This is a genomic window from Thiomicrorhabdus xiamenensis (assembly GCF_013282625.1).
GTDB lineage: Bacteria > Pseudomonadota > Gammaproteobacteria > Thiomicrospirales > Thiomicrospiraceae > Thiomicrorhabdus > Thiomicrorhabdus xiamenensis.
Genome location: NZ_CP054020.1, coordinates 803,320 through 1,264,692 on the forward strand (window position 1 = coordinate 803,320; position 461,373 = coordinate 1,264,692).

The 461,373-nt window shown below is 48.0% G+C and carries 421 protein-coding genes, 4 tRNA genes, 1 other RNA gene, 2 pseudogenes and 2 riboswitches (2 of these 430 cut by a window edge); of the genes and pseudogenes, 268 read left to right on the forward strand and 160 right to left on the reverse strand.

What is annotated here, in order from left to right:
- Positions 1-77 carry the 3' portion of a preprotein translocase subunit SecA gene (gene secA / locus HQN79_RS03655; RefSeq protein ID WP_173284336.1) on the forward strand. 2,674 nt of this gene lie to the left of the window's left edge, so 77 of the gene's 2,751 nt are visible here — the last part of the coding sequence; the start codon falls outside the window, past its left edge; its stop codon occupies positions 75-77.
- 135 nt (positions 78-212) lie between these two features.
- Positions 213-1,427 carry a bifunctional glutamate N-acetyltransferase/amino-acid acetyltransferase ArgJ gene (gene argJ, locus HQN79_RS03660; protein WP_173284337.1) on the forward strand — a complete coding sequence of 405 codons (1,215 nt, stop codon included), beginning with the start codon at positions 213-215 and terminating at the stop codon, positions 1,425-1,427.
- A 340-nt stretch (positions 1,428-1,767) separates the two neighbouring features.
- On the opposite strand, the gene hisC is transcribed toward argJ, so the two are convergent.
- Positions 1,768-2,826: a histidinol-phosphate transaminase gene (gene hisC / locus HQN79_RS03665; RefSeq protein WP_173284338.1), complete on the reverse strand. Its 1,059-nt coding sequence runs from the start codon at positions 2,824-2,826 to the stop codon at positions 1,768-1,770.
- Between the two features lie 96 nt (positions 2,827-2,922).
- Between hisC and HQN79_RS03670 the strand changes: the two genes are divergently transcribed.
- On the forward strand, positions 2,923-3,861 hold the full coding sequence (locus HQN79_RS03670) for a Nudix family hydrolase (RefSeq protein WP_173284339.1): 939 nt from the start codon (positions 2,923-2,925) through the stop codon (positions 3,859-3,861).
- Positions 3,862-3,942: 81 nt separating this feature from the next.
- A complete protein-coding gene (locus tag HQN79_RS03675; RefSeq protein ID WP_173284340.1) occupies positions 3,943-4,245 on the forward strand; it encodes a hypothetical protein in 303 nt (100 codons plus the stop codon).
- A 133-nt stretch (positions 4,246-4,378) separates the two neighbouring features.
- On the opposite strand, the gene HQN79_RS03680 is transcribed toward HQN79_RS03675, so the two are convergent.
- The 9 genes from HQN79_RS03680 to HQN79_RS03720 all read right to left on the reverse strand — a co-directional run bounded on the left by HQN79_RS03680 (position 4,379) and on the right by HQN79_RS03720 (position 13,223).
- Positions 4,379-4,672: a hypothetical protein gene (locus HQN79_RS03680; RefSeq protein WP_173284341.1), complete on the reverse strand. Its 294-nt coding sequence runs from the start codon at positions 4,670-4,672 to the stop codon at positions 4,379-4,381.
- 100 nt (positions 4,673-4,772) lie between these two features.
- Positions 4,773-5,180, reverse strand: coding sequence for a GFA family protein (locus tag HQN79_RS03685; RefSeq protein WP_173284342.1), 408 nt, complete (start codon positions 5,178-5,180; stop codon positions 4,773-4,775).
- Between the two features lie 145 nt (positions 5,181-5,325).
- Positions 5,326-6,357, reverse strand: a complete 1,032-nt coding sequence (locus tag HQN79_RS03690) for a hypothetical protein (RefSeq protein WP_173284343.1) — start codon at positions 6,355-6,357, stop codon at positions 5,326-5,328.
- A gap of 81 nt (positions 6,358-6,438) precedes the next feature.
- Positions 6,439-8,538, reverse strand: coding sequence for an ORC-CDC6 family AAA ATPase (locus HQN79_RS03695; RefSeq protein WP_173284344.1), 2,100 nt, complete (start codon positions 8,536-8,538; stop codon positions 6,439-6,441).
- Positions 8,539-8,660: 122 nt separating this feature from the next.
- Complete coding sequence (locus HQN79_RS12190) at positions 8,661-8,840, reverse strand: YozE family protein (RefSeq protein ID WP_173286937.1); 180 nt, start codon at positions 8,838-8,840, stop codon at positions 8,661-8,663.
- Positions 8,841-9,005: 165 nt separating this feature from the next.
- Complete coding sequence (locus HQN79_RS03705; protein WP_173284345.1) at positions 9,006-9,680, reverse strand: hypothetical protein; 675 nt, start codon at positions 9,678-9,680, stop codon at positions 9,006-9,008.
- A 327-nt stretch (positions 9,681-10,007) separates the two neighbouring features.
- A complete protein-coding gene (locus HQN79_RS03710) occupies positions 10,008-10,781 on the reverse strand; it encodes an SDR family NAD(P)-dependent oxidoreductase (protein ID WP_173284346.1) in 774 nt (257 codons plus the stop codon).
- 215 nt (positions 10,782-10,996) lie between these two features.
- Positions 10,997-11,863 (reverse strand): tetratricopeptide repeat protein, encoded by an 867-nt coding sequence (locus tag HQN79_RS03715; RefSeq protein ID WP_173284347.1) that lies wholly within the window; start codon positions 11,861-11,863, stop codon positions 10,997-10,999.
- Positions 11,864-12,107: 244 nt separating this feature from the next.
- On the reverse strand, positions 12,108-13,223 hold the full coding sequence (locus HQN79_RS03720; protein WP_173284348.1) for a pyridoxal-phosphate-dependent aminotransferase family protein: 1,116 nt from the start codon (positions 13,221-13,223) through the stop codon (positions 12,108-12,110).
- A gap of 93 nt (positions 13,224-13,316) precedes the next feature.
- On the opposite strand from HQN79_RS03720, the gene HQN79_RS03725 reads away from it, so the two are divergent.
- From HQN79_RS03725 to HQN79_RS03740, 4 genes are read left to right on the forward strand one after another with little or no spacing between them, the layout of a single operon-like run.
- Positions 13,317-14,753, forward strand: coding sequence for an FAD-linked oxidase C-terminal domain-containing protein (locus HQN79_RS03725; RefSeq protein WP_173284349.1), 1,437 nt, complete (start codon positions 13,317-13,319; stop codon positions 14,751-14,753).
- Positions 14,753-15,721, forward strand: coding sequence for an FAD-binding protein (locus tag HQN79_RS03730; protein ID WP_173284350.1), 969 nt, complete (start codon positions 14,753-14,755; stop codon positions 15,719-15,721). The genes HQN79_RS03725 and HQN79_RS03730 overlap by 1 nt, the downstream gene beginning before the upstream one ends.
- Positions 15,722-15,727: 6 nt before the next feature.
- Entirely contained in the window at positions 15,728-16,933 is a 1,206-nt protein-coding gene (gene glcF / locus HQN79_RS03735) for a glycolate oxidase subunit GlcF (RefSeq protein ID WP_173284351.1), read from the forward strand.
- Between the two features lie 21 nt (positions 16,934-16,954).
- On the forward strand, positions 16,955-18,634 hold the full coding sequence (locus HQN79_RS03740; protein WP_173284352.1) for a formate--tetrahydrofolate ligase: 1,680 nt from the start codon (positions 16,955-16,957) through the stop codon (positions 18,632-18,634).
- Between the two features lie 169 nt (positions 18,635-18,803).
- Here HQN79_RS03740 and HQN79_RS03745 read toward each other — a convergent pair whose 3' ends face one another.
- Positions 18,804-21,080, reverse strand: a complete 2,277-nt coding sequence (locus HQN79_RS03745; RefSeq protein ID WP_173284353.1) for a putative bifunctional diguanylate cyclase/phosphodiesterase — start codon at positions 21,078-21,080, stop codon at positions 18,804-18,806.
- A gap of 10 nt (positions 21,081-21,090) precedes the next feature.
- Positions 21,091-23,244: a DctP family TRAP transporter solute-binding subunit gene (locus HQN79_RS03750; RefSeq protein ID WP_173284354.1), complete on the reverse strand. Its 2,154-nt coding sequence runs from the start codon at positions 23,242-23,244 to the stop codon at positions 21,091-21,093.
- Positions 23,245-23,856: 612 nt separating this feature from the next.
- On the opposite strand from HQN79_RS03750, the gene HQN79_RS03755 reads away from it, so the two are divergent.
- Positions 23,857-24,039 carry a hypothetical protein gene (locus HQN79_RS03755; RefSeq protein WP_173284355.1) on the forward strand — a complete coding sequence of 61 codons (183 nt, stop codon included), beginning with the start codon at positions 23,857-23,859 and terminating at the stop codon, positions 24,037-24,039.
- A 55-nt stretch (positions 24,040-24,094) separates the two neighbouring features.
- A complete protein-coding gene (locus HQN79_RS03760) occupies positions 24,095-24,616 on the forward strand; it encodes a twin-arginine translocation signal domain-containing protein (protein ID WP_173284356.1) in 522 nt (173 codons plus the stop codon).
- Positions 24,617-24,716: 100 nt separating this feature from the next.
- On the opposite strand, the gene coaE is transcribed toward HQN79_RS03760, so the two are convergent.
- On the reverse strand, positions 24,717-25,334 hold the full coding sequence (gene coaE, locus HQN79_RS03765) for a dephospho-CoA kinase (RefSeq protein ID WP_173284357.1): 618 nt from the start codon (positions 25,332-25,334) through the stop codon (positions 24,717-24,719).
- Positions 25,335-25,468: 134 nt separating this feature from the next.
- On the opposite strand from coaE, the gene HQN79_RS03770 reads away from it, so the two are divergent.
- Both HQN79_RS03770 and grxD read left to right on the forward strand, forming a co-directional pair.
- A complete protein-coding gene (locus tag HQN79_RS03770; RefSeq protein ID WP_173284358.1) occupies positions 25,469-27,292 on the forward strand; it encodes an N-acetylglutaminylglutamine amidotransferase in 1,824 nt (607 codons plus the stop codon).
- Positions 27,293-27,417: 125 nt separating this feature from the next.
- A complete protein-coding gene (gene grxD, locus HQN79_RS03775) occupies positions 27,418-27,768 on the forward strand; it encodes a Grx4 family monothiol glutaredoxin (RefSeq protein WP_173284359.1) in 351 nt (116 codons plus the stop codon).
- Between the two features lie 92 nt (positions 27,769-27,860).
- Here the strand turns inward: grxD and rnt are convergent, their stop codons facing one another.
- A complete protein-coding gene (gene rnt / locus HQN79_RS03780; RefSeq protein ID WP_173284360.1) occupies positions 27,861-28,508 on the reverse strand; it encodes a ribonuclease T in 648 nt (215 codons plus the stop codon).
- A 10-nt stretch (positions 28,509-28,518) separates the two neighbouring features.
- The gene (gene argA, locus HQN79_RS03785; protein WP_173284361.1) at positions 28,519-29,811 is read right to left on the reverse strand and encodes an amino-acid N-acetyltransferase; all 1,293 of its coding nucleotides are present in this window, start codon (positions 29,809-29,811) and stop codon (positions 28,519-28,521) included.
- A gap of 313 nt (positions 29,812-30,124) precedes the next feature.
- Between argA and ilvD the strand changes: the two genes are divergently transcribed.
- Positions 30,125-31,987: a dihydroxy-acid dehydratase gene (gene ilvD, locus HQN79_RS03790; protein WP_173284362.1), complete on the forward strand. Its 1,863-nt coding sequence runs from the start codon at positions 30,125-30,127 to the stop codon at positions 31,985-31,987.
- A gap of 17 nt (positions 31,988-32,004) precedes the next feature.
- A complete protein-coding gene (locus HQN79_RS03795) occupies positions 32,005-32,406 on the forward strand; it encodes a TerB family tellurite resistance protein (protein ID WP_173284363.1) in 402 nt (133 codons plus the stop codon).
- A gap of 159 nt (positions 32,407-32,565) precedes the next feature.
- Here HQN79_RS03795 and soxA read toward each other — a convergent pair whose 3' ends face one another.
- The 5 genes from soxA to HQN79_RS03820 all read right to left on the reverse strand — a co-directional run bounded on the left by soxA (position 32,566) and on the right by HQN79_RS03820 (position 36,413).
- Complete coding sequence (gene soxA, locus HQN79_RS03800; protein WP_173284364.1) at positions 32,566-33,396, reverse strand: sulfur oxidation c-type cytochrome SoxA; 831 nt, start codon at positions 33,394-33,396, stop codon at positions 32,566-32,568.
- A 92-nt stretch (positions 33,397-33,488) separates the two neighbouring features.
- Positions 33,489-33,800 (reverse strand): thiosulfate oxidation carrier complex protein SoxZ, encoded by a 312-nt coding sequence (gene soxZ, locus HQN79_RS03805; protein ID WP_173284365.1) that lies wholly within the window; start codon positions 33,798-33,800, stop codon positions 33,489-33,491.
- Positions 33,801-33,855: 55 nt separating this feature from the next.
- Complete coding sequence (soxY, locus tag HQN79_RS03810; protein WP_173284366.1) at positions 33,856-34,326, reverse strand: thiosulfate oxidation carrier protein SoxY; 471 nt, start codon at positions 34,324-34,326, stop codon at positions 33,856-33,858.
- Positions 34,327-34,367: 41 nt separating this feature from the next.
- A complete protein-coding gene (soxX, locus tag HQN79_RS03815) occupies positions 34,368-34,745 on the reverse strand; it encodes a sulfur oxidation c-type cytochrome SoxX (RefSeq protein ID WP_238843420.1) in 378 nt (125 codons plus the stop codon).
- Between the two features lie 177 nt (positions 34,746-34,922).
- Positions 34,923-36,413 (reverse strand): M48 family metalloprotease, encoded by a 1,491-nt coding sequence (locus tag HQN79_RS03820; RefSeq protein ID WP_173284367.1) that lies wholly within the window; start codon positions 36,411-36,413, stop codon positions 34,923-34,925.
- A 327-nt stretch (positions 36,414-36,740) separates the two neighbouring features.
- Between HQN79_RS03820 and HQN79_RS03825 the strand changes: the two genes are divergently transcribed.
- The 6 genes from HQN79_RS03825 to rimI all read left to right on the forward strand — a co-directional run bounded on the left by HQN79_RS03825 (position 36,741) and on the right by rimI (position 41,199).
- Complete coding sequence (locus tag HQN79_RS03825; RefSeq protein ID WP_275284709.1) at positions 36,741-36,953, forward strand: sulfurtransferase TusA family protein; 213 nt, start codon at positions 36,741-36,743, stop codon at positions 36,951-36,953.
- Positions 36,954-36,965: 12 nt separating this feature from the next.
- Positions 36,966-37,475: a DsrE/DsrF/DrsH-like family protein gene (locus tag HQN79_RS03830; protein ID WP_173284369.1), complete on the forward strand. Its 510-nt coding sequence runs from the start codon at positions 36,966-36,968 to the stop codon at positions 37,473-37,475.
- 168 nt (positions 37,476-37,643) lie between these two features.
- Positions 37,644-38,462 (forward strand): CDP-diacylglycerol--serine O-phosphatidyltransferase, encoded by an 819-nt coding sequence (gene pssA, locus HQN79_RS03835; RefSeq protein WP_173284370.1) that lies wholly within the window; start codon positions 37,644-37,646, stop codon positions 38,460-38,462.
- Positions 38,463-38,482: 20 nt separating this feature from the next.
- Complete coding sequence (locus tag HQN79_RS03840) at positions 38,483-40,027, forward strand: 2-isopropylmalate synthase (RefSeq protein WP_173284371.1); 1,545 nt, start codon at positions 38,483-38,485, stop codon at positions 40,025-40,027.
- A 26-nt stretch (positions 40,028-40,053) separates the two neighbouring features.
- On the forward strand, positions 40,054-40,662 hold the full coding sequence (locus HQN79_RS03845) for a hypothetical protein (RefSeq protein WP_173284372.1): 609 nt from the start codon (positions 40,054-40,056) through the stop codon (positions 40,660-40,662).
- Between the two features lie 39 nt (positions 40,663-40,701).
- Complete coding sequence (gene rimI, locus HQN79_RS03850) at positions 40,702-41,199, forward strand: ribosomal protein S18-alanine N-acetyltransferase (RefSeq protein WP_173284373.1); 498 nt, start codon at positions 40,702-40,704, stop codon at positions 41,197-41,199.
- Between the two features lie 42 nt (positions 41,200-41,241).
- Here the strand turns inward: rimI and HQN79_RS03855 are convergent, their stop codons facing one another.
- Positions 41,242-42,048: an inositol monophosphatase family protein gene (locus HQN79_RS03855; RefSeq protein WP_173284374.1), complete on the reverse strand. Its 807-nt coding sequence runs from the start codon at positions 42,046-42,048 to the stop codon at positions 41,242-41,244.
- Between the two features lie 162 nt (positions 42,049-42,210).
- Between HQN79_RS03855 and HQN79_RS03860 the strand changes: the two genes are divergently transcribed.
- From HQN79_RS03860 to HQN79_RS03915, 12 genes are all read left to right on the forward strand, one after another.
- On the forward strand, positions 42,211-42,978 hold the full coding sequence (locus HQN79_RS03860) for an RNA methyltransferase (protein ID WP_173284375.1): 768 nt from the start codon (positions 42,211-42,213) through the stop codon (positions 42,976-42,978).
- Positions 42,979-42,996: 18 nt separating this feature from the next.
- The gene (gene cysE, locus HQN79_RS03865) at positions 42,997-43,782 is read left to right on the forward strand and encodes a serine O-acetyltransferase (protein WP_173284376.1); all 786 of its coding nucleotides are present in this window, start codon (positions 42,997-42,999) and stop codon (positions 43,780-43,782) included.
- Between the two features lie 289 nt (positions 43,783-44,071).
- On the forward strand, positions 44,072-44,503 hold the full coding sequence (locus HQN79_RS03870) for an Rrf2 family transcriptional regulator (RefSeq protein ID WP_173284377.1): 432 nt from the start codon (positions 44,072-44,074) through the stop codon (positions 44,501-44,503).
- Between the two features lie 77 nt (positions 44,504-44,580).
- The gene (iscA, locus tag HQN79_RS03875) at positions 44,581-44,907 is read left to right on the forward strand and encodes an iron-sulfur cluster assembly protein IscA (protein ID WP_173284378.1); all 327 of its coding nucleotides are present in this window, start codon (positions 44,581-44,583) and stop codon (positions 44,905-44,907) included.
- Positions 44,908-45,019: 112 nt separating this feature from the next.
- Positions 45,020-45,436, forward strand: a complete 417-nt coding sequence (ndk, locus tag HQN79_RS03880) for a nucleoside-diphosphate kinase (protein ID WP_173284379.1) — start codon at positions 45,020-45,022, stop codon at positions 45,434-45,436.
- Positions 45,437-45,441: 5 nt separating this feature from the next.
- Positions 45,442-46,590, forward strand: coding sequence for a dual-specificity RNA methyltransferase RlmN (gene rlmN, locus HQN79_RS03885; protein WP_173284380.1), 1,149 nt, complete (start codon positions 45,442-45,444; stop codon positions 46,588-46,590).
- A 24-nt stretch (positions 46,591-46,614) separates the two neighbouring features.
- Complete coding sequence (locus tag HQN79_RS03890) at positions 46,615-47,118, forward strand: helix-turn-helix domain-containing protein (RefSeq protein WP_173284381.1); 504 nt, start codon at positions 46,615-46,617, stop codon at positions 47,116-47,118.
- Positions 47,119-47,169: 51 nt separating this feature from the next.
- Complete coding sequence (gene hisS / locus HQN79_RS03895; RefSeq protein WP_173284382.1) at positions 47,170-48,444, forward strand: histidine--tRNA ligase; 1,275 nt, start codon at positions 47,170-47,172, stop codon at positions 48,442-48,444.
- 72 nt (positions 48,445-48,516) lie between these two features.
- Positions 48,517-49,158 carry a YfgM family protein gene (locus HQN79_RS03900; RefSeq protein WP_173284383.1) on the forward strand — a complete coding sequence of 214 codons (642 nt, stop codon included), beginning with the start codon at positions 48,517-48,519 and terminating at the stop codon, positions 49,156-49,158.
- A 54-nt stretch (positions 49,159-49,212) separates the two neighbouring features.
- Positions 49,213-50,445 (forward strand): outer membrane protein assembly factor BamB, encoded by a 1,233-nt coding sequence (gene bamB, locus HQN79_RS03905; protein WP_173284384.1) that lies wholly within the window; start codon positions 49,213-49,215, stop codon positions 50,443-50,445.
- 77 nt (positions 50,446-50,522) lie between these two features.
- Positions 50,523-51,953 (forward strand): ribosome biogenesis GTPase Der, encoded by a 1,431-nt coding sequence (gene der, locus HQN79_RS03910; protein ID WP_173284385.1) that lies wholly within the window; start codon positions 50,523-50,525, stop codon positions 51,951-51,953.
- Positions 51,954-52,070: 117 nt separating this feature from the next.
- Entirely contained in the window at positions 52,071-55,934 is a 3,864-nt protein-coding gene (locus HQN79_RS03915; RefSeq protein WP_173284386.1) for a DUF3683 domain-containing protein, read from the forward strand.
- A gap of 138 nt (positions 55,935-56,072) precedes the next feature.
- Here HQN79_RS03915 and HQN79_RS03920 read toward each other — a convergent pair whose 3' ends face one another.
- Positions 56,073-56,372 carry a c-type cytochrome gene (locus HQN79_RS03920; RefSeq protein WP_173284387.1) on the reverse strand — a complete coding sequence of 100 codons (300 nt, stop codon included), beginning with the start codon at positions 56,370-56,372 and terminating at the stop codon, positions 56,073-56,075.
- A 181-nt stretch (positions 56,373-56,553) separates the two neighbouring features.
- Entirely contained in the window at positions 56,554-56,859 is a 306-nt protein-coding gene (locus HQN79_RS03925) for a c-type cytochrome (protein WP_173284388.1), read from the reverse strand.
- Positions 56,860-57,215: 356 nt separating this feature from the next.
- Here HQN79_RS03925 and HQN79_RS03930 point away from each other — a divergent pair, with 356 nt between their 5' ends.
- Entirely contained in the window at positions 57,216-57,395 is a 180-nt protein-coding gene (locus tag HQN79_RS03930) for a hypothetical protein (RefSeq protein ID WP_173284389.1), read from the forward strand.
- Between the two features lie 40 nt (positions 57,396-57,435).
- Here HQN79_RS03930 and rsgA read toward each other — a convergent pair whose 3' ends face one another.
- The 3 genes and pseudogenes from rsgA to HQN79_RS03945 form a co-directional block, all read right to left on the reverse strand.
- Complete coding sequence (gene rsgA, locus HQN79_RS03935) at positions 57,436-58,461, reverse strand: ribosome small subunit-dependent GTPase A (RefSeq protein ID WP_173284390.1); 1,026 nt, start codon at positions 58,459-58,461, stop codon at positions 57,436-57,438.
- A 38-nt stretch (positions 58,462-58,499) separates the two neighbouring features.
- The gene (locus tag HQN79_RS03940) at positions 58,500-58,856 is read right to left on the reverse strand and encodes a 4a-hydroxytetrahydrobiopterin dehydratase (protein ID WP_173284391.1); all 357 of its coding nucleotides are present in this window, start codon (positions 58,854-58,856) and stop codon (positions 58,500-58,502) included.
- A gap of 18 nt (positions 58,857-58,874) precedes the next feature.
- Positions 58,875-60,129: pseudogene (locus HQN79_RS03945) on the reverse strand (M48 family metallopeptidase).
- A gap of 65 nt (positions 60,130-60,194) precedes the next feature.
- Between HQN79_RS03945 and orn the strand changes: the two are divergent.
- The 5 genes from orn to HQN79_RS03970 all read left to right on the forward strand — a co-directional run bounded on the left by orn (position 60,195) and on the right by HQN79_RS03970 (position 65,189).
- Positions 60,195-60,755: an oligoribonuclease gene (orn, locus tag HQN79_RS03950; RefSeq protein ID WP_173284392.1), complete on the forward strand. Its 561-nt coding sequence runs from the start codon at positions 60,195-60,197 to the stop codon at positions 60,753-60,755.
- Positions 60,756-61,009: 254 nt separating this feature from the next.
- Positions 61,010-62,713, forward strand: a complete 1,704-nt coding sequence (locus tag HQN79_RS03955; RefSeq protein WP_202984509.1) for an acetolactate synthase 3 large subunit — start codon at positions 61,010-61,012, stop codon at positions 62,711-62,713.
- 13 nt (positions 62,714-62,726) lie between these two features.
- On the forward strand, positions 62,727-63,221 hold the full coding sequence (gene ilvN, locus HQN79_RS03960) for an acetolactate synthase small subunit (protein WP_173284393.1): 495 nt from the start codon (positions 62,727-62,729) through the stop codon (positions 63,219-63,221).
- 81 nt (positions 63,222-63,302) lie between these two features.
- Positions 63,303-64,319 carry a ketol-acid reductoisomerase gene (ilvC, locus tag HQN79_RS03965; protein WP_173284394.1) on the forward strand — a complete coding sequence of 339 codons (1,017 nt, stop codon included), beginning with the start codon at positions 63,303-63,305 and terminating at the stop codon, positions 64,317-64,319.
- Positions 64,320-64,682: 363 nt separating this feature from the next.
- Positions 64,683-65,189 carry a hypothetical protein gene (locus tag HQN79_RS03970; protein WP_173284395.1) on the forward strand — a complete coding sequence of 169 codons (507 nt, stop codon included), beginning with the start codon at positions 64,683-64,685 and terminating at the stop codon, positions 65,187-65,189.
- A gap of 110 nt (positions 65,190-65,299) precedes the next feature.
- Here HQN79_RS03970 and HQN79_RS03975 read toward each other — a convergent pair whose 3' ends face one another.
- A complete protein-coding gene (locus HQN79_RS03975; protein ID WP_173284396.1) occupies positions 65,300-65,626 on the reverse strand; it encodes a NifB/NifX family molybdenum-iron cluster-binding protein in 327 nt (108 codons plus the stop codon).
- Between the two features lie 743 nt (positions 65,627-66,369).
- Between HQN79_RS03975 and HQN79_RS03980 the strand changes: the two genes are divergently transcribed.
- Positions 66,370-67,248: a DMT family transporter gene (locus HQN79_RS03980; protein ID WP_173284397.1), complete on the forward strand. Its 879-nt coding sequence runs from the start codon at positions 66,370-66,372 to the stop codon at positions 67,246-67,248.
- A gap of 80 nt (positions 67,249-67,328) precedes the next feature.
- Here the strand turns inward: HQN79_RS03980 and HQN79_RS03985 are convergent, their stop codons facing one another.
- Positions 67,329-67,529 carry a hypothetical protein gene (locus tag HQN79_RS03985; RefSeq protein WP_173284398.1) on the reverse strand — a complete coding sequence of 67 codons (201 nt, stop codon included), beginning with the start codon at positions 67,527-67,529 and terminating at the stop codon, positions 67,329-67,331.
- 200 nt (positions 67,530-67,729) lie between these two features.
- The gene (locus HQN79_RS03990; protein WP_173284399.1) at positions 67,730-70,504 is read right to left on the reverse strand and encodes a DUF2339 domain-containing protein; all 2,775 of its coding nucleotides are present in this window, start codon (positions 70,502-70,504) and stop codon (positions 67,730-67,732) included.
- A gap of 289 nt (positions 70,505-70,793) precedes the next feature.
- Between HQN79_RS03990 and HQN79_RS12095 the strand changes: the two genes are divergently transcribed.
- Together HQN79_RS12095 and HQN79_RS12100 are read left to right on the forward strand one after the other, a co-directional pair.
- On the forward strand, positions 70,794-71,408 hold the full coding sequence (locus HQN79_RS12095; RefSeq protein ID WP_202984510.1) for an MFS transporter: 615 nt from the start codon (positions 70,794-70,796) through the stop codon (positions 71,406-71,408).
- Positions 71,409-71,430: 22 nt separating this feature from the next.
- Complete coding sequence (locus HQN79_RS12100; protein ID WP_338065244.1) at positions 71,431-72,042, forward strand: MFS transporter; 612 nt, start codon at positions 71,431-71,433, stop codon at positions 72,040-72,042.
- 133 nt (positions 72,043-72,175) lie between these two features.
- On the opposite strand, the gene HQN79_RS04000 is transcribed toward HQN79_RS12100, so the two are convergent.
- On the reverse strand, positions 72,176-74,821 hold the full coding sequence (locus tag HQN79_RS04000; RefSeq protein WP_173284400.1) for a methyl-accepting chemotaxis protein: 2,646 nt from the start codon (positions 74,819-74,821) through the stop codon (positions 72,176-72,178).
- A gap of 365 nt (positions 74,822-75,186) precedes the next feature.
- On the opposite strand from HQN79_RS04000, the gene HQN79_RS04005 reads away from it, so the two are divergent.
- Both HQN79_RS04005 and HQN79_RS04010 read left to right on the forward strand, forming a co-directional pair.
- A complete protein-coding gene (locus HQN79_RS04005; protein WP_173284401.1) occupies positions 75,187-75,585 on the forward strand; it encodes a DUF6627 family protein in 399 nt (132 codons plus the stop codon).
- A 41-nt stretch (positions 75,586-75,626) separates the two neighbouring features.
- A complete protein-coding gene (locus HQN79_RS04010; RefSeq protein WP_238843421.1) occupies positions 75,627-76,610 on the forward strand; it encodes a PA2778 family cysteine peptidase in 984 nt (327 codons plus the stop codon).
- Positions 76,611-76,755: 145 nt separating this feature from the next.
- Here the strand turns inward: HQN79_RS04010 and HQN79_RS04015 are convergent.
- Positions 76,756-76,839: transfer RNA gene (locus tag HQN79_RS04015), tRNA-Leu, on the reverse strand.
- 226 nt (positions 76,840-77,065) lie between these two features.
- On the opposite strand from HQN79_RS04015, the gene HQN79_RS04020 reads away from it, so the two are divergent.
- Entirely contained in the window at positions 77,066-77,629 is a 564-nt protein-coding gene (locus HQN79_RS04020) for a lipid-binding SYLF domain-containing protein (protein WP_173284403.1), read from the forward strand.
- Between the two features lie 18 nt (positions 77,630-77,647).
- Entirely contained in the window at positions 77,648-78,178 is a 531-nt protein-coding gene (locus tag HQN79_RS04025; protein WP_173284404.1) for a GNAT family N-acetyltransferase, read from the forward strand.
- A 5-nt stretch (positions 78,179-78,183) separates the two neighbouring features.
- On the opposite strand, the gene HQN79_RS04030 is transcribed toward HQN79_RS04025, so the two are convergent.
- A complete protein-coding gene (locus HQN79_RS04030; RefSeq protein ID WP_173284405.1) occupies positions 78,184-79,344 on the reverse strand; it encodes a DUF3095 family protein in 1,161 nt (386 codons plus the stop codon).
- A gap of 12 nt (positions 79,345-79,356) precedes the next feature.
- Complete coding sequence (locus HQN79_RS04035) at positions 79,357-81,744, reverse strand: HD domain-containing phosphohydrolase (protein ID WP_173284406.1); 2,388 nt, start codon at positions 81,742-81,744, stop codon at positions 79,357-79,359.
- Between the two features lie 350 nt (positions 81,745-82,094).
- Here HQN79_RS04035 and HQN79_RS04040 point away from each other — a divergent pair, with 350 nt between their 5' ends.
- Positions 82,095-82,388 carry a hypothetical protein gene (locus tag HQN79_RS04040; RefSeq protein WP_173284407.1) on the forward strand — a complete coding sequence of 98 codons (294 nt, stop codon included), beginning with the start codon at positions 82,095-82,097 and terminating at the stop codon, positions 82,386-82,388.
- A gap of 243 nt (positions 82,389-82,631) precedes the next feature.
- Complete coding sequence (locus HQN79_RS04045) at positions 82,632-82,952, forward strand: hypothetical protein (protein WP_173284408.1); 321 nt, start codon at positions 82,632-82,634, stop codon at positions 82,950-82,952.
- Positions 82,953-82,969: 17 nt separating this feature from the next.
- On the opposite strand, the gene HQN79_RS04050 is transcribed toward HQN79_RS04045, so the two are convergent.
- Together HQN79_RS04050 and HQN79_RS04055 are read right to left on the reverse strand one after the other, a co-directional pair.
- A complete protein-coding gene (locus tag HQN79_RS04050; RefSeq protein WP_173284409.1) occupies positions 82,970-83,890 on the reverse strand; it encodes a LysR family transcriptional regulator in 921 nt (306 codons plus the stop codon).
- A 1-nt stretch (position 83,891) separates the two neighbouring features.
- Positions 83,892-84,500 (reverse strand): class I SAM-dependent methyltransferase, encoded by a 609-nt coding sequence (locus HQN79_RS04055; protein ID WP_238843422.1) that lies wholly within the window; start codon positions 84,498-84,500, stop codon positions 83,892-83,894.
- 163 nt (positions 84,501-84,663) lie between these two features.
- Here HQN79_RS04055 and HQN79_RS04060 point away from each other — a divergent pair, with 163 nt between their 5' ends.
- Both HQN79_RS04060 and HQN79_RS04065 read left to right on the forward strand, forming a co-directional pair.
- The gene (locus HQN79_RS04060) at positions 84,664-85,278 is read left to right on the forward strand and encodes an FMN-dependent NADH-azoreductase (protein WP_173284410.1); all 615 of its coding nucleotides are present in this window, start codon (positions 84,664-84,666) and stop codon (positions 85,276-85,278) included.
- The gene (locus HQN79_RS04065; RefSeq protein WP_173284411.1) at positions 85,271-86,116 is read left to right on the forward strand and encodes a pirin family protein; all 846 of its coding nucleotides are present in this window, start codon (positions 85,271-85,273) and stop codon (positions 86,114-86,116) included. Before HQN79_RS04060 ends, HQN79_RS04065 begins: the two co-directional genes overlap by 8 nt.
- A gap of 174 nt (positions 86,117-86,290) precedes the next feature.
- Here HQN79_RS04065 and HQN79_RS04070 read toward each other — a convergent pair whose 3' ends face one another.
- The 6 genes from HQN79_RS04070 to HQN79_RS04095 all read right to left on the reverse strand — a co-directional run bounded on the left by HQN79_RS04070 (position 86,291) and on the right by HQN79_RS04095 (position 92,442).
- Positions 86,291-87,007, reverse strand: coding sequence for a c-type cytochrome (locus HQN79_RS04070; protein ID WP_173284412.1), 717 nt, complete (start codon positions 87,005-87,007; stop codon positions 86,291-86,293).
- 19 nt (positions 87,008-87,026) lie between these two features.
- Complete coding sequence (locus HQN79_RS04075; RefSeq protein ID WP_173284413.1) at positions 87,027-88,325, reverse strand: FAD-dependent oxidoreductase; 1,299 nt, start codon at positions 88,323-88,325, stop codon at positions 87,027-87,029.
- Positions 88,325-88,711, reverse strand: coding sequence for a c-type cytochrome (locus HQN79_RS04080; RefSeq protein WP_173284414.1), 387 nt, complete (start codon positions 88,709-88,711; stop codon positions 88,325-88,327). Before HQN79_RS04080 ends, HQN79_RS04075 begins: the two co-directional genes overlap by 1 nt.
- Before the next feature lie 12 nt (positions 88,712-88,723).
- Complete coding sequence (locus tag HQN79_RS04085) at positions 88,724-89,971, reverse strand: hypothetical protein (RefSeq protein WP_173284415.1); 1,248 nt, start codon at positions 89,969-89,971, stop codon at positions 88,724-88,726.
- Positions 89,971-91,425, reverse strand: coding sequence for a c-type cytochrome (locus tag HQN79_RS04090; protein ID WP_173284416.1), 1,455 nt, complete (start codon positions 91,423-91,425; stop codon positions 89,971-89,973). The genes HQN79_RS04085 and HQN79_RS04090 overlap by 1 nt, the downstream gene beginning before the upstream one ends.
- Before the next feature lie 369 nt (positions 91,426-91,794).
- Positions 91,795-92,442, reverse strand: a complete 648-nt coding sequence (locus tag HQN79_RS04095) for a protein-L-isoaspartate O-methyltransferase family protein (RefSeq protein ID WP_173284417.1) — start codon at positions 92,440-92,442, stop codon at positions 91,795-91,797.
- Between the two features lie 247 nt (positions 92,443-92,689).
- Here HQN79_RS04095 and HQN79_RS04100 point away from each other — a divergent pair, with 247 nt between their 5' ends.
- The gene (locus tag HQN79_RS04100; RefSeq protein WP_173284418.1) at positions 92,690-93,670 is read left to right on the forward strand and encodes a hypothetical protein; all 981 of its coding nucleotides are present in this window, start codon (positions 92,690-92,692) and stop codon (positions 93,668-93,670) included.
- An 8-nt stretch (positions 93,671-93,678) separates the two neighbouring features.
- Here the strand turns inward: HQN79_RS04100 and pnuC are convergent, their stop codons facing one another.
- The 5 genes from pnuC to HQN79_RS04125 all read right to left on the reverse strand — a co-directional run bounded on the left by pnuC (position 93,679) and on the right by HQN79_RS04125 (position 97,562).
- Positions 93,679-94,314 carry a nicotinamide riboside transporter PnuC gene (gene pnuC, locus HQN79_RS04105; RefSeq protein WP_173284419.1) on the reverse strand — a complete coding sequence of 212 codons (636 nt, stop codon included), beginning with the start codon at positions 94,312-94,314 and terminating at the stop codon, positions 93,679-93,681.
- Entirely contained in the window at positions 94,304-94,570 is a 267-nt protein-coding gene (locus HQN79_RS04110) for a YkoF family thiamine/hydroxymethylpyrimidine-binding protein (protein WP_173284420.1), read from the reverse strand. The genes pnuC and HQN79_RS04110 overlap by 11 nt, the downstream gene beginning before the upstream one ends.
- A 14-nt stretch (positions 94,571-94,584) precedes the next feature.
- Positions 94,585-95,217 carry a class I SAM-dependent methyltransferase gene (locus tag HQN79_RS04115; RefSeq protein WP_173284421.1) on the reverse strand — a complete coding sequence of 211 codons (633 nt, stop codon included), beginning with the start codon at positions 95,215-95,217 and terminating at the stop codon, positions 94,585-94,587.
- A 12-nt stretch (positions 95,218-95,229) separates the two neighbouring features.
- Entirely contained in the window at positions 95,230-95,478 is a 249-nt protein-coding gene (locus HQN79_RS04120; RefSeq protein ID WP_173284422.1) for a hypothetical protein, read from the reverse strand.
- A 62-nt stretch (positions 95,479-95,540) separates the two neighbouring features.
- Positions 95,541-97,562, reverse strand: a complete 2,022-nt coding sequence (locus tag HQN79_RS04125) for a TonB-dependent receptor (RefSeq protein WP_173284423.1) — start codon at positions 97,560-97,562, stop codon at positions 95,541-95,543.
- An 80-nt stretch (positions 97,563-97,642) separates the two neighbouring features.
- Positions 97,643-97,756: riboswitch (TPP riboswitch) on the reverse strand.
- A gap of 176 nt (positions 97,757-97,932) precedes the next feature.
- On the opposite strand from HQN79_RS04125, the gene HQN79_RS04130 reads away from it, so the two are divergent.
- From HQN79_RS04130 to HQN79_RS04175, 10 genes are all read left to right on the forward strand, one after another.
- Positions 97,933-98,811: an HDOD domain-containing protein gene (locus HQN79_RS04130; RefSeq protein ID WP_173284424.1), complete on the forward strand. Its 879-nt coding sequence runs from the start codon at positions 97,933-97,935 to the stop codon at positions 98,809-98,811.
- A gap of 206 nt (positions 98,812-99,017) precedes the next feature.
- Positions 99,018-100,964, forward strand: coding sequence for a threonine--tRNA ligase (thrS, locus tag HQN79_RS04135; protein ID WP_173284425.1), 1,947 nt, complete (start codon positions 99,018-99,020; stop codon positions 100,962-100,964).
- A 21-nt stretch (positions 100,965-100,985) separates the two neighbouring features.
- Positions 100,986-101,537, forward strand: coding sequence for a translation initiation factor IF-3 (gene infC, locus HQN79_RS04140; RefSeq protein WP_202984535.1), 552 nt, complete (start codon positions 100,986-100,988; stop codon positions 101,535-101,537).
- Between the two features lie 173 nt (positions 101,538-101,710).
- On the forward strand, positions 101,711-101,908 hold the full coding sequence (rpmI, locus tag HQN79_RS04145; protein WP_173284426.1) for a 50S ribosomal protein L35: 198 nt from the start codon (positions 101,711-101,713) through the stop codon (positions 101,906-101,908).
- Between the two features lie 17 nt (positions 101,909-101,925).
- The gene (gene rplT / locus HQN79_RS04150) at positions 101,926-102,282 is read left to right on the forward strand and encodes a 50S ribosomal protein L20 (protein ID WP_173284427.1); all 357 of its coding nucleotides are present in this window, start codon (positions 101,926-101,928) and stop codon (positions 102,280-102,282) included.
- A gap of 194 nt (positions 102,283-102,476) precedes the next feature.
- Positions 102,477-103,475 carry a phenylalanine--tRNA ligase subunit alpha gene (gene pheS, locus HQN79_RS04155; RefSeq protein ID WP_173284428.1) on the forward strand — a complete coding sequence of 333 codons (999 nt, stop codon included), beginning with the start codon at positions 102,477-102,479 and terminating at the stop codon, positions 103,473-103,475.
- A 38-nt stretch (positions 103,476-103,513) separates the two neighbouring features.
- Positions 103,514-105,901: a phenylalanine--tRNA ligase subunit beta gene (gene pheT / locus HQN79_RS04160; protein ID WP_173284429.1), complete on the forward strand. Its 2,388-nt coding sequence runs from the start codon at positions 103,514-103,516 to the stop codon at positions 105,899-105,901.
- A 33-nt stretch (positions 105,902-105,934) separates the two neighbouring features.
- Positions 105,935-106,255, forward strand: a complete 321-nt coding sequence (locus HQN79_RS04165) for an integration host factor subunit alpha (protein ID WP_173284430.1) — start codon at positions 105,935-105,937, stop codon at positions 106,253-106,255.
- Entirely contained in the window at positions 106,242-106,682 is a 441-nt protein-coding gene (locus tag HQN79_RS04170) for a MerR family transcriptional regulator (protein WP_173284431.1), read from the forward strand. The genes HQN79_RS04165 and HQN79_RS04170 overlap by 14 nt, the downstream gene beginning before the upstream one ends.
- A gap of 105 nt (positions 106,683-106,787) precedes the next feature.
- Positions 106,788-106,864, forward strand: a tRNA-Pro gene (locus HQN79_RS04175).
- 306 nt (positions 106,865-107,170) lie between these two features.
- On the opposite strand, the gene HQN79_RS04180 is transcribed toward HQN79_RS04175, so the two are convergent.
- The 6 genes from HQN79_RS04180 to HQN79_RS04205 form a co-directional block, all read right to left on the reverse strand.
- Positions 107,171-108,073 (reverse strand): hypothetical protein, encoded by a 903-nt coding sequence (locus HQN79_RS04180; RefSeq protein ID WP_173284432.1) that lies wholly within the window; start codon positions 108,071-108,073, stop codon positions 107,171-107,173.
- 338 nt (positions 108,074-108,411) lie between these two features.
- On the reverse strand, positions 108,412-108,822 hold the full coding sequence (locus HQN79_RS04185) for a hypothetical protein (protein ID WP_173284433.1): 411 nt from the start codon (positions 108,820-108,822) through the stop codon (positions 108,412-108,414).
- Positions 108,823-108,944: 122 nt separating this feature from the next.
- Positions 108,945-109,163 carry a hypothetical protein gene (locus HQN79_RS04190; protein ID WP_173284434.1) on the reverse strand — a complete coding sequence of 73 codons (219 nt, stop codon included), beginning with the start codon at positions 109,161-109,163 and terminating at the stop codon, positions 108,945-108,947.
- 245 nt (positions 109,164-109,408) lie between these two features.
- Complete coding sequence (locus HQN79_RS04195; protein WP_173284435.1) at positions 109,409-109,636, reverse strand: hypothetical protein; 228 nt, start codon at positions 109,634-109,636, stop codon at positions 109,409-109,411.
- A 104-nt stretch (positions 109,637-109,740) separates the two neighbouring features.
- Positions 109,741-112,221 (reverse strand): ABC transporter permease, encoded by a 2,481-nt coding sequence (locus HQN79_RS04200; protein ID WP_173284436.1) that lies wholly within the window; start codon positions 112,219-112,221, stop codon positions 109,741-109,743.
- A gap of 17 nt (positions 112,222-112,238) precedes the next feature.
- Entirely contained in the window at positions 112,239-112,937 is a 699-nt protein-coding gene (locus HQN79_RS04205) for an ABC transporter ATP-binding protein (protein WP_173284437.1), read from the reverse strand.
- Positions 112,938-112,953: 16 nt separating this feature from the next.
- Here HQN79_RS04205 and HQN79_RS04210 point away from each other — a divergent pair, with 16 nt between their 5' ends.
- Together HQN79_RS04210 and HQN79_RS04215 are read left to right on the forward strand one after the other, a co-directional pair.
- Positions 112,954-113,667, forward strand: a complete 714-nt coding sequence (locus HQN79_RS04210) for an arylesterase (RefSeq protein WP_173284438.1) — start codon at positions 112,954-112,956, stop codon at positions 113,665-113,667.
- A 95-nt stretch (positions 113,668-113,762) separates the two neighbouring features.
- Positions 113,763-114,596 carry an HDOD domain-containing protein gene (locus tag HQN79_RS04215; protein ID WP_173284439.1) on the forward strand — a complete coding sequence of 278 codons (834 nt, stop codon included), beginning with the start codon at positions 113,763-113,765 and terminating at the stop codon, positions 114,594-114,596.
- 69 nt (positions 114,597-114,665) lie between these two features.
- Here the strand turns inward: HQN79_RS04215 and lon are convergent, their stop codons facing one another.
- Positions 114,666-117,344 (reverse strand): endopeptidase La, encoded by a 2,679-nt coding sequence (gene lon / locus HQN79_RS04220; RefSeq protein ID WP_238843423.1) that lies wholly within the window; start codon positions 117,342-117,344, stop codon positions 114,666-114,668.
- A 123-nt stretch (positions 117,345-117,467) separates the two neighbouring features.
- Here lon and mog point away from each other — a divergent pair, with 123 nt between their 5' ends.
- The 3 genes from mog (at position 117,468) to HQN79_RS04235 (ending at position 120,129) form a co-directional block, all read left to right on the forward strand.
- Complete coding sequence (gene mog, locus HQN79_RS04225) at positions 117,468-118,019, forward strand: molybdopterin adenylyltransferase (protein WP_173284440.1); 552 nt, start codon at positions 117,468-117,470, stop codon at positions 118,017-118,019.
- Positions 118,020-118,032: 13 nt separating this feature from the next.
- On the forward strand, positions 118,033-118,968 hold the full coding sequence (prmB, locus tag HQN79_RS04230; protein WP_202984512.1) for a 50S ribosomal protein L3 N(5)-glutamine methyltransferase: 936 nt from the start codon (positions 118,033-118,035) through the stop codon (positions 118,966-118,968).
- A gap of 153 nt (positions 118,969-119,121) precedes the next feature.
- The gene (locus tag HQN79_RS04235; protein ID WP_173284442.1) at positions 119,122-120,129 is read left to right on the forward strand and encodes a carbonic anhydrase; all 1,008 of its coding nucleotides are present in this window, start codon (positions 119,122-119,124) and stop codon (positions 120,127-120,129) included.
- A gap of 3 nt (positions 120,130-120,132) precedes the next feature.
- Here HQN79_RS04235 and HQN79_RS04240 read toward each other — a convergent pair whose 3' ends face one another.
- A complete protein-coding gene (locus HQN79_RS04240; RefSeq protein ID WP_173284443.1) occupies positions 120,133-120,552 on the reverse strand; it encodes an acyl-CoA thioesterase in 420 nt (139 codons plus the stop codon).
- 179 nt (positions 120,553-120,731) lie between these two features.
- Between HQN79_RS04240 and aroC the strand changes: the two genes are divergently transcribed.
- From aroC to ppnP, 4 genes are all read left to right on the forward strand, one after another.
- A complete protein-coding gene (gene aroC / locus HQN79_RS04245; protein ID WP_173284444.1) occupies positions 120,732-121,832 on the forward strand; it encodes a chorismate synthase in 1,101 nt (366 codons plus the stop codon).
- Between the two features lie 167 nt (positions 121,833-121,999).
- Positions 122,000-123,151 (forward strand): MFS transporter, encoded by a 1,152-nt coding sequence (locus tag HQN79_RS04250; RefSeq protein ID WP_173284445.1) that lies wholly within the window; start codon positions 122,000-122,002, stop codon positions 123,149-123,151.
- A 77-nt stretch (positions 123,152-123,228) separates the two neighbouring features.
- A complete protein-coding gene (gene gloA, locus HQN79_RS04255; protein WP_173284446.1) occupies positions 123,229-123,624 on the forward strand; it encodes a lactoylglutathione lyase in 396 nt (131 codons plus the stop codon).
- Positions 123,625-123,651: 27 nt separating this feature from the next.
- Positions 123,652-123,969: a pyrimidine/purine nucleoside phosphorylase gene (ppnP, locus tag HQN79_RS04260; protein ID WP_173284447.1), complete on the forward strand. Its 318-nt coding sequence runs from the start codon at positions 123,652-123,654 to the stop codon at positions 123,967-123,969.
- Between the two features lie 59 nt (positions 123,970-124,028).
- Here the strand turns inward: ppnP and HQN79_RS12105 are convergent, their stop codons facing one another.
- Complete coding sequence (locus tag HQN79_RS12105; protein ID WP_275284710.1) at positions 124,029-124,157, reverse strand: hypothetical protein; 129 nt, start codon at positions 124,155-124,157, stop codon at positions 124,029-124,031.
- Between the two features lie 110 nt (positions 124,158-124,267).
- Between HQN79_RS12105 and HQN79_RS04265 the strand changes: the two genes are divergently transcribed.
- The 4 genes from HQN79_RS04265 (at position 124,268) to HQN79_RS04280 (ending at position 130,447) form a co-directional block, all read left to right on the forward strand.
- Positions 124,268-125,851 carry a SulP family inorganic anion transporter gene (locus tag HQN79_RS04265; RefSeq protein WP_173284448.1) on the forward strand — a complete coding sequence of 528 codons (1,584 nt, stop codon included), beginning with the start codon at positions 124,268-124,270 and terminating at the stop codon, positions 125,849-125,851.
- A 136-nt stretch (positions 125,852-125,987) separates the two neighbouring features.
- Complete coding sequence (locus tag HQN79_RS04270; protein ID WP_173284449.1) at positions 125,988-127,037, forward strand: efflux RND transporter periplasmic adaptor subunit; 1,050 nt, start codon at positions 125,988-125,990, stop codon at positions 127,035-127,037.
- A 4-nt stretch (positions 127,038-127,041) separates the two neighbouring features.
- The gene (locus tag HQN79_RS04275) at positions 127,042-130,143 is read left to right on the forward strand and encodes an efflux RND transporter permease subunit (RefSeq protein ID WP_173284450.1); all 3,102 of its coding nucleotides are present in this window, start codon (positions 127,042-127,044) and stop codon (positions 130,141-130,143) included.
- Positions 130,144-130,186: 43 nt separating this feature from the next.
- A complete protein-coding gene (locus HQN79_RS04280) occupies positions 130,187-130,447 on the forward strand; it encodes a (2Fe-2S)-binding protein (protein ID WP_173284451.1) in 261 nt (86 codons plus the stop codon).
- On the opposite strand, the gene HQN79_RS04285 is transcribed toward HQN79_RS04280, so the two are convergent.
- Genes HQN79_RS04285 through HQN79_RS04305 form a run of 5 tightly spaced genes read right to left on the reverse strand, consistent with a single transcriptional unit; the run spans position 130,444 to position 135,117 of the window.
- Positions 130,444-131,127: a metal-dependent transcriptional regulator gene (locus tag HQN79_RS04285; RefSeq protein WP_173284452.1), complete on the reverse strand. Its 684-nt coding sequence runs from the start codon at positions 131,125-131,127 to the stop codon at positions 130,444-130,446. The two genes, HQN79_RS04280 and HQN79_RS04285, sit on opposite strands and share 4 nt — an antisense overlap.
- On the reverse strand, positions 131,127-132,047 hold the full coding sequence (locus HQN79_RS04290) for a metal ABC transporter permease (RefSeq protein WP_173284453.1): 921 nt from the start codon (positions 132,045-132,047) through the stop codon (positions 131,127-131,129). Before HQN79_RS04290 ends, HQN79_RS04285 begins: the two co-directional genes overlap by 1 nt.
- A gap of 2 nt (positions 132,048-132,049) precedes the next feature.
- Positions 132,050-133,405 (reverse strand): metal ABC transporter permease, encoded by a 1,356-nt coding sequence (locus HQN79_RS04295; protein ID WP_173284454.1) that lies wholly within the window; start codon positions 133,403-133,405, stop codon positions 132,050-132,052.
- Positions 133,406-133,407: 2 nt separating this feature from the next.
- Positions 133,408-134,199 carry a metal ABC transporter ATP-binding protein gene (locus tag HQN79_RS04300; protein WP_173284455.1) on the reverse strand — a complete coding sequence of 264 codons (792 nt, stop codon included), beginning with the start codon at positions 134,197-134,199 and terminating at the stop codon, positions 133,408-133,410.
- Positions 134,200-135,117, reverse strand: coding sequence for a metal ABC transporter solute-binding protein, Zn/Mn family (locus HQN79_RS04305; protein WP_173284456.1), 918 nt, complete (start codon positions 135,115-135,117; stop codon positions 134,200-134,202).
- Between the two features lie 372 nt (positions 135,118-135,489).
- On the opposite strand from HQN79_RS04305, the gene murI reads away from it, so the two are divergent.
- The gene (gene murI / locus HQN79_RS04310) at positions 135,490-136,278 is read left to right on the forward strand and encodes a glutamate racemase (RefSeq protein WP_173284457.1); all 789 of its coding nucleotides are present in this window, start codon (positions 135,490-135,492) and stop codon (positions 136,276-136,278) included.
- Positions 136,279-136,458: 180 nt separating this feature from the next.
- A pseudogene (gene arfB, locus HQN79_RS04315) lies at positions 136,459-136,812 on the forward strand (alternative ribosome rescue aminoacyl-tRNA hydrolase ArfB); the annotation flags it as partial.
- A 76-nt stretch (positions 136,813-136,888) separates the two neighbouring features.
- On the opposite strand, the gene metE reads toward arfB, so the two are convergent.
- Positions 136,889-139,237 (reverse strand): 5-methyltetrahydropteroyltriglutamate--homocysteine S-methyltransferase, encoded by a 2,349-nt coding sequence (gene metE / locus HQN79_RS04320; protein WP_173284458.1) that lies wholly within the window; start codon positions 139,235-139,237, stop codon positions 136,889-136,891.
- 114 nt (positions 139,238-139,351) lie between these two features.
- Between metE and HQN79_RS04325 the strand changes: the two genes are divergently transcribed.
- Positions 139,352-140,242 carry a LysR family transcriptional regulator gene (locus HQN79_RS04325; protein WP_173284459.1) on the forward strand — a complete coding sequence of 297 codons (891 nt, stop codon included), beginning with the start codon at positions 139,352-139,354 and terminating at the stop codon, positions 140,240-140,242.
- An 18-nt stretch (positions 140,243-140,260) separates the two neighbouring features.
- On the opposite strand, the gene rlmD is transcribed toward HQN79_RS04325, so the two are convergent.
- Together rlmD and queE are read right to left on the reverse strand one after the other, a co-directional pair.
- On the reverse strand, positions 140,261-141,541 hold the full coding sequence (gene rlmD, locus HQN79_RS04330) for a 23S rRNA (uracil(1939)-C(5))-methyltransferase RlmD (protein WP_173284460.1): 1,281 nt from the start codon (positions 141,539-141,541) through the stop codon (positions 140,261-140,263).
- Between the two features lies 1 nt (position 141,542).
- Positions 141,543-142,184, reverse strand: a complete 642-nt coding sequence (gene queE / locus HQN79_RS04335; protein WP_173284461.1) for a 7-carboxy-7-deazaguanine synthase — start codon at positions 142,182-142,184, stop codon at positions 141,543-141,545.
- Between the two features lie 148 nt (positions 142,185-142,332).
- Between queE and leuC the strand changes: the two genes are divergently transcribed.
- The 15 genes from leuC (at position 142,333) to HQN79_RS04410 (ending at position 157,680) form a co-directional block, all read left to right on the forward strand.
- Positions 142,333-143,748: a 3-isopropylmalate dehydratase large subunit gene (leuC, locus tag HQN79_RS04340; protein WP_173284462.1), complete on the forward strand. Its 1,416-nt coding sequence runs from the start codon at positions 142,333-142,335 to the stop codon at positions 143,746-143,748.
- A gap of 15 nt (positions 143,749-143,763) precedes the next feature.
- Entirely contained in the window at positions 143,764-144,405 is a 642-nt protein-coding gene (gene leuD / locus HQN79_RS04345; protein WP_173284463.1) for a 3-isopropylmalate dehydratase small subunit, read from the forward strand.
- A gap of 122 nt (positions 144,406-144,527) precedes the next feature.
- Complete coding sequence (gene leuB / locus HQN79_RS04350) at positions 144,528-145,601, forward strand: 3-isopropylmalate dehydrogenase (protein ID WP_173284464.1); 1,074 nt, start codon at positions 144,528-144,530, stop codon at positions 145,599-145,601.
- 34 nt (positions 145,602-145,635) lie between these two features.
- Positions 145,636-146,619: a M23 family metallopeptidase gene (locus tag HQN79_RS04355; protein ID WP_173284465.1), complete on the forward strand. Its 984-nt coding sequence runs from the start codon at positions 145,636-145,638 to the stop codon at positions 146,617-146,619.
- The gene (locus HQN79_RS04360) at positions 146,520-147,014 is read left to right on the forward strand and encodes a bactofilin family protein (RefSeq protein ID WP_173284466.1); all 495 of its coding nucleotides are present in this window, start codon (positions 146,520-146,522) and stop codon (positions 147,012-147,014) included. The genes HQN79_RS04355 and HQN79_RS04360 overlap by 100 nt, the downstream gene beginning before the upstream one ends.
- A 76-nt stretch (positions 147,015-147,090) precedes the next feature.
- A complete protein-coding gene (locus HQN79_RS04365; protein ID WP_173284467.1) occupies positions 147,091-148,113 on the forward strand; it encodes an aspartate-semialdehyde dehydrogenase in 1,023 nt (340 codons plus the stop codon).
- 4 nt (positions 148,114-148,117) lie between these two features.
- Positions 148,118-148,903 (forward strand): tRNA pseudouridine(38-40) synthase TruA, encoded by a 786-nt coding sequence (truA, locus tag HQN79_RS04370; protein WP_173284468.1) that lies wholly within the window; start codon positions 148,118-148,120, stop codon positions 148,901-148,903.
- A 93-nt stretch (positions 148,904-148,996) separates the two neighbouring features.
- Positions 148,997-149,617 carry a phosphoribosylanthranilate isomerase gene (locus HQN79_RS04375; protein ID WP_173284469.1) on the forward strand — a complete coding sequence of 207 codons (621 nt, stop codon included), beginning with the start codon at positions 148,997-148,999 and terminating at the stop codon, positions 149,615-149,617.
- Positions 149,617-150,837, forward strand: coding sequence for a tryptophan synthase subunit beta (gene trpB / locus HQN79_RS04380; protein WP_173284470.1), 1,221 nt, complete (start codon positions 149,617-149,619; stop codon positions 150,835-150,837). Before HQN79_RS04375 ends, trpB begins: the two co-directional genes overlap by 1 nt.
- A gap of 196 nt (positions 150,838-151,033) precedes the next feature.
- On the forward strand, positions 151,034-151,852 hold the full coding sequence (gene trpA / locus HQN79_RS04385; protein ID WP_173284471.1) for a tryptophan synthase subunit alpha: 819 nt from the start codon (positions 151,034-151,036) through the stop codon (positions 151,850-151,852).
- A 23-nt stretch (positions 151,853-151,875) separates the two neighbouring features.
- The gene (gene accD / locus HQN79_RS04390) at positions 151,876-152,730 is read left to right on the forward strand and encodes an acetyl-CoA carboxylase, carboxyltransferase subunit beta (RefSeq protein WP_173284472.1); all 855 of its coding nucleotides are present in this window, start codon (positions 151,876-151,878) and stop codon (positions 152,728-152,730) included.
- Between the two features lie 84 nt (positions 152,731-152,814).
- Positions 152,815-154,161, forward strand: a complete 1,347-nt coding sequence (gene folC, locus HQN79_RS04395) for a bifunctional tetrahydrofolate synthase/dihydrofolate synthase (protein WP_173284473.1) — start codon at positions 152,815-152,817, stop codon at positions 154,159-154,161.
- A 76-nt stretch (positions 154,162-154,237) separates the two neighbouring features.
- Positions 154,238-154,858: an SPOR domain-containing protein gene (locus HQN79_RS04400; protein WP_173284474.1), complete on the forward strand. Its 621-nt coding sequence runs from the start codon at positions 154,238-154,240 to the stop codon at positions 154,856-154,858.
- 26 nt (positions 154,859-154,884) lie between these two features.
- Entirely contained in the window at positions 154,885-156,405 is a 1,521-nt protein-coding gene (purF, locus tag HQN79_RS04405) for an amidophosphoribosyltransferase (protein ID WP_173284475.1), read from the forward strand.
- Positions 156,406-156,492: 87 nt separating this feature from the next.
- The gene (locus HQN79_RS04410; protein WP_173284477.1) at positions 156,493-157,680 is read left to right on the forward strand and encodes an O-succinylhomoserine sulfhydrylase; all 1,188 of its coding nucleotides are present in this window, start codon (positions 156,493-156,495) and stop codon (positions 157,678-157,680) included.
- Between the two features lie 44 nt (positions 157,681-157,724).
- On the opposite strand, the gene yhbY is transcribed toward HQN79_RS04410, so the two are convergent.
- Positions 157,725-158,048, reverse strand: coding sequence for a ribosome assembly RNA-binding protein YhbY (gene yhbY / locus HQN79_RS04415; RefSeq protein ID WP_173284478.1), 324 nt, complete (start codon positions 158,046-158,048; stop codon positions 157,725-157,727).
- Between the two features lie 58 nt (positions 158,049-158,106).
- Here yhbY and rlmE point away from each other — a divergent pair, with 58 nt between their 5' ends.
- From rlmE to HQN79_RS04540, 25 genes are all read left to right on the forward strand, one after another.
- Positions 158,107-158,727 carry a 23S rRNA (uridine(2552)-2'-O)-methyltransferase RlmE gene (rlmE, locus tag HQN79_RS04420; RefSeq protein WP_173284480.1) on the forward strand — a complete coding sequence of 207 codons (621 nt, stop codon included), beginning with the start codon at positions 158,107-158,109 and terminating at the stop codon, positions 158,725-158,727.
- Between the two features lie 180 nt (positions 158,728-158,907).
- Positions 158,908-160,872, forward strand: a complete 1,965-nt coding sequence (ftsH, locus tag HQN79_RS04425) for an ATP-dependent zinc metalloprotease FtsH (protein WP_173286949.1) — start codon at positions 158,908-158,910, stop codon at positions 160,870-160,872.
- A gap of 101 nt (positions 160,873-160,973) precedes the next feature.
- Positions 160,974-161,810 (forward strand): dihydropteroate synthase, encoded by an 837-nt coding sequence (gene folP, locus HQN79_RS04430; protein ID WP_173284481.1) that lies wholly within the window; start codon positions 160,974-160,976, stop codon positions 161,808-161,810.
- 42 nt (positions 161,811-161,852) lie between these two features.
- On the forward strand, positions 161,853-163,184 hold the full coding sequence (gene glmM, locus HQN79_RS04435) for a phosphoglucosamine mutase (RefSeq protein ID WP_173284483.1): 1,332 nt from the start codon (positions 161,853-161,855) through the stop codon (positions 163,182-163,184).
- 68 nt (positions 163,185-163,252) lie between these two features.
- Positions 163,253-164,011 carry a triose-phosphate isomerase gene (gene tpiA, locus HQN79_RS04440; RefSeq protein ID WP_173284485.1) on the forward strand — a complete coding sequence of 253 codons (759 nt, stop codon included), beginning with the start codon at positions 163,253-163,255 and terminating at the stop codon, positions 164,009-164,011.
- The gene (gene secG, locus HQN79_RS04445) at positions 164,011-164,331 is read left to right on the forward strand and encodes a preprotein translocase subunit SecG (protein WP_173284486.1); all 321 of its coding nucleotides are present in this window, start codon (positions 164,011-164,013) and stop codon (positions 164,329-164,331) included. The genes tpiA and secG overlap by 1 nt, the downstream gene beginning before the upstream one ends.
- A 12-nt stretch (positions 164,332-164,343) precedes the next feature.
- Positions 164,344-164,428 (forward strand) — tRNA-Leu (locus tag HQN79_RS04450).
- 66 nt (positions 164,429-164,494) lie between these two features.
- The gene (locus HQN79_RS04455; protein ID WP_173272912.1) at positions 164,495-164,851 is read left to right on the forward strand and encodes an NADH-quinone oxidoreductase subunit A; all 357 of its coding nucleotides are present in this window, start codon (positions 164,495-164,497) and stop codon (positions 164,849-164,851) included.
- A complete protein-coding gene (locus tag HQN79_RS04460; RefSeq protein ID WP_173284488.1) occupies positions 164,842-165,318 on the forward strand; it encodes a NuoB/complex I 20 kDa subunit family protein in 477 nt (158 codons plus the stop codon). The genes HQN79_RS04455 and HQN79_RS04460 overlap by 10 nt, the downstream gene beginning before the upstream one ends.
- Positions 165,319-165,336: 18 nt before the next feature.
- Entirely contained in the window at positions 165,337-166,011 is a 675-nt protein-coding gene (locus HQN79_RS04465) for an NADH-quinone oxidoreductase subunit C (RefSeq protein WP_173284490.1), read from the forward strand.
- A 12-nt stretch (positions 166,012-166,023) separates the two neighbouring features.
- Positions 166,024-167,277 (forward strand): NADH-quinone oxidoreductase subunit D, encoded by a 1,254-nt coding sequence (locus tag HQN79_RS04470; RefSeq protein ID WP_173284492.1) that lies wholly within the window; start codon positions 166,024-166,026, stop codon positions 167,275-167,277.
- Positions 167,274-167,765 (forward strand): NADH-quinone oxidoreductase subunit NuoE, encoded by a 492-nt coding sequence (nuoE, locus tag HQN79_RS04475; protein ID WP_238843425.1) that lies wholly within the window; start codon positions 167,274-167,276, stop codon positions 167,763-167,765. Before HQN79_RS04470 ends, nuoE begins: the two co-directional genes overlap by 4 nt.
- 4 nt (positions 167,766-167,769) lie before the next feature.
- Positions 167,770-169,050, forward strand: coding sequence for an NADH-quinone oxidoreductase subunit NuoF (gene nuoF, locus HQN79_RS04480; RefSeq protein ID WP_173284494.1), 1,281 nt, complete (start codon positions 167,770-167,772; stop codon positions 169,048-169,050).
- A 55-nt stretch (positions 169,051-169,105) separates the two neighbouring features.
- Positions 169,106-171,208 carry an NADH-quinone oxidoreductase subunit NuoG gene (nuoG, locus tag HQN79_RS04485; RefSeq protein ID WP_173284496.1) on the forward strand — a complete coding sequence of 701 codons (2,103 nt, stop codon included), beginning with the start codon at positions 169,106-169,108 and terminating at the stop codon, positions 171,206-171,208.
- A gap of 5 nt (positions 171,209-171,213) precedes the next feature.
- Positions 171,214-172,275: an NADH-quinone oxidoreductase subunit NuoH gene (nuoH, locus tag HQN79_RS04490; RefSeq protein ID WP_173284498.1), complete on the forward strand. Its 1,062-nt coding sequence runs from the start codon at positions 171,214-171,216 to the stop codon at positions 172,273-172,275.
- Between the two features lie 11 nt (positions 172,276-172,286).
- Complete coding sequence (nuoI, locus tag HQN79_RS04495) at positions 172,287-172,778, forward strand: NADH-quinone oxidoreductase subunit NuoI (RefSeq protein ID WP_173284500.1); 492 nt, start codon at positions 172,287-172,289, stop codon at positions 172,776-172,778.
- A gap of 23 nt (positions 172,779-172,801) precedes the next feature.
- Positions 172,802-173,446: an NADH-quinone oxidoreductase subunit J gene (locus HQN79_RS04500; protein WP_173284502.1), complete on the forward strand. Its 645-nt coding sequence runs from the start codon at positions 172,802-172,804 to the stop codon at positions 173,444-173,446.
- Positions 173,443-173,748 carry an NADH-quinone oxidoreductase subunit NuoK gene (gene nuoK / locus HQN79_RS04505; RefSeq protein WP_173284503.1) on the forward strand — a complete coding sequence of 102 codons (306 nt, stop codon included), beginning with the start codon at positions 173,443-173,445 and terminating at the stop codon, positions 173,746-173,748. The genes HQN79_RS04500 and nuoK overlap by 4 nt, the downstream gene beginning before the upstream one ends.
- A gap of 6 nt (positions 173,749-173,754) precedes the next feature.
- Positions 173,755-175,728 (forward strand): NADH-quinone oxidoreductase subunit L, encoded by a 1,974-nt coding sequence (nuoL, locus tag HQN79_RS04510; RefSeq protein ID WP_173284504.1) that lies wholly within the window; start codon positions 173,755-173,757, stop codon positions 175,726-175,728.
- A 32-nt stretch (positions 175,729-175,760) separates the two neighbouring features.
- On the forward strand, positions 175,761-177,275 hold the full coding sequence (locus HQN79_RS04515) for an NADH-quinone oxidoreductase subunit M (protein ID WP_173284506.1): 1,515 nt from the start codon (positions 175,761-175,763) through the stop codon (positions 177,273-177,275).
- A gap of 22 nt (positions 177,276-177,297) precedes the next feature.
- Positions 177,298-178,734 carry an NADH-quinone oxidoreductase subunit NuoN gene (gene nuoN, locus HQN79_RS04520; RefSeq protein WP_173284508.1) on the forward strand — a complete coding sequence of 479 codons (1,437 nt, stop codon included), beginning with the start codon at positions 177,298-177,300 and terminating at the stop codon, positions 178,732-178,734.
- Between the two features lie 119 nt (positions 178,735-178,853).
- Positions 178,854-179,177 (forward strand): DUF2818 family protein, encoded by a 324-nt coding sequence (locus HQN79_RS04525; protein ID WP_173284510.1) that lies wholly within the window; start codon positions 178,854-178,856, stop codon positions 179,175-179,177.
- A gap of 123 nt (positions 179,178-179,300) precedes the next feature.
- Positions 179,301-182,174, forward strand: a complete 2,874-nt coding sequence (locus tag HQN79_RS04530; RefSeq protein WP_173284511.1) for a UvrD-helicase domain-containing protein — start codon at positions 179,301-179,303, stop codon at positions 182,172-182,174.
- 82 nt (positions 182,175-182,256) lie between these two features.
- A complete protein-coding gene (locus HQN79_RS04535) occupies positions 182,257-182,670 on the forward strand; it encodes a DUF2726 domain-containing protein (protein WP_173284513.1) in 414 nt (137 codons plus the stop codon).
- Positions 182,671-182,986: 316 nt separating this feature from the next.
- Positions 182,987-184,741: a methyl-accepting chemotaxis protein gene (locus tag HQN79_RS04540; protein WP_173284515.1), complete on the forward strand. Its 1,755-nt coding sequence runs from the start codon at positions 182,987-182,989 to the stop codon at positions 184,739-184,741.
- Here HQN79_RS04540 and HQN79_RS04545 read toward each other — a convergent pair.
- Positions 184,738-186,141, reverse strand: a complete 1,404-nt coding sequence (locus HQN79_RS04545) for an MBL fold metallo-hydrolase RNA specificity domain-containing protein (RefSeq protein ID WP_173284516.1) — start codon at positions 186,139-186,141, stop codon at positions 184,738-184,740. The two genes, HQN79_RS04540 and HQN79_RS04545, sit on opposite strands and share 4 nt — an antisense overlap.
- Positions 186,142-186,156: 15 nt before the next feature.
- Positions 186,157-188,880, reverse strand: a complete 2,724-nt coding sequence (locus HQN79_RS04550; RefSeq protein ID WP_202984513.1) for a cation-translocating P-type ATPase — start codon at positions 188,878-188,880, stop codon at positions 186,157-186,159.
- A 468-nt stretch (positions 188,881-189,348) separates the two neighbouring features.
- Here HQN79_RS04550 and HQN79_RS04555 point away from each other — a divergent pair, with 468 nt between their 5' ends.
- Positions 189,349-191,868, forward strand: a complete 2,520-nt coding sequence (locus HQN79_RS04555) for a putative bifunctional diguanylate cyclase/phosphodiesterase (protein ID WP_173284518.1) — start codon at positions 189,349-189,351, stop codon at positions 191,866-191,868.
- 55 nt (positions 191,869-191,923) lie between these two features.
- On the opposite strand, the gene HQN79_RS04560 is transcribed toward HQN79_RS04555, so the two are convergent.
- A complete protein-coding gene (locus HQN79_RS04560; protein WP_173284519.1) occupies positions 191,924-192,916 on the reverse strand; it encodes a sensor domain-containing diguanylate cyclase in 993 nt (330 codons plus the stop codon).
- Positions 192,917-193,209: 293 nt separating this feature from the next.
- Positions 193,210-193,455, reverse strand: coding sequence for a hypothetical protein (locus HQN79_RS04565; protein WP_173284521.1), 246 nt, complete (start codon positions 193,453-193,455; stop codon positions 193,210-193,212).
- 313 nt (positions 193,456-193,768) lie between these two features.
- On the opposite strand from HQN79_RS04565, the gene HQN79_RS04570 reads away from it, so the two are divergent.
- Together HQN79_RS04570 and HQN79_RS04575 are read left to right on the forward strand one after the other, a co-directional pair.
- Entirely contained in the window at positions 193,769-194,197 is a 429-nt protein-coding gene (locus HQN79_RS04570) for a hypothetical protein (protein ID WP_173284523.1), read from the forward strand.
- Positions 194,198-194,499: 302 nt separating this feature from the next.
- Positions 194,500-194,862 carry a group I truncated hemoglobin gene (locus HQN79_RS04575; protein ID WP_173284524.1) on the forward strand — a complete coding sequence of 121 codons (363 nt, stop codon included), beginning with the start codon at positions 194,500-194,502 and terminating at the stop codon, positions 194,860-194,862.
- A 170-nt stretch (positions 194,863-195,032) separates the two neighbouring features.
- Here HQN79_RS04575 and HQN79_RS04580 read toward each other — a convergent pair whose 3' ends face one another.
- The 4 genes from HQN79_RS04580 to HQN79_RS04595 form a co-directional block, all read right to left on the reverse strand.
- Positions 195,033-196,142 carry a ShlB/FhaC/HecB family hemolysin secretion/activation protein gene (locus HQN79_RS04580; RefSeq protein WP_173284526.1) on the reverse strand — a complete coding sequence of 370 codons (1,110 nt, stop codon included), beginning with the start codon at positions 196,140-196,142 and terminating at the stop codon, positions 195,033-195,035.
- Between the two features lie 125 nt (positions 196,143-196,267).
- The gene (locus HQN79_RS04585; protein ID WP_173284527.1) at positions 196,268-197,611 is read right to left on the reverse strand and encodes a hypothetical protein; all 1,344 of its coding nucleotides are present in this window, start codon (positions 197,609-197,611) and stop codon (positions 196,268-196,270) included.
- Between the two features lie 16 nt (positions 197,612-197,627).
- Positions 197,628-199,121, reverse strand: a complete 1,494-nt coding sequence (locus tag HQN79_RS04590; protein ID WP_173284529.1) for an MBOAT family O-acyltransferase — start codon at positions 199,119-199,121, stop codon at positions 197,628-197,630.
- A gap of 14 nt (positions 199,122-199,135) precedes the next feature.
- A complete protein-coding gene (locus tag HQN79_RS04595; protein ID WP_173284531.1) occupies positions 199,136-200,878 on the reverse strand; it encodes a glycosyltransferase in 1,743 nt (580 codons plus the stop codon).
- A 1,105-nt stretch (positions 200,879-201,983) separates the two neighbouring features.
- Here HQN79_RS04595 and HQN79_RS04600 point away from each other — a divergent pair.
- The 14 genes from HQN79_RS04600 (at position 201,984) to HQN79_RS04665 (ending at position 214,142) form a co-directional block, all read left to right on the forward strand.
- On the forward strand, positions 201,984-203,450 hold the full coding sequence (locus HQN79_RS04600) for an HNH endonuclease signature motif containing protein (RefSeq protein ID WP_173284532.1): 1,467 nt from the start codon (positions 201,984-201,986) through the stop codon (positions 203,448-203,450).
- A 54-nt stretch (positions 203,451-203,504) separates the two neighbouring features.
- On the forward strand, positions 203,505-203,993 hold the full coding sequence (locus HQN79_RS04605) for a hypothetical protein (RefSeq protein WP_173284534.1): 489 nt from the start codon (positions 203,505-203,507) through the stop codon (positions 203,991-203,993).
- Between the two features lie 42 nt (positions 203,994-204,035).
- Positions 204,036-204,884 (forward strand): hypothetical protein, encoded by an 849-nt coding sequence (locus HQN79_RS04610; RefSeq protein WP_173284535.1) that lies wholly within the window; start codon positions 204,036-204,038, stop codon positions 204,882-204,884.
- 117 nt (positions 204,885-205,001) lie between these two features.
- On the forward strand, positions 205,002-205,541 hold the full coding sequence (locus tag HQN79_RS04615) for a hypothetical protein (RefSeq protein ID WP_173284536.1): 540 nt from the start codon (positions 205,002-205,004) through the stop codon (positions 205,539-205,541).
- Positions 205,535-206,278 carry a hypothetical protein gene (locus tag HQN79_RS04620; protein WP_173284537.1) on the forward strand — a complete coding sequence of 248 codons (744 nt, stop codon included), beginning with the start codon at positions 205,535-205,537 and terminating at the stop codon, positions 206,276-206,278. Before HQN79_RS04615 ends, HQN79_RS04620 begins: the two co-directional genes overlap by 7 nt.
- Positions 206,271-206,585, forward strand: coding sequence for a helix-turn-helix domain-containing protein (locus HQN79_RS12195; RefSeq protein WP_173284538.1), 315 nt, complete (start codon positions 206,271-206,273; stop codon positions 206,583-206,585). The genes HQN79_RS04620 and HQN79_RS12195 overlap by 8 nt, the downstream gene beginning before the upstream one ends.
- Entirely contained in the window at positions 206,480-207,514 is a 1,035-nt protein-coding gene (locus HQN79_RS04630) for a tyrosine-type recombinase/integrase (RefSeq protein ID WP_238843426.1), read from the forward strand. Before HQN79_RS12195 ends, HQN79_RS04630 begins: the two co-directional genes overlap by 106 nt.
- Before the next feature lie 256 nt (positions 207,515-207,770).
- On the forward strand, positions 207,771-208,592 hold the full coding sequence (locus HQN79_RS04635; protein ID WP_173284540.1) for a hypothetical protein: 822 nt from the start codon (positions 207,771-207,773) through the stop codon (positions 208,590-208,592).
- Positions 208,593-208,816: 224 nt separating this feature from the next.
- Positions 208,817-209,785, forward strand: coding sequence for a DNA-methyltransferase (locus HQN79_RS04640; protein WP_202984514.1), 969 nt, complete (start codon positions 208,817-208,819; stop codon positions 209,783-209,785).
- Complete coding sequence (locus HQN79_RS04645) at positions 209,764-210,618, forward strand: NotI family restriction endonuclease (protein ID WP_173284543.1); 855 nt, start codon at positions 209,764-209,766, stop codon at positions 210,616-210,618. Before HQN79_RS04640 ends, HQN79_RS04645 begins: the two co-directional genes overlap by 22 nt.
- Positions 210,619-210,690: 72 nt before the next feature.
- The gene (locus tag HQN79_RS04650; RefSeq protein WP_173284544.1) at positions 210,691-211,527 is read left to right on the forward strand and encodes a hypothetical protein; all 837 of its coding nucleotides are present in this window, start codon (positions 210,691-210,693) and stop codon (positions 211,525-211,527) included.
- 117 nt (positions 211,528-211,644) lie between these two features.
- Positions 211,645-212,892: a hypothetical protein gene (locus tag HQN79_RS04655; protein WP_173284546.1), complete on the forward strand. Its 1,248-nt coding sequence runs from the start codon at positions 211,645-211,647 to the stop codon at positions 212,890-212,892.
- 6 nt (positions 212,893-212,898) lie between these two features.
- The gene (locus HQN79_RS12025) at positions 212,899-213,243 is read left to right on the forward strand and encodes a helix-turn-helix domain-containing protein (RefSeq protein WP_173284547.1); all 345 of its coding nucleotides are present in this window, start codon (positions 212,899-212,901) and stop codon (positions 213,241-213,243) included.
- Positions 213,244-213,287: 44 nt separating this feature from the next.
- Complete coding sequence (locus tag HQN79_RS04665; protein WP_173284550.1) at positions 213,288-214,142, forward strand: tyrosine-type recombinase/integrase; 855 nt, start codon at positions 213,288-213,290, stop codon at positions 214,140-214,142.
- A gap of 54 nt (positions 214,143-214,196) precedes the next feature.
- Here the strand turns inward: HQN79_RS04665 and HQN79_RS04670 are convergent.
- From HQN79_RS04670 to HQN79_RS04685, 4 genes are all read right to left on the reverse strand, one after another.
- Positions 214,197-214,273 (reverse strand) — tRNA-Met (locus HQN79_RS04670).
- A gap of 218 nt (positions 214,274-214,491) precedes the next feature.
- Positions 214,492-215,643, reverse strand: a complete 1,152-nt coding sequence (locus HQN79_RS04675; RefSeq protein ID WP_173284552.1) for a hypothetical protein — start codon at positions 215,641-215,643, stop codon at positions 214,492-214,494.
- Positions 215,644-215,652: 9 nt separating this feature from the next.
- Positions 215,653-216,882 carry a hypothetical protein gene (locus tag HQN79_RS04680; protein ID WP_173284554.1) on the reverse strand — a complete coding sequence of 410 codons (1,230 nt, stop codon included), beginning with the start codon at positions 216,880-216,882 and terminating at the stop codon, positions 215,653-215,655.
- Between the two features lie 193 nt (positions 216,883-217,075).
- Positions 217,076-217,756 carry an RluA family pseudouridine synthase gene (locus tag HQN79_RS04685; RefSeq protein WP_173284557.1) on the reverse strand — a complete coding sequence of 227 codons (681 nt, stop codon included), beginning with the start codon at positions 217,754-217,756 and terminating at the stop codon, positions 217,076-217,078.
- 66 nt (positions 217,757-217,822) lie between these two features.
- Here HQN79_RS04685 and HQN79_RS04690 point away from each other — a divergent pair, with 66 nt between their 5' ends.
- Positions 217,823-218,308 (forward strand): low molecular weight protein-tyrosine-phosphatase, encoded by a 486-nt coding sequence (locus HQN79_RS04690; RefSeq protein WP_173284559.1) that lies wholly within the window; start codon positions 217,823-217,825, stop codon positions 218,306-218,308.
- 115 nt (positions 218,309-218,423) lie between these two features.
- On the opposite strand, the gene rne is transcribed toward HQN79_RS04690, so the two are convergent.
- Positions 218,424-221,318, reverse strand: coding sequence for a ribonuclease E (gene rne, locus HQN79_RS04695; protein ID WP_173284562.1), 2,895 nt, complete (start codon positions 221,316-221,318; stop codon positions 218,424-218,426).
- A 788-nt stretch (positions 221,319-222,106) separates the two neighbouring features.
- Between rne and HQN79_RS04700 the strand changes: the two genes are divergently transcribed.
- Entirely contained in the window at positions 222,107-223,063 is a 957-nt protein-coding gene (locus HQN79_RS04700) for an RluA family pseudouridine synthase (RefSeq protein WP_173284564.1), read from the forward strand.
- A 27-nt stretch (positions 223,064-223,090) separates the two neighbouring features.
- Positions 223,091-223,753, forward strand: coding sequence for an HAD-IA family hydrolase (locus HQN79_RS04705; RefSeq protein ID WP_173284566.1), 663 nt, complete (start codon positions 223,091-223,093; stop codon positions 223,751-223,753).
- Positions 223,754-223,845: 92 nt separating this feature from the next.
- On the opposite strand, the gene HQN79_RS04710 is transcribed toward HQN79_RS04705, so the two are convergent.
- On the reverse strand, positions 223,846-224,493 hold the full coding sequence (locus HQN79_RS04710; protein WP_173284568.1) for a Maf family protein: 648 nt from the start codon (positions 224,491-224,493) through the stop codon (positions 223,846-223,848).
- A 294-nt stretch (positions 224,494-224,787) separates the two neighbouring features.
- Between HQN79_RS04710 and HQN79_RS04715 the strand changes: the two genes are divergently transcribed.
- The 14 genes from HQN79_RS04715 to HQN79_RS04780 all read left to right on the forward strand — a co-directional run bounded on the left by HQN79_RS04715 (position 224,788) and on the right by HQN79_RS04780 (position 237,063).
- Positions 224,788-225,324: a YceD family protein gene (locus HQN79_RS04715; RefSeq protein ID WP_173284570.1), complete on the forward strand. Its 537-nt coding sequence runs from the start codon at positions 224,788-224,790 to the stop codon at positions 225,322-225,324.
- 21 nt (positions 225,325-225,345) lie between these two features.
- The gene (gene rpmF, locus HQN79_RS04720; RefSeq protein WP_173284571.1) at positions 225,346-225,522 is read left to right on the forward strand and encodes a 50S ribosomal protein L32; all 177 of its coding nucleotides are present in this window, start codon (positions 225,346-225,348) and stop codon (positions 225,520-225,522) included.
- A 6-nt stretch (positions 225,523-225,528) separates the two neighbouring features.
- A complete protein-coding gene (gene plsX / locus HQN79_RS04725; protein WP_173284572.1) occupies positions 225,529-226,545 on the forward strand; it encodes a phosphate acyltransferase PlsX in 1,017 nt (338 codons plus the stop codon).
- Positions 226,546-226,637: 92 nt separating this feature from the next.
- On the forward strand, positions 226,638-227,615 hold the full coding sequence (locus tag HQN79_RS04730) for a beta-ketoacyl-ACP synthase III (RefSeq protein WP_275284711.1): 978 nt from the start codon (positions 226,638-226,640) through the stop codon (positions 227,613-227,615).
- A gap of 114 nt (positions 227,616-227,729) precedes the next feature.
- Positions 227,730-228,653 (forward strand): ACP S-malonyltransferase, encoded by a 924-nt coding sequence (fabD, locus tag HQN79_RS04735; RefSeq protein WP_173284573.1) that lies wholly within the window; start codon positions 227,730-227,732, stop codon positions 228,651-228,653.
- A gap of 51 nt (positions 228,654-228,704) precedes the next feature.
- The gene (fabG, locus tag HQN79_RS04740) at positions 228,705-229,445 is read left to right on the forward strand and encodes a 3-oxoacyl-ACP reductase FabG (protein ID WP_173284574.1); all 741 of its coding nucleotides are present in this window, start codon (positions 228,705-228,707) and stop codon (positions 229,443-229,445) included.
- A gap of 151 nt (positions 229,446-229,596) precedes the next feature.
- On the forward strand, positions 229,597-229,830 hold the full coding sequence (gene acpP, locus HQN79_RS04745) for an acyl carrier protein (RefSeq protein ID WP_173284575.1): 234 nt from the start codon (positions 229,597-229,599) through the stop codon (positions 229,828-229,830).
- Positions 229,831-229,954: 124 nt separating this feature from the next.
- Entirely contained in the window at positions 229,955-231,193 is a 1,239-nt protein-coding gene (fabF, locus tag HQN79_RS04750) for a beta-ketoacyl-ACP synthase II (protein ID WP_173284576.1), read from the forward strand.
- Positions 231,194-231,223: 30 nt separating this feature from the next.
- Entirely contained in the window at positions 231,224-232,672 is a 1,449-nt protein-coding gene (locus tag HQN79_RS04755) for an aminodeoxychorismate synthase component I (RefSeq protein ID WP_173284577.1), read from the forward strand.
- Between the two features lie 9 nt (positions 232,673-232,681).
- The gene (pabC, locus tag HQN79_RS04760; protein WP_173284578.1) at positions 232,682-233,548 is read left to right on the forward strand and encodes an aminodeoxychorismate lyase; all 867 of its coding nucleotides are present in this window, start codon (positions 232,682-232,684) and stop codon (positions 233,546-233,548) included.
- A 22-nt stretch (positions 233,549-233,570) separates the two neighbouring features.
- Positions 233,571-234,593 carry an endolytic transglycosylase MltG gene (mltG, locus tag HQN79_RS04765; RefSeq protein WP_238843427.1) on the forward strand — a complete coding sequence of 341 codons (1,023 nt, stop codon included), beginning with the start codon at positions 233,571-233,573 and terminating at the stop codon, positions 234,591-234,593.
- A gap of 7 nt (positions 234,594-234,600) precedes the next feature.
- On the forward strand, positions 234,601-235,248 hold the full coding sequence (gene tmk, locus HQN79_RS04770; protein ID WP_173284580.1) for a dTMP kinase: 648 nt from the start codon (positions 234,601-234,603) through the stop codon (positions 235,246-235,248).
- A gap of 15 nt (positions 235,249-235,263) precedes the next feature.
- Positions 235,264-236,283 (forward strand): DNA polymerase III subunit delta', encoded by a 1,020-nt coding sequence (gene holB, locus HQN79_RS04775; protein WP_173284581.1) that lies wholly within the window; start codon positions 235,264-235,266, stop codon positions 236,281-236,283.
- Positions 236,284-237,063 carry a TatD family hydrolase gene (locus HQN79_RS04780; protein WP_173284582.1) on the forward strand — a complete coding sequence of 260 codons (780 nt, stop codon included), beginning with the start codon at positions 236,284-236,286 and terminating at the stop codon, positions 237,061-237,063.
- Between the two features lie 72 nt (positions 237,064-237,135).
- Here the strand turns inward: HQN79_RS04780 and HQN79_RS04785 are convergent, their stop codons facing one another.
- Entirely contained in the window at positions 237,136-237,414 is a 279-nt protein-coding gene (locus tag HQN79_RS04785) for a helix-turn-helix domain-containing protein (RefSeq protein ID WP_173284583.1), read from the reverse strand.
- Positions 237,415-237,739: 325 nt separating this feature from the next.
- A complete protein-coding gene (locus HQN79_RS04790) occupies positions 237,740-237,964 on the reverse strand; it encodes a hypothetical protein (RefSeq protein ID WP_173284585.1) in 225 nt (74 codons plus the stop codon).
- A gap of 410 nt (positions 237,965-238,374) precedes the next feature.
- On the opposite strand from HQN79_RS04790, the gene HQN79_RS04795 reads away from it, so the two are divergent.
- Positions 238,375-238,620 carry a hypothetical protein gene (locus tag HQN79_RS04795; protein ID WP_173284587.1) on the forward strand — a complete coding sequence of 82 codons (246 nt, stop codon included), beginning with the start codon at positions 238,375-238,377 and terminating at the stop codon, positions 238,618-238,620.
- Between the two features lie 287 nt (positions 238,621-238,907).
- The gene (locus tag HQN79_RS04800) at positions 238,908-239,639 is read left to right on the forward strand and encodes a DUF4395 domain-containing protein (RefSeq protein ID WP_173284589.1); all 732 of its coding nucleotides are present in this window, start codon (positions 238,908-238,910) and stop codon (positions 239,637-239,639) included.
- A gap of 82 nt (positions 239,640-239,721) precedes the next feature.
- Here the strand turns inward: HQN79_RS04800 and HQN79_RS04805 are convergent, their stop codons facing one another.
- Both HQN79_RS04805 and HQN79_RS04810 read right to left on the reverse strand, forming a co-directional pair.
- On the reverse strand, positions 239,722-241,122 hold the full coding sequence (locus HQN79_RS04805) for a sensor domain-containing diguanylate cyclase (protein ID WP_173284591.1): 1,401 nt from the start codon (positions 241,120-241,122) through the stop codon (positions 239,722-239,724).
- Positions 241,123-241,275: 153 nt separating this feature from the next.
- Complete coding sequence (locus tag HQN79_RS04810; protein ID WP_173284593.1) at positions 241,276-244,275, reverse strand: methyl-accepting chemotaxis protein; 3,000 nt, start codon at positions 244,273-244,275, stop codon at positions 241,276-241,278.
- Between the two features lie 492 nt (positions 244,276-244,767).
- Here HQN79_RS04810 and HQN79_RS04815 point away from each other — a divergent pair, with 492 nt between their 5' ends.
- From HQN79_RS04815 to HQN79_RS04830, 4 genes are all read left to right on the forward strand, one after another.
- Positions 244,768-245,685 carry an ABC transporter substrate-binding protein gene (locus tag HQN79_RS04815; RefSeq protein WP_173284594.1) on the forward strand — a complete coding sequence of 306 codons (918 nt, stop codon included), beginning with the start codon at positions 244,768-244,770 and terminating at the stop codon, positions 245,683-245,685.
- On the forward strand, positions 245,682-246,071 hold the full coding sequence (locus HQN79_RS12110; RefSeq protein ID WP_173284597.1) for a PhnD/SsuA/transferrin family substrate-binding protein: 390 nt from the start codon (positions 245,682-245,684) through the stop codon (positions 246,069-246,071). The genes HQN79_RS04815 and HQN79_RS12110 overlap by 4 nt, the downstream gene beginning before the upstream one ends.
- Positions 246,007-247,593, forward strand: a complete 1,587-nt coding sequence (locus HQN79_RS12115) for a diguanylate cyclase domain-containing protein (RefSeq protein WP_173284599.1) — start codon at positions 246,007-246,009, stop codon at positions 247,591-247,593. The genes HQN79_RS12110 and HQN79_RS12115 overlap by 65 nt, the downstream gene beginning before the upstream one ends.
- A gap of 276 nt (positions 247,594-247,869) precedes the next feature.
- Positions 247,870-248,184 carry a hypothetical protein gene (locus tag HQN79_RS04830; protein WP_173284601.1) on the forward strand — a complete coding sequence of 105 codons (315 nt, stop codon included), beginning with the start codon at positions 247,870-247,872 and terminating at the stop codon, positions 248,182-248,184.
- Between the two features lie 334 nt (positions 248,185-248,518).
- Here the strand turns inward: HQN79_RS04830 and HQN79_RS04835 are convergent, their stop codons facing one another.
- Positions 248,519-249,124, reverse strand: a complete 606-nt coding sequence (locus tag HQN79_RS04835; RefSeq protein ID WP_173284603.1) for a TetR/AcrR family transcriptional regulator — start codon at positions 249,122-249,124, stop codon at positions 248,519-248,521.
- A gap of 693 nt (positions 249,125-249,817) precedes the next feature.
- On the opposite strand from HQN79_RS04835, the gene HQN79_RS04840 reads away from it, so the two are divergent.
- Genes HQN79_RS04840 through HQN79_RS04875 form a run of 8 tightly spaced genes read left to right on the forward strand, consistent with a single transcriptional unit; the run spans position 249,818 to position 257,186 of the window.
- Complete coding sequence (locus tag HQN79_RS04840; RefSeq protein ID WP_173284605.1) at positions 249,818-250,882, forward strand: ABC transporter substrate-binding protein; 1,065 nt, start codon at positions 249,818-249,820, stop codon at positions 250,880-250,882.
- Between the two features lie 31 nt (positions 250,883-250,913).
- Positions 250,914-252,167, forward strand: a complete 1,254-nt coding sequence (locus HQN79_RS04845; protein WP_173284607.1) for an NAD(P)/FAD-dependent oxidoreductase — start codon at positions 250,914-250,916, stop codon at positions 252,165-252,167.
- Between the two features lie 11 nt (positions 252,168-252,178).
- Positions 252,179-253,420: a YlbE family protein gene (locus HQN79_RS04850; protein WP_202984516.1), complete on the forward strand. Its 1,242-nt coding sequence runs from the start codon at positions 252,179-252,181 to the stop codon at positions 253,418-253,420.
- On the forward strand, positions 253,417-254,316 hold the full coding sequence (locus tag HQN79_RS04855) for an ABC transporter permease (protein WP_202984517.1): 900 nt from the start codon (positions 253,417-253,419) through the stop codon (positions 254,314-254,316). Before HQN79_RS04850 ends, HQN79_RS04855 begins: the two co-directional genes overlap by 4 nt.
- Positions 254,313-255,140, forward strand: coding sequence for an ABC transporter ATP-binding protein (locus HQN79_RS04860; protein ID WP_173284611.1), 828 nt, complete (start codon positions 254,313-254,315; stop codon positions 255,138-255,140). Before HQN79_RS04855 ends, HQN79_RS04860 begins: the two co-directional genes overlap by 4 nt.
- A 47-nt stretch (positions 255,141-255,187) precedes the next feature.
- Positions 255,188-255,508 (forward strand): 2Fe-2S iron-sulfur cluster-binding protein, encoded by a 321-nt coding sequence (locus HQN79_RS04865; protein WP_202984518.1) that lies wholly within the window; start codon positions 255,188-255,190, stop codon positions 255,506-255,508.
- A 42-nt stretch (positions 255,509-255,550) separates the two neighbouring features.
- Complete coding sequence (locus HQN79_RS04870) at positions 255,551-255,955, forward strand: RidA family protein (protein ID WP_173284613.1); 405 nt, start codon at positions 255,551-255,553, stop codon at positions 255,953-255,955.
- A gap of 1 nt (position 255,956) precedes the next feature.
- Positions 255,957-257,186 carry an NAD(P)/FAD-dependent oxidoreductase gene (locus HQN79_RS04875; RefSeq protein WP_173284614.1) on the forward strand — a complete coding sequence of 410 codons (1,230 nt, stop codon included), beginning with the start codon at positions 255,957-255,959 and terminating at the stop codon, positions 257,184-257,186.
- Positions 257,187-257,338: 152 nt separating this feature from the next.
- On the opposite strand, the gene HQN79_RS04880 is transcribed toward HQN79_RS04875, so the two are convergent.
- From HQN79_RS04880 to HQN79_RS04920, 9 genes are all read right to left on the reverse strand, one after another.
- Complete coding sequence (locus tag HQN79_RS04880; protein ID WP_173284616.1) at positions 257,339-259,120, reverse strand: V-type ATP synthase subunit A; 1,782 nt, start codon at positions 259,118-259,120, stop codon at positions 257,339-257,341.
- The gene (locus tag HQN79_RS04885; RefSeq protein ID WP_173284618.1) at positions 259,113-259,772 is read right to left on the reverse strand and encodes a hypothetical protein; all 660 of its coding nucleotides are present in this window, start codon (positions 259,770-259,772) and stop codon (positions 259,113-259,115) included. Before HQN79_RS04885 ends, HQN79_RS04880 begins: the two co-directional genes overlap by 8 nt.
- Before the next feature lie 17 nt (positions 259,773-259,789).
- Entirely contained in the window at positions 259,790-260,455 is a 666-nt protein-coding gene (locus HQN79_RS04890; RefSeq protein WP_173284620.1) for a hypothetical protein, read from the reverse strand.
- 19 nt (positions 260,456-260,474) lie between these two features.
- Positions 260,475-260,921 (reverse strand): ATP synthase subunit C, encoded by a 447-nt coding sequence (locus tag HQN79_RS04895; RefSeq protein WP_173284622.1) that lies wholly within the window; start codon positions 260,919-260,921, stop codon positions 260,475-260,477.
- A complete protein-coding gene (locus HQN79_RS04900) occupies positions 260,909-262,666 on the reverse strand; it encodes a V-type ATP synthase subunit I (protein WP_173284624.1) in 1,758 nt (585 codons plus the stop codon). The genes HQN79_RS04895 and HQN79_RS04900 overlap by 13 nt, the downstream gene beginning before the upstream one ends.
- Before the next feature lies 1 nt (position 262,667).
- Entirely contained in the window at positions 262,668-263,282 is a 615-nt protein-coding gene (locus HQN79_RS04905; RefSeq protein ID WP_173284626.1) for a V-type ATP synthase subunit D, read from the reverse strand.
- Positions 263,283-263,284: 2 nt separating this feature from the next.
- Positions 263,285-264,628 carry a V-type ATP synthase subunit B gene (locus tag HQN79_RS04910; protein WP_173284627.1) on the reverse strand — a complete coding sequence of 448 codons (1,344 nt, stop codon included), beginning with the start codon at positions 264,626-264,628 and terminating at the stop codon, positions 263,285-263,287.
- A 568-nt stretch (positions 264,629-265,196) separates the two neighbouring features.
- Entirely contained in the window at positions 265,197-269,222 is a 4,026-nt protein-coding gene (locus tag HQN79_RS04915) for an NACHT domain-containing protein (protein ID WP_173284628.1), read from the reverse strand.
- Positions 269,223-269,233: 11 nt separating this feature from the next.
- Complete coding sequence (locus HQN79_RS04920; protein WP_173284629.1) at positions 269,234-269,626, reverse strand: DUF3293 domain-containing protein; 393 nt, start codon at positions 269,624-269,626, stop codon at positions 269,234-269,236.
- Between the two features lie 147 nt (positions 269,627-269,773).
- Between HQN79_RS04920 and HQN79_RS04925 the strand changes: the two genes are divergently transcribed.
- Genes HQN79_RS04925 through HQN79_RS04935 form a run of 3 tightly spaced genes read left to right on the forward strand, consistent with a single transcriptional unit; the run spans position 269,774 to position 271,577 of the window.
- Positions 269,774-269,992: a hypothetical protein gene (locus HQN79_RS04925; RefSeq protein ID WP_173284630.1), complete on the forward strand. Its 219-nt coding sequence runs from the start codon at positions 269,774-269,776 to the stop codon at positions 269,990-269,992.
- A 2-nt stretch (positions 269,993-269,994) separates the two neighbouring features.
- Complete coding sequence (locus HQN79_RS04930; RefSeq protein WP_173284631.1) at positions 269,995-270,573, forward strand: hypothetical protein; 579 nt, start codon at positions 269,995-269,997, stop codon at positions 270,571-270,573.
- Between the two features lie 56 nt (positions 270,574-270,629).
- A complete protein-coding gene (locus HQN79_RS04935) occupies positions 270,630-271,577 on the forward strand; it encodes a hypothetical protein (RefSeq protein WP_173284632.1) in 948 nt (315 codons plus the stop codon).
- A 74-nt stretch (positions 271,578-271,651) separates the two neighbouring features.
- Here the strand turns inward: HQN79_RS04935 and HQN79_RS04940 are convergent, their stop codons facing one another.
- The 7 genes from HQN79_RS04940 to ssrA form a co-directional block, all read right to left on the reverse strand.
- Positions 271,652-271,975, reverse strand: coding sequence for a hypothetical protein (locus HQN79_RS04940; RefSeq protein ID WP_173284634.1), 324 nt, complete (start codon positions 271,973-271,975; stop codon positions 271,652-271,654).
- A 264-nt stretch (positions 271,976-272,239) separates the two neighbouring features.
- Positions 272,240-274,411, reverse strand: a complete 2,172-nt coding sequence (locus tag HQN79_RS04945) for a hypothetical protein (RefSeq protein ID WP_173284636.1) — start codon at positions 274,409-274,411, stop codon at positions 272,240-272,242.
- Positions 274,399-274,887, reverse strand: a complete 489-nt coding sequence (locus HQN79_RS04950) for a hypothetical protein (protein ID WP_173284638.1) — start codon at positions 274,885-274,887, stop codon at positions 274,399-274,401. The genes HQN79_RS04945 and HQN79_RS04950 overlap by 13 nt, the downstream gene beginning before the upstream one ends.
- Complete coding sequence (locus tag HQN79_RS12200) at positions 274,884-275,105, reverse strand: helix-turn-helix transcriptional regulator (RefSeq protein ID WP_173284640.1); 222 nt, start codon at positions 275,103-275,105, stop codon at positions 274,884-274,886. The genes HQN79_RS04950 and HQN79_RS12200 overlap by 4 nt, the downstream gene beginning before the upstream one ends.
- A 104-nt stretch (positions 275,106-275,209) precedes the next feature.
- Positions 275,210-275,920, reverse strand: coding sequence for a hypothetical protein (locus tag HQN79_RS04960; RefSeq protein ID WP_173284642.1), 711 nt, complete (start codon positions 275,918-275,920; stop codon positions 275,210-275,212).
- A gap of 2 nt (positions 275,921-275,922) precedes the next feature.
- Positions 275,923-277,158, reverse strand: a complete 1,236-nt coding sequence (locus tag HQN79_RS04965) for a tyrosine-type recombinase/integrase (protein ID WP_173284644.1) — start codon at positions 277,156-277,158, stop codon at positions 275,923-275,925.
- 215 nt (positions 277,159-277,373) lie between these two features.
- Positions 277,374-277,730, reverse strand: a transfer-messenger RNA (tmRNA) gene (gene ssrA, locus HQN79_RS04970).
- Between the two features lie 246 nt (positions 277,731-277,976).
- Here ssrA and HQN79_RS04975 point away from each other — a divergent pair.
- On the forward strand, positions 277,977-279,347 hold the full coding sequence (locus tag HQN79_RS04975) for a sensor domain-containing diguanylate cyclase (RefSeq protein WP_173284646.1): 1,371 nt from the start codon (positions 277,977-277,979) through the stop codon (positions 279,345-279,347).
- 72 nt (positions 279,348-279,419) lie between these two features.
- Here the strand turns inward: HQN79_RS04975 and smpB are convergent, their stop codons facing one another.
- Positions 279,420-279,899: an SsrA-binding protein SmpB gene (gene smpB, locus HQN79_RS04980; protein WP_173284648.1), complete on the reverse strand. Its 480-nt coding sequence runs from the start codon at positions 279,897-279,899 to the stop codon at positions 279,420-279,422.
- A gap of 135 nt (positions 279,900-280,034) precedes the next feature.
- On the reverse strand, positions 280,035-280,781 hold the full coding sequence (locus tag HQN79_RS04985) for a hypothetical protein (protein WP_173284650.1): 747 nt from the start codon (positions 280,779-280,781) through the stop codon (positions 280,035-280,037).
- Between the two features lie 226 nt (positions 280,782-281,007).
- Between HQN79_RS04985 and HQN79_RS04990 the strand changes: the two genes are divergently transcribed.
- Positions 281,008-281,451 (forward strand): type II toxin-antitoxin system RatA family toxin, encoded by a 444-nt coding sequence (locus HQN79_RS04990; RefSeq protein ID WP_173284652.1) that lies wholly within the window; start codon positions 281,008-281,010, stop codon positions 281,449-281,451.
- Positions 281,452-281,497: 46 nt separating this feature from the next.
- Positions 281,498-281,779, forward strand: a complete 282-nt coding sequence (locus HQN79_RS04995; RefSeq protein ID WP_202984519.1) for an RnfH family protein — start codon at positions 281,498-281,500, stop codon at positions 281,777-281,779.
- Between the two features lie 84 nt (positions 281,780-281,863).
- Here the strand turns inward: HQN79_RS04995 and HQN79_RS05000 are convergent, their stop codons facing one another.
- Positions 281,864-282,295, reverse strand: coding sequence for an outer membrane protein assembly factor BamE (locus tag HQN79_RS05000; protein WP_238843428.1), 432 nt, complete (start codon positions 282,293-282,295; stop codon positions 281,864-281,866).
- A 189-nt stretch (positions 282,296-282,484) separates the two neighbouring features.
- Here HQN79_RS05000 and fur point away from each other — a divergent pair, with 189 nt between their 5' ends.
- Entirely contained in the window at positions 282,485-282,895 is a 411-nt protein-coding gene (gene fur, locus HQN79_RS05005) for a ferric iron uptake transcriptional regulator (RefSeq protein WP_173284656.1), read from the forward strand.
- A 99-nt stretch (positions 282,896-282,994) separates the two neighbouring features.
- On the opposite strand, the gene recN is transcribed toward fur, so the two are convergent.
- Complete coding sequence (gene recN, locus HQN79_RS05010; RefSeq protein WP_173284658.1) at positions 282,995-284,659, reverse strand: DNA repair protein RecN; 1,665 nt, start codon at positions 284,657-284,659, stop codon at positions 282,995-282,997.
- A 118-nt stretch (positions 284,660-284,777) separates the two neighbouring features.
- Positions 284,778-285,653: an NAD(+) kinase gene (locus HQN79_RS05015; protein ID WP_173284660.1), complete on the reverse strand. Its 876-nt coding sequence runs from the start codon at positions 285,651-285,653 to the stop codon at positions 284,778-284,780.
- A gap of 202 nt (positions 285,654-285,855) precedes the next feature.
- Here HQN79_RS05015 and hrcA point away from each other — a divergent pair, with 202 nt between their 5' ends.
- The 13 genes from hrcA to HQN79_RS05080 all read left to right on the forward strand — a co-directional run bounded on the left by hrcA (position 285,856) and on the right by HQN79_RS05080 (position 301,158).
- Entirely contained in the window at positions 285,856-286,860 is a 1,005-nt protein-coding gene (gene hrcA / locus HQN79_RS05020; protein WP_238843429.1) for a heat-inducible transcriptional repressor HrcA, read from the forward strand.
- A gap of 116 nt (positions 286,861-286,976) precedes the next feature.
- Complete coding sequence (gene grpE / locus HQN79_RS05025; RefSeq protein ID WP_238843430.1) at positions 286,977-287,558, forward strand: nucleotide exchange factor GrpE; 582 nt, start codon at positions 286,977-286,979, stop codon at positions 287,556-287,558.
- Between the two features lie 197 nt (positions 287,559-287,755).
- Positions 287,756-289,672: a molecular chaperone DnaK gene (dnaK, locus tag HQN79_RS05030; protein ID WP_173284664.1), complete on the forward strand. Its 1,917-nt coding sequence runs from the start codon at positions 287,756-287,758 to the stop codon at positions 289,670-289,672.
- A gap of 327 nt (positions 289,673-289,999) precedes the next feature.
- The gene (dnaJ, locus tag HQN79_RS05035; RefSeq protein ID WP_173284666.1) at positions 290,000-291,163 is read left to right on the forward strand and encodes a molecular chaperone DnaJ; all 1,164 of its coding nucleotides are present in this window, start codon (positions 290,000-290,002) and stop codon (positions 291,161-291,163) included.
- A 15-nt stretch (positions 291,164-291,178) separates the two neighbouring features.
- Positions 291,179-291,979, forward strand: a complete 801-nt coding sequence (gene dapB, locus HQN79_RS05040; RefSeq protein WP_173284668.1) for a 4-hydroxy-tetrahydrodipicolinate reductase — start codon at positions 291,179-291,181, stop codon at positions 291,977-291,979.
- Positions 291,980-292,151: 172 nt separating this feature from the next.
- Positions 292,152-292,928 carry an NlpC/P60 family protein gene (locus HQN79_RS05045; protein ID WP_173284670.1) on the forward strand — a complete coding sequence of 259 codons (777 nt, stop codon included), beginning with the start codon at positions 292,152-292,154 and terminating at the stop codon, positions 292,926-292,928.
- Positions 292,929-293,262: 334 nt separating this feature from the next.
- Complete coding sequence (gene carA, locus HQN79_RS05050) at positions 293,263-294,396, forward strand: glutamine-hydrolyzing carbamoyl-phosphate synthase small subunit (RefSeq protein ID WP_275284712.1); 1,134 nt, start codon at positions 293,263-293,265, stop codon at positions 294,394-294,396.
- Between the two features lie 24 nt (positions 294,397-294,420).
- Positions 294,421-297,636 carry a carbamoyl-phosphate synthase large subunit gene (carB, locus tag HQN79_RS05055; protein WP_173284675.1) on the forward strand — a complete coding sequence of 1,072 codons (3,216 nt, stop codon included), beginning with the start codon at positions 294,421-294,423 and terminating at the stop codon, positions 297,634-297,636.
- 151 nt (positions 297,637-297,787) lie between these two features.
- Positions 297,788-298,264 carry a transcription elongation factor GreA gene (gene greA, locus HQN79_RS05060; protein ID WP_173284678.1) on the forward strand — a complete coding sequence of 159 codons (477 nt, stop codon included), beginning with the start codon at positions 297,788-297,790 and terminating at the stop codon, positions 298,262-298,264.
- Positions 298,265-298,515: 251 nt separating this feature from the next.
- Positions 298,516-298,869, forward strand: a complete 354-nt coding sequence (locus HQN79_RS05065; RefSeq protein ID WP_173284680.1) for a hypothetical protein — start codon at positions 298,516-298,518, stop codon at positions 298,867-298,869.
- 119 nt (positions 298,870-298,988) lie between these two features.
- Positions 298,989-299,786 (forward strand): ferritin-like domain-containing protein, encoded by a 798-nt coding sequence (locus HQN79_RS05070; RefSeq protein ID WP_173284683.1) that lies wholly within the window; start codon positions 298,989-298,991, stop codon positions 299,784-299,786.
- Between the two features lie 113 nt (positions 299,787-299,899).
- Positions 299,900-300,811: an ROK family protein gene (locus HQN79_RS05075; protein ID WP_173284685.1), complete on the forward strand. Its 912-nt coding sequence runs from the start codon at positions 299,900-299,902 to the stop codon at positions 300,809-300,811.
- A gap of 11 nt (positions 300,812-300,822) precedes the next feature.
- Complete coding sequence (locus tag HQN79_RS05080) at positions 300,823-301,158, forward strand: thioredoxin family protein (protein WP_173284688.1); 336 nt, start codon at positions 300,823-300,825, stop codon at positions 301,156-301,158.
- Positions 301,159-301,179: 21 nt separating this feature from the next.
- On the opposite strand, the gene HQN79_RS05085 is transcribed toward HQN79_RS05080, so the two are convergent.
- From HQN79_RS05085 to HQN79_RS05095, 3 genes are all read right to left on the reverse strand, one after another.
- On the reverse strand, positions 301,180-302,040 hold the full coding sequence (locus HQN79_RS05085) for an SDR family oxidoreductase (RefSeq protein WP_173284690.1): 861 nt from the start codon (positions 302,038-302,040) through the stop codon (positions 301,180-301,182).
- A gap of 142 nt (positions 302,041-302,182) precedes the next feature.
- Positions 302,183-302,557: a thioredoxin gene (trxA, locus tag HQN79_RS05090; RefSeq protein WP_173284692.1), complete on the reverse strand. Its 375-nt coding sequence runs from the start codon at positions 302,555-302,557 to the stop codon at positions 302,183-302,185.
- Positions 302,558-302,647: 90 nt separating this feature from the next.
- Positions 302,648-304,048: a class II fumarate hydratase gene (locus HQN79_RS05095; protein ID WP_173284695.1), complete on the reverse strand. Its 1,401-nt coding sequence runs from the start codon at positions 304,046-304,048 to the stop codon at positions 302,648-302,650.
- An 802-nt stretch (positions 304,049-304,850) separates the two neighbouring features.
- Here HQN79_RS05095 and HQN79_RS05100 point away from each other — a divergent pair.
- Positions 304,851-305,498: a response regulator gene (locus HQN79_RS05100; protein ID WP_173284698.1), complete on the forward strand. Its 648-nt coding sequence runs from the start codon at positions 304,851-304,853 to the stop codon at positions 305,496-305,498.
- Between the two features lie 80 nt (positions 305,499-305,578).
- Here HQN79_RS05100 and HQN79_RS05105 read toward each other — a convergent pair whose 3' ends face one another.
- Positions 305,579-306,265 carry a DUF5610 domain-containing protein gene (locus HQN79_RS05105; RefSeq protein WP_238843431.1) on the reverse strand — a complete coding sequence of 229 codons (687 nt, stop codon included), beginning with the start codon at positions 306,263-306,265 and terminating at the stop codon, positions 305,579-305,581.
- Between the two features lie 312 nt (positions 306,266-306,577).
- Here HQN79_RS05105 and prfB point away from each other — a divergent pair.
- Together prfB and lysS are read left to right on the forward strand one after the other, a co-directional pair.
- Positions 306,578-307,673 (forward strand): peptide chain release factor 2 gene (prfB, locus tag HQN79_RS05110; RefSeq protein WP_173284700.1). Its coding sequence is split into 2 segments (ribosomal slippage): positions 306,578-306,649 and positions 306,651-307,673, totalling 1,095 coding nucleotides; the frame shifts between segments, so codons are not numbered across the junction.
- A gap of 167 nt (positions 307,674-307,840) precedes the next feature.
- Positions 307,841-309,352, forward strand: coding sequence for a lysine--tRNA ligase (lysS, locus tag HQN79_RS05115; RefSeq protein WP_173284703.1), 1,512 nt, complete (start codon positions 307,841-307,843; stop codon positions 309,350-309,352).
- Positions 309,353-309,492: 140 nt separating this feature from the next.
- Here the strand turns inward: lysS and ygfZ are convergent, their stop codons facing one another.
- Positions 309,493-310,578 carry a CAF17-like 4Fe-4S cluster assembly/insertion protein YgfZ gene (gene ygfZ, locus HQN79_RS05120; RefSeq protein ID WP_173284706.1) on the reverse strand — a complete coding sequence of 362 codons (1,086 nt, stop codon included), beginning with the start codon at positions 310,576-310,578 and terminating at the stop codon, positions 309,493-309,495.
- Positions 310,579-310,849: 271 nt separating this feature from the next.
- Between ygfZ and HQN79_RS05125 the strand changes: the two genes are divergently transcribed.
- Positions 310,850-311,383, forward strand: coding sequence for a chemotaxis protein CheW (locus HQN79_RS05125; RefSeq protein WP_173284708.1), 534 nt, complete (start codon positions 310,850-310,852; stop codon positions 311,381-311,383).
- Between the two features lie 6 nt (positions 311,384-311,389).
- Here HQN79_RS05125 and nadB read toward each other — a convergent pair whose 3' ends face one another.
- Complete coding sequence (nadB, locus tag HQN79_RS05130; protein WP_173284710.1) at positions 311,390-313,030, reverse strand: L-aspartate oxidase; 1,641 nt, start codon at positions 313,028-313,030, stop codon at positions 311,390-311,392.
- Positions 313,031-313,231: 201 nt separating this feature from the next.
- Here nadB and HQN79_RS05135 point away from each other — a divergent pair, with 201 nt between their 5' ends.
- The 10 genes from HQN79_RS05135 (at position 313,232) to HQN79_RS05180 (ending at position 322,538) form a co-directional block, all read left to right on the forward strand.
- On the forward strand, positions 313,232-313,804 hold the full coding sequence (locus HQN79_RS05135) for a SoxR reducing system RseC family protein (RefSeq protein WP_173284712.1): 573 nt from the start codon (positions 313,232-313,234) through the stop codon (positions 313,802-313,804).
- A gap of 48 nt (positions 313,805-313,852) precedes the next feature.
- On the forward strand, positions 313,853-315,289 hold the full coding sequence (locus HQN79_RS05140) for a DegQ family serine endoprotease (RefSeq protein ID WP_173284714.1): 1,437 nt from the start codon (positions 313,853-313,855) through the stop codon (positions 315,287-315,289).
- Between the two features lie 325 nt (positions 315,290-315,614).
- On the forward strand, positions 315,615-317,423 hold the full coding sequence (gene lepA, locus HQN79_RS05145; RefSeq protein WP_173284716.1) for a translation elongation factor 4: 1,809 nt from the start codon (positions 315,615-315,617) through the stop codon (positions 317,421-317,423).
- On the forward strand, positions 317,420-318,190 hold the full coding sequence (gene lepB / locus HQN79_RS05150) for a signal peptidase I (RefSeq protein WP_173284718.1): 771 nt from the start codon (positions 317,420-317,422) through the stop codon (positions 318,188-318,190). The genes lepA and lepB overlap by 4 nt, the downstream gene beginning before the upstream one ends.
- 3 nt (positions 318,191-318,193) lie before the next feature.
- Entirely contained in the window at positions 318,194-318,910 is a 717-nt protein-coding gene (rnc, locus tag HQN79_RS05155; protein WP_173284720.1) for a ribonuclease III, read from the forward strand.
- Between the two features lie 41 nt (positions 318,911-318,951).
- On the forward strand, positions 318,952-319,941 hold the full coding sequence (gene era / locus HQN79_RS05160) for a GTPase Era (RefSeq protein ID WP_202984520.1): 990 nt from the start codon (positions 318,952-318,954) through the stop codon (positions 319,939-319,941).
- A 23-nt stretch (positions 319,942-319,964) separates the two neighbouring features.
- Positions 319,965-320,750 carry a DNA repair protein RecO gene (gene recO, locus HQN79_RS05165; protein ID WP_173284725.1) on the forward strand — a complete coding sequence of 262 codons (786 nt, stop codon included), beginning with the start codon at positions 319,965-319,967 and terminating at the stop codon, positions 320,748-320,750.
- Between the two features lie 169 nt (positions 320,751-320,919).
- On the forward strand, positions 320,920-321,666 hold the full coding sequence (gene pdxJ / locus HQN79_RS05170; RefSeq protein WP_173284727.1) for a pyridoxine 5'-phosphate synthase: 747 nt from the start codon (positions 320,920-320,922) through the stop codon (positions 321,664-321,666).
- 22 nt (positions 321,667-321,688) lie between these two features.
- Complete coding sequence (gene acpS / locus HQN79_RS05175; protein WP_173284729.1) at positions 321,689-322,075, forward strand: holo-ACP synthase; 387 nt, start codon at positions 321,689-321,691, stop codon at positions 322,073-322,075.
- An 82-nt stretch (positions 322,076-322,157) separates the two neighbouring features.
- Positions 322,158-322,538 (forward strand): hypothetical protein, encoded by a 381-nt coding sequence (locus tag HQN79_RS05180; RefSeq protein ID WP_173284731.1) that lies wholly within the window; start codon positions 322,158-322,160, stop codon positions 322,536-322,538.
- Positions 322,539-322,583: 45 nt separating this feature from the next.
- On the opposite strand, the gene HQN79_RS05185 is transcribed toward HQN79_RS05180, so the two are convergent.
- Positions 322,584-324,224 carry a GGDEF domain-containing protein gene (locus HQN79_RS05185; protein WP_173284733.1) on the reverse strand — a complete coding sequence of 547 codons (1,641 nt, stop codon included), beginning with the start codon at positions 324,222-324,224 and terminating at the stop codon, positions 322,584-322,586.
- Positions 324,225-324,496: 272 nt separating this feature from the next.
- Here HQN79_RS05185 and HQN79_RS05190 point away from each other — a divergent pair, with 272 nt between their 5' ends.
- The 4 genes from HQN79_RS05190 to greB all read left to right on the forward strand — a co-directional run bounded on the left by HQN79_RS05190 (position 324,497) and on the right by greB (position 327,138).
- A complete protein-coding gene (locus tag HQN79_RS05190) occupies positions 324,497-325,216 on the forward strand; it encodes a DUF445 domain-containing protein (RefSeq protein ID WP_173284734.1) in 720 nt (239 codons plus the stop codon).
- A 21-nt stretch (positions 325,217-325,237) separates the two neighbouring features.
- Complete coding sequence (locus HQN79_RS05195) at positions 325,238-326,149, forward strand: bile acid:sodium symporter family protein (protein ID WP_173284736.1); 912 nt, start codon at positions 325,238-325,240, stop codon at positions 326,147-326,149.
- Positions 326,150-326,229: 80 nt separating this feature from the next.
- Positions 326,230-326,625 carry a hypothetical protein gene (locus HQN79_RS05200; RefSeq protein ID WP_173284738.1) on the forward strand — a complete coding sequence of 132 codons (396 nt, stop codon included), beginning with the start codon at positions 326,230-326,232 and terminating at the stop codon, positions 326,623-326,625.
- A 9-nt stretch (positions 326,626-326,634) separates the two neighbouring features.
- A complete protein-coding gene (gene greB, locus HQN79_RS05205) occupies positions 326,635-327,138 on the forward strand; it encodes a transcription elongation factor GreB (protein WP_173284740.1) in 504 nt (167 codons plus the stop codon).
- Here the strand turns inward: greB and HQN79_RS05210 are convergent.
- Complete coding sequence (locus HQN79_RS05210) at positions 327,127-327,759, reverse strand: arylesterase (protein WP_173284742.1); 633 nt, start codon at positions 327,757-327,759, stop codon at positions 327,127-327,129. The two genes, greB and HQN79_RS05210, sit on opposite strands and share 12 nt — an antisense overlap.
- 129 nt (positions 327,760-327,888) lie before the next feature.
- Here HQN79_RS05210 and HQN79_RS05215 point away from each other — a divergent pair, with 129 nt between their 5' ends.
- Positions 327,889-329,100, forward strand: a complete 1,212-nt coding sequence (locus HQN79_RS05215; RefSeq protein WP_173284744.1) for an FG-GAP repeat domain-containing protein — start codon at positions 327,889-327,891, stop codon at positions 329,098-329,100.
- 85 nt (positions 329,101-329,185) lie between these two features.
- On the opposite strand, the gene HQN79_RS05220 is transcribed toward HQN79_RS05215, so the two are convergent.
- On the reverse strand, positions 329,186-330,325 hold the full coding sequence (locus HQN79_RS05220) for an NAD(P)/FAD-dependent oxidoreductase (protein ID WP_173284746.1): 1,140 nt from the start codon (positions 330,323-330,325) through the stop codon (positions 329,186-329,188).
- Between the two features lie 258 nt (positions 330,326-330,583).
- On the opposite strand from HQN79_RS05220, the gene cobU reads away from it, so the two are divergent.
- The 4 genes from cobU to HQN79_RS05240 all read left to right on the forward strand — a co-directional run bounded on the left by cobU (position 330,584) and on the right by HQN79_RS05240 (position 333,835).
- Positions 330,584-331,180, forward strand: a complete 597-nt coding sequence (cobU, locus tag HQN79_RS05225) for a bifunctional adenosylcobinamide kinase/adenosylcobinamide-phosphate guanylyltransferase (protein WP_173284748.1) — start codon at positions 330,584-330,586, stop codon at positions 331,178-331,180.
- Positions 331,181-331,212: 32 nt separating this feature from the next.
- Entirely contained in the window at positions 331,213-332,358 is a 1,146-nt protein-coding gene (locus tag HQN79_RS12040; RefSeq protein ID WP_173284750.1) for a nicotinate-nucleotide--dimethylbenzimidazole phosphoribosyltransferase, read from the forward strand.
- Positions 332,348-332,944 (forward strand): histidine phosphatase family protein, encoded by a 597-nt coding sequence (locus HQN79_RS05235; protein ID WP_173284752.1) that lies wholly within the window; start codon positions 332,348-332,350, stop codon positions 332,942-332,944. The genes HQN79_RS12040 and HQN79_RS05235 overlap by 11 nt, the downstream gene beginning before the upstream one ends.
- 66 nt (positions 332,945-333,010) lie before the next feature.
- Complete coding sequence (locus HQN79_RS05240; RefSeq protein WP_173284754.1) at positions 333,011-333,835, forward strand: adenosylcobinamide-GDP ribazoletransferase; 825 nt, start codon at positions 333,011-333,013, stop codon at positions 333,833-333,835.
- A 37-nt stretch (positions 333,836-333,872) separates the two neighbouring features.
- Here the strand turns inward: HQN79_RS05240 and HQN79_RS05245 are convergent, their stop codons facing one another.
- On the reverse strand, positions 333,873-334,823 hold the full coding sequence (locus HQN79_RS05245) for a 1-aminocyclopropane-1-carboxylate deaminase/D-cysteine desulfhydrase (protein ID WP_173284756.1): 951 nt from the start codon (positions 334,821-334,823) through the stop codon (positions 333,873-333,875).
- Between the two features lie 263 nt (positions 334,824-335,086).
- Here HQN79_RS05245 and HQN79_RS05250 point away from each other — a divergent pair, with 263 nt between their 5' ends.
- On the forward strand, positions 335,087-336,310 hold the full coding sequence (locus HQN79_RS05250; RefSeq protein WP_173284758.1) for an ammonium transporter: 1,224 nt from the start codon (positions 335,087-335,089) through the stop codon (positions 336,308-336,310).
- A gap of 168 nt (positions 336,311-336,478) precedes the next feature.
- Positions 336,479-338,845 carry a Lon protease family protein gene (locus tag HQN79_RS05255; RefSeq protein ID WP_173284760.1) on the forward strand — a complete coding sequence of 789 codons (2,367 nt, stop codon included), beginning with the start codon at positions 336,479-336,481 and terminating at the stop codon, positions 338,843-338,845.
- A gap of 169 nt (positions 338,846-339,014) precedes the next feature.
- Here the strand turns inward: HQN79_RS05255 and HQN79_RS05260 are convergent, their stop codons facing one another.
- Positions 339,015-339,554, reverse strand: a complete 540-nt coding sequence (locus tag HQN79_RS05260) for a DUF2062 domain-containing protein (protein ID WP_173284762.1) — start codon at positions 339,552-339,554, stop codon at positions 339,015-339,017.
- Here HQN79_RS05260 and HQN79_RS05265 point away from each other — a divergent pair.
- From HQN79_RS05265 to HQN79_RS05290, 6 genes are all read left to right on the forward strand, one after another.
- Complete coding sequence (locus HQN79_RS05265; protein ID WP_338065245.1) at positions 339,553-342,291, forward strand: DNA internalization-related competence protein ComEC/Rec2; 2,739 nt, start codon at positions 339,553-339,555, stop codon at positions 342,289-342,291. The two genes, HQN79_RS05260 and HQN79_RS05265, sit on opposite strands and share 2 nt — an antisense overlap.
- A gap of 42 nt (positions 342,292-342,333) precedes the next feature.
- Positions 342,334-343,347 carry a tetraacyldisaccharide 4'-kinase gene (gene lpxK, locus HQN79_RS05270; RefSeq protein WP_173284766.1) on the forward strand — a complete coding sequence of 338 codons (1,014 nt, stop codon included), beginning with the start codon at positions 342,334-342,336 and terminating at the stop codon, positions 343,345-343,347.
- A 53-nt stretch (positions 343,348-343,400) separates the two neighbouring features.
- Entirely contained in the window at positions 343,401-343,601 is a 201-nt protein-coding gene (locus tag HQN79_RS05275) for a Trm112 family protein (protein WP_173284768.1), read from the forward strand.
- Positions 343,602-343,639: 38 nt separating this feature from the next.
- On the forward strand, positions 343,640-344,410 hold the full coding sequence (kdsB, locus tag HQN79_RS05280; protein WP_173284770.1) for a 3-deoxy-manno-octulosonate cytidylyltransferase: 771 nt from the start codon (positions 343,640-343,642) through the stop codon (positions 344,408-344,410).
- 36 nt (positions 344,411-344,446) lie between these two features.
- The gene (locus HQN79_RS05285; protein WP_173284772.1) at positions 344,447-344,653 is read left to right on the forward strand and encodes a hypothetical protein; all 207 of its coding nucleotides are present in this window, start codon (positions 344,447-344,449) and stop codon (positions 344,651-344,653) included.
- A gap of 201 nt (positions 344,654-344,854) precedes the next feature.
- Positions 344,855-345,175 carry a DUF3817 domain-containing protein gene (locus HQN79_RS05290; RefSeq protein WP_173284774.1) on the forward strand — a complete coding sequence of 107 codons (321 nt, stop codon included), beginning with the start codon at positions 344,855-344,857 and terminating at the stop codon, positions 345,173-345,175.
- A gap of 62 nt (positions 345,176-345,237) precedes the next feature.
- Here the strand turns inward: HQN79_RS05290 and HQN79_RS05295 are convergent, their stop codons facing one another.
- From HQN79_RS05295 to HQN79_RS05335, 9 genes are all read right to left on the reverse strand, one after another.
- On the reverse strand, positions 345,238-346,137 hold the full coding sequence (locus HQN79_RS05295) for a cobalamin-binding protein (RefSeq protein WP_173284776.1): 900 nt from the start codon (positions 346,135-346,137) through the stop codon (positions 345,238-345,240).
- 16 nt (positions 346,138-346,153) lie between these two features.
- Positions 346,154-347,095, reverse strand: coding sequence for an adenosylcobinamide-phosphate synthase CbiB (gene cbiB / locus HQN79_RS05300; RefSeq protein ID WP_238843432.1), 942 nt, complete (start codon positions 347,093-347,095; stop codon positions 346,154-346,156).
- Positions 347,073-348,182, reverse strand: coding sequence for a pyridoxal phosphate-dependent aminotransferase (locus tag HQN79_RS05305; RefSeq protein WP_173284778.1), 1,110 nt, complete (start codon positions 348,180-348,182; stop codon positions 347,073-347,075). Before HQN79_RS05305 ends, cbiB begins: the two co-directional genes overlap by 23 nt.
- Positions 348,183-348,230: 48 nt before the next feature.
- On the reverse strand, positions 348,231-348,866 hold the full coding sequence (cobO, locus tag HQN79_RS05310) for a cob(I)yrinic acid a,c-diamide adenosyltransferase (protein WP_420824491.1): 636 nt from the start codon (positions 348,864-348,866) through the stop codon (positions 348,231-348,233).
- Complete coding sequence (locus tag HQN79_RS05315) at positions 348,863-349,975, reverse strand: mechanosensitive ion channel family protein (RefSeq protein ID WP_238843433.1); 1,113 nt, start codon at positions 349,973-349,975, stop codon at positions 348,863-348,865. Before HQN79_RS05315 ends, cobO begins: the two co-directional genes overlap by 4 nt.
- An 88-nt stretch (positions 349,976-350,063) precedes the next feature.
- Positions 350,064-350,600 carry a protein-tyrosine phosphatase family protein gene (locus HQN79_RS05320; RefSeq protein WP_173284781.1) on the reverse strand — a complete coding sequence of 179 codons (537 nt, stop codon included), beginning with the start codon at positions 350,598-350,600 and terminating at the stop codon, positions 350,064-350,066.
- Positions 350,601-351,069: 469 nt separating this feature from the next.
- Positions 351,070-352,437 (reverse strand): GGDEF domain-containing protein, encoded by a 1,368-nt coding sequence (locus tag HQN79_RS05325; RefSeq protein WP_173284783.1) that lies wholly within the window; start codon positions 352,435-352,437, stop codon positions 351,070-351,072.
- Between the two features lie 153 nt (positions 352,438-352,590).
- Complete coding sequence (locus HQN79_RS05330; RefSeq protein WP_238843434.1) at positions 352,591-354,069, reverse strand: cobyric acid synthase; 1,479 nt, start codon at positions 354,067-354,069, stop codon at positions 352,591-352,593.
- Between the two features lie 12 nt (positions 354,070-354,081).
- Positions 354,082-356,022, reverse strand: coding sequence for a TonB-dependent receptor domain-containing protein (locus HQN79_RS05335; RefSeq protein WP_173284785.1), 1,941 nt, complete (start codon positions 356,020-356,022; stop codon positions 354,082-354,084).
- 171 nt (positions 356,023-356,193) lie between these two features.
- Positions 356,194-356,421, reverse strand: a riboswitch (cobalamin riboswitch).
- 104 nt (positions 356,422-356,525) lie between these two features.
- On the opposite strand from HQN79_RS05335, the gene HQN79_RS05340 reads away from it, so the two are divergent.
- The gene (locus tag HQN79_RS05340) at positions 356,526-356,846 is read left to right on the forward strand and encodes a hypothetical protein (protein WP_173284787.1); all 321 of its coding nucleotides are present in this window, start codon (positions 356,526-356,528) and stop codon (positions 356,844-356,846) included.
- Between the two features lie 41 nt (positions 356,847-356,887).
- On the opposite strand, the gene HQN79_RS05345 is transcribed toward HQN79_RS05340, so the two are convergent.
- Complete coding sequence (locus tag HQN79_RS05345; protein ID WP_173284789.1) at positions 356,888-357,724, reverse strand: 23S rRNA (adenine(2030)-N(6))-methyltransferase RlmJ; 837 nt, start codon at positions 357,722-357,724, stop codon at positions 356,888-356,890.
- A gap of 276 nt (positions 357,725-358,000) precedes the next feature.
- Between HQN79_RS05345 and HQN79_RS05350 the strand changes: the two genes are divergently transcribed.
- The 9 genes from HQN79_RS05350 to HQN79_RS05390 all read left to right on the forward strand — a co-directional run bounded on the left by HQN79_RS05350 (position 358,001) and on the right by HQN79_RS05390 (position 366,445).
- Complete coding sequence (locus HQN79_RS05350; protein WP_173284791.1) at positions 358,001-359,173, forward strand: phosphoglycerate dehydrogenase; 1,173 nt, start codon at positions 358,001-358,003, stop codon at positions 359,171-359,173.
- A 117-nt stretch (positions 359,174-359,290) separates the two neighbouring features.
- Positions 359,291-359,857 (forward strand): hypothetical protein, encoded by a 567-nt coding sequence (locus tag HQN79_RS05355; protein ID WP_173284793.1) that lies wholly within the window; start codon positions 359,291-359,293, stop codon positions 359,855-359,857.
- Between the two features lie 134 nt (positions 359,858-359,991).
- The gene (locus HQN79_RS05360; RefSeq protein WP_173284796.1) at positions 359,992-360,978 is read left to right on the forward strand and encodes a putative transporter; all 987 of its coding nucleotides are present in this window, start codon (positions 359,992-359,994) and stop codon (positions 360,976-360,978) included.
- Positions 360,979-360,982: 4 nt separating this feature from the next.
- Complete coding sequence (locus HQN79_RS05365; RefSeq protein ID WP_173284798.1) at positions 360,983-361,780, forward strand: ATP-binding protein; 798 nt, start codon at positions 360,983-360,985, stop codon at positions 361,778-361,780.
- 480 nt (positions 361,781-362,260) lie between these two features.
- Positions 362,261-362,578: a hypothetical protein gene (locus HQN79_RS05370; protein WP_173284800.1), complete on the forward strand. Its 318-nt coding sequence runs from the start codon at positions 362,261-362,263 to the stop codon at positions 362,576-362,578.
- Positions 362,579-362,735: 157 nt separating this feature from the next.
- On the forward strand, positions 362,736-364,415 hold the full coding sequence (locus HQN79_RS05375) for a glutamine--tRNA ligase/YqeY domain fusion protein (RefSeq protein WP_173284802.1): 1,680 nt from the start codon (positions 362,736-362,738) through the stop codon (positions 364,413-364,415).
- A 118-nt stretch (positions 364,416-364,533) separates the two neighbouring features.
- A complete protein-coding gene (locus tag HQN79_RS05380) occupies positions 364,534-365,031 on the forward strand; it encodes a DUF3010 family protein (RefSeq protein WP_173284804.1) in 498 nt (165 codons plus the stop codon).
- A gap of 28 nt (positions 365,032-365,059) precedes the next feature.
- Entirely contained in the window at positions 365,060-365,779 is a 720-nt protein-coding gene (locus HQN79_RS05385) for an SIMPL domain-containing protein (RefSeq protein WP_173284806.1), read from the forward strand.
- 48 nt (positions 365,780-365,827) lie between these two features.
- Complete coding sequence (locus HQN79_RS05390) at positions 365,828-366,445, forward strand: LysE family translocator (RefSeq protein ID WP_173284808.1); 618 nt, start codon at positions 365,828-365,830, stop codon at positions 366,443-366,445.
- A gap of 213 nt (positions 366,446-366,658) precedes the next feature.
- Here HQN79_RS05390 and HQN79_RS05395 read toward each other — a convergent pair whose 3' ends face one another.
- The 3 genes from HQN79_RS05395 to gpt form a co-directional block, all read right to left on the reverse strand.
- A complete protein-coding gene (locus HQN79_RS05395) occupies positions 366,659-367,060 on the reverse strand; it encodes a hypothetical protein (RefSeq protein WP_173284810.1) in 402 nt (133 codons plus the stop codon).
- A 230-nt stretch (positions 367,061-367,290) separates the two neighbouring features.
- Positions 367,291-367,503, reverse strand: coding sequence for a cold-shock protein (locus HQN79_RS05400; RefSeq protein ID WP_173284812.1), 213 nt, complete (start codon positions 367,501-367,503; stop codon positions 367,291-367,293).
- A gap of 460 nt (positions 367,504-367,963) precedes the next feature.
- A complete protein-coding gene (gpt, locus tag HQN79_RS05405) occupies positions 367,964-368,443 on the reverse strand; it encodes a xanthine phosphoribosyltransferase (RefSeq protein ID WP_173284814.1) in 480 nt (159 codons plus the stop codon).
- Between the two features lie 242 nt (positions 368,444-368,685).
- Between gpt and HQN79_RS05410 the strand changes: the two genes are divergently transcribed.
- The 4 genes from HQN79_RS05410 to HQN79_RS05425 are packed head-to-tail and all read left to right on the forward strand — an operon-like array spanning position 368,686 to position 373,783.
- Complete coding sequence (locus tag HQN79_RS05410) at positions 368,686-369,732, forward strand: HlyD family secretion protein (protein WP_173284816.1); 1,047 nt, start codon at positions 368,686-368,688, stop codon at positions 369,730-369,732.
- A gap of 21 nt (positions 369,733-369,753) precedes the next feature.
- Positions 369,754-371,535 (forward strand): ATP-binding cassette domain-containing protein, encoded by a 1,782-nt coding sequence (locus HQN79_RS05415; RefSeq protein WP_173284818.1) that lies wholly within the window; start codon positions 369,754-369,756, stop codon positions 371,533-371,535.
- Complete coding sequence (locus HQN79_RS05420; RefSeq protein WP_202984521.1) at positions 371,532-372,662, forward strand: ABC transporter permease; 1,131 nt, start codon at positions 371,532-371,534, stop codon at positions 372,660-372,662. The genes HQN79_RS05415 and HQN79_RS05420 overlap by 4 nt, the downstream gene beginning before the upstream one ends.
- A complete protein-coding gene (locus HQN79_RS05425; protein ID WP_173284820.1) occupies positions 372,662-373,783 on the forward strand; it encodes an ABC transporter permease in 1,122 nt (373 codons plus the stop codon). Before HQN79_RS05420 ends, HQN79_RS05425 begins: the two co-directional genes overlap by 1 nt.
- A 97-nt stretch (positions 373,784-373,880) precedes the next feature.
- Here the strand turns inward: HQN79_RS05425 and HQN79_RS05430 are convergent, their stop codons facing one another.
- The 3 genes from HQN79_RS05430 to HQN79_RS05440 form a co-directional block, all read right to left on the reverse strand.
- Positions 373,881-374,291 carry a hypothetical protein gene (locus HQN79_RS05430; protein WP_173284822.1) on the reverse strand — a complete coding sequence of 137 codons (411 nt, stop codon included), beginning with the start codon at positions 374,289-374,291 and terminating at the stop codon, positions 373,881-373,883.
- A 113-nt stretch (positions 374,292-374,404) separates the two neighbouring features.
- On the reverse strand, positions 374,405-374,914 hold the full coding sequence (locus HQN79_RS05435; protein WP_173284824.1) for a hypothetical protein: 510 nt from the start codon (positions 374,912-374,914) through the stop codon (positions 374,405-374,407).
- Positions 374,915-375,376: 462 nt separating this feature from the next.
- The gene (locus tag HQN79_RS05440; RefSeq protein WP_173284826.1) at positions 375,377-375,760 is read right to left on the reverse strand and encodes a DUF4260 domain-containing protein; all 384 of its coding nucleotides are present in this window, start codon (positions 375,758-375,760) and stop codon (positions 375,377-375,379) included.
- A gap of 166 nt (positions 375,761-375,926) precedes the next feature.
- On the opposite strand from HQN79_RS05440, the gene HQN79_RS05445 reads away from it, so the two are divergent.
- Both HQN79_RS05445 and HQN79_RS05450 read left to right on the forward strand, forming a co-directional pair.
- Positions 375,927-376,715 carry a hypothetical protein gene (locus tag HQN79_RS05445; RefSeq protein WP_173284828.1) on the forward strand — a complete coding sequence of 263 codons (789 nt, stop codon included), beginning with the start codon at positions 375,927-375,929 and terminating at the stop codon, positions 376,713-376,715.
- A 23-nt stretch (positions 376,716-376,738) separates the two neighbouring features.
- Positions 376,739-378,298, forward strand: coding sequence for a S8 family serine peptidase (locus HQN79_RS05450; protein WP_173284830.1), 1,560 nt, complete (start codon positions 376,739-376,741; stop codon positions 378,296-378,298).
- 133 nt (positions 378,299-378,431) lie between these two features.
- Here the strand turns inward: HQN79_RS05450 and HQN79_RS05455 are convergent, their stop codons facing one another.
- From HQN79_RS05455 to nth, 3 genes are read right to left on the reverse strand one after another with little or no spacing between them, the layout of a single operon-like run.
- Positions 378,432-378,938 (reverse strand): RNase H family protein, encoded by a 507-nt coding sequence (locus tag HQN79_RS05455; RefSeq protein ID WP_173284832.1) that lies wholly within the window; start codon positions 378,936-378,938, stop codon positions 378,432-378,434.
- Positions 378,939-378,948: 10 nt separating this feature from the next.
- A complete protein-coding gene (locus tag HQN79_RS05460; protein ID WP_173284834.1) occupies positions 378,949-379,380 on the reverse strand; it encodes a DUF1841 family protein in 432 nt (143 codons plus the stop codon).
- Between the two features lie 15 nt (positions 379,381-379,395).
- Positions 379,396-380,028 carry an endonuclease III gene (gene nth / locus HQN79_RS05465; protein ID WP_173284836.1) on the reverse strand — a complete coding sequence of 211 codons (633 nt, stop codon included), beginning with the start codon at positions 380,026-380,028 and terminating at the stop codon, positions 379,396-379,398.
- A gap of 265 nt (positions 380,029-380,293) precedes the next feature.
- On the opposite strand from nth, the gene HQN79_RS05470 reads away from it, so the two are divergent.
- Positions 380,294-381,382 carry a sialidase family protein gene (locus HQN79_RS05470; protein ID WP_238843435.1) on the forward strand — a complete coding sequence of 363 codons (1,089 nt, stop codon included), beginning with the start codon at positions 380,294-380,296 and terminating at the stop codon, positions 381,380-381,382.
- A 1-nt stretch (position 381,383) separates the two neighbouring features.
- On the opposite strand, the gene HQN79_RS05475 is transcribed toward HQN79_RS05470, so the two are convergent.
- The 8 genes from HQN79_RS05475 to apbC form a co-directional block, all read right to left on the reverse strand.
- A complete protein-coding gene (locus tag HQN79_RS05475) occupies positions 381,384-382,148 on the reverse strand; it encodes an electron transport complex subunit E (RefSeq protein ID WP_173284838.1) in 765 nt (254 codons plus the stop codon).
- The gene (gene rsxG / locus HQN79_RS05480; protein WP_238843436.1) at positions 382,141-382,797 is read right to left on the reverse strand and encodes an electron transport complex subunit RsxG; all 657 of its coding nucleotides are present in this window, start codon (positions 382,795-382,797) and stop codon (positions 382,141-382,143) included. Before rsxG ends, HQN79_RS05475 begins: the two co-directional genes overlap by 8 nt.
- A 9-nt stretch (positions 382,798-382,806) precedes the next feature.
- Positions 382,807-383,865 carry an RnfABCDGE type electron transport complex subunit D gene (locus HQN79_RS05485; RefSeq protein WP_238843437.1) on the reverse strand — a complete coding sequence of 353 codons (1,059 nt, stop codon included), beginning with the start codon at positions 383,863-383,865 and terminating at the stop codon, positions 382,807-382,809.
- On the reverse strand, positions 383,865-386,381 hold the full coding sequence (gene rsxC, locus HQN79_RS05490; protein ID WP_173284840.1) for an electron transport complex subunit RsxC: 2,517 nt from the start codon (positions 386,379-386,381) through the stop codon (positions 383,865-383,867). The genes HQN79_RS05485 and rsxC overlap by 1 nt, the downstream gene beginning before the upstream one ends.
- Positions 386,382-386,990: an electron transport complex subunit RsxB gene (gene rsxB / locus HQN79_RS05495; protein WP_173284842.1), complete on the reverse strand. Its 609-nt coding sequence runs from the start codon at positions 386,988-386,990 to the stop codon at positions 386,382-386,384.
- Positions 386,990-387,565, reverse strand: coding sequence for an electron transport complex subunit RsxA (gene rsxA, locus HQN79_RS05500; RefSeq protein WP_173284844.1), 576 nt, complete (start codon positions 387,563-387,565; stop codon positions 386,990-386,992). The genes rsxB and rsxA overlap by 1 nt, the downstream gene beginning before the upstream one ends.
- An 85-nt stretch (positions 387,566-387,650) precedes the next feature.
- Positions 387,651-389,759: a methionine--tRNA ligase gene (gene metG, locus HQN79_RS05505; RefSeq protein WP_173284845.1), complete on the reverse strand. Its 2,109-nt coding sequence runs from the start codon at positions 389,757-389,759 to the stop codon at positions 387,651-387,653.
- A gap of 212 nt (positions 389,760-389,971) precedes the next feature.
- Entirely contained in the window at positions 389,972-391,102 is a 1,131-nt protein-coding gene (gene apbC, locus HQN79_RS05510; protein ID WP_173284847.1) for an iron-sulfur cluster carrier protein ApbC, read from the reverse strand.
- A gap of 229 nt (positions 391,103-391,331) precedes the next feature.
- On the opposite strand from apbC, the gene mutL reads away from it, so the two are divergent.
- From mutL to HQN79_RS05560, 10 genes are all read left to right on the forward strand, one after another.
- Positions 391,332-393,272 carry a DNA mismatch repair endonuclease MutL gene (gene mutL, locus HQN79_RS05515; protein ID WP_173284849.1) on the forward strand — a complete coding sequence of 647 codons (1,941 nt, stop codon included), beginning with the start codon at positions 391,332-391,334 and terminating at the stop codon, positions 393,270-393,272.
- Between the two features lie 15 nt (positions 393,273-393,287).
- Positions 393,288-394,286 (forward strand): tRNA (adenosine(37)-N6)-dimethylallyltransferase MiaA, encoded by a 999-nt coding sequence (gene miaA / locus HQN79_RS05520; protein WP_202984522.1) that lies wholly within the window; start codon positions 393,288-393,290, stop codon positions 394,284-394,286.
- Positions 394,287-394,616: 330 nt separating this feature from the next.
- Entirely contained in the window at positions 394,617-394,889 is a 273-nt protein-coding gene (hfq, locus tag HQN79_RS05525) for an RNA chaperone Hfq (RefSeq protein WP_173284851.1), read from the forward strand.
- Between the two features lie 111 nt (positions 394,890-395,000).
- Entirely contained in the window at positions 395,001-396,341 is a 1,341-nt protein-coding gene (gene hflX / locus HQN79_RS05530) for a ribosome rescue GTPase HflX (RefSeq protein WP_173284853.1), read from the forward strand.
- A gap of 159 nt (positions 396,342-396,500) precedes the next feature.
- Positions 396,501-397,706 carry an FtsH protease activity modulator HflK gene (gene hflK, locus HQN79_RS05535; protein WP_173284855.1) on the forward strand — a complete coding sequence of 402 codons (1,206 nt, stop codon included), beginning with the start codon at positions 396,501-396,503 and terminating at the stop codon, positions 397,704-397,706.
- A complete protein-coding gene (hflC, locus tag HQN79_RS05540) occupies positions 397,706-398,575 on the forward strand; it encodes a protease modulator HflC (RefSeq protein ID WP_173284857.1) in 870 nt (289 codons plus the stop codon). The genes hflK and hflC overlap by 1 nt, the downstream gene beginning before the upstream one ends.
- Positions 398,576-398,614: 39 nt before the next feature.
- Positions 398,615-398,800, forward strand: a complete 186-nt coding sequence (locus HQN79_RS05545; RefSeq protein WP_173284860.1) for a DUF2065 domain-containing protein — start codon at positions 398,615-398,617, stop codon at positions 398,798-398,800.
- 65 nt (positions 398,801-398,865) lie between these two features.
- Positions 398,866-400,032 carry an ATP phosphoribosyltransferase regulatory subunit gene (locus HQN79_RS05550; protein ID WP_173284863.1) on the forward strand — a complete coding sequence of 389 codons (1,167 nt, stop codon included), beginning with the start codon at positions 398,866-398,868 and terminating at the stop codon, positions 400,030-400,032.
- A 119-nt stretch (positions 400,033-400,151) separates the two neighbouring features.
- Positions 400,152-401,474: an adenylosuccinate synthase gene (locus tag HQN79_RS05555; protein WP_173284866.1), complete on the forward strand. Its 1,323-nt coding sequence runs from the start codon at positions 400,152-400,154 to the stop codon at positions 401,472-401,474.
- A 219-nt stretch (positions 401,475-401,693) separates the two neighbouring features.
- Complete coding sequence (locus HQN79_RS05560; protein ID WP_173284868.1) at positions 401,694-403,595, forward strand: SurA N-terminal domain-containing protein; 1,902 nt, start codon at positions 401,694-401,696, stop codon at positions 403,593-403,595.
- Positions 403,596-403,688: 93 nt separating this feature from the next.
- Here HQN79_RS05560 and HQN79_RS05565 read toward each other — a convergent pair whose 3' ends face one another.
- From HQN79_RS05565 to HQN79_RS05580, 4 genes are all read right to left on the reverse strand, one after another.
- Positions 403,689-403,973 carry a cupin domain-containing protein gene (locus HQN79_RS05565; RefSeq protein ID WP_202984523.1) on the reverse strand — a complete coding sequence of 95 codons (285 nt, stop codon included), beginning with the start codon at positions 403,971-403,973 and terminating at the stop codon, positions 403,689-403,691.
- A 54-nt stretch (positions 403,974-404,027) separates the two neighbouring features.
- Complete coding sequence (hflD, locus tag HQN79_RS05570; RefSeq protein WP_173284870.1) at positions 404,028-404,723, reverse strand: high frequency lysogenization protein HflD; 696 nt, start codon at positions 404,721-404,723, stop codon at positions 404,028-404,030.
- Positions 404,724-404,780: 57 nt separating this feature from the next.
- Positions 404,781-405,902 carry a tRNA 2-thiouridine(34) synthase MnmA gene (gene mnmA, locus HQN79_RS05575; protein ID WP_173284873.1) on the reverse strand — a complete coding sequence of 374 codons (1,122 nt, stop codon included), beginning with the start codon at positions 405,900-405,902 and terminating at the stop codon, positions 404,781-404,783.
- A 105-nt stretch (positions 405,903-406,007) separates the two neighbouring features.
- On the reverse strand, positions 406,008-406,742 hold the full coding sequence (locus tag HQN79_RS05580; protein WP_173284875.1) for an rRNA large subunit pseudouridine synthase E: 735 nt from the start codon (positions 406,740-406,742) through the stop codon (positions 406,008-406,010).
- A gap of 253 nt (positions 406,743-406,995) precedes the next feature.
- Here HQN79_RS05580 and HQN79_RS05585 point away from each other — a divergent pair, with 253 nt between their 5' ends.
- Positions 406,996-409,221, forward strand: a complete 2,226-nt coding sequence (locus tag HQN79_RS05585; RefSeq protein WP_173284877.1) for an NADP-dependent isocitrate dehydrogenase — start codon at positions 406,996-406,998, stop codon at positions 409,219-409,221.
- Positions 409,222-409,423: 202 nt separating this feature from the next.
- Here the strand turns inward: HQN79_RS05585 and HQN79_RS05590 are convergent, their stop codons facing one another.
- From HQN79_RS05590 to HQN79_RS05600, 3 genes are all read right to left on the reverse strand, one after another.
- The gene (locus tag HQN79_RS05590; RefSeq protein ID WP_173284880.1) at positions 409,424-409,837 is read right to left on the reverse strand and encodes an H-NS histone family protein; all 414 of its coding nucleotides are present in this window, start codon (positions 409,835-409,837) and stop codon (positions 409,424-409,426) included.
- Between the two features lie 535 nt (positions 409,838-410,372).
- A complete protein-coding gene (locus HQN79_RS05595; protein WP_173284882.1) occupies positions 410,373-411,089 on the reverse strand; it encodes a YebC/PmpR family DNA-binding transcriptional regulator in 717 nt (238 codons plus the stop codon).
- 76 nt (positions 411,090-411,165) lie between these two features.
- Complete coding sequence (locus HQN79_RS05600; protein ID WP_173284885.1) at positions 411,166-411,732, reverse strand: PhnA domain-containing protein; 567 nt, start codon at positions 411,730-411,732, stop codon at positions 411,166-411,168.
- 254 nt (positions 411,733-411,986) lie between these two features.
- Between HQN79_RS05600 and HQN79_RS05605 the strand changes: the two genes are divergently transcribed.
- The 3 genes from HQN79_RS05605 (at position 411,987) to clpA (ending at position 415,552) form a co-directional block, all read left to right on the forward strand.
- The gene (locus HQN79_RS05605; RefSeq protein ID WP_238843438.1) at positions 411,987-412,895 is read left to right on the forward strand and encodes a DnaJ C-terminal domain-containing protein; all 909 of its coding nucleotides are present in this window, start codon (positions 411,987-411,989) and stop codon (positions 412,893-412,895) included.
- Positions 412,896-412,982: 87 nt separating this feature from the next.
- On the forward strand, positions 412,983-413,300 hold the full coding sequence (gene clpS, locus HQN79_RS05610) for an ATP-dependent Clp protease adapter ClpS (RefSeq protein ID WP_173284887.1): 318 nt from the start codon (positions 412,983-412,985) through the stop codon (positions 413,298-413,300).
- Positions 413,300-415,552 carry an ATP-dependent Clp protease ATP-binding subunit ClpA gene (gene clpA, locus HQN79_RS05615; protein WP_173284889.1) on the forward strand — a complete coding sequence of 751 codons (2,253 nt, stop codon included), beginning with the start codon at positions 413,300-413,302 and terminating at the stop codon, positions 415,550-415,552. Before clpS ends, clpA begins: the two co-directional genes overlap by 1 nt.
- A 158-nt stretch (positions 415,553-415,710) precedes the next feature.
- On the opposite strand, the gene infA is transcribed toward clpA, so the two are convergent.
- From infA to aat, 7 genes are all read right to left on the reverse strand, one after another.
- Positions 415,711-415,929 (reverse strand): translation initiation factor IF-1, encoded by a 219-nt coding sequence (gene infA / locus HQN79_RS05620; RefSeq protein WP_173284891.1) that lies wholly within the window; start codon positions 415,927-415,929, stop codon positions 415,711-415,713.
- A gap of 55 nt (positions 415,930-415,984) precedes the next feature.
- Positions 415,985-416,278 carry an FAD assembly factor SdhE gene (locus HQN79_RS05625; protein WP_173284893.1) on the reverse strand — a complete coding sequence of 98 codons (294 nt, stop codon included), beginning with the start codon at positions 416,276-416,278 and terminating at the stop codon, positions 415,985-415,987.
- Between the two features lie 2 nt (positions 416,279-416,280).
- Positions 416,281-416,991 (reverse strand): succinate dehydrogenase iron-sulfur subunit, encoded by a 711-nt coding sequence (locus tag HQN79_RS05630; protein ID WP_173286985.1) that lies wholly within the window; start codon positions 416,989-416,991, stop codon positions 416,281-416,283.
- Between the two features lie 20 nt (positions 416,992-417,011).
- Positions 417,012-418,832 (reverse strand): succinate dehydrogenase flavoprotein subunit, encoded by a 1,821-nt coding sequence (gene sdhA, locus HQN79_RS05635; protein ID WP_173284895.1) that lies wholly within the window; start codon positions 418,830-418,832, stop codon positions 417,012-417,014.
- Positions 418,833-418,846: 14 nt separating this feature from the next.
- Positions 418,847-419,200 (reverse strand): succinate dehydrogenase, hydrophobic membrane anchor protein, encoded by a 354-nt coding sequence (gene sdhD / locus HQN79_RS05640; RefSeq protein WP_173284897.1) that lies wholly within the window; start codon positions 419,198-419,200, stop codon positions 418,847-418,849.
- 31 nt (positions 419,201-419,231) lie between these two features.
- On the reverse strand, positions 419,232-419,621 hold the full coding sequence (locus HQN79_RS05645; protein ID WP_173284899.1) for a succinate dehydrogenase, cytochrome b556 subunit: 390 nt from the start codon (positions 419,619-419,621) through the stop codon (positions 419,232-419,234).
- Between the two features lie 329 nt (positions 419,622-419,950).
- Positions 419,951-420,730 carry a leucyl/phenylalanyl-tRNA--protein transferase gene (gene aat, locus HQN79_RS05650; RefSeq protein WP_173284901.1) on the reverse strand — a complete coding sequence of 260 codons (780 nt, stop codon included), beginning with the start codon at positions 420,728-420,730 and terminating at the stop codon, positions 419,951-419,953.
- A 200-nt stretch (positions 420,731-420,930) separates the two neighbouring features.
- Between aat and dnaE the strand changes: the two genes are divergently transcribed.
- The 20 genes from dnaE to HQN79_RS05750 all read left to right on the forward strand — a co-directional run bounded on the left by dnaE (position 420,931) and on the right by HQN79_RS05750 (position 454,697).
- Entirely contained in the window at positions 420,931-424,404 is a 3,474-nt protein-coding gene (gene dnaE / locus HQN79_RS05655; protein WP_173284903.1) for a DNA polymerase III subunit alpha, read from the forward strand.
- A gap of 192 nt (positions 424,405-424,596) precedes the next feature.
- Complete coding sequence (gene acs, locus HQN79_RS05660; RefSeq protein ID WP_173284905.1) at positions 424,597-426,546, forward strand: acetate--CoA ligase; 1,950 nt, start codon at positions 424,597-424,599, stop codon at positions 426,544-426,546.
- A gap of 276 nt (positions 426,547-426,822) precedes the next feature.
- Positions 426,823-427,128 carry a DUF485 domain-containing protein gene (locus HQN79_RS05665; RefSeq protein WP_173284907.1) on the forward strand — a complete coding sequence of 102 codons (306 nt, stop codon included), beginning with the start codon at positions 426,823-426,825 and terminating at the stop codon, positions 427,126-427,128.
- Entirely contained in the window at positions 427,128-428,783 is a 1,656-nt protein-coding gene (locus HQN79_RS05670; RefSeq protein WP_173284909.1) for a cation acetate symporter, read from the forward strand. Before HQN79_RS05665 ends, HQN79_RS05670 begins: the two co-directional genes overlap by 1 nt.
- Positions 428,784-428,900: 117 nt before the next feature.
- The gene (locus HQN79_RS05675) at positions 428,901-430,814 is read left to right on the forward strand and encodes a putative nucleotidyltransferase substrate binding domain-containing protein (protein WP_173284911.1); all 1,914 of its coding nucleotides are present in this window, start codon (positions 428,901-428,903) and stop codon (positions 430,812-430,814) included.
- Positions 430,815-430,826: 12 nt separating this feature from the next.
- Entirely contained in the window at positions 430,827-431,483 is a 657-nt protein-coding gene (locus tag HQN79_RS05680; RefSeq protein ID WP_173284913.1) for a 3'-5' exonuclease, read from the forward strand.
- A gap of 215 nt (positions 431,484-431,698) precedes the next feature.
- Positions 431,699-432,151, forward strand: a complete 453-nt coding sequence (rimP, locus tag HQN79_RS05685) for a ribosome maturation factor RimP (RefSeq protein ID WP_202984524.1) — start codon at positions 431,699-431,701, stop codon at positions 432,149-432,151.
- 61 nt (positions 432,152-432,212) lie between these two features.
- Complete coding sequence (gene nusA / locus HQN79_RS05690) at positions 432,213-433,700, forward strand: transcription termination factor NusA (protein ID WP_173284916.1); 1,488 nt, start codon at positions 432,213-432,215, stop codon at positions 433,698-433,700.
- Between the two features lie 17 nt (positions 433,701-433,717).
- Positions 433,718-436,216, forward strand: coding sequence for a translation initiation factor IF-2 (gene infB / locus HQN79_RS05695; protein ID WP_173284918.1), 2,499 nt, complete (start codon positions 433,718-433,720; stop codon positions 436,214-436,216).
- A 90-nt stretch (positions 436,217-436,306) separates the two neighbouring features.
- Positions 436,307-436,672 carry a 30S ribosome-binding factor RbfA gene (gene rbfA, locus HQN79_RS05700; RefSeq protein WP_173284920.1) on the forward strand — a complete coding sequence of 122 codons (366 nt, stop codon included), beginning with the start codon at positions 436,307-436,309 and terminating at the stop codon, positions 436,670-436,672.
- Between the two features lie 16 nt (positions 436,673-436,688).
- Entirely contained in the window at positions 436,689-437,585 is an 897-nt protein-coding gene (truB, locus tag HQN79_RS05705; RefSeq protein ID WP_173284922.1) for a tRNA pseudouridine(55) synthase TruB, read from the forward strand.
- A gap of 31 nt (positions 437,586-437,616) precedes the next feature.
- A complete protein-coding gene (locus HQN79_RS05710; RefSeq protein WP_173284924.1) occupies positions 437,617-438,489 on the forward strand; it encodes a methyltransferase domain-containing protein in 873 nt (290 codons plus the stop codon).
- Between the two features lie 24 nt (positions 438,490-438,513).
- Positions 438,514-439,005 carry a Crp/Fnr family transcriptional regulator gene (locus tag HQN79_RS05715; RefSeq protein WP_173284926.1) on the forward strand — a complete coding sequence of 164 codons (492 nt, stop codon included), beginning with the start codon at positions 438,514-438,516 and terminating at the stop codon, positions 439,003-439,005.
- A 249-nt stretch (positions 439,006-439,254) separates the two neighbouring features.
- The gene (rpsO, locus tag HQN79_RS05720; RefSeq protein ID WP_173284928.1) at positions 439,255-439,521 is read left to right on the forward strand and encodes a 30S ribosomal protein S15; all 267 of its coding nucleotides are present in this window, start codon (positions 439,255-439,257) and stop codon (positions 439,519-439,521) included.
- A 146-nt stretch (positions 439,522-439,667) separates the two neighbouring features.
- Positions 439,668-440,159 carry a hypothetical protein gene (locus HQN79_RS05725; RefSeq protein WP_173284930.1) on the forward strand — a complete coding sequence of 164 codons (492 nt, stop codon included), beginning with the start codon at positions 439,668-439,670 and terminating at the stop codon, positions 440,157-440,159.
- Between the two features lie 269 nt (positions 440,160-440,428).
- Positions 440,429-442,519, forward strand: coding sequence for a polyribonucleotide nucleotidyltransferase (gene pnp / locus HQN79_RS05730; RefSeq protein WP_173284932.1), 2,091 nt, complete (start codon positions 440,429-440,431; stop codon positions 442,517-442,519).
- Positions 442,520-442,714: 195 nt separating this feature from the next.
- On the forward strand, positions 442,715-445,636 hold the full coding sequence (locus HQN79_RS05735) for an insulinase family protein (protein WP_173284934.1): 2,922 nt from the start codon (positions 442,715-442,717) through the stop codon (positions 445,634-445,636).
- Between the two features lie 162 nt (positions 445,637-445,798).
- Positions 445,799-446,620, forward strand: coding sequence for an EAL domain-containing protein (locus HQN79_RS05740; RefSeq protein ID WP_238843439.1), 822 nt, complete (start codon positions 445,799-445,801; stop codon positions 446,618-446,620).
- Between the two features lie 384 nt (positions 446,621-447,004).
- Positions 447,005-452,530 (forward strand): hypothetical protein, encoded by a 5,526-nt coding sequence (locus HQN79_RS05745; protein ID WP_173284936.1) that lies wholly within the window; start codon positions 447,005-447,007, stop codon positions 452,528-452,530.
- Positions 452,531-452,795: 265 nt separating this feature from the next.
- Positions 452,796-454,697: a TIGR00341 family protein gene (locus tag HQN79_RS05750; RefSeq protein ID WP_173284938.1), complete on the forward strand. Its 1,902-nt coding sequence runs from the start codon at positions 452,796-452,798 to the stop codon at positions 454,695-454,697.
- A 7-nt stretch (positions 454,698-454,704) separates the two neighbouring features.
- On the opposite strand, the gene HQN79_RS05755 is transcribed toward HQN79_RS05750, so the two are convergent.
- The 4 genes from HQN79_RS05755 to purB form a co-directional block, all read right to left on the reverse strand.
- On the reverse strand, positions 454,705-455,169 hold the full coding sequence (locus HQN79_RS05755; RefSeq protein ID WP_173284940.1) for a DUF1810 domain-containing protein: 465 nt from the start codon (positions 455,167-455,169) through the stop codon (positions 454,705-454,707).
- A 38-nt stretch (positions 455,170-455,207) separates the two neighbouring features.
- Complete coding sequence (locus HQN79_RS05760) at positions 455,208-456,377, reverse strand: cupin domain-containing protein (RefSeq protein ID WP_173284942.1); 1,170 nt, start codon at positions 456,375-456,377, stop codon at positions 455,208-455,210.
- Positions 456,378-456,569: 192 nt separating this feature from the next.
- On the reverse strand, positions 456,570-456,956 hold the full coding sequence (locus tag HQN79_RS05765; RefSeq protein ID WP_173284944.1) for a DUF6858 family protein: 387 nt from the start codon (positions 456,954-456,956) through the stop codon (positions 456,570-456,572).
- Positions 456,957-457,375: 419 nt separating this feature from the next.
- Positions 457,376-458,776 carry an adenylosuccinate lyase gene (purB, locus tag HQN79_RS05770; RefSeq protein ID WP_173284946.1) on the reverse strand — a complete coding sequence of 467 codons (1,401 nt, stop codon included), beginning with the start codon at positions 458,774-458,776 and terminating at the stop codon, positions 457,376-457,378.
- Between the two features lie 494 nt (positions 458,777-459,270).
- Here purB and HQN79_RS05775 point away from each other — a divergent pair, with 494 nt between their 5' ends.
- Together HQN79_RS05775 and HQN79_RS05780 are read left to right on the forward strand one after the other, a co-directional pair.
- On the forward strand, positions 459,271-459,846 hold the full coding sequence (locus tag HQN79_RS05775) for a hypothetical protein (RefSeq protein ID WP_173284948.1): 576 nt from the start codon (positions 459,271-459,273) through the stop codon (positions 459,844-459,846).
- A gap of 186 nt (positions 459,847-460,032) precedes the next feature.
- Positions 460,033-461,373 carry the 5' portion of a cyclic nucleotide-binding domain-containing protein gene (locus HQN79_RS05780; protein WP_173284950.1) on the forward strand. It continues 504 nt past the right edge of the window, so 1,341 of the gene's 1,845 nt are visible here — the first part of the coding sequence; its start codon is at positions 460,033-460,035; its stop codon lies off the right edge, out of view.

Genomic DNA, 461,373 nt, shown 5'->3' on the forward strand with positions numbered 1-461,373 from the left:
CGAAGGTTGGCCGCAACGATCCTTGTCCTTGTGGCTCGGGCAAAAAATATAAACAGTGCTGCGGAAAATTAAGCTAAGATACGCTTAAACCGCAATAAACAGCCCACTGACGAGTCTTCGCAGATTTCTCTCAGTGGGTTTTTTAATTGGTCATTCGCAACGGGCGCATTACACGTCGCGCCTTAAAACGATTTCAAGTTGAAGGAATTATCATGAGTTCTCAACAGGTATTGAACATTCATCCGGTCGCCGGCGTTTATCTGGGTACGACCGCCGCTAAAATCAAGAAAAACGGTAAGTCGGATCTGGTGGTTATCGAACTGTGCAAAGGCGCGCTTACGGCGGCGACCTTTACCCAGAACGCTTTCTGCGCGGCTCCGGTAACGGTCGCCAAAGAAAACCTTGCCAAGCATGCACCGCGCGCTTTGGTCATTAATGCCGGTAATGCCAACGCCGGAACCGGAGAGCAGGGGATGAATGATGCAGTGGAAACCTGTGCACTGGTGGCCAAGGAACTGGGGTGCTCGCCTGAAGAAGTACTGCCGTTTTCGACCGGTGTCATCGGTGAAAACCTACCGATGGAAAAGTTTGCGGCGGGGATTCCGGATGCGATGGCGAATTTGAGCATTGATGGCTGGAAAGAGGCCGGTCATGCGATTATGACCACCGATTTGGTGTCTAAAATGGTCAGCCGCGTGATCGATATTAATGGCGCCAGTGTGACCCTGACCGGGATGGCGAAAGGTTCGGGCATGATTCACCCGAATATGGCAACCATGCTGGGCTTTGTCGCGACGGATGCGAAAATATCGCAGGAATGTCTGCAGAAAGCGCTGACCGATGCAGTCAATGTCAGCTTTAACCGTATTACCGTCGATGGCGATACTTCGACCAATGACGCCTGTACCCTGAGCGCGACGCAGCAGGCGGATATGGAAGAGATCACCGATAGTAATACCCTGAATTATCATGTGTTTGCCGAAGCGGTTAGCGAAATGATGACCGAACTGGCGCAGATGATTGTCCGCGACGGTGAAGGCGCGACCAAGTTTGTTTCGGTGATTGTCGAAGAAGCCAAAACCCAGGAAGAAGCTCTGAAAGTGGCGCATGCGGTCGCTTTGTCTCCGCTGGTCAAAACCGCGCTATTTGCTTCCGATCCGAACTGGGGACGTATCCTGGCGGCAGTCGGACGTGCCGGGGTTGAAGATCTGGATATTAACGCTTTGGAGATTTATCTGGGTGACGTTTGTATCGTCAGAAACGGCGGACGTGCAGAAGAATATACCGAGGCACAAGGGCAGGCGGTAATGGATAAAACCGATATCGATATCACCATCTGGTTGAATCGTGGTCCGGTGTATGAAACGGTGTGGACCACCGACTTCTCATACGACTACGTAAAGATCAATGCCGAGTATCGTTCTTAATCTTTTCGCTTTTCATCTTTGTACCGCAATTCAGCGGATTTGATATTTTCTTTCGATCTTTTCTTCCTTTCTTGCTTGTCCAAGAAAGGAAGCGAAAGAAAGACACCCCTGATCCATTCATTAAGAGTGACGAGCACTTAAATTTTGCGCGGCTTTAACTTGCTCGCTATGCGAGCTTCGAACAGTCACCGCCGCTCATGCAAAATTTTCGTTAAGTCACTCTAAAATTCATTTCAAAGGGGCCTTGGGCGTTTGCGGAAGCTCTTGGTGAATAAAGTAAAAAAGGGAGAAGGTTTTAAACCTTGCTCCCTTTTTTATTGCGTAGATCGTTGGAAGAAGATTAACCGATAATCTCTTTCAGCGCCGCGATCAATGCATCGTTTTCGGCATCGGTACCGATGGTAATACGCAGATACTGGTCGATACGCGGTTTATTGAAGTAGCGCACGATAATCTTGCGTTCACGCAGAGCCAGTGCGATCTCTTCGGCATCTTTGTTCGGATGGCTGGCAAAGATAAAGTTCGCCGCCGACGGGATTACTTTAAAGCCCATTTCGCTCATGGCCGACACCAGCGTTTCACGCGTACTGATAATCTTCTGGCAAGCATCCTGGAAATATTCTTCATCGGCAAAAGAGGCGCTTGCGCCGTACAGCGCCAGACGGTCGATTGGATAGGAATTAAAGCTGTTTTTAACGCGCTCCAGCGCTTCGATCAGATGCGCCTGTCCGATGGCAAAGCCGACGCGAATTCCGGCCAGAGAACGCGATTTGGATAGCGTCTGGATAACCAGCAGGTTAGGGTGCTCATTAACCAGAGCGATTGCGCTTTCGCCGCCGAAATCGATATAGGCTTCATCGACCACAACCACGCGGTTCGGATGCATTTCCAGCAGTTGTTTAATGACATCCAGAGGCAACAGGCGGCCGGTCGGTGCGTTCGGATTCGGGAAAATAATCCCGCCGCAATCGCGCTGATAGTCTTCGGCAATGATCTCGAAATCGTCATTCAGCGGAATGGTTTCGTAGTCTATATCGTACAGCCCGCAATACACCGGATAAAAACTGTAAGTGATATCCGGATAAAGCAGCGGCGCGTCCTGTTTCAGCAAGCCTTGGAAGCAGTGCGCCAGAACTTCATCGGAGCCGTTACCGACAAACACCTGATCGGTCTGCATGCCGTGGTAGTCGGCAATCGCCTGTTTCAGCAGATCGGAATTCGGATCCGGGTACAGACGCAGCTTTTCGTTGGTCTGCTCGTTAATCGCCGCCAAAACCATCGGAGAAGGAGGGTAAGGGTTCTCGTTGGTATTCAGTTTAATCAGGTTATCGACCTTAGGCTGTTCACCGGGAACATAAGGGGTGAGGCTGTGAACCAGCTGACTCCAGTATTGACTCATAAAATTCGGCTTTCGTTATGTTGGAAATGCTGCTTATTTTAGCCGAAAAAAATGCCTTACAATAGCGCTAGACAAAATGAATGGGATCTTAGTTCAATGCAAAAAACGTTTCTGGATATTGCTGTCGGTGTTCTGCGCTGTGAAAACGAAATCTGTCTGAGCTTACGGCAGAAGCATCAAAGCCATGCCGACCACTGGGAATTCCCCGGCGGAAAGGTCGAGGCCGGCGAGTCGATTGAACAAGCCTTAAAGCGCGAATTCATTGAAGAGCTGGGCGTTGAGACCGATAACTGGGAACCGCTAATCGAGATTCCGTGGCACTATGAAAAGGTTTCCGTTCGTTTGCATGTCTATCAGAGCTACGACTTTGACGGCACACCGCACGGTAAAGAGGGGCAGCTGGTACGCTGGTTCAATCAAACGGAGCTGAAAGCACTGACATTCCCGGAGGCTAATCAGGGCATACTGAGCGCTCTGGAACTGGGCGACCGTTATGCGATCAGCGGTAAGTTTTCCGATGTTGAGGATTTTTCGGCCAAACTGGCTAAGGTCCTGAACGACGGTATTAAATTGATTCAGCTGCGCGCCAAAGGGCTGGACGAAGCAGAAGTCGTCAAGTTGGCGCAGGAGAATATCGACGCGATCCATCAGGCGGGCGCCAAATTGATGCTCAACGGTACCCCGGAAATGCTGGGGCAAACTCAGGCGGACGGTATTCAACTGGCGTCCAATCAACTGTTTGCTTACGATGCGCGTCCGATTGCACAAGATAAACTGCTCGGCGCATCGACGCATAATCAGGAAGAGGTCGAACAGGCTCTGAAAATTGGTGCCGATTTTATTTTGCTCTCGCCGGTGCTGCCGACCGCGACCCATCCGGATATGGAAGCGCTCGGCTGGGATGTATTCAGGGAAATGGTCAAAGCCATTCCGGTGCCGGTCTTTGCTTTGGGCGGGATGAAAGCAGAGCGGTTAAATCAGGGCAAACAAAACGGTGCCCAAGGTATTGCCGCGATTTCCGAGTTTTGGAATTAAGTTATTGGTGTTATTAGCGACGCATTTGATTGCAAACGGAAATAGAAAAAATACATTGAACAAAGAACGGAATATGAAAAGATGACAAACGAAAAGCTAGATGAAATTGCAACTGAAGCCGTTGCCACTTTCCTGAAATTAAATTCAAAAGCGGTTGTAAGTGCAGGCGCTTTTAAAGACAAGCCGGATATGTGCACCATCGACTGTGCGCTTTCACAGAAACGCATCGTTCTGGGTTTTAATTCACTCGCAACACTGCAGGCGATACATCTTGTGATCGGAAGTTCCGAGACGGGGAATGTTGATGATGAGCAGAAGTTCGATCCGCAAGAATTCAATTCCGAGATCATTTTAAAATTGATGGAAGAGCATTTTTCTTCTTAAGACTGTCAGCACAACCCCACGTCATTCCCGTGTTCACACTCTTGGGTGTTGATCCCCTTGAATACTCGACAGAGGAATCGCTATTTCGCTTTACTCTGACTTCGGTTTTTTGATACCAAGTTTTGATGTTTGTTTATTTAGATGGGGCGGGGTGATCGACAGGTTTATTGCGATAAGCGATAATCATGGCAACGATAATGAAATCCAGCACCGCAGTGACCAGCAAGCCCAGTATCGATTGCACTTCAAAATACTTCTCGGTATAAACATACAGCCCAAGATTGGCAAAGCCGAATAACAGCCAGGTCGAAAGGCTGACACCGACCGCCGAGCGAACGACCGCAAGGCGGACAAGCTGAATAAAGGTCGCGGTCGGCAGTATCACCGCCGGAATCCAACCGGCTATGTCGGTAACTAATTCATTCAAATCCGTAATCCTTTTTTATTGAACTCCGTTGCAACGGCTCGACTCAATGGATGTTTACTTACCGATCTCCACTGAAGCCTATTTCATGATTCATCGCGATTTACTCTTCATTGGGCAAACGCTGATATTTTGGTACCGTTTCCAACGCTTCGTCCCAGTTAGCCTTACTTGAAATAAATAAATGCCCATCAGGTCGTTTGTCCAATGTGCAATCCAAACTTCCCGCGGGAACGACCAGAAGCCTTCCTTCCATTTGTACATTGGGAACTGCAGAGCCACATGTCATACAGAATGCTTTGATATGATTGGATTTCTTTACTTGAAATACTCGTACATTATTTTCGCCCTTTATCCATTCAAGTTTAGCTGTTGATGAAAACAAATTGGCAGCATGTGCAGAGCCTGTATCTTTCTGGCAGTACCGACAATGGCATAAATAGAAACTCTCAAATTCTCCTTCAACTTTGAATTGAACCGCTCCACACAAGCAGGATCCCAAATATTCCACTCTACTAAATCTCCAAAAAACAAACTGTTTGCATAAACTAATATTCTTTTCTCTCTATGGAGGTAACTTCAAGAAGTTTCAGACTGAAGCCACTAACGTTTAAGCTAACTAGCTGCGCACTAGCGCAGTCTGGTTTAGTGCATCGTTAGGCGGATTGATCCAATCCCAATATATCTTCTGTAGCCATTAAAATAGTGGAGGTGTCTTCAAGAAGGTCAAAAACTTCCTTTAAATTGAAGGTTTCATCTTGGGCAATAATTTTTTGACCTTTTTTGTTTATTGCATATCTGAACCCTTGAGAATCATGGTCAAGGGGTATTATTTTTTTTACTAATTTTTCTAAAGCATCTAGATACTTTTGTTCTTTTATCTTGCTAACACCTAATTCCTTTTTAGCACCCCTGTAGTGTGTTAGAAATGCTTGGTAAATAGTTTCTAAATCATGGGTGCCATTCAATTTGGCTAATAAATCATTACAATTTGATACTTTACTGAGCTGTTTTATGTTGTATTTAAGCCCAAGCTCTAAAAATTGCCTGATTAGAAATAGAAAAGGTAATGCTATGGCATCTTGATAAGCGTCAGATTTATATAATATGCTGGCGGCATCTTTATAATGCAGAGCGATTCTAAGTTCATTGCTACTAGATAGACCAATCAAGCTTTGTGTTCTTGCGTTAGATCGGTTCGGTTGAGTGTATCGTTGAATTTTGTTAGTTCTGTATTTATGTAATTCCTTATCGCCCTGGACTTTAAATAATCTTGAAATAAATAGAAATATGAATCCTATAAAAATAGCAATTAATTGTTTATACCAAAGTAAGTCTATATTTGTTCCAACCTCAAAGCCTATAAGAAAAAAAACAATTGAATATAAAATACTAAAAAAAGTTATGGTATAAAAATAACCTACAGAAAAATAGACAAAATATTTGTTGTTTAACAGCTTTTCATCGTATGGAGAAGAATTGACGTCCTTTAATTTCGCTTTACCAAAATTAAATATTTTTGTTAAATCTTTTTTAAACTTAGTTATAGGAACTGAATAATAGATATTAAAAAAAATGTATATGGTTGTTGAAACAAGAACTACTATTGCAGCCCAATTTGCAATCCAGCTGTATTCAGATTTTGCTACATACTCAAGTATAAATATAAAAAATTCTGACGTATCCAATTTTACTTTCCTTCGAAGCCTAATGCCTTAAACACCGGTGCAGCTAAGGTGCGTCCGAGTACTTTGACTTGTTAGCCCTATTTACTGATCCGGAACCTCAAGATTAGCCTTTTTTTCATCAGAAAAATAAGACTCTTCTGCCAAAGGGGTTATCCCAAAAACGCGTCTTCCACCAGCATTTGTATCACGACTCACTAAACCCTTGTCATGCAGAAAACGCCCCCGCTTTCCAACGAGTTGATATGAGCAGTCTAGTTCGCTAGCTATTTCAGCAGCGTACATTCCGTCTTTCTCGAGGTGTAATGACTGCAGGATCCCAAGCTCCGTTTCAGGAAGAAGTAGAGATCTATCTATTTGTCTTAATTCTTCTTCATACTTTCTAGACAAATTAACAACTTCGCAAACACCAGTTGTACACTCACGACAACGCATTTTGTTCCATTTAATCGCATCTAGATCTTCAAGCGCATATTTATGGCCACATTGTCCGCATATTATTTCTTGGTTGCTTGCCATATATCTCTGCAAAAGAGGAGAGTAATCAAATACACGTTCCACAAAGTACAGCCTAAACTCTCTCTTTCCGGTTGGACGCCCAAAACTGATTGTGTATTTTTGACACAATCCATAATTCAATGCATAGACCGTCACCTTTCTCCCATCTCTATCACTCATTTCATAGTACTTTGTGAGGAAAAAGTTTAACTCAAGTGTTCGCAAAATGGTTTCGAATGCAGGGGTTACATGGAAATGACTGGTCGGAGGCCTGCCATCTATAGCGTCAAATACGGAGGAGCTGTGTTGTCGTAGCTCTTTGGCACGGCTGACGAGAATTTCCAGAAGCTCTTTAAGGCCGTATATAGAAGACTTTTCCCCAAAAGATTCATGTAAAAACCTAGAGAGCGAAAAATAGCTTTCTATTTTGTCCTCATAGTATCTTCGTGCAGCTTGCTGGACTGACCTTACCCCAATTTTTTTATTGTACAGAAGGTGAGATTCATGGCAGTAATGCAATAGATATCCAATTATTCGAGGATTAGCCATTGAGGCATAAAAGATGACGCGCCATACTTCATCTGAATCCGTGTCAAAATAGTCCTCAACCTTTCCTGCCTTATATACCCTAACTCGGGTTTCAACTAAGCGCTTAACGAATTCAATTGCACTTTCCTCCATACTTGAAACATCAGAGGATCCATAGAGCTTAAATATATCCAAGTAGACTTCGTCAATTTTCGTTTTATCAATGTCACCATAAAATATTCGGCCTGGATATGCTGCCACCTTAAATTTAATAAACTCCTCCGACCAATTGTTTAGCGGCGCTAACAACAAGTTTACGACGACCTCCATCGCGTCTTCAGGTAGCTCTGAAAAATCATCCACTAGAATGTAAAGATTTCTCACGCCAAGATTAGAAAGAACTGACTTAATTTTTATAAGTAAATCTTTTATATTGAATATCTTTATAAGGATATCGGAATAGTTTATTTCTGATGAGGATTTTCCATCTTCAGATAACCTCGCTTCTGCACCCAGTTCTAAGGAAGTTAAATTTGCTTTTGCAGAAGCCTTCGTCTCATTTTCAAAGGAAAATTCATCTTGAGCAGTCTTGTCAACGGCTTTTACACCAAGAACGCTGACAAACTTATCATTGTCGATCTCATCTAAAAGATGATCGAGATCTTCGAATATCTCTGCAACGTTTCCAGAAAAAGCTTCTTTTATTGTTTCCCAGAATGAGCCTTCTGTCCTTTTCACGAGCTCACTTTTAATTTCTCTCACTAAAGAAACAATGAAGGATTTTAGTAAAAGAATTCTTTCGATTTCATTTTTAGGGAGAGACGAGGGCTGACTCGAAATTTTCTCAAACAGCGAATTGTCAACCTGCGAAGACTCATAAATTGTCTTGATATCCAGATACGCTGATGTCTTCTTTTTGTCTTTGTTCAACTCATATTGAAGTCTTTGGAATATTGTAGATTTTCCCGTTCCCTTTCTTCCTATAATAAATGTCGTGTTTGGCCTTAGTACTGTTTCGAATATATAGTCATTAGGCAGTGGATCAACATATAGCTTTTTCACTACCTCAGCGTTATCTTCATGGCCTGGGAGTTCGGCCCGCCGATAGAGTTTTAATGACTGAACAGCGTCATGAAATTTTTTAAGTTTTTCTGCCATATGAATTACCAATTTCTTTTTAAGGCTAACGTTTAAGCTAAGCGGCCGTGCGTCAGTTCGGTCAGGTTTAGTGCTTTATTAGCGCCTGTTATTTCTAAAATATTTGATTCGGAATATTGTTTCTATGCATCTTCTAAGGCTTGGATAACAGAATCATTAACAGAGTTTTGAACTAAATATTGTTTAAACGGTTCAATTGTTGATCCTGCTCTAGGGAAATCAATATCTCTTTTAACATCCTTTGCAAGATCTCCAATTGGGGGATTTTTATCGACTTGTTTTTTTAACCAAACATAAAAAATGCTTGGCTGGTGTTTCTCTTTGAGTCATGAAATCTCCAGCTAATTTTCTAGGTTGAGCTTGATGGTATAAAGTTATCTACATTTAAGGTATTGCATTTAAAGTCCTAAAGCAGGTGGTAATTGGTTCCAGTGGCAAAGTGTAGTTGGCGTCCCGTTGACCACCTTTTAAGCCTTTCCTCCAACTTTATTCAAAATTTTTGAGAACATTGGATCTAACCTATCGTTGCTACTAAGTCTGACACGAAGTAAAGGAAGCACCTCTTTAAGAGCTTCTACATTAACAGTTGCCTCGTTATTATCGTTACTTTTCATGCATAATCTTAGAGCATCTAGTATAGCTTGCTCATGAGAAATCTGATTTATGTTATGGCGATACAAATCCACAAGAAATTTAATGTAGAAAACCACAAAAAAAGAAAAAACTAAAAACAAAACTCTTTTTGAAGAAAAGTGGGAATCAGCTATTGCGTACTTCCGCTCATTGAATGCATTTGCGAAACCATCAATGGAGCTTGCAACACCTTTAGACTCCTGAGCCAAAGCGGTCAGGTTGTTTTTTATACCTGCGCTGACTACGCTTGAACTGATTTCATCTGAGCGCTCTGAAAGCAGTGATTCAATATGAGCAGTGCTTTCTTTGAATTCATCTTTTAGGCGCCAGATTTCATCGTCAAAGTACTTTAAATACTCTGGTTCGTTATTGAACAAGCTATCGAAAGAAAATGCCAAGCCAGCTGTTCCAAATGCTACAGCAATTATCTGGAACATGAGCAGAGAAGAGACTACAGACTTGTTTCTCAGCCGCTTCTTCAGATCCCTAATGTAATCATCTAGGTTCAAAGTCCCTCCTTGTAGGCTTAACGCTCGGCTTCACCGGATCGCGGAGCGGGAATAAACGGGTCAGAGTAAAATTAAATCTGATTTTCAATATCAATACTTTGATGCCAAATACGGATAATATCAATACTATACTGCGCGGGTTGATAGACGATCAAGTGATGATCATGATGGTAAAGCCTGACGTTAGGTGTCTATTCCTTATTGATTCTACCCATTTCAGGCGTGGAGGTTAGGAGTTCAAAGGTAGCAGTCTGTTTGTCAATATAGAAAATCGTTTGATAGGTTCCTCTGTGGTATTTCTTTGGCATAGATGGCCGATAGAGCTGCTTACTCTTGATGCAAATGATAGGGGCTGCGTTGCGCGGTCGGCATCATATCGACTTTCTGGATATTGACATGGGCGGGCGCGTTCAAAATATAGACGATCATATCGGCGACGTCTTCGGCCAGTAGCGGCTGAAAGCCCTGGTAAACCGAATCGGCCTTGTCTCTGTCGCCGTGGAAGCGCACTTCGGAGAATTCAGTATTGGCTGCGCCGGGGGCGAGAGTACAGACACGGATGCCGGTGCCGGTCAGATCGATGTTCATCGCCTGCCCCAAGGTATGCACCGCCGATTTGGTGGCGCAATAGACATTGCCGTTCGGGTAGGTGGTGTTGCCGGCCATAGAGCCGATATTAATAATATGCCCCTGATTGCGTTCTTTCATTTTCGGCAGCACAGTACGGCTGACATACAACAAGCCTTTGAGGTTGGTGTCGATCATCTTCTCCCAATCCTCCAGATCGCCATCGACAATTGACCCCAGCCCTGATGCCAGCCCGGCATTGTTAATCAGAATATCCACCGGTGTCTGTTGCATGATTTTTTCCAGTTCGCTTTTTACCCCATCATACTTTCTGACATCCAGAGCGAGGGTCTGAATGGTCAGTTTCGGGTACTGTTGGCTTAACTCTTCTGACAAGGCTTGGAGCCGTTCTTCTCTGCGCCCCAGCAGGATCAGATTGACTTGCATTGCGGCCAGCGCGTGTGCGGTGGCCAGTCCAAAGCCGGAGGTTGCGCCGGTAATCAGTGCGGTTTTGTTTTGAATGCGGTTTTTCATGCGTCGGTTTCTGTAGTCGATTTGTGTAATGGGTTTTAGGTGATGATTACTGAATTATCGATAGCTGTCGCTAAGTTGCAAGTCTGTTGCGATCTGAGTTTGGCTGCGGTGAGAAATAAAAAAGCCTCCGGCAGGTATCCTGCGGAGGCGAACTTAGCGAAAACTCAGGAACAGCTTCCCGAAAGAGATGAATAGTGAATCGGTAAATAGAGCGTTTAGGCGACGGCGTTCCCCATGCGGGTACGGTATTTTTTCACCAGTTCCGGTTCGCTCTGCGAAAGGTTGGATAGCAGATAGCTAATCATTTCGCGCGCGGCACCGTCTTTGTAATTCGGGTTTTGGTCGAAAATAGCAAACAGCGACTCTAAAGCGCCCTGGTAGTCGTATTCGGTCACCAGACAGATCGACAGATCAAAATAGGCATCGAAATCCAAAGGATCTTTATCCAATCGGGCCAGAAGCGCATCGCGACCGTCGGTTTTGGCGGCCAGCTCTTTAAAGGTAATCTGGCCAATAATGGTTCGACCGGTATCACTGGCGCGGTCTTTTTCCGGCAGACGATTAAACAGCGCTTTGGCTTCTTCGACTTCGTCAATGTCCAGCATGACCTGCACCATATCCAGCGCGACTTGGGTGTTGCCCGGATCGGCTTGAATGGCTTGGGTAAGCAGCTGGATTGCGCCGGCAAAATCGCCGGTCGAGTGTTTTGCACGCGCCTGCTCACGCAGTTCGTCGGAAGCACGGGAAATCCCCAGGCTTTTGAGCATTTCCAACTGCTCTTCTTTGGCCATCTTGCCTTCTTCGGTACGAATCAATTTACCGTCTTTAAAAACCTTGATCGTCGGCAGGTTGGTGATCTCATACTCTTGGGCCAGCTCCGGCTGTTCGTCGATATCCACCTTGGCAAAAATAAACTGTCCGGCATAGTAATGAGCAAGTTCCGTCAATTCCTGTTCCAGCGTGATACACGGACCGGAATAGACGCCTAAGAATTCCACAATGACTGGAACCTTGTGCGAGTTAAGCAATACCAACTCATTGAATTTTTGCTGGTTTACCTCAAAAACGTAACCTTGACTCATCTTCTTACCTCGTTAAACCAAATGAATGTTTTGAACAGAATTATAGAGATTGGAAGGTAAATTTGGATAAGGAGTTATTAAGCTGAATATAACGATTTATTATGATTGTGGGTTTATTTGCTTACATGAATAGATATTTGTAATGATTTTACGATGGGCATAAAAAAAGCCGCATCCGATAAACCGGACACGGCATCTTAACGGTCGCAGAAACTGCTGGCGCAGCTTGGCGATTACTTTACGATTATTTGCCTAGTACGGCTTTCAGTGCCGCAATACAGAACAGCACTTTTTCTTTCTTGCAGGTTTCACCCATCAGACCGATACGCCAGACTTTACCGGCAAAGTCGCCCAGACCGGCACCGATTTCAAGGTTGTATTCGTTAAGCAGCTTGCCGCGGATTTCCGCATCGTCGAAACCTTCCGGAATCCATACCGAGTTCAACTGTGGCAGACGCTGATCTTCCGGAACAACAAAGTTGATGCCCATCGATTCAAGACCGGCTTTAAGTTCCTGATGCAGGTCGGCGTGACGTTTCCACGCATTTTCCAGACCTTCGTCTTTCAGCATAACCAGAGACTCATGCAATGCATACAGGGTGTTGACCGGTGCAGTATGGTGATAAGCACGCTTCTGACCGCCGCCCCAGTAACCCATAACCAGATTCAGATCCAGGAACCAGCTCGGTACTTTAGTGGCACGGTTGCGGACTTTATCCAACGCTTTTTCAGAGAAAGAGATCGGCGAGATACCCGGTACGCAAGACAGACATTTTTGCGTTCCGGAGTAGATCGCATCGATTCCCCACTCGTCAACGCGAAGCTCAACACCGCCGAGTGAAGTTACCGCATCAACGATGGTCAGGCAGTCGTGCTTGCGAGCGATTTCACAGATGGTTTTCGCATCGGAGCAGGCACCGGTTGAGGTTTCGGCGTGAACGAATGCAACGATTTTCGCATCCGGGTTGGCCGCACAGGCTTCTTCGACTTTAGCCGGAGTGACGGCCGTTCCCCAGTCGTCAGCGACAACGATCGCTTCACCGCCGAAACGTTCGATGTTCTCTTTCATACGCATACCGAAAACACCGTTGATACAGACGATGACTTTGTCGCCCGGCTCAACCAGGTTAACAAAACAGGTTTCCATCCCCGCGGAACCTGGAGCCGAAACTGGCATAGTCAGTTCGTTTTCGGTCTGGAACGCGTATTTCAGCAACTCTTTAACCTCATCCATCATGCCGACAAAGGCCGGATCAAGGTGACCAATCGTTGGGCGAGCCATCGCTTGCAGTACACGAGGGTGAATATCCGATGGGCCGGGGCCCATGAGTGTACGAATAGGTGGGTTAAATGATTGCATAGATAATCCTCTATAGGAAATTAAAAAATGTTATGAGAAAGTTGATTGGTCTCAATTATAATGGCATTCCTTGAAGAGATACAAGAGATAAAAATGCGCGTTGTTGAAGCCCTAAAAAATGCCCTGCCAAAGGGGTGTGTGCTGGCCTCGGACGAGGAGTGCCGCCCCTATGAGTGCGACGCTCTGTCTGCGTACCGGGAGAAGCCTCTTGCAGTTGCTTTACCGGAAACGGTCGAGCAGGTGAAAGAAGTTTTGCGTATCTGTAAAGCGCACGGCACGCCGGTGATTACCCGTGGTTCCGGAACCGGATTGGCGGGGGGAACTTTGCCGTTGCAGGACGGAATTATTCTCGGCTTGTCGAAGTTGAACAAGATTCTCAAAGTTGACCCCTTGCAGCGCATCGCTGTCGTTCAACCGGGCGTGCGCAATATTCAGGTCTCTGAAGCGGTTGAACCGCACGGACTGTATTATGCGCCGGACCCGTCGTCGCAGATCGCCTGTTCGATCGGCGGCAACGTCGCGGAAAACTCCGGCGGCGTGCACTGTCTTAAATATGGTCTGACTGTGCATAATGTGACTTCGATCCGGGTTTTGAATATGGACGGCGAAGAGTATGTTTTCGATGAAAAAGACGACGGCGTCGATCTTTTGGCGTTGCTGAACGGTTCGGAAGGGCTGTTGGGGGTGATCGTTGAAATCAAGCTGAAACTGCTGCCGAAACCGGATGCGGCTCAGCTGGTCATGGCCGCTTTCCAATCGGTGACCGAATGTGCCGACGCGGTAACCGCCGTGCTGGAGCAGGGGATTATCCCGGCCGGTCTGGAGATGATGGACAAGTTCTCGATCCAGGCGGCGGAAGATTTTGCCAAGGTCGGTTATCCGACCGATGCCGAAGCGCTGCTGTTGTGCGAAGTGGACGGCAGCTTCGATCAGGTTCAGGTTGATGCCAAGCGTGTCGCCGATATTCTGACTTCCAAAGGGGCTTACGAAATCAAGGTGTCGCAGAGCGAGCGCGAGCGTATCGCTTTGTGGCAGGGGCGCAAGAACGCTTTCCCGGCAGTCGGGCGCTATTCGCCGGACTACTATTGTATGGATGGCACCATTCCACGCAGCAAACTGGCGTATGTTCTGGAAGAGATCAAGAAGATGTCGGAACGATACGGGCTGCGTGTGGCGAACGTTTTTCACGCCGGTGACGGTAATCTGCACCCGCTGATTCTGTATGATGCGAATAAGCCGGGCGAGCTGGAGCAGACCGAGAAATTCGGTGGCGAGATTTTGAATCTGTGTGTCGATGTCGGCGGAACCATTACCGGCGAGCACGGTGTCGGCGTGGAGAAACTGAACTCCATGTGTCACCAGTATCACGGCCACGAACTGGAAATCTTCCACGGGATTAAAGAGGTGTTTGACGATACCGGTCTGCTTAATCCGGGCAAGGCGGTGCCGACGCTGCACCGCTGTGCGGAACTGGGGCATATGCATGTGCATAACGGACAACTGCCGTTTGGTCATCTGGAGCGTTTTTAATGGAACAGAGATTTAAGCAAATGGCCGAGCAGATCAAGGATGCGGCGGCCGAGAATAAAACTTTGCAGATTGTCGGCGGCGGCTCCAAGGTGCCTTTGTACGACGACGCCGAAGTGCTGTCGATGGAAGGCTACTCCGGGGTGCTTTCGTATGAGCCGTCCGAGTTGGTGATAACGGTTCGTGCCGGAACGACGCTGGAAGAATTGCATCAGGTGCTGGCGGAAAAGAACCAGATGGTTGCTTTCGAACCGCCGGAATACGGTAATTCGACGATTGGCGGGACTTATGCCTGCGCCTTGACCGGCCCGGCGAAACCGTTTCGCGGCAAGCTTCGCGACTATGTTCTCGGTACCAAACTGCTGGACGGTCAGGGGCGTGAACTGAATTTCGGCGGCAAAATGATTAAGAACGTTGCCGGTTACGATGTCTCGCGTATGTTGGCGGGATCGAAAGGTTCCATGGCGCTGGTAACGGAAATGAGTCTGAAGGTGATGCCGCTGGTCGAAGAGGTGACCTACCGCATCGAGATGCCGGAGTGTGACGCGATTGTCTTAATGAATAAGATGGCGGGAACTTCACTGCCGATGTCGGGCGGCGCATATTATCAGGGGCATTTCTATTACCGTGTTATGGGCGAGCATCCGAAACAGACCAACCGTGTCGGTGTGGAAGCGGTCGATAATTCGATCTGGAAAATCCTTAATCCGTTTAAGCCGAAGCTGGAGCCGGGTCAGAAACTGTGGCGTCTTGATGTCGAGAGCACCAACCCTTGTATCGATGGCACCATCGCTGTCGGTATGGGTGGGACGCGTCGCTGGGTGGCCAGTGAACACAAGCCGGATCATCCTTATGTTACCCTTTGGGATGACCGTTTTCTGCCGCGCCATAACGATGGTAAGGGCGTGAAGAAGATCAAACAGGGCTTAAAGAAAGTCTTTGACCCGCATCATGTGTTTAAGGACTTGTAGAGAACTATGCAAACGAATTTGCCTAAAGATTTACTGGCGACCGAGACGGGGAAAACCGCCGATAAAATTCTGCGTAACTGCGTGCATTGCGGATTCTGTCTTTCGGCCTGCCCGACCTACGGACTGATCGGCGACGAACTGGATTCGCCGCGCGGGCGTATCTATCTGATTAAGAGCGCGCTGGAAGGTAACGAGATTTCGGCGAATTCGCTCGATCATCTGGATCGTTGTCTGACCTGCCGTTCCTGTGAGACGACCTGTCCGTCGGGAGTGGAATACGGACACCTGCTGGATATCGGCCGTGAGGTGATTGAAGAGGCGAGTCCGCGTAAACCCTGGGAGCGTCTGATCCGTTACGCCGTGCGTAAAAGCCTGACGACCCCGTGGTTCTTTAATCTGAGTATCAAGATGATGCCGTTTCTGCGTCATTCCAAAGCGATCAAGTTTACGGTCGAAGAGCTGGCACTGAAACAGGAGTTGCAGGATCGGGCAGATGCGATTGAGCATTCGGTTCTGTTGGTTTCAGGTTGCGTTCAACCGGCTTTGGCACCGAATATCAATCAGGCCAGTATCAAGGTCTTGAATAAGCTTGGATTCAATGTCATCGAAACGCCGCAGTCGCAGTGTTGCGGCGCGGTCGAGCACCACCTTTCCGGGCATAAGGATGCCTTGAAGCAGGTGAAAACCAATGTCGACGCCTGGTGTGCCTATCTGGATAAAGGGGCCAAGGCGATTATCTCCAATGCCAGCGGTTGTGGCGTGATGATAAAAGATTATGCGCATCTGCTGCGTGAAGATCAGGCGTATGCGGCAAAAGCGCGTCGCGTGGTCGAGGCGACATATGACATTTCGGAATTTTTATTGAAACAGGATCTGTCGATTTTCACCCATTTCGACAATCAGAAGATTACTTTCCACTCTCCGTGCACTTTGCAACACGGCCAAAAGCTCCAGGGAGTAGTGGAAGAGACTCTGCGTAAACTGGGTTATCGCGTTAACCACGTTCAGGATGCCCATTTATGCTGCGGTTCAGCGGGAACTTACTCTATTTTCCAGCCGGAACTGTCTAAAAAACTAAGAAACAACAAGCTAGAGAATCTGTTGGCGCATAAACCGGAACTGGTTGTTACCGCCAATATCGGCTGTCTGATGCATCTGCAGAAGGGCACGAAAACACCGGTTAAACACTGGATCGAACTCTTTAGCGAGTAAATTTACGAGGAGCTTTTAATTATGTCGGATATTGAAATTGCCCAAGCGGCGAAAATGCAACCGATTATCCAACTGGCAGAGGAAAAATTCGGGATTCCGGCTGAGCATCTGGACCCTTACGGGCACTATAAGGCGAAACTCTCATTGGAGTATTTTGACGACCTGTCGCATCAGCATGGTGAAGAGGGCAAGCTGATTCTGGTCACGGCGATCAGTCCGACACCAGCCGGGGAAGGGAAAACCACCACCACGGTCGGTCTGGGCGATGCGTTGAACCGTCTCGGTAAAAAAACCATGATCTGTCTGCGTGAACCGTCATTAGGGCCTTGTTTCGGTATGAAAGGCGGGGCGGCCGGCGGTGGTTATTCGCAGGTTGTGCCGATGGAAGACATTAACCTGCACTTTACCGGTGATTTCCATGCGATCGGCGTAGCGCATAATCTGCTGGCGGCGATGATCGATAACCATATCAATCACGGCAACGCGCTGGATATCGACCCGCGTCGTATCAAGTGGAAGCGTGTCGTGGATATGAACGACCGCGCCTTGCGTGAAATCACCGTCGGTCAGGGCGGCCCGGCCAACGGTTATCTGCGCGAGGACGGGTTTGATATTGTGGTCGCTTCCGAAGTTATGGCGATCTTGTGTCTGGCGACCAATCGTGCCGATCTGAAAGAGCGCTTGGGACGAATCATTATCGGTTACAAAACCGACCGCGTAACGCCGGTTTATGCCAGCGACCTGAAAGCGCACGGCGCTATGGCGGCACTTTTGAAAGACGCCATTAAACCGAACATCGTACAGACGCTGGAAAACAATCTGGCGATCGTGCATGGCGGACCTTTCGCCAATATCGCGCACGGCTGTAACTCGGTCACGGCGACCAAAACCGCTTTGAAGCTGGCGGACTATGCGGTTACCGAAGCCGGTTTCGGAGCCGATCTGGGGGCGGAAAAATTCCTCAGCATCAAATGCCGTTCGGCGAAATTGAAACCTTCGGCGGTGGTGCTGGTGGCAACCGTTCGCGCGTTGAAATACCACGGCGGTATTGAGAAAGATCACCTGAATCAGGAAAATCTGGCAGCCCTGGAGAAAGGGTTCGTCAATCTTGAGCGCCATATTCACAATGTGACGGTGAATTACGGCCTGCCGGCGGTGGTGTGTATCAATCATTTCACCTACGACTCGGACGATGAAACCGATCTGTTGATCAAGAAGTGCGAAGCTTTAGGCGTCAAGTGCGTGGTGTCCAAGCATTGGGCCGAAGGCGGTGCTGGAGCGGAAGAGCTGGCCGAAGCGGTGTTGAATATCGTCGATAACCGCGAACCGGGCTTCGAGTATGTATACGATATCAATACGCCGATCTGGGATAAGATTGAAACCATCGCCACCAAACTTTACGGCGCTTCGGGGATTTCGGCCAATGCCAAGGTGAAAGCGGAGATCGAGCGTCTTCAGGAACACTACGGCGATCTGCCGATCTGTATGGCTAAGACGCAAATGTCTTTCTCGACCGAGCCGTCTGCTAAAGGCGCGCCTTCCGGGCATACTGTCGAGATTACCGATATCAAACTGGAAAACGGTGCCGGTTTCATTGTTGCCATTGCCGGCAATATGATGACCATGCCGGGCTTGCCGAAAGTTCCAACCGCAGAGAAAATTGATATTGACGATCTTGGGGTGATTACCGGTCTGTTTTAACAGAACACTTCGGTTTTTATCATTCAAAGTCCTGTTTGCTTATAAGCTTGCAGGACTTTTTTTTTGCAACAAATTCAAGTCGGGTGTGCAGCTCCGTTTGCCGATGTTCACCAAGTGCGCAAACAGCCTTGGATAATCGGGGCAGGGTTGGCATTAAACAGATGTTTGATCACGACCTGGCCGCATCGGTACTTTTCTCCAGCAACATGGGGTGCATGTCTTTTGCACTACTTGGCTTGTGGTAGTAGTAGCCCTGCGCTTCATAACAGCCGTTGTTGGTTAAAAATTCGATTTGCTCTTGGGTTTCGACGCCTTCGGCGATGATATCGAGATTCAGGTTTCTGGCCATGGCGATAATGGTTTTGGTTAAATTCATATCCTCTTTGTCTTCCGGGATATCTTTAATAAAGGCGCGATCGATTTTGATCTTATCCACAGGGAGTTTTTTGAGATAGGAAAGTGAGGATAATCCTGTTCCGAAATCGTCCAGAGCCAGGCCAAACTTTAACTCTTTGAGTTTGTTAAGAATATCAAGAGCCTGCTCAGGGGAACGCATAATCGCGGTTTCAGTCACTTCAAACATCAGGTTTTCCGGCGCGATGTCATAACGCTTTATAGCTTTTTCCACAAACTCAATAAAGTCTCTTTGAGTCAGTTGCACCGCGGAGAGGTTGACGGATATGACGCCGATTTTTAAGCCTTCTTTCATCCATTGTTGATACTGGCTAAGCGCTTCTTGCAAAACCCATCGGTCTATCTGGACGATCAAGCCGGTTTCTTCTGCCAGCCCGATAAAGACATCAGGCGGAATGATACCTTCATGTTCTTTATGCCAGCGTATCAGACACTCTACACCGACTAACTCGTTACTGCGCATATCGGTTTGTGCTTGATAGTAAAGTTTGAATTCTCCATCACGGATCGCGCTGCGCAGATTATTTTCCAGAGTTAAGCGCTTGTAGGCTAAGTCGGTCATATCTTTTGTATAAAACTGATAATTATAGCGACCTTCATCTTTTGCCTTGTACATGGCGGAATCGGCATTGCGCAGCAACTCCTCCGCGGAGGTACCATTATCGGGATAAACTGCAACGCCTATGCTACAGGTGGTGTAAATCTGTCGATGATGCAGATTAAAGGGCTCTTTAAAGATATTTAGAATCTTATCCAATACGGAGGCGATGGCTGCTTCATGCTCGACATGATCCAGCAGCACGGCAAACTCATCGCCGCCCAAGCGGGCGATCGAGTCGCTGTCACGTAATGTTTCAACGATGTTTTCACTCACTACCTGCAAAAGGGCATCGCCGGTGTCATGACCAAAGGAGTCATTGACCTCTTTAAAGCGATCCAGATCAATGAAAAAGACAGCCAGTTTCTGTTTCGAGCGTGAACTCACTTTGATCGCCTGCTGTAAGCGGTCGAGGAAAAGCACCCGATTGGGGAGTTCGGTCAGTGAATCGTGTTCGGCCTGATGCTGCAACTCCAGCGTGCGTTCGTCAAATGCTTTGGCAAGGTCTTCAAGCTCATCATGGGTGCCCAGTGGGCTGCAGAAGACATCTCTTTGCTGTTTGGAAGTTTCTACTCTGCGGTTCAGTTCCAAAATAGGGTCGACGATGCGGCTACCGACCCTGAAGGCAAAATAAGCCCCGATCAGGATAAACAGTACCCCCAAGATAATAAGAGGGAGGATCGCCTGGGTGATTTGCGCATTGAAGGCCTTGGCCGGTAATCCCTTTTGAAGTTCGATCTGCAACTGATTAAACAAAGAGTCAGGACTTATTTTCTGGTGCGTGTAGGTCACATAATGCTCTTTGGGATTGTAATGACTCTGGTAGATCTCATTTCCCTTGCTCAGCAGACGCACATAACTGGTTTCATCTTTCGCTATGTGCCGGTTGATAATAGCGGCAAGATCAAATACGACCACCACCGCACCTTGAGTCGTATCATAATATTCAATTGGACTGATCACCTCGATATTATGATTGTCCTTACTCAGTCTGTAGGCGATTTTTCGATAGGCAAGGGCCTGGCGCAATTCGGAAGAGTTGTTATATTGAGGCAGAGAATTCCGGGTTTGGTAAATGGCGTTACCGGCATAATCCACGACATTGAGTGAGAGGACATCCTTGCCTTTTTGAAAGTTGTTGACCAGCGATGGCAGATATCGCTCGCGCCCTTCACTGTCGGTAAGGGCATTAATCATCAGCTGATTGCTGGATAGAAGTTCGGTGTTTTCCAGAAGGTAATTAAGCCGTTGCTCGATTTTCTCCTGCAGAACCAGGGCGGTGTTTTCCAGCATGGCTTCGGTCGAGTTAAGCGTCTGTTCTCTGACCAGATACAGCATCGCCAATAAATTTGCCGTGAGTGCCAGTGTCAATAAGATAATGATCTGAAAACTGACTCTGCGGCGGATGCCGCCGGGTTTAAAATATCCGTCCATTCAAATTAGCCTATTTATCCACCGGTACAATGAAGCCTTGGTCATTAAAGTGTGCCATAAAATAACGATCGTCGTTTAAGGCTTCGTGATTATCGGGGCGAAAAGCCTGTTGATAGTATTGTATTGCGCCATTGACAGGTTTGAGGTGTTCCAAAGCCTGTTTCACTTCTATAGGCTCCGCCGAGCCGGCCTGATTAATCGCCGCTGCCAGCAGCTGAGTCAGGTCATAGGCCTGTGCTACGGCCATTGGGACATTGATTGGCTTATCTTGAGGAATGGCATAAACCTGCCGGTAACGGTTAAAAAGCCGGTTTAACTCCGGACGTTTACCGGCTGTAGGATAAGGCTGAAAAAAGCGCAGATCGATGCGGCCTAATAAATGCTGTACTCTTTGATAAAACTCACCTCCTAAAACCCCCCAATGGGAAATGATGGGAAGCGCTAAGGGCTGTTGGGCCAGCTCGGTTATGAAATTTGCACCTTCATTGCTATTGGCGACAAGCAGTATAGAGTCACATTTTGCAGCGGTAATCTTCTTCAATTCATTACTGAAATCCTCTTGCCCCCGGTTTATTGTCATCATGATCTCAGGTGAGATTCCTTTGAGTTGCATGAATTTGGATATACGCTGCATATTTTCACGTCCCCAGATGGAATTTTCCACGACGATAGCGGGGCGCTTGTGACGTTTAAGCAGGTATTTGGCAAGGAATACAGAGGCAAAGCGGTCATTCGCTGAGACGCGAAATACATAGTTATCGGCATAGCCGTTTTCCGTTAGGCCTGATACCGCCGCCCAAGGGATCAGATAAGGAATTTGAGCATCTTGAACGAAGGGGATTTCTTGGGTGATGACCGCACTGTGTTTACCGCCCATTATGGCTACCGTATCGTTGCGATTAATGAAATACTCCAGATTTTTAATCGCCATACTGGGGGTTGTTCGGTGATCCCGTGCGATGAGTCTTACCGGCTTGCCAAGCAAACCTCCTTTGGCATTGATCTCATCCAGGGCCAATTCAATACCGCGTTTGATCGCTAAACCGGCTTTTCCGCCATCAAGTGAAAGATCCGCATTGAGGCCTATAACAATCTGCTCTTGGCGTTCAGGTGCAGGGCCGTATTTTTCAAGTAAGAACTCTTCTGTTTTGGAAATGATATCTGTACCAATTACCGGTTCGGAGGCTTTCGCGATCCATGCCACTTGATCGGCAAATGCCTGACGCTGCTGAGGGGTTAATTGATGGATATTTATATCCGCCTTACGGATCTTCTCTAGCAGAGTTTGTTCCCGTCGCTGAGTCTCGTTTCGCTCCCAGGGAGTCAGTTCTTTGGCGGTTTCGATCAGAATCGTGCGTATATCCTGAGATAAGCGGTCAAAGGTTTTTTTGCTGATCGTAAAGACATATCCAAGATAGGCGTGCTCACTGAGTACCAGGTCGGACTGCACTTCATGAAATCCCATGCTCTCGATTGCGACCAGTGGATTTTCCTGTCCGTCAACCACCTTGTCTGCAAGCGCCTGTCGGGTTGAATGGAAATCAATCGGCACGGGCTCGGCACCCAGGGCACGGAATTGATCCATAATGATGCGGCTCTTCATGACGCGAATTTTCTTTCCTTTAAAATCCGCAGGCTGTAAAAAAGGCTGATTGCCGGTGAAATGTTTGAAGCCGTTTTCCCAAAAAGTGACGCCCACCAGGTCAATCTGATCCAGCTTGTCCAGTAATAATCGCCCTGGCTCGCCATCAAGTAATGCATAAGCATCTTCGCGTGACGGAAAGAAGAAAGGCAAGTCCGCATACTGCATAGCCGGAAGCGCGACGCTCATTTTTGCGGTGGGTGTTAAAAGAATATCGAGGGTTCCCTCTCGCGCCATTTCAACCATTTCATGGTCATTGCCCAGTTGCTGCGAGGGAAATACTTCGATGATAACCCGGTTGCTGGTCTTTTCCTTAACCTGCTCGGCAAAGCGTAATGCAGCCAGATGCAGAGCGCTGTTTTCTGGCGTGTTGTGCCCAAAGCGCAGATGAATTTGTTCATTTTCAATTGTCATCGCGCTTTGCGGTGTCTTCTCTGGCATCGGTATCAAAAAGTTTTTTTCAAACCCGATAAGCAATGCTATGACGATAAAAATGAATACGAATATTGAAAATTTGCGCATTCGGAATCCAGCTCCAATTTTATAAAATAAATAGTTTTAGACGCCCCATCGGACAGGATTTCTTTGCACACAAATAGGAAAGCTTTTTGATCAATGTTTTGTTGCACTGGTAGCTATTGGGAAGACATCTTCTAATAGTTCACCTCATGGCTCATACAACTCATGATATTGGCATTTTAGCAGTCTTCCTATAGCCCGAATATAATCGTCCTCAAGTTTTGAATGGCAAAAGTCAAAACGCGCATAATTCTTTTCAGTCAACGAGTTAGGAGAATATCCTTTTCAGCCTAACCCGTTAATACCTTGGTTTTATTATGTATTCACATGGTTGTCTGGAATCGACTGTAAAGCAGACGAATTCTTCTCTTTTTTGTCGGAAAAGCGCTTAACGGCCTTAAGGGGATTTTGTTCCTTTAATTTGCGTGCTTGAGTCTTACGTAAGGAATTCCAAGTAAAAGTGTCGAAGTGGCTTGTTTATATGGATTTTACGCGTTTATACAGAATTTAATTATCTGATTTATAAGAAGTTTTATCTGATTTTGATAAATGGTTGTTGAATAGAGGATTGCTATTGTTTAGTGTGGTTGTTGAGTTTTTATTTAAAATCCATAAGTGTTTATTCTGCAAGATGGCAGCTATCAATGGCTGACCGAGCAGAGAAGTTTTACCAGAGTGAATAACAGTATTGAGCGGGCGGAGACCTGTTTTCTGATGTTGCTGGCGCGCTTTATGACAGGCGGCGGACGCTATTTCAGTGTGGATGACTGGATAAGACGGTGTTTTATGCAGGATTGATTGAATTTAACAACGGTTTAATGGCCTTCAAAAGGTAAATCAGAGGAGAAGTGACATGAATACACGCAGAGGTTTTATTCGGCAGCTTGCTGCCGCAGCGGCGACTGTTATGGGCGGCTCGGCGATGGCGGCAGAAAACCCGTTTATCCTGTTGGGTGATGAACAGGATAAAGCGAATCTGTTGGCGGATGCGAAATGCGGTCAGGGCAAATGTGGCGGTAATCCTAACCAGCCTCAAGGAAAATGCGGCGGTAATCAGTACCAGCAACGTGGACAGTGCGGCGGAAGCCCGAATATGCCACAAGGTAAATGTGGTCAGGGTAAATGCGGTGGTAATCAGCCTCAGCCAAGAGGGCAGTGCGGAGGCAATCCGAATATGCCGCAGGGTAAATGCGGTGGTAACCAGTATCAGCAACGCGGACAGTGCGGTGGAAGCCCGAATATGCCACAAGGTAAATGCGGACAGGGCAAATGCGGCGGTAATCAGCCACAGCCAAGAGGGCAGTGCGGAGGCAGTCCGAATATGCCGCAAGGTGGTCAAGGCAAGTGCGGTGGAAATCCGAATATGTCTCAATGACCATGCGTCGCGAATTTAAATAATCCGTAAATCAGCCGGTTCGGCAAGGCATTAAGCGCGCTACCGCTTTTTGTCTGAAGATTTTGCGCACGGGTATTGATTAAGGCCTTAGCAGGAGTTCGACCTGACGTTCGAGTTCCTCGAGGCCTTTTTCATTGTCTATAACCTTATCGGCGTGTTGCAGACGCTGCTGGCGCGAAGCTTGATTGCCGAGGATGTTCTTGATTTGGCTCAGGCTGCTTTGATCTCTGCTGCAAGCGCGTTGTATCTGCGTTTTTTGTGAACAATCCAGTACCCAGATCTGATCGATATAGTCCGGTTTTCTGCCTGTTTTGAGTATCCCCTCGACCAATAACGGAATCGCAACCAGAAGATAAGGTTGTGTGTATTCGGGATTTTGTCGGTAAGAATCGATTTGCCGCAAGGTCTCTTCCCGAATTAACGGATGCAGAATGGCTTCGAGCTTTTCTCTGGGCTGGGGGTCTTTCGGTTCGGCAAAGATAATCTCCCGCAATCGAGGGCGATTAAGCGTACCGTCGGCATTCAGTATTTCGTTACTAAATGTTTCAACCACCGATTTTAAGCCCGGTGAACCCGGTTCGACGACCTGTCGGGCAATCTGATCGCTGTCGATGAAGGCAATACCATGTTGTTGCATTAGGTTGCAAAAGGTTGATTTCCCGGAACCGATACCGCCGGTCAGTCCAATGACTTGCATCTTCAATTTCTCTTGGTTTAAGGGGGAATTTTCGTTCATTTTAAAGAGTCGGCCTGAAAAATGCGCCAAAATGATTAAAATAGCCGGATTGGTTATAAAATTCGGACTGAACCGAAAACTGGGAGCGAAATTCTATGTGCGGCATTTGCGGTGAAATCTACTTTGACGGTCAACAGGCAAGCGAACAACGCCTTAAGCCGATGTTGGCGGCGATGCAGAATCGCGGGCCGGACGACGAGGGGATCTGGATAGACGAGCATGTCGGTCTGGGTCATAAACGTCTGTCGATCATCGATCTTTCCGCATGCGGGCATCAGCCGATGCTGGATAAAGAGTTGAGTCTGGTTTTCAACGGTTGTATCTATAACTATGTCGAGCTGCGTGAACAGTTGACGGAATTAGGACATGAATTTGTATCGCATTCCGATACCGAAGTGATTCTGAAAGCCTATCGCCAGTGGGGGATGGAGTGTGTCCAGTATTTCGAAGGGATGTTCGCATTTGCGATCTGGGACGACGATCATCACCAGCTGTTGCTGGCGCGCGACCGCATGGGAATTAAACCGCTGTATTACGCGCCGGTTGAAGGTGGTGTGCGTTTTGCCTCCAATACTCAGGCGCTGCTTGCAGAAGGGGATATTGATAGCGAGATTGATCCGGTCGGACTGCATTTTCAATTAACTCTGCATGCTGTGATTCCTGCGCCTTATACGATTCTTAAAGGGATTCGCAAACTGGAGCCGGGCCACTGGATGATCGTCAATCCGGACGGACAGATTTTCAAAAAACGCTACTGGCATCTGGAAGCCAAACGTCCGACAGGCGAAACCTTTAAGGGCGAAGCGGTGCCGCAGAGTGAACAGGAATGGGTGGACGCGATTCACAAACAGCTTAAGCAGGCCGTGCACAAGCGCCTGACCGCGGCTGATGTTCCGGTCGGCGTTCTGCTCTCCGGAGGTCTGGATTCAAGCTTGCTGGTGGCGATGCTGGCGGAAGCCGGAGTCGAGAACATCAAAACTTACTCGATCGGATTTGAAGACGCGCCGGAAGAGAAAGGCAATGAGTTCGAGTTTTCCGATATGGTGGCTGAGCGCTATAAAACCGATCATAAGAAATTTCATATCCCGAATGAAACGGTACTGCCGCGATTGCATGAAGCGGTGGAGTCGATGGCCGAACCGATGGTGGGACAAGATGCGGTCGCTTTCTACCTGCTCTCCGAACAGGTTTCAAAAGAAGTTAAAGTGGTACTTTCCGGTCAGGGCGCGGATGAAGTTTTCGGTGGGTATTTCTGGTATCCGTTAATGGCCGATGCCGGTAAAAAGATTGATCTGAAGGATCGCGATCAGGCGTTGCAGTGCTTTGCGCCTTATTATTTTGATCGCTCCCACGAGGAGTGGCTCGAAGTGATTAATCCGCAATATCATGTGCATAATGTGACCGGCGAGTATGTTGCCGATCACCTGACCGAGGAAGGCGCGGATGAATTCCTGGATCAGGTGTTACGTCTTGATGTGACTACGCTGATTGTTGACGACCCGGTGAAGCGAGTCGATAACATGACCATGGCCTGGAGTTTGGAAGCGCGCGTGCCATTTCTGGATCACGATCTGGTCGAGTGGGCCATGGCTGCACCGCCGCAGATGAAGACCGGCGGCAAGCATATTCTGAAAGCGATCGGTCGCGGAATCGTGCCGGATGAAATTATTGACCGTCCGAAAGTGGCATTCCCGATGCCGGCGCTGAAATACGTACGCGGCGACTTCTATGAGTTTATGAAAAGTCTGCTGACGTCGGAGGCGGCGAAAAAACGCGGAATCTTTAATCAGCAGAAACTGGCGGAATTGCTGGAAAATCCGGAAGCGGATAACGCTTTTACCGCGATTCAGGGCTCCAAGTTGTGGCACGCCGCTTTGCTGGAATTCTGGCTGCAGAAGCATGTGGATAAGACACTTTAACAGGAAAATGCCCTATAACCGACATATTAACCGAGTCGTTTACTGGGAATTTTTTTGAATATAAGTACAATGGTCATTCAATTAAAAAATCTTTTATAAAAGTTACAAGCATTAAGGGGGCCCTTATGGAAAACCAGGATCAAGTTGTTAAAGAAACTTTAGATCGAATTCACGACCAGGTCAGCAATAACCCGGTGGTTCTGTATATGAAAGGTACGCCGCAGATGCCTTCTTGCGGTTTCTCAAGCCGTGCGGCTCAGGCGTTGGTGGAAACCGGCGAGAAGTTCGCTTTCGTGAATGTCTTGGCGGATGCGCAGATTTTTGAACATCTTCCGAAATATCAGGATTGGCCGACTTTCCCGCAATTGTACATTGGTGGAGAATTGCAGGGTGGCTGCGACATTACGCTTGAACTTGCCGAGTCCGGCGAGTTGAAAAAGTTGATGGCGGAAGCTAACGCAAAAGCAAGCGCTTAAGCTTAAATAGGCCGCATATAAAAAAGCACCAGAGAGCCGGATCGGTTCCTGGTGCTTTTTTATTGTCTGCAGAAAGCGAAGAAAGTTCGCTGTTATTCGCTGAGCATCGGCATCTGGTTGACAATCTGACAGAAAAGATCAGCGGTTTTCTCCGTGTCATACACTGCAGAGTGCGCCATGGCGTTATCCCATTCGATTCCGGCTTTAACCATCGCTTTGGCCAGTACGGTTTGTCCGAAAGCCAATCCGGCCAGACTGACGGTGTCGAAGGTGCTGAATTTATGGAAGGGGCATTTCACATGGTTGCGTTCCGCAGCTGCGAGTATGAAGTTCAGGTCGAAAAACGCGTTATGTCCAACCAGAATGGCTCGTGTGCAGCCGGTCTGTTGAATTTCCCGGTTGATCGGTTCAAACAGTTCAATCAGCGCCTGTTTTTCGTTAATGGCTCCGCGGAAAGGATGAAACGGATCGTCCATGCCGATAAATTTCAGGGCGCTCTCTTCGAGGTTGGCTCCTTCGAAAGGCAGAATATTACGGTCGAAGGTTTCCTTGCGCTGGAGTTGGCCGTATTCATCCATCTCCAAAGTGACGACAGCGACTTCGAGAAGAGCGTCGGTCTGAGGGTTGAAGCCTCCGGTTTCAACATCGACTACAACCGGTAGAAAACCGCGGAAGCGGTCTTTCATTTGCTGGATTTCGTATTCGGTCGAGTTTTCGTCGGCTTGTGTGTTTTGCGTCATGAAGTTGTCTTTAGCTGTGCGTGAGCGTTTTAATCAGTACTTTGGAATTTCGCTGGTAATTATATAGCTGCTGCTTCTGCATTGGCAGTTCATTTGGACTTGCCAGATAAAAACCGTGCTCGATAAACCAGTGATGGGTATGCGTTGTCAGCAGGAACAGCTGCTGTAGACGCTTATGCTTTGCCCGCTGCTCGATCTCTTCAAGCAGCTGCTCGCCGAGCTCCTGACCCTGATAGTCAGGATGTACGGCCAGACAGGCGAGTTCTCCGCTGTCATGATAATCGGCATAGAGCGCGGCACAACCGATAATGCGCTGATCGCGTTCAATAACAATGAAGTTGTCGATCTCCAGTTCCAGACGCTCCCGCGAGCGTTTGACGAGAATGCCGTTCTGTTCAAGTGGCGCGATGACCTCCAGTATACCGCCGACATCTTCGATGCTTGCCTGACGTATCTGATGATAACGGTCGCTGAAAATCATGGTTCCGGAACCGTCGCGGGTGAAAAGTTCCAGCAACAGGCTTGATGGATCTTCCTGATTCAGCAGGTGGATGCGCTTGACCGCGTTGCTTAGGGTCTGCAAGCGTCCGAAGAGGAGCTTCTGCGCATCCGGAAGTTCAGCGGTTAATTGCGCCAGTTGAACTTGATTGAGAGCCGCAGGCAGGTTCTGTAACTGGTTCTCCGGCTGGAATACCATCAATTTATCGGCACGCAGCAGTTTCGCGACTTCGCAGGCCTGTTCAAGCGTATTGAGGTTGAATACTTCACCGGTCAGGGAATAGGCCAGAGGTGTCAGGAGAACGATCTGTTTGCTTTCCAGACACGCCTGTATCGCTTCATGATTCATTTTGCGCAACTGGCCGGTGTGCTGGTAATCAATACCGTCGACCACGCCTTTAGGGCGGGCAATTACCCAGTTTCCGGAGATCAGACTGATCGGCTTCTGCTGTTGGTTGGAAGCTTGGCAGAAAGCGGCTTCGAGTTGCGAGCGTACCTGGCCGATGGTCTGTTGGAATATCGGCAGTATTTCGGTTGGCGTGATTCGGCACTGGTGATGGTGTTGCCATGCAATGTCCTGAGCCTGTAATGCCTTGTTGATCTGTGGCGTAGCCCCCATCGCCAGAACCAGTTTGAGTCCTAGAGAATGGAGCAGGGCGATGTCTCTGCTCAAGGTCTGAATCCGTTCGCCATTCTCGAGAAGTTCGCCGGGAATGTAGAGGACGCAGGTTTTGCCGCGATGCTGCTCAATATAGTGAGAGGATTGACGCAGGCTTTGGATAAAATCTAATTCAGATTGCTGCATGAATGTGCGAAAATACCAAGATTAATTTTTAAGGGAATTTGCGAAAAAGTTTTTGGTCTGTGCCGACCTTTCGGTTATCCCGTCAGAGTGGCGATTTGCTTTTAGCTTGTCGTGCATTGCGATGCACTGTACATGCAGCAAAATGACTGACCACCAATACTGATTCGCTGAATCCTAAGTATAACAGTCAATAGAGCAAAGTCGAATAGCAAAGGAATCGATATCAACCGCCTCGGTAATAACCGTGTCGGCGTCGTATTGAACTCCGTTTGTCGTATCGCGAACCTTTGTTTTGTCAATAAGGAGCCTATCCATGCCTCAATATCGTTCCAAAACCAGTACCCATGGCCGCAATATGGCCGGTGCCCGTGCTTTATGGCGTGCAACGGGGATGCAATCTGAAGATTTCGGTAAGCCGATTATCGCAATTGCCAACTCTTTCACCCAATTCGTACCTGGGCACGTCCATCTTAAAGATATGGGTCAGCTGGTGGCGCGCGTCATTGAGGAAGCCGGCGGTGTCGCAAAAGAGTTCAACACCATTGCTGTCGATGACGGTATCGCCATGGGGCATGACGGGATGCTGTATTCCTTGCCTTCGCGCGATCTGATCGCCGATTCGGTTGAATATATGTGTAACGCCCACTGCGCCGATGCACTGGTCTGTATTTCGAACTGTGACAAAATCACTCCGGGGATGATGATGGCGGCAATGCGTCTGAACATTCCGACGATCTTTGTCACAGGTGGCCCGATGGAATCCGGTAAAACGGTATTGGGCGGTGAAGGTATCAAGCTGGATCTGGTGGATGCGATGGTTATGGCGGCGGACGATCATTGTTCCGACAGCGACGTCGAAGAAGTTGAAATTTCGGCGTGTCCGACCTGTGGTTCCTGCTCCGGTATGTTTACTGCTAACTCGATGAACTGTCTGGCCGAAGCTTTGGGGATCGCTTTACCGGGGAACGGGACGACTTTGGCGACGCATGCTGACCGTAAGCATCTGTTTGAAGAAGCAGGACGCCGTATCGTAGAGCTGGCAAAACAGTATTACGAAAAAGACGACGCTTCAGTACTTCCGCGCTCTATCGCCACCTATGAAGCTTTTGAGAATGCGATGGCGTTGGATGTTGCTATGGGTGGGTCGACGAATACGGTTCTGCACCTGCTGGCGATTGCCCGCGAAGCCGAAGTGAAGTTTACCATGGCGGATATGGATCGAATCTCTCGCCAGATTCCTTGTCTGGTTAAGGTTGCGCCTAACTCGAAAATTTTCCATATGGAAGATGTGCATCGTGCCGGTGGTATTATGCGTATCCTCGGTGAATTGGATCGCGGCGGCCTGATTAATCGCGATGTGCATACGGTTCATGCTTCAAGCATGGGGGCGGCAATCGATCTTTGGGATATTCGCCGCACCGACGACGAAGCAATCAATACCTTCTTCAGAGCCGCTCCGGGGAATGTGCGTACCACTGAAGCCTTTAGCCAGAATAAACGCTGGAAGAGCGTTGACAGTGATCCGGTTGAAGGTTGTGTCCGCGATTTGGAACATGCTTATACCAAAGAAGGCGGTCTGGCTGTTCTTTACGGTAATATCGCACAGGACGGCTGTATTGTTAAAACGGCCGGTGTCGACGAGTCGATCTTCAAATTCTCCGGGTCTGCACGTATTTATGAATCACAGGATGCGGCGGTTGCCGGTATTCTAGGCGATGAAGTCAAAGCCGGTGAAGTGGTGATTATCCGTTACGAAGGACCGAAGGGCGGTCCGGGAATGCAGGAAATGCTGTATCCGACCAGTTACCTGAAATCGAAAGGGCTGGGTAAAGAGTGTGCGCTTCTGACCGACGGTCGTTTCTCCGGCGGGACTTCCGGTCTGTCGATCGGTCACGCGTCGCCTGAAGCGGCCGAAGGCGGGAATATCGGTCTGGTTGAAGATGGCGATATGATTGAAATCGATATCCCAAACCGTACAATCAATGTACAACTGACCGACGAGCAGTTGGCGGAACGCCGTCAGGCGATGGTAGCGAAAGGGAAGGATGCCTGGAAGCCGGTCAAGCCGCGCGAACGTAAAGTCAGCGCCGCACTTCGTGCCTATGCTGCCATGACGACCAGTGCCGCTTTCGGTGCTGTGCGTAATGTCGATCAGATTGAACACAATAAATTTTAATTTAAGGAGTTGCGCAAATGTTTGCCGATCAATTAACCGAAGAACAGCGTCAGGTGGTATTTGACCTTGCGGCTAACTTAGCTGCAGCTGACAATGATGTTTCTGACGAAGAAATTCAGTATCTTAAGGACTTCAGTGTTGCTTATGGTATTGAGTTCGATTTGGATAAATCCGAACTGGATATTAATGATGCGCTGAGTAAGCTGGATACCAAGAAGGCGCGTGTGATTACGTTACAGGAGCTTATTAAGCTTTCCTATAAAGATGGTCACTTCGGTAAGGAAGAGCAGGATAAGGTCTTCCTGCTGGCGCAGAAAATGGGCTTGAATAATACTGATTTACTGATGCGCATTGAAGCTTGGGTTCGTCAAGGTTTCGACTGGGTTTATGAAGGTGAGCAGATGCTCAACGAAGAGTAATCTTTGCTTTAGCAAGACATAAAAAAACCGGCGTGAGCCGGTTTTTTTATGTCCTCCTTTTTTGCCTAAGGAGATTAGTAAATAATGATTTACTGATTTTCTTTAGGCAATAAAAAAGCTCAGTTAAAAACTGAGCTTAAGTTGGAGGATAAATTCAGATTACTGACGGTAACCTGGACCGTTGATCTCCAAACCGTTTGAAATATAGGCTTGGAAGAATTCTAGGTTACGGTACTCTTCACTTTGCGGCTTAAATGGATTAGCACGCATGTTCTGGTGACATCCACCATAACGACGGTGTAGGGTACCTAGTTCCTGCCATTTCGCACGGAAAACCGGGAAGTGGGTAGTGTGACCTAGAGTCGGAGAAAGTAAATCTGCACGTGCATAGCGACCGGCGTTGTATGCGTGACACTTAGCACATGATAGGCCTAGCTGACCAACTGGCTTGATGAACATATCACGGCCTTTGTTGTAGGCTTCGCGAGCTCCATCGCTGTCAATTTTAACGTCAACTTTCTGGCCACGTGATTGATACGCGAAATAAGCACTTAGCTTGGCGATGTCGCCTTTTTTATATTTAAACGGCTTAAGTCCGGCGTCTTCACGACAGATATTGATTGCCCACTCAAGTGTTACCACCTGCTGGGTCTTCTCATCAAAGTAAGGGTAGTGCGGACGAACGTTTGCCGGATCATCACCGAAGCATTTTTCGTATACCGCTTGATCTTGCTGATACAGTTCTTCACCGGCATCAACAGAATCTAAATATGGAGGGAATTCTTCAACTGCTTCCCATTGAGCACGCTTGTCAGCGCTGTAGATATAACCACCGTCTTTGTAATCTTCAAAGGCGATTTTTGGGCTTTTTGACTTGAAAAAATCAACCAGGTTCTGACGATCTTGTTCTGGATCTACTGCAAATGCTGCAGGGCTGGTTGCGATCATTGTCACGCCTAAGGCTAGTGAGCCTAGTAAGGTCTTCTTCATTCCAATCCTCCTATGGAGAGCGTATTATATTTTTTATTATTTTTATAGTGTATGGCATTCACCCGAGAGTGAATGCCACGAATCAAGCTAAATTATTTTAGTTTGATTGAGTCTTCACCAGTTGCACCAGTGTTGTCTTTTAGGCTAACTTTAACTTCATCGCCAGCGTTAGCTTTAACTTTAACAGCCATGTATGGGTTAGCTGAAACTGCACCAGACCATTGAGCATCAATCGCTTTAGTACCGTTAACAGAAATTTCAACCATGTCGATGTACTTAGCTGGGTATGGTTTACCGGTAGCTTTGTTCATACGAGCACCAGATTCCATTGGGTGCTTGATTAGAGCTTTAATTTCAGCTACGCCACCTTTTGACTTACCACGCATACGGATTTTGATAGACATAATATTTCCTTTTAAAAAGTATGAATCTAAAGTATTAAACGGTTAAGAGTGGGGATTAACCACCACAACCACCGATTGTTACTTTAACTTCTTGTTCTGCTTTAAGAAGCTTACCGCCAGCGTTAACTACAGCAATAACGTTCATGGTTTCACCCATTTTGATACGAGTAGATACATAACCTACTGCACCAGCGGCGAAAGTATATTCACAAACCATAGGCATTGGGTTTTTGCTAGCTAGGATAGCGATAGATTCAACACCATCGATACCAGAAGCATCAACAGTAACTGGAGTAACAGCACCGTTTTCCGCGATTGCTGGCGCTTTAAGTTGTACATCACCTGAAGCAGTAGCGTTAGTAGAACCGAAAACTGCGTTTAGAGCGTCATCAGTTGTTTTTGCACCGAATGCTTTAGCATTCCAGTCAGCAGCTAGTACAGTGCTAGGCGTTAGAAGACCAGCGTTAACAGCTACAGCTGCAGCACCAGTGGCTAGAGTACCTTTAAGGAAAGATCTACGTTTCATAAGGTTTAAAACTCCCGGTTAAGGTTTAATAAAAATTTTTTTTACAGCGTATAGATGTAGTCAACGACTTTACGGATTTCGTCATCACTTAGAATTCCGTGTAATCCGAATTCAGGCATCATGCTGTTAGGCACTTTCATTGAATCAGAAGTACCCCAAACTTTGTTGTACAACTTTTGCTTGTCAGGGTAACGTAATTTCATCGCAACAAGTGCTGGCCCGATATTACCCGGTTGGGCTCCGTCACCAGCCATATGGCAGGCTAGGCAGTTCCCTTTAGAACGGCTGAAGGCAAGTTTCTTACCTTCTTCAATATCAGAGGCAGCTGGCTTGTCCGCAGCTTGAACGCTAACTGGCGCTGTCATTACGGCACACGAGACGGCGAAAGCAGTCAACAGTTGCTTCATTTTTAAATTCATTATTCTTCTCCTCCAAAAGTGTCTTTCGACGTCCCCATTATATGTTGGGTTTTATATTATTCGAGCGGTTTCGCTCTTAGGGTTGTTAGCTTACTCAGTTACTTTGCAAACGCAAGGATTTTAAATGGGGTTTGCTATAGTATTATTTAATCAACTTGTAATATTTTTTTATGTAATCTACTGGATAACCTCCTTTTGATCGTTTTCCTGTAAATTTTGCGTATATTTTGCATTGAAAAAATCGATTTGCTTATCAATGCCCTCATTTCTTTGATTGTTTATTCTTTTGGCTTCATCGATAAAGTGCCTGGCTCTGGCGTAGTTGCCGACAAACACTTGTGCCCGAGCCTGGTAGTAGTTGGCGAGCGCTTCTTTGTTTTGTTCTCGGGCAAACTGCGCCAGATAATTATTTATCTGGTATTGGTTGTGACCTTTCTCGCTGCCATCGGCCAGCACCTGCATTGCTTTCTGGTATTCGCCGGTTAATTCCAATAACTGCGCATGCCGAAGTTGCACAGCAAGGTTGTTTGGCCATAACTCTTGCTGATAGCTGATCAGTTTTAAAGCTTCGCTGATCGGCTGCTTCAGGTCGGCGTTGCTGTTGCGCTCTTTGAATTGTTTGATACGTTCAATTAAGAGCGTGTTGTAAAGCGGCTGCATTGTATTCTCACTGGCTTCTCTTAGCAGACAGTCCAGTTGTGCTCGGCTTTGTCGCAGCTGTTTTTCCGTTTGCTTGCGATTGAGCTCCTGCAAATTGTGCAGATAACACTGTTCAGAGGCTGTCAGACTTTTGATTTCAAGTTTCGAAAAATCCTCTTTTTCGGCAGCAATGCGCATTTTTATTAATATCAGGTCGTTACTTTCCACAGGCACTTTCAACGGTGGCATCACTTGCGCCCGGTTTTCCGCTGCCGCCAGGCGGCTCAGAGTAACGGGGTGCGTTCGCAGAATTTCCGGAACCTGGTGGGCGTTAAACTGACTGGATTTTGCCAGTCGTCCGAAAAAATCGCCCATCGCATGCGGGTCGTAACCTGATTCGTGCAGAATTTGGATGCCCACGTTATCCGCCTCCTGTTCATGCTGCCGAGAATTTTTTAGCTGGTCCTGCATATTCATTCCCATGCCGCCCATCAGTGCAGCCATACCCGCGTTCGGGTTGTAAATTCCGACCAGCACCGCAGCCAATAAAGTTGCGAAGCTGGTGATACTGCCCTGGGTACTGTTGTACTCATAAGTTCGCGAAAGGTGCTGCTGGGTGACGTGGGCAATTTCATGCGCAATCACCGATGCCAGTTCCGATTCGCTGTGAACCGTTTCGATTAACCCTGTATGAACACCGATTACGCCATTCGGTCCGGCAAAAGCGTTAATGGTGTTATTCCGGATTACATAAAAATCGAAGTTCCGGTTCTGTCCGCTGTTGCCGGCAATTTTGTAACCGATCTGGCGGATGTAATTCAGTATCTCCGGATCCTCTTGCAGATCGAACTGCGTCATAAGGGATTCGGTAAAGGCTCTTCCCAAACGTTCTTCGGTTTGTCGGTCATACTCAACCAGATCCGGGGCGCCCAGATCGGGTAGGTTGTCCAGAGCAATGGCGCTCGAAGAGTTAATTGCCGCGAGCGATCCGATCATGATCGCCAGTGTTGCCTGGCGGAATCGTTTCATTCTTGTCACGCCTGTGTAGCCGTTTCTTGTGTGTGTTTTTGTCATTTTATTTTTTTGCATCGCTGCATATGTACCTTGATGTCTCTTTGCCACACTATAATAAATGTTCGTGATTTAGCCAATTCTCTAATGAGCGCAGTCGGCAATGGAGTCTATCAAGCGAGTTTTCAGCGACGGTCTTTTTTCAGACTCGGTTTTAGTCTAGAGGAATTACCAGCCAAGAAAAAAGCCTTAAAATTGGAAAGACTGTGGATAAAAATTGAATGGCGCTTACCATTTCCAGTGAATATTGGATAATAGTCACCTTTAACCGGATTCCTCAAATATATGTATAAACTCGACTGCTGTGCATTGGCATGTCCAATGCCGATTATTAAGTTAAAAAAAGCCTTGCATGAAAATGTGCAAGAGAATGTTTTTCGAATTCAGCTCAAAGATAAAGGCGGGCTGAAGGATATTCCGGCATTCTGCCGGCAGCAGGGACTGCATTGCTCTTTGTTAACGGAAGAACCGCTCATTGAATTTGAAATCAGAAGATAAAGGTCTCTAGTTATGGCGCGACAGCAACTCAGCATTATTCATACGAAAGGCTCGCTTGATTGGGCGTACCCGACTTTTATTCTGGCCAGTACGGCGGCGGCGATGGATAAACAGGTTGAGGTCTTCTTTACTTTTTACGGTCTGCAGTGCGCGCTTAAAGAAACGAAGCATCTTCGGGTTTCTCCAGTAGGAAATCCCGGGATGAAAATGCATTTGCCGGTCGGACCGGATTGGCTTAGACAGATCGATATGAACCGTTCTCTTCCAGGGTTTTTATGGCAGCTTCCGGGAATGGAGGTGCTGGCAACTTGGGGGTTTAAAAAGCAGTTACTGGCCAATGGTCAGGTTCCTGTCGACGAGCTACGAGCGCTTTGCGTTGAACTGGGTGTGCAAATGACGGCATGTCAGATGAGTGTCGATCTGATGGGCTTTCGTGAGGAAGAGTTTATCGAATCCATACAATTTGCCGGGGCGGCAACTTACTTTGCTGTTTCACCCGAGCAGCAGTCTCTCTTTATATAAGTCACTCTTTATATATAAATAAGAGCGTCGATAAAAATAGCCAATTGGCCGAGGAAATTTGCTGTCGGCAAAATTTATCTTGTTAGAATAGCCTGAATTATTATTTTGAGGCGTATAGCGAGAGATCTGCTGTGCGCCGGTTTTTCCGTCAGGGGTTTAAAACAGTTTATGAAAAAGCCATTTGAACGCGGCATCTATCTGCTGCCTAATCTTATGACGACCGCTGCGCTGTTTGCCGGTTTTTATGCGGTCATTGCCGGTATGCAGGGGAATTTTGAGCAGGGGGCTATTGCGATTTTTATCGCGATGGTTTTTGACGGGCTTGATGGCCGCATTGCCCGGATGACAAATTCCTCAAGCGCTTTTGGCGCCGAGTACGATAGTTTGTCGGATATGGTTTCGTTTGGTCTGGCGCCGGCGCTGCTGATGTATCAGTGGGCCTTGACGGATTTCGGTAAGCTCGGTTGGTTGGCCGCCTTTATCTATACCGCGGGTGCGGCATTGCGCTTGGCGCGTTTCAATACTCAGGTCGGAGTGGCGGATAAACGCTATTTTCAGGGGTTGCCAAGTCCTGCGGCAGCGGCGGTACTTGCCGGACTGGTGTGGATGGTTGAAAACGATCATATGCATGACACCTATATTCCGCTTCTAGCGTTGTTTTTGACGGTTTTTACCGGCTTGATGATGGTCAGTAATTTCCGTTTCCATTCCTTTAAAGAAGTAAACCTGAAAGGCAAGGTTTCTTTCTTGACGCTTCTGGTCGGGGTGCTGATTCTTGTCGTTGTCAGTCTTAAGCCGGCGATGATCTTGTTTTCAGTGCTTTTCCTGTACGCCTTTTCGGGGCCGGTTCTGACGTTAGCTACTTTGCGGGTAAGACGTGAAGAGCGGCGTCAGCAGCGTGAGAGCGAAGAGTTGTCCAAGGTGTTTGCCGAGTCCGAAGAGGTTGCCGACGACGCCAAGCCTTCATCTTCTAAAGAATCCAATTAATTGCTTGAATTGAGAAAATTATGAAAGACCATCTAGTTATTTTTGATACGACTCTGCGTGACGGTGAACAGAGTCCCGGCGCTTCCATGACCAAGGAAGAGAAAATTCGTATTGCCAAGCAGTTGGAAAAGTTGCGTGTCGATGTAATTGAAGCCGGTTTTCCTGCCGCCAGTATCGGTGATTTTGAATCGGTTCAAGCAGTTGCGACAACGGTTAAGGATTCAACGATTTGTGGGTTGGCGCGAGCGGTGGAAAATGATATCCGTCGTGCCGGTGAGGCGATCAAGCCTGCTAACTCCGGTCGTATTCACACGTTTATAGCGACTTCACCGATTCATATGGAGAAAAAGCTCCGAATGAGTCCGGACGAAGTGGTTGAGCGTGCGGTATGGGCCGTTAAGCTGGCCCGTCAGTTCACCGATAATGTCGAGTTTTCGCCGGAGGATGCCGGCCGTTCCGATCCGGATTTTCTGTGCCGCGTGATTGAGGCGGTTATCGATGCTGGAGCGGGAACCATTAATATTCCGGATACGGTCGGTTACAACGTACCGGAGCAGTTCGGTGCTTTGTTCAACGATCTGCTGACGCGTATTCCGAATTCCGATAAAGCGATTTTCTCGGCACACTGTCATAACGATTTGGGTCTGGCGGTTGCGAATTCGTTGGCCGCGGTACAAAACGGTGCCCGTCAGGTCGAGTGTACGATCAACGGTCTGGGTGAACGCGCCGGGAATACTGCGCTGGAAGAAGTGGTAATGGCGATCAAAACCCGTCAGGATGTATTTGACGTTGATACTCGTATTAATACTCAAGAAATTGTCCCGGCGTCGCGTTTGGTGGCGAATATTACCGGCTTTGCCGTGCAGCCGAATAAGGCAATTGTCGGTGCCAATGCCTTTGCTCACGAGTCGGGCATCCATCAGGACGGCGTTCTGAAACATCGAGAAACCTATGAAATCATGCGCGCTCAGGATGTTGGCTGGAGCGACAATAAGATGGTGCTGGGGAAACATTCGGGGCGCAATGCATTCAAGACCCGTTTGCAGGAGCTGGGAATCGAGTTCGAAACCGAGCAGGAGTTGAATGACGCTTTTGTCCGCTTTAAAGAGCTGGCTGACCGTAAACATGAAATCTACGATGAAGATCTGCAGTCGCTGGTTACCGATAACAATATTATGCGTGTCGAGAACGAAACTTATCGTCTGGTTTCGTTGAAAGTTTCGACCGAGACGGGAGAGTCTCCGGAAGCGGAAGTTACCTTATGGATTGAAGGGCAGGAGCAGACTGCCAAAGCTCAGGGCGGCGGCGTCGTCGATGCGACCTTCAAGGCGATCGAATCCATGGTGCATTCCGGCGCGTCCTTGTTGCTGTATTCGGTGAGCAATGTGACCAACGGAACCGACGCTCTGGGCGAGACGGCTGTGCGTATGGAAAAAGCCGGTCGTATTGTTAATGGGCAAGGGGCGGATACCGATATTGTGACCGCTTCGGCCAAGGCGTATATCAATGCCTTGAACAAGCTTAAGGATGCTCCGGTGAAGGCGCATCCTCAGGCGGATGTGTAACCGATTGTTTTATAGGAAGTTCTGCATTGTCAGTTAAATTCTCGGCAGCACTTTTCCAGCAGCTGGGTGTTTCTCACTGGACACCCAGAGACTCGGCACTTCATTCCCTGTCCGAAATGACGTCTGCACCCGAGTTGTCGGCTTCAATGGATCAGGATCATGCGACAGACGTTGTGCGCGATGAAAGTTATTCTGAGCCGGTAGCGGCGAGCGTCAGCGATGCAGTGGGCTCAGAAGCTGTTTCTGAAACATCGACGCTTGAAGGTGTTGTTTCGTCGCGGCAGGTGGTTTTGCTGGGTCAGGGGTTGCAGTCCCTGTGGCAGGATGAAAGCAAGGCGGAATGGCAGTTGTGGAGTCAAATCATGCACGCTATGAGTTGGTCCGAAGAAGAGGTCTTGTTTGTAGATAGTTCTCTTCTGGTCAGTGAAGAACAGCTGTATAGCTCAGTCGAGGAGATTATCGACTCGGGTGTGGACTGTCTGCTGAGCATGGACCCCGAGCATGTTATTAATGAGGTTCTGAGCGAAGGCAGCGAGGTGCTTCCGGTTCCGGATTTTGACCTGATGCTTAGTGATCCTCATGCCAAGAAATCTTTTTATCAGCAGGCGCTTCGACTCGATGCACAGCTTCGTTAGCGAAGTGTCTTGTGCGCTCTTTCGGATAATCTTCTACTCATGTCCTTGGAAAAAATAAGCTACCTTCGTTCGATGAACGAGACCGATCTTGATGAGGTGTTGCTGATCGAGCAGCAAGCGTATGATTTTCCCTGGAGCAGAAGGGGGTTTGAGAATAGCCTGGATCAGGGGATAAACTATGTCTTTTGCGATATTGATGGTCGGATCCAAGGGTATAGCTGTTTTTTGACGGTACTGGATGAGGCGCATCTGTTGAACTTCTGCATTCGTCCCGAAAGTCAGGGGAAAGGAATGGCCACTTTGGCATTTTCCAAGCTCCTTGAGCAATTACTTGAAGCGGATTTCAATATCGTTTTGTTGGAAGTTCGCGAGTCGAATCAGCGTGCGCGGGCTTTGTATCGTAAGCTGGGTTTTCGTGAAGACGGTGTTCGCAAGGATTATTACCAGTCTAAGGACTGGGATGATGTTCTTAATGATTACGTCGAAAGCCGGGAAGATGCGGTTCTGATGTCGTTGCCTTTGCAAGAGGGCGACTAAAGAGAGCTGTTCTCCTTTGTCGCCACTCCCGATCGCTAAGAATTAACGACGACGTTCTTTGGAAATAGTTTTGCCGATAACCTGAGCCATCTCCTTATAGAGTTTCGGGTTAGCTGCCATGATGTTTCCACTTTCAAGGTAGTCTTCACCGCCGTTGAAGTCTGTCACCAGGCCGCCAGCTTCTTTGATCAACAAGGCTCCGGCAGCGATGTCCCAAGGTTTGAGGTTTAATTCCCAGAAGCCGTCAACACGACCGCAGGCGACATAAGCCAGATCCAAGGCTGCGGAACCTGCGCGGCGGATACCGGCTGTCGTAGTCATAAAAGCTTTGAAGCTTGCCAGATAATCGTCGATATAGCTGAAATCGTGGTACGGAAAACCGGTGGCCAGCAGTGAGTCCGTTAGCGACTTCTGTTCGGTGACGCGAATTCGGAATTTATTCAGGTAAGCTCCGGCACCGCGTGAAGCGGTAAACAATTCGTCGGCAACCGGATCGTAAATGGCGGCATGCGTCAGTTTGCCGTTTTCACGTACGGCGATCGAAACGGCATACTGCGGGAATTGGTGCAGGAAGTTGGTCGTGCCGTCCAATGGGTCGATAATCCACTCGACTTTTGAGGTGTCGTCCCCTTTTTGTCTGCCGGTCTCCTCGGCAAGAATGGCGTGGTTCGGATGGTATTTACGGATGGTTTTGATGATTGCCTGCTCCGCTTCCAGATCACATTGGCTGACATAGTCGTTGCGGCCTTTGTGTTCCACACTGATCTGATCGAAGCGTTCCTGATAGTGGCGAATAACTTTACCGGCGGCTTGAGCGGCTTCGGTTGCGATGTTTAGATAAGGGTGCATAAAGATCCTTTTAGGGCTGTGTTTGCTTTAATTGCCGGCCTTTCTGCACTCGGGCTGATATGCTTGCCTGGAAAAGGGTACAATATTTGCCCCAAAATGCCGGCGGCGTTATAGGTGTTGTCAGATGCTGCCGATTATAACCAAATAGCACAGAGAATTGAGATGATTGAAGATTACTGCCTTGATCCACGTCTAGCGAAAATCCGTATCGTACTGGTTGAAACCTCTCATCCGGGGAATATCGGTGGTGTGGCACGTGCTATGAAAAATATGGGGTTAAGTCAGTTGGTTCTGGTCAATCCTCGTAGCTACCCGTCTCAGGAAGCCTCGTCCAGAGCGTCCAGTGCAACGGATGTATTGGCGGCGGCCAAGGTGGTACCGACCCTTGAAGAGGCGTTGCATGGTGTGCAGCTGGTTTTTGGTGCCAGCGCCCGTTTGCGTAAGGTCTCCTGGCCGCAGCTGGATGTGCGGCAAACGGCGGAGCTGGCCTTGAAGACCGTTCAGGCGGAGGATGCGGCGCCGGTCGCCATTGTTTTCGGTCGCGAGGATTCGGGGTTGAGTAATTCTGAGATGGATTTGTGTAATTATCTGTCTCATATTCCGAGTAATCCGACTTACAGTTCACTCAATATCAGTGCGGCAGTACAGGTTTTTTCTTACGAGTGTCTGATGGCGACTGAAATCGAGTCGGTTAAACGTAACGGTTATCGTCACCAGTTGGCAACCAATGATCAGCTGGAAGGGTTTTATGATCATTTATTTGTGGCCTTGCAGGATATCGGTTTTCTCGATCCGGCTAAGAATGCGCGCTTTATGCGCCGTATGCGTCGCCTGTTTAACCGCGCCGAGCTGGATGTGAAAGAAGTCGATATTTTGCGTGGAATTCTCAGTGCAACTCAACGTAAACTCGGTGATGAGCCCAAAAAGTAGGTTGAAGGATAAGAGGTCATGTTTAAACGTTTAAAATCGGATATCAAATGCGTATTCGACCGCGATCCGGCGGCACGCAATACTTTTGAAGTGTTGACTACCTATCCAGGCCTGCATGCCATTCTTTTCTATCGCTTGGCGCACACCTTCTGGGGCTGGCATTTAAAATGGCTGGCTCGCTGGCTTTCCGGTTTTGCCCGGTGGTTGACAGGGATTGAAATTCATCCGGCTGCGAAAATTGGCGACCGTTTTTTTATCGATCACGGCATGGGGGTCGTCATCGGGGAGACGGCAGAAATCGGCGATGATTGCACGCTTTATCATGGGGTGACGCTCGGCGGAACATCGTGGCAACCGGGCAAACGTCACCCGACGTTGGGGAATGGTGTGGTTGTCGGGGCTGGAGCCAAGGTGCTCGGTCCGATTGTCGTTGGTGACGATGTCAGGATTGGTTCCAATGCCGTTGTCCTCAAGCCGGTCGAAGCCGGGCAGACTGTGGTTGGAATTCCGGGACGCATTGTTAATGCCAAAAGCGAAGATGTGAAAGAACGGCGTCAGAAAATGGCTCAGAAGATCGGTTTTGATGCCTACGGTGTCAGTCAGGAAATGTCGGATCCGGTTGAAAAAGCGATTTATAGTCTATTGGATCATATTCAGGTTCAGGATGAAAAGCTGGAAAAAATGGCGCAAGAGTTAGCTCGTCTAGGTGGCACCGAAATCGATATGGAATTACCGAATCTGGACGATGCGGTACTTGAGCCGAGTGACCCGGAGCAGGCAGCACATTTAAAGCATAAAAAGTAGTTTCTTAAGCGTCTTTCAATTAAAGCCCTGGCTCTATTTCTGAATGTTTTCAGTAATAGAGCCGGGTTTTTTTATTTGTACCCTTTAAGGTGTTAAGGTTTGGGGGGTGCTTGCCTTTGTGGTTTAAGTAAAATTTTTTAGATTGTATTCGGTGAATGGCGGGAGTGATTTTTAGTGTCCGCAAAATAGTTGTATAATTTTTATGGTTATTGTAGGATTCTATTCTCATATTAAAAATATTTTACTCCTGGCCTGGTTAGGCGGCGAGATAGATAAAGGTGCTACAACGATGAAAATTACTTCCAAAGGCCGTTATGCGGTAACGGCAATGATCGACATTGCATTGAATCAAGAGAAAGGGGCAGTCACCCTTTCATTGATCTCCGAGCGTCAAGGGATTTCTCTATCCTATCTGGAGCAGCTTTTTGCAAAATTAAAGCGCGCTCAGCTTGTCTCTTCAGCCCGTGGTCCGGGAGGCGGTTACCGTTTGAGCCGTCACGCCCGCGAAATTTCAGTCAGCCAGATTATCCATGCGGTGGATGAGCATGTTGACGCGCGTAAGTGCAAAGGCAAGCAGAATTGTCACGATGGCGATATGTGTCTGTCGCACGAATTGTGGACAGAGTTGAGCGAAACTATCGACTCTTTCCTTAAAGGAATTTCCATTCAGTCCATCATCGATCAGAAGCAAACCAATATTGCCGAAGTGAAATTTGGTTAACTGCTGTGTTTGTCGTTGACTGCAATTTGCTATAATTACTCGCTCGACTTACCGAAAACTGTCTTGAAGGAGTAATTATGGCGGTCACCTTAACCGAAGCAGCGGCGGAACGTGTAAACACTATGCTTGCCAAGCGCGGAAGTGGATTAGGGCTTCGAGTCGCGACAAAGGTGAGCGGTTGTGCCGGTTTCGCCTATGTTGTTGATTATGCGGATGAAATTAACGACGACGATCAGGTGTTTGAAAGTCACGGCGTAAAAGTGGTGGTCGACTCCAAAAGCCTTGGTAATATTGATGGTATGGAGATTGACTACGTACGCGAAAGTTTGCTCAATGAAGGGTTTGAATTTAATAACCCGAATGTAAAGGATAGCTGCGGTTGCGGCGAGTCTTTTACGGTTTAAATCGCACATCTGTGATTGTCAAAGCCTCAGCATGGACTGGGGCTTTTGTTTTTCTGCATCCGATGGCAATCCCTGTTAAAATACGGCAATTCAAATTTCTAAGGTGAAGATGATGGAAAGGACTTTTTCGATTATTAAACCCGATGCGGTAAAACGTAATTTAATCGGTGAGATTTTGCAGCGTTTTGAACGTAACGGGCTGAGAGTGGTTGCTTCCAAAATGATTCGTTTAAGCCGTGAACAGGCAGAAGGTTTCTATGCGGAACATAAAGGTCGTGATTTCTACGAGCCTCTGATTGAGTATATGATTTCCGCTCCTGTTATTGTTCAGGTTCTCGAAGGAGAAGGCGCGATCGCCAAAAACCGTGAAATCATGGGCGCGACCGATCCGTCTAAAGCGGCAGAAGGGACGATTCGTGCAGATTTTGCCCTGTCGGTCCGTGAAAATTCTGCGCATGGCTCGGATTCTCCGGAAAGCGCGGCTCGCGAAATTGCCTACTTCTTCAGCACAATCGAGATTTGTGGCTAACGCAAATGACCCAGCAAAATTCTGAACAAGTGACCGAGTTACAATATTCCGATTCAAAGCTTGATCTGCTTGGTATGGATCGCGAAGCGATGGAGGCTTTCTTCAAGGAAGCGGGTGAAAAACCTTTTCGTGCCGGACAGGTAATGAAATGGATTCACCAGTTCGGGGTCAGTGATTTCGATGAAATGACCAACCTGAGCAAGTCGCTGCGTGAAAAGCTCAAAAAGATTGCGCTTATCCGTACGCCTAAAATCGTTGCTGAGCAGCACTCCAATGACGGTACGATTAAGTGGCTTCTGGAAGTGGATCATCATAACTCCATCGAGACGGTGTTTATTCCTGAGAAAAACCGCGGAACGCTGTGTATCTCTTCACAGGTCGGTTGTGCGCTGGATTGCAGTTTTTGCTCGACCGGAAAGCAAGGCTTTAACCGCAATCTAGAGAACTGGGAAATCGTTGCTCAGATGTGGGTTGCCAACAAAGCATTAGGCTGTCTTCCGAAAGAAGAGCGCCGCATTACCAATGTAGTCTTCATGGGAATGGGTGAGCCGCTGCTGAATGTCACTCATGTTTTTCCTGCTGCACGCATCTTGATGGATGATTTTGCTTACGGCTTGTCAAAACGTCGCGTAACGATCAGTACCGCCGGTGTGGTTCCGGCTATCGATCGTATTAAGCAAGAGCTTGATGTCTCTTTGGCGATTTCACTGCATGCGCCGAATAATGAACTGCGTGATATTCTGGTGCCGATCAACAAGAAATATCCGCTCGAGGTTCTGATGCCGAGTCTGTATCGTTTTGTCGAAGGCGGGCACAGTAAAAAACACGTTACGGTTGAGTATGTCATGATCGATAAGCTGAATGATCGTGTCGAACATGCGCAACAGTTGGTTGATCTTCTGGGGGATCTGCCATGTAAGGTGAACTTGATTCCTTTTAACCCTTTCCCGAACACCGATTACCAACGTTCATCGAATAATGCGATTCATCGTTTCCGAGAAGTTTTGGAAGAGGGTGGGCTGAACGTGACGGTTCGTAAAACCCGAGGTGACGATATTGATGCGGCATGTGGACAGCTTGCGGGCAAGGTCAGTGATCGTACCAAGCGAACGGTACATCGGGTGGAATTGAATTTAAATAAAACTGCCAACTAAAGATAGAAAAGAGGTTCTTGCGGTATGACACAGGTTGACAATGCTGCGGCTGAAAAAACCATTGAAACGATTCAATTGCACGAGTTGCTGAGACAGACACGCGAGTCGCAACACTTGACGCTGGAAATGGCGTCCAGTCAATTGAATATGTCGTTGGATCAGTTGAACTTCCTGGAAAGCGGAGATTTGGATCCGCTGAACCTGACACCGTTTGAACGTGGTTATGTGCGCAACTATGCCGCCATGCTGGAGATTCCTTCCGAGAAAGTTGAAAGTTATTTCCCGTCGAATACCGAAGTGGTCAGTGACCTGCATTCGGTGCAGCGTTATTACAGCTATGATGACCAGAAGCCGTTTTTTGCGCGGGCGATTGGACGATTGCTGATTTATACCCTGGGCCTTGCTGTCATCGCAGCAATTCTATGGTTGGTATGGCCGGAATCGACATCGACGCTTACTGCCGAAGAACCAGCACAACAACTTCTGACTCCGCAGTTGCCGAACACTTCCGAGTCGAATGCCCCTTAAAGAATAACCCTTAAATTAAAATTACATCGTTTTAGTAGAGATTGACCCCATATGGCCAACAAAATTACCGCAATTCGCGGCATGAATGATATTTTTGCAGACAGTGCGGAAGCTTTTGATTATTTAGTAAAAACGTCGGAAAACGTTTTACATCAATACGGTTATCATTCGATTCGTTTGCCTTTGGTGGAAAAAACCGAGTTGTTTGCCCGCTCTATCGGCGAGGTGACGGATATTGTCGAAAAAGAGATGTATACCTTCGCAGACCGTAACGGCGACAGTCTGACGCTGCGCCCGGAAGGGACGGCCGGTTGCGTACGAGCAGTAATCCAAAACGGCTTGACGCATAATCAGGTACAGAAATTGTATTACACCGGGCCGATGTTTCGCTACGAGCGTCCGCAAAAAGGTCGTTATCGCCAATTCCACCAGTTTGGCGTGGAGGTTTTTGGTTTGCCGGAAGGACAGATTGATGCAGAATTGATTATTTTGAGCGCCCGTTTATGGGAGCAACTTGGACTGGAAAATCTCGAGTTGCAGATCAATACTCTAGGCTCAAATGAAGCGCGTATGGCGTATCGTCAGATTTTGGTCGATTATTTCAGCGAACATAAAGAGCAGTTGGATGAAGATTCTCTGCGTCGACTCGATTCCAATCCGTTGCGTATTCTCGACAGCAAAAACCCGGATATGAAAGAACTTATCGAACAGGCTCCCAAACTGATCGATCATCTGGATGCGGATTGTCTGCAGCACTTTGAAGAAGTTAAAGCGCATCTTGACGACTGCGGAATCGAATATGTCGTTAATCCGAATCTGGTGCGCGGATTGGATTACTACAACCGTACGGTTTTTGAATGGGTTACTACCGAGCTGGGTGCTCAAGGTACGGTTTGTGCTGGCGGTCGTTACGACGGATTGGTGGAACAGATCGGTGGCAAGGCGACACCGGCTGTCGGCTTTGCGATGGGGATCGAACGTCTGGTTGCTTTGCTGATGGATAAAAACCTGGTTCCACCACAGCGCCAGGCGGATATTTTCCTGGTGTTGTTGGGCGAAAAAGTTACCCGTCCCGGAATGGTTCTGGCAGAATCATTGCGTGAAGCTTTTCCGCAAGCCAATGTACAGATGAATATCGGTGGCGGCAGCTTTAAGAGCCAGTTTAAGAAGGCGGATAAATCCGGTGCAGCCTATGCAATAGTCTTGGGCGATCAGGAAGTCGAACAGCAAGTGGCAGCAGTGAAACCTTTACGTGAGGAAGGTGAGCAAAAGACGGTCGCCTGGGATGAGCTGGTCGATTACATGCAGCCGCTTCTGAATGCTTAAATTGAAGCGTTAAACCGTTTACTGTTAATTATTACTTACTAGAATGAATCTAATTGAGAAAGAGGACTTTTCATGAGCCGTTATGAGACTGAAGAAGAGCAGATTGATGCGATAAAGGCCTGGTGGAAAAAGAATGGCACTACTTTATTGATCGCGGTTCTACTGGTTGTGCTGGCCGCATCCGGATGGCGTTACTGGACTAACACTCAGTATGTTTCCGCGGCGAATGCTTCAGTTACTTTTGAGGCTTTGCAGGTCAATGCCGAAAGAGGTTCGTTTGGCGAGGTATCGCGTGAGGCCCTGAAATTGATGCAGGAAGAACCACAAAGCCCGTATGCAGCGGCAGCGGCTTTGATGTATGCCAAGTTTGAGCTCGAACAGGGTAAGCAGGACAGTGCGATCGAAAAGTTTAACTGGGTTGAGCAAAATGCAACCGATGCAGAGGTTAAAGCGATTGCCAAACTGCGTTTGGCTCGCGTTTATCTGGACCAGAAAAATTACAGTGCAGCGCAAAAGGCGTTGGATGAGTTGAAAACGGCCAAAGTTTCTCTGTCGGAACAAGCGAATGTAGATTATTATGCCGGTATCCTTGCCTTGGCTGAAGGCAACAGCGATAAGGCAACCGAAGCGTTTACTGCGGTGATCGGCAACGAAAGCGCTGATGACAATTTACGCGGCTTGGCGCAGATTCAATTGGATGATTTGGCTCAGTAAGGGTGACTGGCCGAGTTATTGCAGACAGCAGAGTGACTGCTTAAAAGGAACAGGATGAAATTTAAAAAGACTCAACTCCTTTCTGTCGTTTTATTGAGTGGCGCGGTCGCTCTGATGAGCGGTTGTTCTTCAACGATTAAGAAGGAAGAGCCGCCTAAAGAACAGATCGATTCAGCTCTGACAATGGATCTGCTGTGGACTGTGAGACAGTCGGCGATGCCTAACGGAGATACCCGCGGGCTGGCAATTGCCCACGATCAGCAACAACTGGTAGTTGCCAATTCGCAAGGCTATGTGAGCAAGTTGAGCAAAAATCCGCAAAGCCGATGGACGGATCAAGTCGTGTGGGAAGTGCGTTTTGACGAAGCGATTACTTCCGGTCCGACTCTGGATAGCGATAATGACCGTATTCTTATCGGTACCGCCAAAGGTCGATTGAAAGCGATTGATGCCGATAATGGCGGAGTTCTGTGGCAGAAACAGCTTTCCAGTGAGGTGGTTGGCAAGCCAACACTCAATGGAAACTTCATTTTTACCCGTACGGTCGATGGTAAAGTTTACGCCTTGAATCGCGACAGCGGTGACACTGTCTGGGTGTCCGAGCATCAGATGCCGAGCTTGAGCCTGCGCGGTTCGCCACAGGTTTTGCCGACCGATGAATTGGTTTTTGTTGCTTGGGAAACCGGAATGATTCAGGCGCTTTCCGCCAGTTCCGGGGAACTGATCTGGGAAACCCGAATCGCGATTCCTTCCGGACGTACCGATCTTGAGCGAATGGTCGATATTCAGGCGAATCTGCAATATAAAGACGGTGTTCTTTATGCACTCGGTTTTCATGGTAAATTAGCTGCGATCAATCCGGAAAACGGTAACTTTATTTTTGTCACAGAGCTTTCCGGTTATCGCGATTTTGTCGTCGATGCGAATGCGCTTTATGTTGTTGACGACGACGACGTTCTATATGCCTTCGACGCCAAAAGCGGTGCGCCTTTGTGGAAGCAGGAATCCATGAAAGGGCGGACAATCGGTGACTTGGCGTTTTATAAAGAAGATGTGCTGCTTACTGACGAGTGGGGTTATGTGCACTGGGTGAGCAAGTTGCAGGGAACCGAATCGTCGCGCTTTAAACACAGTAATGATTACGGCGACGGCAACAAGATCGTTCGCGTAGAAGTCGATGGGGATTCAATCTATCTCTTCGACGGACAAGGCAGTATCAGTCGTTATCAGGTTCGCCCTTCGGATCGAGCCGAATTTGTCAAAGAATATGGCGATTCCTGGTTTTAATCGCTTTTAATTAAATCAATTCAGAATTCAGATAACACCACTCGGTTGAGTGGTGTTTTAACTTTAGGTTATGCTAAATGAGTAAGCCGATTATCGCTCTTGTCGGGCGTCCCAATGTTGGGAAATCGACACTTTTCAATCGTCTGACCCGCAGTCGTGATGCGATCGTCGCTGACTATCCCGGACTGACGCGAGACCGTCAGTATGGGACTGGACGTCTGGGCAAAAGTCCCTATATCGTGGTGGATACCGGCGGTTTGAGCGGCGAGACCGAGGGTGTCGATCCTCTTATGGCCGGTCAGGTTAGAGCGGCTTTGGATGAAGCGGATGCGGTTCTGTTTCTGGTCGACGGCCGTCAGGGCATTTTGCCGGCGGACGAAGTGATTGCGAACTATGTCCGTCTTTTCGACAAGCCGGTTCAGGTACTGGTCAATAAGGCCGAAGGCTATGACCACGACGTGGCGAAAGCGGAATTTTTCCAGCTTGGTCTGGGTGATCCGATAGCGATCTCCTCGGCGCACGGCGATAATGTCGAAAAAGCCATCGATCATGTGCTTGAGCAGCTGCCTGAAAAAGAAGACGAAGAAGATCTGGAACTGGATGCTCAGCCGGGGATTCGTGTTGCAGTTATCGGACGTCCGAATGTCGGCAAGTCAACCTTGATCAACCGCATGATCGGTGAAGAGCGTGTGGTTGCTTTCGATATGCCGGGAACAACGCGTGACAGTATTTTCGTTCCTTTCGAGCGTGACGGTAAAGAGTACACTCTGATCGATACAGCCGGTGTTCGTCGTCGTAAAAACATCAAAGAAAAAATCGAAAAATTCAGTATCGTCAAAGCGATCGAAGCGATGGAACAGTCGCACGTGGTGATTTTGGTGATAGACGGTTCGGAAGGTCTGACCGATCAAGATTTGACTTTGCTCGGTCTGGCGATCGAGTCGGGTCGTGGGCTGGTATTGGCGGTCAATAAGTGGGATAACCTCACGACTTATCAGCGCGAGCAAGTAAAACACGAGTTGGATAGCCGTCTACAGTTTGTCGAGTACGCCAAAAAACATTTGATTTCGGCGCTGCATGGCAGCGGTGTCGGTGACCTGTTCAAAACCGTCCAGCAAGTTCACGAAGCGGCCTTCAAAAAGGTGTCGACTTCGGATCTTAACCGCGTTCTCGAGCAGGCGGTTCTGGAACATCAGCCACCGTTGATCGCCGGGCGTCGTGTCAAACTGCGTTATGCGCACTTGGGTGGTTTGAATCCACCGAGAGTGATTGTTCACGGAAATCAGGTGGACAAGCTGCCGGAAGCCTATACACGTTATTTGACGAATGTATTCCGCAAGGCTTTCAAGTGGATTGGGACACCGGTCACCATCGAGTATAAAGCGACGCAAAACCCGTTTGAAGGTCGCAAATCCAAACCGAAAGTCAAAGATGACCGGCAAAAGATCGATGCCATGATGCGGCAAAGAAAGAAAAAGAAAAAAATGCAGAAAAAAAGAGTGCAGTAACCGAGGGCTTAGCGCCTAAAGTAGTGTAAGTTTACATAGGGCGTTTAGTTTGGGCTAAGCGCCCTGTACCGTTTAAATAGCGGTTTATAAGTTGATCCTTAACATAGGCTATAACAGATGATTCCGAAGAAGCGTATTCGTGAAATTCCCTACAATTACACCTCATTCTCAGACAAGGAGATCGTGCTAAGGTTCCTCGGCGAATCTTGTTGGCAGACGATCGAGACCCTGCGTGAGTGTCGTAATACCGGGCGTTCGGCGCGAATGCTGTTTGAGGTTCTGGGCGATATGTGGGTGGTCAGCCGTAACCCCTATATTCAGAACGACCTGATCGTCAATGCTAAACGTCGTCAGGCGTTGGTTGATGCACTGAATCATCGTTTACAAGAAGTGGAAAAACGTCTTGACGGGAATCAGACCGCAGCCGAGTTGACCGAAGAAGTTAAGAAGGCGGTGCAGAAGTTTGCTGCCTGGTTCCCTGAACAGATTGAGATCCGCGGTAAGGTTCAGAAGCGTCTGAAAAAAATCACCCGTGACGATAATGTCGATTTCAGCGGTCTGGCGCGTGTTTCTCATGCTACGGATGCGACCGACTGGCGTGTGGAATTGCCGCTGGTGGTGATTTCTCCGGATACCGAAGCGGAAATTGTCGATATTGTCGAAGCGTGTATCGAGTTGGGTTTGACGATTATTCCGCGTGGGGGCGGTACCGGTTATACCGGTGGGGCGATTCCGCTGCATGAACATACCGCTGTGATCAATACCGAGAAGCTGGAGTTCATGAGCCTGGTCGAACAGGAAGAATTACCGATGATCGGCAAGGTTCCGACAATCCGCACCGGTGCCGGTGTGGTCACGCGTCGAGTCTCCGAGCAGGCCGAGCGTTTCGGTTATACCTTTGCGGTTGATCCGACCTCTCAGGACGCTTCGACCATCGGTGGTAATATTTCCATGAATGCCGGTGGTAAAAAAGCGGTTCTATGGGGAACAACACTGGATAACCTGGCGTCCTGGAAAATGGTCACGCCGGATGCTAAATGGTTGGAAGTCCATCGAATCAATCACAACCTGGGTAAACTTCAGGATCAGCATACGGTTATTTTCGACATCAAGCGTTTTGAGAAAGACGGTCAAACGCAGATCGGCGAGACTGAGCGTCTGGAAATTCCCGGTTCGGCTTTCCGTCAGGCCGGACTCGGTAAAGATGTTACCGACAAATTCCTTAGTGGTCTGCCGGGTGTTCAGAAAGAAGGTTGTGACGGCCTGATTACGTCGGCGCGTTTTATTGTGCATCGTATGCCGAGCCATACGCGTACCATCTGTCTGGAGTTTTTCGGAACCGATCTAAGTAATGCAGTACCGGCGATTGTCGAGGTCATCGACTATGTCGAGCAGAAGAAATCCGAAGGAATCCTGTTGGCCGGTCTGGAACATTTGGACGATCGTTATATTCGCGCCGTTAAGTACAACACCAAAGCGGATCGCAAAGAACTGCCGAAAATGTTGCTGCTTGCCGATATCTGCGGTGAAAACGGTTTCGAGGTCGCTAATACCTGTAAAGAAATTGTTGAGCTGGCGAAAAAACGTAATGCCGAAGGCTTTATCGCGGTAACCGACGAGGCCCGTAAACGTTTCTGGCTGGACCGTTCGCGTACTGCAGCGATATCGGCACACACTAACGCCTTTAAGATCAATGAAGACGTGGTTATTCCGCTTGAGCGCCTGAATGAGTACAACAGCGAAATCGAGATGATCAATATCGAGATGTCGATTCGTAACAAATTGGAAATTCTTGAGGCTTTCCAGGAGTACTTCAACGGTGATATCCCTGAATTCACTCAGGAAGACGACTTTGAAAATGCCGAAGGTACCAATGCGGACTACTTTAAGAATCGCCTGACAACGATCCAGACGCATCTGCATAATGTCAGAACACGCTGGAAGTCTCTGCTGATTAATCTGTACAAACCGGCAGCGCAAGCTCTGGATCTGTTCGCCGAACTGGATCGCGACAAAGTGCGGGACAACGATCGGATTGTCGATCTGTTCCTGCGCCGTGATGTTCGTATGAGCTATCGCAATGAAGTGAAGGATTTCATTGAGCAGACATTGATGGGGTACGATTTTGAAGCGCTGATTAAACGCCTGGATGAGATTCACGCGGAAATTCGTACGGCGCGCCTGTTTGTCGCACTGCATATGCATGCTGGTGACGGGAATATTCATACGAATATTCCGGTGCATTCCGGTAATTATGTGATGGTGCATCAGGCGGATCGTCTGGTGGATCGCATTATGGAAATTGCCCACAAGTTGGGCGGGGTGATTTCCGGTGAGCACGGTATCGGTCTGACCAAAATACAGTATCTGGAACAGGCGAAGATCGAAGACTTTGTGAACTACAAAAAAGAAGTCGATCCGAACGGCCACTTCAATAAAGGCAAGCTAATGCCGGGCTCCGGTCTGAGCAATGCCTATACACCGTCTTTGAGCCTGGTTCAGCAGGAAGCGATTATTCTCGAGGCCAGTGAGCTGGATGAGTTGAATAACGATATCAAGGACTGTCTGCGCTGCGGTAAGTGTAAGCCTGTTTGTCAGACGCATATTCCTCGCGCCAACCTGTTGTATTCACCGCGTAACAAAATTCTGGCAACCGGCCAGGTGATTGAGGCGTTCCTGTACGAAGAGCAGACGCGCCGTGGCATTTCGCTGCAGCATTTTGAAGCGATGAATGATGTGGCTGACCACTGTACCACCTGTCACAAGTGTGAAACGCCGTGTCCGGTCGATATCGATTTCGGAGATGTTTCTATCCGCATGCGTAATATTTTGACCAATATGGGCAAGAAACGTTTTTCATTGACGACAAAAGCGGCGCTGTTCTTCCTGAATACCAAGAACCCGACCAATATCAATCTGTTGCGTAAGACGATGATCGGTTGGAGCTCCAATATGATTACGCTGGGGCACAAGGTGGCGAAGTCTTTTGGTCTGGTGAAGGAATCCCTGGATGAGATTCCGCACAAATCATCGAAAATCGCGCCGGTGCAGCAACAGGTGATCAATTTTGTCCGTAAGCCATTGAATACCGGTCCGAACCAGCCGACGATGCGTAAGTTACTGGCTTTGGAAGACAGCACCATGGTGCCGATTATCTCCAACCCGGATAAGGTTAACGACGATTCGGATGCGGTATTCTACTTCCCGGGTTGCGGTTCGGAGCGTCTGTTTAGCGATATCAGTATGGCCACTTTGGCGATGCTGTCGGAAACCGGGGCTCAAACCATTCTGCCTCCGGGGTATCTGTGCTGTGGTTATCCGCAGACGGCTGCCGGTCAGGCGGATAAAGGAGCGCAGATTACGGCGGAAAACCGTGCGCTCTTCCACCGTGTGGCGAATACCTTGAATTATCTGGATATCAAAACAGTTATTGTTTCCTGCGGTACCTGTCTGGATCAGTTGCTGAAGTATGAATTCAGTCGTATTTTCCCGGGTTGTCGCCTGATGGATATTCACGAATATCTGCAGGAGAAAGGGATCGCGCTGGACAATGCGACCGGAACCAAGTATCTGTATCATGCGCCTTGTCACGATCCGATGAAGCTCAAGGATGGAACGTCGGTTGCCAAAGATCTTCTGAAAACTGAAGAAGTTTTGTTAAACGATCGTTGCTGTTCGGAAGCGGGTACCTTGGCGACGGCGCGTCCGGATATTTCGACTCAGTTGCGTTTCCGCAAAGCGATCGAGTTGAAGAAAGGGATTCAGGATCTGACTGGTGAGGATAAGGCGCGCGACGGTAACGTCAAGGTCTTGACCAGCTGTCCTGCCTGCCAGCAGGGTCTGAATCGCTATGAAGGCGAAACCGGTTTGAAAACCGATTATATCGTGGTTGAGTTGGCTAAGAATCGCATGGGTGATGACTGGAAAGCGCTGTTTGTCGATCAGTTGAAAAACGGTGGTATCGAAAAAGTGCTTCTATAATTGCTTAAGAGTTCTTTCTCTGCCGAGAGTGGAGAAAGGCAAGGTTAGCAACATAAAAAAACGCCGGTATTCAGATGAATACCGGCGTTTTTTATGGCTGACGAAAAACTCTATTAAAGAGCCTTCGCTAGACAAGGCCTATTTAGGCGCTTGTGCCGCGTAGAAGTCTGCCAGCTCCTTAATTTCAGCATCCGTCAAACCTTTAGCGAAAGGCTGCATGGTCGCATCTTTACGGAAACCGTCGCGGAAGTCTTTTAGCTGCTTTTCAAGGTAGGAAGCATGCTGTCCAGCCAGTTTTGGAAAATTCGGGACAACACTGTTTCCATCCGCACCGTGACAACCGACACAAGTTGCCGCTTTAGCCGGTGCTGCTTGAGCTCCGAAAGACGCCGAGACAAGTAGTCCTGTTGAAAGAGCTGCAATCATCATTTTTTTCATAGGAAAATCCTTATATTGGAACTTGCTGATTAAAACGCTTTAAAATTTATAGCGAATGGCTCGGCAAATCAAGTTGTAAAGCCGATTAGTTGCCGCCAGCTGCGATAAATTTTTCTATAGGTATAAAAAAACCGCCCTAAGAAAATCTTAAGGGCGGTTCTTTACAGAAACTGACTATAAATTATAGACCAGAAACGTAAGCAGCGATGTTTTCCATATCTGCGTCAGAAAGACCAGCAGCCATTGGAGCCATCATTGAAGTCATAGGACCTACTTGCTCACCAGCTTTATACTTCTGTAGTTTAGCAACGATATCAGCAGCGTTCTGACCAGCTAGTTTAGGACCAACACCACCTTCACCAGCGCCACCGTGACAACCAGCACAAGTTGCGTATGAAGCTTGACCAGCAGCAGCGTCACCAGCTTGAGCAGCTGCACCAAAAGAAACAAGACCAGCCGCAGCTAGAGCAATTACAGTTTTTTTCATAGTACTCTCCTAAAAGCACGATTTAAAAAAGGTCGGGAAATTTCCCTAGGTGCAAATTACATACGAAAAGGATATTTGAGTCAAGGTAAGAGACTTGAGCAAACCTTAATAATCGATAAAAAACTTAAGAGAATTCTTATAAGTGCGTAGAAGCCTTGAGTAAAGCCGGATGATTTTCTGTAAAAGTCTGTCTTTTTTCGATAAGAGGTGTGCGATTTTCCTCACGAAAAAGGTCTGAAAATGGAAAAGCAGCGATCCAAAAGAGCGGGATTTGCGCTGCAAATTTGCCAAAAAGCCTGCAATCGGGAGAATAATACGTATATCATTCAGTCGCTAATACGATAAAGAGGTGTAATGTGATCGCGATTTTACGTTTATGGGTCGTTGTACTGATACTGACAGTTTTGACCTGGTTGCTTCTGAAATATATCGGTAAGCGTCAATCTTTCTGGTTGGTACTGCTTTTCTGGGTCGTCGCGGTTTTCGGAAGCATTGGATTGATGTACGGCCTGTCTGTATGGGTAGCCGGTCAATAACATCACCGGTCAGCAACAATGAGCGGATATTGTCATCCGCTCAGCTGTTTTCTGCGCTGAACTCGTCAAGCAGGCGGCGAAAGCTCTGATAACGAGTAAAGGCGATCTCTCCGTCTTCGACAGCTTGTTTGATGGCGCAATCCGGTTCATGCCCGTGGGTGCAGTTATTGAATTTGCACTGTCCTAGAAAGGGGGCGAAATCGGGGTAATAGGTTTCCAGTTCGCTCAGCGAGCAGGGGGCCGGATTAAACTGACGCACGCCGGGCGAGTCGATCAGATTCCCTTCATAAATACTGACATCTTCTTTCAGATTCAAGTGATACAGAATACTGTTGGTCGTGGTGTGCTTCCCGAGCCCGGTGGCATCGGAAAGCGTGCCGACGCGGATATCCAGATCCGGAATCAGAGCGTTGATCAGCGACGATTTGCCTGCACCGGAAGGGCCGACAAAGACCGAGTTCTTATCGTGCATATAGTCCAACAGTTCATCCAGTCCTTGCTGAGAAACGGTAGAGGCCGGGATTAACGGGATTTCCATTTCATCGTAAGGTGCCAGCAATTCGGCAACCGCTTCCCAGTCTTCATCACTTTCCAGCAGGTCGGTTTTATTGAGAATAATGATCGCGGGGATTCCCAGCTGGGCTGCGCCGACCAGATAGCGGTCGATCATGTCCGGATGGATACCGGGAACCACCGGTGTGACAATGCCGATGAAATCTATATTGGCCGCGACCATTCGGGTCTGGCCGCGAAAGCCGGGGCGACTCAGTTCATGCGTGCGTGGCAAAACGCTGATGACGACGCCGGTTCCCGCTTCGATATCGGAGCGCCAGATAACCTTGTCGCCGGCGACCAGTTTGCCCAGATGCTGGCGGATGGCACAGTTATAACTCTGTTGATCCTCACCTTCGACCAGAACACGCTTTCCAAAGCTGGTGATGACCAGACCGTTGCGTTCTTCTCCGAGATGACCGCTCTCCTGTTTGAGATCTTGTTCGCCGGTCTCTTTCTTCCGTTGACGGCTGACGCGGCGGCTCTGTTGTTTGGTTAAGCGGCGTTTTGACATAAGTTACCTTTAAATAGAGAGAAACGCTTCAGTAAGATTCAGTCTTCCAGCAAAGCGTTGATTTTAGCGGCCATAATCATGTCATTCATGCTCAGGCCTTTGATGTCGTGCGTACTCAAACTGATATCACAGTGGTTATAACCGAAGCAGACGGTCGGGTGGTGACCTTCTTTCTGCGCCAGCCAGGTGACGGCGTTTACAAAAGCAACGGTCTGATAGTAGTTTTTGAACTGGAATCGTTTTTTCAATTCCGCGTAGTTCAGAGGAACTTCCCAACCGTCCAGGTGGCTGATGTTGCTCTCAATGCTCGGAATAATCAGCGGCTTGTCTTTCGGGCTGATTTCGCTACAGCGTGAGTTCAGAAGGGTTTGTAGAATTTCGCTTTTTTCACTCATTTTTTATCCTTAAGCGTATTATTTTGCCAATTGTTTTAAATGATCGATACGGATTTTAGCCGGCGGGTGACTGTCGTGATAGGCAGAGTATGCCGGATCCGGAGTCAGGGTGCTGGCATTGTCGCGATACAGTTTCAGTAACGCTGAAATCAGGTGTTCTGGGCCGACATGTTCGGCAGCGAAAGCATCCGCTTCGAATTCGTGTTTACGGCTTTTGATGGCCATGATCGGTCCGATAAAGAAAAACAGTAGCGGGACTACGGTCATAAACAGCAGCAGGGCGATGGCAGGAAGGAGACTGTTCGTTCATTCCCAGGCCGCTGTAGAAAACCGGTTGCTGAATCAGCCAGCCGAGCAGAGCAAGAGCGGCCAGAGTCATTAAGGACATTTCCAGCATGCGTTTTTTGATATGGCCGTGTTTAAAGTGTCCCAGTTCATGCGCCAGCACCGCTTCAACTTCGTCCGGAGAGAGTTTTTCCAGAAGCGTGTCGAAAAAGACGATGCGCTTATTTTTACCGAAGCCGGTGAAATAGGCGTTACCGTGCCCGCTGCGTGAGGAGCCGTCCATCACGAATACGCCGTTGGATTCAAAGCCGGTACGCTCCAGAAGCGCTTCAATGCGCTGTTTCATTTCGCCGTCTTCAAGTGGCGTGAATTTATTGAAGATCGGCGCAATCCATTTCGGATAGGCCCACATCAGTACCAGTTGGAAACCCATCCAGATCAGCCAGGTGTATAGCCACCACAGATCATCGATAAAGGCGTTCATTACGGAAACGACTACCCAGGCCAATGGCAAGCCAAGCACCAGCGCTAATGCCCATTGTTTGAACAGATCGCTGATGAACTTGCCCGGCGTGGTACGGTTGAAACCGAACTGGGCTTCGATTTTGAAGGTACTCATAATCGTGAACGGCAGATGCAGGACGGAGAGGAACCACAGGGTGGAAACCAGAAAAGCGACATCGCGCCAGATCGGATCCAACGAGCTGTTCGCCCATAAGCTATAGATGTCTTGAAATCCTCCGCCCAGAGTCATAAACAAGAGAATGGCTGCATCGTAAAACAGGCCGAGTCGTGCCAGTTGCAGTTTGGCGCGGCTGTAATCGGCGGCTTTCTGGTGGTCTTCGAGCTTGACGACCGAGGAGAAGTCTTCCGGAACCTTCTCTCGATGGATGCCGATATGAAACTGGTTTTTAATGTTCAACCACAATTCGATCAGTAGGTTTAAAATCAGAGCAAATAAAAATATCGATGTTATCCAGTTGGTCATGCGCTAAGGATTCTCAATTTATTAGGTTAAGATAGGGGCCTATTTTAGGGAAAAGAGCCAGAAGTATGAAGTCAGATAACAACTTAATTTGGATTGATTTGGAAATGACCGGGTTGGATCCGAAAGAACATACCATTATTGAGATTGCCACAGTGGTGACCGATAGCCAGTTAAATGTGCTTGCCGAAGGGCCGGTGATCGCGATTCAGACCGCTCAGCAAGAGCTCGATAAAATGGATAACTGGTGTGTTACGCATCATGGCAATTCCGGATTAACGGCCCGCGTGCAAGCGAGTGAGATCGATCTGGAGCAGGCCGAACAGCAGACGATCGAATTTTTAAGCCAGTACGTTCCTTCCGGTAAATCGCCGATGTGCGGTAATTCGATCTGTCAAGATCGCCGCTTTATGGTGGAGCATATGCCTAAATTGGAGCAGTTCTTTCATTATCGTAACCTCGATGTCAGTACCCTTAAGGAGCTGGCGCGCCGCTGGGCGCCAAATGTGTATTCGTCTCACGAGAAGAAGGGCGCGCATCTGGCATTGGACGATATTCTCGAATCCATTGATGAGCTAAAGCATTATCGTCGAGAGTTATTTGCCGAAAACTATCGCCAGAACGACTAAAATTCTCCTTTCATAACCTCTGTCAATGCAGGGGTTTTTGTATTTGCTGCTCGGCTTATCCCTGCCGATTAGCACCTTCTATTGAAAATGGGCGAAAAAAGAACTGCTTACGGTTCTCATGCCCGTTGCTTTCCGTTATAATTTCCTGTTTACCGCTCGGACTTCCGAGTGTTTAATTTTTTGTTTTTGTCGGATCGATTTTTAGCTAACCAAAATGAAAATCGCTCCGGCCTAAAATTAAGAGGACCATTGTTGTGGAAATGACTGGTGCCCAGATTCTTGTAAATTATTTGCAGGATGAGGGCGTAGAGCACATTTGGGGGTATCCGGGTGGAGCGGTTCTGCCGATCTACGATGCCCTGGATACTGACGCTAAAACGTTAAATCATATTTTAGTCCGTCACGAACAAGCGGCTGTCCATGCGGCAGACGGTTATGCGCGCTCTACAGGCAAACCAGGAGTGGTCTTGGTAACTTCCGGCCCTGGTGCGACCAATGCGGTCACCGGTATTGCAACCGCCTATATGGATTCGATTCCTATGGTGTGCATTACCGGCCAGGTGCCAACCGGTTTGATCGGTCTGGATGCGTTCCAGGAGATCGATACCGTTGGGATTACCAGACCAATCGTAAAACACAACTTCTTGGTCAAGGATGTTAATGATCTGGCCGATACGCTCAAAAAAGCATTCTATCTGGCCACAACAGGTCGACCTGGCCCAGTTGTCGTTGATATTCCGAAAGATGTTCAAAACGCCAAAAGCAACTATGTCTATCCACAAGAAGTTGATATTCGCTCCTACTTGCCTGTAACTAAGGGCCATAGCGGACAGATCAAGAAAGCGGTGGAAATGATGCTTTCTGCGAAGCGTCCTATTCTGTACACCGGTGGTGGTGTCGTTCTGGGTGACGCTTCGGCTGAATTGACGGAATTGACTCGTAAGTTAGGTTTCCCGATTACTCAGACCCTGATGGGCTTGGGCGCTTTCCCGGCGTCTGACTCGCAATCGGTCGGTATGCTGGGGATGCACGGAACCTATGAAGCCAACTTGTCGATGCATCACTCTGATGTGATTATCGCGATTGGTGCGCGTTTTGATGACCGCGTAACCGGTAATCTGGAAAAATTCTGCCCGGATGCCAAGATCATTCATATCGATATCGACCCGGCGTCGATCTCGAAAAACGTGATTGTGGATATTCCGATCGTTGGGCCGGTTAAACAGGTTCTGACGGAAATGAATCAGGTTCTGGACGAAACCAAACAGAAGAAAGACGAAAAAGCACTGGCTGACTGGTGGAAGCAGATTGAAGAGTGGCGTGCGACCAAGTGTCTGCGTTACGACACAACCGGCTCCAAAATCAAGCCTCAGGCTGCAATGGAAGCCGTATGGCGTGTGACCAACGGTGACGCTTATGTGGCTTCCGATGTTGGTCAGCATCAGATGTATGCTGCGCAATACTATCCGTTCGACAAGCCACGTCGCTGGATCAACTCCGGTGGTCTGGGGACCATGGGCTTCGGTCTGCCGGCGGCGATGGGGGCGCAGATGGCGCACCCGGATGCAACGGTTGTCTGTGTGACCGGTGAAGGTTCGATTCAGATGAATATCCAGGAGCTTTCGACCTGTCTACAGTATGGTCTTCCGGTTAAGATTATCTGCCTGAACAACGGCTTCCTGGGGATGGTTCGTCAGTGGCAGGAGTTCTTCTATGAGCGTCGTTATTCGATGTCTTATATGGAGTCCTTGCCGGATTTCGTTAAGTTGGCGGAATCTTACGGTCATGTCGGTGTTCGTATCGAAGACCCTGCGACCATGGAAGCTGAATTGGAAAAAGTGTTCTCCGAAGAGCTTAAAGATCGTTTGGTGTTCGTTGACATTATTACCGATCAGCAGGAAAACGTTTATCCTATGATTCCGGCCGGTGCAGGTCTGAACGAAATGATTTTGGTATAAGGGTAGGCAAAAGATGAAACATATTATTTCAATGCTAATTGAAAATGAGTCTGGCGCTTTATCTCGTGTTGCCGGTCTTTTCTCAGCGCGCGGCTATAATATTCAGGCTTTGACGGTTGCACCGACGGAAGACGAATCGCTTTCGCGCCTGACTCTGGTGACCACTGGTACCGATCAGCAGATCGAGCAGATCGTCAAACACCTTAACCGTCTGATCGATGTGGTTAAGGTACTGGATCTGACCGAAGGCGTCCATATCGAACGCGAACTGATGTTGATCAAAGTATCGGCGACCGGCGATATGCGTGAAGAGTACAAGCGTCTGGCGGATATTTTCCGCGCCGATATTATTGATGTGACCTCGACTACCTATACCATCCAGATGGTCGGTGACAGCAATAAACTGGACGCTTTTATCAATACTTTGGATTCAGGATTGATTCTGGAGACGGTTCGTTCGGGCACGATGGGTATTCTGCGCGGCGAAAAATGCCTGCAGCTGAACTAAACGCGGCTGCTATAGAATTTTAATTTCATTTTTATGTAACTTACGGCGGAAGCGATTCCGCCTTTGATTTAAGGATAAAACATGCAAGCTTATTACGATAAAGACTGCGATCTATCAATCATCCAAGGCAAAAAAGTTGCCGTTATCGGTTTCGGTTCACAAGGTCACGCGCACGCGGCGAACCTTAAAGATTCTGGTGTTGACGTTGTTGTAGGTCTTCGTCCAGGTTCTTCTTCTGTTAAGAAAGCGGAAGGTTACGGTCTTAAAACTGCAGATGTTCCTACTGCGGTTAAAGGCGCTGACGTAGTAATGATCTTGACTCCGGATGAATTCCAGGCAGATCTTTACAAAAACGAAATCGAGCCGAACATCAAAGAAGGTGCGGCACTGGCATTCGCTCACGGTTTCGCAATCATCTACAACCAGGTTACTCCTCGTAAAGACCTTGACGTTATCATGATCGCGCCTAAAGCGCCTGGTCACACTGTACGTTCTGAGTTCGAAAACGGACGTGGTATTCCTGATCTGATCGCGATTGAGCAAGACGCTTCAGGTAACGCGAAAGCGATCGCGCTATCTTACGCTTCTGCAATCGGTGGTGGTCGTACTGGTATCCTGGAAACCACTTTCCGCGAAGAGTGTGAAACTGACCTGTTCGGTGAGCAAGCAGTACTTTGTGGTGGTGCGGTTGATCTGGTTAAAATGGGCTTCGAAACATTGGTTGAAGCGGGTTACGAGCCAGAGATGGCTTACTTCGAGTGTCTACACGAGCTTAAGCTGATCGTTGACCTAATGTTCGAAGGCGGTATCGCGAACATGAACTACTCAATCTCAAACAACGCTGAGTACGGTGAATACGTAACTGGTCCACGCGTAATCAACGATGAGTCTCGTGCAGCGATGCGTCAAGCGCTTAAGAACATCCAGACTGGTGAGTACGCTAAACAGTTCATCCTTGAAGGTCAGGCGGGTTACCCATCAATGACTGCACGTCGTCGTCAAGACGCAGAGCACCCAATCGAGCAGGTTGGTGCGAAACTGCGTGCGATGATGCCTTGGATTCAAGCCAACAAAATCATCGACCAAGACAAAAACTAATTTTTAGGCGGCTTATTTGCTCAATCTCTTTGTTGCTTTCCGAGTCGTGTACTAGTTGTACACTTCCCCGAAAAGCGCCTCGACCTTGAGCAAAGCGCTCGCTAAAAATATTGTTTAGAAAAGCCGGCTATATGCCGGTTTTTTTGTTTTTTTATAAAGATTATTCACATGATTTTCTTATTTAAGTTGACTAGTTTATTAATTCATTTTGGAATGGAAATTATGGAATAATTAAATTTCTTTGACTTAATTAAGATGTTTTTTGTGAGAAAGCTTATTTTAATAGTTAAGTATTTATTTAAGATATGGCCGCTATGGTTATTGTTATTTGTTATGTTTCTGCACTATGTTTCGTATAAGTGTATGCCAGATGAGTTAAATGAAATTAATAGATTGGCTTCTATTTCTTTTCAGCTCATAGGTGGACTCATTGTCTTATGGAGCATAGATAGCAATTTAGGTGTAATTAAAAATAGTTCTTTAATTAAAATGCTTACTTCCTATCTGAAAGGCTTTTTTGAACTAGGCAAGACACAGGTTATAAAAGTTGATTTTTTACAGAATGAGAGTCATTTTGGAAAAGCGCAGATTAGACACACAAAAAAAATTGAGAGTATTGAAGATAAGATTGACTACATTCAAGAGCAGTTAGACTTTGTTGAGAATCAGTCAAAAGAGTTGGTTGAAGAGCTAAGAAGCGATTTTCAGAATGAGTTGCTAGTTTTAAAGCAAGAAATTAGATCTTGTAAAAAAACGTTGAAATTAATTGACCGTAATTTATCTGATATTTCAATTGGAGGAATTCCCCAGCAGGTCTTTGGTGTTTTTCTTGTCATTTATGGTTCTGTGATAAGTTACTTTGTAACGTGATGAATACACTACTAATAATTAGGTAAAGCAGAACACTTTTTAGTCCTTTATCCTTCACCGTGCGTGTGAATACATACATAACTAGCCAGCTAAATGCTGGTTTTCGTGATTCAGTGACAGGTGAGTTCAATTTGATTGAGTGCCATGAGCGGTTCGTGGTCTTTGGTTTTAACCACTTTTATGTCATCGCTTTCCAAGCGGCTTTGCAGTTCTTTTTCGATGCTTTGTGTAATAAAGGCATTGATATCCGTAAGCGGGTGATCCGGAATATCTGAAATGGGGGTGGTAAGATTTTTCAGTATTTGTTCGCGTGAAAGCTCGATGTACGTTTGATGAATTGTCTGGTTGGTGCTGATTTCATAGATTAAAAAGCCCTGACAGCTTCCTGCGTCGCCACAGATAGTCTTGCCGTCGATACTGCTTATCGCTATTTTCATATTTTTCCCTAAAAAGAATACTTTGCTGCAGTAAATTGTAAGAGTATTTGTATTGCTTAGGTATAAATAAATATATTTAATAGGTATAAAGGGATTTAAAGTGAAAAAGACAGTATTTGTTAGCGGATTCTATTGTGCCGTCATTTACGGAAATTGGACGATTGGTTGTTGTAGGTGGGCTTGGTTATCGGCAGGAGCAGACTCTGCGGAGGACCTTGTGCATGATCTCTCTCAGGCTGGCTGCGAAGTGATGTCGCAAAAATGTAACGCTCTACTGAAACAGAAGACGTTATTGTAAAGGGTAAGGGTGTATAGAGGATTCGGAGAAAGGAGGATTCCAATCTCCGAAAAGTGTGAATCAGGCAAGGCCTACTGGGACAGACAGTGTAATCAGTACTTTTAGTGAAGCTGGAATGCTTGAAACAATTGCTGCAGAAATACCTAAAAAACGGTGTCCTGTTTTACTTTTGGATTTTAGATCGGCTCGGTTCATATTTGATTCTCCATGTGTTTATTAACTGAGTTGATCTTATTATAAGTTATATTTATCTGTAAATATGAAAAACTTATGAAGAGTGTATTAAGCAAATCTGAACCTGTGTTCGGTATTGTTCTTTCCTGTCTTCGATAGACGCTTCCAAAGCCGCTAAGTTCAGCGGCTTTTTTATTGTTATCTTGCCGGTTTGAATTTCGGTAAACTGGTCCGGCTTCTTGTCTGAATTCCTAGGATCTTGCTACATAAGATGATTTCAATTCGAGTGCTACTACTGGCGGCTTTAGCCATGATCGCTTTTGCCGCGAATTCGCTTTTGTGTCGTATTGCCTTGACGGAAACGACGATTGATGCCGCGTCTTTTACAACCATTCGTCTGGTGTCCGGTGCGGTGATGCTATTTATTTTGTGGAAGTTGCTGAATTATCGACAGCAACCCCGTCTTGCTGCTGAGAAGAGAAGATTTGGCGGGAATACTTGGTCGGCTCTGGCGTTGTTTGTCTATGCTGCCGGTTTCTCGTTTGCTTATATCGAATTATCTGCCGCGACGGGAGCGTTGTTATTGTTCGGAGCCGTGCAGCTGACGATGATCGGTTACGGTTTGTATAAGGGCGAGCGGTTGAATGTTGTGCAGCTGATTGCGCTTGCTCTGGCGGTAATCGGTATGCTGGTTTTGCTTTTGCCGGGCGCGTCGTCACCGTCTCTTTCGGGCGCCGTGCTGATGACGGTTGCTGGTATTGCCTGGGGCGTTTATTCCCTGCGCGGAAGAAGTGCGCAAAATGCCCATTACGATACCAGTGGTAATTTTATTCGTGCACTGCCCTTGGCTGTGCTGTTGAGTTTACTCTGGATTGACAGTAGTCGTCTTGATCAAACCGGTGTCGTTCTGGCGATTGCCTCAGGTGCTTTAGCCTCGGGGATCGGTTATGCCGTTTGGTATGCGGTAGTGCCTTTTTTAAGCGCTGCCAGTGCGGCGATTCTTCAATTGAGCGTGCCGCCTTTGACTGCGTTGGGTGCGGTAGTGTTTCTGGATGAATCAATTACGCTGCGCTTTACGCTGGCTTCGGTCACGATTCTTGGCGGGGTTGCTTTGTTTATTGTCAGTAAAAATCGGTTTGCAGCACGATAGACAGGCGTTGTATGTACCTGAAGAGTGGATAGAAAAAAACCAGCGTTTAGCTGGCTTTTGTCATTTTGACAAGCAGAGGATCAGGCGGCTTTTTTAACGGCTTTCTTGACTGCGGTTTTCATTTTCTTTTTGCTTGTCAGGCCTTTTTTGGCGACTTTCTTAGTTGCTTTCTTAATGACTCCGGCTGCTTTTTTCTTTTTAAGGTCGTTTTTCTTAACAAGTTTCATAGCGGCTTTGGTTGAGGCTTTCTTGATCGCTTTTTTCTTGATTTCTTTCGCCATTTTTAGCTTCCTTAAATTGCTTTTGAAAAGGATTTATCGCCCGAGATGGCAATAAACCACTTCCAATAGTAATGACTTGAATTCAATTCTGCAAACCGCGTTAAGAGATAAGCGGCAGTAAAGATTACTCGGTCACCGTTTTTTCAGGCTTGTTTGTGAGTAAAGAAAACGGGCGCGTGAGAAGCGCCAACCGCGATGTTTCACGGTTTGTTTGGCGACTCCTCCGCTGGGTTTTTTATGGGCGGTTTGCTTTGCGGCGGAATCGGAAAAAAGTAGCCGACGGTGATCAGGATTCCGCCGACACCGATAAAGCTGATAATTCTGGCAATGGTACCGGAGTTGGAGAGATCGAAAATAAACAGTTTAATGACCACCAGCGCCAAAAGCGCCGATCCGGCCAGCCACAGCGTGCGCTTGGCGGATTTTTGCGCCCATTTCATAATCGCGACACCGAGTAGACTCCAGAAGATCGCAAGGGTGGTTTGCGTAGTCGAAGAATTCAGCCAGATATGCAGCGAGTAGTAGATATCGTACCAGTGATAAAGCAGACGCAGAATGACCGCATTGGCAAAGGCAAACAGCGCAATCCCGAAGAGATACCACGCGCCTCTGTCGATTATCGATCGCGCGTTTTGCGTGTCGCTCTTGAGCCATTGGTACAGTACGCTGAAACCGGTCAGTGCAAGCAGATCGAGAGTGTTGAGCAGCGGTAAATAAAACGTTCCCAAGGCTTCTCCGGCAGAGGCGAGATTAAAGCTGATCAGCCATACAAATATTATCAATAACAGCGGTAGTGCAAGGGTATTGAGATACAACTCGGCGTGCGCATTGAAAGGCCAGAATCTGCGTTGATTGATTAGACTTTGTCCGAGAATGACCGGCAGCATAAACAGCAACAGGCTGGCCGCAACCCAGTCCAGATAGTGGTGAGTGGCATAGTGCTGTCCTTCCAGAGCCAGAATTCCTATAAACAGATACAGACTTAGAGCATGTAGCTGTTTGCCGAAGAGGATACTCTCCGGCGAATGGTTTTCCAGCCATTTGAGGATGGCGTAAAAAGCGGCGCCGTTGAACAGCCACACAATCCAGGCATGATGGGCAAACGGATGGCTGTTATGGTCAAAAAGGTAAAGCGCATACAAAAGCAGGAAGACAAGCCAAAGCGGGCGGTAATAACGCAGGTCCTGCCAGTTGAAGCGCACTTCGATGGCAGTTATGAGCAAAGAGGTGATCAGTAAATGTGTAAGGATGCCGAAGGTCTGCCAGTCGAAGGATGCAAAGCGTTCGATTTCGAGCCAGTGGATGCTGAACCACCATAGGGTACCGATGATCAGCAGGAGAATTGACGCTGCGCGAATCTCCATTGATTGCAGGCTCCGGCTTTTATAAAGCATGAAAGCGCTGAGTAGATTGGCTACACCGACCAACAGGCCGCCCAGATAAAAAGCGTTGAAAATGGCGGTTTCGGCTGAACTGATAAGGGCAAATTGCGCGATATAAAAGAACTGCGAGGCGAGAAGTTGCAGCAGGATACCGAAGTAAAGCCCTAAGCTCTGCCGTTGGCGTAGGGCAAGCCAGATGATGCCGCAGGCTTCAATCGACCAGATTGCCGAGACGACATGATCGTCGAAGAATAACGGCACGGTAATGGTCAGAAAGATAACGCCGAGCGCAGAAAATGCCTGATACAGCAGTTTGAGATCGCTGCCGGCCTTTTTCATTAGGCCGAATCCGAGCGCCAGATAAAACAGGCCGAGGATAAGACTGCTGGTTGCCAGACCGTCTTCAAACGGGCGCATTAAATCCGTCTGGATTACAAAGCTGATGATCGGGGTTCCGAATACGATGGTTCCGTCCACCATGCCTTTCAGATTAGGAGGCTGTTTGAACGCAAAGAGCACGGCAATCGCCGTATACAGCAGGAAAAAAGCGATCAGGAAAAGTTGCACACTGAGGTAATTTTCCGGCGTATAGCGGAACCAGCCCCAAAAGATGGCAATCCAGAAGGTCATGACAAAACCGAGCAGATTGAGACGACGCCAGGCTTTGAACCAGGCGATGGCGAAAATACTCAGATTTAAAACGATGTAATAGCTGAACAGGATGATGTGGCTGCCTTGTCCGGTCGAGGCCAGTATAGGAGCAAGGAAGCCGCCCAGGGCGCCCATAAAGGCCAGAGGTTGGGCATCCTGTTTTACCGCCAGATAGATGGAGCTTGCCATAACCAGCAGGAGAATGAAAAAGCCGGCGCTCACCGGAATGACGTCGTAAAACTTAAAGGCGAAATAGGTAGTCAGATAAAGGATGCCTATGCCGCCGCCCTGTAGAAGCAAGGCGAAGTTTTGTTGCTTTTGTTTAGTGAATAGTTTGAGACCGATAAGCAACAGTATAAGGCCAAGTATCGCGATGGCCAGAAGACGCAGTTCAATTGGCAGCAGTCCTTGGTCGGCAGCGTATTTGAGCAGAAAGCCAAGTCCGAAGAAGAGTACAAACAATCCGATTTTAGTGGTGACGTTACTCTCGATAAACCAGTTTAGCCAAGGCGGTAAGCTGCCGGAACGCAAGTATTGCTGAACGGAGGCGATAAGCGGTTTTGCGTTGTCTGTCTGGTCGTCCTTGGAATCCTTGTTCCACGGCGAGACACTTTTCCATTTGGCCTTTGGTACAGGAGACGTTTGTCGGGCACCTTGTGGTGTTTCGTTTGAAGGTATTGTGGCGGAATGGGGTGACTGGGTGGAGGCGAGAGTTTCGCCTGATTCTTGGGGCGGCGAATGCTTTTTGGCGGACGGTTCTGGACGATTGGTGGATTGCTTAAAAGTTTCGAATTCGGCTAGCAATTTATTCAACTGATTCTGTAGCTGGTTATTTTTCTGCAACAGTATCCATATGACGATTCCGGCCAGCAGGGTTGCGAAAAACTCCTCTGAGTAGAGTCCGAAAACGATGAGGGTGAGAAACAGAATCAGCTCCGCCATAGGTATTCCTCGAATCTTAGTCGTATTGCGTATTCAAGATCATACCTCCATCTTCGTATGCTGTTTAGTGTTTTATTTTGGTGCCTGTCCGGGGCTTCGGGTTCGGATTAATAAAACACCACATCGGGGTCAGGTATACGGAACCCTAGGGTTGCTTCTTATGAGGGTGTAAGAATTACTGGTTCGAAATGTCACTCCGCTCTATGGACAGAGGACACGTTTTCTACGATATTGTGTCTCGGTAACTTCTTTACAATTTCAGACAATTTCATAGGACGAAGGACTCTATATGGGAAAAAATAGATGGCTGATGGCCTTGGCGGCCGTAGGCGTTCATATCTGTATCGGTTCGGTTTACGCTTGGAGCGTCTACGTTAATCCGATCAAAGAAACAATGAATTGGACTTTGACGGATGTCACTATCGCGTTCAGTATTGCGATTTTCTTCCTGGGGCTCTCGGCGGCTCTGATGGGGAAATTTGTCGAGCGTAACGGCCCGAAAGTTTCGGCGATTATCGCGGCGGTTCTTTTCGGATTGGGTACGGCAGGTTCCGGTTTGGCGATTATGATAGAATCCAAGCTATTGCTGTATTTTTTCTACGGTGTTTTGGGCGGTTGCGGTCTGGGGATTGGTTATATTTCGCCGGTATCGACACTGGTGCAATGGTTCCCGGACAAACGCGGTATGGCGACTGGTCTGGCGATTATGGGATTCGGTTTCGCTTCGGCCATCTGGGGGCCGACGATCAAAGTCCTGATCTCCGAAGTCGGTGTGGCGTCAACCTTTATGATTTTAGGAGCTACCTATTTTGTCATTATGTTCTCCTCGGCGCTGTATCTGGAGAAACCCGAAGAAGGTTACCTTCCTGAAGGCTTTAAGAAAAAAGTCGAAGCCCGGGCATAAGAAAATCAAACCGGATTTGGCCATGCTGGGCGTGCATGAAGCGGTCAAAACTCCGCGTTTCTATGGTTTGTGGCTGATGCTGTTCATCAATGTGACCTGCGGGATTGCGATAATCGGTGTTGCATCGCCGTTATTGCAAGAGGTCTTGGGCTTGTCTGCGATTGCGGCGGCGGCGGCCGTGGGCTTGATGGGGATTTTCAATGGCGCAGGGCGTATTTTCTGGGCTTCGTTGTCGGACTACATGACTCGTCCGATCGTGTATATCACCTTCTTCGCGACACAGGCGGTCGCTTTTTATATGCTGCCGTCAATCACTGAAATCATCATTTTCCAGATTATTTTGTATTTCATTATGTCGTGCTACGGCGGTGGCTTTTCGTCGATTCCGGCCTATATCGGCGATATCTTCGGCACCAAAGAACTGGGGGCGATTCACGGTTATATTCTGACCGCATGGGCCGCGGCCGGCTTGGTTGGACCGCTGATTATTTCGATGGTCAAAGATGCAACCGGTTCTTATGCTGAAACCCTGTATGTTTTTTCCGGCTTCTTTATAGTGGCGCTGGTGATTTCGATTGCTATGCTGGCGAATATTAAAACCATTCAGAAAAAACAGCTCGCAACGGAGTCATGAAGTGCAGCATGCGAGGACCGAAAGTGCGTTAAATTAACGTAGCTTGAGAGGGTGCCCTTGTGTGAGGGATGAAGAGGCGGTGAAAGATTTCATCGCCTCTTTTTTTGGTTTCTTTTACAGTTATTGCACGCGATTAGCCGTAGGCGAGCAGGTACGGCGAGTCGTCCGCTTTGCCCGAAGAGTTCTGCTCGAACAGCGCCAGATCGAGTGATCTTAAGGATTCATCAAGTTGATCGGAAATGACCACAAGCTGATCCATTAAGTAGTCTTTATCTTTCAAGTGTTCCAGGTCTTCGGAAGAGCCGTGCATCAGTTCAAGTACATTTTTGACCAGCTGGTGTTGCTGCTGGTGTAAGTGTTGAGTGCGGGTGAACTCTTTCAAATGTTGAATCTGCGGATTGTGCTGCTGCATTTGTGTCAGAGCCTGCCCCAGATCGGATCTTGCAGAATCCGTCAGTTTATCCTGCTCAATCGGCACATTGACGCCGTTAAGGAACGATTGCGCATTGGCACGCCAGATACGCATTGATTGGCGCAGGTCATTCATGCGAATGCCGCCGATTTCACTGAAATTTTGCACCAGCTGTTCGGTTTTGCGTTCATCGATACTGAATTTGTTGGTTTCTCGTGCCAGAAGTTCGGCCTGTTCTTTCAAGGATTGTGCGGCGGCGGATGTCTGTTCAACCAGAGTGGCATTGCTCTGAATGTTTTGGTCCAGGTGACCAATCGCGGAAGCAGTATTGGAGATCGCTTCCTGTTGATCCTGAATAGAGTGTTCGATGTGCTTTAAGGCTTTACCGATCTTAACCACACTGTGGTTAACGGTTTCAAAAGCCTGATCCGTTTGCTGTACCTGTTCGACACCCTCATGTACCTTTTGTACAGATTCATCAATCAGATCCTTAATCTCTTTGGCGGCTTCCGCTGATTTCTGCGCCAGGCTGCGAACTTCTCCGGCAACGACGGCAAAGCCGCGTCCGTGTTCTCCGGCACGAGCGGCCTCAACGGCGGCATTAAGCGCCAGTAAGTTGGTCTGGAATGAGATGCCGTCGATCAGGGAGATAATGCTGGCGATTTTTTCCGAGGTGCTACGAATTTCATCAATCGCGGTGACGGTTTTATCCAAAGACGATTTCGCGCGACGGTTTTCGGTAATGGTTTGCTCAGAGAGCTGACTGATTTCGATCAGCTCGTGAGTGTTCTGGGTTTGCTGCGAGTGAACTTCCTGCATGGTTGCGTTGATTTGCTGTAGGGTTGCTGCCGCCTGTTGAGTCCGTTCCGAGAGATCGTGAGAAGCTTTGGCTGATTCATTGACCGAGGTGTTGACCGAATCTACGGCCTGCTTGATATAGAAAACAATCGTGCATAAGTTATCCAGAGAAACATTGGTCGAGCCTTTCATGGCAGCCAAGGCTCCCTGCAAGTCCTGATCGATGCGTCCTTTCAAGTCGCCGGTAGCCAGTCTTGTCATCACCAGAACCATGCTTTCGATAATCTGGTTAATTTCGGTCAACAGGGCATTGATGTTTTGCGAGGTGTCCAGATAGAAGCCGCTTAATTCTCGGGTTTCAATTTTCAATGCGGTATGACCTTGCGCTGCCATGGCCAGAGTCGCCTTAAGATTGTTCTCGATTTTATGTTCCTGGGTGATGTCGTTCCATTCAATGACGGTACCGATGCGTTGTTGATGCTGGTTCAGAACCGGTTTGATTTTGAATACGATATGCAGATTGGCAATGTTCTCTTGGGTTGTCGTTGCTTCGTTAAGATTCTCGAAACTGGCAAGCGGGAAAATTTCGTGCAGAGGCTGCTGAATCAGATTGTGCATGTCGAACAGCGGACAACTCTGAACTAAAGCGGCTTGATGGGATTCAAAAAACGCTTTAAGTTCGTCGTTGCAATACAGAATTGATCCTTTTGGGTCGATCATCATTACTTTGGCCGAAGCGCTATCCAATGCGGATTTCAAGCGCGTGCTGCGGTTCAGGTCAGCAATCGACTTCTCCACTTCGGCACCAAGCTGAACCTGCATCATTTTTACCGCCGAGACCAGACGGCTGAGTGAGTGATTGCCATAAAAGGGCAGGTTGCCGGTAAAATCGGATTGGCGCATTTTATCGATCAGTACTTTAGCTTTCCCTAAACGATTGAAGGCATATTTACGGCCGGCAAGTGCATACAGAAACAGTGCGGCTGCCAGTAATCCTGCAACGGGAACAGGCAGAGTAAGAATCTGTGCTTGAATAAGCGTCATTAAAACGCCCAGCAAGGCAATTGTGCTGACCATAAGATTGATCGGGTGGATGCGATGGAAAACGCAAAAACGCTCCCGGAAATTCATTACGATCCCGTTTTTTAACGAACGCTTGCGGTTACGAATTTGCTGGTAGAGCAGAGCCGCGTGCTGTTTCTGCTCGTTGGAAATCGGGCGGCGAACGGAAAGAAAGCCGACAATCTGATTTTTTTGCAGGATCGGCGTGACGTGCGACTCCACCCAGTAGTACTGTCCGTTTTTGCGCCGATTTTTTACGGTCTGAACCCAGGGATTTCCCTGTTGCAGGGTATGCCACATATCGGCAAATACTTCTTTGGGTACATCCGGGTGGCGAATGATGTTATGCGGCTGTCCGATGAGCTCTTCCCGAGAATAGCCGCTTGCCGCGACAAAGGCGTCGTTGGCTTCCAGAATTGTGCCTTGCAGGTCTGTTTTTGAAACCAGGGTGCTCAGGTTTGAAATATCAAATTCATTCGATTCTTGTATTGATGAAGAGTCATTCATTCTTTTGTGTCCCCGAAACTAAGTTATGAACCATAATTTTTGAAATGTGGGGTATTTAACAATTTTGATTCCGCATCAAATAAATTTATTCATATGAATAAGTTATGTATTTATTGTCTTTTGAGCGTGGGCAATAGATTCCCGTTTTTCGCCAAAATGGTGCAAGGAATGGTGCAAGGAATGGTGCAAGGGCTTCCGCCTGAAGTAACCTGTACTCAGGCCGCTGTAGCAAAATAATGCCGGATCGGAAACTGAGTTGAACCCTTTTCCGTTTCTATTGGCTTGTCTTTTTCGTTTGCTATCTGGATTGGCCTGTGGCTACAATAAAAAACACGGTGTTTTCAACTAACAATGAGGTGTCAATAATGAGACTATCGCACAGGTTTGCCAAACTGATTTCTTTTCTATCCCTGTTTGCTTTTTTAAACGGTTATGTTGGTTATGCTTATGCAGGGATGGTAACCAATGATCAATTGGTCGCCGAAGTGAGTCATGATCTGACGGTGCAGGAAATCCTCGCCGGACTGGATCGTAGTGATGTACAGGCGCAGCTGGTTGCTATGGGCGTTGACCCGGAAGATGCCAAGTCGCGCGTCAGCCAAATGACCGATCAGGAACTGGTCGCTCTGAATCAGAAACTGGATGAGTTGCCTGCCGGAAGCGGTATTGTGAGCGCACTGTTATTTGTTTTTGTGGTATTGGTGATTACCGATATGCTGGGCGCTACCGATGTCTTCCCGTTTGTGAATAACATTAACAAATAAACATCTCTTAACAAATGTTCAATCGAATCTGCGCCAGGCTTTTGTCTGGCGTTGTTTTTTGCCTGTCTCTCAGCGGCTGTTCCAGCACGCCGCAAACCAACGCCTTGTCGCAACTGGCGGATCCTTCGATTGCCCGTCATATGGAATTGTCGGAAGTGCCGTTTTTTCCTCAACAGGAATACCAATGCGGTCCGGCAGCCTTAGCCACCATCTTGTCTTATCGGGATATTGACGTTTCGGATAAAGCTCTGGCAAAGCAGGTTTATTTACCGCATCGTCGAGGGAGTCTGCAGATTGAAATGCTGGCCGCCGCACGTAGCTACGGTATGTTGAGCTATCCGCTCGAAGCGGATCTTAAAAATATTCTTCTGGAACTCAACCGGGGTAATCCGGTATTGGTGTTCCAGAATCTTTCACTCGCCGCCTGGCCGCAATGGCATTACGCAGTGGTTGTCGGTTACGACCTCGATCAAAAGCATTTGATTTTGCGCTCTGGAGAGATCAAACGCCATCTGGTCAGTATGGCAACTTTCGAGAGAACTTGGCAGCGAGCAAAATATTGGGCTTATGTTATTGTGAAGCCGGGGGAAATTCCGGTAACGGCCGATCCTGCGTCCTACGTATTGGCAAACCATGCGCTTGAAGAGATCGGTTTCTCAAGTAAGGCTCTTCAGGGGTATCGTTCCGCGGTAAAGCGCTGGCCAGAAAACTCCATTGTTCTGATGGCGTTGGCCAACAGCGAATATGCCGCCAATCATTTTCAGGCGGCGGAAAGGTTTTATAAACGCGAAATTGAACTCAGGCCGGAGAATGCCGATGCTTGGAATAATCTGGCCTATAACTTTGTGGCTAGAAAGTGCGTTGCTCAGGCACGACAGGCTGTCCAGTGCGCTTTAAAGTTAAATCCGGACAGCGAGAATATCCGTCAGAGTTTTGAGGAAATATCTAAGCTGGGGCTGGAAAGCGCAATCGCTTGCCAGGTTCCATATTGCCCGCAGGCGAATGGCCTTCTGCCGCAACGATAAGCGCTAAAAAGACTTTCGCGTGGATCGTGGACGATAAAAGCGCTTCCGTATTTGATCGTCCTTTGTACAAAACAGTCGTTGCCGTTTTACGGGGCTGAATACAGAAAAACCCCAGGCCGGTTTCCCGACCTGGGGTTTTTGAATATGGTGCGAGCGGAGAGACTCGAACTCTCACACCAAAGGCACCAGAACCTAAATCTGGCGTGTCTACCAATTCCACCACGCTCGCTTGGTGCGGTGAATTTTAGACATTTCTACGCCGGCGTCAATAGCTGATAATAAATTTTTTTCACTCTTTTGGGAAAAAAGTTTGGGTAGCGCGCGTTGATGGCGGTTTTCGGTATTTTTTAGCAGACTGTTGAAGCATAAAAAACTTTCATAAAGCGTTTCGCTTTTTACGGATTCGAGCAGTTTATAATTTGATCGATGCCATTGAATTCAAAGTGAGGTGAATCATGCTGTTTTTAAGATTGTTTTCGGTGTTGTTTTTGAGTTTTACCCTGGCTTCTTGCGCCTCTATGGGCAGCGGGTCCAAAGCTGATAAACAGCAGGCGATCCTTAAAATGAAAAGCGAGACGCTGACACAACTCTATTCGATCAAGCCGCATGCCCGGACGCAAATCAATGCGTCACCCGGCTACGCCGTCTTCTCCAATGCGAATGTAAATCTGTTTCTGTTGGCGGCTGGAACCGGTTACGGCGTTGTGACGGATCGTCAGAACGGTCAAAGAACCTATATGAATATGGCTGAAGGCGGTGTCGGTTTAGGGTTAGGAGTGAAGGATTATCGGATTGTGATGGTCTTCCATACCCGGGAAGCGATGAACCGCTTTATCGACAGCGGATGGACATTTGGAGGCAATGCAGATGCGGCGGCCAAAGTGACCGATAAAGGTGCTTCGGTGGAAGGCGAAGCCTATTTCGGCGATGTAACCGTGTATACCTTTACCAAAAGCGGGTTAGCTTTACAGGCGACGGTCAAGGGCACCAAGTTCTGGAAAGATGACGAGCTCAATTGAGTTTGCAGGACGTGGGGGATGAATTCGGATATCACGATCAGGGATGAGAGGACGGACGATATTCCTTTCATCACTAAGGTTACGCTTACTGCATTTTCGACGCTTGAGATCAGCGATCATACGGAGCACTGGGTTATCGACGCGTTGCGTGATGCCGGGGCTTTGACGCTTTCTTTAGTGGCCGTTTCGGATGGGCAGGTGGTCGGGCATATCGCTTTTTCTCCGGTAAGCGTTTCCGACGGTACGCAAGGCTGGTACGGGCTGGGGCCGGTATCGGTTTTGCCTGATTTCCAATCCCAGGGGATTGGTTCGGCACTGATCAACGAAGGGATGTCGCGTCTTAAAGCGCTTAAGGCCAAAGGCTGCTGTCTGGTCGGACACCCGAGCTACTACCCCCGATTCGGTTTTAAAAATATCGCTCAATTGAGCGTCGACGGGATTCCGCAAGAAGCGTTTTTCGTCTATTCGTTTGACGGCACCTATCCGAGCGGAAAAGTACAGTTCCATCCGGCGTTTTTTGCGCCGAAAGAAGGGCTGCCAAAGGTGTGAGGGGATTATGGTTTCTCGTCTTGCCGAATCTGTTTTTTCAGTTGTCTGGCCGCCAGGGCGTAACCGCCTTTTGAACTGTCGATAAAGTGAATATGTTTGCTGTGCTTTTGCGAGACAAGGCAGGTCACAATTGCGGCATCGCTTTGATGCAAACCATAATAAAGTATTCCTTGCCGGCGAGCACTCTCAAGCCATTCGATTAACTGTTCCAGTTCTTTTTTGTCCGCGCTCATCACGCAGCGATAAATGTCGTCCAGTTTTTCGTAGTCGGCGTTTTCAATTAACTCTTTGCGGTAATTTCCCCAATTATAGCCGTCAATGCTGACATGTTTTCGCATCCAGTATTCGCCGATCATATTTTCCAAACGGATTTTTATTCCGATCCAGAAACGCTTCAGACGTGAAGCATGCAGTCCTTTAGCGGCGACTTCGGCACGAAGCTTGTCTGTTTGGTAAGACATGGAGAGTTTTCCGCTTGCGAGCGGGTGGTGTCCGGATTCGGTGCCGATCAGTTCATCCAGCTTGCCGGTCAATGTTCTAAACAGAGCCAGAGCCTCGGGTTGTTCCGGCAGACGTGCTTGGACCAACAGACTGAATGTGATTTCCTTGGCGGACGGAACCAGATTCCAGCGGCACTCAAAGCCGCTAAAATCGGCATTGGCTTGAATATTCTCCGGTAAAAGATAGCGTTGATCCTGTTTGGTTTTTTGTTCGGCCTCCTGTAAACCGTTGCCGATAAAGAAAAACTGTGTCAAATGCTCGGCTCGCTGCAGGCGACAGACACGAACCGGCAAGCTCAGGTCTGAGCAGGGAACCAGTCCCGCTCGCAGCTGCAGTTGAAGGTTTTCTTCGGCCAGTTCCTGACATCCTTTCAACGCCTGTTTCACTTGATCCAGCATCTGCGGAGGAACGCAGAAGCTGGCACCGTCTCCGCCGAATACAAAAGGAATCGGTCTCGGTTTGGCGGCGTTTAAAACGGCGGCAATAATACTGCCGCCAAGAGCGTTGATGTCACGGTAGCGTCCTTCCTGAATAGCCCGCGTCGAATTGATTACGTCGGCAATCACAATTGTCCAGTCTGTCGGGATATCGACATAGGATTGCGCGGACAATGTCTCTTCAAGGCGTTTGAAAACAGGAATTCGTTCTTCGAAAAAAGTCGCCATCGAAAGGTGCTCTCAGTTCAGTTTCAATTCGAAATCGGTCAGCTGCTCCGGATTCAGTTCCGTGTTGTAGTTCTGATAGGCGCCGCTTTCGAAGAAAAAGCGCAGTAGCGTTTTGTCGATCTCTCCGTGATTAGCCATAGAGCAGAGGATATTCGCCACCTGCTGCAGCGACAGCGGCTGCTTATAGGGGCGTTCCGGTGACGAAAGCGCCTCATACAGATCCGCCAGAATCATAATGTGATCTTCCAGAGTAAGTTCACTGGCGGTCAGTCCGCGCGGATAACCGCTGCCGTCGAGTTTTTCATGATGGTTCGCGGCAATATCGACAATTCGTTCGTACTGTTCGGGAAACGGCAGTGTTTGCAGAATCTCAAGCGAGATGCGGGCGTGGTCCATAATCGTCTCGCGTTCGGCGTCATTCAAGGTTCCTCGCTGAATACTCAGGTTGACCACTTCGTCTCCACTCAGCAGAGGATGCTGCTTGCCATCCAGCTCGAAAGAGATCTGGGCCAGTTTTTGGATTTTTTGCAGATGCGTCTGTTCAACAAATTCCCGGCCGGTATTCATGCTCTTGAGAAATTCGAACTGGTCATACAGTTCCTGAATTTCGGAGTGCAGTTCCCGATCATCGTTGGCATTGACTGGGCTCGGAGCCTGTCCGAGATTTTCAATTCGCTTTTGTAAGGCTTGCAGACGTAGATCGCGCTCCAGGATGGCAAAACGCAGACGAACGCTTTCGATACGGTCGTAAATCGCTTCCAGTTTTGTCGCCTTTTGAAGGATTGATTCCGGTGTCGCGATTTTACCGACGTCATGCACCAGCGCGGCGATTTTGATGGTGTGATGCATCTCCGGCGTATAGTTGACGTCTTTATAGACGGTCTCGTCTTCGTCAATTGCCTTGGCAATCAGAGTGGCGAGTTTCGCAACCTGGCGGATATGGATACCGGTGAAACTGCTTTTTTCGTCAAACGCTTTGGTAATGGCGTGGGCGAAGGCTTCGAACAGCTCTTCCATTCGTTTGATCAGCAAACTATTGTTCAGCGAAATCGCCGCTTGTGATGCCAGCGCCATAGTGTTTTGCTGGTCCTGCTGATTAAAGGGCTGCACCTGTCCGGATTTGTCTTGTTTATTAATTAATTGCAGAACGCCGAGCAGTCGCTGATCCCTGTCCAGTAGAGGAATCACCAACATCGATTGCGAGCGGTAGCCGGTTTTGTCGTCAAACGCCCGGGTTCCGCTGAAATCAAAATCGGTATCGGAATAGGCGTCGGGGATATTGATTGCCTCCTTGCTCAAGGCGCACAGAACAGCGGCCATTTTGCCGTTCGGCGTGCCATCGCGATGATATAACGATAGTGGCTCCCAGCTTATGGGGTTTTGCGTACCGCCCATTTTGATCTTCAGGGAACGGTTTTGCACGACGGTAAACTGCAGTTTCTGTTTGTCTTCTGACAGGGTGTAAAGGGTTCCGGCATCGGCGCCCGATAAGTCCATCGCCTCTTTGAGAATTGACTCGATCAATCGGTCGGTATTGGTTTGCGCCGACAGGGATTGTGCGATATGCAGCAGCGAGCGCAGTTGTTTCTTTTCACTGCTCTCTGAGAAGATACGTTCGCGGAAAGTGCCGTATTGTGCAAATGGGCTGAAGCTGTCCCCGGTCGCGAGAATCTTACTGATTGGCAAACCTTGGTTTTGCAGTTCCTGACGGATCTCGGTTTCGTGGGCGGGCTTGAGGTGGTACAGGTATATGGCCAAAGGGCGGTTCAGGTCGTTGAGTTGCTGCTTAAGCAGCTCGGGTGTCAGGTGTTGACTTCTTTCGGCAATCGTATTCAGACTGGAAGGGAAAGAGGTTTCGATAATCAGGCTGTTTATTTCCGGGTCACGGTTGATACGCTGCGTCAGTTCCGGGTTTACATAGGTGTCGCCACTGATCAGGCAGCTCCGTTTGCCTTTTTTGACGAGGAATCCGAAAGTCGGTACTGTGTGTTTGGCCGCAACAGGCGTGAATTGATACGCGCCTATACGAAAGGGGACCTCCTCCTCGACTTCCACGAATTCGAGCATGGGAATTTTATGCTTGGGATGTTCGATGGTTTGAAACTCGGGCCAGATAACGCCATTGAAAAGATGTTCCTTAACCGCGAGCAGGGTGGCGCGGGAAGCGTACAGTTTTACCGGTCGGCGACGTTCTGCAAAATGCGTTTCGATCAGGAAAGGAAGATCCGCAATATGATCGAAATGAGAGTGGGTCAGCAGAACATGTTCGATGCGCAGGCTCTTTTTGCCCAAGGGCTGCATCACGCTGCCGGCATCAATCAGAATATGTTCTCCCACAAGGAAAGAGGTACAGTTTCGGCCCTGATCCAGACTGCCGGAAGCACCTAGTACGGTTAGCATAATGGTCTCCTTGCACATCGATAATGACCGCATTCACGAAAAAAGTGAGTAGGGGCGTATTTGGAACATCGATAGGATTACTATACAGAAATTTACGCAATAAACTGTTTTGATTCGTACTGCGTTTTCAGGTCGCCCATGGCCGAAAAAGGCGAGGGCGCAGGTTGGTTGTTAAGTGACCGGTGAAACGGCGAGTACTTTTCAAGAGAGTGATGGAAAGCGTAATAATTTCGATATTGTTCAGTGGTTATATATACATAACAGCGTGTTTTTGATTGAAATATCGGTTAAGACTGATACTATTGGTTGCATATTCAGTAACACTGACAACTCCGAAGGTTATTCGATCAATGATTTTTCCTGTAAAAAAAGCCCTGCTGGCGGTACTTGCTTTTTCGATTGGCGCGGCACCTGCCTTTGCAGCCAATGTTAATGCCCCTAAACATTCGTGTGTCAAACCGACGAAGCCGGCGAAGTTTGATTCCGTGACGGAATGGGGGGAATTCAATTATGCCAAGCAGAAATATCACAAATGCATCAGTGATTATGTCAAAGCGCAAAATGCCGCTATTGATGTACATCAGCAGGCTGCTGCCAGTGCCATCAGAGAATGGAACAGTTTCGTACAGAACGAGTTGAACTGATTTTGGTGGTGTAGACTGCCATTCGTGTTGCATTGTTGAGTCATGGATGATGTGATTGAGTTGAAAAGCCGGCCTTGAGCCGGCTTTTTGGTTTGAGAAGAAAGTGCCGGTGTGTCTCAATAATCCGGTTATAAAAGACAAATTTGAAAGGTGTAACAAAAAACTTCATGGTAGACTTACCCGTTACTAAGCGGGCTATTCTTTTTAACAACACTAAGTTGGATTTTAATTAGAGGTAAAAACATGAAGAAAAAGTTAATTCTGGCAGCCTTTTTGTCAGCAGCGACCCTGGCGGGTTCGGCACAGGCTGACGCTACTTTTATGGTCGGAGTTTCTTATACGTTTAGTGGAGAGTTAGGCTTTACCGGGAAAATTCTTTCGAATGATAAAGAAGAAGAGGTCGTAGCGACTATAGGTGCGACCTATTATCCTTACTCTTATGGGCAGCAGGTTGGGATTGATTTGGGTGGTGCTTTTACCTTTGATAATGCGGCCATTGGTGCCAGCTATGATTTGATTAAAGCGACGCCTCAGTTGAGTGCCGGTTTCGCGGATATTGATTAAAATCCTTTCATACTGAATTAAGCCGGCGTTTTGCCGGCTTTTTTATTTCCCAGACGCTCTTGCAGGAAGTCGAGAAAGGCGCGGGTTTTTGCCGGTACGTATTCGCGGTTAGGGTAGGTGCACCAGATCTGATTGCCGGCTTGCAGATAGAGGACATCGTGTTCCGGAAAGACTTCAAGCAAACGTTTGTTTTGCAGCTCCTCCTGCACCAGCCAGTCGGGAAGCAGTGCGATTCCTTCTCCGGCCAGGCAGAGACTTTTAGCCGCTTGTTCATGGGTTGCCAGAAGCACTTGATTGATCCAAATCGTTTCGGTTTTTCCGCTGCGACGGTGGTGAAAGCGCCATTGTTTGGCTTCGGCTTTCGCAATGAAATTCAAGCAGGGCAGCTGCTCGAGCGCACCGGGTTCAGGAAACGGATGTTTCTGTAAAAAAAGGGGGCTGGCACAGGCCACGAAACGTAGCGTTTTTAATGGTCTGGCGACCCAGTTTTCTTCGGAGACTTTTCCGATGCGCACGCCCATATCGATTTTTTCCTGAACCAGATCGAGACATTCGTCGGTAATCAGAAGTTCGAGTTTCAGTTCCGGATGATCTCGGCGAAACTCCGGGATAAGTGGAACGACCTGCGCTTCGGCGAAGCCCAGCGGCAAGGTGACCCGTAAGGTTCCTTTGAGTTCCTGCTTAATATCCAGGGCTTTATACTTGGCCTGATCGAGGTGATCCAGAATGGGAAGTATCTGCTGATAATAGGTTTCGCCTGCTTCGGTAAGATCCAGTTTGCGGGTACTGCGCTGTAACAGTTTGACGCCAAGCTCCGTTTCCAATGCTTGAATACTGCGGGAAATTGATGTGGCGTTGAGCTGGCGTTTTTCGGCAACGGCCGCAAAACTGCCGAGACGGACAACTTCGGTGAAGATTTCCAGTTGCTCAATTTGCATTTCAGCCTTCTTTGGTTGCAATCATCTGTACAACCGCGGCCATACCGTTGTGCAGGACGCCTTCCTTCACCTCGCGTTCCAGCTCACACAGATGGCGGTGTTCCAAGTCGGCCAGTTCATTTTTAAGGCCTTCAAGCGTCATCATCAGTTCGACCTGAGGCGGCCCGCCGGTAGCAAATTGCAGCTGTTCGGGGCGGTAGGCTTCCAGAATAAAAACGCCTTGCGGTCTAAGCGCCTGAGCGACTTTCTGATGCAGATTCAGGCGCAAGGCTTCGGGAAGATGGCAGAAAATCGAGATAATGCCATCCCAGAGGTTTGTTCCCAAATCATAATCCGCCAAGTCGGCAACCTGAGTTGTAATGCTAACACCTCGGGAGTTTGCCAGCGTCTGAGCTTTCTGCAAACCGACTTCGGAAGCGTCTATAGCGGTGACATCAAACCCCTGTTCGGCAAGAAAGACCGCATTGCGACCTTCTCCTTCGCCTAAGCAAAGGATTTTGCGCGCACCGGTTTGCGGTAGATGATGTACGCTTTGCTGAAGGAAGTCGTTTGCTTCGGTTCCGTACTGATACTCTTCGCTTGAATACCTTTCGTCCCATATTGTGGCCACTGTATCAACTCCGCTAGGGTTATTTTGTTTGAGATAATTTTACGCGATTATAAATTGATTATTACTGCAAATTATGCAGTATTTAGATGCGCCTAACCTGCTTTTTATTCATCTTAGGCCTGTTTAGACTGAAATTGTCACCGAATTAAACAGGAGAGTGAAAATGAACAATATTATGCGCATCGATGCCAGTCTACAGCCGGTAGAACAGTCCAGCTCCAAGCAGTTGGGGGATTTTCTGACGACTTATCTCGCCCCACAGGAGCTTAATCATCTGGATTTGGCGCAATCGTCCATTCGTCCTATTGATGCCGAGTATCTCGCGGCGGCATTCAATCCCGAGCCGACCTCTGAACAACAGGAGATTTTACGTGATTCGGACAGTTTGATTGAACAGCTCAAGGCGGCGGATGCCGTGATCATTACAGCGCCTATGTATAATTTCGGGGTGCCCGCCAATTTAAAAAGCTTTTTTGATCAGGTGCTTAGAGCAGGGAAGACCTTTCGTTATACTGAACAGGGACCGCAGGGACTGGTCGAGGATAAACCGGTCTTTATTATTCTGAGCTCCGGCGGTGATTATCGAGAGGGCGCAGCACAGGCGATGAATTATCTTGACGGGCATTTGAAAACCATGCTGAATTTTATCGGTTTGAAAGAACTGTATTTTATTCATGCCGCTGGTCTGGCCCAGGGCGATGCGGATCAAATCGTCCAAAAGGCGAAAGACGATATCCTGACAGTTTTGCCGCAATTAAAGAGGGAACAGCATGCTTAGAAAAATTCGACAAGTGACTCTTGCTCGGCCGGCGATGGATGGCGAAGGCGTCGCTTTGCAGCGCAATGCCTTATTCGACGGCCGTCTGGATCCGTTTTTAATGTTAGACGAATTGAAGGCTTCTCCGCAGGATGATGTGGGCGCTTTTCCGGTGCATCCGCATAGAGGGATTCAGACGCTGAGTTATCTGATTGATGGCGGTATGGCTCACAAAGATTCGATGGGTAATGCCTCTGAGGTCCTGTCCGGAGGTTTGCAGTGGATGCATACCGGACAGGGGATCGAACATGCGGAAATCCCGAAAGTCGATGCGAACGGACTCTGGGGCTTTCAGTTCTGGTTGAATGTGCCGCGTGACGAGAAATATCAGGCGCCGCAATATCAGGATATGGATGCGTCACATCTACCATGGTTGCAACTTGACGATCTTGCGCTCAAGGTCGTTGCTGGTAACTGGCAGTTCAACGGTCAGGAATACCGCTCAGATTTTCAAAAACTGAGTGGCAACGCTGCTTTGGCGGATTTGAATTGGCAGGGGCAGGCAACGCTTTCGGTCGCGGCACATGAAGCCAGTCTGGCCTTGTATGTGATCAGCGGTAAAGTTTTGGTTAACGGTGACAGTGAAGTGCCGGCGGGACAGTTAGTGCAGTTTTCCGATGCTGTTTCCGGGAGCGGCGAGATAAGCCTTGCGGGAGATGCTTCCAGTCGGGCATTGATTTTTAAAGGCGAGCCGATCGGTGAGCCGATTGTTCATCGCGGGCCTTTCGTCATGACCAGCAATCGGGAAATCGAAGAAACTTTACAGGCTTACCGGGATGGAACCCTGGTTAAATCCTGATAAATATCGTTGTCCAGAAATAAAAAAAGCACCTGAGGAAAGATTCCAAAGGTGCTTTTTTGCAGGTTACAGTGGCTGGTTAGTTAACCACGGTAATGGTGCTTAATAACCACATGAGTGCGACGGAGCCAAAAGTCAGGATCAGCCCCCAAATAATTGCTGTTTTACCATTCATTATTCCACTCCTCTTGGTTTAAGCTGCGCATAGTAGTCAGCCAGACCCTGAATCTCTTCATCTGTCAGGTCTTTGGCAAACTGTGCCATGCCGGAGACCACGTCGTTATTACGTGAACCGTCACGGTATGCTTCCATATAACGGACAAACATGCGTGGACTCAGGTTGGTCAGAGCAGGAGTCTCATTTAAACCGCCTTCACCGTGAGCACCGTGACATGATGCGCATGGAACGATCATTCGAGAGTTATCCCCTTTGTTCGCAAGACGAACAATGCCCGGATCCACTTCAGTGTCTTTGGCAACATATTGTGCATAAGGCAGAGGCTGAGCCGCATAGTAAGCCGCCATGTCCGCCATCTGCTGATCGCTGTAGATCTGCATCAGGTGAACCATAATGTCCGACTTGTGATCGACATTGAAACGGCCTGATTTATAGTCTTTCAGCATTTTGTAGGTATAAACCGGATTTTGTCCCGCAAGACTAGGCGTTGCCTGCGTCATGTTTTTACCTTCAACACCGTGACAGGTATAGCAGTAACCCTGTTCGACCAGCTTTTGACCGGCGTCAACACTGCCTTGCGGCATCTGATTTTTAGTATCCAACCACTCTTTCATTGTCCAAGGTTCTGACTGTGGAGCATGTCCACTCGCAAATGCCGTACTGACACTTAGAACACTTAATCCAGTGGCGATTAATAAAGCTTTAATTTTCATGAATCGTCTCCTGTACCAATTATTCAAAGATGTCGCGACGGAAAGCGCGCTGCCAGTTCATTGCCAGAGAGGCACGAATATGATGCAGGGCTTCGTTATCCAACTCAGTGGACTGATGTCCATACTGTTTGACGATCTTGCCATCTTTAACACGGAAGGTATCGGTAATGGTCATACCGTAGTCTTCACCTGTCAGAGCGACACAGTTATTGGTATACAGAGGCTGAACAGGCGGCTTGCCTGCAAGCTCGTTAACAATCGACTGTGCTACCGCTTTAGAGTGGTTCGATGCCAGATAACCGGTTTTAACCATTGGCGAGGATTCAGTCGCATCACCGACAACAAAGACATCTTTATCAAGGGTGGAGCGATAATCCATAGGATCAATCGGAACCCACTCGTTGCCTTGAGTCAGACCGGTAGCATGCGCGAATTTACCTGCAGTATGTGCCGGGATAATGTTGATAACATCGGCTTTGATGCGCTCACCGTCTGCGGTAACAAGCGTATTGTTCGCGGCATCCAGTTGAGTTACTTTGCCGCCTTTTTCCATCGGAATCCATTCGATCATGGCATCTTTGGTTCCGTATCCACGTGCTTTGGTCCAGTAGTCCAGATAGTGCTTACGGAAGGTAAAGCTGTTTTTGGAATCCAAAATCAGGATTTTTGCCGTCGGGTTATGACGTGTCAGCCACTCAGAGATAAAGCTGGCGCGCTCATAAGGTGCCGGCGGACAACGATACGGCATCGGAGGCGAGGAGATTGCGACCACGCCACCTTGCGGCATAGAGTGGATCTGCTCACGCAGTTTTAGAGTCTGCGGGCCGGCTTTCCACGCATGTGGGAAATCGCCTTCCGCCAGCTCTTTGCTGTAACCTTCGATGTCGCTGAACTTATAGTCAGGACCTGGAGCAACAATCAGCTTGTCATAAGCGATTGCGCCGGAGTTCTTGGTCTTGACCTTTTTCGCACTGTAATCGATGTCAGTTGCCAGATCTTCGATAACATTGACCGCGTAACGGGACTTGATGTTTTCGTAGTTCACCGTTAACTCTTCGATTGACGTGAAGTCGTTCAAAACTTCATTTGAACCCGGACAGAAAATATATTCTTTATTCGGTTCGATAATGGTGATCTTGACGTTCTTATCCAAGATACGAAGATATTTAGCGGCCGAAACCCCACCGATACCGCCACCAACGATGACGATATGCGGAGCCGATTTTGACCAGGCTTCTTTTGATGCCCCGAACAGTCCTAAGCTCAGACCTGCAGCACCAAAACGCTTCATTAATTCACGGCGTGTTAGGTTATTCATTACTGGCCTCCTTTAAGGACATCTTCTTCTTTCCATGGACGATCTGTTTGCGCGGCGAAGTAATCCGCCATGCGCTCGATTTCAGCGTCCGTAAAGACTTTAGCTACGTGGTTCATAACAATGGATGGACGAACTTCGTTTTTGAAGTCCTGCATCAACTTGATAAAAACATCACGTGGAATCCCTGCTAGAGGTGGCATGGATTCATCGTAGAAACGTCCAAGCGTACCGTGACAGGCTGAACAGTTGTCGCCCAGCATTTTCCCAGGAATCTGCGGATCACTTGCAAATTCTTCCGGTGGAATCAGTGCTCCAGAAGCCTGGGCAGATGTCACACCGAAGAATGCTGAAGCAGTGATGAGTCCGATCATTAGCGATTTTTTCATTTATTTGCTCCTTTATTGTGCCCAGACGTAGAAACCGACTACGAAGAACTGAACGATCCATAGTGCTACGATCCAGATAGAAAGGGTACCCAGTTTGTTAACTGTTGCACCTGGAGTGTAAACACCGACGGTCTGTCCTGATTTCCAAGCGATGGTCAGGAAGTAGCTCAGTACAACACCACCAACGATTGCGAAAGTCAGGAAGAACAGGCCGGTAGAGTACCAGTCCATAACAATCTTGTAGTCCATGAAGTTGTAGTTAAAGAAGCCGTTAAGAATATCGTAACGAAGCATCTCGCGGGAGATTGCGACAACAAGGCCGATAACCAGCGCCATAGGTAGAGCCATGTAGCTGCAGAATCGCGCTTCGCCTTTCAGACGCAGTTGAGCCCATAGTGCGTAACCGATTACGGCAACGCCACCCAGGATGCCCCATACAGAAGTTGCGAAGTTACCTGCTGTTTCCGGCAGTGTCGCCATCCATGCAACATACAGAACGGTAGAGATAACAGAACCGACTTTGATCCATTTTTTACCGACTTCAGCAGCCCAGTTCAGGTAGTCGTGATCGGCATCTTCACGAACCGACTTAAAGCGACGGTAAGTAACCAGCATTGCTCCTGTTACCGGAATTGCCATGCTGATGAAGAACGCATAACGCCAGATGTTGTAGGCATGCAGCTGAGTACCGGAATAGTCCAGTTTGCCGTTTTGCATGTACCACTCTTTCCACAGTTCAGGGTGCAGGATCTGTGACGTCAGGCTGTGCATAATGAAACCGACGACCAGCATCAGAATCAGGCTGGTAATCATCGACCAGCGAGATTTAGGCTGAACGGTTTTATCCTGGTTTTTACCATTCTGGAAATAGTAGTAGTACATCGCCCAGTAGGCCAAAATCAGAATAACGATAAAGGCGATAACCCAGTCAGCAGACAGTACGTTTGAGGTGTACCAGTGCGGATCGTAGACAACCTGAACAAACAGCAGCGGTGCAACACCGACTACGATGGCTACGGAAACCGATACTTTAGCGATCTCCAGCATGGCAGCACCCAGGCGACGCCAGTATGCATTGTTGTTGAAAGCGCCATATAGAGTAATGGCGGAAGTACCCAGCATTAACTGCACGAACAGAATATGCAGGGCAAAGGTTAGAACACCTAGACCGATAAAAATAATCGGAAAGGTCGGGATCCCTGCAGGGTTGCGCAGGGCATACATCATCTCAGTAACTTGAGCGACTTGTTGAGCATCCATTATTTGCCCTCCTGTAGATCAACGGCAGCAACTGTGTCTTGAGCTTTTTGCTCGGCCAGAGCGCGTTCGCGTTGTTCAATTTCAGTATCGATAGCTGCGGTTACCGCCGCTTGACCACCGTCATTGTTCAGCACCAGATAGGCGGCCAAAGCTTCCGCTTCGGAATCCAGCATCGGCATTTTCGGCATATAGGCGATATTACCGGTTGTCAGAACCCCTTTAACGTATTGAGCAACACGTTCCTGAGAGACGCCTTCAGGGAAGTAGCGGTGCAACGGACGAATACCGGTTTCACTCGGAGAGTGACAGTTCGAGCAGTAGGTCATTGCGATGAATTCACCTGCCTGAATCTTATTGCCATCGTTTACTTCTTTCAGGTGGTCAGGAGTAAATGGATGTGCTTGCAGAATACCGACTTTTTCGATTGTCGGAAGCTGGGATTTGATATCCATACCTGGAACGTCTTTACCGATTACCTGGTTAGAGTACACATATTGACCGGCAACCCAAGGCTTACGCATGGATTCACGAGCCGTCTCTTCAGGCCATAGACCTGCGACCAGGATAATGATTGTCATCGCACCGGCAAAACCTTGAACGATCATTTGCGGACGAAGCATGGTGATAATGAAGTAAGCCAGAGTACCGGCAAGTACAATCATAATACTAGACTGGAAGTAGTCTGGAAGACGGTTTTCCATAACCAGTAGTGCTTGATCCGGAACCGAAGTCAGGTACCACTGGAACATCGACGCACCGATCAGGGTTGAGATAATCCCCAGCCAACCCAGTTTACGAGCCATCTCTTTTTTGAAGGCAGGGTCTTTGATTCCGGCAATGACGATACCACCTACTACAGCGGTCATGGTGAACATGAATGCCATACGCATACCCAGTTGCGCGAAAGTGTTGGTTCCGTAGAAACCGTTCAGGTAACCACCGTCTGCGAACCATTGTTCTTTACCAGGTACCATCATGAATGACAGGATACCGACGATAATCAACATAGTGGCCAGTGACGCCATACCGAAAATTACCGAAATTTTCATGTGCGTACGTTTATCGACGCGGCCAACCAGGTAAACAATCATGTAAACCCCGACAACCTCGATCACGAAGAAGACCCACTCAGTCGCCCATTTCCATACAAATGAGTGAATTAGGGCGCCGATTCCGTTCGGGCTAGCGACGGTTGTGGAGTACCAGATCCCCGGACCGGTAATGGAACCGGCAACATAGGTGAAGACCAGTAAGAAAAGACCGTACTTCTTAACGAAGTCTAGAAGGTCTTCACGGTCTTCGCGGTAGGCTTTATGTGAAAGATAAGCGAAGAGCATGGCTGCACCAACAGAAGTGTGGGAGGCCAGTACGTGGAAAGTTGCAATCAATGCAACAACCCAACCGGATCCCACTGTTGGTTCATACCAAGTCGGATAGAGGCTAATCAAGTCCATGATATTTATCCTTGAGTCAAAGTTTACAATTTAGTGCAAAGCGCACTATTGAGGAGGCTATTGTAAAAGTGCCATGGTTGTTTTTTAAAACTAAAAAGTTTTATTGATGAGTATATAAGTAAACTTATATGGCAGGCATTACTTACGTAAATGCGTAAAATTACGACACTTTTATGAACCGAGTTTAGACAAAAGTATCTGATATATGCAATACAGAAAGAGAGAGTAATTGAGTTGTTACGAATAAATCGGAGAGAAACCTGTGTCAGGTCAAAAAAAAGGGTGTTTTTTAAGAGGTTTTACCAAGTAAATTTTAATTACTCAGTGAAAGACCCTTGTAAATCAGGGTCTTTCTGCTTGGAAGGAAGCTTAGAAATTAAAGATTTTTTTCGGTTGGTTGTTGCTTAAATATTGCATATCCGTCTCGAAAAGCGATTCTGTGCTGAACTGGTTATCGCTGACACGGGTAATGACTTCGGCTTCCATTGCAGGAGATTCACCGCAGATAACAGCCAGACGACCACCGATATTCAGTTTCTGTTTGAATGTTTCCGGAATTTCAGCAACAGCACCAGTCAGAACGATGACATCGTATTGTTTGTTGTCGGCCCAGTCCTGACTGGCATCACCGATATGGAAGTTGATGTTGTCGAATTCTTTAAGACGGGTCTTAGCGGTTTCCTGCAATGATTTATGCAGTTCAACGGTGGTCACTTCGCGGCCCAGAGAGGCCAGAAGAGCGGTCAGATAGCCGCTACCGGTACCGATTTCCAGAATGCTGTCGTCTTCATTGATTTCAAGGGCTTGAAGAATTTTTCCTTCCACTTTAGGCGCCATCATGAATTCGCCTTCGCCGATCGGAAGTTCGATGTCGCTATAAGCCAAAGCTTGCTGCGACTCGCTGACAAAATGGTGGCGAGGAGTGTCCATCAACAGATCAAGAACTTTAGGGTCTAAGACGTCCCATGGACGGATTTGCTGTTCAACCATAAAAAAACGGGCTTGATCTAAATTCATAAGAAAGTCCTTTAAGTTACGTCGTTAGCGCTGGCTTTCAAGCGAACCCAGATCCACTACGACCGAAAAATTTAACTGCAAGATTATAGCGAATTATTTGGGTTTAATAAAAAGATTTTGTCTGAGTCGATGTCTGGCTTATTGGCGGAACAGCGAAGTTTGCATCTGTGCGGTGTGTCTAATCGAATTGACGTTGAAAAAAACGCTACACTATATCTCTTGTTGAAATTACACCTAATAAAGTGTCATGCCGCCTAATCAAAGTAATCCATGTTCCTCTGTCGATAAAAACGCTTTGCCTTGTCTGCGTTCGCAGTTGATCAATGCCGACGATAGCTGTCTGCAGGGCGCGGTTTCGGCGACACTGATGCCGGCGCTTTTTGAAGACAGTACGCATCAGATCTGGTCGATTGCTTATAGGGATCAGAACTTGAAAGTGCTGAAGTTGTGTCAGTGTGACGAAGTGGAAAATGCCGGTTTCTGGAATGCGATGCGGGCTTTATTTGATGTCTCCTTGATCAAGGATTATTCGGCTTTGGCGGGGGCGTATCATTATTTTCGTCATTTTTCCGTTTTTGAGGTACCGGCTCTTGAGGCGATCAGTGCTTCGCAGGAGAATTCTGTGCGCTGGATACTGACGCAGACCGTTCATGGCAAAGACCTGTGTACTGCGGCGGTTACCCGTGACATCTGCTGTCAGTTAGCCGCACATTTGGGTTCGATGCACGCCGAGACAGGAGAGGGCGTGTCTTTTTTAGCTGGAAGGCTTTACGAGAGTGAACTTCCGACGGGGCGACAACTCGATGTTTCTCAATTTAGGCACAAGATCGATGCATTTTTAAATCGGCATCCACGCATTCAACAGCTTCGCGAATGTTATTCGCAAGACTTTCAACAGATTCGGCAGCAATTGAAGTGTCTCGAGTGGCACAAAATTGTCCCGATGCTGATCGACTTCCGTTGGGATCAGTTAAGGATTGGCGAAGATGGAAAGCTGTATTTGTTGGATCTGGATGCGGCTCTGTTTGCGCCGATTGAAATGGATTGGTTAATGCTAGAACTGGTACTTACGCCCCAACAACTGGAGTGGGTCATGGACGCTTACCAGGGGGTAATACCGCAAGTCTCGCAGTGCCGAGAATTATATCGTGCACTGTTTTATGCCATGGAGTTGCTGGGCGATCAGCCGTGGTCCTGGTGGAAAGCACAGCCGATTCTCCTTCCTTAGTGGCGAGGTTATTTATTCGATAGAAGCTTCCACTCGCGATAGCCGTACAGTGCCAGTATCAGATAGAGGCCGAACATAAGAATCGTGACGTAAAAACCGCTCTCCCAGTAGAGGTAGATGGCCAGAGAGTCGATAACAATCCAGTACAGCCAATTTTCAATGACTTTGCGCGCCATCAAAACGGTGTTCATGACCGAAAATACGGTGACAAATGCATCCAGATAAGGAAGCTGGCTGTAGTTATTGGTTTGCAGGTAGATACCGGCCAGTGCGCTTAAGGTGATGCCGATCGCGATAAACGAGAGATGAAAAAACAGCGATTTACGATGAATGCTGACGCTGTCCGCTGTTTGTTTGCTCGAAGGGTGCTTTTCCGAATGGTTCCAGAGCCAGAAGCCATACACGGCCATTAACAGGTAGTAAGCGTTGAGCAAGGCCTGCATCGGCAGTTGGCCGTCCCAGAACAGAAACGTATAAATTAATGTACTGAAGAAGGCACTTGGCCAGGCCCATTTGCTGTTGTTAGCCGCCAGTATTACATAGCCTATGCCCAAAACGACGGCAAGCCATTCCCATCCGGACTGAGCCAGAAGCGCATAAAAGGCCTGTTCAAGCCAATGGGGTTCAAGTGAATCAGCAGGCATGGATATTGGCTTTCTCGCGGTCGGTACCGATCAATTTGATCACAAAAACAGTTTCCGGCAGCTTTTGCAGAACCTGTTCGACTTCGGAATTCATCGCACTCATAACCTCGGCATATTGGCCATAAATTTGTGTGCTCATACTGTTGCGTTGAATGGAGACCGAGTCGATCTTGTCCAGTGCCTCAATAAAATCGATAATCGGTTGGCAATACTCCTCGTTAAGGGGGTACATGCTGATATCAACGGAAATTTTCATGGTTTCTCCTGAGGTTACAGTGACTTATCGGCCTTGATGACAATAAATGTGCCTTTGTCATGTCCGGGAAGAATGTCATTGGTGTCATGGCCGGAGGTTTCCGGAAGAACTGTTTGCACACTTTGAATATTCGCGAAACCAGCCTGATTCAGCATGGTTTCGATTTCATCGAAAGTATAAAAGGTGGCATCGCAGTAGAAAGGGCTTTCGTGCTTGTGTTTTTCGTACATTTGCCCAAGTTCGGAGTTGCGTTCCAAATAGGCGACGACAATGGCGCCATTTTCTTTTGTGACTCGTGCCGCTTCCCGATAGGCTTGAGCCGGATCGTCCAAAAAGCAGGTCGAGGTAATAAAGGCTGCAAAATCAAACAGACCGTCTGAAAATGGGAGCGCTTCGGCAACGCCTTCGGTCATCTCCAGGCCGCGTTCCTGTCTGGCGCGTTCGCGCATCGCCTTGGCTGGCTCGACACCCGTGTCGATCGCTAAAGGCTTGGTGAAGCGACCGCTACCGGCACCGATTTCGATCCCTTTGCCATGCGGCAGCAGTTGCTTGATTGCGGCGATTTCCGCCTGATAGGTCTCCGGGTTTTCGTCAAACCACTGGTCGTAGGTATCCGCGTGGGATTCGTATCCTTGTGTTTTAGGCATGCTGCGTATCCTTTACTGTTCGCGACAACCGCCGGAAAGTTTGATAATAAAGATGCTTTTCGGCAATGTCTCAAGCGTGGTCTCGATCTCTTTTTCCAGCATGGACATAATTTCGGCATAGTCACCGTAAACGACCGTGCTCATGCTGCCGTAAGAGATTTCCAAGTTGGTATAGGCACTCAGGCGGCCGATAAACTCTTTAATCGGTTCTCGGTAAGCGCTTTTAAGAGGGTAGAGGCTGATATCGACGGAAACTTTCATGGTTTTAACTCCATAAATAAAAAGGCTCCAGAATTCATTCTGGAGCCTTGTGATTTTACACCTTAGAAATAGACTCTGGCAGTCACACCGATTTGACGAGGGTTGCCTAAACCGTAGAATTTATCATAGGTTTCGTCGTAATCCATGTCGAAATAGAAGCCACGTACTGCGTAGGTTTTATCGGTCAGGTTTTTGCCCCATAGATAGATTTCATATTCATCCGTTTCGTAACCGAGACGGGCATTAACCAGTTCGTAAGCATCCGACTGGAAGTTGTGAACATTGTCGAAATAGAAGCTGTCGACGGCGGTCACATCGGCTTGTGCGTAGAAACCGGTCGGGTTGCGATACTTAAAGCCAAGATTTAGCTGATAACTCGGTGCATGCGCCTGTTCACGGCCGGAAACGACATAGTAGTTGGTGCTGGTGCCTTCGACATCGGTTTTAATCAGACCCAGAGAACCATACAGTTTCCAGTTTGCTGCAGCTTGCCAATCAAAACTTCCCTCCAAACCATAGTTTTGCGCACGGTCAAAGTTCTCGGTGTAGAAAAGCCAAGGGTCAAGATCCGTGTCCGGTGCGGTGTAACCGTCGAACTGGGCATCATAGCGATCCATATAGAAGGCGACCAGAGCTGTTTTCAGACCGAACTGTCGGTAGTTGGATTTCAATCCGATCTCATAGTTATACAGCGTTTCTGAATCATACTGCTCATTCGCTTCGCCGGCAAAGTCCGCATTGAATCCGCCGGCTTTAAATCCGCGGGTGACGCCTGTATAGGCGGTATGCGTCTCGTTGTAGCGATAGCTGTAAGTCAGGTGTGCGCCCCAAAGCGTTTCATTCGGGGTGAAGTTATTGACCTGATTGTCGTAATCCAGCTTGTTGTGTTCCACGCGCAAACCGGTAGAAATTGTAGTTTTCGGGGTGCTGTGGAAATCCAGCTGTGCGAATCCGGCCAGTTTATTATGAGTAAAATCGCTACGCGTTCCGTAAGAGGTATTCTCATTCGACTCGTTTAGCGAGGATGCATAAAGCCCAGACAGCCAGTCGGTCGAGTCGTTGAAAAGACGACTGTTTTCGGTCGATGTCCAGCGAATTTCCTGATCCAAAGTCTGGCGCTCTTTGAAGTTCTGGTAAAACCAGTCCCATGCTCCAGAATCATTCCAGTCGCCATCGTAGCTTTTTTCCATTTTGCTGATGGCCAAGCTGGTTTTGGACATAAAGGTGAAGTTAGGGTTGGCTTGTGAAGCGACTTTCAGGGATAGGCCATCTGTTTTCAGCGTATCTTTACCCGGCTGGTTGCTATAAACATCATAGCCGTTGTCAGTAGCCCACATGTCGTAGCCGTTGTTGTAATTCGCGTGCAGTAGTTTCAGATCGACTGTTGTTTTATCATCCGGGAAAAGGCGAAGGGCGGCTTTTGCTGTAAACTCGTCTTTGCCGTTGGTGTCGTTACGCTCAAGGGTCCGGTTTTTTCGGAATCCGTCGCTGGAATGTTTGAAAAGGGAAAAGCGATATTGCGGTGCCAAAGGTTCTGAGCCGAGAGGTCCGCTCTGAACCAGGCCGACTTCGGTCAGGTTATCGGAAGCGCGGGACGCTTCTACCATGCCTTCTCTGTATGCAGTCGGGTCATTGCTCTCTACCAAAATCAAACCGCCAATGGCGCTCTGCCCGTAACGTACGTTCTGCGGGCCTTTCAATACTTCGACTTGCTTCACGTCAAACAAACTGGACGCCATGCCGATTCCGCTATAGTCGATGCCGTCGATTGCAAAACCGACACTGGCATTCGGAGCGCCGGTATATTCTTCGCGTTCACCCAGACCGCGAATCTGAATATGGCGTGGACGGGAGGTTTCGCCAGAAAAATTGACGTTTGGCGTTTTTAATAGGATGTCGTCAAAATGCGTGGCGCCCTGATCCTGTAGTTCGCTTTGTGTCTGAATGGCGACGCTGGCGGCAAGATCCTGAACTTCGGTTTTACGAAGGTCGGCATTAACGGTAACGGTTTCCAGTTCTTCGGCAGCCATTGTGCTGGTAGCCAGTGAAGAGAGCAGAGCGCTGATAAGGAGTTTCTTTTGCATCTTGTCTTTCCCAAATTATCAAGGTCGATCGGGAGACGTGTGAATGCAATTTAAAAAGACGGGGAGGTTAAAGTCCCGTGAACAATTTCGATTGCCATCCCTACGCCAGTATTACCCGGATCAGGTGCAAAGGGTTTATCTTGATATCTCAAGAAATCTCAGGCCGAAATAAATGGCCACCCCTAGGCATGATTTGAATTAATTAAATGTTAAACTGTTAAAAATCTGCGGTGATTTTACTCTGATTTATGACAAAATTAAAATTTGTCTGGCAAGTGTGCATTAAAGTCATGTAATGCATTATGAATTGTATCTTATGCCCCTCGCTACTTAAGCAGTCGGGGCTCATTGAGAAAGTAAAGGTCTGGTTTTGTCTGAGGCGAGTGTAACGAAAGAAATTGTTGAGCGTTTAGCGGAACTTGGTGATCTTCCCCATGTTCCGGATGCGTTGATTAAGTTGGAAAAGCTTCTGGCGGATGACTCGCAGGCCGAGATTACCGATATCGTTAATTTGATCGCGATGGATTCCCGTCTGACGGCGGGGATTATCTTTATGGCTAATTCGGCTAAATATTCGCTGGGTTCAAAAGTAACTGATCTGTTTGAAGCGGTTATTCGTATTGGTCTACATGATGTCAGAATGCTCGCTTATGCGATCAGTTACCAGCAGACATTTAATCGTAAACCTCCGTTCAGTGAAGAGCGTTTCATGCAGCAAGCGATGCTCAGTGCGCTTATCGGTCATAATATTGCCTCGGCCTGCGGTCTTCGCGTAGGGGAAGGCTTTCTGTGCGGCTTGCTGAGAGATATCGGGATCTACCTGCTGGCGCTTGAAAGTCGGGAGAAGTATCAAGAAGTTTTAACGAAAGTCGATTTCAATATCCTGAAACTGGCCGTAATGGAAAATAAACATTTCGGCACCTATCACGCTTTGATGAGCGCACGTCTTCTGCAACTGTGGAACTTTTCGCAAGAGGTTATTATGGGGGTGGCCTATCACCACATCCCGGACAAGATGAAAGGCGAGTTTAAAGGCTATGCCTATCTGACGTATTTAAGTGAAGTAGGGGCATTTAAGCTTGGGTTGGATAATGGAATCGGCGAAATTCCGCCGGATAAATGGCCGCTTGTCGATCAGAAAATCAGCGAGTCTCTGGCTGAATTGAAGATCGCTCAGGGCGAATTTGACGAGATTTTGGAAAAATCTCTGACCGAATATACGCATCTGACAAGCGGGCCATCCACTTAAGGCTTGCAAGGCTGATTTCTATTGTTAGCCTGAATATCGCTTCTTGATTCGATTGCAAGGGGCAGAGAATCCTGTCAATTCTGTTCTTCGTGATAGACAAATCCTATCGATTCAATATGAAATATCTTTTTCCTTAAGGTAAGAAAATGCTAATATTATGTGTTTTCCAATTTTAAACGCATAGTTTTATAAAGAGATTACCTTTTATGCCAATCATTACTTTACCTGACGGGTCTAAGAAAGAGTTTGATCAAGCGGTTTCGGTGATGCAGGTTGCCGAAAGCATCGGTGCCGGCCTTGCCAAAGCGACGGTAGCGGGTCGTGTTAACGGTAAGCTGAAAGACGCCAGTGATTTAATCACGGAAGATGCGACGCTTGAGATCGTGACCATGAAGGATGAAGACGGCATTCACATTATGCGCCACTCCTGTGCGCACCTGTTGGGGCATGCCTTAAAACAGTTGTATCCGGATGTCAAAATGGCTATCGGTCCGGTTATCGATAACGGTTTTTACTACGATATCGATATGGAATACAAAATTACGCCGGAAGATCTGAAAAAGATCGAAAAGCGCATGCAGGAGTTGGCTAAGACCAAATATCCAGTCATCAAAAAAATGCTTCCGCGCGACGAAGCGGTCAAGACGTTTGAAGAGCGCGGCGAAGACTATAAGCTGGAGTTAATTCGCGATCTTCCGGACGAAACGCAATTCGGCTTCTATTTCCATGAAGAGTATGTCGATATGTGCGTTGGACCGCACGTTCCGAATATGTCTTTCACCAAGGCCTTCAAGCTGACCCATGTTGCCGGTGCTTACTGGCGCGGGAATTCAGATAACAAAATGCTACAGCGTATTTACGGTGTAGCTTTTGCCAATAAAGATGACTTGAAAGCCTATCTGAAAATGATGGAAGAGGCCGAAAAGCGTGATCATCGTAAGCTCGGTAAGATGCTGGACCTGTTCCATGTCGACGAAGTCGCTCCGGGGATGGCTTTCTGGCATCCGAAAGGGACCACTCTATACCGCGTGGTAGAAGAGTATATGCGCAGTCAGTTGGTTGCCAACGACTACGACGAGATTCGTACGCCGTTTATTATGGACCGTTCTTTGTGGGAGAAATCGGGGCACTGGGACAAGTTCAAAGAGAACATGTTTACTACCGCAACCGATAATCGCGATTATGCCGTTAAGCCAATGAACTGCCCGGGGCATATTCAGGTTTATAACCAGCACCTGCGTTCGTATCGTGATCTTCCGGCGCGTATCGCCGAATTCGGTACCGTACACCGTAACGAACCGTCCGGAACTTTGCACGGTTTGATGCGTGTGCGCTCTTTCACTCAGGATGATGCGCATATCTTCTGTACACCTGAGCAGATTAAAGCGGAAGTACAAGGTTGTATCGACCTGGTTTATGAAACCTACAACGATTTCGGTTTCGATAATATCGCCGTTAAATTCTCGACCCGTCCGGAAATGCGCGTCGGTTCCGATGACGTATGGGATCTCGCCGAAGCGGCTTTGGAAGAAACTTTGAAAGACGCCGGACTTGAGTATGCATTGCAGCCGGGTGAGGGTGCGTTCTACGGTCCTAAGATCGAATTCCAGTTGAAAGACTGTATCGGTCGTGTCTGGCAGTGCGGAACCATTCAGCTGGACTTCTCAATGACTCAGGAAGAGCGTTTGAATGCGGTTTACGTCGATTCGGATAACGAGAAAAAGCACCCAGTGATGATTCACCGCGCGATTCTTGGATCCCTGGAACGTTTTGTCGGTATTCTGGTCGAACATTACGAAGGCAAATTCCCGACTTGGCTGGCGCCGACCCAGGCGGTAATCGCATCGATTTCCGAAGTTCACAACGAATATGTGACTGATTTTGCGAAAAAATTGAAAAAACATGGGTTTAGAGTCGAAACAGACTTGAGAAATGAAAAGGTTGGGTTTAAAATTCGCGAGCATACTATGCAGCGTGTTCCATATATTCTGGTTGTTGGTGACCAGGAGATGGAACAGGGCACGATTAACGTGCGCGCTCGTGGAGGTAATAACTTAGGGTCATTTGACATGGATCAAATGGTGAAATTGCTACAAGATGACGTAGCAAACCTTGGTCGAGTTGTTGAATCACCTGATGTACAAAATAATTAACTGGAGGAATTTGCTATCGCAATTCGTAGAGGTCGAGGCAGACCACAACAACCTGAAGCACCTAAAGATCGTATTAACAAAGCAATCACAGGAACACCTGAAGTAAGATTAATTGATGCCGAAGGTGAGCAAGCTGGTGTTGTATCTATTCAAGATGCTTTAGCACAGGCAGCCGATGCGGGGTTAGATTTGGTTGAAATCACTGCCAAAGCAAATCCTCCGGTTTGTAAAATCATGGACTACGGCAAGTATCTGTACCAACAACAGAAAAAGCAGCATGAAGCGAAGAAAAAGCAGAAGCAAGTCCAGCTAAAAGAAGTTAAGTTTCGCCCAGGAACTGAGGAAGGAGATTATCAGGTCAAACTACGCAACCTGGTGAAATTCTTGGAAAAAGGGGATCGCGTCAAGGTAACCATCTGGTTCCGTGGTCGTGAGATTACCCATAAGGAACTGGGATTGAAAGTATTGGAGCGCGTGCGCGACGATATCCAGGAATTCGGTACTGTTGAACAGATGCCGAAAATGGAAGGTCGTCAAATGCAGATGATGGTCGCTCCAATCAAAAAGAAATAAGCCTTAAAGGACTTATTTCAAACACAACAGCTGGGGCGTTCGTGTAAGCGGCGCTTCCGGTGCAGCTCCCTCAGTGCTGTTCGTTGTTTCCCGGTGGCCCCCTGATTTCAGGGGGCTGATAGAGAAATCAAGTGATGCATTAAAGCAATCACTTAAATGCGGAGTTTTATTTCATGCCAAAGATGAAATCTAACAGCAGCGCTCTTAAGCGCTTCAAGAAAACCGGTTCAGGCCGTTTTAAGTGCAAACAGTCTCACCTTCGTCACATTCTGACCAAGAAAACGACTAAGCGTAAACGTCAGCTACGTTCTGGTAGCATGATTCACGATAACGATGTGGCAATGGTTCGCCGCATGTTGCCTTACGCTTAATTAGGAGAGATTGAAAGATGGCAAGAGTTAAAAGAGGCGTAATCGCGCGTCGTCGTCATAACAAAGTACTTAAACAAGCGAAAGGTTACTACGGTGCTCGTCGCAAGATCTTCCGCGTTGCTCGTCAAGCGGTGATCAAAGCTGGTCAATATGCATACCGTGACCGTCGTCAACGTAAACGTCAATTCCGTCGTCTATGGATCGCTCGTATCAACGCAGCGGCTCGTATGAACGGTATGACTTACAGCCGTTTCATCAACGGTGTGAGCAAAGCAGGTATCGAAGTAGACCGTAAGGTTCTTGCGGATATCGCGGTTCACGACGCAGCAGCATTTGCGGCGATTGCTGAAAAAGCAAAAGCGGCACTAGCGTAAGCGTATTCTTAACTGCGCAAGCAGTTATCTAAATAGGGGGCTTAGGTCCCCTATTTTTTTCGTCTTATTTCTTTCCGAACCAATCCGTTATAAAAGAACAGATTAATCTGTTTTTGTAAGATTATCGCCGAGGATGTGCGATATAATCTGTTGTTTTATAACGAATTTTAAGCTGTTTTAGGACTCAATACATCATGCAAGAACAATTGCAATCGATTATCGCTCAAGCTAAAGAAGCGGTACAAGACGTTCAAGATTTAGGCAAACTCGACGAACTCCGTGTCCAGTTCCTGGGCAAAAAGGGTGCTTTGACCGAGATGATGAAAACACTTGGTAAGCTCTCTCCGGAAGAGCGTCCTAAGGCAGGTCAGGTGATCAACGAAGCCAAACAGGCTGTTCAGGCGTTGTTGAATGAGAAAAAACGTCAGCTGGACGAAGCGAAGCTGGCTCAGCAATTAGCGGAAGAGACGGTTGATGTTACCCTGCCAGGTCGCGGTGTCGATTTGGGCAGTCTGCATCCGGTTACCCGTACCCTGAACCGTATTGAGACTTTGTTCTCCAAAGCGGGCTTTACCGTAGAAACCGGGCCGGAAATCGAAGACAACTGGCATAACTTCGAAGCGCTGAATATTCCTGAAACGCATCCTGCACGTGCGATGCACGATACTTTCTATATCAATGAAAACACCGTGTTGCGTACACACACCTCCGGTGTCCAGATCCGTACTATGGAAAACAAGCAGCCGCCGTTGCGCATTATCGCGCCGGGGCGCGTGTACCGCTGTGATTCCGATCAGACGCATACGCCGATGTTCCATCAGGTTGAAGGACTGATTGTCGAAAAAAATGCCAGCTTTGCGCAGCTGCGCAGTCTGTTGATTCAGTTCCTGCGCGAATTCTTCGAAGATGAGAATCTACAGACACGCTTCCGTCCGTCTTATTTCCCGTTCACCGAACCATCGGCCGAGGTGGATATTTCCACTGATTTGTTCGGCGAAGGTCGCTGGTTGGAAGTTCTGGGCTGCGGAATGGTTCACCCGAAAGTACTGGAAAACGTCGGTATCGATCCGAATGAATACACCGGTCTGGCATTCGGTTTGGGTGTCGAGCGTCTGGCGATGCTGCGCTATAACGTCAAAGACCTGCGTCAGTTCTTCGAGAACGACCTGCGTTTCCTGAAACAATTTAAATAATCTCTGCTCCGAGCGACTAAGAAAAAGGCACTGAAAAGATGAAATTTAGTGAAAATTGGTTACGCCAATGGACCAACCCTGAATGGAACACCAATGAATTGGCCGAGGCATTGAGTCTGGCCGGTCTGGAAGTTGACGATGTCGAGCCGGTAGCAGGGGAATTTAATAATGTTGTTGTCGGTAAAGTGATCTCGGTGGAAAAACACCCGGATGCTGACAAGTTGAATGTTACTCAGGTGGATGTCGGCGAAATTGAGCCGCTGCAGATTGTCTGCGGTGCGAAAAACGTTGTTGAGGGCATGAAAGCCTGCTGCGCCAAAGTCGGTGCGGTGCTTCCGGGCGACTTCAAAATCAAAAAAGCCAAGCTGCGTGGCGTTCCATCCAACGGTATGTTGTGTGGCGCAACTGAAATCGGCCTGCCGGATGACGGAGTGGACGGTCTGCACGTTCTTCCGGAAGATGCACCGATTGGTATGGACGTCCGCGAATATCTGCAACTGAACGATATGTCGATTGATGTCGACTTGACGCCTAATCGCGCGGACTGTTTCAGCGTAATGGGGATTGCCCGTGATGTGCATGCGATCAGCGGCGCGGATCTTAAAGTTCCGTTTGCTGAACAGGATATGGCCGGAACCGAGCCTTGTTCGGTTCAGATCGAGATCACCGAACCACAGGCGTGCCCTAAATATCTTGGATGTGTAGTGAGCGGTTTCAACGCCAAAGCGGAAACACCGCTATGGATGAAACAGCGTCTTGAGCGCTCCGGTTTACGTCCGTTGAGTTTGACGGTCGACATCACCAACTATGTTTTGTTGGAAATGGGCCAGCCGATGCATGCGTTTGATCTGGATAAGCTTCAGGGCGGAATTCAGGTGCGTATGGCTAAAGACGGCGAGAAACTGACTACTTTGGACGAGAAAGAAGTATCCCTTAAAGAGGGGACGTTGGTTATCGCGGATGATTCCGGAGCGATTGCTTTGGCCGGTGTCATGGGCGGGCTTTCGACGTCTGTTACCGATGAAACAACTTCTATCTTCTTCGAGTGTGCGCATTTTGCGCCGCTGGCGATTACCGGTAAAGCACGCCAATACGGTTTGCACACCGATTCTTCGATGCGTTTTGAACGCGGTGTGGACCCGCAGCTTCCGGAACGTGCGCTGAATCGTGCTTTGAGTTTGCTGGTCGAAATCGCCGGCGGTGAGGTTAGCGCGATCGAAGCGAAAGTTAGCGCGCAGCATATGCCGGAGAGCGCGCAAATCGAATTAAGTGCAAAAACCGTAAGCGACAAGTTGGGTGTTGCTGTTGAAAATGCGCAGATTGAAGACATTTTCTCGCGTCTTGGCTTTGCCGTTGAAGCAAACGCTTCTGGTTGGGTAATGAGTGCGCCTCCCTACCGTTTCGACATGGAAATCGAAATGGATCTGGTCGAAGAAGTCGGTCGTATCTACGGCTATAACAATCTTCCGGAAGATCCGGTTATGGCGCCGATCACTTTGCGTGAATTGCCTGAATCCGAACAGGAGTTGATGGCACTTAAAAATGCTTTGGTGCAACGTGGTTATAACGAAGTAGTGACCTATTCGTTTGTCGAAGAGAAAAAACAGAATGCTTTGGCACCGGATCTGCCGTATGTTTTATTGCAGAATCCTATCTCGGAAGATATGAAAGCGATGCGCACGACCTTGTTCCCGGGCTTGTTGCAAGCGATCGCCTATAACCAGAATCGCCAGCAGTCACGCGTTCGACTGTTTGAATCCGGGTTGGTGTTCTATAAAAACGAACAGGATCCGACCGGTGCAACTCAGGTTCCGATGTTGGCCGGTGCGATTGTCGGACCGGTCGCGGCGTCCGGATGGGATGAAGAGAGCCGTAATGCCGATTTCTTCGATCTTAAAGGTGATATCGAAACTTTGCTGCGCATGAGTCATCAGTTGGGCAAGATCCGCTTTGAAGCGAGCAGCAACCCGGCGTTGCACCCTGGTCAGGCGGCGTCTTTAATCAAAGACGGTAAAGAAGTCGGAATTATGGGACAACTGCACCCGCAACTGGTTAAAACGCTTGGTGTTTCCGGAAGCATCTTCATGTTCCAGATTCGTCAGGATGCAATTTTAACGATGGAGATTCCAGCGGCGCAGGCAATTTCGAAATTCCCTGAAGTACAGCGTGACTTGGCGTTTGTTGTTGATCAGGCGTTACCTGTCCAGAAGTTATTGGATGCGATTGATGTCGAGTCCGACATTTTACAGTCGATTGAGATTTTTGATATTTATCGCGGTCAAGGAATTGAACCCGATCAGAAGAGTATCGCTCTAACGCTGAAAATTCAGCATCAGGCGCGTACTTTGGAAGACGCTGAAGTCGACGCTCTGGTCGAACAGATTCTTGAATCCGCGAAAACTGCAGTGAATGCTGTTTTACGTTAAAACAAAAAAATTAAAATAGGGTAGGAAGTAACTATGTCTGTGGATGCAGCTGAGGGCAATACCTTAACAAAAGCGCATATTGCGCAGCAACTTTCAGATACATTCGGGTTTAACAAGCGCGAGTCTAAAGAGCTGGTCGAACAGTTCTATGACGAGATTAGCGATGTATTGGTGTCAGGGGAGCAGATTAAACTTTCCGGTTTCGGGAATTTTGAGTTGCGTGACAAGGCTTCCCGTCCAGGGCGTAATCCGCGTACCGGAGAAGATGTTCCCATTTCTGCGCGAAGAGTGGTAACATTTAAGCCTGGTCAAAAATTACGCGCACAGATAGACAGCTTCGATGGTGACAACTAAAAACAAAGTTATCGATGTCGATTCGATTCCGGCAAAAAAATACCTCACCATCGGTGAGGTGTCTCGTTGCACCGGAATCAAAGACCATGTATTGCGTTACTGGGAACAGCATTTTGATCAGCTGACGCCGAGTAAACGCAGTGGTCGCCGTTACTATCAGCGGGAAGACGTGCTACTAATTATCGAAATCAACCGTCTGCTCAACGAAGAAGGGCTGACGATCCCCGGCGCGCAGAACCGTCTGGCCAAGAAATCCAAAAGCAAATCGGAATCTTCTTCCGATTCGCTTCAACAGACTTTGCAACTCGATAAAGTTGAGGAGCCTGTCGACATCCCTGTCCAAGAACTTCAGCAAGCTCTGCAGATCGCCGATGTCATCTGCCATCAGCTTGACGCTTTCCAGAAGCATCTTAAAGACAACTATTAAGTAGCGGTCATTTATCCCGTCAGCAAATTGTTTTTCTTCTTGTGAAGCGGTAAATCGCTGTTCTCAAGTGATGATTTTTTCTTATAATAGTCACTCTTCCGAATTCGGGGTGTAGCGCAGTCTGGTAGCGCACCACACTGGGGGTGTGGTGGTCGCAGGTTCAAATCCTGTCACTCCGACCAATTCCTTTTTGTATTTCCTTTCGACGTCTTCTATCCAGAAGCCAGCGGTTCTGATTTAGACCTGTTATTTAATCGTAACCGGTGAAGTAAGGCCGTGCTTATTGTCGGTGTTTGAGGTTCTGTTTCCGTTTATTGTGTTACGTTGCTTGAAAGCAAGTTAAATACAACTCTTTTAGTCTTGGTCTGATGCAATGGATAGTCAGCGGAAACAGAAAACAGGTTTTGGCCAATTGACCGAAACCTGTTTTGAGTTTGATGGGCTTGTTGCGAGTTGAAACTTATTCATTACATCAAACAGGATGCATTCTAATAATCATAGCAGCCCGGTCCGTAAGGGTGCGCCGTTTCATAATACTGCCCGTCGGGACAACCGGTCGGTACTCTTGTGTCCAAAAGCTCCAGAGTACAGGCGTTGTATTCTTCCTGACTGAGATTGCTAACTTCGCGATACAGGTTGGTAATCGGTGAATTGGATATCGCTCTGTCAAGGTAATAGTGATACCAGACGGCACTTAACTGTCCGCCGTCATCCTGAACTTGCGCCCAGCGTGTAAGGTTATAGACTGCGGCGGTTCCTTCGCTGTTTTTAGTGACGCGCTGTTCATAGTCTTGAATACGATAAGGGTTCTGGCGATAGGTATTGTCTCTTAGCGTTATCCGATCTGTTTGCCGCGAGCCGGTTCCAATCGAGGCCAGTTCTTCCTGCGTCCATGCCGGACAGCTTAGGGAGCTGACTGTTTCACAACTAGCCGATCCTTGAGGATGATTCTGGCTCTTTCCTGGCGGGTTGAGACCTTTGACTTTTAAGGAACAGGATTTTTTTACAGCTTCCGCTGCGTAGCCGCCCAAGTCTATTTGCCCTGAATCAATGAGTTGACTGATCGTGAGATCAATGACCCCTTCGGGAATCACTTTGGAACAGGTTGCGTCGCATTGTGAGGCTTTTAGCGCTTCTGAAGTGATTTCAAATGAGGCCAGCTTAAGTGTTTCGTTGTTGTCATCGACAACGATGTCGCAGTTTAGTTCATAGGCGTATTTTTTGACGCTGTCATCAATGGTTGACCAAGTGAGGTTGAAGTTATCATTCGCAATGGTGCAGAAAACACCTTGAGGTTCCGGATACAGGTCTTCACTGGCGATAGGATCGGCATAAGCCAGAAAGGGGGTGGTAAAGATGATTGCCGCAATGGCTAAGTTTGTCGATTTCATTTTAAGACCTCCGCTGGGGCTGGGAAAAGTCGGTTTGTGAAATTTGTACCGTTTTTATTGATAGGCGTTAAGCCGTGTAATTGACTGTAATGAAAAGAGTGAGGAATGCTGAAAAAGCATGAATAATCAAAAAACAATATAAAAAGAATAGCATAATCAATGCGTTAATAAGATTGAACTCGTATCAGGATTAATTATCGGTCTATAGATAAAGTACGTAAATATACGTGGTCTACTGTGTTGAAGAGGACTTTTTGTAAACCAGTCTGCGTTGGTGAAGCGCTAGGACACTAGAGCTTGGATGACTTTCCGAAAGTCTGAACCTTATCGCCCGTATGTTATTTCCAGTATTTGCGGATGAGTTCGCCGGCATGATAGGCAAAAAACTGTTTGCTTGAGGGGCAGAGTTGTTCGCGTGATGGATTCGGCATTTCCGGAAAAAGCGTGTAAAGCACTTGGGCAGGGATCATATAGTAAAGATCGGCGATATCATCATAACGTCTGAAACGGGCGTGCATCAAGGATTGCTCGAGTTCACTTGGGATATCTGTGAGTGCGTAGTTGGCTTCTTCACCGTGCATTTCGAAGAGACGGCATCCTGAGTAGAACAGGTCAATCTGCTGCGGAATTTCGGGCAAGGCTTCGAGCACAAAAAAATGCAGGTACTGCTTTTCTTCTTCGAGATAAAGACCGAGAAACTTTTCTTCGGTTTCCTGTTTCAGGTTTTCTTTGGCTTCTCGAAAATTCATAAGATCTATCCGCTGTTTGCTCTGACAAGGTGCTTGGTCCTATAAAGCAATTCTACATGAGCGGAAAGAGAAGAGAGGCGTTGGAAGACAGAAAAAGCGGGACTTTTTCTGTCTGGACTAGTTTAAGCAGAGATCGAGTAGGTGTTACCCGAACGTTTGCATTTTAAAACCAGTTGCTTCTGCATGTCTGCTTTGATGAGGTTGACCGGTTTTAAACTCAGTTCACCACCTGCTTTTTCGACCGCCTGCACCAGTTTTGCAGAGCTTGGGCGTTCAATAAAACCGGCATGGATTTCATCAATGACTGAAAAGTTTTCAATATTTTGTTTTGTTACTTTCATTTGTTTATTCCCAATTTGTAGCCGAGAAATTTAAAAACCTAGTAAAGCTGTATGTTTTTTAGGATTTTCACGATTATAGCGAGAGCGAAATTAAAATTCACTTAGTGATTTTACTTAGGTGACATAAGTAGCGTTTTTAATAGGAGGAGAGTTTCCGGGTCTGATTGCGTCGGAAGCTTGATATGAGAAGTCTCAAAGAATAAGCCGAAGTTCCCGTTCATCAAGGGAACTTCGGAACCTTGTCTCTAATCACTCAATAACTGGTAGCGATAGGTTTCTGCCGCTAAACGACAACCTCCTGCAAGTAAGGAAACCGACCAGGCACTGATGGCGCTCAAAGCAATCAGTGCGATACCTTGCATTAAGTCCTGCGTAATCAAGGTATGAACACCAAACAAAAACAGCCCTAGTACACTCAAACTGCCGAAATATTTGATAAAACGCCCAAGCTTAAAAAAGAACGATGCGGTCATGACGTTTCTCCTCAGTTATTCTGTAAAGTAAATTTACTATACCAGACTCATTTAATTGAGTAATAACGATCTGCAATTTGAGCCATTTGCCGTGTTTACGGTTTTTAAGAGGTTAGGTGACGCTTTAACTGATTGGCGGACATTTTCAGATACGGCTTTTGCGAAAACCAACCGACTGCAAACAAAATGCCGATACTGAGAATAAAAGTTCCCAGCCAGAGCGGCCACGAGAATTGCGGGGAGGTTTCCAGAAGCTGATAGCCGACCAGAAAACTGACCAGCTGGGCAAAGCTGGCGGCGAGTATCCCCGAAAGCAGGCCGAGCAGAATAAATTCCGTTAATCCGATCAGTCGTATCTGACGGTTAGTCGCCCCGATTGTACGCAGCAGCAGCCAGGTTTGGATTCGAGCCTCCTGACTGGCGAGCGTTGCACTGAAAAGTACGGCAATACTGGCGATCAGGGTAAACAGGAACAGGGCGCTGACGCCGCTGGCAGCCTGCTGCATAATTTGCCGGATCTGCTGAATGATTTGTTCGACGTCAATCAACAAAGCGCCGGAAGCCTGTTGCGCCATCTGTTGCGTAAGCGTGCCGGTTATCTGCTTGTTGTCGATATACAGACTGCTGATATAACTGATATTGAGAGGCACCGATGGATCGGGCTCGACAATAAAGAAGAAGTTCAGGCGGAAGCTCTGCCAGTTTACTTTTCTGAGGGAGCGAACCTGATAGGTTTTGGTTGTACCGGCAAAATTGAAAGTCAGTTGGTCGCCGATCTGAATCCCGAAAAGTTGAGCGATTTCCTCTTCGACCGAAACGCCGAGTCCCTGATGTTTTTCTTTTTCCAGCTGCCGAGTGATCTGGTTGTAAGGTGGCAGTTGATCGGTAACGGCGATATTCGCTTCCCTCTGCAGTAAGCGTTTGGCTCTTTGAGTCGCCATTGTAGATGGATCCAGATCAACGGAATTACGCTGCAACAGACGACCGCGAGCCATAGGTACGAAATCCGGCTGTAGTGCCTGTTCATCGAAAAGAGATGCGACGGTGTCCAGCTGATATGGTTGAACATTAACAACAAAAGTATTCGGGGTTTGCTCTGGCAGGCTTTGTTGCCAGGCATTAAGCAGGTCCTGGCGGACAAAGGTCATCAGCATCAGGACAAACAGAACCAGACCGATTGAAATCAGTTGAATTTTGATCAGTTCAGGCTGTTTCAGAATACCGGCAATACTGATGCGCAGCCAGCCGCGGGTTTGTGCATGACTTTTTTTCAAAACCGACAGCAGAAGAGTGGCGCTCAGATAGAAGGTCACACTTAAAGCGATGCCGACCAGGCAGACCCACAGAAGAAATTCCAGTTGCACAATCATGCCGATCAGCACCAGAATCAGGATAAAAGAGACAAACCAGTGGGCGACCGAGGTTTTTTGACTGACGCTCTTGAAGACCTGTAACGGAGACGTGCCCATCGCTTCCTGAAAGGCTTGCCAGGCGAAACTCCAAAGCACCAGTATGCCGCTGATAAACCCTAGCGCCAGCGGCGAGAATAGCGGAGCGGAAACATAGGGGGTAAACAGAGATTCAAGCCATGGAATAATCAGTTGAATCAGCACTAAGCCCAGGATGAGGCCGAGCAAACTGCTGCTGATGCCGATCCATAGAAATTGCCAGGCAAACAGGCGTCTGAGTTGACGATCTTCGCCACCGAAAGCGCGCAGTAGAGCCAGACTGCTGCGCCAGCGGCTCAAATAGAAACGACTGGCGATCAGAATGCTAAGACCGGCGACAAAGACGGCCGAGAGCGCTGCCAGATCGAGAAACAGCCAGGCGCGGTCGAGGGTTTTTTCAAGATCCTCGGAAGGCGCTTTGGCGGAAATCAATTCAATAAAGGATGGATCACGATCGCGGAAATAAGCGGCGAAAGCTTCGATATTTTTCTGACTTCCGGCCAGAGCCAATTCATAAGTGACGCGGCTTCCGGGGCCGATCAGTCGAGTATCTTGCAGATCTTCCAGTAGCATTGTCACTTGAGGGGCAAATTGCGTCATCGGATTAATCAGGCTGCTTGACTGGACGCTTCCGCTGAGTCTGAAATGACGTTCTCCAAGCAGCAATTCACTTTGCTCGTTTAGCGACATCAAATCAATCAGTTTAGGTTCGATCCAGACGGTGCCTTTCTGCAAAGCCGCAAAGGAGAGTTCGTTGCCTTGGGTAATCTGTCCGCGGAGCGGCTGTGCTTTTTCGACCGCTCTGAGGTTGATCAGTTGGAAAACTTCCTTGGGGTTTTCGCTCAAGGCCATGGTCACCAGATTTAAACTGCGGTTGCTCTGTAAATCGAATGCTTTGGCTTGATCTTCCCATTCCTGCTCAATCGGCCGACTCGAGCGCAGAACCAGGTCGGCGCCAAGGTTATCCGCTGCTTTCTGTAGCATGCTTTGTTTAATGCTGTCGCCGAGATAGGTGATGGTGGTGACGCTGGCGCTGGCAATGGTGATCGCGATAAACAGCCATAACCAGTCGCCGTTCCGGAAACTGCGTATGAACCAGTGCCAGGCGGCCAGGCTTTCAAGCAAACGTTTTTTCATACTCGATACTCCACCGATCACTCTGCTTGCCAAGGGATTAGTGTGCCGTGCTGCAGATGCCAAAGTTGATCGCAGGATTTGGCGTAGTTCATGTCATGAGTGACCAGTATCAGGCTGGTGTCGTGCGTCTGTTTCAGATCAAACAGCAGGTTTTGTATTTGCATGGCGGTTGTCTCATCCAGGTTGCCGGTTGGTTCGTCGGCAAACAGAATCTTCGGCGTGGTTACGAAAGCGCGCGCGATGGCCACGCGTTGCTGCTCGCCGCCGGAAAGCTGAGAAGGCAGGTGGTCAGCGCGGTTGCTTAAGCCGACTTTATCGAGGGCGTCGAGTGCTTTTTCGCGGGCGAACTCAATTTGGAAGAGTTCCAGCGGCATTAAAATGTTCTCCAATGCATTCATACTCGGCAGTAACTGGAAATTCTGGAAGACAAAGCCGACTTGGCGGGCGCGGATTCGAGCGCATTCATCTTCGGAGAGCCGGGAGATCTCTTCGCCTAGCAGGCGGATAGAACCCGAGGTCGGTTTTTCCAGTCCGGCCATAATGGAGAGCAGCGTGGATTTTCCGGAACCGGATCGCCCGACGATGGCGATGCTTTGCTGTTGTTGAACGCTGAGATTGCAGCCGTTCAGAATAGACAGGTTCTGTCCATCATTCGGGACTTGATAATGAATGTCCTGTAATTCGATAATGGGGGATGAAAAATTTTCTTGCGGCATGGAAAACCTTGATTAAATGACGAATAATTCCAATAAGTTACCTGTAAAAGCAAAGAGATTTTATTATCTGCTTTTCTGCCTATGGCTAGGCTTTCATCCTAATTTACTCTGGGCGCAACAGCAAGCGCCGATCGTCGGAGAGGTCAAGCTGATTTCGCCACCGGCGACTATTCTTGTTCTCGGCGATAGCTTGAGCGCCGCCTACGGTATTGATGCCGAGTCAGGGTGGGTGAATCTGCTACGCCGAAGATTGCAAACTTCCTTTCCGGATAAAGCGCTCTCGGTGGTGAACGCCAGTATCAGCGGAGAGACCACTTCCGGCGGATTGCAGCGCCTTCCTAAATTACTGCAGGAACACCGTCCGAGCTTGCTGATTCTTGAGTTGGGGGCGAACGATGCCTTGCGCGGACAGAATCTGCTGCAGAGTAAAGCCAATCTGGAACGAATGATTCATCTCTGTGACGCGGCGCCATCCGGTTGTCAGACGATGCTGTTGGGGATTCGTCTGCCGACCAATTACGGCCCGGCCTACGAGCGACTTCTGATGAAGGTGTACCGTGATCTGGCGCAGCAGTATAAGCTTAATTTTGACCCTTTCTTTCTGCAAGGGGTGGCTTTGGATCCGGACTTGATGCAGGACGATGCGTTACATCCCAACGAACAGGGGCAGTCTCCGATTCTAGAACGTCTCTGGCCGCTGGTGGAGCGCTATTTTTCAACTACATCGTAAATTTATAACGATACCAGTCAATTTTATGGCCTTTTTACGCACTCTTTACAGGGGTTCTGCTATATTCTCTGCATTGTTGAGTTGAGGGCCCCTTCATGCAAGAGCAGTTACGTGCCGCTTTGAATGCTATCCGCGGTATAAAAATTCCGGAATTTCCACAGGAAGTGATTGAGCTGGAACGAGAGATCAACAGTGCGCTGTCGAATACGCAAAGAATTGTTGAGATTCTTGAGCAGAACGTCACACTCTCTGGAGAGGTCATGCGTCTGGTAAACTCGCCGGTGATCAAACTCAGAGAACCGGTGAACGGCATTCGCGAAGCGGTGTTTGCAATGGGGTTGGATAACCTCTACAACCTGGTCGTGGCCGCCGCGTTCCAACGTCTTTTTAGCAGTCGGGGACTGCATCGCGATATTCTTGATCACAGTGTCGATGTCGCTTTCTGTATGGCGTATCTGACCGAATTTGTGCATGGTGTGACTCGTGATCAGGCGTATATGCTGGGACTGTTTCATAATGCCGGTTCTCTGATGCTGACGGCCAAGGATGAAGAGGCTTATGACGCGCTGTTTCGTGCCAGTCTGGCCAACCCTTTTTCAGTTATGCTCAAAGAGCGTGAAATTATGGGGGCGGATCATTGTATGGTTGGTGTGCTGGTCGCCAAAAAATGGCAGCTTCCGACGGCAATGATCAACGCTATTATGTTGCATCACACGCAACGTCCGGGAAATATCAGTAATGAAGAAGTGCGTCTGATGGTCGCCATGTTGCAGCTGTCAAATGCCGTTGTGGCGGAAATTTCATTGGGGGCCTATCGCGGCGAAGAGATGCGTCTGATGGAAAAAACGGCCATGGAAGAATTGATGCTGGATGAAGACGTCGTTGCTGAATTGAGAGCCAATCTGATTACTTACAACCAGAAACTGTAGACGGTCTGTTTTGGTAAGAGACCGGAAAAAAGAAAAGCCGCATAATGCGGCTTTTTTGTTGTCATGGAATCAGTGGTGGGTACTGAGCTCGATTTCCGACTCTTTTTGCGCCAGGTAGGTTTTCAGCGCATTGGATTTCGAGCGGATATTGAAGGTCAGACGGGCCACCTCGTCGAACTGCTTGGCAAAGTGGACATTCATCCCTTCACGCAGATAGTCCGGCAGTTCCAGATAGTCTTTACGGTTGTCCTCCGGCAGAATCAGTTCTTTTATACCGAGGCGCCGCGCCGCGATGACTTTTTCGCGAATGCCGCCGACCGGCAAAACCTGACCGGTCAGACTCAGTTCACCGGTCATGGCGAGCGGCGTTTTGACCGATTCGTTACGTGCCAGAGACAGCAGGGCAGTTGCCATGGTAATCCCGGCACTCGGTCCGTCTTTCGGCGTCGCACCGTCCGGAACATGCAGGTGGACAAAGGCCTTGTCGAAGAATTCCGGATCGGCTTTGTATTTTTCCAAATTGGAGCTGATAAAGCTGTAGGCGATTCCGGCGGACTCCTGCATGACATCACCCAGCTGTCCGGACAGTTTGAAACCGCGATTATGGGTGTGTACCCGACTGGCCTCAATCGTCAGGGTTGCTCCGCCCATCGATGTCCAGGCCAAGCCGGTGACCGTACCGATCTGCTGATTGATTTTTTCCGGATGAAAGCGCGGCTGACCAAGCATCTGCTCCAGTTCATTGACATGGATTTTGGTTTCCTGCAATTCCCCGGTCACGAACTTGATTGCCAGTTTGCGTACCAGTTTCGCCAGCTGTTTTTTCAGATTACGAACTCCGGATTCACGCGCATAGCCTTCGATCACATGACGGATCGCCGGCGCGGTAATCTGCACCTGATCTTTATTCAGTCCGGATTCTTCCAGCAGTTGCGGCCATAAGTGATGTTTGGCGATCTGCATTTTCTCTTCGGTGATGTATCCCGATAGGCGGATTACCTCCATTCGATCAAGTAAAGGCCCCGGAATGGAATCCAGAGTATTGGCGGTACAGACAAACAGCGCTTTGGATAGGTCGAAACGCAGATCCATAAAGTGATCCATGAACTCCTGATTCTGCTCCGGATCCAATACCTCAAGCAGGGCGGAAGCCGGATCGCCGTGATAGGACGCGCCGATCTTGTCGATTTCATCGAGCATAATCACCGGATTGGCGGTTTCGCAGTCTTTCAACGCCTGAATGAATTTCCCCGGCATGGCACCGATGTAGGTACGTCTGTGTCCTTTGATTTCGGCTTCGTCGCGCATTCCGCCGACCGAAAAACGATAAAACTTGCGATCCAGTGCCTCGGCAATGGATTTACCGATTGACGTTTTACCGACGCCCGGAGGCCCGACCAGACAGATAATCGAACCGGAAACCTCGCCTTTCAGTGCACCGACGGCCAGAAATTCGAGGATGCGGTCTTTAACGTCTTCCAAACCGTCATGTTTTTTATCGAGGATCTTGCGCGCCCGTTTCAGGTCGAGATTGTCATCGCTGTATTGACCCCAAGGCAATTGGGTAAGCCAATCCAGCCAGTTGCGGGCGACATTGTATTCCGGCGACTGCGGGTCCAGACTGCTTAATTTATTGAGTTCCTCTTCGGCTTTTTTCATCGCCTCTTCGGAAAGCGCCAATTTCTCGATACGGTCTTCAAAGCGGTCACGATCCATTGTCTGGTCGTCTTTGACGATGCCCAGTTCTTTCTGAATTTCCTTGAGCTGTTGGCGTAGGAAGAAGTCCCGCTGATGTTCGGAAAGGGTTTCCTCGACGCGTTCACGAATATTGAACTGCAGTTTGGTGACTTCCTGTTCGTGCTTTAGCAGGGCCAGCACTTGCTCCAGACGCTGTTCGAGGTCGAAGGTCTCCAAAACTTCCTGAAGCTTATCGTTTTCGGCCGTCGTCAAACTGGCCGCAAAGTCGGCCAACCGGGACGGTTCGGTAGCACTGTAACGATTAAGGAAATACTTCAATTCTTCACTGTACAGCGGATTCAGAGGAAGCAGGTCGCGGAAGGCGTTCATAATCGCCATGCCGTGCGCTTTCAGAACATCGTCGGAACAGGTGATAATGTCCTGAGGATAACTGACAACGGCTCGATAAGGCGCTTTTCCGGATACCCAGAAGTCGACCTGGAAACGGCAGATCCCTTCGGCCACCAGCTGGATATAGTCTTCGCGGATTTTCGGGTTGCGGATTCGCACCAGAGTTCCGACTGAACTGAAATCGTCGGTCGGTGTTTTATCATGCTCTTCGTGATCGACATAGATCAGGCCGATGTACTGACATTTACGTTCCTGAATGGCTTCGAAAGTCTCTTCCCACATTTCGCGCGACAGCAGAACCGGAAGCTGCTGGCCAGGAAAAAACGGGCGTTCTTTCACCGGCAGCAGGTAAATTTCATTCGGAAAAGTCAGATCCGGTTTGGCAAGCTGTCCGAAAATAGGCTTGTCGGAACCGCCTTCGGCATTTTCTTTAGCCTGAGTCAGAATGTCGATCAGGTTTTCGGCAAGCTCCGGGCCTGCAGAAGCTGAATTATCGTTTTCCACTTCGATAATGACCGGTTCGCGATTCGGCGTGTTTTCCTGCGAGGCGCTGTGTTCATGCGTCTGTAACGATTCATCGGAGATCGCCTCCGATATCGGCTCGTTCTTTTGAACGCTTTCGTTGTCAGTGGTTTCCAGTAAATCTTGCTTATCGCTCATAGCTTTTGATTTTGCCTTGTATATTTGCCTGCTCAAGATGCAAGCTGTTTTCAGGTAATTCATAGAATACGGTATGATATGGGGCTGAAATTTTGGAATTCAAGAGAAGTTCAAAGGAAATTGATGGAAAATTCAGCAATTAAAATCGGATTTATTACCGTATCGGATCGCGCCTCTCGCGGCGAGTATGAAGATCTCGGCGGACCAGCCATGCAGGAATGGATTGCGAAGGCGTTGACCAGCGAATGGCAGCCGGTTGCACGGGTGATTGAGGACGAACAGACTTTAATCGAAAGTACGCTCAAAGAGCTGGCGGATCAAGAAGGCTGCTGTCTGATTCTGACCACCGGCGGAACCGGTCCGGCAAAGCGCGATGTTACGCCGGAAGCGACCGAAGCGGTGTGCGATAAAATTTTGGATGGCTTTGCCGAACAGATGCGGGCGGTTTCACTGCAGTATGTGCCAACGGCGATTCTGTCGCGCCAGATTGCCGGTATCCGCGGCGAGAGTCTGATTATCAATCTGCCGGGCAAGCCTTCGGCGATCGGTGAATGTCTGGAAGCGGTTTTCCCGGCTGTGCCGTATTGCGTCGACCTGATTGACGGACCTTATTTGGAAACCGACGAAAGTTTTGTTAAAGCTTTCCGTCCGAAACACGCCAAGAAAAAAGCATAAGTAGGGGATGACCGTGACCAATTTTAACTATCAGTATGACGGCCTGGAAAATGTGATCGATTTCGTGCGCTGGGGCGGTAGCCTGTTCCGCAAGAATGATCTGTTTTTTGGTCACGGTACCGATAACGCTTTCGATGAAGCCAAAGTTCTGGTGTTTTATGTCCTGCAGCTTCCGCAACATATTCCGGATAATTACTGGACTGCCCGTCTGACACATGCCGAAAAAGAAGACGTCGTCGAGCTTTTCCGTCGCCGTATCGAGACCCGTCAGCCGGCTGCCTATCTGACCGGCGAAGCGTGGTTTGCCGGTTTGCGTTTTATTGTTTCCGATGCGACTCTGGTGCCGCGTTCCCCGATCGCCGAACTGATCGAAAACCGCTATGCGCCGTGGGTGGATGCGGATTCGGTAACGAATGTTCTGGATATGTGTACCGGAAGCGGCTGTATCGGGATCGCATCGCTAAAAGCTTTCCCGAATGCAGAGGTCGATCTGGTAGACATCTCCTCCGAGGCTTTGCAGATCGCGCAACAGAATGTCGAACTGTATCACCTTGAAGGGGTGGCGCATCCGATTCAGTCGGATCTTTTCAGTGCTTTGCAAGGAAAGCAGTATGATCTGATCGTTTCCAATCCGCCGTATGTTGATGAGATTGAAATGGATCACCTGCCGGAAGAGTTTCAAAGAGAGCCGGCATTAGGTCTGGCTGCCGGTAAGGACGGTCTGGATCTGGTCCGGAAAATCCTTCTTGAGGCGCCGAAGTATCTTAAAGATGATGGCGTGCTGATTGTTGAAGTCGGGGTTTCGCAATATTATCTGCAACAGGAGTACCCGGAACTGCCGTTCTACTGGTTTGAGTTCGAGAACGGTGGCGAAGGAGTGTTTGCGATTCAGAAATCGGAGTTGGAACTGTTTGCCGACGAGATTGCCGCACGCGTCAACCCTGCCTGATTGAGTAGTCAGGTGTTTGATCATCGGCGATTGAGCGCGATTTATTGGCATGTTTATCGCTTGTTTCTTCAGGGCGGCGGGTCGGTGAATTGATAAATTGCCGCAATTGCCGGTCTTTTGACATTTTTATTCATGATGGTTTACGAGCGTTCTATGCAGTCATTCAAAATTAAGCAGTCATTCAGAGTTTCTTTGCAAGCTCTCTCTCTGGCAGTGTTATGCAGTGCTTCTTTTCAGTCGCTGGCGCAGGATGCACCACTGATTGATCTCGGCGCGGAACTGGAGCAGTTGAAGGAGACGGAACAACCGATGACTCCAGCCGCACCGGCTCAATCCAGTCCACGACCGGCGGTTCAGGCTCCCGTAGTCAAACATGAGCGCCCGCAAGCGATACAGAAAGCGGCAGCAGAACCTCAAAAAGAACCAGCTGATAAGGTTCCGCACTGGGGGTATGCCGGAGCTGAAGGACCTGCACACTGGGGGGATTTGTCGCAGGCTTATGCGACCTGTAAAAACGGCAAGAATCAATCGCCGATTGATCTGCGTGATGGCCGTGCAGTCGGAACCCAGGGGTTAGGCAGTCTGGATATTTTCTATCGCGATGTTCCGTTGAAAGTTATCAATAACGGGCATAGCGTTCAGGTGAATTATCCGCTGGGCAGTTATATCAAAGTCGGCGGCAAGCGCTACGAACTGATGCAGTTCCATTTCCATACTCCGAGCGAGCATAAAAAAGAGGGTTTCAATTACCCGATGGAAGTGCATCTGGTACATAAAGACGGCGATGGCAATCTGGCGGTAATCGCGGTGATTTTTCAGGAAGGGGAAGAGAACGATTACCTGAATACACTGCTACAGGTGCTGCCAAAGCAAGCCGGTACAGAGAAACTATACAAGGGCTTAAGCCTGAACCCGGCCTATTTCATTCCGGGTAATACCGAATTTTACAAATACAGCGGTTCACTGACCACGCCGCCATGCAGCGAAGGCGTTTACTGGATGGTCTTTAAACATCCGGTCGAAGCTTCGGCAGAGCAGATTCAGATGATGCATCAGGTGATGGGGGATAACGCCCGTCCGGTTCAGGGATTGAACGCGCGCAACGTGTTGAAATCCTGGTCGGAAGAGCTTGGCGAACAGCCGATGTATGAATTTTATTGACGGTCAGATTTCGGCTTGATTCTGAAAATAAGGATCGATAAATTCCTGGGGAATTTTTTTCGGTCGATGGCTGTCTAAGGTAATGCAGACATAAATGCTGTTGGCCTCAAATACGGTTTTGTTATCACTTAAGCGCACAAATTCGAAAAAGCGCTCGCGCTGGCAGCAGCCGATGCGCTTGCCTACCCAGGTTTTCAAAGCGATTCTGTCGCCTTCATAGCTGCTGGCCAGATAGCGCATCTGGTGTTCGTAGATCGCCAGAATCCGGTTGAGTTTTCTCTGCAGCGGCTTATCGATGCCGACCGAAACGGCATGCGACCAGGCCAGCTTCTCCATCCAGTCCAGATAACTTTTGTTGTTCACATGTCCTAGAAAATCCAGATCGGACTTTTGCACCGTGTAAATTTCGGAATAGGTATTCATAGTGGGTTCGACTTTGAGGTTTGAAGAAGCGAAGAGGGCTGCCGGGTTCGGTGTGAATACGGGCCGACAGCAGCGACATTATCGGCTATCGTTTAAAACCTTCGCGCTCTTCGTGTCTTCGGGGTTTAAATACAGTAAAATAGCGCGCAATCAGAGCATTTTAAAAAAGAAGTTAGCGTATGTCAGGAAATACTTTAGGTCAAAATTTTCGCGTCACCACGTTCGGGGAAAGTCATGGTTTAGCCCTTGGGTGTATTGTTGACGGCTGTCCTCCGGGATTGGAACTGTCGGAAGCGGATATCCAGAAAGAGTTGGATCGTCGCAAACCGGGGACTTCCAAGCACGCGACGGCGCGTCGTGAAGATGACGAAGTACAGATTCTGTCCGGTGTTTTCGAAGGGAAAACGACTGGAACGCCGATCGGGATGATTATTCACAATAAAGATCAGCGTTCAAAAGACTACTCCAAGGTAGCAGAAACCTTCCGTCCGGCACACGCCGACTATACCTATACTCAGAAATACGGTTTGCGCGATTATCGCGGCGGCGGACGTTCGTCGGCTCGCGAAACGGCGATGCGTGTTGCCGCCGGTGCAATTGCCAAAAAATACCTCAAAGAGCGCCTTGGCGTCGAAGTCAAAGGCTATCTGTCGCAACTGGGGCCGATCAAGGTCGAAAACGTTTCTTGGCCGTTCGATAACGACAACATTTATTTCTGTCCGGATGAACAGAAACGCGAAGAAATTCGTCTATACATGGACGAGCTTTTGAAGAAGAAAGATTCGGTCGGCGCAAAAATTACGGTGATTGCCAAAAACGTCCCGGTTGGTCTGGGCGAGCCGATTTTCGACCGTCTGGATGCCGATCTGGCACATGCGCTGATGAGTATCAATGCGGTTAAAGGCGTGGAAATCGGCGACGGTTTTGCCGTTGCCGGTCAGTTGGGAACCGAGCATCGTGACGAGATGACCTCCGACGGTTTTCAATCCAATCATGCCGGCGGTATTCTGGGAGGGATCTCCACCGGGCAGGAAATTATCGCGCATCTCGCTTTGAAACCGACGTCAAGTATTATGACGCCGGGCCGTTCGATCAATACCGCCGGCGAAAATATCGAAATGGTGACTAAAGGGCGCCACGATCCTTGTGTCGGTATCCGTGCCACGCCGATTGCCGAAGCGCAGATGGCGATTGTTCTGCTGGATCATTTTATGCGTAACCGTGCTCAAAACGGTGACGTAGTACCGCCAATCATGGATCTTGCTAGTAAAGACGCCTAAAACCTCCCATTTCTTTGTTGCTGAGTGACTCATTTACCTCTAGTAAACTTCGTCTCTCAGCGCCGTGAACTGAAAGGTTTTATTTCGTTTTGAGGTTTGCATACTTAAGAGTTCAATGAGCCACGGAGTTTAACCGCTTCGTGGTTTTCTAGTTTAAGAGAGGGGAAATGGATAAAAGAGGTGTCGATACCTGTAAGTGCTGGCCTTTGTCGCTGCACTATTTTTTCTACTTTTCCTTGCTGGGTACGATTCTGCCTTATTTGGGGCTGTATTTTAATTCTCTGGCGTTTACACCGGTCGAAATTGGTGAACTGCTGGCAGTGCTGATGCTGACCAAAGTAGTTGCCCCGAATATCTGGGGGATTTTTTCCGACCGTAGCGGGAAACCGGTCTTCTGGGTCAGAGTGGCCACTTTTGGGGCTTTAGTGCTTTCCGCCGGGTTGATTCTGTTTGATTCCTATTGGCCGCTGCTGTTTACCCTGCTGCTGTTCAGCTTTTTCTGGCACTCTTCGTTGCCGCAGTTTGAATCCTATACCTTCAAGCGTCTTGGCGAAGATAAGCACCGTTACGGGCAGATCCGACTGTGGGGGTCACTTGGCTTTATCGTCGCCGCAGTTTCTCTCGGCTGGTTGTTCGACCGTTTCGGTATCGCGATCTTACCTTGGGCGATGAGCCTGTTGCTGTTGGTTGTCTGGCTCTCTACCTATCTGGTCAAGGAACAGCGTTTTACGGAGCATGCCGAACACCATTCGCAACACTTTTTGGCGATCGTACGACGTCCGGAAGTACTCAGCCTGTTGATCGTGAGTTTTTTGGTGCAGGCGTCACATGGTGTTTATTACAGTTTTTTCAGCATTCAGATGAGTGAGTTGGGTATCAGTAAAACGCTGATTTCCTGGTTATGGGCTTTGGGCGTGTTTGCCGAGATTGCGGTCTTCTGGTGGATGGCGGCGTTGTTTCGTCAATATGCTTTGCGAAGCCTGATTCTGATTGCAATCGTGCTGACGGTTATCCGCTGGGTGATGACCGGGCAGCTGGATCATTATCTGTACTGGATCCTGGTGGCTCAGCTGTTGCACGCCGCCAGTTTTGGGCTATTCCACGCTTCGGCGATTCATTTGATCGACCGTTATTTTACCGGTGCGCACCACGGAAAAGGGCAGGCTTTGTTTGCAGCGTCGAGTCACGGCCTGGGCGGCGCGGTCGGAATGCTGACTGCTGGTTATGCCTGGCAGGCCGGTGGCGCGCCTTTAAGTTATGCGCTGATGGCGTTATCCGCCACTTTCGCGCTGGTCATTGCCTGGCGCTGGGTGCGCTAGGAAATATTCAACTGCCGATATAAGGCTGATACAATGACGCCACTGCTATTTTTTGGATATCGAACTGGAGATTGAAGATGCGTCTATTACACACCATGTTGCGAGTAGGGAACCTGGAACGCTCGATTGAGTTTTACACCAAAGTATTAGGGATGGAGCTGCTGCGTCAGAAGGATTATCCGCAAGGGGAGTTCACTCTGGCGTTTCTGGGTTACGGCAACGAAGATGAAAATACCGTGTTGGAACTGACCTATAACTGGGGCGTGGATTCTTATGATCTGGGCGAAGGGTATGGACACATCGCGATTGAAGTGCCGGATGTCTATAAAGCGGCCGAAGATGTCAAAAACGCCGGCGGCAAGATTATCCGTGAAGCGGGGCCGATGAATGCCGGTTCGACCATTATCGCTTTTGCCGAAGATCCGGACGGCTATCAGATTGAATTTATCGGTGCGGATCACGTCCGTACTTAAGCAAACGAAGACAACAAGGAAAAACAGATGTCTGAATTTAATAATGTAACCGTCGTGCGTGAAGCGAATATCTATTTCGACGGTAAGGTGACCAGCCGTAAAGTGGTTTTCGAAGACGGCTCTTACAAGACTCTGGGTATTATGATGCCAGGTGATTACGAGTTCGGTACCGAAGCGGCGGAGATCATGGAATTTATGGCCGGTGAAGTGGAGGTTCTTCTTCCGGGAGAAATCGAGTGGAAAACCATTAAAGCCGGTGACAGCTTCGAGGTGCCTGCCAACTCCAAGTTCGGCATCAAGGTGAAAGAAGTTTCCGACTACTGCTGCACCTACATTACGGAATAATTCCGCTTTCCAGCGACTCCGTACGAACCGCATCCGGATTTGTTCCGAATGCGGTTTTTTTATTGCTTACCTTTACGCTTTTTCTGTTTTTTCTTTTGCGCTTTAAAGAACAGGTGCAGGGCAAAGTGTGCCGCGACCAGAACGACGACCGCCACCAGACCGATTGTGCCGATATGCTCAATCCACATAAAAACTTCCTTTACAATTTACGATAAGTTTTTGAATAACCGGTAATTCTAGCGGCTTTTTGTTAGAATTTGCGCCAGTTTATACTAATTAAAAAGTTTGAGGAGTCATTATGAGTTCAGCCCAGCCATTTGATTGGCGAACCTATAAAAACGATACGTTGTCCGGGATTACCGTTGCATTGGCGCTGGTGCCGGAAGCGGTTGCTTTCGCCTTTGTCGCCGGAGTGCACCCTTTGGTCGGTTTGTATGCGGCGATTATTGTCGGCATGATTACCGCGATTTTCGGCGGGCGTCCGGGGATGATTACCGCGGCAGCCGGCTCTTTGGCGGTCGTAATGATGCACCTGGTAATGGAACATGGCGCCTCTTATCTTTTCCTGGCGGTCATTATGATGGGCGCCATGCAGATTTTTATCGGGATTATGAAGTGGGGGCGCTTTATCCGTATGGTGCCCAGTTCGGTCATGCTCGGGTTCGTTAACGGTCTGGCATTGATTATTCTGATCGCGCAGTTTACCCAGTTTAAGGATTCCAGTGGCGAGTGGCTGACCGGCGACAGTCTGAATATCATGGTGGCGATTATTGCCGCGACCATGGCGATTATCTATCTGCTGCCGCGTCTGACCAAAGCGATTCCGTCCGCACTGGCGGCGATTATTCTGGTCTCCGTTGTGGTCGTGATGTTCGATATCAATGCTGTGACCGTCGGCGACCGTGCAGCGGTCTCCGGTACCTTGGAGTCATTGGTTTATGGTGACGGTACTGAAGGCGGTTTTCAGGGCATAAGTTGGTTTACCACGCTTCCGGAAGGCTTCTGGTCTCTGGAGACTCTGTGGATTGTCCTGCCGTATGCGATTATCCTGACGATTATCGGTTCGGTTGAGTCCTTGCTGACGATGACGCTGATCGACGATATTACCGAAACTCGCGGTAAAGCGAACAAAGAGTGTATCGCTCTGGGTGCGGCAAACTGTACCGCCGGTACTTTCGGTACCATGGGGGGCTGTGCTCTGATCGGACAGTCGATGATTAATGTCAAATCCGGTGGTACCGGTCGTCTTTCAGGAATTACCGCGGCGACCGGTCTGCTGATTATCGTCCTTGTCGCTTCGTCTCTGATCGAAATGGTGCCGATCGGTGCCTTAGTCGGACTGATGTTCTTCGTGGTCATTGCCACCTTCAACTGGTCAAGCTGGAACATTATGCGCGGTATGAGCAAAGCGGACGCTTTCGTGATGATTCTAGTTACGGCACTGACGGTGATTTTCGATCTGGCGGTGGCGGTTATAGCCGGGATTATCGTAGCGGCACTGGTATTTGCCTGGCAGCATGCGCAGCGTATCCTGCTGGATACTTCGGAAGAGACTCTTGACGGCAAACTGGTTAAAACCTACAAGGTTCAGGGGCCGCTGTTTTTTGCATCGGCGAAAAACTTTATTGACCGCTTTGATCCGAAGAACGATCCGGACTGTGTGCAGATCGATTTCATGTATTCGCGCGTTTACGATCATACCGGGATTGAAGCGATTGATAACCTGACGCAGAAATACAAGGCGGCCGGTAAGAAACTGGTGTTGAAACACCTGAGTCCGGAATGTCAGAAGTTGCTGCATGACGCCAGAGATCTGATTGAAATCAACGTCTCTGAAGATCCGCATTACCATGTGTCGATGAGCGGTAAGAAAGAAGCTTAATTTCAATCCGCTATTTTTCTGTGAAAACCCTGCCGAAAGTCTCCAGCGGCGGGGTTTTTTTGTATTAGGATTTGCCTATTTTTTGCGAACTCCTTATGCTGTTTATGCCTTTCAATATTTTTGTGGAATTTTTTGCATGAAACACTCCTTTACCGTTTCGGCGGGCCTTTTACTGCTGATGATTGTCTGGATGGCGCTAGGCTTTCAGAATCATGACCAAACCGCTGCCGATGAGGCGAAAAAGGTTCCGCTTGCTACCGTCGAAACCCGAACGTCGAATGCCGAAGTGGTGACCAGTTTTATCAAGGCGCACGGTGATTTGCTGCCGTTTCGCGAAACTCAGGTTTTGGCCGAAACCTACGGCAAGGTGGAAAAAATTCTTAAGCTTGAAGGGGATAAGGTCGCAAGCGGTGAATTATTGCTCAAATTGAGCATTGAGGATCGGGCGGTCAAGCTCAAACGCGCCAAAGCCAAAACCCTGGAAACCAGAAATAAATATCAGGCGACCAAAGATCTCAAGAATCGCGGTTTCAGTGCTCAGTCGCAGATAGACGAGCTTCTGGCTTCGTATGAAGCAGCCAAGGCGGAAGAGAATATTCTGCGTCAGGAGATCGATCAGCTCGAAGTCCGTGCGCCTTTTGACGGAATTATTGCCGAACAGAAAGTCGAACTGGGCGATTACATCTTCAAAGGAAATCCTCTGTTTGAAGTGATCGATACCCATTCCATGGTCGCAGCGGTTTCGGTTGCGCAAACCGAATATCCGTATCTGAAATTGCAATCGCCGGCGCAGGTCAGACTGGCGACCGGAGAAGTTTTGCCGGGCACGGTGCGTTTTATTTCGCCTAAAGCGGATGAAAATACCAAAACCTTCCGGGTCGAGATTCTTTTGCCGGATACTGCCGATATTCCCAGCGGGATCAGTGTCACCGCGGAAATTCCGAAAATGCAGGTGCAGGCGCATTTTATTTCCTCGGCGTTGCTGACCTTGAACGATAAGGGCGTAATGGGGGTGAAAACCGTCAATTCGACCCGTGAAGTCGAGTTTTATCCGGTTCAGGTGATTCAGGCGGTCAAAGACGGTATCTATATCACCGGCTTGCCGCCACAGGCACAGTTGATTGTTACCGGGCAAGGATTTGTACAGGCCGGACAAACGGTCAATATCCACACAGCGGAGCAGTAATTCCATGAGTCTGATCGATGCCGTATTCAATCGCAGCCGGGTGATTCTGCTGACCTTTATTATGCTCATCGTCGCCGGTGCTTACGCCTACCTGTCGATACCGAAAGAGTCTTCGCCGGATGTCCCTATCCCGATATTCATTGTTTCGATGGTGCATGACGGAATTTCCCCGGAAGATGCCGAAAGGCTGTTGATTAAACCGATGGAGAAAGAACTTCAGTCTCTGGATGGTTTGAAAGAGATGACGGCGACGGCGGCGGAAAATTACGGCTCGATTCTGCTGGAGTTTTCCGCCGGTGCCGATATTGATCAGGCGCTTCTGGATGTGCGTGAAAAAGTCGATCTGGCCAAAGCTAATCTGCCGCCCGACACGCTTGAACCGACGGTCAACGAGATTAACGTAGCGCTGTTCCCGGTCATTTCGCTTTCCCTGTCCGGACCGCTTCCGGAAAGAGAAATGGTGCGTCTGGCGCAGGACTTAAAAGACGAACTGGAATCTCTGAGCGGCGTGCTGGAAGTGGAGATTGGCGGCGATCGGGAGGAGATGATGGAAGTCATTATCGAACCGGAAACGCTGGAAACCTATCACCTCTCTTTTGATGAAGTGGTGAGTTTCTTGAGCCGAAACAATCAGTTGGTGCCGGCCGGGGCGATGGATACCGGTTCCGGGCGCATGGTTTTCAAGGTTCCCGGTGTTATCGAAAATATTCAGGATGTGCTGGAGCTGCCGATCAAAACCCATCAGGGAACAGTCGTCACTTTCAGCGATCTGGCACAGGTGCGACGTACCTATAAAGATCCGGACGGCTTCGCTCGAGTCGGCGGCGAGCCGGCACTGGTACTCGAAGTGACCAAGCGCGTCGGGGCGAATATCATTGAAACTATCGATCAGGTAAAAGCTGTTGTGGCCGAAAAGAAGAAGGGTTGGCCGGAAGCGTTGAGTGTGCACTTTATGCAGGATCAGTCTGAGCAGATCAAAACCCTGCTTGGGGATCTGGAAAATAATGTGCTGACGGCTATTTTTCTGGTCATGCTGGTGATAATCGCGGCGCTCGGTATCAAGCCCGCGGTCCTGGTAGGGTTGGCAATACCGGGGGCTTTTCTGTCCGGCATACTGGCGTTGCAAAGTATGGATTACACACTGAATATTATCGTCCTTTTCAGCCTGATTCTCTCGGTCGGGATGCTGGTTGACGGCGCGATTGTTACGGTGGAATTGGCGCAACGAAAAATGGCTGAAGGCATGGCTCCGAAAGAGGCTTATGCTTATGGTGCCAAGCGCATGGCCTGGCCGATTATCGCTTCCACGGCAACGACCTTGAGCGTGTTCTTTCCGCTTTTGTTCTGGCCGGGCGTGGTCGGCGAGTTCATGAAGTTTTTGCCAATCACCGTGATTCTGACACTGCTCGCATCCTTGTTAATGGCGTTGATTTTTATTCCGGTGCTCGGATCCGTGGTCTCTTCCAAGGCGGATAAAATGCCGGTGAAATCCACCTCTGAAGAGCCTGAGGATGTGGCTAAGGATCTGCAGGTGCAGGGTCATGCTGTCGGCCGTTGGACCAAGCTGTATGTCAAGGTGATTACACCGTTATTGAGTCATCCGAAAAAGGTGTTGCTGATTGCGACGCTGTTTATGGCGGCATCTTATGTTGCCTATGCGCAATTCGGCAAGGGTGTCGAGTTTTTCCCGGAAGTTGAGCCGGACTTTATTCAGGTTCAGGTGCAGGCCCGAGGCGATCTGTCGGTCTATGAGAAAGATGAGTTGCTGAAACGGGTGGAAGCGGCGATTCTGGATATTCCGGTATATAAAACGCTGTATGCCAAAACCTATAATGACGCCAGTCAGTTGCACAATGTTCCGGTGGATCTGATCGGGATTATTCAGCTGGAATTGCGCGACTGGCAGGAACGCCCGACGGCCGATGAGGTTATTCAGGATATACGTCAGCGACTGGCTTTGCTGCCGGGAATTCAGGCGCAGGTTCGCAAACAGGATAACGGTCCCTCCAGCGGTAAGCCGATTCAGGTTGAGCTCTCAGCCGCGGATTTCGCCTCTTTGAGATCCGGAGTGGAGGAAGTCCGTCAGCGTATGACGGAAATTGGCGGATTTATCGATATTGAGGATTCACGACCGATTCCGGGGATTGAGTGGCATTTAAGAGTCGATCGTGAACAGGCGGCACGTTATCAGGTCGATATTGCTACGCTGGGCAATACCATTCAGATGCTGACCACCGGAATTAAAATTGCCTCCTATCAGCCGGACGATGCCGAGGAAGAATTGGATATCCGCCTGCGTTTTCCGGAACAGGAGCGTAATCTCGAACAGATGATGAATCTGAAAATCCCGACCGCTTACGGCCCGGTGCCGCTTTCCAATTTTGCAGAATTCCATCCGCGACAGAAAACGTCTTTGATCGAACGGATCAATGGACAACGGGTGATGAGTGTGCAGTCAGATGTTCCTCCCGGATTTCAGGTTGATCAGCAGCTTAATCAGCTGAAACAATCTCTGCAGGACAAGCCTTTGCAATCGGATGTCGCCATTCGCTTTAAAGGACAGGATGAAGATCAGAAGGAAGCGGCGGATTTCCTGATGAAAGCGTTTGTCAGTGCGCTGTTTTTGATGGTGGTGATTCTGGTGACGCAATTTAACAGCTTCTATCAGGCCGGGGTTATCTTAACGGCGATCGTTTTCTCAACGGCCGGGGTTTTGCTCGGACTTTTGATTACGCAGAATCCTTTCGGGGTGGTTATGGTCGGAATCGGCGTTATCGCGCTGGCGGGAATCGTGGTCAATAATAATATCGTGCTGATCGATACTTACAATCAGTACCGGTTAGAAGGGATGGACAAAATTGCCGCGATTCAGCTGACGCTGTCGCAGCGTATGCGTCCGGTACTGCTGACGACCACGACGACCATTCTCGGGCTGATGCCGATGGTTCTGGCAATGACCATCGATATTCCCGGGCAGAGTATCGCTTTCGGCGCACCGTCGTCACAGTGGTGGGTGCAGCTCTCCAGCGCGATTGTCGGTGGCCTGACCTTTTCGACACTGCTGACTCTGATCGTGACTCCGTGCCTATTAGCCTTAAAGAAATAACCGATGGCACGGGGCTGAGATAAACTCTTAACCGGCAAATTGTATGAATTTACATCTCTGTCAAAAAAACTATGTGCAGATGCTGCTCGGCGAAAACCCGCTGATCTGCACCTGCCATCATGTCCCGCTTGATCAGCTGCTAGAGCAACTTCCCGAGAATCCACAGCAGGAGTCAGTCGAGGAAATGGTGCACCGTGTGCAGAAAACAACCGGCGCATCGACCGGGTGCGGTAACTGTTTGAGCCGTGTGCAGGGGGTGGTTGAATGTTACCGCCTTAAACCGGAGATATTTAAAGAGACTTAGGCTTTGACCTGCAAGGCCATGGCCAGACGGTAGTCGATGGCGTGCAGCGCCTTGCCGTCGACCTCGATCAGTAAGGGGCCGTTGAGCGGAGCGCGGTTTTTAATCTCGATTTGGGCACCGATATGCAGTTCGATTGATGTCAGATAGCGCAGTTCTTCCGGGGTACGGTTTTTGATGCGTTCAAGAATGACCGGCTGATGCAGTTCGATCTCGGACAGGGGGGTCAGGTTTTTGCGTTCGATTTTGCCGTCCACACTCGGAATCGGTGAGCCGTGCGGATCCTGTGTTGGCTGGCCGAGATCCTGCCACATACGGTCCACCAGTTTGTCGGAGAGGTAATGTTCCAGCGTTTCCGCTTCTTCATCCACCTCATCCCACAGATACCCCAGGCGTTCGACCAGATACAGTTCGAGAATCCGGTGATTACGGATCATCTTCATCGCCACTTTTCGTCCATGTCCGGTCAGGGTCACGCCATAATAAGGTTCATATTCCAGATAGCCCTGTTCGGCCAATTTTTTAAGCATATTGGTTACCGAAGCCTGCGATACGGCCAGACGTTCGGCGATGTCTTTGGTCTGAACGCCCTTGTCTTCGCGAGTATTGTCTTCCAGCTTATAGACAATTTTGAGATAGTCTTCCCATGCCTGAGACGGCGTGTTTTTCTGTACCTGAGACATTAAGCGCTTTCTCCCGATTGGAGTTGTTTGGCGTAGTGTTGCTGCTGAATCCATTTACGGATCTGAATCACCAGCAGAGTTAAAGCCAGAAGTGCACCGGCGCTGACCGCAATGGACGCGGCGATCGAACTGTCCAGCCAGTAGGAAAGGGCATAGCCGATCCAGACCGAACCTTGCGAGTAGGCGACAGCCAGCCAGAGCATTCTCTTGAGAGAGGAGGCAAGCAGATAAGCGCTGCTGGCGGGAATAATCAACAGGGCGACCACCAGAATGGCTCCGACGGCTTCAAAGGAGGCAACCGTGGTCATCGAAACCAGTGTCATCAGGAAGTAGTGCCAGAAGGTGATATTGATGCCCAGAGAAACCGCCAGACTCGGATGGAAAGTTACCGTTTTCAGGCGTTCAAAGCCGAGCGTGATACTGAAAGCGACGAGCGAAAAAACGATCAGAATCAACCAGAAAGCGCGTGGCCCCAAATCGGTTCCGGTTTCCATATCGCCCCAGATGACGGTGTCGAAAGGGACGAAGGCAATTTCGCCATATAAAACACATTCCTGATCGAGATCGATATGTCCGGTATAAAGTGATACCAGAATGACGCCGATCGAGAAAAACAGGGTAAAGACGATCCCGATACTGGCATCGCTTTGCAGGCGGCTGACCTTATGCAGGCTCTCGCTGAGCCAGGCAGTAAGCAGGCCGATAATGACCGCACCGGTCAGCATAACCCATAGAGTATTGGTTCCGGCCAGCAGATAGGCGAGCACGATACCGAGCAGAACGGAATGAGAAATGGCATCACCCATCAATGCCTGACGCCGCAGGATCAAAAAGACACCGACCATGGCACAGGATGCAGCAACCAACGATGCCGTGGCAATAATCCACAGATCGAGAATCCAGTTTTCAAGATTCAGCATGCTTACAGTTCCTCAATCGTATTTTTTGGCGGGATCGGCTGGCCGTGCGGGTCGGACAGGCGTTGCATCAGTTCGGCGACGATCTGTTCTTCATGTTCCTGATTCAGAATATGCTCCATATGCTCGGCCTGCTGGTGCACCTGCTCCGAAGTCAAATCGGCATGCTGGCTCAGATAACTCTCCCACAGGCGATGGCGACGGGTCAGTTCGATCGCTCGTCTTAAACCGGTTTCACTCAAGGCAAAACCGTCGCCCAGTTCGCGAACCAGCCCTTGTTTCTGCAACTGCTTCAAGGTCTGCTTCAGTGTCTGAACCTGGATATTTCGCAGGGCAATAATCTGCGCAACGGTAAAATCATTGCGTTTAAAGTGGTCGCGTTCCAATAGTTTATACAGCGTGCGCAGAATATTTTCCTGAGCGACTCTGAGGCGCAATCTGCGGTAATCCAGATAACGTTTGATCAGTCCGTTTTGCGGTGCGACCAGAAAGGAGACGAAAAATACCAGAGATAGACTGACGACAATCCACGGGCCGGTCGGCATAGCCGGAGCGATATAGGAAATCTGTGCGCCGATGGAGGCGCTGAGCGCTCCGAAGATCCCTGCCAGAAGCAGCAAGTAACTCAGTTGATGGCTCCAGAATCGTGCGGCTGCGATCGGCGTTAACAGGATCGCGGCCATCAGCACGACGCCGACCAGTTGCAGACCGACCACCACCGAGAGCACAATCATCAGTGCCAGTAGAAATTCATAGAACCTGACGGAGATACCGAGCGTTTGCGCATACAGTCGGTTGAAGGCGATCAGACGGAATTTATCGAAAAACAGGATAACGGTGATCAGCACGGCCGACGTAACATACACCAGCAGATGGATGTCTTCGGAGGTAATCGCGGCGGCCTGACCGAAAAGCAGTTTATCCAGTCCGCTCTTGTTTGGCATATCGGTACTTTGAATCAGCGACAACAGCATCAAACCCAGAGCGAACATAAAGGAAAGTGTAATTGCCAGCGCGGCATCTGGTTTGATTTTGGTGTTTTTCGGCAGCCAGTCGATAATCCAGAAACCGAGCAGGCTGCTGAGCAGGGCGCCGCTGAAGATCACTTCTGCATCCCGGCTGCCACTGAGCAGAAACGCCATCATTACGCCGGGCAGAGCGGCATGCGCCAAGGCATCGCCGAGCAGAGAGCGTTTGCGCAGGAAGGCGAAAGCGCCGATTACCGAGGCACTCATGCCCAATAGCAGGCTGCCGACGAGAACCCAGGTGGCGTTGACGTCTTCAAACGACCAGAAAAGCGCCAGCTGATCAAAGGTCTGTTGCCAGACGGAAGCGTCCGAATATACTTCAAAGCCTTGCATGGTTAATCCTGATCGTGTGCCTGATTAAGCTGGCTGCGGTATAGCTGCTCGGTCATTTCGTTGAGCAGAGACAGGCGGCCGCCGTAGGTTTTATTCAGATTGTCTTGAGTCAAAACCTCGTCTACCGGCCCGGCGGCGATTAATCTGGCATTGATTAAAATGGCGTAGTCGTAATATTCGTGAACGGTATTCAGGTCGTGGTGGACACAGACCACGGTATTGCCTTGAGCTTTAAGCTGTTTGAACAATTCAATAATTGCCTTTTCCGTGGCGACATCAACACCGGCAAAAGGTTCATCCATCAAATACAGGCTGGCCTGCTGCGCCAGAGCTCTGGCCAGGAAGACGCGTTGTTGCTGACCGCCGGAAAGTTGCGAAATCTGACGGTCGCGGAAATCCGACATCTGCAGATCCCACAGCGCCTTTTCAGCGATATCCCGGTCGTTCTGGTTCGGTCTTTGCCAGAATTTCAGCTGGCCGTGACGGCCCATCAGCACCACATCCATTACATCAATCGGAAAATCCCAGTCAATTTCTTCGCGCTGCGGAACATAAGCGGTGGTCAGGCGTTTTTTATCCAGCGATTCGCCGAAGAACAGAGCCTGTCCCTGAATGACTGGCGTCAGCCCCATGATTCCCTTAAGCAGTGATGATTTGCCGGCGCCGTTCGGTCCGATAATCGCGACGGTTTTTCCGGCCGGAACCTCGAAGCTGACATCGGTCAAAACCGGTTTGTGGTGATAGCGTATGCTGAGTTGTTCCACTTTCAACGGAATGGCGCTTCGATCTGTCATTTAGTGGCTTCCCTGTTCTGTTGTTTTGCCCAGCAGGCCGTTGCGGATGGTATGAACGTTATGCTCGACCATTTTGATATAGGTATCTGCATCCGAGCCTTTGACTCCCATTGCATCGGAATAGAGTTCGCCGCCGATTCTCAGCTGCTTGCCCTCGGCCTGAACCCCTTTGACCAGCGATTCGATAAATTTCGGCGAGACGCTGGATTCAACAAACACCGCGGAGATATCACGGGCGACAATCACATCCTTGAGCTGCTTGATATCCTGCAAGCCGAATTCCCCGGCAGTACTGATGCCTTGCAGCCCCATGACTTCTAGATCATAAGCTTTGCCGAAGTAGCCGAAAGCGTCGTGTGCGGTAATCAGTACGCGTTTGGCCTGAGGCACTTTCTGCATTTCCTGTTTAACCCATTGATGCAATTCATTCAGTCTGGTGCGGTATTGCTCGGCATTACGCTGATAGAAAGCGGCGTTTTGCGGATCTTTTGTCGCCAGAGTTTTTTGTACCTGCTGTGCGGCCAGTTCCCACAGGCTGACATCAAACCAGACATGTGGATCATGGAGTTTGTCGAAAGCAATTAAACGTTTTTCCGGGAAGTTTTCAGTGACGGCGACAACGGTCTTGCGGCGTTGCATTTTTTGCAGAATCGGTTGCAGTTTGCCTTCCAGATGCAGACCGTTGTAGAAAATAATGTCCGCTCGGCTTAATTTTCGGACGTCTCCCTGTGTCGCCTTGTACAGGTGAGGGTCGACTCCCACACCCATCAGCGCCTGTACTTTAGCTTTATCCTTGGCGATCTGGTTAACCAGATCGGCGATCATGCCGGTCGTTACCGTGATCTTTAATTGTGCATGGGCCAGCGGGCTTAAGCCGATTAGGGTAATAAACAGGGTGCTCAAGAGCAACTTTGCCATGGTTTGAAATCCTGATATGTTATTGCAAACTTAAAAAGTTAGTTGTGGCTAAAAAATAATTTTTCTTAAACTATAGCACGGATTTTTAAAAAAACTCAAGCGATATTAAGGTGTTATCCGGCGGTAGCTTCAAGAGCCCGAAGGATGTCCGTTTAATGAAACCAAGAAACGCGTCGCTTCTTGTATATGGGTTGGCCAGAAGGTGTTGCGGGATGAGAATTGAGTTGGCAGTTTAAAAAGTGTTTGTGCAAGGGGGCGGTCTTATCCGTTAGGATTCATGCAGCAAACACTTTTGCATAAATTCGGATTATAATTTGCGGCCATATGTAAAGGCTTCACAAGGGATACCGCGGTAATTGCGTGATGGACAAAATGGCAGATAAAAGAGCGATTGGAATTTTTGACTCGGGGATTGGCGGTCTGCCGATTGCTCAGAAAGTCAGGGAACTGCTTCCGAACGAAAATCTTCTGTATGTGGCCGATACGCAATTTGCGCCTTATGGAGAGAAGTCGGAAGACGAAGTTTTGGCTCGCGCTCAGGCCGTTGTCGAGTTTATGTTGTCGCAGAATGTCAAAGCGATCGTGGTTGCCTGTAATACTGCGACCATGATTGCCATTAAGACACTGCGAGCCAAATACGATCTGCCGTTTATCGGAGTTGAGCCCGGTGTTAAACCGGCGGCCATTCATACGCAAAGCGGTGTAATAGGGGTGTTGGCGACGGAAAAGACGCTGAGCAGCAAGGCCTTTGATGCGCTGGCCAAAAGGGTAGCCGGTCACGTCGAAGTCGTGATTCAACCCAGTCCGAAGCTGGTTCGACTGGTCGAGGAATTAAAGCTGAATCCGGATGAAGCCTGTGCGGCGGTTGAGTCCTATGTGCAGCCTCTAATCGAAAAAGGTGCGGATACCATTATTCTCGGTTGTACCCATTTTGCGCACCTGGCACCGGTCATCGAACTGGTTGCGGGGCCGAATATATCGGTTATCAGTACCGAAACGGCCGTGGCTAAAGAGGTTTTACGGCGTCTTGAAAACGAAAATCTGTTGTCGACGCAGAGCATGGACGGAGAAAGTGCATTTTGCAGCAGTGGAGATTTGGCACTGTTTCAGAGACAGCTTACGCGTTTATGGGGAAAGGACGCTTTGGCGCAAAAGTTTTAATTTCCGGTAATCCATTCGGGATTGCCGATGTATTCTTCCGGTAGTTGTCATATTCGTTCTCAATTTTTGTATGATTGGAAATCATGAGAATCACATTCATTGAAAAATGGAGTCGCAATGCAACTCTCTAGCGGACAGCTTATTGATGAGAGCGAGATCTTCTGGTAGGCGGTTCGGTCACAGGGGGCCGGAGGGCAAAACGTCAATAAAGTCGCAACGGCCGTGCATTTACGTTTCGATATCCGCAAGTCGTCACTGCCGGACGATTTTAAGCAGCGTCTGCTGTTGAAGTCCGATAAGCGCATTACCAAGGACGGCATTATTGTGATCAAGTCACAATCGCACCGAACTCAGGAAGCCAACCTGATTGCCGCCCTAGAGCGTTTGAAGGAAATTTTGGAAACTGCGGCGGTTCGCCCGAAGAAGCGTATTGCCACTCGTCCGACCAAAAGTTCGCAACGCAAACGCCTCGAACATAAACGCCAGCGCAGCCAGATTAAAAGCCTGCGCAAAAACGTCTCTATGGATGGGTAAAGTAAAAAACCGCCAAATTGGCGGTTTTGTTTTTAGAGGGAAATTGTTTAAGCCAACTTCTCTTTTTCATCTCATGTTATGCGCTTTTAAGCTGGTCGGTAAACCGTTTTCGCAAAACCTTGGCCGCTTCGACCATATTGATTAAAGCCGGTTCAGTCTCTTGCCAGCCTCGTGTTTTCAACCCGCAATCCGGATTAACCCATAAGCGTTCAGCCGGGATGTTTTGTGCGGCTTTTTGAATCAAATCAACCATCTGCTCAACTGTCGGGATATTCGGCGAGTGAATATCGTACACACCCGGCCCGATTTCGTTCGGGTAGTCGAAATCAACAAAGGCATCCAGCAGCTTCATCTGCGATTTGGAGGTCTCGATCGTAATTACATCGGCATCCATTTGCGCTACGGCTTCGATAATGTCATTGAACTCGGAATAACACATGTGCGTGTGAATCTGAGTGTCGTTTGCGACACCGGAAGTGGTCATTCGGAAGCTGTTGACAGCCCAGCGCAGATAATCCGCCCAGTCCGATTTTTTCAACGGCAGGCCTTCGCGCAAAGCCGCTTCGTCGATCTGAATCATATGGATGCCGGCGGCTTCCAAATCCAATACTTCATCCCGTAATGCCAAGGCTATCTGGTTACAGGTCTGCTCGCGGCTCTGATCGTTGCGTACAAACGACCATTGCAACATGGTCACGGCACCGGTCAGCATGCCTTTGATAATCTTATCGGTTTGATTCTGCGCGTATTGCGACCAGAAAACCGTCATCGGTTTCGGACGCGAGACATCGCCGTAAATAATCGGCGGTTTTACACAACGCGAACCGTACGACTGCACCCAACCGTATTGGGTAAAGGCATAACCATCCAGCTGCTCGCCGAAATACTCGACCATGTCGTTACGCTCAGGTTCGCCGTGTACAAAGACGTCAATACCGATGCGTTGCTGGCGTGTGCAGACATCGTGGATTTCCGCTTGCATGGCTTCGATATATTGCGCTTCGCTGATGTCTCCTTTTTTGAATTTCAGGCGTGTTTGGCGGATGGCTTGCGTTTGCGGAAAGGAGCCGATGGTAGTGGTTGGGAACAACGGTAAATTGAATTTGGCTTTTTGCACCACAACACGCTCAGCGTAAGGTACGGCCCGATCCAGCGCTACTTCATCCAGTCTGGCGATACGTGCTTGAACGTCGGCATCGTGAATCAGTTTGGAGTGCGTTTTGGCCGTAAGCGCTTGTCGGTTTGCGGCTAAAGCCGGCTCATCCGCTTTGCCGTTGAGTGCGTCATCAAGCAGTTTGACTTCCGTCAGTTTTTGTTTGGCAAACGCCAGATAGCGTTTCAATTCCGGGTTTAGCTTGTCTTCGACCTCCAGATCAACAGGAACATGCAGCAAGGAGCAACTCGGCGCGATCCATAGGTTTTCGGCAAATTTTGCTTTTGCCGTTTTCAGTCGATCAAGTGCGGCATATAAATCGGTTTTCCAGATATTACGCCCATCGACCAAGCCGACCGACAGCACTTTGTCTGATGGGTAGCGAGCAATGAGATCGTCCAACTGTTTTGCGCCGCGCAAGCCGTCATAATGCAAACCGGCAACCGGTAAGTTCGATGCGATATCAAGATTGTCGCCCAGTGTTTCAAAGTAGGTGGCGAGTAATAATTTTACCGGTGACATTTTTAAAACAGCGTAACCGTCAATAAACGCCTGTCGCCATTCCGGTGTCAGTTCCAGCCCTAAAATCGGCTCGTCGATTTGAACCCATTCAATGCCCAAATCAGCCAATTTTTGCAGAATCTGTGCATACACTTCCAATAAAGCAGGCAGGCGATTCAGCTTTGGAATGAACGTCTCTTTGTTTTCCGCGAGATGGAGGTAGGTAACCGGTCCGATCAAAACCGGTTTAAAGTCGATGTTTTGCCCGTCTTGTTTCAGCGCCAAAGCTTCGGCCACTTCATCAAACAAACGTGTATCGGTAATCTCGAATTCGGTGTCGTCGTACAGTTCCGGCACAATGTAGTGATAGTTGGTGTCGAACCATTTTTTCATCGCCCCTGCATAACCTGCTTTGGGCTTACCGGTCGGTTGATGGTTGTGATTGCAACAGTGATGACCGTCATCCGAAGGTGCGCGACCTCGAGCCATTCGGAAAGCGACTTCGACATCGTATCGGTCCTGACGGAAGCGCTTCGGAATGACGCCCAGTAAGGTGCTCATATTCAGAACCTGATCGTAATAGGCGAAATCATTTACCGGTATCAGTTCGATCCCGGCGTTGATTTGGGTTCTAAAATTCCGATAGCGGATTTCTCTGGCTTGCGCTTCCAGTTCGGCCAAGGTTTTTTCGCCTTTCCAGTAGGCTTCGAGTGTGAATTTCAATTCGCGAAGGTTTCCGATTCGCGGATAGCCTAGATTATGGGTTGTCATGATTTTTCCTTACTGAATTTAATTGATCTCTTTGCGAGTGACTTGAGTTTAGGGTTTGCCATACATGAAAACAATCGATTAAAATTCAGAATTACATGAATAAAATTGATAACTATGCTTGAACTAAAACATCTCAAGACGCTGCAGAGCCTGGCGGAAACCCATTCGATCAACCGCAGTGCGGAAAAGCTCTGTATGACCCAGTCGGCACTGTCTCATCAGATTAAGCAACTTGAACAGCAGTTAGGGCTGGAGCTGTTTAAACGCAAAACCCATCCGATTGAGTGGACGCCGGCGGGACAGATCGTCTTGCACACCGCGCTGCTGGTTCTGCCGTTGATCCAGCATGCCGAAAAACAGCTTAAAGCGCACAAGCAGGGGGAGAGTGGGCGCTTATGGATCGGCGTTGACTGCCATACCTGTTTTGAATGGTTGCTGCCGTTGTTGCGGCCTTATCAGGAACGTTGGCCGAGCGTTGACTTGGATATTGTGCCGAGTTCGAATCAGACGCCTTTGCGCAAACTGCAACAGCAGAAACTGGATTTTGTGATTACTTCCGATCCTGAACCGATCGAAAGGATCGAATATACCGCGCTTTTCAGTTATGAGTTGGTTGCCGTGCTACCGCCCGGGCACAGACTGTTACAGGAGGAATGGCTTTCAGCCGAGGATCTGGCTGCGGAAACTTTGATTGTCTATCCGGTGGCGGAAGATAAACTGGACGTTTTCAGCGGATTTCTGCAACCGGCCGGAGTACGTCCTAAAGCGATCCGTCATTCCGAATTGACTTTGATGATGCTGCAAAGGGTCGAGGCGGGGAGAGGGATTTGTATTCTGCCGAAATGGCTGTTAAAGAATCAGAAGGATTTTGAACATTTGGGCTTCCGGGCGCTCGGGCCGGATGGGTTGTGGTCCAAGCTGTATGCCGCGACAAATACGGGGCAGACGCAGCTGCCCTATATTCAGGAAATGATTCATTTGGTTGCGGCGGAAATGGATGTTTAAGCGTTATTCGAGGCGGATCTAGAATTTAAACATCTGCTTCTTGCTGGCAATCCGTTTGTCGCGCTGCGTTTTCTGTTTTTGGGCTTTTTCCAGTAAAACCATCACTTCGGCATGTGTCGTATGCGCAAACATATCCATAAAGGTGGCTTTGCGCAGTTGATAACCTTGTTTTTCCAGCTCTTTAACATCGCGAATCAGGGTTGATGCGTTGCATGAAACATAGACAATCTTTTCCGCACTGAGTTTGCCGAGTTGCTTGCACAGTTCAAACGCGCCCGGACGGCCCGGATCCAGAAGGATTTTGTGGTATTTCTGTTTTCTGAACCAGGGTAAACCGCTGACTTCGGCAAACAGGTCGGCCTGAAAGAATTCGGTATTGTGCAGATTATTGTCTGCGGCATTTTGCTGCGCAGTGTCCACCAATTCGCTCAGACCTTCAATTCCGACCGCTTTTTTCGCCTGTTGCGCCAGAGGTAACGTAAAGTTGCCGACGCCGCAGAAGAGGTCGAGCACCTTGTCTTTATCCGTTAGCTGTAACCAGTTCAGCGCCTGAGCAATCATCTGCTCGTTGATCGTCTTATTAACCTGAATGAAACCGGACTGCGGAAAATGCAGTGTCAGATTGGAGGCTTCGAGTCGATAGAACGGTTTCTCAGTATTTTCGGACAGCCCGAAAATGCCGTTATCGGCTTCCACAAGGGTGAACTCTCTGGTCGAGCGTGACGCCTGTTCAAGGAATTGCGGACGGGCCTGCTGTAAAGCTTGATTGAGACCGTCGGTCAGAAGTGGACAGGCATCGATATCGATCAACTCATTCGAGTTGCGTTTGCGGAAACCGAAACGTGCCTGCTTGCTTTTTTTGTCCACTTCCAATGCCAGGCGGGCACGACGGCGATAGCCTTTGTCTTCGCTGACTAGTGGCACGGTAAATTCACAGGTTTCGCAATTGACCGCCTTCTGCAGCTGGTTAAAGAAATTCTGCGCTTTCCATTCACGCTGTGCATCGATTTTGAGATGCTGCAGTTGGCAGCCGCCGCATTCGCCGTAGTATTGGCAGAAGGGTTCGCTGCGTTCTCCGGAAGCCTGTTCGATGGCAATGAGTTGGGCTTCGGCAAATTGATCCTGCTGCTCAAGAATACGCGCCGTGACGATATCTCCCGGAACCGTATCGGCGATAAAACAACTTTTTCCGGCCAGAGGTAAGGCGCTTTCGCTGTCGTGCTCATTGCTGAGTTTGGCAATGCCGCGCCCATCGTAGCTGATACCGCTGACTTCCAGTGCGTGATAAATCGGTTTCATATCAGTCAATCCCCAGCAGTTTGTGGGTTTGCAGGCTGAGCTTCCATTGCGGGTGCTCCAAACAGTATTGCACCGCTGCTTTGATATTGGCTTCGCTCACTTGAGGGTCGGCATCGTCCATCGGTTGCAGGTAGAAATGATCAAACGCCAGCTCGGCGACTTTCTCCGGCATGCAGTCGGCTTGCGGGTAGACCAGTTTCAATTCGTGCCCGTGATCGAGAAGTAAAGGCGCATTCGCTTTCGGACTGACGCAGACCCAGTCGATTCCATCCGGAGCCTGTTTGGTGCCGTTGGTTTCCACAGCGATTTCAATGCCGTGCCGATGGAAGACTTCGATCAATTCACGATCCACCTGGAGTAGCGGTTCGCCTCCGGTGAGTACGACAAACGGTGTGATTTTCTTATCCGGCCAGAACTGCAGAAGATGCTGTGCCAGAGCTTCGGCATCGGCAAACTTGCCGCCGTTCTGACCGTCGGTGCCGATAAAATCGGTGTCGCAGAACTGACAGACGGCATCTGCGCGGTCCTCTTCCCGACCGGTCCAGAGGTTGCATTTGCTGAAGCGACAGAAAATTGCCGGCCGTCCGGAATGAAAGCCTTCGCCCTGCAGAGAATAAAACACTTCTTTGATCGAGTAGCTCATAGAACGCTCTTTGAATTTCAATTGCCGGCATTTTACCGCAGATGTCGATTCAAAGCGCTTGATTTGTTATTTAATATCGGGCTTTAGGTGCTATAATTTGGGGCTATTTCAAATTTATTCGGATTATTGAATTACAGGTTTATAAGCTATGGCTGGAAAAACGTTATACGACAAATTGTGGGACGACCATGTGGTTCGTCAGGAAGAAGATGGCACGGCGTTAATTTACATTGACCGTCAGCTGCTGCATGAAGTAACTTCACCACAGGCGTTTGAAGGGCTGCGTCTGGCAGGACGCAAGCCTTGGCGTATCGATGCCAACCTGGCAACCTGTGATCACAATGTTCCGACGACCGATTTGAAGGGCGGTGTGGATTCAATTGAAGATCCGGTGTCGCGCATTCAGGTGCAGACGTTGAACATGAACGCCAAAGAATTCGGGATTACCGAGTTTGGTATGGGTGACCCTCGTCAGGGGATCGTGCATGTTGTTGGTCCGGAAGAAGGGAAGACTCTGCCGGGGACGACTTTGGTTTGCGGTGATTCGCATACCGCGACGCATGGTGCATTGGGTGCCCTTGCACACGGTATCGGAACCTCTGAAGTCGAGCATGTCTTGGCGACTCAGTGTCTGATTCAGAAGAAAATGAAAAATATGCTGATCAAGGTCGACGGTCAGTTGAAGCCGGGTGTAACGCCGAAAGATGTGATTCTGGCGATCATCGGCAAGATCGGTACGGCTGGCGGTACGGGCTACGCGATGGAGTTCGGTGGTCAGGTTTTCCGTGATATGTCGGTCGAAGGGCGTATGACGGTCTGTAATATGGCGATCGAGGGTGGCGCGCGTGTCGGTCTGGTCGGTGTCGATGAAAAAACTGTCGAATATGTTAAAGGTCGTCCGTTTGCACCGAAAGGCGAGCTTTGGGATCAGGCGGTCGAAGCCTGGAAAGATCTGCATTCCGATGACGATGCGGTTTTTGACAAAGTCATCGAGATGGACGGTGCGGAAATCCAACCTCAGGTTTCCTGGGGAACCTCTCCGGAAATGGTGCTGGATGTGGATGGCATTGTTCCTGATCCGGATAAAGAAACCGATTCCGTGAAAGCGACTTCTATCCGTAATGCATTGAAATATATGGGGCTGAATGCCGGTACGCCGATCAAGGATATTCCGGTGGAGTATGTGTTTATCGGTTCCTGTACCAACTCGCGTATCGAAGATCTTCGCGCAGCGGCGGAAGTGCTTAAAGGACGCAAGAAATCCGATAAGGTTGAATTGGCGATTGCCGTTCCAGGTTCCGGGCTGGTGAAGCAGCAGGCGGAAGCGGAAGGTCTGGATAAGATCTTTATCGAAGCCGGTTTCGAATGGCGTAATCCGGGTTGCTCGATGTGTTTGGCCATGAATGCCGACCGCCTGCCGAGCGGTAAGCACTGTGCTTCGACGTCAAACCGTAACTTCGAAGGGCGTCAGGGTGCCGGCGGGCGTACTCACCTGGTGAGTCCTGAAATGGCTGCGGCGGCTGCGGTAGCCGGTCATTTCGTTGATGTGCGTGACATGCTATAAGTTCGGGAGAGAGAGATGGATAAGTTTACAACCTTGACAGCGATTGTTGCGCCGATGGACCGCGCGAATGTGGATACCGACGCAATTATTCCTAAACAGTTTCTGAAATCAATCAAGCGTTCAGGTTTCGGCCCGAACCTGTTTGACGAGTGGCGCTACGAAGATGTAGGTCAGCCGGATATGGATAACTCGAAACGTCCTCTGCGCCAAGATTTCGTTTTGAATCAGCCGCGTTATCAGGGGGCGAAGATCCTGTTGGCGCGTGAAAACTTCGGTTGCGGTTCCAGTCGTGAACACGCTCCATGGGCGCTGAAAGATTACGGTTTTGATGTGATTATTGCCCCGAGTTTTGCTGATATTTTCTTTAATAACAGTTTCAAGAACGGTATTCTGCCGATTATTCTCGATGAGAAAGTCGTTGATGAGCTGTTCAATGAAACCTTTGCTGTCGAAGGCTATGAGTTGACGGTTGATTTGTCGGCGCAGAAAATTGTTAAACCGAACGGTGATGAAATCCGTTTTGATGTCGACAGTTTCCGTAAGCACTGCCTGTTGAATGGTTTGGATGATATCGGTCTGACTTTGCAGCATGCTGAAGAAATTAAAACTTACGAAGAGAGTCGTAAGGCCAGTAAGCCTTGGTTGTACGCAAACTGATTGTGACGAGAAAATGACGTGTGTAGCAAGTTGCAAAATAGTTTGAATTTGCTGGCTCGTTTTCCCGGGTGAAACGTAAACAGAATTTTAAGAATATTATTCAATTTAAAGAGTTTAGATAAATGACAAAAAACGTATTGATTCTTCCTGGTGACGGTATCGGTCCTGAAATCACTGCTGAAGCGGTGAAAGTGTTGAACAAGCTGGTTGAAACCGACGGCTTGGATATTTCAATGGAAGAAGATCTGGTCGGTGGAGCGGCTTATGATGTTCACGGTGTTCCACTGGCGGATGAGACTATGGCCAAAGCGCACGCGGCAGATGCCGTTCTTCTTGGTGCTGTTGGCGGATATAAGTGGGAATCCCTGGATATCTCGGTTCGTCCTGAAAAAGGTCTGTTGCGTCTTCGTAAAGAGATGGAACTGTTTGCCAATCTGCGTCCGGCAGTTCTTTTCCCGCAGCTGGCTTCGGCGTCGACTCTGAAACCGGAAGTGGTTGCAGGTTTGGATATCCTTATCGTACGTGAATTGACCGGCGGTATCTATTTCGGACAGCCGCGCGGTATCCGCACTCTGGATAACGGCGAGCGCCAAGGGTACAACACTTATGTTTACTCCGAGTCTGAAGTGCGTCGTATTGCCCACGTAGCTTTCCAGGCTGCGATGAAGCGAAATAAGAAACTGACTTCGGTTGATAAGGCCAATGTACTGGAAGTAACCGAAATGTGGCGTGAAATCATTGATGAAATTGCGCCGGAGTATCCTGAAGTTCAGGTCAATCATATGTATGTCGATAATGCCGCGATGCAGCTGGTTCTGAATCCGAAGCAGTTTGACGTTATGGTGACCGGTAACATGTTCGGTGACATTCTGTCTGACGAAGCCTCTATGCTGACCGGTTCGATCGGTATGCTGGCGTCTGCGTCTCTTGATGCTAATAATAAAGGGATGTACGAGCCTAGTCACGGTTCGGCACCGGATATCGCCGGTCAAAATAAAGCCAACCCTCTGGCGACGATTCTTTCTGCGGCGATGATGCTACGTTACTCTCTAGGTCGCGAAGATCTGGCGGTGAAAATCGAAGAAGCTATTTCCAAAGTTTTGGATCAGGGTTTACGTACCGGCGACATTATGGATGCCGGCTGTACTCAGGTAACCTGTTCGGAAATGGGTGATGCCGTCGTCGCGGCACTGTAATTTGAGCTGCATGAGTTAAAGGGCGGAGTAGGCGTTGCGCAATCGGTTTACTGTTACGATCAGCGATGTGCATGGTGCGCGGCACTATTCCTTCACGCAACTCGCCAAGCGCTTTTTCTCTTGGATTCTATTGCTTTTTCTCACTCTTTGGGTGGCCGGCGCTTTAACCATTGTTTGGTTTTCCAATAAGGTTGATGAAGTCGAGGCGCAGCATCGGTTTGCCGTTAAGGCTTATTCGGACAGGCTGGCAAAAGTCGAAGACGATTATGAAAATATGCTGACCGAGAAAGGTGAGCTGGAAACTGCGCTTAATCAGAAGAGTGAGCGTTTGGACAGTCTTGGCCAGACACTGCAGAATATCGAAGAGATGATTATGACGCAGGATGAGTTGCAGAGCCTTGCAACCTTGCCTGTTGAGCAGCGTCTTGAGAATCTGCAGATGAGTGCTTTGGAGCGCAGTCTGATGCTGGCTTCGATTCCAAACGGTTCGGCAGTTAAGAATTTCAAAGGTTTTACCAGCTACTACGGTGTCCGCAAACACCCGGTTACCGGCGTTCGTAGTCGGCATCTCGGCATCGACTACCGTGGCGGGGTCGGAGAGGATGTCCTTGCTACGGCCGATGGTATTGTCTCTTTTTCTGCCTTTAGTAAGGAGACCGGGTTTGGTAATCTGGTTTCGATTATTCATGCAAATGGATTCAAAACCCGATATGGTCATCTGCATAAACGTACCGTTAAGGTAGGTGACTACGTGTATAAGGGTCAGAAAATTGGTGAGATCGGTAACACCGGTCGTTCGACGGGGCCGCATCTGCATTATGAGGTGTTGTTCCTGTCCCGCCGTATTGATCCGAAGCCATTTCATGAATGGTCGCAGGAAAATTACAACGCTATTTTTCAAGAGGTTAAGTTGGTACCATGGGGTTCTTTAGTTCAAGCCGCAAGTCTGCAAGCCAAGAAGGTGGAAAAACAATTATTGCCGAGGGATGTCGCATTCAGGGCGAGTTTACCGAATTAAAAGGTGAACTGCATAATGACGGCATGATCGAAGGGGTGATTAACACCGCTTTCGATATTTCGATCGGCAGCAATGGCGTGATTAAGGGGTTGATCAAAGCCCGTGAAGTGGTTTTGAGCGGCTTGATTGAAGGGCATGTTGCCTGCGAAAAAATTGAAATTCTCCCGGGCGGAAAGCTGGTTGGCGATCTGGTCTGCCGAGATTTTGTTATCGAGCAGGGTGGTAAGTTTATCGGGCAGCGGCACGAGCTGACCGAAGGTGGACGAGTCCTATCAATGACTGAAGCGCTGGATTCAAGTGAGCACAAGCGTTTACTTGAATTCGCCGGCCTTAAAGAAACTGACAGTGAAGAAGACGGTCTGGTGTTCGAGAATCTGGACCGAATGGAAAAATAATCCCGTTAAAGTTATTTTCGTAAGCGGTGTTGCAGCACAGCTCGCACCGCTATTTTTGTGAAATAAAGGATAAAAAATGACCAAGTTATATGATATTGCAGTAGTTGGTGCCACTGGTGCGGTAGGTGAAACGATTCTTAAGGTATTGGAAGAGCGCGATTTCCCGGTTGGGAATTTATACCCTCTGGCGTCGAGCCGTTCTGCCGGTAAAAAGATTCAGTTCAAAGGTCAGTGGGTTGAAGTGCAGGATCTTGAGAAGTTCGATTTTTCCAAGGCGCAGATCGGTCTGTTCTCACCGGGCGCGAGCATTTCCAAAATTTATGCACCGAAAGCTGCTGAAGCTGGCTGTGTTGTCGTGGATAACACCTCACAATTCCGTTATGACGACGATATTCCGTTGGTTGTTCCGGAAGTAAACCCAGAAGCGGTTGCCGGTTATAAGAGTCGCGGTATTATTGCGAACCCTAACTGTTCGACTATTCAGATGCTGGTCGCTCTTAAGCCGATCTATGATGCGGTTGGTATTAAACGCATTAATGTCGCGACTTATCAGGCGGTTTCAGGATCCGGTAAGGAAGCGATTGAAGAGCTGGCGACACAGACTGCGAATCTTCTGAATATGAAGCCGGTTGAAGCAAAAGTTTATCCTAAGCAGATCGCTTTTAACTGTATCCCGCAGATCGATGTCTTTATGGACAACGGTTACACCAAAGAAGAAATGAAGATGGTGTGGGAAACCAAAAAAATTATGGGCGACGATTCGATTCTGGTCAATCCGACTGCGGTTCGTGTACCGGTATTCTATGGTCACAGTGAAGCGGTGCATATTGAAACCGATAAGAAAATCACTGCAGCGGAAGCTAAGGCGTTGTTTGAAAAAGCCAATGGTGTGGTTCTGATGGATGAGCATGTCGATGGCGGTTACCCAACAGCGGTGACGGACGCAGCGGATACCAATCCGGTGTATGTTGGTCGTATTCGTGAAGACATTTCCTGTGAGAAAGGTCTGAATCTGTGGGTTGTAGCAGATAATGTCCGTAAAGGGGCTGCGACCAATACGGTGCAGATCGCCGAAGTTCTGATCAAGGATTATCTGTAATTCAATGCGTATTGCCCTTGGTATAGAGTATCAGGGAGGGGCCTACTGCGGATATCAGCGGCAAAAGCATTGTCCATCGGTGCAGGAAAATCTGGAAAATGCACTGAGTTCGATTGCCGCTGAGGGTGTCGAATTGCATTGTGCCGGACGCACAGATACCGGTGTGCATGCAATCGGCCAGGTAGTGCACTTTGAAACCCGCTCAGAGCGCCCTGAAAAGGCTTGGGTGCAAGGTACCAATACTCAATTGCCGGCCGATATCCGTGTCGTCTGGGCAAAGCCGATGGGTGAGGATTTTCATGCTCGCTTTTCGGCGGTTGCCCGTCAGTATCGATATGTGATTTTTAACCGCCGGGTGCATTCCGCGGTACTTGCCGGACGGGTGACGCATGAGCCGTACGAATTGGATGAATCCAGAATGCATCAGGCGGCGCAAGCATTGCTCGGAGAGCAGGATTTCTCCTCTTTCCGGGCGGCGGCCTGTCAGGCCAGTCACGCGATGCGCGAAGTTCAGCGGGTCTCGGTTAAGCGCTGCGGTGATTTTATTTTGATTGATATTCAGGCCAACGCTTTCCTGCATCACATGGTGCGGAATATTGTCGGGTCTCTGATTGAAGTCGGAAAAGGACACCAGCCGATTCAGTGGCTGGCTGATTTACTGGCTTTGCAGGATAGAACCCAGGCTGCGCCGACCGCTCCGGCCGAAGGGCTGTATTTTGTTAATGCTATTTATCCCGAAGGATTGGGCGTGCCGCAGGCTCCGCTGGATCAGGTCTTATGGCAGATGTAGGTCATGTGGTTGGCGAAGTGGGCGAAAAATACACTGTGAAATTTACCGATTTTACGGACTTCGTCAGGAATTAATTATCAATGGAAAACGTCAATGCGAACTCGTGTTAAAATCTGCGGCCTGACGCGAATTGAAGATGCTCTGCAGGCGGTAAATTCCGGAGCCGATGCGATCGGTCTGGTGTTTTACGAGCCGAGCCCTCGTTATGTGGATATTGCCAAGGCGAGGGAGATTGCCGCCCAGATTCCGGCTTTCGTTACGGTTACGGCGCTTTTTGTGAATCCGAGTAAAGAGCAGGTTGAGCAGGTTCTGAGCGAAGTGCGGATTGATCTGTTGCAGTTTCACGGGCAGGAACCGGGCGAATTCTGCAGACAGTTCGGAAGAAATTACATTAAAGCCGTGCCGATGCGAGAAGAGACTGATTTGGTACAGATAGCTGCCGAATTTCACGATTGCAGCGGCTTGCTTTTGGATACCTATAAGCCGGGGGTACCTGGCGGAACAGGTGAGACGTTTAACTGGCAGTGGATACCGCAGACATTTGCCAAACCGATTATTCTGGCCGGTGGCTTAACGCCTGAAAATGCCGGGCAGGCGATCGAAGCGGTTCATCCGTGGGCGCTGGATGTCAGTGGAGGGGTTGAAGCCTCCAAAGGCATTAAGTCCGCCGAAAAGATTTCGCGATTTATGCAAGAAGTAATGAGAAGAGTGTGATGTCAAAAGATTCTCCGACGATTGATTATGCAAAGTTTCCCGATGAGCATGGGCACTTTGGGCCATACGGTGGTATTTTTGCGCCGGAAACCCTGATGGCTGCTCTGGAGCAGCTTAATCAGGAATATGAAAGTGTAAAGAATGATCCGGTTTTTCTGGATGAACTGGCACAGGATCTGCGCGACTATGTTGGTCGCCCGACGCCTTTGTATTTCGCTAAACGCTGGTCGGAAGAACTTGGCGGAGCCAAAATTTATCTTAAGCGCGAAGATCTGAATCACACAGGTGCTCATAAGGTAAACAATACGATCGGTCAGGCACTTCTGGCAAAACGCCTAGGCAAAAAACGCATCATTGCCGAAACCGGTGCCGGTCAGCATGGTGTTGCCAGTGCGACGGTTGCCGCGCGTCTCGGTCTGGAATGTGTTGTCTATATGGGCGCCGACGATGTTGTGCGTCAGGCTCCGAATGTTGCGCGTATGAAAATGCTTGGCGCCACGGTCGTTGCAGTTGAGTCCGGTTCACGAACTCTGAAAGACGCTTTGAATGAGGCGATGCGCGATTGGGTAACCAATGTGGACGATACTTTCTATATTATCGGTACCGTTGCCGGACCGCATCCGTATCCGGCAATGGTTCGCGATTTTCAGGCCGTAATCGGTCAGGAAGCTCGTGAACAGGTTCTGGAAAAAGAAGGTAAGCTGCCGGATGCGTTAATCGCTTGTGTCGGCGGTGGCTCTAACGCGATCGGACTTTTCCATAAATTCCTGCCGGATGAGGGTGTGGAAATTTACGGTGTCGAACCTGCCGGTCATGGTCTGGATACCGGTGAGCACGCGGCTCCGCTGTGTAAAGGCACGCCGGGTGTTCTGCACGGCAACCGTACCTATCTGATGCAGGATAAGAATGGTCAGATTCTAGGGACGCACTCGATTTCCGCCGGTCTGGATTATCCGGGTGTCGGACCGGAGCATGCCTGGTTGAAAGATGTCGGACGCGTCAATTATGTCGCGATCGATGATGAAGAGGCTTTGCAGGGATTCCGTGACCTGACCCGTTGCGAAGGGATTATTCCGGCGCTTGAATCCTCGCATGCCATTGCTTATGCGACCAAGTTGGCTCCGACGATGAGCAAGGATCAGGTGATTATCGTGAATCTATCCGGTCGAGGTGACAAAGATATGAATACGATAGCCCAGATTGAAGGCTTCGAATTTTAAAAGCTTTTTGCGCTATTGCGAACTTAAATGCCTTTGTTAAAAATTCGCGAAGCCTGCTCATTTACTAAGATGTAAACTGCGCGACTTCGCTGGAATTTTTGCCTTGCCCTTTAAGCTCTCATGACACGCAAAACGCTTTTATGTGGTTTTGATATAGTGTTGAGACCATTTCAATGGATAACTTGAAAATAGAATTATGAGCAGAATTTCACAAAAATTTGCGGATCTGAAAGCGCAGGGTAAAACCGCTTTGATTCCATATGTTACCGCCGGCGATCCTAAGCCGAATGCGACAGTCAGCCTGATGCACCTTCTGGTTGCCAAAGGGGCGGATATGATCGAGTTGGGCGTACCTTTCTCTGATCCGATGGCTGACGGTCCGGTTATTCAGAAAGCGGTTGAACGTGCGTTGGCACATAACGTTTCTATGGATGATGTGCTGGAGATGGTTCGCGAATTTCGTGAAAAAGATGCACAGACGCCGGTTATTCTTATGGGGTATCTGAATCCGGTCGAGCATATGGGGTATGAAGCGTTTGCCAATGCGGCCAGTTCTGTCGGAGTGGATGCCGTTCTGACGGTAGATATGCCGCCGGAAGAATCTTTCGGTTATACGGAAGCCATGCAGGAGCATGATTTAGATCGTATTTTCCTGATTTCCCCGACCACGCCGGTCGGCCGCTTGCGTGCGGTCAATGAGAAGGGAAGTGGTTTTGCCTACTATGTCTCTCTCAAAGGGGTAACCGGTTCGCGCGATGTGGATGCTGATGATGTTGCCGTGCAGATGCAACGTTTGAAAGGCGAAGTCGATCTGCCTATGGGGATCGGTTTCGGTATCCGTAACGGTGATGCCGCTTATGCAATGGCTAAGCAGGGAGATGCGGTTATTGTCGGTTCGGCGCTGGTCAGCCTGATTGAAGCAAACGAGCATAAAGATTTGTATGAAATCGAATTGGCGATCGGCAACAAGATGCAGGAATTCCGTAACGCGATTGATCGCGCAGATGCAGAATAACAAGAATTTAAAGGGGCAGTAAGATGAATTGGTTTGAAAAAATTTTACCAAGTATCAAACAGGTTACGGAACGTAAAAAGTCAGTACCGGAAGGGTTGTGGACCAAATGTCCGAAGTGCGAAGCGACTTTGTATCGCGCTGAGGTAGCCCGTAATCAGGAAGTTTGTCCAAAATGCGATCATCATATGCGTTTGGGTGGACGTGCCCGTTTGGAAGCTTTTTTCGATGAAGGTTCATTTAATGAATTCGCGGCTGATGTGAGCCCGGTCGATGCACTGAAATTCAGAGATTTGAAAAAATACAAAGACCGTATCGCTCAGGCTCAGCGAGCAACGGGTGAAAAGGATGCGTTGATTACCGCTCAAGGAACGATTGACGGTCTGCCAGTGGTTGCCGCGGCTTTCGATTTTCGCTTTATGGGCGGTTCCATGGGGTCGGTTGTCGGTGAAAAGTTTGTCCGTGCCGTCAATCAGGCAATTGAATCCCGTTCGCCGTTTATCTGTTTCTCGGCCAGTGGTGGTGCTCGTATGCAAGAGGCGTTGTTCTCCTTGATGCAGATGGCCAAAACTTCCGCTGCACTAGGGCGTCTACGCGCTCAAGGACTGCCGTTTATTTCCGTCCTGACCGATCCGACTATGGGTGGTGTTTCCGCTTCTTTCGCAATGTTAGGTGATTTGAATGTCGCCGAGCCGAAAGCCTTAATCGGTTTTGCCGGTCCTCGTGTCATCGAACAGACGGTTCGCGAAAAATTACCTGAAGGTTTTCAGCGCAGTGAGTTCCTGCTGGAGCATGGCGCGATCGACCGCATTATCCATCGTCACGATTTGAATCCGGAGCTGGCCAGCATCTGTAAGATGTTGTTGAACCAGGCGGTATAGGTTCGTTGTCAGGCCGAGAGCCAGAGTTAGCTACTCTGGCTTTTTATTTTCGGAAGCTGTTTTTTTTCTTACTGAGTTTCATTGATGAGTGTCACTGCAAAACCCGATGGCGCCAGTTCACTGGAGTCCTGGATTGATTGGCTGCTGCATCTGCATGCACAGGAAATTGATTTGGGGCTGGAGCGCGTTCGCCAGGTCGGTGCAAAAATGTCGATTCTGCAACCTGCACCCAAAGTAATCAGTGTTGCCGGTACCAACGGCAAAGGGTCCAGTGTTGCACTCCTGAGCAGTATTCTCCGCCAGGCGGGTTACCGTGTCGGTGCCTATACATCTCCGCATATACAGGCCTTTAACGAGCGAATTCAGATTGACGGCGTTGCCGTTGACTCGCAGACAATTGTCGATGCGTTTGACTTGATAGAGCGTTCGCGCGGTGATATTAAGCTGACCTATTTCGAATTTTCCACTTTGGCTGCACTGCAGATTTTCAAGCAGGCCGCATTGGATGTGGTTGTATTGGAAGTCGGTTTGGGCGGCAGGCTGGATGCGGTGAATATTGTTGATGCCGATGCCGCCTTGATTACTGCGATCGATGTCGATCATATCGATTGGCTCGGCGATGATCGCGGGCAGATTGCGATTGAAAAAGCGGGTATTACGCGCAGCGGCAGGCTGGCGGTCTGTTCCGATCCGAATCCGCCGCAGACTTTAGCGGATTATTGCGCCGAACATCGAGTTAATCTGCTTCAGTTGGGGCGCGATTTTCATTATCGTGTAGAAGAGGGCGGTTGGTCCTTACTGTGGAGTTCGTCCGGAGAGGCCGGAAGCTATCCACTGCCCGCTTTGAAGGGCGATTTTCAGATTCAGAATGCTTCCGGTGTGTTGGCGCTGCTACAGGAAATGTGTCGAAGCGGCGATTTGTCGGTTTCCGACGATGCCATTAAATGTGGATTGCAAAATGCGACCCATCCCGGTCGTCTGCAATCGGTCGAGTTTCGCCATAACGGCCGTTTTTATCACTGGCTGATTGACGTGGCACATAATCCTCAGTCCTCCGAGGTGCTGGCCGATTATCTGGCTAAGCAAGGGCTTGGAGGGTTAAAAGCGGTTTTTTCGGTTCTGGATGATAAGGATGCTTCGCCGATGGTGCAGCGTATTTCTCCTTATATTGAACAGTGGTACACGGCAGATTTGCAGATTCCACGTTCCAGTAGTGAGAAGAAACTGCAGAACCTGTTGCAGGATAATCACGTTGAGGCGTCCTGTATTCATGTTTATGCCTCGATTGAGAAAAGTGTTCAGGCGTGTTTGTCGCAAAGCGGTTCGGATAGCCGTTCGGAGACACCGAATTTACTGGTTTGGGGCTCTTTCTTTACGGTTGCTCAGGTGTATCAGGCTCTGAATGCTTTGGCGATCGAGTTAGGGAATTAATCGCAGTTGCGGTTAATTCGCGTTAAGATTCATATAAACTTGCAGATTGAAGAACTTAAAACAGGAGCATATCTCGGTGACGGAAAACCTATCGGCAGATGAAGATGTTATTAAATATCGTCTTGTAGGCGCCCTAGTTTGGATTCTGCTGCTGTTGCTTTTTGTGCCTGGATGGTATGCCGATCCTGTTCCGCAAGGCGTGCAAAGCGTATCCTCTGATAAGGGCGCCGAGCCCATTGCTATTACCGCATATCATCTTCCTGAGGGCGTACAGCCGGATACCGTTAAACAAGAGATTTTAGTCGGGGCGCGTGAGCGTCACCTGCAAGAGATTCAGCAAAGAGAGCAGCGCTTGCAGGAATCCAAGGTGCAAACGCAGATGCAGCCAGTGGTTGAAAAGCGCTCTTCAGATGCGGCGTCGACAAACGTTGACAGGCAGTATATGGTGCGCCTGATCACCTTTTTTGAAATTGAAAAGGCCGATCAGTTTGTACAAGGTGCCAAAAAGCACGGATACAAGGTTGTGCTTAAGGAATTTAACGTATCAAAAAACGGAAAAAATCAGATTGTGTATCAAGCGCGTACAGAAAATTATAATTCTTTGGACAAAGCGCTAAAAGCTAAGCAGAATTTAGATAAAATATTCCACCTTCAGGGCTCGCGCATTATCGAAGTGACGCAAGAGTCCAAAAACTGAAATTCAATCTAAGAGAGAGTTCACACATGTGCGGTATTGTTGGCATTGTTTCGGTCGGTGAAAATTCGGTAAATCAGGAGATTTACGATGCACTGACCATCTTGCAACATCGAGGACAAGATGCAGCGGGGATTGTCACCTGCGAAAACGGGCGTTTTTATCAGCGCAAAGATAACGGTTTGGTTAAGGACGTTTTCCGTACCCGCCACATGCGTGACCTGATCGGAACCATGGGGATCGGCCATGTGCGTTATCCGACCGCCGGTTCTTCATCCAGTGCCGAGGCTCAGCCTTTTTATGTTAACTCTCCTTACGGGATTGTAATGGGGCATAACGGTAACCTGACCAACGCGGAACAGGTTGCCCAAGAGATCTACCGTCAGGATCTGCGTCACCTCAACACCAACTCCGATTCGGAAGTGCTGTTGAATGTTTTTGCGCATGAGTTGATGCAAGACCGCAAAATGGAAATTTCCGAAGAGGATATTTTTGAAGCGATCGCCAAAGTTCATAAACGCGTCCGTGGTGGTTATGCCGCAGTCGGAATGATTTCGACCATCGGTATTTTTGCTTTCCGCGATCCGTACGGTCTACGTCCTTGTGTCGTAGGGCAGCGTCAGACGGCATACGGCACCGATTACATGATTGCTTCGGAGTCTGTTGCGCTGGACGGTTTGGGCTTTAAACTGCTGAAGGATCTGGCACCGGGTGAAGCTGTCGTGATCACCGATAAAGGTGAAATCAGCTTTAAACAGTGTGCAGAAAACCCGGTTTATTCACCGTGTATTTTCGAGTTTGTTTATTTTGCCCGCCCGGATTCAATGATTGACGATATTTCCGTGTATAAGTCACGTTTGCGTATGGGTGAGAAGCTGGCGGAAAAGATTCTGCGCGAATGGCCTGATCACGATATTGACGTGGTTATGCCGATTCCGGATACCAGTCGTACTTCGGCGATTGAATTGGCCAATAAGCTCGGCACGCCATACCGCGAAGGCTTTATCAAAAACCGTTACATCGGTCGTACTTTCATTATGCCGGGTCAGCACCTGCGTAAAAAATCGGTTCGCCAGAAACTGAATGCGATCGGTTTGGAATTCGAAGGTAAAAACGTTCTGTTGATTGACGACTCAATTGTACGCGGAACCACTTCTGGCCAGATTGTGCAGATGGCACGCGAAGCCGGTGCGAAAAAAGTGTATTTCGCTTCGGCAGCACCAGCGGTGCGTTATCCGTATGTTTACGGTATTGATATGCCATCTCCAGCGGAATTGGTCGCCAGTAATCACACAACCGAAGAAGTGGCTGAGATTATCGGCTGCGACAAATTGATCTATCAGGATCTGGATGATCTTGTTGAGGCGGTCAGTGCCGGTTCGGAGCGCGTGAATCAGTTTGATACTTCGTGTTTCAGCGGGGTTTATGCGACCGGAGATATTACGCCTGAATATCTGGCCTCTTTGGATCAGGCGCGTAATGACGATGCGCAGAATGCCAATAAGCAAAAATCCGGTCAGGAAACGGTTGGTATCCACAACCGAAGCTAAGTTGATTTGATTCGCTAGCGATTTTATTGATCTAGGCCGCCTTTGGTTGTAAACCATTGGCGGCTTTTAAGTCAAAAAGAGATGACGATGTTTAACGAATTTGATGATTATGACATTCAAACCTTAGCCGTTCGTGCAGGGTATGAACAGACTCCCGAACAGGAAAATTCCGAGGCGATTTTTCCGACGTCCAGCTTTCGCTACGAATCGGCAGCCCAGGCGGCGGCGCGTTTCAGTGGCGAAGAGCAAGGAAATGTGTATTCCCGCTTTACCAATCCGACAGTGCGCAGCTTCGAAAACCGTCTGGCTGCGATGGAAGGGGCTGAGGCGTGTGTTGGAACCGCTTCCGGAATGTCGGCGATCCTTTCGACTTTTATGGCCTTGTGTCAGGCCGGTGACCATATCGTTTCTTCGCAAAGCGTTTTCGGTACGACCAAAGTTCTGTTCAGTAAATATCTGATGAAATTCGGTGTCGAAATCACGTTTGTTTCGCAAACGGATGTTTCCGAGTGGCGTGCGGCAATTAAAGAAAATACCAAAGCCTTGTTCTTAGAAACTCCGTCTAACCCTTTGACAGAAGTGGCAAATCTGGAAGAACTCAGTAAGCTGGCTAAAGAGAACGACTGTTTACTGGTTGTTGATAACTGCTTCTGTACGCCGATTCTGCAGCGTCCGTTGGAGCAGGGTGCGGATATTGTTATCCACTCGGCGACCAAGTTCTTGGATGGTCAGGGACGGGCCGTAGGCGGAGCGGTTTTGGGTAATGCTCAGCTTGTCGGTGAAGAGGTGCGAGGCTTTCTGCGTACCTGTGGTCCGAGCATGAGTCCTTTTAACGCTTGGATTTTCTTGAAAGGCTTGGAAACTTTACCGATCAGAATGCGGGCGCACTGCGAGAATGCATTGGCTCTGGCGACCTGGCTGGGGAACCACCCGAAGGTCGAGCAGGTGTTCTATCCGGGACTGACTTCGCATCCGCAGTATGAGCTGGCGCAAAAGCAGCAGTCTGCCGGCGGCGGTTTGGTTTCGTTCCGGGTTAAAGGCGGTAAAGAACAGGCGTGGACCGTGATCGATAATACAAGAATGCTTTCGATTACAGCCAATTTGGGCGATGTGAAGACCATTATTACTCATCCGGCGACTACAACGCACGGGCGAGTTTCTCAGGAAGACAGAGATAAAGCCGGTATCACCGATAATCTGTTGCGGGTTTCCGTAGGGCTGGAATCTGTTGAGGATATCAAGAAAGATCTGGCGCGAGGCCTGGACTTGATTTAAGCAACGGCCCTGAATTCTCAGGGCTGATGGATAATCTGAATAATTTATTTACGCGGCAGGGGCAGTTCGGTTTCTTCGTTTGGTCGGAAAATAACGCAAGTTTTACCGATGGTCTGGACATGTAATGCTCCGGTTTGCTGCAGAATGTGCTCGACAATGCTTTTGCGATCTTCGCGTTCACCATAGGAAATTTTGATTTTCAGCAATTCGTGGTGTGAAAGAGTACTATCCAGCTCAGCCATCAGGCTATCGGTCAAGCCGTTACTGCCGATAATTAACATCGGTTTGATGTTGTGCGCGATACTGCGAAGAAATTTCAACTGATTAGGGCTTAACGCAGTAATTTTGTTTTTTTGGGTTTGTGCCATTGAATTATCCAAATTGATTCTTATTTTTAATAAATGGCTATTGTAGTAGAAATCGAATATGGCGAGAAGTAAATCCAGTGCAGGCTGGCTAAAAGAACATTTTGACGATCACTATGTCAATAAAGCGAAACAGGAAGGCTGGCGTTCCCGTGCGGTCTATAAACTGCAGGAAATCGACGACAAGGACAAACTCTTCAAGCCCGGAATGTGTGTGGTGGATCTCGGCGCGGCCCCCGGCGGCTGGTCGCAGTGGACAACGCATAAGATCGGCAAAAACGGAGAAGTTTTTGCTCTGGATATTCTGCCGGTTGAGCCTTTTGCCGGTGTAACCTTTATTCAGGGGGATTTCCGGGATGATGAGGTCTATGACAGTCTGCTGCAATCGCTCGATGGCCGTGAAGTTGATGTAGTCATGTCGGATATGGCCCCGAATATGAGCGGTAACAAGGGCGTGGATATTCCACGTGCGATGTATTTGGTCGAACTTTGTGTCGAGTTGGCTGATCAGGTTTTGAAAAAAGACGGTGACCTGTTGATGAAAGTCTTTCAGGGTGAAGGTTATAACGAATTAATGCAGGATTTGCGCAGTAAGTACAGCAAGGTGATTACCCGTAAACCGCAGGCATCGCGTGCGCGCAGCAAAGAGATCTATCTTTTGGCCAGAGGCAAAAAGTCGTAAAGGGTCTCGGTGTAATGTTGATTGGGATACTTAATTACAATAATTAACTATATCAATTGGCGATAAGTTTTTTTTATATAAAATTGTGTTACAGTGGCTTTTGATCGCTAATTGTGTTCCAATTTTACAAATATATAGAACTCGAAATATTACAAGGTTCACTAAATGAAGAATAACGATATGTTAAAAAACATCATGATCTGGGTGGTTGTCGCCACGATCCTGATGACTGTTTTTAACCATTTCAGTACCCAAGGGCAAGGGGCGTCGAGCCGCATTGATTACTCTGATTTCATCGATCAGGTTCATCAGGGGCAGGTCAGTCAGGTTGTGATTGAAGGGCAGACGATTCGTGGTGTTTACGGTAACGGTAACAGTTTTACTACCTATAATCCGGGCGACCCTGGCTTGATGGGTGACCTGCTGGATAACCGTGTGAAAATCACTGCCAAACCGCCTGAGCAACAGAGCGTGTTGATGCAGATTTTCATTTCCTGGTTCCCTATGCTGCTGTTGATTGCAGTGTGGATTTTCTTTATGCGTTCTATGGGCGGCGGTGTCGGCGGCAAAGGCGGGCCTATGTCCTTCGGTAAGTCCAAAGCGCGCATGATGACCGAAGATCAGAATAAAGTAACGTTGGACGATGTTGCCGGTGCCGATGAAGCCAAACAGGAAGTAGGTGAAATTGTCGATTTCTTGAGAGATCCGAGTAAATACCAGAATCTGGGTGGAAGCATTCCGCGCGGTGTATTGATGGTCGGACCTCCGGGTACCGGTAAAACCTTGCTGGCTAAAGCGATTGCCGGTGAAGCGAAAGTTCCGTTTTTCACCATTTCGGGTTCCGATTTCGTTGAAATGTTTGTCGGTGTCGGTGCTTCCCGTGTTCGTGATATGTTCGAACAGGCAAAAGCACATGCGCCTTGTATTATCTTTATCGATGAGATTGATGCTGTGGGCCGTAGCCGTGGTGCCGGTATGGGCGGCGGTAACGATGAGCGCGAACAGACATTGAACCAAATGCTGGTTGAGATGGATGGTTTCGAAGGTAATGAAGGCATTATCGTAATTGCTGCGACTAACCGCGCCGACGTGCTTGATCCGGCACTGCTGCGTCCGGGCCGTTTTGACCGCCAGGTAACGGTTGGTCTCCCGGATATTCGCGGCCGCGAACAGATTCTTAAAGTGCATATGCGCAAGGTGCCGCTGGCCGAAGATGTTAACCCATCTTATATTGCCCGCGGTACTCCAGGATTTTCTGGGGCGGATCTGGCTAACCTGGTCAACGAAGCGGCGCTGTTCGCTGCACGTGAAAATGCCAAGTTGGTCACACAGAAGCATTTTGAGAAAGCCAAAGACAAGATTCTGATGGGCGTCGAACGCAAGTCGATGGTGATGAGCGAAGACGAGCGTCGTATGACGGCCTATCATGAGTCTGGTCATGCGATCGTCGGTTATCTGGTGCCTGAGCATGACCCTGTATACAAAGTCAGTATCATGCCAAGAGGTCGTGCATTGGGTGTGACCATGTATCTGCCTGAAGAAGACAGCTACAGTTATTCCAAGCGTAAACTGGAGTCGCAGTTGTCGAGTCTTTACGGCGGGCGTCTTGCCGAAGAGATTGTCTATGGCGAAGATGCGGTGACAACCGGTGCCAGTAACGATATCGAGCGTGCTACGGCAATTGCCCGTAACATGGTGACCAAATGGGGCTTGTCCGATAATCTCGGTCCGCTTTTGTACGAAGAAGAAGATAAAGGCGGTTTTATGGGAACTTCCCGTAACGCCAATGTTTCCGGAGAGGTTTCACAGAAGATTGACGAAGAGATTCGCAATATTATCGATCGTAACTATGACCGAGCCCGTCAGATGTTGATCGATAACCGTGAAAAATTGGAGATTATGACCGATTGTCTGATGAAGTATGAAACGATTGACAAGGAGCAGGTTGACCGGATTATGCGTGGCGAAGATCCGGGCGCACCGCGTGACTGGGTTGAGGACGATACGCCTCCGCCATCATCTCCCGAGCCGAAAACTTCTCTTGAAGAAGCTTCGGAAAACAAACCGGACGATTCAAATCTGATCAGTAAGGATATTTCTGATGAGAATGAACCAAAAGATTCCGGTGAGCCTAAATTGCATTAAGCTGACAGGTCTGTAAAAGAACCCCGCTACGCGGGGTTTTTTATTGCCATTGATAAATGGATTGATTAAGGTAGGCGCACAATAAATGGAAGAGATTGTTTATGAAATTTGATCTTCAGAGCTGGTTGGGTTCGGTGTATGAGCAGAAAGGGCATGCAGCCGTAATGGGAATTCTCAATGTGACGCCGGATTCGTTTTCGGACGGCGGGCAGTTTAATGAAATGGAGCGTTTCAAACAGCAGTTGGACAAGATGTTACAGGATGGGGTCGATATTCTGGATATCGGCGGTGAATCGACTCGACCGGGATCTGATCCTGTTTCGCTTCAGGAAGAGCTGGATCGGGTTTTACCGGCTATTGAGTGGGTTCGGGAGTGCACTGATATGCCGATATCGATAGATACCTATCATACTGAAGTGATGCAGCAGTCTCTGCGCGCCGGGGCAGACCTGATTAATGATATCAATGCTCTTCGCTCTGAGGGTGCTGTCGATGTCGTTGTCGATTACGAGGTTCCGGTTTGTATTATGCATATGCAAGGTATTCCCAAAACCATGCAACAGGCACCTGTTTATAGCGATGTTGTGGCTGAAGTAAAGGATTTTCTTAAGCAGCGGATTGCCGTTTGTGAGCAGGCGGGGATTGATAAGGGCTCGATTCTCATCGATCTCGGATTTGGCTTTGGCAAGACTTTTGAGGATAATGTAACGCTTTTTAAAAATATGCACGCCTTTGCTGATTTGGGGTGCGAGATGCTGGTTGGTGTGTCGCGAAAGCGGATGATAGCGGAAATTGTCGGCAGCGAGAAAATCGACGATAGAATCACGGCCAGTGTTACTGCGGCAGCTTTGGCGGCGCAAAAAGGGGCCAAAGTGGTTCGCGTCCATGACGTAAAAGAGACGGTTCAGGCGTTGCAGACGTTACGACATCTGGGCTAGGTTACGGGCAAAATACAGGATATTTAAAAGCGGGATAAAAAAATGGCGAAGTCTTCAGTATTTGGAACCGACGGTATTCGTGGAACCGTCGGTCAGGGAATGATTAACCCGGATAAGGTGTTGCAATTGGGTTGGGCGGCTGGAACGGTTCTGGCGAAGAACGGCGGAACTTCGGTGATGATCGGTAAGGATACACGCATCTCGGGCTATATGTTTGAGTCGGCGTTGGAAGCTGGGTTGATTGCGGCGGGGATTGACGTCTATCTGGTCGGTCCTATGCCTACGCCGGCAGTTGCTTATCTGACGCAGACGTTCAGTTGCGATATGGGGATTGTCATTAGTGCTTCGCATAACCCGCATTGTGATAACGGCATTAAGTTCTTTACCGGAGAAGGCAAGAAAATTTCCGACCAGATGGAGAAGGAAATCGAATCTCTGCTGGAATCTTCCGTCAGTGTGGTGGCTTCCGCGGATATGGGTAAAGCCTTCCGCGTCGATGACGCTCCTGGTCGTTATATCGAGTTCTGCAAAGGAACCTATCGAGCTAAAAAGAACCTTAAGGGGCTTCGTCTGGTATTGGATTGTGCCAATGGGGCTACGTATCACATTGCTCCGAATGTATTTCGTGAATTGGGTGCGGAAGTCTTTACTATTGGTACCGAACCGAATGGTATGAATATCAATCATGAGTGCGGCGCGACCGATACCAAGGCGTTGGCGCATGCGGTGGAAAATCATCGTGCCGATCTGGGGATCGCGTTTGATGGCGATGGAGACCGTGTCATGATGATCGATGCTAAAGGTCGCGAGATTGATGGCGACATTATTTTATATATCCTGGCGACCATGACCGGCAAGCCGGTACCGGGTGTTGTCGGTACGGTGATGAGCAATCTTGGCTTTGAGCAGACATTGAAGGCTAAGGGTATTGAGTTCGCACGTACCGCGGTCGGTGATCGAAATGTTATGGAAGCGTTAGTTGATAAGGGTTGGTTTTACGGCTCGGAACCTTCCGGGCACGTGCTTTGTCTGAATAAGATCGGTACCGGTGACGGTATTGTGGCAGCGCTTCAAGTGCTTGCAGCGTTAATCTCTCAGCAGCGTTCTCTGGATCAGGTGCGTGACGAAGTACAGGTTTATCCGCAGGTTTTACGTAATGTCACTATTGCGAAGCGTTCCAAGGTTGAGGATAATGCCGCGCTGCAATCAGCCGTGGACGCAGCCGAACTTGAACTTGACGGGAAAGGGCGGATTCTGATCAGAGCGTCCGGCACCGAACCGAAGATCCGGGTTATGGTTGAAGGCGAGGACGCCAAGTTGGTAGAAAGAATTGCTCTTGAGCTTGAACAGGTTGTAAAAGCAGAATTTTCATAAAAATGCAATATTGTTTTTGAGGAAAGAAAACGCTAATATTGTCGAACTTTTGTGTTGGAGATTAGTAGATGAGAAAGCCGTTTGTTGCAGGTAACTGGAAAATGCACGGTTCAAAGGCCTCTATCGAGAGTCTGGTTGATGGACTGAACGCCCAGGCAGGACAGATCGAAAACGTTGATATGGCAGTATGCCCTCCAGCTATTTACATCGATTTTGTACAGAGTTCACTGACTGGCGGAAAGATTGCTGTTGGTGCTCAAAATATTGCTGAGGAACCGGTTCAAGGTGCTTTTACTGGTGAGACCTCTGTCGAGATGATTAAAGATCTGGGCTGTGCTTACGTTATTCTGGGGCATTCCGAGCGTCGAGCTATCTACGGTGAAACGGATGCTCAGGTAGCCAGCAAGGTAAAAGTCGCTTTGGATGCGGGTGTTACTCCGATTCTGTGTGTCGGTGAAACGCTTGAAGAGCGCGAGTCCGGTGTGATGGAAAAAGTCATTGCAACGCAAATCGATGCCGTCGTTGATGTTGTCGGTATTGAGGCTTTTGAGAAAATCGTTATCGCCTATGAGCCTGTTTGGGCAATTGGTACCGGTAAAACGGCTTCTCCTGAGCAAGCACAAGAAGTTCATGCTTTTATTCGCGGCAAGTTGGCAGGTTTGAATGCTGTTGTCGCGGATAAGGTAATTATTCAATATGGTGGAAGCGTTAAACCTGATAACGCCGCTGAACTGTTCGCGCAAGCGGATATCGACGGCGGGCTGATCGGTGGCGCTTCCCTGAATGCCGATGATTTCATGGCAATCTGTAAAGCTGCGAGTGCCTAATGTTTAGTATTGTTCTAACCATACATATTATTATTGCCTTTTTATTGATTGTGCTGGTATTGATGCAGCACGGTAAAGGGGCGGACGCGGGAGCGAACTTCGGTGGTAGTTCTTCGCAAACGTTATTTGGTAGTGGCGGTTCGGCGACATTCTTGTCGCGCCTGACCGCGATTATGGCGACCCTATTCTTTATTACCTCTCTGACTCTGGCTTATATCGCCAGTCAGCAGGCAAAAGGATATCAAAGTGTTGTTGATGACTCGGCTGTAAAGGTTGAAGAGTCTGTTCAGCAGCCAGAAGAACCAGTCGTACCAAATTAATAAAGAATACATGCCGATGTGGTGAAATTGGTAGACACGCCATCTTGAGGGGGTGGTGACGCAAGTCGTGCCGGTTCGAGTCCGGCCATCGGCACCATATTTAACAACTGCCGCACTTGTTGCGGCAGTACTATGTATAAAGACTAGATGAGGTTGCAAACCAATGCTAGAAAATTATCTTCCCGTCCTGGTATTTATTGTCCTGGGCATTCTGTTTGGCGTCGGGCCGATTTTAGTAGGTTATCTATTGGGGCCGCAAAAGCCTGATGCCGAGAAGAACTCTCCATACGAGTGTGGTTTCGAAGCTTTTGAAGATGCCCGTATGAAGTTCGACGTTCGTTTCTATTTAGTCGCGATCCTGTTCATTATTTTCGATTTGGAAATCGCGTTTCTATTCCCATGGGCGATTGTATTGGAAGAGGTGGGAACCTTTGGTTTACTTGCGATGGCGGCTTTCCTGTCATTGCTGGTTATCGGCTTTATCTATGAATGGAAAAAAGGAGCGCTGGAATGGGAGTAGAAGGCGTTTTAAAAGAAGGTGTTGTTACCACCTCTGCGGATAAATTGATTAACTGGGCTAGAACCGGTTCTCTATGGCCAATGACTTTCGGGCTTGCCTGTTGTGCGGTTGAAATGATGCATGCCGGTGCGTCGCGTTACGATCTTGACCGTTTCGGGATTATCTTCCGTCCGTCGCCACGTCAGTCCGATGTCATGATCGTAGCCGGTACTCTGGTTAACAAAATGGCACCGGCATTGCGTAAAGTTTACGACCAGATGGCCGAGCCGCGTTGGGTTATCTCAATGGGTTCATGTGCCAACGGTGGTGGTTATTACCACTATTCGTACTCGGTAGTTCGCGGTTGTGACCGTATCGTACCGGTCGATGTCTATGTGCCGGGCTGTCCGCCGACGGCTGAAGCACTGTTGTACGGAATTGTTCAGTTGCAGAACAAGATTAAACGTACCAATACCATCGCCCGATAAGCATAAATGGACCGAAGAATGAAACAGTCAGTACTTGATTTACAAACCCGCGTTAATGATGTCTTAGGCGATATGTTGGCTTCCTCTACGGTTGCACTGGATGAACTGACTATCGAATTGCCAGCGGATAAAGCGTTTGCGGGTCTGAAAAAGTGTCGTGATGAGCTGGGATTCGAGCAGCTGATCGATCTGTGCGGAGTGGATTACCTTGATTACGGTAAAGCGAACTGGGAAACCATGAAGGCTCCGAATAGTGGTTTCAGCCGCGGCGTATTCGATTTCGCCGAAGATGAGACCGAAGAAGAACATCTGCAGATGGAACGTCGCTTTGCCGCGGTCTACCACTTGTTGTCCATTCAGAACAACGTCCGTCTGCGCGTAAAGGTTTTTGCACCGGATACGCAGTTACCGGTTGTCGATAGTGTGATCGATATCTGGAGTGTGGCTAACTGGTTCGAACGTGAAGCGTTTGATCTGTACGGCATTCTGTTTAAAGGCCACCCTGATCTGCGCCGAATCCTGACAGATTACGGTTTTGTCGGCCACCCGCTTAGAAAAGATTTCCCTCTAACCGGGCATGTTGAAATGCGTTATGACGCAGAAAAGGCGCGTGTCGTCTATGAGCCGGTTTCGATTGAAAACCGTGTAAATGTGCCGCGTGTAATCCGTCATAAGACACCAGCGAAAGCTTAATAGGAAGCTGTTATGCCTGAAATTCGTAACTATACTCTTAACTTTGGCCCTCAACACCCGTCCGCGCACGGGGTTTTGCGTTTGGTATTGGAATTGGACGGGGAAACCGTCGTCCGTTCCGATCCGCATATCGGTCTTCTGCACCGCGGTACCGAAAAACTGGCCGAGTTCAAACCTTACAACCAGTCGATCGGTTATATGGACCGTCTTGACTATGTTTCCATGATGGCCAACGAACACGGCTATGTCATGGCGATTGAAAAGATGCTGGGTGTTGAAGTACCTGAGCGTGCGCAGTATATCCGTGTCATGTTCGATGAAATCACCCGTGTCCTGAACCACTTGATGTGGCTTGGTGCGCACGCTCTGGATATCGGTGCCATGACGGTATTCCTTTATGCCTTCCGTGAACGTGAAGACCTAATGGACTGCTATGAAGCTGTTTCCGGTGCCCGTATGCATGCCACTTACTATCGTCCGGGCGGTGTTTACCGTGATCTTCCGGATACGATGGCAAAATACACTGAATCAAAATGGCGCAAAGGCAAAGAGTTGGATCGCCTGAATGAAACGCGTGAAGGCTCATTGCTGGATTTCATTGAAGCCTTTACCGAACGTTTCCCTGGGTACGTAGATGAATATGAAACGCTGTTGACTGATAACCGTATCTGGAAACAGCGTACCGTTGATATCGGTATTGTTTCTCCTGAGCGTGCACTTCAGCTTGGCTTTACCGGTCCGATGCTGCGTGGTTCCGGGATTGCCTGGGATCTGCGTAAAAAGCAGCCGTACGAAGTCTACGACAAAATGGAATTCGATATTCCGGTCGGCAAAACCGGTGACTGCTACGACCGCTATCTGGTACGTGTGGCAGAAATGCGCGAATCGAACAAGATCATCAAACAGTGTGTGAAATGGCTGAAAGAAAATGATGGTCCGGTCATGAGTTCCGACCATAAGGTTGCACCTCCGGCCCGAGAGGACGCCAAGTCGAACATGGAAGCTCTGATTCACCACTTTAAACTGTTTACCGAAGGTTACAGCATTCCTGCTTCGGAAGCTTATGCTGCTGTCGAACACCCGAAAGGGGAGTTCGGTATCTATCTGGTGTCTGACGGCGCCAACAAACCATACCGTATGAAAGTCCGTGCACCGGGCTTCCCGCATCTGGCCTCGCTGGATGAAATGGTTAAGGGGCATATGATTGCTGATGTGGTATCGATTATCGGTACCCAAGATATTGTATTTGGAGAAATCGATCGATGAGTACCAAGACATCAATGATTCAAGGGGATGTTAAAAAACGCATTGATACTTGGATTGCCAATTATCCGGAAGATCAGCGCCAGTCTGCAACTATGCCGGCGTTGCGTATCGTGCAGGAAGCCAACGGTGGTCATCTGACGACCGAGTTGATGGATGAAATCGCCGAGTACCTTGGTGTTGCGCCGATCGCCGTTTATGAAGTGGCGACTTTCTATGGAAACTACAACCATCAGCCGGTTGGTAAACATCAGATTAACTGGTGTAACTCGATCTCATGCTACCTGCGTGGTGGTGAAGAGTTGCGTGCCAAGCTGGAACAGAAACTAGGCGTTAAGCCGGGCGAAGTGACTGCCGACGGTAAATTTTCGATCAAGAAGGTTGAATGTCTTGGTGCTTGCGGTGGCGCTCCAATGTGTAAGATCGGCAAGACATACCATGAGAATCTGGACGAAGAGTCTCTGTTTAAAATTTTAGACGAGTTGGAGTAAGCCGATGGTTCATCAAAATGAAAACTGTTTTCGTCTTAACCACTTAGAGCGCTCATATGACATCGATGTGTATATGGCAAACGGTGGTTATGAAGTGTGGAAGAAGGTTCTGTCAGGTGAACTTGAGCCAGCTGAAATCATCGAAGAAGTCAAAGCTTCTAATATCCGTGGACGCGGTGGTGCCGGTTTCCCTACCGGTTTGAAGTGGAGCTTCATGAACCGTACTGCACCTGGTCAGAAATACATCGTCTGTAATTCGGACGAGGGTGAGCCTGGAACCTTTAAAGACCGTGATATTCACCGTTATAACCCGCATGCGCTGGTTGAAGGGATGATGATTGCCGGTTATGTCATCGGTGCATCACAGGGTTACAACTATATCCGCGGTGAATTCTGGGAACCGTATCAGGTTTTCAAAAAAGCGATTGAACAGGCGCGCGAAGCGGGTCTGCTAGGCAAGAATATTTTGGATTCGGGTTGGGATTTCGACCTGCACGTTCACTTGGGTGCCGGTGCCTATATCTGTGGTGAAGAAACCGCATTGCTCGAATCGATCGAAGGTAAAAAAGGTCAGCCGCGCTTTAAGCCGCCTTTCCCGGCGAGCTACGGCCTATATGGCAAGCCGACGACTATTAATAACACTGAAACCTTGGCGTCCATCCCAATGATCTTGGCGAAGGGCGGCAAGTGGTTCAATGACCTAGGCGTTAAGAACGCCGGTGGAACCAAACTGTACTCGGTATCCGGACATGTTAACAATCCGGGTAATTTCGAGGTACGCATGGGTACGCCATTCAAAGATCTTCTTGATCTTGCTGGTGGCGTATGGAACGACCGCAAGCTGAAGTGTGTTATCCCGGGTGGGGCTTCAACGGCACTGATCCCGGCGGAAAAAGCGTTGGAAATGAATATGGATTACGATTCGATCGCCAACGCCGGTTCATTCCTTGGTGCGGGATCGATGATCGTGATGGATGAAACCACCGATATCGTTAAGGTTTGTCAGAACCTATCGCACTTCTACTGGGATGAATCCTGCGGTCAATGTACCCCATGCCGTGAAGGTACAGGTTGGTTGATGCGTGTTCTGAACCGCATCATCGAAGGGAAGGGACGTCCAGAAGACATTGCAGCCCTTAAAGATGTTTCAGGCAAAATCATGGGTAACGTTATCTGTGGTCTAGGGGATGCGGCAACCATCGCATTGGCCTCGGCTGTGGATCTCTACGAACATGAATTTATGCACTATATTGAGCACGGTTGCAGCATTTACGACCGTGTATAAGCGGTCTGAGTTGTTTTGGGCTACGCCAACCAAATCAAATTTAGGTTAAAGAACTATGGTAAAAGTTGAAATAAACGGACAAGTTATCGAGGCCAGAGAAGGCGACATGCTGATTGATGTCGCTGATAACGCTGAAATTCCGATTCCCCGTTTTTGTTACCACAAAAAGCTTTCTATTGCGGCAAACTGCCGTATGTGTCTTGTGGACGTTGAAGGTGCCTGGAAACCACTTCCGGCTTGTGCTACTCCGGTAACCGATGGAATGGTTGTGCGCACAAATTCGCCTAAGGCGATTGCGGCACAGAAATCGGTCATGGAATTTTTGCTCATCAACCACCCGCTGGATTGTCCTATTTGTGACCAGGGTGGTGAGTGTGAGCTTCAAGATGTGGCGATGGACTACGGTGAAGATGTTTCCCGTTACGCCGAAGCCAAGCGTGTGGTTGGCGACAAGAACGCCGGCCCGCTAATCAGCACTGATATGACCCGTTGTATCCACTGTACACGTTGTGTGCGTTTCGGTCAGGAAGTGGCCGGGATGATGGAATTGGGTGCAACCGGACGTTCAGAATGGATGGAAATCGGTACCTATGTCGAGAAATCAATCGATTCGGAAATGTCGGGGAATATGATTGACCTGTGTCCGGTCGGTGCTCTGACGTCCAAACCGTTCCGTTACAAGACCCGTACCTGGGAACTGAAAGCGCATAAGGCCGTTGCTGGTCACGATTCAATCGGTTCCAACATTCAGGTACACACCAAAGACAGTAAAGTGATGCGCGTTGTCCCAAGCGAGAATGAAGCGATCAATGAAGTATGGCTGTCTGACCGCGATCGTTTCGCTTATGAAGGAATGATCAGTGACGAACGTCTGACTCAGCCGATGATCAAAGTCAACGGCAAGTGGCAGGCGACTGACTGGGAAAGCGCATTGGAGTTTGCAGTCGAAGGGCTGAAAAACGTTGCCGACGCTTCTCAGGAGGTCGGTGTTCTGGCGTCAGCCAATTCAACTCTTGAAGAGTTGCATTTGCTGCAGAAACTGGCGCGCGGTATGGGTGTTGAAAATATTGATTTCCGTACCCGTCAGGTGGATTTCTCTGCCGATGCGCACGATTTCCATACGCCGTCACTGGAGATGCCGATTGCCGAGGTTGAACAGCTAAATGCGGTTGCCGTGGTGGGGTCTTACTTGCGTAAAGAGTTGCCTCTTCTGAACCTTCGTGTACGTAAAGCGACCTTGAATGGCGCTAACGTTATCGCGGTCAATCCGCAGGCTTACAAGTTTAATTATGACTTGAACGACATCAGCGATGATGCCGGGATGGTCGCTAATTTGGCGGGAATGGCCAAAGCGGCTGCGGAGATTAAAGGTGACTCGGATGCCTTCTTGGCGGACGTTACCGCCAGCGATGTGCAAAAAGCAGCGGCTCAAAGCCTAATTGACGGGAACAAATCTGCGGTTATGGTTGGACAGATTGCTCAGAACCATCCGGATTATGCGTTGATCTGTAAACTGGCCGCGAGTCTGGCGAAAAACACAGATTCTTCATTGAATATTCTGCCGATGCAGGCGAATGAAGTGGGTGCTTATCTGGTTAACTTCTTGCCGATGAAAGGCAAAAATGCCGCACAGATGGCACAGGGAATGGATGCATTCCTGACACTGAATGTTGAGCCGGAAGACTTTTCTGATTCTACTCAGGCGTCGCAGGCGATGGCTAAGGCTAAATTTGTTGTCAGCATGAGCTTATTCGATTCTGAAGCACAGCGTGACTATGCGGATGTCCTGCTACCGATCGCTTCCTATGCGGAAACGGCCGGTACTTTCGTTAACCTTAACGGCCTGAAACAGTCTTTCAAAATGGCTGCCGAACCTGTAGGTGATGCCAAAGCGGCATGGAAAGTATTGCGCGTCATGGGCAATATGCTGAACCTGAGTGGTTTTGACTACACCCATAGCAATGAAGTCCTGCGCGAAGTGTTGGATAACAGCGGTTCAAGCGTTGCATTCTCCAAACTGGATGCGTCTATGACGACAGTAAATAATGACGGCAAAGTGAAACTGGTATCTCCGTATCAGATGGATGCTTTGGTTCGTAGAGCGCCATCTCTGCAGAAAACGCCGGATGCTAATGTAGAAACGATGGTGAGAGGATAAGATTGATGTTTGATGCGATCCAAGCTTTTTTATCTGGCTTCTTATACGAGTGGTTAGCCATCACCATTACTCTGGTACTGCAAGCGGTAGCGGTTATTCTGCCGATTATGCTGGTAGTGGCCTGGTTGACTTACGCCGAGCGGAAGGTCATCGGTTATATGCAGGTACGTATGGGGCCGAACCGTGTCGGTCCGATCGGTCTGCTGCAGCCGATTGCCGATGCTTTGAAATTGATGACCAAAGAGGTCATTTTCCCGGCTCAGTCGAATAAGTACCTGTTTATCCTCGCGCCGATCCTGGCGATTGCTCCGGCAGTTGCCGCTTATGCGGTTATTCCGTTCAGTGACGGTGTCGTTGTTACCGATATTAACGCCGGTGTGCTGTACGTTCTGGCGGTTTCGTCGATTCTTGTTTACGGTACGGTTGTAGCGGGTTGGGCGTCTAACTCGAAATACGCTTTCTTGGGTGCCTTGCGTGGTTCTGCACAGAAGATTTCTTATGAAATCGCGATGGGCTTCGCTTTGGTTACCGTTTTGATGATTGCCGGTACCATGAACCTGACCGAGATTGTTAACAATCAGCAAGGCGGAATTCTTAACTGGTACCTGTTGCCTCTATTGCCGATGTTCTTTGTCTATTTCATCTCCGGACTGGCTGAAACCAACCGTACGCCTTTCGATGTTATCGAAGGGGAAGCGGAAATCGTTGCCGGTTTCCACGTTGATTATTCCGGTATGACGTTCGGTGTCTTCATGCTGGCGGAATACGCCATGATGATCCTGATCTCCTTTATGGCGTCGATTATGTTCCTTGGCGGCTGGTTGTCACCGTTTGAAGGTATTCCGCTTCTGGAAACACTATTCTCTTGGGTTCCGCAGCTGGCTTGGCTGTCGATCAAGGTAGCACTTCTGCTGTTTGTATTCTTGTGGCTACGTGCAACTTTCCCTCGTTACCGTTATGACCAATTGATGCGTCTGGGTTGGAAAGTGCTGATTCCATTAACCATTGTCTGGGTATTCGTAGTTGGCGCTATGAAGTACTTTGATTTTGGTCCATGGTTTAACTAATAGAGGGTGACATGGGTAAATTTCTAAAACATCAAATTAAGACCTGGGGTCTTACTGAGTTATTCAAAGGTTTATCAGTTACCGGTAAGTACTTGTTTAAAAAGAAGATTACGGTCCGTTATCCGGAAGAGAAAACACCGTTGTCTCCGCGTTTCCGTGGACACCACGCTTTGCGTCGCTACGAAAACGGCGAAGAGCGTTGTATCGCTTGTAAATTGTGCGAAGCGGTCTGCCCTGCGAATGCAATTACTATCGAATCGGAAGAGCGCGAAGACGGTACCCGCCGTACCACTCAGTATGACATTGATATGTTTAAGTGCATCTATTGCGGTTTCTGTGAAGAAGCTTGCCCGGTAGATGCGATTGTTGAAACCCGTGTGTTTGAGTATGAGTTCCATGAACGTGGTCCGCATATCCGTACCAAGGAAGATCTCCTTGCCTTCGGTGATCAACACGAAGCGCAGATTGCCGCCGACCGTGCAGCAGATGCGAAATATCGTTAATTCGAGAGTACTGAGTTATTGCTATGAGCTTTGAACAATTTATTTTTTATGTGCTAGCAGCGATCGCCATTATCTCCGGATTAATGATGATTACTGTTAAGAACCCGGTTAAGGCAGCGTTATGGCTGGTCTTGGCCTTTATCTCCACCGCTGGTCTATGGATAATGGCGCAGGCTGAATTCCTTGGTCTGGTACTGATTCTGGTGTATGTCGGTGCGGTTATGGTGCTGTTCCTGTTTGTGGTCATGATGCTGGATATCAATATGGCCATTCTTAAGGAAGGCTTTACCCGCTATCTGCCAATCGGAGCGCTGGCCGCTATTGCGATTTTCGCTTTGATGTATATGGTCGTCGGTCCTGAGCATTTTGGTCTGGATAAGGTTGCAGCTCCAGCGGCCAAGCCGGCGGATTACAGCAATACCACCGAGATTGCGATTCCTCTGTACACAGAGCATGCTTACGCCTTTATTTTGGCGGCGGTGCTGCTTCTGGTCGGGATTGTTGCGGCAATCGCCCTGACACTGCGTCGACGTCCTAGCGGTACCGTGCTTTATCAGAATATCGAAAAGCAGAACCGTACCGAGAAATCCGAGCGTTTGGAAATGGTCAAAATGGATGCAGTGGTTGAACAACCGGTTGCAGACGACAAGGAGGAAGAGAAAAAATGATTGCGCTTTCTGACTATCTTTTATTCGGCGCAGTGCTGTTTATGATCAGCATGGCCGGTATCTTCCTTAACCGTAAAAACGTGATTGTACTTTTGATGTCGATCGAACTGCTTCTTTTGGCGGTCAATACCAATCTGGTTGCATTCTCACACTATCTGAATGATGTAACCGGACAGATTTTCGTCTTCTTCATTCTGACGGTTGCTGCTGCTGAAGCGGCGATCGGTCTGGCGATTATCGTTCTGGTATTCCGTAACCGTAAGAGCATCAACGTTGATGACTTGGATTCACTTAAGGGGTAAGGCTGAATGTTACATGAAATTTTAACAGTCATTCTGCTGGCACCTTTAGTGGGTGCCATGATTGCCGGTCTGTTTGGCCGTCAAGTAGGCCGTGCAGGAGCGCATTACTCGACTATTGCGGGTGTTGCGATCTCTGCGGTCTTGTCGTTCTATGTTTTCTGGTTGTATGTTTTCCAGGGCGCTGCAGAATATAATGCGGCGCTCTATACCTGGATGGTGTCTGACGGAATTAATTTCCAGATCGGTTTCATGATCGACAAATTGTCGGCAACCATGATGCTGGTAGTCACTTTCGTTTCCTTGATGGTTCATATCTATACCATCGGTTATATGGATCACGATGAAGACTATTCGCATGACAACCCTTATTATCAGCGTTTCTTCTCATATATCTCGCTGTTCACCTTCTCGATGTTGTCGCTGGTTATGGCGAACAACTTCCTGCAGCTGTTCTTCGGCTGGGAAGCGGTCGGTCTGGTTTCTTACCTGCTGATCGGTTTCTACATGAAGCGTGAATCTGCGATTCAGGCAAACCTGAAAGCATTCCTGGTCAACCGTGTCGGTGACTTCGGTTTCATTCTGGGTATTGCGGTTGTATTTGTCTACTTCGGTACGATGGACTACAAAGAGTTCTTCGCTCAGCTGACAACTCAGAAAGACGTGATGATTGAAATCATTCCGGGTGTCGAGTGGTCGATGATCACCGTGATGTTGATTCTGCTGTTTATCGGTGCGATGGGTAAATCAGCGCAGATGCCTCTGCATGTGTGGCTGCCTGAATCGATGGAAGGCCCGACACCTATTTCGGCACTGATCCACGCGGCAACCATGGTAACCGCCGGTATCTTTATGGTGGCGCGTCTGTCTCCAGCTTATGAGTTGTCTGAAGTTGCTCTGTCAGTGGTCCTGATTACCGGTGCGCTAACCGCTTTCTTGATGGGGCTTCTTGGTCTGATCCAGAACGATATCAAGCGTGTAGTCGCCTACTCGACACTTTCTCAGTTGGGTTACATGACGGCAGCGCTTGGTGCTTCCGCTTATGCGGCCGGTATGTTCCATGTACTGACGCACGCTTTCTTTAAAGCGTTGCTGTTCCTGGCGGCGGGTTCCGTGATTATCGCAATGCACCACATCCAGGATATCCGTCAGATGGGTGGGCTGAAAAAGTATATGCCAATTACTTACTGGTCGATGCTGATCGGTTCTCTGGCCTTGATCGGTTTCCCAGGTTTCTCTGGTTTCTTCTCGAAAGACTCAATCTTGCTGAGCTTGCAGGCTACTGATCGCTTCGGTGCTGATTTCGCCTTTATCCTGTTGATGATGGGTGTTTTCGTGACCGCTTTCTACAGCTTCCGTATGTTCTTTATCGTTTTCCATGGCGAAGAGTCTGAATACGTTAAGACGCATAAGATCAAAGAGTCTCCTTTGGTGGTAACGATTCCTCTGATTCTGTTGGCTATTCCGGCGGTATTAATGGGGCTGCCGATGATCGAGCCGATGTTGAACGGTTCTTACTTCGCTGAAGCGATTGTGATCAAGCCTGAAAACGACACCATGATGTGGGTGTACAACAACTACTTCCACGGTGCCTTGGATATGATCATCCACTCATTCGTGACTCTGCCGGTTATTCTGGCGCTGTCCGGTGTGGCTTTGGCGTGGTTCATGTATATCAAGCAGCCTAATATTCCGGGCAAGTTGAAGCAGATGTGTCCTCGCGGTCACTATGTATTGGAAAACGCTTACGGTTTCGATCGTTTGAATGAAATCGTCTTCGTTAACGGTACCCGCAAACTGGGTCAGTTCTTCACTCGATGGGTTGATGTCAAACTGATTGATACCGGAATGGTTACCAATACCTTTATGGCGATTGCGCACTCTGCCAACGGTCTGCGTCGTACCCAAACAGGTTATATGTATCACTATGCGTTCGTAATGATTTTCGGACTGCTGGGGATGCTGATCTGGGTATTGTGGTAATTGAAGAATAATAAGAAAAGGGACTCGAGTTCATGCTAACAAGCTATCCTATTTTGAGCACACTGATCTGGCTGCCGATTATCGGTGGTCTATTAGTGCTGTTTGCCGGCCGTAACAACGATACGGTCGCTAAATGGCTGTCACTTATTGTGGCTGGCCTGACTTTTATTCTGTCAATTCCTCTGTGGGCGAATTTCAACTACGGTACGGCTGAGATGCAGTTCGTAGAGCAGATTCCATGGATCCCGATGTTCAATGTCCAGTACTACCTGGGGGTTGATGGTCTGTCTATGCCACTGGTGCTGCTGACAACCTTCACTCAGGTTCTGGTCATTGCTTCGGCATGGGAGTGCATCAAAGAACGTATCGAACAGTATATGGGTGCCTTCCTGATTATGGGCGGGATTATGGTCGGTGTCTTCACGGCACTGGATTCAATTCTGTTCTATGTGTTCTGGGAAGCGCTGCTGATTCCGATGTTTATCGTAATCGGTAAGTGGGGTGGTCCACGTCGTGTGTACGCGACCATGAAGTTCTTCCTGTATACCTTCTTCGGTTCGGTATTCATGCTGGTTTCATTCCTGTATATGTACTGGCAGAGCGGCAGCTTCTCGATTTTGGATTTCCACGAACTTCCTCTGGGAATGACGGCGCAGATTCTGATCTTCCTGGCATTCCTGATTGCATTCGCGGTAAAAATTCCGATGTTCCCGGTTCATACCTGGCTTCCGGATGCGCACGTTGAAGCACCGACGGCCGGTTCTGTCGTACTGGCGGCGATCATGCTGAAAATGGGTGGTTACGGTTTCGTCCGTTTCTCATTGCCGATTACACCGGATGCTTCCATGCAACTGGATTGGCTGGTTATCGCGCTGTCACTGATCGCGATCGTTTATATCGGTATTGTCGCTCTGGTGCAGTCGGATATGAAAAAGCTGGTTGCTTACTCTTCGATCTCGCACATGGGGTTTGTTACCCTGGGGATGTTCCTGGTGTACGACATCGTTGCCAGCCACGGCACTATGGAAGGTGCGCAGTTGGGTATGGAAGGTGCGATGGTACAGATGATCTCGCACGGTTTCATCTCCGGTGCGATGTTCCTGGCGATCGGTGTATTGTATGACCGTATGCACACACGTGAAATTTCCGCTTACTCCGGTGTCGTCAATAAGATGCCATGGTTCGTGATGTTTGCGGTGCTGTTCGCAATGGCTAACGTCGGTCTGCCTGGTACTTCCGGTTTCGTCGGTGAGTTCATGGTTATTCTGAGCTCGTTTAAAGCGAACGTCTGGTACGGTACGCTGGCGGCGTTGACTCTGATTATCGGTGCGGCTTATACCCTTTGGATGGTCAAACGCGTCTTCTTCGGCCCTGTTACCAATGAAAATGTGGAAGGGCTGCAGGATCTGAACAAACGCGAGTTTGCGATTATGGCGACGCTTGCAATTGCTGTTGTCGCTCTGGGTGTATTCCCTGCGCCTTTGATGGAAGTGATGCACACTTCTGTCGAGAACTTACTGGTGCAAGCCACCACAACAAAACTATAACTATGGTAGGTGAAAGATTAGTATGAATTTTGTCATTCCATCCTTTGCGCCTGCAATCCCGGAAATTACGCTGCTGATACTGGCGTCATTGATTCTGGTTGCAGACACTTTCTGGTCTAAACGTTTTCAGAACGCTACCTACTATGCGACTCAGGCAAGCTTGCTGGTGGCCGGCTATTTGGTATTGTCCAGCTTTTCGGTAGAACAGGTATTTACCTTTAACGACAGTTTTGTCCGCGACAGTTTTGCCGATGTACTTAAGCTGTTCACAGTAGCGATTTCGCTGGGTATTTTCCTGTTTGCCCGCGAATATCTGGCTCAGCACCGTTTCATGAGCGGCGAGTTCTTCGTATTGGGTCTGTTCGGTGTTCTGGGGATGTTTGTCATGATTTCGGCAAACAACTTCATCACCATGTATCTGGGTCTTGAGATCATGTCTCTGGCGATGTATGCCATGATTGCGCTGCGCAAATACGACGGTGTTGCCGTTGAAGCGGGTATGAAGTATTTCGTACTGGGTGCCTTGGCTACCGGTATGCTTCTGTACGGTTTCTCGATGATCTACGGTGCCACCGGCACCATTACTTTCCCTGAAATGAAAGCGGTGATCGCTTCAGGTAAAGCGGATGGAATCGTTCTGGCATTCGGTGTCGTATTCGTTGTGATCGGTCTGGCGTTCAAAATGGGGGCCGTGCCTTTCCATATGTGGATGCCGGATGTTTATCACGGGTCTCCAACAGCGGTCACCCTATATCTGGGGACGGCGCCTAAACTGGCCGGTTTCGCCATGGTTTATCGTCTGCTTTACGAAGCGATGCCTGGTTTGGTCGGAGACTGGCAGCAGTTGATCATTATTATTTCGATTCTGTCGATGGTGATCGGTTCTATTGTGGCGATCGCACAGGACAACTTGAAGCGTATGCTGGCGTATTCCGGTATCGGTCATGTCGGTTTCCTGTTGCTGGGTGTTATTGCCGCCACTGATGACGGTTTCTCGGCTGCGATGTTCTTCATCATCGTGTATGCGATTACCGGTGTCGCCGGTTTCGGGATGATTACGGCATTGTCGCGTACAGGCTTCGAGTTTGACCGTGTATCCGATTTCAAAGGTCTGAATGCCAAGAACCCTTGGCTGGCGTTGATGATGCTGATCGTGATGTTCTCGATGGCGGGTATTCCTCCGTTTGTCGGCTTCTGGGCGAAGATCGTGGTAATTGAAGAAGTTGTTAAGGCTGGCTTTACTTGGATTGCGGTGATTGCGGTGATTACGGCGGTTATCTCGGCGTTCTACTACCTGCGCGTCGTTAAGTCGATGTATTTCGATAAGTCCGAAATTCAAGGTCCGGTGGAGATCATCAGCCCGGCATTACACTGGGGCGTAAGCTTCGTTGCAATCCTGCTGTTGGCTCTGGGTCTGTTGCCAGGTTCGCTAATCGACCTTTGCTACTTAAGCATATAGTCACCATTTTTCCGGTTTGAGAAGTCTCTCGGGCTGGAAAACTGTGTATTATAGAAGCCCGTTTCAGCGGGCTTTTATTGTATTTGAAAGCCATAAGATTTGATTTAAAGAGGCTATTTATGGAAACCAATCAGGCTGTTTGGTTATTGCTGGTAACCGCAATGGTATTGGCCAATATTCCTTTTATTCTGGGCAACCGTCTGTTTTTACTGATAAAGGTACCGCATAAGTCGATTGTGGTGAATATGATCGAATGGTTTACCTATTTCTGTATAACCGGTTTATTTGCCTATCTTCTGGAAAAGAAGAGTATGGGACATGTCGCACCACAGGAGTGGGAGTTCTATACGGTAGTTCTGTTTATGTTTATGATTTTCGCCTTCCCCGGCTTTATCTATCGCTACAACCTTAAGAATTTCCTTAAGAAGAGTGGTAGTGCATAAACCCTGATTCAACATCGTCGACGTAGTGCAAGCAAACTTGGTTGCACGGTCTCTGAATCTTTAAGAAACCGGTAGCGATGCCGGTTTTATTCTTTCATTTGTATATCTTTTATCGGTCCCAGATTGAATACTCCCGTTATTCCTCGTGAAACTCACCTTGAAAATGCCGCTTTACCGTCGCTTTTCAATCATAAGCTGCGTATGGCATTGCAACCGGACGGATTACAGATTGAAGAAGGTACTCAGACAACGCTGATTCCTTATATGCAGATAGGGCGGGTCTACCGCAGTGTCGGTTTGATTTGGGATGAGTTGCGGGTCACGACTGAACAGCGTGTTTACCGTCTGGTTCATCTTACTTCTGCCGACAGTCAGCAGTTTATAGAGCTTCTGCAATATCTGATCCGTCAGGCGCTCAAGCAATCTCTGCTAGAGTTGAATGCGAGTCGCTGTGAGCAGTTACAGCAACAGCTTCAGTCACTTGCGCAGGGTGATCGTTATCTGAGCCGTTGTATGTTGCAGGATCTGTTACAAAACTTTGCCGATAATGAAGATTTAGACGGAGTGCTTTCCCATCCGTTTTTCAGTGAATTGTCCGCAGGCGACTTTTCCGTTCAGGAAAAAGAGCTGTGGCAGCAGGTCTCAATTTTGCAGGGGCTGCTTGTTGCCGATTCTGAGTGGATTCGTCAGCATAACCGCAAATTTATCGACCAGGAAATCGAGCGTTATTCAGAGCTGTTTTCCCAGGTAGAAAGTTATCCTTTAACGCCGGAACAGATGCGGGCAGTGGTTACGGAAGAGGATCGCAATCTGCTGATTGCTTCCGCCGGTTCAGGGAAATCTTCAACTTTGGTGGCCAAAGTCGCTTATCTGTTGGAAAAGGGATTAGCCAAACCGAACGAGATTTGCGTTCTCGCTTATAACGAAGAGGCGGCAAGCAGTATTCGTCAGCGCATAGCGCAGATGCAATTGAAATTAAATTTACACAGTGATGGCGAAAGCTTAAGTGCAAAGGTTTATAGTGCAACTTTTCATGCTTTGGGATTGGCAGTTATTCGCAAACAGCAGGGAAGTGCGCCGACTTTATCGCCTATGGCCGGTGCCGGTCGAGTACAGATGCTGAATTACTTTCAGCAGAAAATTGAAGAACTTCTGCAGGACGAGGATTTTTCTCACGCCTGGTATGACTATCTGGCGATTGCCAAAAAGCCGCGCCCGAATCTGTTTGCTTTTGCGACGCAGAAAGCCTATTACGATTATTTGGCACAGATGGGGGCAAGCTACGCGCAAACCAAAGAAGGCAAGAAACGACCGTTATTTACCGCTTTGAACGGGATTAAAGTCAGTTCGATGGAGGCGTTGAGTCTAGCGAACTGGTTGGTGGCACAGGGTGTTCAGTTTCTTTATCTGCATCCGATATCGGGATCGGATAACCGCAACGCCATCGCTGATTTCTATTTCCCGGAAGCAGACCTGTATCATTTTCATTTTGCACTCAACGAGCAGAAACAGTGGCCTTCGTTTCTAAGCGATTACGCTAACTTTATTGATAAACGTCGTAAAGCGGCTAAACGTTTCAAGGTCGATGTATTTGAAACCTACAGTTATCAATTCGATCAGGGAACTATCTTTACCGATTTGAAAGAGATACTTGAAAAAGCAGGGGTGAGTTTTTCGCCTCTGTCCAATCAGGCGTTGGCACAATTGGTTAACCGGTTTTATAAGCCGGAAGAGGATTTGGCGATTTTTGAAGCCTTTTTACGTCATTTCAAGGCAAACGGCGGTGATATCAGTGCATTTGATCATAAATTAAGTTTTCAGGAGGTTCAGGACCCGATCCGGACCACGTTGTTTCTGGAGGTCTTCGCTAAGCTCTATCAGGCGTATCAGGATGAATTGGACGCTTACGGGCAGATCGATTTCAACGACCAGATTAATCTCGCCTGCGACTACCTGGAAACCCAGCAGTTTAAACATCCGTTCAAATATCTTCTGGTTGATGAGTTTCAGGATATTTCCCAGGATCGTAAGCGTCTTTTGCAGGCGTTACTCGAGCAGGAGCCGCAGTGTAAGTTGCTGGCTGTCGGCGATGATTGGCAGTCGATTTACCGTTTTTCCGGTGCAGATATCGACATCATGACGCATTTTTCTCGTCATTTCGGCCCTAGTTCCCTGAATTATCTGACGCAGACTTTCCGTTGTTATCAGGGAATTGCCGATGTTGCTGCGGCGTTTGTTCAGGAAAATCCGGACCAATTACGCAAACAGGTTTCCGCTCATGCCGATATTCAGGTTGACCAGGTGCATATTGAAGCTTACGAATCGGAAAGCGAGCAGCTTGAATTGGTTCAGAATACTCTTTGGAAACTGCAGCAGATGGCGCAAAAACGAGGCTTAACCCTGAAAGTCTTTTTACTGGCGCGCTACCATCGTCAAAAGCCGGATAATTTGGCGAATTACCAGATGCGATATCCTGCTTTGCAAATCGAATTCAAATCGATTCACGCCTCGAAAGGACTGGAAGCCGATTATGTGATTCTGATGGGATTGGAATCCGGTGCCTACGGATTCCCGAGCGAGCTTTCTGACGATGCGCTGCTGCATCTGGTTATCCCGCAACCGGAATCCTTCCCGCATGCAGAGGAGAGACGTCTGTTATATGTTGCTCTGACGCGTGCCAAACGCGGCGTATTTATTCTTTCCAGCGCAGCAGATCAGTCCGAGTTTGTGCATCAGTTGGGCAAAATAGAGCGTGTCCGTATCAGCGAAAAACTGGTTGAGGTTGAGTTGTGTCCGAAATGTCATAGCGGAAAACTGCAGGAGAGGCGAGGGCAGTATAGTATTTTTCTCGGCTGCTCTCATTATCCGGCGTGTGACTATACGGAAAAGAAAGTATGCCCGAAATGCGAAGAGGGGACTATGCTGGCCAGAGAATCTGATCATGGAAGGTTTTATGGTTGTTCAACTTATCCGGAATGCGATTATATTGATCAGTAAAATTGCGAAATCTATATTTGCCGGACATTTTGTATTAAGATTCTAGTCAGCCTGAAAATATCCCATAACCGGCGGTGAAGTGATGAGACTGAGTACAAGCTACAAAGCAAAAAAACAGCTGTTGAGCGGCAGCGAAAGCCAACTTTATCAGCAGCTAAAAGAAATCGGCGGTACGGACATGCATGTCATGCCGAAGCAATCGCTTGACCATCTGATCGAGCCGAATATTAATCAGTGGGAGCGCAACAGCGGCTGGGAATCTTTACAAGCGCAGATTCGTGAACATGTGATCGATTTTGTTATCTGTGACAAAGAGTGGAATATTATCTGCGCAATTGCCTACATCGACAGCAATAAGAACGAGCGGGTCGACCCGGTTGTGATCAACTCGCTCGACAGTGCTTCAGTTCCTCTGATTACGCTCTATTCACATAAAGACTACACTTCCGACGAGCTGGCCGATTTTATCGCGCATGAAGTACAAAGGGTTCTATAACCGCATTTGTCTTTGGGGTTGGAGAGTCCGCATTACAATATCTTCCTCTTTTTACGGTTACCGCTGCCAGCGTTAACCGCGCTTAACTCATCTCAATATTGTTTTCTTTAACAGCTAATCCTTATGGAATAAAGGGTTAATAGTCTATAAACTATATCAATGACATGGGCTATACACTTTAGTCAATATGCGTTTACAAGCCACATCGCAAGATACGCTCAATCGGGCGTGATATAAATTGTGCTGGTGCTGTCTTACTTCTTTACCGTTTTTTTTGCCGCCTTACCGGTTACACCGGCATCAAAGGGATTTAATCATGTTCAACGCCAAGTTCAAAAATCAGATTCAATTACTGCATAAGCAGACGAATGATCAGCAGCAGATATTAAATGCGTTGGATCGAGTCATGGCGACCATTGAATTTGATCTCAACGGCAACATTATCAATGCCAACGAGAATTTTTTGCATACGGTCGGTTATACGCTGGAAGAAGTACGCGGGAAACATCATCGTTTATTCGTTTACGACAAAGAGGCGAGTTCGCCTGATTATCAGCGGTTCTGGCAGCGCCTGGCTCAGGGAGAGTTTATTACCGGCCGTTTCAAGCGAAAAAATAAGCAAGGGGAAACCGTCTGGCTTGAGGCCAGCTACAACCCTGTTGTGGACGAATCAGGCAAGCTGGTGAAATTTATCAAGTTCGCGACCGATATTACCGATCAGGTCAGAACGGAATACGAAGCCAAAGCCCAGATCGAAGCGATTCACAGGGTTATGGCAGTCATCGAGTTTGATGCACATGGCAATATCCTGACTGCGAACGACAACTTTCTCCAAACCATGAATTACTCGCTGCAAGAGATTAAAGGTAAACACCACCGTATTTTTGCGCTGTCAGAGTTTGCTGACTCCGATGCGTATCGCGATTTCTGGAACAGGCTCGCCAGAGGAGAGTCTTTTTCGGGCACTTTCCAGCGTATCGATAAGAATGGGCAAGAAGTCTGGCTGGAAGCGAGCTACAACCCGATTCTGGATCCTGACGGTCAGGTCTGTAAGGTGATTAAATATGCCTCGGACATTGGTTCCAATCCGAACAGTAAACTGCTGGATGCAGTCATTATGGATGCCTCCAAGGTGATCGAATCTGTTTCCAACGGTAATCTTACGGTCAAGATGGCGAGCCACAGGCTGGATGATCCGACCATGTACGATAAAAATATCGAACTGCTGAATCACAGTATCGAAAATATGTGTCACAAGCTGAGCGGGGTGATACAAAGCGTGGATGAATCTGCTGGGGAATTTGCGGTGTCTTCGAGACAGATTGTGAGCAGTTCGCAAAGTCTTAATCAACAGGTTCAGGAAAGTGCATCGCGTTTGCAGCAGACTTCGGAGTCGATGAATCAGACCAATCACGCGATCGAAAACAGTTCCAAAGAGGCTTCGGCGGCTGCGCAGATCGCCGCAGATGTACAGAGCCAAACCAAGCAGGGCGTTCGAGTAATGAACGATACCGTGCAGGCGATGGACGCGATTCAGGAGTCGAGTAAAAAGATTTCCGAGATCGTCAGCCTGATAGACGGAATTGCTTTTCAGACCAATCTTCTGGCGTTGAATGCGGCAGTCGAAGCCGCTCGTGCCGGCGAACACGGACGCGGTTTTGCCGTGGTGGCCGGTGAAGTTCGCGCCCTGGCGCAGAAGTCGGCCGAAGCGGCCAAGGATATCAAAAACCTGATCGAAGAGACGGTTCAGCGTGTTAACGAAGGGAGTTCGCTGGCGAACGAGTCCGGCGAAATGCTGAATCAGATCAACAGTTCGATTCAGGAAGTTGGCGATAAGATCCAGCAGGTCGCACGAAATGCGGTTTCCCAGGCACAGGAAACCGAGCTGGCGTATCAATCCCTGCTACAGGTTGAACAGATTATGCAGCGCAATGCCGAGCTGGCGAGCGAGAGCAGCGAGTCGGCGCAATCAATGGCGCAGGGCGCTGACGAATTGAAAAACGAGATGGCGTATTTTCAATACACGCTAAACGAACCGGCCAAAGCCCTGCTTTTACCCCGCTTGTCTTAAAACACTACGGTTTCGCCGCTGGTTGGAATCAATGCCGACCAGCCATGCTGCTGGAGTGCCGAACGGAAAACGTTTTTGGCGCTCGTCTCTCCATGAACCAGATACAACCGCGGTTTAGGTTCTTTAAAGGTTGTCAACCAGTTGATCAGTTGCGCTTGCCCGGCATGCGCCGAAAAACCGCCCAAAGTGTGGATCTGCGCTTTGACGGCAATCTCCTCCCCGGCCACTTTAAAGGTTTTGGCTCCTTCGACCAGCGCCCGTCCCGGGGTTCCCTCGGCCTGATAGCCGACGAAGACCACATGGGTTTTGCGGCGCCAGAGGTTGTGCTTGAAGTGATGTCGGATCCGGCCGCCATTACACATACCGCTGCCGGCGATAATAATGGCTCCGCTGCTGATTCGATTCAGGGCCATAGACTCTTCGGTCGTCACTGAATAACGCAGAATGGGCAGAAAGTCATGCAGGCTCTGCTGTTGCGATCCGCTTTGTATGGTGGCCCGGTCTTGCGCATTATAGAGATTCTGATAACGCTGATAGATTTCGGTTACGGCGATCGCCATAGGGCTGTCCAGATAGATTGCCTGATGGCCGACTTTACCCTGATGATAGAGTTCGCCGAGGCGGAAAATGATCTCTTGAGTTCTTCCGACGGCAAAAGAGGGGATCAGCACATTTCCTCCGTACAGCGATGACTCTTGGATAATTGCTTCAAATTCATCCAGAGTTTCGTCCATCGAGCGATGATTGCGATCGCCGTAGGTCGATTCGAGCAGCAGTATATCTGCTTCACTGACGGTTTCCGGGTCCTTGAGAAGGGCTGCTTGTGAATTGCCGAGATCGCCCGAAAAGACCAGTTTTTTCTCTTGCTCGCCTTCGCGAATGTACAGCTCGACAATGGCAGAGCCCAGAATGTGCCCGGCATCCAGAAAATTGACTTCAATGCCTGCGGCAATTTCTACCCGTTGATGGTAATCCAATCCGCGGCACAATTCTAAGGTTTGCATGACTTCCTTAAGGCGGTACAGCGGAGTAATTTCCTCTTTTCCGGCGCGCTGCCGACGTTTGTTTTCCCACTCGATATCCTTTTCCTGAATGGCCGCGGAATCTTTAAGCAGTACCTCGATCAGTTCTCGACTGGTCCGGGTTGTATAGATCGGTCCTTTGTACCCTTGTGCGACCAGCACCGGTAAGCGACCGGAGTGATCCAGATGCGCATGGGAAAGAACGATGGCATCGATATCGGCAACATTGAATGGCAAAGGCTCGCTGTTAGCCAGTTCTTCTTCGCGGCTTCCCTGAAACAGCCCGAAATCGAGCAGAATGGTCGCGTTCGAAGTTTTAAGTAAATAACTGGAACCGGTGACGCCTGCGGTTGCGCCGTAAAAGGTTAGGGTGGCCATAAAGATCTCCTCAGTTCAGTGAACGCTTGTTGAAGGCGGAATTGTCTTGTCGGACGCGAAGCGCCGATGAAACCATTTTTCCAGCTCGACGATAAACAGGATTGGAAATGCGGACAGCACGATCACTAGCCAATCATGCAGTGGGAGCGACTCCAGTTGAAAGAGCGACTGGGTGCCGGGGTAATAGGTGAAGCCGATTTGCAACAGAACCACGCCAACAACGGCGGCTATGGCAGGTAAACTTCCCTTGAAAAACTGTCGGTTGAAAATCGAATCGGTCAGAAAACGGCAATTAAAAAGATAAAAGGCTTCGATCATTACCAGGGCATTGACCGCCACGGTTCTGGCAAAGTCGATGGATTCGCCATGCAACAGATAGTAGTTAAATAGAGAAAAGACAATTAGTGCCCCCAACGCTCCGACCATAATCAACCTGAGCAGAAGAGCGTAGGTGAACAGTCTCTGATTGTACGGGCGAGGCTTTCTCAGCATGATGTTCGGTTCCGAGCGTTCGAACGCTAAAGCCAGTGCCAGGGTAATGGTGGTCACCATATTGATCCACAGAATCTGCGCGGGGGTGATCGGCATGACGCTGCCCAGAAATATTGCCGTGACAATGACCATCGCCTCGGCCAGACTGGTGGGCAAAATAAAGATAATCGATTTGACGATATTGTCATATACGGTGCGCCCTTCGGCGACAGCGCGGGTTATGGTCCTGAAGTTATCGTCGGTAAGTACAAAGTCTGCGGCTTCTTTTGCCGCATCGGTGCCTTTATGGCCCATGGCGACGCCGATAGCGGCTTTTTTCAGGGCCGGTGCATCATTAACGCCATCGCCGGTCATGGCAACAATATGTCGGTTCTGCTGAAGCGCAGCAACCAGTCGTAACTTATTGGCCGGACTGGTTCGCGCGAAGATTTGCGTTTTTTCAACCTGTTCGGCCAGTTCCTGATCGCTCTGACGGTCGATATCCTGGCCGGTCATGATTTGACGACTGTCCAGTCCGAGTTCCTCGCCGATTGCCGCAGCGGTGACCGGGTTGTCTCCGGTAATCATTTTGACGGTGATTCCCGCCTGATGGCAGAGTCGAACACTTTCGATCGCTTCAGGGCGAGGTGGATCGCTGATGGCTGCCAGACCGACCAGAACCAGATTGTGTTCAACGTCTTTGTGCTGAAGCGTCTCGGGTTTGTGTTCGAGGTCTTTATAGGCCAACGCCATAACGCGCATGCCATTATGTGCAAACTTATCCATCGCTTCTCGCCATTTGGCTTCATCCAACGGAACAATATTCTCGTGCCGCATTTCATATTTGGCGTAATCGAGGAGTTTTTCCGGCGCACCCTTGACCATTAAACGGATTGTGCCTTCTTGATTGTGGTGCAAGGTGGCCATATAGCGCTGTTCGCTCTCGAAAGGCAGTACATCGATTCTGGGCCATTGCTGTTGCAAGTTTGCCGTATCGAGTCCGTGTTTCGCTGCCAGCGTCAGCAGGGCGCCTTCGGTTGGATCGCCGTACATTGCCCATTCGCCCTCTTTGAGCGTCAGGCTGGCTTCGTTGCAAAGCATGCCGATGGCACCAAGCAGGGTAAACGCCGAATCCTGATTCATCAAAACTTTGTCACCATTATCAAGTCGTTCGATATAGCCTTCCGGGGAGTAGCCTTCCCCGTGAACCCGATAGGAACGATCCGGCATAAAAACTTCACGAACCGTCATGGCATTGCTGGTCAGGGTTCCGGTTTTATCGGTACAGATGACGTCGACCGAGCCAAGAACCTCCACTGAGGGCAGACGCCGAACCAGTGCTCGGTTGTCAGCCATTCTCTGAACGCCGATGGCCAAAGATATGGTGACGATGGCCGGCAGACCTTCGGGGATGGAAGAGACGGCGATGCCGATGGCCGCTTGAAACATTTGCGCCATATGAAAGTCGTGAAAAAAGATACCGAACAGGACAGTGAGCGAGGAAAACAGAATGATGCCGGCGGTTAATTGCCGAGCGAAACGCGACAACTGCACCTGCATTGGTGTCGGGGAGATCTGCACACGTTCGACCAGTGTGCTGATTTTACCGATTTCGGTGGCGTTTGCCGTTTGCGTGACCAGGCCGCGAGCGAAACCGTGGGTGACCATGGTGCCCATAAACGCCATATTTCCTCGTTCCGCCAAAGGCGTGTCGGCTTCCAGAGGGCGCAGATGTTTACCGCTCGGTTGGGATTCCCCGGTCAGGGCGGATTCGTCGCAGTGCAGATCCCGGTTGAAAAAGAGCCGGATGTCGGCTGGAACCCGGTCTCCTGCCTGCAGCACAACAATATCACCAGGAACCAGTTCAGCGCTGTCGATCGATTTCAGAATTCCCTCGCGGATCACCATCGCCTGGGTAGTGGTCATGGACATAATGGCCTGCAACGCGCTTTCAGCCTTGCCTTCCTGAATGAACCCGACCATGGCATTGATGATAACTACGCCGAGAATCACTCCGGCATCCACATAATGTTGGAGATAAAAGCTGATCAGCGCGCTGGCCAGCAGGACATAGATCAAAACATTATGGAACTGTCTGGCTAATCGTAACCACGCCGGTTTAGGTGGTGCCATCGGCAGCCTGTTGTAACCGAAATCCGATTGTCGTTGTTTGACATCCTTTTCACAAAGCCCTTGTTCTGAAGTTTCATAGGCATGAAATAGTTCGGAAATCTGCTGTGTATATTGAGTGTTAGGGACGTCTTTCACCTGAGGCTCCGTTTTGTATCGAGAAGGCCTTTACTGTTGTATGCCTGTGAGAAGAGTTTCATTTTATGCGTAGTTCGCTATTGTAAAGTTGATGTAGATGACTTTTAGGTATACATAGTTTTACCGATCGGTATGAATTAATCGCTTAAGAAAATGAATAAAAAATCCGCTCATACTCGGAAACCCGCACGGATCGATAAAAATGGATTTACAATTGTAGAACGCTTGCTTTTCAGGTACTCATTACCCCTGTTAAAAGAGGGTATTTAAATCTTTTATCTTGAATGATTAGTTAGGCTATTAGAATACCCCTCAATCGATAAACGGAATTCCATGCCAAAAAAGTTTTCCGGATCCTTCTGCAAGCGAATGCCCTTGCATAAAGTTGTAATAAAGAGCGCCGCGTTGGAACCGAAATGAACCCGCGCCATAAAAATTAACCAAAGCCCTGTGACTAAAGAAATGAGTATGTTGCTCCGAAACACTGCTGGCCTTCCCAGTCTTCGAAAACGCTATATCTCCCTGACGATATTTCTCGGGTTGTTTGTCGCTTCCCTGGTGGCATTCGGTTATTTTCAGACATCAACCATTAAAAATGCGGTTTCAAAAGGGTATGAAGGGGTTTTGCAGGAGCAGGCTAACCTTGAAGATGTCCGAAACCATCTTCTGGTGATCAATAAAGATATCAATCTATTTCTGCTTGATCCGCAAAATGAAAACCTGATTAAAGAGATTGATTCCTATACCGAAAAGTCGCTTAAGAGCTTGAATCAGTTGGTTAATTCCCAGCATGAGTACCATGTGGAATTAGAGGATAAAGTCAATCCGATTATTGATTACTTTGAAAAACTTAACCGCGAAGTTAAACGCCTGATCGAATATCGGCTTGATATCAACAAGCAATACCCCGCTATGGCAATTTCCGCGAATGAGATGGAAGGGCAGCAAGATGAGGTCAATTCGGGGTTCGAGCTGCTGATTATGGAAATCGAATCCGGCAGTTTGGAATTGAAATCGACTGAACTCTATCCGCTTTTGCTTAAGTCGCAGACACTGTGGAGCAAAACGATCTCTCAGTCACGCATTTATATGGCCAATCGATTGGCTTCTTTCACTACCGGGATTCTTGAACAGCAGGGACAGAGTCTGGCAGACATGTTTCTGGTTTTCGAGAGCAATATCCGCCGACTCAAAGCGCTCTATAGCAAGGAAAACAGCTTTGAGGGCACTGCGATACTTGACTCGATTCAGAAAGTTTCCGAAGCCTGGTTTGTCAATTTTCTGGAAATGCGGGTCATCTCCGAAACCGGTCAGTGGCGTGCTGATACGGTGATTATGAGAAACAGCGTGTTCCCTTTGGTCAATGAGATTACTCAGGGATGCAACGATGTCGAAGCGATCATCAAGCGTGAAAAGCAGTTTCTGGATGAAGAATTATCTCGCAGTGACGATTCGTTTAAATACCTGATTTACGGCATTATTGCGCTGTATCTGATTGTTATCAGTTCCATTCTGATGTCGATGGAATGGAGTATCTTCAAGCCGATTGAGCGGGTCACTCAGGCACTGAGATCGCGTGCTTTCGGTATGGATATGCCGAAAATCGAGACCACCGAAACCGAAGAGATTGCGCGTCTGATCGAAGCCTTTGTACAGATGGATGAAGAGGTTACGCACCGCCAGAATGCGCTTGAACATCAGGCGATGCACGATCACTTGACCGGGCTTCCTAACCGTTTTCTATTGAATCAGCGCATCGAGTATCAGCTTCTCTCGGCGGAGCGGCAGCAGGGGAGTTTCGTGCTGTTTGTGATGGATTTGGATTTCTTTAAAGAGATCAACGATACCCTGGGCCATGCTTCGGGCGATAAACTGTTAATCGAAGCATCCGAGCGAATCCACAAACTGATCCGTAAATCCGATACCTTGGCGAGATTGGGGGGCGATGAATTCTCGATTCTGCTGCCGGATATGCATAAACTGCAGGCCGGGGAATTGGCCGAACAAATCATTGAGCAGATCGGACAGCCTTTTGAACTTAATGGGGAAAAGGTGAATGTCAGTATCAGCATCGGGATTGTCAGTTACCCTGATGACGGATTGAATGCCGAAACCTTGTTGCAGTATGCGGATATGGCGATGTATGCGGCCAAACGTAAACGAATCGGCTACTCGCGATATGATTCCAGCGAGAATATCTACAGTAAAGAGCGCTTGACACTGGTCGGGGATCTGATCGATGCGTTGGAGAACGATCAATTCGAACTCCATTATCAGCCTCAGGTTGCGGCGGAAAACGGTCGTATTTGCGGAGCTGAAGCGCTGTTGCGCTGGCAGCATAAAGAGCACGGTTATGTTCCGCCGGACAAAATTATCGAAATGGCCGAAAGGTTGGGAATTATCCATAAATTATCGCTTTATGTTTTAAGAAAGGCGATTGCTGAATGCCGTCGCTGGCACCAGCTCGGCAGCGACGTATCGGTTTCGGTGAATCTGTCGGTTCGTGATCTGGCCAACGAACAACTGTGTGCCAAAATTCGGGAATACCTGAACGAATTTGCACTGGATTACCGCTATCTGACGGTTGAGATTACCGAAAGTGTGATGATGGAGAATCTTGCGCTTTCACTGGGGCAGCTCAAGAAGTTGAATAAACTCGGAATCAATATTTCGATCGATGATTTCGGAACCGGTTTTTCGTCTCTGGCCTACCTGAAACGCTTACCGGTTAACGAACTTAAAATCGATAAGTCGTTCATTATGGAAATTGATGAAGACGAAAACGATCAACAGATCGTCAGTTCAACGATTAATCTTGGGCATAGCCTTGGCCTGAAAGTCGTTGCGGAAGGGGTAGAAACACAGCAGGTGATGGATATGATCAAAGACTTCGGCTGCGATCAGATTCAAGGATATTTTATCAGTAAACCCTTGCCGGCCAAGGCCTTCAGACAGTTGCTGAAAAATGCTTCCCGTAATGTTTCCTGATCATTGAGTTACGCCACGCTTCTGCATACAGCTCGCCTTGGCGTTATGAAAGCGGCTATTTGAATGTGACCCGGTTTTTATTTCTGTTCTTTGAGTCGTAAAGGGCCTTATCCGCTCTTAACAGTATGCTCTCGGTATCATCTCCCGGTTGGTAGAGTGTGGCCCCGGCGCTGACCGTCAACTTAGCCGAAACCTTAGCAAAGGAATGGTTCTGAATTCGGCTGCGGATATGGTCTGTATATGCATACAGCGCTTTTTCGTCTGCGTGCGGAACGATAATCAGGAATTCATCGCCGCCCCAGCGGCCGATAATATCGGTTTTTCTGGAGCTCTCATGCATGATGTCGGCAACCGCCTGCAATAGGTGATCTCCGGCGTGGTGACCGAAGGTGTCATTGATCTCTTTGAAATTGTCCAGGTCGACGATAATCAACCCGAACGGCATCTGGTAACGGCCTGCGAGACTGAGATAGTCGGCCAGCGTTTGATCCAGTTTATGTCTGTTGAAAAGGCCGGTCAGTTTATCCTTCACCGAGATCGCTTCCATCTCTCTTAGCGCTCTGCTCAGCTCTTCGGTGCGTTTACTGACTTCGTGTTCAAGGTGCTTATTATGCTGTTTGAGGATCTGTTCGGCTTTTTTGAGGGAGGTAATTTCGCGAGAAACGCCTAAGATGCGTGTGCAATGGTTTTCGCGATCATAAACCGGCAGAATCGTTGTGCTCCATACTCTCGAACCGCTGTCATCAATAACATGCTCTTCTTCGTAGGTGATAGGGGTATTCTGGGCGATGCATCGGTCATACCGCTGGGCAATTTTTTCATAGACGGGGCCTTGCAGAATGGCTTTTAACAGAACGCCGTCAAGTTGTCCGGGATGCAAACCAAAAGTGGCTTCCAGTGAGCGGTTGGATTTCTCGCTGACGTAATCGCCATCGTCGTTAATCCTGACGATAAACATATTGTCGTTACTTGTCTGCCACAGAGTGCGGAACAGTAAAAGCTCGCCTTGTACGAGAGGTTCATGATTGAATTCGTGTTCGGTTACCATTCAGTCGGTTCAGATATTTTCGGCGTCCAAGCCAATGTGAAAAAAATACATTTAAGCATTATAAATCAAGTTTTTAGGGTATGAGAGTGATTATCTCTCAAACGGCATAAAATTGATTTTGTTTGTTGCCGACAGGCAAGGGCCATATCAAGGGAAAGTATTGCGTAATGGAGGGGGGGAGTATGACTCCGCTGATAGAGGCGTTTTTTTGCAACCCTATCAACAGGGGCTTAAGGTAAAACCGTCGAACGCCTTTTCAGCAGAGGTGTTTGTGAATAAAGCTTATTACCTTCTTAGTCGGTATTTTTATTTTCGGACTTGATCTCGAGCCACATATTAAAGAAGTACAAGACCAATCCTAAGCCCAGAATCCACCATCCTACGGACATCATCGGGCCCGACATGCTTTCGAGTATCTCTTTTTCAAGAATCGAATCGATCCAGTAGGGAGAGTAAGCGATAGCGATTCCAAACAAAATCAAAATACGAGCAACCCATTTTCTGATTTCCGGATCGATTTGTTTGAGTGATTGAATCATTCCTTGTACCAACTTGCTAACCTCAAATTTTGAATTTTTTAAATGATGGATCCATTTTAGCTATATTTTTGCGGGTAAGGTTAACTGGATTGCCTGTCCTCGTAAAATTGTATATTAGAGTAATTTGCAAACTTTATCTGTAGAGCGGCAGAAATGAATTTACCGTTAACATAATATGCTTTCCTTGAAGCCCAAATCTCTTAAAAGAAAAATTCTGTATTTCAACAAAATTCCATTTTTTGTAACTTTTTCGACGGTTTTGTTCTAAGTTGTGCTGAGGAGCTCAGGCAGAAAAGTCGATGGTGAACAGAATATGCAACCAGTGATACAAGAAGAGTTAACAGGATGCGGTATTGCCAGTGCCGCGGCCATCGCCGGTATCTCCTATGTGCAGGCGAAAAAAGCGGCCAATAAAATGGGGATCTTTGCGGGCGATGATTCGCTATGGTCAAGCCCGCGGTATGTGCGTGATCTTTTGGACTCTCTTGGTATAGAAACCGATCAACAAGAGAAGCCGTTTAACGCTTGGGAAGAGCTTCCCGATTGTGCACTTCTGGCGACAAAGTGGCATCTTGAAGCGGGAAAACCATTCTGGCATTGGGTCGTTTTTGTTCGCGAAGGGGCGCAAGAATATGTGCTCGACTCTAAAAAATCCCTGAAAACCAATATCCGTAAAGATTTTGCAAGGATGAAACCGAAGTGGTTCATCGAAGTGCATCGCTCGTATCAGGCCGTCGAATAGCTGGATGCACTTAGCATCATTCATTTTGAAAATACACTAGGCATCTAGAGAACGGGTCTCCAGAATGGATTAAAATTGATTGTCTTTTAAATAAGGAGTTGCCAATAAATTCTTTAAAAACAAATACATATTATCAATGCGTTCTCTCTTCCTATACAATTAAGATTCTGTTGCCAAGAGTCTTGCCACTCTGGCAATAAGGAAAAGGGTGCATTTTAGACTCCAGTGAACGTTGGGTGGGGTGATGGCACTCAAACGTTACGTACTCGGAATAGAATCAGTGGATTCGAAAGGAGCTGGAAATGTCTGAAACATTATATGATCGATTAGGGGGGCTGGACGGAATTACCCGTCTTGTCGACGATATAGCTGATGCACATTTGAATAACCCGATTGTCAAAACACGATTTGAAGTTATTGAAGATCTGGATCAAACCAAGCAATGGTTGGTTGAATTTGTTTGTGCCGGAACTGGCGGGCCGCAAGCCTATACAGGCCGAGATATGATCTCGACCCACAAGGGGATGAACATTTCGGAGCAGGAATACCTGGCTGTAGTTGACGATATTATGTCGGCAATGGATAAAAACCAGTTGTCGGAACCGGTTAAAAGCGAAATCCTGTCAATTGTTTATTCTATTAAGGAAGAAATTATTCGTGTATGAACGTGTATGAAGATAATCTCTAATTCCGTGAAATGCTTCAGGAGCATTATGCACGATCCTTGCCGGTCCTGCCGAGCAGCTGTTCGGTAAGGATCGTATCTGATTCATCATGACTGACCGCCTGCACTTTGCCAGAACACTGCCGCCGAATTTCACATAAGAATCTTTATTTATAGCGTGATACGAAGACTGAACCAGGTTTGATGGTCGCTGTCAGTATTGGTAAATTCGTATATTTCCCCGGTGCGATAAACATGATCAAGTTGAGCGGTGAGCCTTGTCGAAAAACGATAGGTTAATCCCAGTCCTACGCCGGCCATGCTTGTTGTATTCGGGTCGAGTGACCAGGCGTAATCGGTATGGTCAAATTGAACTTCCCCATATTGAGCGAGAAGCGCTGCTTCCAATTGCCCGTCTATATCAAAGGGAATGTCGTGACCCAGACGCATCGTCAACAGTAAACCTTCATCTCCGCCGGCTTCACCGGCAGGATAACTCATGACACCAAAAGGGCCTCCCAGGTACATTTTTTCGCTGGCACTTAAATTTCGCGACGCTTTTTGCGCCTGTGCGGAGAGTTGCAATTTAAAGGCATTCAGCAGCCGTCGTGCGTGATTGATTTTCAGTTTGTAGACCCAAAAAAAGCCTTCAGCGTCCCGTCCGGCATTTTCGGCTAAACGGGCATCGTCACTATCAAGGATAAAATTGCCGTGATTCACGCTGAAATTGAATGTTGTTACGTTGTATTCGGAATCCATAAAAAAATCGGTCAGCTTCAGTCGCAGCAGATTGATATGCGAGAGTTCATTGAAATCGATCGAACTGTCTTCTGAACGAAGATCCTTTCTGAACAATTCCAGGTGGGTCGCAAGCTTATGGCTCTCTTCTGAAATAAGCGGAAAGGTTAAACCGGCCCCTAACTGGTCTTCGCGACCCAGAGGCCGGAAGTTGGATGCACTGCCGTCGATGGTGTATTCGTTGCGGGAAGCGAACAGATTGAATTGAATACCTCGATCATCCGTCGGCATTCGTAAATTGAAGCGTGCAGCCTTTGCCGGACCGCTGATACCTTTAAGTGCCTGCAAGTGCAGTTTTCCGTCCGGACCGAGAGGATTGTTAATGTCAAAATCAATCAAAATACGGTTGGTCTCATTGTCATAATTATCAATGACCAAGGCGGTGTTGGTTTTTCTGGTTTCATCCGCTGCGCAATGAAGTGGAAGCACTGCCAGAGTGATAAAAGAGAGGATCGCAATTTGGGTTTGATTTCTTAATACCATTGTCTGCACTCTTAATCCATTAACCCATTACACCTTTAAAATGAAACCCGTTTTTCAGTTCTCTCATTATTTTCCTTTCTGTGTAAGGTGTAAAAGTCGAATGGTTCGATAAGCTTAAATGTCTGTCAGAGACTGTCTTTGGAGACGTTTGTAGCGGATTCTGCAAGTCCAATAGCCGTGTCGCCGTTTAAAGCCTCATGTACCAGTTTATGCAGTTGGGCGACTTCTTCCGATGAACGTTGACGGTAGATCTTCTGCCGTTTTAGCTGGTCCGCTAAATAGGTGTCCATTGATTCTTTTTTCAGGAGAGTGCCAAAGTCAGCTGGAGTCTTATGCTTTGGATCTGAAACCCCGAAGACTCTGTCGAGCACATAATTTCCGACGACTTTTTTGAAGTGGGAGGAATCCCAGTAGTATTTGAATTCCTTGTCACTGCCTAGTTCCGGCATGGGTTCTTCGGTGATTTCAGAATAGCCGTTGAAGTCGAATATAGGCGTATCCGGGAGATTCGGAAAACGGGCGTTCGCTTCATCGACCAGTTCGACAAGGGTGCGCTTTTTGTATTCGATACTTGACCAGCCACTGCCGGCAATTGAAATTTCCAGCTGGTGAATGTGTGCGGGATTAATAACGATACGCAAGTCGATCTGGTGGGCTCGGCAGAATTTGACGATCTGTTTGACATAGCCGAAGGATGTTTCATTCGGGTCAAGCGGCGTTTGCGCGCGCAGAACCGGTTTTTTATTTTTGGCCTCTATCTGCCAGCCGGTTTCATATCCGACCGCTTCCTTATCGGTCATTTGGAAATAGCCGCGCGGGGTCAATTGTTTATAACGACCGTCAACCTGACGAAAGAAGACCTCTCCCATACGCTGGCCGTCCGGAGTGAACCACAAAGGTTCTTCCCACTCTTTGGCTTTGATGGCTGTCTGGCTTGCCTCGAGCGTGTCCAGGCTGGTGAGAATGCGCAGGTCGCCGCTTAGCCAGCGTGGAATCAGGTTGCCGTCGGGATTGCGCAGAACCAGTGGATCGAAGTCCGGCTTGGTTGAACTGGGACCCGGGTTAAGGTGAAAGAGCTCCAGACCAAGTAGTACATGTTTGATGGGCTTGATGGCATAAGCGTGGCGCAGATACAGGTACATCTCACGAGAGGTTGCGCCGTCAAATGCGAGGTTGTAACAGGGACCGTCCAGTTTTGCCAAGCCCGGATGGCTGCAGCTGTAACCAATATGGCTGCGAGAGGTACCTAGAATAATTGTTTGCGGCTTAACCCGTTCAACCTCGTAAGCTTTGAATAATCGAACGCGTGTGTAAACAGGATGACTGATCGACTCGAAATGACCGTTGTCGATTTTGATATACATTCCGAACGGGTCGACCGACTTATTGAAAAGGGCGACAGCCGTCAGCAGCGAGAGCATGACTGTCGCTACACCGACAATATAGAAATATCCGTTGTACTTTTTCATTTATCGCTCCTCCCTGTCAGAACTGGAAATATAAAAACTCTGAGACTTTGGACAGAGACATAACCGATAACCCGGCCAGAGCACCAACGGCAAGCACCCATTGCGGTGCCGGTTTCCAAGCAATAACCTGTTTAGGCGGTTCTGGTTCAAACTCTCCTGCATCCAGTTTGTCCGGGCCGGTATAGCCAACAATTTGTTGGGTGTTCGGTGCAAACCACGCCAGAAACAGTAGCCCGAAGATGACGGGGATAGCCATATCTAGCGGTACCAAGTAGGATTCGGCTGTGATCTCGTTCATACCGGCCATTGAGTGCAAAATAGACAGCGCCGTTCCGATGTCTGCGGCACGGAAAAAGACCCAGGCCACGACAACGGCCAAAAAGGTAATCAAATGACCGAGTCGAATCTCGAGGAAGCCGACGGATTTGGGCATAAATGGCAATTTGGAGCGGATTTGATGCCAGCTGTGGTTTATGACCAGGTAGATGCCGTGTAATGCCCCCCAGACAACAAAGGTCCAGCCTGCACCATGCCATAATCCTCCGAGAAGCATGGTGACCATCAGATTCAAAAGGCGTCTCGCCTTGCCGTTGCGGTTTCCGCCTAAGGGGATGTACAGATAGTCTCTTAAAAAACGCGACAGTGTCATGTGCCATCTGCGCCAGAAATCAACAATACTGGTTGCCTTATAGGGGGAGGCAAAATTCATTGGCAGGTGTATACCGAACATCAAGGCTATTCCGATGGCCATGTCGGAATAAGCGGAAAAGTCAAAATAGAGTTGAACGGTATAAGCCAGAGCAGCAGTCCACGCGGACAGCATGTCCAATGTTGTGCCATTGGCTGCGCTGTCAAACAAGGGGGATGCATATAAGGCCGCGGTATCCGCCAGCAAAACCTTTTTGGCCAGGCCTATTGCGAAGATTGTCACGCCCATCGCCAGGGTTGTATCCAGAATTTTTCCCTTGCTATAAAACTGCGGCATCATCTCTGAGTGATGAACGATCGGGCCAGCGATCAACTGCGGAAAGAAAGTGACGAATAACGAAAAATCCAGAAGGTTGATCTGTTGCAGTTTTCCCTGATAAGTATCCACCAGGAAAGCGATTTTTTGAAAAGTAATAAAGGATATGCCCAGCGGAAGGACGATGGTGGCAATGATAATGTCGACACCGGTCAGTTCGTTGAGATTGTCGACAAAGAAGTTCGCATATTTGAAGTAACCGAGCAGGCTAAGGTTAACGGTGATACCGACAATCAATAAAATTTTTGCCAGGCTCGGCTGTGCGATACGTCTCTCGAATATGGCGGTGGCAACGGCAAAGTTAAATAACATCTGAGGAATCAGAAGTGTCAGATACACCGGGTTCCAATAGCCATAGAACACCAGTGAGAGAATGACCAGAGATAGAAATGAAACTCTGGACATTCCCTGACTTCGCAGAAAGTGGAAGATCACCAATGCAATGGGGAGAAAGACAAACAAGAAGCTATACGAGTTGAATAACATAATAACTCCATTGACTAATCAGTCTTCATGATCGGGTTATGGGGTTCTGAAACCAGTGCCAACTGTTCTTCAGCTTCTTCAGCCAAAGATCGTCTTTTAATCCCTTTTTCGGCTAAAAGGGTAAGGAGCGGGGCACTGAAGAAAAGCAGACTTTGCAGAATCCAGCCAACGGCTACCAGATGAACCAGACTCGAGTCGCTGGCAAACACTAACATCAAGCTGGCTACAGTCAGCATACTGGTGCCGAGTATCAGCTCCGGAAGGGCTGCGCTCAGTGTTCCGATCCCCAGAGGCAGGACTTTGAATTTATTCGTTCTGCGCCAGGGTGAGTTCTCTGTAAACAATCCTCTCAGGCTTGCGACCCTGATGATGTAGTCTAAAGAGGTTGTTGCCATCAGCGCACCGATGGTTTCTTTGATGCTGCATCCCATAGATGCCCGGAAAAGATGCCATTTCAATACCAGCGCCGAAACACCTGAGACCGCCAACGCAATCCATATATGAGATGGGATATGAATAGACTCCTCATGAATCAACATTGAGGCGACAGCCAAGGCCCCGAGCGGAAGTAAGAGAAATTCCAGCCCGGATTTTATCGCTCCCAATCCATGAATGGCATGATGCACTTTTTGCATTGCGGTTAAAGCGGACGCTTTAGCAAATGGTTTGGGTAAAAGTAAACGGTAGTGCCGTCGGAGTTCTTGAATAGGGCCGAATGTCCAGCGAAATCGCTGCTTTTTATAACCTTCAAAGTTTTCCGGAATCAGTCCTTGCCCGTACACTTTATTCAGGTAATGAGAGCGATAGCCTAGAGCATGTATGCGTACACACAGTTCCGAGTCTTCAGTTAAACACCACTCTGCCCAGCCGCCTACTTCATCCAGTACACGGCGTCGTATGATTCCCATGGTGCCGACGGTCAATGCCGCCATCCGTTCATTACGGCTTATCAGTGTTGTCGAAAAAACTAACCGGTATTCCCAGTTGCACATTTTCAAATACGAATCCGAGTTCCAGTCGCGATAGGATTGCGGGGTTTGAATAAAGCCCATTTTAGGATCGTCAAAATAGCCAACCAGTTCGGAGAGAAAGTTTGCATTCACCCGGTAGTCACTGTCTACGACACTGATCAGTTCTGCATCTTCAGCCGTGTTTTGAAGCGCAAAATTTAAGGCTCCGGCTTTGGCTCCCGGTAAATTTTCGAGATGAAAAAACCGAAAACGTTCCCCCAGTTTCTTGCAGTGCTGCTCAACCGGTCGCCACAGGCTGGGGTCCGTTGTATTGTTGTCAATCATCAAGACTTCAAAGTTCGGGTAATCCAGTTTTGCCAGAGTATTTAAGGTATCGATAACCAGTTCAGGCGGTTCGGAATAAGCCGGTACATGCAAAGAGACTTTCGGATAATGCGTTCGTGGAGGGCGTATTTCCGGGTCTTGCTTACGATGCCAGGCTTTTCTGCAGATCACTTCCCATTGTTCATAGCTCTGCACTAACCCGATGCTTAGGCTAACCACTGTGATAACAAATGCGGTGGAAATGATCAGGAATGTTAACCAGCCCACCTCTGCATTGGCTAGTATTGCAACCCCCCAGGCTAAACCGGCCAGACTGAGGTTCAGGTGTGCGGCCATCAACAGATTACCGGCCACTGAAAAACCTCTAAGGTAGTGGTGCGCCAGAGTGGTAATACTCAGAGCGATGGCAATCGGTATCACCAAGGCTTCCAATTCGGATTGCAGAAATTTCAGGGATACCATCGTTGTAACGGTATACAGCGAGGCAATTATGAGTGTTTTGTATAGCGTTAGGGTGATGCTGCTCAGTTTATTGATCAAAAGAAGCAAGACACTAAAAGCAAACAAGAAAGAAGCAAAAGCTAGATTAGTAGCAATTTGTTCCGAAAAATGTACAGAAAACATATGGGTGATCCTCCATTAGCAGATGAGCTGTAGTGGATAACAGGTACAAGTCGCAAACAGTTGCGCGACTTAATATTTAAAAAATATTGCTACGTTTAGAGTTGTTAATTAAATGGATAAAGCACTGAAGGCTTCGGAACTTAGTTGGAAAATTGTTGGGTTAGAATTTTTGATTGCTAGTAAGAAACTATTAAGATCATGCTTTTTCCAGCAGTATTGATGCCAAATACATTAGAAAAGTATATATTGAGCGTTAAGTATATTTATATGTGTTTAAAAATACTGTTATTTCGGATGTTGTTCTAAAAACAGCCAAAACAAAAAAGGCTTTATCACATCGAGTTGTCATTAAATGGATCATTTTTTATCAGAATTGCACAAAAAAGGTGCTAAAAAGCTTTATTTTCAATGAGTAAAATTTCTAGGGGGGGAGGGCAAATGGTATAAGCAAATACGAGTTGTTAAAAATGCTTGTAAGAGAATTGAGGGCTGTTCAAACTTTAAAGTGGTGTAGCGTTATGAGCACTTAAGCCATAAGCACCTAAAACAGTTTGTAATTCCAGAGCGGGCTAGCTACAAAACCGGCTACATTGGCTTTTCGCTAGGCAATAAAAAAGCCCTGAATCATTTCGCTTAAAAACTAATGAAGTCAAGGCTTTGGAATTTGGTAGCGGGGGCTGGATTTGAACCAACGACCTTCGGGTTATGAGTAAACTCTGGAATAACCACTATCTTATTGATTTATAAAATAAACTAGCAATCACGCCACTTCACACTATGTCATAATTAGCAACGATTTTATAAGCCTCCAAATCGCTTCCATAAACATTATTGTCATAGTCCTTTACATAATTTCAATGCTACGTCCGACGGAAAAATACAAAGTATCTTATTATAGGTATAATTCTATATTGACAACAACATGACATTGAAGAGATTTCTAATGAAAGAAGACGTCTATAATTTATTTCTCTACACAGATGATGCCATTTTTGTAAAAGAGTATGGGGTCTCAGTTCACACATTTTATGGAACAGATGAAGAAAAATCTGAATACTTAAAATCACACGTAATAACAGACTTTGAATCAGCCCAGAAATTTAAAATACCGAATAGGTTTAAAATGATTCAAGTGAATGGTGATGAAATTTCAGGATGTATGAGGATTGATTCGGCTTTTCAATCATTAAATATTGCAGGAGCAGCTTTTTTCTCAGAAGCAATGATTAAACTTAATGCTCCCGCTGAACCTTTGTATGTATGTACAGTAATTGAAAATGGTAAACCAGTAGGAATTATGAATACAAAAAAAAGCAAATTTAATGGCAATACAATGAATGCTTTTTTACGAAGAGGTATCGATACAAAATTATCTAAGGAATTGATAGATAAGGGTTACAACTTAAGTAAACTCAAGCAACTTAAAAATTCTGAACTTTCTAATCTTGGTTTAAATGACGACCAAATTTTATCTATTAATGAAGGAGGCCGCCCGCCTATTCCCTCTGAAACATATATCAAATTGCTATATGAATCTAAACGAACATGTTGTGTCTGTAGGGATGCTACAAAACCAATTATTATCCATCATATTGAAGAGTGGAGCCAAAGTAAAAGTCATGACGAGTCAAATTTAGTTGTTTTGTGTTTAGAACACCATGACTTAGCACATACAAAAAAAGAATTAAGCATCGATCTCAGCAAAAAACAATTACGGGAATTCAAGACTAAATGGATAGAAGACGCGAAGACTTCTGATGCTGAGGCTATTCTAGGCCTAGTCTCTCACGATTATTCAAGATGGGATTATTTTAATCATAGACGAATTTATGAATTGTTTTTAGATCTTAATATTAATGCTGAGAACTTCAAAACATTTTCAAAACTAAAAGATGCTGGATATGTTGATGATTTAGGAATTCTCGAAATTTCGACTGTTCAGAAAATGAATGAAAATAGACGTTACATGTACGATGATGGAAATGGCTTTATTCTCGTTTATTATATGAAAGAAGTTTTTGAATCTGTTTTGGCAAATCTTCCAATCATTAACATAACGGACAAATTTGATCGAGCTCAAATTAATTCGTTATTAAGGCCTGGTAGTTTTATTGCTTTTCAAGCAGGATTTTATTACAAAAACATAAACACATCATTATCAGGTACAGACCAACTACGTAGAGCTCATTACAAGAAAAAGGGGATAAAGATAGAATTTACGTTTCCTCCTTTTGAAGCAACCAGCTCTTCATCACATTCTGATAGTTTAACGGGGCACTCTGTTTCAACGGTTATCTGTATAGTAAAATCGATTTACGATAAAGACGATTACTTAAATATTGATGTAAGTTGTTTGGCTATAGGAAGTTACTTTGAAAATTGCAGGTTCAAGCAAGATAAACGTTTTTAAAGCCAGATGCTAGACTGATTTAGTCACTTTTAAACATTTTAGGTATTGTAAATAATGCTAAAAAATCTACTTAATTTTATATCCCAGCATGTACTAAAGCTAGCGTGGTTCACCATGCTGTTCATCCCCTCTATAGGTGGAATTCTTACCTATTTTGGATACGGTACCGCTTTTGCTAGATCTGGAGCCATTCTTGTCTGCTTTGCAATAGTAATCATTTTCTTTAACCATGGAATAAATCGAAACATTGATTATTCCAAAACAGTTCTTGGGCGTCTTTCAAAGTATTCATTTAACCACAAGAAGATTAAAGAGGAGCTGGATGCAGAGCATCAATATCGAACCCCCGTGTTAAATGATATTCAAACAAAATATAACGAACAATTAGCGGTGTTCATACAAGATTTAAGAAGCACTCACTCAAAAGCAGTTGATAGACTTGATGCAAAAAAAGCAAGATTGGTTTTAGTCGAATTCATGAGTGGACTTTTGGGGACTTTGATATGGGGATTTGGAGATTTGCTTGTCAGCCAACCTTGTTGATGCTTTAAGCGTTTCTACTAAATTCTGGTTTCGTTGACATTTATGAAATCCGCCGAATTCAAAGCAAGAATTTTAGAGCTCATTTTCCCTCCCGTTCTTGAAACCTACGAACGGGAGTTCCTGCCACTTTTTTTGAATATCTCAAAGCCAGCATTCCAGTCAATGATTGGGAAAGATGAATCAAATCCCTTCCAAAATCTTGATTGGGCTTTTTTGTACTTAGATGAAGAACAGCTTTACCAGCAAACAAGAGCCGAAGTTACCTCCAATATTTTTGCCGCTTGTGGTTTAAATGCCAACACTCAAGAAGAACCAAAAGAAATGAATGAAAGATTGGTACGATATATCTTGCTCCGCATTCAACGTTATATGAGGAACTTCTCTTTTGATGATGAGCATAATCAAGAACTCGAATTACTCTCTAATCAACTTGGATTTGAACAAGAGTTTTTTGTCAAAGTGTCCATTGCGCAGTTCTACAATTCTTTGAGTGTTGTCCAAAACGGTAAACGCCTGAACTATTTCGTTAATCGTTTTATTGAAAGAGGGAAAAAATTAGACCTAATCAAAGCAGTCAAAGTAGACCCATCAGTACTAGAGTTAGATGCGGTCAAAAATAGACTTAACGAGCTGAGTCCAGTTAAACGCCACAATTTTGATACCTCGATTTTATCAGCAGTTGAAAAACCGTCTTTAACTCCTGACAAGCGCAAGAAATATCTAATGCTTGCCATCTTCCTTAATTTTGCATCTGCACTCGGTTTCTTGTCCAAACCCAACCCAATCACCAATCCTAAGTTGCAACAATTAGCCATCAAGTTTGGCTTAATCACAGACTCTTATATCGATGATGAATTTAGAAAACTCGCTATCTACTACAGAAATCGATAAATTTCTGGGGGGTAACTTTACGAAAACTTAGCCCCCAGATTCTTTATACCCTGCCATTTCATAATTTTCTCCAAGAACAAATGTTCTATTTTTCGAATAATTGAATTGGAGATTGTTATGAAATCTAACAAGACTACGGAACAACATGAAGCGCGTAAGAGTGGGGGCTTGCAGGAGCGCGCAGGCTCTGCGCGCCCTCAAGCCACCTCGCGAACGTGCAACAAGGGTACCTCACCTTGTAAGACAGTACCCCATACATACCAAAACGAACAAATCATCACTCCGTTACGAACGGCAATAGACAGCTTATACCTAACGTATCGCGGAACGATTTACTCAAAAATTAATGACCAGCTTGAACACTTAAAACAGATTGCTGGCAATAAAACACCTTATCCAACCTCGGATGCAGTCTTCAAGGTTCACGGTCATTGTTTTGAGGTTAGGCCGTCTGGTGCCAAAAACTTTGCTTATGTTCTGCAAGATAATTGGTTCTATATAAAAATTTCTTCGTCTAATGCGACCACTCTCCCTTTGGCATCAGTCCAGATCAGTAGTGAATTGCTAACACACCAGCCTTTAAAAAGGATTCTGAACGACCTCAAGAAGATCATTTCTACCATTGGTCATATCGAAGGGGAGGATGAATCATGCTAAATCCTCTAATCAGTCGTTTCGATATCTGCTTCGATTTTTTCTCTAATACCTTCTCGTTTGATGAAGTATCAGACCGGGATTGGGTTACTCAAGCTCAGCAGATAAATAGCTTTTTAATCAATGGTCAGCGTTCTGGATTTAAGTTTGGCAAACAGGGCGTTGTTTGTCGTATTTACGATAAAACCCGTGAGATCAAAGAACAATCTAAAAAGTTCTATCTCTATGACCTCTGGAAATCTCAAGGATGGGATGGAGAATCCATTGTCTGGCGTATTGAATTCGAGTTTCATACCGAAGTTTTAAAACAGATCGGATTGCGGGAAATCGAAAAAGCGATAAGCAATCAAGCAGAACTCTGGGCGGCAGTCACCAAACACTGGCTAAAACTGGTTATTCCAAATCCAAACGATAGTAACCGTTCACGTTGGCAAGTTCATCCTGTCTGGGAAGAGGTTCAGCAAGCGACTTCACTTGGAGCAGAGCCAATTGTCAAAGAAGTGGCAAAAGTCCGTTTGCCATCCAGCGAAACGCTGTTTGTTAATGGGCTTGGCTATTTAATCTCGTTTATGGCATCCAGACGAATTACGAATTTTGAAGAAGGGTTAAAAGCCTATTCAGAAGAAGCCGAAAATTATTACGACTTCCTTGGTAAGAATTTAAAAACCGTACTCAAGCAAAAGCTCAATGAGCGTGCTAAACGGTTCAATATCCCTTTAGAGGAGTTGGATTATGACTGATGCACTGCTATCCCTAAAAGAAGTTGCTCAACTGCTTGGCTTTCATCCCGAGACTCTGCGAAGGAATGTTAAACGCTACAGTTATCCGCATTACAAGATCGGAGGGGAGCTACGCTTTAAGTTGGAGGAATTGCTAAACGCAACCCGAGTGGGTAATAATGATAGTCGGCGTGATTGCGTTGACGAAAAAGGAGAAGACTTATGTCACTCTACAAACAACGCAACTCAAAGTATTGGTGGTGTAAATTCACAGCACCAGACGGAACGGTTATACGACAATCTACTCGGACTGAAAACAAAGCCCTAGCGGCTGAGTTTGAAGCGACCCTGAACTACAACCTGTATCGACAGGCTCTGTTCGGGGAAAGGGCGGAAATGTCGTGGCGCGAAGCGGTTGTCAAATTCATCACAGAATCAGAAACCAAAAGCCCGAAAGATAATATTTCACTCTTTCGACTTTTAGACCCTTACTTCGGGCATCTGAAACTACATGAGATTAACGGCAAACACATCGAGCAATTAATCGACACCCGTCAAAAACAAGGAGTGAAAAATTCCACGATTAACAAGTCACTCGAAAAAATTAGAGCCTTGTTTAATCTGGCAAACAAGAAATGGCGTGTAAAGTGTGATCCGCCTTACATAAAACTTCTTAGCACTCCTAGAATGCGTGTCCGATGGATTACGCATAATGAAGCGTCAAACCTTTTAAAACACCTTCAGGAGCATACGAGAGTCATGGCGCACTTTACTCTGGAAACAGGGTTGAGAGAATTCAATGTCACTCACTTGCGTTGGGATCAGGTTGATCTGGCAAAAGGTGTTGTCTATATAGAAGGTGATGATGTTCTCAAAGACGGTAAACCGTATTTGGTTGTGCTGACTGATTCGGCAAAGGAAATTATCCGAAGCCAGATTGGAAAGCATCATACTTTTGTATTTACCTACAGAGGTAAGCCCGTTAAAAAAGCGGGAACTGATTCATGGCGAAACGGACTTGAGAAAGCAGGCATAACAAACTTCCGCTGGCATGATCTTCGTCATACTTGGGCGAGTTGGCATGTTCAAAATGGAACACCCTTAGAAGTGTTACAGGAACTTGGCGGCTGGAAGGATATTAAGTCTGTTCAGAAATATGCTCATTTCAATGTCGATACATTGAGAGGCTATGCAAAAGGATTGGGCATAGTATCGGGCATAGAAACGAAAAAAGCCACTATGGTAAGTGGCTTTTAGATTAGCTAAATACATGATTTAACTAAAGAAATTTGGTAGCGGGGGCTGGATTTGAACCAACGACCTTCGGGTTATGAGCCACTATTTTTAACAAATTCAACAGCTTAACAACGCTCTTTAATGCTTTATCCTATTTATAACTACTCAAACCCATTCCTTTTTTTAGTGTGCTTTCAAACATAAAAATATCTTTTTTTCTACCAAAAGTTATACTTACCCATTCTAGAAAAGACATATTTTAACTTAAAGGAAATTCATGTACGAAGACAGAGTCATCGCTTTTATAGACATACTCGGTTTTGGATCACTTGTAGAAAGTAGTGCAGATGATTTCGTAATAGTCCAATCTCTTGTTGACGCACTTAATCAGCTCCAACCAGATAAGATACAAAAACAAGCTTTTGGCAGCATCAACTATGAACTAATTCCCAAAGAAAATATTGTAGAAGTCGAAGAAGTTTTTGATCGGATAGCTGAACTTATGCTCAAACAACATCCTATTGAAGTGAGCTATTTTTCTGATTCCATAGTTTTATCAGCATTGTCCAGTGATATTCTAGCAACTCAAAATATGCTTGAGCTAATTGCAAAAATTAATATTATTTTATGGGAAAAACATTCACTCCTTCTTAGAGGAGGAATTACTTTCGGCAAACTACTTCATTTAAAAAATGGTCCAATGTTTGGACCAGCTATGAACAGAGCCTATTACTTAGAGTCACAAGAAGCTATATACCCAAGAATTCTAATCGATTCGGAATTTTTAGATGCTTACCGAAAAAACGAGAGTTTCAATATCCTAGAACCATTATTTGGCCATGATGACGATACCGGATATAAATATATTTCTTTAGGAAGCTCTTACAAATACATTTTAAATCATTCATTTATAGCTGGTTCTATGCCTCCAATCACATATGAATATAGTGAGAATTTTTCCAACACTTCCCAAAAGTTAAAAGCAATTCTGGAAAACATTAAAGGACAACCGTTTGAAGAAAAATATATATGGCTAATTAGTGATGTATGCAAACAACTGGAAATGACTGATTTGAGCCGTTACAAATCGGAGAAATAGTAGTTTAAAAAGTGCACTTTATTGGCGATTACCTCTTCGTAGAAGACGTATCCCAATATTTCTGCTTTAATACATATAATTTCAGACTAACAGCAACTAAGACCAAACTAATCAAGATGACCTCCCAAAGTAAAACAATAAGATTAGAGCTAGACTCTTACAAGAAAAGCACAAGTTACGCGCCATTATTTATGCAAGGCGACTGCCTTAAGGTACTTAAATCAATGCCCGACCAATCAATAGATATGTGCATTACTAGTCCTCCATATTGGGGGCAAAGACAATATGAGAACGGTGGAATTGGACTAGAAAAGAATCATAAGGAATATATTAAGGATCTGTGTGATATTTTTCTGGAGTTGAAGCGAGTGCTTAAAGATGAAGGTTCATTCTGGCTAAATGTTGGTGACACATACAAAAACAAGGCTCTTTTAGGTATTCCGTGGAGAATAGCTTTTGAATTAATCGACGAACAGGGTTGGATACTAAGAAACTCTGTAATTTGGAACAAGGTGAAAGGAGCACCGGACAACTCTAAAGACAAATTAAGAAATATCCATGAAAATGTTTTTCACTTTGTAAAAAAATCAAAAGGATATTATTACAATGCTGATGCAGTAAGAAAAAAGCCTCGAGAAGCCAAAGTAGAAAATGGTGCAGTTGTTTCAGCAACAGGTGTTAGTGGTGTAAGGTATAAACGCCAAATTGAGCTTTCTACCGATTTAAATATGGAAGAAAAGAAGAATGCTTTGAATGCTTTAGATGAAACACTTGAAAAAATCAGTAGAGGAGAGCTGTCCGATTTTAGAATGATCATTCGTGGCCAACAAAGAGCCACACACTCAGATTCGGAAAAAGTCTCTGGTCGAGCAAAAGAATTAAGAGATAAAGGTTTCTGTATTCTTAGATATCATCCTAAAGGGAGTAAACCTAGCGATGTTTGGGACATCTTACCTGAAGACACCCAAAAACGTAAAAAGCATTACGCAGCATATCCTGAAGATCTTTGTAAAATCCCTATTCTTGCAACTTGTCCTCCTGATGGAATTGTATTTGACCCTTTTTGTGGAACGGGAACAACAATGTTAGTTGCAAAATCCTTTAATAGGAAATCGATTGGTGTTGACTTATCTAAAGAATATATAGAATTAGCAGAGGAAAGATGTAGCGAATGGCATCAGCAAACAATATAGCAGAAATATATGGCATTTCAATTTATAACAATACAGCAGATTGGAATAATCTTATTGAACAACAACAGTGTCCATACCTAGGTCGTAAATGCCTAAAAAATCGAAAAAGTGAAGCAGAACTAACAATTGGAACATGTTCTGTAACATACGGAAAAGATAAAAAAGATGTGATTATCTGCCCTCACCGCCTACTCGAAAGAAGGCAAATTTTTACTGACTGCCTCCATCTACTGAACTCTCATGAGCCTGGAAATGAATTGCATATCGTAGCAGAAGTACCAATCCCTGGGGGTAACGTGGATTATTTCCTTGTTTCTACGCGTGACCGAAAAGTAAAAGATTTCGTTGCGATAGAATTGCAAACTTTAGATACCACCGGCACCGTTTGGCCTTTTAGGCAAAGATTTGTTAATTCAAAAGGAATTTTGGTTAAGCCAGAAGACCTCAACTCAAAAAAATCTTTTGGAATGAATTGGAAGATGACGGCTAAAACAATTCTAGTTCAGATGCATCACAAAATTGAAACATTTGAGCACATAAATAAACACCTTGTTTTAGTGGTACAAAATCATTTATTGGATTACATGGCAAGTGAGTTTTCTTTCGCACATATAAGTGATAATGCAAGAATTGGTGATTCAATGCACTTTCATGCCTATCAACTAAATGAAGCTTCTGGAAAGCTCCGCTTAAACTTAGTTGATCGCAAAAGCACGGATGCTGAGGGTATTTCTAAATGCTTGGGATTGGAAAGTGAAGCCCGCATCGAGTTGACCGAGATTATTGAAAAACTCGAAGCCAAAATTTCAGACTCAACATTAATGACTATATAAGTAGATAACAACACACTGAATCGCCACTAATTTATTAGACATTTTTTTGATTGCTTTACGAGAGATGTGAAAATGAATGCTCATGAAGAAGGTATTGTAAATATGCTATGCAATTTTCTTCCTGAGTTTCTCCAGCAAGCAGAAGAAACTATTAACTGGCTTCACAACCCTTCAAAGCTGCTTCTTGAAAGCAGAGATCAAACTGGTGTATTTACAGCTAAGAACTTGAATTTTTACAAGTTATATCTAAATCCAAAATCATATTACGAAGAATTTAATGATTTGCTGGTTCAGCAAGTACTCGAAGACATTAAAACAGAACCTCCAAGCCCACCATTACCTCTAAAAAAGGCAAAAGCTAACTTTTATCAAGCGATTGATGAATTAGAACAAGAACTTTATGTAAAGGTAACCAATAATGAACCATTAGCGCCATTCGATAAATTATTCCTCGAACGGGCAATTGCTCGTTTTTATGAATCTCTATCTCTAATCCAAAACAAGAAAGCACTGTCTTCACTTCTTCATGAAGCCATTAACCAAAAAAATCAAAAACTTCTTCCCCTCGCAGTTGGTATTGACCCCAATATTCTGAAATTGGCTGAAGTCCAAAGTTTTTTAGACTCATTACCTAAAGAACAAAGACTTGGACTGGAAGAAAAGATAATCAAAGCACAAAGAACACCAATTCTCAGCCATTCTAAGACTTGTAAATCAAAAAAATTTCTTTTGTACTTAAGTATTGTTGATTTCATTGGGGTTATCAAAGGCCCCTATGCACTGAAATTTAACTCACATAAAAGAATTGCTGCTGATTTAGGAGTGATACCCGATATTCGGGATGTTGATGATGTTAATTACTTCAACAAGTTATACAACTTAGTAAAAAAATCTCATCAATTACAATAAATCTATAATCATTTCAAGGAATAGAATCTATTAATTCCATTCCGTGTTTCAAATCGAATAATTCTAGAAACTCAATTCCAGCGACGTCGTTCTCGTTAACTACAGAAGGAATTGAATATGTCTAATTCAAACACAAATCCAGAAATTGAAGCGCGTGAGAGTGTGGGCTTGCAGGAGCGCGCAGGCTCTGCGCGCCCTCAAGCCACCTCGCGAACGTGCAACCATTCAGGTGCGGCACTTAGTAACACAGCACCTGCAAAATACATAAATAACCAAAACATTAAACCACTACGCTGTGCTGTCGATAGTTTGTACTTATCGTATAGGGGCAACATAACACCCCAGATAGAAGAACTATTAACCTTCCTGAAGAACATGGCTCAACATACCGATCCTGAGATTGCTTCAGAAGCCTATTTGCATTTCTTTGAGCATAAATTTCAGGTCATGCCGAAAGGGGCAGGTAAGTTCTCATTTGTTCTAAAAGACAATTGGTTCAATATCCAAGTATCCAGTGGTAAGTCTTCATCCGTTCCACTTGCCTATGTTCAGATCAGTAGTGAACTGCTGACCTTTATGGAACTGGATGAAATCCTCATGCACCTTGATCAAATTATTGATCGAATTGGAACGGTAAAAGGGCATGCGGCTGTCAGTCGTCTCGATCTTTGTATGGACTTTGAGTGTTACTCAAAATTCAATGTTGAAGCGATTGAGATTAACCAGTGGAAAACCCGAGCAAAGCAGATCGACCGTTTCCATCAAAACAAACGACCGTCTGGTTGGCGAATTGGTAAGGGCTTGATTATGGGAAGGCTTTATAACAAGTCTCTCGAAGTCCAGAAATCCAAAAAAGATTACCTTCTTCCATTATGGGAAGCTTCCGGTTGGTCTGGGGTAACGGATGTTTGGCGTGTGGAATTTCAGATCCGTCGAGAGTTCTTAGCTAATGTCGGCTTAAAACATCCTGATCAGATAATTAAGTTGAGTCCTGCTATTTGGAAATACGCTTCAACGAATTGGCTTCAACTGGTCACACCAACGGAAGACTCTAATGAATCTCGTTGGCCTGTTACTGAAGCCTGGCAAGAGATTGCTCAAGCTTGCACGAATGTGGAGTGCCAGGCGGTTAAACCCGTAGTCAAAAAGCGACTGCCAAATGATCAATATTTATTTGTGAATGGTCTGGCGGCGATCAGTTCCTTTATGGCGAGAGAAGGGATTTCTGACTTTGGTGAAGCATTAGGCGAGTTCTTACATGAAGCTGAGCACTATCATCTGTCCAGAGATCAGACCATGGAAGAGTATCTAAAGCTTAAAGCGAAAGAAAAGACGCTTCGCTATAACACTGAATTAGAGGAGTAATACCCCATGAGTGAGCAAACCAAATTGCTCACTCTCTCCCAAGCGGCTAACTATTTAGGCTGTAATCCTGAAACGGTTAGAAGACATGCTCAAGCAGGCAAAATCCCTGCGGCAAAGCTTGGCAGAAAGTGGGTATTTATCGAACAAGACCTTGCACAATATCTCAGAAATCAATATTCTACGCCTGAGAGTGTTGTGCAAGTTGTTGACAACAATGAGGAATCATTATGTCAATCTACAAACGAAACACTATCTGGTGGGTTGAATTCATTGCACCAGATGGAACGAGAATACAGCGCTCTACTGGGACTGAAGACCGAAAGCAAGCGCAAGAATTCGAAGCAAAGCTGAAACATGATTTATGGCGAGTTTATCACTTAGGTGAAAAGCCTCGTATGTTATGGAAAGAAGCGGTGATTCGTTTCATGCGTGAAAAGCAGAATAAGGATCAGACTAACGAGATCAGCATCTTCAAATACCTTGATCCTTATTTTGGTCATATGTATGTCGATGAAATTAGGCGCATGCACATTGATGACATCATTCAGCAACGACTGAAAGAGGGCGTCAGTAACGCAACGATTAATCGACTACTTCAGAAACTTAGAGCGGTATTAAACAAAGCACACAAAGAATGGGAGGTGAAATGTGATCCTCCTTTCGTCAAACTCTTGAAGGAACCAAAGAAGCGGGTTCGATGGCTGACTGAAAATGAAGCCTATCGACTCATTCAAGCTTTACCTGCTCACACGGCAGATATGGTTGTCTTCTCTTTAGAAACGGGCTTGCGAGAATCCAATGTCACTTTGTTGCGTTGGGATCAGATTAATTTAAGCGAGCGAGTTGTCTTTATCGAAGGTGACGATATTTTAAAGAGTGAACAGGCCTTTGTTGTTCCATTGTCAGAAAAGGCGGTGGACGTGCTGAAAAGACAAATTGGAAAGCATACTGAAAGGGTTTTCACTTATAAGGGGAATCCAGTTCGTAGAGCGAACACCAAAATGTTTAAAAGTATATGCAAAGAAATTGGTTTGGAGGATTTTCGCTGGCATGATCTTCGTCACACATGGGCGACTTGGCATGTCAATAGGGGAACGCCTTTGGAAGTTCTGCAAGAGTTAGGCGGCTGGTCTGACTATAAGATGGTGAAGCGATACGCTCACTTTAGTCATCAGCATTTACATAAGTACGTAAATAGCACCCAAAATCAAATCTCTACAAATTTCCCTACATTGGCGAAATTTGGGTAATAAAAAAGCCCTGACTGATTTGGCTCTAGGCCGCGCCAGTCAAGGCTTTAAATGTGGTAGCGGGGGCTGGATTTGAACCAACGACCTTCGGGTTATGAGCCCGACGAGCTACCAAGCTGCTCCACCCCGCGTCAATTTGTAGTGTCGAACTGGTTGCTCTTGGTAAGCACCGTTGCTGTTCGATGGGGCGTATTATAGGGGTTTAACGGCTCATTGCAACCCCTTGATTAAAGATTTCTTATATTTTTTTAAAAAGAGTCTTATATCACTCTTTTTTAACTTTAAGGGCATTAAAAAAAGCCGCTTGAGTGTCAGCGGCTTTTTTATAGATTAGACAGATTGTTTTGGCTTATTTGGCTTTGTAACTGTAAGGCTGGTTTGCATTCACCTTGCTCGTCAACTCTTTGACATTTTCTTGCAGCTTTTGCAGTTCGGTTTGAATAGTCTTCTGTTGCAGTTGTAACTGTTCAAGCTGTTTTTGCCATTTTATATCGGACTGAGCATCCGGCTGGGTCATAGTTTTCAATTGATCGCTGATTGTAAGTAGTTTTTTATCGTGTTTTGAAACCAGCCAGCGAATGTCTGCCAGTTGTTGGCTCTGCTTGGCATCCAATCTAGCTGTTCCGCCGGAGGTCATCACCGGCTTCGGCTGTTTGGATGCCGCAATCGCCAGTTTTTGCAGTTCTTTGGACAGCGTTGCCTGCTGTTCACTCAGCTGGCTGATCTGTTGAGTCATTTTATCCTGCATTGGTTGTAGCTGAGCTTGGAGCAGCTGCTCAATTTCGGCCGAGTTATTCACTGTTGCCGGTATCTTGCTTTGCTCTTGCGGCTGTTCCGCGGTCTGAATCGTTTTCGGGTTATTATTGACTTCAGGTGTTGTAGTTTCTTCTTGGGAAGTGCTTTCTTCTGTTGTTATATCTACCGGAGGTTGTGGCGATCGGGCCAGTTTTTCGACATAAAAACGGCTCGCCTCGATCTGCGATGCAAGATCGTCGATCTTAATAGTCATTTTTTTGGTGAAAAGGGCGTTTTCAGTTTGCACAACATCAAGGATTTCGCCTTTAAGCTGCTCTTGCTGACTGCCAATATTGTAGTAAACGGCGATCATTACCCCGATAGCTGTCAAGCTCAAGAGCAGGCTGATGACGAGCATGGAAACGAATAGCTTTTTGCTCTCGGCCATTTCCTGAGATGCATGACGGATGGCTTGACGCCAGTTAAAAGTGGCATTGGTCAATTCTTCAGTGTGGCCGCGCAATGCTTCCGAGACCTGTAAGCTGGCTTTTGCCGCTTCCTGACTTTGGGTTGCGGCTTCCTGGGCAGTTTTTGCCGCTTCGAGTGTCATAATTGAACTGTCGACTTTGGCTTCCTCGGAAAGAGAGTGTAGCTCTTTATGTGTTTTCTGAGACTGATCGACTTTCTGTTCAAGGTTTTCCCCAGCCAGATCAAGTTCTTCTACGGCTTCCAGTAGATCATCTACCTGATTATTCTGATCACTCATATTGCATTCCTAAGACTGGTGAAACTCGGCAATTTGACTCGCTAGTTCACTATTAACCTGTTTCAGTTCGTCATTTTTGGCTTTGATTTCTTGCAGAATGTCCGTAAGTTCTTCCGCAGTCAGGTTTTTCATTGCTTGCATATCGACCTGATAGTCGGCGCTCTGCGTAATTTGTTGCGCTCGTTGAATAGCAGCAAATGTTTTTTCAATCGCGTCCTGTGCACTCAGAGCCGATTCCTGTGCTTTCTGAGCGGTGGCAAGAGCGATTTTAGTTGTCATTTGCGCGGAGCTGCTCAACTGTTCGATGATTTCACGAGTCTGTTTATCCATCTCTACGGCTTCACTCATTGCCTGAACGGATTCATTGGTTTGCTCAGCCAGAGATTGAAGATCGTTTCGAGACGTTTGTTCATTGTCTTCGGCAAGAATTTCCGGCGTGGCAGGTGTTTCAAACTCAATGTCGGCAACGGGTTCCTGCGGTTCTTCTTCGATTAACTGGTCGAGATCGGTTTCGAACGTGCTTTCGCTTGGGTTTTCATCCACCAGCAAATCGTCCAGGCTTTCGAGATCTGAATTGTCTTCGTTTTGATCGATATCCAAGTCGGTGGTGGATGCTTCCGCAGTCTGAAGCATCTGCTCAAGATCGTCACTGTCCTCGGCGGGATTGACTTCTTCAATCAAGTCGTTTGAGTGTTCCTCAAGGTCAACGCTTTCTAAATCTGTTATGAGATCGGTCTCTTGATGAGCATCGTCCACTGATGAATCCAGCGCCGGTTCCGGGAGATCTTCTAAGGTCATGTCGTCTTCGTTTGACAGAGCGTCTTCTTCACCGATCAATGCATCCCATTCATCCGGCTGAGCGTCTTCAGAGTCTGCGGAAAGGTCATCCGATAAGTTCGATTGATCTTCGACGTCTGCGTTTTCAGCTGAATTATCCGCGGCGGTAAAATCTTCGGAAGCAGAAGGTGTATCTTCGTTATCAAGAGCGGCATCCATATCGAGTAGCGCCTGTTCGAGTTCGTCATCAGAGGTCTGAATCTGTTCCAGAAGATCGCTGTCGATCTCTTCCTCCGAGGTGTTCACGTCCTCGATTTCCTCGGATTCAGATTGTTTTTCAACTTCATCGATCGAGTTTAACAGGGCGTCAACGTCGAGCTCACCTTCCGTGGTTTTGCCTTCCATCATTTCAACCATCTGTTGGGTGGCTAAATCGTCTTTCTGTGGATCTATATTTGACATGGCACTCTTTCCTACTTCTACTGCCATAATGCTTTAAGCCATATTATTGAGTTTGTTTTAGAGTGGCTAGAGCAATAGGGCGCTTTACTGTTCTGCATCAAGAAAAGCAAGACAGGTTTCAGCTTATAAAATTGTCAGTAAATTATCAGTTTTTTTGCTTAGTGCACGACTAGCAGTATTTGTGCCATCATCTTTAGATCGGAAAGTTGGCATCTTGTGTGAATGACAGCCACTCACCGCTTTCAGGATGGGTGAACGCAAGATAGTGTGCGTGCAAAAGCAGGCGTGGCGCCATTTTCAGAGAATGCGGATCGGCATACAGGTTGTCGCCTAAAATAGGGTGTCCAAGCATTTTCATATGCAGTCTAAGCTGATGGGATCGGCCGGTGATCGGGGTTAATTCCACGCTGAACCGGTCGGAAAATTGACGCATTACTCGCCATTGAGTCTGAGCCGATTTGCCGTGAATAAAATCGACCATCTGCAGTGGACGGCGTTCCCAGTCGCAGCGCATGGGTAAGTGGACTTCTCCGTAATCCTGGCTGATTATTCCGCTACAGACTGCATGGTAGCGCTTACGAGTTTGTCTTTCTTGGAACTGTCGGCTCAGGTGACGGTGAGCCTCCTTGGATCGCGCCAGAACCATTAATCCAGAGGTGTCCATATCGAGACGGTGAACGATCAAGGCGTCGGAAAAACGGGTTTGCAGATGAGAAAGCAGGCATTCCTGTTTGTCGGCTCCGCGTCCGGGAACCGAAAGCATTCCGCTCGGTTTATTGGCAATAATGATTTCCGAGTCGCTGTATAGCACCCAGTTGGCATCGTACTCGAAGCTTTTTAATGTGACCGCCGGAGGGCGCAGGTTTGCATGCATTTTTCAGTTGAGCCTTGTAAACTAAGGCGTTTATTTTATAGCAAGGGAATCTAGAGGAATCTGCAAATGGCAAAAAAAGTCTCTGTCTTGTTTGTCTGTTTAGGCAATATTTGCCGCTCGCCGACGGCACATGCGGTTTTTCGCAAGCTCGTTATCGATGAAGGGTTGGCAAAGCAAATTGAAATCGATTCCGCCGGTACGGCTGCCTACCATGTCGGGAATCCGCCGGACAGCCGTTCCACCCAGGTCGCTCAAGGGCGTGGTATCCAGATGAATGACTTGCGTGCCCGTGCAGTGGATTTCGGCGACTTCTATCAGTTTGACTATATTCTGGCAATGGATCATTCCAATTACAGCAATCTGTATGAAATGGCGTTACCGGAACACCGCGAAAAATTGCATATGTTCCTGCAATTTACCGAGGAGTTCGAGGAAACGGAAGTGCCGGATCCTTATTACGGGGGACCTCAAGGATTCGACCATGTTTTTGATCTGGTTGAATCGGCCTCCCGCGGTTTGCTCGAACATATCAAGCAAAACCATCTCGACTGACGGAAGGGAATCACTTTCTGATTGTTTGATGGTTTTGACTTAAACGCAGACATAAAAAAACGCCCAAGAGCGAATGCTCTTGGGCGTTTTTCATTGAAGGAAAAGAAATACAGGCTTACGCTTTGGTTTTCTCTTCTTCTTGCTTCGCCTCTTGCTCGGTCGCTTCCGCTTCAGAGGAGACTTCCGGCTTGGCTGACGGTTCGCTTAGCGTTTCGTCTTTTGGACTATTATCCGTAACGTCATCCGCTTGGATTTCGGTCTCTGTTTTTTCCGCTACGCTGTTGTTTGCAGAGGCAACATTATCGGTTTCAGACGGTGCTTCTTCCGAGTTTGCTCCCGAATCCGCTTCTGAATTATCAGATGCGCTCTGCGTCTCAACTGGGGACTCTTTCTGCGTTTCAACTTGCCCGTCGGTTTCTGCTTCCGATTTTTCTTCGCTCTCGCTAACGGAAGTTTCCGGTTCGGTTGTGACCGTCTCGGTAACGTTTTCAGCGGTGCTATTAAAGTTCAGCTCGGCTTGAGGTTCAGCCGCTTCAGAGTCAACGGTTTTCTCTGCGTCCTGTTGCTCAGTGGCAGGGGCTTTGTCCGCGTTGTCCATCTGGATCTCATTGCTGTTGTCAGTGGTTTCAGAGACCGAGCCCTGGTTTAGGATTGTCTCTTCTTGCATTGATTCAACAGGCGCCTGCGCAACTGTCAGATTCTCAGAAGTTGCAGCGGTCATCTCTTGAGATGTCTCGCTTTGCTGCTTCTGTTCTTCTTTGGCAGGTTCCTTATGAATCACTTCACCGTCTTTGGTTACCGTTACCAGATGCGGTGCCGGAGAATGGATCGAACGGCTTTCCGCATCTTTAGGTGCACGACGGCGCGAGTTGAAACCACTGCGACTGTTATAGCGGCTACGGCGTCTTGAGCGAGGCTTACTTTCTTTAGTTTCCTCTTTCGGCTTATTGCTGGCCTGGACAGGAGCCTTTTCTTCCTGAGTTGCGTTTAGTTGCTGATCGGTTTTTTCAACATCCTGCTCCTGAATCGGTTGGGTGTTTTGGTTTTCCGGTTTGGCATTTTCGTCCTGGCGAGGACGACGGCGACGGTTATTACGGCGGCGATTGCTCTTGGCCGAAGTATTTTCCTGCTTGTCGTTCTCTTCATTAATCGTTTTCGCCGTTGTTTCAGCCGCGGTCTCTTTGGACTCTGGGCGGTCATTTCGGTTGCCGCGACGGCGGTCATTGCGGCGACGGTCGTTACGGTTGTTACGATTGCGGTTATTGCGATTACGGTTGCCTTGGGATTTCTCTTTCGGCTTCACTTCTTCCGGCTCTTCCGCTTTGCCGAACAGTGCTGACCAGACTCGTTTGAACAGTCCGGCTTTCACTTCGCCATTTGGTTTTTCTTCAACGGATGCAGGAGGCGGAGGTGCCATAGGGGTAACGTTTTGCACCGCAGGCTCTTCTTTTGGCTTCGGTGTTTCGTTAACGCTGTGGATTTCTTCTTCGCTCTTGATTTCGTCTTTCGCTTCATAGCTGATGACATGTACTTCATCATCGCTAAGACGGGTGCGTTCCATCATATATTGCGGTGTCTGCAGGTGTTCGTTCGGAACGATCAGGACATGCATATTATGGCGGTCTTCGATTTTAGTAATCTGCGCGCGTTTTTCATTCAACAGGAAGGTTGCTACGTCAACCGGCAGTTGCACGGTTACTCGACGAGTGTTTTCTTTCATGCTTTCTTCTTCAAGCAGTCGAAGAATGGACAGACCCAATGAAGAGACGCCACGGATTACGCCGACACCTTTACAGCGAGGGCAGACAATCTGAGTGGATTCTTCAATCGATGGACGCAGGCGCTGACGCGACATTTCCAGTAGTCCGAAGCGGGAGATTTTGCTGATCTGGACGCGGGCACGATCTGATTTGACCGCTTCGCGAAGTTTGTTTTCCACTTCGCGCTGGTGTTTGCTGGAGTGCATATCGATAAAGTCGATAACCACCAGTCCACCAAGGTCGCGAAGACGCAGTTGGCGAGCGATTTCGCAGGCGGCTTCCATATTGGTATTGAAGGCGGTTTCTTCGATATCTCCACCTTTGGTTGCACGGCTGGAGTTGATATCAATGGCCGTTAAGGCTTCGGTGATATCAATAACGATCGCACCGCCGGAAGGCAGGGTAACTTCGCGCTGATAAGCGGATTCGATTTGCGATTCAATCTGGAAGCGGGTGAACAGCGGAATTGTGTCCTGATAAGGTTTGACCTTATAAACCTGCTGCGGCATAACGTGCTGGATGAAGTCGCGCGCTTTATGGAAGGTGTCCATGTCGTCGATAATGATTTCACCGATATCCTGACGCAGGTAGTCGCGAATCGCCAGAATAACAATGTCAGATTCCTGGTGAATCAGGAAAGGCGCGGATTTTTCATTCGCGGCACTTTTAATGGCATCCCACAGTTGGATCAGGTAGTTGACACCCCACTGGAGTTCTTCAGTGCTTTTGCCGACACCAGCGGTACGGATAATCAAGCCCATACCTTCCGGGGTATTCAAGTCGCGCAGTGTGTCGCGGATATCGGAGCGTTCGTCGCCTTCGATACGACGTGAGATACCGCCGGCCTTCGGATTGTTTGGCATCATGACCACATAAGGACCCGCAAGGGTGATTTGAGTGGTCAGTGCCGCACCTTTATTACCGCGCTCTTCTTTCTGGACTTGAACGATGACTTCCTGACCTTCGCTCAGTACATCTTTGATGCTCAGGCGACCGGAATCGGGTTTTTCATTTGGAAAGTATTCGCTGGCGACTTCTTTAAAAGGGAGGAAACCATGGCGCTCGGCACCGTAATCAACGAAAGCGGCTTCCAGAGAAGGTTCGATTCGGGTGATTTTCCCTTTATAGATATTGGCTTTTTTCTTTTGATGAAGTGGGGTTTCGACGTCCAAATCATATAATGTCTGGCCATCGACAAGAGCAATGCGAACCTCTTCCTTCTGGGTCGCATTTATTAGCATTCTTTTCATTTATGTCTCTTTTGACTCAAGAGAACACAGTGTGCACGGATGGCGTCATCCTGCGTTTAAGATGCAACGAGGTTATCGGCAGCAAAAGGGTGTCTAGGCAAGTTGTTACCATTTCAGGGAGTTTGCAGAACTTTTATTCCGTTGCCGACTATTCGGCATCCCGGAATTGCCCGGTCAAAGGGCTAAGCACTGGTTTTTGGTAAACGCCGTGATGCGTTTAAAAGTATCAAGTTCATCAGTTTGGTAACATTTGTATCGAGCAGCGATCATCTTTCTGGTTTTTATTATTGTGCCGGTGCTCTAGCCGTCAAAGCCTTGGCTTTGATTTTTAACGGTCTTTCCGCTTGCTCTCGTATGGTCTTTCCGGCGTCTTAGGGGATTTAACGGTTTGACTTAGAGTCAAATGATTCATAAGGCGTATTAAATCGCTGCGCCGGTCAACTTTGCATACTTTTGCATTGGTTGTTGTCCGTTTAACTGTGTTCAAGGTTATATAAAAGCTGTCCGGAAACCCCGAAAAGCGGTTTAAAAATTCGTCTTAAACACCGGTCGTTGTTTACTCTAAAGTGCAGTAAAACATCGACCTATTTCGCTTATAATTTTGCAAGCTTCGCAAATATATCATTGTGTCGCTACCTTGGCAATCGGTGATTGATGAATCGGTGGAAAAACCTGTGAATAAGTTGTCACTAAGTGCGGTTTTGTTTTGCTCGAGCCTAAAACGGCAGGCGAATAGAGTAGAATAGGCTTTTTTTGAAATTTTCAGAGTATCTGGCGACGGAGTGGAGATGACCGAGCAACATGCGGCTTCCAAAGTACAGTTTCTGACCGTTGGCGAAGAAGACCACGGTCAGCGGTTGGATAATTTTTTAATGCGTCATTTCAGAAAAGCGCCTAAGGCCTTGATTTATCGGATTATTCGTAAAGGAGAGGTTCGCGTTAATAAAGGTCGCTCCAAAGTCAGTAATCGAATTGAAAGCGGGGATGTGGTACGGGTTCCGCCTATGCGACTGCCGCAAACGGATAAGGTTGAAGATAGCGAGATTCCGGCTGATGAATTGCGTCAGATAGAGCAGGCGATTCTATATGAAGATGCTGATCTGATGGTGGTCAATAAGCCTTCTGGCGTGGCGGTGCATGGCGGCGGCGGTATCCGCTACGGACTGATTGAAGTTTTACGTGCCTTGCGTCCACGAGCTAAAAGACTGGAATTGGTACACCGTATCGACCGTGATACCTCGGGTTGTATTCTGGTCGCGAAAAAAGCATCGGTTCTGAAAGCGTTGCATCAACAGATGCGCGACGATCAGTTTGAGAAGCGTTATCTGGCCATTGTCAGCGGTGTCTGGCCAAAGAATGTCAGCAAGGTGGATTTGCCGCTGCGTAAAGACCATCTTCCGAATGGCGGTTGGCATGTAAAGGTCGCGCAGGACGGAAAAAGCGCCTTGAGTTATTTCGAAGTCAAGCAGCACCTTAATGGGTGTGATCTGATGGCGGTGCGTCTTAAGACCGGACGTACGCATCAGATCAGGGTCCATGCATTGGCGCAGGGCTGTGCTCTGGTCGGCGATGACCGTTATGGTGACCGGGAGTTGAATAAGCGCTTCCGCAAGAAAGGAATGAAACGTCTGGCGTTGCACGCGCATATTCTTGGTTTTACCCATCCCAATACCGAGCAGAAAATGCGTATCGAAGCGCCGTTGTGGGCCGATTTCAAACGTTTAATCGAAGAGCAGTCGCTGTAAAGGGTTTGCGAAATTATGGAGGATTCAATGAAAAAATATAAGTTGGTCATTTTTGACTGGGACGGAACCCTGATGAACTCCGAAGGGCGTATTGTTGATGCTTTGCAACTTGCGGCCAGAGAGTGCGGATTGGAAGTGTTGCCGAGCCATGAGTGCAAGCAGATTATCGGTCTGGCATTGGATAAAGCGGTTTTAACGCTTTACCCTCATTTGGAGCAGGATCAGGAAAAACTGGTCAGTATGTGCGAAGCCTATACGATGAATTTTCTCGAGCAGTCTGATGTGCAGATGATTCCTTTTGACGGCGCCGAAGCGATGCTGCTGAATCTTCGCCAGCAAGGAGTCAAGCTGGCGATTGCAACCGGTAAAAGCCGCAAGGGGCTGAATCAGGTTCTTGCAGAATGTGGCTTCGAACCGTACTTCGATATTACCCGGACGCCTGTCGAGTCGGCTTCCAAGCCAGATCCTCTGATGTTGACGCAGATTTTGGAAGCATTGAATATTGCAATAGAAGATGCGGTGATGGTCGGTGATACGACTTTCGATATGGAGATGGCGCGTAACTGTGGCATGGATCGTATTGCCCTGAGCCATGGTGTTCACCAGATGGAGGTTTTGGCTGAATATGATCCGGTTGCCTGTCTGGACTCTTTGCAGGAACTGAATATGTGGTTAATGCAGAATATTTAAAGCCGCCAGTCTGCTATCCGACTGTGCAGGTACATCAAAAGCCCGGAATTAATGCCGGGCTTTTGATTTTGGCAGCCATGAATCTTGAGATGCTAAGGCTTGAGCGGCAATGGATAACCCATTTGATAAAAAATATCGGTTAAATCCATTAGCGGCAGACCGATCAGTGCGTTCGGGTCGCGACTGTCAATACGCTGGAAGAGTGTGACGCCGAGACCTTCGGACTTAAAACTGCCGGCGCAGTTTAACGGCTGTTCGATGGTCAGGTAATTATCGATGACGTTATCGCTTAACTCTCGGAAATGAACTACTGTGGTGTCCATTTTTTGATAGGTTTTGCCCGTTTGGCCATTTATTACCACCAGTCCGGTATAAAAGGTGATCGATTGGCCGCTGAACTGACGCAGTTGTTGCTGTGCCACGGCAAAGGTGTGTGGTTTACCGATAGGGTGGTTGTCGAATACCGCACATTGATCTGAGCCGATGATTAGTGCGTCGGGGTGTTTCCCGGCAACCGCCTGGGCTTTGGCCAAAGAGAGGCGCGCGACCATCGCTTCAGGTCGTTCACCCTGCAGTGGGGTTTCATCCACTTCCGGTTTATCGGTGTCGAACGGAAGGTGGAGTTTTTCCAGCATCTGCTTACGAAAAATCGACGTTGATCCTAAGATAATCGGTGGAAGCCCGTTCGAGTCTGGATTAGTTTGTGAATTAATTGTGGATAACCCGTGGGTATCTTGCATTGGATTCTCTCGGTTTTAATGGTGTCGTTCTGTGTCGTTTAGCGTGTTTTACTACGAAGAATTGCATTCTGTATCGCTTTTTACGTAAAACGTTCGAAACAGTTTATGAAAAAATAAAGGTTTTGTAATCTCTTGTTTTTTAAGGTAAAACGCCTGTATTTCAGGTTTTGAATGCATCTGCTTTTGACGGCTTGAATGCTTAAAATCCAATGAGACGAAGTTTTTGTGTAAATAACGACTTTTTTGTGCGTTATTTTTTGACTTAGCAAGAGGTTGCGGGTATGATGCGCGCCTATGTTAAATAAGCTACCTGATTATATCGATCCCATCTATGCGGTCAAACATGATAAACATTATGTTGGACGAGTCAATATGTCGCAATTTACGCGGCTGGCAGAGCAGGTGGAATCGGCGAGTCAGGATGCAACGGTCGATATTCGGTTTTATTACGATAAAGCTCTGGGCTTTCCCGCTTTTGAACTGAATGTCGAAGCCGTACTCAATTTACAGTGCCAGCGTTCTTTGAATACGTTTGACTTTCCTGTGAAAGCTCACATGAAAGGGGTGTTTACCGAATCGATGGCGCTTGTTGAAGATTTGCCGAAAGAGGTTGAGGCGTTTGAGCTCGAGGGCGATAAAATTTCGCTGCTCGGACTGGTAGAAGAGGAACTGCTTCTATGTGTACCAATGGTGCCGATTGATGAAAGCAGTGAAATGGCTTACCAGAATGCCGACGATGACGGTCAAATAGAAGATTCAACCAACGGCTCTGAAGAGCCGAAGTCCGAGAAGCAGAACCCGTTTGCGGTTTTGCAAGGACTGAAAAAGTAATTATTTATTTAGGAGATTGACATGGCTGTTCAACAAAACCGTAAAACCCCTTCTAAGCGCGGCATGCGTCGTGCTCACGATTCTCTGACTGCAACTGCGCTGACTCAGGATCCTACCACTGGTGAAGTACACCGTCGTCACCACGTTACTGCTGACGGTTACTACAAAGGTAAAAAAGTCGTTCAAGATAAGGCGTAATCCATCTTGGCTATCAATATAGCAATTGACGCTATGGGCGGTGATCACGGTTTGTCGGTCACCGTTCCCGCTTCTATCGATGCACTCGATAAATTCTCCGATATCCATATCGTTCTTGTTGGTAAACAGGATGAAATAGAGCAGCAGCTCTCCGCTTATCAATACGATTCTTCCCGTTTAACTGTTGTTCATGCCGAGCAGGTCGTGGAAATGGACGATTTGCCGTCCAAAGCTTTGCGTAATAAACGCAAGTCTTCGATGCGTATCGCTTTGAACCTGGTTAAAGAGGATGAGGCTCAGGCGTGTGTCAGTGCCGGGAATACCGGGGCTTTAATGGCGGTCGCCAAGTTCGTTCTGAAAACACTGCCGGATATCGACCGTCCTGCGATCTGTACCTCCATGCCGACTATGAAAGGGCATGTACATGTGCTTGATTTGGGGGCGAACGTCGGTTGTACCGGGGAGAATTTGACGCAGTTTGCCGTTATGGGGTCGGTTTTGTCTCGTGCTGTCGACAGTAATGCTGCGCCGCGAGTCGGGCTGCTAAATATCGGTGAAGAAGAGATCAAGGGCCATCAGCGGATTAAAGATGCGCATCAGCTGATTCAAAATACATCGATTAACTACATCGGTTACGTTGAAGGTGATGACATCTATAAAGGTGATACCGATGTTGTGGTCTGTGATGGTTTTGATGGCAATATTGCACTCAAATCCAGTGAGGGTGTTGCCAAAATGATCGCTTACTATCTTAAAGAAGCGTTTGGCCGCAATATCTTTACCAAGCTTGCCGGGCTGATTGCCTACCCGGTGTTGAAGTCTTTTAAAGACAAGGTTGATCCTCGCCGCTATAATGGTGCATCGCTTTTAGGATTACAAAAGATTGTGATTAAGAGCCATGGTGGTGCCGATCAATATGCTTTCTTACAAGCAATTGCCGAAGCGCGTCTGGAAGTCAGTAAAAATGTTCCGCAGCTGATTTCTGCCGAAGTTTCGCAGTTGATCCAGCAAAAAAGTTCTTAATCTTCTCATGAGCAGGGCGCTTCGCTCTGCTTGTCAATGCAAAATGGGTGACCGAAGCGCACCGCTTCGATCAATGCAAAGATGTTGAATTTATGACTCAAAAAATCTATAGCCGCATCAGCGGTACAGGTGGCTACTTACCGGAAAAAATTCTAACCAACTTCGATCTGGAAAAGATGGTCGAAACCAGTGATGAATGGATCCGTGAACGTACAGGAATTGAAGAACGCCATATTGCAGCGGATGGTCAGACAACTGCCGATTTAGGCGTTGAGGCGGCAAAATTGGCTATGGAAATGGCCGGTATCGATAAAAATTCAATCGATCTTATTATTGTTGCAACGACCACTCCGGATAAAACTTTTCCAAGTACGGCCTGTTTGATTCAACAGCGTCTTGATATTCATGGTTGCCCGGCTTTCGATCTGCAAGCGGTTTGTACCGGTTTTGTTTATGCGTTGAGTGTTGCCGACCAGTTTATTAAGACCGGTATGGCGAAGTGCGCTCTGGTTATCGGTTCGGAAACCCTGTCTCGTATCACCAATTGGCAGGACCGTAATACTTGTGTCTTGTTCGGCGATGGCGCCGGAGCCGTTGTGCTTGAAGCTTCCGAAGAGGCAGGGATTCTTTCGACGCATATCCATGCGGATGGTCAGTATGAAGAGTTGTTGCACGTTCCTTCCGGTCCGTCCAAGCTTCCGCAAACCGATGAAATCGCGGAAAGAACCATGTCGATGCGCGGTAACGAGGTATTCAAGGTTGCGGTCAATACTCTGAGCAAGGTCGCTCTGGATACGCTTAAAGCGAATGACATCGAACGAGAAGATCTGGATTGGTTGGTTCCGCATCAGGCGAATATGCGTATTATCAGTGCAACGGCCAGAAAATTGAAGTTGCGGCCTGAACAAACCGTGGTTACGGTGAATAAGCATGCGAATACATCCAGCGCGTCTATCCCGTTGGCGCTGAACGAGGCTGTTCGTGACGGTCGTATTCAGCGTGGCGAGACGCTATTGCTGGAAGCGTTCGGCGGCGGATTTACGTGGGGATCCGCGCTGATCAAGTTTTAAAATTATCGAAAACGCCTTTCAATCAGGCGTTTTTTTATGGCTAGGCGACGCTCTTGATTTCGTGAGGAAGATCGCTAACCATCGCTTCAAATCATATAAAGGAAACATCAGATTATGAGTTACGCTTTTGTTTTTCCAGGTCAGGGTTCGCAGTCTCAAGGGATGTTGGCGGAGCTGGCGGAATCACATGCTCAGGTGAAAGAGGTCTTTGCCAGAGCATCGGAAGTTCTGGGATACGATCTTTGGGAGTTGGTGCAGAACGACGATTCGGGCAAGTTGAACCAGACTGACGTTACTCAGCCGGCTATGCTGGCTTCCGGTATTGCTGTTCTGGAAACCCTTAAGGCGCAAAAAGACGTGGCACCGGCTTTTATGGCCGGTCACTCGCTTGGCGAATATACGGCACTGGTTGCAGCAGGTGCCATGACACTGGAGCAAGGAATTGAGCTGGTTGCCGAACGCGGTCGCTTAATGCAAAGCGCAGTTCCGGCCGGAGCAGGCGCTATGGCGGCGGTACTGGGTCTGGATGACGATGCGGTGGTCAAGGTGTGCGAATCGGTTGACGGCGTGGTTGAAGCGGTTAACTTCAATTCCCCGGGTCAGGTCGTTATCGCCGGTGAAAAGGCGGCGGTTGAAGCCGCTCAGGAAGCGGCAACCGACGCTGGAGCTTCACGCGTTGTTCCGCTTCCGGTCAGCGTGCCTTCTCATTGTTCGTTGATGAAACCGGCTGCGGAAAAACTGGCGGAAAAACTGGCGGCGATGGATTTGCAGATGCCGCAGGTGCCGGTTTTGCACAACGTTCATTTCAGCGAAGCGCAAAGCACGGATGATATCAAGGCGCTTTTGGTCAAGCAGTTGTATCAGCCGGTGCAGTGGGTGAAAACCGTTGAATCGATGAAAGCGCAAGGTGTTGAGGCTCTATACGAGTTAGGTCCGGGTAAAGTTTTGATGGGATTAAACCGTCGTATTGACCGTCGCATGGGTATGCAGGCGGTATTTGACCAGGCAACACTGGAAAAAGCGTTGGCGACTCTATAAAATTGGACGCTTACAATAATCAGAGAAAAAACTCATAAAGGGTATATGAAAATGTTAACGAATAAAGTTGCATTTGTGACTGGCGCCAGCCGAGGTATCGGGAAAGCGATCGCGTTGGATTTGGCGGCTCAGGGCGCAACGGTTATCGGTACGGCAACCTCCGAATCCGGTGCTCAGGCGATTACGGACTATCTGAAAGAAGCGGGTGCGCAAGGGCGTGGTGCTTGTCTGAATGTAACGGAAGCAGAGATGATTACCGAAGTGTTGGCTCAAGTGACCAAGGAATTCGGTACTCCGACGATTCTGGTGAATAATGCCGGGATTACCCGTGATAACCTGCTGATGCGCATGAAAGACGACGAGTGGGACGATATTATCCAGACTAACTTGAACTCGGTTTACCGTATGTCCAAAGCGTGTCTGCGCGGGATGATGAAAGCCAAAGAAGGGCGTATTATCAATATCGCGTCCGTCGTCGGTGTTATGGGGAATGCCGGACAGACTAACTATGCTGCAGCTAAAGCCGGTATTATCGGTTTCAGTAAGTCTCTAGCGCGTGAAGTCGGTGCCCGAAATATTACGGTTAATACCGTTGCTCCAGGCTTTATCGATACCGATATGACGCGTGCACTTCCTGAAGAACAGCGCGACTCCCTGACTAGCCAGATCCCTCTGAACCGTCTGGGGCAGCCGGAGGACATTGCACAAACTGTTACCTTCCTGGCTGGAAACGGTGGGGCCTATATTACCGGTCAGACATTGAACGTTAATGGCGGGATGTACATGATCTAAGCCTTTTATAAATCAGAAGGCCAAATAATAACTAATCGCTTATAAATGTTTTTAGAGGAGAAAAAAGGCGAAAGTGCTTGAAAATCCGCAAACATAAAGCGAAAATACCCCAACTAAATTTTTTATATAACCATAATTGGAGAATTTCCAAATGAGCGATATTGCAGAACGCGTTAAGAAAATTGTTGTTGAGCAGCTAGGTGTTGAAGAAGATCAGGTTACTGCTGATGCTTCTTTCGTTGATGATCTAGGAGCTGACTCTCTAGATACAGTTGAACTAGTAATGGCTCTTGAAGAAGAATTTGACTGCGAAATCCCAGACGAAGAAGCAGAAAAAATCTCTACACTAGCTCAAGCAGTTGCTTACGTAGAAGCAAACCTATAATCGCTTGGTTACAAACGATTGCAAAAAAAGCCGTTTTTATGCGGCTTTTTTTGTATCTGGACTTTAGTGCCAACAGCCAATAAAATCACATCATTTTCGTGGACTCAGTAAAGAGGATCTCATTTTGACAAAGCGTCGTGTAGTCATAACCGGTCTAGGCGTACTATCCGCTGTAGGGCTGGATGTGGAAGAGAACTGGACTAATCTTTTAGCGGGTAAGAGCGGAATCGAACCGATTACCAAGTTTGATACCTCTCCGTTTTCGGTGACCTTTGGTGGGGAGCTGAAAGGTTTTGATGTCAAAGAGTACATCGCGCCGAAAGAAGCCAAAAAGATGGATCCTTTTATCCATTACGGTATTGCAGCCGGTGCACAGGCTATCAAGGACTCCGGTCTGGAAGTGACCGAAGAGAATGCGCCGCGTATCGGCGTTTCGATCGGTTCGGGGATCGGCGGTATCGGTTCAATCGAAACGCAGCACGGTACTTATCAGAAATCCGGCCCGCGTCGCGTATCTCCTTTCTTTGTACCAAGCTCCATTGTCAACATGGTTTCCGGTAACTTGTCGATTATGTTCGGCTTGCAAGGTCCGAATATGGCGATTGCCACGGCTTGTGCGACCGGTACGCACAGCATCGGTGATGCCGCGCGTATGATTCAGTACGGCGATGCCGATGTGATGGTTGCCGGTGGTGCCGAATATGCAACAACCGAGCTTGGGTTGGCTGGATTTGCTGCGGCGAGAGCCTTGTCCACGCGTAATGACGATCCGCAGGCGGCTTCGCGTCCATGGGATAAGGATCGTGACGGCTTTGTATTGAGTGACGGTGCGGCGGCAGTGGTACTTGAAGAGTATGAACATGCCAAAGCGCGTGGAGCCAAAATCTATGCTGAAGTGCTCGGTTTCGGTATGAGTGGAGACGCTTACCATATGACTTTGCCAGCAGCAGGTGGTGCCGGTGCGGCTCGCTGCATGCATACTGCTTTGCATAATGCAGGAGTCAATCCAGAGCAGATCAACTACATTAATGCACATGGTACTTCGACGCCGGCAGGTGATCTGTGTGAAACCAGTGCCGTCAAATCGGTTTTCGGTGATCATGCGTACAATCTCTGCATGAGTTCTACCAAATCGATGACCGGACACGCTTTGGGGGCTGCCGGTGCGATGGAAGCGGTCTTTACCGCTTTGGCGATCAAAGAGCAGAAGCTTCCGCCGACGATCAATCTGGATAACCCGCAGGAAGGTTGTGACCTGGATTACGTAGCCAATGAAGCGCGTGACGCCAAAATTGATGTTGCGCTGTCAAACTCTTTCGGTTTCGGTGGTACCAATGCAACCATCGTGCTAGGAAAAGTCTAAGCGTTTTGCTTTTTTAAGACACTTAAGTTTATGACGAAACTTTATACTCAGGCTGTGGTTGCACGGCCTGTTTTTTTCTCTGAAGTCCAAAAACTCGATCTGGCGGCGTTGCACAGGGTGAATCCGCAACGCTATCCGTTTTTGCTGGAAAGTGTTGCCAAAGGCTCTCTGGGGCGTTACTCGGTGTTGATGGCTTTGCCGGGCGATTCGCTGCAGCTTGACTCGCCGCACAATGCGCAGGAGTTTACCACTCAGGCGCAACAGGTACTGGTGACAACCGCACAGAACGAAATCCAGTTGGAACTGATGCTCGCGGAGGATGAGACACTTGACCGGGCACGACTACAAAGTGAAGCCGAAGCTTTGCCGTTCAAGGGCGGGTGGTTTGCCTATTTCAGTTATGACTATGCTCAGGTTGTCGAGCCGGTATTAAAGCTTCCGGCATCGGAATTCCCGCTGGCGAATCTGACCCGTTGCCATGGAGCGCTGATTCTCGATCATGAGAAAGAAAGCGTCTGGCTTATCGTCGAAAAAACGCATCAATCAGAAATGTCTTCGATGCTTGAGGACATTCAAGCCGTACTTCGAGCGGCAAATGCGATTTCCAGCGAAGTGTCCTTAAGCCATCTTCAGGAAGAAGCGGAAAAGAAATATCTGGATGGCGTTGCACAGGTTAAAGAATATATTCTTGCCGGTGATGTTTTTCAGGTCAATCTGTCCCGTCAGTGGCAGGCGTCGTTGGCGGAAAATCAGGATTATCTTCAGGTCTATCAGGCATTGCGGGTCAATAACCCGGCGCCTTTTGCTGCCTTGGCCTGTCTGAAAGATCAGGACGGTCAGCCGTGGCAGATCATCAGTTCATCGCCGGAGCGTTTGGTTAAATATGACGGCGAATGGGTGGATACGCGACCGATTGCCGGAACCCGCCGCCGCAGCGATGATGATGCCGCGGATCGAGCTCTAATGGACGAGCTGATTGCCCATCCGAAAGAACGTGCCGAACATATTATGCTGATCGATCTGGAACGCAACGATCTGGGACGAATCTGTCAACCGGGTAGCGTTGAAGTCAATGAGCTGATGGTGATCGAATCCTACGAACATGTTCACCATATCGTTTCCAATGTCCGTGGCCGGCTGCGTGACGGTTTCTCTCCTTTGGATATCGTACATGCGCTGTTTCCGGGCGGAACCATTACCGGGTGCCCGAAGGTGCGCTGCATGGAAATTATCGCCGAATTGGAGCAGATGCCGCGCGAGGCTTATACCGGTTCGCTGGGGTACATCAATCTGGACGGGACACTGGACCTGAATATTTTGATTCGTACTCTGATTCAAAGCGAGCGTGAAGGGCTTCAGCAGATCCAGTTCCGCGCCGGAGCCGGTATCGTCGCTGATTCGCAACCGGATCTGGAGCTTACCGAAACGCGGCATAAGGCGCGCGGACTTCTGCGCGCTTTTGGTCAGAGCGATGCTTAGGGCGGGTGGATGAGTTTGCCAAGATGCTGGATTAACGGCGAAGAGAACGATCGAATCAGCGCATATGATCGCGGTCTGAGTTACGGTGACGGTTTTTTTTCCACTATGCTGGTGCAATCCGGGCAGCTCATGAACTGGTCGAGCCATTACCAGCGTATTGAAGAGAGTTGTCGACGATTGGGTTTTGCAGCGCTTTCCGAGGCGAGGTGTCTGGAGGAATTATCGGCTACCTTTGCTTGTTTGAGTCAGGAGCAGAAACAGCAGGCACTGGTGGCTAAAATCATTTTTACCCGCGGTGAAGGCGGTCGAGGCTATCAACCTCCGCCAACGATGCATGGCAGTTTGATTATTCAGTGGTCGCCAGCGCCGACAGCCGATACGGCGGCATTGCAATTACATCTTTGTCAGACGTCGGCCGGCAGTAATCGTTCTCTGGCGGGAATGAAACATCTTAACCGTCTGGAAAATGTTCTGGCCCGTCATGAGCTGATGCGTAACGACTGGCAGGAAGGGGTGATGTGTACCGATAGTGGAGAGGTTGTCAGTGCAACTCAGGCAAATTTGTATCTGATAAGCGCCCAAAAGGTGACTACGCCAAGACTCGATCTTAGTGGTGTGGCCGGAACGGTGCGTAACGCCTTGCCGGAAATGCTGGCGAGTCACGGCTGGCAGTGGGAAGAAAGAAATATGCAGTTGAGAGATCTGCTCAGTGCCGAAGAGGTGTTTTTAAGCAATGCCGTGCGCGGCATTATGCCTGTGTCGGCTTTTGTTGCTTCTCGCGATGAAGTCAAATCCTACGCTTGCGAAAAGGGCGCCTGGCTGGCGGCAGCTTGGCAGCAGTATCAGACGGATTTGTCTGTAAATTTGAATCGATAAATGGATGTTGAGAGTAAATTCTGTGCGTAAATTTCTAGTCTGGGGGATTTTGATATTATTGTTTATCGTGAGTAGCGTTGCCTGGATTAATTGGCAGGACTTTAAACAGCGTCCGATCTCCGCACAGAACGAAACCCTGATTTTACAGGTCAAAAAAGGCTCGAACGCGACGCAGATTGCGCACCAGCTGCATCGACATGGTTTTATGAGCCATCCGCAATGGTTTGTCTGGTATCTGCGTTTTCTGGATAAACATCACCGTTTGAAGGCGGGAGAATTTGCCATTCAGCCGTCTTTTACCGTAGATGAACTGATTGACGTTTTGATTAAGGGCGAGAGCGTCAGTTATCCGGCGACCATCATTGCCGGTCAGACATTTAAACAGACTTTAGAGCAGTTGCAGGCGCTGGATAAATTAAAAAAAGAGCTCGATTTGACGGATGTTGCAGCCCTGCAAACGACCTTGGGTATCGAAGGCAAGATCGATCCGAAGTATCCTTATGCCAATCTGGAAGGGCATTTCCTTCCGGAAACCTATTATTATCAATCCGGCGACAGCGATAAAACGATTTTGCTTCGAGCCAAGCAGGCGATGGATCAGGTGCTGCAGGAGGCATGGCAGTCAAGACAGAAAAATCTGCCGCTTAAGAGCCCTGAAGAGGCCTTGATTCTGGCTTCGATTGTTGAAAAAGAGACCGGTTATGCTCCGGAACGCTCGGAAATCGCCGGGGTATTCGTGAATCGGCTGCGCAAAAATATGCGTCTACAAACCGATCCGACGGTGATATACGGTATCGGTGCAGGGTATGATGGCAATATTCGTAAACGGGATCTGAATCGTAAAACCGTTTATAACACTTATCAAATCGACGGGTTGCCGCCGACGCCGATTGCCATGCCTTCGAGCGAAGCGATTCAGGCGGTGATGCAGCCGAAAGAGACCCGAGCGTTGTATTTTGTTGCCAAGGGCGGTGGTCAGCATGAATTCTCCAATACGCTGCTGGAACATAACCGCGCGGTCCGTAAATATATTTTGAACAAGTAGAGTTTAGATGACACAACAAACAGGTAGATTCATTACTTTAGAAGGCTCTGAAGGTGCCGGAAAGTCGACTAATTTGGCTTTTATCGCGGAGCAGCTGCGACAGGCCGGAAAAGAAGTGATTACCACGCGTGAACCGGGCGGGACAGAGATCGGCGAGAAGATTCGCGAGTTGCTTCTGGATCCGGAAAATAAAGCGATGCATCAGGATACCGAACTTTTGCTGATGTTTGCCGCCCGTGCTCAGCATATTCAGGAAAAAATCAAACCGGCTCTCGCTCAAGGAACCTGGGTGATTTCTGACCGTTTTACCGATGCTTCATTCGCTTATCAGGGCGCGGCGCGAGCGATGGGCTTTGAGCGGGTAGCGGAAATCGAGCGCTGGGTTCAACAGGGCTTTCAGCCGAATCTGACGTTTGTATTCGATTTGCCGATTGATATCGGTATGCAGCGTGTTGCCAGCCGCGGCGGCCAGATCGACCGATTCGAGCAGGAGCGCAAAGACTTTTTCGAGAGCGTCCGCCAGGCGTACCTGCGCCGTGCCGAAATGGCGCCTCAGCGCTATCAGGTTATCGATGCCAGTCAGAGTTTGCAGCAAGTTCAGCAACAGATTTCCGAGCAGCTGGTGCAAAGATTGCACATCGCTTTAAATGTTTAAGAGAGTCGCATCAAATTGAGTTCACAAAACAGCGTTTACGACTTGGCATCATTACCGTGGATGTTACCGGTTTGGCAGCAATGGCAACAGTTACAGGGACGCCTCGGCCATGCTTACCTGTTGAGTATGCCGAATGGAATCGGTGGTGAACAGCTGGTTTCTGCGATGGCGCAACAGGCCCTTTGTCAACATCCGACTGTGCAGGGTGCTTGTGGGCAGTGCGCGACGTGTCAGCTGTTTGCCTCCGGTCAGCACCCGGATTACTATCATTTACAGCGCCTTGAGGATAAAAAAGAAATTTCGGTTGATCAGGTTCGCCAGCTACTTGAAAAGCAGAGCGAAACCTCGCACCAGGGCGGTTATAAACTGATTTGGGTCGAAGGAGTCGAGGACCTGAATATTTCCGCTTTCAATGCTTTGCTGAAAACATTGGAAGAGCCTTCCGAGCAAACACTTTTTCTGTTGAGCTGTGCACAGGCATCGAAATTACCGGCTACGATTAAAAGCCGTTGCCAGAAACTCACCGTTAATCTGCCTGAACTGTCTGTTGCTATGGAATGGTTACAGCAACAGCGTCCACAACTGGATCAGGCTTTGTTGAAACGTGCTTTGCGTCTTAACTGGGGCGCGCCGCTGGATGCTTTACGCTGGATCGATGAAGGCCGAATTCAGGAATACAGTGAGTGGCAAGAAGGGCTTCGGCAGCTTAAGGAATTTAAAAAAACACCTTCCAAGGTGGCGACTCCATGGTTGAAATGGCCTGAACCGGAAAGGGTATTTGATTATTTTTATCATTGGGCGCTGATGCAGGTTCGCAGTCAAGCCTATAGTACGGAGCATCCGGATACTGCTAAGATCAGTGCGCTTTTACAGTTTCAACAGCAGGTTATGCAGGCGAAAGCTTTCTGGATCGGAAACGCCAATAAGGAACTGATTCTGGAAAATCTTTTGTCCGTTTGGCTGAAGTTGCAAACTCCCGCTGCCGAAGCTTGTGACCCCATGTTTAAACCGACGTTAAATAGAGGACTTCTGTAAATGATCGTAGATTCGCATTGTCATTTAAATATTCTTCCAGATTCGGTTGGCACAACCGATGAGGTGATTCGTCAAGCCGAAGAATTAGAGGTTGGCAAGATGATGTGCATCGCGATTAATCCGGCTAAATGGCATGAAGTGCTTGAACTGGCGGATAAGTATGAGCAGGTGTATGCCGCGATCGGCATTCATCCGTGCGAAGATGAGGATGTTCAGGTAACGGATCAGATGCTGCTTGAGGCGGCTTCGCACCCGAAGGTACTGGCGATCGGTGAAATTGGTCTGGATTATTATCACTTTGATGCCGAACAACGCGATATGAGTTGGCAGCAGGAACGTTTTCGCCAGCAGATCCGTATTGCCAAGCAGCTGCAAAAACCGATAGTGATCCATACTCGCAATTCAACCGATGACTGTTTACGGATTCTGGAGGAAGAAGACGCTCAGGAAGTTGGCGGCATTATGCACTGTTTTGTTGAGGATATGGAAATTGCCCGCAGAGCGATGGCGATCGGCTTTTACATCTCTTTTTCCGGCATAGTGACTTTTAAAAATGCCAAAGAGTTGAAAGAGGTGGCCAAAGAAGTGCCTTTGGAACGCATTCTGGTTGAAACCGATGCGCCTTATCTGGCTCCGGTTCCTTACCGGGGGAAAGTTAACCAGCCCGGTTATACGAAATACGTTGTGCAGGAAATTGCCGATTTAAGGGAGATGTCGTTTGAAGAGGTCGCCAAGGCAACGACGGCAAACTTCAATCGTCTCTTCAAAACAGATTTTTAATCTGTTCTAGAGAATCTGCGCTTAATCGAATTGTCTAGAAGGCCCATTTGTAAAATGGGTAGCAATCGATTTTTATTCCTGCGCCATTTTGTTGGCGTAGGCTTGTTTCTGCGTTTCCAGTGAATCTATACGCAATGCTTCCATCGCTATATGCGGGTTGACGTCAAAACAGAAGGCGATCAGTTCAGGCCACTCTTCGTTGATTTTTTGCAGGTGCGAGGACTTCATGGTGCTGCTACCGTTCAGGAAACGATAGAGTGCGCTTTGAGTGACTCCGGCCACTTCGGCAACGCGTTTTTTTGTGATTCCTTTCCATTCAATATAGAATTTCACTCTCTCATGAAGTTTCATTCAATACTCCTTACACCTTAAAAGCTTTTTATTGTGAGTCGATTGTAATCCTTAAGTAATGTAGTGTTTTCTGTATCGTATATCTTGTTTTTTTGGATAGTTAACTACACACTAAGTTTCACAAAATTAATCTAATTCGTTTATCCGGTTGCATTATAGCGGAAAAGACGCTGTATCTCAGTGTTTCAAAGAGAATTTTTATAAGAAATTCAACGATCTATATTTTATTTGCGGGTTTGATTTCAATAATGCGAAAAAAATCCGTGTAATCTGGCGCTAAATTATCCGTTTGTTATAAGTGATTGCTAGTAAAAGAGAAATCCGCTCACGAGGCGTGGAGCGGGATTCGCTGGTTTTCCGTACATAGGCTGATATCGATATCGAATCCGTAAGCGATCATTTCCGGCCAGAAGCGGTTCAACTGTTCCATCTGGCTTGAATCGATCGCATCCAAGCCTTGCAAAAACTTTTCAAAGTCAACCAGTGAAATGGATGCTTCAGACGCAACCTGTTGTGCAGAAATTTGTTTGATTTGTAAGTATTTACGCATTCTTTTATAAAGTACCATTGTATTTCTTTCCCTTAATGTGTTTCCAATCAGTTGCATAAAATACAGTAAGTAGTTCTGCTTAATAAGTCAAAGAAAATTGTAATGTACTGAATGAATAAGTATAGAGATAAGTATGGGGAAAGTCGTAAGATTTTTGTCTCTGTTTGTCGGATTTACGACCGCATCTTATAACGATTTCAGACAGAGAATTATCTTGGCTTTAATCATGTAGTTAATGCTTGTAATGAGCTTTAAATAATCTAAAGTGACGCTATAGGTAAAAACAATGAGTGAATTTTTTTCACTCTTTTTTTGTATAGGGCTCTGCGATATCTTGAAATTGTAAAAAAGTGTACAGAGTGGAACCGCAAGAGTTCTGCCGTCTTTTGGGAATAAATAGGAGAGCAGATATGAGCTTTAATCAAAGAGTTAAAAGTTATATTGAAGCCAAAGGGATCATTAAGCATCGCGTAGCAGAGGTTGCGGAAATTACGCCAAGCGCTTTTTTCCGTTTTCTTAACGGAACGAGCACAATGAAGTCTTCCAATATCGAAAAGCTGCAGGAAGTGTGGCCGGAAATGATTGCTTACGGATTTAATATCGATCCGGCTGTAGCGCAAAGTGCGAGCAGCTTAAATAAAGAACCAGCTTCTTAAAAACTGATACTGTGTTTTCGTCAGCAGCCACTTCGCCCCTTGATGACGGACTATCGAGGTTAGGCTGCTGGCTTTTTTGTTACTCAATTCTTCTTGTCCTTTCGGCGCAAAAACATGCCCATTTCAGCCTGCTTTAGCTGGGCTTAATTCCCGTTTTTAATTGCTGAATTAAAAAATTCTATCTCGTTTTCTCTAGGATTTTTTACTCCTAAGTTGTCTAATTATGACGAGTTCATCATTTGCTAATAGTCTAATTAACTTTTTGGCAGGCAATTAAAGGAGTCTTTATGCTTTCTGTATTGAAGAATCTATGGTTCCGCGACCCCAAAGAATCCCCTGTATATATCAATGATATTGCGATCCGGATTCGTGCCGGTATTCTTCTATTCGTTCCGATCTATATGAGTTTTACTCTGTATGACGCTGTTTTCGTTTCGCATTGGGTTGTCGATGGCAATACCGCAGTAGATAGCGGAGATATGGATTGGGATTACAACATTATCTATTCCGTCGAGGCGATTAAGAAAAGCTACGACTACACCGTACAGACCTGGGTTCTTTTCTACGCCTTATTTGAAATGCTTGCAGGGATGTTTGTCTGGAGCGCGCGGTTATCACCGGCGATTCTATTGGCGACACTCTTAGCTAAAAATACCAAGCCGGTCTGGAAGCCGATTGTTCCGAAACGTTTTGCCTGGGGCATCGGCGCGACGTTTATTTCCATCTGTCTGGTCTTTTTTAACCCGGACGTATTTGCCAATTGGGTCAATACTCTTGCCGGATCTACACTGTTGCCGACCACAGTCAATTACATGTCTCCATGGATCCCTTTGACTTTGGTTTGGATCTGTCTGGGCTTTATGTGGATGGAAACGGTTCTCGGTTTTTGTGTCGGCTGTAAGGTGTATTCCTTATTGGTTAAACTCGGTGTCTTTAAAGAAGAATGTGAAGCGTGTAACAATATCGATTGGGATGAGATCGCACGCAAGAATCAGGAGCGTTTAGCGGCGCAGAAATGAGTTCGTACTTGAGTCGGAATCCGACACTTTGACACAAAAAAGCCGGTTGTAAAACCGGCTTTTTTTATGCTTCCGATTTGCTTCAGTGGCTACTGAAGCTGACTTTGTTTCGACCGCTTTCTTTCGCATCGTAGAGCGCACGGTCGGCGCGGGCAAACCAATCTTCGGCCTTTTCGTCGATTCGGATTTCTGCCACACCGAGACTGATTGTTAGAGGGTATTGCCCGGCGAATTCGGTGGTATTTATATGCTGGCGTACCTTTTCGGCAACTCTTACGCCCAAGTCCAATCCGGTTTTAGGCAGTAGGATCGCGAATTCTTCTCCACCCCAGCGACAGATACTGTCTGAGCCGCGTAATATTTTACTTAGCTCGCTGTACAGTTGTTTTAGAATTTCATCTCCGAAATTATGTCCGAAGCTGTCGTTGATTTTCTTGAAGAAGTCGATATCGCAGATGATCAGACTGAATGGTTCGCGATAGCGCTGGAATTCATGAACCGACTTCTGAATGAACTGATCGAATACTCGACGATTGAGAGCGCCGGTAAGCTGGTCGTGATTGGCATGCAGTTTAAGCAACTGCTGCGAAGTGATATCTTCGCAAAGCGCCATATAACCGATTTTTTCGAACTTTGAGTTAAACTCTTCGCGAATGGTGACATTCATCCAGAATTGCGCTCCGCTACGGCGTCGGCCGTGCAGTTCGCCGCTCCAGGATTTGTTTTTAAGAATATTATTTAAACTGAAGTGATCCAGTTCTTCATTCAGAATATCAAGCTGGTCCAGTGTTTTACCAATCAGAGCCATTTGCCGGTAACCGGTAATTTCCATGAATGCACTATTGGCTTTAATGATTTTACCGTTAACGTCCAGAGATAAAATCGGCACTTTTTCGTCAATAAGTTGTTTGTTGAACTCCAGCTGGCGATTTTTATATTTCAGTTTTAATTGGTCGCTGAAAATTGTGTGTTTGATATAAAACAGAAATACGCCCTCGATCAATAAGCCGATTGCGCTGTTGATCGCCTGGGTATAGTGCAGATTGGTTTGAGTGAGTTGCAGATAATTGATCAGCGCGATAAGTATTAATGGGGCGAACAGGGCGACTGACCAGAAGGAGAGCTCTTTGGGCGAGTTTAGAAATACCAGTACGATCGGGATCAGCATGATCCACAGAAATCCCAGATGATGTGCATCCAGATAAAACAGTGTTGTCAGGTAGGGGATATAGATCGCTGCCAAGGCGACGTCTTTGGAGATATTTTTCGTTTCGGTATTGCTGGACAGCGAAAACGCGAAACCGACGATCCCTAGGCTGATTAAATTGATTACGGTGAAAACATAGTTCTGATTGACGAACGAGATCACCGCCAGAAGCAGGAGAGAAGGGGCTGCAACCAGTAAAATAAAACGCAGTAGAATCCGGTTGATCTGTTCCTGATAAAGACTATGCTCTTTCGTCCAGCTGAGTATTTTTGGCATATAGTTTTTTCTTAAACACTGATTAAAAATGTACCCGTTTACCATTGTAACGGCTACCCGGCTTTTTGTCGGTAAAATTAAAACCTGCCGTTAACGCTGTAAATACCGAAAGGTCTTACCGTTGACAGTATCTGCGTGAGTGTCTCAATTCCATCAACCTTGCTGATCGATCAGTTGGTTCAGAATTTCAACCACATTATCGCTTAACAGATCCATCTGCTCGATCGACTTGTCCATCGTCTCATAGTCGTCAATCGAGAAGGCGTCCATAATTCGTTTGATCATCTGGTGCATTTGCATATGCTCATCGGTCAGTTTGGCGATCAGCGGATCCTGCTGCAGCTGACGACCATTGCCCTGATAGAGCCATTGCCCAAGAGCGCAGGCGGTGTGGTCGATTGCTTTGTCGTAGCTTACGCCGATATCGGAGCCATCGATATAACTGCGAATCTGTTTTTTCCACTTTTTATGAGCATCAATCATGGCTTTAAACTGTTGCGCCTGAGCCGACTGTTCGATAATTCGCGCGCGTTTTTCCTGAGCAAATTCAGACATCTGTGGATTAGGGTGGCAGTTGAAGGCTTGCAGTTTTGCATTCAGTTCTTCAGGCTTCAGCGGTTTATGCAGCAGATCATTCATACCTGCCTGATTAACCTGATCAATAAAGTCGTCGCCGTGACCGGTGTAGGCGATAATCGGTTTGTCATATCCGCTGTTGCGCAACTGTCTGCTTGCTTCCAAACCATCCATCAGCGGCATTTCGATATCCATCAGAATGATATCCGGGTTATAGCGCTTACATTGTGTCTGTGCTTCTCGGCCATTGGTCGCTGTTTTAGTAAGGTAGCCGGTTTTTTTCAAAATCATGGTGGCGACTTTAAGGTTTGAGATGTTGTCATCAACTACTAGAATCAATGGCGCATTATTTTTCTCTTTCTCGGTCTGTTTGAAGTCTGATTCGCAATCGCCTAGCTCGAAGCTTCCGACCAAATCATCCATGTTTCTGGCGACTTCTCCCAGGTAATCCGCCAACGACGAATTTTCCATTACCAGAGTGGCGTTGTTTTTCGCCGATTTGTCCAACTCGATAACCGACTGATTGACCAGATTGATCTGTTGCGATTGATCTTGGGTGTTCTGCGAGATCTGGGCGATGTTTTCGCTCATTTCCTGAACCTGTCCGATAATTTCGTTCAGCGAGTCTCCAGTCACTTGTACTTTCTGAGTTCCCTGTTCGATTTTTTCCGAAGTGCGGTCAATCAGTCCTTTGATATCGCGTGCGGCATCGGCGGATTTTTGTGCCAGTGATCGGACTTCACCGGCTACGACGGCAAAACCGCGACCGTGTTCGCCGGCACGTGCCGCTTCTACGGCTGCGTTCAGAGCCAACAGGTTAGTCTGGAACGCGATGCTGTCGATCAAGGCGACGATGCTGGTTATCTCATGGCTGACCTGGCTGATTTCATGCATCGCTTCAATCGCTTCCTGCATGCTTTGATTACCGGATTTAACGCCATTTTGGGTTTGTTGCGCCAGTTGGTTGGAGCTTTGCGCCTGTTTTGCGGTCTGGTTGACCTTGTCGGTCAGTTGACGCATCGCAGAAGCGGTTTTCTGTAATTCCATTGCCTGAGATTTGATTGAGCCAGACAGCTCTTCGTTACTGATGGCCACATGATGGGCTGAATCATTGACTTCTTCGGCCTGAGTATTGACGCTGCAGAAGGATTCGCGTAGCGAATTAATACCATTTACCAGGTTTTTGATTGTCCAGCCGTATTGCCCATGATGTTCGCTCTGTGGCTGCATAGTCAGGTCTTTATGCGAAAGACCTCCGATCAGTGCGGAGATATCGCGCAGAGTATGCTGCAGATCTTCCATCAGTTCGTTGATTTCATCGCTAAGTTCTTTGTAAAAACCGCTCAAACGGTTTGTGTCGACACGAGAGTGAAGGCGGCCCTGCTTGGCGTCGGTAACCAGCTTTTTGATACTGTTTTGGACATAAATTTCCTGAAAAATATCCTGCCATTCGATTACGACGCCCAAAGGTGATTGTGATTTCTTATCCACAATAGGCGTAATTTGCAGTTGCAGCTGAGCACCGAAAAATTCGAATTTAAACTGTTCGGCCTGTTTTAACGAGTAGATGGCTTCAAGAATGTGCGGGTTTTTATCGAACAGACAGCCGATCGGTTTTCCGTGCAGTTTACTGAGATTGAAGTCCTGAACCTCTTTGCGGATTTCCGGTTCCAGAGTGCTCAGATACTCCTTGAGCGAGTCATTGAAATAGATAATGGTGCCGGTCTGATCGGCCAGCATAATATTGGCGTTCAGGTTATCCAATCCGGCCTCAAGGCGGGATGAGCGGCGCGCCGTCGTCAGTACCTCATTTTCCTGCGCGCCGAGACGGGTTTGCAGCGTTTTGATGCGGCGGTTGATGGTACCGGCACTGTTCTCACCGTGTGTATTAACGTACCCGGTAAGATGACCAGACGCGATGCGGTCGATGGCTTTGATGCCGTCTTCGATGCGCGACAGGAAATAAACGACATGGATGGTTGACAGTATGGTTAGGAAAATGACCAGTGAGTTCAGCCAGCCTGGTCGGTATCCGTAAAGCGAGGCGTAGACTTCGATCACAATCGCCAGAAGGGTAGCCGGAATAAGGGTGATCAGAGGTGGCCAGTGGGCGAAAATATTCAGACGCTTCCAGATTCCGTCCACTTCACCGTGATAAAGTTTGATTTTGCCGTCGGCAATGGCCTGATAGGCCGCTTCCGCCTGTTGGATCTGTTCGCGACTGGCGGGAGTTCTGAAGCTTAGGTAACCGGTGATTTCCCCATCGTTAATAATCGGAGTTGCATTGGCTTCAACCCAGTAATGGTCGCCGTTCTTGCGGCGGTTTTTAACGATCTGGCGCCAGGGACGACGTTTTTGCAGAGTTTTCCAGAAATCAGCAAACACCTGCGGCGGTACGTCCGGGTGACGGACGATATTATGCGGTTGCCCCATCAGCTCTTCATAGTTATAACCGCTGGCTTCGATAAAGGTCTCGTTTGCATAGACAATGTTACCTTGCAGATCAGTCTCGGAAACCAGTATGTCTCCTTCTTTAATGACATATTCTTTTTGAGTGACTGGCTGATTGTTACGCATGTCCAAAAACCTTTTAATTAATAATTGTTTGCCGCCTGCGGCATTACTCATGTTGTTTAACGTCTCTACAGACGATTTCTAAAGGGGGCTTTGCAGATTACAGCCCATTAAACCGCATAATCCCTTTTTGAATAAAAGGTTTTTAGGCAAATTTTTAAGCAAACTTAATGCAGGTTAATCTTTTTAGATATCTGCCGTCTGTCAAACGCTGCCGGGATTGCTCAAAGCCTCTTAATACCGGCGTCGGCTAAGGGGGGGCTGGATCCGTAGAAGCGCTTAGGTTTAATCTTCGGAATCGGGAGGTCATCCGACGATCTTGAAGAGATGGCGGTGAATGAGGGGGCTTTGCGTCTACAAATCTTGCGAATTTTGTACGCTTTTTCTTTAACCTTTCAACCGGTAAGGTTATAGTTGTAACTTATTGTATTGTCAAAACTTCCCGTGCAAGCGTTGTATTACTTTTGATGAATAAAGTCTGGGATCGGAAAAAGTATGAGAGTTCTGCTTATCTTATTGGCGTTGATTTCCTTTCTGGGGTGTTCCAGAGAAACGGAGTTGCATGTCGGTGTCCATCCTTGGATCGGCTACCAACCGATCAATCTTGCACAGCAAAACGGGCTTCTGCCACAGAACATTCACCTGGTTAAAAACAAAACCGCTTTACAAACCAAGCAGCAGCTGCTCTCAGGTGAGATTAATGCAGGCTATCTGACTTTGGATGAAGTACTTTCGCTGCGAGAACAGGGGAAGCCGCTGAGTGTGGTTTTAATTACCGATATCTCTTCAGGAGCCGATAAGGTGCTTGCTAAAACTCCGGTCACCGGAAAACAGGATATCATCGGGAAAACCATTGCTTATGAGCGCGGCGCCGTCGGCGATCTGCTTTTGTATCAATTCCTTAAATTTTATGGAGTGGCTAAATCTGAAGTCGTTCTAAAGCATATCCCGTTTGATAAGCAATCCAGTTTCTGGAAAAGCGGTGCGGCGGATATGATCATTACCTATGATCCAGTTTCAACTCAAATTATGCGTTCGGGTGCGCAGGAAGTTTTCAACAGTTCGCAAATACCAGAGATGATTATCGATGTCCTGGCTGTCGATTCGAATGTACTCGAAGATGCCTGTTCAACTATTAAGCAATTGGTCGATGCGCATTTTGCCGGGGTGAGCCTGATCAAAGATAATTTCCAGGAAAGCAGTTATCAGATTGCCGATAACCTGGGTTTTTCGCATGAAGAAGTGCTGACTTCTCTCGGGGGAATTACGTTGCCGTCCAGAGAAATTAATCTGCAAATGTTTGGTGATAACCGTTTTTTTGAAAAAACGCGTGAGATCGCCTTGATTCTCAAAGCGTCCGGAATGTTGAAAAGCGTTCCGGATAAGGCGGTGCATACGGATCAATGTTTGTGAAGCGACCTGTTTTTATTATCTTATTTGTCCTCGGAATTCTGACTGCTCAATCAGTCGGTGCGCAGTCGAAAACGCTGACGTTAGGGGTTTACGCATATCAGTCCAAGGAGCAAACCTTTCAGGAGTTTTCGCCAATCGCGGAGTTTTTAAGTCGTGATATTGACGGAATTGATGTCAAACTGGTTGTAATGCGCAATCAGGAAATCCGTAAAGCGGTGCGCTCCGGGCAGGTGGATATGCTGCTGATCAGTCCGTCTTTATACGAGATTATCCGTCATGAAAGTTTTATCAGTGGCATTACGGCTACACTGGAACGGTATCGTGACGGAGTGGGAACCTCCAGTCTGGGGGGGCGTGATTATTTCTCGAAAAGGCAGTGGTTTTAAAGAGTTGAAAGACCTGACCAGAGCGAAAATCGCAATTCCTTCCGAAAGCAACTCCGGTGCTTTTCGAATCCCCTTGTATGAACTTGTTAGTTCCGGTATCCGCTACAAACAGTTGGATTTTATGAAGGTTGGCTCCAATGATCATGTAATGGAGGCGGTACTTTCCGGCAAAGCCGATGTCGGTTTTGTGCGTACCGGAATCCTTGAAAACTGGCTCGGGCGCGGAGACCTGAGTTCATTGGATGAAGTGCAGATTATCAATCGGCGGGATTTGAAAAGTTTCCCGTTTATTCTGTCGACGCATCTGTATCCGGAATGGGCTTTCATTATCATGCCGAATGTCGGTTCCGAAGATTCCAGAAAAATCGCTTCCTCGCTTTTTAAAATCAACCGCTCTCTGTTTCCAGAAAATGAACTGGATGGGATTGAGGGATTTGTTTCGCCCCTGAATTATCTGCCTTTCGAAATGATGCTCAGGGAGTTGCGTCTTGAACCCTATGACGTCGTGCAAAAACCGTCATTCAGCGAGATATGGAATTCCTACTGGCGCGTCATCTCTTTCGTACTTCTTGGGCTTTTCGCCATTGTTTTCGCACTGTGGAAATCGGAAAAGTATCGCAGCATCGCGATGATGAATCACAAGCGTCTGGAGAATATTATCACCGCTACCCGGGTTGGAACCTGGGAGTGGGATCTGTCAAAAGACCTTATGGAAATCAACGAGCATTATGTCTCTCAGATTGGGTATACAAGAGACGAGTTGCAACCGTTCAATTTTGCTAAATTTACCTCATTGGTGCACCCGGATGACTTTCAGGAAATGATGCGAAAAATTCAGGATAACCTGGCCGTTAAGCAGAATGAGTATGAAATGGATCTGCGTTTAAGGCATAAAAAAGGCCGTTGGATATGGATACACTCGCGTGGCAAAGTTATTACCCGGGCAAAAGACGGTAATGCACTTTTAATGGGGGGGACCCATGTCGAAGTAACCGAGAAGAAAGCGTTCGAAGAAAAACTCAAGAGGGCGGCAATGTTTGACTCCCTGACCGAACTGCCGGGACGTAATTACTTCGAAGAGCAGTTGGAAACCGCCTTGTTGAACGCCAATCAAAAAACAAAGCTGGCACTGTTATTTATTGATCTGGACGGTTTCAAGGAGGTTAATGACAGTTTCGGGCACCACGCCGGAGATGAATTGCTGAAAATCATTGCTCGTCGTTTGACCGATTCGACGAAATCCACCGATTTTGTCGCCCGTATGGGGGGCGACGAGTTTCTGGTGCTGTTAAGCGGTTTTCAGGATTCACAGCAGTTGTATGTCATTAGTGAAAGGATTTTGCACAAAGTCAACGAGGCCGTCAGTATCGATGGTAATACCATGCATGTTTCATGCAGTATCGGTATTAGGGAAATTCAGCCTGATTCGAAACTTTCCGTCGAATTGATCATTAATCAAGCCGACAGGGCGATGTACAAAGCGAAAAATTCCGGTAAAAACCGCATTAATTTCTATCTCTGAACCATTCCGCCGAGCCCGTCATATTGTCTTCAATTGAGCGTAATCTGCGCTCCCGCAGTTATCCATTGAAAACTTATATTCGTAATGAAAAAAACTTTTAATTAAGTTTGCGTCGCATTTTTTTATCAATTGATCTAAGTCATTGATAACGTAACTTTTTGAAGAGTTTTACTCTGTACGAATTGCACGGCTGGCGTTACTTTTAAATCAGAAATAAACAGTCAGCATAGTGTGATTGCTACTGCTTGGCGCGGGGTTAGCTTGAGGGGAGATGGTATGAAATTATATAAAGATATGCACAATGAGGTTTTTGTTATCCCGGAAGGACAAGAGCATCTGGTCAGCCATGACTGGATCGAAATTACACAAACCGAAAGAGAAGCGCTGATCAACAAACAGGGCTCGAAAACGGTTAGTCCGGAGCGGATCGAGCAGATCAAAGCGCGTTTGGATTTAATCGACTTCGAATCGATTCGCCCGTTGCGGGCAATTATTACCAATACGGCCAACCTGTTTGATCATAAAAAACTCCACGCCCTGAACAACGAACGAAATGAATTGATGTTCGAATTGTCGGTTCAGCGATATTGAATACCGACAGCCTTGAAGGGGGCAAGGCATCCTGATTGGTTCCGGCTGGTGACTGGCTAAGCAAGCTTGTTTAATGCTCTTGCTGCATTTTTAACCTGCCATTTTTTATCTTGCAATCGACGCTAACTTTTGTGAAAGATTATTGATGCATAATGGCCGATCAGTCTTTCTTTTGGTATGAAAAATAACACCGCTGTACAGCAAAAAAAAACCGGCCAAGGGCCGGTTTTTTATTGGGCGAAAGTCAGGCATAAGATTCGCTGTGCGAATTTTGTCTTATTCTTTCTTTTCGCTTAAATTGGCGGGGATCTCTTTTTCTGCGGACCGTCTGTGATTACTTCTGTTCAATCGCCGTCTCTACCAGTATCTGGGCGGCCATTTTGGCATGGGTCGCAGGTTCCGAAGTCTGTAGCGTCACTGCGCTGACAATCGCACCGTCGACAAGTATCCCGAGTTGTTCGGTGAGCAAACGGGGGGCGTTCGCTCCGGCAGCGATAGCCAACTCCTGAATAAAGCTGTTGGTGTTTTCCCGATGTTGCAGAGCGAGCTCCCGTATGGACTCATCCTGCTTGTGATTTTCCATCACCGCATTAATAAAGGCGCATCCAAAAAAGGATTCATCTTCGAACCAGACTTTAAGGGCATCGAAAATGCACAGTAATCGTTCGCGAGGGGTGTCGGCGGAGGAGTTGATGAAATCACGGAACCAGTCGAGCCATAATGCGCTCTCTCGTTCCAGAACGGCCCGTACAAGATTTTCTTTGGAATTAAAGTGTTTATAGAGTGTTCGCCGTGCGACGCCGGACTCATCCAGCACTTTCTTAATGCCGGTAGCGTGGATGCCGTCACGACAGAATAGTTCATTGGCTACGGATAACAGACGTTCCGAAGAGCCGATATCCGTTTTGTTGGCATTGCGTTGGTAGCATGCGTGTTTCAAGCCGATTCTCCTGACTTTTGTAAACCTTTCATTCTGAATTTTACTCTAAAACTTAGAGTGCTCCGGCAAGATGTATTTGGTTTGAAGCTCTGAAGTCTTGTTTTTCGAGAGCAGTAAAGGCTCTACCGCTTTTTCAATAATGTGACCGGCCAAGGTTCTATTCGCCGGCACAGTCCTAAGACGAAGATTTCCATCTTCAGGCATTTGCATCACAAATCCGCTCATTCCGCTTCGATGTCTTTGATACGTTTGGCAAGCTGTGATTCGCCTAAGTACGGCGAAGTGCGGTTCTCATTATTGTTCTCCGTTTGGCTTTAATACCTCGTCCCAGGCAACTCAGTCCTTTAATTTCGCTATCTTAAGGAGGGCGCTTCTGTTAGTCAATCGTCCCTGTCGTTTGGAGAACAGTCGTGTTTAAAAATTGAATGCTGAATCAGTGTCGCATAATGGTGCGCAATTTTACTAGGCGCTCATTATTCGTGCGTTCTGAGTTATCAGAATAGAGTTTGTTTTTTTGGGTAAATGGAAATAAGTTTATTTAAATCAATTACTTATATTTTATTTGTTTTATTGGCACACCTCTTGTTTACTACTGGATAGACCGATTGGTCTACTTGTTTTCCATCGTCCAACGAGGCAGCCAGGTAATGACTGTCTGATCAATTACTTGTATTTTTTTAGGAGTCTCACCCCATGAAAAGCGATCTATTTAAGTGGTTTCAATCTACCGATGTTGTTAGCAAAACTGATGAAACAGGTCACGGCCGTCGTGACTTTTTACGTACCGGTTGTTCCTGTTGTGCGGCGCTTGCGCTGACACCGGCTGCCGGACTTATGCTTGCGACAGCCGGTCGAGCGGAAGCAGCAGTTTCCAGCACGACTCTTAAAGTCGGTCATTTGCCTGCCGGATGTGTCTCACATGTATTGCTGGCGAAGAAGCGCGGCATGTTTGCCAAGGCCGGTCTCAAGGTTGATCTGGTTCAGTTCAATGGTCCGGCGGATAACATTCGCGCATTGGTTGCCGGGGAGTTGCACATGATGCACAACCCTTGGACGACAACCATGGCCGCTTACGCCGAAGGCAGCAAGGATCTGCGCATTATCGGCGGTTCAGGTCTGGCCGGTATTGAACTGGTCGCTCGCAAGGGCAGTGTGGCCAACGTAAACGAATTCATCGAAAAAGCCGGTAAGAAACTGCGTGTCGGGACTTTGCGTCTGGATACACTTGAATTGGTCGCTCACGGTGTGATGTCTCAGAACGGCGTCTCTTACGACGATTACGAAATGACCTTTTTCCCGAGTATGGTCGGTATGGGGGAAGCGCTTATTAACGGTTCCGTGGATGTGTGTACTCTGGCTCAGCCGTATGCAGAAATGGTCGTGAAAGAAGCGGGTGGAATCTATCTGGCTGACAGTAACGATGTTTGGGGGCCGGAAGCTCCGGATTGCGTCATCACCGCAACCGAAGGCTTCCTGAAAAAAGACAGTGCTATGGCCACCGATTACATGGCGGTATTGCGCGAGTCGGCCGAGTCTTTCTATAACGATTTCGATGCGGCATTGGACGACCTGCAACCTTTGTACGGAGTGCCGCGTGAAATACTTGCCATTGCATTGAAGCGCCAGTCGCCGGATCCGTTAATAAATGCCGCCGGTGTATCCGGTATTCGCAAAGGTGTGAAGTACCTGATCGAACTTGGTTACTTCGATAGCAACATTGCTGACGAAGTACTGAACCTCAGTCATCAGCCTGTGTGATGTTCATGGCAGACGAACAGGGAGCGAGTAAATGAGTGAAATCAAACGATACGATACGGTGATCGTCGGCGCGCGTGCTGCCGGCGCGTCGCTGGCGATTGAGCTGCAAAGATTAGGGCAGAAGGTTGCAGTGGTTGACCGCGCAACTTTCCCCTCTGACATTATGTCCACCCATGTGGTGTATCCCAATACTCTGAAGCGCTTCGAGCGCCTCGGGGTTTTACAGGAAATTCTTGATAACGGTCCGCCGCCGTTGTACACCTCATGGATTCATGAAAACCGCATGTTTGTTGCCCCGCATACGCCGGTGGACGGCCGCGATTGGGCCATCTGCGTGCGTCGTATTACGCTGGATGACATTATGGTTAACAAGGCGCGTGAAGAGGGGGCGGATATTTACGAAGGCTGGACTGTGACTGAACTGCTCGGTTCTGGTAGCGAAGAGGATCCGGTAAGCGGTTTCATTGCCAAAAATGGTGATGAGGTTATTCAGTTTGAAGCGGACACGGTTGCCGGTGCCGACGGGGTCAATTCAACCGTCGCCAGACTGGTCGGAGCGCAAAAGCGCAAGGTAATGCCTACCGATACCATGTTGTATTTTGCCTATTGGAAAGGCGTTGATACACGTAATACCCAGGACTTCTTCTTTGAACCTCCTTGGGTACATGCCCATTTTCCTGCTGACAACGGTTATCACGTCGTCACTATGAACGGGCCGCTGAGTGAACGTCCGAAAATCAAGAACATGGACGACTTCTATATGGAGCGTCTGAAATCCATGCCTGCACTCTGGTCGCGCCTGAAAAATGCGGAGAAAGTTACCCGTGTCAAAGGTACGCCGAAGTTGGAAGGTTATTACCGTGATTCCGTCGGTCCTGGTTGGCTGTTGGTCGGCGACGCGTCGCATTTCAAACATCCCGCTGGTGCGCAGGGGATAGGCGATGCTTTACATGCCAGTGAAGCGGTCGCGCCTATGATCTTGGCGGGCAACTATCGCAGCGAATATCCAAAATGGCGCGAAAGTGTCTCACGCGAACTGTATGCGTTTTGTAAACACTTGGCCGAAGTCCCTTCGGACGAAGGAATGCGAAAAGTGATGGATGCGGCGATTGCCGATCCGATTCTGGCACGCAAGCTGGGCGATGTATGGTGTAGAACCTCGAGTCCATGGAAGGATGTTATTCCACGCGCGCCATTCCTTGCCGAAATTATGGGGGAAAGTGTCGATTCAGTGCTGGAGCCTTTTGAAGAAGAGAGTTCTGTTCCTTTAGCAGTGACGGCTTGAGGACTGGCGTCATGGTACAGCAGATAAACAATCTCAGTGCGGCTAACCGCCTTGCCTTAGATCGCATTGCCGCCTGCGATCCGGTACTCGTCGGCATCGAGCCGGCACATGCCGCACTCGGTTTGCAAGAGAGGGAACTGGGGCATGCCGGTCCGCCTTTCGCCGATGATGAAATTCTGCCGGCAACGGTGCTGAATGCGCTGGCCGGTGCGGCCGTGATCGAGGGGTGGGCGAAAACCGTTCATGAGGCGCGATCAATGATCGAAAATCGCGAGATCAGATTGCGCAGTAACCATGAATTAGGCACCGTTTCGCCGATGGCCGGAGTGGTTCGGCCGTCACAACCTTTGATGCGGGTGGAAAACCGCATTGGCGAAGGCGTCTGTTATGCGACCTTTGCCGAAGGTGGACGTCGTGCACTGCGCTTCGGTGTCTACGACGATCAGGTCGCCGAACAATTGGCATTCGTAGAAAGCCGGGTCGCTCCTGCGATAGCCGCCTGTTTGCCGGAAGAGGGACTGGCGGTACTGCCATTAATTGCGGAAGGTGTTGCGCTCGGCGACGATGTGCATCAACGCAATATCGGTGGCATGTATGCTTTTATCAAGGCGCTTTCCGGGCTGGATGCAGACGTGCGCAGCTGGTTACTCGACAATCCGCAGCATTTTCTCAATTACGCCATGGCGTCGGCCAAACTGAGTCTGGATCAGGCTCGGGGAATCGACGGTTCAAGCATTGTGGTGGCGATTGCCCGTAACGGTAAAAAGTGCGGTATTCAGTTGGCTGGCACCGGTGCGAAATGGTTCTGCGCGCCGTCCGGAATTCCCGACGGCGGATTTTACCCTCCGTACACTCTTAAGGATGCACAGGCCGATCTCGGTGACAGTGCCATTATGGAAGCCTTTGGCCTTGGCGGTACCGCGGCGCATTGTGCGCCGCAGCTGGCTGCAGTTTTGAATACGCCTTGGTCGGTTGCGGTAAATGCCGGGCGTTTGCAGCGCAGCTTTTTTATTGCTGCCCATTCTCAAATACACCCGGTATTAGCCGGTGACGATGGACTCGGTCTGGGATTGGATGCCTACCGCGTCGTCAGCAGTCACAGAGGAGTGCGTATTCATACCGGGATCGCTCATCAGAACGGCATGACCGGCTGGATCGGTATCGGTGCCGTGGATGCGCCGCTGGATTGTTTTACTCAGGCCTGTAACTACCTTGACAGTGTCGCCCCGCAACAATTGGAGAAATGCGTATGACCGGTAATCGACCCGAGTCTGAAATAGTTGAAAACGCCGTAGCAGAAAATGTCAGTACTTCTGCGGTTCCGCAAGCTCGTTCATCGCGCAGCATTTCGGTAAAGCCCAGCCGCATGCGACTGGCCTGGAGTGAAGCGGGTTGGTTGCTGTTTGCCTGGCTGCTGATTGCCGCGCTGTGGGAACTGGGGGCTTATACCGAAGTGCTCAATCCGCGAATATTGCCGCCTCCGAGTGAAACCATACCTTATCTATTGCAGGGGCCTGCTCCGGCAGGTATCGGAGCACAGCGCACAACATTTCTGGGCGCTATTTTCGATACTTTGAGTCGTGTGGCTATCGGTTATCTTCTGGGGATCTTCGCGGCATTGCTGGTCGGGGCATTGATCGTCCGTTATAAGCCTTTGCGTCGTGTATGTTTTCCAATTGTTCAGACGCTGGCTCCGGTCTCTCCCGTGGCCTGGATTCCGTTTGCCATCGCACTGGTCGGGATCGGTTCGCCGGCTGCCGTGTTTGTGGTGTTTATGGCGATTTTCGGTTCGATGACGGTCTCGGCCGTGGCCGCTTTCGACAGTGTTCCGGAAGAGATGCTGAAAGTGGGGCGCAGTCTGGGGACGAGCAGCACGCATATGTGGACTCGGGTGATTATCCCGGCAGCCGCGCCCGATTTAATGGTCATGGCGCGCATGAGTTTCTTCGCTGCGTGGATGGCTGTATTGGCTGGTGAAATGGCCGGTATCAATTCCGGACTTGGGTATCTGATTATTCTCGGTCAGCAGATGTACAACATGAAACTGGTGATGGTGGGCATTATCACCATTGGCGTCCTGGGATTTGTTATTGATCGACTGCTGTTGCTGATTCAGCGTCGTTTGTTGTGGTGGGAGTATCGTCGATGAGTAATGTGAACGAAAAAAAGCGCCGTCCGACGCAAGTTGTGTTTGAAAACGTCAGTAAACGTTTTGGCGAAAAACAGGCGACGCAGGATGTCTCGCTCAAGGTGCCCGGCGGTAGTTTTACAGTGATTATCGGTCCCAGCGGCTGCGGGAAAAGCACTATGCTCGGCCTTGCTGCGGGACTGGATGAACCGAGCGAAGGTTACGTGTTTGTCGGTGGTCGTGAAGTGGCTGGACCGACAGAAAATGTAGCCCTGTTGTTTCAACATTACAACCTGTTTCCATGGTTGTCCGCCTGCGATAACGTCGCCTTTGCATTTCGCAATCGCGGCATGCCGCGCAAGGAAGCGAGACAGCGGGCAATGGAATTACTGGCAAATGTCGGGCTTGAGGATTATGCGGATAAGGTTCCGGATGAGCTCAGCGGTGGTATGAAGCAAAGGGTGGCGCTGGTACGTGCGTTTGCGATGCAACCGGGACTGTTGCTGATGGACGAGCCCTTTGCCGCGCTGGATCACCAGACCCGACGCATAATGCAGAATTATCTGCTGATGACCTGGCAAGCTACGGACGCCACGGTGATTATGGTGACGCACGATCTCGACGAGGCACTGCATCTGGCGGATCGCCTAGTGCTGTTTTCAGGTTCACCGGGCACGATCAGTGAAATTATCGATATCGATGTCCCACGACCTCGCCGACTCGATGAGGTTTCGCTGGCATCGATTCGACAGCGCTTGGAAGCGCACTTGGAAAAAGAGGTCGCCTATGACGAATTCACTGAAGCTGAACTGGCTCAGGTGATGGGCTTTGCCGCTCAATCGTAATAGAAGATTGAGGCGAATTTAACTAATTAATCCAATAGGAGATATTGATGCAAATTACATTTTTGTCCTTTGACGGTACATCTTACACCGTGGATGCAGACGAAGGCATGACGGCGATGGAAGCGGCGATCAACAACGGCATCGACGGTATTGAAGGTGATTGCGGTGGTAACTGTAACTGCGCGACCTGTCATGTGTTCGTTGATCCGAAGTGGAGTGAGCAGGTGGGGGAGGCTTCACCCATGGAAGAAGCATTACTGGCTTCGCGATCCGATCTTGCGGAAAACAGTCGCTTGGCTTGTCAGATTGATCTGGTGCCTGAGCTTGACGGACTGGTATTGCAGATGCCGGAATCGCAATTCATTTAAAAATCTATTTTCACTTTAACGGCAGTTTTTAAGGAGCTGATTTTGGAAGGTATTACACATCATTACGTTGAAACCGCTGCGCCGCCGGCGTCGCCTTATCATCACGCGGTAGAAGCGGCCGGATGGTTGCATGTCACAGGCCAATTGCCAACTGACCCGAAAGATCCGAAGGCACCTTTACCGGATGACATCCAGGCGCAGACAAAGCTGGTATTCGAGAATCTGCGACTGATTCTTGAGCATGCGGGCTACACGTTTGATAATGTCATGTTTCTACGTATTTACATGACGCATTTCAAGCGCGATTTTCACGCCATGAACGAGATTATTGTTGGCCATTTTAAGAAAGAGTATCTTCCGGGGCGCACAACTTTCGGTGTGGCTGAACTGGGACGGGATGCGCTGGTCGAAATCGATCTTGTCGCCTATAAAAAACCGGTTGATTGATATGAGTGATGCAGGCGTAGTTATTGTCGGTGCGGGACTGGCCGGTGCAACGGTCGCGACCGGCTTGGCTCAGGCAGGCTATCCGGGCACGATCACGCTGATCGGTGAGGAAGCCTATGCGCCGTATCAGCGTCCGCCTCTATCTAAGGGCGTTATCAATGGCGAGATCGGTGTCGATGCGTTGCTGGTCAAACCGGAATCCTATTATGCACAGAAGCAGATACAGTTAATAAAAGGCTGTCGGGTGCAATCTATTCAGGCGGAAGAGTGTCGTGTGCGCTTGGATGACGGTGAGCAATTAAGTTATAGCTCTCTGGTGTTGAGCACCGGTTCACGACCGCGTGACCTGCCGATCAAAGGGGTGGGCTTGAAGCATGTATTTTCCTTGCGTGGCATCGACGATGCGCAGGCGATCAAGGACGCTTTGCCTGAGAAGGGTCGGCTGGTGATCGTCGGTGCCGGTTATGTGGGGTTGGAACTGGCGGCATCCTGTGTCAAACAAGGACTGGATGTCACCGTACTGGAGCGCGCCGGGCGGGTAATGGAGCGCAGCGCATCGCCACAGGTATCAGAATACTATCAGAGTATGCATGAAGCGGCTGGTGTGAAGGTAGTGTGCAACGTCAATGTGTCTGCATTGCAAGGCGAACACCAGGTGACGGCGGTTGAGGCCGAGGACGGTCTTATCTGGCCAGCAGACGTCGTGGTCATTGGCATAGGTGCCGTTGCCAATACCGAACTTGCTCAGAAGGCAGGGTTGAAATGCGATGACGGGATTGTGATTGATGATCAGTGTCGCAGCAGTCATGCAAATATCTTTGCGGCAGGCGATTGTACGCGTCAGATTCATGCTTTATTGCAAACTTCCTTGCGCCTGGAGTCAGTACAGAATGCAACCGCTCAGGCTCGTATGATCGTTGCCCATATTATGAATAAACCGGCACCGCGCAGCGAAGTGCCCTGGTTCTGGTCCGATCAGTTCGATGTCCGTTTACAGATTGCCGGTATTGTGCGGCCGGATTATAGCCCCGTTGTACGCGGTGACCCTGCCAGTGGCAGTTTCACCGTTCTGCATATGATGGGAGGTCGATTGCAGGCTTTGGAAGCGATCAATAGTCCGATGGACTTTACGTTGGGGAAAAGGTTGATTGGCGAACAACTTCCGGTAAATCCGGATTCTCTTATCGACGAGAGCATCCCTTTGTACCCTCCACCGGCAATGCCCAAGTAGGGTTACAGCGTTTTGATGGCATTCAGTTTGGTCTGATAATAAACCGGCTCAGGCCGGTTTTAAGGGTTCGTTGAATTTAAGATTTAATTTTTGATGGGGGATTTCTGCCAGGCAGAAAAACCGGTTTTTGAACAAGATGATTCAAGCAGTATTTAATATGCTTCAATCATCTTGTTGATTTCATTTAAATGCTTGTTGTACTCACCTGAGGCATAGACCGAGTAGTTCATATTCTTGAAAATACCGGTGATTTTCGTAAAAAATGCGCTGGCGTCCTGTTTCTCATTAAACTCAAAATCTGTATCGACAATTTTCTTCAACAGGGTGAAGTTTTCTTTCTGGCGATTTAGGTCAACCGAGACATCGACCGGGTCGAAGGCGTCTTGCTGAAGATAGACCAGATCAAGCATTTTTGCTTTTTGGAAGAGGATGAAGTCATCCTGGGTTATCCCTTCTTCGCCGGTTACCTGCATCATTTGTTCGATACCTTCCGCTTTGACCAGTATCTCTCGCACTCGTTCTATACTGTCTGTCCAGTCCGGGGCGATATGTTTATCAAAATAGTCCTTTAACTGCAGCCCGTAACGCGACCATGAGATAAGCGGATCGATGGCAGGGTAGTAGCGTTTATAGGCACGGTCATAGGAAAGACCAAGGAAGGTTTTTACGGTACCTAAGGTTGATTGGGTAACCGGTTCTTCAAAGTTACCGCCCGCAGGAGAGACGGTACCGATAAGCGTCAGACTGCCTTTTTGACGATCCAGATTTTCAATTACGCCGGCGCGTTCGTAAATGTTCTTGATAGCCGAGTCGAGATAGGCAGGAAAGGCCTCTTCGCCGGGAATTTCTTCCAGTCGTCCTGATGTTTCACGCATCGCCTGAGCCCAGCGTGAAGTGGAATCCGCCAGAACCAGGGTGTCGTATCCCATTTGACGATAGTATTCGGCTAAGGTAACGCCCATATAGATTGAGGCTTCACGGGCGGCAACCGGCATGGATGAAGTGTTACAGATAACAATGGTGCGTTCCATCAGAGTGCCTTCACCTTTCGGGTCTTTCATCTCGGCAAAGGTTTCGATGGTTTCCACGACTTCACCGGCGCGTTCGCCACAGGCGACTACAATAACGATATCTGCGGAGGAATAACGTGATATCAAACTCTGCAGTACCGTCTTGCCCGCGCCGAACGGACCGGGAATACAGGCGGTACCACCTTTGGCAATCGGGAAGAAGGTGTCGATCAGACGCAGAGTCGTGATAAGGGGTTCATCGGGGAATTTTCGTTCGGCAATACGTTTTTCGATCAGTTTCTCCGGAATCGGAATACGCACCGGCCATTTTTGTTTCAGGGTAATGACTTCTTCGCGCCCCTGTTGATCACGAATACGCGCAATCGGTTCATCGACACTGAAGCTGCCGCCTTGAATCCAGGTGATTTCCGCTTCGCCTTTAAGATTGAATGGCGTCATGATTTTGTGCGTAAAGCGGCCTTCCTGAACGGTGCCGATGGGTTGGCTGGCAATCACTTTTTCCCCCGAACGAACCAGGGGATTGAATGCCCATTTGTGCACATTGTCCAAAGCATTCAAATACTTACCGCGAGGAAGAAAGAAACCGTGGGCGCTTGCTACCGAATGCAGCGGGTTCTGCAGGCCGTCATAGACTTTTCCCAGCAGACCGGGACCCAGTTCGGCGGAAAGCAGCTCTCCAGTCAGTTGAACCTGATCGCCGATTTTGACGCCTGCGGTTTCTTCATACACCTGTAGATCAGCCGTTTTGCCGCGGATTCGCAATACTTCGGCTTTGAGTTGCTCGTCGCCGACATGTACGTAGGCCACTTCATTTTTCATCAGATGGCCATGAGGATGTTCAATGGAAACGATATTGCCGTTTACTCCGGTGACTTTGGCAAAAGGACTATTTTGTTCAGACATGATTACCTAAGGCCTCTTCTAAAAGTAAGTTAAATTGGGTTTTGCCCTGTTCGCTGTTCTGTTTTTGCCAACCGTGAATCAGGTGCCAGCGGGCGTTGTAGATGATTACTGCCTCAAAGCTGAAGGTATAGTTCAAGGACTTGCGCAGCAGATATTGCCACAGGATATCGACCGTCTTATGGTGCACGCCTTTTACGTCATTGTCTTCAATCAGACTGTGCAGCTCGTTAACCCATGGATAACGTGCCGACATGCCGAGGTCGGTTTGATCCCAATGACGTTTTATGTGCCGATGCCACCAGCTGTCGACGGATGGCGGAAATGGCCGTCCTGCCTGGCGCAGGCGTAATGCGGCGTTGATAAAGCGCACATTCATCATATGCAGTATGAGACTGCGGGAGAGCGGGTTGTCAATCTCATCAAGAAATTCTTTCAGGACTTCGAGCGTTTCCAGGTCCGTGTGCTGTTGAGGATGATGCTCCCAGTGGAAGAATTTCTGTAATGCCGCCAGAGTTTTCGCATCTTCTTTTTCCAGTATTTGCAGGCGTTGTTCCAAGCGCAGCTGGCTAATCGGCTCATAATTGGGCGCGTCAAAGCGTGCGGGTAGATTGGGCAGGCTGGTGATAAGCGTAAAGTACTGGTGGCTTTGCATAGTCATCTCTATTTATGCTACTTAATACTGCCTTCGAGCAGGGCGCGGAAGCGGGGTAACAGATGTTCCAAAAACAGCTTTGTTATCGCTTGCGTGCTGAGATCAATTTCAATATCTTCCTCTATCAGGCGGATACGAATACCATCACCTGTATGGCTGCCGATTGTGACGCCTTCGCGGAGCATTTCCGCCGATACGGAGAGTACAAAATGGCTTAAGGTTCCTTCCTGAACGTTTTCAGGGTGCAGGCGTAATTCTTTGAGGCCGACGACGTCGTCCGGCAGCAGTAACTCGAAGGCACCGGTTGTTTGCGTCGGACGGGCTTTGCCGGCGATTTCCAGAATTACTCTTTGCAGCAGATCCTCATCGCGCAGGTGATGGGATACCAAACCATGCACCTGCTCGCTGAACTGGTGAGAGAGGGTTTCTTTGAGTTCCAGAATAGCATCGCGGGCGGCCAGATTCATGGCATCGCGTCCCGCTTTTTCCAATTGTTCCTTTTCGTGACGCGCCAGACTGATAATCTGTTCGGCTTCCTGTTTGGCGGCACTGATAATGTCATGGGCTTCTTTTTTGGCGTTATTGGTTATTTCTTCTGCTTGGTGACGACCTTCTTCGATCCCTTTTTCCCGTAGACGATCTACCAGGTCCTGAACGCCGGAAGAGAGTTGTTCGTTAGACATAGATTATCTCCTCTGGCGGCTAGGCTGGAATTCCGCCGCTGATAACCAGGGCGAAGATGAAGGCAAATACCGCAAAGCCTTCAACAATGGCAGCCGGTGCAATTGAGAGACCGAATACTTCCGGTTTGCTTTTACTGACATGAATCGCTGAAGCACAGGCATCCCCCTGACGCATACCGCTCCAGAGCAGAGCAAAACCGGACAGCACGCCTATCGCGAACAGGCCGGGGGCGTTGTCGATGGTTACCGCGCGTTCCAGAGTGAACATAATGACGATGCCGTAAATGGTCTGTGATGAAGGCATTGCTGATACACCAATAAATCGACCATGCCCCGTTTCGGTATCCAGCAAGGCGCCACAGGCTGCCTGACCGGCACGGGCACAGCCGATAATACTGCCGATGGCACCTAAAGCCATCGGTGCATAAATTCCAATCCAGCCTAAGGTGGTGATTAGCGCTTCCATTGTTTTACCTCGCGTTTAATAAAAGGTTGAAAAGGGTAGCCTTCGTCTTTCAGCCCCCAGTTAAAGAATTCGATGACGTTCAGGCGCAGTCCGTGAACCACGCCGCTCATAATGGCAAGAAGCAGGTTTAGGCCGTGCCCGAGAATGTAAATCAAAATGGCAAAGAATACGCCGATACCGGGCATGCTTTGCATGACATCGGAAGCCAGTTCATTGAAGGTGATCGCCAGCTGGGCACTTGCCAGCCCCAGCGCGAATAAGCGTAAGTAGCTCAATACGTCAGAAAAGGCTTGCGATACATTGGTTAGAGCCATCAGGCCGCCAAGGAGACGTTTCAAGGCGTTGTCGTTCGGACTGCTGAACCACAGGATCGTCAATCCGCCCAATCCCATTACAACGAATCCGCTGTTGCTTCCTTGCCAGACAATCAGGCCACCGACAAAAACCGCAATCCAGCCCAGATTCGCTTTGGCGCTTTCCCGATCGCGGTTCTGCCAAAACTGCATCGCATTAGCGAGAATCAGATGACTGACCCCCAGTAAAATGGAGACGGCCATCATCTGGCTGTGGTCGTTCATATTCAATATGTGCAAATGATGCCAGAAGCTCTCTTCGGCCGGCGTGTGCCCGAAATAACTGCCAACCATGACGCCATAGCCGATGGTTCCGGCGACGAGCGAAGCAAACAGATACTTAAAACGCGAGAATTTTCCCTTGGATAAAGGACGCCAATAGAGCAGTAGCATCAGGCCGAAAATCAGGCCGTAACCGGCATCGGCAATAATCATCGAGAAGAACAGGGTGAAGGAGACAAACAATATTCCTGACGGGTCCCATTGGGAATAAGCCGGGGTGGAGTAGAAGTTCACCATGTCTTCACCCGCCGAGAGTTTCTCGGCGTTTTTCATCAGTGTGGGCGGGCGATCTTTGATATCGGCCTCAATTTGGTGAACGGCCAGGCCTTTTTCTTTCGCCAACTTTGTCAGCGTTTCATATTGATCCACCGGTGCCCAACCCTGAACGATAAACACCTCGCCATCGACCTGGGTCATTTGCTCCGCCAGAGCCAGAGACGCTCTGTCGTCTGCGGCATCAATACGCTTGCCAAACAGGTCGATCCAGCGAGTGAGCCCGACTCTTTGCCAGAACTGCTCTTCGAGTTCGACTTCGCTGGCATCCAGGCGTTCTTGCAGTTCCGATAAGGGGACATTCCCGGTATGCGTTCGAGGTACCGGCATTTTAACGGGTTCGTCATCCGCAATGAGGACGACATAGCTAAAGCGGTTGTCTTTAAAAACCACTTGCCAAGGCTCTTCTCTGGTTTCAATCTCGTCCATTTTGTAGTGCGGCACGATATAGAACCAGAAACGGCGCTCTTCCAGTTCCTGATAGGGTTGTAAAACAAACTCGCCCCACGGCGACAACTCTTTGATGCGCTTGCGTAAAAATTCCTGCTCGTTTTCCAGATCATTGATGCGTTTTTTGATATCCAGAGTCAGGATTTGTACCTGATCGAAATCGAAGTTCTTTTCATCATGGTTCTGACGCAGTTTGGACGGACAGCTGGTGAGGTAACGATAGGCTTCGCGGGCTTCTTTGGAGATAAACACCGGAATTTCACCCTGCAACTCTGGGTTCAGATCCAGCAGGTGCATACATCCCAGTTCCTGCAACTCTTCCAGTGCTTCCCGGCGTTGAGCCAAAGGGCCCATAAACGTGACTTTATTGAGGCGTACGATGGACATCTTAAGCGCCTCCAGTTGTCGAGCTTAAGGTTTTCTTTTTGGCGAACTTGGCGCGAATTACCGAAGCTCGATCCGAATCATCCAGAAAAATTTTGATTTTCCGTATATCGTCATTGGTCTCGGGAATCAGGCGTTTCTCAAACAAGTTAACCCGCTGCGTTATCTTGCGCACCGCTTCTTCCAGAATAGCCGTTCGCTTATGGCCTACAGCCGCTTTAGCGCGCAGGGTGGCCACTTCCTTGAGGGCTTCAACCAGAGCGTCCACCCAGTAGGGGTTGGCCAGCATGGAATAGCTTTCCAGTGCAAAGCGGGTGTCTACATATAACGGAAGGGTGACGCCCAGAAGGTTCTGCTCGGCTTCATCGATACCGGTGACCTTTACCAGACCGTTTACTTTAATGTCGGCATTGGCCAGTAATCCGATCCAGTCCTGCGCCTGTGTCAGATGCTCTTCAATTGCCTGCAGGTGGGCATCGGTTTCCGCCCGGGCTTTTTGTAATTCAAGCATTAACTGCTGGCGTTTTAAGTCCAGAGAGGGTAGATAGCGTTTGTACATTCCCAGCTTGTCGCGGGATTGCTTTAGAGCGGTTTTGTTTAAAGCAATTTTGGCCGCCATAATCAGCTCGCCTTGTCTTGTGTCTGCTCGTCATCGTCAGGGAAGTATTTATCGATCAGCGCTTCTTTCATCAGTAATTCGTCTCGAGAGAAGCATTGCGCCAATAGTTTCCAGCCAAGATCCAATGCGTTGTTTAACGGGAGGGATACGTCGATGTCCATAAAGTTTTCGGTAAACATGTCACCAAATTGCAGACAGCGTTCGTCAAAATCGGAAAGTTCAAAAGCCATGGCGCGCTTTTTCTCCGCTTCTTTGGCGTTCGAATAAAAGCGGATCATCGTGTTCATCAGCTGCGAGTGATCTTCACGGGTTACCTTGCCGATCACCTGTTGCTTTAGGCGCGATAGAGAGCCGAAGGGGTCCAGCATGCCGTCGTGCAGATAAAACTGACCTTCGGTGATATAACCGGTATTGTCCGGTACCGGGTGTGTCACGTCATTCCCCGGCATAGTGGTGACGGTCAGAATAGTGACGGAACCGGCCCCCTGATAATCGCAGGCGCGTTCATAACGCACCGCCAGTTGAGAATACAGATCGCCCAGATAGCCGCGGTTGGAAGGGACATATTCCATTGCAATCCCGATCTCTTTCATGGCATCGGCATAGGCGGTCATATCCGTCATCAGTACCAGAACCCGTTTACCTTCTTCGACGGCAAAGCGCTCGGCTACCTTCAGTGCCATATCCGGCACCAGCAAGCGTTCTACGATCGGGTCGGAAGCCAGATTGACAAACATAACGGTACGCGCGAATACGCCTTCGTCTTCAAATGTTTTGCGGAAATAGTGGTAGTCGTCGTAAATCAGACCCAGACCGCCAAACACTACGATATCCGCTTCTGCCTGAATACCGATACGAGCCAGCAAATGGTTGTAAGGTTCGCCGGCAATGGAAAAAATCGGAATCTTCTGACTTTCCACCAAACTGTTGAACATATCAATCATCGGAATGTGGGTATGCACCATTTTGCTGGGAAGGACACGCTTGACCGGGTTTACCGTCGGGCCGCCAATATCGACTTGAGGATCGGCATCCAGAGAAGGCCCGCTGTCCAAGGAGGTTCCCGAACCGCCAAATACCCGACCAAGAATATTCGGGGAATAGGTCACCTGCATGGGGTGGCCGAGAAACTGTACCTGAGCCTTGGTCGACAGACCGCGGGCACCGGAGAAAACCTGCATGGAAACGACATCGCCTTCCAGACGTATCACCTGAGCTAAGGATTGCTCGCCATCGTGGTTCTCCACTATGGCCAAATCACCATAGGCGATATTGTCAGCTTTTACTTTAATGATATCGCCAATGATTTCGACCACTTGCGTATAGCGAGCCAGTTTGTTCAACACAGGTTTTCCCCTTTGAAAAACTAAGGAATTTATAGTTAACAATTTTTTTTATATGGTGGCAAGACTTTTAATTGACTAAGTAGTTTTTCGAGTGAAAAAGGCAGGAAGGGGCTCTAAAAAGGATGTGAAAATTGTTATTGTTTGCTTAGCTCAAGGTGGGCAAGATTCCGCTTATGTTTGGTGTTTTTCCTAAAAGTTAGGCGTTGCGAAGCTAAGGGAGTCTAAAAATTGTTACGTAATGCCATTGCAGACAGTTTTTTTCAATTGTCTGAATGCGAGCGGATCAGAGCAGAGTGTATGGAATTACAGATTTATCGGTTAGAAGCAGGAAGGAAATAAAAAAGCCCGAACGATTCCTAATCAATCGTTCGGGCTTCAGAATTGGTGGAGCTGGGGAAGGTACGGTATTACCTTTTTATGACGGATGTGGATTCTTGTTTTATTTTTACCCCTGAATTTACCCCTTTTTTATTCATGTGTATTTCAATATGTCCTCATTTAAGCTGTTGCGTATAAGTACAGTATTTTTTCTTGATTTTATGCGGTTAATTAGAAAACTTATCTTGTTTCAGCCTGTTACATCAATCATTACAGTTTTCAATCTATGATTGTCAGTAGAGCTTTGTATCTTGGTTAACTCTTCCTCTAGTAATTCTGCACTAGTTATAACAATGTCTTTTTGAGGGGGTTTGGGAATTCTGTATTTATTGGTATCTCCAAACCAGAACACCAAATAAATTCCATGTCCTTGTGATTCAGGATGAATTGTATAGAGTCGATCTAGTTGGTTGTAGCAAGCAGTCCATAAGTCATTATGCTGCTGACGTTTTATTTCGATTGGTAGCTTCATGTCACTACTTAGAATATTTATATCCGCTCTTTTATCATTGTGCATATGACCTTCGGGTTCTACACGAAGATTATGTGGGGTGTAGTAAGGCGTCATTAAGTCAATAAGCCTATCTCGACAGCTTTCCTCAGCCTTAGGGCTAGTAATTCTTGAATAACGGTCTTCGTTCCAAAATGCTTTATATGTATCTGTACTTCCCCCCTTTAATTCAGCTTTAAGATTAATGAAAACATCAATTGTGAAAGCTAATAAATCTTGAATATTTTGAGGGCTTTTATTCTCAAGTACATTAATAGTTTCAGGAAGGGAGGGTTGTTTGAACTTGCTTTCAACTACATAAGATAAATGTTGAGTTAATGAATATTTAAGATAGTCTCCATAGCTCATGAGTTTTGATGCTTCAATTAGTTGATTAAAAATATTTTCAATATTGGGATCAGTGTCGGACGCTAACTCTGAAATAACATCTCTACAGAATGAGCTTGCATCCCATGGGTTTTTGTCACCTGACCACCCACCTGTTGGGTGACTGACATTATCAAAAGATTCACCAACCAGATAGATAGCATATTTTTGTAGTTCAGAATTTTTTATTAATGATGGTATTTTGCTTCGTATATTTTTATATAGCTCTATGAATGCCCAGACATAAGCTTTACTTTTTCTAATATGTTTTCGAACACATGAAGGGGGTGATGGAAAATCGAGAAAAATAAGCAATGAATACCATACTGGTCTTACATTTATATTTGCACTAAAGCTAACAAGAGAAGATAGTGCTAAATTAATTAAATCTTTTTTAGGTTCATAGTATTTAATGAGAAGTACAAGAATAGTGTTGATATCATGGATCGATAATTGGTTTTGATATTTTGATAAAAGACGAAAAATAGAGTGGATATTTTGGGAGATCAGGTTTTCCAGTGTTAAAAGTTCGCTAATGTAGAAAGTTTGAGGCTTATTATTTTGAAGCTGAGCCGTAATAATGTCATTGTAAACTTGAAATGTTAAATCTGGATTTTTCTCTAAAATGGCGTTATGCCAATCTTTTGGATGAAAACGAGATTCTGGATTCCCTCTGTATAGAATCGCAAGTGCTAAGATGGTTTTAAGTTGCTCTTCTGGATAATCTGAAAAAGATTTTTTACTTTCCCAGTCTATATTTATGCTAGCCATAAAGCCATAAAACTGACTATGGAATCTATTATTTCCAACTTCAGTAATTAGTTGGTTGTATACATAAACTGAATATTCTTTGAATAAGTTTGAAAAGCCTGTTATGGCTATATTTTGGTCAAATTGACCATTTAAGTATGTCCTAAAAAAGAAATCTAAATCCGTAATGTCAGTGACCATTCCTCCATAAATTCGGCCTAAATAATTTAACCATTCTGAATGTCTTCCCAATCTAATTTCGTTCTGATGTAATTCAAAACTTTTAATATTTTCTTGTTTAGTTTCAAATTTTTTAGCTTCTGAATTAATTCTTCTTAAACTGTCTTTAAGTCTGTATTTAATTGAATCGAAAGTATATTTAATTCTAAGCTCTTCAATTCTTCTATTAGTGGTCGCTAGATCGCATAATGTTTCAAATTCTGCAAGATAACATTTGTCACTGGTTGAAATTCCTAAAGCAGCTCGGTAATAAAATTCAAACACTGAAGAGTATGGATTCAAGTGCCCATGACGAAGCTTTGATAAATAGTAGTCAAGTTTTAATACAGGTGGGAGGGAGTAATTAAAGTAGCCATCAAATGAATAATCAAATTCAACAAGAATGTCTCCGTTTTGTTTCCCCTCTAATGAATTCATCCCTTTTGAGTATGTTGAGAAGAGCAAATCCACTTTGTCTTTTAAAAGGTTTAATAATGGTGAGTCATCATTTTCTCTTACATAAGCTCCCCCCCTAAGCTTAGCTAAAGCTCTAAACCAATATAAAAATTGTATTTCATTGAGGGGAGCAACTTTTTCTAGTCTTCTAGCTAAAAGCCTACTGTAAAACCTGTGCACCTCAAAATACTGGTGTCTATCGTAATCGTCTTTGATAGTAAATGGTAAGGATGAAATTAAGTTTAGGATTATATTCAGCTCATCATCTGAAACTACCTCGTCCAAACAATAAAAATAACCGATTGTTTCATCATTGCAATGTTCAATATAGTCATTAACAGCGCCCACCAAGTCTTTTGGTTTAAATCCATAGTGGTAGTAGCGATTTAAGAATTCAATTCTTAATGTAATTGACGATGAATTTAGTCTGTTTTTTGAGAGTATTTGATAAATTTCTTGAGCTTTTTGGTAATTACTTAAAGAAAGATGCATCGCGTTTATGGCAGACATTCTTTCAGGTGAGTTAACATTCGATATTACATTTCTTAAAGTTGGCTCAAGTTCAGGAAAAAAAGCACCTTCTTTTAAAACATCGTAAACGACTGATCTTAGGTGATGATTTTCTGAACTTTGTAAAATTTTTTCGAAGTCAACAACCAATTCTTGAGTTGACAAGCCCTTTAAATAGGATGTCGACCAGTTATTCGCGCGAAAGTAGGGATTTTGTTTACTCAGCCCAGTTAACCCATTTAAAATTTCGCGTTTGGAATCGGTGTTTAGGCTTTTAGGGTCCCCATACATCAGAACACCCAAAGGGTCTGATTTTATAAGTTCTCTGTTATCAACAATAAATGTAGTTAGCCAAGCTACCAGTCCTCTGAGTTCAGTAGGAGTCTGTCCGTCTACTAAAATTAGCGATAAAACTCGGTTACGGGAAAGTTCTTTTTTATTTAATTTATCTGCTAACCATTTTCCAGCCAAAAATTCGGCAACTGTTCTATGAAAATATGTAAATAGATTAGGTAAAACTGATTTGAAGAGTTTTGTAGTGATTAAAGCTTGAAGAATACCCGTATCAAGTTCTCCAAGTTCAGTTAATGATGGGATATTTGGAACTGTGTTACCTTCTTGTATTTCAGCGTTTCCAGAAATAAGCATTAAAGCACACGCGTGCCCAGCTGCTTCAGTAAGAATATCAAAGGAAGGAAGAGAAACTGTATGTAATTTGTGGTGTTCACTATGCTCGTTTAATAGTTGTTGTGTGAACATAGAATAGAGTTGGGTTTTACTTTCAGGCCAGCATCCTTTATCGGCTACAACGCTGTATAAAGTAATTAAACCTAGAGGGGTCTTTATGAATTCTTCAGAATCATTCTCTTTACATTCATATGTGAACTCGGCAGCTTGAGTTGAGTTGATATTGAACTTATTAGTTAAAATTTCTACACATTCCTCTTCATTTAAATCCTGTAAGGAGGCAACAATGTAACTTCCTTTCTTTTCAAAGAAGCGCTTGAACTTTATTAAATCAGTATCCCCAAACCAATCTGCTGAACGACAAGAAATCCGAAAACTGTTCAAATCTAGTGGAAGCACTTGAGATATCAAATTATGAAGTGCGCTTTGGTCCTTGTTCAGTCGGCTTCTGGTTTCATCCAAAGCATCTATATAGAGAATGCCTTCCTTAGGTAAGGTTGATGAGTATATTTGAAATTCAGATGCGGTAATTAATGATGCGCTTTCCTGTTTGGATAAGGATTCAAATGTATGGCTTTTGCCGGAGCCTGGTTCTCCTAGTAGTACGATACTTTCATATTTTAGGATTGACGAAATTGGAACAAACTTACCTTCATCATCTGTTACGGAAGAATTTTCAATTTTTACTAATCGGTTGATTTTTTTTGTTTGGTTCATTGCTTTTCAATTTATGGATTGGATAATCGATCAAAGAAATTACTGACATAGACAAGCTCTTGATGTTCATCACAATAGGTTACGAATAGGTCTTCACCAGAAACAAAATAAATTGCATCCTGTTTGAACTCTAGACCAATATCACATGCTCGCTGCCAATCCAGTTTTGCAACGAATCCTGCTTCGGAATGTCCAGTGTCAGGATCAAACCCATCTATTGCACCGACTAACACCCCCAAATCGGTCAATTCCGTTTTGAGTTTTGCATTCGCATTGATATTTTCTTGCTCTGTCCAAGTCTCACCAGTCGTCGCATAAGCTGTGATGATCGAAAAGCTTTCAGGAAAATCTGATTTTTTCAGCTCAGAGCGAAAATGGGTTTTTAAATAGATTTTGTTCATCATTCGAATATAATACGTTCTAACACACCGCTGGATTTAATTTTTTCAACTTGCCGGGCGGTATATAAATGTAGGCTAAAGCGACACAATCCTATAATTCCCAGATTGCTGCCTGCTTCACTTATCACTTGGGAATGATAGGAGTCAGCCATGACTATTCAAATCAAACAATCTCCAACCAATCTACCAGCACCTGAGTGCGATACCGTTCAGACGGCCTGTCGCTTTGATCCTGACTTCTACACCGAAGAAGGTCGAGCTAACTACATCAAGTACCACGGTAATGATCTAACTCCGCTAATGAAGCCAAGAATCGAAATGCAACTCGATGGTGCTGTGTTGAGTGTTTTTGTCGGTAAGGGATCGTAACAATGTTCGATCTTATAAAATCTGAAAACATACTATACGATCAACTTATCATCTCGTATCAAGTTCATAACATCGTTGATTCGTTTCAACACCAGCTATGGATTGTAAAAGATGATGGTATTACTGAAATTGAACTAATCAGCGAACTTCAAGAGCCAAGTCATGTCATGACGATCGATAAGGTTGCTACGTTTGATTATGAAGGCTTTGCGAAGGATTTTATCAGTCGAGAAGATTTACGCGGCTGTTATGCTGATATTAGCGGAGTAGTGAGTGCTGAGCGTTGGAATGAACTTGTAAAAGCACATACCGATGCTTTCAATAAACAGAGTGAAGCTTATGTCCAACGACAAGAAGCTAACCCATCTGAAATATATACGGTGGTGAAAGAGTTGGGGCTTCAACCATTCAACCCCGGATATAACGAATATTCTTGGTATGCGAACTGTCCTAGTGGCAAGCAACACAACATGATGTTCAGTACCAAAAGTAATGGCTGGGGGTGCGGTTACTGCAAAGTGAAAGGCGGGCCTGAAGAGTTAACTGGCTTTTATCATTACATGAATGAAGCCATACGTTGAAAGACTCCTTGCATTTAGATACTAAATAATAGTCTTTTTTAAAAAGTGGGGTAATTATGCGATATTTCATGATAAAAGTTTTTTTTGTGCTTTCTTCGTTCATTCTTGTGCCGGTTGCGGTATATGCAGACTATTCAGAAAGTTCATTTGTAGCCTTAGCACCAGATGAGGAATTATGCAAAGGAAGTAAGGGGCATTTCTTGCCTCTACCCAGTATGGATAGCATAGAAGCGTCTTCTAAATACCTTCTTTCCGTGATTGATAAAAAGTTTGGAAGCAATTGCAAGTTTGACGGGCTTCTTTTAAAGGGGGAGATCACAGAAAATACGCTGTCCCAGTTAAAATTAGGCCTGCAAATACTTGAAAAACGTAAAAATGTAACCTCTATTCTCGGCGCTAATACATTGTGGCTAGACAGCCAAGGAGGAATTCTACTCGAAGCTATGAAAATAGGAGATCTTGTAGCTGAAAAAGGCATGAAGGCTATCGTTAAGATTAGGGGGAGTTGCTATAGCTCTTGTGTTTTTATCTACGCTGCTGCGAAAACACGTTCATCCCTTGGGGAAGTTGGAATACATAGACCATTCGCGGGCGAATTATCAACAGAAAACCTTACTTACGCAGAATACTTAAAGAAATATGAGTCACTGACTCCGATACTAAAACAGTATTTTTCAAAGTATGGCGTTTCTCCGATGCTTGTTGACTCAATGAATGTAGTATCCTCTGATGATATAAAAATACTATCTAATGATGAGCTCGAATCCTTTGGTCTTGGGTTTAAAAATGTCGCCGCAAAAGAATATGAGAAAGCAAGAACCATTCAGGTATGTGGCCAAGATTATTACGATATGCACCTTCGTTTTCATGGTTTAATCGAATCATGCAGAAAGCGTTTTGGTATAGGGGTATTAGATGAGAAAGATGAAGAGTGCTGGGGACTCGCACGTCAGGCATACCCAGATTATTCGGATAAGTTTAAAGAATGCAAAGCTAAACAATAGCTCTGGCGTATAGTAAAAATATCACTATATACGGAGGTCCTTTCTCAAGGAAAGGACAAAATGCTTCAGGTTATTCATAAAAAACTAATCTCGCTTTCGTGATCGAGTGCAGACTCATGCTCGATTACAAGGCCCTTCTTAGCCAATCTGTCGCGACCACGGTTGATGCGTTCGGACCACTCTTTGGCTGCAACAGTGTCAGTCACCTCCATGCTAACGTGCTTCTGCTTAGGGTACATATAGGGCATGAGGAACTTGCTGATGGATTCTACCGTCAGATCGTCACCGCGTGCTTTAGCTTCGACAGTGAGACGCGCCAGTTCTTCGAGTGGGTTGAGGTTGAACTGCTCCATAATCTCAACTGCTGATTTCACTGATTTTGGATTATCTAATTTCATGTATAAATCTCCGCTGTGTGCCTAAAATAATCATTAACCAACCTTGGGTTATTAATTGAAAAACCGGCTGTTTCTATTTTGGTTTTTCAGTAAGGGGGTATCCCTCTCAGAATTAATAAACCTATAAAACCTAAAAGTAATAAGAAACCTGAAAAACCTCTCAAACCCAGTATCCATGGGCATCGATACCCCCAAGAATGGCTAATGTCACCATTTTTGCAAATCCGGTTTTTCAGGTTTATCAATTTTCAGAGGGGGGAGTTGTCAAAGAAAGCTCACCTCTTCTACCGGTAGCAAAGAATAAACACTTGCATTGTCATCACTAGGAACAGACATCCACTGGTGCTTTTTGTTTCGATCAAACCCATCGTAGCGTTCCAATACTTCAATAACCTTTTTCTTTGAAGCATTGCAGTCTGCGGATTCCATACAGTTTTTATGAGCCATATTGATCAACTCAGTTTTTTTCATCTTCTTACCATTCCACAAGAGTTGGCTAATGACCATCACTACATCTCGATCTTGTTCAAACTGTTCTTCAACCTTCGCTTTCCGTTTAACCTTATTCGCGGTTTCATCATCTAAACACTGAATCGAGTTAAAGATATCCATCCAGTCATCACCATCCTGTTTCGTATAGGTGTAACTCACTCGATCGGCAACGTCACCACGACTCTTGATGTTAATAAACTCAACTGTCTTAACCCCAGATTGGTTAGAGATTTCGCCCAGCACATAAACACAATCCACATCATCAACAACATCACTTGTGCCTTGGGGAATTAACTGTCCATCTGCTCCAAGATGCTTGTTAGTATGAGCTAAGGCAATAAAGGTTCCGCCTGCACCAACGAACTCACGAATCAAGCTGGTGAAATTACTGGCTAACTTCTTATCCATCAAATCAACGGACTTCTTCAAGGTATCCAAAATAATCACTTGTCCTTTAGCATCGCAATCAGTAATTAGTCCTTGGATAATCGGTATTAAATCCTTGATCGTGAAGTTGTTCTCATTCGGTATCAGCATATGGAAACCATGCTTCTCCGCTAACTCAAGCTTGGTTGTTGCACCCTTGAAGGTGTCATCAGCGTTAATGTAGAAAACATTCTCTCCATCGACTCTTCCATCCTCTATTGCATCGACGATGAAGCGTATCGCCGTTACTGTCTTACCTAAATTAGGTTTTGCATAGATGACAGTTGCTTGCCCTAGTATGGCTATACGATTGAATACATAAACATCATTCAACATCTGTTTTCTTCGCTGTTCTGACTTTCCTCTTGCTGACATCATCTTTAAACGCTCTTTTGCACTTAATGACGTATTGCCTGTTGTCTGTGCTGCCACATCACCGAACATAGCCTTTACATCAGGCTTATTCTGCTGTGCATACAGCTGCTGATTATGTTGGTTAAGAGTTATTTCAACACCATCGCCCCCGAGAACGGTTAAGTTATCACCAGCAGCCTTTAACGCAGCTATACGGTCATCTTTATGTTCGTAGTGCACATACAGGTCAAACGCATCACCATAGACAACACCGTTCGTAGGCTCACTGCCAATACCAACATCGCTCTCATGACTCGATAGCCACTTTAGTCCATCGTCATTGATTGTGACACCCGGAGTACCGCTTTCACTGTTAGGGCTGAGCCAGCGATTGCCTTTCTGCTTGTAACCATACTTATCAAGCAGATCTTCTAGGTCATAAGATTGGTTAAAGAAGTCCATAACATCCACTGCACCATTGGCAGCCTGTGCAATTCTCTCAATACGCTTGGCTTCACGCCGTTGCTTTGCTTCAGCTTTTCGTGCAGCTTCTACTTCCTTGATCTGAGTCACTTCGGCATCAAACACTGAAGCATTGAACAGTGGGCCATCAAGGATTTCATGATCGTAATACTGCCCTCTGTTAGGCAGGTAGCAGATTTGATTCGCAGTCTCACTTTTACGATCCGGTATGATACCTACTGCTTCAAATCGATCATTGATTACTTGCTGGCAAAGCTCGAATTGTTCACCCCCAACCGGTACGGCTAATGGAACGATGGCACGCCACTTCTGCTTATCAGGTGTTGCGCTGGACGTAGTGTAGATAATAGCTTTGCATCCCAAAGACGTGATGGCGTTAAGTATCTGCTGTTTGGGAGTGTGTTCATCAATATCGACCCACAATGCACCGAAGTGTCCATGCTGACGTTGATAATTAGCCGATCTTGCATGTTCATTGCATACGTTAGAGAAGATGGTCCACCGAGCATCAGATTTATTAACACTAGGAGGGTTAATAGTCATGGCTTCAATATGCTGCCAAGTAACCGCTTCATATGGTCTTCTGGTTACCTTATCAGGGCTGTTGGTGTGATACTGACCATGCCCACTACAAAATGATTGCTGGGCAAATGAATTATTGTTAGCACTTACCAACTCCATTGAAATTTCCCTTTTGGAACCATCTCAACACCATGCTTAACGAGCAATGCACTCAATCTTGCTTCATATTCAAGTAAGTTCTGTCTATTGCGGTAAGGTGGACAACCATCGTTGTATAGATAGTAAGATGATCCATGTAGACCATTTCTGAAGCCTTGATGTCTAAAATCAGCATTTTCATAACTGATCTCGTTCAGTTTTAACCACGAATCGTGGAAATTGTCATAATCGACGCGCAAAGAATAATCACGAATACCGAGTGGTTTATATTCGCGATTAACAACCAGAACAATGTCACCATGAATTGATAAACGATAAGGAAAAGTTCTTAGGTATTCACGTAAGACGGTTTTCATGCCATTACTGTAATTCAGTTTTTTCTTATCAATACGTCTTAATGTCATAACATTATCAAGTAGCATTAAAAGTGCACTGCTTGCATTGGCTGGTCTGTTGTATTCCATTAGGCTGCTCATACCGACATCTCCTTACGAGCATCGATCCAAGCTTGGACTTCTGCGATATTCCAGACGCTACACGACGGGCTTAATTTAATTGGTTTAGGGAAGCCTTCTGTCTTGATCCATCTATAGATCGTAGAATTATTGACACCGCCTAACATGGTCTTGCACATTGGACGGATTCGGATTAATTGGTTTTCAGGGGGCGTGAGTTTGTTAGAACGATTTATCATTTCTTGCACCTCATTGCTTTTGGGTTAAACAATCCGCATCGATTGCGGTTAAGTGCGAGATTACTGGAGGTGAAGGAGAGTGCTGGGGTGGAGGTTTTTCGTAATTAATCGCCTGAACGTGGATGCCAGCGGTTAGTGGATCTTAGAGTTTGAGCGTCATCACCGATGCTTCTGAGGTATGTGATTTCATTACATAACTCTTGTGCTAACTGTTTGAAGTAGTTCTCATGTAGTAACAATCCTGAAACTTCTAATATGTTCGGTAGTTCTGTTTCAATCTCGTTATCAAGGCAGGCTGCTGATAGTTCAGCACAGAAATTGTAGACGCTGTCTGGTGAATCTTCGTCTTTGCTGAGAATGCGACCGTTACTGCGTAAGATGTAATAGGTGCCATAGCTGCGGTAGCTACACCTGCATTGTTCAATAAATTGTGTGATGAAACCGTCCAGCTGCCATGATTGACCGCCATAGACTTTAGTTGTCCGTCTGCCGAATACACCGGAGGCATTATGCTTACCTGTGAGATAGGCGTTAAGAGACTTAATTAACCGGTTGGTTAGTTTGGGCAGTTTTCCCTTCATCATCCAGTGAGTTGCTTCGATAAATTCATCTATGGTGTAGTCAGTTGCAGATGCCTTCGCGTAATTCCTGAGACCTTTTAATTGATCGGTTGCACTGTCTTGGTAATTCCAAGCAAGAGCCTCTAATGCCACCAAGTCGTCCACCGTTGGTATCTGCTCATGTTGAAGTGCATCACGAACGCGGGTGAACAGATCGTTGATCCGTTGCTTGTCTGCTACTGAATGATTAGCCATGATTATGCACCAGACCGGTTAATAGGTACTACATCAGCACCAGCCTTGATACCGTCGAGATAGTCAGACCATGCCTGCATCATGGTGGTTCTACCAGATAGATACTCTGCCTTATTGTAGGTACCACGTACTGAGTCACCGCTGGCATGAGCGAGCTGCATTTCGATCCAGTCACGGTTAAAGCCTTGCTCATTGAGTAGGGTTGATGCGGTATGTCTAAAGCCATGTGCAGTCTGCTTGCCACCAAACCCAAGACGTTTTAATCCGGCATTAATGGACTGCTCGTTAATCGGTCTGACTTGGCTGCGTGGTGATACGAAGACATACTCACTGCTACCGCTGATAGGCTGCATAGATTGAATCAGTTCTTTAGCCTGTCTTGATAGCGGTACTACATGGGGGCGTTTCATCTTCATACGATTTGCTTCAATGGTGATTAGGCCGTTGTTTAGATCAACTTCACTCCAACGCAGACCGGCTAATTCAGCAGGACGTAGGAAGACATGTGGGGCCAGTTTCAATGCAGTAGCGGTGCTGATGTCACCAAGATAGGTATCAATGGCATTGAGAAGCTGATACAGGTCTGCTGGCTTGGTGAGATGATGCAGGTTTTGTTTAGTCTGCTTCTTGAAGATGTCACCGGCTGGAATATCTCGTACAGGGTCAACCGAGCATAGACCTAGGCCGACACCATAACGGAACATTCTACTGGTGTACTGCTGCACCTTTCTGATTGAGTCGCCTAAGCCTTTTGCTTCCATCTGCTTGAGTGCGAAGATGACTTGCTGCGGGGTTATCTCGTCAATAAACTGATCACCAAGAACAGGTAGTAGATGAATGGTAATTCGGTTGCGGACATCGGTTGCGTATTTGTAGTTCCAGCCACCTTCGTTATGGTCATGCCATTGTTCAAAGAGTTGGGTAAGCGTTAACCGATTCTGCTGTGTTTGTTCGATCGCTTGCTGTTCTGCTTTGGCTTGCTGCTTCTGCTGGATAGGGTTAATTCCTTGGCGAACTGCCGCTTTGACTTCATCACGTTTAATACGGGCTTCAGCGAGGCTAAGAGCGGGATAAGCACCAAGAGTGATGTTGCTGTCCTTACCGTTGACTTGATAGCGGTATTTGAATGACTTGGTGCCAGCCTTGCTGATCTCTAGACGCAGACCGTCGCCATCATTCAGCTTTTGAACCTTACCGTTTGATTTAGCCTTTCTTATTTGAGTATCTGTTAGTGCCATAGCCGCCACCTCATCAGGGGTAATTACAAATCAGGGGTAAATGAGAGTGTTGTATCAGGGGTAATTTGTTTTGCCCCTGAATTTACCCCTGTTAATTATGCAATTAGATGATATTGGATGCAACTAGGTAAAACAGGTGTGGTCGCTGTAAGGCTTGTTAATACGTTGTTTCAGGCATAAAAAAAGCCCGTATGGAACGAGCTGATATTGAATGTTGGTGGAGCTGGGGGGAGTCGAACCCCCGTCCGCAAAGCCGCCATCTAAAAATCTACATGTTTATTTGGTCTATTCATTTAACTTAAATGCTGCCCGACCAGCAGGGATCACACCAAGCGAGTTTGTTAAGTTTAGTGGTACGTACCCAAACACGCACGCAACACGATCCTTTGTAAGTCGATACAGGCTAGGGGCCAAAGGCAACGGGTCTAGCCTGCACTAGCGGGATTAAGCCGCTAGAGCGTAGTTATCGTCGTTTGCAACTATAACAAAAGTGAAATAAAGATTTACGTGCATCATTCAGGCACGACATGCATTTTAAACTTTGAACTCCCCGTCGAAACCAGTGCAGCCCCAATAGAAAGATCGGTGTTTATCTAAAGATGGGTATTATAGTGAAATTTTCAAGGGATTACAGCGACACTTTTGGGATTTATTCGGATATCTGTCGCTTTCCGAGAAAGGAATAGACATTTATCAGTGCTTAAATTATCTTTACCTCATATATATTATGTTTTGAATGAAGCTCGCCGAGCGTTTGGATGTCCTAAGAGACGATTGAATGGCGCTACGGGTTTCTCGATATCAAATGGTACAAGGGAATGATGCCGAAATTGTTACAGCAGGGCGTTTTAAGTTATCAGCAACGGTTGGCCGCGAGAATTCGCTGGTTTGTTTTAATTCTGTTTATGCCGGTGTTGATGTTGCTGATTTTTCATTTCCTGATTAAGGAAAACTGGGCAATGGTGACGGCTTTTTCGATTTCTCTGTTTGGTTTTCTCGCCAGTTATCATTTTCATCAGAAGCATTCCGATGCGCTTTCCTCTCTGATTTTGCTCAGTTCACTGTATATTCTTTATCTGCTGAGCCTGTTTGCCGTTTCCGAGGGGCAGCAGCAGATCTACTACTGGGTACTGGTTCTGCCGATACTTAATATTTTTATCAACCGTTTAATCCATCAGCTGGTGTGGTTGGTGATTCTATTGATTCCGCTGTTGCTGCCGAGCTGGTTTGCCGAGGGGGGGGAGTTTGAAGGCAGTTATACCAATATTGCCGTGGCGCTGATTGTTATCAGTGTCATGTTGTATTTCGTAAAGGAGTTCTTTTTACGATCCGAGCAGAATATTCATCACCTTAACCGCGAACTGGAATACCAGCAAAAGATTGTCGACAGCAGCGTTCCAATGCTGAAGATGGATCTTAACGGTGAAATTACCTATGCGAGTCTGGCAATATCGCGCATTCTCGGCCGCAGTGTCAGTAATATCGTCGGCAAGAATTATACGGATTTGAAATTAATTTCCCTGAGCAATGATCCCCAGGTTTGGTTGTCGGAACGCAAATTCTGGGGAGGGATTCTGTATTCGGAAGTCGGGCCGAAAAGCTATTGGCTGGATGCGATGATTCGCCCGGAATACGATGCGTTTTCCAATAAAACCGGTTATCTGCTGATTGCGGAAAACATCACCCGTCAACAGTCTCTGGAAAAACAGGCTAACCATGATCAGTTGACCGGAGCGCTTAACCGTCGTGTTTTTGATGAGTTTATTTTTCAGACAATCGAGGAGTTCAACCGTCATAAGGATCCGGTCTGTTTGGTGTTGTGCGATATCGACCATTTTAAAGAGGTGAATGACACTTTCGGTCATTTGACTGGGGACGATATCCTTAAAGAGTTCTATAAGATAATGGATGAGAGTTTGCGTCAGACGGACTCTCTGGCGCGGTGGGGCGGTGAGGAGTTTGCCATTCTTCTGCCTATGACCAATGTGGATCAGGCGCTCACTGTGATCGAGAAATTACGCGAAAAAGTCGAAGAGCATGTCTGGCCGAAAAATATCTCGCTAACCTCCAGTTTCGGGATCTGTCAGCTGCAGCAGGGATGGTCGTCAAAAGAGTGGTTTGAACAAACGGACAATGCGCTCTATCAGGCAAAAGATCAAGGACGCAACCGGGTTATTGTCTGTTCATAATCAACAGCGCTTGTTGGCCACAAATAAAAAACCACCGTTTCGGTGGTTTTTTATTTGTGCAGTAGGGTGAGGTCAACGGGTCATTTTCATTAAACGCTGTTTATCACGGTTCCATTCACGCTCTTTTTCGGTAGCGCGTTTGTCATGCATTTTCTTACCTTTAGCCAGACCGAGGCTGAGTTTCACCTTGCCGCGGGACCAGTGCAGGTTTAAAGGCACCAGTGTAAAGCCTTTCTGATCAACGGCGCCGATCAGGCGGTCAATTTCGCGGCGGTGCATCAGCAGTTTACGCAATCGTAGCGGATCTTGCTTGGTGTGGCTTGAGGCGGTGATCAGAGGTGTGATTAAAGCACCGAAAAGCCAGGCTTCGTTGTTTTTGAGCAGGATATAGCTTTCATTGATTTGCACTTTACCCTGGCGCAGACTTTTGACTTCCCAGCCTTCAAGTGTCAGGCCGGCTTCAAACTCCTGTTCAATAAAGTAGTCGAAACGGGCTTTTTTATTCTGCGCGATGACATTTGCAGGCGTTTTCTTTTTCGATTTTTTTGCCATGCTTTACCTATCTCTAAATCGTTTGCTGAGGATTTCCGATAAGTCGGATATTCCACAAGCGTCAAGTTCCAAATGGGAGACGATTATAACACCGCCTCGTTGGGTTTTTGCTCAGTTTATTGAGGCTGTTGCCGTCTAATCGTCACGCAAAGTTCTACTGAGTAGACAGAAATCCAGAACTTCAGGTGGTGCAAAATTTTTCAGACGTTGTACATCCAGAGAGTATTTTTGCTGTATGCCGTTTGGCATGTCCAATTGAAAATGCATCGGTGTAGAGTTCTCGATAGCCGTTTTGAATGCCTTGAACAGTTCACGGCTCAAGTCGGTATTTTTGGTACTGGTAAATGAAGGGATTTCCTGAAAGACCATCGAGGTGTGCCAGCTGACACTGACTTTGTCTTTATTTGCCGCTTTGAAACTGTCGGCAAGGGGAAACCAGTTGCTCAGCGCTCGAATCTGGCCGCCGACGGAAACGTCTTCACTGAAAGAGCGGCCTGCAACTTTAACCTTAAGATCTTGCTTTTGATCATAGATAAAACCGTGTTTGGCGTATTTGGAAGAGTCGTTATGCAGTTTGCCGTTTTCCATCAGGTTGTTTTTCTCTTCGAGAAAAGCGGTGCTGAAGTTGGTATAGAAAGGTTGGCAACGGATAAGAAACGCTTTTTGCGTGGCGAAATCCTGCGGGGCGTAAGTCAGTTTGGCGTGATGAATTTTTTCGCTGAAATCATCGTATTCATATTCCAGCTGCCACGAATCATTCGGCCAACTGGTATTTTCGGTCAACAGTTCTTCGGCAGCCCAAGCCGGGCCGATGTTCAGGATCGGTAATATAAAAAATGCCCAAAGAGAGAAGAAGCCTTGCCGTTTGCTCAAGTGTTTCATGGGGGTCTCCACTAAAATATTTTTTCTTTATGCTAAGTTGTATAAATAGGCGGCGCTGCAGCGCGTCCCTTGATCGGTCAGCGAAGGAATTTGTTATACTATTGTGCCTTGAATTTTAATGCTGTGCGGCCGAACATTTACTTAGTCTAAGTAGTTAGGCATGCTTAAGCAAATATAGGCTCTTGAGGTTTTCCTGAAAGCCGTTGAAGGAAGGACGCTTTAGTGAATGAAAAAAATTACCCGTAGTGCCTTATTGCCGTATTCGGCCAAAAAAATGTATGACCTGGTCAATGATGTCGAGGCTTATCCTGAGTTTCTTCCGTGGTGCGGAGCCGCGGAAGTTAAATCCCGCGACGGTTCCAGTATGTCCGCTTCGGTAACCATTGCCAAGGCGGGGATCAAGCAGACGTTTACCACGAAAAACCATCTTGTTGACGGCAAGCGCATTGAAATGCAATTACTCGACGGCCCCTTCAAGTCATTGAGAGGAGAATGGGAATTTAAAGTGCTGGATGAAGATGCCTGTAAAATTCTGTTCGAAGTGGAATTTGAAGTCAGCAGTGGTCTGTTGAATATGGCCATCGGACCGATTTTCGAACAGATCGCCAGTACGCTGGTGGACTCTTTCTGTGAAAGAGCGAAAGCGGTTTATCCGAATCCTTTTGCTTAAGAGTGCGTTTGCAGCCGATACAAAAAGATGAATTAAGGTGAATACCGTGAAAATTGAAATAGCCTACGCCTTACCGGAAGAGCAGTTTTTATATGAGCAGGACGTCGCCGACGGGAGTACGGTCTCTGAGGCGTTGCAAGCTTCCGAACTGTTGCGACGTTTCCCAGAGTTGGATATCGAAAAAGTCGGAATCTTCGGCAAACCGGTTAAACATGATCAGGTTCTGCGCGAAGGCGATCGGATCGAAGTATATCGTCCTTTGAAAGCGGATCCGCGCGAGCGCCGGCGTGAAAAGGTCACTAAAGAGCGTGACGGGAAGCTGAAATAATCTTCTCTTGAAATAAAAAATGCAGCTTAAAAGCTGCATTTTTTATTTAGGATAGCTTCGCTAAAAGACGCTTTACCAAAAACGTCAGAACCAGCCCAGTCCCAAAAAGCTATCGTCTTTTTTCATTTGCACCTTGATCGGATGCGACTCCCATTTGGTTAAATAGAAGTTCTTATCGAACTGCAATACAAGGTGTTTTTTCACCGTCAGCTCGGATTTCGGGTCCGTTGTGTAGAACAGATATTCCCAGTGGTAAGGGTTAAAGGTGTTTTGCCCGATCGGTGGCCCCAACAACTTTCTTACCTGAATCTGATTTAAGCCTTCCTGAATCAGGTCTAACGACTCTTCGGTCATAACATTTCCTTGAGTAATCGGAGCTTCATAAGGTTTAAAGGCAGAGCAGCCGTTCAAGGCACCAATCGTGCTGAACAGTAATCCGGTCAGGATAAGTTTCTTAATGCGGGACGGTTTGTTTGCGGGGACCTGGGCTTGTGAAAGCATGGGTGTGATTCTCATTTAGATTCTTGTTTTGAACGCTTTTTTCGACATAAAAAAATCGGAATTGGGTTATTATACACACATAATGAGTTTTTCAATCTTGTTAAGCGGATTTTACTAGGATTGTATGTTTGCTTAGACGTTTAATGTTTGAATTCGATATCCCGCGTATTGTCGGGGCGTAAGTGTATCAATATAGAGGTTTTGATGAGCGGTGCAGAATTAAAAAAAGTGGGCTTGAAAGTCACTTTGCCTAGACTGAAAATATTGGAAATTTTGGAAAGCGCTGGCGAAGATCATCATCTGTCGGCTGAAGATGTTTTCAAGATTTTGTTAGAGCAGGGCGAAGAGGTCGGATTGGCGACCGTTTACCGCGTCTTGACCCAGTTTGAACAGGCGGGAATTGTTCGCCGTTTGAACTTCGAAAACAATGTCTCTATTTTTGAATTGGATACTGGTGACAATCACGATCATATTGTCTGCATGAAGACCGGTCGCGTACGTGAATTCGTCGATCCGACCATTGAAGAGCGTATTAAAGAGATTGCCAAAGAGCTGGGCTATGAATTATCCGGCCATAATCTGGTGATTTACGGCGCTTATAAAGAAGAGCAATAAAACCTGGATTAAAGTTATTGCCTTCTTCTTTAGACGCGGGCAATAAATCATGCGAAAAAGCGGTTGACCTTAGAAGGCAGCCGCTTTTTTTGTATGTAACTATTTTTCCTGTGCTTGAGAGAGCATTTCTTGAGCCATCTTCTGAGTCTGTTCGGTGATTTTCATGCCGCCGAGCATACGCGCCAGTTCTTCGATTCGTTGTGATGGATCCAGATGGTTCACTTCGGTATGAGTCATTTCGGCACGTGTGCTTTTAGCGATTTTAAAATGGTGATTGCCGTGAGCCGCGACTTGTGCCAGGTGGGTGATCGACAAAATCTGTTTGTGTTGGCCCAGTTGACGCATCTTCTCTCCAACCACTTCGGCGATGCCGCCGCCGATTCCAACATCGACTTCGTCAAAAATGAGAGTTGGCAATTGCGCGACTTCAGCGGTCGCTACCTGAATCGCCAGACTGATGCGCGATAATTCACCGCCGGAGGCGACTTTTGCCAGCGGCTGGATAGGTTGTCCTTTGTTAGCGGATACTTTGAAGTCGATCTGGTCGACTCCTGTCTGAGCCGGTGTTTTACTTGCATCGAGCATCACTTCGAAAACGCCGTTTGCCATGCCGAGCTCCTGCATGCCTTCGGTAATCTGTCGGCTTAACTTCTTGGCGGCTTTCTGACGCGAAGCCCGTAGCTTATGTGCTTTTTCGTAAAAGTCCGCTTCCTGTTGCTTGATTTCGTGGCGCAGTTGTTCCAGCGATTCTCCCGAATGCTGCAGGGTATTGAGCGCCTCTTCGATCTGCTGTTGCTTTTGCGGCAGCTGAGAAGGTTCAATCATATATTTCTTAGCGATGGAAAACAGGGCGGACAGACGCTCTTCAACGGCTTCGAGCTGATTTGGATCCAGCTCGATATTTTCTGCAGTCGTCTGGATTTCCGCGGCGGCTTCCTGAATTTCGATTAATGCACTGTTGAGCTGCGCTAAAGGTGCTTCAAATTGCGGGCAGAAAGCCACCACTTCTTCCAGCTGGTGAATCGCATGATTGATTTGATCGCTGGCACCTTGTTCGACTTCGAGGTGGTCATAGGCGCTTAAACCGCGACGTTTGATCTCGCTGGCATGCGAAAGTTGATTCTGTTGCAGTTCCAGTTCTTCAAATTCGTCGTCGAGCGGGGATAGTTCGGCAAATTCCTGCTGCTGGAAGCTCAGGAGTTCCAATCGGCTTTGAAAGTCCTGTTGCTGCTGTTCCAGTGCGCTCAGCTGTTGTTGCAGGCTTTTCCACTGCTTGAAGCTGTCGCGAGTTTGCTCAAACAGTTCCGTATGGGCGGCGAAGGCATCCAGAAGTGCCAGTTGTTTGCCGCTGTGCAGTAGCGACTGGTGTTCGTGCTGGCCGTGAATATCAATCAGCTGATTACTGAGTGTCTTAAGCTGGGCAACCGCGACCGGAATGCCGTTGATGTAAGCTTTGGAGCGACCTTCGGCGGTAACGGTGCGGCGCAGCAGGCAGGAGGTTTCATCGTCCAGTTCATTTTCCTGCAGCCAGAGTTGAACATGCGGGAGCTGACTTAAATCGAATGCCGCGCTGATGTCGGCTCTTTTGCTGCCGTGGCGTACCAGAGAACTGTCGGCGCGTTCTCCGAGTGTCAGGCCGAGGGCATCAAGCAGAATGGATTTTCCGGCTCCGGTTTCTCCCGTCAGGGAGCTGAAGCCGTTACTGAAGTTTAAATTCAGCTTTTCAATTAAAGCCAGATTTTGAATTGACAACTCGCTTAACATGCGTCTATTTCCAGATCAAAAAAGTGCGTTGCAGGAGGTTTTTTCAGCTGAAAAAACCGAGAGAATTTTCATTCCGGCTTTAGATTACTTGAAAACGGTTACAAAATCCAAAGGTTTTTTACAGCTTATCTCCCCAGCGCAATTTTGCTCTGAGAAGTTCAAAATGATCGTGCCCTTTAGGGTGGATCATCTGAATGAATTTTTTGTGTCGGCTGATTGTTGTTTCGTGTCCCTGACCGATGTTGTGAGTCAGCTGGCCGTCACAGATAATATGTGCCATGCCGTTACAGTTTTTATGCGGGTAGATGCGCACTACGCTGCTGCCCGGAATAACATAAGGGCGCGTGCTCATGGTGTGCGGGTTGACCGAAACCAGACTGAGCACATCCAGACGCGGGTCGAGAATCGGCCCGCCCGCAGACAGGGCGTAGGCGGTAGAACCGGTCGGGGTGGCGATAATCATTCCATCGGAACGCTGGGTATTCAGAAAACGGCCGTCCACCTCGGTTTCGAATTCAATCATTCGCGGCGAGTCGGTTTTGTGAATCACGACGTCGTTGAGCGCCAGCTGATCGAATTCGAGTTTGCCGTCCTTTCGTATCTGAACATGGATCAGATTGCGTTGCTCGTATTCACACTCGCCGACCATGACTTCATCCAGTGTGTTGAGCATCTCGTTAGGCGAGATGTCCGTCAAAAATCCGAGACGTCCCAAGTTGATGCCGAGAATTGGAATGTCGTGATCGACCACGGAGCGGGCTACATCGAGAAAGGTGCCGTCTCCGCCGACAACGATGGCGATATCGATATGTTTGACCAGTTCCAGTCGGTCAATGACTTCGACGCCGTATCTCTGATGCGGGAAGTCGGCGCAGGAAGCCGAGTCCAGCAGGACCGTTTTGTCATGGCTAAGCAAATGCTGCAGCAGGCGATTGATCGTATCCCAGCAGGCAATGCCGTCGTATTTGCCAAAAATGCCGATTCGCTTAAACATGATTTTCTTTTCCTTCACTTCCCTCAAGGCTTGAATAAGAGGGGGATAAATTTATAATTTAGCACTCGTGCCAGGGGGAGTGCCAGACACTCTCGGAGTTTGCTGTTTGCAATTATATGAGAATAGCAAAATTCAATTTGTCCATCTCAAGGCTTTGCTTTCAATTTAAGTTGGTTTACGTATGTTAAATGATCGTTATCAAATGTTGTTTAAAAACTTGATGGGATTATACCTTAGCGACGGCAAGCCGGTAGGTTCGAACACCTTGAGCAAGCTGCCGGAAGTCGCCTTGAGTTCTGCGACCGTGCGGAATGTGCTGGCGGATCTGGAAAAGATGGGATTTCTGCACTCGCCGCACACCTCCGCCGGAAGGGTGCCTACCGATAAGGGATATCGACTGTTTGTCGATACTCTGCTGACCTATCAGGAACCGAGCAAGGTACATGAGCAGGATCTGCGTCAAAGGTTGTCGGTCGATCTCAATCAGGATCGTCTTTTGCAAGAAGCATCCAAACTGCTTTCCGGTCTGACCGGTATGGCGAGTCTGGTAATGCTGCCGCCGAAAACTCAGGAAAAACTGCAACAGGTCGATTTTCTGATGTTGTCGGCAAGACGCATTCTGGTGGTTTTGGTCTTCGGTGATCAGGATGTCCAGAATCGCATAGTGGAACTGGATCGGGATATTCAGTCCGATCAGCTGCAAAAACTGGCTAATTTCCTGAATCAGCAGTGTCTGGGGCTAAGCCTGCTTAAAGCACGGGAAAAACTTGCTTTGGCGGTCGAACAGAATCAGCTGCAGGAAGATTTCCCGTACAGTTCGTTGTTGCAATCGACCGACGATCTTTTGAATCAGCAGCTCAACGATCGAAAACCTCTGGTCGTGTCCGGCAAAACCAATCTTCTGGATTACCAGGAATTTGCGGATTCGCAGAAACTTAAACGTATTTATCACGCCTTTAACCAGCAGCAGGGATTGTTGGAACTGTTCGATAAAAGCCTGCAGGCGCCTGGGTTGAAAGTGTTTATCGGCAGCGAGTGCGGTAATGAGGTGTATCAGGGATGCAGCTTGATTACCCGGCCGTATGCGGTTGAAGATGAAGTGCTCGGCGTACTCGGTGTGATCGGACCGAGCAGAATGAACTACCAGAAAGTGGTGCCTCAGGTCGATTTGACCGGGAAAATTTTAAGTTCCCTCTTGAAAAAATAGCGGATGCCCCTTATGTCAAACCCTAGTCAAATACAGAAATAACTATTCGGCCGATGCGTTAAGCGTCGTCTGAAAGTGCAACAGAGATTTTAAACATTAAAAAATAGGAATACATCGTGGCTGAACAAAACCAGAAAGAGATGAATCAACAGGAAGTGGAAGAGAAGGTTGCAACGGCAGAAGAGGCGATGCAACAGAGCGAAGAGCAGCTGGAAGAGGCTCAGAAGGCAGTTGATAACGATATCGAGTCGATGCTGGCGGAAGCTAAAGACGAAGCGGCCAAGCATAAGGATATGGCGCTGCGTCTGCAGGCGGATATGGAAAACCTGCGTCGACGTACGCGTTTGGATTTGGAAGAAGCGCATAAGTACGCCCTGAAAAAATTTGTTGATGCATTGATTCCGGCAATGGATTCAATGGAAATGGGGATTGAAGCCGCGTCCAAAGAGGAAGCAACCAAAGAAAGCATTAAGGAAGGGGTCGAGATGACCTTTAAGCAGATGCTGGATGTGCTTGCCGAATTCAGTGTTGAGCGTATTGACCCGAAAGGGGAGAAATTCAACCCGCAGGATCATGAAGCGATGACGATGATTCCGTCTCCGGATCACGAATCGCAAACAGTCGTCGATGTTATCCAGAAGGGGTACAAGCTTAATGACCGTCTGGTTCGTCCAGCGCGAGTTATTGTCGCTCAATAAGGTTTTTGCCGAAGCTGAAGGGAAACGGTGAAAAAATGATAAAAAAATGCATTTTTCCCTTGAATCCTGAAAGAGCACCCCTATAAACAGTTCAAACGTAATTTTTAAACGAATTGAGTTCATAAAGAATTGTCAAAATTTGCCAACGGCTTAAACACGGTTTCGTGTTTATACCTATCAAACTGGAGAGAAATCAGATGGCTAAAATCATTGGTATCGACTTGGGTACAACCAACTCTTGTGTATCGGTAATGGAAGGGAAAGAAGTTAAGGTTATCCCGAATGCGGAAGGTGCGCGTACTACGCCTTCGATCGTTGCTTACACAGATGACGAGATTTTGGTTGGTGATCCGGCAAAACGCCAGGCGGTAACTAACCCGGAAAACACGCTTTTTGCAATTAAACGTCTGATCGGTCGTCGTGCCGACGATGCGGTTGTTGCCAAAGACAAAGACATGGTTCCTTACGCGATCGTTGCCGCCGATAACGGTGATGCTTGGGTACAGGTAAAAGATAAAAAATTGTCTCCGCAGGAAGTTTCAGCTCGTACTCTGATGAAAATGAAGAAAACGGCTGAAGACTATCTGGGTGAAGAAGTTAAAGAAGCGGTTATTACCGTTCCGGCTTACTTCAACGATGCACAGCGTCAGGCGACAAAAGATGCCGGTAAGATCGCTGGTCTGGATGTTAAGCGTATTATCAACGAACCGACTGCGGCGGCACTTGCTTATGGTATGGATAAAGTAACCAACGACAGCAAAATCGCAGTTTACGACTTGGGTGGTGGTACTTTCGATATCTCGATCATCGAAGTTGCAGACCTTGATGGTGAGAAGCAGGTCGAAGTACTGTCTACCAATGGTGATACTTTCCTGGGTGGTGAAGACTTCGATAACGTCATCGTTGATTACATTGCTGAAGAGTTCAAGAAAGATCAGAATGTTGACCTGAAATTGGACAAGTTGGCACTACAACGTGTTCGTGAAGCGGCGGAAAAGGCGAAAATCGAGCTTTCTTCACGCGAGCAGACTGACATCAACCTGCCATACGTAACGGCGGATGCGACCGGTCCTAAGCACTTGAACATGAAAATCACGCGTGCCAAGTTCGAATCTCTGATTGAAGACTTGGTTAAGCGTTCAATCGAACCTTGCCGTATCGCTCTTAAAGATGCAGGTCTGTCTGCTTCTGAAATCGACGACGTCATTCTGGTTGGTGGTTCGACTCGTGTTCCGATGGTACAAGCTGCGGTTAAAGAGTTCTTCGGTAAAGAGCCTCGTAAGGATGTTAACCCGGATGAAGCGGTTGCGATGGGTGCGGCGATTCAGGGTGGTGTTCTATCCGGTGATGTAAACGACGTTCTTCTTCTTGATGTAACGCCTCTGTCTCTTGGTATCGAAACCATGGGTGGCGTAATGACCAAGCTGATCGAGAAAAACACCACCATTCCGACGCGTAAGTCGCAAGTGTTCTCAACGGCGGAAGATAATCAGTCTGCGGTAACTATCCACGTGTTGCAAGGTGAGCGTGAAATGGCTTCCGGTAACAAATCTCTGGGTCAGTTTAACTTGGACGAAATTCCGGCGGCTCCTCGTGGTATGCCTCAGATCGAAGTAACTTTCGACATCGATGCCAACGGTATTCTGAACGTTTCTGCTAAAGACAAGAACACCGGTAAAGAACAGCACATCACTATCCAGGCTTCATCCGGTCTTTCTGAAGACGAAATCGAAGCAATGGTTAAAGATGCCGAAGCGCACGCTGAAGAAGATGCGAAACTGAAAGAACTTGTTGAAGCGCGCAACCAGGCTGATGCGATGGTGCATGCGACCAATAAGATGATTAAAGATGCTGGTGATTCTGTGACTGCCGAAGAGAAAGCTCCGGTTGAAGAAGCGATCAAAGCGGTTGAAGAAGCGATTAAAGGCGACGATAAAGCGGCGATTGACGAGTCGGTTCAGAAACTGATGGAAGCGAGCCAGGGCATCGCTCAGAAAGCGCAAGCGCAACAGCAAGCCGGTGGCGAGCAGGCTCAGCAGCAAGGTTCGGACAAAGCGGATGACGATGATATCGTTGATGCGGAATTTGAAGAAGTAAATGACGACAAAAAGTAATCATTTTACGCGCTAGCTCTGCTGGCACTGTGTTGGGAAATGGTCTCGTATGAGTTATACACTCACATTTCCCGCCTTGTTCCAGCAGGCTTGCGCAAAAAATGAAAGACTTCTTGAATCTTGCGAAAGATTAAGTCGATTTAGCAAAGGCACGGAGTGACGAAGGTTTAAACTTCGGTTTGGAATTTTCACGATCTCCGTGCTTTTGTGTTTAAATACCGCGAAATTTATAACTTGGCTAAGTGAATAAACGAAAGCACATAATACAAGTGTGTTTTGGTTTATTAATTTTGTTGTTTAACGAAACAAAGAAAGTTTAAGAAAACTATGTCGAAAAGAGATTATTACGAAGTTCTTGGGGTTTCCAAGAGCGCTTCCGAAGGTGAAATCAAAAAAGCCTACCGTAAACTGGCGATGAAATACCATCCGGATCGTAACCCGGATAATAAAGAAGCCGAAGATAAGTTTAAGGAGGCGTCCGAAGCTTATGAAGTGCTTTCCGATGCGCAGAAACGGGCTACTTATGATCAATTCGGTCATGCCGGACTGGATGGACAAGGGGGTGGTCACGGTGGCTTCGGCGGTGGCGGCTTCGGCGGTTTTGGTGATATCTTCGAAGATCTTTTTGGCGGCGGCTTTGGTGGAGGGCATCGCGGCCCGAGACCGGGTGCGGATATGCAGTATGAGCTGGATATCACTCTTGAGCAGGCGGTCAGCGGAACGAAAATCGATATTAAGATCCCGACCAAAGACGTTTGTGATGTTTGTGATGGCAGTGGAGCAGAATCCAGTAGCGACGTAGAGGTTTGTTCGACTTGCGGCGGTGCCGGCCAGGTTCGTATGCAGCAAGGTTTCTTTGCCGTGAATACCACCTGTCCGACTTGTCACGGTACCGGTAAAATCATCAAAAATCCTTGTAAGAAATGTCACGGCGAAGGTTATGTGCATGACACCAAAACGCTTTCGGTCTCCATTCCGGCAGGCGTGGATACCGGCGACCGCATTCGTCTGCAAGGCGAAGGGGAAGCCGGAGAACCGGGGGCTCCGAAAGGTGATCTGTATGTACGCATCCATGTTAAGAAACATTCCGTTTTTGATCGTGACGGTAACAACCTGTTCTGTCAGATCCCATTGAGCTTTGCAACGGCTGCGTTGGGCGGTTCTTTGGATGTTCCGACCCTGGGCGGCAAAGCCAACTTGAAAATCCCGGCCGGTACGCAATCCGGTCAACGCTTCAAATTGACCGGGAAAGGGGTTAAATCGGTGCGTTCTTCGCTGGTTGGTGATTTGATCGTTCAAGTACATATCGAGACGCCGGTGAAATTGACTGCGCGTCAGAAAGAGTTGCTGGAAGAGTTTGACGCCAGTCTGAAAGGCAAGCACCATAAGCAGCACTCGCCTAAAGAGCATAGCTGGCTGGATTCGGTGAAGAATTTCTTTACCGGAGACGATACCGATAAGGGCGACAAGAATGACGGTCCTTGGAATTAACGGAGAGATTGACAGATGAGAGTTGCAATTATTGGTGCCTCCGGGCGTATGGGAAAAACCCTGATCGAAGCGGTTAACCAAAGAGATGGCTTGACGGTGTCTGCCGCAATCGAGCGCCCAGACAGTTCATTGGTGGGCGCTGATGCCGGTGAAGTTGCTGGGATCGGTAAATTAGGTGTCAAGGTTGTCGGTTCGATTGAAGAGGTTGTCAATGATTTTGATGTCTTGATCGACTTTACTACTCCGGCAACGACTGTACATAATCTGGAAGTCTGTGTCGCGCACAATAAGAAAATTGTCATTGGAACTACCGGTTTCGACGATGCCGGTCTGGCGGCAATTGACTCAGCGGCGGAAAAAATTGCGGTCATTTTTGCGGCCAATTTCTCTGTCGGCGTCAATCTGTGCCTTAAACTGCTCGCTCAAGCAGCCGAAGTGCTTAACGAGGGCTATGACATAGAAGTGATTGAAGGTCACCACCGTCATAAAGTTGACGCTCCTTCCGGGACGGCCCTGCGGATGGGACAGGTTATAGCCGATACGCTAGGTCGTGACCTGAAAGAGTGCGCGGTTTATGGTCGTGAAGGGATTACCGGAGCGCGTGATCCGAATACCATTGGCTTCGCAACCGTACGTGCTGGGGATATTGTCGGAGATCATACGGTACTGTTCGCGACGGAAGGGGAGCGTGTTGAGATTACCCATAAGGCGTCAAGCCGTATGACGTTTGCCAAGGGCGCGGCTCGTTCCTGTAACTGGATTGCCGATAAGGACAAAGGTCTGTTTGATATGCAGGATGTGCTTAATTTGCGTTAATATTTATTCTGATTCAGTACCTTGTTATAAAAAGGAGTCTAAACATTTGGTTTAGGCTCCTTTTTTGCTTTGAGGGAGTAAAGGCTTTAACGCAACGGATATTTTGTTTAATATCAATAGAGTTAACCTTGAAATCATATACGTACAGGAATATTGACGGGCGGAAATACGGGTGCTGAAAACGAAAGTGGAACAGGTCAAACGGCAAGAATTTGCTTGTGAGCGCAGTGGTAGAAAACAAATTTCCTTCGCTGTCGGCTTGTCAGCGGTTCTGATATTTTCTGTCTCGGTTATTTCCGGTTGTTCTTCTACAGGGAAAACCTACGCGGTAGGTGAAGCGGCGTCAGATGATTCAGTGTCCGCTACGCTTGATTCGCCCAGCAAAGCTGGCGATTATTCTGCACAGCGTTCTGTGCATGGAGAGGTGGTCGATTTACACCTCTCAGCGGCCAAAAAGGCAACGCAAGGCGCGGATAGAGTTGGCAAACAGGCACAGGATAAACTGGATCGTTTGGCACAAAGTTTCTACCCGCAGTCCTCGTCCCATTTAAAACGCTCTCCCGTTGAGAGTATCAGTGAATCAGTTCCGACCCGTTTATGGCAGCATTACCGTCAATGGGAGAGTGTTCCGTATCGTTACGGCGGTGTCAGTAAAAGCGGAGTGGATTGTTCGGCTTTTGTGCAGATCGCTTTTAATCAGAAATTTGGTGTATCGGTGCCGCGAACTACCAGAGATCAAATGCGGGCCGGAGCCAAGGTATCGATTTCCAGACTGAAAGTCGGGGATATGATTTTTTTCAAAACCGGTCACCGAACCTTTCATAACGGTATCTACCTCGGAAAGCAGCAGTTTATGCACGCCTCCAGCAGTCGCGGTGTGATGATTTCTTCGATTGATCAGAATTACTGGGCGAAACGGTTTTATATGGCGCGAAGAGTATTGGAGTGAAATTACCGATTTCGGCTCTGATCGTCAAGGTAAAAGTGGTGTCGAATTTACAGACGGACAAACTTATACGGAAGTGGGTGAATTGTCGGGATTTATTATAGACATGAAACCGCAAATCGAGTAAAATCCGCCTAACTTTTAAATGACTAAAATTTAAGCCTTAAGGCGATTTATATGGGGTATTTAGCGGAGATGGCATTTAGTCATTCAGCATTCTAAAAACGGAGTGAGTTCCTGTGGGACTGGCTCCGTTTTTTTATATGTGCTGCACGCTACCCTGTATAGAGGCTGCTTAAACGTTGCTCACTTTGTTATTTCTCGGATGGACATATTAATGAAACAGGCTTTACTCGCGTTGGAAGACGGTACCCTTTTTTGGGGAACTTCGTTGGGTGCAGAGGGCGAAACTGTCGGTGAGGTTGTTTTCAACACTTCATTGACCGGTTATCAAGAAATTCTGACAGACCCTTCTTACTTTAAACAGATTGTCACTTTGACCTACCCGCATATCGGTAATGTCGGCGTGAATGAAGAAGATGAAGAGTCATCGCGTATTATGGCTCAAGGTTTGATTGTTAAAGACTGTCCTCCGCGCATGAGTAATTTCCGTGCCCAGAAGAGCCTGCCGGATTACCTGCAGGAGCAGGGTGTGGTTGCAATTGCCGATATTGATACGCGTAAGTTGACTCGTCTGCTTCGCGATAAAGGTGCTCAGTCCGGAGTGATTGTTGCCGGTGATGATATTGATGCCGATGCGGCAATTGCCAAGGCGAAAGCATTTAGCGGCTTGAAAGGCCTTGATCTGGCAAAAGAAGTAACGACTCCGGAAACCTACAGCTGGACTGAAGGAACCTGGCAACTTGGCGCAGGCCATAAAGATTGTTCATCCAACCAGGAATTCCATGTCGTTGCTTTCGATTACGGCGTAAAACGCAATATCCTGCGCATGCTTGCCGATCGCGGCTGTAAGCTGACGGTGGTTCCGGCAAAAACGACTGCAGCAGAAGTATTGGCTATGAACCCGGACGGAGTCTTCCTGTCCAATGGTCCGGGTGATCCGGAGCCTTGCGACTACGCGATTGAAGCGATTCAGGAAATTCTGAAAACCGACGTTCCGGTATTCGGTATCTGTTTGGGGCATCAGCTTCTGGCTTTGGCGTCCGGTGCGCAAACCGTAAAAATGAAATTCGGTCACCACGGCGGTAACCACCCGGTGCAGGATATGGATTCAAGCAAAGTAATGATCACCGCTCAGAACCACGGTTTTGCGGTTGATGAAAACAGCCTGCCGTCTAATCTGAAAGCGACGCATAAATCACTGTTCGACGGGACCCTGCAGGGGATTTCCCGTACCGATAAATTGGCATTCAGTTTCCAGGGGCACCCTGAAGCGAGTCCGGGACCTCATGATGTCGCACCTTTGTTCGACCAGTTTATTGACAATATCAAAACCGCTAAGAACGCTTAACGGATAACAATAGGATTAAAATCGATGCCAAAAAGAAGTGACATACAAAGCATTATGATCATTGGTGCTGGGCCTATTATTATCGGTCAAGCCTGTGAATTCGACTACTCTGGGGTGCAAGCCTGTAAAGCGCTGAAAGAAGAGGGTTACCGAGTCATTCTTGTGAACTCTAACCCGGCGACCATTATGACCGATCCGGGTCTGGCGGATGCAACCTATATCGAACCGATCGAGTGGAAAACGGTTGAAAGCATTATCGCTAAAGAAAAACCGGATGCGATTCTGCCGACTATGGGTGGGCAGACGGCACTTAACTGTGCCTTGGAACTGCATGACAAAGGAATTCTGGAAAAATACGGCGTTGAGTTGATCGGTGCCGATGCCGATGCGATCGACAAGGCTGAAAACCGCGACCGTTTCCGTCAGGCGATGACTAAAATCGGTCTGGATATGCCGATCTCCGATGTTGCGCATAACATGGAAGAGGCGTGGGCGATTCAGGAACGCGTTGGTTTCCCGACCATTATCCGTCCGTCATTCACCCTGGGTGGTTCCGGTGGTGGTATCGCTTATAACAAAGCGGAATTTGAACAGATTTGTAAGTTCGGTCTTGATCTATCTCCGACCAAAGAGCTATTGATCGAAGAGTCGATCATCGGTTGGAAAGAGTACGAAATGGAAGTGGTTCGTGACAAAAACGACAACGCCATTATCGTTTGTTCGATCGAGAACCTTGACCCGATGGGTGTGCATACCGGTGACTCGATCACTGTCGCACCGGCGCAGACACTGACCGATAAAGAGTATCAGATCATGCGTAACGCTTCTTTGGCGGTACTGCGCGAGATCGGTGTCGAAACCGGTGGGTCGAACGTTCAGTTCTCGATCAACCCGGATACCGGGCGCATGATCATTATCGAAATGAACCCGCGTGTTTCGCGCTCGTCGGCGCTGGCATCCAAGGCGACAGGTTTCCCGATTGCCAAGGTGGCTGCCAAGCTGGCAGTGGGTTACACGCTGGATGAGTTGCAGAACGATATTACCAACGGTGCTACCCCGGCGTCTTTCGAACCGACTATCGACTATGTGGTCACGAAGATTCCTCGTTTCACCTTTGAAAAATTCCCGCAAGCGGAGCAGCGTCTGTCTACGCAGATGAAATCGGTCGGTGAGGTTATGGCTTTGGGTCGTAACTTCCAGGAATCGCTACAGAAAGCGTTGCGAGGACTGGAAACCGATAAGAGCGGTTTCGACGAAATTCTTGATCTGGCCAATATGGATGAGCGTGTTGTTAAAGATACGCTGCGCCAAGAGTTGCGCAACCCGGGACCAGAGCGTCTTTGGTATGTTGCCGACGCGTTCCGTGCCGGCTGGAGTTTCGAAGAAATTTTCGATACCTGTCAGATCGATCCATGGTTCCTGGCGCAGATTGAAGAGATTATCAATCTTGAAGATGATCTGAAACAGCGCGGTCTGGACGCTTTGGATGAAGCGAACCTGCGTAAGCTGAAACAGAAAGGTTTCTCCGATAACCGTATTGCTCAGCTTTTGGATACGGATGCTGCCTTTATCCGTAAGTTCCGTCATACGTTGAATGTTCGTCCGGTCTTCAAGCGTGTCGATACCTGTGCGGCGGAGTTTGAGACTTCAACGGCGTATATGTATTCGACCTACGACGAAGAGTGCGAAGCCAAGCCGAGCGATAAAGATAAAATCATGGTTCTGGGCGGTGGTCCGAACCGTATCGGTCAGGGGATCGAGTTTGACTACTGCTGCGTGCACGCGGTCATGGCAATGCGCGAAGACGGTTACGAAACCATTATGGTTAACTGTAACCCGGAAACGGTTTCAACCGACTACGATACCTCGGATCGCCTGTATTTCGAACCTTTGACACTGGAAGACGTGTTGGAAATCGTTGAAGTCGAGCAGCCGAAAGGCGTTATCGTTCAGTACGGCGGTCAAACGCCTTTGAAATTGGCTGAAGATCTTGAAGAAGCCGGTGTTCCGATTATCGGTACTTCTCCAGAGTCAATCGACCTTGCTGAAGACCGTGAGCGCTTCCAGAAGATTCTGAATGATCTGGATCTTCTGCAACCGCCAAACCGTACCGCGACTTCAACCGAGCAGGCGGTTATTCTGGCGAATGAAATCGGCTATCCACTGGTGGTACGTCCGTCTTACGTTTTGGGCGGTCGCGGTATGGAAATCGTTTACGATGAAAGCAATTTGCGTCGTTACATGACCGAAGCGGTCAAGGTTTCCAACGACTCACCGGTTCTTCTGGATCGTTTCCTTGACGATGCGGTTGAGTTGGATGTGGATGCGGTTTGCGACGGCGAGCAGGTCGTAATCGGCGGAATTATGGAGCACATCGAACAGGCGGGTATCCACTCCGGTGACTCGGCGTGTTCGATTCCTCCGTACAGTATTTCCGACGAAATTCAGGATCGTATCCGTGATCAGGTTGAGAAGATGGCCAAAGCATTGGGCGTTGTCGGTCTGATGAATACGCAGTTTGCGGTTAAAGGCGATGACATTTATGTGCTTGAAGTAAACCCTCGTGCTTCGCGTACCGTACCGTTTGTTTCCAAAGCGATCGGCCACCCGCTGGCGAAAATTGCAGCCCGCTGCATGGTCGGTCAGAAACTTCAGGATCAGAACTTTACAACCGAAGTGAAGCCTTCTAACTACTCGGTTAAAGAAGCGGTCTTCCCATTCATCAAGTTCTTGGGTGTGGATCCGATTCTTGGGCCTGAGATGAAGTCGACCGGTGAGGTTATGGGAATCGGCGATAATTTTGCCCAAGCGTATTCCAAAGCACAGTTAGCTGCGGGTACCGTTCTTCCTCGTTCCGGAACCGCTTTCTTGAGTGTGCGTAAAGCGGATCGCGTCCGTGTTGTGGATCTAGCCAAGCAGCTGATCGACCGCGGCTTCAAGATCGTTGCAACTCGCGGAACGGCGGCATCCTTGCAGGAAGCCGGAATCGATTGTGAAGCGGTAAACAAAGTAACTGAAGGTCGCCCGAATATCGTCGACTCGATCGTCAATGAAGAAATCGATCTGATCGTTAATACTTCCGACGGTTCGGTCAGTATTCAGGATTCGTCGAGCATCCGCCGCGAAGCACTGATGCATAAAACCTGTTACACCACGACGATTGCCGGTGCTTTTGCAATGGTTGCGGCAATGGCGTACCTGGATGATCAGCCGGTAACCCGATTGCAAGATATGCACTAACTTTATTTGGTTAACACCCACGGGAGGACTTCCATAGGATTTAGAAAAACGACTGAATTTGATGGAAGTATGCAACCCGGACGCCAAAGCAGATGCTTTGGCGTTTGTGTTTATGGCAAAATGAAAACAGACTGCCGTTAAAGGAGAGAAAATGAATAAACATCCGATGACCAAAGAAGGCGCTGATGCGCTTAAAGAAGAATTAAACCGTTTGAAAAAAGATGAGCGTCCCCGTATTACCGAGGCGATTGCCGAAGCGCGAGAGCACGGTGACCTGAAAGAAAATGCGGAATACCATGCCGCACGCGAACAGCAAGGGCTGGTGGAAGCGCGTATCAAGCAAATAGAAGGCATTCTTTCGCATTCTCAGGTTATTGACGTCACCAAGCTGCCGGATAATGGCAAGGTGGTTTTTGGGGCGACCGTTACTTTGCTTAATCTGGATACTGAAGATGAGGTGACCTACAAGATTGTCGGAAACGAAGAGGCGGATATCAAGCATAACAAAGTCTCTGTCAGTTCCCCGATGGCGCGCGCCTTGATCGGTAAAGAAGAGGGCGATGAGGTGCAGGTTCAGGCGCCGGGCGGTAACATCGACTATGAAATCGTTGAGGTGCAATATATCTAAAGGCACGCTTTTGTGTCTGATAGAGATACGCTGTTTCCGTAGCTTGTGTTGATAAGTGACGCTTTTTATCACAGCAAATATGAACTAATACACTTACGTTTTTTAGATGATAGATTAGCTGTTCGTTGGATAAATAATGTTTATAAGCATTTCATTATTTTCTAACATCAAGCGGGTTGCAATTTGGGGTGAAAAGAGTCAGAATTGACGCGTTTAAGCGAAAACGATTAAAACCTCGGAGTTTACATTAAATGAAAAAGATGACTTTGAAAGCTCTATTCATCTCAGCAGCGGTAGCTATGTCAGCTAACGTACAAGCTGAAGATGTATACAGTCAGTGTCTGGCGGATGCGGAAACCGTAATCGCAACCGCAAAGAAAGATGGTAGTACAGCAGCAAAAGCAGTAGAACAAAAAACTACTGTTGAGCAATGCTATGCTGAAGTTGATAAAATCGAAGCAAAATACGGTGACAAAACTGTTGCTGTTAACCCTTCTTCGGTTATGACTCCAGAAGATCGCCTTAAGTGGTCTAAATTGATGGATGCTATCGACGCTAAGAAGTATAAAGGTACTCGTTACCTGATGGCAGCCTACTACCGTTAATTAAAACGGAAAGAATACAGTTATTGCGCTAAAAGCCGGTCTTTTGACCGGCTTTTTGTTTTTCATTTATCGTAAAATTCGTCAGTTTAAAATAATTTGGAAATCCGAGAAAATCCCAAATGAGCAAAAATCTTTTCAGTACCGTTTTAACTTGCCTGCAAGAGGCGGATCTCAACCGTAAAGTGAAGCAGTTAGATCAGCTTCTACAGGACTGGACCGAAGACCGTTTCGATATAACGCCAACCGAAGAGATTATCCGTATTCCTGATCCAGGCCGTCCGTCCAAGCCGGAACTGGTTTCGCCCAAAAAATTGCCGCGCCGTGGATTGGGCACAACAGAAGGGCATGCAGCTCTAATGCACTCCATAGCCCATATTGAATTTAACGCCGTTAATCTCGCACTGGATGCGATTTACCGCTTTCAGGAGATGCCGCGACAATACTACGGTGATTGGTTGGGTGTGGCCGGGGAGGAGTCTTATCATTTCCAGATGGTGCGCGAGCATCTTTTTCATCTGGGGTATGAGTACGGGGATTTCCCGGCGCATGACGGTCTGTGGATGACGACTTACCAGACAGATCATAATCCCTTGGTGCGGATGGCGCTAGTGCCAAGAACGCTGGAGGCCAGGGGGCTGGATGTGACACCGGCGATGATACAGAAGTTACGTGCCATCGGTGATAAGCGCGGCGTGGAAATTCTCAAAATACTGTTGCGCGACGAGATCGGTCATGTCGAGGTCGGTACACGCTGGTTCCGTTACCTTTGCGAGCAGAGAGGAGTCAATCCATTCAAGACCTTTCAGGAGATTATCGAGCAGTACTTTCATGGTGATTTGCGCGGACCCTTCAATATCGAAGCGCGCCGTGAGGCGGGCTTTAGCGAGCAGGAGATTCAATGGCTGGAGTCTTTATGATCTCTGGCAGTTCGCCGTTTTATTATAATTGACGGTAATAAAACCAATTGATTACTAAGTAGGTCGTGGTAGCCGTTGATGTTTTTTTATTCTTTGGTGTGTAAAGGATTGGTATGCGGCTTGGAATTGATTTAGGCGGAACCAAGATTGAGATTATTGCCTTGGATCACTCCGGCAATGAAGTTTATCGGCAGAGGATTGCGACGCCACAGGGAGATTATGCTGCAACTCTGGATGCGGTGGTTCAATTAGTCGAGAAGTGCGAAACCAACTTAGGAAGAAAAGGTTCGCTTGGTGTTGGTATTCCCGGTGCTTTGTCGAATACGACAGGGTTGGTCAAAAACGCCAATTCGATCTGTCTGATCGGCCAGGATTTGAAAGGGGATCTTCAAAGACGTCTTCACAGGGAGGTGTTTGTCGCGAATGACGCCAACTGTTTTGCGCTTTCCGAGGCGGTAGACGGCAGTGCAAAAGGCGCTAAGGTTGTTTTTGGCGTCATTATCGGCACCGGCTGCGGCGGTAGTGTCGTTGTGGATGGTCAAACTCTGAATGGTGTTAATCTGGTGGCCGGAGAGTGGGGGCACAATCCTTTGCCCTGGTCATGCGCAGAACAGCATTTTTCCTGTTATTGTGGCCACAAAGGCTGTATTGAGACGTTTCTTTCCGGTAGTGCGTTCGAAAAACATTTTCAGCTGCGTAGCGGGCAAAGTCTTAATGCCGAGCAGATTGTTGCCTTAGCTGAACAGGGGAATCCTCTGGCTGAAGCGATGTTGCAGGATTATGTGGTCTGGATGGCGAAAGCTTTGGCGTCGGTGATTAATCTGGTCGATCCGGATGTTATTGTTCTCGGCGGTGGTATGTCGAATATACATCGCTTGTACGAAGAAGTACCGAAAATCTGGGAGCAGTGGGTTTTTACTGATGAACCCGTGTTAACTCAACTTTTGCCGCCTGCTTTCGGTGATTCAAGCGGGGTGCGTGGTGCGGCGTGGTTGGCAAATACCGTTTTAGCGGATAATAAGTAAGAAGGAAAAATATGCTGAATATCGAGACGTGTGAAGAATTGCAGAACTTAAAGCAGCAGAGTGAGGCTTTGCTGGTTCTGTACGGCGGTAGCGAGTGTAATGTCTGTCATGCGATTAAACCGATGTTGATCGACCAGATTTCCGAGCATTATCCAAAAATGCAGATGGCCTATATCGATTGTCACAAAACGACCGAAGTCTGTTCGCAGGAAGGTATTTTTTCATTGCCAGTGGTACAGGTGTATTTTACCGGGCAGAAATTTATCGAAGAGGTGCGCAGCTTTAGTTTGCAGAAGCTGCGCGATGATATACAACGACCGTATCAGATGCTGTTCAGCGAGGCTTGATTTCGGGAATTTGCAAACCGGTTAGCGTTTGCCGTCACCGCCCGCTTTGCTTAAGAGCTTATCAAGAGTCCGGTTGGGAAGCAGCCGTTTCAAAATGGCAAATGCTTTGGTCGGCACTGTCACTCTATAACGGATCCGAGCCCGTTTGCTTTGCAAAGAATGAATAAGGGCTTTGTAGACGGCCTCAGGCCCTAAAGTGAAAGGCGCGCTCGGCCCGACGGTTTCCAAACGGTTTATCATTGCCTGATATTGCTCTTGATGTGCGCTGGTGTCCGGATTAATCCATTTTTTAAACTGTTCAAAAGCATTCTTTCTGAAGTCTGACAGAATCGGTCCCGGTTCGATCAGACTGACTTGGATATTGTCTTTTCTAACCTCCAGCCGCAAAGTATCGGCAAACCCCTCGATAGCGAATTTGCTGGCATTGTAGGCACCGCGATATTGCATCGCAGCGAATCCCAGAATTGAACTGTTGTAGATGATTCTCCCTTGTCCCTGCTGACGCATGATCGGCACGATTCTATTGGTCAGCTCCTGCGTTCCGAAGACATTGGTTTCAAACTGGTGGCGCATGGCGTCGCGACTTAAGTCTTCAACCGCGCCGGGAAGTCCGAAAGCACCATTATTGAATAAGGCATCAATCTTACCGCCACTTAATTGCAGCGCCTGTTCAAGCGCCGTTTTAATCGAATCGCTGTCCGCCAGATCAAGTTGGATTGCGGTGAATCCCTCTTTCTGCAAGCGTTCAACATCCTGCGGATTACGGGCAGAGGCGATGACGCTGTAGCCAGCTTGATCAAGCTGTTTCGCACAGTAATATCCGATGCCGCTGGAACAGCCGGTGACTAAAATCGTACTTGGGGGTAAAAGGCGTTGGTTCATGAAGGGGTCTGGTTTGTCTCTAATAAGCTGTATTTTATACTACAACTAAGTGGAATTGATTAAGCGAGAGGGTGATTTGCTGTGAACGCTCAACGCAGATATAAAAAAAGCCGCAATTGCGGCTTTTTCGGCGAAAAATCGCTTATTGTTGTTGCTCTTGCTGGGCTGCAGCGACATCTTTGCGAACTTGTTCCATATCCAGTTCACGCAGTTGTTTGATACCTTCTTCAAGTGCATTCCCAGGAATGGCGCCTGGATTTGAGAAAACAACGATTTTTTCGCGCATAAAGACCAAAGTTGGAATTGAACGAACCTGGAACATCGCCGCCAGTTGCTCTTCTTCTTCAACATTAACTTTGCAGAATTTAATGTCTGGGTGCTTTTCCGCTACTTCCGAAAATACCGGAGCAAACTGTTTACAAGGACCACACCATTCAGCCCAGAAATCAAAAATAACGATATCGTTATTGCTAATTGTGTCTTCAAATTGCTCGGTTTTTAGATCGATAACGGCCATAGTGGTTCCTTTTAAAGTTTTAAAAATTTCAGGCAACATTGTAACAACTCAAATATTGCCTGTAAGCATAAATTGGCTGCGTTTCCGCCTTTAATCTACCTTAGGATTTCCGCCTTCGGTCAATAGGGCAGGATTGAGATACTGCTTAAGCGTCGCTTCATCCAGTTCCGTCATTTCGAGAGCGACTTCCAGAACAGGACGACCAGAAGCATAGGCTTCTTTTGCGATGGCTGCACCTTTTTCATAACCCACCAGTGTGTTCAGAGCGGTGACAAGAATCGGGTTAACCTCCAGAGCCTGATTGATGTTTTGCTGATTGACAGTGAAACCTTTAATGGCCAGATCTGCCAGTTGAATACTGGCATTAGAGGCAATCTCGATGCTTTGCAGCAGGTTGAGCGCAATCATCGGTAACATGACATTCAGCTGGAAGTTACCCGCTTGAGCACCGACCGTGATGGCCGTATGGTTACCCATAATCTGAGCGGCAACCATGCACACTGCTTCCGGAATGACCGGGTTGACCTTGCCAGGCATAATGGAGCTTCCCGGCTGCAGTGCCGGCAATTGAATTTCGCCAAGTCCGGCTAATGGCCCGGAATTCATCCAGCGCAGGTCGTTAGCGATTTTCATTAGGCTGGCGGCAAGCACATTCAACTGACCGCTGAGTTCCAGAGCGCTGTCCTGCGAGCTCAATCCGATAAACAGGTTGTCCATCGGTTCGAAATGAATGGCGGTAATCGTTGCCAGATTGGCGCAGACCAGTCGGCTGAACTGCGGATCGGCATTCACTCCGGTACCGACCGCCGTACCGCCTTGAGGCAGTTTCTCAATGCGTTTCTGAGTGTCTTTGAGGCGGGCGATATTATCTTCGATTTGTGCACGCCAAGCGGAAAGTTCCTGGCTAAGCCGAACTGGCATGGCATCCATCAGATGCGTTCTTCCGGTTTTGACCACGGCATCCAGTTCCTGTTCACGATCCTTGATGACATCGCAAAGATGACGTAAAGCCGGTAGCAGCTGTTCTTCCAAAGAAATCGCTGCGGCTACGTGAATACTGGTTGGGATAACATCGTTGGAACTTTGGCTCATATTGATGTCGTCGTTCGGGTGAACTTCGGTTCCGGTTAGCTTTTGTGCCAGAGAGGACAAGACTTCATTGACGTTCATATTGGTGCTGGTTCCAGAGCCGGTCTGGAATACATCGATCGGGAATTGATCCAGATAGCCGCCTTTGATCACGGCATCCGCAGCTGCTTGAATGGCTTCCGCTTTTTCCTCGCTTAATAGACCCAGTTCGCGGTTGGCATCAGAACAGGCGAATTTAACAAAGCAAGCCGCTTTGATAAAACTGGTTGGCAATGGGGTTCCACTGATTGGGAAATTATTGATCGCGCGTTGCGTCTGGGCTCCGTAAAGGGCGTTTTCAGGAACTTCCAGGGTTCCCATGCTGTCTTTGACTGTGCGGGTTTTAGCTGAGGAATGTGTCATGGTATTTCGTCTTTTAAATGTTAAGCGTTGTCGTTTAGATTAAAAATCGGGTTTAGCTCGGGTATTTCAAAGGTCTGACAAATCAGAGGCGAGTAAATGCGCATATTTTACGCAGTCTCAGTGTAAAAACCTAGTGAGATTTGCTACGAATCAGGTTATTCAAGCCGTATTGAGCGGTAAATTCAGAAATAAATTGATTTGAGTAAATTATGGTAAAAGAAATGGACTCTTTACTTATAAAGTCCGTTACATTGGGCGCATAAAGTTGCAGAGGTTGGGGACGGATGCCAAGCGGAGATGCCGGATAGACCGCATTGCGTAAGGTTCAGATTGCTTGGGCCGCTGTTCGGAACGCCGTCGAAGTCCAAGAAGATCGCTTCGGCCTGTAGTGAAAATCCGCAGAATTTCTTGGTAAAAATGATTCGTTTGAGTTGATTGTATATTATTGAAAATAATAATAAAACTGATCTTTTTACGTACCCTGGTGGTATAATTTTATCAGTAGTTTTTGATTTTCTCCCGGCCGCGATGGCGGAAGCTTGGCGAGTGTTTAATTGTTTGCCCATTCTTGAAAATCGGCTCCTTAAGCGTCTATTTTCTGAGTAATCGCATTCGGCAAGCGTGAGTAAAGTTTACTGAGATCATAAAAACGGCTTAAATCCGCTTTATCTGCTCGAAAATTCCTTGAGGATTTAGCTTCTCTTGGGAATAATTCAATTAATAGTAACTTCTACGTATTTGGTTTGCGCGGTGTTCTTTGAACCGCTATCAGATAGTGAAATAGTTTAAAAAGAGTATTTTCATGTCAGAAAAAATTACAATTGTATTGGCTGAAGACCATTCATTAGTTCGCGCAGGCTTTAAATCGATTCTTGAAGCACATGATGATCTGGAAGTTATCGGTGAAGCGGAAGATGGCTTGGAGTGTCTGGAACTGGTTCGCAGCAAATCTCCGGACGTTCTGCTATTGGATCTGTCTATGCCCAAGCTAAGCGGAATGAATGTTATTAACCACATCAAAAAACGCTATGCAGATACCAAAGTGATCGTGTTGACCGCAGCCGAAACGCTGAGTGTATGGCGCGATGTTCTGGATCTTGGGGTTTCCGGGTTGTCGATGAAATCCGTCTCTCCCAAAGAGTTAACCAACGGCATCCGTGATGTTTACCATGGCGGCACCTTTATCCATTCCGAAATTCAGCCATCGCTTGAAGCGGCGGAGGGTTTGAAAAATCGCCGTTTATCGGTACGTGAAAAACAGGTGGTTAAATTGGTCGCCGAAGGCTACAAGACCAAAGAAATTGCCGAAATTCTGGAGATCTCCGACCGAACGGTTTCCAAACACCGTGAAAACCTGATGTCAAAATTGGGAATCGATTCAACCGCGGAACTGACTAAGTACGCCAATGAAGCAGGCTTGACTCGAGTCGGACTTGAAGAGATCGAATAAGTAAGATGTTTCCAGCGCCGTAAAAAAGAAAAGCTCCGTAAAGGGGCTTTTCTGATTTTGTGCACTAGAGCGTCCAGATTTCAAGAATTGTTGCTGGAGGAGGTTTCAGTACTCTCTTCTACAGTCTCTGGACTGGTTTCGATACCGAGATAATCATTACGGAAATTTTCCAGGCCGCTTTGTACCAGTTCATAGGTCTGGTTGATTGTTCCTTCGATTTCATCGTTGATTACGTTAAGGTCACCGAGAAAGCTTTTAGCTTGTTCAAAACCGGTGCTGATACCGTTGCCGATCACTTCCATAAAGCGGTTAATTAATTCTTCCCCTTCGAGTTCGGGGTGGGCATTTTGAAAACCTCCAAGGAAAGCGGTTGTTCCCTGGACAATCCGCTGCGCAGTGTTTTCCGGACTCCAATAATCCATACCGCCTTGCTGTTGCATAGCTTCTGCACTGATCGGGTCCGTAGCGTCTTCGTCCAGTCCAAGGTCGATGCGCAGCTGTTTGTTAATTTCTTCAATGGCACTTTGAAAACTGATTTTCAGAGCCGATTGAGGGGCTTGTGTTTTATCGCCGAAAAGCGTGGCTACAAGGTTAGCCTGCTGTTCGAATTTTGCGGCGGCGGGGTTGGTGGCAACACGCTCTTTGGCCTGTTCGGATGCCTGTTCCGGCAAAACCAGTGTTTTATCGATACCGCGGCCACGGTTATCCTGAGCGGCATCGTTACTTTTTTGATAGGCTTGCAGCGCGCCAAATGCTTTGATATCCATTGCGATGACCTCGTTTTTAAATGTTACTTTTAGTGTACTCTTTTGCCGAGCGTCTGAATTGACAGTTGTCAATCGCGGCGCGCAGTGGCGAATTTCTATTTTGTTTTATTCGCAACTTTATTATCGGCAATTGTTTGAAATACTTGAGAAAAATTCATGATTATTTGTCGCTTGCGGATCGGAATTAGCAGAGAAATTTTTCCTGAAAACTGGTATGATTCGCGCATTTTAAAAAATACGGTATTACAGCGGTTCTCAGTAGCGTAGAACACTGCTTGAACCGGTATCTGTCGTAAAACTAAGGTTGAATTTATGGAATTGAATCCTGTCTATAATCGCATTAAGGACTACCAAGAGCGTACTTCTGTGCTTAGGGGGTATCTTTGACTTCGACGTAAAAGCGGAACGTCTTGAAGAAGTCAATATGGAACTGGAAGACCCGAATGTCTGGAATGACCCGGAAAAGGCTCAGGCGCTTGGACGTGAAAAGTCTCAGTTGGAAAATATCGTCAGCACCATTAATGAGCTGGAAGAAGGCTGCTCGGGAGCTAAGGAATTGCTTGAGCTGGCCGAGATGGAAGAAGATCAGGAAATGGTCGATGATGTGATTGAAGAGTGCGACCGTCTGGGCGAGCTGATCGACAAGCTTGAGTTCCAGCGTATGTTCAGCGGTGAATTGGATGCCAATAACTGTTATCTGGAAATTCAGGCCGGCTCCGGCGGTACCGAAGCGCAGGATTGGTCGAACATGATTTTGAGAATGTATCTGCGTTGGGCCGATTCACACGGTTTTAAAGCGGAGATCGTGGAAATTACCGATGGCGATGTCGCCGGCATTAAAGGCGCGACGATTCATGTTCAGGGGGATTACGCTTATGGTTGGCTACGCACGGAAACCGGTGTGCATCGCTTGGTACGTAAATCGCCGTTTGACTCTTCAAACCGCCGTCATACGTCATTCTCGTCGGTATTCGTTTCACCGGAAATTGATGACAGTTTTGAAATCGACATTAATCCGGCGGACTTGCGAATCGATGTCTATCGCGCTTCCGGTGCCGGTGGGCAGCACGTAAACAAAACCGAATCGGCGGTTCGTATTACGCACTTGCCGACCAATACGGTTACCCAGTGTCAGAATGGGCGTTCTCAACATCAGAACAAGGCCGAGGCTATGAAACAGCTGCGCGCCAAGTTATATGAATTGGAGATGCTTGAGCGTAATGCCGAGAAGCAGGCTTTGGAAGATTCCAAAGCGGATATCGGCTGGGGAAGCCAGATTCGGTCTTATGTTCTGGATTCAGGACGCATTAAGGATTTGCGCACGAATGTCGAAACCGGTAACACCACGGCTGTTCTTGATGGTTCACTGGATCAGTTTATCGAAGCCAGTCTGAAAGCCGGATTATAAAAACCGAAAGCAATCTCTTGAGAATTCTTGCCTGGTCTTGCAGGGCTTCTCTAGAGATTCAGGCGTAAAAGCCGTAAAATAGCGACAATTTTTAAAACCTTTTTGAATCTGAAACGACTGCAAAGCAGAGAAGCTTAGCGGTCTTTATTTTTTAAGCGAGATAGTGAATGTCTGATAACCAAAATACTGCGCCAGAAGTCGATGAAAATAAAATCATTGCCGAGCGTCGTGCGAAACTAGCAGCTTTGCGCGAAGAGGGTCACTCTTATCCAAATCATTTCCGTCGTGAACACGATGCCGCCGACCTTCAAGCCAAGTACGGTGAAATCGAAAAAGAGGCCATGGCGGAAGCGGAACCGGTACGCGTTAAGGTGGCTGGTCGTATGATGCTGCGCCGTATTATGGGGAAAGCGAGCTTTGCAACCCTTCAGGATCATTCCGGCCGTATCCAGATTTACGTGACGCGTGACGAGTTGCCGGAAGGTTTCTACAACACTCAGTTCAAAAAGTGGGATCTTGGGGATATTGTCGGTGCCGAAGGTTACCTGTTCAAAACCAATACCGGTGAGTTGTCGATTCACGTCGAGCATATTGAGTTGATCACTAAATCGCTGCGTCCGTTGCCGGACAAGTTTCACGGTTTGCAGGATCAGGAAGTTCGCTACCGTCAGCGTTATATCGATCTGATCGTGAATCAGGAAAGCCGTGACACCTTTATGTTGCGTTCAAAAATTGTGCAGCATGTCCGCGATTTCCTGATCCGTAAGAACTTTATGGAAGTGGAAACGCCGATGATGCACGTTATTCCGGGCGGCGCTACGGCAAAACCTTTCGCAACGCATCATAATGCGCTGGACATGCCTTTGTTCCTGCGTATTGCACCGGAACTTTACCTGAAACGTCTGGTTGTCGGTGGCTTTGAGCGCGTTTTCGAAATCAACCGTTCATTCCGTAATGAAGGGCTGTCAACGCGGCACAATCCGGAATTCACAATGGTTGAATTCTATGCGGCTTATACCGATTATCATCAGCTGATGGATTACACCGAAGAATTGTTGAAAGAACTGGCTGAATTGGCTGTTGGCTCAACCGTCGTACCTTATCAGGGACAGGAATTCGACTTCGGTAAGCCGTTTGCGCGTTTGACCATGAAGCAGGCAATTCTGGATTACAATCCGGGGGTTAAGCCTGAGCAGCTGGAGGATTACGATTCAGCGAAAGCGCTTGCCGAGTCTCTACACATTAAAGTCGAAGACGGCTATGGCCTCGGTAAGATTCTGACTGAAATCTTTGAAGAAACCGCCGAGCACCGTCTGATGGATCCGACTTTCATCACCGAATATCCGGCTGAAGTTTCTCCTCTGGCACGACGTAACGACGAAGATCCGTTTATTACCGACCGTTTCGAGTTGTTTATCGGTGGGCGTGAGCTGGCCAACGGTTTCAACGAGTTGAATGATGCTGAAGATCAGGCCGAGCGCTTCAAGGCTCAAGTGGAAGCGAAAGACGCCGGTGATGATGAAGCGATGCATTTCGATGAAGATTATATTACCGCTCTGGAGCATGGGATGCCGCCGACGGCGGGAGAAGGGATCGGAATCGATCGTCTGGTCATGCTGTTTACCGATTCAGCCTCTATACGCGACGTATTGCTGTTCCCGCATATGCGTCAAAGCTAAGTTAGCTGACTCGTACAGATCTTAACCCCGCAATAGCGGGGTTTTTTATGCCTGCGTGGAATATAAAAAAGCCTGCTTGGATGAAGCAGGCTTTTGTTTTTAAGCGTGTTTTTCATACCGCGCAAAGCGATATTTTCGCCTTATTCTTCTTCGGTGATCAGATACGGAAGCGGTTCGATGGTCGCTGGTTTTCCATTTTCCGTGCTCAGCTCGCCTTCGACCGATTCCAATGATTTCAGCGTTCCGACCGCATTACAAAGGTAACCTGAGAAAATGTCCGGCTTGCAGTTGATGACCGTCAGCTTATGGGTTTTTCCGTTCGGATCTTGAAGGTTTAAGCTATCACCGGGTTGTAGGTCCAGATCGTCTTCCAGACGGATGCGCAGCATGCGTTTGGTGATTTTTCCGCGGTAATGGATTCGAGCAATGATTTCCTGTCCCGGGAAACAGCCTTTTTTAAAGTTAATGGCATCGAATTTGTCCAGGTTCAGGAATTGTGCAGTGAACTGACCACTGGTTTTGTCGGTGACTTCCGGAACGGCAGCCGCGATATTGAGCAGTTGCCAATCGAAGTTGTTGGTCAGGTCGCAGTTAACGCGCAGGTTGTTCCAGGCGGTGACCATCTGTTCGGCAGGGCCGAAGATTTCGTATTTATGGTAAGGTCCCGGTACCTTGATAATGAGAATGTCTTTAGTTTCTTCATCCTGCGACAGGTTGGCTTCGAAGACCTCTTTGACCTTGGTGTCCAGACGACGCTGAACGTCAAGGTCGGCAAATTCTCCGGCGAAGCCGATATGGATAAGATTCTGCGAAACTTCTTCGATTTTAACGTCTGAGCGCAGAACAAACATCTGCAGACGTTTGTGGATGCTATCCCGTAGCGAACCGTCAAAACTCAGATAGAAGGCATCCTGATATTTGAAAACCAGAAAAATGGCCAGTACGTTTCCTTGCGGGTCACAGTAAGCGGAAAGCTGCGCTTGCGTTTCCGTAACCTGATTAATGTCGCTGGTCAATTGCGCCTGCAGAAACTGCTGCGCTTCCGAGCCGGATACTTTCAACAATGCCTGATGGGTTAAGCTGGTGACCACCGGTCCGTTTTTAATCAGGAAGTGTTCCAGTTCAGCCTGTCCGAAAGTCGTAATCCTGCCGGACTCGTCGAATTGCGCATTTTGTTGCTGTAAAAAATCCAGCCAGGTTGCATCTAGAGAAGCGGTCGCTTGCATAGTGAATCCTTTAGTTTTTCAAATTTTCTTTATTTGGATGTTGCGCAAATGATACCGGAATCGGCGTCAACGCAAAACTAAATGAGGTCGGTTTGCTGTATTTCAAGCAGTAAACAGTTGATTTAAGCGAATTTGTTACGCACAAATCGTTAAAAGGCTTTTGCGAGAGTGTTGTTGAAAGCGAAATTGAGCTAAGATTAACCGATATTTTTATACGGAAATTGCTGCGGCGAAATTTCGATCATCAGACGGTTTTTCAGGGAGGCCATCAGTGGCGAACAACAAAGAGTTTTTAACGTTTAAAATCGGACGCGAACAGTTTGCGGTGGATATTCTGCGTGTGCAGGAAATCCGTGGCTGGGAAAAGCCAAATCCTTTGCCAAGCGTACCGCCTTTTGTGAAAGGGGTTGTAGATCTGCGTGGCTCGGTAGTGCCGATTGTCGATTTACGCGAACGTTTTAAACTGCAGGCCAGGTACGATGCGACTACGGTTGTTATTGTTGTTCATGTTCTCACATCACAGGGCGAGCGCGTTGTCGGTATCGTGGTGGATGAAGTCAGTGATGTACAGTCTTTCGATATGGATTCACTACAGCCGGCCCCGGATATTTCCACTGAAATCAGTTCGCAATTCATCCTTGGACTGGCAACGGTAGGGGATGCTCAGAGAACGGGGGAGATGGAGGATAGCCGTAAAGCGTCAAGCAACAATATGGTGATTCTGGTGGATCTTGATCGTCTGATTTCCGAGGGCATCATCGACGAGATCAGTCAGAACGGACATATGCCGTTCGGAAACGGCTAAACTTAATTAAGATTTGTACCGGCTGGTCGGGTTTTTTCCCGGCTGAGGTTTTAATACAGTCGGTTTAGCGGCCTTGAACGTTTTGGGGTAGTCCAGATTGTAGTGCAGGCCGCGACTTTCCTTGCGCTTCTGCGCGCTGAGCACCATCAGTTCGGCCACCATGGTCAGGTTACGCAATTCGAGCAGGTCACTGCTCAGAGTGTGCTGGCTGTAATATTCATTGATTTCCGCTTGTAGATTACGGATACGTTTTAAAGCGCGTTTTAGACGTTTGTTGGTCCGTACGATTCCGACGTAATCCCACATGACACGACGCAATTCATCCCAGTCGTGGCTGACAAGTACTTTTTCTTTCGGGTCGGTAATACCCCGGGTATCCCAGGGCTTGGCATTGAACTCGTGTTCTCCCAGCGCAGTAAAGGATTTTTCGATGCTTTGGTGAGCCAGTTTGGCGAAGACCAGACCTTCGGCCAGAGAGTTGCTGGCCAGTCGGTTGGCGCCATGCAGACCGGTATAAGCGGTCTCGCCGATCGCGTACAGCCCTTCAAGATCGGTTTTCCCTTCCAGATTAGTCATTACGCCACCGCAGGTGTAGTGTGCTGCCGGAACAACCGGAATCTGTTCTTTGGTAATATCGATGCCGTCTTCCTTGCATCGTTGATAGATGGTCGGGAAGTGCTGTTTGATAAATTTGGCCGGTTTATGAGTGATGTCCAGATAGACGCAATCGATACCGTGTTTTTTCATTTCCTGGTCGATGGCTCGGGCGACGATGTCACGCGGTGCCAGATCGGCGCGCGGATCGTATTCTTGCATAAAAGCGGTTCCGTCCGGCAATCTTAAAATACCGCCTTCACCACGAACCGCTTCGCTGATCAGAAAGGAACGGTCTTTGGGGTGAAACAGACAGGTTGGATGGAACTGATTGAACTCCATGTTGGCCACGCGGCATCCTGCACGCCATGCCATGGCGACACCGTCACCGGTGGAGGTGTCCGGGTTGCTGGTATACAGATAAGCTTTGGAAGCTCCGCCGGTTGCCAGAACTGTGAAAGGCGCTGTAATGGAATACACCTGTTTTTCGTTTTTGTTGAGAACATAGGCTCCCATGCAACGATTGCGCTTGCGGTTCAGGATTAAGTCAATTGAGATATGTTCCGGCAGCAGTTCGATATTCGGATGTTTCTTAACTTGGTTGATAAGTGTGTCCGCGACTGATTGACCGGTATGATCCGCGACATGGATGACGCGTCTGTGGCTGTGGCCGCCTTCCTTGGTTAGATGATATGGGAAGTTCTTGGCGTTGGCGCCTTCTGTGGTGAAGTTTACACCGTACTCAATCAGTTCCAGAATCGTTTCCGCGGCATGGGTTGCGACCACGGCGACCGCTTTGTCGTCGCATAAACCGGCACCGGCGATCTTGGTGTCTTTAATGTGCGCATCGATGCTGTCGAAAGGATCGAGCACGCCGGCTATTCCGCCCTGAGCGTAGCTGGTACTGCCTTCTTCGAGCGATGCCTTGGCAAGCACGATCACCTTGTGCTTCTGTGCCAGTTTGAGAGCGATTGACAGCCCGGCAATACCACTGCCGATAATCAATACTTCAGTCGATTTTGCGTACTCTTGGTTGGCTTTCGATTGTTGCATTGCCGGGTCGCCTCAAAGCTAATGAATGGGATTTTGACGATTAAAGTCGTAAGGTGGCGCTTACTATAGGTAGCCGACGCCAGATTGCAAGTGAATATTTTATCTGTGAAGCGCTTTACGATGGGCGGTTTTTGACATTTTCATGCGCTTTAACTTGAAAAAAAAACAGCGCAAACCTAAATTGAATACCTGAGGAATTATATGAGCAGTCCAATGGAAAGAAATAATGACCCCGGCTTTGACGACGACCGGGATTCGCTTGTCGGCGTTTCCGCCAAAAGTAGTCTGACCGAAAGCGGAACGGTCGTGGCGATTCAAGGAGAGTTTGCTCTGGTTGAGGTGGCCCCGAAAAACGGTTGCAGCGGTTGCGCCCAAAGTGGTGGGTGCGGAACTTCCGCTTTATCGACGCTGTTTGTTGCCCGGCACAATAAGCCGATCCGGGTAGAAAATCCTCTTGGGGTTGAAGTCGGAAATCTTGTCGATCTGTCCATGGATGAGTCACGATTGGTTAAACATTCTTTTATGGCTTATGGCTTACCATTAATTGGACTTTTGGTGTTTTCGGTTCTGGCCCAGAAACTCCTGTTTATCTCGGGAATACCTGTCTCGGCGGCAGAAAAATTCGCTGATGTCAGTGCTATCTTTGGAGGCCTTTTCGGGCTTTTTGCCGGCTGGTGGGTAACGAAACGTTTTTACCGACCGGTCTTGCCGGAAATCACTCGGATTCATAACGCATCGCAAACGTTGGATGACGCGCAGATGCGGGATGTCTAGTCTTTCATTGGTTGTGATTTTTACTAAACAAGAGGAAGGGTGTATCGAATGAAACGGTGTTTAACCTTTAATGGATTGTTTTTGAACTCTCTGCTGCTGGCGGCTGCTTTACTGTTGCAGCCGATGGTAACCCAAGCGGCTGAAAAATATGGTTTGCCGGATTTCACGGAACTGGCAGAGCACAATAACAAGGTTGTGGTTAATATCTCTACAACGAAAACCGTCTCCAAACAGGATAATCAAATACCGCCGCAATTCCGGGGGATGCCGGAAGAACTGTTGCGACATTTTTTCGGAATTCCGCCGGAAATGTTTCAGCAACCACCGCAGCAGGATACTCCGAAAAAACAGGCACATTCGCTGGGATCTGGCTTCATTATCAGTGAAGACGGTTATATTCTGACCAATAACCATGTTGTGGAAGATGCCGACGAAATTATCGTGCGCATGCGCAACCGCAAAGAGTTAAAAGCCGAATTAATCGGAACCGATCCTCGTACCGATGTGGCGTTGTTGAAGATCAAGGCGGATAACCTGCCTTATGCCAAAATCGGAAAAAGCAAGGATTTGAAGGTCGGGCAGTGGGTTCTGGCGATCGGTGAACCATTCGGATTGGATTATACGGTGACGCACGGGATTGTTTCCGCTCTGGGAAGATCGCTGCCGGAAGATACCTATGTGCCTTTCATTCAGACTGATGTGCCGATTAATCCGGGGAATTCTGGCGGACCTTTGTTTAATCTGGATGGCGAAGTCGTCGGGATTAACTCGCAGATCTACTCCAATAGTGGCGGTTCAATGGGACTCTCTTTTTCGATCCCGATCGATATTGCAATGAATGTCGCCGAACAGCTGAAAGCGAACGGTAAAGTTGTACGCGGTTTCCTGGGTGTACAGATTCAGGAAGTGACCAGCGATTTGTCCGAATCGTTTGGTTTGGATAAGCCGACCGGAGCGCTTGTCGGAGAAGTGTACGATAATACGCCGGCCAAGGAATACGGTATCGAAGCCGGGGATATTATTCTTGAGTTTGACGGCAGAAAGATCGAAAAGTCTTCGGATCTTCCTCCTGTGGTGGGGATGACGCCGATCAACGAGAAGGTGAAGGTTAAACTGCTGCGTCAGGGCAAAGTGAAATACCTCACCGTCAAACTGACCTCTCTGGATAAATCCAAAGATCTGGCGATGTCGTCTGATCGCAAGCTTAACAGTAATCGTTTGGGGGTAACCGTCGAGGAAATTCCGAAAGAGTGGTTGCAGGATAACGGTCTGCCGTATGGTGTCCGTGTAACCGACGTCAGCAGCGGACCAGCCGAACAGGCGGGTATCCGCAACGGAGATATTATCGTCACCATCGACTTCAAACCGGTTAAAAGTGTGCGTGAATTGAATAAACTGCTGCAGAGTCTGCCGAAAAAACGTTCCTTGCCGGTTCGCGTTATCCGTAACGGACGTTCGGTATTCCTGCCGCTTGTTCTGGACTAGATGAAAAAAGCGCATTGAAGCCGGAAAAGTTAGGCCTATCAGCGATAAATAATGTCTTTATCAAGAATTTAGCGTAAAATACGGCCTAACTTTTTTAGCCAGTTCCATCCGTTAACTGGAGAGTGGGATGGAAATGACAGTGCAGCGGTCTTTTAAGGTGAAGACACTGTAGGATTCAATGAAAAAATGTCATAAGAAGGGGGCGGAAAAGTCCCCTTTTTTATTAGCTGGAATTCGGGGATTTATTTCACCTGCCGGATGTTTTTTCATGAGATAGGAATCTAGGCTGCTGTCAGGCAAATGAATTCTGTTATTCGGAGATTAAATGTCTAACGACTTATCACTCATTCGTAACTTCTCGATTATTGCACATATCGATCATGGTAAATCGACGATTGCCGACCGCTTCATTCATCTTTGCGGCGGCTTAACCGACCGTGAAATGGAACAGCAGGTTCTTGATTCGATGGATATCGAGCGCGAACGCGGTATTACCATCAAAGCGCAGAGCGTTACCCTGAACTACGAATCGGAAGACGGCAAGGTCTATCAGCTGAATTTCATCGATACTCCGGGGCACGTAGACTTTTCCTACGAAGTTTCTCGTTCTCTGGCAGCCTGTGAGGGTGCTCTGCTGGTAGTGGATGCTTCACAAGGTGTTGAAGCGCAGACCGTGGCCAACTGTTATACGGCCATTGAGCAGGGGCTTGAAGTGTTGCCGGTATTGAACAAAATTGACCTGCCTGCTGCAGATCCTGAGCGCGTTATCGAAGAGATTGAAGAGATTGTCGGTATTGAAGCGGAAGATGCGGTTAGAGCTTCGGCAAAAGCGGGTATCGGCATTAAAGAGACTCTGGAAGAAATCGTTAAGAAAATTCCTGCGCCGGAAGGGGATACCGATAAGCCGCTTAAAGCTTTGATTATCGACTCATGGTTCGATAATTATCTCGGCGTAGTCTCTCTGGTTAGAGTGATTGACGGTAAGATCGGTAAAAAGACCAAAATGAAAGTGATGTCCACCAAGGAAGAATATCTGGTGGATGATGTGGGTATTTTTACTCCGAAGCGTACACCTAAGGCCAGTTTGCAAGCCGGTGAGGTAGGGTATGTCATCGCTGGAATCAAAGATATCGATGGAGCGCCGGTAGGGGATACTTTAGCTGATGCGGCGAAGCCGGAAGTTGAGGCATTACCGGGCTTTAAACCGGCACAGCCGCGCGTCTTTGCCGGTCTTTTCCCGATCAGCTCGGAAGATTACGAAGATCTGCGTGAGTCTTTGCGCAAGCTGCGTCTGAACGATGCGGCACTGCATTTCGAACCGGAAACTTCGGAAGCACTTGGTTTCGGTTTCCGTTGCGGTTTCCTCGGAATGCTGCATATGGAGATTATCCAGGAGCGTCTCGAGCGTGAGTATAATCTGGATTTGATTACTACCGCGCCAACGGTTGTTTATGAAGTTCTGAAAAAGAACGGCGAATTAATTAAGATTGATAATCCGTCTGAACTACCAGATCCGGCAATCATTGACGAGATTCGCGAGCCGATTATTCAAGCTAATATTCTGGTGCCGAATGAGTATGTCGGCGCGGTCATGAAATTGTGTATTGAAAAGCGCGGTGTGCAGAAAGACATGCAGTACTCCGGTGGTCAGGTATCGATCAATTACGAGATGCCGATGAATGAAGTTGTTCTGGATTTCTTCGATCGCCTGAAATCCTGTTCGCGCGGTTATGCATCGATGGACTACGAATTTAAACGCTTCCAGGCGGACGATCTGGTACGCATGGACTTCCTGGTCAACGGCGAAAAAGTCGATGCTCTGGCGGTTATTGTGCACCGTTCCTTCGCCGTTCAGCGAGGTAAGGTCATTATCGAAAAACTGCAGAAGGTTATTCCGCGTCAGATGTTCGATGTCGCGATTCAGGCGGCAATCGGTGCCAAAGTCATCGGTCGAACCAATGTTAAGGCGTTGCGTAAGAACGTAACAGCGAAATGTTACGGTGGTGACGTTTCGCGTAAGAAGAAACTGCTGCAGAAACAGAAAGAAGGTAAGAAGCGCATGAAGTCGATCGGTAGTGTTGAATTACCGCAAGAGGCTTTCCTGGCGATTCTGGATACGGGAGATTCCAAATGAATTTTGAACTGATTCTGGTTCTTGTCACTCTGGTAACCGGGGTGATCTGGTATGTTGATCGCCTGGTATGGCGTCCGGCACGCCGTAAATCGACAACCGGTGCTAAAGAGCCGATTATTGTTGAATATTCACGTTCGCTGTTTCCGGTTTTTCTGGTGGTGTTGATTCTGCGTTCGTTTATCATTGAACCATTCCGAATTCCTTCGGGTTCCATGTATCCAACGCTGGAAATCGGTGATTTCATCGCCGTGAACAAATTCGCATATGGTATTAAACTGCCGGTTGTGCAGACTAAAATCATTCCGCTTGGCGAACCTGAACGCGGTGATGTTGTGGTCTTTAAGTATCCGAATGATCCGGATGTCGATTATATTAAACGTGTGGTGGGACTTCCGGGCGATACGGTCAGCTATATCGAGCGAACACTGTTTATCAACGGCAAAGCGGTAGAAATGAAAGCTTTGGGTCTGTATCGCGGTAATGATTCCGGAGCGGTCATGAACGATGCACAGATTGTGCAGGAAAGTTTTGATAACGGCGTCAGTCATCAAATCCTGCTTGATCCGGATAAAACCTCGGTGGATATGGGGCCGGTCACCGTTCCTGAAGGGCACTACTTTATGGTCGGTGATAACCGCGATCACAGTAATGACAGTCGTTTCTGGGGCTTTGTTCCGGAAGAAAACCTGAAGGGGAAAGCCTTCGGTATCTGGATGAACTGGGATAACGGCATCCACTTCAATCGCATCGGTAAAGGGATCGATTAAGCTATGGCAGGCAAAAAACAGCCACAACTGGATCAGGAAAGAATCGCAAAGCTCAATATGCTGGCGAAGAAGTTGGGTTATGACTATCAGGATCTGACTTTGTTGCAACGCGCCTTAACGCACCGCAGCGTGGGGGCGAAAAACAATGAGCGCCTCGAGTTTCTGGGGGACAGTCTGGTCAACTATATTATTGCCGATGCGCTTTTCCATCAGTTCAGCAAACTTCCTGAAGGCGATATGAGCCGAGTGCGAGCTCACCTGGTTAAGGGGGATACGCTGGCGGTGATTGGGCGCGAATATCAGTTGAGCGATTATCTGGTTTTAGGCCCCGGCGAACTTAAAAGCGGTGGTTTCCGCCGCGATTCGATTATTGCCGATACTGTTGAAGCGATAATCGCTTCGGTCTACGAGGACGGCGGTCTTGAGCCGTGTCGCGAACTGGTTCACCGTTTGTACGAGAAGCGTTTGCAGGATCTGGATCCGAAAAAAGTCGGTAAAGATGCAAAAACTCGATTGCAGGAAATGCTGCAGTCATTGAACGAATCTCTACCGGAATACAGCATTATCAGTGTAAATGGTGCCGCTCACGCGCAGGAATTTACTGTCAGCTGTTATGTCGATAGACTGAAAACCAAATTCGAGGCGACCGCTTCAAGCCGTCGCAAGGCCGAGCAGAAAGCCGCCGACAGTGCAATTCAGGCGTTGGAAGCGCAAGAATAAGCAAAATAATATGCCACGTTTAAATGCCCGAGGAAAAACGCATGAGTCAAGATGAAACCGAAGACAAAAAAAGCTTGTCGCTGGAAAAGATTCTGGCTCAGGCCGAGACAGATCAACAGAGCGACGAAAATTATCAGGCAGGGTTTGTTGCCGTAATCGGACGTCCGAATGTCGGTAAATCGACGATTATGAACGAAATGCTCGGCCAGAAACTGAGTATTACCTCGCATAAACCGCAAACGACCCGTCACCGTATTCACGGTATCCACACGAACGATCAGCATCAGATTATCTATGTCGATACTCCGGGTATGCACTTGGGCGGCAAGAAAAGCATTAATGTTTATATGAACCGCACGGCGCAGAGCGCCTTTGCTGACGTTGATGTGGTTCTGTTTGTCGTTGAGGCCGGGCGCTGGACCAAAGAAGATCAGGCGGTGGTCAAAAAGCTGCAGAATATCGAACAGCCGGTGATCGTTGTGGTTAACAAGGTTGATAAGTTTGAAAACAAGGAAGAGCTGTTCCCGTTTATTCAACAGATTTCGGAAGGTTTGAAGTTTGATGCTCTGGTTCCGGTTTCCGCTTATAAAAAGGTCAATCTGTCGGCGATCGAAGAAGAGGTTTTGAAATACCTGCCGAAGCAGGGCGCGATTTTTCCGGCGGATTACGTGACCGACCGTTCGAGTCGTTTTCTGGCAGCGGAAATTATTCGCGAGAAGCTGATGCGTACTTTGGGTGACGAAGTGCCTTACGGTGCCACGGTTGAGATTGAACAGTTCAAGTTCGATGAAGAGGAAGGGCGTTGGTTGATCAACGGTCTGATTCTGGTTGAGCGCGCAGGGCAGAAACAGATTATTATTGGTAAACGCGGCGATGTCATTAAACGCATCGGAACTCAGGCGCGTAAGGATCTGGTCAATATGCTTGATGCCCGCGTTCACCTTGAGTTATGGGTCAAGGTGAAAGAGAACTGGTCCGATGACGCCCGTGCTCTGGCGAGTCTCGGCTATAACGACAACTACAGCTCTTAAGGTTTTTTCGCAGGTTTTCCGCCGTGTTGGTAGAACAGAGCGCTTACGTTCTGCATAGTCGTCCTTATAAGGAGACCAGTGCGCTGGTGACGCTTTTCAGCGCCGAGCAGGGGAAGTTCAATGCCATTATCCGTTCGGTTCGCGGCAGTAAAAAAGCCCATCTCAAGGCAGCACTGTTGCAGCCTTTTCAGCAGTTGCAACTCAGTTGGCGGCAAAAAGCGCATCAGGATCTGGTTAGTCTGAATACGATCGAATCCGGTGATCTGCGTTTCCCTCTGCACGGCGAAACCGCCGTATGCGGCCTGTACAGCAACGAGCTGCTGTATCGTTTACTGTATCCGAATGTTTCTTACGATAACCTGTTTCAAGACTACTGTGATCTGCTGTACTATCTGGCGCAGCTGCAATTTGAAGAAGTCTCGATTCAGCAGCGTAAACAGGCTTGGGCGCTGCGTTGGTTCGAGTTGCGTCTGTTAAACGGTTTAGGGCACGGCTTTAATCTAGAACAGGACTGCCATCATCAGCCGATCGAGGCGTCGCGAACCTATTTGTTCTATCCGGAATACGGTTTTGAGGTGTTGACGGATTTTGCTGCCGATCAGGCGTTTCTGCAGATTCCGGGTGAATGCCTGCTGCAACTGCGCAGTTTGTTAACCGAAGATCTTTCTGCGATCGAACTTGGAGTGCCCTGTTTGAAGACACTGCGGGTTCTGATGAGCCAGAGTTTGCAACCTTATCTCGGAGACAGGCCGATACAGGCGCGTTTACTTTTAGGGCGTAATCCGTCGCAACCGGATAAATTGTCGTAGATTGCGCATAACAAAAACGACTCGTCCACTCTGCTTCGTTGGAGTGAAGCGGTGTGTGTCCATTCTCAAGCGCAGTCTTAAGAAATCTTGAATTCGCATGTGATCTCTTTACCGCCGAAAGCGGCAATTGGTAAAATCACTCTTTTAACATTTGTTTAGGAATACAGCCATGAATCCGATCTATCTTGGTTTAAATATTGACCATGTTGCCACCCTTCGCCAAGCGCGCGGTACCCGTTACCCAGACCCGATCAAGGCGGCATTGGATGCGGAAATGGCTGGCGCCGACAGTATTACTTTGCATTTGCGTGAAGACCGTCGTCATATTCAGGATGAAGATGTGGCCCGTATCACGCAAATGCGTCAGACAAAAGTCAATTTGGAGATGGCGGCAACCGAAGAGATGGTGCAGATCGCCTGTAAAATGCAGCCTGAAGATATCTGTCTGGTGCCTGAAAAGCGCGAAGAATTGACGACCGAAGGTGGTTTGGATGTAGCCGGACAAAAAGCCTGGCTGACGGAAGTCTGTGCGCGTTTGGCGCAAGCAGGTTGCCGGGTTTCGCTGTTTATCGATCCGGAGGAGAAGCAGATTCTGGCAGCCAAAGAGGTTGGTGCGCCGGTGATTGAACTGCATACCGGAACCTATGCGGAACTGGAAAAACCGCAGGAAGTCGCTACTGAACTTGATCGTATCAGAAAAGCGACCGCGTTAGCTGTAGAGCAGGGGTTAGTTGTCAATGCCGGACACGGTTTGCACTACCATAATGTACAGGCGATCGCTGCGATTAAAGAGATTGAAGAACTTAATATCGGTCATGCGATTATTGCCCAGGCGGTTTACAGTGGTTTGCCGGATGCCGTGCGTGAAATGAAACGCCTTATGGTGGAAGCGCGTCAACAGGCGTATCTCGGCTAATTCGTTAGCAGGTTGGTTAAGCATGATTGTAGGCGTAGGTACCGATATCGTTGAAAATGTGCGCATAGCACAGCTTTTCCAGAAGCAGGGCGAGCGTTTTGCACGCCGCCTGCTTTCTGATGACGAGTGGCAGAGTTTTTCCGCTTCGCAGTTTCCGGAAAGCTTTCTAGCCAAGCGATGGGCGTTGAAAGAAGCAGTTGCCAAGGCTTTGGGAACCGGTATTGCTCAGGGCGTCACCTTTGAACAGATGACCATCGCACACCATCCCGGTGGGCAGCCTTATCTGATTTTAACCAGCGCCGCTCAGGAAAGAGCGCAGCAGATTCAGGCCGACAACTGGCAGATCAGTGTCAGCGATGAAAAACATTATTGTGTTGCCTTTGTCGTCGCGCAAAGCCTAGGGCTTTGATTCAGCTGCATTGCAAATTTGATTACGTAGGCGGTTTCGACCGCTTATTTTTTAAAACTTATTCTTACCCCGTCATACATTTATGCATTATACTTTTCCCAAGCCTCTGCCTCAGATAGCAGAGCATTCCCACGCTGCTGACAAGGTGCCGTTGTGTCTGGAGCTGCAGAATTTTGTTCAACAGAATATTGAATTAATTGACCGTAAGCTGATAAGAGATCTGAGTTATATCAATCCTTTGGCCTATTACAAAGAAGGGATGCAGATTGAAAAGATCGAACCTTTGGGGGAGGACTTGTATCAAATGCATTTTTCCTACCGTTGGCATATTTTTTCCGGGTGCATGGGCATGGAAGACGAGGGGCTGCTTAAAGATAAGGTGAAGTTTTCCCTTAACGGTGAGGGAAGCTTGAGTTTCGATCTGCATGGATTCGGAGAATTGTCTACCGCAGATGAACTGTAATCCGGTGAGGAATAATCGATTCGTTTTCTGCGCTAGAAGGGGGGATTAGAAGGTGCGCTTATCGGGTGAGAAGAGTTTTAAGGTGCCCTTATCATGCTGTTTGGCATAATAGAGTGCGCTGTCGGCCATGCTTATGAGATGATCGAGTTTTTCGGAATCCTGAGGGTAGGTGGCGGCGCCAATTGTGGCCCCGATGTTTAAATGGTGCTGTTTGACGACTATTGGGCTCTCGAAGAGTTTAAGCAGTTTGTTGCCGAATTGAATCTGTTCCTCTTCGCTGTTCAAGCCACTGGCTACGATTAACAGTTCGTCCCCGCCAAGTCGGATGACCAAATCATTTTGGCTGCGAGTTGCGGAAAGTAGACGTTTAGCAACAACCTTCAGAACTTCATCGCCTATATCATGCCCATAGGTGTCGTTAACCGGTTTGAAACCGTCCAGGTCGAGATAATATAAAGTACAGCAATCGTCCGCTTTGCGTGATTGCATCAGTTTTTTTGGCACGGTGTAATCCAATTGCGAGCGGTTGAACAGTCCGGTCAAGGCATCGTGATTGGCTAAATATTCATTTCGCAGCAGGAGTGTGTGTCTTTCTATCTGGTATCGGGAAACCAGTACGGCGGCGATAAAAGTGGCAAACAAAGTCAGAATGATATAAATCAGATTTTGCTTGATGGTATTAATCGTGTGTCGGTTGAACTCCACTGTCGGCAGGAAGCTGACCAGTATCCAGGTCGCATTTTCATGTCCTTTTTTGGTAATGAACGATTTTTGCTCAATAAAATTGCTGTGAATACCGGTAATCGGGTGGAGCGGGTTGACTTTCATAAAGCTGTAAAGCCCGTTGCGGTTTTTGTACTGTCCGCTTGGGTGCTGTTGCATATAGGCCCAGACGTCCGGATGCAGTTGGGCGAAGGTGAGATGTTTTTTATCTTCGAACATAAAACCCCATTCACGTTCTGGGTTATTGTCCTTGAGCCAGTAACCATCCTGATTAAGCATCATCAGTTGCGACGGAACGGTCATAATACTGTGTTCTTCACCAATGGCGTGAAACAGAAATTTGCCTTCATAGTTGATAATCAGCATCCCGACCGGTTTGCCATTTTGGTATAAGCGTTTTCCGAGACGGATCATCGGTCTGTACGGTTTCTCGATTTCTCGGTTCTCTATATTCAGGTCAAACGGCGAGACGTAAATCTCGTCTTGTTTAAGTTTGAGAATATCCTGTATATAGTAGCGATGGCTTTTATGTTGCAGTTCCTCTTCGGGGACGATATAAACCTGATCTTTTTCGAAATTGATGCGGATACGTTCGTTTCCTTGGTTATCCAAGTAGCGGATCTGGTTATAGCGATCGCGAGCTTTGGCAAAAGTGCTGTATATTTCCTTGAGTTCGCTGATTTGTCCGTTGCCAGGGTGCTGGCTGAAATCAATGGTGGGGAGTGACGACAGAATCGTCAAATCGGCGATTACCGACTCGTATTCGGTGGAAAGTTGGTGTTCATGAATCTGCAGCAGTTTGTTGCCTTGATCTTTATGCTGGGTAAACTCCTGAATGCTCTGCCCCAGATACCAGCTGACAAAGACGGCTGTTGCCGAGCCGAAAAACAGCAGAAAAAAGAGACTTGTCTGCTTGATGAAAATTTTGAGTCTTCTGACCGCGTCTAAAGGTTTTATTTTCATGCTATTGTTCTCAACGGAAATCTTAGCCAGTTTTTCAGGTTAGAAATTCCGGGATTACATAGGTGATCCAGATGGTATGTTGAAACCGGAAATCTTTATCTATGAATGTTTTGCCTTTCTTTTCATTCTAGCAAAGGGCTGCATCGGTGAGCGGCAAAGCCTTGAAATTCATCGTTAATTGAATAAAAAGTTATTTCAACATATCTAGGGCTTAACTGTTTTAAAATAGCGCCACTTTATATAGGCATGGTATTACACAAAGAGGGCAGAGAATGGGATTCCGTCTTGATAAAAAATTCGTTACCAATTTTGTTGCACTGCTATTGGTCGTTGCCGGCTGGTGGAGTGGACAGCTTGTATTGTTAATGATCGGGTTGTTTGCGCTATCGGGTGCAGTGACCAACTGGCTGGCAATCTACATGCTGTTTGAAAGGGTGCCGGGGCTGATTGGTTCCGGCGTGATTCCGGCCCGTTTCAGCGAGTTTAAAAGCGCGATTAAAAATCTGATGATGGAACAGTTTTTTACGCAGGAAAATATCGATCGCTTTTTACAGGATTCTTCCGGAGAAAACAAAATCGAACTGGCGCCGGTCATTCAGAATGTTGACTTGACTCCGGCGTACGACCGTCTGGTTGAGGTGATTATGAATTCATCCTTCGGTTCGATGCTGGCCATGTTTGGCGGGGCTGAAAAACTGGAACCTCTGCGAGAGCCTTTTATCACGAATCTTCAGGCATCCCTGATTGAAATCGCGGCTCGGGATGAAGTTAAGAATGCACTGCAGGCGCAAATTGATCAGCCGGAAATGATTGCGCAGATTCAGCATAAAATCGAGCAGATTGTGGATAGCCGCCTTGAGGAATTAACGCCGCAGATGGTTAAGCAAATGGTACAACAGTTGATCGATGAGCACTTGGGGTGGCTGGTTGTCTGGGGCGGCGTCTTCGGGGCGTTGATCGGAGCTTTCTCCGTGCTGGTACTGCCGGCCTGATCCGGTCTTGGATAAAAGAAAATGCAGAAGACGTTAATTGTTTTTCCGCTCTGGGCATTTTTGGGCGCGCTGGCAGGCTGGATCTGGCCGGAATCGCTGGCTGCTCTCAAGTCCTGGATTGTTCCTCTGCTGATGTTGATTATGTTCAGCATGGGAATGACGCTTTCGCTTGCGGATTTTCAACGCGCCTGGGGCTACCGTAAAATTGCCTTTTGGGGCGTAATGCTGCAATTCAGTCTGATGCCGCTGCTGGCATTTTTGCTGGCAAAGTTTTTAAACCTGCCTCCCGAATGGTTGATCGGTCTGGTTTTGGTCGGGGCTACCGCTGGCGGAACCGCGTCGAATGTTATGGCCTATTTGGCGCGTGGCGATTTGGCCTTGTCGGTGTCCATGACACTGTTTTCCACCTTGCTTGCCGTCCTCTTGATGCCGTGGCTGACCTGGATATATCTGCAAAACACGATTGACGTTCCGGCCGCTTCGATGCTATGGATGCTGTTAAAAATTGTCTTGCTGCCGGTTTTCGCCGGAATGCTGGTTCGACACCTGGCCGCCGCAAGGCTGCAAACGCTTGAAAGTCTACTGCCGCAGGTTGCCGTACTGGCAATCGTGTTGATTATCGGCATTGTTGTGGCTTTGAATCAGAATAATTTTAGTTCGCTCAGTGCATTGCTGGTTGTGGCGGTGGTTTTGCATAATCTGGGCGGTCTGCTCATGGGGTATTTATTGAGTCGCGGGCTTGGTTACGATTCACGGGTGTCGCGCACGGTTGCGATTGAAGTTGCCATGCAGAACTCCGGGTTGAGTGTCGCACTGGCGATTAAATATTTCGGTGCTGCCAGCGCCTTGCCGGGCGCTTTATTCAGTGTCTGGCATAATATTTCCGGTTCTTTGTTTGCTGCCTATTGGCAAAATCGGCATAATCGAGATTGAATCCTCGGAAGTCATTAACAATAAGGCAAAATGCAATGAGAGTCATTTCCCGTACGGCCGCGACAATATTGGTTTTTATAATGAGTCTGTTTTTGCTGCCTGCCCAAGCGCAGGAGCAAGAAGCGCTTAATCCTCAGCAGGAGATTCACAGTAACCTGATTAAGTCGGCTCTGCTTAACGACGCTTTTGCCGAGCGTTGTCGCGGTATGAGTGTCAACAAAAACTTCAATCAGGTGAATCGCCTGTTTATTACCAAATACGGTGTCAGTGCCAATAACTATATTGAAACCTTTATCGCCGAGGATTTCCGCGACTATAAACGTCAGTTCTCGCGGCACTTTAATATCGTACTGGCGAAAAAGGGCGGTTGTCAGGCTGCTAAAGATCAGAAGTGGGATAAAGAGATGCATGACGAGTTTAAAGAGTTGTATCGTCAGGCAGAAGCATCCAACTGGTTTCCGATTATCGAGTATTAACGATTTTATATGACTAACCGAAATAACCTGATTACTCCGGAGGGCCGACAGGCTCTGGAAAAAGAACTGGATTACCTATGGCGTGTCGAGCGTCGTAAAACCACGCAGGCCGTAACCGAGGCCGCTGCTCATGGCGACCGTTCGGAAAATGCCGAATACAAAGAAGGCAAGCGCAAGTTGCGTGAGATCGACCGGCGTTTAAGATTTCTGCGCAAACGACTAGAAGTGGTTCAGGTTGTCCCCTACTCAGTGCAGCAGGAGGGTAAGGTCTTCTTCGGCGCCTGGGTCGAGCTGGAAAATGATGATGGCGAGATTCGCCGCTACCGGATTGTCGGGACTGACGAGTTTGATCCGACGAAAAATTTTATCAGCATCAAGTCGCCGATGGCGCACGCACTGATCGGTAAGCAGGTTGATGATGAGATAGTGGTGCAGACGCCGGAAGGGAAGAAACTCTGGTGGCTTAATGAAATCCGTTATCAGCCGTTTGCCGACGAGGAATCAGTCGGCTAGGGCACCGGTTGCCTGCAATTTCCGGAAAACCGCTTCGGCCAGAGCCTGATACCCCTGACGATTCAAGTGAACATAGTCCGATTTCATCGACGGACGCATGACCAGATCGCCGACAATTTCGTCTTGCAATGGAATGTCATAATGCTCGGCGAGCTTTTCATAAAACGGTGCACTATCGGAAAACAGCCGTTTTTCCGGTACGCCGATCAAAAGAATCTGTATTTTCTTTGCCTGCAGAAGTTCGATCATCTTGCGCAGGTTCGCTTCGATCTGTGCATAAGAACGCTTTTGCAGAATATCATTTCCGCCTTCAAACAGTATGACGAGATCGAACTGTTGTTCCGCAAGCAGCTGCTGCATGCGCAACAGGCCCTGATCCGTGGTCTCTCCTGATACGCCGGCGTTAACGACTTTACGTCCGCTCAACGATTGCAGAACGCTTGGATAGGATGCGGGTTTTGGGACTCCATAGCCTTCGGTCAGACTATCGCCAAAAGCCAGAATAACCGCATTTTCCGGTAACGGCTGATGGGGTTTGCTGCAACCATTCAAGAGCGGAATAAGCACCAGCAAGATGAATACTGTTTTTAGTCGGTTCAGTGAAAGGGATCGTTGCGGCATAGGCATCTCGTTGGATGAAATTCAAGTTTTTTCAATGGCTACCGATACATTATCGGATAGATCTTTATAAAAATACACCAAACAGTCACGAGGGGAAACCACTGCAAGAATATCAGGAGACTGTTTACGATGATTATTACACACCAGCAACTGAGTTTATCCGCACAGCAGCGGTATGAACGACAGGAACAGAGCCAGCTACGACTGGAAACTTATCAGAATGGGCTGCTGCAAACGCAAAAGGTCGAAACACAAACACTGACCCAAACCGAATTCCGTTCCAGTTCAATGTCTTTGAGTTCTGGGATGGATGAAAGGCTGGAAAAAGCGCACACTCTGGCGAATTCGCCAACAAGTCGCAGCGACAAAGTAATCGCCAATAATGATGGGCAAGCGGAGGCACCGCGACGCCTGCAGGAGGCTTTTAATAAAGCGCCGATGTTACGCAGCGAGGCGACCTCTGGTGAGTCTGAGACATGGTTGCCGCCGCATCTGATCGAAATGATTGAAGCGATTGAAGCCATGATGGAGCGTTTGACCGGAAAAACCTATCACCTTAAAGTCTACGGCTATCATCCGCATGATAAAAATGATTCTTCCGAATTTTCCGGTTTTCAGGATGAGAGCAGAAGCTTCCGCTCTGAATGGTCCCAAGCGGGACGAGGTATGGCGGGAGATGGTTTTCGTGTAAATGTTTCGCACAGGCTTCAGGAAATGGAAACACTGCGCTTTCACGCTGAAGGAACGGTGAAGACGGCGGATGGTCGTGAGTTGGCGTTTGATCTGACCACTCAGCAATCAAGAGCTTACTCCAGTAACTCTTATGTCGCCATTCAGCAGGGCGCCGTGCCACAGGATCCGCTGGTAGTTAATTTTGGCGGTCAGCCGGCGCAGCTGAGTCTCGCTAAAGTGGAACTCGATTTGAACAATGACGGCGACTCCGATCAGGTTGCCATCTTGCAGGCCGGTAGCGGTTATCTGGCACTGGATAAAAACAACGACGGCAAAATCACCGAAGGGCATGAGCTGTTCGGCACCGAAAGCGGCAATGGCTTTGTCGATCTGGCGGCGTACGACCAGGATGGTAACGGGTGGATCGATGAAAATGATGCGGTTTTTGCCGATCTGCAGATTTATCACCAGGACAGTTCTGGGTTTATGCGGCTCGATGGGTTAATGGCATTAAATATCGGTGCGATTTCACTCGCTTCGGTCGCTTCTGAATTCAGCCATAAGGACGAAAACAATCAATTGCAGGCGCAGGTTCGATCCAGCGGTGTTTTTCTGTTTGAAGATTCGGGCAAGGCTGGTTCTGTTCAGCAAATTGATTTGATGATTTAAGCTCTGGCAGGGGGGGGCTGGAGAGAGAATACAGCAAAAGGCCCGGCGGCGAGTGCCGTACCGGGTCTTTTGCGTGTTGTAGCAATTAGCGGTATTGACGCAGATAAAGACCTTCGAAAATCCGTTTGGCCCAGTGGAACAGACGGCAAGGCGGTAGCAGGGTTGTGCCTTTTTCGGTGCGTTTGATCAGAATGCCGTGTTTAAGCGTATCAACAATACAGATCAGTTCGTGTTTAAAGGCTTGGTAGTCGGTTTGACCATTAAGTTCTTTAGTCAGGTTCTGTGCCGCGGCTGTCGCTTGCAGATCGGCTGCATGAGCCTGTTTCGCCTGCCAGTCCGGTCCGGGGAAACTGCCCGCATCACCGGCAACATAGGTTGCCTGATAACCTTCAACCTGAGCAAATTGATTGGCGGTAATCATTCCGCCGGCTGATTTCGGTAGTTCGCTGTTTGGCAACCAGGCCGGGCCGGTCATGCCCGGCATAAACAGAATCAGATCCGCAGCGAATTCTTCGCCTTCAGTTTTAACCAGGTTCGCTTCAAATCCCTTCATCTTATGACCCAGTTTGGTTTCGATGCCTTTCTTAGCCATCATTTTGGTAATGTTTGCCGGAACCTTGTCGCCCAGACGTTTACCAGGCTGAGCTGCCGGGTTGAAGAAAATCAGTTTGAATTTGTCGCGACGTCCCTGCTTACGCAACAGGTTGTCGATACCGAACAGGAATTCGAACATCGGCCCACCGCGCATTGCCGAAGGTTCATTCGGATTGCCGCCGAAACCAATCGCAATGGTACCGCTGTCCATTCCATTTAAACGGTCACGGATTTTTTCGGCTGCCGGAATGCCTTCGCACGGGGTAATCGCATGTTCGATGCCGGGAAGTTTCTTAATGAAACGGCCGCCGGAGGCGATAATCAGACCGTCATTGTCGAATTCGCCCGCATCGGTTTCGACGGTGCGTCCACCGTTGGTGATGTTTGTTACCGACGCTTTGACGTGTTGGATATTGTTTTTGTTGAAGAAATTTGTCAGATCAATGCGCAGATCGTCACCGTTGCGCATACCGGATGGTATCCAGATCAAACTCGGTAAATAGATAAATTCTTTCGATGGAGAGATGACGGTGATCTCTGCATTCGGGTTCAGTTTCCGCAGTTGCTTCGTGGCGGTTAAAGCGGCAAAACCGCTTCCCAGAACGGTTAATTTACGGTTGTTTGCTGACATAAAGTAATCCTTTTCTTCGAATTTTGTGTGCAAAATAAATACGATTTATTTTAGATTAAAAAAGTTTATTTACTGATAACTTATTTTTATTCTGGTTTCAAAGCGGGGCTTATTGTTTACTTAACAGTGTTTGAACGGTTCGTGTTTGAGTCTAAAACAAATGCACTTTAAAAAAAGTGCCTGATAGCAAAAGATTTGCTTGTTATTGATTTAGAATAAGCGCCTTCAAGCGTTTATTTAAGGTGAGACTGGCTTAGCATGATTCATCTGATTTTAGGGGGTGCCCGTTCCGGGAAAAGTGCCTATGCGGAAGGACAATCCCTGAGTTGGCAAAAGCAAAACGAGGCGGAAAACAGGGCGGCGGAAGTGGTCTATCTGGCGACGGCCAAAAGTTCTTTCCGTGATGCCGAGGAACAGCAGGAACACGAAGTGTCTGTCGATCAAGAGATGTTGCAACGGATCGAACATCATCGAAATCGTAGACCGGAGGACTGGCTGACCCATGAAGAACCGCTTCTACTGGCACAGGCGTTGCAGAAAATTGAGCATCAGGCTTTGGCGAGTCAACGTAAGACGGCGGTTTTAATCGATTGTTTAACCTTGTGGATGCTGAATCTGATTGATGCGGATTGCCGCGAAGAACAGAGTGAACGTTTTTTGCAGCAACTTGAAGCCAGTCGCCTGCCGATTTTTATCGTCAGCAACGAAGTCGGGTTAGGTGTTGTTCCTCTGGGCCGGCTCAGTCGAGAGTTTGTCGACGAATTGGGTCGTTTGCATCAGGAAGTGGCCAAGCGGGCGCATAAAGTGACCTTCGTTACCGCGGGCTTACCGATGATTTTAAAAGACAGTCAATAAAAGTACACGAGAATTCAATTATGGAAGCAAACATGCAACGTTTTTTCTGTGCCAATCAGGATCTGGACGAATCGTTTATCGAGGCGGCTTTTCTGCATCAGCGGCAATTGACTAAGCCGGAAGGTTCGTTAGGGCGCCTGGAAGAGGTTGCGATTCGTCTGGCCAGTCATCAACGGTGTACTCAGCCAGAGGTGGTAAAACCTTGGATTTCGGTATTCGCAGCCGATCACGGTATTGTCGAAGATGGGGTTTCAGCCTATCCGCAAGCGGTTACGCAGGAAATGGTTAAAAATTTCAGTCGCGGGGGCGCCGCAATCAGTGTTTTGGCCGAATTTTCGCAGGCCGAGTTCGAGATTGTGGATGTCGGTATCAAAGAAGATCCAGCGCCGCTGGCGCATCTGCTTTCCGCGAGAGTTGCAGCCGGTACGCAGAATTTTAGTAAATTGCCGGCAATGAGTGAACAACAACTGTTTGCGGCCTTGAGCGTCGGTGCTGATGCTGCCGAACGAGCCAGGAATGCCGGAGCAGACCTGTTTATCGCCGGTGAAATGGGGATTGGTAATACCAGCAGTGCTGCTGCAATGACAGCCGTACTCAGTGGTAAAGCCGTTAGCGAGGTGGTTGGGGAAGGCACCGGAATCAGCTTTAGCCAGAAAAAACAGAAAGCGCAGGTTATCGAGCAGGCGATCAATTTGCATCGTGAGCATTTGACTTCGCCTTTACGGGTTTTGCAATATCTTGGCGGGTTCGAGATTGCGGCGATGACCGGCGCCTATATTCGTTGCGCGCAATTGGGCCTGAGCGTCGTCGTCGATGGAGTGATCGCTTCTGTCGCCGCCTGGGTCGGTGATTTTGTCAGCCGCAACGAACAACTTCTGCGCTGTCAGTCAAGCGAGGAAATGCTTGATCTGGGCAAATATTCAATGCCGGAAACAATATTCTGTACCTGCGGTTCTTGTCCGCGTCTGGTGGAGTGGTGCTTTTTTGCCCATCTGTCAGCGGAGCCGGCGCACGAAGTAATTCTGGAAGCACTCGGCGTTGAACCTATGCTGCAATTTGAAATGCGTCTGGGCGAGGCTTCGGGTGCGGCTCTGGTCATCCCTCTGTTGCGGCAGGCGTGTGCTTTGCATAACCGCATGGCAACCTTCGAGCAGGCCGGGGTCAGTAGTGCGGATTGATCTGATCCGTCATGGAGCCTGCGAAGATGACGTATTTTTGCGTGGTCGCACGGATTCACCTCTGAGTTTGGAGGGCGAAAACCAGATGCGGCAGGCGCTAATCGGTTTGCCGGAACCGTGCCAAATAATCACTTCACCGGCGAGCCGTTGCCGGTTTTTTGCGGAGCAGCATTTCAAGCATGTTTCGGTTCGTCAGGCGTTGGCGGAAAGGGATTTCGGAAGCTGGGACGGGTTGAGTCTCGATGAAATTCGCGCGCACTATCCGAAGCAGTTGGAGGCCTATTTCGCTGATCCATTTGCCGACGACATTATTCCGTATGGCGAAAATTTACCTCTTTTCGAAGCGCGTGTCGTACAAGAATGGGATCGCTTGTGTCGATCCGAGTGTGACCATCTTTTGATTTTTAGCCACTCCGGAGTGCAACGGATGGTATTAAAACGGATATTGAAAATGCAGAATGAAGCCTTGTTCAATCTTAAGATCGGTTATGCAGCACGCCTAACCTTTGAAGTGACACGTGTCGATGAGGCCTGCTTTACGCATCTGGTCGAAATGCGTCAGAATGAGCATGCGGGCGTCGCTTGATTGCGGGTCGTACAGTGTTCTCGAACCATCTTCGGAATTGACATTTCAAACGAGTCGAACTTATTTATGCGTCATTTTTTTCGTGAACTCTGCCTAAGTTTACAGTTTTTCAGCCGTATTCCTTTCAACTTCGCTTGTTACAGTGAGCAACGTCAGACACGGGTTCTTAATTATCTGCCACTGGTCGGACTGCTGTTTGCCGGATTGTTGAGCGCAGCAGTCTTGTCGATTGCCTTAATGGATTTGTGGCTGGCGGATTTGAGCGGCCGTGAGCATTTCTTTTCCGCCGCAGAGGCTGCCTTCGTGGTTCTTGTCGTCTGGCTTGGCTTGAGCGGTGCTATGCATCTTGACGGAGTAGCTGATAGTGCCGATGCAGCCATGGGGAGTTTGCGGGATCCGGAGAAGGCGTTAAGGATTATGCACGACAGCCGGATCGGTACTGCGGCGGCAGTTGCCTTAGTTGTTGTACTGCTTGGTAAATGGATATTGTTACAACAGTTAATTGAGATTTACTGGCAGGCGCGGGATCCTTTTTTCTGGATGCCGATACTGCTTTTGGCGGCGAGCGTGATTATGGCCAGAATTGCCCCTTTGGTTCTGGTGAAAACGGCGCCCAGTGCGACGCGAACCGATATGCATCAGGCGATGTTTGCCGAGGTTTCCTGGTGGTCGATCGGCATCTACGGAGTCGCGATGTCTTTAATGCTGTTATGGATGGTACCCGGTGGACTGTCTCTATGGGGGGCGCTGCTACTTGTTGTGCCGATGATTGCGGTTTTTGCCCGGCGCTTAATCGGCGGGCTTAACGGTGATTTGCTGGGGATGGCGATCGAGTTAAGTGAACTGCTTTTACTATTCGTTGGTTTAGGGCTTTTACGTCTGAGCGTTTAGGGTGGTGTGCTGTAACCCTGGACGATAGATCGTCCTTTCAACCCACACCTTGCAAACCTCCTGTATGTAACAATACAACTACAGAGTCTTTGCTAATTTCATGATTTATAAGGTCTTTCCAAAAGCAATGAAAGGCTTTGGCCGTATACACCGGTTCGATTGGAATCCGGAACTGCGGCCAGATTTCCTGAATGAATTGTTCCAGTTCCGGGTCGGTTTTGGCATAACCGCCGGCATGACAATTCTGTCGTAATTGCCAGCGATTGCTTTGCTGTGGCTGTACTGTGGTGATCCACTGAGCAATCTGCGGCATCAGATAATCACTGTCATTAATCGTGGCCACTCCGTTGAGTATTCGCCGTATATCGTATTGCGAATAGGCGCTGAGTCCGGCTAAAGTGGCGCCGGTTCCAACCGCGCAGTATAAATTCGTCCACTGCGGGCATTGTTGATCCAGTTCTTCAGCCAGACTTTGAAAGCCCTGAACGGCCAGTTGGTTGGATCCGCCTTCAGGAAGGATATAGGCATTTTGTGGATCAAATTGCGGATCGACAAAATCCGCTAATTGTTCAGCGTAATTCTGTTGCAGGAGTGACAAAAAGTCATCGCGAGTTTTAAGCCGGTAGTCCGGGCGCCGGATAAAAACCAGATGCATGCCGTTTCTTTGCGCTTCAACGAGCGTATGACTCCATTTGGCCGGGTTGGCTGCTAACTCGTCACCGCGAATGACACCGATTGCCGGAATCTGGAATTGATGTGCGGCAGCTGCTGTGGCTGCGATATGATTCGAGTAGGCGCCGCCAAAAGTTAATAAAAATTTTTTATCGCTGTTACGGAAGTGTTTTAAGTTTAATTCGAGCTTGTATAGCTTATTTCCTTGAATTAATTCATGATTAAGTTCTTCTCTTTTGACTAGGACGCGAATTTTATGTTCGTTGAACAGCGGGTGTTCGATAGGTTGCAAAGGTGTGGTTTTGTGTTTCAGCATGTGGGCTTCTGGTAAAATTGTCGGCCTGACAAAGCGTTAGCCGTTGCGAAAAATCCAAAGAAAATTTTATTGTAAAGGTCGGGCAGACGCCACTGCTTATCCAATGAATGTTCGCATGAAAGTTTGGCGAGCATTATGGATCGACTTTTAACGACTTTTGACAGTAAGCAATAAGCAAGGATGCATTGGATACGTCTTCCGGCGGCGAATAAAAAACGCTCATATTTAAATTGGATTACATTTAGTTTTAGCCAGAGGTTTCTATGGAACAACTTACCACCAGTCTGGATGTGCTCTTTATCTTACTGGGTGCTATTTTAGTTTTATTCATGCATGCGGGTTTCGCTTTTTTGGAAGTCGGAACGGTGCAACATAAAAATCAGGTTAACGCCCTGGTAAAAATCATGAGCGATCTCGGCGTTTCGACCGTCGCTTATTTCTTTGTCGGTTACGGTATCGCCTACGGCGTCTTTTTCGGCTTCAACATGGACGGTCAACTGACTCAGGCGATGACCGAAAAATCCGGTTATGAACTGGTGAAGTTTTTCTTTCTGATGACTTTTGCCGCGGCGATTCCGGCAATCGTTTCCGGCGGGATTGCCGAGCGCGCCCGTTTTTACCCGATCCTGGCGGCGACCTTTCTGACAGTTGCTTTTATTTATCCGCTGTTTGAAGGAATCAGCTGGAACGGTAATTTCGGATTGCAGGCGTGGTTGGAAGATCGTTTCGGTGTCGGCTTCCATGATTTTGCCGGATCCATTGTCGTTCACGGCGTCGGAGGCTGGATTGCATTGGCTGCGATGCTGGTGATCGGTTCTCGTAATAATCGCTACGCCAAAGACGGTTCGATCCGTCATGTTTATCCGCCATCAAGCATTCCTTTCCTGGCATTGGGGTCGTGGATTCTTGCGGTCGGCTGGTTCGGTTTCAACGTCATGTCGGCGCAGGCGATCGAAGGCATTCAGGGATTGGTGGCGATGAATTCACTGATGGCAATGGTCGGTGGAATTTTGGCGGCGACCTTTATTTCCGATAAGGATCCGGGCTTCGTGCACAACGGACCGCTTGCCGGATTGGTGGCGATCTGCGCTGGTTCAGATATCGTCAGTCCTTTGGGCGCTCTGGTAATCGGTCTGGTAGCCGGTGCTTTGTTTGTTAAGGCATTTACCTGGACGCAGAAGAATTTGAAAATCGACGATGTGCTTGGCGTTTGGCCTCTGCACGGTCTTTGCGGAATCTGGGGCGCGATAGCGGCCGGTATTTTTGGTTCAACTGCCTTGGGCGGTCTGGGCGGAGTTTCCCTGATGTCTCAGCTGGTCGGTATTCTGGCTGGAGTTGGCATCGCATTTATCGGTGGTTATCTGGTGTATGCCTTGGTCAATATGTTTGCTCCGATCCGTATGAACGAAGAAGAGCAGTATCTGGGTGCGGATTTGACTTTCCACAAAATTCACGCCAATCCGCCGAAAGAAGATTTTAATCGTTAAGAGCGTCGCTCTTAATCCTGCGACCCGATGAATCGGGTCGAACTTCGTATGAACCCGCCGTTGTTGCGGGTTTTTTGTTATAGTTGTCATAGTTAAGTTATCCCCCGAAAAATAGATCAATCTTCAGCGCTCTTCACCTTACGGCGCTTTTCTAAGTAAAGAAACTTTATGGAAAAACTTTCAGTATCGCAGCTCTATCGCTACACCCACCTCGAACCGAACAGCTTCATTGTCAAAGAAAACTCTTCACGCGATAAGGATCTGCTGGCCTTTATGCAGCATTTTCATCCGCGCGCCTATCAGTCGTTAAATTTCGGTCTGCACCTGAAACGGAATCAGAACCACATTTTTATTATGGGTGAGCCGGGTGTTGGACGTATCGGTATGACCAAAGCGATGCTGAAGAAGATGGCACGTAAAAAAGAGATGCCGCAGGATGTTGTACTGGTATCCGATTTCTCCGAAGCGAATAAGACGCAATATCTGTACTTTCAAGCGGGGCATGGACACGCCTTTAAACAGGCGGTAGAGAGTTTTATCGCGCAACTCAAAACGCAGCTGCCGATTCTGTTCGACGGCCATGTCTATCAGCTGAAATCGCAACAGTTGGAAAATGACCTGGCGGATAAGCAGCAGGCGATCCTTCAGGAAGCCTTCGACATCGCCGAGAGCAAAAGCATTGAAGTGACGCAGTCGGAGAACAGTTTTATTCTGACGGCCATTATCGACGGTAAACCGTATCGCAGTGCAGAGCTGAAAAATCTGGATCAGTCCATTCAGATTCATTTCGAGCAGGCTTTCGAAGAGGTTGAAGAGGCGCTTAACCGTGCTTTGACGCATTTTCCGTTCTTGCAGCATGAATTTATGGATGCCGGCAAACAGTTGAATACGGATTTCGCCAAAGAGCATATGGAACCGATGGTTCAGACGCTGAAAATGGAGTTTGGAAAAAGCGAAGAGATTTGCGCTTATCTGGAAGATCTGCAAAATGCGGTAATCAGTAAACTGCACCTTTTCTGGGATCAGAGCGGTGATCGGGTGACCTCCAGTAACAGCAATGCCAGTATGGACGAACTTCTGGCTGAGCAGCAGTCGCTGTCGATTTTCGAGGTCAATCTGTTGGTTGATCATCGCGACTTGCAACACGCACCGGTCATTTACGAGCAGAATGCGACGATTCCGAAGCTGTTCGGTTATGCGATTAATTCGGCACAGGCTTCGGCAACCGATACCGTAACCTTGGCAATGAGCCATCAGGCGGGCTTGCTGCAGCAAGCCAACGGCGGTTATCTGTTGTTGAATATCCAGTCGGTATTGAAAGAGCCGGAAATCTGGTCGCATCTGAAAGCGGCCTTAATGAGTAAGCGTATTTCCTTCGAGATTCCGTCTTCAAGTGCAGTGGTGCCGTATCATCTGCCAGATTTCCCGTTGAACCTGACGTTGGTTCTGGTCGGTCAAGCGGCGCATTTCTATGCACTACAGGAGCTGGACGCTCAGTTCAGCCGTCTGTTCAAAGTTCAGGTCGAGTTTGAAGCGGAACTGAACCGGACGCAGGAACATGAACTGGCGATGGCGCGTCAACTTGCTTCGGAAGTCAACGAGTGGAACGATCTTGAGGTTGATGTCAGCGCTTACGAAAGACTGATTGAGTACGCATCGCGGATGGCTGAAGACGAAAACCGTCTCTATACAAACAAAGCGATTCTGCGTGATGTTCTGGCCGAAGCGAATGCTTATGCCCGTGCTTTGGATCAGGACGTAGTCAATCGCGAGATTATTGAAAAAACCATTGAGCAGCGCGATTTCCATACCGGATTGATGGAAGAGTATTACCACCGTGCCATCACCGATCAACAGGTTTTGATCTCGACGATCGGTACCCATATCGGAATGGTTAACGGTTTGACGGTTTTGACCGTTGGGCGCCAGTCATTCGGTCAACCGGTGCGTATCACTGCGCAGGCTTCGGCAGGGGATGAAGGGGTCGTTGATATCGAACGTGAAGTCGATATGGCCGGTCCGATCCACTCAAAGGGAATGCTGATTCTTTCGGGTTATATGCGCGGACGTTTTTTGAAACGCAAGGCGATGGGCTTTAGCGGATCGATCGTGATGGAGCAATCCTACAACGGCATTGAAGGGGATTCCGCTTCCTCTGCTGAATTGCTGGCTCTGCTTTCTTCTATCGCCGAACTGCCTATGCGACAGGATATCGCCATTACCGGTTCGATTAACCAGTTCGGTGAGATCCAACCGATCGGCGGCGTTAATGAAAAAATCGAAGGTTTTTACAAAATCTGCTCAACTCGCGGACTGACCGGCAAGCAGGGCGTGATTATACCTAAAGCCAACGCCAATCATCTGATGTTGAATCAGCAGGTTCGTCAGGCGGTGGCCGAAGGGAATTTTTCGATCTATACCATGACGCATATTGACGACGCTCTGGCATTATTGAGTGGTAAGAGTGCCGAAGAGGCCAACAAGCTGGTGATCGAAGCACTTGAAGAGATGAATGCCAAAGAAGACAGTGAATAAACCCTCTTCAGATTAAGTTGCGGCGGTACCTCTAGCTGCTTGAAGCCCCGAACGAAATAAATCCGTCGTTCGGGGCTTTTTTATTTTTAAAGGGTATTTTGATTTAGTGCAGGTGTGATTATGCAATGAAATTGTGTTTTAATGGGATTTTAAGTGGTGCGTTAAGTATTTACTTGTCTGTGTTGCGTTTCTGCAAAGCCTTTCTGCAGCGGCTTTGCCAGAGCTTGAGGACGTGGCGGCGCCACAGGAAATGAATGCTGAAGTAGCCGGTAACGCCAAGTACGAGCCCGACGACGGTGCTACCGAGATACAGAGGTTGCCATAATTCGCCTAAAACTTCGGTGAGCCAGTGCCAGCTTAATTCAAAATGAAGTTTTGCCGTGGCTTCCTGGCCGAGGAGTAGCGACCCGATCTCGTAGTTGAAGTAAAAAATCGGTCCCATTGTGAGGGGATTGGAAATCCACACCAGAGCAATACTCAAGGCAAGGTTGGCTCGGAAGGTGATTGCAAACAGTGCAGCGATGATCATTTGTGACGGCACGGGGATCGCCATCCAGAAGAGTCCGATAAAAAACGCCTTGGCAACGGAGTGTCTGTGCAAATGCCAGATATTGGGATTGTGCAACCAGGTTCCGAGCCAGCCTAAACCTTTGAGTTTTTTAACTTTTTCCGGGCTGGGGATATAGCGTTTAATAAGCTTTTTAGGCATGATTTACTATTTTGTTATCGGTTTTATTTCGGCCGTTACCCTATTTTACGCATTGGCAGAGCGTCCGAGTAGCTTTATCGCAATCTGTGCGGCGATTATAAGTCTGCTGATTATCGTTTTTACTGTTTACTATCAAGTTCGTAGGTCAAAGACGAAACCGGACGCAGGTCTTATTAAAAAATCCGGGGCAGCATTGAATTTGTGCGCGGGACTTATTATAGGTTTCAGTTGGGCATTTTGGCAGAGTTTTTTTTCCTTAAACTTGCCAGAAAATGCCGCCGGCGAGCATTTTTTGGTAAAAGCCGAAGTGTTACAACTTGAGGTTTCACCGCAAGTGACGGAAAACGTCTCAAGCGAAGCGGCTTTGGAGCGCGTTAAACTCAGTTTACGATTACAGGCATTACAGCCGGTCGATTCACTGTTTTCGGATAGCGAAGCAAACAATGAATCGTCTTACCGCAGGTATCCGTTTATGCAGCCGCGGGTGGAGACAACGCTGTATCTGCGTCCTGATTCGGCAAACAGCGCATGGTTTTCCAAGCATGCTTTGCCGCAAGTCGGAGAAACCTGGGTTTTCGCGATCAAATTGAAATCAATTCATGCTTCGCAAAATTTTCTAGCCAGCGATTATGAAAGCTATCTGTTTCAGCAGGGCGTTGCCGCTAAAGGTTACCTTCCCGAATACCGTGTTGAGGAAAGGGTGCGGTTTACAAACTGGATTCTACAAAATTGGCCGGTATCTGATGATTATGTGACTACCGGCATTCGCGCTAAGACATCCTTTGCTATGCGGGTCTCGCAGGCGTCGTTATATCAGTGGCGCCCATGGCGTCAGAAATTACTGGATCGCTTTACCGAGCGGCTCGGATCTTATGAATATTGGCGTATTTACCGAGCCTTGCTTTTCGGCGAAAAAAGCATGATGACCGATGATGACTGGCTCCTTCTGCAGGAAACTGGAACCATCCATCTGATGGCCATTTCCGGGCTGCATATGGGAATCATGGCCGTGCTCGGCGCACTGCTTTTTAAAGGATTGTGGTGGTTCGGCGTGTACCGGATGGCGTTTATTAATCTGCCTTTCTGGATGGGCAGCGGTGCAGTTTTTTTTGCCAGTCTTTATCTGTTGTTGTCCGGCCTGTCCATTCCGACGCAGCGGGCCTGGTTAATGGTGACCAGCGTACTGCTGTTTCTTTTTCTGCAAAGACGCTTTCAGCCCTGGAGTGCGCTGGCAATAGCCGCCTTTGCTGTGGTTTTGTATGATTCGCGTTCGGTATTGAGTCCGGGATTTTGGCTCTCCTTTACGGCAGTGGCATTGATCTTTTGGGTTCTTCCGAAAATTAAAATGCATTCGCGATGGCAGCAGTTGGTCGTTATTCAGACGGTTCTAACGATCGGTCTGGCGCCGCTTTTGGTGTGGCAATTTCATCAACTGCCGCTGCTTGCCTTTTTGGCTAATTTAGTTGCGGTACCGTTGGTTTCGCTGCTCGGACTGCCTTTACTGTTTTTTAGCAGTATTCTGAGTCTGATTTCGGTTTCCATAGCAACGCCATTTCTGATGCTGAATGACTGGCTCTGGCATGGATTATGGCTCTATCTTCTGAGTCTTCAGCAGTGGCAGGGAAACCTGAATCTGCAGTTGTTTACCGGTACGAAATCGCTGTTATGGCTGTGCGCGGTTTATCTGTTGCTGTTTTCTGTGTGGCAACTGTTAACTTGGATAGCAAAATATCGACAGCGCCCCAAAATCCCGTTTCGGTCGGCAGATGGTGTGCCGAGCGTCAGCCGTATCAGTCTTGATCAAGCGGTACAAAGGCCAAGTGTATTCAAAAATGGAATCTGGGTTTTGTTGCTGCTTATTTCCGTTGTCTGGCTTGGTATACACTCGGAAGAAGAGGAATTGCTGTCCGGCGAGTTTGAATTGACCGTATTTGATGTGGGTCAGGGAATGTCTGCGGCGATAAGAACCCGAAACCACCTGCTGGTATATGATACCGGACCGCGATGGGGGCGTGTCGCCGCCGCGCAGTTTGCGCTGCTTCCCTGGTGGCGTGGTCACTCTCAACCATTAATCGATAAGCTGGTTGTCAGTCATTCGGACAGTGATCATGCCGGCGGTCTGGAATATTTAACCGGGCATTTACCGGTCAAGCAATTGCTGAGCAGCCAACTCAAGATGCTTTCAATTCCGCAAAATCTGGATTCGCAGCACTGTGTGAGTGGCATGAACTGGCAGTGGGATCAGGTACACTTTGAATTTCTGTCTCCTCAAAGTGCTAAACTCTCCGATCGGACGGTCAGCGATAACGACCTGTCCTGTGTTTTGCGTGTAACGAGCGGAGCAGGGGGAAATGCCAAAAGACTGCTCATCCCCGGTGACCTGAGCGCTCGTGGCGAATTTGAACTTCTGCATCGTATGGGGAAAAATTTGGGGGCGACGGAGATTCTGATCGCCGGACATCACGGCAGCCGACACTCCTCTTCCGAGAGTTGGTTAAAAAGACTCGATCCGCAGGTGGTGATTTTTTCCGCCGGCTACCAGAATCGCTTTGATTTTCCGAATGATGAGCTCTTGCAGCGTCTGCAGCGTTTTAATCCGGCTGCTCAACTGTATAACACTGCTTGTTCCGGGGCAATGCTGTGGCGGGTGTCGCCGAATAAAATCGAATTGATAGATCAGGCACGCAGAACGCGTGCAAAATGGTATTATCAGCGCTGTTCTGAAACGATAAAGTGAGGATACTGTCTTGATACGCTCGATGCGATTAAAGGAACCGAGGTGAGTTGGCCAAATTTCTGGTACAAAAAGAATTGGTTGTCGGGTCTGCTCTGGCCGGTTTCCAAGCTGGTCTGCCTGGAAGCCGAGCGCCGTTTGAAAAAGTTCAACCAAACCCGGCAGGCTGACGCCCATGGCGCGAAAGTGATTGTTGTGGGGAATCTGGTTGTTGGCGGCAGCGGCAAAACCCCATTGATCATCTGGCTGACCCGGGCTTTGCAGCAGCGCGGCTTGAAAGTCGGGATCGTTAGCCGTGGCTACGGCGGGCAAAGCCAGACCTGGCCACAGGCCGTTACCCCGGAAAGTAATCCTATTCTGGTCGGAGATGAACCTTTGCTGCTGGCCAAGCAATTACAGGTACCGATTGCTGTCGGTCCGAAAAGGGATCAGGCAATTGCGCTGATTGAAAAAGAGCAGGCTTGCGATGTGATCCTCAGCGATGACGGTTTGCAGCATTTCGGTATGCAACGAGACATTGAACTGGTTGTCGTCGATGGCGAACGTCAGTTCGGTAATGGTTGGTGCCTGCCGGCGGGGCCGCTAAGAGAGCCTTTACAGAGAATCACCGCAGTCGACGCGGTGGTAATTAACGGCGACAATCAGCTGAAGGTCAAAAACAGTCTGCAGAAAAAATTGCCACCGCGATACGGAATGCAACTCAAACCGACGGTTCTGAGAAATCTGCTGAACGATAAGGTGACGCTGGCGGTGGAGACCTTCTCCGGACAAGAGGTCAATGCCATTGCCGGGATCGGTAACCCTAAGCGTTTTTTCGACACGCTCGAACCCTATGTCGCCAAACAGAACAGACATCCTTTCAAGGATCATCAGGCCTATAACCGCGATGACCTCAAAGGCTTCGATCCGCAAAAACCGCTGATTATGACCTCTAAAGATGCGGTAAAATGTCTTCCCATTGCTCAACAGCTAAATGCGAAGAACTGGTGGGTTTTGGAAGTCGAAACGCAAGTCGATAACGAACTGTTGACTCTGATTTTGCAGAAATTGCAGAATTGATGGCGTGTTTATTGTCCGTTAACCCGCCGTGAATAAAGAATAAAGAGAGAATTATGGATCCTAAACTTCTGGAAATTCTGGTCTGTCCGGTCAGTAAAACCAAGCTGGTGTTCGATAAGGAACACCAGGAATTGATTTCAACTTCGGCCAATCTTGCTTATCCCATCCGTGACGGTATTCCAATTCTTCTGGAAGACGAAGCGCGTCAAATCAGCGCCGAAGAAGCGGAAAAGTATCGTAAGCAGAAAGCATAGTTTTTCTTCAGGCAAAATAAATTTCTAAAGGACTCAGAATGTCATTTGTGGTGATTATTCCCGCTCGCTTGCAGTCAAGCAGACTGCCGCGAAAGCCGCTTATGGAGATCAATGGCTACCCGATGGTGTATTGGACTTGGATGCAGGCGAAAAAATCCGGTGCCAGTCGTATTATTATTGCGACCGAATCCCACGAGGTTGCCGACGCATGCCACGCATTCGGTGCGGAGGTCTGTATTACCGGTGAGCATCACCAGTCCGGTACCGAACGGATTGCCGAAGTGATCGAACTGAGTCTGATCGGTGACGAGCAGATCATTGTCAATGTTCAAGGTGACGAGCCGATGTTGCCTCCGGAGTTGATTCATCAGGTCGCTCAGGGGCTGGAGGAAAACCCGAGTGTGCCGATGGCGACCCTGTGTGAAACCATTGATTCGGCGCAGGCACTATTTGATCCGAATGCGGTTAAGGTCAGCCGTGACGCAAACGATTTTGCCCTGACATTCAGTCGTGCACCGCTTCCATGGGCGCGCGATGAGTTCGCTCAGAACAAAGAACATTTGCCTTCATGCAACCTCTATCGTCGACATATCGGACTGTATGCTTACCGTGCAGGATTTGTAAAACGCTATGTAGCTTGGCCGGAGTGCGAGTTGGAACAGATTGAGAAGCTTGAACAGTTACGGGTGCTGTGGCACGGCGAAAAAATTCTCGTATTGGATGCTTTGATGGATGCCGGTGTCGGGGTGGACACGGAACAGGATCTGTACAGAGTCCGTCAGCTTATGGCGTCCGGAGTCGGAGCATAACGGCGAATCAGCGCACAATAGGAAACGCTTTCTTCTATGCTTAAATATATTACGCTTCTGGCGATTATTTACTTTTTCTACTGGCTGATAAAACACAAGATCCGCCAGCGCAAACTCGAAAGCCAGGGCTATCAGATCGAGCAGCAGGGGATGCGCCCGGTAACGATTCTCAGTATTGTACTGGTTGTGATCTACGGCGGTTATCTGCTGTATTATCTGGCAACCGGTGGCGAAAACAGTTGATTTTGTTGATAATTCATTCTTATTGATGGATAGAATTATTAAATATCAAGGGTTTCTTAAGAATCCGCTATTGGCTTTTGTTTTTCGATCTTCATAATAAGTTGTAATTCAAGGTGATCCGCAACGGTGACTTGCTGTCTCCGTTTCTGTTAAGGACAAGGCGCGATTATCGACATTACTTCAAGATGCAAGGATCGTGTTATGCAGTCGAGTCAAACCAGTTCAACCAGTAATTTTTCTATTTTGAAAGTGGCCGCCTTATTGGAAGGGACTTCCCTGTTACTGCTATTGTTGGTTGCCATGCCAATGAAATACGCCATGGGAATCCCAGAGGCGGTTAAGATTATCGGGCCGATTCACGGTGTGTTGTTCGTACTCTTCAATATCGTATTGTTTACCCATGCCATGAAAGGGCATCTCGGATTCTTCAGCACCATGAGCGGTTTTTTCGCTTCCTTTATTCCTCTTGGAACCTTTATTTATAAAGCAAAGGTCTTGAAGCCGAAAAGCCGTTTCGCTTAAAGTGATATTTCTACTCTCCTAAAACAGACGCCGCCACTCGAATTTTCGGGTTGCGGCGTTTTTTATTGCCACGCTGCAACGCCACGGCGATCGCGTGCTTGTTCCAGCAATGCGCACAAAGGCGCGAGAGCGTCGATAAAGCGTTCGGTAGGTCGCTGGTAGAGGTCGTTGTTCAGTTTATAGACGCTAGCGTCTTTCACCGCACGAACTTCCGGATACTTTTGCCAAGCCTGATACCAATCGTTCTGGAAGGCTTTCTGTCCTCCGAGAAGGATGACTTGCGGATTGCGCAGAATAACCGTTTCCAGCGAGACCTGTCCGGTCAAATTACCCAGATCGTCGAAAATATTGCGCCCGCCGCACAGCTCGATACCGAGACTGATAAACTGATTTTTGCCCATGGTAATCAGCGGTTTGTTCCAGATCTGATAAAAAACCGAAACCGCTTCACTGGAGGCATATTTTTGCCGTAGTTCGGCAAGCTGTCTACGCAGCTGACGGGCTTTCAGGTCGGCGGTTTTTTGCGTTCCGGCCAGTTGCCCAATTCGGGCGATCAGATCCGGAATGTCCTCAAGAGTTTCGATCTCGGACTCATGCAACCTGAAGCCCAGTTTTTCCTGCAACGCCTTGAGACGCTGAAGATCCTGCAAACGGTTGCCGGAGCGCCAGGTTAAAATCAGATCGGGCCGCATTTCGACAATCCGTTCCAGGTTGATCGCATTATAGCTGCCGATAATCGGTAAGTTTTGTGCTTCGGGCGGGTAGTCGGAATAGTTGACCACGCCGATCAGTTGCGCGCCAGCTCCGGCCGAATAGACCATTTCCGTCAGGTGTGGAGCCAGTGAAATGATTCGCGGCGGATGAGATTCTTCCGCAGTGTTTTGGGATGCAGCATGGGGGGATACAAGCATTAACAGAATCAAACTGCAGAGCTTAACCAAGTCGGCGAGGGTCAACGGCATAAAGCATTCCTTTGTTTTAAAGATGATAACAGAGTGCGCCAAGCGCTACACAAACGGAAATGAGCGTCAGATCGATTGCATTGCGGCGTTGCAGGGCACACTGCAGATGCTCAGGCGTAATGACTGGGTTGTCGTGCGGGCGTCCGAAATAGGCTTTTTCTTCAAGCTTTCCAAAATAAGCGGTCGGCCCGCCGAGGCGGCAGCGACAGGATAACGCCATGGCGGTAATCGGGTGTCCGGCATTCGGGCTTTTGTGCTGTCTGCCATTAGTATAGAACGACCAGAAACGCCACTTCCGGTTAAGCAGCATTATCAAAACAGCACTGATGCGCGCCGGAATCCAGTTGGCCAGATCGTCGATGCGCGCCGAGAACTTCCCGAATTTTTCATAGCGTTCCGTTCGATAACCGACCATTGAATCCAGGGTATTGACGGCCTTATAAAAAACGATGCCCGGCAGTCCGAATAGAAGCAGAAAAAACAAAGGGGCAATCACGCCGTCGGAGAGGTTTTCCGCATAGGTTTCGATCGCTGCCTTATAGGCATCGGCATGACTCATGGATTGAGTGTCTCGGCTGACCAGCATTGTCACGGATTCCTGTGGCTGAGGGCTGTGTAGAACCGTATTGACTGCGTCGTAGAGCATTCTGTGCGCCAAAAGCGTGGATGCCAGTGCTGTTGTCAGCAGAAAAGCAAGCCAACCGGGCAGCATCTGCACCATCCATACAGTCAGAAAGGCTGCTGTTAGCGCGATTGTCAGCGTCGCAAGCCAAAGCAAGACACCGCGACCAAAGGAATCGGCATACAAACGCTGTTCAAACGCGCTGATAAATCGGCCGATCAGAACGACCGGATGGCTGCGCTGCAGAAATTCGCCAAAGAGCCGGTCGATTAACAGTGCGCCGGTAGCAATAGCCGCATTCATCGCTATCCAGTTACAGAGTGTCGTGTCCGGCATACTGCTTTTCCATATTCAGTCGGCTCAAGGCGTTAAGCGCCTTGAGCAAGCGGATGTTATCGGGAGGGGATTTTATCGCCAGACGGGCATGGTATTCACTAAAACCGAAACTCTGTACGGGGCGGATCAGTATTCCTTCTGTTGCGAGGTACTGTTGGACGCGACTGACCGGCAGCGTAAAACGCAGCAAGACGAAATTAACGTCTCCCGGATAGAGCTTATCGACAATCGACAGTTGGGCGAGTTTCTGTAAAAAAACCGGCTTGACCGTTTCCAACCAGTGCCGGGTAGTGAAGATATGCCCCGGATCCTGTAGCGCCTGACTGAGCCAGAGTCGATCCAAAGAAGAGATTGGCCACAGTTGCGGCAAAAATGCCTTTGTTTGCGCCGAGCCGCTGAAGAGAGCGCCTATGCGTACTCCCGGACAGGCATAAAATTTGGTCAGAGATTGGATAACAATCAACTTCGGATAGCGTCTCAGCCATTGGCGGAGGCTGAGTTCAGTGGCGAAACCGATAAAAGGCAAAAAGGATTCATCGACCAGTAGCCAACTGTTTTTTCGATGTGCGTCCTCAAGCAGTGGCAGCAACTTATCCGGCGGCAGATAGGTACCCTGCGGCGTTCCCGGGTTAACTATGACCACCAGCCCGTTTTGCGGCAGAGGCATGCTGTCTTTATTCCATTGACTTGGGCAGCAGCGGTATTCAATCACCTCTTTACTGTATACCTGCGCAGCCCTCTGGTATTCGCCGTATATTGGTGTGAAAAGAACGCTGTGCTGCGGACGCAGAGATGCAAAAAGTTGGTGGATTGCCTGAGTGGCTCCGTTACTTAAAAAAATCTGTTCCACTTCAAGCGAAAACCGTTCAGCCAGTAGAGGCTGCAACGGGGAGAGGGAATTGTCCCGTTCGGGAGGGTAGTGAAGGAGTTCCGACTGGGCTTGCTGTTGCAGGCGCTCCCAGTCTATTTTCGGCGTCTGAGGATTAATGCTGGCAGAGAAATCCAGTACCTGGTCGAGTGCCAGCACGTTGTGTTCGGCAAACGCAAAGACCTGGCCGCCATGTTCGCAAGATGGTTGCTCAATCACGGCCTTAGTTCCGCTGCAAGGTCTCATGCGGATCGCCAGTCATCGCCATTAATAGTCGATCCCTTTTTGCGCCTTGATCCCGCTTTTATAGGCGTGTTTGACATCCTGGACTTCGGAAACCGTATCGGCCAGATCCTTAAGTTCGGAAATGGCGTTTCGTCCGGTCACCACGACATGCTGCATTTCGGGTTTTTCCGATAACGTATTGAGGACCAAGTCTTTGTCGAGATAGTCGTAGCTGAGCAGATAGGTTAACTCATCCAGTACAACCAGATCATAACTCGGATCGCTCAGCATCTGACTGGCGACTTCCCAGCCGCGTTCCGAGGTGGCAATATCACCGCTGCGATCCTGAGTGTCCCAAGTGAAACCGTCGCCAAGTACATGCCAGTCACAGTTGTCGTAAGCACCGAAAAATGCTTCTTCACCGGTATCGGTTCGACTTTTGATAAATTGACAGACGCCGACTTTCATGCCGTGGCCGAGCGCACGGCCGACCATGCCGAAGGCCGATGTCGACTTGCCTTTGCCGTTACCGGTAATGACCAGCAACAAACCTTTCTCGCTGTCGGCGCGGGCAATGGCCGCATCAATCTGCGCTTTCTTTCGTTCCATGCGAATCTTATGGTAATGCTCGCGTTTCTGTTCACCACTCATCTGGCTTAGATCGGGCTTGTCGCTCATTGTTCATCCTTGTCTTGCAAATCAGCGATTTTCCTGTCTGCTGGCAGCGATTTGATATACAGATCGTGCTTGCTGTAAGGAATTTCAATTCCTTCCTGATGGAACCGTTTATAAATCTGGGTGTTCATGCTGTCGATCACGCGACCACGGATTTCCGGATCGGAAATCCATATCAGGACTTCCAAATCGAGACTGGAAGCGCCGAAACTGCGAAAGCGTACACGCGGCTCCGGCTCAGCACAAACTTCGCTTTCCGCCAGAGCAACTTCCATCAATACGCGCTTTACCTGATCAATATCGGAGGTGTAGGAGACGCCAACCGGTACGCGTACCCGCGAACGGATATCGCGGCCGGCACTTTCATTGATGATCTTGCCATTGGCGATAATCGCGTTGGGAACATTCACTTCCAGGTCATCGCGCGTCAGAATCCGTGTCGAGCGCAGACCGATATGGGTTACTTTACCGCGTTCACCGGAGTCGATCACGATATAGTCCCCGATCTTGTAAGGGGAGTCGGCAAGAATAAAAACACCGGAGAGCAGATTGGCGATGGTGTCTTTGGCGGCGAAACCGACGGCGATCCCGATAATCCCGGCAGAAGCCAGCCAGGCGGTCATATCGATATCCCAGGTGATAAACAGCAGGTAGACGATCAGCAGAATAATTACGACCGAAGAGATGTTCTGCATTAACGGCAGTGTCTGCGGCTTGATAATCGATCCTTGCGCATTAAGTGCGCTGAAACGCTGTAAATAGAATTGCGAAGAGCGGTAAAAGAACTGTCCCCAGATCAGGATGTCGATGCTGCGGAAGAGATCATGGAGCAAGCCCAATTGGCGCTCGCTGAGCGAAAACAGTATCAGGATATTGCCAAGCGCAAACAACAGGATCGAAATACTTAACGGATAGCGTAACCCTTTAAGAACAAAGTGGGTGACCGGGTGTTCAGCGGCGAGAAAGCGATGTTTTGCCAAAGAAGAGAGTGTGAAATTTCCGATCAGCAGGATTACCAGTGCGACCAGGCCGATCATGAACGCATCAACCCAGATCGAATTCATTGTCAGAAGTTGCTGCAAGTTTTCCCAGCTGAATTGTTGATCCGACATTTTCTCTCCCTTGAAAACAAACTGTACGCTAAAGCGCTTATTTTAACGGATAGCGGTACGCTTCGCTGTTAAAGTGAACGCGGTTCCGTTAACGGAACTCGACCGCCAGTTCTTGCGCATAGCGCTTCAAGAAATCATTTTGTAACTGGCATACGGGAACCAGAGGGTCTTGACGTTTCTCCCGTGCAGTTTGCAAAGCCTGCGATAACTCGATTCCTGCCTCCAACATCAAGCTGACTGCGACGGTTCCGGCACGTCCTCTGCCGCCATGACAGTGGATTGCCACTTTAGCCCCTTGTTCAATTTGCGGTAACAGTTGGCGATTAAATCTCTGTAAGCTATCGAAGTCCGGTACGTCCATATCCTTGATCGGAAAGTGCAGGAACTGCATGCCGGCCTGAAGGCTGAGCGGCTCTTCGTCAAGCAGTTGCAAGGCTTCCATTTCCGGCTGGCGTAACAGACTCACTAAATGCGTGACGCCGTTGTTGCGATAAAACGCGATATCGGCGGCAAGCGTTTCCGTATTGGGTTTCGGCATCATAATGATTTCACCGCTGCCGATTTGGCAGATGGGAAAGACAGGCGGTTGATCGTTATTGTGATGGGTTTGATTCAGTGGATTCATGTGCCTATTCAACTCTTGAAATTTGCTGCCTAGTCTAGCCGAAATGATGCGTCCGGAAAAATTTATTCTGTCGCCGTTGGGGGTGATTGGATAGGGAAGTGTGTCTTGATGAGCCAGAAAGGTCATAGACTCGTTTAATTGATTGATTTTAATGATATTTATCGTTAATGAAATAGGCGGGGATAAAATGCACAGAAATTCACATTTTTTGTGGATAACTCCAGGATAATCCTGTTATTAAACTTTTAAGTCACTGATATTACATGGTGTTTTCCATCGCTGATTAAAAAGTAAGCAACGCCTGTTTTTAGTAAAGATTTTCTTGTTTTTTGACAGGGCGTAATTGCAGCTTAAAAAGTGAATAAATGCAATTGAAATGCAAGGTGCAAGGGCTGTAAAAAAGGACGCCAAAGCGTCCTTTTTTTGGATTGAATTAGAACATTATTGCACTTGGCTAAACGCACGCTTCCTATATTTCATAACGGTCTTTACCGTTGTGTTTCGCTTGATAAAGGTTCTCATCCGCGCGTTTGATCACCTGTTCGAAATCAGGATGTTCATTGAAGGGCGCCAAACCGAGAGAGACCGTGATTTGCAAACGATGGTTATTGCTGACTTCAATTTCCAGCTGGCGAACCGCTTTCAGCAGCTTTTGTGCGAGTATCTGTGCATTCTCAATCGGGGTTTCCGGTAACAGCAACAGGAACTCTTCACCCCCGTAACGAAATGCGTAATCGGTGATTCTCAAAGTTCGTTTAATCAGCAGTCCGAGCTGCGACAACACCAAGTCGCCGGCCTGATGACCATGAATATCATTAATCTGTTTGAAATCGTCGATATCGAGCATAATGATGCTGTAAGGCTGTTTGGAATTAATCGCCAGTTTGGTTTCGCTTTTGAGAATTGGCGCCAGAAAACGGCGTTCGATCAGCGTGGTCAAGGTGTCTTCGCGGGCGGCGTTGTCGATATTGCGCTCGGAAATCTGCCCCAGAAGCCAGCCGCACTCATTCCCCAACTCCGTTATCTGCTGAATGGTCTGTCGTCTTTGAACCGGGTCGGAATCCGGTAGTCGATTCACCAGATCCTGCAGTTCGTCGACCAGCTGCTTTATTTTCGAAGTGGTCTTTTCATCCTGACAGGCGTAGCCGATTTTATGTCGAATCCAGAGTGCAAACTCCTGATTTTGCAGATTCAAATGCGATGTTTGCGAAGTGGTCAAAAGGCCGCTCATCAGCTGACTGATCCAGTTAAACAGAGACGCTTTGATGCGTTCGACTTCGATGGCGATCTCATGCGCGTTACTGCGGGAACGGTATTCCTGTGCGGCGCGTTCCTGAGTGACATGATCGTCGATATAAGATTCGTTAATCAGTGTCAGACTTGAATCAAGCAGATTATTCAAAACCCGATAAAAGGCGATTTTTTCCGTAGCGGGCAAATCGCTTACCTGATACAGCAACTCATAAAATCGGTTCTTGATGATGCTCATAGCGTGATTAACGGCCGTCATCGGGACCCCGACACGGGCATGGACGGCTCCGACATGGCGGTGCTTGAGAATCATCGCCTGATAATCCTCTTCTTTATATTGCGGGCTTAACGTCTCCAGCAACCATTTTTTCAACTCGGTTTTCAGATGCGTTTCCACAACAGCGCTACTGAGAAATTGAGCACCGATCGGGTCCGGCAATAATATCTCGTAGAACGTCTCGATACATTGCTCAATGCAGGCCGCAATCAAATCATGGTTTTTATCCAGAAGCTGATTGTTTTCAGGGGTATACAGGTTGGCAACGAAATATTGATTAAGGGACTTCGCGGTATCGGTTATCGGCATAGGGAATAAGTTTTTTTGAAATAATTAAACCACTAATTATATAGGGTTAAAGAAGTCGTGATAATCGAAAAGGTTTATAAACCTGGATTGTTTGCGCTAAGGATGTATTAATCGCTGTGCAATGGGGTAAAAGTGTCCCCTATGGATGGGCTTTTAACGCTTTGTGACAACGGTTCCGGTTTGCATAACCGATAGGATCTGCTCGATATCCAAATGTATTTCAAAGCAATCGGCAAGACGGTTCAATTGCCGCTCGCGAAGATCGTACAGATCAAGCGGTTCGCTGTTTTCCATTCCGGCCCATTGCAATAAAGACTGTAGCGCCTCAGGCCGGTCGAAAAGGCCGTGACAGTAACTGGCCAGAATTTGATTGTCTTCACTGATGGCACCGTCCGTCTCCCCGTTGGCATAGCGGATTGCCGAACGCAATCCGGCAAAGTCCGTGGTTCCCTGATGGATTTCATAGCCCTGTATTTCAGCAGCGCCGTGGAGATTGAGTATTCCTCTACGGTTAAGCAGCTGTTTATCGCTTTGAAAGGTTGTGCTGTAGGGCATCAATCCAAGCCCTGCAGCCTCGCTTGTCTCGGACTCGATCTTTTCAGGATCGAGTAATTGACGACCGAGCATCTGTAATCCGCCGCAGATTCCGATCAGTTTGCCGCCATAGCGCAGATGTGTGTTCAGATAGGATTCCCAGCCTTGCGATTTGAGCCAGTTCAGATCGGCGATAACGCTCTTTGAGCCCGGCAGTATGACTAGATCGGCCGGTGGAATGGCCTGATGATGCTTAATCCACTGAAAATTGACTTGAGGGTGCTGGATCAGCGGGTCAAGGTCGGTGTGGTTGGAAATATGTGGCAGCAACGGACAGACAACTTTTAAGGTTTGTCTGTCTTGAATCGCTTCCATTTCCTGATGAATGGCATCTTCGGCATCGAGATGCAAGCCGTGCAGATAAGGCAGTACGCCGAGAACCGGTTTAGCAGTTTTTTGTTCCAGCCAGTCGAGACCGTCCTGCAGCAGTTTAATGTCGCCGCGAAAACGGTTAATGATAAATCCCTTGATCCGATCCCTTTCAGATTCGCTCAGACACGCCAGTGTTCCGATGATATGAGCAAAGACGCCGCCTTTATCGATATCGGCGACCAGAATCACCGGACAATCAACTTCTTCGGCAAAGCCCATATTGGCAATGTCTCCCTGTCGCAGGTTGATCTCAGCGGGTGAACCGGCGCCTTCGACAAGTATGTTGGAGTATTGTTGCGAGAGAATTTGAAAGGAATCGAAAACCGCTTGCGCGGCTTTCGGTTTGTAAGCGTGATAATCCATGGCGTCGAGATTGCCGATGGCGTGACCTTGGAGAATAACCTGAGCTCCGGTATCCGAGTTCGGTTTCAGCAACACCGGATTCATATGCACCGACAGAGGTACCTTGGCTGCGATAGCCTGTAGCGCCTGTGCCCGGCCGATTTCACCACCGTCTGCGGTGACCGCCGAATTGAGAGCCATATTCTGCGGTTTAAAGGGGGAAACTTGAATCCCTTTTTGCTGCAAAACACGGCATAAACCGGCAACAACGGTACTTTTGCCCGCATCGGAAGTACAGCCTTGGATCATCAAGCTGTGAGTCACTTTAACTGCTCTTTAGAACTGGTAGCTGGCAGAGACATAGTAGTATCGCTCATAGTCAGTCGCATAGACGACACTGCCTGTTGATCGGTACAAATATAAACCGTTCGCTTCATCAAACAGATTGTCAATGCCGAACTGAACGCTGAGATGCTTGTTCGACAGTTGGTAGCTGATGTCAGTCGTTTTGTAACCGGGCGCTTTGTCGGCAACATTGGCAAAGTCATCAATCATAAAGCTGTCCGAAGTCTGCTTGTGACTGACGGCGATGCGGTGCTGCGGAAGCGCGGAAATCAGCGGGCTGGTAAATTGATAACGGGCATCGAGTTTAATCGTATGCGCCGGTGCCGACGGCAGAGTATTTCCGCTGTAGTCCTCTCCTGCTTCCCGGTCAATAACGGCATCGACGTAGTTATAGGCTATTCCGTATGAGAAGGCATCGTCGCCACGCGACAGAGACAGGTTTACACCTTGTTTATGGCTCTCATCAATATTAGTGTTGCGGCTTCCCCATGGCAGTGCCGAGTTGTAGTAGATCTCATTGGTCAAATCGATATAAAACAGTTCGGCTTTCAGGTTGAATGCCTGTTGATTTAACTTGTAGCCGAGCGTAAAAGTGTCGCTTTCCTGAGGTTCGATATTGTCATTGAAGCTGCCACCTTCAAACAAGCGATCAAAGTTCGGAACCAGAAACGCATGGTTATAGCTGGCGTAAAGCGCTGACTGGGCGTTAAGCAGATAGTTGACGCCAACTTCATAAGCGTTTAAATCATCGTCGCCTTCATTTTGGTCGGCATACTCGAACTGCTGTTTTCGGTAACCGGCATTAATGACGGTTTTGTCATTCAGATCAATACTGGCGGAGACGTATGCCGCCTGATCTTCTCTGGATTTATCCCCGTAAGTTCCTGTAACCTCTGAACGATTCTTACTGAGGCCATAGCGGATAATGGCCGAATTCAGGATGGTCTTGAGGTCGAGTTTATGATCGGTGATCTCGTAATCCGTCTCGCTCGAGTAGGTGATGTAAGCCGAGTTTTTGTTTCGTTTGTTTAAGGTATACTCGAGAATCGTGTTGTCTGCCAGTTCACTTGAGAACAGAAGTTTTTTGGTGATGACATCATACGTCTGTTCGGTGGAACCCGAAGACAGATCTGCATCCGGGTTAGTCTCAAATTCGTCAATGCTCATGGCGCCGGCATAGTTGACGGTCGAATCGTTTTTAGCAATGCCGATCATCAGACGCGTTCCTGCTTTTTCAACACCGAGGCGGGTAGAGAAATTGGTGTTTTCACTACTGTTTCGAGTGCCGTCCGATGTGATTTCTTTTGAACCGTCGCTCTTGAAGGTTTCGAAGTTCATGTTCCCCAAAAGCTTGTAACCCTTATGGGTTTCGGTTTTTGTCGCTTGAAAGGATTTGCTTACCGTATTGTTGGCGCCGTAAGAGACCGTGGCGCTAAGGGCGTCATGGCTGCTGAATTCGCGATTGGTGTTGATAATAATGGCTCCGGCAACCGCGCCGTTACCATAGAGAACGGAACCCGAACCGCGGAGAATTTGAATCTCTTGAATAGCGCTCAATGGAATACTGCTCAGTTGCTGAGGAACCAGGTCAATATTATTGATGGAGATACCATCGATAATAACCTGGATATTTTCGCCGCCATTGGTTCCAAAACCATTCATATCCAGTCTCGGAGCAAGCGGGTTGCCGTAGCTCGGTTGCACCGATAACGTCGTTTTCTGATTCAGAAAGTCGCTTAAAGAACGCGAACCGCTTTCTTGAATGTCCTTGGTGTCATAGGACTCGACGGAGTAAGCTGTTTGCAGGTTGTCGGATATAACCGGCGTTTCGGATACAAAAATAGTTTCCAGCAAAGAGGATTTCTGTTCAGCAACGGCTGTATCGCTGAATAATGCGATCAGAAGAGCTGAGGAACGTTTGGATAATTTCAATTGGATTTCCTTCATTTCATAAGTTATGAACGAAGGCAAAACGGTTTATCAGGCGGATAGCCCGGATAAAGAATAAATAGTCTTGTTCCGTCGCAGACAGCGAACGAGAGCAAATATGCCTATTTCTTCCGTATTGCCCACCGCAATCGGTTGAGAGCTTGCCTTACAAAGACAAGGTCGGATTTCCAGGCCGGTATCCGGGCTTAAGAGCGATTTCTTTGACCTTCCCGGCTAAACAGCTTGCACCGATTTAGCCAGTGGTTGGGACAAGCCCATCAAAGTTTTCTCTATTACCGTTGCGGGGGCAGCGTTGGAATTGAAAATGAATTTCGCACCAATCTTCCCGTTTAACGCCCTATGTTAGTTAACTGGGAGCGCACCTGAAAGTGGGGGATTTTAGAGTTTAAAATGCTCTAGCGCAACAACAATACGCAGCGTTTATTTTAGTCCTCTTTTGCAAGAGACAAAAGATTACAATAATCTCTGCAAAATAAGGAGAAGTTATGCATCGTCGGGCGAGCCTGTTTTTATTGTTAGCGTGGGGGTTTGGCATTACCGGATTACTGTTGGGTGTATTTCTGGAGCCAATGTGGTTTGCCCGTTTCGGAAGTCTGGTCGTTCTGTTTGCCGTCATGAGTGAATACGCGCTTCTGCACGGCGAATTTGATGTGTTGTACCGCAAGTTGGATAAGCTGGACGTCGGTGAGGATATTCCTGATCTGTCTCCCAGCAAATGGCAGCGAAAGAAAGTGTGGGCAGCGCACCTGACGGTGGTGGTCGGCACGCTGGTGTGGGGCTTCGGCGATTTATTCATCTGGTTTTAGAATAGGATGCCGGCGCGTTAAAAATGCGCTATACGAACAGATTATTCTTCGACCAGTTGTTCGCTGCGATAGAACCCTTTGTTACCGCCGAGTGTTTTGGCCAGCAGCGGCAGCACCGTATCCAGTTCGGATTTGAGTGTCCACGGCGGGTTGATGACAATCATACCGCTGGCCGTCATGCCGATTTCTCTGTCGTCGGCAATGCCCAGCTCGAACAGTTGGATATTACGAATTCCGCTGTCGCGAAAACGCTTTTCGATACGGTCAATGCGCTTGCGTTCGACTACCGGATACCAAAGGGCATAAGTTCCGGTGGCAAATTTCTTATGCGCTTTACTCAGCGCATCCACGGCGGTGTCGTAGTCCTGTTTAACCTCGTACGGCGGATCCATCAAAATAAAACCGCGTTTTTCTTTCGGCGGCAACTGCGACAGGCAGGCGTGAAATCCGTCGCTGTTGAAAACCTTGAAACGACGATCATCGGCGAAGTTGTTTTTGCAAAGCTTGTATTCGCGCGGATGCAGTTCGAAAAGGTGCGCCCGATCCGTTTCACGCAGCAGCGCCTGCGCAAACCAGGGCGATCCCGGATAACGTTTCAGTTCCGATCCACCGTTAAACGTTTTGACCAGTTGCAGATAGCCTTCAAGCGCAGCAGGCGCTGCCGGCATAGACCAGAGTTTTGCAATGCCGTTGAGGTATTCCTGGTTTTTCTGAGCTTCACGATGTTCCAGCTGAAAAGCGCCGCTACTCGAATGGGTGTCTAGGTAGTAAAGGGGTTTGGGCTTTTGCGTCAGGTACTGAAGGATTTGAGTACTGACAAGGTGTTTGAGAACATCGGCAAAATTGCCCGCATGGAAGGAGTGAAGGTAACTCAGCATAACGAAAACCTGTAGAAAAAGAGTCAAATTGCCTGAAAGTTCGCGGCAAGGTTTTGAAGCTAAAGCATTTTACTCTGTTTTATGCCGGTGGCATCCTTTTTGTTAGTCTTTTATTTCGTTTTGAGGCAGATGAACAAGTGGATATCGGAATCGGTGCTGCGGATTCTATTTGCGGTAATTACCGCTTTTCTACTGGCTTCAGCGGCAATTACGATTAAACTTCTACAGAAGCCTATTGGGTTACTAAGAATAAACGGAGCGGGGTCCGGAGTCGGCATGAAAAAAATTCGAGTATTAAACCAAATTTCACAAAAAGGACTGGCATTACTGGACGAACAGTCGTACCGTTTGACGGAACAGACCGAGGAGGCCGAAGCGATTCTCGTCCGTTCGGCGGATATGCATGCGCTGGATATGGGGTCTCATCTTCAGGCGGTCGCCAGAGCCGGTGTCGGGGTCAATAATATTCCGGTATCACGTCTGAGCGAAGCCGGTGTCGCGGTATTCAACGCTCCGGGCGCCAATGCCAACGCGGTTAAAGAACTGGTGATAGCAGCCATGCTGATGGCGGCACGAAATCTTTATACCGCTGCCGATTATGCAAAAAATCTGGATCCAGCCGCAGGCGATCTTGCAGCTCAGGTCGAAAGCGGAAAAAAGCGATTTTCCGGCTTTGAATTGGCCGGGCGCAAGCTCGGCGTAATCGGTCTTGGCGCCATCGGTGTCAAGGTCGCCAACGCCGCAATCGGAATGGGCATGGAAGTGTATGGTTACGATCCGGTGATTTCAGTACATCACGCCTGGCACTTGAACTCCGCCGTGCATCAGTGCGAGCGCCTGGAAAGCCTTTTACAGGCCTGCGATGTGGTGACTATTCATGTTCCTTTGCTGGATTCAACCAGGGGGATGTTGAATGCAAGCCGACTGGCGCTTCTAACGAAAGGCGCGATTCTGCTTAATTTCTCGCGCGGTGAAATCGTTGATGAGCAAGCGCTGAAAACACATCTGAACAATCACTATCTGCATGCCTACGTCAGCGACTTTCCGAATGCAGAGTTGCTGAGCTTGCCGAATGTTCTCAGCTTTCCGCACCTTGGGGCGTCGACGCTTGAGGCGGAGGAACTTTCGGCTATTCAGGTTATCCGCAACTTAAAGAGCTATCTGGAGCAGGGAAGCGTTCAGAATTCGGTGAATCTGCCGGATGTTTCAATCGAACCGAAGGGCGACGGTATTCGTCGTCTGGCAATCGTAAACCGCAATCAGGCGGGGATTCTCGCCGAGATTACCGAAACGCTGGGTCGCAGAGAACTTAACATCGAAGATATGCTTAACAAATCCCGCGGGGAGATTGCCTACACGCTGATTGATCTGCGTGCCGATATCGATGAATCGTTACTTGATGCGTTGCGGACTCTGCCGAATGTTCTGTCGGCTCGGGAGTGCCGATAGGCGTCTTAAGGTTTATCTCTGCGACGAATCGTTTTATTATTCCTCTTTTTGAAAAGTTTCGCACTGTCGGGGGATGCGGGCTGAACACTTGATAAATCCGTAAAACAGGAGTTTTCCATGGCAGTTTTGGTTGAAGGTTATTCAATTATCATTAATAAGAAAGAGGCTTTGCAGAATACGCAGGTGCAAGAAGCGCTGCAAAGTGTCGGAGCCGAACTGTATCCGGGAGCGGTTTGTGCTGACCAGGATCTTCTGCGCATCGGTTTTCTGAAGCTGGATGAAATGCAGGCGTTTTGGAAACAGTTGCTACAGGCTGGTATGAAAGAGCGTATCGAGGTTAACGGCGAAGAGCAGGCCGGCGATATGGTGATGCTGACCCAATATGGTGAACTGGAAGTGCTGTGCCCGTGGTTGACCGTTACCTTTCAGAAAACCAAGGATAATCTGCTGGTCTGTATGGCGTCCTTGAAAGGTTCGGCGGCGGCGCAAAAAGCCGCTTTCCCGAAAGGTTGGACAGCGGATCAGTCGATTCTGCGCCAGTTTCATGACGACCGTATGCACTATATGGAAGAAAACTATGATCGTATCGGTGAAGAATCGACTTTCTATCGTTTCCGCGAAAAGGGCGGCGATAAGGTTGTGAAGCTGCTGAAACTGTATTATTCGGAACCTGAACAGCTTTAAAAGCGGACACGAATTTTTTAAGCTTTTCGCCATTCTTTGCCTATAGCAAATGCTTAAGATTGTATCATTCGCAAATATCCGACTCGGTTGCGACAGGATTGTCGTTTAAACAATAAAAGGGCTATTGCAAGGCTATGATAAAGAGTTTTTTCGGAGCCCGAGAATGGGCGCTCTGGGCGTGGGGCGGTTTGTTGTTCCTTCTCGGTCTGGTGGTTTTTCAGGTCGAGATGACCGTTCAGCTCAACCAGTGGTACAAAGAGTTCTACGATATTCTTCAGGCGGCCAATGATATCGATGCCTTCTGGGAAAAAATGGTGCAGTTTCTGTATATCGCCATCCCGTATATTTTCGCCGCTATTGTCTCCAGTTACTTTGCTCGCCATTACGCTTTCCGCTGGCGTCAGGCGATTACCTTCTATTATCTGCCTTACTGGAGTTCGCATCCGGGGAATATCGAAGGGGCGTCGCAGCGTATTCAGGAAGATACTTATCAGTTTGCCAATGCACTTGAGTCGCTCGGTTTGGGCTTTTTCCGTTCTTTGCTGACCCTGATCGCCTTTATCCCGATTCTTTGGGCGCTTTCCGAACAGATGAATATTCCATGGCTATCCGACATTCCCGGCGTCCTGGTATGGATCGCTTTTTTGACCTCGCTCGGAGCGGTACTGATCTCTTTTCTAGTCGGTATCAAGTTGCCGGGGTTGGAATACAACAACCAGCGTGTCGAGGCCCATTACCGCAAACATCTGGTGTATTCCGAAGACGATAAAAGCTACGCCAGTCTGCCGACAATGGCGGAGTTATTTCTAGGACTGCGCCCGAATTACTTCCGTTTGTTTAATCACTACACCTACTTCAATCTGTGGTCGAATATCTACGGCCAGCTGATGATTGTTCTACCGTATCTGATGATGGCGCCGTCTCTGTTCGGAGGCATTATTACGCTTGGGGTTGTCACTCAGACCGGTAACGCTTTCGGTAAAGTGAATGAAGGTTTCAGTTTCTTTATCGATCGCTGGACCGATATCACCAAATTCCTCTCGGTGATCAAGCGTCTGCGCGAGTTTGAAACCCACCTGATCGACAATCATCCGGACCCACACTCACTTTCAGGGGGCTGAGAATATGCCTGAATCTCTGTCGGAAACAGTGGAAAAGATTAATTGGGACAAGACGCTGGCAGCGGTATGGTCCGGACGCAAACAACGGTTGCGCGGCGTCAGAGCGCTTGATCCGATCGATATGCATGAACTGCTCGGAATCGATGAACAGAAACGCCGTTTTAACCTTAATATTCAGGCGTTTTTAAACGGTCTTCCCGCCAATCATGTTCTTCTCTGGGGCGCTCGGGGAACCGGGAAATCTTCGTTGATCAAGGCGGCGCTTAACGCATACGGCGATCAAGGACTGCGTGTTGTCGAACTGGAAAAGGATGATATTCATGACCTTCCGGAGATTAGCGCTCAACTACGCGAGTTGCCGTGGAAGTTCATTTTATATTGCGACGATCTCAGTTTCGAAGCCGGCGACAAGCGTTATCGCTATTTGAAAGTGCTGATGGAAGGATCGATTGAGCTGCCGCCGGAGAATATTCTCATGATGGCAACTTCCAACCGTCGCCATCTGATTCCTGAAAAACAGCAAGATAACCAGTCGGTCAAAGCCGCTGTTAACGGTGAGCTTCATTATGGCGATTCGATCGAAGAAGGATTGTCTTTAGCGGATCGTTTCGGGCTCAGTCTTTCTTTCTATGCGCCGGCACAGGATCTGTACCTGCAAATGATCGACGCACTATTTGACGATTATTGCGGCGATCGCTCAGAGTTGCACCGTTTGGCGATCCGTTTTGCTTCATTGCGGGGCGGTCGCAGCGGCAGGGTCGCCAAGCAGTTCAAAATCGACTTTCAGGCCCAGCAAGTGTAGTCATCTCCGGTTGGATTCGTTACCGGCCGTCTTTCTTCCTTTGATCATCTTCTTCTGCTCTTTTCAGCCGGCTTGCTCTGCTGTCAGGGGCTTCAGGTCTTTTTATGCTGTTTACTTTTCATAGTATCAAGACAGCTTGTACGCTCAGAATCCGGTTTTGCGGACTTGTTACGGCTTTCCTGCATACCGGTTAAATCTGCTAAGTGCGATTCAATATCGGCTGGTGCGGCTTTTGCTTGAAATACCGGTGAAGGGCCAAATAAACCGGGAGAATGCGCCTGCAGAGTTTTCCGGTATTAGGTTCTTACTTTCTGATGCTTGGTCAGACATTCGATTTCGGGATTTAACATTAATTTTTTAAAAGAGAGCGATTACAAAAAGTTATTTCTGTGACGGCTTGCGGTTTTTATACTGGAGCCAGAGGTAAGGTCATTAAAAATTTATAGCATTTAAAAGCATTTAGTAGAAGGAGAGCTGTCTATGGCAAGCATATCTGTACTGACCCCCGCGACTTTACCTGAGAAAACAGAAGCCCGAGCCGAGCGAATTATCGGTTCCGACACACGCAAAGTGGTTCCTTTTCGTGGGAAAGAGGAACTTATGCTTCCATGCGATTGGGAGGAAGTCGGCAATCCGTCCGCCTACGAACTTCGCGTCACAATCCATACATGCCGTCATCTGTGGAAACTGAACAAAGCCGCACTCGAGGATCCTCTGTACGATCATGAGAAGTGTCTGGAAAATATTCACGTTCTCGAAAAGCTGCATATCCATCTGATGGCTTATCTTGTCGAATAACGGTTTTACGGTGCATTGCAAACCTTATTGTCGATAAAAATGCCTTACCTTAAAACGCACTCGTTATAAGCCCTATGCTATAATCACGCGCAATAATGAGAGGGCCGTTTTGCGGCCCGTTTTTCTTGATGAGTTTGTTTATAGGTTAGATATTTCCATGAGTAATAAGCCGGAAGCGATCGAACGTCCTGTTAATTTTATCCGTAATATCATTAATGACGATTTAGCGAAAAATAAATACCAATCGGTCAGAACCCGTTTTCCGCCTGAACCGAACGGCTATCTGCATATCGGGCACGCCAAATCAATCTGTCTGAATTTCGGACTGGCGGAAGATTACCAGGGAGAATGTAACCTGCGTTTCGACGATACCAATCCGGCCAAAGAGGATATGGAATATGTCGAGTCGATCAAACGTGATGTGCAGTGGTTGGGCTTCAAGTGGGCCGGTGATATCAAATACTCATCGAACTATTTTGAGAAGTTCTACCAGTACGCGGTCGAGTTGATTAATAAGGGACTGGCGTATGTCTGTTTTCTTAATGCCGAAGAGACCCGAGAATACCGCGGAAACCTGAAAGAACCGGGGAAAAACAGTCCGTACCGCGATACTTCGCCTGAAGAAAATCTGGCGCTGTTCGAAAAAATGCGTGCCGGTGGTTTTAAAGAGGGCGAGTGTGTGTTGCGCGCCAAAATCGATATGGCATCCTCGTTCATGTGTATGCGTGATCCGACCCTATACCGTGTTCGTTTTGAAACGCATCATCAGACTGGCGACAAGTGGTGCATTTATCCGATGTATGATTTTGCGCACTGTATTTCCGATGGTATTGAAGGCGTGACACACTCGTTGTGTACCTTGGAATTCCAGGATAACCGTCGAATCTACGACTGGCTTCTGGATCATTTGGATGATTTTTCACGTCCGGATCGCCCGTTTCAGTACGAATTTTCGCGTTTGAATCTGGAATATACCGTAATGTCCAAGCGTATGCTGCACCAACTGGTCAACGACAAGCTGGTTGACGGCTGGGATGATCCGCGCATGCCGACGATTTCCGGTATGCGCCGTCGCGGTTATACGCCGGCTTCTCTTCGCGACTTTGCTGAGCGTATCGGTATTTCCAAAGTGGACAGCATGACTGAAATGGGCATTCTCGAAGCGGCGATCCGTGACGACTTGAATGTGGTCGCACCGCGTACTATGGCGGTGATGGATCCGATCAAACTGGTGATTGAAAACTATCCCGAAGGAGAAATTGAATCCATTCAGGCTCCGGTTCACCCGCAGAATGAAGCGATGGGAACGCGCGAAATCTTCTTCGGCCGTGAACTCTATATCGATCGCGCAGATTTCGAGCCGGAAGCGCCGAACCGCAAGTTCATGCGCCTAGCAATCGACAAGGAAGTGCGTCTGCGTAACGCCTATATTATCAAGGCTGAACGCTATGAAACCGATGCCGATGGTAATATTACGACCGTTTACTGTTCTTACGATCCGGATACCCGTGGTAAGAATCCGGCCGACGGTCGCAAGGTTAAGGGCGTTATTCACTTCGTTGAATCGACTAAGGCGCTGCCGGCTGAATTCCGCGTTTACGACCGTCTGTTTACCGTACCGAACCCAGCCAAGGAAAACGATTTTGAAGCGGTTCTGAACCCGGATTCGCTGATTATCAAGAACGGATTTGTCGAACCGGGTATGGCGGATGCTCCGGTTGAACAAGCCTACCAGTGCGAGCGCGAAGGCTACTTCTGTCGTGACAATAAAATCACCGACCGTCTGGTCTTTAACCGAACCGTGGCCTTGAGAGATACCTGGTCACAGAACAAATAAATTGTTAAGGCGGCTTCGGTCGCCTTTTTTGTTTTACTGCGCAAGCATCGGACGTCGGATTTAATTGACGAGCGTATGCAATGAGTGTTGGTAGTAAAAAGAGATAAGGAAAATGCAAATGCGAGTTTTAGGAATCGAGCTGAGTGCTAATGATGCAATCGTCGCTTTAGTGGAATACAGTACCGGGATGTTCTATCTTCCGGAATGCCGTGCACGCAGAATTGAATGTCGCAATCCGGACAATGCCGGTGATTTGCGTTACTTTCAAAAGAGTTTGGTCAAACTGGTTGAAGATTATAAGATCGACCGTATCGTTGTTCGCGAGCGCATGAAGAAAGGTAAGTTCGCCGGTGGCGCCAACGGCTTTAAACTTGAAGCGGTGATTCAGTTGATCGACAGTTGCGAAGTTCGCTTGATGAACACCACCGAGCAGAAAGCGATTTTCAAAAAATATCCGATGACGGTTCAGTTTGCCGAAACCGGGCTGAAAAAGTTCCAGCAGGGGGCTTTTGAAATCGCTTACGCCAACTTGTCGGATCCGAGTGGACAGGTTGAAGCGGCCCGTCTGCAGGAAATTCAAAAACGCAAAGAGCGACGTGAAACGGAAGTCGAGTAGGCTTTACATCCATAAAACAGGAGGCCGTATGACCGCGAATTCGAAATCGAGTGCACTGATTTTAGGTTTCAGTCTGGTAATTGCTTTGGGGTTACTGGGATGGCTGCTGGGTAAAGCGGCAATTGAATACAAGTCCTATGAACGCGTGGTAACGGTCAAGGGTTTGGCGGAAAAAGAATTTCCGGCTGATGTGGTGATCTGGCCGATTAAATTCTCCGCTGCGGACAACGATCTGACCAAGGTTTATCAAACGCTGGAAGATAACAGCCGCAAAGTCAGCGACTTCTTGAAATCGGGAGGCGTTGAAGCATCGGAAATTTCTTTTTCTGCACCGGGAATCACCGATAAACTGGCGCAGCAGTTCGGCGGTCAGGGACGCGCTGAATTCCGATATACCGCTTCGCAGACGGTGACCGTCTATTCTCATAATATTGAGCGGATCAGAACTCTACAGAGTCGGCTTTCTGAGCTGGGTAAGCAGGGCGTGGTTCTTTCCGGTAATAATTACGAATCGAGAACGGAGTATCTGTTTACCCGTTTGAATGAAGTCAAACCTGAAATGGTTGAAGAGGCAACGCGCAATGCGCGTGAAGTCGCCAATAAGTTTGCCAAAGATTCATCGAGCGTCCTTGGGAAGATTAAATCCGCTTCTCAGGGGCAGTTCAGCATTATCCCCCGTGATAAAAACACCCCCTATATCAAGAAAGTACGCGTGGTTTCGACCGTCACCTATTATTTATCCGATTAAGTTTTGGCAGGCCGTTTTAATTAGTCGGTTTAAATTTACGGTAAATTTATGACCTTATACAGTGCCGTTGCCCTGACGATTTCGATGTTTTTTCTAGCCGTTACACCCGGTCCGGGTGTCCTGTTGACGGTTTCCCAGTCGCTTGCCTCCGGTTTCCGGAGTGCGGTTCCGGTGATTCTCGGTATCATCAGCGGCGATCTGCTGTTTGTATTGTTGGCTCTTTTCGGCATGAGTGCCGTGTTTGAAGCATTTCCGCTTGCCTTCAAAGGCGTTCAACTTTTCGGAGTTTCCTATTTGTGCTGGCTCGGATGGCGCTACTGGTCGAGAAAACCCAGAGCCAACCAGGTTTTCGAAGCCGAACTCTCAACACCGGGCGCTCGCTTTGCGTGTGGATTCATGACCATCTTTGCCGACCCGAAAGTGGTTCTGTTTTATATCGGTTTTTTACAGACATTCATCTCCGTCGAGCCAATCGCTTTGCTGGATGCTTTTTGGGCCACTTCGATCATTATCGGAGTGATTGCAACGGTCATGGCTTTTTATGCCTTATTGGCGACACAGGCTCGGCGTTGGTTTCAGAGTCACACGCTGGAGCGGAGTCTGAATCGTTTTGCCGGTTTGATTATGTTAATCAGTGCTGTGGGTCTGGCCATAAACGCTTTTTAGCCGGTGACTGCGAGTTTTAAGAGAGGGTTGCGCAGGAAAACGCGGGACGGGTTTTATAGAAAATCGGAATTTCTTTAGTTATAAAAAGCCGCCGCAAGTTGGCATATGCGGCGGAAAAAAGGAACTCATAAGAGTCAGATTCAAATCAATAAGACTGATTTTGCTGTTAGTAGAATAAGGGTCCTTTCTGATCTCCGGTCGGGAGATCAAATCTCAATTCTTCGCTACAGAACCTTCGACAGGTTTGCTGAAAAACGTCTGATAGATCATCGACCATGAGAAACGTTGATTATGATTCCAGGGCATGAGAGACATAAAGCGCGCCAGGAAACAGTAATCAAACAATACCATTGCGGTTGTCCCGAGGATTACAGGATACAAAAGCCAGTACAACGGCGGCCAGAAAGCGATAATCAATAAAAGCAGATAGGCGATGCGAACTTGAACCGGAAACGCCGAAACTTTCGGATTCTCCGCAAAAAAGTGCAGAGTCTGCAATAGCGTCAATACGGTTGCGGCGATCAAACCGTAACCTTGCCAAACCGTTACCTCAAGAATCAGTAAAAGATCGGTAATCAGCCAATAGCCCCATACTTTGTTCAAAATTCTATTCATATTCACTTCCATTAATCATTACAGTTATCTAACTAACGTTTGTTAGTTTATCTGTATGAATGAAAAGGTCAACACTTTTACGGCATGAATCGGGTTATGCTTGTATTAGCTAAATTTATAGTTTTGCTGGGCGGAGGAGGAAAAGAGGGGGACTGTCTAAAAACGGCAGGCAATAAAAAAGGCAGGTTTTAACGCCTGCCTTTTCGAGGTATTCGATCTATCTGCAAAGATTACAGTACAACGATATTCTCTGCTTGAGGGCCTTTCTGGCCTTGAGTTACAGTGAACTCAACTTGCTGACCTTCGGCTAGGGTTTTGAAACCTGAACCGGTAATTGCGCTGAAGTGTGCAAATACATCTGGGCCGTTTTCTTGTTGGATAAAACCGAAACCTTTAGTTTCGTTGAACCACTTAACGGTTCCTTTGACTGTTTCATTAGACATGACAGTTTTCCTGAATTTTAAATCAATTGTTACTTTTAGGCTTGACGTCTTCTAAAAGCTTAAACTTGGAAAATCAGACTGGTACTTAAAAACTGCAGGACGGGTGTTACTAAATTGAAACAGCGAAATGTAGGATGTAAATAAAAGACTTCTTTCCAACAGGGTTAATCTATAGCTTTGCGGCGGAAATGTCCAGTTAAGTTTATGAAGAATGGGATAAGTTTTTAAAATAATGGCTTTTTAGGGCACTTATACGTACTAAATGCCCTCTGAATGATCAGCGTGCGGCGATGTGAAACTTATTTTTGAGATTATTCAATTCCGCCAGCATCAGAAATAACAGCGCTGATAAAACACGCAACGAGCATGATCGGTTCGAGCAGAGCCTAAGTGACACTTAGAGAATCGATGCCGGTTTCCGGTCTGGAGATCAGAAAAGAGACGCTTGCCGAGTTCGTCGCTATTCGTCGGCCTCTTTGGCGATCGGTTTTACATAGTCCAAGTGCAAATCCCAAGGGAAATAGATCCAGGTGTCTTGCGGCACTTCGGCAATGAAGGTATCGACCAAAGGGCGGCCTTCAGGTTTCGCATACACGGTCGCGAAATACGCTTTAGGCAAGCGTTGCCGGACAAATTTGGCGGTAACGCCGGTATCGACCAGATCGTCGATCAGAAGAAAATTTTCACCGTCTTCGGTGGCACTGACATCATTCAGGATGACCGGCTCTTCGATCTGTTGATGACTGTAGGTGCGAACCGAAATGCTATCGACAACACGAATGCCGAGTTCTCTGGCTAAAATCGCCGCTGGAATCATACCGCCGCGGGTAATGGCGATAATGCCATCCCATTTACGATCCATCTGGTTAATCCGTTGCGACAGCTTGCGGCAATCGCGATGCAGGCGATCCCAGGAAATAATGCATTTTTTCTCGCTCATAGCGTGGTCTGCGGTCTTTAGTTATTGGAATTGGAATGCGGCTATTTTAGTAGATAATCCGTTTTGATGGCCATTTTGATGACTAAAGGATTTTGTACTTCGTTTCGCATCTTAGTTGGCGCTTGATTATCGGTGGCTTCCGTCCATAAAAAAGAGCGGCTGTTTAGCTTTCCGGGCTTGAGTGGTTTGTGTTAATTTAACGCTAAGTATAATCACCAATACACTTATCATTTGGAGTAAGAATGAAAAAGCGGCTTCTGCTGGGCATTATTCTATTGGCTGTATCGGCATTCTCTGCCTGGTATTACTTTCACGAAACCGGGGTAGAAGAAACTGACCAGATTACGCTCTATGGTAATGTCGATCTGCGTCAGGTGAACCTGGCTTTTCAGGTTTCCGGCCAAATTGAAAAAATGCAGGTTTCCGAAGGCGCGCATGTTAAGCAGAATCAGGAACTGGCCAGTATCGATTCCACGCGTTATCAAGCCAAGTTGGATTATGCCAAGTCCAGCGTCAGTGCCTTGCAGGCGACGCTCGATAAATTAATTGCCGGTAACCGTCCTGAAGAGATCGCCCAGGCTAAAAGCCGCTATCTTGCCGCGAAAACGGAAGCGCAGCAGGCGCAAAGCAGCTATGAGCGTTTGAAATCATTGCTGCCGAAAAAGTTGGCTTCTCAGGATGCGGTCGATAATGCCAAGGCCAAAGCCCAAGCGTTACGCCATCAACAGCTTGCGACTTATGACGCCTGGCAGGTCGCATTAATGGGTGCCCGCGATGAAGACATTGCACAGGTAAAAGCACAGATTGAGCAGGCTCAGGCACAGGTCGCTCTGGCGCAGAAAGACTTGGACGATACCGTATTGCATTCACCGATTAACGGCATTGTCCGTGATCGTGTTCTGGAGCCGGGCGATCTGGCGCAGCCGCAACAGGTGGTGATGACGCTTGCTGTGCAAAGCCCGAAATGGGTAAGGGCCTATGTTTCGGAAACCGAACTGGGGAAAATCAAACAGGGCATGCCGGCTGAGATTATGACCGACAGTTATCCCGGTAAACGTTATTCCGGCTGGGTCGGTTATATCTCTCCGGTGGCTGAATTTACCCCGAAAACGGTGCAAACCGAAGAGTTGAGAACCCAATTGGTTTATCAGGTTCGTATCTACACCTGTGACCTGCAGAGCGAACTGCGTCTGGGGATGCCGGCGACAGTTAACATCGACCTGCAAAGTTCCCCTCTACTGTCTCCAGAGTGTGACGGTACCACGGCACAGAATAACGCCGATTCCTAAACACATGCCGCGAAGCAACCCATGACTACGACCAGATCGCCATCGCCTCTGATAATTGAAAATGTCTCTAAACAGTTTGAGCTGCCTGGGCGGGTCATTGATGCGCTGTCGGAGGTCAGTTTCGAAATTCGGCCCGGACAGGTGACCGGCTTGATCGGTGCCGATGCGGCCGGAAAAACCACGCTGATGCGTTTGATTTCCGGGCTACTGACGCTGGATAAAGGACGCATTACGGTATTGGGGAAAGATGTGGCCAAAGCGCCGTTGGCGATCCAATCCTCGATCGGTTATATGCCTCAGCAGTTCGGGCTTTATCAGGATCTGACAGTCATGGAAAACCTCAGACTGTATGCCGATTTACAGGGATTGCCGGAAGCGCAGCGCCCGGACCGTTTTCAACAGCTTTTGGATATGAGCGGACTGTCATCCTTTGGCAATCGTTTGGCCGGCAAGCTTTCCGGCGGAATGAAACAGAAGCTGGGTCTTGCTTGTACCCTGGTGAAATCGCCCGAGCTGCTTCTGTTGGACGAACCGACCGTTGGTGTCGATCCGGTTTCGCGCCGTGAATTGTGGCAGATCGTCTATCAGGCGGTCGAGGAAAACGGCATGAGTGTGTTGCTTAGCACGGCCTATCTGGATGAAGCGGAACGCTGTCATGATATTAAACTGCTGCATGAAGGACGACTGCTTGCCCAAGGGGCTCCGGAGCATTTTACCCAGCCGCTGAAAAACCGCACCTTTCTGCTCTCTGCCGATAAAACTACCCATAAACGGCAGCTGAAAAAACAGTTGGCCGCTCAGCCTTTCGTGCAGGATGCGCTTATTATGGGAGAAAGCGTTCGAATACTGACCAGAGACACGGTCGGTACGCCAGCGGAACTGTTGCAAAAGCTTCCGGGCATAGAACCGGCAGATCGGCAGAGTTTACAGGTTGAAGCCGTCGAATCCCGTTTTGAAGATGCTTTTGTCGATCTTCTGAGCCAGCAGACGGAATTCGCACCGGTTCTTGAAAAGGAAACGGTTCAACATTTTGCACAGGCATCCGCAGTATCTGATGACCTGCCAGCCATAGAAGTCGATAAGCTGGTTTGCCGCTTTGGGGATTTTGTCGCTGTGGATCATCTCTCATTTCAGGTTCAGCGCGGTGAAATTTTCGGTCTGCTCGGTGCCAACGGTGCCGGAAAAACCACCACTTTCCGTATGCTGTGCGGCCTGTTGCCCGCGACTGATGGTCATTTGCAGGTCGCCGGACATAATCTGCGTCATGCGCGAGCCCAAGCACGCGCCAAACTGGGCTACATGTCGCAGAAGTTTTCTCTGTATGGTGTGATGTCGGTGGCGCAGAACCTTGATTTTTACAGCAAAATTTACGGGTTAAAAGGCACCAAACGCCGGGAACGCGTGGACTGGGCGATAGAGACTTTTGAACTGCAAGAGCTTCTCAAGCAGCCGAGCCGGGATCTGCCGCTCGGTTTCAAGCAGCGTCTGGCGATGGCCTGTGCGTTAATGCATGAGCCGGATATTTTGTTTCTGGATGAACCGACCTCCGGCGTCGATCCCATGGGAAGACGGGATTTCTGGAATAAAATCAACGCGCTGGCCGAAAAAGGGGTGACCATTATGGTGACCACGCACTTTATGGAAGAGGCCGAGTACTGTGACCGTATGGCGATTATGTCCAACGGACGGATAATGGCGCTAGGCACTCCCGCTGATATTAAACAGGAAGCCGGGCGAAGCGATATGGAAGAGGCCTTTATCCATATTATCGAGGCCGATAAAAGTGCGGAGGCGGGGGAATGAGTCAATCTTCGCTCAAATGGATGCGAATACGTGGTTTGATCCGCAAAGAATTTCTACAGATCATTCGCGATCCGAGCAGTATCAGCATTGCGTTTATCTTGCCGGTTATTCTGTTACTGATTTTCGGCTATGGGGTCAGTCTGGACGCCAAGCATATAAAAATCGGGATCGTCCAGCAACAACCGTCCTTGGAGTCTCAGGATTTCATCAGTCATTTTCACCAGAGTGATTACTTTAGCCCGCAAACCTTTCAGAATTTGGTTCAGGGCAAGCAAGCCATGCAAAACGGCAAAATCAAGGCTCTGCTGATTTTGAAAAGCAATTTTGCCGCTGACTTTCACCGCTCGGGGGCGGCGCCGATACAACTTCTGGTCAATGGGGTGGATTCCAATACCGCCAACTTGATTAATGGCTATGTACAGGGTAACTGGCAGACCTGGCTCAACGCTTATGGTACAGCGCAGGGCGTTAAGGTGAATCAGCCGGTCGAAGCGCTCACCCGCATCTGGTTCAACGCTCAGGTTAACAGCCGTTATTTTCTGGTGCCGGGTCTGATCGCCATTATTATGACTCTGATCGGGGCTTTGCTGACCTCTCTGGTGGTCGCGCGTGAGTGGGAGAGGGGAACCATGGAAGCGCTCCTGATCACGCCGATTTCTATCCATGAACTGCTGTTAAGCAAAGTGATTCCCTATTTTATTCTCGGCATGGGCGGCATGCTGCTCAGTCTGGTGATGGCACTGTATCTGTTTGAAGTGCCGTTGCGCGGCTCCTTATGGATACTTCTGCTCAGTTCGGCGCTTTTTCTTTGGGTAGCGCTGTCGATGGGCATCTTGATTTCCACCGTCGGTAAAACGCAGTTTGTCGCCGGACAGATCGCGATTATCGTTACTTTTTTGCCGGCGTTTCTGCTATCTGGTTTCATTTTTGATATCGGCAGTACGCCACTGTTTATTCAGGCCGTAACGCATATCGTTCCGGCGCGTTATTTTGTTGCGTTGCTGCAAACCGAATTTCTGGCCGGGGATATACTTTGGGTGCTGCTACCGAACCTGCTGGCATTGTTCGTCATGGGCATCATTCTTACCCTGATTGTTCTGAAAAAATCGCATAAGAGGCTGGATTAATGGCTTGGTTATCCTGGGCGCGTATCTGGGCGCTGACAATTAAAGAGTTTCGTGTATTGCTGCAGGATAAGCGCGCCCGTTTTGTAGTCATCGGGCCGCCAATGATTCAGCTGTTTGTTTTCGGTTATGCTGCCACCTTTGATCTTAAACAGGCGCCGGTGGCAATCTTCAATCAGGATCAGGGAATTATTTCGCAGGAGATTATCGGCCATCTGGCCGGTTCCGACACCTTTGAAATCGTCGCGCAGTTGCACCATCAAAGAGAGGTTGCGCCTTTGATTGATAATAGAGAGGCGTTGATAGTATTGAATTTTCCCAGCGATTTTTCATCCCGCTTGCAAGAGACCGGCACAACCCAGCTGCAAGTCATTGTCGATGGGCGCAACTCCAATACCGCCTTGCTGGCGCAAAACGATGTCATGCAGGTCATTAAGACCTTTAACGAGCAATGGGCACAAGCCCACCAGTTGAATCAGGCGCCGGTCAGCTTGGTTCAACGTAACTGGTTTAATGAAAACCTGAAAAGTAACTGGTTTTTTGTTCCCGGAATCGTCGCTTTGATTGTACTGGTCGTTTCGCTGCTCGTCACCGCTTTGTCGGTTGCACGCGAGCGCGAAGAGGGGACTTTTGATCAACTTCTGGTCACACCGGCCGTGCCGTTGGAAATTCTGATTGGTAAATCTCTGCCGGGGCTGATGATCGGCCTGCTGGAAAGTAATATTATTATTCTGATTGCGGTGTTCTGGTTTGGCGTGCCTTTTCGCGGTGAATATTTCCTGCTGCAATTCGCGTTGATCTTTTTTCTACTGTCGGCGATCGGTGTAGGGCTGATGATTTCGGCGCTCTCCACTACGCAGCAGCAAGCGCTATTGGGAGCCTTTATGTTTATGGTGCCGGCGGTGATTCTGTCCGGCTTTGCGACGCCGATCGACAATATGCCCGATGTCATCCAGTGGCTGACCTATGTCGATCCACTGCGTTATTTTCTGGTTGTGGTGCGCGGTGTCTTCCTGCAGGATTTGAGCCTGGAAACTCTCTGGCCGCAAATCTGGCCGATGATGCTGATTGCGCTGTTTACGCTCTCCTCTGCGGCATGGTTATTCAGGCACCGGAGTGCTTAGCAGAGTAGGGGGGCAATTGTCAGTGGTGGATGCATCCAATTATTAAAGAGAGGCATAACACCTCCTCGACTGCTGGAGGTCACATTGCAGGTGCTTGTTATAACCTTTCCAGCACAATATCTGACTCAATGTCATTATGATCACTGAATTTTAATAATAAATTCACCCCCTCGAATACGAATTCGATTGAAGAGAATTCTTCGAAGGAGCCTTTGCAAGCAATTGACAAAACTTTCTTTCCTAGAAGATTTAACTCATTTGCAAGATCTACATGCTCTAAATCCTCTAAATCGTAGAAGTTGTCTTCCTCGTCCCATTCTTCCCAAAAGCCAAGTGCGGCATCAAGAAAGAATCGCTGATAGAGTGCGATTTCCTTAAGCTTTAAAACGAGCATCAAAACGTCGCTTCTACTCTGATCCGTATAAAAAGCCGAGAAATATTCAACTGTATTATTAGCTAAAACTTCGCAATCAAAGCTATGGTCGTTTGTAATTCTCTTGCCTGTCACGATCTACCTAGAACGTTATAACGCCTTGCTAAGCTGTGAGTATACGTGTGCCATATTTGAGCGCCGCGAGTTCGGCACACGTATACGAATCCGACTTAAGCAATTTGTTATGATTATTCGAAAACAGTTTCTCTTTTAGATACTAAACATATGCTATTTTCAGTACCTTGAGGGGTAAGGTAATAGTTTGCACCACCAGCATTTTCGAGAACTATAGTTTTATCAGCCAAAGTTCCAACATAATCCATTTCTTTATATGTTGTCTCCCTCACCATCATGCAAGATTTTGGTAAAGCAAACGTTTCCATGTAATAAGTATCACATTTTCCTTCTGAGTTTATTGCACCGACGATAGAAACATGAGAATTACCATCAGTGTAATTTTTTGAAGTCATTGATGTATACATTCTGTTGTCAGGAGAAGTGCTACTCCAAGAGGCATGAGTGCCGTGCCCCTTGTCTCCAATTATAAAATTAGAGACAGCTTCTAGTTGCTTCAAACATCGTTTAACACCACTTTTCTTAGCCATATCGACGACTGATGTAGTATTTTCAGCTAAAGCACTACCAGAAAACACAGATAAAACTAGTGCAGTACTAGTAATAATTAAACCTAACTTCATGTTTACTCCTTTTTTAGTTTTTAAGCATAACTATTATTAGACATCCTAATACTTATAAAAAGTGTATTTGAAGCAGTAATAAAACTGCCGTTTTATATCCGTATTTAGGATGTGTTTGCTGTGAAAATTATTTGATTTATAACGGGTTATGGGATTTAGGTGCGATTTTATTTGACCTAAATAGCATTGCCGTAAATCTGTAAACTGCATCCATAATAGTTTTTTAAGTGGATTAAATCCAGTACTTAATGGGTTATTTAGTTAGGCTGAATGCGCATTTAGAATGGTTTCATGAGTCAGTTGATCGGCCAGTTGATTTTGCTTGTTGGCGGTATGGCCGCAAATCTGCCCGATGATGCTGATTGCGCTCTTTCCCCTTGCGTTTGCGTCTTGGTTATTTCGACATAGAACCGTATAGAAGGGCATCAACGCTTTTTACAAAAGGGGGGGGCTGTCTTTTGTTCAAGTATCTCTTTTGGAACCGATTTTCCCCAAATGAGTGTCGGTAAAACCACTGCCATACTTCAAGCCATAACCTAAGGCGCGGTCAAAACCTATGTGTGCAAAACAGATAAGGGCCATGGAAATGGCTAAATCAGCATCGCTTAGCAGTCCTGAGGCTAGCAACAGGGCCGGTCCAATCATCGAGTGGGTCGTGTTGTATAAGATTGCCCCGAATTTGGAATTGAATACATAGCCTAAAAAAGCTAAATCCGGCACCAGAAACAGCCAGGCAAACAGTATCCAGTCTGCGCTGTACTGATGGAAAATCAGCGCCGAGAGCAGCAGAATCGATAAGCCTTCAAGTCGTAAAACGGTTCTTAAATTTCCTGTTACAAAAGACATTGGTTTTTCTTTTGGAAAAGTTGATTTTCTCTTTTTCCTTCAAATGAAAATGCTTAGTTGCAAGCATAAAATTACTTGAAATATATCATTTAATTAAAACATGAGTGGATTTTTGTATAATTTATTTCGGCTATAAAAAATTAATAGGCAAATAAAAGGAATTATTGTGATTAAACGAACAGCCCCATTTCTATTAACTTCAACTTTACTGACCGCCTGTGGTGGTGGTGGCGGTGGCGGCGGTGATTCAACCGACGACAATCAAATCATTTCTGGCGGCACAATCGAGCCGACATTCAATTTGACGGATTATCGTTATATGCCAGAATCAAGTGGTGTGGCATACACTTACACGGTTGACGGATATGTTGATATTAACGGGATTTCTTCTCCGGCATCTATGATGCGATCAGTTGAAGCCTCTGAGCCATTAAATGTTAAAGATACGCCGTGGATGCGAACTGTCCGCACCGACTGGACGATTGACAGCAACGGTCAGACAGCCACACAAAGCGACGAGAAAATTGTCTTTGTGAATAAAACGACCGGCAAGATCGCTTCACTGACAGACCAGTTTTCTTATAAAGCAGGATCGTCAGAACAATACATTCCGGCTGATAGTTTGGATAAGGTTATGACGCACAACCCAATGCCTGCTACAGCGAACTATGGCGACGGTGGAACGCTTTTAATCAACCCAACACTACTTGGGTACACAACAACGGTTACATGGTCACTAATCGACTCTGGTGTTGAATCCGAAGCGATTCTTCAATTCGACACGCAGACAGTTGATGACAACGGACTAACCGTTTTTACAGAACAGCAAAAGCTGACGATCAATGAGAGCGGAACACTGCTTTCAGTCGAAACATCAGGCACTTCTGAGGTGGTCGGAAATGTCTCTTCCGGAACGGCGATGACGGTTGCATGGCAACTATCTGGACAGCAATAACAAGGCGAATAAGGAGAAAGGATATGAAAAAGACTATTTTAGCACTAGCAATCGCGGCAATCGCATCACCCGTTATTGCAGGATCAGACATGCCGACCCCTGTAAAAGCGCAGGCGGCTTCTGCTCCTAAAGCACAAAACTTGGAATCAGATATTTCACTAACCACGCTGAACGTGAAATTCCATGAAGCGCCGACAGAAGAGCAGATTCAAGCGGTGCTTGACGTAGCGGGTGCGACCGTTAAATCGAATCATTCACGATTCAAGATGATTACAATTGAATTCGACGGCAACCCTGACGAAATCAAAACGGCAATCGAAACCCTGCCTTTTGTAAAACAGGTTATGTTCGATAAGGCGATTAAATCGCAAGCTTTGACAACTACAGCCCTACCAGAAGAAGACTTGTTTTCTCAAATGTGGAACTGGCATAACGGCGGCGGATTTATTGAATCGACCGACCGACCAAACGACACCAACCCTTACCTATACGTGAACGGTGTTGACTTGGGGGCGCTTGAAGCACGACGCCTGCTTGAAGATCGCGTAAACAGCATGGAAGACATTATCATCGCTGTATTTGACTCAGGCGTGAATTATAACGATCCCGCGTTAAAAGATATGATGTGGGTTAATGCTGACGAAATTCCTGATAACGGAATTGATGATGACGGTGATTCATACATCGACAACATTTATGGAATCGCACCAAACAAAACAGTATCAGGCGATCCGATCGCAACAACCTCAACACATGGAACGCAAGTGGCTGGCGTTATCTGCGAAAAGATCAATAATGCCTATGCAGGTGCAGGTTTAACCCCACGATGCAAAATCATGGCAATCAATATTGAAGACGATAACGGAATTCAGTGGGAAAACGCGACTATTAGCGGCATTGACTTTGTTTTGAACGAGGGGGTGAAGATCTCTAATTTCAGCAATAGCATGTCTGGTTCTGCGGATGAAACGTTAATGGCCTCTTATGATGCCTTTGTTGCGCTAAAAGACGGCGGGCATCTGGTTGTTGCGGCTTCTGGGAACGATTCCCAAAGCATCGACGACACCCCTTTGTATCCAGCCTCTTATTCTATGGATAACGTCATCACGGTAAACGGTATCACTGGCACAGGGGGTCGCGCCACCTATTCAAATTACGGGGCCATTTCGACGGACATTGCCGCTCCAACAAACGGCATTGTGACGACTTCATTCACCAGTGACGGAAGTGTATTAACCCCTGTGGAAAGCACCTCGTTCAACGGCACCTCTGCGGCCACTCCGGAAGTGGCGGCAGTGGCCGCGGCGCTTTGGTCACTTTCACCTAGCCTAACCTACACCCAAGTACGCGATTATGTCTTAAACAATGCTCAAGTTATTCCGAATTACACGGATGTTCGTGACATTGAGGACGGCGGTTCAGTGCTTGAGAACGTTACGCTATCATCGACAGGTGGAATGCTGGACTTTACCGCGTCGGTTAAAGCTCTGATCGCTGATATTGAGGGGAATTCAACAAAACTTGGTGTACCAGCCAACAAAGTTTTTGAATCCCTGAATTTCGGGTCGGCACATACGCCTTAAACCATCAAAACGAAAACCGGTGCAATGCCGGTTTTTTTAATAAAAAATAATAAGAAAGCTCCATTTTGTAAAAAGATAATGGCACTAATTTCATTTTCGGGGGGAACAATATAAATATAATTTTTATATTCGATTAACTGGAAATTTGGCTTTTTAGAATGTTTTCTCTAGCGAGTTGATCGGCAAGCTGGTTTTGTTTGTTGGCGGTATGGCCTTTGATCCAGTAAAAATCGACGGGGGCGTTTTGTGCTAGAGAGTAGAGTTGTTGCCAGAGTTCGGCATACACGACTGGGTTGCCGTTGGCCGAATGCCAGTTGTTTTCCTGCCATTTCGGGTATTTATCAAACAGGCCTTCAAGTAGAATCTGTGCGTCGGTGAAAAGGGCGATCGGGCTGTCGGGGTGTTGCTGTAGTTGCCACTGTAATGCCTTAATCGCTGCGATCAGTTCCATTTCCAGGCTGGAATGGGAAATCTGTACGCCAGAAAGGCTGTCGATGAGCTGTCCGGTTTTGTTATAGATGGCGAAACCCCAGCCGCCGAGCTGGCATTGCTTGAAGTAGGCTCCGTCGCTATAAAGTTGAAATTCATATTCGGATTGCGGTTCGCGCAAAGCATAGGGGGTGTGCTGCCGGAAATCCAAGAAATGCGCCTTAATATTTAAGCAGCAGGTCTTGCAGGCACTTGAGGTAGGCCATTTCGTCCGGCTCGGACTGCGAGCGTTGCGCCTGCCACATCATTTCGCCGAGACAGTCCATCATAGCGTGTTCGGTCTGCATCACATCACCGATCTTTTCCCCCAGTTGCTGATAGACCGCTTTGATGCCGGCCGGACGATCCATAACCACCTGTTCCTGCAGGCCGAGGTGCATGCCCATGTGCAGAAACGGATTGGTTTCGCCGTCTTCCGGCTTGTACTCGTTGCCGAGTTTTTCGTTTTCCAGCATGGCGTGATATTCCGGGTGCATTTCGATCACGCGCGCGACCATCTGCTCCATCGGGTCCATCGGCAGGCCGTTGCGTGCCTTTTTCCAGCATTCGACATAGAACAGGCGTAATTTGTCTCTTTCGGATGTATATAGCATGAGATTATCCGGTTATTACTCGGTTTTTTCTTTGTATTCGCACAAATCGTAGATACAGCAGGCGCCGCAGCGCGGTTTACGAGCGGTGCAGGTATAACGGCCGTGCAGAATCAGCAGGTGATGTGCCGGGATCAGATACTCTTTCGGTACATTTTTGAGCAGTTTCTTTTCCACTTCAAGCACGGTTTTACCCGGCGCCAGTTTAGTGCGGTTGGAGACGCGAAAGATATGTGTATCGACTGCCATGGTTGGCTGACCGAAAGCGGTATTGAGAACGACATTCGCCGTCTTGCGGCCGACACCCGGCAGAGCTTCAAGATCTTTACGATTGTCCGGAACCACCGAGCCGTGCAGTTCGACCAGCATTTTGCAGGCTTTGATAATGTTTTCCGCTTTGGAGTTAAACAGACCGATGGTTTTGATGTACTCTTTAAGACCGTCTACGCCCAAGGCATAGATCGCTTGCGGCGTATTGGCTACCGGAAACAGCTTGCGGGTGGCGATATTGACGCCTTTGTCGGTTGCCTGGGCGGAAAGAATCACCGCGATCAGCAGTTCAAAAGTACTGGAATACTCCAGCTCGGTTTCCGGTTCCGGAATCGCTTCGCTGAGGCGTTGGAATATTTCTAATCGTTTCTGTTTATTCATAAGACGGTGTTTTCACGGAATTTTATCAATCGTAGCTCGGTGGCAGAATCATAGCGGATTTGTCGGTCGAGTCCAAATTATCTTGATAAATTTCCTGTTTGACATACTTGCTTGTCCGGCCGGAAATTCTTTTGCGATGATTGAACGTCAGGATACGGATGCGCCATAATTCATACATAAGTGAGATAAGAATTTATCGAAGCGTTTGACAACCTATTGCAGCAACCTATCGCAACCTAGGGCGACGACAGCAAGAGAGATACGAATGCAGAAAATGATCGAGTACCCGCAGATAAAACTGAATTTTTCCAAAGCGCCGAAAACCGATGCGCCGGTTTTCTTGGCGGAGGGTATTCGTCCGTTGAGCATCGAGCATAACGGGCCTTTTATCCGCAACTGCGACGGGGATCTGCTCTGTATCCACGGGAAAACCGCTTATCTGTCCGCGAACGACGGCAAAGATTGGCAGACATTTGAGCTATTTTCCGAGCAGATGCTATTCAAAGCGACCGATGCGCACAGCTTGCTCTGTACTCGGGATGGTACGGTTATTCTCTCTTTTCTGAATGCCGAGGAGTACCATTTCAACTGGGTTAAAAAGCGCAATGCGCCGACAAAGAATTCCCGTTTATATCACTATGTTGTGCGCAGTGAAGACGGAGGACGGAGTTGGCAGGAGCCGATACGAATTCAGACCGGTTATGCGGCGGTCAGTTCGACCATTATTCAGCTTGAATCCGGGGCGATCGTGCTTTCGGCGCAGAATCTGGATTATCAGCAGGCGCGCCATTACAGTTTGAGTTTCCGTTCCGACGATGACGGCTTGAGTTGGCATGCGAGCAACAAACTTGATATCGGCGGACGCGGCCATCACGGTGGCTGCTATGAAGGGACGCTGGTTGAATTGCCTGACAGGGTTTGGTATTGCATTAGAACCAATCAGGATTACTTCTGGCACGCCTATTCCTATGATGACGGGCGCAGTTGGACGCAGATTCATCCGGGTATCGAGGCGAGCAGTTCACCGGCGATGTTGAAACGTCTGGCAAGCGGGCGTCTGTTAATGGTCTATAACACGCTTTATCCGCGGGGCAAAACGGAGTTTCCGCGACGTGGCGGGCAGTTTTCGGAGGTGGCCGCTTCGTGGCACCGCGAGGAGTTGGCAGTGTGTTATTCGGAAGATGATGGAGAGAGCTGGAGTGATCCGTTAATTGTGGCGCAATGCAAAGGGGCCTGGCTGGCTTATCCCTATTTGTTTGAAGTCTCGCCGGGCAAAATCTGGCTGACGACCATGCAGTCCGAATTACGTCTTGAGTTTTACGAAGATTGGCTGCTGCAACAGACCGGATCGTAAACTATTTGATAGCGATCTTAATGCCGAGGTCGTTCTGCAGTTTGGCGGCTTTTTTCTGGTCGATATAGTTTTTGGCCGCGATCAGCAGACCCAGTCCGATAAAAGCTCCCGGCGGCAGAATTGCCAGCAGAACACCTTGATAGTCGTCGCTGAAGGTGATGGTCCAGTTGCTTGCTGTTTCTCCGAACATCAAATAGGCCTGATCAAAAAGGGTTCCGGAACCGATAATCTCGCGCAAGGCGCCCAGCAGCACCAGAACCACCAAAAAGCCCAGTCCCATAAAGAAACCGTCAACGATGGCTTTATCGACGCTGTTTTTCGAGGCATAGGCTTCGGCGCGACCGAGAATCGCACAGTTGGTCACGATCAGGGGGATAAAGATGCCCAGTATGCCGTGTAAGGTATGGAAATACGCGTTCATCAGCAGGTCGATCATGGTGACGGCCGTCGCGATAATGGCGATATACACCGGAATACGGATTTCATCGGAGACGTGACTGCGAATCAGGGAAACCAGCGTATTGGAAACCAGTAATACCGCCAGCGTTGCCAGCCCGAGCCCCAAACCGTTAACGGCGTTGTTGGATACTGCCAGCAGCGGACACAGACCCAGCAGGGCGACCATGGCCTGGTTGTTCTGCCACAGGCCGTTGAGCATAATCTTTTTGTATTCGGCTTTTTTTGCCTGCCAGACGCTCGGCGTTGTTTCAATGGCATCGGCGGCGGTAGAATTCGGAGTATCCGCCAGAGTATTGGTATCAGTCATACAGCTTATCTCCTAACTCGTTGACCACTTCAAGCGCATGTTTAACGGCTCCGACGACAGCGCGCGGGGTAATAGTCGCACCGGTGAACTGGTCGAAATCACCGCCGTCTTTCTTCACTGCCCAGTCATACTGGTTGCCGGGGGTCAGGATGCGGCGGTCGAAAGAGAGTATCCAATCATGTTTCTGCAATTCGATTTTATCGCCGAGTCCGGGGGTTTCCGCATGTTTGAGAACACGTACGCCGGAAACCTGACCATCAGGAAAGATGCCGATCAGAATATAGATGTTACCACTGTAACCATTTGGCGCAATGGCTTGAAAAATGGCACCGGTCGGTTCAATTCCCTTGCGTGCCCGATAGACCGTTACCGGCTCTTTGGCACCGAGACGAGCCAGAATTTTAGGGTCTTTGAGCAATTTAGTATCTGCCAGAGGATCGTTATCATAGTATTCCGCCGGCAAAACTTCATTGAAGCGATCCAGTAGATTCTGCCGTTCGGCGGCATCGATTTTTGGTCCGGTCAGGGCGCGAACGCCAAGCAGCAGAATAATGCAGATCACCACGAAGGCGCTGAGTTTTCCTGCCGAGTTGCCCATCGCACGAAACAGGGCAGAATTAAACATCGGTTTTTGCGATTTCTGGCTCACGACTCTCTCCTATCGCTTATGTCCGAACACGCGCGGCTGGGTGTACTGGTCGATCAGAGGAACAGCGATATTCATCAGCAGTATGGCAAAAGCCAATCCATCGGGGAAAGTTCCCCAGGAACGGATGACATACACCAGAACGCCGATACCGCAGGCGTAGATAAAGCGTCCGACAGGGGTTGTGCTGGCGGAGACCGGGTCGGTAATGATGAAAAATGCCGCCAGCATGGTTCCACCGCTCAACAGAACAAAGCTTGCCGGCGGGTACATTTCCGGGTTATAGCCGTGGAAAATCCACGCCATCAGAAACAGCGAACCTAAAAAACCGACCGGAAACTGCCAGCGGATAGTACGTTTATACAGCAGATAGATGCCGCCGACCAGAAAGGCGATATTGATCCAGGCCCAACTGTTCAGGCCGAGCCAGTAATGGGTTTGGCTGGTATGGCCGGCGATCGGAGCCAGTGTATCGGCAACGGTTACCCCTTGAGCGATACCGATACGCATTTCGTTCAGCGGCGTCGCACCGGTGAGCATGTCAAAATCGGCCGAACTTAAAGCACCGGTGAAAATGACCTGAACCGCATCCATAAAGCCGAGGTAGTGACCACTGATTTCTGACGGCATAATCCAGGTGGTCATCTGCACCGGGAAAGAGATAATCAAGAAAGCGTAACCGAGCATTGCCGGGTTAAACGGGTTGTAACCCAGCCCGCCATAGATGTGTTTTCCGAAGATCAGCGCAAAGGCCGAGCCGGTGACAACCACCCACCAGGGAGCCGTGGGCGGAATACAGAACACCAGACCGGTGACGGTAATCAGCGCGCTGAGATCGGTTAGAAATGGCATGACCGGACGGCCACGCAGTTTGAGCATGCTGTATTCAACGACCAGGTAGGTAACGACCGCCAGCAGCCATTGAACGACAATACCGAAACCGAACAGGTAGATGTGCATCAGCAGTGCCGGCATGGCAGCGAGCTGAACCTGCAGCATCACCTTGCGCACGGTCTGATCGTTGTGCGCATAAGGTGAGGAAGGGGGGATAGGCATGCTTGCCGGATTCATCAATGCGTTTCCTCTTCTTGTTTTTTTCCATCGCCGGCTTTGCTCTCGGCCAGTTTTTGTTCAGCACGCTGTTGAGCGCGTTTTTCGGCTGCACGTTTTGCGGCAGCCATGGCCGCCTTTTTAGCCGCCGATTTGGCTTTGTCTTTGCTCTTTTCCTGATCGCTTTGCTGTACGGACGCTTTTTCAGGTGCTTCTGCATTGCGTGCCGTAGACGGTGTTTGTTCCGATGCAGGTTTTTCAGCGTTTTCGACTGGTTCCTGTTTTCTTTGTGCCAGTTTGCGCGATTGAGCCGCAGCTTTGGCTTTTTCGATAGCGGCACGCCGCGCCTGCTCTTTTTCCAGTGCCGGCGAAGTCTCCTGAGACGCCTCCGTTAAATCGGTTGTTTGCGTTTCAACTGGTTCGGAAGATGCGTTTTTGGCTTCTTGCGCTTTTTTTCGGGCAGCTGCCGCTTTGGCTGCGGCAATCGCTTTGTCGCGAGCGCTGTTTTTTGGCATCTTATTTTGATCAAGCTTCTGCTCGGAAGCCTGATCCGTTTTGTGGATGGTTGCGGTTTCAGTGATTTCCGCAGATGCCTTTTCTTCGCCACGTTTTTGCGCCGCTTTTTTGGCTGCGGCCGCTTTAGCCGCGGCGATCGCTTTATCTCGAGCACTTAACGGCTTGCTCTCTTTCGGGGTCTCTTTTTCCGCTGTCTGTTTTTTAGCAGCAGCCGCTTTAGCCGCGGCCATGGCGCGTTTTTTGGCCGCCTCGGCCTGCGCTTCCTTGTCTTTGCCGGTCGTAAGGCTCTGACCTTTGACTTTCTTGTCTTTGTCGGTCTGTCCCTGTTTGTTAGCGGCGGCTTTCTGTGCCGCCAATATCGCTTTTTCGCGGGCGCTTAAAGGTTTGTCGCCAGCGGCTGAAGACGCCTTTTTCGATGCGGCTGCTTTTGCGGCGGCCGCACGGGCAGCGGCAGCGGATTTGGCAGATGAATCCGAGTCGGTTTTCGGGTTTTCGGCACTCTGTTTTTTAACCGCTTCTTTCTTCGCTTTGAGACGCGCTTCGCGTTCGGCTTTTTCGCGTTCGATGCGCGCCAGCTTGAATTCATGACGTTTTTTAGCCACTTCCGCCGCTTCTTTCTCGGCATTCAGCAGTTTGATTTCGGCTTTGGCATGTCGGTAGTACTGCACCAGCGGGATATGGCTCGGACAGACATAGCTGCAACAGCCGCATTCGATACAGTCGAAAACATTCAGTTTTTCAACTTTTTCGTATTCATGACCTTGAGCGTGCCAATACATCTGTTGCGGCAGTAGATTAACCGGGCAGGCGTCCATACACTCGCCGCAACGGATGCACGGCATCTGCATTTCTCGCGGTTCTGGCGGATTGGCGAGAATACAGTTTGTGGTTTTTATCACCGGCACCGCGTTATCCGGCATCTGTACGCCCATCATCGGACCACCCATGATAAGCGGATAATCAAGGGGCGATTTCGGTTCGGCAAGTTCGGCCAGAGCATTGAAAGGCGTTCCGATCAATGCATCGATATTAAATCCTTTTTGCAGTCCTTGACCGCTGACCGTCACCAGACGCGAAGTCAGGGGTTCTCCGAAGGCGACGGCGCGGTACAGGGCGCGCAGGGTCGCGACATTCATCATTAGAATGCCCTGGTCAATCGCATGGCCGCGCGCAGCCAGTTCCACTCCGGTAATTTCATATACCAGCTGTTTCTGTCCGCCCATCGGATAAACGGTAGCGACTTCGTGGATGCGGCTGGCAACCGGAGTTGGTTGCGAGCCGGAGAGCTGTTCGATGGCCGTTTGCATCTGATGAATCGCTTGCGGTTTATTGTTTTCGATACCGCAAACGATTTCGTCGATCCCCAGAGCATGAGCCGTGATCTGCGCGCCGAGCAAAATTTCCTCAGCATGGGTTTGCATCAACAGGTCGTCGCAGCTGATAAAAGGTTCGCATTCGGCGCCGTTGATAATCAGCGTACGGATTTTGCCTTTTTCCCGAGGCAGTTTGGCGTAAGTCGGGAAGCCGGCGCCGCCCATACCGATAATACCGGAATCGGCGAGGATATCTTTCAGCGGTTGAGGTTCTGCCGGCCATTCGCCGTTGCTGTTCAAAGCGTTGTCGATGGCGTCATCGCGACCATCCGGCTTGATTACGATACACAGCGATTGCAATCCGGACGCGTGCGGCAGAGTGCGCGGTTCGATGGCGGCGATCACTCCGGATGTCGGGGCATGCACCGGAACCACCAGTTTCTTGTCGGCGCTGCTGTCGGCGCGGGCGATCAACTGGTTTTTACGGACTTGTTCGCCGACTTCTACCAGAGGTTTGGCTTCTTCACCGACCGGCTGGGCCAGCGGAAGAATCAACTCTTGTGGAATGAAGCGGGCATGAATCGGATTACGTGCACTGAGCGATTTATGGTATTGCGGAAAGACGCCGCCGTGAAAGCGGTACAGCAAGCGTTTTGCCATCGGATAGATCGGTGCCAGGGTGTTCGCCAGTGATTGCAGCAGACTCATTTACGAATTCTCCTGCAACAGATTTGCCAGAGGCTTGGAGTCGTTCGGCAGGGCGCTTTTAGGTTCGTTCGGTGCCGGCCATTGCCAGTTTTTCAGATTGACTTCCTGCGGACGCATTTCGATGCAATCCACCGGACAAACCGGAACGCACAGTTCACAGCCGGTGCACTCCTGCTGGATCACGGTATGCATCATTTTCGTGGCCCCGAGAATCGCATCGACCGGACACTCTTTAATGCACAGAACGCAACCGATACAAAGGTCTTCGTCGATAAAGGCGGTTTCCTTCGCTTTTTCATCCGCCGAGGTGTCTTCCATCGCTTTCTGCTCGCGTCCGGTGATTTCGGAAATCTTGATCATGACTTCGGTCCCGCCGGGAACGCACAGATTGACTTCGGATTCGCCGTTGGCCAACGCTTCCGCATAAGGACGGCAGCCCGGAAAACCGCACTGGCCGCATTGTGTTTGCGGCAGTTCCTTGTCGATCTGATCGGCCATAGGGTTGCCTTCGACTTTGAAACGCACAGCCGCATAGCCAAGCGCCAGCCCGAACAGCAGTGCCAGCGCAAGAAAAATTCCCAGCGCTTCAAGCCCGTGAATCCAATCCATCAGACCAGACCTCCGAAGCCCATAAAGGCCATCGACATCAGGCCGGCGGTAATCAAGGCAATCGGCGCTCCTTTGAAAGGACCGGGGATATCCGCTACTTCAAGACGTTCACGGATTGAGGCGAACAGCACCATGACCAGAGTAAAGCCAATCGCCGCGCCCATACCGTAAAAAGCCGATTCGATAAAGTCGTTCTGTTCTCCGACATTCAACAAAGCAACCCCGAGAACGGCGCAGTTGGTGGTAATCAGCGGCAGATAAATACCCAGCACCTGATACAGTACCGGCGAAGTCTTGTGAATCGCCATTTCGGTAAAGCCGACGACCGCCGCGATGGCCAGTATAAAGGCAATTGTTTGCAGGTATTCAAGCCCGAAAGGCTGTAGAAGATAGGTGTAGATAATGTAACTGAGAACAGACGACAGCGTCAGTACGAAGGTTGTCGCCAGACCCATGCCCAGAGCGGCATCGGTTTTTTTGGAAACCCCCATAAAAGGACACAGACCGAGGAATTTGACCAATACAAAGTTATTGACCAAAACGGTACTAATCAAAATGATTGCGTAATCCTGCATCTGTATCCCTAAAGTGTTTTGAATGTTCGAGGCTGAATGTCTGATCGGCAAGGATCATTCAGCGCTCAACATCCGTAATGAAACATTATTTGACACGCATACCCGGTTTAGCGCCGTCATCCGGGTTCAGAATATAAAGATCCGATCCGCCCGGGCCGGCGGCCAGAACCATTCCTTCGGACAGCCCGAAACGCATTTTACGTGGCGCCAGATTGGCGACCATGACCGTCAGTTTACCGATCAGGTCTTCCGGGTTGTAGGCGGCCTTGATGCCGGCAAATACCTGACGCTGTTCAAAACCGATATCCAGAGTCAGTTTGATCAGTTTGTCTGCTTCCGGAACCGCTTCGGCGTTGACGATTTTGGCAATGCGCAGATCGATTTTAGCAAAGTCGTCAATAGTGATGGTTTCCGCCAGTGGGTCGAATTCGCCGGTTTCGGCCGTTTGCTTGTTTTCGCTCATCTTTTTCTCTTGGGATTGTTTCTTAGGTTTACTGTCGTCTTTTTTGCCGTCCGGAACTGATTTAGCCGTCAGAGATTGGGCTGAGGCTTCAACCATTTTCTCGATAGCCGGCATTTCCAGACGCGTCATCAAAGCTTTGAATTTGTTGATTTCATGACCCATCAACGGCTGATGCACTGCTTCCCATTGCCATGAATCCAGGTTGAGGAATGCCAGTGATTTTTCTGCCGTTGCCGGAATAACCGGCGCCAGATAGCTCATCAGAACACGGAAAAGGTTGATCCCGACCGAAACGGATTCGTACAACTCGGCTTCTTTCCCTTCTTCTTTAGCCAGAACCCAAGGGGCGGTTTCGGCAATATATTCATTGGCGCGATCGGCCAGCGCCATAATTTCGCGCATGGCGTGTCCGTACTCGCGTTTTTCGTACAGACCGGCGATCTCTTCGGAAGCATTAGCGAACTGCAGGTACAGCTCGTTAGCAGAATCCGACCAGCTTTCGGCCAGTTTGCCGTCGAATTTTTTCTTGACGAAACCGGCGCAACGACTGGCGATATTGATGACTTTACCGACTAGATCCGAGTTCACGCGCTGGGCAAAATCTTCCAGGTTAAGGTCGATATCGTCGATACGGCTGGTCAGCTTGGCTGCGAAGTAATAACGCAGATATTCCGGATTCAGATGTTCCAGATACGTCTTGGCCATAATGAAGGTACCGCGCGACTTGGACATCTTCTGACCGTCAACGGTCAGGAAGCCATGCGCCCAGACCGCATCCGGGGTACGGAAATCGGCTCCGGAAAGCATTGCCGGCCAGAAAAGGGCGTGGAAGTTAATAATGTCCTTACCGATGAAGTGATACAACTCGGCCTTGGAGTCTTTAGCCCAATATTCGTCAAAATCCAATCCGGATTTTTCGCAATAGGCTTTGAAGCTCGACATATAGCCGATCGGCGCATCCAGCCAGACATAGAAGTATTTATCTTTCTCGCCCGGAATTTCAAAACCGAAGTAAGGTGCGTCGCGGGAGATATCCCAGCCGCGCAGACCGCTATCCAGCCATTCATCAATTTTGTTGGCGATCTGAGTCTGCAGGTGACCTTCGCGGGTCCAGCTTTTCAGCATGTCGGCAAACTGATCCAGTTCGAAGAACAGGTGGTCGGAGTCTTTTTCAATCGGCGTAGCACCGGAAACCGCGGATTTCGGATTGACCAGATCGGTCGGTGCATAGGTTGCGCCACAGGCTTCACAGTTATCGCCATACTGATCCTCGGCCCCGCACTTCGGACAGGTTCCCTTGACGAAACGGTCCGGAAGGAACATGGATTTTTCCGGATCATAGAACTGCGAGATCGATTTGCGTGCAATATAACCTTTCTCTTTAAGACGGTTATAGATCAACTCGGCGTAATATTTGTTTTCCGGAGAGTTGGTGCTGTGATAATGGTCGAATGCGACGTTAAATCCGGCAAAATCGGCCTGGTGCTCTTCGGATGATTTGGCAATTAAGGCTTCCGGGGTAATGCCTTCGGCTTCGGCACGCAACATAATCGGAGTCCCGTGCGCATCGTCGGCACAGACATAGACGCAGTCATGACCGCGCATTTTCTGAAAACGTGACCAGATATCGGTTTGGATATATTCAACCATATGCCCAAGATGGATCGGTCCATTGGCATACGGAAGGGCACTGGTAATCAAGATTTTGCGAGGATGTGGAGGCGTTGCCATAGTCTGCTGCAGTCCTTATTAATTATTTGCTGTGCGTGAAAACGTTTAAACGCTAATACGTCGCCGAATCCAGATGCTTGGAAAGGGCGGTCCGACGAACGTGAATTGATGCGGTCGGTTTAGCGCAAAATAGCCGTGTATTGTAATGGCTTTTTCAGATTTTTGCTGGAGTTTGTCCGCCTCTAAAGCGGTGCAAAAGAGGCGGGCGTCGATCAGGTGTTTTGGATCACGATTTCCGGGAATACGCCGGCGTAGTTGCGTTTTTTGACCCCGATCTGCGCGCCGATCTGGTGTGCGATATTACGGTATTTACCGGCAATTTCGCTCCCCGGTTCGGCTGTGACCGTTGGAGCCCCTTGATCGGCTTCTTCGCGGATGCGTTTATCCAGAGGCAAGGCGCCGAGGAAATCGACATGATATTTTTTAGCCATCTCTTCGCCGCCGTTCGAACCGAAGATCGCTTCTTCGTGGCCACATTGCGAACAGATATGTGTACTCATGTTTTCGATAATGCCGAGAATCGGAATTTCAACCTTCTGGAACATCTTCAGGCCTTTTTTGGCGTCAATCAGCGAGATCTGTTGCGGGGTGGTGACGATCACCGCACCGGTAACCGGAATCTGCTGCGCAAGCGTCAATTGAACATCACCGGTCCCCGGAGGCAGGTCAATAACCAGATAATCCAGCTCGTCCCAGTTGGTTTCTTTGAGTAGTTGAGTCAGTGTCTGGGTGACGATCGGGCCGCGCCAGATCATCGGGGAATCTTCGTCGATCAGCGCGCCGATCGACATCGCCTGCAGTCCGTAAGCTTCCAGTGGTTGCATGCTTTTACCGTCTTTGGTCTGCGGTTTATCCTTGATGTTGAGCATGGTCGGGATACTTGGGCCGTAGATATCGGCATCCAGAATGCCGACCTGTGCGCCTTCCTGTTGCAGGGCCAGAGCGAGATTGACTGCCGTTGTCGATTTGCCGACACCGCCTTTACCGGAGGCGACCGCGATAATGTTTTTGACGTTCGGCATTGGCGTAGTGCCTTTCTGCACGTCATGAGCAACGATTTCGGTTTTGAATTCGATGCTCACCGTCGAAATGTCGTTCAATTGTTTCAGACAGTGACTCAGGTTCTGTTCGATGGAAGGCCACAAACTCTTGCACGGATAAGGCAGGCTGATTTCGAGTGTGATTGCATCGCCTTTAAGATGCATGGCTTTAAGGGCTTTTAACTCGATCAGGTTTTGCTCTGTGTGCGGTAGATTATAGGTTTTGATCTGTGCTTCGATCGCTTCCTGGAGTTCTTCGCTGATTTTGGATGCGCCACCAAACAGTTTGCCTAAAAATCCCATGTCTGTATCCTTTTGTTACCCTGCGTCTAAGCGTTTGTCCGCTGACTGAAGTACCTGAAATATCGGTCGATTAGAAAACTGCGTATTTTATCAGTTTCCGGCAACGAATGCTTTATGCATTCTATGGGATGTGGCGCTTTCTCCGAGGAAAAGGACGTTATAATAAGCCGCTTTGAAAATGGAAAATCTTCCGAGAAGAATCAGCGGCAAAGTTTTTGAGAGTGGATATATGAGTTTATTAGCCTGGCTGGCAGAATATCAGACCCATGCACCGATCCGTGCGATTGAAACCCTGCCGGGAAATCTCGCCGACCAGATCGCCGCCGGAGAAGTGGTGGAAAGGCCGGCGTCGGCAGTGAAGGAATTGCTGGAAAATGCATTGGACTCCGGTGCGGATCAGATTGAGATACACCTTCAGGAGGGCGGGAATCAGTCGATCGAAGTAATTGATAACGGCCGGGGGATTCCAAAGGAAGAACTACTGCTGGCGGTAAGCCGACATGCAACCAGTAAAATCTATTCGATGCAGGAGTTGGTTGCGGTCAGATCGCTCGGTTTTCGCGGGGAGGCGCTGGCCAGTATCAGTTCCGTCTCGGACTTTACGTTGCGCAGTCGTACGGTACACGACAAGAGTGCTTGGCAGATCAGTGCGCGCGGCGACGGAAATTGGCATGGACCGGAGCCATCGGCCGGTCAGCAGGGGACATCGGTAAAGGTCAATAATCTGTTTTTTAATACCCCGGCGCGCAAAAAGTTTCTCAGAGCGCCGCGTACCGAGTTTCTGCAAATTGAACAGCTGGTGAAACGCATTATTCTCAGTCACCCGCAAGTCGGCTTTAAGTTGATTCATAACGGCAAGATGGTGCGACACCTTCCTGCCTGTCAGGATGAGCTGAGCTTGCAGAATCGATTGAAGAATCTCCTGGGACAAGAGTTCGTCGAGCACTCACTGGAAATCGAGTTCAATACCGATGATTGGCATTTGACCGGCTGGGTCGGCTTGCCGACATTCAACCGGTCGCAGACCGATATGCAGTACCTGTTCGTTAACGGACGTGTCGTCAAGGACCGCAATCTCTCATTTGCTTTGAAGCAGGCGTATGCCGATGTGTTGTATCACGGACGTCATGCCGCCTATGTTCTGTTTCTGAATGTGCCGCCTGAGCAATTGGATGTTAATGTGCATCCGGCCAAGCATGAAGTGCGCTTTGCCCGTAACCGTGAAGTGTATGATTTTCTGCGGCGCTCGGTGCGCGATGCGGTCGGCAAACCGCTGGCGGCGTCGGAAAGTCTTCAGCCCGGCAGCGGGAAATCGCTGGATGGTGCGCAGGATTTGGATCTCAAGTCCGAAGCCAAGCCGATGCATTTGAACTTTACGCAACGGTATGACAGCGTTTCAGCGGACGAACTTGAAGCGGCTCGACAGTTTCAGCAGCCGTTTGCTTCTTCTTTCGGGGGGCGTACCGAGCAGGCGAGGGATCTTTCCAGGCTGATCGAAGAGCGGCGTTTCCACGGAGAAAGTCAGGTTCAGGAAGCCGAAGCACCGGTTTATCAGAGTGAGCGGGGTGAAAACGATGACAGTCCGGTGCCGCCACTGGGCTTTGCCAAGGCGCAGCTGCATGGCGTGTTTATTTTGTCGGAAAACCGGCATGGACTGGTATTGGTCGATATGCATGCGGCACACGAAAGAGTCGTCTATGAGCGTTTTAAACAGCAGTGGAAGCAGCTCAGATTGCAAAGTCAGCCGCTGCTGGTTCCGATGGCGGTAACGTTGGATGTTTCACAGATTCTGGTGTGGGAAGAGTTTGAAAAAACGTTTAGTGATCTGGGATTCGAGCTCGAAGCAATGGGCCCGGAACAGTTGAAGGTTACCGCAGTTCCCGCACTGTTGATCAAGTCGGATGTGGTACGTCTGCTTAAGGATATGTTGGCGGATTTTGCCGAATTCGGCGAGTCCAGTGTCGTTGAAGAACGCATCGACAGCATTCTTTCCACTATGGCCTGTCACGGGTCAGTCCGAGCCAATCGCAAATTAACGGTCCCGGAAATGAACGAGTTGCTGCGTCAGATGGAGCAGACCGACAAGATTGATCAATGTAACCATGGGCGCCCGACCTGGGTTCAGTTGTCTATGGATCAACTCGATAAACTGTTTATGCGCGGACAATAGGTTGGATAGCTGAAGATGAGTGAATTCAAAGAGTTGGATTGTAATAGTTGTAGTGACTCTCAGGAAATGGTATCCCGTTTGATTGCCGAGAAAAAAGCCTTGGCCTTAATGGGGCCGACGGCTTCCGGTAAGAGTCAATTGTCGATGGCGCTGGCGCATTGTCTGGATATTGAAATTATCAGTGTCGATTCTGCACTGATCTACCGGGGGATGGATATCGGATCGGCCAAGCCTTCAGTCGAGGAACTCGCACAGGTTCCACATTACCTGATCGATATTGTTGATCCGGCCGATTCATATTCCGCATCGGAATTTGTCGAAGATGTTCATCGGCTTGTTGCAGAAATATTCAGTCGCGGGCGTCTGCCGGTTATGGTCGGTGGAACTATGATGTATTTCAATGCGTTACAGCAGGGTATGAATGAACTGCCTCAGGCGGATTCGGCCATTCGTGAAGATTTACAGCGGCAGTGGCGCGAGAACCCGCAGAGTTTGCATGCACAATTAGCGGAGATCGATCCGGTTTCAGCTCAGCGCATCCATCCGAACGATCCGCAGCGCCTGATCCGCGCGCTGGAAGTTTACCGTGCTTCAGGAAAAACGCTGACCGAACTGCGGGCCGAACCGACCAAAAAAGCCTTGAGTGCATTCACTTTGCTGAAAGTGGGGCTGATTCCGGAAAATCGTGCGCAGTTGCACCGGCAAATTGAAACGCGTTTTATGCAAATGTTGGATGCAGGCTTTATCAAAGAAGTCGAATCCTTGCGTGAAAACCCGCAGCTGCATGAAGAGTTGCCATCCATTCGCTGTGTCGGTTATCGTCAGGCTTGGAGCTATCTTGAAGGCGAATACGATTACGAGACGTTTGTGCATAAGGGGGTGGTGGCGACGCGCCAGTTAGCCAAGCGTCAGCTGACCTGGTTGCGCAAGGAGGAGGGTATGCTGGTAATCGATCCGTTTACAACCACCTTGCAGCAGCGTTTAGACCGTGTTTGCCAATTTTTATCCCTGTGAGGTCGAGGTTTACGGTTATCTGATATGGCGTTGATTGGATTTCTACAGTCCTGGAGAAGGTGTTGCAACCCTTAACTGGTAGGGGTATCAGATTTATTAATAAAATTTTTAATAGCGTATGTTATCCTCTTGCTGTTTAATACGTAAAAATATCGCGAAAACACCTTAACTACGGTTTTTTACAGGGTTAAATCCTTAAAAAACAGTCAGTTTTCGGTTTTTACAGGTTAAACTAGACTCGGGTTGCGAAGAATGGATTCGTGACGGCGTTCTTTCAGTGAAAATGTGACTGAAAAAAAACAATAAAAAATAACAATAATAGGAATCAGGATGGAGAATAAAAAAGTGACTAAGGCACTGCCGATTCAGGACCCTTATCTAAATGCGCTTCGTAAAGAGCGTATCAACGTTTCGATCTATTTGGTCAATGGCGTCAAGCTTCAGGGTAAAGTGGATTCGTTCGACCAGTTTGTAGTGCTTCTTCGATCTAATGTTACTCAGATGGTGTACAAACATGCCATCTCTACGATTGTGCCAATGCGTGATCCGAAACCTTATGAGTTCGGTCATGAGCAGAACGCCAATAACTCTGAAGGCGAATAAGCCGATCCCACGCGATTTGATTCCCTTAATTCTCCGAGTGTTCAACAAGTTTCGGTTGCTTTATAATAGCCGCCCTCTAAAGGCTAGGATTCAGCCAGCAACGGAAACTTAATGGAATTATTTGATCGTCTAGAAAGACGTGAACTGGAACGAGCGGTTCTGGTTCACGTTGACTTCCACAATGAAGCCGACCGTGAAGAAGTCGATGAACTCTACGAGTTAGTCGAATCTGCCGGTGCGGAAATCTGTACTCTGGTGACAACCAAACGCAGTCACCCCGACCCTAAGTATTTTATCGGTAAAGGTAAGGCCGAAGAGATTAAGGATGCTGTCGAGCTTTTTGATGCCGATGTCGTCATCGTCAATCATGCCTTGACCCCGGCTCAGGAACGTAATCTCAGCGACTATCTCGAATGTCAGGTGTTGGATCGTATCGGCCTGATTCTGGATATCTTTGCGCAAAGAGCGCGTTCGCATGAAGGGAAGTTGCAGGTCGAGCTGGCACAGCTGAAACGCATGGCTACACGTCTTGTACGTGGTTGGAGTCACTTGGACCGTCAGGGCGGTATCGGCGCGCGAGGTCCGGGGGAAACTCAGCTGGAAACAGACCGCCGTCTGGTTCAGGGGCGAATCAAGCAGCTCGAAGCGAAAATCGAAAAAGTTCGTAAACAGCGAGATCTTGGGCGTCGCTCACGTAAACGTTCGGAATTACCGACGGTCACGATTGTCGGTTATACCAATGCCGGTAAATCAACGCTCTTCAATTATCTGACGTCGGCCGGCGTCTATGCGGAAGACCGTCTGTTTGCGACGCTGGATTCGACTTTGCGTAAAGTTCGTCTGCCGGGTGCCGGTGAAGTGATTTTTGCCGACACGGTTGGTTTTATCCGCCATATCCCGCACGATCTGGTCACTGCTTTTCGGTCGACGCTCGAAGAAACCCGTGAAGCCAGTCTGTTGATTCATCTGATTGATGCAGCAGATCCACATCGCGAAGAGAAAATTGCCGATGTCGTCGAGGTAATCGCCGAGGTCGGTGCGCAGGATGTACCGCAGCTGATGATCTTTAATAAGATTGATGCACTTGAGCCGTCTATGGAACCAAAGGTCGATTACGACGAAGACGGCTATACACCGAAAAGGGTTTGGATTTCCGCCAAAGAGGGGCAGGGAATCGAGCTGATGATGGACGCGGTTGCCTCTTTTTTCAAGGGGCGCTTCTATACGGTAGAACTGGTGCTGGATGTAACGGCCGGTAAGCAGCGTGCTCAGTTGTACCAGCTGGGCACTATTCTTGAAGAAGGTTTTGATGAGCAGGGGAACAGTCTGTTTAAAATGAGCCTGACAGAGCAGGAATGGAATACTATTAAAGAGTGGCCGCAGTTTATAAAAGCTGAGGTCCTTGAGGAGCAGGAGTCATCGGAGGGTAACCTTGAGTTAACGGCCTTATAAGGAGGTTGTGAGTCTTAATAAAATTCCTTAATAGATGACTTTTGCTTTTAGACTATCTACAATAGTCGAACTCTTGTCGAAATTTGCTCAAAAGTACTTAATGATAAGTCGTGAGCAGAAGGGCAAACGATTTAAATGCTAACGCATGGAGAAGGTTGAATGGCTTGGAATGAACCAGGTAAACCAGGACAAGATCCCTGGGGTAATTCAGGAAATAATGGCGGCGGTAACCGTAAACCGAATCGTGGCGGAGACGACGATCTGACAAAGCTGCTGAAAAAGGCGGCGGAGAAACTGAACGGCGGCGGCTCTTCAGGTGGAATCGGCGGAATCGGCGGAACAGCTATTTTCGCAGTTATTGTTGTTGTCTGGTTGCTTTCCGGTATTTACATTGTCGATCCTGCTGAACGCGGTGTTGTCACACGCTTCGGTGCTTATGTTGATGAAACCAAAGCGGGGCCGCACTGGCATCTGCCGTATCCGATTGAGAACGTGACTATTGTCAACGTGGATCAGATCCGTACCGCTGAAATCGGTTACCGTTCCGATGTCCGTAACCGCGCCGGCAATGTTCCGAATGAGTCTTTGATGCTGACAAAAGACGAAAATATTGTCGATCTTAAGATCGCCGTGCAGTATCAGGTACGCAGTGCCAACCAATATCTTTTCGAAACAGCTGATCCGGATCCAACACTGCGTATGGTTGTCGAAAGTGCCTTGCGTGAAGTGGTCGGTCAAAGCCGTATGGACTTTGTCTTGACCGAAGGGCGTAACGAAGTGGTTGCTCGTGTACAGGAATTGGCGCAAGAGCGATTGGATGCCTATACTACCGGGTTGCTGATTACCTCGGTCAACCTGCAGGATGCACAGCCACCGGAACAGGTTCAGGCGGCATTTGCCGATGTGGTCAAGGCGCGTGAGGACCGTGAACGTCTGATTAACGAAGCTGAAGCCTACTCTAACGAAATTCTGCCGATTGCCCGCGGTAAGGCGGCACGTCAGTTGGAAGAAGCCAGCGCGTATCACGATCAGGTGATTGCACAGGCAAAAGGTGAATCATCACGCTTTACCAGCATTGTCAGCGAATATAAGAAAGCGCCGGAAGTTACCCGTAACCGCTTGTATATTGATGCGGTATCAAACGTACTGGGCTCGACTTCGAAGATTTATGTCGGTTCTTCGGATGCCAACAATCTGCTCTATCTTCCGCTGGATAAAATGGTTGGCTCACAGCAGATGAGAATTCAGCCGAATATGGATACCACTGCTGCGCAAACTCAGAGTTCGAACAGCAGCAGTACGAATACAACCAGCAAACCGACTTCGAATATACGCGATTACCTAAGAAATAGGGAGCTACGTTAATGAAAGCAGTCTTATCGATTTTAGTTGCCGTAGTGTTGTTTATCGGCAGTAGTTCCGTTTATATCGTTAATCAATGGGAAACCGCGGTCGTTCTACGTCTGGGGGAAATTGTTAAAGCGGATGTTAAACCTGGTCTGCATTTCAAAATGCCGTTCGTCAACAACGTTCGCCGCTTCGATTCGCGTTTGCAGACACTGGATTCTGCGCCTGAACGTTTCCTGACCAGCGAGAAGAAAAACCTTGAGGTTGATTCTTTCGTACGTTGGAAGATCCAGGATGTTGCCAAGTTCTATACCACTATGAACGGAGATTTCCGTTTGGCGGGTATGCGTCTTGGACAGATCGTTAAGGACGGCTTGCGTGCCGAGTTCGGTAACCGTACCGTTAAGGAAGTGATTTCCGGAGAGCGTGTCGAGATTGCTCAGAAGATCAAAACCGCTACCGCGAAAACCGCTGAGTCTTTCGGGATCGAGATCGAAGACGTTCGTATTAAACGTATCGATCTGGCGCAGGATATTTCCGAGTCGGTTTACCGTCGTATGGAAGCCGAGCGTAAGCGTGTTGCCAAGGATTTACGTTCCAAGGGTGCTGAGGCTGCGGAAAAAATTCGCGCCGATGCGGATCGTCAGCGATCGGTTATTCTTGCCGAAGCATATTCCCAGGCTGAGATTATTCGAGGTGAGGGGGATGCTCAAGCCGCGGATATTTACGCCAAGGCGTATAACCTAGATCCTGAGTTCTACTCTTTCTATCACAGCATCAATGCTTATCAGAAGTCGTTTAAGGATAAGTCCGATGTGATGGTGGTTGATCCGAACTCGGATTTCTTCAAATACTTTAATAACCGTGCTCAGCCATCCGCTGAGTAATATCGAGAAGGTGGGGTAACCCACCTTTTTTATGGAATCATGTTAGAGACGTTACTGGCCGCCATTGCTCTGGTCTTCATTCTGGAAGGCCTGATGCCGTTTGCCTTTCCGCATTTCTGGAAAAAGGTTATGAGTGAAGCGGTTATGCAGCCTGAAAATGTCTTGCGGATAATGGGTTTGATCTCCATTGCCATCGGCATGATTCTGCTACTAATTTTTAGTTAAGCGGACGAAATTGTTTTACAATACGTCGGCTCAGACAAATTTAAGAGATTTAAAAGAAGTTCACAATGCAACAATCGACGTGGTTCACGCCTGAAGGCCTGGAAGACCTGTTACCGCCTCAAGCACAAAAGCTTGAATTTTACCGCCGCCAGTTAATCGATGGCTTTCACCTGTCCGGTTATGATCTGGTGTTGCCTCCGCTAGCGGAATTTACCGATTCTCTATTGACCGGTACGGCTCGCCATATGGCGATTGATACGTGCCGTTTCACCGATCAGGAAAGCGGTCGTATGATGGGGGTTCGTGCGGATATGACTCCTCAGGTTGCGCGTATTGTTTCCAACCGTCTGAAGGCGCAGGGAGAAATTTCACGCCTGTGCTATGTCGGTGAGGTTCTGAAAACCCGCAATAATAAAGCCAAAGGTTCACGCAGCCCGATTCAGGTCGGTGCGGAAATTTTCGGTCACAGTGGCCTGGACAGTGATATCGAAATTGTCGAGTTGATGCTGGAAAGCATGAGTCGCATGAAACTGGATGTCAAGCTGAGTCTGGGGCATGTAGGCATTGTGGATGAATTGATTGCGTTGGCGTGTCTGAATGCTAACCAGTCCAAAGATTTGATTGATATTCTTGAGCGCAAAGCGATTCCGGAATTCAACGCTTTTGTCGCAGAGCATTTGGGTGACAGCGAATGGGCGCAGCGTTTCAATCAGCTATTGGCCTACTGCGGCAACGCACAGGATGTGATCGGTCAGGCTAATGCAGGTTTTGCCGGTCTTTCGTCGGCAATGGATGATTATCTGAATCACTTGCAGGGCATGATTGATCATCTGGGCAAAATGCATTCCGTTGATATTCATTTGGATCTGGCCGACATTCGCGGTTACCAGTATCACACCGGAATTATTTTTGCGGCCTACAGCGCCTGCGGTTTCCTGCAGCCGATTGCCAAGGGCGGTCGATATGATGATATCGGTGCTGATTTCGGCCTGGCTCTGCCGGCGACCGGTTTCAGTCTGGATTTGCGCGGGGCGCTGGATCTGTTGGAAGACACGGATGAAACGGCTACACAAACCGTCTATGCTCCTTGCGATTCGGATGTTGATCTGCAAGTCGCCATCCGTCAGTTGAAACAGCAGGGCATCAAAGTAATCAAATCTTATGATGCCGGACAAGTACCGGCCGGAAGCCAGCAACTTGTCAAAGAGAATGATGCCTGGACGGTGAAGTAAGGTTTCAGGTAATTAATGCTACTGCTGTAAAGCAGCCTTGCAACAGAATTTGACAGAGAGGCCTCGGCAAAACGCCAGCGCCTCTCTTGTTTTGTAAACTTAAGCTAAGAAGAAAAATTATGACCAAACGCAATATCGTTGTTGTCGGCACTCAATGGGGTGACGAAGGTAAAGGAAAAATTGTTGATTTGTTAACTGACCGCGTTGCGGCAGTGGTTCGTTTCCAAGGTGGGCATAATGCCGGCCATACCCTGGTAATTGATGGTCATAAGACAGTTTTGCATCTGATTCCTTCCGGAATCCTGCGTGAAGAGGTTGAGTGTTTTATCGGTAACGGTGTTGTACTGGCTCCGGATGCCCTGCAAAAAGAGGTTGCTCAGCTTGAAGCAGGCGGTCTTCAGGTTAAACAGCGTTTGAAGATCAGTGACGCTTGTCCTTTGATCCTGGACTACCATGTCGCTTTGGATCAGGCGCGTGAAGCGGCACGTGGTAAAAAAGCAATCGGTACTACCGGTCGCGGCATCGGCCCGGCGTATGAAGACAAGGTTGCTCGCCGCGGTCTGCGTGCCGGAGACTTCCGTAATATGGAAGCCTTTAAAGCAAAACTGCAAGAGACGCTTGCGTTCCATAACTTTGCGCTGGAAAACTACTACAAGACTGATCCGGTAGACTTCGACGAGTTGTGGGACAAGTGTCAGGATTACGCAAATCTGATTGTACCGATGCTGGCTGATATTCCGAATCTGATCGATCAGTATAACCGCGAAGGTAAAAACCTGATGTTTGAAGGCGCTCAAGGGACGCTTCTGGATATCGATCAGGGAACCTATCCGTACGTAACTTCTTCCAATACTACCGCCGGTGGTGCAGCTGCGGGTGCCGGTATCGGTCCGACTCATCTGGATTATGTATTGGGTATCACCAAAGCGTATGCAACCCGAGTCGGTGGCGGACCTTTCCCAACCGAATTGTGTTACGACTGTGTAACCGATGAAGGGGATGAAACCGGTAAAGAGCTGGGGACTCGCGGCCATGAGTTCGGTGCTACTACCGGACGTCAGCGTCGTTGCGGTTGGTTCGATGCGGTTGCATTGCGTCGTTCGGCGCAGATCAACGGCTTGACTGGTATCTGTCTGACTAAACTCGACGTTATGGATGAGTTGGAAGAGGTTAAAATCTGCGTTTCCTACAATAAAGATGGCGAAACACTGATGCTACCTCCGTCAAGTGCCGACGAATACGAACGTTGCGAGCCAAATTACATTACTCTTCCGGGTTGGAAAACCTCGACGGTCGGTATCGCTTCCTGGGAAGCACTGCCTAAAGAGGCCCAAGACTATATTCGTTATCTGGAAAAAGAGGTCGGCGTTAAAGTATCGATCCTTTCAACCGGACCGGACCGCGCGGAAACATTGGTACTGGACGATCCTTTCGAAATCTAATTCAAATCCCAACAGATTTTCGATCTCAAAAACCCAGGTTTATGCCTGGGTTTTTTGTTTTTGGCCGTAATTTTTATATGGATTTCGGCAAAGTCATTTTATCTGTACTCTTTTGCGCAGAAAGCCGCTCCGTTTGGCGTAAATATAATGAAACGCCGCGCTGAGATTGGTATCATAGCAGGACTTTATTTTGTGTATTTTGCTAACGAAGGAAAGCGCATGTTACAAGCAATTCGAGATCGTGCCCAAGGCTGGATCGCTTGGGTGATTATCGGAATTATTATCTTGGTTTTTGCTCTATTTGGTATTGAACAATACGCTCAGGGAGACAAAAGTGTCGATGTCGCCGAAGTCAACGGAGAAAGTATCGGTAGTGGTGAGTTTCTGACGCTATACAATGCGCAAAAACAGCGCCTTCAACAGCAGTTCGGTGATATGTACGACACCGTCGTTAAGGATGAAGATCTGCGTAACCAGGTACTGGATGCGTTGATCGAATCGAAGTTGATCGAGCAGTGGGCCGATTCCCAAAAGATGGTCATTTCCGATCCTCAGCTTGCGGCAGCAATTCAATCCGCTCCGGTGTTTCAGGAAGAAGGCAAGTTTTCCGATAAGGTTTATAAGGAAATTTTGAGTCGCAACGGTTTCAGCGTCGCGCGTTTCGAACATGAACAGCGTCAGTTCCTTCTGGAAAACCAGTTCAATAATCTGCTGATGAGCTCAAGTTTTGCAACCGATGCGGAAGTGTCTCAGCTTGCTGAATTACAAGCGCAACAGCGTGAAATTAATTACATTCGTGTTGATCAGCGTCCGTTTATGGATCAGGTGACTGTCAGTGAACAGCAGGTCGCCGAGTATTTCGAAGCCCATAAAGCCGATTACATTGAATCTGAGAAGGTTAAAGTTGATTACATTGACCTTTCCCAGCAGCAGATCGCCAAAAATATTGCAGTCACCGACGATGCGATTGAAGCGTTCTACAATCAGAACAAATCACTGTTTACCACACCTGAAAAACGTCAGGCCAGTCATATTCTGATTCGTACTCAGGAAGGTGAAGAATCCGAGCAGAAAGCGTTGGAGAAGATTAATGAGATCAAGACCAAGCTGGATGCAGGCGAAGATTTTGCCGAGCTGGCAAAAACCTATTCCGAAGACCCTGGCTCGGCTTTATCCGGTGGTGAATTGGGCAGTTTTGAACAGGGAATGATGGTTCCGGAGTTTGATCAGGCGGTCTTCTCGATGCAAGCCGGTACGATTTCCGAACCGATTAAAACCGAATTCGGTTACCATCTGATCAAACTGGAAAAAATTCAGCCTCAATCGGTTAAGCCGTTGGCTGATATCCGCGATCAGGTTGTAGCGGAATACCGTAATCAGGAAGCAGAAAAGAAATATTACGATCTTCTTGATCAGATGAACACGATGGTTTACGAACAGCCTGATACGTTGCAGCCTGCGGCAGATGCATTGGGACTTAAGGTTCAGAGCAGTGAATTCTTCGGACGTCACGGCGGAGTGGATGAGCTAACGTCCAATCCGAAGGTTTCTCAGGCGGCGTTTTCTGACGATGTCCTGAAATCAAAACTGAATTCTACAGCCATTGAATTGGGTGATAACCGTGCGGTGGTCCTTCGTATCAACACTTATCAGGAAGAGCGTCAAAAGGCTCTGTCTGAAGTGGCTGACGAAATCAAACAGCAGTTGTTGCGCGAGGCGGCGGTTGCAGAATCGTCCAAGCTGGCGGATTCTCTATTGGCTAAAGTGCAACAGGGTGAATCGCCTGAGTCATTGATGAATAGTGGTGTTGAATGGCATACCGTCGGCTGGGTTGGCCGTGATTCGAAAAATATTCTGCCGCAGATGCTGGCTGAAGTTTTCAAAATCAAGAAACCGCAGAAGGGTGAATCGGTATGGCATAAATATCAGCTTCAGACCGGGGATAGCGTTCTGATTCAGTTGAAAGGCGTGAAGTCACAAGAGCTTACTGCTCAACAGCGTGACAACCTTAAGAACGCATATTTGGAGTTAAACGGTAACGCTGAATTAGCAGCACGGTTGAATGCGCTTAAAGCGACTGCCGATATTGAGAAGTTGAAGGTCTATCAGACACTGAAGTAAGCTTGTCTCAGCTCTAAAACGAAAAAACCCGCTTATGCGGGTTTTTTTATATCCTGAAAACAGGATTGTAACGAGAATAGAGCGCTACAGGAATTAGTAAAAATTGTAATGTTTGCGGATCGGCTTGGTTACATTCCATTCGCAGGACATGCCTTCAGGAAAGGTGACCAGATCGCCGGCTCGTATGATGACGGCATCGCCGTTTTGCGGGGTAACGGTGACTTCACCTTCCAAGACCAGGCAGACTTCTTTGGCGTCATAGGTCCAAGGAAAACGCGAGATTTCTTTTTCCCAGATCGGCCAGCTTCCACAGCCATATTGATCCAGGGTTGCCTGATCCGGGTTATGGATGATTTCAATTTTCATATCTGTTTGCATATAAGGTACCTGTTTTCTTACTGGGTTAATGCATGCCGTAAACGAACTTAACAATTAGCGCGGATCGTCTTCACGATCCGAGAATAGGTTGGTAACCTTCTCGCTGCTAGATGCAGTCTGCGGACGATATAGACTCTTGGCATTCTGCAAATACTTTTTACGTGACCAGATAAGGTTCCAACGCGTGCCGCCGACCTGATACCACAGCAGTGCAGAGCGAATACCGGCCAGAAGAAGAGCACGTATCTTATTGGCGATGCGCTGGTTGCCGAGATAGTTATGGTGTCCATTGACCATGATTCTCGGCTGAACGTTACTGACATTTTCCGTATAGGCTCGGGCAATGGTGGCAATCATGTTTTCATGCAGATCGCCGAAGTGTTCCTGTTGCGCTTTGGCTGTATCCAGTACCGTGGCAATCTGGCTTAAAGGTGTTCCTTGCTGTTTGAGTTTCTTGGCCAGAATCATCAGGTTTAAAACGTAGCGGGTGATTACCAGATTACGGTTTTCAGAGGCCGTATCCGCTTTCATCTGAGCGAGCAAGGTTTCGACGCCGAGTTGAAGGTTGTCGACCGTATCGCCGAAAACATTCAAGGTACTGTTTGGATTCTCTACAAAGAGCGACTGGATGCTGGTGGCAAAAGCATTGTCATCGGTTTCCCCTGTACTTGCCAGATCGTGAACCATTTTGGCACATTGATAGATTCCGACTAATGCCAGAGTCCGATCCTGTTGGCTGTAATCGCTCATAAGTCTCCTTTGCCTGTGTTTTTGTGCGTGCTGATTTTTATAGCGGATCTTGCCGTTTTAGTCCAGCGTAGCCGTGTCTACCTGATGCAGCCGTTGTTCGATTACGCCGCCGCCGAGACACTCATCTCCGTTATAAAACACCACGGATTGTCCAGGGGCAATCGCAGTCTGATTCTCGTCGAACTCGACCAGAAGACGGCCGTTTTTTTCTTCGATAATCTGGCATGGCTGTTCCGGTTGACGATAACGGATTTTTGCCTTCAACGGTTGCTTGATCGGCGGCGTTTCACCGCTGACCCAGTCAAGCGTACCTGCGACCAGATAGCGGTGCTGAAGCAGCGGGTGTTCTTTGCCTTGTACCGCTATCAGTCGGTTGTTCTGTAGATCCTTGTCCGCGGCATACCAGGGATCATTGCCGTGTCCGTGACCTCCGCCGATGCCCAAACCTTTACGTTGGCCGAGCGTATGGTACATCAAGCCGTCGTGCTTACCGATTACATTCCCCTGATCGTCGACGATGTCGCCGGGTTGTGCAGGAAGGAAACGCTGCAGGAAGTCTTTGAATTTACGTTCGCCGATAAAACAGATTCCGGTACTGTCTTTTTTATCATGGGTGATCAGACCGGCTTCTTCCGCTAATCGGCGAACGTCCGGTTTATTCAGTTCGCCGACCGGGAACAGTGATTTTTGCAGCTGGTGTTGTTGCAGGGTATATAAGAAGTAGGTCTGATCTTTGTTGTCGTCCAGCCCCTTAAGCATATGGCATTGGCCGTCCTCATCGCGGGCGATGCGTGCATAATGCCCGGTGGCGATGTAGTCCGCCCCCAGCTCCATGGCGTGCTGCAGAAAGGCTTTGAATTTAACTTCTTTGTTGCACAGAATATCCGGGTTGGGTGTACGCCCGGCGGCATATTCGCTTAAAAAGTGTTCGAAGACATTGTCCCAATAAGCTTTGGAAAAATTCTCGACATGCACCGGAATATCCAATTTTTCGGCGATGGCCAGTACATCTTTAAGATCTTCAGCCGCTGGACAGTAGTCTTCGGTATCGTCGCCTTCCCAGTTTTTCATAAACAGGCCTTCAACCTGATAACCCTGCTGTTTGAGGAGCAGTGCCGCAACGGACGAATCGACGCCGCCCGATAATCCGACAATGACTTTGGTTGCTGAGTTATCCATGTTTTGATCCTGTTGCTGATAGAGTTAATAAAAGTGCGCTTATTTTAACAGATGCGGCAAACAGCAAAATACTGTGCTGAAAAAATTCCCGGGCGATTGTGTAATTTAAGACTTGCGACGGCGTTGTTTATTATTTGACCGATTGCCGGGCGGCTTACGCCGCGCTTGGGTGTTTGCAGTCGAGCGCTTTTTATCGGGACGACGGCTCGATGCGGTCTTGCGTTCGGAAACTTTTTTTACGTTGTTTGTCAGAAAACCCGGTGGCAGGGTGCTTTTGACCTCGTCAAGATTTAACGCTTGCGTTTCTCCGGGATTAAGATTGCCTAGTTTCCATGGACCTATAGCGATACGGATCAGGCGCAAGGTCGGAAAGCCAACCGCAGCGGTCATTCTTCTCACCTGACGGTTCTTTCCTTCCTTGATCGTCAATTCCAGCCAGGAAGTCGGGATGTTCTTACGCTCTCTTATCGGAGGGTTTCTCGGCCAGAGCCATTTCGGGTCATTGACCTTTTTTGCTTGCGCGGGCTGGGTTGTGCCGTCTTTCAAATCAACGCCGGACTGGAGTCGGGAAAGCGCCTGGGCGTCGATTTCTCCTTCGACCTGAACCAGATAGGTTTTGGGCAGTTTAAATTCCGGATCGGCGATTCGCTGTTGCAGTTTGCCGTTATCGGTCAGTAGTAGAAGCCCTTCGGAATCCCGGTCGAGACGTCCGGCGGCATAAAAGTTTTTCTGGTCGATAAATTCTGCCAGTGTCTGACGTTGCTCGGCCAAGTCGCTGTGATCGGTAAACTGGCATAGCACATTATAGGGCTTGTTAAAAAGCAGGATGGATATCGGCATGAGTAAGGGCGATTTTAAGCGTTAAATTAAACTGGAGATGAAATTATAAAGCTTCCTAGGATTAAGCTTAAATTTCTTTAAGATGAAAGATTGCAACCGCTCGCTGCAAAGACGCATTTAATGGGGACTTTGACTGAAGGTTTCCTTAATTTTTACCCGTCCGTGCGGTAAAATGGAAAAAATTTATCTTCAAGGAAAGGGGCGGAGAAATTCGATTCGCGCCTTACTCAGTCAAACTCTAGGAATTATTTGCATGACAGATCAAGCTAAAATCATCTATACACTGACCGACGAAGCGCCAATGCTGGCAACTTTCTCCTTTCTGCCGATGGTACAGGCCTTTACCAAGGCGGCTGACGTTGCAGTGGAAACCCGCGACATCTCACTGGCGGGACGAATTCTTGCTAATTTCCCGGAATATCTGACAGAAGAACAGCGAATCGGCGATGCTTTGACCGAGTTGGGGCAGTTGGCGCAAACACCGGAAGCGAACATCATTAAACTGCCGAATATTTCCGCTTCGATTCCACAGCTGACAGCAGCGATCGCTGAGTTGCAGGCTAAAGGGTATGCGCTTCCGGATTACCCGGCCAATCCGAGCAATGACGAAGAAGCAAAAATCAAAGCAACCTATGCCAAAGTTCTCGGTTCTGCGGTTAACCCGGTATTGCGTGAAGGTAACTCTGACCGCCGTGCACCGGCTTCGGTAAAAAATTACGCCAAGCAGAACCCGCATTCAATGGGGGCTTGGGCTAAGGAATCGCAAACCAAAGTAGCGCATATGTCCGAAGGCGATTTCTACGGTTCTGAAAAATCGGTTACCTTGCCGGAAGCGACGACTTTCCGTATCGAGTATGTTGCCGAAGACGGCTCCGTAAAAGAGTTGAAAGGTACCGCACCTTTACAGAAAGGTGAAGTTCTGGATGCATCAGTCATGTCACAAGCGGCGCTGCGTAAATTCCTAAAAGAGGCGATTGCTGAGGCGAAAGCGGAAAATGTTCTGTTCTCTCTGCATTTGAAAGCGACCATGATGAAGGTTTCCGATCCGATTATCTTCGGTCAGGCTGTCGCGGTCTTCTTTGAAGACGTTTTCAACAAGCATGCTGACACTTTCGCGCAACTGGGTATCAATCCGAATAACGGTTTGGGCGATGTTTACGCAAAAATTGCCTCGTTGGATGAGTCCAAACGAGCAGAGATCGAAGCGGATTTAGCGGCGGTGATTGAAAATGGTCCGGATATCGCGATGGTGGATTCCGATAAAGGGATTACCAATCTGCACGTTCCTTCGGATGTGATCGTCGATGCTTCCATGCCGGCTATGATCCGTAATTCGGGAAAAATGTGGAACAAAGACGGTCAGACACAGGATACGATTGCGGTCATTCCGGATCGCTGTTATGCCAGCGTGTATGAAGAAACCATCCGTTTCTGCAAACACTATGGTGCTTTCGACCCGACAACCATGGGAAGCGTACCGAATGTCGGTCTGATGGCTCAGAAGGCTGAAGAGTATGGTTCACATGACAAAACCTTCCAGGCTGAAGGCAAAGGGGTGATTCGAGCGGTGAACGATGCCGGAGACGTTCTGCTGGAGCAGAATGTCGAGCAGGGCGATATTTTCCGTATGTGTCAGGCTAAGGATGCGCCGATTCAGGACTGGGTTAAACTGGCCGTATCGCGCGCGCGCGCGACCGGTGCACCGGCGGTGTTCTGGCTGGACAGCGAACGTGCACACGATCATGAACTGATTAACAAGGTTAACGAATATCTGGCGCATCACGATGTAAGTGGTCTGGAAATTCATATTATGGCACCGGCCGAAGCGACTCGTTTCACACTGCGTCATGTTAAAGACGGCAAAGACGTTATCTCGGTTACCGGGAATGTTCTGCGTGATTACCTGACAGACCTGTTCCCGATTCTTGAGTTGGGAACTTCGGCAAAAATGCTGTCGATTGTTCCTTTGATGAACGGCGGCGGCCTGTTTGAGACCGGTGCCGGTGGTTCGGCGCCTAAACACGTCCAGCAGCTGGTTAAAGAGAATCACCTGCGTTGGGATTCTTTGGGTGAATTTTTGGCACTGTCGGTTTCTCTGGAGCATCTGGCGCAGAATTTCGATAATCCTAAAGCTCAGGTTCTTGCCGAAACATTGGATCGAGCTACGGGGTCCTTCCTGAATAACAATAAATCACCATCCCGTAAAGTAGGCGAATTGGATAACCGAGGTTCTCACTTCTATCTGGCGATGTACTGGGCTCAAGAGCTGGCTGCACAAGATCAGGATGCGGATCTTAAAGCGCGTTTCACTCCGGTCGCCGAGGCAATGGCGGCGCAGGAAGCGCAGATTGTGGAAGAGTTGAACTCTGTTCAGGGACAGGCGGTCGAGCTGGGCGGTTATTACAAGCCGGAGCAAGCCATGGCTTCAGCGGTAATGCGTCCAAGTGCGAGTTTGAACGCGATTATCGACGGAATTTAATTTTTAGCGACTCTATTTCGGGCTGATGTCTGAAACACGTCCAATAAAGCGGCCTTGAGCCGCTTTTTTTATCGGTGTATTTTGGGCTGTCGATAAAACGCCGATAATTCGCCGAATAAAGAGATAAATTAAAAACAATCAAAACAAAAAAGCCGGGATAATTCCCGGCTTTTTTGCATTGGCTGTACGCGATTAGTGCATTTTATTTAATCAGACAACTCTCTTTTGAATTACCCTGGTCGAAGTATTTTTGGAATACCTTTGGCGCACGACCACGGCCGGTCCACAGATGCTCCTGTCCGTTTTCATCAAGGATACGATATTTCGGTTCAACGGTTCGCGTAGCAGGCTTTTTCGTTGTAGTTTCAACCGTATCCATATCCATAAGGTCTTCAATCGATAGCCCCTGAGCATTGAGTAGGCTCTTCATCTCTTCGATTTTGGCGAGTTTCTGCTGTTGTTCTGCTTTTTGTTGTTCGATTTCCTGTTCACGTTCGGCAAGCAATTCATTGATATCGCTGGCCAGCTTCTGCAAATCATTCAATCCAAGGCTTTTTATCGCTGCACGCAGGCGTTTACGGTGCAGAGCGATTTTGACAAATTCGTTTGAATCCATTTGTTTACTCCCAAAACGGTTTATTTGTTATTCCAGAATTTATTATTTATTTTTATTTACTTTTTCGTTTTACAGTACGAAAAGTTGAAGTTTATTCTAACGAATAATTGAAACAAAATAAAAGCGATTTAAATCAATTTAATTACCGTTTTTAATGATTAATATTAGTTTGGTTTAAGCCTTATATTATGAGCATTCCGCTACCGGTCCCCATTTATTTAAATGCAGTAATTTTATAAGCGAATAGTTTTTACAGAAAAGGACAAATTTAATTAGGCCGGGCACAACAAACGGATAGCGGTTTTCCAGTAAGCTGTTGTTATGGCTATAACCAGTGGTATGCCACTGTAAAAGTGCTTACCAGCACAACAAAAAGGCTTTCGCTTTATAAGATGACGGTTAAGAGGGTGGGTAATTCCGCTAGGAGAAACGGTTCTGGTCACGGACAATCTTTTGAATTGATTACCGTGTGAGTGGGGAAATTTAGAGATAAAAAAACCCGGATAACCGGGTTTTATTTTACTGTCTGCGAATTTTAAAATTCGGCATCGTAATAGATATTTTGAACGTCGTCGACATTTTCCAGAAGATCGATGAATTTCTCGAATAGCTCAAGATCTTCGCCTTCGATCTGTTTGGTCATTTTCGGAATGAATTGAATTTCATCGACCTCAAACTCGATACCGTCGAAGTTTTCCATCAGCGCTTTTTTGGCGTTGTTATATTCGTTCTGAGGTACGAATACGGTGATTTTGCCATCTTCGGCTTCAACGTCGCTGACATCGACATCAGCCATTAACAGCGCTTCAAGAACCGCTTCGTCATCTTCACCGGCAAAAGAGAGAATTGCCGAATGGTCGAACATATGGCTTACCGATCCCTGAGTACCGATTTTGGCTTTGACTTTGGTAAAGCAGCCGCGTACATCTCCGAAAGTACGGTTCGGGTTATCGGTCAGACATTCGACAATTACCATCGTGTTGGCCGGACCATAACCTTCATAGCGTGCTACCGCAAAGTCTTCACCGCCGCCGCCTTTGGCTTTATCCAGTGCCTTGTCGATAACATGCGCCGGGACCTGTTCTTTTTTAGCGCGATCGATCAGGCCGGCAAGCGCAAGGTTGCTTTCAGGTTCGACACCGCCGTTTTTGGCGCACATATAAATCTCTTTCGAGTATTTACTGTAAACCTTGGCTTTCTGGTCCGAGGTTTTGGCCATTGACTCTTTGCGGTTTTGATATGCTCTTCCCATAGGGTTCTCCGATGAAGTTTTTGAATTCTGCAGATTTTACACTTTCGGCGTTATAAAACGAAAGACGTTTTATGCCTTAAGCTTTTTTGGTAAAGGCTGCGACAATGACGATCTGGCTGCCGTTGATTTTTCCTTCGATGTGCTTCGGATTGTCGGTAAGGTGGATGTTTTTGACCAGAGTTCCGCGTTTTGCGGTAAAGCCGGCACCTTTAACGTCCAGATCTTTGATCAGGGTTACGTCATCGCCTTCATTCAACTGATTACCGTTGCTGTCAACGATTTTGATCTGATCTTCCGCCGCTACGATACCTTTAAGGGCCCATTCGCGGGTGGCGTCTTCCATGTACATCATGTCCATCAGTTCTTGCGGCCAGCCTTCGGAAGCCAGCTGATGCAGCATGCGGTAGGCAACGACCTGAACGGCAGGGTTCGGGTTCCAGATGGCATCATTTAAACAGCGCCAGTGGTTGGTGTCGACAGAATCCAGGTTTTCAATCTGGCTACGACAGGTATCGCAAACCAGAATTGACTCGTCTGCCGAACCGTCTGAAGGTTCAACAGCCATGACCGATAAATTTTCAGTTGCGCCGCAAAGTTCGCATTTTCCTTCGCTGCGCTGCATTAATTGTTGTTCGATGCTCATTATTTTTCTCCAACTTACCTCAAAAAATAAAGCCAATATTATGCACAATTCACGGTACTTCCGCAGGCTAATTAAACCGAGATATGTTTATTGTCAGTAATTAAAGAGGCTTTTTAAGCATTTGTACGGTTGGTAAAGCCGATTGGTTAAAAAAGAAAATCGCCTTAGAAACTGAGTGTAGAATTTATTCTTGCTATAAAATACGGTGTAGCTATGGCTCGTTCCGCAAATTATTTCAACGGTCGGATTTCGTTTTGATTAACCATTTTGATTCCAGTGTCGATTATTTTGCCATTTTAGGTGTGCATTATGGTGCCTGTCCCAAAGCGGTTAAGCAGGCTTACCGGAAAATGGCACGGCGATTTCACCCCGACGTTTCAAAAATTCACAATGCGCAAGCCCGTTTTCAGCAGGTCGCAGAAGCTTACGAGGTGCTTGACCGTTATCGCGAGGACTATTGCCGGGCATACGAGCAGCATTCCCGTCGTCAGTCGAATTTGTGGGGCGCGTCCGTCAGGCCGGATAGAGCGCATGATTTCACTCGCGATTCAGCGCAGTCTAGCCAGGGTTCCAGAGAACAGAAGGATTTCGTTTATCGGCAAAAGCAGAATGCATATGCCGATGGTCAAAACGGCAAGTCTCAGCGCGCTTCCGAACAGGGGGATAAGCATGAGTACCGGTTTCATTTCGATAGTTACGGCCAGCGGCCCGTAGATGGAAAGCATCGTGAAGTGGTCTATCCGATGACTTTGCGTTACGCGATACGTCTGTTACGTCTGGGAAGTTTCTATATTCCGGGACTTAAACTGCAAATGAAATTTACCCGTCAGGCGTTCGAGGGCAAAACTTTCCGCTTGCGCGGCAAAGGGTATAAAGGCCTTTTTGGCGGCAAGCCCGGTGATTATCTGGTCCGTTTCAATATCAAAATTGATGAAAAGCGTTTCCGGCTCGACGGTGATGATATTTATGCGCAATTTGAGGTTTCTACGTTGTTTTTACAGCCTGGAAAAGCGCTGTATCTCGACAGTCCGAGCGGCCGGGTGGAATGGATGGTGCCTGCGGATGCGGATTTCAGCGATTACATTCGTTTCCGTGGTATGGGGTTGCCGGCGGATGAGGTCAACCCGCCTGGTGACCTGTATGCCAAAGTCATTCCGGTTTGAACAAGGCGGCAACCGGCTTGAATTTTTCAATTTTGCATCCATAAAATGAGTCAAACGCATTACGCATTACAATTAAAGAGAATTTAAATGTCTGAATCGCACGATTATGATGATGGCAATCTATTGCTGGATCGAGCAAAACCCAAAACCAAACCACCGCGTCGTTATCAGGTTGTCTTGTTGAACGACGACTACACGACCATGGAATTCGTTATTGAAGTACTGCAGCGATTTTTCGGTATGGACGAATTACGCGCGCAGGCCGTGATGCTTAAGGTGCATCATGAAGGTAAAGGTGTTTGCGGTGTTTACAGCCGGGAAGTCGCCGAGATGAAAGTGCGTCAGGTTAACGCCTACGCCCGTGAACACGAATTCCCGCTCAGATGCCAGATGGAGGTGGCGTGATGTTAAGTAAAGAGCTACAGCATATTCTCAGTGGCGCATTTGGAGTCGCCAACGAGTACCGGCATGAATTTGTCACTTTGGAACACCTTCTGGTTCAGCTTTTGGAAGCGCCGTCGGTTCAGGAAGTTATTCTGGCGTGTGGTGCGCATCCGGATCAATTGATTGATGAACTTGAAAAGTACCTGGAATCGGAAGGCGAAGTCGAGCACGCGCACGAACTGCAACCGACGATGAGTTTTCAGCGTGTCATCGAGCGCGCAATCTATTTTGTACAGAGTAACGGCTATCCTGAAGTTCTGCCGACTCATGTACTGGCTTCGATTTTAAGTGAACAGGAGTCGCAGGCGGTTTATGTCCTTGAATCGCATGGCGTGGATCGTCTTAGTGTCACTAACTATCTATCGCATGGCGTCAGCGTTCACGACGGCGATGACATGCCGATGTCTGGCGAAAATTTGCAGAATGAAGAAGAAGGCGCACAAGAAAGCAATTCGACTTCTCCTCTGAAATCGTTTGCGGTCAACCTGAACGAACAGGCGGAAAACGGCAAAATCGATCCGATCATTGGGCGTGACTGGGAAATCAGCCGCACGATGGAAGTCTTGAGCCGTCGCAGAAAAAATAATCCGTTGCTGGTCGGTGAACCGGGAGTCGGTAAAACCGCTGTAGCAGAGGGTCTGGCCTATCGTATAGTGCATCAACAGGTTCCGAAGATTTTGGAAGACGCTGTGGTCTACAGCCTTGATATGGGGGCTTTGCTCGCCGGCACGCGTTACAGAGGGGATTTTGAAAAGCGTTTCAAGGCGGTTCTCAAAGCCTTGCAGGAGTTGGATCATGCGATCCTGTTTATCGATGAGATTCATACCATTATCGGCGCTGGAGCGGTACAGGGCGGCGCCATGGATGCTTCGAATCTGATGAAACCAGCGCTTTCATCGGGAAATTTACGTTGTATCGGTGCAACCACCTACGATGAATTCCGTGGGATCTTTGAAAAAGACCGGGCATTGGCTCGCCGTTTCCAGAAAGTCGATATCAAGGAGCCGACGGTCGAAGAGAGTTTTGCCATTCTGAAAGGGCTTAAAGACAAATATGAGGCGCATCATAATGTCAAATATACGCTTCCGGCGCTCAGAGAGGCGGTTGCTCTTTCGGCTCGCTATATAACCGATCGTCATCTGCCCGATAAGGCAATTGACGTGATTGATGAAGCCGGCGCCAAGCAGGCATTGGTCGCGCCTTCCAAGCGCAGAAAACAGATCGGTGTGCATGAAGTGCAGCAGGTGGTCGCATCGATTGCTCGTATTCCGGTGACCCAGATTACTCAGAAAGAGCGCGATACACTTAAGGATTTGGAAGCCAATCTGAAAAGAGTGGTTTTCGGACAGGATCATGCCATTGATCAGGTGGCCAAGGCAATCAAACTGGCGCGTTCTGGTCTTGGTGAACCGAATAAGCCGACGGCCTCTTTCCTGTTCGCCGGCCCGACCGGAGTCGGTAAAACGGAGTTGAGCCAGCAACTGGCGAAGTTGATGGGTGTAGAGATGCTGCGCTTTGATATGTCCGAATATATGGAGCGGCATACGGTATCCCGACTGATCGGGGCGCCTCCGGGTTATGTCGGCTTCGATCAGGGCGGTTTACTGACCGAGGCGGTCAGTAAGAATCCGCATGCGATTGTGTTGCTGGATGAGATCGAGAAGGCGCATCCGGATGTCTTCAATCTGCTGTTGCAGGTGATGGATCATGGTACCTTGACCGATAATAACGGGCGCAAGGCGGATTTCCGTAATATCACTCTGATTATGACATCGAACGTCGGGGCCGAGCAGATGGCTCGCGCCAGTATCGGTTTTACCGAGCAGGATCATACGTTGGATTTTGATTCGGAACTGAAAAAAGTTTTTACACCGGAATTCCGTAACCGCCTTGATGGTGTGATTCAGTTTAATCGTCTGAGTCAGGAGTCGATGGAGTCGGTGGTCAATAAATTTATCTATCAGTTGGAGAACGCGCTCCAAGAGAAGAAGGTGGAGTTGAATTTGAGCGACGAAGCGCGTGCCTGGTTGGCGAAACACGGCTACGATCCGCTGATGGGGGCGAGACCGATGGGACGTTTGATTCAGGATAAACTCAAACAGCCTCTGGCAGAAATGTTATTGTTCGGCGACCTTCAGCAAGGCGGTATTGCAAAAGTAATTGTCAATCCGGATAAGGACGATCTGGAGATAGAGATTCTGGAGAAAGTTTGAGGTGTGTTATAGAGGGCGCGTATGCGTCCGCTAGCGCCGAACCCTGTTAAGTAACCTTGGTAGAAGCAGGTACGAAAATAAAAACCCCGAGCAGAAATTCTGCTCGGGGTTTTTTACTAAGGGTTTTGCAAAGATCTGATAATGGTCTGGGAGACCGATTATTTTCCGCGGTAGGTGATACGACCTTTAGTCAGATCGTAAGGCGTCAATTCTACTTTAACGGAATCACCTGCAAGAATACGGATGTAGTTCTTACGCATGCGGCCGGAAATGTGCGCCAGTACCTGGTGCCCGTTTTCCAATTCTACACGGAACATGGTGTTTGGAAGTGTTTCAATCACAACACCATCAAATTCAATAACGTCTTGTTTTGCCATATTTTTAAAATAACCCTTAGTTGAAATCGGGCGGGATTTTAACAAAAAAAACGTTTTAACTCAAATAAACTGTCTTAATCTGTTGGATCAGGGAACGAAACTGAGCAGGAATCGAATCGTCGCATGCGGGATCGACGTGCTCAGATGCCTGAAGTAACCAGCAAAACAGGTCTTGATCACTTTGAGCCAGCAATTGTTGCAGGTGTTGTCGATCTTCCTGCGGATAGAATTGCAACTGATTAATGAACTTCACCAGAAGTAACTCCGTTTCCAGATTTCCGCGCTTGGCGGCAAAGCGCATCTGTTTTTTCCAGATTTCAAAGCTCTGCTGTGATTCCATATCGTTCATCACTAAGACCGGTTTTTGACAATTTTGTGTTTCAAGCCTTGAATGGCGCGGCTTGGATTTAAACCTTTCGGACAGGCGGCGGTACAGTTCTGAATATGTCGGCAGCGGAATGTTTTCTCTGCCTTGTCCAGGGATTTCAGTCGATCAATTGTGGTGATATCGCGCGAATCGATGACAAAACGGTTGGCCGCCAGCAATGCCGCAGGGCCGGGGAACAGGTCCGGGTTCCACCAAAAGGAGGGACAGCTACTCGAGCAGCAGGCGCACAGAATGCATTCGTAGCTGCCGTCGAGTTTTTCGCGTTCTTCGGGCGATTGCAGTATTTCGTGTTCCGGGTCACTGGACAGTTTTTCATCACTTTTCAGGTAAGGGTCAACGTTTTTATATTGATCGTAGAACAGCTGCATATCGACGATAAGGTCTTTAATTACCGGAAAGCCGGGAAGCGGGCGGATATGAATTCTATTGCCGAGCGGTTTGGCCAGCGTAATGCAACTCAAGCAGTTATTGCCGTTGACGTTCATGCCGTCCGAACCGCACACGCCTTCCTGACAGCTGGAACGGAATCCGAGTGTTGGGTCTTGGATGCGAAGCCGTTGCAGCAGCTCCAGAAGCATGGTGTCTTCGCCAATCTCATCGTCGATAAGGTGGTACGACTGGGTGTAGGGGGCGGAATCGCTCTGCGGGTTGTAACGGTCGATAAGAATCTGCATAGTCGGTACCTGTTGGCGTTTCAATAGACCCGTTTCTGGGGCTCAAACGGCGCATGTTGTGTGGGTTGTCGGTTGACCGGTTTGAAAAGTATGCTTTCGTTTTGCGGATAGAAAAGGCTGTGCTTTAACCAGTTCTCGTCGTCGCGTTCGGCAAAGTCGACCCGGGTGTGGGCTCCGCGGCTCTCTTCGCGGGCCAGCGCGCTGCAGGCGGTCGCCTTGGCGACAGCCAGAAGGTTTTCCAGTTCCAGCGCGCTACAGCGTTCGAAATTGAACACAGAGCTGTCATCCTGAATTTGTACTTGAGCAAAACGCTGTTCCAGTTGACGCAATTGCTCGACGGTCTGTTGCATGTGTTTGCGGTCGCGAAAAACGCCGCATCCGCTTTCCATTATTTTCTGCATTTCGGAGGCGATCGCAAACACCGAATCTTCCAACGACGCTGACGACGGAGTTTGCAACCATCGTTGGTAGCGTTGCATCAGGGTATCCAGATTATGATGAGAGGCTCTTGCCGCTGTTTCTTGACTGTTTTGCAGTTGTTTGCTGATCTCTTGAGCCGCTTTGCGTCCGAAGACGATAATGTCGAGGAGGGAGTTTCCGCCGAGTCGGTTTGCACCGTGAACTGACACGCAGGCACATTCGCCGATCGCATACAGGCCCGGAACCGCTACCTGAGACTCCACGTTTTGCCCCGAACGGTTTTCAGGAGCCGGGATATCCGGTTTGACGACTTGTCCGTTAAGGTTTGTTGGAATACCGCCCATCATATAGTGACAGGTTGGAAAGATCGGGATCGGGGCTTCGATAGGGTCGATTCCAAGAAACGTCCGGCTGATGTCGCGGATTCCGGGTAGACGGTTTTCAATGACTTCGTGCGGCAGGTGCGTCAGGTCAAGCAGTACATGGTCTTTTTGCGGCCCGCAGCCGCGTCCTTCCTCGACTTCGATGGCAATGGCACGCGCAACCACGTCCCGTGAAGCCAGATCTTTCACTTTTGGTGCGTAGCGAACCATAAAGGCTTCACCGTCTGCGTTGCGCAAAATCCCGCCTTCGCCGCGAGTGGCTTCGGAAATCAGCATTCCTTTACCGGCCACACCGGTTGGGTGGAACTGCCAGAATTCCATATCCTGCAGAGGAATCCCGGCGCGCTGAACCATGCCTAAACCGTCGCCGGTATTGATACTGGCATTGGAGTTGGTTCGAAAGATTTGCCCGGCCCCCCCGGTTGCCAGCAGAACATGTTTGGCCCATACAGCCTTGAGGGTGGAGTCGTGCAGGTTTTGTATCAGTACGCCGCAGACGGCTTCGTTGTCTTCGAGAATAAGATCCAAGGCAAAATGTTCAACGAACATTTCCGTGCCGGCGCGCAGGTTCTGCTGATATAGCGAGTGCAGAATCGCATGTCCGGTCCGGTCGGCTGCAGCGCATGTGCGTTTGGCCTGTTTTTCTCCGTAATTCTGGGATTGGCCGCCAAAGGCGCGCTGGTAGATCTTGCCGTTTTCAAGACGTGAAAAAGGTACCCCGAAATGCTCCAGTTCACGAACGATCTGACTTGCTTCCTGACACATAAACTCGATTGCGTCCTGATCGCCAAGGTAATCGCTTCCCTTGATGGTGTCATACATATGCCATTGCCACTTATCCTCGGTGACATTACCCAGTGCGGCATTAATTCCGCCTTGAGCTGCGACCGTGTGCGACCGGGTTGGAAATACCTTGCTGATCATGGCAACCTTATGTCCGGCTTCGGTAAGCTGGAGTGCGGCACGCATGCCGGCACCTCCGGCTCCGATGACGACGGCGTCAAACTCATATTCCTGAAGGGTGGTTTCTTGCGACATAAAAGATCCCGTGTTTATAGGTAAGGGTTAACCGAAACGATCAAAGCAAGCAGGTCGGCGGTAACGACGATCAGTAACAGATAGTACAGGTTGAGCCAAAGGGTTAATCGATTACGCGGAATATAGTCGATAAGAATGTCTCTGCCACCGATCCAGACATGCACCAGAAGCAGCAGGTAGGCAACGATACTTAAATATCCGAAAAAACAGTAGTACAAAAGGTTTCCTACAATGTTTTCCAGAGAATTGGTTTCCGGCAAAAAAGCGATATAGAGCGCCATTAGAGGAATGTACAACAGCAGATAAATGGCGCTGATTCGTTGCCAGAGGTGTGCTTTGGAACCGGTGAGTCGCTTAAGTGACAGCATTTTAATCGGCATCTCCTTAACTTGGGCGGTCTCAGTTCCAGATCGTATGCCAGCTGAACAGGCAGACCAGTAACCAGACAAGAAGTAATAGGGAATTGAATAGAGGGCTTGCCAGTCTGGCATACCAGGCCGTGTCATAAAGCTTCTCGGCCAGGAGATGACGCAGTCCAGTTAGCCAGTGGAAGCTGATCGCAGCCCAAAAGGCGCTGTGCATACATAATGGTATCCAGTGCTGGTTGATCGCGCTCAGGCGGACGTCGGGGTGTAGCCAGATCAGATTGGCCAGTGCGAGATAGCCGATAAAGCTGACAATCAGCAGCAGGCCGGTAATTCGGTGCAGAACCGAGAGCCAGGCGTTGAGCGGGAAATGGAAGGCTAGCAGATTCAGTGATCTTGGACGGGGGTCATTGCTTTGATACATGGCATGGGATCCTGAAATTTAGTCCTGAAACAGTTAAGCCATTGCTACTCAATGGGTAAACGGCTGGCTGCGGAATTTCTGAAACATTGGTTCCATTCTACTGAACTCTACGCACGGGTAAACCATTTGTTTGTGTTCAAGTTATGTTTAGGATAGTGTTTTTATCTAAATAAATGCATTTAAAATAAATAGTTACCTTAATATTTTAAGTCTAAATATTAGGTGTATTTATGCAGAGTTTACGCGGTTTTTTGGTGATAATGCCAGGTGCGCGACAGTCCCTTGCCTTCGGTGAAGGCAGGGAGTTCATTAAATAACGCAGCGGGAGATTAGGCGTCGGAATGACGGTTGCGAAAAGCATCCAGTACGGACGGCCAGTCGAGCTCGAAATCCCAGCTTTTGGGCGGGAAAGGCTGGCGGGTAAAATAACGCAGACCGACCTCGAAGGCATCGCGAGCGAGTAATGTTGCCCCCATGCTACTAAGGTGCGACGTCTCGACTTGGGTATCGATCCACTCAAAGCCCCATTCTTCAAGCTGAAAACAGATTGCAATCAAGGCCAGTTTGGAGGCGTCGGTTTTATGGGCGAACATCGATTCACCAAAGAAGATCTTGCCGATGGCGAGACCGTACAATCCGCCGATTAACTGGTCGCCGTCCCAGACTTCAACCGAATGAGCATAACCGTGAAGGTGCAATTGCAGATAGGACGAGATCATTTTGTGATTAATCCAGGTTCCGTCCTGATCTTTACGCGGGATCGAAGCACAATTGTGCATGACCGATTGAAACGCTGTGTCGAGCGTGATTTTATACTTGCCGCTTAGCACTTTGTCACGCCAGCTCTTACGCAGACTGCGACTGATTTTCAGGTTTTTGATCTTAAGAACGCTACGCGGATTCGGGGTCCACCAGAGAATCGGATCATCGGCGTTGAACCACGGAAAGATTCCGTTTTTGTAGGCATGCAACAGCCACTGCGGGGTCAGGTCGCCGCCTATTGCCAGAAGTCCGTCCGGCTCATCCAGAGCGAGTTCGCTCGGAGGGAAGGCAATGTTTTCGGGGGAAAGCCAGAAAGGGGCCTGTCCGATTTCAATGGAATCGTTCATTTACTGTTATGTCCATAATCGGGTGAATGGAAGATCGAATTATTTTACGTTATTAACGGTCGTTAGTTAAGTGCAAGCGGAATTATGCCAAAACAAAGCGACGCTTTATTGCACTTTTACTCCAGCATCTTGGAGGACTAAGGTTTACAATAGGTGCTCAAATCAATTCTGACCGACATAAGAAAAAACGCCCTTAAGTTATGCCTCAATTTGTTCATCTTCATCTTCATTCCGAATATTCCGTCATCGACGGAACGCTTGGCATTAAGCCGCTTGTTTCTCTAGCGCAAACCGATAATCAGCCGGCAGTGGCATTGACCGATATAAATAATATGTTCGCGTTGGTGAAATTCTACGGCGCGGCAATGGGGGCGGGGATCAAACCGGTTCTCGGTGCCGAGGTTCTGATTGAAGATGAACAGGGTGCGGTTTTTCCGGTGGTTCTTCTGGTTCAGAACGAGCAAGGGTATCTCAACCTGTCACATATGATTTCTCAGTCTAATCTGCACCATCAGAAAACCTATCAGTACGCGGAACTCGGCATGATTCCGAAAACGATGCTTGCCGAGTTGAATGAGGGCCTGATTGCGTTGTCGGCCGGTCGATTGGGGGATGTGGGCAGTGCATTGCTGTCACAGAATCAGGAACTGATTGAAGAACGCCTTAACTGGTGGCGCGAGTATTTTCCGGATCGTTATTATCTGGAGTTGATCCGTACCGACCGTGAACATGAAGAGGCTTATATTCAGCTGGCGTTGCAAACTGCCGAGCAGTGGCAGCTGCCTGTAGTGGCAACCAACGACGTGCGTTTTGCAAGAGAGGAAGATTTCGAAGCGCACGAAGTCCGCACCTGTATTCACGACGGTTTTGTTCTGGAAGACCCGAAACGGCCGAAACGTTACTCTCCGCAACAGTATTTCCGTACTTCGGAAGAGATGGTTGCACTTTTTGCGGACATTCCGGAAGCGATTGCCAATACGGTCGAAATTGCAAAACGCTGTAGCCTGAATCTGACCTTGGGGACCTATTTCCTTCCGGACTTCCCGATTCCCGAGGGGATGACAATGGACGAGTTCTTTGTTCAGGAAAGTCATAAGGGATTGGACGAACGTCTGGCTTTTCTGTTTGGTGGAGAACCCGTCGAAATTCAACAGCAAAAAAGGCAGGAGTACTACGACCGGATTAAATTCGAACTGGATATTATTCTGCAGATGGGATTCCCGGGGTACTTCCTGATCGTTGCCGACTTCATCCAGTGGGCCAAGAATCATCAGATTCCGGTTGGGCCGGGACGGGGTTCCGGTGCCGGTTCCCTCGTCGCCTATGCACTGAAAATCACCGATCTGGATCCGATTGAATATGACCTGCTTTTTGAGCGTTTCCTGAACCCGGAACGTGTTTCCATGCCCGATTTCGACGTTGACTTCTGTATGGATCGACGCGACGAGGTGATTGATTATGTTTCGCGACATTACGGACGCGATCACGTTTCACAGATCGTCACTTTCGGAACCATGGCCGCCAAGGCGGTGGTGCGTGATGTCGGGCGTGTACTGGGACTTGGCTACGGAGCGGTCGACGGGATCGCCAAACTGATTCCGAATGAACTGGGAATCAAGCTCAAGGACGCCATCGAGCAAGAACCGGATATGCAGGCCAAGCGCGATTCCGACGAAGATGCGGCGCAGCTGTTGGAGTTGGCGCTCAAGTTGGAAGGAACCGTGCGAAATACCGGTAAGCACGCCGGGGGCGTCGTAATCGGGCCGAAGCCGCTGGATCATTTCTGTCCGCTGTCGTGTGAAGTGGACGGAAGCGGGGTGGTAACTCAGTTGGACAAAAACGACGTCGAATATGCTGGTCTGGTTAAGTTCGACTTCTTGGGGCTGCGTACGCTGACCATTATTGATTGGGCCTTGCAGTCCATCAACGGCAACAAACAACCGGGTGATGAAGGCTTTCTGGATATTGCACGTATTCCGATCGACGATGAACCGACTTTCGATCTGATCAAGACCGGTAAGACCACCGGGATTTTCCAGCTGGAATCTTCCGGGATGCAGAATCTGATCGTTAAATTACGTCCCGACTGTTTCGAAGACATTATCGCTTTGGTCGCGCTTTTCCGTCCGGGGCCGCTGGATTCAGGGATGGTGGATAACTTCATCAACCGTAAACACGGTAAAGAGGCGGTCGCTTATCCTGATCCACAATATCAGCACGAAAGTCTGCAACCGATTCTGGAACCGACCTATGGGGTTATCCTCTATCAGGAGCAGGTTATGCAGATCGCTCAGGTGCTGGCCGGTTACTCTCTTGGTGGGGCGGATTTGCTGCGCCGTGCGATGGGTAAAAAGAAACCGGAAGAGATGGCGAAGCAGCGCTCGGTCTTTAAAGAGGGTGCCATCGGTATCGGTGTGGACGGCGACCTTGCGATGAAGATCTTCGACCTGGTGGAGAAGTTTGCCGGTTACGGTTTCAATAAATCCCACTCCGCCGCTTATGCATTGGTTTCTTATCAGTCGGCGTGGTTAAAAACCCATTACCCGGCCGAATTCATGGCCGCGCAGATTTCCTCGGATATGGATAACACTGAAAAAGTGGTTCATATGGTGAATGAATGTCTGGCAATGACCTTGACGGTGCTGCCGCCGAACATCAATACCGGCGAAATTCATTTCAAACCTTATGGCGATCGCACCGTTAATTACGGTCTGGGGGCGATTAAAGGCGTCGGCGGCGCGGCACTCGAAGGTGTGATTGCCGAACGCCGCGAAAACGGTCCTTTCAAGGATCTGTTTGATTTCTGTTTGCGAGCCGGTAAAAAGGTTAATAAACGTGTGGTCGAAGCGCTGGTGCGATCCGGGGCGATGGATGTCTTGCACGGAAACCGCCAGGCCATGCTGGAAACCATTCCGACTGCGATGAAGCAGGCCGAGCAGCAGCTTAAAAACAACGAAACAGGACAGAACGATCTGTTTGGCGACATGTTTGCTGAGGAGCAAGAGAGTACTTCGCAGCTGGCCGATGTTGCCGAGATGTCGCAGAAGTTACGTCTCAAAGGCGAGAAGGAAACACTGGGTCTGTACATGACCGGTCACCCGATTGATATCTATCAGGATGAAATTAACGGTTTGGTGGATTCGCCGCTTATTCAGATGAAACCGGAGCGCTGGAAAAAACGTTGGGGTGCCGGACTGGTGGTTGACTTAAGAGTCAAAATCACCAAAAAAGGTACAAAAATGGCGATCGTCACCATTGATGATAAAACTTCGCGAATGGACGTAACCATGCGTCCGGCGATTTACGAACAGATTCAAAATGAACTGGCGGTCGATAAGGTGATTATGGTTTACGGTGAAGTTCGCGAAGATACCTTTAACGGCGGTGTGAAATTCGAAGCCGAACAGATCGTTAGTCTGGCGGAAGCCCGTGTCGAGAAAGGGCTGGCCCTGGAGCTGAATGTGACGGTAGAAGAGCTTGACGAACAGCGTATGCAGACGTTGCAGCAGATGGTTTCGCCATTCTGCAACGAGATCGGACTGCCGTTGCAGATACAGTATCGCAATCAGCAGGCACAGGCGCTTCTGAAGACTAGGCAGCTGTATTACCCGGATGACGATCTGCTTGAAGTGCTCAACGCACAAGGCTGGCAACCGAAGGTACTTTCCCGATAAAGTCGGTAAAATGACGGTCAACGGACACTTTCAGTCCGATTTTTATTGAAGAATTGCCTCTTTTTGGTCAATTGGGGTTTTATCTCCTTTTTCAAGTGATAAACTTGCACTACTTTTTCTTTGTATTACCGGTCAGGACCTTTTTGCGGCCGGTATTCCTGTTTACTTAATCAGAATAGATGCGGAGTATTCATGTCGAATATTGAATCAATCCTAACGGAAAATCGCGTATTTGAAGTCAGCGATGAAATTAAAAAGACGTTTTCTGTCAGTGAAGAAAAACTGGCAGAAATGCGTGCCAAGGCTGCCGAAGACCATGTGGGTTTTTGGTCTGATCTGGCGCGAGAGAAACTGAGCTGGAGTAAACCCTTCACCGTTGGTCTGGATGACTCTAAAGCCCCGCACTACAAATGGTTCACCGACGGTGAATTGAATGTTTCCTATAACTGTATCGATCGTCACCTGCAGGATAAAAGCGACAAAACAGCGATTATCTTCGAAGGTGATCGCGGTGATATCGAACGCTACACCTATAAAGAACTGCATGATCAGGTATGTCGTTTTGCCAATACACTGACGGCTCAAGGCGTAGAGAAAGGCGATCGCGTTATTATCTATATGCCGATGATCCCGCAGGCGGTCATTGCCATGCAAGCGTGTGCCCGTATCGGTGCCATTCACTCTGTTGTGTTCGGTGGCTTCTCGGCCGAGGCATTGCGTGACCGTATTGTCGATGCCGGTGCCAAAATGGTGATCACTACCAACGGCAGTCGCCGTGGTGGTAAGACCATTCCTTTGAAGCACGCAGTGGACACGGCTCTGGAAAAAGGGTGTGAACAGGTTAAGAAGGTAATTGTTTATCGTCGTACCGACGATGAAGTGGAAATGCAGGAAGGGCGTGATATCGACTGGTTGGAAGCCGAAGCCGGTATGAGTAACTATCATGATCCAGTCGCAGTGGATTCTGAACATCCTCTGTTTCTTCTGTATACCTCCGGTTCTACCGGTAAGCCGAAAGGGGTGCAACACAGCTCAGGCGGTTATCTGCTGAACGCGCATGTAACCAATGAGTGGATGTTTGACCTTAATGATAACGACGTTTTCTGGTGTACTGCCGATGTGGGCTGGATTACCGGACACTCTTATGTCGCTTACGGGCCGCTTTCGGTCGGTGCGACTATGGTCATGTTTGAAGGGGTTCCGACCTATCCGGATGCAGGGCGTTTCTGGCAGGTCTGTCAGGATCACGGTGTAACCGTTTTCTATACTGCGCCGACGGCAATTCGTGCATTGATGAAATTCGGTGCCGACCTTCCTAAGCAATATGATCTTGAAAAACTTCGCCTGCTTGGTACGGTTGGTGAGCCGATTAACCCGGAAGCCTGGATGTGGTATCACGATGTTATCGGTCAAGGTCGTTGCCCGATTATCGATACCTGGTGGCAGACAGAAACCGGTGCGCATATGATTGCACCTTTCCCGGTAACGCCTTTGAAGCCGGGTTCTTGTACTCAGCCACTGCCGGGTATTGACGCGGTTATTCTGGATGAAGAAGGGAATGAGCTGATCGGTAACGAAGGTGGTCTGCTGGCGATTAAGCAACCGTGGCCGTCGATGATTCGCAATGTATGGGGTGACGAAGAACGTTATCGCAATACTTACTTCCCTCTGGAAGGCAAGCCTTACTATGTCGTTGGTGACAGCGCGCACCGCGATGCTGACGGTTATTTCTGGATTCTGGGTCGTGTTGACGACGTTCTTAACGTTTCCGGTCACCGTTTGGGAACCATGGAAATCGAATCTGCGCTGGTATCGCACGCCAAAGTGGCCGAGGCTGCGGTTGTCGGCCGTCCGCACGATGTTAAAGGGGAAGCGGTTGCCGCTTTCGTGGTACTGAATGTCGATCTTCCTGAAGGCGATGAACGTGATGCGCTGGTTCAGGAACTGCGCAACTGGGTCTCGCAGGAGATCGGGCCGATCGCCAAGCCGGACGATATTCGTTTTGGTACTAACCTGCCGAAGACCCGTTCTGGTAAGATCATGCGCCGTCTTCTGCGTGCGATTGCCAAAGGCGAAGAGATTACTCAAGATACTTCGACTTTGGAAGATCCGACCATTCTGGATCAATTCCAGAAGAAGTAATCGGCTTTTACAGGCTTCTGCCTGGTTCGCGCCTACATCGGGCCGAATCGGTAAAAGCCTTTATAAACAACTGGCCCTCGATTGAATTCCACTTTAATCGAGGGCTTTTTGTCGTTAAGTACAGACTCTCGTTGGCATCTAAAAAAACTGTAAGTTAATAAAAAATACTTATTTCTAAGAGTCCGCTTAGCAAGGGATAATCCCAATCATCAGCGCCAAAGAGTGTCTGTTTTAATAAAAAAATTTAAATCTCACCAAAAACCGAGGAGACTGATTTTGGATCAAGAGAAAATCGAGAAGATTAAAAATCTTCCAGAGTATCAACAACTGGTCAAGGAGCGTACGAGCCTTGCCTGGATTCTGTCCGGAGCAATGCTGGTCGTATACTACGGCTTTATTTTGTTATTGGCGTTCAATCCTGAGTTCTTTACCACCATTGTTTCCGGCGAACATATTTCCATCGGATTCCCGTTGGGTGTGGCGATCATCGTATTTGCCTTCCTGTTAACCGGTTACTATGTCAAAAAAGCGAATGCGGATTTTGACGAGCTGACTGCAAAAATCAAGAAAGAGGTGGAGTAATGGCACAAGTCTTTAAATACTTAGGTGCTTTTATTGCACTGGCTTTATTGCCTGTGGCTGCGATGGCGGCCGGAGCGATTGAAGGTGGCGAAAAGCAGCCGATTAACTGGCCTGCGATTACCATGTTCGTTATTTTTGTTGGCGGTACTCTTTATATCACCTATTGGGCGGCACAGCGTACCAAATCCGCTAAGGATTTCTATGCGGCCGGTGGTGGTATTACCGGTTTCCAGAACGGTCTGGCACTGGCGGGTGACTATATGTCAGCGGCGTCCTTCCTGGGTATTACCGGGATGGTATACCTTAAAGGGTATGACGGTCTGATTTTCGCAATCGGTTTCCTGGTTGGTTGGCCGATTATGCTGTTCTTGATGTCCGAGCGTCTGCGTAACCTTGGTAAGTTTACCTTTGCCGACGTTGCCGCTTACCGCTTTAAGCAAACCCCGATTCGTGTCCTTGCGGCTTTCGGTGGTATTGCCGTTGTTATCCTGTATCTGATTGCTCAGATGGTGGGTGCCGGTAAACTGATCGAGCTATTGTTCGGTCTGGACTTCAACTATGCGGTTCTATTGGTGGGTGCGCTGATCATTGCTTATGTTACCTTCGGTGGTATGTTGGCGACGACTTGGGTACAGATCATTAAAGCGGTTCTGCTGCTTGCCGGTGCGACCTTCATCGCTATTATGGTTATGTACTACATGGACTTCAGCTTCGAAACACTGTTTAAGACGGCTGTTGAAAACCGTAATGGTGATATGAATATCCTGTTCTCCGGTGGTTTTGTCTCCGATCCGGTTAATGCGATTTCACTGGGTATTGCTCTGATGTTCGGTACTGCGGGTCTGCCGCACATCCTGATGCGATTCTTTACCGTTCCGGATGCAAAGGAAGCCCGTAAATCTGTGTTCTTCGCAACTGGTTTCATCGGTTACTTCTATATCCTGGCGTTCATTATCGGTTTCGGTGCCGTTGCTCTGGTCGTCGGTTCTGAATATTTTGCCGGTGATAAGCTGGTTGGCGGTAACAATATGGCTGCTATCCACTTGTCGCATGTTGTCGGTGGAGACTTCTTCCTAGGCTTTATCTCGGCGGTTGCATTTGCCACCATTCTTGCCGTGGTTTCAGGTCTGACTCTGGCAGGGGCTTCGGCGCTATCGCATGATATTTATGCGAACGTAATCAATAAAAACGCGACGGAAGCGCAGGAAACCAAGGTTGCCCGTATTTCGACGCTGGTTATCGGTGCTCTGGCAATTCTGTTCGGTATCGGGTTTAAAGATCAGAACATCGCATTCGTGGTTGCTCTGGCCTTTACCATTGCGGCATCGGCAAACTTCCCAGTATTGATTATGTCCATGTTCTGGTCGGGTATGACCACTCGTGGGGCGGTTATCGGTGGTTGGCTGGGTCTGATCTCGGCCGTTGTCATGGTTGTTCTAGGTCCGGTTGTCTGGACGCAGATCCTGCAAATGGGTGAAGCGGTTGTTCCATACAAATTCCCGGCTCTGTTTACTGTTGCGATCGCTTTTGTTTCGATCTGGTTCTTCTCGATTACCGATAAGTCCGCTCGTGCAAAAGAAGATAAAGAAGGTTTCGAGGCGCAGTTCATTCGCTCGCAAACCGGTATTGGTGCAGAATCTGCATCCGAGCACTAATTAACTCAGGTTAATTTCGCTTGAAAAAAGGGAGGCTGGTTAAAACCAGCCTCCCTTTTTTTATTGCCGAAGCAAACAGAGTTGTTATATTAAAATTTCTTCAACAGGGAACTTTGTATGGCCATAGAGCAGCATTACCAGTTTTTACAGAATGTGACGCCGTTTGACCGTCTGCCAGAATCGCAATTGATGGCGATTGCACAGACATTCGATGTGCTTTATTACCCGAAAGGCGAAGTTGTCGAGCTGTCCGAACCTTGTTTACTGCTGGTGATAAAGGGTGTGATCCAGGAAGCTCAAGATGCTAAAGTCATGGCTAAATATGCAAACGGAGCCTACTTTAACGAAGCTTCTCTGCTCCAGAGTGAAACGAATCGGTCTGCCGTGATCCAGTATAAAGTGCTGGAAGAGGCGATCTTATACCGCGTTCCGCAAGCGGTGTTCCTTGAAACCATTCAATCCTTTGCTGACTTCAAGGCGCATTTTTATTCCAATATCGTCGATAAACTCAATGCGTGGCATCAGCAGCGACAACAGGTGGCCGCAACCGAAGTGATGATGGAGGCAGTCTGCTCTGCACCGATTCAGCCGTTGGTTGTGGTTAATGCGGACGCCAGTGTGTCCGAAGCGGCGCGGAAAATGGTAGAGAATAAGACAGACTGTTGCCTGATTGATTTGGGTGATTTACAGGAGAGTCAGGATACGCGCTGGGCAATTTTAACCTCGACTGATATCTTGCGTTTTACGGCACATCAGTGCGAGCGGGATTCCATTTCTTCGGCAGTCGAGTTCAGAGCGCGTGATTTGGCTAATAAGCCATTACAGACAGTCCATGAACTGGAATATCTATTTAATGCGTTATTGAAAATGACCCGGTTTCAGATTGATCGTCTGGTTGTCCGCCGTGAAAAAAACAACGGCGAAATCGAATATTCGGGTTTTCTGCACCTTAAGGATCTGATGGGAGTGTTTGCCAATCAATCTGCTCTGGTGTTGCTTAAGATCGAACAGGCAAACTCTGTCGACGACCTGGCCGAACTTTCCAATCAGTTGGACGATTTGGTCGTTACCTTGCATCTCAAAGGGATTAAGGTGCACTATATCGCCAAGCTAATTAACGAACTGCACCGGAAAATTATCCAACGGCTGATTTCACTTCTACTGCCGAACGATCTGCATTCCAAGGTGGCGGTGATGCTGCTGGGTTCGGAGGGACGTTCCGAGCAGCTGCTGAGAACGGATCAGGATAATGCATTGTTGTTTGTCGATGATCTCAGTGCCGAGGAAAAAACGCAGTTGTTAGATTTCTCCGTAGCCTTTAATCAGGCAATGCTGCAACTCGGTTTTCCGCCTTGTCCGGGAGGGATAATGCTCAATCAACCGACATGGCGCCAGTCGCAAAGCGGTTTTAAGGCGCAATTGCGAGACTGGCTGGATAGACCTTCAATGGAAAGCTTTATGCGCTTGGCTATTTTTGCCGATGCACAAATTGTTTTCGGTCAGGCGACTCTGCTTGAGATACAACGTAAATTTATGGCGCAGCGTCTGGCAGATACGCCGCTTTTTTTGCGCCATTTCGCCAAGGTTGCGTTGCAGTTCGAAACCCCGGTGAGTTTTTTCGGCGGCTTTATCACTCGACAATCGGAACAAGGCGCTGTCATCGACATCAAGAAGGGCGCTATTTTCCCCATTGTTCACGGCGTCCGGGTTCTGGCGTTGGAACACGGAATCCAAGAGTGCAATACGCATTGGCGAATCAAGGGGCTAATGGATCTTGGTGTTTTTGAAGCGGCGCAAGGAATCGAGCTGGGAGAGACGCTGAATTACTTCAACGGACTGCGTCTTGACGCTATGCTGCGGCAAAAGGACAATGCCGCACCGGGTGAAGACGGTGATGGCGCTCTGAACAATGACGTGGCGTTGGATGATTTAACGCATTTACAACAGGATATTCTCAAACAGGCGCTGCAGGTCGTCAATCAGTTCAAGAGTTTTCTTCAACAGCATTTCAAACTGCGTGAATTGATGTAAAGAGGCGAGTGGATGAGCTGGTTGAAGAAAAAAATTGCACAGCATCGCCGGGAGCGCAACCGACGCAGCCTTAAGGATTCAACGTACCAGTTTCTCTTCGACGAAACGAAAGAGGAATATGTCTGTTTTGATTGTGAAACAACCGGGCTGAATCCAGCCAAGGATCGCATCGTTTCTCTGAGTGCGGTCAGAATTTCGGGAGATCGCATTCTGACCAGTCAGGGAATTAATTTTCTAGTCGCGCAAACCGATTCGATCAGCGAAGAAAGTATCAAGGTGCACCAAATCCGTAATCAGGATCTGCAACAGCAACAGGGCAGTCTGTTGAGCGAAGAGGAAGCGGTCAGGCGTTTTCTGCATTTTATCCGTGGCGCAACTCTGGTCGGTTACTATCTGGAATTTGATGTTGCTATGGTCAATCGCATCTTAAAACAATGGTTGGGGATTGAATTGCCGAATCCAAGGATTGAGGTTTCCGAGCTATATTATGACTTGCGCGCTAAAGAACATTTGTATGGGGTCTATCAGCCGGCAGTGGATTTGTCTTTCGAGGAAATTCTCAAGCATTTGCAGTTACCGAATTTCGGACAGCATAACGCCTTTAATGATGCGCTGATGACGGCACTGATTTTTGTTAAGCTGCGCAAATTGCAGCAAACATCGTTCTAATGACTCTGAAGGAGCTATTGTCATGTTGAACTACGCAATATATGGCACGCGAATCTTGACATTTAAGCGCCTTGTCATTATTATCCCCGTATTCTTTTTAAAAATTCTTAAGCGTTGTGGTTTTTATAATCCTCGCAGCGGCTTAAATGATAAAAGAACCCCGTTTTTACGGGGTTTTTTGTTATTTGAATTCACGAAACCTTGGAATAACATCGGTGAGATTAGAAGAGAAACTTGAAAATGCTTTAAAGCCAACGATTGAGTCGATGGGCTTTGAATTTTGGGGATTGGAATATATCTCTGCGGGTCGGCACTCGACTCTGCGCCTTTTTGTTGATCGGGAAGGCGGCATTAATGTTGACGACTGTGCCGATATCAGTCATCAGGTCAGCGCGATTATGGATGTCGAAGATCCGATCTCCGGTGCCTATAATCTTGAGGTCTCTTCACCGGGTCTGGATCGTCAGCTGTTCAAACCGGAACAGTTTGCCCGTTATCAGGGACAGACGGTTCAGATTCGCAGCGCGGTCGATATTCTCGGGCGCAAGCGTTTTAAAGGGAAAATGCTTAAGGTTGATGATCAAGGTGTCGAGATTGAAGTGGACGGTGAAATTTATCCGATTCCATTCGACGAGATTGAAAAAGCCAATCTGGTACCGGAATTTTAAGTTAACCGAATAAGTTTACGTTTTTTATCAGTTTTTACAGTTTTAGGTAAGGCGAACGAGAATGAGCAAGGAAGTATTAGCCGTTGTTGAAATTATGGCCAATGAAAAGGGCGTTGAAAAAGAAATTATCTTTGACGCTATCGAAACCGCTTTGGCAACAGCAACCCGACGCAGCTACGATGATGAAATCGATGCACGCGTGGAAATCAACCGTATTACGGGTGACTATAAAACCTACCGTCGTTGGGAAGTTATCGAAGACGATGTCTATATCGAAGATAAAGTGGGCTGGTACATCCGTCACATGGACGCTGTCGATGAAAAGCCGGGTGCTGAAGTCGGTGAATACATCGAAGAAGAAATTGAATCAATCGATTTCGGTCGTATCGGTGCGCAGACTGCCAAACAGGTCATTATCCAAAAAGTTCGTGAAGCCGAGCGTAAGAAGATTGTAGAAGTCTACGAAAAACGCGTAGGTGAAATCCTGACCGGTCAGGTCAAGCGAATCGACCGCGGTGACGTTATTCTGGACATGGGCGACAATGTTGACGCGATTATTCCACGCAGCGAATTGGTTGGCCGCGAAACTTTCCGTATGGGCGACCGTGTCCGCGGATATCTGCAGACGGTTGAATTCCGTCCTCGCGGTCCGCAGTTGTTTATGTCACGTGGCTGTAAAGAAATGCTGATTGAATTATTCAAGATCGAAGTGCCGGAAATTTCCGACGAGTTGATCGATGTAATGAGCGCTGCGCGTGATGTTGGCTTCCGTGCCAAAATTGCCGTTCGTGCTAACGATCCGCGTCTTGATCCGATCGGTGCTTGTGTCGGTATGCGCGGCGGTCGTGTTCAGGCGGTCACCAACGAACTGAACGGTGAACGTATCGATATCATTATGTGGGATGCTAATGATGCCCAGTTTGTTATCAATGCGATGGCGCCTGCTGAAGTCACCTCGATTATGGTCGACGAAGATAAGCACACGATGGATCTGGCGGTTGAAGACGAACAGCTGTCACAGGCGATTGGTAAAAACGGCCAGAATATCCGTCTTGCTTCGGAATTGACCGGTTGGGAATTGAATGTAATGACCCAATCCGAAATGAACGAGAAGCATGAGCTTGAATCTAAAGGTCAGATTGATATCTTTGTGAACAGTTTGGATGTCGATGAAGAAATTGCCGAAGTACTGGTTGCCGAAGGCTTTACTACTTTGGAAGAAGTCGCCTATGTTCCGGCGGGTGAAATGCTGGAAATCGACGGCTTTGATGAAGAGATCGTTACCGAACTGAAGCAGCGTGCGAAAGATGCGCTGCTGACAATGGCAATCGCTGAAGAAGAAAAACAAGCGCTGGCTGAACCGGCGCAGGACTTGATCGACCTTGAAGGGATGAATCTGGACATGGCGAAGAAACTCGCTTCGAACGGTGTCATTACTCAGGAAGATCTGGCAGAACTAGGTACTGACGAGGTATTGGAAATTCTGGAAATAGATGAAAAAGAGGCGGCGGAGTTGATTCTTAAAGCTCGTGCGCCTTGGTTCGAATAACAAAAAGGGAGAGGTTAATGGCTGAAGTTACAATTAAGAAGTTTGCAGAAACGCTCAACCTTTCTGTTGAAAAGCTACTGACTCAGTTGGCTGATTCAGGTGTCAAAGGTAAAAGTGAGGATGACTCCATTACCGAAGAAGAGAAGCTGACACTATTGAATTATCTGAAGAGTCTGCACGGAGAAAAGGCAGAAGGTGCACCGAAAAAAGTAACTCTGCGTCGTAAGCAGACATTGAATCTGTCAACCGGCTCGGGCAGCGGAAAGCGTACCGTCAATGTAGAAGTTCGTAAAAAACGAACCTACGTTAAGAAGGAAGAGCCGACTATGGTCGACGAATCTGAAGAGGTGATCGAGGAGACGCAACTGGAAACAGCGGCGCCGGAAATCGAAGCGCAATCGGTTGAACAGACCGTTGAAACGACGACTGTAGAGTCTGCTAAAGCGGATGAAAATGCTCCGGTTGCAGCCGTATCGGAAGATCCTGCTCAGGAAGGTGGGGTTGCGCCTCTGCCTCCGAAGGAAGATCATTCGAAAGCGGCCAAAAAGAAAAAAGATAAAAAACATCAGGAAAATCGCGAAATGGGCCAGGCCAAAGATGGTGGCAAAGGTAAAAAAACGGCTGCACCGAAGAAAAAAGCCGGTAAGCGTATTGATCTGGATGATGAGAACAAACCTTCTCGACTTGGCGCCCGTGGTTCCAAACGTAATAGCAAGTCCAAGGTAAATGAACACGCCTTCCAAAAACCGACTGCTCCGGTAATTCGTGAAGTTAAAGTTCCGGAAAGCATTACTCTGGCCGCACTGGCGGATGCTATGTCGGTCAAGTCCGGTGAAATCATCAAATATATGATGATGGAACTGGGTACTATGGCGACCATTAACCAGGTGTTGGATCAGGAAACTGCGATGTTGATCGTAGAGGAAATGGGCCACAAGGCGGTTGCCTTTACCGAAACAACAATCGAAGACGAAGTTGCTTCACAGGAATACCACGGTGCGACGGTTAAACGTTCTCCGGTTGTGACCATCATGGGTCACGTTGACCATGGTAAGACGTCTTTGCTGGATTATATCCGTAACGCTAAAGTCGCTCACGGCGAAGCCGGTGGAATTACTCAGCATATCGGTGCTTACCATGTTGATACCTCTATGGGTGGTTTGACCTTTATCGATACTCCGGGTCACGCGGCTTTCACCGCCATGCGTGCGCGTGGTGCTAAGGTAACGGATGTGGTAGTTATCGTGGTGGCTGCCGATGACGGTGTTATGCCGCAGACAAAAGAGGCGATCCAGCACGCCAAAGCGTCTGGTGTCGGTATTGTGGTTGCCGTCAACAAGATGGATAAAGAATCCGCTAACCCTGAGCGTGTAAAACAAGAGTTGGTTGCGGAAGAAGTTGTTCCGGAAGATTGGGGCGGTGACGTTCAGTTTATTCCGGTTTCAGCGAAAACCGGTATGGGAATCGACGATCTTCTGGATGCGATTTCGTTGCAGGCGGAAATCCTTGAGCTGGAAGCACCGACCGAAGGTCACGCTAAAGGTGTCGTTATCGAATCACGTCTGGATAAAGGGCGCGGTCCGGTTGCCACGGTTCTGGTACAGTCCGGTACACTGAAAAAAGGTGATATCGCACTCTGTGGTATGGAATACGGTCGCGTGCGTGCCTTAGTCAGTGATACTGGTGAAAGTGTTGACGAAGCGGGTCCTTCGATTCCGGTAGAAATTCTTGGGCTTTCCGGAGTTCCGGTTGCCGGGGATGAGATGATTACCGTTGATACTGAACGTAAAGCGCGTGAAGCGGCTATGTACCGTCAGGCGAAGCATAAAGAGTTGAAGATTGCCCGTCAGCAGAAAGCGAAGCTGGATAATATGTTCAACAAGATGGCCGAAGGGGATATCCAGAATATCAACATTATCCTTAAGGCGGACGTTCAAGGTTCGATCGAAGCGATTACCGATGCATTGGTTAAACTGTCCAACGATGAAGTTAAGGTTAACGTCATCGCTTCCGGCGTGGGTGGTATTTCCGAAACGGATGCCAACCTGGCTCTAGCTTCCGAAGCTCTGGTTGTCGGTTTCAACGTTCGTGCCGATGCCTCTGCCAAACGTATTATCGATAGCGAAGGCATCAGTCTGAAATACTACAGTGTTATCTATGAAATCGTTGACGAAGTGAAACGTGCGGTTGAAGGTAAACTGGCTCCGGACTTCCGTGAAGATATCGTCGGTGTTGCAGACGTCCGTGACGTCTTTAAAGCGCCTAAGATCGGAGCAATTGCTGGTTGTATGGTTACTGAAGGTAACGTTAAGCGTAATAATCCGATTCGCGTACTGCGTGATAATGTGGTTATCTACGAGGGCGTTCTGGAGTCGCTACGTCGCTTTAAAGACGATGTCAACGAAGTGCAGAAAGGCATGGAGTGTGGTATCGGCGTTAAAGATTATAATGACGTTAGGGTCGGTGACCAGATCGAATGTTATGAACGAGTAGAAGTTAAGCGTACACTTGATTAATTCGAGACGAGACAATTAATTTCCGATCAATGCCTCGTTTACTGTAAACGGGGCATTTTAGTATTCACATCGTTTAAAAGGATTACATAGATGGCAAACTCTACTGTCAGTCGCCCGGTTCGTGTTGCGCAGGAAGTTCGCAGAACTCTAGCGACTTTGTTATTACAGGAAGCGAAAGACCCGCGCTTTCAAAATATTACGATTACCGATTGTCAGGTTTCCAAAGACCTGAGTATCGCAAAAATCCATTTTTCCCTGATCGGTCATAATTCGACGGATCCGGAAGTTGAGCAGACCCTAAAAGCACTGGATAAAGCCAAGGGATTCCTGCGTTCCGAAATCGGCAAGCGCCTGAAATTGCGTATTGTCCCGGATCTGCGTTTCTATTTCGATACGGTTCCGGAAAATGTTCAGTACATGGAAGACCTGATCAACAAGGCGCTCAATAAGAAATAAGATAAGCACGGAATTCATGGCTCAATATCGCAACCCTCCAAAACAAAAGGTGAACGGTATCGTTCTTCTTAATAAGCCGGCCGGAGTCTCATCCAACGGCATTATGCAGCAGGTCAGACGTATTTTTAATGCGGAAAAGGCCGGACATACCGGTGCCTTGGACCCATTCGCAACCGGTTTGTTGCCGGTCTGTCTCGGAGAGGCAACCAAAGTTTCCGGACTGCTTCTCGATTCCAATAAGCGCTATACGGCGACGTTAAAACTCGGCGAACAGAGCGATACCGGTGACACCGAAGGCGAGATCATCGCCACCGCTGAAGTTCCTGAACTGAATGAGCAAAAGGTTGATCAGGTTTTGCAGCAGTTTAAGGGCGAAATCGAACAGATCCCTCCGATGTATTCGGCTCTGAAACATCAGGGCAAACCGCTGTACTGGTATGCACGTCAGGGCATCGAAATCGAAAGGCCGGCGAGAAAAATCACCGTCTTTGACATCCAACTCAAGCAGTTGCAAGAACGGGAGTTGGTATTTGATGTTCTTTGCTCAAAGGGAACTTATGTCCGTACCCTAGGTGAAGATATTGCCAAAGCGTTGGGAACGCTCGGTCACTTGACGGCATTGCACCGTACGCAAACAGGCAGTCTTAGTGGTGATGACATGCTAACGCTTGAAGAAATTGAACAACAGAAAGAAGCGTGTCTGAAACCGATTGATATTGCGCTGCAGCATCTGCCGGCGATTCATTTAAATGCGGAACAGAGCAAGCATCTGTTGCATGGCGGTATGCTGCGTCTGCCGCAGCCGGACAGTGAACTGGTGCGTTTTTATAACGAGCAGAATGTCTGTATCGGCGTCGGCGAGTGGCACGAAACAAAACAACTCCTCAAACCCAAGCGTTTGTTTAACCTTTAAATACTAGATTGACGGCCCAGGCATGGAACAGATGCGTTTTATTACCGCCGACGGCATTTTGGATTTGCGCTCGGCAGCGGATTATCAGGCGGGACACCTTAAAGAATCGACTTTGCTTCCCTTCGAATCCCTTTTCGAAAGTCTCAACCAGCTTCCGGCGGCACCCGCCGAACTGTTTCTGGTTGGCGATAAGGATCAAATCGATACCGCCACACTTTTTCTCGATGCCAAAGGGTATGAGGTTAAAGGCTCTCTGGTTTTTCAGAATCATGAAGATATTGAGTTCTGGTCACAACAGCTGGCTGATTTCTGGTGTACCGGTAAAGAATCGAAAATCCTCTGGAAACCGAGTACGCTGGTACAGGAATTTGCCGATAACTGGCTTCCTGAACTGCAGGGAAGAATGCCGGAAAAGCAACGTCCATTGGCTCTGGATATTGGCTGCGGCGGGGGACGTGATGCGGTTTTTCTCGCCAAACAACGTACTCAGGTGCTGGCGATCGATAAGGAACGTCGGGTATTAAAGCGCGCTAAAGAACTGGCTCATGCCAGTGGCGCTCAGCTGCAGTTTAAATGCTGTGACCTTAAGCAGGAAAGTTGTATTCCAGAAGAGGTTAAAGGACGACCTTTCGACATCATTTTGGGGGTTCGCTATCTGAACCGTGAACTTTTGCCGCAGCTGAAAAATCAGCTGGCACCCGGCGGTTATTTTTTATGGCAGACCTTTGTTGATATCGGCGAGCCGATTGAATCCCCTAAAAACCCGAATTTTTTACTGAAACAAGGCGAGCTGCAGCAAGTTTTTTCAGGTTTTGAAATGATTGTTGATAGAATACAGCGGTTGGACGATGGACGACCACTAAATACTTTTATCGCTCGCAAACCGCTCGGTGATGACAAATAAAAAAAGACAAGAAAAGGAGTGCCTATGTTATCGATGACTGCCAAAGAGTTGTTCCGTTTTTTCCAGAATCACTTGATCTGTGAATCTTTGACCCTTGAGGAAGTAGAAAAGCTGATGGCTTATCTGCAGGAAAGAGATTTCACAAAAGACGAAGTGATTTTTGATATCGGAGAAGTCGGAGATGCACTTGGTTTCGTTATGAATGGCCGCGTACAGTTTATCGGTCCGGACAAGGATAATGTCGCGGTAGGTACTCAAGGTGAAGGTTCCCTGATTGGTGAAATGTCTTTCTTCGATCGTAAACCTCGTGATTTGCGAATGAAGGCTTGTGGTAAGGAAGGGGTGACAATTTTGATGTTGACCCGTCCGATGTATGACCGTTTGAAAGTTGAAGAGCCGTTTATTGCAGTAAACATTCTGGAGAACACGATTGTCAGTCTGGATAATCTGGTGCGTCACATGGGTGAAGACATCTCGGCGCTGGGGCACTATATGCACGGTTTCGGCCGCCAATAGTTCCTGAAAGAGCTAAAACGCCCTCACTCTTTGTTGCACTTCGCTTATTTAGTTTTACTGAACTGCGTTTAGTGCGCCTTGATTGAGGGCTTTTTATTGTCTTTAGAAAGCCTCTTTGAAGACGATAATGGACGAATAATTACTTAAATGGTTGACTCTTAAGCAAAAACCATTAAAATTCACGGCTTATTTCTGTCATCGGTTGCGGAAATAGGCTTTTATTAAAACCGATCTAATTGGAGATAACCCATGTTTGATGCTGAAACTAAAGCAAAAATCATCGCTGAATACGCGACTTGTGAAAACGATACTGGTTCACCAGAAGTTCAAGTAGCACTTCTAACTCACCGTATTACTTACCTAACTGAGCACTTTAAAGCACACAAACAAGATAACCATTCTCGTACTGGTCTTTTGCGTTTGGTTAGCCGTCGTCGTAAGCTTTTGGATTACCTTCACAAGAAAGACGGTGAAAGATACCTTTCATTGATCAAGCGTCTAGGTCTACGTAAGTAAGCTTTTACGCACTTGTAATCCATTTTGGATGACTGAAAAAACCCCGCATCGTCGGGGTTTTTTTGTATCTGCTAAATTAAATATTACCGTCATGTGACAAGTTTTCTTGCGTGTGATAGTTTATAGCCTCTTTTAGAGGAGAAGTAATGACACTGAAAACAAATAGAGTGTGTCAGCCGTGTACCGCCTGTTGTGACGGCTGGGTGCAAATCAAGGTCAAAGGCTGCGAGGCCTATCCGGGAAGACCCTGTCCACATAGCACCGGCAGTGGATGCGACGACTATCACAATCGTCCTGTAGATCCATGCCGAAAGTTCGAATGTGCATGGGTTAAAGAGGGGTCTTACCTTCCGGATGATTTCAGACCCGACCAATGCGGTGCTCTGGTGATCGACAATGTGTTGCAATGGCAGGGAATGGACGTCGATCTTGCCGTACCGGTCGGTCGGGAAATTCCGCTAGAGACATTGAATTGGCTCAAAAGTTATGCCGAACAGAAGATGCGACCGCTGATTTATCAGCAACAGCCAGCTAACCGCCGCAAACTGGTTAAGAATCCGTTAACACTGGCGCATGGACCGCCGGCCTTTCAGGAATGGCTTCAGCAGAAGCTCGAATCGGGTGAGAAGCTCTGGTAAATATCGAGCGCTCTCCGAGCCTCCTGTGTTTAGAGTGAAAATAGGACAGAAAAAATTGTTTTTTCTGTCCTATTTTTTTGTCAAAGTCAGTAGAATGTTAGCCCTGTAATCGATTTATTATTCGAATTGAGTCTGTAAACCCTAACAAGCCTGAATCCCTAAGGCAGATGTTTATCAAGCATGCGTACTATATAACTGCTTTAACGCTGTTTTAGGGATTCAGGTTTCGGACTCAAATTTATATCTGAAACCTAATGAAAGGATTTTGCATGTCAAAAATCACTGCGGCTTTCCAATATGGAAAACATCAAGTTACTCTAGAAACCGGTGAAATCGCCCGTCAGGCTGATGGTGCCGTTATGATCGGCATGGGGGACACCCGCGTTCTGGTTACGGTCGTTGCCGCAAAAAGTGCCAACGAAGGTCAGGACTTCTTTCCGCTGACGGTTAATTACCAGGAAAAAGCCTACGCGGCCGGTAAGATTCCTGGTGGCTTCTTGAAACGCGAAGGGCGTCCGTCTGAAAACGAGACCCTGACTTCACGTTTGATCGACCGTCCGATCCGTCCTCTTTTCCCGAAAGGTTTCTATAACGAAGTTCAGATTATTGCGACCGTAGTTGCGCTGGATCCTGAAGTCGGTTCTGAAGTTCCGGCTATGCTGGGTACTTCGGCGGCTCTGGCTATTTCCGGGATTCCGTTTAGCGGTCCGATCGGTGCGGCGATTATCGGTTACAAGGATGGCGAGTATCTGTTAAACCCGAGTAAAGAAGAACTGATGGAATCAGATCTTGAGTTGAGTGTCGCTGGTACCAAAGAAGCGGTTCTGATGGTTGAATCCGAAGCGTCCGAACTCTCCGAAGACATCATGCTGGGTGCGGTGGTTCACGGTCATCAGGAAATGCAGATCGCGATCGAAGCGATTGAAAGTTTCGCTGCTGAAGCCGGTAAACCTGCATGGGATTGGCAGCCGCCTGCGGAAAATACCGAATTGAAAGACGCCGTTTTTAATCTGGTTGAAGCAGATGTTGCCGAAGCTTATCTGATCTCTGACAAGATGGATCGCTATGCGGCTTTGGATGCAGCGAAAAGCAAAGCACTGGAAACTTTGTCACAAAGCGAAGAAAACCCTGATGGTTTCAGCGAAAAAGAGATCGAAGGCATGTTTGCCAAAGTACAGAAGAGTATCGTTCGTGGCCGTATTATCGCCGGTGAGAAGCGTATCGACGGGCGAGACACTCAGACGGTTCGTACGATCGACTGTCAGGTTGGTGTTCTTCCTCAGGTTCACGGTTCAGCGCTGTTTACCCGCGGTGAAACTCAGGCGTTGGTCGTAACGACACTGGGTACAGAAAAGGATGCCAAGATTGTTGACGAATTGACCGGTTCCTACCATGACCGTTTTATGCTGCACTACAACTTCCCTCCATTCTCGGTAGGTGAGTGTGGTCGTGTCGGTAGCCCTGGTCGCCGTGAAATCGGTCACGGTATGTTGGCGCGTCGCGGTGTGGCTGCAATGTTGCCGACCGAAGCGGAATTCCCTTATACCATCCGTGTGGTATCGGAAATTACCGAGTCCAACGGTTCCAGTTCGATGGCATCAGTATGTGGTACTTCGATGTCTCTGATGCATGCCGGTGTTCCGATCGCTTCGCCGGTCGCAGGTATCGCGATGGGCTTGATCAAGGAAGAGTCCGGTTTTGCGGTTCTGTCTGATATCTTGGGTGACGAAGATCACCTTGGCGATATGGACTTCAAAGTAGCCGGTACCGATCAGGGGATCACCGCTTTGCAGATGGACATCAAGATCAACGGTATTACCGAAGAGATTATGCGCATTGCATTGGATCAGGCAAAAGCCGGACGCCTGCATATTCTGGGCGAGATGTCCAAGGCGATCACGCACTCGAATCAGGAAGTCGCCACTACGGCACCTCGCTTCTTTACCATGAAAGTGAAGCCGGAAAAAGTGCGCGAAATCATCGGTAAAGGTGGGGCGACCATTCGCTCGATTACCGAAGAGAGTGGTTGCGTCATCGAGCTGGATGACGACGGTAATGTGAAAATTGCCGCTGTTGACGGTGATGCGGCGCAAATCGCGATCGACAAGATCAACGAGATTATCGCTGAACCGGAAATCGGCAGAACTTACGAGGCTGTGGTTAAGAAGATTGTTGATTTCGGTGCTTTTGTCGCTTATATGCCGGGTCGTGAAGGTCTGGTGCATGTTTCACAGATCGCCAAAGAACGTGTTGAAGACGTTAACGATTATCTGAAAGAGGGGCAGGAGATCCGTGTCAAACTGACCGATATCGACAAGCAGGGGCGTGTGAAACTTTCAATGACGGCCGTTGAAGACTAAGCGGTTGTAATCATTGTCCTGAAAAGCCATTCTTACGAATGGCTTTTTTGTCTACAGAAGGAAATAAATTCGCTTCGAAGTACAGGCTGAGTAAACACTTAAAAGAATAATAGAGTCAAAAGGTTATGCTGAGTATTTAAACTCATTACTCAGCTCTATTAGTACTTCGGGACAGCAAATAACAGAGAGACATATATGAGTCGAAAATTACATCCCGCCTTTGAATATATCGGTGCAACAGAAATTGAAACCCTGAAACTTTCGGTCGAGCATTATCGTCATAAAATCACCGGAGCAGAGCATTACCATCTTGCGGCGGATGATCCGCAGAATGTTTTTATGGTGGCTTTGCGCACGGTACCGATGGATTCTACCGGTGTGGCGCATATTCTTGAACATACGGTGTTGTGCGGTTCGGAAAAATACCCGGTGCGCGACCCTTTCTTCATGATGATTCGCCGTTCTTTGAATACCTTTATGAACGCCTTTACCTCGAGCGACTGGACCGCTTATCCGTTTGCTACCGAAAATCGCAAGGATTTCCAGAATCTGTTGCAGGTCTATCTGGATGCAGTTTTCTTTCCGAATCTCGATCCGCTGGATTTTGCACAGGAAGGCCACCGTTTCGAGTTCGAGGAGATGGATAATCCGCAATCGAAACTGACCTACAAAGGGGTGGTTTTCAACGAGATGAAAGGGGCTATGAGTTCACCGGTTTCAACCTTATGGCAGACACTGACAACAGAACTCTATCCGACCAGTACTTACCACTATAATTCCGGCGGGGAACCGGAAGATATTCCGGATTTGAGCTATCAGCAACTTAAAGATTTCCATCAGTTGCATTACCACCCGTCCAATTCCGTGTTTATGACTTATGGCGATATTTCCGCCTATGAACATCAGGAGCAGTTTGAATTGCTGGCTCTTGAGCGTTTCAAAGATGCGGTAAAACAGATCGAAGTATCGACCGAGCAGCGCTATTCCGAGCCAAAGCGCGTGCAGCACAGCTATGCACTAGATGAGGAGGAAACGGCTAAAAAAACTTATATCAATATTGCCTGGTTGCTGGGTGAAAACAAAGACCCTCTGGAAGTTCTCAAAGGGCATCTGCTGTCGGCGGTTCTGCTGGACAACTCCGCTTCACCGATGCGTCAGGTGTTGGAGAACACTGATCTGGCCGAAGCACCATCACCGCTTTGCGGTTTTGAAGAATCCAATAAAGAGATGGCGTTTGTCCTTGGTGTGCAGGGTTCTGAGGCGGAGAATACCGAAGCCTTCGAAAAACTGATACTGGATGAATTACAACGCATTGCTAAAGAAGGTGTTGATCAGGGACAGTTGGAAGCGATGCTGCATCAGTTGGAACTGTCTCAGCGTGAAGTCGGTGGTGACTCTTACCCATATGGTCTACAGCTGATTCTGCACGCTCTGTCCGGTGCAATGCATGGCGGCGATCCGATCGCTCTGCTGGATGTCGATGCAGCATTGAAAGAGCTTGAAGAAGAGATCAAGGATCCGAACTTTATCCCGGGGTTGGTGCAGAGCTGGTTGCTGGACAATCCGCACAGAGTTACTTTGACAATGGTTCCGGATAAGGAATTGTCGGCGCAAAAAGAACAAGCGGAAAAAGAAAAACTGGCCCAGATTCAGGCCCAATTATCGGACGAAGAGAAACAGGCCATTGTTGAACAGGCATTAGCTTTGCATGAACGTCAGGGTATGCACGACGATCCTTCTCTGTTACCGGAGGTGACTAAAGAGGACATTCCGGTCGATATTAAAAACCCGCAGGGTGAAAAAAGTCGTCTGGGCGATCTGCCGGTGACTGACTTCGTCTGTGGCAGTAACGGTATTACTTACCAGCAGATGATTATGCAGCTTCCGGAATTGAGCCAGCATGAACAGGCGATTATGCCGTTGTTTAGCAGCACCTTGACCGAAATTGGTTCGGCCGGCCGCGGTTATCTTGATACTCAGGCCTATCAGGCGGCGGTGACCGGGGGATTCGGTGCCCGAACGGCGCTGCGCGAAGATCTTAACGACAGCGCTCGTTTCCATAGTCACTATGTATTGAGTTCCAAAGCATTGGATCGCAATGTCTCTGCAATGAGCGAGTTACTGGCCGAGACGCTCTACCAGCCGAACTATACGGAGCATAGCCGTTTGCAGGATCTGTTTGCACACATTCGCGCCGGCATCGATCAGGGAATTACCGGCAGCGGCCATATGCACGCCATGATGGCGTCTATGCAGCAGTTTTCTCCGATTGCCCGTTGGAAATTCGAACGCAGCGGATTTGCCGGCGTTCGTTTCATTAAAGAGTTCTATCAGGAGCTTCAGACGTCGCCGGAGAAAATCGAACAGCTGTCCAGCGATCTTAAAGGGATTGCCGATAAGATCGCATGCGCTTCGAAGCAAGCACTGGTGGTCAGCGATGAAAATGGAATCGATAATGCCTTGGCGGCTGTCGAATCTTACTGGCAGGATAAGGCTTCGACCGCTTCGCAAGGCGAATTCAGTTTGAGTGCATCCGGAACGGCCGTTAAACAGGCGTGGATTACCAGTACGCAGGTGAATTTCTGCGCCATGGCTTATCCGACGGTGGCAGCCGGACATCCGGATGCTCCGAAACTGGCCGTATTGGGTGCCTGTCTGCGCAACGGCTTTTTGCATACAGCGGTGCGTGAAAAAGGCGGCGCCTATGGCGGCGGCGCGACTTATAACCCGGAAGCCTCCGGATTTGTTTTCTACTCCTATCGTGACCCGCGTTTGATGGAAACTTACGACGACTTTGCACGTGCCAAAGAGTGGTTGATGTCTGCTGAAGCAACTCAGGCCAAGGTCGATGAAGCGATTCTGAACGTTATCTCGGCAATGGATAAACCGGGCTCTCCGGCGGGAGAAGTCAAAAAAGCGTTTTTCCAGGAGTTGTACGGACGTACTTATGAAATTCGTATGGCTTACCGACAAGGCGTTATTTCAACGACCATCGAGGAGTTACGTGAGTTGGCTGATAAGTATTTCAAAGCGGAACGGGCATCCTATGCTGTCTTGACTCAGGCGGCTTCGCAGGAAATGCTTAAAGATCAGGGCTTTGACTGCTTCCAGCTGTAACAATTAGCATTAGCCTGTAACTGAACCGTCTGTATTTGCCTCGCTCGCGTAATTTTCGAAAGTGAGACAAGTACCGACGGTTTTTTTATTTGCCTCAAGTTATGCTGAGTTTAGTTTATGGTAAGCTAAAACACCTATCGTGTAGTCTCTAGAGTGAAGGAAGTGAAGCAGAAATTCGGTACTTTTGAATTGATGAAAGTCGATGACTTATTGCGTTACCGTGATTCCGCGGGGCGTAAGTTCACCTTGGATTGTGAAAAGTGCGCGGCCTGTATCGATTTCGATTTCAGCTATGCTTTTCAGCCGATTGTCGATCTTGATAAGCAGGAAATTTTCGGTTACGAAGCGCTGGTTCGCGGCGTCAATAATGAACCGGCCAGAGAAATACTCTCCCGAGTCAACGAAAAAAACCGTTATGCGTTCGATCAGATCTGTCGGCAGAAGGCGATCCGCATCGCCAGTGAACTTGGCCTGGATAAGGTTTTAAGCATCAATTTTCTGCCGAACGCGGTTTATCAGCCGGAGCACTGTATTCAAAGCACTTTACAGGTGGCGAATGAGGTTAATTTCCCGACCCGGCTATTAATGTTCGAAGTCACTGAATCCGAAGAGGTCGTGGATCGCAAACATCTGACCAATATTTTCCGCTACTATCAGGCGCAAGGATTTATTGTTGCACTCGATGATTTCGGCGCTGGGCATGCCGGACTGAATATGCTGGCCAGTTTTGTTCCGCAGATACTTAAGATTGACCGGGAGTTAATCCAGAATATTGATTCCAACCCGGTTAAACAGGTGATTGTCAGGCATCTGGTGCAAACCTGTCAGGAGCTGAATGTTTCCGTGCTGGCCGAAGGAGTAGAGACGCGTGAAGAGTTGGATTATATTCGCACTTTAGGCGTGTCCCTTTATCAAGGTTATCTGTTTGCAAAACCCGGCTTCGAATCACTGCCTGTTATCGAGGACTGGTCTGTCTATTTTTGATCTGTTTGCTCTGCGTCGTCTTCTTGCAAAAATCACGATGACTCACAAACAACCTTTAAAATTTTCCTTGTGTCATGTGCTTCATTTCAATTCGTGGAATTAACCTCATATTCCTGCATTTACTTTTCTTGTGCTGAACACAGTTGAACCTACAGGGCTAAACTTACCTTTTCCCGATTTACATCAATTTCGGACGAATAGTATTTCAAGTTTCGCGCACACCTGCATTCACAATAATTAACGCGGTATTGCATCTTTCTCAAAACGCCATTAGCTAGGGTAAAATTTATCGACTGGCTAAATTGATGTTAATCAATAACAAAATGTACTGTCAATGTAGTATGGAACTCCTTTCTGCCATTTTCTTTTATTTAGGAGTGTGTCATGAGCAGTGTCAGCGTCAACGGTCTTTTACAACCGGTAAATAATCAGGTGATTGATGGAATCGATAATCCATACATCGGACATTTTCTTAAAATCAGCTACAGTCAACTGATCTCCCAACAGCCGGTTTTTTCCAAAGACCGTGTGGATGTCGAGGGTGGAGGCGCATTTCGCTTTGCCTTGCCTAAGGATGATTTGCTTCAGGGGAAATCGATTAAAATCGAAGTATTCTCTCCCGATGGCGCATTGCTTGGCAGTCAGAACTACAGTATCGGTAGTCTATATACGGCGGACATCGCAGAAAATGCCGAAGACGACAGCAAGCCTTTTCGTATTCAGGTTGATCCTAAAATCGTTGAATTCTGCCCAGGAGGTGAATGCGATCAGATTCGGGAAATTCAGCGCAATATCAGCGGAAAGCTGGTCGATATTTCCGGTGAAAATAAAGTGGCCGGTGTGCAGATTGTCATTATGGCCAGCGATGACCCCGCGGCGGAGATGAATGATAAGAGCTTTCAGCCGGTCTTAACCTTACAGACCGATCAGGGCGGCCATTTTTTCGGGCGCGCCGACAGCCGGGAATATGAGCAGGCTTACGGATTGATCGCCGGTCTGCAGGATACGCCGGTGCATGTTGAATTGGAAGATAAAAAAATTTCGGAAACGCTTCTTCTTGTCGCGGACCTGTCGACTTTGCAAACGACAGCGAGTGGTTCGGAAGGAACGCCCAAATTACCTGAAGCCAAAGACATGATCGGTAGTGGAACCTTTTCTCAGGACATTGGCGGGAAGTGCGTTGATTTTACCATTCCCAACCGGACACTCGAAGAGTTCAGTTTTTACCATACGGTACGCACCACCGAGCCTGAAATCCGCGGGCTGACAATCACCTCCAAGGAGAGCAGACAGTTTATTACTGAGCTTGATTCGATCTCTGATGAACTCTTTACGGTGTTTAACCGTATGAATAATTCGATGAGTTCAATGGATTTACTGCCGATCAGCGTTGATGAAGAGGAGCAAGAGAGCGCTTCGGCAGCGACTCAATCCGTTGACAATTCGACCGGCTCTATAAGCGAAGAGATCAGTGTTCAGCCCAAAACACTACAGATTGCCAGTGTGGCTTCGGCGACTCTCGATAAGCCTGTGTATCATTTAAAAATCGCCACAGGGATCGATAACATTAAGCTGGCAACACCGAAAACCTTTGATTTTACCGCGATAGCCAAGTTTCTAGCCGAGCAGGCTCGGCGCCGCGCCAAGTTGCAACGTTTGCATCATGAATTGGCCGCCGCTTACTGTGGCAAAAACGGCGCAGAAGCCGCAAGCAGCTACTGCGAAACCCTTAAAGCCGAAGATTCTCTCAATCGCGCCACCATTCTATCCCTGTTGGGGCATGTCGAACGCTATGCGCAGTTTGATCCGTCAAATCATCTTTTTGCAGACAAGGTACTGCCAAAACTGTTGTTGCGTTTTGTCGAAGATGTCAGAGAAATCATGAAACAGTCGTATGTTGAAGGCGAACTGATCTCTCTGACGCAGAAACGTGCTGAAAAAATGTTGCTGAGCATCGACCACGCCACCAAAGAAGTTCAGGATCAGGAAGAGTTGCTCGGTTATCTTCGCGATCTGATTCATCAGTTTTCGCTGGCAGCGGGTAAAGACTCGCATAATTTCGAACCTTGCCCGACCCGTAAAACTGCAACTATGGGTATTCTTTGTCTGGTTCAGCAGTTTGACGATACCCGCGAAACGTTACGTAATAAAGCCGTTTTTACGTTGGGAGAGATTCTGTCTATCCGTGCCAACTATGATACCTACATTGCGAGTATTAACGCTTTTAGCGGACTTTTGGAAAAGTTCCATAATTTTTACCAGTCCGGTTCCGATCTTTTTGTTTCGCTCGACGACCGTTATTTTATCGAGCACTATGATGCGATTCGTGCAGGCTTACAGACCATTAAGCGGCGTATTTTTACGGCGATCAGCAAGATCGAAGCGATTCAGGCCGAATACATTACAAACCATCCGGGCCGTAAGCAACTGAGTGCAGAAAACAGTGTTGATTGGGACGATACGCCGACCGTGTATGAGAATACAACAATAGCACACGGTCATATTCTGCACTTTAAACAAAAGTGGAAGGCGGACGGCTATTCGTTGGGCGATCTGTTGTATAGTCTGCCTCTGGCTCCCTGTCAGGAAAAACAGATTGCCATTATCGATTGGGACCGGGAAGAGCGCGCACAACGTTCGGAAGCGCAGACCGTTTCGGAATCGATCGCGGCCGATATTTCACATGATCGAGATATCAGCGAAATCATTAACTCTACCTTTGCGGAAAATATCCGTGCCAGTTCGCATAATGAAACCAGCGGTACCAGTGCCGGAATCGGCGGAGGAATTATGGGCTCGGTCGGCAAGTTTGTCGGCGGTTTATTCGGTGGTGTTTCCCATTCTGGAAGTTCTTCGTCATCGTCCGCTTCACAGGATTCGGCACGCAATCTTTCCGGCAGCACACTAAACCGTCTGCAAGACAGTATTTCGCAATCCGCTTCGGCATTACGCAGCCAGCGCAGCACCGTTGTGCAGACGGTCGGGCAGCACGAAACTGTGAGCGCGCAGACGGAAGTAATCAAAAACAACAATCATTGTCATGCGATGACGGTCGAATATTTCGAAGTGCTCAAGCATTACGCGATCGAGCAGGAACTGGTGGACGTGCAGGAATGTCTGTTTGTACCGCTCCCAATGAGTCATTTCGACTATGGAAAAGTCTTGCGCTGGAAAAACACCTTGCGCAGAGCGGTTGCCGGGCACAAGTTACAACGCGGCTTTGATGCCATTGAACGGATTACCAGCCTTTATGCGGATTCGGATATGCCCAGCGGTAGTTATGCTGACGAAGCGATTAAGGTTTTCAGCGGGCATTTCTCGATGACGTTCGAATTGCAGCGTCCTTATATGTCCGAGATCGAGGAGCAGACGAAAACCGTTACCGAAACCATTGAACTCAAGCACTGGTTTCCGTGGTTCGACAGGGTGTTTAAAATCAGCTACGACAAGGAAGTCCCATTAACCGAAGCAGAGAAAGATGCTGTTTTCGAAGCGGACTATGCCGCCGATATCGTACGCAAATTCATTGAGAAGCTCGATATCTACGCGGTGGCGGACGACGGATCGGAAATACGTTTGGATCTGGATTATACGCAACTCTCCAACTATCGTCGCGGCACGCAGATTCAGGTCAAAATTGCCAGCCGCAGTATGCAGCACATTACCCGGCGTCAAATTCAATATTTGCGCCTGCGCGCCAATACACAAGTCCATGCGTCGTCGAAAATTATTTTGCGTGCCGCTTATCTGCACTACCGAACGGCGTATTCGGGAGGAAGCATTATTCGCAATGGGCGGATAAACAATGATGTGATTAATGTAATCGATGTCAAAGTATCCGGCTTGTTTGATATCGATGTCGACTATGTTACCGATGCAGCCCTGATGTATACGCCGCTGTCCGACGCCGAATTACGCGATCCGCGCAAGGAGGACCGTGAAGCGGCGACAGAACTGCTGAGCTTTCTCAATGAGCATATGGAGATGGCGCATAAAGTTATCTGGTCCAGCCTGGATTCGAGCCGTCTGTTCGGTCTTCTGGACGGTTATATCGCTCCCAATTCAGGCGGCAAAAGTGTTGCCAGCGTCGTCGAGAATAAGGTGATCGGTGTGGTCGGCAATAATCTGGTGCTGAAGGTCGTCCCCGGTGAACGACTGGATCCAGTCTTCAAGAGCATTACCAATCTAATGGCTTACTACAAACCGACGACACGTCCGGATCCATATCGTATCAGCATGCCGACGAAAGGGGTCTATGCGGAATCGGTAATGGGTAAATGCAACAGTTGCGAAGAAATCGACGACAGCCGTCACTGGCGTTTTGAAGATGTCCCTTGCGGAACGACACCGACAGCGATTAATCCGCTTTCAACGGAAAGCCGCCGTAGCGATATCGGTGATCTACAGGTTAAGGATCTTCCGGCCAATATCATTACCATGCAGAATGCGCCGAATGCCCCGGATCCGACGGGATTGGGCGCCGCTTTCGAACTTCTCGGCAAAAGCGAGGCCTTCAAGGATATGACCGGGCTTAGCGGAACTCAGGCCAATGCGCTGGAAGCGCTGAAAACCACATCGAAAAGCGTAACCGATCTGGCCGGTATGGCAGTAGATTTCCAAAAACAGAATGCGATGAAAAAGGACATCGGTAAAACGTTAAAAGCGGTTCAGGAAGCTCAGAAAAGCGGACAGATCAGCAAGGAGCAGGCAAATCAGCTTGCCTATAAGGCATTGAGCTCAATGGTTGGCGAACCGACTGCCAAAGACAGTAAATCGACGGCGACCAGCGAAGCCAAGGAGTTGACCAAAGCCGCCGGCGCAAACAAAGCCTCGGTAAAAATCGCCAAGCCCGATGGTGAAAAAATTGAAGTTGATGCCAAGACATCGAACGACAGTCTGCAACCGCAGATTGTTCTTTCCAGTAATTTGACTGCAGAGGTTCGTGCCTTCAATCCGGCCAAAAACGATAAATCCTTGATTATCGAAGTGGGTGCCAGTTTGCAAAACGCGCCGGAGGGGGCCACGCTTCAGTGGGTGGCCGAAGATGCAAGCGCACTTAAAGTGGATTCACCGAATGCCCTGGTTACCCGTGTAAAAGGGATTAAACCCGGTAAACAGTTATTGGTTGCCAAACTTGCGGATGCTGGCGGTAATACGCTGGTCAGCAAAAAAGTTCAACTTTCTGTGCCTCAGTGCGTAACAGTTGACGAGGACGCCGCTCTGTTTGACGCTGCATTGAGCGCATTTCAGTTATCAAGTGTCAAATCCAATGTCGTCGATGAGATGAAAAAAGTTTCTGATCAGCTACTGTCGACTGCGAATGTTCGTGTATTCTGGAAATTCGGTGGTTACAGCGAGAGTGTTCCGGCACATGTTCCGAACACGATGGTGGTCAGCACGCAGATAAAAAATACCGATCCGGGCAATAACGGCGTTGCCGGCGTCACAACCGGATCTTCCTCATCCGATCTGTTCAATGAAACGATTGTGCTTTATCCCGGTGTTTATCAATTGCCGAATGCAATCGACGTCGATACGGAAACGCAAGGCATCGTTCTGCAGCTGGAAAGCAGTATAACAACAGATGAAGACGGCTTGATTCCGGTGGCAATCAAAGTATTTGGTCGTTTAATCGGTGAGACCTTAAGCCATGAAATCGGCCATGCCTTGCTTTGGGATGATATTAAAGGACAGGGGGGGCATAATTCGCCTTCCATTAGCGGCGATATTATGAACCGAGGTCTGGATCGCAATTTCAAACAGCGTACGGGAATGGAAAACACCGCACAGCAAAGCCCGGTTCACCCGGATGATTTCATCGATCACGGTATCGGTAAAATCAATAAGTTTCTGGCGGTTAATCAGGCGCATCTGGACAGCCAGTGGCCGGTTCCGCCGGCATTTGCCTAAAACGTCTGTTGCGACTTAAGTTGAGATAGACCCGTCAGCTAAAAGGGCCTGCAGTCGGCAGGCCGCAATAGCTTTATACTTTACCGGTGCTCGGTGCTCGGTGCGTCGATCAGACGTCTTCTTGCACCGGTTTTCTTTGTAAAGCCGTAATTTCCACTTCTATAAAATCCTAAAACTTGGATTGGCTCAATAAGTTTAAGCTTTTATACGCACTCCCGTGAATTTCTGAGATGATAGCTAGCAATTCAAACCGATGGAGAGGCGTATGGCCGAGTTCACAATCCAAAACATCTGGCTTATTTGTGATTCTCATACCCCCGAATCGCTATGGCAGAATATCGAGCGCTATTGCGAACAGAAGGGGTGGCATTTTCAGGGTGTTATTCAATTCAGGGATTTACATGTCGCCTCACTCAATACCAGTGATTTATATCTTTTAAGTCTGGCGGATCGCAACCTCAAAATCTTTCTCGAAGAGGTTGAGGAGATCCATGTCGGAATGCTTCCACATCCGCAGGCACCGTTTGCAAAAAAACGCTTCAAGATCGCCGACAATTTAGAAAAGGCATTGCAGGACGTTGACGGTTGCGAGACACCAAGAATCGTCGATAACCTTTACTGCAACAATCAACTGGTCCTGTCTTCTGTTCTTGCCGGCGACCGAGAAGCGATGCAACCGGCGTTAAAAATTCAGAAACATTTTCTGGCTCGGCTGATTTTCATCTGGCATCTGATGCTGCACATGATCAGAGGACGCCTGTTCGAGGTGAATTTTACAACCGGAAAAGAGTCGCAGTTACAGACGGCGGCGCTCGGTCTGTGTGTGGTTTATAACCCCAGCGATAACGCTTTCAGCCACAGGGTGATCGCCAATAGCGATATCGACGAGCCAAGTATGCATGCGGTAGTAATTTCGCCGCGCTCCATTTCAGAAATTTTGCATTTTGTGATTACCCGTCTGTTGCCGGTAAGTAAAAGAGATATGCCGCTGAATAATTATTTGGGACATATTAAAACGCAAACTTTGGACATTGTTTTTCAAAAACCGGTCAGTATCCGCCTCGATTCCGAAGAAGCGGAGTCGGAAAAATTGCAATGTGTCGTTAAAACGACGCAGATCGGATTATTACATCAAGGTCTGCCGTCAAGTCGGTCGACTGAAACCAAAGAGTCTTTTCGGGTCAAAAGTCTTCCCAAAGGCAAGCTTGTCAGCTCGTTGATTGCCCGCCCCTTACCATGGATTTACCATACCGATCCGGAAGAGGTTAAGGAAACCTTTATCGGCCTTAAGGAGAGCGCAAAATTTACGCAAACGTATGTGGTTCTCATGGCGCTTTCATCACTTTTGGCGACGGTGGGCCTTTTTGCCAATTCTGCGCCGGTGATTATCGGTGCCATGATTCTTGCCCCTTTGATGGCCCCGATTATTTCACTTTCGATGGGGGTGCTGCGACAGGAAGTGGATCTGATCACAACCAGCTCCAAAACCTTGATTTTCGGAATATTGTTGACTTTGTTCGGAGCGACGCTGTTTACCTGGGTAATGCCTCTGCAATCACTCAATTCAGAGATTGGCGCACGTTTAAGCCCGACTTTGCTTGATCTCGCGGTTGCGATTATTTCCGGCATAGCCGGTGCTTATGCCAGCGCACGCTCCGAGGTGGCAAAGAGTCTGGCGGGTGTCGCCATTGCCGTCGCCCTGGTTCCGCCGCTAGTCATTTCCGGTATCGGTATCGGCTGGTGGGATTGGCATGTCTTTTCAGGCGCTATGCTGCTGTTTATCACCAACCTTTTCGGGATCGTTCTGGCTGCCGCCGCGACCTTTTTGCTTCTTGGTTTCAGTCCGTTTCACCTCGCCAAACGCGGTCTGGTACTTTCACTGATGGTCGTGGCCTTGGTCAGTTTACCGCTGAGCTGGGCTTTCTATTCGATGGTACAGGAGCAGCGCATGGTGTCGCAGCTGGAAGGTGTTGTCCTTGTCCAGCAGCAGACGAAAGTGGAAATTCGCTCGGTGCATATTCGCCGCGGTGATCCTTTGAAAATCAACGCGGTTCTGGTTGCAGATCATAATCTGCAAACCGAGGATATTGATCGGATTAAAAATGAAATGCAACGTCGCCTGAATCGTGAGATCCAACTCGAAGCAACATTATCGCTGTTGCGATAGTGGATTTTCAGGCGGGTGTCAGTTTACGGATAAGAGCCAGTGAGTTCTCATCCGCCTGACCGTTGCAGAAGCGATCGATCGCCTGTCGGAAAGCAGGCTTATCACTGATTGCTGCAAAGAGCGTCATGCAGGAGCAGAATTTACGGTTGTCCGGTTTTCCGAATATTTCCAGCAAGGATTTATTGTGGTGTTCCATCACTGCTTCGGTGCATTGGATCAGGCGTTTGCCTAATAACGGGTGCTCCAGATAGGCGCGCGCTTCTTCGATATTTTTAATCGAATAGAAAACGGTCCATGGACGGCTGCCCAGTCCATCCAGTTGCGGAAAAATAAACCACATCCAGTGAGTTTGTTTGTGTCCGGCCTGAAGTTCGCTCAAGACGCCGTCGTAAACCTGAGCTTGCCCGTCGATAAAACGTTGCAGGTTATAAGGATCATCCGAACGGCTATCCGTTTTCAAGACGTCATCCATTGCAATTCTCCACAGTAAAACTGACCGGTTGACCGGCCTTATTCAATAAAGACCAGATACTGCAGTTTCCAAAGATCGAATAGCAGGGCCTGAACTTCGTCCTTTTGCAGGTGAGGGGCAAGCATTTCCTGGGTTAGGAAATTGTTATTGGCAAGCAAACTGATAAATTCGGCATTCGCTCCAAAACCATTCCAGATGGCGCCATTGATATATAGTTGGGTTTCGTTTTCGATCTGAGTATAGGCAAAACGACAGACGGCGTCCTTAATCAGGCCGTGTTCACTGTACAAGGCCTCGATAAATTCCTGTTGTGTCGGAGTTTCTTCTGCACTGAGCGGTTCCGGAAGCTGTTGGGCGGCACTTTGATCCAGTTGCGTTGCGAAACGCGCAAACCAGGTGTGCAGTAATTTCTCGTCCTGAAGTTTCTCAGCAAGCAGTTTTTTGGCCTGTAGAGCCGCGTCTTTGGTCACTTCGCCGGGGTTCAGATTTGCCGGCATTTCAGGATCGAAATACAACTCTTTGAAAAGAGCCATTTCCGACAGGTGATCACCGAGACTATCCCATAATTCTTGTCCACGGTATGAGCGGTAGCCGACAGAGAAAGTCATGCACTGATCATCGAGTGCCACACCGTGATGTCCGACCTTGGGCGGTAGATAAAGGATGTCGCCCGGATTGAGGATAAAGTCCTGTTCAATTTCAAAGGTTTTCATAAGACGTAGGTCGACACCTTGGATGTAATTATCTTCTGTACACTCTTGGGTCGTCAGGTGCCAGTGGCGCTGTCCGGCCGCCTGTAGAAGGAAAACGTCGTAGTGATCGAAATGTGGGCCGACGTTACCGCCTTCAGTTGCATAACTGATCATGATGTCATCGATGCGCCAGCGTGGCAGAAAATCAAAGTCGTTTAGAATATCGGCGACTTCTGGAAGTAAACGGTCACACCCCTGGACCAAAAGTGTCCAGTTCTCTTCCGGCAAAGCAGCGTAATCCTCTTCGGTAAAAGGGCCGCGTTTGAGTTCGTAATCTTCTGTACCGTGCTGGACAACAATACGACTTTCGATTTCTTCTTCAAGAGAGAGTCCCGCCAGTTCTTCAGCACTGATCGGCGTTTCAAAATCCGGCAAAGCATTACGCAAAAGAATCGGTTTTTTCTGCCAGTAATCTTTGAGAAAAGTCGGAAGGTCAAGTTGTTCAAAATGAATCATGTCAGCTCTTTATCCTGCATCAGTAGGTTGGAAAAGGGTATTGCGCTAATGATACCGAATTACCGGAACGGCTAGGAGGTAATTGAATGGGGCGGTAGTGGAAAAAGACAAAGCCTGCAAAAAATTAGGAGAGTCACTTTAGGGGAGTGCGCAGGCTTTGCTGTCAGGGGAGTTTACTGATGAATTTAAATTTTATTTAACCAGAGATTTAACCCAGGCTTCCATGGTGTCGTTGGCGATCGGGTTTGGCGCTTCCATAAAGTTGACGACAAACTTGTCACCCAGATCGGTTACGCCGATTGAACGTGGTCTAACTGCAACCGGATCCGCCGAAGGGAGTTGCATACCGAAGCACAGAATCAGGTTTTGTGCATCTTCGATGCCTGCACCGATTTCGCCGCCAATGTTTTTTGTGTGGCTGAAGTGGTCAAAACGGGCGATAAAAACGGCTTTAGGATGATTCTCTACCTGCTCCTGAAGGTAATCCAAAATGGCTGGAACGCTATCGTACTTGGATTCTTCCTTGGAGAATTCAAGAGAGAAAATTGGATATTTTTCTTTAAAGATTTTCTGTTGCATAGTCAGGCCCTCGGGTTTTTGATCTAGGTATTAAATTGTTTTATGTATTATAGGAATAATTTATAAACAATCTATTCGAAAAAATTTATAACCGCTAATAAAGGCCGCCAATCCGTATCGGTTTATGATGAGAGAGCTATGCAAGTCGTGTTAAATAATTATTAAGGCTTACTGTTGACGACTATTTAAACAGGGTTTGCTAAACGGTATATCCACTTCTAGGGGGGAGCTGGATATTCGGAATGGCTTCTTGGAGAATTGGACTACAGTCTGTCGGCTTGAAGAATATGCTTTCAATTAGGAATGGATGTTAGAGAAGACTTAAAGCTGGGGGTGGAAAAACAGCGATACTCAAGACAGAGGTTTTTGGCATAAAAAAACCGGCAGAAGCCGGCTTTTTATGAACAGCGGTTTGACTTTTAACGACCTTTGACCATGGTTAAAGCCAATTCGATATTGGCGGCCTGTTGCGCGGCGTTACCGATATAGGTTGCCGGTGTCATTTCGCGCAAGCGCTGTTTCGCTTCCTCTGGAAGTCCTTCCAGGGAGTCGACAAAGTTTTGCATGATCTCTTTGTTGACGCGCTGTCCGCGAGTTAGGTCTTTAAGCTTTTCGTACGGCTTTTCAAAGCCGTGACGGCGCATAACGGTCTGAATCGCTTCAGCCAGAACTTCCCAGTTATTGTCCAGGTCGTTTGCCATCGCTGGGGCGTCCACTTCAAGTTTACCAAGACCTTTCATGGTTGCTTGCAGAGAAATCATCGTGTGCGCAACACCGACACCCAGATTACGCAGTACGGTCGAATCCGTCAGATCGCGCTGCCATCGCGAGATCGGAAGTTTTTGACCAAGGTGATCGAAAATCGCATTGGCGATGCCCAGGTTCCCCTCAGAGTTTTCGAAGTCGATCGGGTTCACCTTATGCGGCATCGCTGAGGAACCGATTTCACCGGCTACCGTCTTCTGACGGAAGAAACCGTTTGAAATATAGGCCCATACATCGCGATCGAAATCGATCAGGATGGTATTGAAGCGCTGCATAACATGGAAATATTCGGCAATATAGTCATGCGGTTCGATCTGAATGGTGTATGGATTCCACATCAGACCCAAACTGTTAACAAACTGTTCCGAAAGCTCATACCAGTTAATTTCAGGGTAGGCCGCCAGATGCGCATTGTAGTTACCGGTCGCACCGTTGATTTTACCCATGATACGCACTTCCATAAGCTGTTTGGCTTGACGCTGCAGGCGGTAGGCGACATTGGCGAACTCTTTACCGGCAGTCGTAGGAGATGCTGGCTGGCCATGAGTACGGGACAGCATTGGAATGTCGGCCATTTCGGCCGCCATTTCAGAAATTTTACCGATGACTTCATCCATACCCGGAATAATGACGAACTCACGAGCGTCTTTAAGCATAAGCGCATAGGACAAGTTGTTAATGTCTTCCGAAGTGCAGGCAAAGTGAACAAACTCGCTGACAGACATAAGTTCTTCGTTGTCTGCGAAATGTTCTTTAATCAGATATTCGACCGCTTTCACATCATGATTTGTGGTGCGCTCGATCTCTTTGACTCTTTGCGCCATTTCCAATGTGAATTCGTCGACCAGTTTCATCAGATGTTGTTCCGCTTCGGAGCTTAACTGAGGAACTTCTTTAATCTGCGGGTGGTTGGCTAGCATACGCAGCCAGAAAACTTCCACTTTAACGCGGTTTTTAATCAGACCATATTCACTGAAAATTTCTTTCAGATTACCAAGACGTGCGCCATAACGGCCGTCTACCGGGGAAATCGCAGTCAATTCAGACAGTAACATTCCACAAACCCTTTGTTAATAAGATGAAAAACAGTTCGACATTATAGCCTAAAGTCTTTATGGATTTTGCTTGGATTCCATCTAAAGCCGCTAACAGGCGTGTTGATAAGAAAAATCACTACAAATGACTGTTCAAGAGCAAGTATTTATTCTGGTGTTAGGGAGCGATAGACAGGCTCGTTGAATGATCTTGTCGATAAACAGATAACAGTTGGCAAAGAGACTAAAAATGATTTGGAATAAATATTGTTTACTCTGTATTTGTCATTACCTGGAGAGGTCTATAGAATCCAAAAGGATTTAGTTTGAATGACTGCAACTCTCATTTGTGTAGGCTTTAATAATATAAATATCCTTAAATTACTGTATTAATGAGGTTTTACTGAGCTGCCATGGCCTTTAGTTAACTGTCAAAGGTCTTGCTAGGGTGGTGAGAAGCTTTTAATAAAAACAATGGTTGCGGGCGCTTTTAAATATTCAGGGGGAGGGGATTTATGCAGAGACTTTACAAGCAATCAATAGCGCTGGTGTTGTGCTTGATAACCGGCGGCGGATTGGTTTTTTTGAGTGGTTGTTCGACACAGCCGGAGCAACCGGTTGCCGAAGAAAAAGTTGAATACAGTACTTTTTCCGGGTTGCGGGAGTACGGCACTCATAACGGTTATGAGGTATTGACGCCAGAGAAACTGCAAAGTTGCATGGAAATGCAGGCCAGTTTCGAGCAACAGAAAAATGCGATTAAAGACTTACAGGCCTCAATAGCTTTGCAAAGAGAGCAGGTTATCGAGCAGAATCAGGAAATCGCACAAATCAAACAGGAAATAGATAAAGAGCAAACGCGCTCTTTGGTCGAAAAGGCGAATTATGAGCAGCACAATGCGCTGTTAGAGCAATACAATCAGAAGGTGACAGCCTTGCAAGAGAAACTGGTCGGTTATAACAATATGTTAGAAAAATATAATCAGATGAGCTTGTCTTACAATGCCGGAGTGACTTCGTTTAATGAAGAGTGTGCAATCGATAAAAGAATCTATCCACTCGATCTCAAAGAAATTTCGGTTCGGCATTAACTCCTGGTCTTAACGCCTTTTATCAACTTCGCTCCCTAGATACTTGCTGTTGAATTAAATTTGTATCATCAAGAGGTGAAAGAATCGCTGTAGGCAAACTTTTTGCGGTGGTTTCATCAAACTGTCTCTGTAAACGATTAAGATAAGGACGATAATTTTTCAGACCGTTTTTTTAGGGGGAAGGTTTTGCTTGAATCTGTTGCTGTACAAGCATTCTGGATTGGTATTATCAGTGCGGTTTCTCTACCGTTAGGCGCGTTGGTTACTTATGTTTGGCAGCCGGGGCAACGCCATATTGCGTTGCTGATGGCATTTGGTGCCGGAGCATTGCTATTTGCACTTACCATTGATCTTTTTGCACCTATGCTGAATTCAGGTATGGCATTAACGGTCAGTGTTGGGGCGATTATCGGTAGCTTGGTCTATTTGGGATTGAACTACCTGCTAAACCAAAAGGGTGGTTTTTTACGCAAGCGTGCGACGACCTTGCAGTTTTTCCGTAATCGTGTCCGCCGGCAACGAACTGAAATGTTGCGCTCTTTGAAGCGCCTGAATATTTTTCACTCACTGGACGAAAAAAGTCTTCACCAATTGGTTGCGGCAATCGATGTGGTTGAGGTGAAGGCAGGACAGGTTATCTATCATCACGGCGACCGTGCCGGGTCTTTTTATGTTTTGTGTGAAGGCGTGGTATCGATTCTCGACCCGCAAAAACATCTGCAGAAAATTATTCAGTTGGAAAAGGGCGATACATTCGGACGCATGGCCTTTTTTACAGGATTGAATAATGCAACCATGGCGATTGCCAAATCCGACTGTGTCTTGTGGTGTGTTGATTATCACTGTATCAACGATGTGTTACAGGAAAGTTCGGAACTCTATCAAACGTTACTCGATTTTTATGTTCAAGAAAGTCGCTATAACACAGAGTTACTGGAGTATTTGCAACAGCGTCACTTCTTTTCCCTGCAGCAGGCGCAGGAATATCTACGCGACATTCAAGCACATCTGTTGCAGTATCGGGAGCTTGAATCGCATCATTACCCTGAACACGAATTGAATTTTTCTCTGTTCAAACTGGCTCAGCGACTGCCATGGATTAAGTCGCTTCCTGAAGAAGATTTGCAGCTGTTTGCCAGAGGCTTTGAATGGCGTACGCTGAAAGCGGGTGATACCTTGTATAAAGGTCGTGTGCACTCCGACCAGCTGTATTGGTTGGAAGAAGGGGTCGTCAATTATTGGAATCCGCACGATAAAACCGGCTTGATACAAACGCATTCCGGTGGGGATTTTTTCGGTGTCCGGGCATTTTTGCTTGGCGCTAAGGAAGCGATGACGGTTGAGGCCAAAACAGATATCGAATATTGGGTTCTGAAAAGAAATGTCTTTGCCCAGTTGCTTAAACAGTCCGAAGCGCTGAGAAGCGTACTGAAGAAATTCATCAAAAACGATGCTATCGACACTTATCTGGTTGAAAATCAAAATTTATCAACCCCTCAGGCGCACATCTGGTTGAATCAGACCGTT

Coding starts and splice junctions, on each gene's coding strand:
- HQN79_RS05340 (WP_173284787.1), top strand. CDS start 356,526: ATGCATCGTCGGGCGAGCCTGTTTTTATTGTTAGCGTGGGGGTTTGGC.
- HQN79_RS03925 (WP_173284388.1), bottom strand. CDS start 56,859: ATGAAAAAAACTGTAATTGCTCTAGCTGCGGCTGGTCTTGTTTCTTTT.
- HQN79_RS05410 (WP_173284816.1), top strand. CDS start 368,686: ATGAAAAAGCGGCTTCTGCTGGGCATTATTCTATTGGCTGTATCGGCA.
- HQN79_RS04595 (WP_173284531.1), bottom strand. CDS start 200,878: ATGGTATCCCTGAAATTTCTGCAATCCGAATTGGAAGCCTTGGTGATA.
- HQN79_RS04850 (WP_202984516.1), top strand. CDS start 252,179: ATGGTACAGCAGATAAACAATCTCAGTGCGGCTAACCGCCTTGCCTTA.
- HQN79_RS04560 (WP_173284519.1), bottom strand. CDS start 192,916: ATGGTAACCGAACACGAATTCAATCATGAACCTCTCGTACAAGGCGAG.
- HQN79_RS05375 (WP_173284802.1), top strand. CDS start 362,736: ATGAGTAATAAGCCGGAAGCGATCGAACGTCCTGTTAATTTTATCCGT.
- cbiB (WP_238843432.1), bottom strand. CDS start 347,095: ATGCCGGACACGACACTCTGTAACTGGATAGCGATGAATGCGGCTATT.
- HQN79_RS04290 (WP_173284453.1), bottom strand. CDS start 132,047: ATGCTGAATCTTGAAAACTGGATTCTCGATCTGTGGATTATTGCCACG.
- HQN79_RS05415 (WP_173284818.1), top strand. CDS start 369,754: ATGACTACGACCAGATCGCCATCGCCTCTGATAATTGAAAATGTCTCT.
- HQN79_RS04270 (WP_173284449.1), top strand. CDS start 125,988: ATGAAACACTCCTTTACCGTTTCGGCGGGCCTTTTACTGCTGATGATT.
- HQN79_RS05550 (WP_173284863.1), top strand. CDS start 398,866: ATGCAACAATCGACGTGGTTCACGCCTGAAGGCCTGGAAGACCTGTTA.
- HQN79_RS03715 (WP_173284347.1), bottom strand. CDS start 11,863: ATGAGTCAAGGTTACGTTTTTGAGGTAAACCAGCAAAAATTCAATGAG.
- HQN79_RS03675 (WP_173284340.1), top strand. CDS start 3,943: ATGACAAACGAAAAGCTAGATGAAATTGCAACTGAAGCCGTTGCCACT.
- HQN79_RS04045 (WP_173284408.1), top strand. CDS start 82,632: ATGAAGAAAAAGTTAATTCTGGCAGCCTTTTTGTCAGCAGCGACCCTG.
- HQN79_RS05365 (WP_173284798.1), top strand. CDS start 360,983: ATGCCTGAATCTCTGTCGGAAACAGTGGAAAAGATTAATTGGGACAAG.
- HQN79_RS04710 (WP_173284568.1), bottom strand. CDS start 224,493: ATGCAAGATACCCACGGGTTATCCACAATTAATTCACAAACTAATCCA.
- HQN79_RS04705 (WP_173284566.1), top strand. CDS start 223,091: ATGAAAAAATATAAGTTGGTCATTTTTGACTGGGACGGAACCCTGATG.
- HQN79_RS04295 (WP_173284454.1), bottom strand. CDS start 133,405: ATGCAAGGCTTTGAAGTATATTCGGACGCTTCCGTCTGGCAACAGACC.
- HQN79_RS04325 (WP_173284459.1), top strand. CDS start 139,352: ATGCTTGAACTAAAACATCTCAAGACGCTGCAGAGCCTGGCGGAAACC.
- HQN79_RS03770 (WP_173284358.1), top strand. CDS start 25,469: ATGTGCGGCATTTGCGGTGAAATCTACTTTGACGGTCAACAGGCAAGC.
- hfq (WP_173284851.1), top strand. CDS start 394,617: ATGGAGAATAAAAAAGTGACTAAGGCACTGCCGATTCAGGACCCTTAT.
- HQN79_RS04600 (WP_173284532.1), top strand. CDS start 201,984: ATGAAAGAAGACGTCTATAATTTATTTCTCTACACAGATGATGCCATT.
- HQN79_RS04240 (WP_173284443.1), bottom strand. CDS start 120,552: ATGAATACCTATTCCGAAATTTACACGGTGCAAAAGTCCGATCTGGAT.
- HQN79_RS04830 (WP_173284601.1), top strand. CDS start 247,870: ATGAAATTATATAAAGATATGCACAATGAGGTTTTTGTTATCCCGGAA.
- HQN79_RS05590 (WP_173284880.1), bottom strand. CDS start 409,837: ATGGATTCAAACGAATTTGTCAAAATCGCTCTGCACCGTAAACGCCTG.
- greA (WP_173284678.1), top strand. CDS start 297,788: ATGAATAAACATCCGATGACCAAAGAAGGCGCTGATGCGCTTAAAGAA.
- hisC (WP_173284338.1), bottom strand. CDS start 2,826: ATGAGTCAATACTGGAGTCAGCTGGTTCACAGCCTCACCCCTTATGTT.
- HQN79_RS03730 (WP_173284350.1), top strand. CDS start 14,753: ATGGAACAGAGATTTAAGCAAATGGCCGAGCAGATCAAGGATGCGGCG.
- HQN79_RS05380 (WP_173284804.1), top strand. CDS start 364,534: ATGCGAGTTTTAGGAATCGAGCTGAGTGCTAATGATGCAATCGTCGCT.
- der (WP_173284385.1), top strand. CDS start 50,523: ATGAGTAAGCCGATTATCGCTCTTGTCGGGCGTCCCAATGTTGGGAAA.
- HQN79_RS04610 (WP_173284535.1), top strand. CDS start 204,036: ATGAAATCCGCCGAATTCAAAGCAAGAATTTTAGAGCTCATTTTCCCT.
- HQN79_RS04795 (WP_173284587.1), top strand. CDS start 238,375: ATGAGCTTTAATCAAAGAGTTAAAAGTTATATTGAAGCCAAAGGGATC.
- HQN79_RS04935 (WP_173284632.1), top strand. CDS start 270,630: ATGCGATATTTCATGATAAAAGTTTTTTTTGTGCTTTCTTCGTTCATT.
- rnt (WP_173284360.1), bottom strand. CDS start 28,508: ATGACGCAAAACACACAAGCCGACGAAAACTCGACCGAATACGAAATC.
- HQN79_RS05485 (WP_238843437.1), bottom strand. CDS start 383,865: ATGAATCCGGCAAGCATGCCTATCCCCCCTTCCTCACCTTATGCGCAC.
- HQN79_RS05370 (WP_173284800.1), top strand. CDS start 362,261: ATGGCAAGCATATCTGTACTGACCCCCGCGACTTTACCTGAGAAAACA.
- soxZ (WP_173284365.1), bottom strand. CDS start 33,800: ATGTCTATCAAAATCCGTATGCGTGGTAAGTCAAAAGGTGGCGTAGCT.
- HQN79_RS04685 (WP_173284557.1), bottom strand. CDS start 217,756: ATGCATGCAAACCTGCGCCCTCCGGCGGTCACATTAAAAAGCTTCGAG.
- rpmI (WP_173284426.1), top strand. CDS start 101,711: ATGCCAAAGATGAAATCTAACAGCAGCGCTCTTAAGCGCTTCAAGAAA.
- rbfA (WP_173284920.1), top strand. CDS start 436,307: ATGGCAAACTCTACTGTCAGTCGCCCGGTTCGTGTTGCGCAGGAAGTT.
- HQN79_RS05290 (WP_173284774.1), top strand. CDS start 344,855: ATGCAGTCGAGTCAAACCAGTTCAACCAGTAATTTTTCTATTTTGAAA.
- grxD (WP_173284359.1), top strand. CDS start 27,418: ATGGAAAACCAGGATCAAGTTGTTAAAGAAACTTTAGATCGAATTCAC.
- HQN79_RS03980 (WP_173284397.1), top strand. CDS start 66,370: ATGATTTCAATTCGAGTGCTACTACTGGCGGCTTTAGCCATGATCGCT.
- HQN79_RS04665 (WP_173284550.1), top strand. CDS start 213,288: ATGTTATGGAAAGAAGCGGTGATTCGTTTCATGCGTGAAAAGCAGAAT.
- pheT (WP_173284429.1), top strand. CDS start 103,514: ATGAAATTTAGTGAAAATTGGTTACGCCAATGGACCAACCCTGAATGG.
- HQN79_RS04690 (WP_173284559.1), top strand. CDS start 217,823: ATGGCAAAAAAAGTCTCTGTCTTGTTTGTCTGTTTAGGCAATATTTGC.
- HQN79_RS05185 (WP_173284733.1), bottom strand. CDS start 324,224: ATGAAAATAAAACCTTTAGACGCGGTCAGAAGACTCAAAATTTTCATC.
- HQN79_RS05250 (WP_173284758.1), top strand. CDS start 335,087: ATGGAACAACTTACCACCAGTCTGGATGTGCTCTTTATCTTACTGGGT.
- rpsO (WP_173284928.1), top strand. CDS start 439,255: ATGTTTGATGCTGAAACTAAAGCAAAAATCATCGCTGAATACGCGACT.
- HQN79_RS05240 (WP_173284754.1), top strand. CDS start 333,011: ATGCGTCATTTTTTTCGTGAACTCTGCCTAAGTTTACAGTTTTTCAGC.
- HQN79_RS03870 (WP_173284377.1), top strand. CDS start 44,072: ATGAAAATTACTTCCAAAGGCCGTTATGCGGTAACGGCAATGATCGAC.
- pdxJ (WP_173284727.1), top strand. CDS start 320,920: ATGAATCCGATCTATCTTGGTTTAAATATTGACCATGTTGCCACCCTT.
- HQN79_RS04515 (WP_173284506.1), top strand. CDS start 175,761: ATGCTAACAAGCTATCCTATTTTGAGCACACTGATCTGGCTGCCGATT.
- ppnP (WP_173284447.1), top strand. CDS start 123,652: ATGTCTGAATTTAATAATGTAACCGTCGTGCGTGAAGCGAATATCTAT.
- HQN79_RS04300 (WP_173284455.1), bottom strand. CDS start 134,199: ATGACAGATCGAAGCGCCATTCCGTTGAAAGTGGAACAACTCAGCATA.
- argJ (WP_173284337.1), top strand. CDS start 213: ATGAGTTCTCAACAGGTATTGAACATTCATCCGGTCGCCGGCGTTTAT.
- HQN79_RS04680 (WP_173284554.1), bottom strand. CDS start 216,882: ATGTCAAATATAGATCCACAGAAAGACGATTTAGCCACCCAACAGATG.
- metG (WP_173284845.1), bottom strand. CDS start 389,759: ATGGCAACGCCTCCACATCCTCGCAAAATCTTGATTACCAGTGCCCTT.
- HQN79_RS04655 (WP_173284546.1), top strand. CDS start 211,645: ATGTCTAATTCAAACACAAATCCAGAAATTGAAGCGCGTGAGAGTGTG.
- HQN79_RS04525 (WP_173284510.1), top strand. CDS start 178,854: ATGGAAACCAATCAGGCTGTTTGGTTATTGCTGGTAACCGCAATGGTA.
- HQN79_RS05135 (WP_173284712.1), top strand. CDS start 313,232: ATGAGCAGTCCAATGGAAAGAAATAATGACCCCGGCTTTGACGACGAC.
- HQN79_RS05100 (WP_173284698.1), top strand. CDS start 304,851: ATGTCAGAAAAAATTACAATTGTATTGGCTGAAGACCATTCATTAGTT.
- HQN79_RS04615 (WP_173284536.1), top strand. CDS start 205,002: ATGAAATCTAACAAGACTACGGAACAACATGAAGCGCGTAAGAGTGGG.
- HQN79_RS03860 (WP_173284375.1), top strand. CDS start 42,211: ATGATTGAAGATTACTGCCTTGATCCACGTCTAGCGAAAATCCGTATC.
- HQN79_RS05420 (WP_202984521.1), top strand. CDS start 371,532: ATGAGTCAATCTTCGCTCAAATGGATGCGAATACGTGGTTTGATCCGC.
- HQN79_RS05560 (WP_173284868.1), top strand. CDS start 401,694: ATGTTACAAGCAATTCGAGATCGTGCCCAAGGCTGGATCGCTTGGGTG.
- lepB (WP_173284718.1), top strand. CDS start 317,420: ATGAATTTTGAACTGATTCTGGTTCTTGTCACTCTGGTAACCGGGGTG.
- HQN79_RS05750 (WP_173284938.1), top strand. CDS start 452,796: ATGGCCGAGTTCACAATCCAAAACATCTGGCTTATTTGTGATTCTCAT.
- HQN79_RS04845 (WP_173284607.1), top strand. CDS start 250,914: ATGAGTGAAATCAAACGATACGATACGGTGATCGTCGGCGCGCGTGCT.
- greB (WP_173284740.1), top strand. CDS start 326,635: ATGACTAACCGAAATAACCTGATTACTCCGGAGGGCCGACAGGCTCTG.
- HQN79_RS05645 (WP_173284899.1), bottom strand. CDS start 419,621: ATGTATCAAAGCAATGACCCCCGTCCAAGATCACTGAATCTGCTAGCC.
- soxY (WP_173284366.1), bottom strand. CDS start 34,326: ATGAAACGTAGATCTTTCCTTAAAGGTACTCTAGCCACTGGTGCTGCA.
- metE (WP_173284458.1), bottom strand. CDS start 139,237: ATGACAACCCATAATCTAGGCTATCCGCGAATCGGAAACCTTCGCGAA.
- HQN79_RS04365 (WP_173284467.1), top strand. CDS start 147,091: ATGACCAAGTTATATGATATTGCAGTAGTTGGTGCCACTGGTGCGGTA.
- HQN79_RS05675 (WP_173284911.1), top strand. CDS start 428,901: ATGGCCATAGAGCAGCATTACCAGTTTTTACAGAATGTGACGCCGTTT.
- HQN79_RS05180 (WP_173284731.1), top strand. CDS start 322,158: ATGCATTATACTTTTCCCAAGCCTCTGCCTCAGATAGCAGAGCATTCC.
- nadB (WP_173284710.1), bottom strand. CDS start 313,030: ATGCAACAATCGAAAGCCAACCAAGAGTACGCAAAATCGACTGAAGTA.
- hflK (WP_173284855.1), top strand. CDS start 396,501: ATGGCTTGGAATGAACCAGGTAAACCAGGACAAGATCCCTGGGGTAAT.
- HQN79_RS05630 (WP_173286985.1), bottom strand. CDS start 416,991: ATGCAGATTCTTATCGACCGTTACAACCCGCAGAGCGATTCCGCCCCC.
- HQN79_RS04940 (WP_173284634.1), bottom strand. CDS start 271,975: ATGAAATTAGATAATCCAAAATCAGTGAAATCAGCAGTTGAGATTATG.
- HQN79_RS04880 (WP_173284616.1), bottom strand. CDS start 259,120: ATGTCTGAACAAAATAGTCCTTTTGCCAAAGTCACCGGAGTAAACGGC.
- HQN79_RS04975 (WP_173284646.1), top strand. CDS start 277,977: ATGATGCCGAAATTGTTACAGCAGGGCGTTTTAAGTTATCAGCAACGG.
- fabD (WP_173284573.1), top strand. CDS start 227,730: ATGAGTTACGCTTTTGTTTTTCCAGGTCAGGGTTCGCAGTCTCAAGGG.
- ilvD (WP_173284362.1), top strand. CDS start 30,125: ATGCCTCAATATCGTTCCAAAACCAGTACCCATGGCCGCAATATGGCC.
- HQN79_RS03720 (WP_173284348.1), bottom strand. CDS start 13,223: ATGCAATCATTTAACCCACCTATTCGTACACTCATGGGCCCCGGCCCA.
- HQN79_RS05220 (WP_173284746.1), bottom strand. CDS start 330,325: ATGTCAGCAAACAACCGTAAATTAACCGTTCTGGGAAGCGGTTTTGCC.
- HQN79_RS04210 (WP_173284438.1), top strand. CDS start 112,954: ATGACGAATAATTCCAATAAGTTACCTGTAAAAGCAAAGAGATTTTAT.
- orn (WP_173284392.1), top strand. CDS start 60,195: ATGAAGTCAGATAACAACTTAATTTGGATTGATTTGGAAATGACCGGG.
- HQN79_RS04965 (WP_173284644.1), bottom strand. CDS start 277,158: ATGGCACTAACAGATACTCAAATAAGAAAGGCTAAATCAAACGGTAAG.
- HQN79_RS05765 (WP_173284944.1), bottom strand. CDS start 456,956: ATGCAACAGAAAATCTTTAAAGAAAAATATCCAATTTTCTCTCTTGAA.
- HQN79_RS03900 (WP_173284383.1), top strand. CDS start 48,517: ATGAGCCGTTATGAGACTGAAGAAGAGCAGATTGATGCGATAAAGGCC.
- HQN79_RS04205 (WP_173284437.1), bottom strand. CDS start 112,937: ATGCCGCAAGAAAATTTTTCATCCCCCATTATCGAATTACAGGACATT.
- HQN79_RS05000 (WP_238843428.1), bottom strand. CDS start 282,295: ATGAGAATCACACCCATGCTTTCACAAGCCCAGGTCCCCGCAAACAAA.
- HQN79_RS04470 (WP_173284492.1), top strand. CDS start 166,024: ATGCCTGAAATTCGTAACTATACTCTTAACTTTGGCCCTCAACACCCG.
- HQN79_RS05095 (WP_173284695.1), bottom strand. CDS start 304,048: ATGACACATTCCTCAGCTAAAACCCGCACAGTCAAAGACAGCATGGGA.
- HQN79_RS04535 (WP_173284513.1), top strand. CDS start 182,257: ATGAGACTGAGTACAAGCTACAAAGCAAAAAAACAGCTGTTGAGCGGC.
- HQN79_RS05315 (WP_238843433.1), bottom strand. CDS start 349,975: ATGTCGGATCAACAATTCAGCTGGGAAAACTTGCAGCAACTTCTGACA.
- HQN79_RS04805 (WP_173284591.1), bottom strand. CDS start 241,122: ATGCCAAAAATACTCAGCTGGACGAAAGAGCATAGTCTTTATCAGGAA.
- rsxB (WP_173284842.1), bottom strand. CDS start 386,990: ATGGATTGGATTCACGGGCTTGAAGCGCTGGGAATTTTTCTTGCGCTG.
- HQN79_RS04410 (WP_173284477.1), top strand. CDS start 156,493: ATGTTTAACGAATTTGATGATTATGACATTCAAACCTTAGCCGTTCGT.
- acpP (WP_173284575.1), top strand. CDS start 229,597: ATGAGCGATATTGCAGAACGCGTTAAGAAAATTGTTGTTGAGCAGCTA.
- tpiA (WP_173284485.1), top strand. CDS start 163,253: ATGAGAAAGCCGTTTGTTGCAGGTAACTGGAAAATGCACGGTTCAAAG.
- HQN79_RS05275 (WP_173284768.1), top strand. CDS start 343,401: ATGGATCCTAAACTTCTGGAAATTCTGGTCTGTCCGGTCAGTAAAACC.
- nth (WP_173284836.1), bottom strand. CDS start 380,028: ATGAATAAACAGAAACGATTAGAAATATTCCAACGCCTCAGCGAAGCG.
- rnc (WP_173284720.1), top strand. CDS start 318,194: ATGGCAGGCAAAAAACAGCCACAACTGGATCAGGAAAGAATCGCAAAG.
- HQN79_RS04170 (WP_173284431.1), top strand. CDS start 106,242: ATGGTGACAACTAAAAACAAAGTTATCGATGTCGATTCGATTCCGGCA.
- HQN79_RS04790 (WP_173284585.1), bottom strand. CDS start 237,964: ATGCGTAAATACTTACAAATCAAACAAATTTCTGCACAACAGGTTGCG.
- HQN79_RS04915 (WP_173284628.1), bottom strand. CDS start 269,222: ATGAACCAAACAAAAAAAATCAACCGATTAGTAAAAATTGAAAATTCT.
- HQN79_RS04075 (WP_173284413.1), bottom strand. CDS start 88,325: ATGAATAACCTAACACGCCGTGAATTAATGAAGCGTTTTGGTGCTGCA.
- miaA (WP_202984522.1), top strand. CDS start 393,288: ATGAGTGAATTCAAAGAGTTGGATTGTAATAGTTGTAGTGACTCTCAG.
- HQN79_RS04640 (WP_202984514.1), top strand. CDS start 208,817: ATGCCCGACCAATCAATAGATATGTGCATTACTAGTCCTCCATATTGG.
- HQN79_RS03750 (WP_173284354.1), bottom strand. CDS start 23,244: ATGCGCAAATTTTCAATATTCGTATTCATTTTTATCGTCATAGCATTG.
- HQN79_RS12095 (WP_202984510.1), top strand. CDS start 70,794: ATGGGAAAAAATAGATGGCTGATGGCCTTGGCGGCCGTAGGCGTTCAT.
- nuoG (WP_173284496.1), top strand. CDS start 169,106: ATGGTAAAAGTTGAAATAAACGGACAAGTTATCGAGGCCAGAGAAGGC.
- HQN79_RS05585 (WP_173284877.1), top strand. CDS start 406,996: ATGACAGATCAAGCTAAAATCATCTATACACTGACCGACGAAGCGCCA.
- leuC (WP_173284462.1), top strand. CDS start 142,333: ATGGCTGGAAAAACGTTATACGACAAATTGTGGGACGACCATGTGGTT.
- acpS (WP_173284729.1), top strand. CDS start 321,689: ATGATTGTAGGCGTAGGTACCGATATCGTTGAAAATGTGCGCATAGCA.
- HQN79_RS04060 (WP_173284410.1), top strand. CDS start 84,664: ATGAACAATATTATGCGCATCGATGCCAGTCTACAGCCGGTAGAACAG.
- HQN79_RS04585 (WP_173284527.1), bottom strand. CDS start 197,611: ATGAAAAAGTACAACGGATATTTCTATATTGTCGGTGTAGCGACAGTC.
- HQN79_RS04865 (WP_202984518.1), top strand. CDS start 255,188: ATGCAAATTACATTTTTGTCCTTTGACGGTACATCTTACACCGTGGAT.
- HQN79_RS05295 (WP_173284776.1), bottom strand. CDS start 346,137: ATGCCGTTGACCCTCGCCGACTTGGTTAAGCTCTGCAGTTTGATTCTG.
- carB (WP_173284675.1), top strand. CDS start 294,421: ATGCCAAAAAGAAGTGACATACAAAGCATTATGATCATTGGTGCTGGG.
- HQN79_RS04645 (WP_173284543.1), top strand. CDS start 209,764: ATGGCATCAGCAAACAATATAGCAGAAATATATGGCATTTCAATTTAT.
- HQN79_RS04250 (WP_173284445.1), top strand. CDS start 122,000: ATGGATAAAAGAGGTGTCGATACCTGTAAGTGCTGGCCTTTGTCGCTG.
- HQN79_RS05460 (WP_173284834.1), bottom strand. CDS start 379,380: ATGCTATATACATCCGAAAGAGACAAATTACGCCTGTTCTATGTCGAA.
- HQN79_RS04110 (WP_173284420.1), bottom strand. CDS start 94,570: ATGAAAATTTCCGTTGATATCAGCATGTACCCCCTTAACGAGGAGTAT.
- HQN79_RS05395 (WP_173284810.1), bottom strand. CDS start 367,060: ATGAATAGAATTTTGAACAAAGTATGGGGCTATTGGCTGATTACCGAT.
- rlmE (WP_173284480.1), top strand. CDS start 158,107: ATGGCGAGAAGTAAATCCAGTGCAGGCTGGCTAAAAGAACATTTTGAC.
- smpB (WP_173284648.1), bottom strand. CDS start 279,899: ATGGCAAAAAAATCGAAAAAGAAAACGCCTGCAAATGTCATCGCGCAG.
- HQN79_RS04020 (WP_173284403.1), top strand. CDS start 77,066: ATGCTGTTTTTAAGATTGTTTTCGGTGTTGTTTTTGAGTTTTACCCTG.
- dapB (WP_173284668.1), top strand. CDS start 291,179: ATGAGAGTTGCAATTATTGGTGCCTCCGGGCGTATGGGAAAAACCCTG.
- HQN79_RS04905 (WP_173284626.1), bottom strand. CDS start 263,282: ATGGCGGCCAAAATTGCTTTAAACAAAACCGCTCTAAAGCAATCCCGC.
- HQN79_RS12105 (WP_275284710.1), bottom strand. CDS start 124,157: ATGTGGATTGAGCATATCGGCACAATCGGTCTGGTGGCGGTCGTCGTT.
- purB (WP_173284946.1), bottom strand. CDS start 458,776: ATGTTACTGTCTGAATTGACTGCGATTTCCCCGGTAGACGGCCGTTAT.
- HQN79_RS05400 (WP_173284812.1), bottom strand. CDS start 367,503: ATGTCTAATGAAACAGTCAAAGGAACCGTTAAGTGGTTCAACGAAACT.
- HQN79_RS04620 (WP_173284537.1), top strand. CDS start 205,535: ATGCTAAATCCTCTAATCAGTCGTTTCGATATCTGCTTCGATTTTTTC.
- nuoL (WP_173284504.1), top strand. CDS start 173,755: ATGTTACATGAAATTTTAACAGTCATTCTGCTGGCACCTTTAGTGGGT.
- sdhD (WP_173284897.1), bottom strand. CDS start 419,200: ATGCTGTCACTTAAGCGACTCACCGGTTCCAAAGCACACCTCTGGCAA.
- HQN79_RS05745 (WP_173284936.1), top strand. CDS start 447,005: ATGAGCAGTGTCAGCGTCAACGGTCTTTTACAACCGGTAAATAATCAG.
- rlmD (WP_173284460.1), bottom strand. CDS start 141,541: ATGAAACCGATTTATCACGCACTGGAAGTCAGCGGTATCAGCTACGAT.
- mog (WP_173284440.1), top strand. CDS start 117,468: ATGGAAAATTCAGCAATTAAAATCGGATTTATTACCGTATCGGATCGC.
- HQN79_RS05190 (WP_173284734.1), top strand. CDS start 324,497: ATGGGATTCCGTCTTGATAAAAAATTCGTTACCAATTTTGTTGCACTG.
- purF (WP_173284475.1), top strand. CDS start 154,885: ATGTGCGGTATTGTTGGCATTGTTTCGGTCGGTGAAAATTCGGTAAAT.
- HQN79_RS03970 (WP_173284395.1), top strand. CDS start 64,683: ATGCCAGATGAGTTAAATGAAATTAATAGATTGGCTTCTATTTCTTTT.
- HQN79_RS04460 (WP_173284488.1), top strand. CDS start 164,842: ATGGGAGTAGAAGGCGTTTTAAAAGAAGGTGTTGTTACCACCTCTGCG.
- HQN79_RS03940 (WP_173284391.1), bottom strand. CDS start 58,856: ATGAGTGAAAAAAGCGAAATTCTACAAACCCTTCTGAACTCACGCTGT.
- HQN79_RS05075 (WP_173284685.1), top strand. CDS start 299,900: ATGCGGCTTGGAATTGATTTAGGCGGAACCAAGATTGAGATTATTGCC.
- HQN79_RS04875 (WP_173284614.1), top strand. CDS start 255,957: ATGAGTGATGCAGGCGTAGTTATTGTCGGTGCGGGACTGGCCGGTGCA.
- glmM (WP_173284483.1), top strand. CDS start 161,853: ATGGCGAAGTCTTCAGTATTTGGAACCGACGGTATTCGTGGAACCGTC.
- yhbY (WP_173284478.1), bottom strand. CDS start 158,048: ATGGCACAAACCCAAAAAAACAAAATTACTGCGTTAAGCCCTAATCAG.
- HQN79_RS03890 (WP_173284381.1), top strand. CDS start 46,615: ATGACACAGGTTGACAATGCTGCGGCTGAAAAAACCATTGAAACGATT.
- era (WP_202984520.1), top strand. CDS start 318,952: ATGAGTCAAGATGAAACCGAAGACAAAAAAAGCTTGTCGCTGGAAAAG.
- gpt (WP_173284814.1), bottom strand. CDS start 368,443: ATGAGCGAGAAAAAATGCATTATTTCCTGGGATCGCCTGCATCGCGAT.
- pnuC (WP_173284419.1), bottom strand. CDS start 94,314: ATGCCTGCTGATTCACTTGAACCCCATTGGCTTGAACAGGCCTTTTAT.
- HQN79_RS04590 (WP_173284529.1), bottom strand. CDS start 199,121: ATGTTATTCAACTCGTATAGCTTCTTGTTTGTCTTTCTCCCCATTGCA.
- infA (WP_173284891.1), bottom strand. CDS start 415,929: ATGGCAAAACAAGACGTTATTGAATTTGATGGTGTTGTGATTGAAACA.
- HQN79_RS05600 (WP_173284885.1), bottom strand. CDS start 411,732: ATGAGCATCGAACAACAATTAATGCAGCGCAGCGAAGGAAAATGCGAA.
- HQN79_RS05200 (WP_173284738.1), top strand. CDS start 326,230: ATGAGTCTGTTTTTGCTGCCTGCCCAAGCGCAGGAGCAAGAAGCGCTT.
- hflC (WP_173284857.1), top strand. CDS start 397,706: ATGAAAGCAGTCTTATCGATTTTAGTTGCCGTAGTGTTGTTTATCGGC.
- HQN79_RS04030 (WP_173284405.1), bottom strand. CDS start 79,344: ATGGCGACTTTTTTCGAAGAACGAATTCCTGTTTTCAAACGCCTTGAA.
- gloA (WP_173284446.1), top strand. CDS start 123,229: ATGCGTCTATTACACACCATGTTGCGAGTAGGGAACCTGGAACGCTCG.
- nusA (WP_173284916.1), top strand. CDS start 432,213: ATGAGCAAGGAAGTATTAGCCGTTGTTGAAATTATGGCCAATGAAAAG.
- aat (WP_173284901.1), bottom strand. CDS start 420,730: ATGAACGATTCCATTGAAATCGGACAGGCCCCTTTCTGGCTTTCCCCC.
- carA (WP_275284712.1), top strand. CDS start 293,263: ATGAAACAGGCTTTACTCGCGTTGGAAGACGGTACCCTTTTTTGGGGA.
- HQN79_RS04815 (WP_173284594.1), top strand. CDS start 244,768: ATGAGAGTTCTGCTTATCTTATTGGCGTTGATTTCCTTTCTGGGGTGT.
- argA (WP_173284361.1), bottom strand. CDS start 29,811: ATGCAGCAATCTGAATTAGATTTTATCCAAAGCCTGCGTCAATCCTCT.
- HQN79_RS05080 (WP_173284688.1), top strand. CDS start 300,823: ATGCTGAATATCGAGACGTGTGAAGAATTGCAGAACTTAAAGCAGCAG.
- HQN79_RS05320 (WP_173284781.1), bottom strand. CDS start 350,600: ATGAATCCACTGAATCAAACCCATCACAATAACGATCAACCGCCTGTC.
- HQN79_RS05475 (WP_173284838.1), bottom strand. CDS start 382,148: ATGACTGATACCAATACTCTGGCGGATACTCCGAATTCTACCGCCGCC.
- HQN79_RS04275 (WP_173284450.1), top strand. CDS start 127,042: ATGAGTCTGATCGATGCCGTATTCAATCGCAGCCGGGTGATTCTGCTG.
- thrS (WP_173284425.1), top strand. CDS start 99,018: ATGCCAATCATTACTTTACCTGACGGGTCTAAGAAAGAGTTTGATCAA.
- HQN79_RS04635 (WP_173284540.1), top strand. CDS start 207,771: ATGTACGAAGACAGAGTCATCGCTTTTATAGACATACTCGGTTTTGGA.
- HQN79_RS04545 (WP_173284516.1), bottom strand. CDS start 186,141: ATGGCCACCCTAACCTTTTACGGCGCAACCGCAGGCGTCACCGGTTCC.
- HQN79_RS12040 (WP_173284750.1), top strand. CDS start 331,213: ATGCAACGTTTTTTCTGTGCCAATCAGGATCTGGACGAATCGTTTATC.
- HQN79_RS05105 (WP_238843431.1), bottom strand. CDS start 306,265: ATGGATATCAAAGCATTTGGCGCGCTGCAAGCCTATCAAAAAAGTAAC.
- HQN79_RS05670 (WP_173284909.1), top strand. CDS start 427,128: ATGGCACAAGTCTTTAAATACTTAGGTGCTTTTATTGCACTGGCTTTA.
- trxA (WP_173284692.1), bottom strand. CDS start 302,557: ATGGCCGTTATCGATCTAAAAACCGAGCAATTTGAAGACACAATTAGC.
- HQN79_RS03975 (WP_173284396.1), bottom strand. CDS start 65,626: ATGAAAATAGCGATAAGCAGTATCGACGGCAAGACTATCTGTGGCGAC.
- HQN79_RS04025 (WP_173284404.1), top strand. CDS start 77,648: ATGAATTCGGATATCACGATCAGGGATGAGAGGACGGACGATATTCCT.
- rne (WP_173284562.1), bottom strand. CDS start 221,318: ATGAAAAGAATGCTAATAAATGCGACCCAGAAGGAAGAGGTTCGCATT.
- HQN79_RS04005 (WP_173284401.1), top strand. CDS start 75,187: ATGAGACTATCGCACAGGTTTGCCAAACTGATTTCTTTTCTATCCCTG.
- HQN79_RS03990 (WP_173284399.1), bottom strand. CDS start 70,504: ATGGCGGAGCTGATTCTGTTTCTCACCCTCATCGTTTTCGGACTCTAC.
- cobO (WP_420824491.1), bottom strand. CDS start 348,866: ATGAGCGACAAGCCCGATCTAAGCCAGATGAGTGGTGAACAGAAACGC.
- HQN79_RS05435 (WP_173284824.1), bottom strand. CDS start 374,914: ATGAAGTTAGGTTTAATTATTACTAGTACTGCACTAGTTTTATCTGTG.
- HQN79_RS04755 (WP_173284577.1), top strand. CDS start 231,224: ATGACGAAACTTTATACTCAGGCTGTGGTTGCACGGCCTGTTTTTTTC.
- soxX (WP_238843420.1), bottom strand. CDS start 34,745: ATGAATTTAAAAATGAAGCAACTGTTGACTGCTTTCGCCGTCTCGTGT.
- HQN79_RS04000 (WP_173284400.1), bottom strand. CDS start 74,821: ATGAATGACTCTTCATCAATACAAGAATCGAATGAATTTGATATTTCA.
- HQN79_RS05070 (WP_173284683.1), top strand. CDS start 298,989: ATGAGCAAAAATCTTTTCAGTACCGTTTTAACTTGCCTGCAAGAGGCG.
- folP (WP_173284481.1), top strand. CDS start 160,974: ATGAAATTTGATCTTCAGAGCTGGTTGGGTTCGGTGTATGAGCAGAAA.
- trpA (WP_173284471.1), top strand. CDS start 151,034: ATGAGCAGAATTTCACAAAAATTTGCGGATCTGAAAGCGCAGGGTAAA.
- HQN79_RS04070 (WP_173284412.1), bottom strand. CDS start 87,007: ATGAAAATTAAAGCTTTATTAATCGCCACTGGATTAAGTGTTCTAAGT.
- pssA (WP_173284370.1), top strand. CDS start 37,644: ATGAAAAAGCCATTTGAACGCGGCATCTATCTGCTGCCTAATCTTATG.
- HQN79_RS04890 (WP_173284620.1), bottom strand. CDS start 260,455: ATGTCTAACGAACAACTCTCTTCCGGCGTTCAGGACCTGGTAGATCGT.
- HQN79_RS04985 (WP_173284650.1), bottom strand. CDS start 280,781: ATGAAACACTTGAGCAAACGGCAAGGCTTCTTCTCTCTTTGGGCATTT.
- dnaE (WP_173284903.1), top strand. CDS start 420,931: ATGCCTCAATTTGTTCATCTTCATCTTCATTCCGAATATTCCGTCATC.
- HQN79_RS04730 (WP_275284711.1), top strand. CDS start 226,638: ATGACTCAAAAAATCTATAGCCGCATCAGCGGTACAGGTGGCTACTTA.
- soxA (WP_173284364.1), bottom strand. CDS start 33,396: ATGAAGAAGACCTTACTAGGCTCACTAGCCTTAGGCGTGACAATGATC.
- leuB (WP_173284464.1), top strand. CDS start 144,528: ATGACAAAAAACGTATTGATTCTTCCTGGTGACGGTATCGGTCCTGAA.
- aroC (WP_173284444.1), top strand. CDS start 120,732: ATGTCAGGAAATACTTTAGGTCAAAATTTTCGCGTCACCACGTTCGGG.
- HQN79_RS04095 (WP_173284417.1), bottom strand. CDS start 92,442: ATGAATTTAGATCAAGCCCGTTTTTTTATGGTTGAACAGCAAATCCGT.
- ftsH (WP_173286949.1), top strand. CDS start 158,908: ATGTTAAAAAACATCATGATCTGGGTGGTTGTCGCCACGATCCTGATG.
- nuoF (WP_173284494.1), top strand. CDS start 167,770: ATGGTTCATCAAAATGAAAACTGTTTTCGTCTTAACCACTTAGAGCGC.
- HQN79_RS04080 (WP_173284414.1), bottom strand. CDS start 88,711: ATGAAAAAATCGCTAATGATCGGACTCATCACTGCTTCAGCATTCTTC.
- HQN79_RS05195 (WP_173284736.1), top strand. CDS start 325,238: ATGCAGAAGACGTTAATTGTTTTTCCGCTCTGGGCATTTTTGGGCGCG.
- HQN79_RS05715 (WP_173284926.1), top strand. CDS start 438,514: ATGTTATCGATGACTGCCAAAGAGTTGTTCCGTTTTTTCCAGAATCAC.
- rimI (WP_173284373.1), top strand. CDS start 40,702: ATGTCCTTGGAAAAAATAAGCTACCTTCGTTCGATGAACGAGACCGAT.
- HQN79_RS04990 (WP_173284652.1), top strand. CDS start 281,008: ATGAAAAAAATTACCCGTAGTGCCTTATTGCCGTATTCGGCCAAAAAA.
- HQN79_RS05555 (WP_173284866.1), top strand. CDS start 400,152: ATGACCAAACGCAATATCGTTGTTGTCGGCACTCAATGGGGTGACGAA.
- HQN79_RS04555 (WP_173284518.1), top strand. CDS start 189,349: ATGTTGCTCCGAAACACTGCTGGCCTTCCCAGTCTTCGAAAACGCTAT.
- truB (WP_173284922.1), top strand. CDS start 436,689: ATGGCTCAATATCGCAACCCTCCAAAACAAAAGGTGAACGGTATCGTT.
- nuoK (WP_173284503.1), top strand. CDS start 173,443: ATGATTGCGCTTTCTGACTATCTTTTATTCGGCGCAGTGCTGTTTATG.
- HQN79_RS05710 (WP_173284924.1), top strand. CDS start 437,617: ATGCGTTTTATTACCGCCGACGGCATTTTGGATTTGCGCTCGGCAGCG.
- rsxC (WP_173284840.1), bottom strand. CDS start 386,381: ATGAGTCTGCTGCAATCACTGGCGAACACCCTGGCACCGATCTATCCG.
- HQN79_RS04190 (WP_173284434.1), bottom strand. CDS start 109,163: ATGAAAGTAACAAAACAAAATATTGAAAACTTTTCAGTCATTGATGAA.
- accD (WP_173284472.1), top strand. CDS start 151,876: ATGAATTGGTTTGAAAAAATTTTACCAAGTATCAAACAGGTTACGGAA.
- HQN79_RS05350 (WP_173284791.1), top strand. CDS start 358,001: ATGAAAAAAATTCGAGTATTAAACCAAATTTCACAAAAAGGACTGGCA.
- HQN79_RS04040 (WP_173284407.1), top strand. CDS start 82,095: ATGATTTTTCCTGTAAAAAAAGCCCTGCTGGCGGTACTTGCTTTTTCG.
- HQN79_RS04925 (WP_173284630.1), top strand. CDS start 269,774: ATGACTATTCAAATCAAACAATCTCCAACCAATCTACCAGCACCTGAG.
- coaE (WP_173284357.1), bottom strand. CDS start 25,334: ATGCAAGTCATTGGACTGACCGGCGGTATCGGTTCCGGGAAATCAACC.
- HQN79_RS04065 (WP_173284411.1), top strand. CDS start 85,271: ATGCTTAGAAAAATTCGACAAGTGACTCTTGCTCGGCCGGCGATGGAT.
- HQN79_RS03820 (WP_173284367.1), bottom strand. CDS start 36,413: ATGAAACGATTCCGCCAGGCAACACTGGCGATCATGATCGGATCGCTC.
- apbC (WP_173284847.1), bottom strand. CDS start 391,102: ATGGGATTTTTAGGCAAACTGTTTGGTGGCGCATCCAAAATCAGCGAA.
- HQN79_RS12025 (WP_173284547.1), top strand. CDS start 212,899: ATGAGTGAGCAAACCAAATTGCTCACTCTCTCCCAAGCGGCTAACTAT.
- HQN79_RS04630 (WP_238843426.1), top strand. CDS start 206,480: ATGTCACTCTACAAACAACGCAACTCAAAGTATTGGTGGTGTAAATTC.
- HQN79_RS04215 (WP_173284439.1), top strand. CDS start 113,763: ATGCAAGAGCAGTTACGTGCCGCTTTGAATGCTATCCGCGGTATAAAA.
- hisS (WP_173284382.1), top strand. CDS start 47,170: ATGGCCAACAAAATTACCGCAATTCGCGGCATGAATGATATTTTTGCA.
- hflD (WP_173284870.1), bottom strand. CDS start 404,723: ATGAGCGATTACAGCCAACAGGATCGGACTCTGGCATTAGTCGGAATC.
- nuoI (WP_173284500.1), top strand. CDS start 172,287: ATGGGTAAATTTCTAAAACATCAAATTAAGACCTGGGGTCTTACTGAG.
- HQN79_RS12200 (WP_173284640.1), bottom strand. CDS start 275,105: ATGATAAATCGTTCTAACAAACTCACGCCCCCTGAAAACCAATTAATC.
- HQN79_RS05775 (WP_173284948.1), top strand. CDS start 459,271: ATGCAGAGACTTTACAAGCAATCAATAGCGCTGGTGTTGTGCTTGATA.
- HQN79_RS04285 (WP_173284452.1), bottom strand. CDS start 131,127: ATGTCTCAGGTACAGAAAAACACGCCGTCTCAGGCATGGGAAGACTAT.
- HQN79_RS05345 (WP_173284789.1), bottom strand. CDS start 357,724: ATGCTGAGTTACCTTCACTCCTTCCATGCGGGCAATTTTGCCGATGTT.
- folC (WP_173284473.1), top strand. CDS start 152,815: ATGAGTGTCACTGCAAAACCCGATGGCGCCAGTTCACTGGAGTCCTGG.
- HQN79_RS04115 (WP_173284421.1), bottom strand. CDS start 95,217: ATGCCTAAAACACAAGGATACGAATCCCACGCGGATACCTACGACCAG.
- pnp (WP_173284932.1), top strand. CDS start 440,429: ATGTCAAAAATCACTGCGGCTTTCCAATATGGAAAACATCAAGTTACT.
- HQN79_RS03710 (WP_173284346.1), bottom strand. CDS start 10,781: ATGAAAAACCGCATTCAAAACAAAACCGCACTGATTACCGGCGCAACC.
- HQN79_RS04605 (WP_173284534.1), top strand. CDS start 203,505: ATGCTAAAAAATCTACTTAATTTTATATCCCAGCATGTACTAAAGCTA.
- HQN79_RS05215 (WP_173284744.1), top strand. CDS start 327,889: ATGATTATTACACACCAGCAACTGAGTTTATCCGCACAGCAGCGGTAT.
- HQN79_RS05580 (WP_173284875.1), bottom strand. CDS start 406,742: ATGCCGATATCCATCCTGCTTTTTAACAAGCCCTATAATGTGCTATGC.
- HQN79_RS04165 (WP_173284430.1), top strand. CDS start 105,935: ATGTCTGTGGATGCAGCTGAGGGCAATACCTTAACAAAAGCGCATATT.
- HQN79_RS04895 (WP_173284622.1), bottom strand. CDS start 260,921: ATGGAAGCGCTAATCACCACCTTAGGCTGGATTGGAATTTATGCACCG.
- HQN79_RS05210 (WP_173284742.1), bottom strand. CDS start 327,759: ATGCCGCAACGATCCCTTTCACTGAACCGACTAAAAACAGTATTCATC.
- cobU (WP_173284748.1), top strand. CDS start 330,584: ATGATTCATCTGATTTTAGGGGGTGCCCGTTCCGGGAAAAGTGCCTAT.
- HQN79_RS05470 (WP_238843435.1), top strand. CDS start 380,294: ATGCAGAAAATGATCGAGTACCCGCAGATAAAACTGAATTTTTCCAAA.
- HQN79_RS05680 (WP_173284913.1), top strand. CDS start 430,827: ATGAGCTGGTTGAAGAAAAAAATTGCACAGCATCGCCGGGAGCGCAAC.
- HQN79_RS04195 (WP_173284435.1), bottom strand. CDS start 109,636: ATGACCGCATCGTTCTTTTTTAAGCTTGGGCGTTTTATCAAATATTTC.
- HQN79_RS04280 (WP_173284451.1), top strand. CDS start 130,187: ATGAATTTACATCTCTGTCAAAAAAACTATGTGCAGATGCTGCTCGGC.
- pheS (WP_173284428.1), top strand. CDS start 102,477: ATGCAAGAACAATTGCAATCGATTATCGCTCAAGCTAAAGAAGCGGTA.
- HQN79_RS04580 (WP_173284526.1), bottom strand. CDS start 196,142: ATGGTATTAAGAAATCAAACCCAAATTGCGATCCTCTCTTTTATCACT.
- fur (WP_173284656.1), top strand. CDS start 282,485: ATGAGCGGTGCAGAATTAAAAAAAGTGGGCTTGAAAGTCACTTTGCCT.
- HQN79_RS04375 (WP_173284469.1), top strand. CDS start 148,997: ATGCGAACTCGTGTTAAAATCTGCGGCCTGACGCGAATTGAAGATGCT.
- tmk (WP_173284580.1), top strand. CDS start 234,601: ATGACACAACAAACAGGTAGATTCATTACTTTAGAAGGCTCTGAAGGT.
- HQN79_RS04650 (WP_173284544.1), top strand. CDS start 210,691: ATGAATGCTCATGAAGAAGGTATTGTAAATATGCTATGCAATTTTCTT.
- nuoE (WP_238843425.1), top strand. CDS start 167,274: ATGAGTACCAAGACATCAATGATTCAAGGGGATGTTAAAAAACGCATT.
- HQN79_RS05085 (WP_173284690.1), bottom strand. CDS start 302,040: ATGAACCAACGCCTTTTACCCCCAAGTACGATTTTAGTCACCGGCTGT.
- HQN79_RS04100 (WP_173284418.1), top strand. CDS start 92,690: ATGCCGCCTAATCAAAGTAATCCATGTTCCTCTGTCGATAAAAACGCT.
- HQN79_RS04780 (WP_173284582.1), top strand. CDS start 236,284: ATGATCGTAGATTCGCATTGTCATTTAAATATTCTTCCAGATTCGGTT.
- bamB (WP_173284384.1), top strand. CDS start 49,213: ATGAAATTTAAAAAGACTCAACTCCTTTCTGTCGTTTTATTGAGTGGC.
- HQN79_RS04855 (WP_202984517.1), top strand. CDS start 253,417: ATGACCGGTAATCGACCCGAGTCTGAAATAGTTGAAAACGCCGTAGCA.
- dnaJ (WP_173284666.1), top strand. CDS start 290,000: ATGTCGAAAAGAGATTATTACGAAGTTCTTGGGGTTTCCAAGAGCGCT.
- HQN79_RS05355 (WP_173284793.1), top strand. CDS start 359,291: ATGGCAGTTTTGGTTGAAGGTTATTCAATTATCATTAATAAGAAAGAG.
- clpS (WP_173284887.1), top strand. CDS start 412,983: ATGTCTGAATCGCACGATTATGATGATGGCAATCTATTGCTGGATCGA.
- secG (WP_173284486.1), top strand. CDS start 164,011: ATGTTTAGTATTGTTCTAACCATACATATTATTATTGCCTTTTTATTG.
- HQN79_RS03760 (WP_173284356.1), top strand. CDS start 24,095: ATGAATACACGCAGAGGTTTTATTCGGCAGCTTGCTGCCGCAGCGGCG.
- HQN79_RS05760 (WP_173284942.1), bottom strand. CDS start 456,377: ATGATTCATTTTGAACAACTTGACCTTCCGACTTTTCTCAAAGATTAC.
- HQN79_RS05425 (WP_173284820.1), top strand. CDS start 372,662: ATGGCTTGGTTATCCTGGGCGCGTATCTGGGCGCTGACAATTAAAGAG.
- HQN79_RS03670 (WP_173284339.1), top strand. CDS start 2,923: ATGCAAAAAACGTTTCTGGATATTGCTGTCGGTGTTCTGCGCTGTGAA.
- HQN79_RS04265 (WP_173284448.1), top strand. CDS start 124,268: ATGAGTTCAGCCCAGCCATTTGATTGGCGAACCTATAAAAACGATACG.
- HQN79_RS04810 (WP_173284593.1), bottom strand. CDS start 244,275: ATGCGTAACAATCAGCCAGTCACTCAAAAAGAATATGTCATTAAAGAA.
- murI (WP_173284457.1), top strand. CDS start 135,490: ATGGCAGATAAAAGAGCGATTGGAATTTTTGACTCGGGGATTGGCGGT.
- HQN79_RS03725 (WP_173284349.1), top strand. CDS start 13,317: ATGCGCGTTGTTGAAGCCCTAAAAAATGCCCTGCCAAAGGGGTGTGTG.
- HQN79_RS05390 (WP_173284808.1), top strand. CDS start 365,828: ATGACCTTATACAGTGCCGTTGCCCTGACGATTTCGATGTTTTTTCTA.
- HQN79_RS03695 (WP_173284344.1), bottom strand. CDS start 8,538: ATGGCAGAAAAACTTAAAAAATTTCATGACGCTGTTCAGTCATTAAAA.
- HQN79_RS04840 (WP_173284605.1), top strand. CDS start 249,818: ATGAAAAGCGATCTATTTAAGTGGTTTCAATCTACCGATGTTGTTAGC.
- HQN79_RS04125 (WP_173284423.1), bottom strand. CDS start 97,562: ATGCAAAAGAAACTCCTTATCAGCGCTCTGCTCTCTTCACTGGCTACC.
- cysE (WP_173284376.1), top strand. CDS start 42,997: ATGTTTAAACGTTTAAAATCGGATATCAAATGCGTATTCGACCGCGAT.
- HQN79_RS04305 (WP_173284456.1), bottom strand. CDS start 135,117: ATGGCAAAGTTGCTCTTGAGCACCCTGTTTATTACCCTAATCGGCTTA.
- HQN79_RS05015 (WP_173284660.1), bottom strand. CDS start 285,653: ATGTTTAAGCGAATCGGCATTTTTGGCAAATACGACGGCATTGCCTGC.
- HQN79_RS04930 (WP_173284631.1), top strand. CDS start 269,995: ATGTTCGATCTTATAAAATCTGAAAACATACTATACGATCAACTTATC.
- HQN79_RS05385 (WP_173284806.1), top strand. CDS start 365,060: ATGACCGCGAATTCGAAATCGAGTGCACTGATTTTAGGTTTCAGTCTG.
- clpA (WP_173284889.1), top strand. CDS start 413,300: ATGTTAAGTAAAGAGCTACAGCATATTCTCAGTGGCGCATTTGGAGTC.
- hflX (WP_173284853.1), top strand. CDS start 395,001: ATGGAATTATTTGATCGTCTAGAAAGACGTGAACTGGAACGAGCGGTT.
- HQN79_RS03855 (WP_173284374.1), bottom strand. CDS start 42,048: ATGCACCCTTATCTAAACATCGCAACCGAAGCCGCTCAAGCCGCCGGT.
- lepA (WP_173284716.1), top strand. CDS start 315,615: ATGTCTAACGACTTATCACTCATTCGTAACTTCTCGATTATTGCACAT.
- nuoH (WP_173284498.1), top strand. CDS start 171,214: ATGTTTGATGCGATCCAAGCTTTTTTATCTGGCTTCTTATACGAGTGG.
- HQN79_RS03740 (WP_173284352.1), top strand. CDS start 16,955: ATGTCGGATATTGAAATTGCCCAAGCGGCGAAAATGCAACCGATTATC.
- HQN79_RS05325 (WP_173284783.1), bottom strand. CDS start 352,437: ATGCCGATAACCGATACCGCGAAGTCCCTTAATCAATATTTCGTTGCC.
- trpB (WP_173284470.1), top strand. CDS start 149,617: ATGTCAAAAGATTCTCCGACGATTGATTATGCAAAGTTTCCCGATGAG.
- HQN79_RS04960 (WP_173284642.1), bottom strand. CDS start 275,920: ATGGCTAATCATTCAGTAGCAGACAAGCAACGGATCAACGATCTGTTC.
- HQN79_RS04570 (WP_173284523.1), top strand. CDS start 193,769: ATGCAACCAGTGATACAAGAAGAGTTAACAGGATGCGGTATTGCCAGT.
- lysS (WP_173284703.1), top strand. CDS start 307,841: ATGTCTGATAACCAAAATACTGCGCCAGAAGTCGATGAAAATAAAATC.
- HQN79_RS04575 (WP_173284524.1), top strand. CDS start 194,500: ATGTCTGAAACATTATATGATCGATTAGGGGGGCTGGACGGAATTACC.
- infB (WP_173284918.1), top strand. CDS start 433,718: ATGGCTGAAGTTACAATTAAGAAGTTTGCAGAAACGCTCAACCTTTCT.
- HQN79_RS04455 (WP_173272912.1), top strand. CDS start 164,495: ATGCTAGAAAATTATCTTCCCGTCCTGGTATTTATTGTCCTGGGCATT.
- HQN79_RS04035 (WP_173284406.1), bottom strand. CDS start 81,744: ATGCTAACCGTACTAGGTGCTTCCGGCAGTCTGGATCAGGGCCGAAAC.
- HQN79_RS03745 (WP_173284353.1), bottom strand. CDS start 21,080: ATGGACGGATATTTTAAACCCGGCGGCATCCGCCGCAGAGTCAGTTTT.
- HQN79_RS05065 (WP_173284680.1), top strand. CDS start 298,516: ATGAAAAAGATGACTTTGAAAGCTCTATTCATCTCAGCAGCGGTAGCT.
- HQN79_RS04465 (WP_173284490.1), top strand. CDS start 165,337: ATGAAACAGTCAGTACTTGATTTACAAACCCGCGTTAATGATGTCTTA.
- HQN79_RS04360 (WP_173284466.1), top strand. CDS start 146,520: ATGGGGTTCTTTAGTTCAAGCCGCAAGTCTGCAAGCCAAGAAGGTGGA.
- HQN79_RS04900 (WP_173284624.1), bottom strand. CDS start 262,666: ATGTCCATCGTACGCCTCAATAAAGTCACGTTTATGGGCCCTTTGGCT.
- rpmF (WP_173284571.1), top strand. CDS start 225,346: ATGGCTGTTCAACAAAACCGTAAAACCCCTTCTAAGCGCGGCATGCGT.
- HQN79_RS04885 (WP_173284618.1), bottom strand. CDS start 259,772: ATGCAAAGCCACCAGTACTTTACGCTTATCACCAGCCTGCCCAATCTA.
- HQN79_RS03825 (WP_275284709.1), top strand. CDS start 36,741: ATGTATAAACTCGACTGCTGTGCATTGGCATGTCCAATGCCGATTATT.
- nuoN (WP_173284508.1), top strand. CDS start 177,298: ATGAATTTTGTCATTCCATCCTTTGCGCCTGCAATCCCGGAAATTACG.
- HQN79_RS04185 (WP_173284433.1), bottom strand. CDS start 108,822: ATGAATTTTCGAGAAGCCAAAGAAAACCTGAAACAGGAAACCGAAGAA.
- mnmA (WP_173284873.1), bottom strand. CDS start 405,902: ATGGATAACTCAGCAACCAAAGTCATTGTCGGATTATCGGGCGGCGTC.
- sdhA (WP_173284895.1), bottom strand. CDS start 418,832: ATGTCGCAAGAAACCACCCTTCAGGAATATGAGTTTGACGCCGTCGTC.
- iscA (WP_173284378.1), top strand. CDS start 44,581: ATGGCGGTCACCTTAACCGAAGCAGCGGCGGAACGTGTAAACACTATG.
- pabC (WP_173284578.1), top strand. CDS start 232,682: ATGAGTTTGCCAAGATGCTGGATTAACGGCGAAGAGAACGATCGAATC.
- HQN79_RS05595 (WP_173284882.1), bottom strand. CDS start 411,089: ATGGGAAGAGCATATCAAAACCGCAAAGAGTCAATGGCCAAAACCTCG.
- HQN79_RS04565 (WP_173284521.1), bottom strand. CDS start 193,455: ATGATTCAATCACTCAAACAAATCGATCCGGAAATCAGAAAATGGGTT.
- HQN79_RS04920 (WP_173284629.1), bottom strand. CDS start 269,626: ATGATGAACAAAATCTATTTAAAAACCCATTTTCGCTCTGAGCTGAAA.
- queE (WP_173284461.1), bottom strand. CDS start 142,184: ATGAGCTACTCGATCAAAGAAGTGTTTTATTCTCTGCAGGGCGAAGGC.
- HQN79_RS12195 (WP_173284538.1), top strand. CDS start 206,271: ATGACTGATGCACTGCTATCCCTAAAAGAAGTTGCTCAACTGCTTGGC.
- HQN79_RS05140 (WP_173284714.1), top strand. CDS start 313,853: ATGAAACGGTGTTTAACCTTTAATGGATTGTTTTTGAACTCTCTGCTG.
- HQN79_RS04785 (WP_173284583.1), bottom strand. CDS start 237,414: ATGAAACTTCATGAGAGAGTGAAATTCTATATTGAATGGAAAGGAATC.
- ilvC (WP_173284394.1), top strand. CDS start 63,303: ATGCAAGCTTATTACGATAAAGACTGCGATCTATCAATCATCCAAGGC.
- HQN79_RS05285 (WP_173284772.1), top strand. CDS start 344,447: ATGCTTAAATATATTACGCTTCTGGCGATTATTTACTTTTTCTACTGG.
- HQN79_RS05735 (WP_173284934.1), top strand. CDS start 442,715: ATGAGTCGAAAATTACATCCCGCCTTTGAATATATCGGTGCAACAGAA.
- HQN79_RS05265 (WP_338065245.1), top strand. CDS start 339,553: ATGATTTACTATTTTGTTATCGGTTTTATTTCGGCCGTTACCCTATTT.
- HQN79_RS05755 (WP_173284940.1), bottom strand. CDS start 455,169: ATGGATGACGTCTTGAAAACGGATAGCCGTTCGGATGATCCTTATAAC.
- HQN79_RS04090 (WP_173284416.1), bottom strand. CDS start 91,425: ATGGACTTGATTAGCCTCTATCCGACTTGGTATGAACCAACAGTGGGA.
- HQN79_RS03840 (WP_173284371.1), top strand. CDS start 38,483: ATGAAAGACCATCTAGTTATTTTTGATACGACTCTGCGTGACGGTGAA.
- HQN79_RS04715 (WP_173284570.1), top strand. CDS start 224,788: ATGTTAAATAAGCTACCTGATTATATCGATCCCATCTATGCGGTCAAA.
- mutL (WP_173284849.1), top strand. CDS start 391,332: ATGAGTTTATTAGCCTGGCTGGCAGAATATCAGACCCATGCACCGATC.
- HQN79_RS03915 (WP_173284386.1), top strand. CDS start 52,071: ATGATTCCGAAGAAGCGTATTCGTGAAATTCCCTACAATTACACCTCA.
- HQN79_RS03795 (WP_173284363.1), top strand. CDS start 32,005: ATGTTTGCCGATCAATTAACCGAAGAACAGCGTCAGGTGGTATTTGAC.
- HQN79_RS05545 (WP_173284860.1), top strand. CDS start 398,615: ATGTTAGAGACGTTACTGGCCGCCATTGCTCTGGTCTTCATTCTGGAA.
- HQN79_RS12100 (WP_338065244.1), top strand. CDS start 71,431: ATGCTGGGCGTGCATGAAGCGGTCAAAACTCCGCGTTTCTATGGTTTG.
- HQN79_RS05255 (WP_173284760.1), top strand. CDS start 336,479: ATGGAAAAACTTTCAGTATCGCAGCTCTATCGCTACACCCACCTCGAA.
- hrcA (WP_238843429.1), top strand. CDS start 285,856: ATGTTGTTTAAAAACTTGATGGGATTATACCTTAGCGACGGCAAGCCG.
- ilvN (WP_173284393.1), top strand. CDS start 62,727: ATGAAACATATTATTTCAATGCTAATTGAAAATGAGTCTGGCGCTTTA.
- kdsB (WP_173284770.1), top strand. CDS start 343,640: ATGTCATTTGTGGTGATTATTCCCGCTCGCTTGCAGTCAAGCAGACTG.
- leuD (WP_173284463.1), top strand. CDS start 143,764: ATGGATAAGTTTACAACCTTGACAGCGATTGTTGCGCCGATGGACCGC.
- HQN79_RS04235 (WP_173284442.1), top strand. CDS start 119,122: ATGCAGTCATTCAAAATTAAGCAGTCATTCAGAGTTTCTTTGCAAGCT.
- HQN79_RS04700 (WP_173284564.1), top strand. CDS start 222,107: ATGACCGAGCAACATGCGGCTTCCAAAGTACAGTTTCTGACCGTTGGC.
- HQN79_RS04180 (WP_173284432.1), bottom strand. CDS start 108,073: ATGAAATCGACAAACTTAGCCATTGCGGCAATCATCTTTACCACCCCC.
- dnaK (WP_173284664.1), top strand. CDS start 287,756: ATGGCTAAAATCATTGGTATCGACTTGGGTACAACCAACTCTTGTGTA.
- HQN79_RS05565 (WP_202984523.1), bottom strand. CDS start 403,973: ATGCAAACAGATATGAAAATTGAAATCATCCATAACCCGGATCAGGCA.
- HQN79_RS05360 (WP_173284796.1), top strand. CDS start 359,992: ATGATAAAGAGTTTTTTCGGAGCCCGAGAATGGGCGCTCTGGGCGTGG.
- ndk (WP_173284379.1), top strand. CDS start 45,020: ATGGAAAGGACTTTTTCGATTATTAAACCCGATGCGGTAAAACGTAAT.
- HQN79_RS04085 (WP_173284415.1), bottom strand. CDS start 89,971: ATGGATGCTCAACAAGTCGCTCAAGTTACTGAGATGATGTATGCCCTG.
- HQN79_RS04945 (WP_173284636.1), bottom strand. CDS start 274,411: ATGGAGTTGGTAAGTGCTAACAATAATTCATTTGCCCAGCAATCATTT.
- HQN79_RS03985 (WP_173284398.1), bottom strand. CDS start 67,529: ATGGCGAAAGAAATCAAGAAAAAAGCGATCAAGAAAGCCTCAACCAAA.
- HQN79_RS04120 (WP_173284422.1), bottom strand. CDS start 95,478: ATGAAAGTTTCCGTCGATATCAGCCTCTACCCTCTTAAAAGCGCTTAC.
- glcF (WP_173284351.1), top strand. CDS start 15,728: ATGCAAACGAATTTGCCTAAAGATTTACTGGCGACCGAGACGGGGAAA.
- fabG (WP_173284574.1), top strand. CDS start 228,705: ATGTTAACGAATAAAGTTGCATTTGTGACTGGCGCCAGCCGAGGTATC.
- acs (WP_173284905.1), top strand. CDS start 424,597: ATGTCGAATATTGAATCAATCCTAACGGAAAATCGCGTATTTGAAGTC.
- HQN79_RS05260 (WP_173284762.1), bottom strand. CDS start 339,554: ATGCCTAAAAAGCTTATTAAACGCTATATCCCCAGCCCGGAAAAAGTT.
- truA (WP_173284468.1), top strand. CDS start 148,118: ATGCGTATTGCCCTTGGTATAGAGTATCAGGGAGGGGCCTACTGCGGA.
- rlmN (WP_173284380.1), top strand. CDS start 45,442: ATGACCCAGCAAAATTCTGAACAAGTGACCGAGTTACAATATTCCGAT.
- HQN79_RS04800 (WP_173284589.1), top strand. CDS start 238,908: ATGCTTTCTGTATTGAAGAATCTATGGTTCCGCGACCCCAAAGAATCC.
- HQN79_RS04675 (WP_173284552.1), bottom strand. CDS start 215,643: ATGAGTGATCAGAATAATCAGGTAGATGATCTACTGGAAGCCGTAGAA.
- HQN79_RS03830 (WP_173284369.1), top strand. CDS start 36,966: ATGGCGCGACAGCAACTCAGCATTATTCATACGAAAGGCTCGCTTGAT.
- HQN79_RS05245 (WP_173284756.1), bottom strand. CDS start 334,823: ATGCTGAAACACAAAACCACACCTTTGCAACCTATCGAACACCCGCTG.
- recN (WP_173284658.1), bottom strand. CDS start 284,659: ATGTTAAGCGAGTTGTCAATTCAAAATCTGGCTTTAATTGAAAAGCTG.
- HQN79_RS05450 (WP_173284830.1), top strand. CDS start 376,739: ATGAAAAAGACTATTTTAGCACTAGCAATCGCGGCAATCGCATCACCC.
- HQN79_RS05725 (WP_173284930.1), top strand. CDS start 439,668: ATGACACTGAAAACAAATAGAGTGTGTCAGCCGTGTACCGCCTGTTGT.
- HQN79_RS05440 (WP_173284826.1), bottom strand. CDS start 375,760: ATGTCTTTTGTAACAGGAAATTTAAGAACCGTTTTACGACTTGAAGGC.
- rsxA (WP_173284844.1), bottom strand. CDS start 387,565: ATGCAGGATTACGCAATCATTTTGATTAGTACCGTTTTGGTCAATAAC.
- HQN79_RS04860 (WP_173284611.1), top strand. CDS start 254,313: ATGAGTAATGTGAACGAAAAAAAGCGCCGTCCGACGCAAGTTGTGTTT.
- HQN79_RS05625 (WP_173284893.1), bottom strand. CDS start 416,278: ATGAACGATATGGAATCACAGCAGAGCTTTGAAATCTGGAAAAAACAG.
- HQN79_RS04540 (WP_173284515.1), top strand. CDS start 182,987: ATGTTCAACGCCAAGTTCAAAAATCAGATTCAATTACTGCATAAGCAG.
- lon (WP_238843423.1), bottom strand. CDS start 117,344: ATGAGCGATAAGCAAGATTTACTGGAAACCACTGACAACGAAAGCGTT.
- HQN79_RS04050 (WP_173284409.1), bottom strand. CDS start 83,890: ATGCAAATTGAGCAACTGGAAATCTTCACCGAAGTTGTCCGTCTCGGC.
- HQN79_RS03920 (WP_173284387.1), bottom strand. CDS start 56,372: ATGAAAAAAATGATGATTGCAGCTCTTTCAACAGGACTACTTGTCTCG.
- HQN79_RS04500 (WP_173284502.1), top strand. CDS start 172,802: ATGAGCTTTGAACAATTTATTTTTTATGTGCTAGCAGCGATCGCCATT.
- ygfZ (WP_173284706.1), bottom strand. CDS start 310,578: ATGCAAGCGACCGCTTCTCTAGATGCAACCTGGCTGGATTTTTTACAG.
- rplT (WP_173284427.1), top strand. CDS start 101,926: ATGGCAAGAGTTAAAAGAGGCGTAATCGCGCGTCGTCGTCATAACAAA.
- HQN79_RS04950 (WP_173284638.1), bottom strand. CDS start 274,887: ATGAGCAGCCTAATGGAATACAACAGACCAGCCAATGCAAGCAGTGCA.
- rsgA (WP_173284390.1), bottom strand. CDS start 58,461: ATGTCAAAACGCCGCTTAACCAAACAACAGAGCCGCCGCGTCAGCCGT.
- HQN79_RS04200 (WP_173284436.1), bottom strand. CDS start 112,221: ATGAAAAAACGTTTGCTTGAAAGCCTGGCCGCCTGGCACTGGTTCATA.